Annotated in this window: 351 protein-coding genes, 12 tRNA genes and 4 pseudogenes (1 of these 367 only partly in view); 207 read left to right on the forward strand and 160 right to left on the reverse strand. The window is 67.5% G+C overall.

Annotated features, from left to right (window positions below; genetic code table 11):
- The 10 genes from AC1Q5B_RS15915 to mobF all read left to right on the forward strand — a co-directional run.
- A protein-coding gene (locus AC1Q5B_RS15915) for a hypothetical protein (protein ID WP_313229671.1) crosses the window boundary here: on the forward strand, positions 1 to 153 show its final stretch. The gene continues 492 nt to the left of window position 1, outside the view; only the last 153 of its 645 coding nucleotides appear in the window; the start codon falls outside the window, past its left edge; the stop codon is at positions 151 to 153.
- Positions 154 to 214: 61 nt separating this feature from the next.
- The gene (locus AC1Q5B_RS15920; protein WP_492632471.1) at positions 215 to 1,537 is read left to right on the forward strand and encodes a hypothetical protein; all 1,323 of its coding nucleotides are present in this window, start codon (positions 215 to 217) and stop codon (positions 1,535 to 1,537) included.
- A gap of 65 nt (positions 1,538 to 1,602) precedes the next feature.
- Positions 1,603 to 1,938 carry a hypothetical protein gene (locus AC1Q5B_RS15925; RefSeq protein ID WP_164177600.1) on the forward strand — a complete coding sequence of 112 codons (336 nt, stop codon included), beginning with the start codon at positions 1,603 to 1,605 and terminating at the stop codon, positions 1,936 to 1,938.
- Positions 1,939 to 1,953: 15 nt separating this feature from the next.
- Positions 1,954 to 4,905, forward strand: a complete 2,952-nt coding sequence (locus AC1Q5B_RS15930; protein ID WP_164177599.1) for a TraM recognition domain-containing protein — start codon at positions 1,954 to 1,956, stop codon at positions 4,903 to 4,905.
- 88 nt (positions 4,906 to 4,993) lie between these two features.
- On the forward strand, positions 4,994 to 5,512 hold the full coding sequence (locus AC1Q5B_RS15935) for a hypothetical protein (protein WP_492632472.1): 519 nt from the start codon (positions 4,994 to 4,996) through the stop codon (positions 5,510 to 5,512).
- 150 nt (positions 5,513 to 5,662) lie between these two features.
- Positions 5,663 to 5,860 (forward strand): hypothetical protein, encoded by a 198-nt coding sequence (locus AC1Q5B_RS15940; RefSeq protein WP_164177597.1) that lies wholly within the window; start codon positions 5,663 to 5,665, stop codon positions 5,858 to 5,860.
- Between the two features lie 169 nt (positions 5,861 to 6,029).
- A tRNA-Tyr gene (locus tag AC1Q5B_RS15945) sits at positions 6,030 to 6,118 on the forward strand.
- 122 nt (positions 6,119 to 6,240) lie between these two features.
- Positions 6,241 to 7,005 carry an ankyrin repeat domain-containing protein gene (locus tag AC1Q5B_RS15950; protein WP_492632473.1) on the forward strand — a complete coding sequence of 255 codons (765 nt, stop codon included), beginning with the start codon at positions 6,241 to 6,243 and terminating at the stop codon, positions 7,003 to 7,005.
- Complete coding sequence (locus AC1Q5B_RS15955) at positions 6,983 to 8,860, forward strand: helicase HerA-like domain-containing protein (protein WP_492632474.1); 1,878 nt, start codon at positions 6,983 to 6,985, stop codon at positions 8,858 to 8,860. Before AC1Q5B_RS15950 ends, AC1Q5B_RS15955 begins: the two co-directional genes overlap by 23 nt.
- A gap of 61 nt (positions 8,861 to 8,921) precedes the next feature.
- Entirely contained in the window at positions 8,922 to 11,750 is a 2,829-nt protein-coding gene (gene mobF / locus AC1Q5B_RS15960) for a MobF family relaxase (RefSeq protein ID WP_492632475.1), read from the forward strand.
- Here the strand turns inward: mobF and AC1Q5B_RS15965 are convergent.
- Positions 11,740 to 12,195: a GIY-YIG nuclease family protein gene (locus tag AC1Q5B_RS15965; protein WP_492632476.1), complete on the reverse strand. Its 456-nt coding sequence runs from the start codon at positions 12,193 to 12,195 to the stop codon at positions 11,740 to 11,742. The two genes, mobF and AC1Q5B_RS15965, sit on opposite strands and share 11 nt — an antisense overlap.
- Positions 12,196 to 12,313: 118 nt before the next feature.
- On the opposite strand from AC1Q5B_RS15965, the gene AC1Q5B_RS15970 reads away from it, so the two are divergent.
- Positions 12,314 to 12,898, forward strand: coding sequence for an ankyrin repeat domain-containing protein (locus tag AC1Q5B_RS15970; protein ID WP_492632477.1), 585 nt, complete (start codon positions 12,314 to 12,316; stop codon positions 12,896 to 12,898).
- Between the two features lie 505 nt (positions 12,899 to 13,403).
- On the opposite strand, the gene AC1Q5B_RS15975 is transcribed toward AC1Q5B_RS15970, so the two are convergent.
- Positions 13,404 to 15,368, reverse strand: a complete 1,965-nt coding sequence (locus AC1Q5B_RS15975; protein WP_492632478.1) for a hypothetical protein — start codon at positions 15,366 to 15,368, stop codon at positions 13,404 to 13,406.
- Between the two features lie 258 nt (positions 15,369 to 15,626).
- Here AC1Q5B_RS15975 and AC1Q5B_RS15980 point away from each other — a divergent pair, with 258 nt between their 5' ends.
- The 12 genes from AC1Q5B_RS15980 (at position 15,627) to AC1Q5B_RS16035 (ending at position 28,745) form a co-directional block, all read left to right on the forward strand.
- Positions 15,627 to 16,421: a M15 family metallopeptidase gene (locus AC1Q5B_RS15980; RefSeq protein WP_492632479.1), complete on the forward strand. Its 795-nt coding sequence runs from the start codon at positions 15,627 to 15,629 to the stop codon at positions 16,419 to 16,421.
- A gap of 590 nt (positions 16,422 to 17,011) precedes the next feature.
- Complete coding sequence (locus AC1Q5B_RS15985) at positions 17,012 to 19,666, forward strand: TonB-dependent receptor (protein ID WP_492632480.1); 2,655 nt, start codon at positions 17,012 to 17,014, stop codon at positions 19,664 to 19,666.
- Positions 19,667 to 19,787: 121 nt separating this feature from the next.
- Positions 19,788 to 20,279 carry a CinA family protein gene (locus tag AC1Q5B_RS15990; protein ID WP_492632481.1) on the forward strand — a complete coding sequence of 164 codons (492 nt, stop codon included), beginning with the start codon at positions 19,788 to 19,790 and terminating at the stop codon, positions 20,277 to 20,279.
- Positions 20,280 to 20,353: 74 nt separating this feature from the next.
- Positions 20,354 to 20,995, forward strand: coding sequence for a transcriptional repressor LexA (gene lexA, locus AC1Q5B_RS15995; protein WP_492632482.1), 642 nt, complete (start codon positions 20,354 to 20,356; stop codon positions 20,993 to 20,995).
- Positions 20,996 to 21,173: 178 nt separating this feature from the next.
- On the forward strand, positions 21,174 to 22,208 hold the full coding sequence (recA, locus tag AC1Q5B_RS16000; protein ID WP_492632483.1) for a recombinase RecA: 1,035 nt from the start codon (positions 21,174 to 21,176) through the stop codon (positions 22,206 to 22,208).
- Positions 22,209 to 22,225: 17 nt separating this feature from the next.
- Complete coding sequence (gene recX / locus AC1Q5B_RS16005; RefSeq protein ID WP_492632484.1) at positions 22,226 to 22,741, forward strand: recombination regulator RecX; 516 nt, start codon at positions 22,226 to 22,228, stop codon at positions 22,739 to 22,741.
- A gap of 93 nt (positions 22,742 to 22,834) precedes the next feature.
- Complete coding sequence (gene alaS, locus AC1Q5B_RS16010) at positions 22,835 to 25,486, forward strand: alanine--tRNA ligase (protein ID WP_492632811.1); 2,652 nt, start codon at positions 22,835 to 22,837, stop codon at positions 25,484 to 25,486.
- Positions 25,487 to 25,635: 149 nt separating this feature from the next.
- Entirely contained in the window at positions 25,636 to 25,845 is a 210-nt protein-coding gene (csrA, locus tag AC1Q5B_RS16015; protein WP_492632485.1) for a carbon storage regulator CsrA, read from the forward strand.
- A 77-nt stretch (positions 25,846 to 25,922) separates the two neighbouring features.
- Positions 25,923 to 26,015 (forward strand) — tRNA-Ser (locus AC1Q5B_RS16020).
- Positions 26,016 to 26,201: 186 nt separating this feature from the next.
- A tRNA-Arg gene (locus AC1Q5B_RS16025) sits at positions 26,202 to 26,278 on the forward strand.
- Between the two features lie 193 nt (positions 26,279 to 26,471).
- The gene (locus tag AC1Q5B_RS16030; RefSeq protein ID WP_492632486.1) at positions 26,472 to 27,215 is read left to right on the forward strand and encodes a 4'-phosphopantetheinyl transferase family protein; all 744 of its coding nucleotides are present in this window, start codon (positions 26,472 to 26,474) and stop codon (positions 27,213 to 27,215) included.
- Positions 27,216 to 27,350: 135 nt separating this feature from the next.
- Complete coding sequence (locus tag AC1Q5B_RS16035) at positions 27,351 to 28,745, forward strand: TIGR03013 family XrtA/PEP-CTERM system glycosyltransferase (protein ID WP_492632487.1); 1,395 nt, start codon at positions 27,351 to 27,353, stop codon at positions 28,743 to 28,745.
- 13 nt (positions 28,746 to 28,758) lie between these two features.
- Here AC1Q5B_RS16035 and AC1Q5B_RS16040 read toward each other — a convergent pair whose 3' ends face one another.
- Entirely contained in the window at positions 28,759 to 29,304 is a 546-nt protein-coding gene (locus AC1Q5B_RS16040; protein ID WP_492632488.1) for a hypothetical protein, read from the reverse strand.
- Between AC1Q5B_RS16040 and AC1Q5B_RS16045 the strand changes: the two genes are divergently transcribed.
- The 5 genes from AC1Q5B_RS16045 (at position 29,285) to AC1Q5B_RS16065 (ending at position 46,717) form a co-directional block, all read left to right on the forward strand.
- Entirely contained in the window at positions 29,285 to 36,706 is a 7,422-nt protein-coding gene (locus AC1Q5B_RS16045; RefSeq protein WP_492632489.1) for an amino acid adenylation domain-containing protein, read from the forward strand. The two genes, AC1Q5B_RS16040 and AC1Q5B_RS16045, sit on opposite strands and share 20 nt — an antisense overlap.
- Positions 36,703 to 43,248: an amino acid adenylation domain-containing protein gene (locus AC1Q5B_RS16050; protein ID WP_492632490.1), complete on the forward strand. Its 6,546-nt coding sequence runs from the start codon at positions 36,703 to 36,705 to the stop codon at positions 43,246 to 43,248. Before AC1Q5B_RS16045 ends, AC1Q5B_RS16050 begins: the two co-directional genes overlap by 4 nt.
- A gap of 145 nt (positions 43,249 to 43,393) precedes the next feature.
- Positions 43,394 to 44,182 carry an alpha/beta hydrolase family protein gene (locus AC1Q5B_RS16055; RefSeq protein ID WP_492632491.1) on the forward strand — a complete coding sequence of 263 codons (789 nt, stop codon included), beginning with the start codon at positions 43,394 to 43,396 and terminating at the stop codon, positions 44,180 to 44,182.
- The gene (locus AC1Q5B_RS16060) at positions 44,175 to 44,954 is read left to right on the forward strand and encodes an alpha/beta fold hydrolase (RefSeq protein ID WP_492632492.1); all 780 of its coding nucleotides are present in this window, start codon (positions 44,175 to 44,177) and stop codon (positions 44,952 to 44,954) included. The genes AC1Q5B_RS16055 and AC1Q5B_RS16060 overlap by 8 nt, the downstream gene beginning before the upstream one ends.
- Before the next feature lie 8 nt (positions 44,955 to 44,962).
- The gene (locus AC1Q5B_RS16065; RefSeq protein ID WP_492632493.1) at positions 44,963 to 46,717 is read left to right on the forward strand and encodes a glucosamine inositolphosphorylceramide transferase family protein; all 1,755 of its coding nucleotides are present in this window, start codon (positions 44,963 to 44,965) and stop codon (positions 46,715 to 46,717) included.
- A gap of 82 nt (positions 46,718 to 46,799) precedes the next feature.
- Here AC1Q5B_RS16065 and AC1Q5B_RS16070 read toward each other — a convergent pair whose 3' ends face one another.
- Entirely contained in the window at positions 46,800 to 48,503 is a 1,704-nt protein-coding gene (locus tag AC1Q5B_RS16070; RefSeq protein ID WP_492632494.1) for a hypothetical protein, read from the reverse strand.
- 353 nt (positions 48,504 to 48,856) lie between these two features.
- On the opposite strand from AC1Q5B_RS16070, the gene AC1Q5B_RS16075 reads away from it, so the two are divergent.
- The 3 genes from AC1Q5B_RS16075 (at position 48,857) to AC1Q5B_RS16085 (ending at position 55,219) form a co-directional block, all read left to right on the forward strand.
- The gene (locus AC1Q5B_RS16075; RefSeq protein ID WP_492632495.1) at positions 48,857 to 52,822 is read left to right on the forward strand and encodes a non-ribosomal peptide synthetase; all 3,966 of its coding nucleotides are present in this window, start codon (positions 48,857 to 48,859) and stop codon (positions 52,820 to 52,822) included.
- A 92-nt stretch (positions 52,823 to 52,914) separates the two neighbouring features.
- Positions 52,915 to 54,402: a lipopolysaccharide biosynthesis protein gene (locus AC1Q5B_RS16080; protein ID WP_492632496.1), complete on the forward strand. Its 1,488-nt coding sequence runs from the start codon at positions 52,915 to 52,917 to the stop codon at positions 54,400 to 54,402.
- A gap of 28 nt (positions 54,403 to 54,430) precedes the next feature.
- Positions 54,431 to 55,219: a YdcF family protein gene (locus tag AC1Q5B_RS16085; protein ID WP_492632497.1), complete on the forward strand. Its 789-nt coding sequence runs from the start codon at positions 54,431 to 54,433 to the stop codon at positions 55,217 to 55,219.
- A 1-nt stretch (position 55,220) separates the two neighbouring features.
- On the opposite strand, the gene AC1Q5B_RS16090 is transcribed toward AC1Q5B_RS16085, so the two are convergent.
- The 14 genes from AC1Q5B_RS16090 to AC1Q5B_RS16155 form a co-directional block, all read right to left on the reverse strand.
- Positions 55,221 to 56,576 (reverse strand): O-antigen ligase family protein, encoded by a 1,356-nt coding sequence (locus AC1Q5B_RS16090; protein ID WP_492632498.1) that lies wholly within the window; start codon positions 56,574 to 56,576, stop codon positions 55,221 to 55,223.
- A gap of 3 nt (positions 56,577 to 56,579) precedes the next feature.
- Complete coding sequence (asnB, locus tag AC1Q5B_RS16095) at positions 56,580 to 58,460, reverse strand: asparagine synthase (glutamine-hydrolyzing) (protein WP_492632499.1); 1,881 nt, start codon at positions 58,458 to 58,460, stop codon at positions 56,580 to 56,582.
- A gap of 2 nt (positions 58,461 to 58,462) precedes the next feature.
- On the reverse strand, positions 58,463 to 59,638 hold the full coding sequence (locus tag AC1Q5B_RS16100) for a glycosyltransferase family 4 protein (protein ID WP_492632500.1): 1,176 nt from the start codon (positions 59,636 to 59,638) through the stop codon (positions 58,463 to 58,465).
- The gene (locus tag AC1Q5B_RS16105) at positions 59,628 to 61,415 is read right to left on the reverse strand and encodes an asparagine synthetase B family protein (RefSeq protein WP_492632501.1); all 1,788 of its coding nucleotides are present in this window, start codon (positions 61,413 to 61,415) and stop codon (positions 59,628 to 59,630) included. Before AC1Q5B_RS16105 ends, AC1Q5B_RS16100 begins: the two co-directional genes overlap by 11 nt.
- The gene (locus AC1Q5B_RS16110) at positions 61,412 to 62,584 is read right to left on the reverse strand and encodes a glycosyltransferase (RefSeq protein ID WP_492632502.1); all 1,173 of its coding nucleotides are present in this window, start codon (positions 62,582 to 62,584) and stop codon (positions 61,412 to 61,414) included. The genes AC1Q5B_RS16105 and AC1Q5B_RS16110 overlap by 4 nt, the downstream gene beginning before the upstream one ends.
- Positions 62,574 to 63,806, reverse strand: coding sequence for a glycosyltransferase family 4 protein (locus tag AC1Q5B_RS16115; RefSeq protein WP_492632503.1), 1,233 nt, complete (start codon positions 63,804 to 63,806; stop codon positions 62,574 to 62,576). Before AC1Q5B_RS16115 ends, AC1Q5B_RS16110 begins: the two co-directional genes overlap by 11 nt.
- Positions 63,803 to 64,951, reverse strand: a complete 1,149-nt coding sequence (locus AC1Q5B_RS16120; RefSeq protein WP_492632504.1) for a glycosyltransferase family 2 protein — start codon at positions 64,949 to 64,951, stop codon at positions 63,803 to 63,805. The genes AC1Q5B_RS16115 and AC1Q5B_RS16120 overlap by 4 nt, the downstream gene beginning before the upstream one ends.
- Entirely contained in the window at positions 64,948 to 65,757 is an 810-nt protein-coding gene (locus AC1Q5B_RS16125) for a polysaccharide deacetylase family protein (RefSeq protein WP_492632505.1), read from the reverse strand. Before AC1Q5B_RS16125 ends, AC1Q5B_RS16120 begins: the two co-directional genes overlap by 4 nt.
- Positions 65,758 to 65,768: 11 nt before the next feature.
- Positions 65,769 to 67,121, reverse strand: coding sequence for an outer membrane beta-barrel protein (locus tag AC1Q5B_RS16130; protein WP_492632506.1), 1,353 nt, complete (start codon positions 67,119 to 67,121; stop codon positions 65,769 to 65,771).
- Between the two features lie 23 nt (positions 67,122 to 67,144).
- The gene (locus AC1Q5B_RS16135) at positions 67,145 to 67,891 is read right to left on the reverse strand and encodes a P-loop NTPase family protein (protein ID WP_492632507.1); all 747 of its coding nucleotides are present in this window, start codon (positions 67,889 to 67,891) and stop codon (positions 67,145 to 67,147) included.
- Positions 67,888 to 69,447: an XrtA system polysaccharide chain length determinant gene (locus AC1Q5B_RS16140; RefSeq protein WP_492632508.1), complete on the reverse strand. Its 1,560-nt coding sequence runs from the start codon at positions 69,445 to 69,447 to the stop codon at positions 67,888 to 67,890. Before AC1Q5B_RS16140 ends, AC1Q5B_RS16135 begins: the two co-directional genes overlap by 4 nt.
- Positions 69,444 to 70,067 (reverse strand): XrtA/PEP-CTERM system exopolysaccharide export protein, encoded by a 624-nt coding sequence (locus AC1Q5B_RS16145; protein ID WP_492632509.1) that lies wholly within the window; start codon positions 70,065 to 70,067, stop codon positions 69,444 to 69,446. The genes AC1Q5B_RS16140 and AC1Q5B_RS16145 overlap by 4 nt, the downstream gene beginning before the upstream one ends.
- Positions 70,068 to 70,146: 79 nt before the next feature.
- Entirely contained in the window at positions 70,147 to 71,154 is a 1,008-nt protein-coding gene (locus AC1Q5B_RS16150; protein WP_492632510.1) for an NAD-dependent epimerase, read from the reverse strand.
- A 24-nt stretch (positions 71,155 to 71,178) separates the two neighbouring features.
- The gene (locus tag AC1Q5B_RS16155; RefSeq protein WP_492632511.1) at positions 71,179 to 72,468 is read right to left on the reverse strand and encodes a nucleotide sugar dehydrogenase; all 1,290 of its coding nucleotides are present in this window, start codon (positions 72,466 to 72,468) and stop codon (positions 71,179 to 71,181) included.
- Positions 72,469 to 72,684: 216 nt separating this feature from the next.
- Between AC1Q5B_RS16155 and galE the strand changes: the two genes are divergently transcribed.
- Positions 72,685 to 73,701, forward strand: a complete 1,017-nt coding sequence (gene galE / locus AC1Q5B_RS16160; RefSeq protein ID WP_492632512.1) for a UDP-glucose 4-epimerase GalE — start codon at positions 72,685 to 72,687, stop codon at positions 73,699 to 73,701.
- A 117-nt stretch (positions 73,702 to 73,818) separates the two neighbouring features.
- The gene (locus AC1Q5B_RS16165; RefSeq protein WP_492632513.1) at positions 73,819 to 74,874 is read left to right on the forward strand and encodes a diguanylate cyclase; all 1,056 of its coding nucleotides are present in this window, start codon (positions 73,819 to 73,821) and stop codon (positions 74,872 to 74,874) included.
- A 7-nt stretch (positions 74,875 to 74,881) separates the two neighbouring features.
- On the opposite strand, the gene AC1Q5B_RS16170 is transcribed toward AC1Q5B_RS16165, so the two are convergent.
- The 6 genes from AC1Q5B_RS16170 to AC1Q5B_RS16195 all read right to left on the reverse strand — a co-directional run bounded on the left by AC1Q5B_RS16170 (position 74,882) and on the right by AC1Q5B_RS16195 (position 79,839).
- Positions 74,882 to 75,733 (reverse strand): alpha/beta hydrolase family protein, encoded by an 852-nt coding sequence (locus tag AC1Q5B_RS16170; RefSeq protein WP_492632514.1) that lies wholly within the window; start codon positions 75,731 to 75,733, stop codon positions 74,882 to 74,884.
- On the reverse strand, positions 75,730 to 76,539 hold the full coding sequence (gene thiD / locus AC1Q5B_RS16175) for a bifunctional hydroxymethylpyrimidine kinase/phosphomethylpyrimidine kinase (RefSeq protein WP_492632515.1): 810 nt from the start codon (positions 76,537 to 76,539) through the stop codon (positions 75,730 to 75,732). The genes AC1Q5B_RS16170 and thiD overlap by 4 nt, the downstream gene beginning before the upstream one ends.
- Before the next feature lie 43 nt (positions 76,540 to 76,582).
- Positions 76,583 to 77,260 carry a YoaK family protein gene (locus AC1Q5B_RS16180; RefSeq protein WP_492632516.1) on the reverse strand — a complete coding sequence of 226 codons (678 nt, stop codon included), beginning with the start codon at positions 77,258 to 77,260 and terminating at the stop codon, positions 76,583 to 76,585.
- A 17-nt stretch (positions 77,261 to 77,277) separates the two neighbouring features.
- Positions 77,278 to 78,675 (reverse strand): PhoH family protein, encoded by a 1,398-nt coding sequence (locus tag AC1Q5B_RS16185; RefSeq protein ID WP_492632517.1) that lies wholly within the window; start codon positions 78,673 to 78,675, stop codon positions 77,278 to 77,280.
- 115 nt (positions 78,676 to 78,790) lie between these two features.
- Positions 78,791 to 79,276 (reverse strand): peroxiredoxin, encoded by a 486-nt coding sequence (locus AC1Q5B_RS16190; protein WP_492632518.1) that lies wholly within the window; start codon positions 79,274 to 79,276, stop codon positions 78,791 to 78,793.
- Positions 79,277 to 79,278: 2 nt separating this feature from the next.
- Positions 79,279 to 79,839, reverse strand: coding sequence for a glycine cleavage system transcriptional repressor (locus AC1Q5B_RS16195; RefSeq protein WP_162336523.1), 561 nt, complete (start codon positions 79,837 to 79,839; stop codon positions 79,279 to 79,281).
- Positions 79,840 to 80,019: 180 nt separating this feature from the next.
- Here AC1Q5B_RS16195 and dapA point away from each other — a divergent pair, with 180 nt between their 5' ends.
- Together dapA and AC1Q5B_RS16205 are read left to right on the forward strand one after the other, a co-directional pair.
- Positions 80,020 to 80,928, forward strand: a complete 909-nt coding sequence (dapA, locus tag AC1Q5B_RS16200) for a 4-hydroxy-tetrahydrodipicolinate synthase (protein WP_492632519.1) — start codon at positions 80,020 to 80,022, stop codon at positions 80,926 to 80,928.
- Positions 80,929 to 80,943: 15 nt separating this feature from the next.
- Positions 80,944 to 81,432: a hypothetical protein gene (locus AC1Q5B_RS16205; RefSeq protein WP_492632520.1), complete on the forward strand. Its 489-nt coding sequence runs from the start codon at positions 80,944 to 80,946 to the stop codon at positions 81,430 to 81,432.
- Positions 81,433 to 81,623: 191 nt separating this feature from the next.
- On the opposite strand, the gene fdxA is transcribed toward AC1Q5B_RS16205, so the two are convergent.
- Entirely contained in the window at positions 81,624 to 81,947 is a 324-nt protein-coding gene (gene fdxA / locus AC1Q5B_RS16210; protein WP_492632521.1) for a ferredoxin FdxA, read from the reverse strand.
- Positions 81,948 to 82,241: 294 nt separating this feature from the next.
- Between fdxA and AC1Q5B_RS16215 the strand changes: the two genes are divergently transcribed.
- The 3 genes from AC1Q5B_RS16215 (at position 82,242) to AC1Q5B_RS16225 (ending at position 84,753) form a co-directional block, all read left to right on the forward strand.
- Positions 82,242 to 82,949, forward strand: coding sequence for a pirin family protein (locus tag AC1Q5B_RS16215; protein ID WP_492632522.1), 708 nt, complete (start codon positions 82,242 to 82,244; stop codon positions 82,947 to 82,949).
- 117 nt (positions 82,950 to 83,066) lie between these two features.
- Positions 83,067 to 83,648 (forward strand): GNAT family N-acetyltransferase, encoded by a 582-nt coding sequence (locus tag AC1Q5B_RS16220; protein ID WP_492632523.1) that lies wholly within the window; start codon positions 83,067 to 83,069, stop codon positions 83,646 to 83,648.
- Positions 83,641 to 84,753 (forward strand): MBL fold metallo-hydrolase, encoded by a 1,113-nt coding sequence (locus AC1Q5B_RS16225; protein ID WP_492632524.1) that lies wholly within the window; start codon positions 83,641 to 83,643, stop codon positions 84,751 to 84,753. Before AC1Q5B_RS16220 ends, AC1Q5B_RS16225 begins: the two co-directional genes overlap by 8 nt.
- 15 nt (positions 84,754 to 84,768) lie before the next feature.
- On the opposite strand, the gene AC1Q5B_RS16230 is transcribed toward AC1Q5B_RS16225, so the two are convergent.
- From AC1Q5B_RS16230 to AC1Q5B_RS16240, 3 genes are all read right to left on the reverse strand, one after another.
- Positions 84,769 to 86,151, reverse strand: a complete 1,383-nt coding sequence (locus AC1Q5B_RS16230) for an ATP-binding protein (protein ID WP_492632525.1) — start codon at positions 86,149 to 86,151, stop codon at positions 84,769 to 84,771.
- Positions 86,148 to 86,813, reverse strand: a complete 666-nt coding sequence (locus tag AC1Q5B_RS16235) for a response regulator transcription factor (protein ID WP_492632526.1) — start codon at positions 86,811 to 86,813, stop codon at positions 86,148 to 86,150. The genes AC1Q5B_RS16230 and AC1Q5B_RS16235 overlap by 4 nt, the downstream gene beginning before the upstream one ends.
- Before the next feature lie 164 nt (positions 86,814 to 86,977).
- Positions 86,978 to 87,052, reverse strand: a tRNA-Glu gene (locus AC1Q5B_RS16240).
- Positions 87,053 to 87,171: 119 nt separating this feature from the next.
- Between AC1Q5B_RS16240 and pcnB the strand changes: the two are divergent.
- The 6 genes and pseudogenes from pcnB to pgi form a co-directional block, all read left to right on the forward strand.
- Positions 87,172 to 88,479 (forward strand): annotated as a pseudogene (pcnB, locus tag AC1Q5B_RS16245) (polynucleotide adenylyltransferase PcnB); the annotation flags it as partial.
- Positions 88,480 to 88,484: 5 nt separating this feature from the next.
- Positions 88,485 to 88,967, forward strand: a complete 483-nt coding sequence (gene folK / locus AC1Q5B_RS16250) for a 2-amino-4-hydroxy-6-hydroxymethyldihydropteridine diphosphokinase (RefSeq protein WP_492632812.1) — start codon at positions 88,485 to 88,487, stop codon at positions 88,965 to 88,967.
- A 17-nt stretch (positions 88,968 to 88,984) separates the two neighbouring features.
- Positions 88,985 to 89,797 carry a 3-methyl-2-oxobutanoate hydroxymethyltransferase gene (gene panB / locus AC1Q5B_RS16255; protein ID WP_492632527.1) on the forward strand — a complete coding sequence of 271 codons (813 nt, stop codon included), beginning with the start codon at positions 88,985 to 88,987 and terminating at the stop codon, positions 89,795 to 89,797.
- 36 nt (positions 89,798 to 89,833) lie between these two features.
- On the forward strand, positions 89,834 to 90,676 hold the full coding sequence (gene panC / locus AC1Q5B_RS16260; RefSeq protein WP_492632528.1) for a pantoate--beta-alanine ligase: 843 nt from the start codon (positions 89,834 to 89,836) through the stop codon (positions 90,674 to 90,676).
- Between the two features lie 75 nt (positions 90,677 to 90,751).
- A complete protein-coding gene (gene panD / locus AC1Q5B_RS16265; RefSeq protein ID WP_192311656.1) occupies positions 90,752 to 91,132 on the forward strand; it encodes an aspartate 1-decarboxylase in 381 nt (126 codons plus the stop codon).
- 1 nt (position 91,133) lies between these two features.
- Entirely contained in the window at positions 91,134 to 92,645 is a 1,512-nt protein-coding gene (gene pgi / locus AC1Q5B_RS16270; RefSeq protein WP_492632529.1) for a glucose-6-phosphate isomerase, read from the forward strand.
- Between the two features lie 147 nt (positions 92,646 to 92,792).
- Here pgi and queG read toward each other — a convergent pair whose 3' ends face one another.
- The gene (gene queG / locus AC1Q5B_RS16275; RefSeq protein WP_492632530.1) at positions 92,793 to 93,884 is read right to left on the reverse strand and encodes a tRNA epoxyqueuosine(34) reductase QueG; all 1,092 of its coding nucleotides are present in this window, start codon (positions 93,882 to 93,884) and stop codon (positions 92,793 to 92,795) included.
- A 67-nt stretch (positions 93,885 to 93,951) separates the two neighbouring features.
- On the opposite strand from queG, the gene AC1Q5B_RS16280 reads away from it, so the two are divergent.
- From AC1Q5B_RS16280 to AC1Q5B_RS16305, 6 genes are all read left to right on the forward strand, one after another.
- Complete coding sequence (locus AC1Q5B_RS16280) at positions 93,952 to 95,424, forward strand: NAD(P)H-hydrate dehydratase (RefSeq protein ID WP_492632531.1); 1,473 nt, start codon at positions 93,952 to 93,954, stop codon at positions 95,422 to 95,424.
- Between the two features lie 49 nt (positions 95,425 to 95,473).
- Positions 95,474 to 95,956 carry a tRNA (adenosine(37)-N6)-threonylcarbamoyltransferase complex ATPase subunit type 1 TsaE gene (gene tsaE / locus AC1Q5B_RS16285; RefSeq protein ID WP_492632532.1) on the forward strand — a complete coding sequence of 161 codons (483 nt, stop codon included), beginning with the start codon at positions 95,474 to 95,476 and terminating at the stop codon, positions 95,954 to 95,956.
- A gap of 87 nt (positions 95,957 to 96,043) precedes the next feature.
- The gene (locus AC1Q5B_RS16290; RefSeq protein ID WP_492632533.1) at positions 96,044 to 97,564 is read left to right on the forward strand and encodes an N-acetylmuramoyl-L-alanine amidase; all 1,521 of its coding nucleotides are present in this window, start codon (positions 96,044 to 96,046) and stop codon (positions 97,562 to 97,564) included.
- Positions 97,565 to 97,629: 65 nt separating this feature from the next.
- Positions 97,630 to 99,447, forward strand: a complete 1,818-nt coding sequence (mutL, locus tag AC1Q5B_RS16295; protein ID WP_492632534.1) for a DNA mismatch repair endonuclease MutL — start codon at positions 97,630 to 97,632, stop codon at positions 99,445 to 99,447.
- Position 99,448: 1 nt separating this feature from the next.
- The gene (locus tag AC1Q5B_RS16300) at positions 99,449 to 100,384 is read left to right on the forward strand and encodes a DUF1684 domain-containing protein (protein ID WP_492632535.1); all 936 of its coding nucleotides are present in this window, start codon (positions 99,449 to 99,451) and stop codon (positions 100,382 to 100,384) included.
- Between the two features lie 10 nt (positions 100,385 to 100,394).
- On the forward strand, positions 100,395 to 101,330 hold the full coding sequence (locus AC1Q5B_RS16305; RefSeq protein ID WP_492632536.1) for a TraB/GumN family protein: 936 nt from the start codon (positions 100,395 to 100,397) through the stop codon (positions 101,328 to 101,330).
- Between the two features lie 38 nt (positions 101,331 to 101,368).
- Here the strand turns inward: AC1Q5B_RS16305 and rnfB are convergent, their stop codons facing one another.
- The 5 genes from rnfB to AC1Q5B_RS16330 form a co-directional block, all read right to left on the reverse strand.
- Positions 101,369 to 101,782 (reverse strand): Rnf electron transport complex subunit RnfB, encoded by a 414-nt coding sequence (gene rnfB, locus AC1Q5B_RS16310; protein ID WP_492632537.1) that lies wholly within the window; start codon positions 101,780 to 101,782, stop codon positions 101,369 to 101,371.
- 22 nt (positions 101,783 to 101,804) lie between these two features.
- The gene (gene metG, locus AC1Q5B_RS16315; RefSeq protein ID WP_492632538.1) at positions 101,805 to 103,865 is read right to left on the reverse strand and encodes a methionine--tRNA ligase; all 2,061 of its coding nucleotides are present in this window, start codon (positions 103,863 to 103,865) and stop codon (positions 101,805 to 101,807) included.
- 119 nt (positions 103,866 to 103,984) lie between these two features.
- Positions 103,985 to 104,425 carry a DUF2147 domain-containing protein gene (locus AC1Q5B_RS16320; protein ID WP_492632539.1) on the reverse strand — a complete coding sequence of 147 codons (441 nt, stop codon included), beginning with the start codon at positions 104,423 to 104,425 and terminating at the stop codon, positions 103,985 to 103,987.
- A 90-nt stretch (positions 104,426 to 104,515) separates the two neighbouring features.
- Positions 104,516 to 105,328: a hypothetical protein gene (locus AC1Q5B_RS16325; RefSeq protein WP_492632540.1), complete on the reverse strand. Its 813-nt coding sequence runs from the start codon at positions 105,326 to 105,328 to the stop codon at positions 104,516 to 104,518.
- Between the two features lie 138 nt (positions 105,329 to 105,466).
- A complete protein-coding gene (locus AC1Q5B_RS16330; protein ID WP_492632541.1) occupies positions 105,467 to 107,587 on the reverse strand; it encodes an alpha/beta hydrolase family protein in 2,121 nt (706 codons plus the stop codon).
- A gap of 163 nt (positions 107,588 to 107,750) precedes the next feature.
- Between AC1Q5B_RS16330 and AC1Q5B_RS16335 the strand changes: the two genes are divergently transcribed.
- Entirely contained in the window at positions 107,751 to 109,364 is a 1,614-nt protein-coding gene (locus AC1Q5B_RS16335) for a tetratricopeptide repeat-containing sulfotransferase family protein (RefSeq protein ID WP_492632542.1), read from the forward strand.
- 55 nt (positions 109,365 to 109,419) lie between these two features.
- Here AC1Q5B_RS16335 and AC1Q5B_RS16340 read toward each other — a convergent pair whose 3' ends face one another.
- Both AC1Q5B_RS16340 and AC1Q5B_RS16345 read right to left on the reverse strand, forming a co-directional pair.
- Positions 109,420 to 112,254 (reverse strand): TonB-dependent receptor plug domain-containing protein, encoded by a 2,835-nt coding sequence (locus AC1Q5B_RS16340; protein WP_492632543.1) that lies wholly within the window; start codon positions 112,252 to 112,254, stop codon positions 109,420 to 109,422.
- A 293-nt stretch (positions 112,255 to 112,547) separates the two neighbouring features.
- Positions 112,548 to 115,394, reverse strand: a complete 2,847-nt coding sequence (locus AC1Q5B_RS16345) for a TonB-dependent receptor plug domain-containing protein (protein WP_492632544.1) — start codon at positions 115,392 to 115,394, stop codon at positions 112,548 to 112,550.
- A gap of 390 nt (positions 115,395 to 115,784) precedes the next feature.
- Between AC1Q5B_RS16345 and apbC the strand changes: the two genes are divergently transcribed.
- The 3 genes from apbC (at position 115,785) to AC1Q5B_RS16360 (ending at position 117,876) form a co-directional block, all read left to right on the forward strand.
- Entirely contained in the window at positions 115,785 to 116,636 is an 852-nt protein-coding gene (gene apbC / locus AC1Q5B_RS16350; protein WP_492632813.1) for an iron-sulfur cluster carrier protein ApbC, read from the forward strand.
- A gap of 96 nt (positions 116,637 to 116,732) precedes the next feature.
- Entirely contained in the window at positions 116,733 to 117,305 is a 573-nt protein-coding gene (dcd, locus tag AC1Q5B_RS16355) for a dCTP deaminase (RefSeq protein ID WP_187573005.1), read from the forward strand.
- A 31-nt stretch (positions 117,306 to 117,336) separates the two neighbouring features.
- Positions 117,337 to 117,876, forward strand: a complete 540-nt coding sequence (locus tag AC1Q5B_RS16360; protein ID WP_492632545.1) for an RDD family protein — start codon at positions 117,337 to 117,339, stop codon at positions 117,874 to 117,876.
- A 9-nt stretch (positions 117,877 to 117,885) separates the two neighbouring features.
- On the opposite strand, the gene pcp is transcribed toward AC1Q5B_RS16360, so the two are convergent.
- Genes pcp through AC1Q5B_RS16400 form a run of 8 tightly spaced genes read right to left on the reverse strand, consistent with a single transcriptional unit; the run spans position 117,886 to position 123,685 of the window.
- Positions 117,886 to 118,539: a pyroglutamyl-peptidase I gene (pcp, locus tag AC1Q5B_RS16365; protein ID WP_492632546.1), complete on the reverse strand. Its 654-nt coding sequence runs from the start codon at positions 118,537 to 118,539 to the stop codon at positions 117,886 to 117,888.
- A gap of 22 nt (positions 118,540 to 118,561) precedes the next feature.
- A complete protein-coding gene (locus AC1Q5B_RS16370) occupies positions 118,562 to 119,527 on the reverse strand; it encodes a DUF979 domain-containing protein (protein WP_492632547.1) in 966 nt (321 codons plus the stop codon).
- On the reverse strand, positions 119,514 to 120,215 hold the full coding sequence (locus tag AC1Q5B_RS16375) for a DUF969 domain-containing protein (RefSeq protein WP_492632548.1): 702 nt from the start codon (positions 120,213 to 120,215) through the stop codon (positions 119,514 to 119,516). The genes AC1Q5B_RS16370 and AC1Q5B_RS16375 overlap by 14 nt, the downstream gene beginning before the upstream one ends.
- On the reverse strand, positions 120,212 to 120,964 hold the full coding sequence (locus tag AC1Q5B_RS16380) for a 5-oxoprolinase subunit PxpA (RefSeq protein ID WP_492632549.1): 753 nt from the start codon (positions 120,962 to 120,964) through the stop codon (positions 120,212 to 120,214). Before AC1Q5B_RS16380 ends, AC1Q5B_RS16375 begins: the two co-directional genes overlap by 4 nt.
- 15 nt (positions 120,965 to 120,979) lie before the next feature.
- Positions 120,980 to 121,930 (reverse strand): 5-oxoprolinase subunit C family protein, encoded by a 951-nt coding sequence (locus tag AC1Q5B_RS16385; protein WP_492632550.1) that lies wholly within the window; start codon positions 121,928 to 121,930, stop codon positions 120,980 to 120,982.
- Positions 121,927 to 122,625: a 5-oxoprolinase subunit PxpB gene (pxpB, locus tag AC1Q5B_RS16390; protein ID WP_492632551.1), complete on the reverse strand. Its 699-nt coding sequence runs from the start codon at positions 122,623 to 122,625 to the stop codon at positions 121,927 to 121,929. Before pxpB ends, AC1Q5B_RS16385 begins: the two co-directional genes overlap by 4 nt.
- Complete coding sequence (locus AC1Q5B_RS16395) at positions 122,622 to 123,029, reverse strand: HIT domain-containing protein (protein ID WP_492632552.1); 408 nt, start codon at positions 123,027 to 123,029, stop codon at positions 122,622 to 122,624. Before AC1Q5B_RS16395 ends, pxpB begins: the two co-directional genes overlap by 4 nt.
- Positions 123,026 to 123,685 (reverse strand): dienelactone hydrolase family protein, encoded by a 660-nt coding sequence (locus tag AC1Q5B_RS16400; protein WP_492632553.1) that lies wholly within the window; start codon positions 123,683 to 123,685, stop codon positions 123,026 to 123,028. The genes AC1Q5B_RS16395 and AC1Q5B_RS16400 overlap by 4 nt, the downstream gene beginning before the upstream one ends.
- 131 nt (positions 123,686 to 123,816) lie before the next feature.
- On the opposite strand from AC1Q5B_RS16400, the gene rimO reads away from it, so the two are divergent.
- Together rimO and AC1Q5B_RS16410 are read left to right on the forward strand one after the other, a co-directional pair.
- The gene (rimO, locus tag AC1Q5B_RS16405) at positions 123,817 to 125,175 is read left to right on the forward strand and encodes a 30S ribosomal protein S12 methylthiotransferase RimO (protein ID WP_492632554.1); all 1,359 of its coding nucleotides are present in this window, start codon (positions 123,817 to 123,819) and stop codon (positions 125,173 to 125,175) included.
- On the forward strand, positions 125,172 to 125,999 hold the full coding sequence (locus AC1Q5B_RS16410) for a DUF3025 domain-containing protein (protein ID WP_492632555.1): 828 nt from the start codon (positions 125,172 to 125,174) through the stop codon (positions 125,997 to 125,999). Before rimO ends, AC1Q5B_RS16410 begins: the two co-directional genes overlap by 4 nt.
- 3 nt (positions 126,000 to 126,002) lie before the next feature.
- Here AC1Q5B_RS16410 and greB read toward each other — a convergent pair whose 3' ends face one another.
- From greB to AC1Q5B_RS16425, 3 genes are read right to left on the reverse strand one after another with little or no spacing between them, the layout of a single operon-like run.
- The gene (gene greB / locus AC1Q5B_RS16415; protein ID WP_492632556.1) at positions 126,003 to 126,506 is read right to left on the reverse strand and encodes a transcription elongation factor GreB; all 504 of its coding nucleotides are present in this window, start codon (positions 126,504 to 126,506) and stop codon (positions 126,003 to 126,005) included.
- Between the two features lies 1 nt (position 126,507).
- Positions 126,508 to 126,921, reverse strand: a complete 414-nt coding sequence (locus tag AC1Q5B_RS16420) for a copper resistance protein NlpE N-terminal domain-containing protein (RefSeq protein WP_492632557.1) — start codon at positions 126,919 to 126,921, stop codon at positions 126,508 to 126,510.
- Positions 126,922 to 126,938: 17 nt separating this feature from the next.
- Positions 126,939 to 128,441: a helicase HerA-like domain-containing protein gene (locus AC1Q5B_RS16425; RefSeq protein ID WP_492632558.1), complete on the reverse strand. Its 1,503-nt coding sequence runs from the start codon at positions 128,439 to 128,441 to the stop codon at positions 126,939 to 126,941.
- A gap of 135 nt (positions 128,442 to 128,576) precedes the next feature.
- Between AC1Q5B_RS16425 and AC1Q5B_RS16430 the strand changes: the two genes are divergently transcribed.
- Positions 128,577 to 130,157: a transglycosylase SLT domain-containing protein gene (locus AC1Q5B_RS16430; RefSeq protein ID WP_492632559.1), complete on the forward strand. Its 1,581-nt coding sequence runs from the start codon at positions 128,577 to 128,579 to the stop codon at positions 130,155 to 130,157.
- Positions 130,158 to 130,390: 233 nt separating this feature from the next.
- Here the strand turns inward: AC1Q5B_RS16430 and AC1Q5B_RS16435 are convergent, their stop codons facing one another.
- The 3 genes from AC1Q5B_RS16435 to AC1Q5B_RS16445 form a co-directional block, all read right to left on the reverse strand.
- On the reverse strand, positions 130,391 to 130,930 hold the full coding sequence (locus AC1Q5B_RS16435; protein WP_492632560.1) for an REP-associated tyrosine transposase: 540 nt from the start codon (positions 130,928 to 130,930) through the stop codon (positions 130,391 to 130,393).
- A gap of 251 nt (positions 130,931 to 131,181) precedes the next feature.
- Entirely contained in the window at positions 131,182 to 132,024 is an 843-nt protein-coding gene (asd, locus tag AC1Q5B_RS16440; protein WP_492632561.1) for an archaetidylserine decarboxylase, read from the reverse strand.
- Positions 132,021 to 132,674: an SCO family protein gene (locus tag AC1Q5B_RS16445; RefSeq protein WP_492632562.1), complete on the reverse strand. Its 654-nt coding sequence runs from the start codon at positions 132,672 to 132,674 to the stop codon at positions 132,021 to 132,023. The genes asd and AC1Q5B_RS16445 overlap by 4 nt, the downstream gene beginning before the upstream one ends.
- A gap of 138 nt (positions 132,675 to 132,812) precedes the next feature.
- Between AC1Q5B_RS16445 and prmB the strand changes: the two genes are divergently transcribed.
- From prmB to AC1Q5B_RS16480, 7 genes are all read left to right on the forward strand, one after another.
- Complete coding sequence (gene prmB, locus AC1Q5B_RS16450) at positions 132,813 to 133,742, forward strand: 50S ribosomal protein L3 N(5)-glutamine methyltransferase (RefSeq protein WP_492632563.1); 930 nt, start codon at positions 132,813 to 132,815, stop codon at positions 133,740 to 133,742.
- Positions 133,743 to 133,879: 137 nt separating this feature from the next.
- A complete protein-coding gene (gene aroC / locus AC1Q5B_RS16455) occupies positions 133,880 to 134,983 on the forward strand; it encodes a chorismate synthase (protein WP_492632564.1) in 1,104 nt (367 codons plus the stop codon).
- Complete coding sequence (locus AC1Q5B_RS16460; protein WP_492632565.1) at positions 134,976 to 136,016, forward strand: 2-hydroxyacid dehydrogenase; 1,041 nt, start codon at positions 134,976 to 134,978, stop codon at positions 136,014 to 136,016. Before aroC ends, AC1Q5B_RS16460 begins: the two co-directional genes overlap by 8 nt.
- A gap of 77 nt (positions 136,017 to 136,093) precedes the next feature.
- The gene (locus tag AC1Q5B_RS16465) at positions 136,094 to 137,119 is read left to right on the forward strand and encodes an aspartate-semialdehyde dehydrogenase (protein WP_492632566.1); all 1,026 of its coding nucleotides are present in this window, start codon (positions 136,094 to 136,096) and stop codon (positions 137,117 to 137,119) included.
- An 87-nt stretch (positions 137,120 to 137,206) separates the two neighbouring features.
- Positions 137,207 to 138,892, forward strand: a complete 1,686-nt coding sequence (locus AC1Q5B_RS16470; protein WP_492632814.1) for a FimV/HubP family polar landmark protein — start codon at positions 137,207 to 137,209, stop codon at positions 138,890 to 138,892.
- Positions 138,893 to 138,910: 18 nt separating this feature from the next.
- Entirely contained in the window at positions 138,911 to 139,714 is an 804-nt protein-coding gene (truA, locus tag AC1Q5B_RS16475) for a tRNA pseudouridine(38-40) synthase TruA (RefSeq protein WP_492632567.1), read from the forward strand.
- A gap of 22 nt (positions 139,715 to 139,736) precedes the next feature.
- A complete protein-coding gene (locus AC1Q5B_RS16480) occupies positions 139,737 to 140,369 on the forward strand; it encodes a phosphoribosylanthranilate isomerase (protein ID WP_492632568.1) in 633 nt (210 codons plus the stop codon).
- Between the two features lie 2 nt (positions 140,370 to 140,371).
- Here AC1Q5B_RS16480 and AC1Q5B_RS16485 read toward each other — a convergent pair whose 3' ends face one another.
- A complete protein-coding gene (locus AC1Q5B_RS16485; protein ID WP_492632569.1) occupies positions 140,372 to 141,256 on the reverse strand; it encodes a LysR family transcriptional regulator in 885 nt (294 codons plus the stop codon).
- Positions 141,257 to 141,353: 97 nt separating this feature from the next.
- On the opposite strand from AC1Q5B_RS16485, the gene trpB reads away from it, so the two are divergent.
- The 5 genes from trpB (at position 141,354) to AC1Q5B_RS16510 (ending at position 146,698) form a co-directional block, all read left to right on the forward strand.
- Positions 141,354 to 142,565 (forward strand): tryptophan synthase subunit beta, encoded by a 1,212-nt coding sequence (trpB, locus tag AC1Q5B_RS16490; protein WP_492632570.1) that lies wholly within the window; start codon positions 141,354 to 141,356, stop codon positions 142,563 to 142,565.
- Positions 142,562 to 143,359: a tryptophan synthase subunit alpha gene (gene trpA / locus AC1Q5B_RS16495; protein ID WP_492632571.1), complete on the forward strand. Its 798-nt coding sequence runs from the start codon at positions 142,562 to 142,564 to the stop codon at positions 143,357 to 143,359. Before trpB ends, trpA begins: the two co-directional genes overlap by 4 nt.
- Positions 143,360 to 143,446: 87 nt before the next feature.
- Positions 143,447 to 144,340, forward strand: a complete 894-nt coding sequence (gene accD, locus AC1Q5B_RS16500) for an acetyl-CoA carboxylase, carboxyltransferase subunit beta (protein ID WP_492632572.1) — start codon at positions 143,447 to 143,449, stop codon at positions 144,338 to 144,340.
- Positions 144,337 to 145,686: a phosphoglucosamine mutase gene (gene glmM, locus AC1Q5B_RS16505; protein ID WP_492632573.1), complete on the forward strand. Its 1,350-nt coding sequence runs from the start codon at positions 144,337 to 144,339 to the stop codon at positions 145,684 to 145,686. Before accD ends, glmM begins: the two co-directional genes overlap by 4 nt.
- 73 nt (positions 145,687 to 145,759) lie before the next feature.
- A complete protein-coding gene (locus AC1Q5B_RS16510; protein WP_492632574.1) occupies positions 145,760 to 146,698 on the forward strand; it encodes an isopenicillin N synthase family dioxygenase in 939 nt (312 codons plus the stop codon).
- 137 nt (positions 146,699 to 146,835) lie between these two features.
- On the opposite strand, the gene AC1Q5B_RS16515 is transcribed toward AC1Q5B_RS16510, so the two are convergent.
- Complete coding sequence (locus AC1Q5B_RS16515; RefSeq protein WP_492632575.1) at positions 146,836 to 147,648, reverse strand: SDR family NAD(P)-dependent oxidoreductase; 813 nt, start codon at positions 147,646 to 147,648, stop codon at positions 146,836 to 146,838.
- A 115-nt stretch (positions 147,649 to 147,763) separates the two neighbouring features.
- Here AC1Q5B_RS16515 and tpiA point away from each other — a divergent pair, with 115 nt between their 5' ends.
- From tpiA to AC1Q5B_RS16645, 26 genes are all read left to right on the forward strand, one after another.
- On the forward strand, positions 147,764 to 148,522 hold the full coding sequence (gene tpiA, locus AC1Q5B_RS16520; RefSeq protein ID WP_492632576.1) for a triose-phosphate isomerase: 759 nt from the start codon (positions 147,764 to 147,766) through the stop codon (positions 148,520 to 148,522).
- Positions 148,523 to 148,580: 58 nt separating this feature from the next.
- The gene (secG, locus tag AC1Q5B_RS16525; RefSeq protein ID WP_492632577.1) at positions 148,581 to 149,021 is read left to right on the forward strand and encodes a preprotein translocase subunit SecG; all 441 of its coding nucleotides are present in this window, start codon (positions 148,581 to 148,583) and stop codon (positions 149,019 to 149,021) included.
- 47 nt (positions 149,022 to 149,068) lie between these two features.
- Positions 149,069 to 149,153, forward strand: a tRNA-Leu gene (locus AC1Q5B_RS16530).
- Positions 149,154 to 149,456: 303 nt separating this feature from the next.
- Positions 149,457 to 149,813 (forward strand): NADH-quinone oxidoreductase subunit A, encoded by a 357-nt coding sequence (locus AC1Q5B_RS16535; protein WP_162108536.1) that lies wholly within the window; start codon positions 149,457 to 149,459, stop codon positions 149,811 to 149,813.
- Entirely contained in the window at positions 149,804 to 150,358 is a 555-nt protein-coding gene (locus AC1Q5B_RS16540) for a NuoB/complex I 20 kDa subunit family protein (RefSeq protein ID WP_055943825.1), read from the forward strand. The genes AC1Q5B_RS16535 and AC1Q5B_RS16540 overlap by 10 nt, the downstream gene beginning before the upstream one ends.
- A 42-nt stretch (positions 150,359 to 150,400) precedes the next feature.
- Entirely contained in the window at positions 150,401 to 151,141 is a 741-nt protein-coding gene (locus AC1Q5B_RS16545) for an NADH-quinone oxidoreductase subunit C (RefSeq protein WP_492632578.1), read from the forward strand.
- Complete coding sequence (locus tag AC1Q5B_RS16550) at positions 151,138 to 152,442, forward strand: NADH-quinone oxidoreductase subunit D (RefSeq protein ID WP_492632579.1); 1,305 nt, start codon at positions 151,138 to 151,140, stop codon at positions 152,440 to 152,442. Before AC1Q5B_RS16545 ends, AC1Q5B_RS16550 begins: the two co-directional genes overlap by 4 nt.
- Positions 152,439 to 152,966: an NADH-quinone oxidoreductase subunit NuoE gene (gene nuoE / locus AC1Q5B_RS16555; RefSeq protein WP_436041868.1), complete on the forward strand. Its 528-nt coding sequence runs from the start codon at positions 152,439 to 152,441 to the stop codon at positions 152,964 to 152,966. The genes AC1Q5B_RS16550 and nuoE overlap by 4 nt, the downstream gene beginning before the upstream one ends.
- 4 nt (positions 152,967 to 152,970) lie before the next feature.
- Positions 152,971 to 154,341, forward strand: a complete 1,371-nt coding sequence (nuoF, locus tag AC1Q5B_RS16560; protein ID WP_492632580.1) for an NADH-quinone oxidoreductase subunit NuoF — start codon at positions 152,971 to 152,973, stop codon at positions 154,339 to 154,341.
- Positions 154,338 to 156,572: an NADH-quinone oxidoreductase subunit NuoG gene (gene nuoG, locus AC1Q5B_RS16565; RefSeq protein ID WP_492632581.1), complete on the forward strand. Its 2,235-nt coding sequence runs from the start codon at positions 154,338 to 154,340 to the stop codon at positions 156,570 to 156,572. Before nuoF ends, nuoG begins: the two co-directional genes overlap by 4 nt.
- Positions 156,569 to 157,660, forward strand: a complete 1,092-nt coding sequence (nuoH, locus tag AC1Q5B_RS16570; RefSeq protein WP_492632582.1) for an NADH-quinone oxidoreductase subunit NuoH — start codon at positions 156,569 to 156,571, stop codon at positions 157,658 to 157,660. Before nuoG ends, nuoH begins: the two co-directional genes overlap by 4 nt.
- A gap of 3 nt (positions 157,661 to 157,663) precedes the next feature.
- Positions 157,664 to 158,152, forward strand: coding sequence for an NADH-quinone oxidoreductase subunit NuoI (nuoI, locus tag AC1Q5B_RS16575; protein ID WP_162108528.1), 489 nt, complete (start codon positions 157,664 to 157,666; stop codon positions 158,150 to 158,152).
- Between the two features lie 10 nt (positions 158,153 to 158,162).
- On the forward strand, positions 158,163 to 158,816 hold the full coding sequence (locus AC1Q5B_RS16580) for an NADH-quinone oxidoreductase subunit J (protein WP_492632583.1): 654 nt from the start codon (positions 158,163 to 158,165) through the stop codon (positions 158,814 to 158,816).
- Positions 158,813 to 159,118 carry an NADH-quinone oxidoreductase subunit NuoK gene (gene nuoK / locus AC1Q5B_RS16585; RefSeq protein ID WP_192269016.1) on the forward strand — a complete coding sequence of 102 codons (306 nt, stop codon included), beginning with the start codon at positions 158,813 to 158,815 and terminating at the stop codon, positions 159,116 to 159,118. The genes AC1Q5B_RS16580 and nuoK overlap by 4 nt, the downstream gene beginning before the upstream one ends.
- Before the next feature lie 16 nt (positions 159,119 to 159,134).
- Positions 159,135 to 161,354, forward strand: a complete 2,220-nt coding sequence (gene nuoL / locus AC1Q5B_RS16590; protein ID WP_492632584.1) for an NADH-quinone oxidoreductase subunit L — start codon at positions 159,135 to 159,137, stop codon at positions 161,352 to 161,354.
- Between the two features lie 58 nt (positions 161,355 to 161,412).
- Complete coding sequence (locus AC1Q5B_RS16595) at positions 161,413 to 162,924, forward strand: NADH-quinone oxidoreductase subunit M (protein WP_492632585.1); 1,512 nt, start codon at positions 161,413 to 161,415, stop codon at positions 162,922 to 162,924.
- Positions 162,925 to 162,933: 9 nt separating this feature from the next.
- Positions 162,934 to 164,397 (forward strand): NADH-quinone oxidoreductase subunit NuoN, encoded by a 1,464-nt coding sequence (nuoN, locus tag AC1Q5B_RS16600; RefSeq protein WP_492632586.1) that lies wholly within the window; start codon positions 162,934 to 162,936, stop codon positions 164,395 to 164,397.
- 131 nt (positions 164,398 to 164,528) lie between these two features.
- Positions 164,529 to 164,605, forward strand: a tRNA-Met gene (locus AC1Q5B_RS16605).
- Positions 164,606 to 164,770: 165 nt separating this feature from the next.
- Positions 164,771 to 165,385 carry a ribosome maturation factor RimP gene (rimP, locus tag AC1Q5B_RS16610; RefSeq protein ID WP_492632587.1) on the forward strand — a complete coding sequence of 205 codons (615 nt, stop codon included), beginning with the start codon at positions 164,771 to 164,773 and terminating at the stop codon, positions 165,383 to 165,385.
- Positions 165,386 to 165,388: 3 nt separating this feature from the next.
- Positions 165,389 to 166,900: a transcription termination factor NusA gene (gene nusA / locus AC1Q5B_RS16615; RefSeq protein ID WP_475498405.1), complete on the forward strand. Its 1,512-nt coding sequence runs from the start codon at positions 165,389 to 165,391 to the stop codon at positions 166,898 to 166,900.
- 142 nt (positions 166,901 to 167,042) lie between these two features.
- Entirely contained in the window at positions 167,043 to 169,691 is a 2,649-nt protein-coding gene (infB, locus tag AC1Q5B_RS16620; RefSeq protein ID WP_492632588.1) for a translation initiation factor IF-2, read from the forward strand.
- A 6-nt stretch (positions 169,692 to 169,697) separates the two neighbouring features.
- Positions 169,698 to 170,069 carry a 30S ribosome-binding factor RbfA gene (gene rbfA / locus AC1Q5B_RS16625; protein WP_492632589.1) on the forward strand — a complete coding sequence of 124 codons (372 nt, stop codon included), beginning with the start codon at positions 169,698 to 169,700 and terminating at the stop codon, positions 170,067 to 170,069.
- 210 nt (positions 170,070 to 170,279) lie between these two features.
- Positions 170,280 to 171,230 carry a tRNA pseudouridine(55) synthase TruB gene (gene truB, locus AC1Q5B_RS16630; RefSeq protein WP_492632590.1) on the forward strand — a complete coding sequence of 317 codons (951 nt, stop codon included), beginning with the start codon at positions 170,280 to 170,282 and terminating at the stop codon, positions 171,228 to 171,230.
- A 154-nt stretch (positions 171,231 to 171,384) separates the two neighbouring features.
- Positions 171,385 to 171,645 (forward strand): 30S ribosomal protein S15, encoded by a 261-nt coding sequence (gene rpsO / locus AC1Q5B_RS16635; protein ID WP_142124238.1) that lies wholly within the window; start codon positions 171,385 to 171,387, stop codon positions 171,643 to 171,645.
- A gap of 184 nt (positions 171,646 to 171,829) precedes the next feature.
- Positions 171,830 to 173,938 carry a polyribonucleotide nucleotidyltransferase gene (gene pnp / locus AC1Q5B_RS16640; RefSeq protein ID WP_492632591.1) on the forward strand — a complete coding sequence of 703 codons (2,109 nt, stop codon included), beginning with the start codon at positions 171,830 to 171,832 and terminating at the stop codon, positions 173,936 to 173,938.
- Positions 173,939 to 174,093: 155 nt separating this feature from the next.
- Positions 174,094 to 175,356 (forward strand): CynX/NimT family MFS transporter, encoded by a 1,263-nt coding sequence (locus AC1Q5B_RS16645; RefSeq protein ID WP_492632592.1) that lies wholly within the window; start codon positions 174,094 to 174,096, stop codon positions 175,354 to 175,356.
- A gap of 124 nt (positions 175,357 to 175,480) precedes the next feature.
- Here the strand turns inward: AC1Q5B_RS16645 and AC1Q5B_RS16650 are convergent, their stop codons facing one another.
- Positions 175,481 to 176,353 carry an SGNH/GDSL hydrolase family protein gene (locus AC1Q5B_RS16650; protein ID WP_492632593.1) on the reverse strand — a complete coding sequence of 291 codons (873 nt, stop codon included), beginning with the start codon at positions 176,351 to 176,353 and terminating at the stop codon, positions 175,481 to 175,483.
- A 618-nt stretch (positions 176,354 to 176,971) separates the two neighbouring features.
- On the opposite strand from AC1Q5B_RS16650, the gene AC1Q5B_RS16655 reads away from it, so the two are divergent.
- Positions 176,972 to 178,114, forward strand: a complete 1,143-nt coding sequence (locus tag AC1Q5B_RS16655; RefSeq protein ID WP_492632594.1) for an NAD-dependent epimerase/dehydratase family protein — start codon at positions 176,972 to 176,974, stop codon at positions 178,112 to 178,114.
- A 9-nt stretch (positions 178,115 to 178,123) separates the two neighbouring features.
- On the opposite strand, the gene AC1Q5B_RS16660 is transcribed toward AC1Q5B_RS16655, so the two are convergent.
- From AC1Q5B_RS16660 to AC1Q5B_RS16675, 4 genes are all read right to left on the reverse strand, one after another.
- Positions 178,124 to 178,981 carry a hypothetical protein gene (locus tag AC1Q5B_RS16660; RefSeq protein WP_492632595.1) on the reverse strand — a complete coding sequence of 286 codons (858 nt, stop codon included), beginning with the start codon at positions 178,979 to 178,981 and terminating at the stop codon, positions 178,124 to 178,126.
- Positions 178,982 to 179,247: 266 nt separating this feature from the next.
- Entirely contained in the window at positions 179,248 to 180,732 is a 1,485-nt protein-coding gene (locus AC1Q5B_RS16665; protein ID WP_492632596.1) for a DUF1501 domain-containing protein, read from the reverse strand.
- A gap of 7 nt (positions 180,733 to 180,739) precedes the next feature.
- Positions 180,740 to 182,617 (reverse strand): DUF1800 domain-containing protein, encoded by a 1,878-nt coding sequence (locus AC1Q5B_RS16670; protein WP_492632597.1) that lies wholly within the window; start codon positions 182,615 to 182,617, stop codon positions 180,740 to 180,742.
- 98 nt (positions 182,618 to 182,715) lie between these two features.
- Entirely contained in the window at positions 182,716 to 184,119 is a 1,404-nt protein-coding gene (locus tag AC1Q5B_RS16675) for a GntP family permease (RefSeq protein ID WP_492632598.1), read from the reverse strand.
- Between the two features lie 170 nt (positions 184,120 to 184,289).
- Between AC1Q5B_RS16675 and AC1Q5B_RS16680 the strand changes: the two genes are divergently transcribed.
- The 3 genes from AC1Q5B_RS16680 (at position 184,290) to AC1Q5B_RS16690 (ending at position 190,711) form a co-directional block, all read left to right on the forward strand.
- Positions 184,290 to 186,509 carry a TonB-dependent receptor gene (locus AC1Q5B_RS16680; protein ID WP_492632599.1) on the forward strand — a complete coding sequence of 740 codons (2,220 nt, stop codon included), beginning with the start codon at positions 184,290 to 184,292 and terminating at the stop codon, positions 186,507 to 186,509.
- Positions 186,510 to 186,783: 274 nt separating this feature from the next.
- The gene (locus AC1Q5B_RS16685) at positions 186,784 to 190,128 is read left to right on the forward strand and encodes a hybrid sensor histidine kinase/response regulator (protein ID WP_492632600.1); all 3,345 of its coding nucleotides are present in this window, start codon (positions 186,784 to 186,786) and stop codon (positions 190,126 to 190,128) included.
- Positions 190,129 to 190,222: 94 nt separating this feature from the next.
- Positions 190,223 to 190,711, forward strand: a complete 489-nt coding sequence (locus AC1Q5B_RS16690) for an NUDIX hydrolase (RefSeq protein ID WP_492632601.1) — start codon at positions 190,223 to 190,225, stop codon at positions 190,709 to 190,711.
- A gap of 513 nt (positions 190,712 to 191,224) precedes the next feature.
- Here the strand turns inward: AC1Q5B_RS16690 and AC1Q5B_RS16695 are convergent.
- Complete coding sequence (locus AC1Q5B_RS16695; RefSeq protein ID WP_093299330.1) at positions 191,225 to 191,890, reverse strand: response regulator; 666 nt, start codon at positions 191,888 to 191,890, stop codon at positions 191,225 to 191,227.
- Positions 191,891 to 191,978: 88 nt separating this feature from the next.
- On the reverse strand, positions 191,979 to 192,746 hold the full coding sequence (locus AC1Q5B_RS16700) for a 3-hydroxybutyrate dehydrogenase (protein ID WP_492632602.1): 768 nt from the start codon (positions 192,744 to 192,746) through the stop codon (positions 191,979 to 191,981).
- Between the two features lie 133 nt (positions 192,747 to 192,879).
- Between AC1Q5B_RS16700 and AC1Q5B_RS16705 the strand changes: the two genes are divergently transcribed.
- The 7 genes from AC1Q5B_RS16705 (at position 192,880) to AC1Q5B_RS16735 (ending at position 199,130) form a co-directional block, all read left to right on the forward strand.
- On the forward strand, positions 192,880 to 194,715 hold the full coding sequence (locus tag AC1Q5B_RS16705; RefSeq protein WP_492632603.1) for a 3-hydroxybutyrate oligomer hydrolase family protein: 1,836 nt from the start codon (positions 192,880 to 192,882) through the stop codon (positions 194,713 to 194,715).
- A 199-nt stretch (positions 194,716 to 194,914) separates the two neighbouring features.
- Positions 194,915 to 195,529: a CDP-diacylglycerol--serine O-phosphatidyltransferase gene (gene pssA, locus AC1Q5B_RS16710; RefSeq protein ID WP_492632604.1), complete on the forward strand. Its 615-nt coding sequence runs from the start codon at positions 194,915 to 194,917 to the stop codon at positions 195,527 to 195,529.
- Positions 195,530 to 195,599: 70 nt separating this feature from the next.
- A complete protein-coding gene (gene phaE, locus AC1Q5B_RS16715) occupies positions 195,600 to 196,997 on the forward strand; it encodes a class III poly(R)-hydroxyalkanoic acid synthase subunit PhaE (protein WP_492632605.1) in 1,398 nt (465 codons plus the stop codon).
- Positions 196,994 to 198,064, forward strand: coding sequence for a class III poly(R)-hydroxyalkanoic acid synthase subunit PhaC (locus AC1Q5B_RS16720; protein WP_492632606.1), 1,071 nt, complete (start codon positions 196,994 to 196,996; stop codon positions 198,062 to 198,064). Before phaE ends, AC1Q5B_RS16720 begins: the two co-directional genes overlap by 4 nt.
- Entirely contained in the window at positions 198,061 to 198,438 is a 378-nt protein-coding gene (locus tag AC1Q5B_RS16725) for a YfeK family protein (RefSeq protein ID WP_492632607.1), read from the forward strand. The genes AC1Q5B_RS16720 and AC1Q5B_RS16725 overlap by 4 nt, the downstream gene beginning before the upstream one ends.
- A 42-nt stretch (positions 198,439 to 198,480) precedes the next feature.
- Positions 198,481 to 198,687, forward strand: a complete 207-nt coding sequence (locus tag AC1Q5B_RS16730) for a PspC domain-containing protein (protein ID WP_162336618.1) — start codon at positions 198,481 to 198,483, stop codon at positions 198,685 to 198,687.
- Positions 198,688 to 198,689: 2 nt separating this feature from the next.
- A complete protein-coding gene (locus AC1Q5B_RS16735; protein ID WP_492632608.1) occupies positions 198,690 to 199,130 on the forward strand; it encodes a hypothetical protein in 441 nt (146 codons plus the stop codon).
- An 11-nt stretch (positions 199,131 to 199,141) separates the two neighbouring features.
- Here the strand turns inward: AC1Q5B_RS16735 and AC1Q5B_RS16740 are convergent.
- The 4 genes and pseudogenes from AC1Q5B_RS16740 to AC1Q5B_RS16755 all read right to left on the reverse strand — a co-directional run.
- Positions 199,142 to 199,372 (reverse strand): annotated as a pseudogene (locus tag AC1Q5B_RS16740) (HupB); the annotation flags it as partial.
- 67 nt (positions 199,373 to 199,439) lie between these two features.
- The gene (locus tag AC1Q5B_RS16745; protein ID WP_492632609.1) at positions 199,440 to 200,654 is read right to left on the reverse strand and encodes an NAD(P)/FAD-dependent oxidoreductase; all 1,215 of its coding nucleotides are present in this window, start codon (positions 200,652 to 200,654) and stop codon (positions 199,440 to 199,442) included.
- Between the two features lie 69 nt (positions 200,655 to 200,723).
- Positions 200,724 to 201,416, reverse strand: coding sequence for a TetR/AcrR family transcriptional regulator (locus tag AC1Q5B_RS16750; protein ID WP_492632610.1), 693 nt, complete (start codon positions 201,414 to 201,416; stop codon positions 200,724 to 200,726).
- Entirely contained in the window at positions 201,413 to 201,871 is a 459-nt protein-coding gene (locus tag AC1Q5B_RS16755) for a GFA family protein (protein WP_492632611.1), read from the reverse strand. Before AC1Q5B_RS16755 ends, AC1Q5B_RS16750 begins: the two co-directional genes overlap by 4 nt.
- A 150-nt stretch (positions 201,872 to 202,021) precedes the next feature.
- Between AC1Q5B_RS16755 and AC1Q5B_RS16760 the strand changes: the two genes are divergently transcribed.
- The gene (locus AC1Q5B_RS16760) at positions 202,022 to 203,281 is read left to right on the forward strand and encodes an HD-GYP domain-containing protein (protein ID WP_492632612.1); all 1,260 of its coding nucleotides are present in this window, start codon (positions 202,022 to 202,024) and stop codon (positions 203,279 to 203,281) included.
- Positions 203,282 to 203,474: 193 nt separating this feature from the next.
- On the forward strand, positions 203,475 to 203,906 hold the full coding sequence (locus AC1Q5B_RS16765; protein ID WP_492632613.1) for a nuclear transport factor 2 family protein: 432 nt from the start codon (positions 203,475 to 203,477) through the stop codon (positions 203,904 to 203,906).
- Here the strand turns inward: AC1Q5B_RS16765 and AC1Q5B_RS16770 are convergent, their stop codons facing one another.
- The 8 genes from AC1Q5B_RS16770 to AC1Q5B_RS16805 all read right to left on the reverse strand — a co-directional run bounded on the left by AC1Q5B_RS16770 (position 203,907) and on the right by AC1Q5B_RS16805 (position 211,071).
- Positions 203,907 to 204,473: a hypothetical protein gene (locus AC1Q5B_RS16770; protein ID WP_492632614.1), complete on the reverse strand. Its 567-nt coding sequence runs from the start codon at positions 204,471 to 204,473 to the stop codon at positions 203,907 to 203,909.
- Between the two features lie 103 nt (positions 204,474 to 204,576).
- Positions 204,577 to 205,071, reverse strand: a complete 495-nt coding sequence (locus AC1Q5B_RS16775) for a nuclear transport factor 2 family protein (protein ID WP_492632615.1) — start codon at positions 205,069 to 205,071, stop codon at positions 204,577 to 204,579.
- Between the two features lie 17 nt (positions 205,072 to 205,088).
- A complete protein-coding gene (locus tag AC1Q5B_RS16780; RefSeq protein ID WP_492632616.1) occupies positions 205,089 to 205,313 on the reverse strand; it encodes a hypothetical protein in 225 nt (74 codons plus the stop codon).
- Between the two features lie 144 nt (positions 205,314 to 205,457).
- Positions 205,458 to 205,937 carry a group I truncated hemoglobin gene (locus AC1Q5B_RS16785; RefSeq protein WP_492632617.1) on the reverse strand — a complete coding sequence of 160 codons (480 nt, stop codon included), beginning with the start codon at positions 205,935 to 205,937 and terminating at the stop codon, positions 205,458 to 205,460.
- Position 205,938: 1 nt separating this feature from the next.
- Positions 205,939 to 206,811 carry a DUF3034 family protein gene (locus AC1Q5B_RS16790; protein ID WP_492632618.1) on the reverse strand — a complete coding sequence of 291 codons (873 nt, stop codon included), beginning with the start codon at positions 206,809 to 206,811 and terminating at the stop codon, positions 205,939 to 205,941.
- Positions 206,808 to 209,156 carry a putative bifunctional diguanylate cyclase/phosphodiesterase gene (locus AC1Q5B_RS16795; RefSeq protein WP_492632619.1) on the reverse strand — a complete coding sequence of 783 codons (2,349 nt, stop codon included), beginning with the start codon at positions 209,154 to 209,156 and terminating at the stop codon, positions 206,808 to 206,810. The genes AC1Q5B_RS16790 and AC1Q5B_RS16795 overlap by 4 nt, the downstream gene beginning before the upstream one ends.
- The gene (locus AC1Q5B_RS16800) at positions 209,153 to 209,836 is read right to left on the reverse strand and encodes a methylamine utilization protein (protein WP_492632620.1); all 684 of its coding nucleotides are present in this window, start codon (positions 209,834 to 209,836) and stop codon (positions 209,153 to 209,155) included. The genes AC1Q5B_RS16795 and AC1Q5B_RS16800 overlap by 4 nt, the downstream gene beginning before the upstream one ends.
- Positions 209,837 to 210,036: 200 nt before the next feature.
- A complete protein-coding gene (locus tag AC1Q5B_RS16805; RefSeq protein ID WP_492632621.1) occupies positions 210,037 to 211,071 on the reverse strand; it encodes an NAD(P)H-dependent flavin oxidoreductase in 1,035 nt (344 codons plus the stop codon).
- A 174-nt stretch (positions 211,072 to 211,245) separates the two neighbouring features.
- On the opposite strand from AC1Q5B_RS16805, the gene AC1Q5B_RS16810 reads away from it, so the two are divergent.
- The gene (locus AC1Q5B_RS16810; RefSeq protein ID WP_492632622.1) at positions 211,246 to 211,482 is read left to right on the forward strand and encodes a hypothetical protein; all 237 of its coding nucleotides are present in this window, start codon (positions 211,246 to 211,248) and stop codon (positions 211,480 to 211,482) included.
- Positions 211,483 to 211,544: 62 nt separating this feature from the next.
- Here AC1Q5B_RS16810 and AC1Q5B_RS16815 read toward each other — a convergent pair whose 3' ends face one another.
- The 6 genes from AC1Q5B_RS16815 to bufA2 all read right to left on the reverse strand — a co-directional run bounded on the left by AC1Q5B_RS16815 (position 211,545) and on the right by bufA2 (position 215,379).
- A complete protein-coding gene (locus AC1Q5B_RS16815; protein ID WP_492632623.1) occupies positions 211,545 to 212,240 on the reverse strand; it encodes an aspartate/glutamate racemase family protein in 696 nt (231 codons plus the stop codon).
- A gap of 105 nt (positions 212,241 to 212,345) precedes the next feature.
- Positions 212,346 to 212,747: an NAD(+)--rifampin ADP-ribosyltransferase gene (arr, locus tag AC1Q5B_RS16820; protein ID WP_492632624.1), complete on the reverse strand. Its 402-nt coding sequence runs from the start codon at positions 212,745 to 212,747 to the stop codon at positions 212,346 to 212,348.
- 198 nt (positions 212,748 to 212,945) lie between these two features.
- Positions 212,946 to 213,416 carry a DoxX family protein gene (locus AC1Q5B_RS16825; RefSeq protein WP_492632625.1) on the reverse strand — a complete coding sequence of 157 codons (471 nt, stop codon included), beginning with the start codon at positions 213,414 to 213,416 and terminating at the stop codon, positions 212,946 to 212,948.
- A 19-nt stretch (positions 213,417 to 213,435) separates the two neighbouring features.
- Complete coding sequence (locus tag AC1Q5B_RS16830) at positions 213,436 to 214,209, reverse strand: HvfC/BufC family peptide modification chaperone (RefSeq protein WP_492632626.1); 774 nt, start codon at positions 214,207 to 214,209, stop codon at positions 213,436 to 213,438.
- Positions 214,206 to 215,057 (reverse strand): MNIO family bufferin maturase, encoded by an 852-nt coding sequence (bufB, locus tag AC1Q5B_RS16835; RefSeq protein ID WP_492632627.1) that lies wholly within the window; start codon positions 215,055 to 215,057, stop codon positions 214,206 to 214,208. The genes AC1Q5B_RS16830 and bufB overlap by 4 nt, the downstream gene beginning before the upstream one ends.
- Before the next feature lie 19 nt (positions 215,058 to 215,076).
- Complete coding sequence (bufA2, locus tag AC1Q5B_RS16840; RefSeq protein WP_492632628.1) at positions 215,077 to 215,379, reverse strand: BufA2 family periplasmic bufferin-type metallophore; 303 nt, start codon at positions 215,377 to 215,379, stop codon at positions 215,077 to 215,079.
- A 206-nt stretch (positions 215,380 to 215,585) separates the two neighbouring features.
- Between bufA2 and AC1Q5B_RS16845 the strand changes: the two genes are divergently transcribed.
- Positions 215,586 to 216,497 carry an AraC family transcriptional regulator gene (locus AC1Q5B_RS16845; protein ID WP_492632629.1) on the forward strand — a complete coding sequence of 304 codons (912 nt, stop codon included), beginning with the start codon at positions 215,586 to 215,588 and terminating at the stop codon, positions 216,495 to 216,497.
- Here the strand turns inward: AC1Q5B_RS16845 and AC1Q5B_RS16850 are convergent, their stop codons facing one another.
- Complete coding sequence (locus AC1Q5B_RS16850) at positions 216,498 to 216,740, reverse strand: hypothetical protein (protein WP_492632630.1); 243 nt, start codon at positions 216,738 to 216,740, stop codon at positions 216,498 to 216,500.
- A 420-nt stretch (positions 216,741 to 217,160) separates the two neighbouring features.
- Between AC1Q5B_RS16850 and AC1Q5B_RS16855 the strand changes: the two genes are divergently transcribed.
- Positions 217,161 to 218,549, forward strand: coding sequence for an EAL domain-containing protein (locus AC1Q5B_RS16855; protein ID WP_492632631.1), 1,389 nt, complete (start codon positions 217,161 to 217,163; stop codon positions 218,547 to 218,549).
- A 262-nt stretch (positions 218,550 to 218,811) separates the two neighbouring features.
- Here AC1Q5B_RS16855 and AC1Q5B_RS16860 read toward each other — a convergent pair whose 3' ends face one another.
- Together AC1Q5B_RS16860 and AC1Q5B_RS16865 are read right to left on the reverse strand one after the other, a co-directional pair.
- The gene (locus tag AC1Q5B_RS16860; RefSeq protein WP_492632632.1) at positions 218,812 to 219,327 is read right to left on the reverse strand and encodes a hypothetical protein; all 516 of its coding nucleotides are present in this window, start codon (positions 219,325 to 219,327) and stop codon (positions 218,812 to 218,814) included.
- Positions 219,324 to 219,965 carry a TetR/AcrR family transcriptional regulator gene (locus AC1Q5B_RS16865; protein ID WP_492632633.1) on the reverse strand — a complete coding sequence of 214 codons (642 nt, stop codon included), beginning with the start codon at positions 219,963 to 219,965 and terminating at the stop codon, positions 219,324 to 219,326. Before AC1Q5B_RS16865 ends, AC1Q5B_RS16860 begins: the two co-directional genes overlap by 4 nt.
- Before the next feature lie 35 nt (positions 219,966 to 220,000).
- On the opposite strand from AC1Q5B_RS16865, the gene AC1Q5B_RS16870 reads away from it, so the two are divergent.
- Complete coding sequence (locus AC1Q5B_RS16870) at positions 220,001 to 220,129, forward strand: hypothetical protein (RefSeq protein WP_492632634.1); 129 nt, start codon at positions 220,001 to 220,003, stop codon at positions 220,127 to 220,129.
- 397 nt (positions 220,130 to 220,526) lie between these two features.
- Positions 220,527 to 221,114 carry a hypothetical protein gene (locus AC1Q5B_RS16875; protein ID WP_492632635.1) on the forward strand — a complete coding sequence of 196 codons (588 nt, stop codon included), beginning with the start codon at positions 220,527 to 220,529 and terminating at the stop codon, positions 221,112 to 221,114.
- Here the strand turns inward: AC1Q5B_RS16875 and AC1Q5B_RS16880 are convergent.
- The 15 genes from AC1Q5B_RS16880 to AC1Q5B_RS16950 all read right to left on the reverse strand — a co-directional run bounded on the left by AC1Q5B_RS16880 (position 221,039) and on the right by AC1Q5B_RS16950 (position 232,573).
- Positions 221,039 to 222,109, reverse strand: a complete 1,071-nt coding sequence (locus tag AC1Q5B_RS16880) for a tyrosine-type recombinase/integrase (protein ID WP_492632636.1) — start codon at positions 222,107 to 222,109, stop codon at positions 221,039 to 221,041. The two genes, AC1Q5B_RS16875 and AC1Q5B_RS16880, sit on opposite strands and share 76 nt — an antisense overlap.
- An 86-nt stretch (positions 222,110 to 222,195) precedes the next feature.
- Positions 222,196 to 222,281, reverse strand: a tRNA-Leu gene (locus AC1Q5B_RS16885).
- 58 nt (positions 222,282 to 222,339) lie between these two features.
- Positions 222,340 to 222,927: a cysteine dioxygenase family protein gene (locus tag AC1Q5B_RS16890; RefSeq protein WP_492632637.1), complete on the reverse strand. Its 588-nt coding sequence runs from the start codon at positions 222,925 to 222,927 to the stop codon at positions 222,340 to 222,342.
- A 246-nt stretch (positions 222,928 to 223,173) separates the two neighbouring features.
- A complete protein-coding gene (gene metX / locus AC1Q5B_RS16895; RefSeq protein ID WP_492632638.1) occupies positions 223,174 to 224,286 on the reverse strand; it encodes a homoserine O-acetyltransferase MetX in 1,113 nt (370 codons plus the stop codon).
- A 27-nt stretch (positions 224,287 to 224,313) separates the two neighbouring features.
- Positions 224,314 to 224,487, reverse strand: a complete 174-nt coding sequence (locus AC1Q5B_RS16900; protein WP_492632639.1) for a hypothetical protein — start codon at positions 224,485 to 224,487, stop codon at positions 224,314 to 224,316.
- Positions 224,488 to 224,688: 201 nt separating this feature from the next.
- Positions 224,689 to 225,699, reverse strand: a complete 1,011-nt coding sequence (locus tag AC1Q5B_RS16905; RefSeq protein WP_492632640.1) for a tetratricopeptide repeat protein — start codon at positions 225,697 to 225,699, stop codon at positions 224,689 to 224,691.
- On the reverse strand, positions 225,699 to 226,109 hold the full coding sequence (locus tag AC1Q5B_RS16910; RefSeq protein ID WP_492632641.1) for a cytochrome c-type biogenesis protein: 411 nt from the start codon (positions 226,107 to 226,109) through the stop codon (positions 225,699 to 225,701). Before AC1Q5B_RS16910 ends, AC1Q5B_RS16905 begins: the two co-directional genes overlap by 1 nt.
- A gap of 113 nt (positions 226,110 to 226,222) precedes the next feature.
- Positions 226,223 to 226,819 carry a DsbE family thiol:disulfide interchange protein gene (locus AC1Q5B_RS16915; protein ID WP_492632642.1) on the reverse strand — a complete coding sequence of 199 codons (597 nt, stop codon included), beginning with the start codon at positions 226,817 to 226,819 and terminating at the stop codon, positions 226,223 to 226,225.
- Complete coding sequence (locus AC1Q5B_RS16920) at positions 226,816 to 228,756, reverse strand: heme lyase CcmF/NrfE family subunit (RefSeq protein WP_492632643.1); 1,941 nt, start codon at positions 228,754 to 228,756, stop codon at positions 226,816 to 226,818. Before AC1Q5B_RS16920 ends, AC1Q5B_RS16915 begins: the two co-directional genes overlap by 4 nt.
- Positions 228,757 to 228,966: 210 nt before the next feature.
- A complete protein-coding gene (gene ccmE, locus AC1Q5B_RS16925; protein WP_492632644.1) occupies positions 228,967 to 229,428 on the reverse strand; it encodes a cytochrome c maturation protein CcmE in 462 nt (153 codons plus the stop codon).
- A gap of 3 nt (positions 229,429 to 229,431) precedes the next feature.
- Positions 229,432 to 229,599 (reverse strand): heme exporter protein CcmD, encoded by a 168-nt coding sequence (locus AC1Q5B_RS16930; protein WP_298123050.1) that lies wholly within the window; start codon positions 229,597 to 229,599, stop codon positions 229,432 to 229,434.
- Entirely contained in the window at positions 229,596 to 230,354 is a 759-nt protein-coding gene (locus AC1Q5B_RS16935; protein WP_492632645.1) for a heme ABC transporter permease, read from the reverse strand. Before AC1Q5B_RS16935 ends, AC1Q5B_RS16930 begins: the two co-directional genes overlap by 4 nt.
- Positions 230,355 to 230,367: 13 nt before the next feature.
- The gene (gene ccmB, locus AC1Q5B_RS16940) at positions 230,368 to 231,054 is read right to left on the reverse strand and encodes a heme exporter protein CcmB (RefSeq protein ID WP_492632646.1); all 687 of its coding nucleotides are present in this window, start codon (positions 231,052 to 231,054) and stop codon (positions 230,368 to 230,370) included.
- 244 nt (positions 231,055 to 231,298) lie between these two features.
- Complete coding sequence (ccmA, locus tag AC1Q5B_RS16945; RefSeq protein ID WP_492632647.1) at positions 231,299 to 231,949, reverse strand: heme ABC exporter ATP-binding protein CcmA; 651 nt, start codon at positions 231,947 to 231,949, stop codon at positions 231,299 to 231,301.
- Between the two features lie 117 nt (positions 231,950 to 232,066).
- Positions 232,067 to 232,573, reverse strand: coding sequence for a DUF3293 domain-containing protein (locus AC1Q5B_RS16950; protein ID WP_492632648.1), 507 nt, complete (start codon positions 232,571 to 232,573; stop codon positions 232,067 to 232,069).
- Positions 232,574 to 232,648: 75 nt separating this feature from the next.
- Here AC1Q5B_RS16950 and AC1Q5B_RS16955 point away from each other — a divergent pair, with 75 nt between their 5' ends.
- Together AC1Q5B_RS16955 and AC1Q5B_RS16960 are read left to right on the forward strand one after the other, a co-directional pair.
- Positions 232,649 to 233,800: a pyridoxal phosphate-dependent aminotransferase gene (locus tag AC1Q5B_RS16955; protein WP_492632649.1), complete on the forward strand. Its 1,152-nt coding sequence runs from the start codon at positions 232,649 to 232,651 to the stop codon at positions 233,798 to 233,800.
- Positions 233,801 to 233,956: 156 nt separating this feature from the next.
- Complete coding sequence (locus AC1Q5B_RS16960; RefSeq protein ID WP_492632650.1) at positions 233,957 to 234,754, forward strand: amidohydrolase; 798 nt, start codon at positions 233,957 to 233,959, stop codon at positions 234,752 to 234,754.
- 67 nt (positions 234,755 to 234,821) lie between these two features.
- Here the strand turns inward: AC1Q5B_RS16960 and AC1Q5B_RS16965 are convergent, their stop codons facing one another.
- From AC1Q5B_RS16965 to AC1Q5B_RS17015, 11 genes are all read right to left on the reverse strand, one after another.
- The gene (locus AC1Q5B_RS16965; protein WP_492632651.1) at positions 234,822 to 235,271 is read right to left on the reverse strand and encodes a PaaI family thioesterase; all 450 of its coding nucleotides are present in this window, start codon (positions 235,269 to 235,271) and stop codon (positions 234,822 to 234,824) included.
- The gene (locus AC1Q5B_RS16970) at positions 235,268 to 235,651 is read right to left on the reverse strand and encodes a hypothetical protein (RefSeq protein ID WP_492632652.1); all 384 of its coding nucleotides are present in this window, start codon (positions 235,649 to 235,651) and stop codon (positions 235,268 to 235,270) included. Before AC1Q5B_RS16970 ends, AC1Q5B_RS16965 begins: the two co-directional genes overlap by 4 nt.
- A 2-nt stretch (positions 235,652 to 235,653) precedes the next feature.
- Positions 235,654 to 236,862, reverse strand: coding sequence for a PQQ-dependent sugar dehydrogenase (locus AC1Q5B_RS16975; RefSeq protein ID WP_492632653.1), 1,209 nt, complete (start codon positions 236,860 to 236,862; stop codon positions 235,654 to 235,656).
- Between the two features lie 23 nt (positions 236,863 to 236,885).
- On the reverse strand, positions 236,886 to 238,760 hold the full coding sequence (locus AC1Q5B_RS16980; RefSeq protein WP_492632654.1) for an ABC transporter ATP-binding protein: 1,875 nt from the start codon (positions 238,758 to 238,760) through the stop codon (positions 236,886 to 236,888).
- 74 nt (positions 238,761 to 238,834) lie between these two features.
- Positions 238,835 to 239,935, reverse strand: a complete 1,101-nt coding sequence (locus tag AC1Q5B_RS16985; protein ID WP_492632655.1) for an efflux RND transporter periplasmic adaptor subunit — start codon at positions 239,933 to 239,935, stop codon at positions 238,835 to 238,837.
- A 20-nt stretch (positions 239,936 to 239,955) separates the two neighbouring features.
- The gene (locus AC1Q5B_RS16990; RefSeq protein WP_492632656.1) at positions 239,956 to 243,048 is read right to left on the reverse strand and encodes an efflux RND transporter permease subunit; all 3,093 of its coding nucleotides are present in this window, start codon (positions 243,046 to 243,048) and stop codon (positions 239,956 to 239,958) included.
- 326 nt (positions 243,049 to 243,374) lie between these two features.
- The gene (locus AC1Q5B_RS16995; RefSeq protein ID WP_492632657.1) at positions 243,375 to 244,211 is read right to left on the reverse strand and encodes a LytR/AlgR family response regulator transcription factor; all 837 of its coding nucleotides are present in this window, start codon (positions 244,209 to 244,211) and stop codon (positions 243,375 to 243,377) included.
- Positions 244,212 to 244,214: 3 nt separating this feature from the next.
- The gene (locus tag AC1Q5B_RS17000; protein ID WP_492632658.1) at positions 244,215 to 245,300 is read right to left on the reverse strand and encodes a sensor histidine kinase; all 1,086 of its coding nucleotides are present in this window, start codon (positions 245,298 to 245,300) and stop codon (positions 244,215 to 244,217) included.
- 99 nt (positions 245,301 to 245,399) lie between these two features.
- Positions 245,400 to 246,044 carry a trimeric intracellular cation channel family protein gene (locus AC1Q5B_RS17005; RefSeq protein ID WP_492632659.1) on the reverse strand — a complete coding sequence of 215 codons (645 nt, stop codon included), beginning with the start codon at positions 246,042 to 246,044 and terminating at the stop codon, positions 245,400 to 245,402.
- Positions 246,045 to 246,076: 32 nt separating this feature from the next.
- Positions 246,077 to 246,517, reverse strand: coding sequence for a carboxymuconolactone decarboxylase family protein (locus AC1Q5B_RS17010; protein ID WP_492632815.1), 441 nt, complete (start codon positions 246,515 to 246,517; stop codon positions 246,077 to 246,079).
- Positions 246,518 to 246,560: 43 nt separating this feature from the next.
- Positions 246,561 to 247,448 carry an RNA polymerase sigma-70 factor gene (locus tag AC1Q5B_RS17015; RefSeq protein ID WP_492632660.1) on the reverse strand — a complete coding sequence of 296 codons (888 nt, stop codon included), beginning with the start codon at positions 247,446 to 247,448 and terminating at the stop codon, positions 246,561 to 246,563.
- Between the two features lie 115 nt (positions 247,449 to 247,563).
- Here AC1Q5B_RS17015 and AC1Q5B_RS17020 point away from each other — a divergent pair, with 115 nt between their 5' ends.
- The 3 genes from AC1Q5B_RS17020 to AC1Q5B_RS17030 are packed head-to-tail and all read left to right on the forward strand — an operon-like array spanning position 247,564 to position 250,207.
- Positions 247,564 to 249,081 carry a fumarate hydratase gene (locus tag AC1Q5B_RS17020; protein WP_492632661.1) on the forward strand — a complete coding sequence of 506 codons (1,518 nt, stop codon included), beginning with the start codon at positions 247,564 to 247,566 and terminating at the stop codon, positions 249,079 to 249,081.
- A gap of 23 nt (positions 249,082 to 249,104) precedes the next feature.
- A complete protein-coding gene (locus tag AC1Q5B_RS17025) occupies positions 249,105 to 249,551 on the forward strand; it encodes a GNAT family N-acetyltransferase (RefSeq protein ID WP_492632662.1) in 447 nt (148 codons plus the stop codon).
- A gap of 17 nt (positions 249,552 to 249,568) precedes the next feature.
- Positions 249,569 to 250,207, forward strand: a complete 639-nt coding sequence (locus AC1Q5B_RS17030; protein WP_492632663.1) for a glutathione S-transferase family protein — start codon at positions 249,569 to 249,571, stop codon at positions 250,205 to 250,207.
- 174 nt (positions 250,208 to 250,381) lie between these two features.
- Here the strand turns inward: AC1Q5B_RS17030 and AC1Q5B_RS17035 are convergent, their stop codons facing one another.
- The 4 genes from AC1Q5B_RS17035 to AC1Q5B_RS17050 form a co-directional block, all read right to left on the reverse strand.
- Positions 250,382 to 251,491, reverse strand: coding sequence for a sterol desaturase family protein (locus AC1Q5B_RS17035; protein WP_492632664.1), 1,110 nt, complete (start codon positions 251,489 to 251,491; stop codon positions 250,382 to 250,384).
- 44 nt (positions 251,492 to 251,535) lie between these two features.
- Positions 251,536 to 251,955 carry an arsenate reductase (glutaredoxin) gene (gene arsC, locus AC1Q5B_RS17040; RefSeq protein WP_492632665.1) on the reverse strand — a complete coding sequence of 140 codons (420 nt, stop codon included), beginning with the start codon at positions 251,953 to 251,955 and terminating at the stop codon, positions 251,536 to 251,538.
- Positions 251,955 to 253,130 carry a phospholipase A gene (locus AC1Q5B_RS17045; protein ID WP_492632666.1) on the reverse strand — a complete coding sequence of 392 codons (1,176 nt, stop codon included), beginning with the start codon at positions 253,128 to 253,130 and terminating at the stop codon, positions 251,955 to 251,957. The genes arsC and AC1Q5B_RS17045 overlap by 1 nt, the downstream gene beginning before the upstream one ends.
- A 70-nt stretch (positions 253,131 to 253,200) precedes the next feature.
- A complete protein-coding gene (locus AC1Q5B_RS17050; protein ID WP_492632667.1) occupies positions 253,201 to 253,686 on the reverse strand; it encodes a DUF456 domain-containing protein in 486 nt (161 codons plus the stop codon).
- Between the two features lie 229 nt (positions 253,687 to 253,915).
- On the opposite strand from AC1Q5B_RS17050, the gene AC1Q5B_RS17055 reads away from it, so the two are divergent.
- Positions 253,916 to 254,125 carry a cold-shock protein gene (locus AC1Q5B_RS17055; protein WP_055944114.1) on the forward strand — a complete coding sequence of 70 codons (210 nt, stop codon included), beginning with the start codon at positions 253,916 to 253,918 and terminating at the stop codon, positions 254,123 to 254,125.
- A gap of 97 nt (positions 254,126 to 254,222) precedes the next feature.
- Here the strand turns inward: AC1Q5B_RS17055 and AC1Q5B_RS17060 are convergent, their stop codons facing one another.
- Both AC1Q5B_RS17060 and AC1Q5B_RS17065 read right to left on the reverse strand, forming a co-directional pair.
- Complete coding sequence (locus AC1Q5B_RS17060; protein ID WP_492632668.1) at positions 254,223 to 254,687, reverse strand: glycine zipper 2TM domain-containing protein; 465 nt, start codon at positions 254,685 to 254,687, stop codon at positions 254,223 to 254,225.
- 139 nt (positions 254,688 to 254,826) lie between these two features.
- Positions 254,827 to 255,267, reverse strand: coding sequence for a cytochrome c (locus AC1Q5B_RS17065; RefSeq protein WP_492632669.1), 441 nt, complete (start codon positions 255,265 to 255,267; stop codon positions 254,827 to 254,829).
- A gap of 76 nt (positions 255,268 to 255,343) precedes the next feature.
- On the opposite strand from AC1Q5B_RS17065, the gene AC1Q5B_RS17070 reads away from it, so the two are divergent.
- The gene (locus AC1Q5B_RS17070; protein WP_492632670.1) at positions 255,344 to 256,159 is read left to right on the forward strand and encodes a tRNA threonylcarbamoyladenosine dehydratase; all 816 of its coding nucleotides are present in this window, start codon (positions 255,344 to 255,346) and stop codon (positions 256,157 to 256,159) included.
- On the opposite strand, the gene AC1Q5B_RS17075 is transcribed toward AC1Q5B_RS17070, so the two are convergent.
- Together AC1Q5B_RS17075 and AC1Q5B_RS17080 are read right to left on the reverse strand one after the other, a co-directional pair.
- Positions 256,140 to 256,907: a TatD family hydrolase gene (locus AC1Q5B_RS17075; protein WP_492632671.1), complete on the reverse strand. Its 768-nt coding sequence runs from the start codon at positions 256,905 to 256,907 to the stop codon at positions 256,140 to 256,142. The genes AC1Q5B_RS17070 and AC1Q5B_RS17075 overlap by 20 nt on opposite strands.
- A 3-nt stretch (positions 256,908 to 256,910) precedes the next feature.
- The gene (locus AC1Q5B_RS17080; protein ID WP_492632672.1) at positions 256,911 to 257,129 is read right to left on the reverse strand and encodes a DUF6116 family protein; all 219 of its coding nucleotides are present in this window, start codon (positions 257,127 to 257,129) and stop codon (positions 256,911 to 256,913) included.
- Positions 257,130 to 257,299: 170 nt separating this feature from the next.
- Here AC1Q5B_RS17080 and AC1Q5B_RS17085 point away from each other — a divergent pair, with 170 nt between their 5' ends.
- The 7 genes from AC1Q5B_RS17085 (at position 257,300) to AC1Q5B_RS17115 (ending at position 264,042) form a co-directional block, all read left to right on the forward strand.
- The gene (locus tag AC1Q5B_RS17085; RefSeq protein ID WP_492632673.1) at positions 257,300 to 258,112 is read left to right on the forward strand and encodes a glycine zipper 2TM domain-containing protein; all 813 of its coding nucleotides are present in this window, start codon (positions 257,300 to 257,302) and stop codon (positions 258,110 to 258,112) included.
- Positions 258,113 to 258,259: 147 nt separating this feature from the next.
- A complete protein-coding gene (locus AC1Q5B_RS17090) occupies positions 258,260 to 259,423 on the forward strand; it encodes an acyl-CoA dehydrogenase family protein (protein ID WP_492632674.1) in 1,164 nt (387 codons plus the stop codon).
- A gap of 94 nt (positions 259,424 to 259,517) precedes the next feature.
- Entirely contained in the window at positions 259,518 to 260,069 is a 552-nt protein-coding gene (locus tag AC1Q5B_RS17095; RefSeq protein WP_492632675.1) for a GNAT family N-acetyltransferase, read from the forward strand.
- Positions 260,066 to 260,554, forward strand: a complete 489-nt coding sequence (locus AC1Q5B_RS17100; RefSeq protein ID WP_492632676.1) for a nucleotidyltransferase family protein — start codon at positions 260,066 to 260,068, stop codon at positions 260,552 to 260,554. The genes AC1Q5B_RS17095 and AC1Q5B_RS17100 overlap by 4 nt, the downstream gene beginning before the upstream one ends.
- Complete coding sequence (locus AC1Q5B_RS17105) at positions 260,544 to 261,200, forward strand: glutathione S-transferase family protein (protein ID WP_492632677.1); 657 nt, start codon at positions 260,544 to 260,546, stop codon at positions 261,198 to 261,200. Before AC1Q5B_RS17100 ends, AC1Q5B_RS17105 begins: the two co-directional genes overlap by 11 nt.
- An 8-nt stretch (positions 261,201 to 261,208) precedes the next feature.
- Complete coding sequence (locus AC1Q5B_RS17110) at positions 261,209 to 263,470, forward strand: thiamine pyrophosphate-dependent enzyme (protein ID WP_492632678.1); 2,262 nt, start codon at positions 261,209 to 261,211, stop codon at positions 263,468 to 263,470.
- A gap of 29 nt (positions 263,471 to 263,499) precedes the next feature.
- Positions 263,500 to 264,042 carry an NADPH-dependent FMN reductase gene (locus AC1Q5B_RS17115; protein WP_492632679.1) on the forward strand — a complete coding sequence of 181 codons (543 nt, stop codon included), beginning with the start codon at positions 263,500 to 263,502 and terminating at the stop codon, positions 264,040 to 264,042.
- On the opposite strand, the gene ubiM is transcribed toward AC1Q5B_RS17115, so the two are convergent.
- Positions 264,043 to 265,275, reverse strand: coding sequence for a 5-demethoxyubiquinol-8 5-hydroxylase UbiM (ubiM, locus tag AC1Q5B_RS17120; protein ID WP_492632680.1), 1,233 nt, complete (start codon positions 265,273 to 265,275; stop codon positions 264,043 to 264,045).
- Between the two features lie 87 nt (positions 265,276 to 265,362).
- Complete coding sequence (ygfZ, locus tag AC1Q5B_RS17125; protein WP_492632681.1) at positions 265,363 to 266,226, reverse strand: CAF17-like 4Fe-4S cluster assembly/insertion protein YgfZ; 864 nt, start codon at positions 266,224 to 266,226, stop codon at positions 265,363 to 265,365.
- 39 nt (positions 266,227 to 266,265) lie between these two features.
- On the opposite strand from ygfZ, the gene AC1Q5B_RS17130 reads away from it, so the two are divergent.
- The 10 genes from AC1Q5B_RS17130 to lolD are packed head-to-tail and all read left to right on the forward strand — an operon-like array spanning position 266,266 to position 272,919.
- Positions 266,266 to 266,451, forward strand: coding sequence for a DUF1674 domain-containing protein (locus tag AC1Q5B_RS17130; protein WP_492632682.1), 186 nt, complete (start codon positions 266,266 to 266,268; stop codon positions 266,449 to 266,451).
- A 59-nt stretch (positions 266,452 to 266,510) separates the two neighbouring features.
- Positions 266,511 to 266,903, forward strand: coding sequence for a succinate dehydrogenase, cytochrome b556 subunit (sdhC, locus tag AC1Q5B_RS17135; protein WP_492632683.1), 393 nt, complete (start codon positions 266,511 to 266,513; stop codon positions 266,901 to 266,903).
- Positions 266,900 to 267,283 (forward strand): succinate dehydrogenase, hydrophobic membrane anchor protein, encoded by a 384-nt coding sequence (gene sdhD / locus AC1Q5B_RS17140; RefSeq protein WP_492632684.1) that lies wholly within the window; start codon positions 266,900 to 266,902, stop codon positions 267,281 to 267,283. Before sdhC ends, sdhD begins: the two co-directional genes overlap by 4 nt.
- A gap of 5 nt (positions 267,284 to 267,288) precedes the next feature.
- Positions 267,289 to 269,079 (forward strand): succinate dehydrogenase flavoprotein subunit, encoded by a 1,791-nt coding sequence (sdhA, locus tag AC1Q5B_RS17145; RefSeq protein WP_492632685.1) that lies wholly within the window; start codon positions 267,289 to 267,291, stop codon positions 269,077 to 269,079.
- 18 nt (positions 269,080 to 269,097) lie between these two features.
- Positions 269,098 to 269,880, forward strand: a complete 783-nt coding sequence (locus tag AC1Q5B_RS17150) for a succinate dehydrogenase iron-sulfur subunit (RefSeq protein WP_277726494.1) — start codon at positions 269,098 to 269,100, stop codon at positions 269,878 to 269,880.
- Positions 269,881 to 269,884: 4 nt separating this feature from the next.
- Positions 269,885 to 270,316 carry an MAPEG family protein gene (locus tag AC1Q5B_RS17155; protein WP_492632686.1) on the forward strand — a complete coding sequence of 144 codons (432 nt, stop codon included), beginning with the start codon at positions 269,885 to 269,887 and terminating at the stop codon, positions 270,314 to 270,316.
- Positions 270,313 to 270,561: an FAD assembly factor SdhE gene (locus tag AC1Q5B_RS17160; RefSeq protein WP_492632687.1), complete on the forward strand. Its 249-nt coding sequence runs from the start codon at positions 270,313 to 270,315 to the stop codon at positions 270,559 to 270,561. The genes AC1Q5B_RS17155 and AC1Q5B_RS17160 overlap by 4 nt, the downstream gene beginning before the upstream one ends.
- Positions 270,512 to 270,967 carry a hypothetical protein gene (locus AC1Q5B_RS17165; RefSeq protein WP_492632688.1) on the forward strand — a complete coding sequence of 152 codons (456 nt, stop codon included), beginning with the start codon at positions 270,512 to 270,514 and terminating at the stop codon, positions 270,965 to 270,967. Before AC1Q5B_RS17160 ends, AC1Q5B_RS17165 begins: the two co-directional genes overlap by 50 nt.
- 4 nt (positions 270,968 to 270,971) lie before the next feature.
- Positions 270,972 to 272,219, forward strand: a complete 1,248-nt coding sequence (locus tag AC1Q5B_RS17170; protein ID WP_492632689.1) for a lipoprotein-releasing ABC transporter permease subunit — start codon at positions 270,972 to 270,974, stop codon at positions 272,217 to 272,219.
- Positions 272,212 to 272,919: a lipoprotein-releasing ABC transporter ATP-binding protein LolD gene (lolD, locus tag AC1Q5B_RS17175; protein ID WP_492632690.1), complete on the forward strand. Its 708-nt coding sequence runs from the start codon at positions 272,212 to 272,214 to the stop codon at positions 272,917 to 272,919. The genes AC1Q5B_RS17170 and lolD overlap by 8 nt, the downstream gene beginning before the upstream one ends.
- A 236-nt stretch (positions 272,920 to 273,155) precedes the next feature.
- On the opposite strand, the gene AC1Q5B_RS17180 is transcribed toward lolD, so the two are convergent.
- The gene (locus tag AC1Q5B_RS17180) at positions 273,156 to 273,407 is read right to left on the reverse strand and encodes a hypothetical protein (RefSeq protein ID WP_492632691.1); all 252 of its coding nucleotides are present in this window, start codon (positions 273,405 to 273,407) and stop codon (positions 273,156 to 273,158) included.
- 320 nt (positions 273,408 to 273,727) lie between these two features.
- On the opposite strand from AC1Q5B_RS17180, the pseudogene AC1Q5B_RS17185 reads away from it, so the two are divergent.
- The 15 genes and pseudogenes from AC1Q5B_RS17185 to AC1Q5B_RS17255 form a co-directional block, all read left to right on the forward strand.
- A pseudogene (locus tag AC1Q5B_RS17185) lies at positions 273,728 to 274,567 on the forward strand (integron integrase); the annotation flags it as partial.
- A gap of 1 nt (position 274,568) precedes the next feature.
- The gene (locus AC1Q5B_RS17190; RefSeq protein WP_492632692.1) at positions 274,569 to 276,956 is read left to right on the forward strand and encodes a DNA internalization-related competence protein ComEC/Rec2; all 2,388 of its coding nucleotides are present in this window, start codon (positions 274,569 to 274,571) and stop codon (positions 276,954 to 276,956) included.
- Positions 276,957 to 276,958: 2 nt separating this feature from the next.
- The gene (locus AC1Q5B_RS17195; RefSeq protein ID WP_492632693.1) at positions 276,959 to 277,621 is read left to right on the forward strand and encodes a MotA/TolQ/ExbB proton channel family protein; all 663 of its coding nucleotides are present in this window, start codon (positions 276,959 to 276,961) and stop codon (positions 277,619 to 277,621) included.
- A gap of 9 nt (positions 277,622 to 277,630) precedes the next feature.
- Positions 277,631 to 278,053 (forward strand): ExbD/TolR family protein, encoded by a 423-nt coding sequence (locus AC1Q5B_RS17200; RefSeq protein ID WP_492632694.1) that lies wholly within the window; start codon positions 277,631 to 277,633, stop codon positions 278,051 to 278,053.
- On the forward strand, positions 278,050 to 279,798 hold the full coding sequence (gene msbA, locus AC1Q5B_RS17205) for a lipid A export permease/ATP-binding protein MsbA (protein WP_492632695.1): 1,749 nt from the start codon (positions 278,050 to 278,052) through the stop codon (positions 279,796 to 279,798). The genes AC1Q5B_RS17200 and msbA overlap by 4 nt, the downstream gene beginning before the upstream one ends.
- Entirely contained in the window at positions 279,795 to 280,811 is a 1,017-nt protein-coding gene (lpxK, locus tag AC1Q5B_RS17210) for a tetraacyldisaccharide 4'-kinase (RefSeq protein WP_492632696.1), read from the forward strand. Before msbA ends, lpxK begins: the two co-directional genes overlap by 4 nt.
- A gap of 31 nt (positions 280,812 to 280,842) precedes the next feature.
- Positions 280,843 to 281,604, forward strand: coding sequence for a 3-deoxy-manno-octulosonate cytidylyltransferase (gene kdsB / locus AC1Q5B_RS17215; protein WP_492632697.1), 762 nt, complete (start codon positions 280,843 to 280,845; stop codon positions 281,602 to 281,604).
- A complete protein-coding gene (locus AC1Q5B_RS17220; RefSeq protein ID WP_492632698.1) occupies positions 281,601 to 282,065 on the forward strand; it encodes a low molecular weight protein-tyrosine-phosphatase in 465 nt (154 codons plus the stop codon). The genes kdsB and AC1Q5B_RS17220 overlap by 4 nt, the downstream gene beginning before the upstream one ends.
- 25 nt (positions 282,066 to 282,090) lie before the next feature.
- Entirely contained in the window at positions 282,091 to 283,512 is a 1,422-nt protein-coding gene (locus AC1Q5B_RS17225; RefSeq protein ID WP_492632816.1) for a hypothetical protein, read from the forward strand.
- Complete coding sequence (gene uvrC, locus AC1Q5B_RS17230) at positions 283,509 to 285,356, forward strand: excinuclease ABC subunit UvrC (RefSeq protein WP_492632699.1); 1,848 nt, start codon at positions 283,509 to 283,511, stop codon at positions 285,354 to 285,356. Before AC1Q5B_RS17225 ends, uvrC begins: the two co-directional genes overlap by 4 nt.
- A 7-nt stretch (positions 285,357 to 285,363) precedes the next feature.
- On the forward strand, positions 285,364 to 286,011 hold the full coding sequence (gene pgsA, locus AC1Q5B_RS17235) for a CDP-diacylglycerol--glycerol-3-phosphate 3-phosphatidyltransferase (RefSeq protein WP_492632700.1): 648 nt from the start codon (positions 285,364 to 285,366) through the stop codon (positions 286,009 to 286,011).
- Positions 286,002 to 286,077, forward strand: a tRNA-Gly gene (locus AC1Q5B_RS17240). The genes pgsA and AC1Q5B_RS17240 overlap by 10 nt, the downstream gene beginning before the upstream one ends.
- Before the next feature lie 109 nt (positions 286,078 to 286,186).
- Positions 286,187 to 286,260, forward strand: a tRNA-Cys gene (locus tag AC1Q5B_RS17245).
- A 25-nt stretch (positions 286,261 to 286,285) separates the two neighbouring features.
- Positions 286,286 to 286,361 (forward strand) — tRNA-Gly (locus AC1Q5B_RS17250).
- Positions 286,362 to 286,475: 114 nt separating this feature from the next.
- Positions 286,476 to 286,562: transfer RNA gene (locus tag AC1Q5B_RS17255), tRNA-Leu, on the forward strand.
- 516 nt (positions 286,563 to 287,078) lie between these two features.
- On the opposite strand, the gene AC1Q5B_RS17260 is transcribed toward AC1Q5B_RS17255, so the two are convergent.
- Positions 287,079 to 287,225: a hypothetical protein gene (locus tag AC1Q5B_RS17260; protein ID WP_492632701.1), complete on the reverse strand. Its 147-nt coding sequence runs from the start codon at positions 287,223 to 287,225 to the stop codon at positions 287,079 to 287,081.
- 155 nt (positions 287,226 to 287,380) lie between these two features.
- Between AC1Q5B_RS17260 and AC1Q5B_RS17265 the strand changes: the two genes are divergently transcribed.
- The 5 genes from AC1Q5B_RS17265 to pbpC all read left to right on the forward strand — a co-directional run bounded on the left by AC1Q5B_RS17265 (position 287,381) and on the right by pbpC (position 299,635).
- The gene (locus AC1Q5B_RS17265) at positions 287,381 to 289,003 is read left to right on the forward strand and encodes an FMN-binding glutamate synthase family protein (RefSeq protein ID WP_492632702.1); all 1,623 of its coding nucleotides are present in this window, start codon (positions 287,381 to 287,383) and stop codon (positions 289,001 to 289,003) included.
- Positions 289,004 to 289,063: 60 nt separating this feature from the next.
- Positions 289,064 to 289,138 (forward strand) — tRNA-Val (locus AC1Q5B_RS17270).
- 278 nt (positions 289,139 to 289,416) lie between these two features.
- The gene (gyrA, locus tag AC1Q5B_RS17275; protein ID WP_492632703.1) at positions 289,417 to 292,107 is read left to right on the forward strand and encodes a DNA gyrase subunit A; all 2,691 of its coding nucleotides are present in this window, start codon (positions 289,417 to 289,419) and stop codon (positions 292,105 to 292,107) included.
- A 138-nt stretch (positions 292,108 to 292,245) separates the two neighbouring features.
- Positions 292,246 to 297,141, forward strand: a complete 4,896-nt coding sequence (locus AC1Q5B_RS17280; RefSeq protein WP_492632817.1) for an alpha-2-macroglobulin family protein — start codon at positions 292,246 to 292,248, stop codon at positions 297,139 to 297,141.
- A gap of 142 nt (positions 297,142 to 297,283) precedes the next feature.
- Entirely contained in the window at positions 297,284 to 299,635 is a 2,352-nt protein-coding gene (pbpC, locus tag AC1Q5B_RS17285) for a penicillin-binding protein 1C (RefSeq protein ID WP_492632704.1), read from the forward strand.
- Positions 299,636 to 299,759: 124 nt separating this feature from the next.
- Here pbpC and AC1Q5B_RS17290 read toward each other — a convergent pair whose 3' ends face one another.
- Positions 299,760 to 300,239, reverse strand: coding sequence for a peroxiredoxin (locus tag AC1Q5B_RS17290; RefSeq protein WP_492632705.1), 480 nt, complete (start codon positions 300,237 to 300,239; stop codon positions 299,760 to 299,762).
- Positions 300,240 to 300,385: 146 nt separating this feature from the next.
- On the opposite strand from AC1Q5B_RS17290, the gene AC1Q5B_RS17295 reads away from it, so the two are divergent.
- Both AC1Q5B_RS17295 and AC1Q5B_RS17300 read left to right on the forward strand, forming a co-directional pair.
- The gene (locus AC1Q5B_RS17295; RefSeq protein ID WP_492632706.1) at positions 300,386 to 300,829 is read left to right on the forward strand and encodes an Hsp20/alpha crystallin family protein; all 444 of its coding nucleotides are present in this window, start codon (positions 300,386 to 300,388) and stop codon (positions 300,827 to 300,829) included.
- Positions 300,830 to 300,958: 129 nt separating this feature from the next.
- Positions 300,959 to 301,843, forward strand: coding sequence for a DnaJ C-terminal domain-containing protein (locus tag AC1Q5B_RS17300; protein WP_492632707.1), 885 nt, complete (start codon positions 300,959 to 300,961; stop codon positions 301,841 to 301,843).
- Positions 301,844 to 302,080: 237 nt separating this feature from the next.
- On the opposite strand, the gene AC1Q5B_RS17305 is transcribed toward AC1Q5B_RS17300, so the two are convergent.
- A complete protein-coding gene (locus AC1Q5B_RS17305; RefSeq protein ID WP_492632708.1) occupies positions 302,081 to 304,270 on the reverse strand; it encodes a M3 family metallopeptidase in 2,190 nt (729 codons plus the stop codon).
- A 62-nt stretch (positions 304,271 to 304,332) separates the two neighbouring features.
- Between AC1Q5B_RS17305 and AC1Q5B_RS17310 the strand changes: the two genes are divergently transcribed.
- Positions 304,333 to 306,450: an amidohydrolase family protein gene (locus tag AC1Q5B_RS17310; protein ID WP_492632709.1), complete on the forward strand. Its 2,118-nt coding sequence runs from the start codon at positions 304,333 to 304,335 to the stop codon at positions 306,448 to 306,450.
- 97 nt (positions 306,451 to 306,547) lie between these two features.
- On the opposite strand, the gene AC1Q5B_RS17315 is transcribed toward AC1Q5B_RS17310, so the two are convergent.
- Positions 306,548 to 307,156, reverse strand: a complete 609-nt coding sequence (locus AC1Q5B_RS17315; protein ID WP_492632710.1) for a hypothetical protein — start codon at positions 307,154 to 307,156, stop codon at positions 306,548 to 306,550.
- A 113-nt stretch (positions 307,157 to 307,269) separates the two neighbouring features.
- Between AC1Q5B_RS17315 and AC1Q5B_RS17320 the strand changes: the two genes are divergently transcribed.
- Positions 307,270 to 307,752 (forward strand): glutathione peroxidase, encoded by a 483-nt coding sequence (locus AC1Q5B_RS17320; protein WP_492632711.1) that lies wholly within the window; start codon positions 307,270 to 307,272, stop codon positions 307,750 to 307,752.
- A 31-nt stretch (positions 307,753 to 307,783) separates the two neighbouring features.
- Positions 307,784 to 308,158, forward strand: coding sequence for a hypothetical protein (locus AC1Q5B_RS17325; protein WP_492632712.1), 375 nt, complete (start codon positions 307,784 to 307,786; stop codon positions 308,156 to 308,158).
- Here AC1Q5B_RS17325 and AC1Q5B_RS17330 read toward each other — a convergent pair.
- Both AC1Q5B_RS17330 and AC1Q5B_RS17335 read right to left on the reverse strand, forming a co-directional pair.
- The gene (locus tag AC1Q5B_RS17330) at positions 308,143 to 308,913 is read right to left on the reverse strand and encodes an alpha/beta hydrolase family protein (RefSeq protein WP_492632713.1); all 771 of its coding nucleotides are present in this window, start codon (positions 308,911 to 308,913) and stop codon (positions 308,143 to 308,145) included. The genes AC1Q5B_RS17325 and AC1Q5B_RS17330 overlap by 16 nt on opposite strands.
- A 67-nt stretch (positions 308,914 to 308,980) precedes the next feature.
- Positions 308,981 to 309,523 carry a TlpA family protein disulfide reductase gene (locus tag AC1Q5B_RS17335; RefSeq protein WP_492632714.1) on the reverse strand — a complete coding sequence of 181 codons (543 nt, stop codon included), beginning with the start codon at positions 309,521 to 309,523 and terminating at the stop codon, positions 308,981 to 308,983.
- 114 nt (positions 309,524 to 309,637) lie between these two features.
- Here AC1Q5B_RS17335 and AC1Q5B_RS17340 point away from each other — a divergent pair, with 114 nt between their 5' ends.
- Positions 309,638 to 310,702, forward strand: a complete 1,065-nt coding sequence (locus AC1Q5B_RS17340) for an SGNH/GDSL hydrolase family protein (RefSeq protein WP_492632715.1) — start codon at positions 309,638 to 309,640, stop codon at positions 310,700 to 310,702.
- Between the two features lie 19 nt (positions 310,703 to 310,721).
- Here the strand turns inward: AC1Q5B_RS17340 and AC1Q5B_RS17345 are convergent, their stop codons facing one another.
- From AC1Q5B_RS17345 to AC1Q5B_RS17365, 5 genes and pseudogenes are all read right to left on the reverse strand, one after another.
- Entirely contained in the window at positions 310,722 to 311,501 is a 780-nt protein-coding gene (locus AC1Q5B_RS17345) for a ferredoxin--NADP reductase (protein WP_492632716.1), read from the reverse strand.
- Positions 311,502 to 311,571: 70 nt separating this feature from the next.
- A complete protein-coding gene (locus tag AC1Q5B_RS17350; protein WP_492632717.1) occupies positions 311,572 to 312,684 on the reverse strand; it encodes an NAD(P)/FAD-dependent oxidoreductase in 1,113 nt (370 codons plus the stop codon).
- Between the two features lie 139 nt (positions 312,685 to 312,823).
- Positions 312,824 to 314,485 carry a pseudouridine synthase gene (locus AC1Q5B_RS17355; protein ID WP_492632718.1) on the reverse strand — a complete coding sequence of 554 codons (1,662 nt, stop codon included), beginning with the start codon at positions 314,483 to 314,485 and terminating at the stop codon, positions 312,824 to 312,826.
- A gap of 14 nt (positions 314,486 to 314,499) precedes the next feature.
- Positions 314,500 to 315,324: pseudogene (gene scpB, locus AC1Q5B_RS17360) on the reverse strand (SMC-Scp complex subunit ScpB); the annotation flags it as partial.
- Positions 315,325 to 315,370: 46 nt separating this feature from the next.
- Complete coding sequence (locus AC1Q5B_RS17365; RefSeq protein ID WP_492632719.1) at positions 315,371 to 316,276, reverse strand: segregation and condensation protein A; 906 nt, start codon at positions 316,274 to 316,276, stop codon at positions 315,371 to 315,373.
- A gap of 373 nt (positions 316,277 to 316,649) precedes the next feature.
- Here AC1Q5B_RS17365 and AC1Q5B_RS17370 point away from each other — a divergent pair, with 373 nt between their 5' ends.
- The 12 genes from AC1Q5B_RS17370 to AC1Q5B_RS17425 all read left to right on the forward strand — a co-directional run bounded on the left by AC1Q5B_RS17370 (position 316,650) and on the right by AC1Q5B_RS17425 (position 336,903).
- Positions 316,650 to 316,949 carry a YciI family protein gene (locus tag AC1Q5B_RS17370; protein WP_492632720.1) on the forward strand — a complete coding sequence of 100 codons (300 nt, stop codon included), beginning with the start codon at positions 316,650 to 316,652 and terminating at the stop codon, positions 316,947 to 316,949.
- Positions 316,946 to 317,215: a BolA family protein gene (locus AC1Q5B_RS17375; RefSeq protein ID WP_492632721.1), complete on the forward strand. Its 270-nt coding sequence runs from the start codon at positions 316,946 to 316,948 to the stop codon at positions 317,213 to 317,215. The genes AC1Q5B_RS17370 and AC1Q5B_RS17375 overlap by 4 nt, the downstream gene beginning before the upstream one ends.
- 86 nt (positions 317,216 to 317,301) lie before the next feature.
- Positions 317,302 to 319,560 (forward strand): beta-glucosidase BglX, encoded by a 2,259-nt coding sequence (gene bglX / locus AC1Q5B_RS17380; RefSeq protein WP_492632722.1) that lies wholly within the window; start codon positions 317,302 to 317,304, stop codon positions 319,558 to 319,560.
- A gap of 184 nt (positions 319,561 to 319,744) precedes the next feature.
- The gene (locus AC1Q5B_RS17385) at positions 319,745 to 320,773 is read left to right on the forward strand and encodes a LacI family DNA-binding transcriptional regulator (protein ID WP_492632723.1); all 1,029 of its coding nucleotides are present in this window, start codon (positions 319,745 to 319,747) and stop codon (positions 320,771 to 320,773) included.
- A 99-nt stretch (positions 320,774 to 320,872) separates the two neighbouring features.
- The gene (locus AC1Q5B_RS17390; RefSeq protein WP_492632724.1) at positions 320,873 to 323,857 is read left to right on the forward strand and encodes a TonB-dependent receptor; all 2,985 of its coding nucleotides are present in this window, start codon (positions 320,873 to 320,875) and stop codon (positions 323,855 to 323,857) included.
- A gap of 132 nt (positions 323,858 to 323,989) precedes the next feature.
- Positions 323,990 to 325,507: a tryptophan halogenase family protein gene (locus AC1Q5B_RS17395; RefSeq protein ID WP_492632725.1), complete on the forward strand. Its 1,518-nt coding sequence runs from the start codon at positions 323,990 to 323,992 to the stop codon at positions 325,505 to 325,507.
- A gap of 397 nt (positions 325,508 to 325,904) precedes the next feature.
- A complete protein-coding gene (locus tag AC1Q5B_RS17400) occupies positions 325,905 to 328,925 on the forward strand; it encodes a TonB-dependent receptor (protein ID WP_492632726.1) in 3,021 nt (1,006 codons plus the stop codon).
- A 93-nt stretch (positions 328,926 to 329,018) separates the two neighbouring features.
- On the forward strand, positions 329,019 to 330,656 hold the full coding sequence (locus AC1Q5B_RS17405; protein WP_492632727.1) for a glucoamylase family protein: 1,638 nt from the start codon (positions 329,019 to 329,021) through the stop codon (positions 330,654 to 330,656).
- 81 nt (positions 330,657 to 330,737) lie between these two features.
- Positions 330,738 to 332,021, forward strand: coding sequence for a sugar ABC transporter substrate-binding protein (locus tag AC1Q5B_RS17410; RefSeq protein ID WP_492632728.1), 1,284 nt, complete (start codon positions 330,738 to 330,740; stop codon positions 332,019 to 332,021).
- Positions 332,018 to 332,902 carry a carbohydrate ABC transporter permease gene (locus tag AC1Q5B_RS17415; protein WP_492632729.1) on the forward strand — a complete coding sequence of 295 codons (885 nt, stop codon included), beginning with the start codon at positions 332,018 to 332,020 and terminating at the stop codon, positions 332,900 to 332,902. Before AC1Q5B_RS17410 ends, AC1Q5B_RS17415 begins: the two co-directional genes overlap by 4 nt.
- Complete coding sequence (locus AC1Q5B_RS17420) at positions 332,899 to 333,720, forward strand: carbohydrate ABC transporter permease (RefSeq protein WP_492632730.1); 822 nt, start codon at positions 332,899 to 332,901, stop codon at positions 333,718 to 333,720. Before AC1Q5B_RS17415 ends, AC1Q5B_RS17420 begins: the two co-directional genes overlap by 4 nt.
- 57 nt (positions 333,721 to 333,777) lie before the next feature.
- Positions 333,778 to 336,903: a discoidin domain-containing protein gene (locus tag AC1Q5B_RS17425; protein ID WP_492632818.1), complete on the forward strand. Its 3,126-nt coding sequence runs from the start codon at positions 333,778 to 333,780 to the stop codon at positions 336,901 to 336,903.
- Between the two features lie 333 nt (positions 336,904 to 337,236).
- Here AC1Q5B_RS17425 and AC1Q5B_RS17430 read toward each other — a convergent pair whose 3' ends face one another.
- The 3 genes from AC1Q5B_RS17430 to glk all read right to left on the reverse strand — a co-directional run bounded on the left by AC1Q5B_RS17430 (position 337,237) and on the right by glk (position 341,145).
- Complete coding sequence (locus tag AC1Q5B_RS17430) at positions 337,237 to 337,896, reverse strand: bifunctional 4-hydroxy-2-oxoglutarate aldolase/2-dehydro-3-deoxy-phosphogluconate aldolase (protein WP_492632731.1); 660 nt, start codon at positions 337,894 to 337,896, stop codon at positions 337,237 to 337,239.
- A gap of 97 nt (positions 337,897 to 337,993) precedes the next feature.
- Entirely contained in the window at positions 337,994 to 339,904 is a 1,911-nt protein-coding gene (edd, locus tag AC1Q5B_RS17435) for a phosphogluconate dehydratase (RefSeq protein WP_492632732.1), read from the reverse strand.
- A gap of 233 nt (positions 339,905 to 340,137) precedes the next feature.
- Positions 340,138 to 341,145, reverse strand: a complete 1,008-nt coding sequence (glk, locus tag AC1Q5B_RS17440; protein WP_492632733.1) for a glucokinase — start codon at positions 341,143 to 341,145, stop codon at positions 340,138 to 340,140.
- 431 nt (positions 341,146 to 341,576) lie between these two features.
- On the opposite strand from glk, the gene AC1Q5B_RS17445 reads away from it, so the two are divergent.
- Positions 341,577 to 342,659: an ABC transporter ATP-binding protein gene (locus AC1Q5B_RS17445; protein ID WP_492632734.1), complete on the forward strand. Its 1,083-nt coding sequence runs from the start codon at positions 341,577 to 341,579 to the stop codon at positions 342,657 to 342,659.
- 68 nt (positions 342,660 to 342,727) lie between these two features.
- Here the strand turns inward: AC1Q5B_RS17445 and AC1Q5B_RS17450 are convergent, their stop codons facing one another.
- The gene (locus AC1Q5B_RS17450) at positions 342,728 to 343,930 is read right to left on the reverse strand and encodes an amino acid aminotransferase (RefSeq protein WP_492632735.1); all 1,203 of its coding nucleotides are present in this window, start codon (positions 343,928 to 343,930) and stop codon (positions 342,728 to 342,730) included.
- 276 nt (positions 343,931 to 344,206) lie between these two features.
- On the opposite strand from AC1Q5B_RS17450, the gene smc reads away from it, so the two are divergent.
- The 19 genes from smc (at position 344,207) to AC1Q5B_RS17545 (ending at position 363,519) form a co-directional block, all read left to right on the forward strand.
- Positions 344,207 to 347,710, forward strand: a complete 3,504-nt coding sequence (gene smc, locus AC1Q5B_RS17455; protein ID WP_492632736.1) for a chromosome segregation protein SMC — start codon at positions 344,207 to 344,209, stop codon at positions 347,708 to 347,710.
- Positions 347,711 to 347,746: 36 nt separating this feature from the next.
- On the forward strand, positions 347,747 to 348,481 hold the full coding sequence (zipA, locus tag AC1Q5B_RS17460) for a cell division protein ZipA (protein WP_492632737.1): 735 nt from the start codon (positions 347,747 to 347,749) through the stop codon (positions 348,479 to 348,481).
- Between the two features lie 43 nt (positions 348,482 to 348,524).
- On the forward strand, positions 348,525 to 349,463 hold the full coding sequence (locus AC1Q5B_RS17465; protein ID WP_492632738.1) for a hypothetical protein: 939 nt from the start codon (positions 348,525 to 348,527) through the stop codon (positions 349,461 to 349,463).
- 67 nt (positions 349,464 to 349,530) lie between these two features.
- Positions 349,531 to 349,974, forward strand: a complete 444-nt coding sequence (locus AC1Q5B_RS17470; RefSeq protein ID WP_492632739.1) for a hypothetical protein — start codon at positions 349,531 to 349,533, stop codon at positions 349,972 to 349,974.
- Positions 349,975 to 350,129: 155 nt separating this feature from the next.
- On the forward strand, positions 350,130 to 350,477 hold the full coding sequence (locus AC1Q5B_RS17475; RefSeq protein WP_492632740.1) for a DUF2200 domain-containing protein: 348 nt from the start codon (positions 350,130 to 350,132) through the stop codon (positions 350,475 to 350,477).
- A 173-nt stretch (positions 350,478 to 350,650) separates the two neighbouring features.
- Positions 350,651 to 351,091, forward strand: coding sequence for a hypothetical protein (locus AC1Q5B_RS17480; RefSeq protein ID WP_492632741.1), 441 nt, complete (start codon positions 350,651 to 350,653; stop codon positions 351,089 to 351,091).
- 44 nt (positions 351,092 to 351,135) lie between these two features.
- Entirely contained in the window at positions 351,136 to 351,468 is a 333-nt protein-coding gene (locus tag AC1Q5B_RS17485; RefSeq protein ID WP_492632742.1) for a low molecular weight protein tyrosine phosphatase family protein, read from the forward strand.
- Between the two features lie 40 nt (positions 351,469 to 351,508).
- Positions 351,509 to 351,799, forward strand: coding sequence for a hypothetical protein (locus AC1Q5B_RS17490; protein WP_492632743.1), 291 nt, complete (start codon positions 351,509 to 351,511; stop codon positions 351,797 to 351,799).
- Positions 351,800 to 351,841: 42 nt separating this feature from the next.
- On the forward strand, positions 351,842 to 352,201 hold the full coding sequence (locus tag AC1Q5B_RS17495) for a GFA family protein (protein ID WP_492632744.1): 360 nt from the start codon (positions 351,842 to 351,844) through the stop codon (positions 352,199 to 352,201).
- 169 nt (positions 352,202 to 352,370) lie between these two features.
- Entirely contained in the window at positions 352,371 to 352,622 is a 252-nt protein-coding gene (locus AC1Q5B_RS17500) for an AbrB/MazE/SpoVT family DNA-binding domain-containing protein (RefSeq protein ID WP_492632745.1), read from the forward strand.
- A 14-nt stretch (positions 352,623 to 352,636) separates the two neighbouring features.
- The gene (locus tag AC1Q5B_RS17505) at positions 352,637 to 352,984 is read left to right on the forward strand and encodes a type II toxin-antitoxin system PemK/MazF family toxin (protein ID WP_492632746.1); all 348 of its coding nucleotides are present in this window, start codon (positions 352,637 to 352,639) and stop codon (positions 352,982 to 352,984) included.
- Between the two features lie 35 nt (positions 352,985 to 353,019).
- Positions 353,020 to 355,365, forward strand: a complete 2,346-nt coding sequence (ligA, locus tag AC1Q5B_RS17510) for an NAD-dependent DNA ligase LigA (RefSeq protein WP_492632747.1) — start codon at positions 353,020 to 353,022, stop codon at positions 355,363 to 355,365.
- Entirely contained in the window at positions 355,362 to 356,381 is a 1,020-nt protein-coding gene (gene epmA, locus AC1Q5B_RS17515) for an EF-P lysine aminoacylase EpmA (RefSeq protein ID WP_492632748.1), read from the forward strand. The genes ligA and epmA overlap by 4 nt, the downstream gene beginning before the upstream one ends.
- Before the next feature lie 107 nt (positions 356,382 to 356,488).
- Positions 356,489 to 357,244, forward strand: coding sequence for a DUF3011 domain-containing protein (locus tag AC1Q5B_RS17520; protein ID WP_492632749.1), 756 nt, complete (start codon positions 356,489 to 356,491; stop codon positions 357,242 to 357,244).
- A gap of 49 nt (positions 357,245 to 357,293) precedes the next feature.
- Complete coding sequence (mtnA, locus tag AC1Q5B_RS17525) at positions 357,294 to 358,352, forward strand: S-methyl-5-thioribose-1-phosphate isomerase (RefSeq protein WP_492632750.1); 1,059 nt, start codon at positions 357,294 to 357,296, stop codon at positions 358,350 to 358,352.
- Positions 358,353 to 358,527: 175 nt separating this feature from the next.
- Positions 358,528 to 359,667, forward strand: coding sequence for a GGDEF domain-containing protein (locus AC1Q5B_RS17530; RefSeq protein ID WP_492632751.1), 1,140 nt, complete (start codon positions 358,528 to 358,530; stop codon positions 359,665 to 359,667).
- A gap of 103 nt (positions 359,668 to 359,770) precedes the next feature.
- Positions 359,771 to 361,573, forward strand: coding sequence for a sensor histidine kinase (locus AC1Q5B_RS17535; RefSeq protein WP_492632752.1), 1,803 nt, complete (start codon positions 359,771 to 359,773; stop codon positions 361,571 to 361,573).
- Positions 361,570 to 362,010 (forward strand): response regulator, encoded by a 441-nt coding sequence (locus AC1Q5B_RS17540; protein ID WP_492632753.1) that lies wholly within the window; start codon positions 361,570 to 361,572, stop codon positions 362,008 to 362,010. The genes AC1Q5B_RS17535 and AC1Q5B_RS17540 overlap by 4 nt, the downstream gene beginning before the upstream one ends.
- 3 nt (positions 362,011 to 362,013) lie before the next feature.
- A complete protein-coding gene (locus AC1Q5B_RS17545; protein ID WP_492632754.1) occupies positions 362,014 to 363,519 on the forward strand; it encodes a sensor histidine kinase in 1,506 nt (501 codons plus the stop codon).
- A 36-nt stretch (positions 363,520 to 363,555) separates the two neighbouring features.
- Here AC1Q5B_RS17545 and AC1Q5B_RS17550 read toward each other — a convergent pair whose 3' ends face one another.
- From AC1Q5B_RS17550 to AC1Q5B_RS17560, 3 genes are all read right to left on the reverse strand, one after another.
- A complete protein-coding gene (locus AC1Q5B_RS17550; protein WP_492632755.1) occupies positions 363,556 to 363,870 on the reverse strand; it encodes a hypothetical protein in 315 nt (104 codons plus the stop codon).
- A 151-nt stretch (positions 363,871 to 364,021) separates the two neighbouring features.
- The gene (locus tag AC1Q5B_RS17555; RefSeq protein WP_492632756.1) at positions 364,022 to 364,432 is read right to left on the reverse strand and encodes a hypothetical protein; all 411 of its coding nucleotides are present in this window, start codon (positions 364,430 to 364,432) and stop codon (positions 364,022 to 364,024) included.
- Between the two features lie 272 nt (positions 364,433 to 364,704).
- Positions 364,705 to 365,058 (reverse strand): hypothetical protein, encoded by a 354-nt coding sequence (locus tag AC1Q5B_RS17560; RefSeq protein ID WP_492632757.1) that lies wholly within the window; start codon positions 365,056 to 365,058, stop codon positions 364,705 to 364,707.
- A 179-nt stretch (positions 365,059 to 365,237) separates the two neighbouring features.
- On the opposite strand from AC1Q5B_RS17560, the gene AC1Q5B_RS17565 reads away from it, so the two are divergent.
- From AC1Q5B_RS17565 to AC1Q5B_RS17575, 3 genes are all read left to right on the forward strand, one after another.
- Positions 365,238 to 367,658: a DEAD/DEAH box helicase gene (locus AC1Q5B_RS17565; RefSeq protein ID WP_492632758.1), complete on the forward strand. Its 2,421-nt coding sequence runs from the start codon at positions 365,238 to 365,240 to the stop codon at positions 367,656 to 367,658.
- Entirely contained in the window at positions 367,655 to 368,485 is an 831-nt protein-coding gene (locus tag AC1Q5B_RS17570) for a ribonuclease H-like domain-containing protein (RefSeq protein WP_492632759.1), read from the forward strand. The genes AC1Q5B_RS17565 and AC1Q5B_RS17570 overlap by 4 nt, the downstream gene beginning before the upstream one ends.
- A 174-nt stretch (positions 368,486 to 368,659) precedes the next feature.
- Positions 368,660 to 369,781, forward strand: a complete 1,122-nt coding sequence (locus tag AC1Q5B_RS17575) for an HDOD domain-containing protein (protein WP_492632760.1) — start codon at positions 368,660 to 368,662, stop codon at positions 369,779 to 369,781.
- Between the two features lie 79 nt (positions 369,782 to 369,860).
- Here AC1Q5B_RS17575 and AC1Q5B_RS17580 read toward each other — a convergent pair whose 3' ends face one another.
- Together AC1Q5B_RS17580 and AC1Q5B_RS17585 are read right to left on the reverse strand one after the other, a co-directional pair.
- Positions 369,861 to 370,307 (reverse strand): type II toxin-antitoxin system death-on-curing family toxin, encoded by a 447-nt coding sequence (locus AC1Q5B_RS17580; protein ID WP_492632761.1) that lies wholly within the window; start codon positions 370,305 to 370,307, stop codon positions 369,861 to 369,863.
- A 10-nt stretch (positions 370,308 to 370,317) separates the two neighbouring features.
- On the reverse strand, positions 370,318 to 370,539 hold the full coding sequence (locus AC1Q5B_RS17585; RefSeq protein ID WP_277726412.1) for an AbrB/MazE/SpoVT family DNA-binding domain-containing protein: 222 nt from the start codon (positions 370,537 to 370,539) through the stop codon (positions 370,318 to 370,320).
- A gap of 110 nt (positions 370,540 to 370,649) precedes the next feature.
- Here AC1Q5B_RS17585 and lexA (AC1Q5B_RS17590) point away from each other — a divergent pair, with 110 nt between their 5' ends.
- From lexA (AC1Q5B_RS17590) to AC1Q5B_RS17610, 5 genes are read left to right on the forward strand one after another with little or no spacing between them, the layout of a single operon-like run.
- On the forward strand, positions 370,650 to 371,255 hold the full coding sequence (gene lexA / locus AC1Q5B_RS17590; RefSeq protein ID WP_492632762.1) for a transcriptional repressor LexA: 606 nt from the start codon (positions 370,650 to 370,652) through the stop codon (positions 371,253 to 371,255).
- A 1-nt stretch (position 371,256) separates the two neighbouring features.
- Positions 371,257 to 371,883 (forward strand): translesion DNA synthesis-associated protein ImuA, encoded by a 627-nt coding sequence (gene imuA, locus AC1Q5B_RS17595; protein WP_492632763.1) that lies wholly within the window; start codon positions 371,257 to 371,259, stop codon positions 371,881 to 371,883.
- A 9-nt stretch (positions 371,884 to 371,892) separates the two neighbouring features.
- Positions 371,893 to 373,311 (forward strand): Y-family DNA polymerase, encoded by a 1,419-nt coding sequence (locus AC1Q5B_RS17600; RefSeq protein ID WP_492632764.1) that lies wholly within the window; start codon positions 371,893 to 371,895, stop codon positions 373,309 to 373,311.
- A complete protein-coding gene (locus AC1Q5B_RS17605) occupies positions 373,308 to 376,550 on the forward strand; it encodes an error-prone DNA polymerase (RefSeq protein ID WP_492632765.1) in 3,243 nt (1,080 codons plus the stop codon). Before AC1Q5B_RS17600 ends, AC1Q5B_RS17605 begins: the two co-directional genes overlap by 4 nt.
- A gap of 7 nt (positions 376,551 to 376,557) precedes the next feature.
- Positions 376,558 to 377,175: an alpha-ketoglutarate-dependent dioxygenase AlkB gene (locus tag AC1Q5B_RS17610; RefSeq protein WP_492632766.1), complete on the forward strand. Its 618-nt coding sequence runs from the start codon at positions 376,558 to 376,560 to the stop codon at positions 377,173 to 377,175.
- A 184-nt stretch (positions 377,176 to 377,359) separates the two neighbouring features.
- Here the strand turns inward: AC1Q5B_RS17610 and flgL are convergent, their stop codons facing one another.
- The 12 genes from flgL to AC1Q5B_RS17670 all read right to left on the reverse strand — a co-directional run bounded on the left by flgL (position 377,360) and on the right by AC1Q5B_RS17670 (position 389,728).
- Positions 377,360 to 378,562, reverse strand: coding sequence for a flagellar hook-associated protein FlgL (flgL, locus tag AC1Q5B_RS17615; RefSeq protein ID WP_492632767.1), 1,203 nt, complete (start codon positions 378,560 to 378,562; stop codon positions 377,360 to 377,362).
- Entirely contained in the window at positions 378,559 to 380,442 is a 1,884-nt protein-coding gene (gene flgK / locus AC1Q5B_RS17620; RefSeq protein WP_492632768.1) for a flagellar hook-associated protein FlgK, read from the reverse strand. Before flgK ends, flgL begins: the two co-directional genes overlap by 4 nt.
- A 14-nt stretch (positions 380,443 to 380,456) precedes the next feature.
- Positions 380,457 to 381,482 (reverse strand): flagellar assembly peptidoglycan hydrolase FlgJ, encoded by a 1,026-nt coding sequence (gene flgJ / locus AC1Q5B_RS17625; RefSeq protein ID WP_492632819.1) that lies wholly within the window; start codon positions 381,480 to 381,482, stop codon positions 380,457 to 380,459.
- A 37-nt stretch (positions 381,483 to 381,519) separates the two neighbouring features.
- Positions 381,520 to 382,698 (reverse strand): flagellar basal body P-ring protein FlgI, encoded by a 1,179-nt coding sequence (locus AC1Q5B_RS17630; protein ID WP_492632769.1) that lies wholly within the window; start codon positions 382,696 to 382,698, stop codon positions 381,520 to 381,522.
- Between the two features lie 8 nt (positions 382,699 to 382,706).
- Positions 382,707 to 383,393 carry a flagellar basal body L-ring protein FlgH gene (flgH, locus tag AC1Q5B_RS17635; RefSeq protein ID WP_492632770.1) on the reverse strand — a complete coding sequence of 229 codons (687 nt, stop codon included), beginning with the start codon at positions 383,391 to 383,393 and terminating at the stop codon, positions 382,707 to 382,709.
- 34 nt (positions 383,394 to 383,427) lie between these two features.
- The gene (gene flgG, locus AC1Q5B_RS17640; RefSeq protein WP_492632771.1) at positions 383,428 to 384,213 is read right to left on the reverse strand and encodes a flagellar basal-body rod protein FlgG; all 786 of its coding nucleotides are present in this window, start codon (positions 384,211 to 384,213) and stop codon (positions 383,428 to 383,430) included.
- An 837-nt stretch (positions 384,214 to 385,050) separates the two neighbouring features.
- Positions 385,051 to 385,803, reverse strand: coding sequence for a flagellar basal body rod protein FlgF (locus tag AC1Q5B_RS17645; RefSeq protein WP_492632772.1), 753 nt, complete (start codon positions 385,801 to 385,803; stop codon positions 385,051 to 385,053).
- A 28-nt stretch (positions 385,804 to 385,831) separates the two neighbouring features.
- Positions 385,832 to 387,052, reverse strand: coding sequence for a flagellar hook protein FlgE (flgE, locus tag AC1Q5B_RS17650; RefSeq protein ID WP_492632773.1), 1,221 nt, complete (start codon positions 387,050 to 387,052; stop codon positions 385,832 to 385,834).
- Positions 387,053 to 387,089: 37 nt separating this feature from the next.
- Positions 387,090 to 387,770 (reverse strand): flagellar hook capping FlgD N-terminal domain-containing protein, encoded by a 681-nt coding sequence (locus AC1Q5B_RS17655; protein ID WP_492632774.1) that lies wholly within the window; start codon positions 387,768 to 387,770, stop codon positions 387,090 to 387,092.
- A gap of 28 nt (positions 387,771 to 387,798) precedes the next feature.
- Positions 387,799 to 388,206, reverse strand: a complete 408-nt coding sequence (gene flgC / locus AC1Q5B_RS17660; protein WP_492632775.1) for a flagellar basal body rod protein FlgC — start codon at positions 388,204 to 388,206, stop codon at positions 387,799 to 387,801.
- A gap of 11 nt (positions 388,207 to 388,217) precedes the next feature.
- Positions 388,218 to 388,604 (reverse strand): flagellar basal body rod protein FlgB, encoded by a 387-nt coding sequence (flgB, locus tag AC1Q5B_RS17665; RefSeq protein WP_492632776.1) that lies wholly within the window; start codon positions 388,602 to 388,604, stop codon positions 388,218 to 388,220.
- 170 nt (positions 388,605 to 388,774) lie between these two features.
- Positions 388,775 to 389,728 carry a chemotaxis protein gene (locus AC1Q5B_RS17670; RefSeq protein WP_492632777.1) on the reverse strand — a complete coding sequence of 318 codons (954 nt, stop codon included), beginning with the start codon at positions 389,726 to 389,728 and terminating at the stop codon, positions 388,775 to 388,777.
- A 599-nt stretch (positions 389,729 to 390,327) separates the two neighbouring features.
- On the opposite strand from AC1Q5B_RS17670, the gene flgA reads away from it, so the two are divergent.
- The 4 genes from flgA (at position 390,328) to AC1Q5B_RS17690 (ending at position 393,139) form a co-directional block, all read left to right on the forward strand.
- Positions 390,328 to 390,975 (forward strand): flagellar basal body P-ring formation chaperone FlgA, encoded by a 648-nt coding sequence (gene flgA, locus AC1Q5B_RS17675; RefSeq protein ID WP_492632778.1) that lies wholly within the window; start codon positions 390,328 to 390,330, stop codon positions 390,973 to 390,975.
- Positions 390,976 to 391,143: 168 nt separating this feature from the next.
- On the forward strand, positions 391,144 to 391,452 hold the full coding sequence (flgM, locus tag AC1Q5B_RS17680; protein ID WP_492632779.1) for a flagellar biosynthesis anti-sigma factor FlgM: 309 nt from the start codon (positions 391,144 to 391,146) through the stop codon (positions 391,450 to 391,452).
- Between the two features lie 5 nt (positions 391,453 to 391,457).
- Positions 391,458 to 391,802 carry a flagellar protein FlgN gene (locus tag AC1Q5B_RS17685; protein ID WP_492632780.1) on the forward strand — a complete coding sequence of 115 codons (345 nt, stop codon included), beginning with the start codon at positions 391,458 to 391,460 and terminating at the stop codon, positions 391,800 to 391,802.
- A 185-nt stretch (positions 391,803 to 391,987) separates the two neighbouring features.
- The gene (locus AC1Q5B_RS17690; protein WP_492632820.1) at positions 391,988 to 393,139 is read left to right on the forward strand and encodes an ATP-binding protein; all 1,152 of its coding nucleotides are present in this window, start codon (positions 391,988 to 391,990) and stop codon (positions 393,137 to 393,139) included.
- 147 nt (positions 393,140 to 393,286) lie between these two features.
- On the opposite strand, the gene AC1Q5B_RS17695 is transcribed toward AC1Q5B_RS17690, so the two are convergent.
- The 11 genes from AC1Q5B_RS17695 to AC1Q5B_RS17745 form a co-directional block, all read right to left on the reverse strand.
- Positions 393,287 to 393,565, reverse strand: coding sequence for a GIY-YIG nuclease family protein (locus tag AC1Q5B_RS17695; RefSeq protein WP_492632781.1), 279 nt, complete (start codon positions 393,563 to 393,565; stop codon positions 393,287 to 393,289).
- Positions 393,558 to 395,273: an EAL domain-containing protein gene (locus AC1Q5B_RS17700; protein ID WP_492632782.1), complete on the reverse strand. Its 1,716-nt coding sequence runs from the start codon at positions 395,271 to 395,273 to the stop codon at positions 393,558 to 393,560. The genes AC1Q5B_RS17695 and AC1Q5B_RS17700 overlap by 8 nt, the downstream gene beginning before the upstream one ends.
- Positions 395,270 to 395,896 carry a histidine kinase gene (locus tag AC1Q5B_RS17705; protein WP_492632783.1) on the reverse strand — a complete coding sequence of 209 codons (627 nt, stop codon included), beginning with the start codon at positions 395,894 to 395,896 and terminating at the stop codon, positions 395,270 to 395,272. The genes AC1Q5B_RS17700 and AC1Q5B_RS17705 overlap by 4 nt, the downstream gene beginning before the upstream one ends.
- 130 nt (positions 395,897 to 396,026) lie before the next feature.
- Positions 396,027 to 397,217: a methyl-accepting chemotaxis protein gene (locus AC1Q5B_RS17710; RefSeq protein ID WP_492632784.1), complete on the reverse strand. Its 1,191-nt coding sequence runs from the start codon at positions 397,215 to 397,217 to the stop codon at positions 396,027 to 396,029.
- A gap of 284 nt (positions 397,218 to 397,501) precedes the next feature.
- Positions 397,502 to 398,569 carry a protein-glutamate methylesterase/protein-glutamine glutaminase gene (locus AC1Q5B_RS17715; protein ID WP_492632785.1) on the reverse strand — a complete coding sequence of 356 codons (1,068 nt, stop codon included), beginning with the start codon at positions 398,567 to 398,569 and terminating at the stop codon, positions 397,502 to 397,504.
- Complete coding sequence (gene cheD, locus AC1Q5B_RS17720; protein WP_492632786.1) at positions 398,569 to 399,171, reverse strand: chemoreceptor glutamine deamidase CheD; 603 nt, start codon at positions 399,169 to 399,171, stop codon at positions 398,569 to 398,571. The genes AC1Q5B_RS17715 and cheD overlap by 1 nt, the downstream gene beginning before the upstream one ends.
- Entirely contained in the window at positions 399,168 to 400,079 is a 912-nt protein-coding gene (locus AC1Q5B_RS17725) for a CheR family methyltransferase (protein WP_492632787.1), read from the reverse strand. Before AC1Q5B_RS17725 ends, cheD begins: the two co-directional genes overlap by 4 nt.
- Before the next feature lie 100 nt (positions 400,080 to 400,179).
- A complete protein-coding gene (locus tag AC1Q5B_RS17730; protein WP_492632788.1) occupies positions 400,180 to 402,405 on the reverse strand; it encodes a methyl-accepting chemotaxis protein in 2,226 nt (741 codons plus the stop codon).
- A 97-nt stretch (positions 402,406 to 402,502) separates the two neighbouring features.
- Positions 402,503 to 402,907, reverse strand: a complete 405-nt coding sequence (locus tag AC1Q5B_RS17735) for a hypothetical protein (protein ID WP_492632789.1) — start codon at positions 402,905 to 402,907, stop codon at positions 402,503 to 402,505.
- Between the two features lie 173 nt (positions 402,908 to 403,080).
- Positions 403,081 to 405,690, reverse strand: coding sequence for an EAL domain-containing protein (locus AC1Q5B_RS17740; protein WP_492632790.1), 2,610 nt, complete (start codon positions 405,688 to 405,690; stop codon positions 403,081 to 403,083).
- A gap of 163 nt (positions 405,691 to 405,853) precedes the next feature.
- Positions 405,854 to 406,064 (reverse strand): hypothetical protein (locus tag AC1Q5B_RS17745; protein WP_492632791.1); only part of this gene is annotated, 211 nt, incomplete at its 5' end.

The following is a 406,064-nucleotide window of genomic DNA, read 5'->3' on the forward strand; positions in this document are numbered from 1 at the left end:
ACGGTCGTGTTCCAGGGCACCGACAAGGTCGCCTGCCAGGTCCCCATCGTGGAGCTCGCCAAGCGCGGTGCGCTCTCGAAGGTGACGTTGGACGACCGCTGCGGCAAGGGTGAACACGTCATCACCGTCACGCCGGTGCCCGACGTCCGTTGAGCCGCCTGCCCGGGTGTCCTCGCGATGCCCGGGCTTCCTTCCCCATCCCCCAGGAGATCCCATGACCCCCGAAGAACTGATCCGCAAGCGCAAGCGCGATGAGCTGCTCAAGCGCGCCAATGCCGCGCAACCAACCACGCCCACCGATGGGGAGCAGTTGGTGTCCGAGAACACCAAGGAGGCATTGAAGGCCGCCGGTCACTGGGCAGGGGTGATCGGCAAGCGCGCTGCCGAGTTGACCCAGAAAGGCGTTGCTGCTGCTGCAGAGAAGGCGAAGGAAGCCAAGGCACAACTGGACGCGAAGCGGGCAAAGACCGCAGAGGAGCGGGCTCAGGCTACAGAAGCCAACTCGAGCACCCTGACAGTCCAGCCGGCCAAGGTCGATGTGGCGAAAAAGTTTTTGAAGACCGAGACGGCCGGTTCTCTCGTGGCGGACGGAATGGCTCGGGACCCAATTTCTGTCGATGGCGAAGGTCGGGAAGGCAAAGCTCCTTTCGCTGAAATGGCAGTCGAGGACTTGGTCGAAGCATTGTCCGACCAGGTGCCAGCAGCAATGGTCGGTGAAGGTGAAGCACCCTTGGCCAACCTGTTGCAGCAGGACGTGGCAGATAACCTGTCCGTTCAATCGGAATCGGATTCTCCATCTTTCGAGGGTGTCTCGTCCGAAGTCATCGAGGAAGTGCTGGCCCAGTTAGTGGAAGCTGGAATAGATGACGAACGCGGATTTCTCTCCCCAGAGCCACCGGGCGACACAGCGCGGGAGATGGCCCGATCAGTTCTTGAAGAGGCCGGTTACGCCAAGACGTCAGGTGCACGTGTGTCGGATTTGGCCGATGACTCCAAGTTCGCTTCTTCTTTGGAAGACCCCTTGGGCGAACCCGTGCCGCCGCCGGATGACGCCTACAGCGAGGAAGTGACGCAGCCGTGCATTGGAACCGACGACACAACCCCAAGACTCAAGGCTTGGCCCTGGCTCGTGGGCGGCGTGGTGGCGGTGGCATTGGTCGCTGGGGCGACCTATGTCCTACAGGGGAAGAACGACCAGTCGCCGCTGAGCACGCCTGCTCCCGTAGCACCAGTTGCCACACCGGCCGTTCCCGAGAAGTTGCCCGAAGTGATGGAAGCCCCCGTGGTGGCGCCCGCTCCAGCAGTGCTTCCCGAGAAGGTCAGGACAGAACCCACGGTTGAGAAGCCCCAACCTGTTGCCGCTCCAGTGGTAACGGCGCCAGCGCCGATTGCGACCCAGTCCATGCCGTCGCGGAAACGCGCGTCCGCCCCTTTGCCGAAGAAGGCCCCGGCACCAGCCGCGGCGCAGAAGAACGACTGGCAGCAAAAGGCGAGCAACGATTTGGATGCCTGGGCGGAGAAGTCCGGGATCAAGTGACCCCCTTGCCAACTCGCCGATTCGATCTAGAAAGAAGTGACCTACTCATCATTCAAGGGGGAAACATGTTCCAGTGGCTTTTCACGCAATACCGGGAACCAGGAAAGCTCCACTTCGGCTCGAAGTGGATGAGCCTTCATGGGCGAATGTTCATTGGCAGCCCGGAGTCGCTGGGCATGGGTCATCTGAGTGAGCCCGTGAGGCGCTCGTTTTATTACCTGCGCGCCGATCGCGTGCCGCCGGTGGACAACGATGCGGCTTACGAGGCCTGGACCAAGGACCGGCTCTACGCGAGCCAGGTGGAGCAGGTGGCTGAGCGCTGGGTAGCCCAAGCGGGGTTCCTGGTGATGGCGCCGTTGTGTGCGGTGCTGGCCGTCCTGGCTCATTGGCTTGGCAACTAAAGGAGGAACAACACCATGGCATTGAACATCAACATTCTGAGCGCCATCGACTGGACGACCGGCCTGGGACGCAAGTTCCACCGCAAGGACAACGAGGGCGCGACCATTCGTGAATCTATCATCGTCCAGTCGAATGCGCAGTTCGAGAACCTGGTCGGACGTTTCGATCTGAGCGATAGGGTGCGTAGCCGCGTCCTGGACGTTCCGTCGGAGGACACCCAACTCGCTGCCGAATGCGGCGCGGTTTGGAACGAGGAGCAGAACGCGTTCATGGTTCCTGAAGGCATGAGCGAGGACGACTTCCGTGTGTGGTGGCCCAAGGTCCCCGAAGACCTGCGCGACAGCCAGTCCCGGATCACCATCACCAAGGACGGGCGCCGGGCCGAGGGCTTCCTGCAGGGCAACGACATGGGGCAGGGCAATGACAGCATTGCCACTCCCCTGATGTATCTCGCATTCCCCGCCATCGGTGCGCTGACTCTGTTCCTGGTCTCGATGATCGGCTGGGCGGGCTGGGCCTTCCTGCTGACGAGCATTCCCTACTTCATCGCACTGAAGCAGGGCGAGAGCATGAAGGAAGCACTGAAAGCGCTTGTGCTCCTCCAGTGGATTCCGATGGGAATGTCCAGCATGTCGAAGATGAGCGCTCTAGGAATGGGAGGCGCAGCTGCCGGATCGGCAGGTTTCCAGGCTTACATGGCTTTCTTCACCAAGGCCCTGATGATCGGCTTTGGCCTGGTGGGTGTGATCTTGGTGGTCTGCTGGGTCGCTGCAGCATCTCATCCTCACCGTGGGGTCATCGGCGGCACCGCCGCTCGGTTCATCCAGGCCATGAAGTGGGTGGGCATCATTGTGGTCGCGCTGCTGGTTTCCAAGGTCCTCCCGTGGGGCCTGGGCGCCGCCGTGCCATTCGTCCTGGCCTGCATGTATGCCATGCAATTCACCGAGGGCAATTTCGTTCAGACCGGCGCACGCCTCTGTCTGCAGAACAACGACAACAACCTGGGCACCCAAGGCGCATTGGTCAATTCGCACGTCAAGGCGCGCGAGCAGCAGGCCCAGAACGCCTTGAAGGACACGACTCCGCTGATGGCCGTGGCCCGTGCCCTAGGTCACCTGACTGACAAGGGGTTTGGCTACTCCCCCGACCTGGGCACCGTGATGATGCTGTCTTGGAAAGACGCCACCCAAGGCTTGATCATCTTCGGCGCCATCGGTTCGGGCAAGTCCTACAGCCTGATGCGCCCGCTGGCGAGGCGATACCGTCGTGCGGCGGAGGCCATCGCTCGCAAGCAGGGCAAGAAGAGCACGGCGGGAGGTGCGCTCATCGCCGACGGCAAGGACGGCGCGATCATCACCGACCTGGAAGGCTTGTTCGACATCGTGGTGAAGCCAGGCCTGTCCGTCGGACCTTACGAGGGATTGGAGCCGGATCAGATCGTGAAGGCGTTGCGTGGTGCGTCCGGTGGCGTCGTGGACGAGAAGTCCAAATTGTGGTCCGACGGTGGCGATGCGTTCCTCTACCACACGGGGATCATCCTGAAGGCTCTGGTCGAGCACGAGAAGGTTTACCGTGCTTGGTGCATGGCCAAGATCTCCGGGTTGGAACAATCCCACCTGCTCTTGCAGCTCGAAGAGCGCAAGCTCCGCAAGCTGGGGCAGGACACCGCCGAGGTGGAAGAACGGTTGGCCGAGGTGGTCCAAGAGATGGGACTCTACTCCTGCGTGGTCGAATCCGATCGCGGTTGGGCCTACACCCCCATGCATCACGCCAAGCTGCTCTCTAGCGTCGAGCGTGTCATCCCGACGGGGACGCTTCCCAAGCCCAACCCGAAGATCATGGAAGTGGTCAAGTATCTGGGCCTGGAAGAGCCAGACATCAGCATGGACGAGGAGGGCCGTGCTGCGCATGCCGCTTATCTGGCCGCTTTCCGGAAGCGCCAGCAGAACGAACCGCAAACGATCCACCCGGATCTTAAGCGTCCCATGTCCCAGCTTCAGAGCTCCCTCGAATGGGCGTTGCTGGAAGTGCCGGCCATGAACGCCGAGCAGCGTCAGTCGTTCACGCTGAACTCCCGTGGGTTGCTGGAAAAGCTGTTGCGGGGTGAAAAGCTCCGCGACGCCAACGACATCCCCTGGCACTCGATCGAGAAGGGCGAGGTGGACGTTTCGAAGGCCCTCTACGGCGCGATGGTGGGCCTGTTCCTGCCACCCACCCAATACGGTGAAGCGGGCGAGATGATGATGCGCTTGCTGAAGCAGCGGGTCACGAACGGCATCCAGGCGCGCGGTGCGCATGGCGAGAAGTGGCGAGAAGCATTGCCTGGCCAGGTCGAGGTCATGCTGATGATGGACGAGGCGCACCTGCTGATCACCGCCGACGACACGAAGCTCTTCTCCATCTCCCGTTCGCTGGGGCTGTTGCCCGTGTTGGCGACGCAAGGGTTTGAGAGCTTGGAGGACGCGTTTGGCAGCCGCACGCGGGCAGAGTTGCTGGCCAACACCATGCAGTCGTTGGTCGCCCTGAAGTGTTCCTTCAACACCGTGGAGTATCTGATCAAGCGGTTCGGCGAAGCCATGTTGACCACCTTCAAGCAGAAGACGCGTGGCATCGACTACAAGGGCGGGCTGGACAACTACCGTCACTCGGTGTTGAACGACCCTAACCACCCCCACGCAGCTGTCTTCGACAAGATGCGCTTGGAAGGTGCAGGCCGCCTGACCGCACTCCGTGTGGACCCGGCTACCGGTCACACGTGGCGAATTGGCGGCGAAGACGTCATCGGGCAAGGGGAGTTGGCCCGTGACATCGACATGCCTACGGGTGGCAAGCGCGAAGTCCAACCCCTCTTCCGCAAGGAAGAGTATCCGGCCCTGCTGGAACCCCGCGGCCACGCCATCGTTGCCTTGAACCGTGCCGGCCACAAGCGCATCGACCTGGCCGAGTTGGTTCCCGACCTGGACTGACGGAAAACGGCAAGGGGGTTCGCCCCCTTGCCAATCCGCCGATTTGATCAACCCTCGTTGTATCCCATCCCCCACTGGAGACCCCCACATGAGCGACACCCTTACCCAACCCATGGAAACCCTGGACGACCTGCGGACCCTGCGGGCACAACGCAACGAAAAGCTATTGGGCGATCGACCACCCGTCCAGAAGGAAGAGGCCAGAGCGGCCTACGATCAGTCCGTCAGCAAGGACCAACAGGCCATCGAGGAGCGCCGCCAGCGGTTGCTGGATTGGGCCGAGAAGGCCAGCCCGGAGCAGATCGAGGCCCTGCAGAAGAAGATTCAGGAGGCCGACAAGACCAAGGCTGAAAGCCAACCCGACAACCAGCACGAACAAGTGGCCTTTCAGACGGTCCAGCAGTGCCGCCAGCAGCGTCAGGGGGAAGAGCAGCGCCCTCCCATGCTGACCCGTGAACAGCAGAAGGAGAACGGGCCGGGGCGCTTGGGCTACGCCGAGTATGCCCGCACGGCTCAGAAGGAAGCTGAGTTCATGAAGGACTATGAGAAGAACTTCGACTGGGATAAGCACGAGAAGCAGCGCCAGCGGAACGTCTTCAGCCAGTAATCCTTGGTCAAACGACTAAAGTCAAAAACTGCCCGGTTCTTCACAGAATCGGGCTTTTTTGCGACTTGACACCCAGTTCTGGTGTGATTTCCTGAAGGTGTAAAAAGAGTAGACCGACCTACTCATAAAATGCCAACCCAGGAGACCGACATGTTGATTGAAGCCCTCAAAGATTTTGCCTTCGCCCACCTGATCCCGTTGATGGTGACTGCCTTCGTGCTCATCGCAGCTTTCGCCGCAGCTTTTGCCTTCTACCCGCCTGCGGTTCCCGTCTTGTTCAAGGTGTTGGTTATGAGCATCGTGGCCTTCGTCGGCTTGGCGTTCGTGGCTCGCAGCTCGTTCAACTGATGAGCACTTACCGGCGTTGTCGCATCTGCCTCCGGCGGAGCCTCCGCCGGTTCGATGGCGACGAGTTCATGTTCTGGCTTCACCCCCTCTGGGTCATCACAGTGATGGTCTGGATGATCTTGGCACCCATCCCGGGATGACCATCGTTCCGAACGGTGAAGCTTCACAAGGGTCAGTAGTCCGGTAATGCAGCCGGGGCAGTCTGTAAAACTGATGGCATCGCGTCCCCTGTAGGTTCAAGTCCTACCTGACCCACCAACGATGAGGTTGACCTTTCGCTTGACGGACGCGGATTCGTCTTTACAACCATGGGGATGGACCCCCGTGAATCTCTCCAACACCAATTGCGCCCCCTGGGCCTCCACCGAACGGAGGTCCTGGTGGACGCCTTGCTGCATGCGTTTGGCGCCGAGCAGCAGCACGCTTCCGTCGTCCTGGCCCGCGCACATGCCTTGAGCCTGGCCCCCGTCGAGGGGCGACGAGGCGACCTCTCCTGGCAGGTGAGGAAAGGCGACAACGACTGGGCTACCCAAGTGGACCTCCGTTGGGGGCTTCACCGCTTGACCTTCGACGTTCCCGAAAACGCCTCGACCCGAGACATGGTTAGGGCCTTCGAGCGGCGGCTGGGTGACAAGAACGAACCCATGGCGTTCAGTGCCATCGCCGATCACGTGGCCCGCCTTACCCCTGCCCAGCACACGGGGTTGTTCCATGACCTGGCCATGGCTGCTGAAGAGGCCAGTGCACAACAGGCCGACGCCCAACGCCTCAGAGACAACGCTCCATGGCAAGCCTGGCTCACCGGAGCTTCGCGTGCAGGGCACGAAGCGGCCTTACTGGCCTGCATCGAGATGGGGGCCGAGGTGCGCATGGCCGATGCCAGCGGCAACACGGCGCTCCACCATGCGTCCCGCTTCGGGCATGCCCACCTGATCAAGCCCTTGGTGGATGCCGGGGCTGACGTTTCGGCTTTGAACGGGCAGGGATGGGCGCCGCTCCACCTGGCCGCCCTCCACAAACATGCCCGCGCCTGCGACCAACTGATGCGCAACGGTGCCGACGCCGAGCAGCCCGGCTGGCGTGGACGCACCCCCACGCGGATGCACCAGCGTGAGCGCAGCTATGAGCAAGCCCAAGCACTATGACGCCCTGGGCGAGGTGCCCGGCAGCGTGGCTCCTTCGCAACCGGTGCGCTACTGGCACCGCGCCTTGTTCGGCGGGGGATTCACGTTCGGGGTGGTCTACGTCAGCGCCATGGGAGTGGCCTGGCTCATCCCCAACCCGGATGGCCAGCTCATTCGCTTCACCGATGCCCTGAAGGGGGGGCTGGTGACCGGCTACCACTTCCTGACCGCCGGAATCTCGGCTCGTGCTCCGGCACGGGAGTTCATCGAATTGGTGTCCTTTCACCACCCCTTGGCCACTTGGACCCGCATTGGGGTATCGCTTGCGTTGGCGGGTTATCTCGCCGCGCGCGTGTTCCTCAAGGAAGCCAAGCCGGTGAGCAACACATGGCACCTGGCGGGTCCGCAATTGCTGGAAGGTCAGGATGCCATCGTGGAAGCGCGTCGCCGCTCGCTGACGCCGAAGGAGGTAGTAGGCGACCCGTTCGCCTTGTCGTTGCATCCCGACCTGGTGTTGTCGAAGAAGCAGTGGGCACGTCACGTGCTCCTCACGGGTTCGGTGGGCTCGGGCAAGAGCGTCATCCTCAAGCACATCCTGGAGCAGCTGACGCGGATGAAGGGCGCGAAGCTGTTCCTCTACGACATCAAAGGGGATTTCACCTCGATCTTCAAACGGCCCATCATCGTGTCACCGTTCGACTCACGGTCCTACGTGTGGGACGTGGCCGCTGACGTGCGCACCCCCACACAGGCTGCCGCCTTCGCGGCTTCTCTCATTCCTGAAGGAGAGGGCAGCTCGAAGTTCTGGACCATGGCCGCCCAGGATCTCTTCATCGGGTGCGTGCGTGAGCTGCAGAACACTCAGCCGGTCGCCTGGGGCTTCCCTGAGCTGGCCCAGCTGCTGCGGCGACCCGCGGCGGTCATGTGTGAGGGAATGCGCCACCACTACCCCCGCGGCGCTGCCTTGGTCGCCAACGCCGAGAGCCAGACCACCGCCAGCGTGTTGTCCACCCTCGGTGGCTTCACCCGCCTCATCGATGATCTGGCCTCCGCCTGGCCCAAGGTGGGCAAACGCCGCTTCTCAATGACCGAATGGATTCGAGACGACTACACCGGCCGCAAGCAGGTCATCGTTCAATCGGGGCCCGATCCTACGCTGACCAAGGCCTACATCGCCGCCATGATCAACGTGGCGGTTCCGGATCTCATCGGGCCAGCGCTACCGGACAACGAAAGTGGTCGTGGGCTCTACTTCGTGTTCGACGAGCTCACCAGCGCAGGACGGCTGAACATCGACCCGTTGCTGGCACTGGGGCGCAGCAAGGGCGTGGTGGCCGTCATGGCGGTCCAGGACCATGCCCAGATCGAACTGGTCTACGGCGAAAAGACGGCGCAGGCGTTCTCGTCCTTGGTGGGCACCCATGTGGTGTGCCAGGTGCAGATGGGGGCAACCCGCGACAAGCTGGCCAGCCAGCTCGGCAAGCACAAGATCGCCTGGCGTTCGCACGAGGACAAGGCGCAGGTCCATGAAGAGAGCAGGGCGCTGATTTCCAGCGGTGAACTGACCGACCGACTGGGATTCCGCAAGGGCAAGCGTTATGGGCCGGAAGGCTGGGGCATCGAAGCGATCGTGCAGATGGCTGGAGACGTGCTCCTGCTCGCATGGCCAGGGAAGACCTACCCGCAGGTGCGCGAAGGGCAGGAGCCCGCCGAGTGGACCACCAAGCCCGCTGGTCCTGTTGAAGGGGATGCGACGCAGTCGACAACGTTGCCGGGTGGTGCGTTTGCCTTCCCTATCACCCAGAGCGGCGTCGAAGACGTCCAGCGCGTGCTGGCCATGACCCCCGAAGAGATCGACGCGCTGTTCAAGCGGTGAGCGGCCTTGCCAACTCTCCGATTTCTGGGACCTTGGATCAGTCAAGGTTTCGGAGCTCCCCATGATCAACTGCACGCGCATCGATGCCCGCGGCCACAACAAGCGCAACGGGAACATGTTCGACTACATGTTGGCCACCGAGCGCCTGTCCATCGACGGCGCCGTTGCCTACTACGCCGGAGGTGGGCCCGATCCCCGCCAGACCCTCAATTGGGGCGGGAGCCTTGCGGCCGAACTGGGCCTGAAAGGTCAGCCGGTCACCCGCGAGGTGATGGAAAAGCTCGGCAAGGGCTTTTCACCCACCGGAAGGCCGTTGTGCCAAAACGCGGGCGAGGAACCCCGATTGGTCATCAAGACAGATCGCTGGGGGAACGTGCGCTTGGACGACGATGGCAAGCCGATGGAGAAGTGGGAAGGCGGCCATCGGGTGGGGTTCGACCTCACCATTTCCGCGCCCGGAGACGTGAGCGTCGCCTTCGCTTTGGCGAATGACGAAGAGAGGTTGGCCATCCTTCAGGCCCACCGCCAGGCTTGCGCCGTGGCCATGGGGTATATCGAGAGCAAGGTGGAGACGCGCCGGGGGAAGCAGGGGAAGAACGTCATCGACACCCAAGGTCTGGTGTGGACTGCGGCCGACCATGTCAGCAACCGAAACGTGGAGCCGGATCTGCATACCCATCACCTGGTCTACGGGGTTTCAAAAGGCGAGGACGGCAAGTGGGGGACGTTCGACGCCATCGAGCTCTACCGCCACCGGCATGCGGCAGATCACCTCTACAAGGCCGAGCTCTACACCGCGATGAAAGCCCTGGGATACAACATCCATCGCGAGCGAGAGGTGGACGTCCAGGGGCGCGAGACCGGCCAGATCCTCACCACGATTGCCGGCATCGACCGTGAGCTGGTGCTGCAGACGAAGACCCGCCGGCAGGAAATCCTGGACTACGTCAAAGAGCACCCCAACGCCAGCCACGACGAGGCCTGCAAGGCCACCCGCAAGAAGAAGGAAGAGCCGCCCTTCGATCAGGTGGTCAAGGACTGGCAGCAGACCTTCGCCAACATCGCCCAAGAGAACCCGGGGCTGGTGCCCACCACCCAGTCGCTCAAGCAGACCCGAGGCCAGCACCTGGACCCGCATACGTTTGACGAGGTCTTGAAGCGCATGCACGAAAACGAGGCAATGTTCTGCGAGCACGACTTGGTCCGAGAGCTGGGCATGGAGTTCGCCGGACAGAAGAACGCCGAAGAAGTGCTGAAAATGGTCAAGGAGTTCACGCAGCAGGACGACTTGGTCCGGGTAAACGCCGAACACCTCCACGAGGACGATCGGGGCAATCGGCTGGCACGCAGGCACCGCGAGGATCGGTTCGCCGCCACGTGGATGGTCGAATGGGAAGCCGAGATCGTTCGACGGGCCAAAGAGCGCGAAAAGGAGACCGATCTCAAAGTATTCCGCTCCACCGTCGATCGAGAGGTGGCCGCATACGAGAAGCGAAAAGGATTCACGCTCACCGACGAACAGAAGGAGGCGATCGTCCACCTGACCCATGGAACGGCCGGGGTGGGCGTCATGTCAGGGCTGGCCGGCACGGGCAAGACCACGGTGGCGGAGGTCTACAAGCAGTGCTTCGAAGCGGAAGGCAAGCAGTTGATGGGGCTGGCCGTGTCCGGTAAAGCCGCCACGAAGCTGGAGGAAGAGTCGGGCATGCCCTGCATGTCGGTGGCGAAGTTCTTCTCCCAGCTCCGTCAGGGCAAGGTGGCCTTGACCAGGAAAGACGTGGTCGTGCTCGACGAAGCGGGCATGGTGGCCACCGGCGACACCCTCAAGCTCATGACTTACTGCCAGAAGGTGGGCTGCAAGCTCATACTGCAAGGCGATGGCGATCAATTGCAGCCCATCGCGGCCGGCAACGGATTCGAGCTGGCGAAGATGGCCCTGGGCGATGCGAAGCTGACCGAGATCCGCCGGCAGAAGAACGCCGGAGACCTGATCACCGCCAACAGCTTCTACGAGCGTGACCGCCAGGGCAGGGTCAAGGACGTGCGCCGCGGCCACCGCAGCCGCCAGGGCACGCTCGACATGGGGGCAGAAATCCTGCGGAACCTCGAGGAGCGCAACTGTATCGATGACTTCGGCACCGAGAAGCAGGCGATCAAGGCGCTGGTGGACGATTACTTGAAAGACCCCACCCCGTTGAGCGAGAAGCTGGTGCTGGGCCACACGCGCGCGGAGATCAAGGCGTTGACCGCCGGCATCCGCAAGGGGATGCAGGACAAGGGCGAGCTGGACAAAGAGGAGTTCACGTTCCGCACGATCGTGAAGGGAGCGTGGGAAGATCTGACCGTGTCGCGCCGCGACCGGGTCATGTTCACCGCGACCAACAACGACCTGGGCGTCATCAACGGCACGGAAGGCACGGTGGAGAGCATCCGTAAGGACAAGACCGGTGGCTATGACTTGGTCGTGCGCATCGAGTCCACCAACCCGAAGGAGGATGGGCGCACGGTGAAGTTCAACACCAGCGACCACAACGCCCTGGCACACCGCTGGGCGATGACGGTTCACAAGGCCCAAGGGCAGGGCAAGGCGGAGATCTACCACCTGGCGACCAACCTGGGGATGCTGGACCAGCAATCGGCGTTGGTGGCGTTCACGCGCCTGACGAAGGGCAGCTACCGGATGTATACGACCGACGAGGTCAAGGAGCGCTTGGCCGAGCGCTTGGGCACGGAGCGGCACAAGGAAATGGCGCTGAGCGCAGGACTGTCGGAAAGCCAGGCCCCTCCCGTGCGCAACCTGGTCCAGGACGTGGAAAAGCTGCTGGCCGGCTTGAAGCCCAAGCCCGCGATGCCGGTGGAGAAGCAGAAAGGCCCCGTGCTCACCCGGTGACGCAGCGGGCCAGAAGCAAAACGCTGGCCCCCACCAAGATCCACGGCCACCACCGCATACGTTCCGAAGGGCGCCTGCCAGGCGTGCCCAACGTCCATCGACGATGCGCCGCCAACCAGCGCACGTGGGGCGTGGCGCGGCGATGGGGATTGATCCCGACGCCAGGAGGCTTGGCGTAGACGCGCCAGCCTTCCTTCGACGCCCTTACGCGCCAGGCTTGCTCGTAGGCCTCTGTATCCGCCCGGGTGGCCGTCACCACCTCCAGCACATGGAAGCGAAAGGGACGATGCCAGCCGCCCTGGTGTGAGCGGTGTTGCTTCTCTCGCTTCTCCGGGTCCGAGCTCTGGCCGATGTAGCAGCCCCCGTCGTTGAACAACAGGGCGTAAAGGGTGCGGGGCAGGGCGTGATACTTCTCGCTGCGTCCCAGGTTGTGGCGGTGGGCCATGGTCTCTCCGTGAGTAAAACGACCCACTCACGAATAGATCAGATTCCCGAACTGGCAACCCCTTGCGCGTTCGCCGTGCCGCTCTACCGTGGGTTATCGATCAGGGGAGGAAGAAAGCATGGACAACCGATGGATGCGCGCGGCCCGCGTGGGCGACACTGACGAATTGCGTCAGCTCCTTCAGGCGGGCATGGAATCCGGCCGCTACGTGCTGGTCGATCAGGGCATGGTCTCCCCGATGGCCGAGCAGGTGACGGCGCTTCACCTGGCCGCATTCGGAGGCCACGTGGAGGCGTGCCGGTTGCTCCTGGCCAATGGCGCGGAGGTGGATGCGTTGACCTTGCCCACGGAGCGCACGGAAAGCGGAGACACGCCGTTGATGCGCGCCGTTTGGGGGCGCTCGATGCCGGTGGCCGAATTGCTGCTGGAGGCGGGCGCGGACGTGGACGACGTCGACGGGATGACCGGCGACACACCCTTGCTGGCCGCGGCCCGATCGGGCCAGCCGACCATGTGCCAACTGCTCCTCGAGCACGGAGCGGACCTGGAAGCGTTCAATCAGGACGGCGAGGGGGCCATGGATCTGGCGGCCGACGCCGCAACACGGGCAGTGCTTCGAGCTTGGCGAGCGGCCAAGAAGGCCGAGCGCTTGGCGCTGGCGTGGGCCACGCCTCATTCCGCTCCCGCCCGGCCGAGGCTATAAGCGCTCAAAAGAAAAGCCCGGGACCAGCCCGGGCTCTTCGTGTGGGTCAGCAGGGAGTGGGGCTCACCGTTCACTGACCAGTTGTAGTAATAGGAGCGCACTTGCTCCAACAGCAATTGCCGTGTCGTAGCTGACTTTGAGGCTCGCGCCTAGAGCTCTGCAAAGGGGGTGCTTTTTCAAGCGGGTTAATACGAGTCCATTTTCTTCTCTATCCATGATGTCGTTCCTCCAGTTGTCAGTGATGCATGGGTTCATTTCCTTTGCGTGGGGGGTTGATCCATCCCCTGACGGCTTCCAGGGCAATGGCAATCATTGGCGCTACTACGACGGCGACAGTCACTGCAGGTGGGGTTGTCAGCCCGGCTCCTACACTGAATTCGTTGGGAGCCGATTATACGCTTTCCATTTCCCGGAATCAAGTTTAAGTAATTGAATTTAAAGAAATTGCGGGCACGAACAAGAGCCCCGAAGGGCCCTTGCCGAGATACGATCACCTCCTTTTCAGTTACCAACCAATTGCCCAGCCCACGCCAATTGATGTCTGGCTCCCAGTGGAGGAGACGCCAATAGAGAAAGCGGATGGCGATCCGCCGGGTGTTGTCAGGTCGCGCACGTAACCGAGCGAGAGAGCGGTCTGACCGCCACAGTGGCCAGCGCCCATCGCCAAACGATTACGCTTGTTGATAGCGCTTGCTGACATTGCAACCTGGGATTGGGCCTGACCCATAGCGCACACACCGTCCACACGCTTGTCAGTCCGTTCCAATCGACGGTCGATCTGAACCCACCGGTCATCGAGCGATTGTTGGAGGTTCCACAGCTGGCCCCCGTTGACGGCATCGGTGGAGCCTTGCGCCACTCGGCCGTCAGCCACCTGGGTGACTTGGCGGTGGCCCATGGCCACCTGGTTCGATCCCGTGGTGCGCGTGTTGGCGCCGATCGCCACGGAATTCGTGTGCGTGGCTTGAGCGCCATAACCAACGGCCGTTCCATTCACGCCTGCAGCCGAACCGGTGCCAACCGCCGTGCCGTTTCGCTGAGCAACCGTCGCAGCACCGACAGCAGTGGCATTGTCCTGTTGAGCCTGAGCGTTGTTTCCGAAGGCCGAGGACGCGCGACCGTAAGCCTGGGCGTTCGGGCCCACCGCGGTGCTGACATGACCGGTGGCCGCAGAGCCCATGCCAGCGGCCAGGCTGGTATCGCGTGCGGTGGCGCCCTGACCGAACGCGGCGGAACCACGATCTTGCGCAGTGGCCTGGTCGCCCACGGCGGTGGTTCCACCACCGATGGCGCTGGAGCGCGGTCCGATCGAGACGGCGCCCGAGCCATCCGGACCAGAGTCCGCACGCGCGTCCTCGCCAATGGCCACATCACCGAAGCCTGCTGCAGCGGCGTTCCGACCGGCCGCTACGCCGCCCAGCTTGTCTGCCTGCGCGTTGTCCGACCCGTCGTTGTTGCCGTTGGCGACGAAGTAGGGGTTGGTTCCGTCACCTTGTCCGTCCTGACCGTTGGCGCCCGCAGGTCCTTGTGGACCCACATCGCCACGCTCTCCCTTGTCTCCTTTCAGCGATACCAGCCATTCCGTTTCCGTTCCGGTGAAGCCGTTGGCAACGGCGACCTGGTAGGCGCTCGCACCGGCAGGACCGGCCGGGCCTTGTGAGCCGCTGGCGGGGTTTTGCTCCAGGGTGTGAAGTCGGCCGTCCAGGTCGTAGATCGCGGCGGTCACGTTGGTGTGGGTGTTACCACTGGACAAGGTGATGGACGGCGGCATGAACACGCCGTTGATAAAGCCGGCGCCCCCACCGATGGCGGTGGCCATGGTGCGCAGCTGGCCAACGGAGGCTGCATCGGTGTCGTTGATCCCGTTGGCGAGATTGGTCACGCGGCGGTAGATGCCATATTCCGCATTGCCAACACTGGCCTCATCCGAATTCAAGCATTCGCTGACAGAGCCCAAGGCAACGCAACCATCCGCGTCAGCTTTCGACATTGCTCCGATCGCCGTGCCGCGGGAGGCGCCTGCAGAAGCACCTGATCCGAGGGCCGTTCCGAACGTTCCGGATACAGAACTGTTGGAACCGATGGCGGTTCCGCTATTCGAGGCAGTAGCCCCTGCGCCAAACGCGGATGAATTGACGCCCATTGATTCGGCTCTCGCGCCCACTGCGGTCGCACTCGGCCCGTTTGCGTGGCTCATGTGCCCGAGCGAGGTGGCACTGCAGCCTTGGGAAGTGGCTTCGTTGCCAACCGCGGTGGCCCCCACGCAGGGGTTGCCGTCAATCGTGCCGCCATCTGCCAAGGCTCGGGCACCAATGGCCGTTGAGAGATCAGTGACCGCATGGGCGCCGTCGCCAACGGCGGTGGTTTCGAGGGCGGTCGCGGTGGCGTTGTTGCCAACCTGGACCTGCGCCGTCGCCGTGCCTGACAACAGGCACGCCAGCAGCGCGAGGTGGATGAGGGAGCGTTTCATGGTGAGTGTCCTCCGACGAGTAGGGGTGTCTACTCACGAGTAACACGCAGCGGGAAACGCGCAAGGGGGGGGTAGAAGTGCTTCCCGACCCGGCTACGGGACCGACAGGAGACCTCGCCGGGCCGGGAAGCAGCAAGCCAGGAGGAGGCCTGCCTCTTCTTTTCTATACAAGGATTTCGGATTGGCAAGGGGGTCTTGCGCGTTTCCGATTTTCCTTTTGCATGAAGAGTAGACCCTTGTGAGTAAGGAGGCCTACTCATGTATTTAAGCTTCATCAAGGCGCTGCTGGCGTCTGTCCTATTCTTCGTTGTCACCGTGCCGGCGCATGCCCACGTTCCTACCGACTCGATCTCAGACGTCCACGGCAAGAAGCCGGGGCTGTTCAAACGGTTGTTCCACCGCCACAAGGACGCTCCTCAGTGGGACGGCGTCCACCCCGACCTTCGGGCCAAGCTGGAACGGATCCAGCTGCAAATGAAGGAGGAGGGGTATGACCTGCGCCTGGCCGAAGGCTACCGGTCTGAGGAACGACAGGCCGAGCTCTTGGCCAGCCAGAAAGGGGTGACCCAGGTGGGTCCCGGGCGAAGCTGCCACAACCACGGGTTAGCTGCCGACATGGTCATCTACAAGCGCGGACGTCCGAGCTGGAATCTCAAGAACGACCACGTGCGCCAGGGCTACGAGCGTTATGGGGAACTGGCCCAGGCGTCAGGCCTGCGGTGGGGGGGGGCTTGGACCGACTTCAAGGACATGCCCCACGTCGAGCTGCGGGCGCCCTGCTTGATGGCCATTCGCTCTTACAGGGCTGGACAGGAGGTGAGGGTGGCGACCGTGGTGCCCGAGCCCTTGCCGCCCCTTTGGCCAGGCTTGGAACCGCTGGCCATCACCCCCGTGCAGGTGTGCGAGGGATTCGTGTGCCGGAGTCAGCTGGAGTGGAACCTGCCCACTTCGATGATGGGCTGGAGCGCGTGGTGGTCGTTGCCGATGCCCGTGGTCGAGGAGCCTCAGCGGTGCCCGTCAATCACGGACATAAGGACTCCATGGCTTGGATGAGTGGGTGCGTCCACTCATCCCGTCGCATCACCCACCGATTGCTGATCGTCAGTTGCGTGTGCTCCTAGCTAAAAAAGCTAGAAAAGTGGTCGCCAAGGGGTAGCCAAAACGGTGAACGCGGCTTTGGCGCCAAAAAATAAAGCTTTGAAAACAATGGCGTAGATATGAGAAATAAGCACACGCGCTTACTGCTTCATCAGGGGGGTGTGTTCCGATTTGTCTTTGCTCACGAGGCCAGCGGAAAGGGGACGGCAAAAGGGCGTTGATTGTAGCGGCTGGGCACAGCATTCCGCCGCGCGCACGGACGTCGCCACCGCGCCCTGGACCCGCTGGCTGGCGCGTGGCATTGCCGTGTCTCCATGCCGGGCGTAACCGGAGTTCCGCACGATCGTTCGGAAAATCAGTGGCTTATCCGTGCCAAAGTGCATGCCTGCGTATCGACGCAGTGCAGAATGCCGAGCTGTGAAGCCGGTGTTAATTTCGTGTTGACGCAAGGGGAGTTGCGTTCGTCATCGGCGTCATCGCCGCACGCCACACGGCAAAAAACCACACGTACCAATCGCAGTACATGACCCTTGGGAGGGGACAACATGGTCAACGCATCGCCCAGGCACAAAGCGCTTTCGCTTGCCGTCTTCACCGCGCTCTGCGCCAGCTCGCATGCGTATGCGCAGCAGGCCGCACCCGCCGGCGAGGAGGAGCCCACCACGCTGGGGACCATGACGGTCACCGCGCAGAAGCGCGAGGAAGTGCTGCAGGACGTGCCGATCACGGTGGCCGTGATTTCCGAAGAGCTGCTTCAGGACACCGGCGTCCGCGACATCAAGGACCTGCAGGTCCTGGTGCCGGGCCTGACCGTCACCAGCACGCAGAACGAGGCCATCACTACGGCGCGTATCCGCGGCATCGGCACGGTGGGCGACAACGTCGGCCTGGAGTCGTCGGTCGGCGTGGTGATCGACGGCGTGTACCGCCCGCGCAACAGCGTCGGCTTCGGCGACCTCGGCCAGCTCGAGCGCATCGAAGTGCTGAAGGGCCCGCAGGGCACGGTGTTCGGCAAGAACACGTCGGCGGGCGTGATCAACGTGGTGACCCGTCGTCCCAGCTACACGCAGAGCGCGGAGGGTGAAGTCACCGTCGGCAACTACGGCGCGATCGGCGTGTCCGGCAGCTACAACGATTCCTTGTCCGACAATTCCGCCTTCAGCATTTACGCCGCCAAGCGCAAGCGCGACGGCTGGATGGACGTGCGCACCGGCAACGGCCCGCGCCAGGAAACCGACGACTACGACCAGAACTTCCACACCTTGCGCGGCAAGCTGCTGCTGGAGCCGACCGAAAACCTGGAAATCCTGCTGTCGGGCGACTTCACCAGCCGCGACGAGAACTGCTGCACGGCAGTGCAGACGACGGTCGGCGGCACGGCCGCCATCCTCAATGCACTGGCCGGCGGCCGCGCGGTGGCCGCGCCGGGCGACGACCCGTTCGACCGGGTGGCCTACAGCAATCGCCCCACCACCCAGGACATCGTGGACAAGGGCCTGTCCGCTGAAATCAACTGGGACACGCCCTGGTTCGGTGGGGCCACGCTGACCTCGATCACTGCCTCGCGGCAATGGGAGGCGATCAACGGCCTCGACTACGACTTCAGCACGGCCGATCTGCTTTACCGCAACGCGGACAAGGACGAGTCGTTCACCGGCTTCGACACCTTCAGCCAGGAGTTGCGCCTGACCGGCTCCAGCGACCGGATCGACTGGATGGTCGGCGCGTTCTATTCGGATGAGGAGCTGACCCGCAACGAGACCTACCGCATCGGTCCGCACTACGAGCCGTACGTATCCACGCTGGTGTACCAGCTGGTCGGCCAGAGCCTGGGCGCGGCAGGCGTGCCGCTGAACAATCCGAACAACATTTCGCCGGCGGCGTTCCTGGCCCAGGTGGGCGGGCGTCCGTTCGGGACCGGCTTCGTCGGCCTGGGTTCGCTGGACCGTTACAAGCAGGACGCGAAGAGCCTGGCGCTGTTCACCAACAACACGTGGCATGCGACGGATGCGCTGGACCTGACCTTGGGCCTGCGCTACACGCGTGAGAAGAAGGAACTCACCTCGTCCTACAGCAATCCCAACGGCAGCCTCGCCTGCACCGGCACGCTGACCGACCAGAACGCGGCCAACCCCAACCGCTTCGCGCTGCTGCGCGCGGCGCTGGCATCGCGCAGTTCGGTGTTCGCCTCGCTGCCGGCGGCCAACCAGAATGCGATCCTGGCCTCGGTCGGCCCGACCATCGCCGGCTACATGTGCCTGCCATGGGCCAACGCGCTGCACAACGGCCGCAACACCTTCCAGGAAATGGAAGACAAGGAATGGTCCGGCACGGTGAAGGCGGCGTACCGCTGGAACGAGAACGTCATGACCTACGCGTCGTACGCCCGCGGTTACAAGGGCGGCGGCTTCAACCTGGACCGCGTGCAGTCGGCCGATGGGCTGTCGAGCAGCGGCCAGGGCATCCGTCCGGTCAACGACACTTCGTTCGGCGGCGAGTTCGTCGACAGCTTCGAGCTGGGTACCAAGACCACCTGGGCGGACGGCACGCTGCTGTTGAACGCCACGCTGTTCCACCAGGAATACGAGGACTTCCAGCTCAACAGTTTCCTCGGCACCAGCTTCGTGGTCCGCTCGATCCCGGAAGTGACCTCGTCGGGCCTGGATGCGGAAATCCTGTGGCAGCCGCGCGCGGTGCAGGGGCTGATGCTGCAGGGCGGCCTGATGTACGCCAAGACCGAGTTCGGCGACAACATCCCCGGTGGCGACTTCGTCGAGCGCACCCCGCTCAGCACGTCGGGCGCGCTGTACAAGCTGCCCGGTGCGACGATGCCGTTCGCGCCGGAGTGGTCGGGCTCGCTGTCGGCCACCTACGAGTGGGACTTCGGTGCCGACCATATCGGCCGCTTCAACATCGGCGGCAAGTACATGGGCGACTACAACACCGGTTCGGACCTGGACGTCGAGAAGCACCAGAGCGCCTACACGGTATTCAACGCGCGCCTCGGCTTCGGCCGCAGCGATGGTCGCTGGATGCTGGAACTGTGGGGCACCAACCTCACCGACGAGGACTACGTGCAGGTCGGCTTCGACGGTCCGTTGCAGGGCCTGTTCCCGGACCCCAACAACCCGCTCAATACCTTCAACGCGTTCCTCGGCGCGCCGCGCATGTACGGCATGACCCTGCGCGTCCGCTACTGATCACTTCCCACGATGTCGAACGGCCCGCCTTCCGGCGGGCCGTTCTCGTTCCGGCGTCCGCCGGGGCGACAGCACGGGGCAAATCGGCTACAACTCCCACGCCCCCCAGTCGGAACCGACGATGTCCGTGCCCAACGATGAAGCGCTCCGGCTCCTGGCCGAGCAGGTCGGCGAGCGCCTGAGGCGAGGCCGAGACCATCTGGTCACGGCGGAAAGCTGCACGGGTGGCTGGATCGCCAAGTGCGTCACCGACATCGCCGGTTCGTCGGACTGGTTCGACTGCGGCATGGCCGCCTACAGCTACGAAGCCAAGCAGGCCCTGCTGGGCGTGCGCCCGCAGACGCTGGAAACGCACGGCGCGGTCAGTCGCGAGACGGTGATCGAGATGGTGTCGGGCGCGCTGGTGAATTCCGGCGCCAGCGTCGCCGTCGCCGTCACCGGGATCGCCGGACCGGGGGGCGGCAGTCCCGACAAGCCGGTGGGCACGGTGTGGATCGGTTGGAAGCGGCGCGGAGGCTATGCGCGGGCGGAGGTCTTCCAGTTCGGCGGCGATCGCGAGGCGGTACGCCGGCAGACGGTCGAGCACGCGCTGAAGGGGCTCGAGAGCCTGTGAGATGAAGTCCGGGCGGGAACTGACCCGCTCAGGGCAGTTGCCAGTCGGTCGAGTTAGTAGTATTACTACTAACCATGGACCTGACCGATACCCAGCACGCCATCCTCGCCCTGATCGCCGAACGGCTCGACGCCGAGGGCATGCCGCCGTCGCAGGCCGAGATCGCCAAGGCCTTCGGCTTCAAGGGCGTTCGCGCCGCGCAATACCACCTGGAGGCCCTGGAGCAGGCGGGGGCCATCGAGCGCGTCCCCGGCCGGGCCCGCGGCATCCGGCTGCTGAAGGCGCCTCCTTCCACGCAGCCCGACCTGGCATTCCCGTCCGCCAACGACGACGGACTGCGCATCCCGGTGCTGGGTCAGGTGGCCGCCGGTGCACCGATCGGTGCGGATGCGGGCCATCACGATTACGTGTTGCTGGATCGCGCCTTTTTCGCGCCTGCGCCGGATTACCTGTTGAAGGTGAAGGGCGACTCCATGCGAGACGAAGGGATTTTCGATGGCGACCTGATCGGCGTGCACCGCACGCGCGACGCGCGCTCCGGGCAGATCGTCGTGGCCCGGGTCGACGACGCCATCACCGTCAAGCTGCTGAAGATCGGCAAGGACCGCATCCGCCTGCTGCCACGCAACCCCGACTATGCACCGATCGAGGTCCAGCCCGACCAGGACTTCGCTATCGAAGGCCTGTACTGCGGACTGGTGAGGCCGAACCGGTGACGCCTCGACAAGCCGCCGACGCCGGCGGGCGGCATTTTCCGATGCCTGGATGCGGCACGTACCGATCCCCACGGGTCGCATCGACGAATAATTTCGCTCTTCACCGTCCTGTCGCAGCCTGTGCGATGGACGCTCCCCACACTGACCGCACCTGACCACATCGACTAGGACCACGACAATGGACGAGAACAAGAAGCGCGCCCTTTCCGCCGCACTAACCCAGATCGAGCGCCAGTTCGGCAAGGGCTCGGTGATGCGCATGGGAGACCGGGTCATCGAGCCTGTCGAGATCATTCCCACCGGTTCGCTGATGCTGGACATCGCGCTGGGCATCGGAGGCCTGCCGCGTGGCCGCGTCGTGGAAATCTATGGTCCTGAATCCTCGGGCAAGACCACGCTGACCCTGCAGGCCATCGCGCAGTGCCAGAAGCAGGGCGGCACCGCCGCCTTCATCGACGCCGAGCATGCGCTCGATCCGATCTATGCCGCCAAGCTGGGCGTGAACGTGGACGACCTGCTGCTGTCGCAGCCGGATACCGGCGAGCAGGCACTGGAGATCGCCGACATGCTGGTCCGTTCGGGCTCGATCGACATCGTCGTCATCGACTCGGTGGCGGCGCTGACGCCGAAGGCCGAAATCGAAGGCGAGATGGGCGACCAGCTGCCGGGCCTGCAGGCCCGGCTGATGAGCCAGGCGCTGCGGAAGCTGACCGGCAACATCAAGCGTTCCAACACCACCGTGATCTTCATCAACCAGTTGCGCATGAAGATCGGCGTGATGATGCCCGGCCAGAGTCCGGAAACCACCACGGGTGGCAATGCGCTGAAGTTCTATGCCTCCGTGCGCCTGGACATCCGCCGTATCGGTGCGATCAAGAAGGGCGATGAGATCATCGGCAACCAGACCAAGATCAAGGTGGTCAAGAACAAGCTGGCGCCTCCGTTCAAGCAGGTCGTCACCGAGATCCTGTACGGCGAAGGTATCAGTCGCGAGGGCGAGCTGATCGACATGGGCGTGGAAGCCAAGCTGGTCGAAAAGGCGGGTGCGTGGTACAGCTACGGCAGCGAACGCATCGGCCAGGGCAAGGACAATTCCCGCACCTTCCTGCGCGAGAACCCGGCGATCGCCGCAAAGCTGGAAGCCGAACTGCGCGAGAAGTTCCAGCCGGCCGAAGCGCCGCGTGACGAAAAAGCCGAAGACGACGGCGAGTAAGACCGGGACAGTGCGCGATGTCGGATGAGGGCGGGCAGGCGGGGCCACGGGCGGGACGCCGTCGCAAGCCCGCCGAACAGACGCCTTTGCAGCGCGCGCTTGGCCTGCTGACCCGGCGCGAGCATTCCCGCCGGGAATTGTCCCGGAAGCTGGTGTCCCGAGGGGTTGAGGCGGCCGATGTGCGATCGGCCGTGGACCGGCTCGCGGAAGAGGGTTGGCAGAGCGACACGCGCTTTGCCGAGGCCCTTGTCCGCAGTCGGGCGTCGGGTGGCTATGGTCCGTTGCGCATCAAAGCCGAGCTGTCCACCCACGGGCTGGACCGCGACGCGGTGGCGGCGGCCATGGCGACCTTCGATGGCGACTGGACCGAAACGGCGTGCGACCTCGTCCGTCGCCGTTTCGGTCCAGCCCGCCGGATCGATCCGGCGCAGGCCCGCAAGATCGCGGATTTCCTGATCCGGCGCGGTTTCGACGCGGGGGCGGTCCGGGCCGCCACCCGGATGGACCCGGAGGACTGGGGCGGGGTGGCCTGATAATCTAGCGCATTGGGTTGCTTCTCCCGGCCGCATCCGCATCTAGGTGGATGGAGCGGCGCAATGGAGCGCCTTCCAGCCAATGCCTGCCAGATGACCACTTCCAAGACCCTCAGCACCCGCCAGATCCGCCAGGATTTCCTCGATTTCTTCGCCGGCAAGGGCCACACCATCGTGCCCTCGGCCTCGCTGGTGCCCGGCAACGATCCCACGCTGCTGTTCACCAATTCCGGCATGGTGCAGTTCAAGGACGTGTTCCTGGGCGCGGAGAAGCGCAGCTACGTGCGGGCGGCCGACGTGCAGCGCTGCCTGCGCGCAGGCGGCAAGCACAACGATCTGGATTCGGTCGGCTATACCGCGCGCCATCACACCTTCTTCGAAATGCTGGGTAACTGGTCCTTCGGCGATTACTTCAAGAAGGAGGCCATTGGCTGGGCCTGGGAGCTGTTGACCGAGGTCTGGAAGCTGCCGAAGGAGCGTCTGCTCGTCACCGTGTACCACACCGACGACGAGGCCTACGACCTCTGGCACGACATGATCGGTCTGCCTGCCGAACGTATCGTCCGCATCGGCGACAACAAGGGCGCGCCGTACGCCTCGGACAATTTCTGGCAGATGGCCGATACCGGTCCCTGCGGGCCGTGCACGGAGATCTTCTACGATCACGGCGACCATATCGCCGGTGGTCCGCCGGGCTCGCCCGACGAGGACGGCGACCGCTATATCGAGATCTGGAACAACGTCTTCATGCAGTTCGACCGCCAACCGGACGGCACGCTGGTGCCGCTGCCGGCGCCGTGCGTCGATACCGGCATGGGTCTGGAGCGTCTTGCGGCGGTGCTCCAGCACGTCCATACGAACTACGAAATCGATCTGTTCCAAGCGCTGATCCGCAAGGCGTCCGAGCTGACCGGCACGGCCGACCTCGAGAACAAGTCGCTGCGCGTGATCGCGGACCACATCCGCGCCTGCAGCTTCCTGATCGTCGATGGTGTGCTGCCGTCCAACGAAGGCAGGGGCTACGTGCTGCGCCGGATCATCCGTCGCGCGCTGCGCCACGGCTGGATGCTGGGCGTGCGCCAGCCGTTCTTCCACAGGATGGTCGGCACGCTGTCGGAACTGATGGGCGAAGCCTATCCGGAGTTGCCGGCGGCCCGCGAACTGGTCGAACGCGCGCTCAAGGCCGAGGAGGAACGTTTCGCGGAAACGCTGGACTCCGGCATGCGCATCTTCGATGACGTCGCCGCGCGCGTGACGGATGGCGTTATTCCGGGTGCCGACGCGTTCCGGCTGTACGATACCTACGGTTTTCCGGTCGATCTCACCGCCGACATCGCGCGTGAGCGCGGGCTCACGGTGGACATGGCCGGTTTCGAGGCCTCGATGGAGCAGCAGCGCGAGACGGCCCGCGCCGCAGGCAAGTTCACCTCCACCACCGGTCTGCCTGCCGACTTGGTCGCGCAACTCTCGCCGACCGTGTTCCTCGGCTACGACCAGCTCGATGCCGGCGGTCTGCAGGTTGTCGCGCTGCTGAAGGACGGTCGTCCCGTGCCATCCGTCCAGGCGGGTGACGAGGCGGTGGTCATCCTGGACCGCACGCCGTTCTATGCGGAGTCCGGCGGCCAGGTGGGCGATACGGGCGTGCTGGCCGAGCAGGGCGTCGAGTTCGATGTCGCCGACACGCTGAAGTTCGCGGGGCAGTTCCATGGTCATGTCGGCCGCGTGGCCAAGGGCACGCTGAAACGGGGCGATCATGTAGTCGCCTCGGTGGATGCCGCGCGTCGCGCCAGCACCATCCTCAATCACTCCGCCACCCATCTGCTGCATGCGGCACTGCGCGAGGTGCTGGGTACGCACGTCCAGCAGAAGGGCTCGCTGGTCGCGCCGGATCGCCTGCGTTTCGACTTCTCTCACTTCCAGCCGATGACGGCGGACGAACTGGCGGAGATCGAGCGGCGCGTCAATGCGCAGATCCGCGCGAACAATGCCGCCGAAGTGCACAACATGGGCATGCAGGAGGCGCTGGACTTCGGTGCCATGGCCTTGTTCGGCGAGAAGTACGGCGAAAACGTCCGTGTACTGAAGATGGGCGATTACTCCACCGAACTCTGCGGCGGGACCCATGTCGGCCGTACCGGTGACATCGGTCTGTTCAAGCTGGTCGGCGAGAGTGGCGTGTCCGCGGGCGTCCGGCGTATCGAGGCGGTGACCGGACAGGGCGCCCTGGATTACGTGGCCGACGAGGAGCGTCGGTTGTCCGAGGCGGCCGGCCTGCTGGGCGGCAATACCGGCGATGTGGTCGATAAGATCAGGGCGTTGACCGACCGGCAGAAGAAGCTGGAGCGCGAGCTCGAGGCGCTGAAGGCCAAAGCGGCGTCCAGCGCCACGTCGGACTTGGGCAGTGCGGCGGTGGACGTTGGCGGCATCCGGGTGCTCGCGTCGCGTCTGGAAGGGTTCGACGGCAAGGCCCTGCGCGATGCGATGGATCGCCTGAAGCAGCAACTGGGGGACGCGGTGATCGTGCTGGCCGGAACCTCGGAGGGCAAGGCCGCCCTGGTCGCGGGCGTGAACGGCGCTGCAACCGGCCGGGTCAAGGCGGGGGAACTCCTCTCACATATTGCCAGTCAGATCGGCGGCAAGGGCGGTGGTCGCCCGGACCTCGCCCAGGGTGGTGGTGAGGACGGGCCCGCCCTTGCGACCGCCCTGCAGGGCGTTCCCGACTGGGTCCAGCAGCGTCTCGGTTGAACCCGTATTGGACCAGGCGGTGCTTGCGGCCGTGTGCCTCCGGCCGCTAACATGCTTTAGGTTCATGAATGTACCAGGAAGCCGCAGGCTCTTTTCACGGAGCCAGCGCGCCCCCGGCACTATCCTTTGCCGGCTTACGGAGAAGAAACATGTTGATCTTGACCCGCCGTGTCGGCGAAACCCTGATGATCGGCGATTCGGTCACGGTGACCGTGCTTGGCGTCAAAGGCAACCAAGTGCGTATCGGCATCACCGCGCCCAAGGATGTGGCCGTGCATCGCGAAGAAATCTACCAGCGCATCCAGCGCGGCGAAGAGATCTCATCGCAACCGACGTCCGAGAACATCACGTCCGAGTGATTTTGTTTGCCGCCTGCCCGGCGAGCCGCTATCCTATGCGGCCGCTGCGGCGGGACTGTTGTAGCGAGCGACAAACCGGAGTGATGCCCGAGCGGCTGAAGGGGCTCCCCTGCTAAGGGAGTATAGGGTCAAAAGCCTTATCGAGGGTTCGAATCCCTCTCACTCCGCCAGTTTGTAGCGGCGTATCTCGCGTCCATCAGGATGCGATACGCGGGAGCAAAGTGTCAGCGTTGTTGCGGGGGAGTTTTTCGCAGCGAAGCGTCTCCGTAAGCGTGCTCTACGGCGCCACGGAAAGGAAAAACGTAGAAAAAAGATTGACGGGCGGAAAACGCTTCACGCATAATTCCGCTCCTCACGCGCCCGTAGCTCAGCTGGATAGAGTACCTGGCTACGAACCAGGCGGTCGGGAGTTCGAATCTCTCCGGGCGCGCCATTACGACGAAAAGAGCCAGCGGCCATCCGCTGGCTCTTTTCGTTTGCGTGTTCGCTACAGACGGGCATGCGAACGGTTTGGCCTGTTTCGGTTGCTGCGCGCGTGATGTAGGACAGTCGCGCCTGCAGGCGCTTGTGGCCCGCACATGTCCTACGTCTCTGCACGTCCGATGGCTTACGGTCGCCGACCTGCGGTGAGCACCCTGGCGTCGGTGTTCCCGCAGGGGTTCGGCAGCGGGCGCTTCGACCACAGCGTTGCGGATCATGTCCTGGTCGCGGTGTTCGCGCTCGACGATTGGCGGGCGTGGACGACTGAGGCCTTCGCCCTTATCGATGCGCGCGAACTGATGCGGGTAAGGCGTCAGCGTCGGGATGCGCATCAGGACAGCCTGGCGCTCGCCTATGCGTTGCATCGCCTTTTTCTCTCGCACGCGTTGCGGGTGCCGCTGGCACGCGTACCGCTGGCGCGCGATTCGCGCGGGCGGCCGGTGCTTGAGGGCATGGCCGCCGATACCAGCCTGAGCCATGCGGATGGTCATGTCGCGGTGGCGGTGAGTCTGCATGGTCCCGTCGGCGTGGACATCGAGCCTGCCCATCGCGCGGGCGTCATGCCGGAGATCGCCGGGCGGATCTGTCATGGCGACGAACTCGCGCGCTTCGCAGGGCTGCGCGACGCGCAGCGGGCGGCTGGACTGCTCGATCTCTGGGTACGGAAAGAAGCCTATCTGAAGGCCGCCGGCGTGGGGCTGGAGCGCGAGATGGATACGTTCGCGTTGCCCGAGGGCGAGGCGCAGGCGCTGCACCCTGGCGACGCCGTGCGGGTGGGAACGGATCTGCTGTCGCTCGGTCCCGACATCGTCTGTGCCGTGGCGAAGGCGCCCGAGGTCGCCTGCAGGGCCGGACGGTTGCGTCCGGTGCTGGCGGGTGGCGTGCCGTAGCGCCGGCGCGCGATGTCCGGATATGTCACGTTTTGCGTTCTTGGAGGGAGAGGGGCACCAGGGCCGGGTGCTTGCTCACGCGCGCAGGTCGCGTGATGGGGTGCAGCCGGGCTCGGCGTACATACGGGGGAAGTCATGAAATCCACACATGCCAGCCAGAAGTCCAGGGCGATCCGCTTCCTGTGGCTGCTGGAGGTGGTGATCATCGTGATCGCGGTGCTGGGGTCGGCGTGGCTCCGTTTCCTGAACGATCAGGAGACCCATCTGGAATTCGTCGAACATGCGCCGGCGCGCGCCCTGCTGGTGGCGATGAGCCTGACCGGCGCCATGGCGGCATTCGGGCTTTACCAAGTGCACATGCGGCACAGTCGCATGGATTTCTTCCTGCGTTTCCTCATGTCGTTCGTGCTCGGCGGCATCGCGCTGGTCGTGCTGTATTACATCGTGCCGCAGGCCTACATCGGGCGTGGCGTGCTGGCCCTCTCGCTGGCCTTGTCGGCGGCAGGCATCGTCGCCGTGCGCATGCTGTCGGTCAGCCTGTTCAGGACCGACGTACTGAAGCAACGCATCCTGGTGCTCGGTGCCGGCAACAATGCCGACCTGATCAACAGCCGCATGCGGCGCAAGGCGGACCGGCGCAGCTTCGTCGTCACCGGTTTCGTGCCCGTGGCGGGCCAGCCCGTGGTGGTAAGGGAGGACCTGCTGGTGACGCCCGAGGGGACGCTGGCGGACCTGGTTGAAGAGCTGCAGATCGACGAACTGGTGATCGCGCCGGACGAGCGGCGTGGCGGTCTGCCGATGGAGGACATGCTGCAATGCGTGCAGCACGGCGTGAACGTGATCGACCTGTCGACGTTCTTCGAGCGCGAAGCGGGCATGGTGCAGTTGAACATCGTCGATCCGTCGTGGCTGGTGTTCTCCGGCGGCTTCGACTATTCCACGCCGCGGCGGCTCAGCAAGCGCTTCTTCGATCTGATGGCCGCGGGCGCGTTGCTGCTGTTCGCCTGGCCCCTGATGCTGTTGACGGCATTGGCGGTATGGCTGGAATCCGGCGGCCCGATCCTCTACAGCCAGATCCGTGTCGGCGAACGCGGCAACCACTTCAAGCTGACCAAGTTCCGCAGCATGCGGACGGACGCGGAGAAGGGCGGCGTCGCGGTGTGGGCGAGCAAGGACGACGACCGGACGACGCGCGTGGGCCGCTTCATCCGCAAGACGCGCCTCGACGAACTGCCGCAGCTGTTCGCGGTGCTGCGCGGCGACATGAGCTTCGTGGGGCCGCGGCCGGAACGTCCGCAGTTCGTCGACATGCTCAACGACGAAGTGCGCTACTACCGGGTCCGCCATTGCGTGAAGCCGGGCCTGACCGGATGGGCGCAGCTGCGCTATCCGTACGGGGCGTCGGTGAAGGACGCGGAAGAGAAGCTGAAGTTCGATCTCTTCTACGTCAAGAACCACGGTCTGGTCTTCGACATGATGATCCTGCTGCAGACCGTCGAAGTGGTGCTGTTCGGTCGCGGCGCGCGCTGAGCACAGCAGCCGGTCAGGCGGTCGCCGCCGAGGCGGGCGGCGCCGAAAACACCAGGTACATCACGAGCAGGAGCAGCACGATCAGCACGATCCAGCTGCGCTGCGAGACATTGGCGAAGCCGGGCGGTTCGGTCGCCGACGGTGCCTGATGAGGCGGGCGTGGCCGGCGCGCCAGGCCGGTGGTGCGCGCCTGCGGCTTACGTGGAGTGCTGCCGGGCAGCCGGCCGTGGGTGCGGAAGAACTGCATCGCCTGGCTGTAACGCAGCGTGAGTTCCGGCAGCGCCATGCTCGTGCCGGCAGAAGGCAGGTCGCCATCGATGTGCCGGTCCGGATGCAGTTCGGCCACGCGCCGCCGGTAGGCGCGCTTGAAATCGTCCAGGCCGCAATCCGGATCGATGCCGAGCTCGCTGTACAACGAATGGAAATCGACTTCCATGGCGTGCGTCTGGTGGAAAAAGTTCACGTCGTGACCTGAATCTATCTTCCCATACGTTTTGGAAGAATGGAGGAGGCGCGGACGGCCTCCATGGGGCATCACGTTGAGCACTGCCAGCGACACCACCGAAGGTCATCGTCGATCGCAGGCCGCAAAGCTGGAACTGCCGTGGCGCGGCGAAGGGCAGGCGGCGGGGACGGAAGCGCGCATCGCGCTGCCCGTCGCCCTCGGCCGCCTGGCACAGACCTGTGGCGTGGAGACGCATCAGGTCGCCGTGGTCGCCTGGGCGGCGCTGGTGGCGCGCATGCGCGCCGAGCCCACCACGAACGTGATGGTGGCCTGGGAACAGGCGCCGACCGCTGCGCCGGTGGCATGGACACTGTCGCTGGAGGACGGACTGGCGGACGCTTTGGTCGGCCTGGCCGACGCCCTGCGGCCGGAGTCGTCCGCAACGAGTGGGCAGCCTGCTACACCCGCAGGCGATGCGGTGCCGGCGACGGGCTATGCGCGCGAGGCGGCCACTGCGCCGGCCTGTGAGCTGGTACTGCGCCTGAGCGGCGGCGACGCGACGCTGCACGATCGCGAGGGTGGATACACGGACGGCCAGCTCGATGCCTGGCTGGCGTACTGGACGTGCCTGCTCGAATCGCTGCTGGAATCGCCGGGCATATCCCTTGCGCGCGCTGCGATCGTGCCGCATGCGATGCGTCGCGAACTGCTCGACTACGGAAACGGCACCGGTCAAGCGTTTCCCCGCGTCTCCGGCGTCCATCGCCTGTTCGAAGCGCAGGCCGCCGCCACGCCGCAGGCCATCGCTCTGGAACAGGACGTGCGCCGATTGACCTATGCGCAACTGGATGCGCAGGCCAACCGGCTCGCGCGGCTGCTGAAGCGGCACGGCGTTGGGCCGGACGAACGCGTCGCGATCTACGTCGAGCGCGGCATCGAAGTGGTGCTGGGGCTGCTCGCCGTGCTGAAGGCCGGTGGCGCCTACGTGCCGCTGGATCCGACGTATCCCGCCGAGCGCCTGTCGTACACCGTGTCCGACAGCAGGCCGCGCGTGCTGTTGACCATGTCGGGTATGGAGCAGGACGCGCGCGACGTGCTGGGCGAACTGCCGGACAGCCTGGTCGTGGTCGACCTGCGCGATCCGTCGCCGGCCTGGGCCGCGCTGCCGGCGCATGTGCTGGACGACGGCGAAGCCCGTGTCGACGCCGGTGATCTGGCGTATGTGCTGTACACCTCGGGCTCCACCGGCAAACCCAAGGGCGTGGCGATGCCGCATGGCCCGCTGGTGAACCTGATCCAGTGGCAGATGCGCGAGCCGGGCAACGGCGTGCCGTTGCGCACGCTGCAGTTCGCCGCCCTGGGTTTCGACGTGGCCTTCCAGGAGGTGTTCGCCACGCTGTCCACCGGCGGTACGCTGCTTGCCATCGACCAGGAGACCCGCATGAGCGCGGGCAAGCTGTTCGAGTTCATCGTCGGGCAGCGCGTCGAGCGCATGTTCCTGCCGTACTTCGCCCTGCAGATGCTGGCCGAAGGCCTGGAAGGCCATCTCGCCGGACAGCCGGACGGCCACCGTCTGGACTGCGCGCTGCGCGAGGTCATCACCGCCGGCGAGCAGTTGCGCATCGAGCCGAAGATCGTGCGGTTCTTCGAGCAACTCCCTGGCTGCCGCCTCCACAACCACTACGGTCCCACCGAGACGCACGTGGTCACGGCGCTGACGCTGCCGGAAGATCCACGGTCATGGCCACGGCTGCCCACCATCGGCGCGCCCATCGCCAACGCGCGCGTCTACGTGCTTGATGCGCAGGGCCAGCCTCTGCCGCAGGGCGTGGTCGGCGAGCTGTACCTGGCCGGGCCGGTGGTCGCGCGCGGTTATCTGCAGCGTGACGACCTGACGGCCGAGCGCTTCCTGCGAGATCCCTTCGTCGATGCCGGCGACGCACGCATGTACCGCACCGGCGACCTGGGGCGCTGGCTGCCGGACGGCACGATCGACTATCTCGGGCGCCAGGACTTCCAGGTGAAGATCCGCGGCTTCCGCGTGGAGCTGGGCGAGATCGAGGCACAGGTAATGGCATTCCCCGGCGTGCGCGAAGCCGGCGTGCTGGCGCGCGAGGACGTGCCGGGCCTGAAGCGCCTGGTCGCCTACGTGGCGCCGCAGGACCCGAAGGCGCCGGTGGATGTCGAACGCCTGCGCCAGCATCTGGTCGGCGTGCTGCCGGACTACATGGTGCCGGCTGCCTACGTGCAGCTGGACGCGCTGCCGCTGTCGCCGAACGGCAAGCTCGACAGGCAGAAGCTGCCGCGTCCGGGCCGCCAACGGCCGGAATGGGCGGGCGCCTACAGCGCGCCGCGCGACGCGACCGAAACGGCCCTGTGCCGCATCTTCGCCGATGTCCTGGATCTCGAAGACCTGGGGCGGGACGACAACTTCTTCGACCTCGGCGGCACGTCGCTGCTGGCGGTCCGCATGCTGGAAGCCGCACGCCGCGAGCGACTGGGCGACGTGCCGGCGATGGCGCTGTTCCGTGCGCCCACGCCCGCGCAGCTTGCGGTCGCGATGACGGCCGGTCGCCGGGTGCCGCTGGAGTCCGCGCGCATCGCCGTGCGGCGCGATTCGCAGGCGCACGAGCCCATCGCCATCGTCGGCATGGCCGGACGCTTCCCGGGCGCGGCGACGGTGGAGGCGTTCTGGGACAACCTGTGCGCCGGGCGCGACAGCGTCAGCCGGTTCGCCGCCGACGAACTCGATGCCGGCGTTCCCGAGTCGCAGCGCGCCCATCCCGCCTACGTGCCGGCACGCGGCGTGTTCGACGATGTCGACAAGTTCGACGCCGCGTTCTTCGGCATCTCGCCGAAGGAAGCGGAGCTGATGGATCCGCAGCAACGCATCTTCCTGGAACTGTGCTGGGAATGCATCGAACGCGCCGGCCATGTGCCGGACGCGGCCGAGGTGCCGGTGGGCGTGTTCGCCGGCATGTACAACGCCAGCTACTACCAGCGCAACGTGCTGGCCCATCCGGATCTGGTCGAGAAACTCGGCGCGTTCCAGGTGATGCTGGGCAACGAGAAGGACTACATCGCCACGCGCGTGGCGCACAAATTGAATCTCACCGGCCCGGCGATCAGCGTGCACACCGCGTGCTCCACGTCGCTGGTGGCGATCAGCGAGGCCATCGACAGCCTGCGTGCCGGTCGCTGCGGCATGGCGCTGGCGGGCGGCATCGCGGTGACCTGTCCGGTGCGCAGCGGCCATGTGTACCAGGAGGGCGGCATGCTGTCGGCCGATGGCCACACGCGCAGCTTCGACGCCAAAGCCAGCGGCACGGTGTTCAGCGATGGCGCCGCCGTCGTCCTGCTGAAGCGCCTGTCCGACGCCATCGCGGACGGCAATCCGGTCTACGCGGTCGTGCGCGGTGCGGCCGTCAACAACGATGGCGGGCAGAAAGCCAGCTTCACCGCGCCGAGCAGCGAAGGGCAGGCCGCAGTGATCGCGATGGCGCACGCCGACGCCGGCGTGGACGCGCGCAGCATCGGTTACATTGAAGCGCACGGCACCGCGACGCCGCTGGGCGATCCCATCGAGATCGAAGGCCTGACGCATGCCTTCCGCCAGACCACCGACGACACGGGTTTCTGCGTGGTCGGTTCGGTGAAGAGCAACGTGGGCCATCTGCTGATGGCCGCCGGTGCGGCGGGCGTGATCAAGACGGCGTACGCGCTGCAGTATGGCTGCCTACCACCGACCGCGCATTTCCGCCGGGCCAACCCGGTGATCGATTTCGAACCCACCCCGTTCCGTGTGAGCGGCGAGCTGCAGCCATGGGCGGACGTCGACGGTCAGCCGCGCCGCGCCGGTGTCAGTTCGTTTGGCGTGGGCGGCACCAATGCGCACGTGGTGATGGAACAGGCGCCGGCAGTGGCGCCGTCCGAGCCGGCAGAAGGCGCGCAGCTACTGACGCTGTCGGCGCGCACGCCGGTGGCGCTGGTCGAGGCCGTCGCGCGCCTGGCCGATCACCTGGAAACCGCGGTCGATACCAACCTCGCCGATGTGGCGTGGACGCTGGCCGTGGGCCGCAAGGCATTCCCGCACCGTATCAGTGTCGCAGCAGACACGGCGGACGCCGCCGTCGCGCAGTTGCGCAGCGCCGACCTGTCCGCGGCCGCCGCGAAGTCCCGGCCCGTGCAGGCCGCCGATGTCGTCTTCATGTTCCCGGGCCAGGGCTGCCAGTACGCCGGCATGGGTCGCACGCTGTACGCGCGCGAGCCGGTGTTCCGTGCCGCGTTCGACGACTGCGCCCGCGTGCTCGATGCCGAACTGGGGCAGGACCTGCGCGCGCTGGTGTTCGGCGACGATGCCGATGCGCTGCTGCCGACGGCGATCATGCAGCCGGCGATCTTCAGCATCGAGTACTCGCTGGCACGCTGGTGGATGGCGCAGGGCGTGGTGCCGGTGGCGATGGTCGGCCACAGCGTCGGCGAGTTCGTCGCCGCCACGCTGGCGGGCGTGTTCGCGTTGCCGGATGCGCTGCGCCTGGTGGCACGCCGCGGTCGCCTGATGCAGGCGCAGCCCTCGGGGGCCATGCTGTCGGTACGCCTGCCGCAGGAGACGCTGATGGCGCGCCTGCCGGTGGCCCTGTCGCTGGCGGCCGAGAACGCGCCGAACGCCTGTGTCGTGGCCGGGCCGCACGATGCCATCGCTGCTTTCCAGCAGCAGTTGGAAGGCGAGGGCGTGGCCTGCCGCGCGTTGAAGACTTCGCATGCCTTCCATTCCGCGATGATGGATGCGGTGGTGCCGGCGTTCCGCGCCGAGGTCGATGCACTGGTGCGCAAGGCACCGTCGCTGCCCCTGCTGTCCACCGCCTCCGCCGGCTGGCTGCAGGACGAAGAGGCGGTGTCCGCCGACTACTGGGCGCGCCACCTGCGCGAGCCGGTGCGCTTCTCCACCGCCATCGCGCAGGTGCTGGACCGTCCCGGCCGCGTGCTGCTGGAGATCGGGCCGCGCAACACGCTGGCGGCGCTGTCGCGCCAGCAGCCGCTGGTGCAGCAGCACCGCATCGCGTCGGTCGCGTCGCTGTCCGACGACGCCGATGGCGAACAGGCCGCGTTGCTGGCTGCGTTCGGCCAGCTGTGGTCGCAGGGCGTGGTCCTGGATCCGGCGGCGCTGGATCGCCGCGGCCGGCGCCTGCGTGTACGCCTGCCGACCTATCCGTTCGAGAAAAAGCGTTATTGGGTGGAGGCGCACACCGCGGCGCCCCGCAATGTCGTTCCCCATCCCAGCATGGCCGCCCGCGCGGTCCCGGAGAGCCTGATGTCCGTCGTGCCCGAAGCCGCTTCCCCTGTCGCCACCGTCGATCGCCGTCCGCGCATCGCCGCGCAGCTGAAGGAGCTCTTCGAGGACGTCGCCGGCTTCGACCTGTCCGAGGCGGACGGGGATGCCAACTTCATCGAACTGGGCCTGGACAGCCTGATGCTGACGCAGGTCGCGCTGCAACTGCAGAAGACGTTCCCGGTCAGGATCACCTTCCGCCAGCTGATGGGCGACTACGCCAGCCTCGACCGGCTGACGCAGGCGCTGGATGCGCAGCTGCCCGTGGAAGCGGCGCCTGCGCCGGCGGTCGCCGCCGCGCCTGCGGCCGAGGTGGCGGCATCGCCGGCCGCGACGGTGCCGGTGACGCCGGTGGCGCTGCCGTCGGCTCCGGTGGTCATGGCGCCGCTGCAGCCGTTGGCCGGCGGCGACGCCCTCAGCCAGCTGATCGCCCAGCAGATGCAGCTGATGTCGCAACAACTGGCGCTGCTGGCGGGCAGTGCGCCTTCCTCGCTCGCAGCGGCACCGGTGGCCGCGGCGCCTGCCATGCCCGTGCCCGCGCCTGCCGCGGTCGTCGCCGCTCCGTCCGCTGTGCAGGCTGCGGTTCCTGCGCCCGCAACCAATGCCGCTGACGAAGAAGCCGCCCTCGCGCACACGCGCTACGACGTCAAGAAGGCCTTCGGCGCGATTGCACGCATCGACGCCAGCGGCGGCACCGAACTCAACCCCCACCAGCGCGAGCGCCTGGACGCGTTCATGCGCCGCTACGTCGCGCGCACGCCCAAGTCCAGGGCATACACCCAGGAACACCGCGGCCACATGGCCGATCCGCGCGTGGTCACCGGCTTCCGTCCGCTGACCAAGGAGATCGTGTACCAGATCGTCGTCGAGCGCTCGAAGGGCTCGCACGTGTGGGACATCGATGGCCATGAGTACGTCGATGCTCTGAACGGCTTCGGCACCAGCCTGTTCGGCTGGCAACCGGACTTCGTGGTCGACGCGGTCAAGCAGCAGATCGACCACGGTTACGAGATCGGGCCGATGCACCCGCTGGCGGGCGAAGTGTCGAAGCTGGTCTGCGAGCTGACCGGCCACGACCGCGCGGCGCTGTGCAATACCGGCTCCGAGGCCGTGCTGGGTGCGATGCGCATCGCGCGCACGGCGACCGGCCGCGAGACCATCGTGGTGTTCTCGGGCTCGTACCACGGCATCAACGACGAAGTGATCGTGCGCGGCACCAAGAAGCTGCGCGCGGTGCCGGCCGCGCCGGGCATCCTGCGCAACACCGCCGAGAAGGTGCTGGTGCTGGATTACGGCACGCCGGAGACGCTGGAGATCATCCGCGAGCGCGCGCACGAGCTGGCCGCCGTGCTGGTCGAACCGGTGCAGAGCCGTCGCCCCGACTTCCAGCCGGTCGAGTTCCTGAAGGAAGTCCGGAAAATCACCGCCGACGCCGGCGCGGTGCTGATCTTCGACGAAGTGATCACCGGCTTCCGTTCGCATCCGGGGGGCGCGCAGGCGCTGTTCGGCATCAAGGCCGACCTGTGCACCTACGGCAAGGTCGTCGGCGGCGGCTATCCGATCGGCGTGATGGCCGGCAAGCGCGAATACATGGATGCGCTGGATGGCGGCTATTGGCAATACGGCGACGACTCCACGCCGCCGGCGGGCGTGACCTATTTCGCCGGTACCTTCGTGCGCCATCCGCTGACGCTCGCGGCCGCGAAAGCCTCGCTGCTGCACATGAAGGAACACGGCGCGGCGCTGCAGCAGCGTCTCAACGAGCGGACCGCGGCGATGGCGGCGGAACTCAATGCGTTCTCCGAAGGCGTCGGCGCGCCGGTCCGCATCAAGCACTTCGCATCGTTGTGGCGCACGCATTTCGACGAGGACCATCCGTTGCAGGACCTGCTGTTCGCGATGATGCGCAGCCGCGGCATCCATATCCTCGACAACTTCCCTTGCTTCTTCACCACCGCGCACAGCGAGGCGGACTTCCAGGCGATCGGTCAGGCGTGGAAGGAAGCGGTGCTCGAACTGCAGGAAGCCGAACTGCTGCCGCGTCATGCGGCGACGTCGCGTACCGTCATGGATGCGGCGAATCCGGCCGTGCCGGGTGCGCGCCTGGGGCGCGATCCGGAAGGCCGTCCCGCCTGGTACGTGCCCAACCCGGACGCGCCGGGCCAGTACCTCCGGGTGAGTGCGTGAGCGAGACGGGGCTGCAGCGCCACGGCGAGCCGGTTGCGGTCGATTACGATCCGTTCGCAGGTGGCGCGCTCGCGCGCGTGGCACCCACCACCGAGCCGCAGCGCGAGCTCTGGCTTGCCTCGCAACTCGGTGAAGATGCCTCGCTGGCGTACAACGAATCGGTGTCGCTGCGCCTGCGGGGCGGGCTGGACGCGGCCCGCCTGCAGCGCGCGCTGCAGGAGGTCGTTGCGCGGCACGATGCGCTGCGTGCCAGTTTCGGCCCGGACGGCGAGACCTTCTGCGTGCTGGAACCCGCTCCGCTGTTGTTGCCGTTGACCGACCTGTCCGCGTTGCCGCTCGCCGAGCGCGATGCGCAGCTGGCGGCCCGTCGTCGCGCCGGCGTGGAGACGCCGTTCGCGCTCGCCCACGGCAGGCTGTTCCGTGCCGAGCTGCTGCACCTGGCGCCGCAGGACCATGTGCTGCTGATGCACGCGCACCACCTTGTCTGCGACGGCTGGTCGTGGTGGGTGATCGTGCGCGAGCTGGGAGCCGCCTATGCGCAGGCCGGCAGCCTGCCCGATGCGGACCTCTATGCCGACTATGCGCTGGCCGAGGCGCTGCATCCCGGCGGCCCGCAATACCGGGAGGACGAAGCGTACTGGCTGTCGCAATTCGCGGGCCTGTCGCCGGTGCTCGACCTGCCGACCGACCGGCCGCGACCGGCGCGCCGCACCTTCGCCTCGCTGCGCGAAGACCACGTGCTGGATGCGGACCTCGTCGCCGCGGTCCGCAGGATGGGCGCGCGCCGCGGCGCCAGCCTGTTCGCCACGCTGCTCGGCGGTTTCGCCACGCTGCTCTCGCGCATCGCCGGGCAGGAGCAGGTGGTGGTGGGCATTCCCGCCGCCGGGCAGTCGGTCGACGGCCACGACCATCTGGTCGGCCATTGCGTCAACCTGCTGCCGCTGAAATTCGACCTGTCGTCCACCGACAGTTTCACCCGTGTGCTGGACGGCGCGCAGAACACGTTGCTGGACGCCATCGAGCACCAGCGCTACACCTTCGGCACGCTGCTGAAGAAGCTGCGCATCGCGCGCGATCCCGCGCGCCTGCCGCTGGCCAGCGTGATGTTCAACATCGACCAGGCGCTGGACCAGGAGAAAAGCGGATTCCCCGGCCTGGCGCTGGACTTCACCACCAATCCCCGCCGTTTCGAGAACTTCGAGCTGTCCATCAACGCGGTGCAGGTGGACGGCACGCTGCGGCTGGAAACGCAGTACAACACCGACCTGTTCGACGCGCGTACCGTGCGCCGTTGGCTGTCGGCGTTCGAGACGCTGCTGCGCGCCGCTGCCGAGTCGCCGGACGAGCGCATCGGCCGGCTGCCGCTGGTGGATGCGACCGCACGCGCGGAGCTGGCCGCGCTGCAGCATGCGCCGGTCGCGTTCGACCGCGAGTGCCGCATGCACGAACACGTCGAGCGCCAGTGCGACCGCACGCCGGACCGCGCTGCCGTGCGCGCGGACGACGGGGCGCTGTCCTATCGGCAACTGGAGGCGCGCGCCAACCGCATCGCCCACTTGCTGCGCCGCCATGGCGTGCAGAAGGGCGCACTGGTGGGTCTGGCCGTGGATCGCGGCGCCGACATGCTGGTATCGCTGCTCGGCATCCTGAAGGCGGGCGCGGGGTACGTACCGCTGGATCCGCAGTTTCCCGCCGATCGACTGTCCTACATGGCGGGCGATGCCGGCCTTGCCGCGCTGGTGACGCAATCGCACCACGTGGACCGGTTCGACCTGCGCGGTCGCCCGGTGCTGGCGCTGGACACGCTGGCCGCCGAGCTGGCGGCGTTGCCGGACACGCGCCTGGGCCGTGATGCGGGCGCGGCGGCCCCGGAATCGGCGGCTTACGTCATCTATACGTCCGGCTCCACCGGCCGCCCGAAAGGCGTGCAGGTGCCGCACCGTGCGGTCTCGAACTTCATCACCGGCATGCAGGCCGAGCCCGGCCTGTCGATCGACGACCGTCTGGTCGCGGTGACCACGCTGTCGTTCGATATCGCCGTTCTCGAACTGATGCTGCCGCTGAGCGTGGGCGCGGAAGTCGTCGTGGCCGGCAAGGACGCCGTGATCGACGGCACCGCGCTGTCCGCGCTGCTGGCTGTCTCGGAGGCGACCGCCATGCAGGCGACACCGGCCAGCTGGCGCCTGTTGCTGGAAGCCGGCTGGACGGGGGGCCGTGCCGGCTTCAAGGCGATGTGCGGTGGCGAGCCGCTGCCGCCGGACCTGGCGCAGGCGCTGCTGTCGCGCTGCGGAGAAGTGTGGAACCTCTACGGGCCGACCGAGACCACCGTGTGGTCGACCGTCATGCGCGTGCAGGCGGCGCAGGATGCGCTGCCCGACATCCATATCGGTCATCCGATCGCGAACACGCAGGTCTGGATCCTCGACGAGAACGGCCAGCCCTGTCCGCGCGGCGTGCCGGGTGAGATCTGCATCGGGGGCGAGGGCGTGACGCTGGGGTATCTCGCGCGTCCTGAGCTCACCGCCGACCGCTTCCTGCCGGACGCGTTCGCCGATGCGTCGAAAGGCATCGGCACCGGCATCTCCGCGCCGACGCTGTACCGCACGGGCGATCGTGGCCGCTGGCGCGCCGATGGCCAGCTCGAACATCTCGGCCGCCTCGATTTCCAGGTGAAGGTGCGTGGATACCGCATCGAGCTGGGCGAGATCGAAAGCCAGCTGCTGACGCATCCGTCGCTGTCGCGCGCGGTGGCGATGGCACGCGAGGATCGTCCCGGCGACGTGCGCCTGGTCGCCTATATCGTGACGGCGTCGCCGGACGCACCGGACGATGCCGGACTGGTCGCGCACCTGAAACAGCGGTTGCCCGACTACATGGTGCCGCAGCATGTCGTACGCCTGCCGGCCATCCCGCTGCTCCCGAACGGCAAGGTCGACCGCAAGGCGCTGCCCGCGCCCGTGGCAACGCAATCTGCGGCAGCCGCGAGCGGCGCGGCGCCGGCCTCCGCGCGTCCGGCCGATGCGCTGCAGGCGCAGGTGCTGAAGGCGATGGAGGAGGTGCTGGGGCGTCCCGGCCTCGGCATGGACGACGGTTTCTTCGAAATGGGCGGGCATTCGCTGCTGGCGGCGCAGCTGTGCGCGCGCATCGGCCGTGTCCTCGACGTGACCGTGCCGTTGCGGCAGCTGTTCGATACGCCCACCGCGCGCGGACTTTCGGAGGCGCTGCGCGCGCAGACCACCCTGCCGTCGCAGGAGCGGTCGTCCGGGCTGTCCGTTCCACGGCTCGCCGATCGCGGCGTCGCGCCGATGACGCTGATGCAACAGCGGCTGTGGGTGCTGGAACAGATCGACCCGGGCGCGGTGACCTACAACACGCCGTCGGCGCACCGCCTGCATGGCCCGATCGACACGCATGCGCTGGAGCGCGCCTTCCGGGAGATGGTCCGCCGGCAGGCGTCACTGCGCACGATCCTGGTACCGCACGGCGACACGGCCGTGCAGAAGATCCTGGACGAGGTCGACGTGCCGCTGTTGCCGGCGACCGATCTTTCGCATCTTGCGGACCCGGAGCGCATGGCCACTCTGATGGCGGACCTGGAGGCGAGGACCGCGGAGCCCTTCGTGCTGGACCAGGGTCCGCTGTTCCGGGTCGCCTTGTACAAGCTGGCCGACGACGACCACGTCCTGTACTTCATGACCCATCACGCCATCTGGGACGGATGGTCCTTCGACATCTTCTATGCGGAAATGTCGGCGCTGTACGACGCCTTCGCCGCCGGCAAGCCTTCGCCGCTGCCGGACCTGGAGACGGAGTACGGCGATTTCTCCGCATGGCACCGGCAGCAGCTGGAAGGCGATGCCCTCAAACGGCAGGTGGACTACTGGACCGCGCATCTGGCCGGCGGCCTGGAGCCGCTGCACCTGCCGGAGGACAAGCCGCGTCCGGCGAAGGCCAGCGGGGTCGGCGGCACCGACTGGGTGCATGTCGACAGCGCCACCACGGAAGCCCTGCGTAACGTCGGTGCGCGCGCGGGCGCCACGCTGTTCATGACGCTGCTGGCGGCGTATTACGTGCTGCTGCATCGCTTGGGCGGCCAGGAAGACCTGGTGGTCGGCATGCCGTTCCGCAACCGTCCCAGCGATGCGCTGGAGAAGGTGATGGGCTTCTTCGTCAACGTGCTGCCGCTGCGTCGACGGCTGGATCCGTCCATGCCGTTCATGATGCTGGTGGAAGAGGTCAGGGCGGGACTGGTGGAGGCACTGGACCATCCGGATGTTCCTTTCGAACACCTTATGCAGGAGCTGAAGGTGGCGCGGGATCCCAGCCGCTCGCCGATCTTCCAGGCGCTGTTCTCGTTCCAGGACGTGCGCGCGCGCAACCTCCGCTGGGGCGACCTGCGCCACGAACATCTGCTGATGTTCCAGAAGGGCATGGCCCACGACCTGGGCATCTGGTTCCTGGAACATCCGACCGGCCTGTCGGGCGCGCTGGGGTACAACGCCGACATCCTGACCGCCGAAGGCGCACGCGCCATCGGGTATCGCTTCAGCACGCTGCTGGAGGCGATCGCGCGCAACCCCGAAGCGGCCATCGGCGCACTGCCGATCGTGGGCGCCGACGATGTCGCCAGGCTGGGGCAATGGAACTCCACGGCCGCCGCCCTGCCGGCCGAACGCACCGCGCACGCGCTGCTGCATGCGCAGTCGCTGCGCACGCCCGCGTCGATCGCCGTGTCCTGCGAGGGTGTGGACACGACGTACCGCGATCTGCAGGCGCGCAGCGCATGCATCGCCGATGCGCTGGCGCAGCGCGGCGTGCGTCCCGGCGACCGTGTCGGCATCTGCCTCGACCGTCACGCGGACCTGGTGGCCGCCATGCTGGCGGTATGGCGTGCGGGAGCGGCCTATGTCCCGCTCGATCCGGCGTATCCGCCGGACCGGTTGCGCTTCATGGTGGAGGACGCGGACTTGCGGCTGGTGGTGAGCGAAGCCGGTCTCGCCGCGCCGTTGCAGCTTGCGGCGGACCGGCTGCTGCGCCTGGACGCCGATGCCGAGGCCATCGCGTCGGCGCCACGCCTGCCTGCGCTGCATGACGCGAGCCTGGGCGATCACGACACGACCGCCTACGTCATCTACACCTCGGGTTCCACCGGCAAGCCGAAGGGCGTGTGCGTCCCGCACGGCGCGGTAGTGAACTTCCTGGCGAGCATGGCGCGCGAACCCGGACTGTCGCCGAGCGACCGGCTGGTGGCGGTGACCACCACATCGTTCGACATCGCGGTGCTCGAACTTTTCGTGCCGCTGGCCGTCGGGGCGCATGTCGTCCTCGCCAGTCGCGAAGCCGCCAGCGATGGCGACGCGCTGGCCCGTCTGCTGCGCGGGTCGCGGGCCACGGTCATGCAGGCGACGCCGTCGACGTGGCGCATGCTGAGGGACGCCGGCTGGACGCCGGACGCGCCGTTCAAGGCGCTGTGCGGTGGCGAACCGCTCCCGCCGGATCTCGCCGTGGATCTGCTCGCGACCGGCGTGGCGCTGTGGAACATGTACGGCCCGACCGAGACGACGGTGTGGTCGACCTGCACGCGCATCCTGCCCGGCGAAGCAGGGCGGGCGCCCGACATCCACATCGGCCGCCCCATCGCGAACACGACCGTGTGGGTGCTGGACGCCCGCGGCGCCCTGTGCCCGCCGGGCGTGTCGGGCGAGATCCACATCGGTGGCGCGGGCGTCACCCAGGGTTACCTGCACCGCCCGGAACTGACGGCCGACCGCTTCGTGCCGGACCATCTGGTCACGGCTGGCCGCGCGGGCGACGCACGCCTCTATCGCACCGGCGATCGCGGGCGCTGGCGTACCGACGGCGTGCTGGAACACCAGGGACGGCTCGATTTCCAAGTGAAAGTGCGTGGCCATCGCATCGAGCTGGGCGAGATCGAGCATGTGCTGTCGCGGCAGCAAGGCGTGTCGCGCGCGGTGACGATCGTGCGCGAGGACACGCCGGGCGATGTGCGCCTGGTGGCCTACGTGGTGATGGACGACGGCGCGGGGGACGAGCAACGCCTGGTGTCCGCCCTGCGCGACGCGCTGCCGCGCTACATGGTGCCGCAGCACATCGTCCGGCTGCAGGCCATTCCGCTGTTGCCGAACGGCAAGCTCGACCGCGGTCGGCTGCCTGCGCCCTCGGGCGTGGCAGCGGCGCAGGAAAAACACGGAGACGCACGCCGCTTCGACGATCCACGCCAGGCGTACCTCGCAGGCGTCTGGAGCGAACTGCTCGGCGTGACGGTCGACGCAGGCGACAACTTCTTCGAGGCGGGAGGCCATTCCATGCTGGCCGTCCAGATGGCCAACCGCGTCGCGCGGGACACCGGCGTGCGGTTGCGCATCCTCGATCTGGCCACGCAGACGCTCGCCCAGGCGGCGGAGCAGCTACCATCCTCGACGGGGTCGGAGGGCGATGGCGGGGGAAAGGCCGCTCCCGCCGGTCTGTTGCGCCGCATGGCGCGCTGGTTCCGGCGTGGGGAGGCTCCCCGTGCCGGCTAGCGCACCAGGAAGCATCCTCGACCGGGACGGTCGCGCGGCAGGGGTGGACGAACGGGAAGGGGGCAGGTTTGAACGAGGTCCGGCAGCCGGGCGCGTGCACGTACGGCATCACTTCCCGTCGCAGGACGGGGACGGAAGGGCGCCGATGAGTCACATCCCGCCGGTGCCGGGATTCTTCGGCGTCGATGACCGTCGCCTGTTCTGCATGCGCCACCTGCCGCAGGGGCAGGCGACCGCCGTCGTCCTGATGTGTCCTCCGCTGTTGCACGAGCACATGCGCAGCTATCGCTTCTTCTCGCAGGTCGCGTCGTTGATCGCAGGGCGGGGCATGGCCTGCGTGCGCTTCGACTATTTCGGCACCGGGGATTCGGAGGGGGAAGAAACGGCGTTCGATCCGGACAGCGCGATGCGCGATCTCGCCCTCGCCGCGGACGCGGCGCGCAGTGTCGCGCCGGGCGCGCCGCTTTACGTCATGGCTACCCGCGCCTCGGCCCTGTTCGCCTGGCGGGAGGCGATGGTGCTCGGTGCGTCCGCGCTATGGTTGTGGCAGCCGGTATCCGACGGGGCGGCCTATCTGGCGACGTTGCGCGCGCGGGATGCGGACGAGCGGAGTTCCCGCCAGCGTTATCCGTTCACGCGGACGCCGGCGCCGGCCGCCTCCGGCGACCTGATGGGCCATCGGCTGCCCGTGACCTTCTCCGCGCAGATGCAGGCGCTGGACCTGACCGGCGATCCCGGCGTGCCGGTCGTGTTGCTGGATACCGCGACGGGCGACGACGGGCGGATCCGCGCGGACGCCCGCTTCGTACTGCCCGACGGCCTGCAGCGATGGACCACCGAAATCGATCTTGACGGCCTCATTCCCTTGGCGGGTATCGAGGACGTCCTGGAGGCGCTGGCCCGCTGGCGACCGGAGCGACAGCCGCATGGATGATGTGATTCCGCTGGACGGCGGCAGGAACTTCGGTCTGCTCACGCGTGCGCAGGCACCCCGGCGGGAACGCACGTTCGTGCTGTTCAATGCCGGTCTCATCCACCGCTCCGGACCGTTCCGGCTGCACGTCCGGCTGGCGCGCACGCTGGCGGCGGAAGGCTACGACGTCCTGCGTTTCGATCTTCCGATGGTGGGCGACGCCCCGGCCGGCTCGCATGCCGGCAAGGCCGAGGTAGTGAAGGAGGCGCTGGATGCGGCGCAGGCGGCGACCGGCAGCGATCGTTTCGTCGTCGGGGGCATCTGCAGCGCGGCGGACCTGGGCTGGCGGACGGCCGTCCGCGATCCGCGCGTCGACGGTCTCTGGCTGCTCGATGGCCTGGCGGTGCAGAACGCCTGGTTCCGTATCGGGCAACTGGGGCTGCTGCTGTCGCGCGCACCGTCGCGATGGCTGAGCATGCTGCTGCGCTTCCTGCGGCGCCGCAACGAACAGGCACCGGGCGTACAGGACTACCGCGACTGGCCGTCGCATCGCGAGTTCGCCGCGGAACTGGGGCAGTTGCTGGATCGCGGCGTCAGGATCTTCGCCCTCTACACCGGTGGCGTCTCCTACTACCTGTTGCATCCGCGGCAGCTGGATGCGACGTTCGGGGTCCACCGCCACCATCCGCACCTGCATGTGGCTTTCAGGCCCGACATCGATCATCTGATCCTGTCGCCGTCGCACCGGGACGCGGTGCTGGCGCAGGTGCGCGACTGGGCGGTGGCGCCGTGACGGGCCGCGTGCGCACGCGCCTCTACGCGCCCCGCCGCAAGGCGCCGTTGCGCGTGGTCTTCGTCGGACCGGCGCAGGTGCCGCGCTGGCTGGCCTGCACGTTCGAACTGGCGCGCGACAGCCACGACATCGACCTGTTCGCGCTGCCGGTGGAAACGCGGGCCGAACCGTCGCGGCGCCGCCTTCCGCCGGGACTGTTCCCGTTCCTGTGGCTCGAGCGCACCCTGCTTCGCCTGTTCCTGCGCCTGCGCGGACGGCCGATGGAGGGGCCGCTGACCACGATCGCGTTGCCTGCCACGGATATCGAAGGGCAGGGCATGCCGTATACCCGCGATGCGATCCGCGATCGCCTCGCGACATTGAAACCCGACCTGGTGCTCTGCATGGGGCCGGACGAGTGGGCGACGGAATTCGCGGCCATCGCGACGCACGGTTGCTGGCTGATCGACGGCGACCTGCAGGATCCGGTGCGTGCCGGGGCGGCGCTGCTTTCGCCGATCCTGGAAGAGCGCGACGCCACGCCGATCACGCTGGAGCTGTGCACGGACGATGCCGCGCCGCCGGTGCAACTGGCCGGCAGTTGGGGCGCGACGCGCGCCGTCTCCTTCAGCCAGCATCGCGACCTGGCGTTCATGAAGATGCCGGCGCTGCTGTTGCGCGCGATCCGCAACCTGCCGGCGGCGGGCGAGCCGGTGCCGCAACGCCTGCAGGTCGGCCCTGCACCCATCCGCTGGAACATGGGCATGTGCGTCCATGCGGCCTGGATCGCCTTCCGCCTGCTGCTGAAATCCGGCGACAGGCGCCGCGCCACGCACCAGCCGTGGTACGTGCTGATGCCGGCGAGCGACGCCGCGCTGCGGCCGGAAGCGCCGCGCCTTGGGGCGTGGCGTGCGCTGGTGGCACCGGGCAGGAATTACTGGGCCGATCCCTTCCTCGTCCAGCACGACGGGCGTTGCCTGCTGTTCGTCGAGGAGTTCGTCGATGCGCGCAACCAGGGCGTGATCGCCTGCCTGCAGCTGCGCGACGATGGCACCGCCGTGAATCTCGGTACGGTGCTCGACGAACCTTTCCATCTGTCCTACCCGCAGGTCTTCCGGTGGGAAGGCGTGTGGTACATGACCGTGGAATCCTATGAGGCCGACCGCGTCAGCCTCTACCGGACGACCGATTTTCCGCGCGGCTGGACCCGCGTGTGCGACCTGCTCGAAGGATGCGCGTGCGTGGATCCGACGCTGTACCACCACGAAGGACGGTGGTACCTGTTCGGCAATGTGTCGGAGAGCGGCGGAAATCCGTCCGACGAACTCTTCCTGTTCGTCGCCGATGCGCTGGAAGGGCCTTATCGTCCCCATCCCGCCAATCCGCTGGTTGCCGACGTGCGGAGCGCGCGTCCGGCAGGCCAGCTGTTCATGCAGGACGGCAGGCTCTACCGGCCGGCACAATGTTGCGCACCGGTGTACGGCGCCGCCGTGGTGTTCAACGAGGTCCTCGAGCTCAGTCCCGAGCGCTATCGCGAGCGGCAGGTGTCGCGACTGGATCCCACCTGGACGCCCCTGCAGGACGGCTGTCATACCTTCAATGCGGCAGGAGGGCGACAGGTGCTCGATGCGCACGGCGTGCCTCCGCCGAAGGCGGCGCAGATGCCGGTCGTCGACAGTCCCGATGCGCGGGTGCCACGCACTGCGGATCGGGTGGCGAAGGTTATTCAGCAGTCCAGGCTGGGCCTGCTGTGGGGCGCGTCGCTCTGGCCCTGGTACCTGTGAGCCGTCGCTGAAAAAGAAAAACCGGAGGAACGCTGAGCGCCTCCGGTTCGGATGACGGCCCGGGGCAGGGAGCCCCGACGGCTTACTTCTGCTTGTCGAGCTCCCACTCGCGGTCGGCCCAGTACACCAGCGGCAACGACAGCAGCGCGCTGCTCAGCCGGGGACTGGACCGCTTGATCGCGGCCATGGCACGGCGCGCGCTGGTGCGCACGCTCTGGGCAGTGCGCGACGCGAGGCTGGGCGCTTCGACCACACCTGTACCGTTACCGGCCGCCGGTGCGGCCGACGACCCGCCGGTCGATACCGGCGTGCTCGCGGCCACCGCCTGGCTGCCTGCCGAGGTGGCCGAGTTGACCAGCGGCGGCATCGTGCCACCCGTCACGCGTCCGCTGGTCGGCGGCGGTGCGGTCCCGCCGGGCAGCGCGGTCTGCGGGATGTGGATGATGTACGTATCGATGTTGTTGGCGTCGTTGACGCCCCAGTTGCTGTTGAACGCGATGCGGGTGAAGTCGCGGCTCACCGAGGCATGCGGCTCCGACCAGTAACCGCCGGCCGACTCGGTGCGGCGTGTATAGCCCAGTGCATACACGCGCGGGTTTGCCTTCAGTTCCACCGCATAGATCTTGTTGGTGAACCAGGGCCAGGAACCATCACGCGAGGCGCTGGTGCCGTAGGTGCTCCACACCATCCAGCCCGGCTTGCTGAAGCCCTTGCCGGAGAAGTGCATCGCGGTGGCGGCGCCGTTGGCGTAACTGGGGAACAGCACGGTGCGCGGGCAGACCGGTGCCGTCGTGGCGCTGGCGGCGACCGCGGGGCAGGCATCGACGTCGGTGAAGAACACATCGCCGGCCGAACTCTGGTAGTCCACCGACACGTAGTAGTCCTGGCCATTCGGGCCCAGCGCCATGTCGGAGTGTTCGCTCTTGGCGTGCAGCTTCTTTTTCTGGGTGAAATCGGGCGACCACGCCCAAGTGCCGGTGTCGTCGGACGAGGTGATGTACCAGCGGCCCGACGCGGACATGCTGGAGTGATCGGGACGGTTGCTGTCCTGGCGGCTGCCGACCAGGCGGTTCTGCTGCAGATCCCACACGATGTAGCCCAGCAGGCCGAAGTTGCTGTTCTCCACCTGGAAACCCCAGTACCGGCCGTCGGCGGAGGGCGAGCCTTCGGACTTGGTCCAGATGTGGGCCGCGGACGATGCCCATGACGGCAGCTTGCCGTTGAAATCCGCCGCCACCGTGTGCGTGTTGGTACGCACGTCGAGCGAGAGCAGCGTGGTGCCGCCGTTGGTGGGCAGGTAGTACAGGATATTGGGGTTGGTGGGGTGCCACTGCGGCTCGGCATCGCCGGCCATGTGGTACGCCGAGGACACATTGGCGTTGGCCACCTTGGGCGACAGCGCGCGGATGTGCGCCAGGGTGTTGGCGTTGTAGAGGTGCCACCAGCCATCGTTCGAGTAGACGATGAAGTAGGTGTTGTCGGCGTTGAAGGCCTGCCGGCGCGAGTAATCGTTGCGGGCGAAGGTGCTCGGCGGCTCCGGCACATGGTCGGTGGCGCGGACCAGGCAGGTGTTGAAGTTCGGTTCCTTCAGCACGGCGCCCTTGGCCGGCTTGGCGAGGGTCGGCATGGTCGGGTTGACCTTGCCCTCGGTCAGGGTGAAGCCCGCGCTGTAGAAGGAGTTGCAGACGCCCAGCGACTGGGCGTGGGCGGCGGACGCCATCAGCCCCAGCGGGACCATGAACAGGCCCAGCAGGGTACGGGGGGAGAAAATCCGGGATGCAGTCATCTAGAACGGCTCCTGTCGGCCGCTGTGTATCTTGAAAACGGGGACCCCCTGTCCGATGGCCAGTCTATACGACGTTATGCGGGGCGCTGCCGATTGGTTCACGGATTGACCAATCACTTTTGGCCGGATTCAAACCGCATTCACGTTTTTGCGATGTCCCCCGATGCTTCGTACAGCGGGGCAACAGGGTCGTGAAAGCCTCTTCACGACCCGGGATGCGAAGCTCACGCAAGGTCCTGCATGCCAGCGGCGTGCCACGCCCCATGCTTGAGCGAGGCATCGGGAAGCGGGTCGTACGTCTCACATTTGCCTATACTCCATGACGTGGGTGGACGTACCACCAGGGGGCATTCTTGGGGAAGGATTCGCGAGCGGTAGCGCACGCGGGGGCGGGCGCATCGCCGGAACAGGCACGATTCCCGCTGACCGATGCGCAGGCCGAGAAGTGGCTGGGCAGTCGCTACAGCGAGGACGCCACGCTCGCGTTCGGCGAGGCCTTCGAACTGCTGCTCGACGGGCCGCTGGATGTCTCCCGCTTCGAGCGCGCCATCGCCTCCGTCGCGACCCGCCACCAGGCGTTGGCGATCGCCTTCTCGGACGATGGAACCGCACAGGTCCACTATCCGGAGGCCGCCGTCCGGCTGCAGCGGGAAGACCTGTCATCGCAGGCGGATCCGCTCGACGCCTACGCACAGGCCTGCCGTCGCTGGCGCGCCACGCCGTTCGATACCGCCAGGGCGCCGCTGGTGCGCGGGGTGCTGTACCGGCTCGGCCCGGAGCACCATCGCCTGTTCATGGCGGCCCACCATCTGGTGATGGATGGTTGGTCGATGCGGGTCGTGCTCAAAGACCTGATGGATCACTACAACGCGACCACGCCGGAAGCGGTCGCGAAGATCCCCGCGGCGGATTCGTGGCGCGATTTCGTGCTGGCCGAACGCGCGCGCCGGGACGGCCCCGAGGGAGCGCGCAGCCTGGCGTACTGGCGCGAGCGCTTCGCGACGTTGCCCGAGCCGCTGCGACTGCCGACGGATCGGCCTCGCGCCGGTCGCATCAGTTTCGACGCCGCCAGTTTCACGCTGGACATGCCGGCGTCCCGCTGGCAGCAACTGCGCGAGCAGGCGCGGCGGACGAAGACGACCCGCTTCGTCCTGCTGCTGACCGCCTACTTCGCGCTGCTGCACCGGCTGACGGGCCAGACCGATCTGGTCTGCGGCGTCCCGTTCGCGGGCGCGGCGCGCGGCGGCGGGGCCCGCGTGGTCGGCGACAGCGACAACACGTTGCCGCTGCGCGTGGAGGTGGATCCGGGCGCGTCGCTCTCCGTGCTGGCCCTGCAGGTGCAGTCCCGCCTGGACGAAGCCGCGGACCACCAAGACATCTCGCTGGGCCGCATCGTGGATGCGCTGCACGTGCCGCGCCAGGCCGGGCGCATGCTGCTGCTCGAGTCGATCCTGACGCTGGTGCCATCGCTCGAGAAACTGCGCATGGACGGTGTGCGCTGCGAGCTCAACGTGCTGCCACGCGCTGCGGCCGCATGGGAGCTGGGCTTCTACTGGCGGCCGGTTCCGACCGGACTGGTGCTCGAGGTGCAGTACCAGACCGCGCTGTACGACGAGGCCACGATCCGCGACTGGGCCGGCGTGTACCTGCGCGTGCTGGAAGCACTCGCCGACGGCGGCGACGGCCCGATCCGCGATCTGGAACTCGGCGCGTCGGAGCCGCGCGATGCCTTCGCGCTGGCCTGTGAGGAGGCGCCCCGCGACGGCGACGCGCCGTCGCTGGTGGCGTTGCTGGAGCGCGCGTTCGCCGTCCACGCACCCCGCACGGCGGCGTCATGCGGCGCACGCGATATCGACTACGCCACGCTAGAACGGCGCAGCCGCCAGGCAGCGGCCGGTCTGCGCGCAAGGGGCGTGGGCCGGGGCGATCTGGTCGGCATCGCCTTGCCCCGCTCGCTGGACATGCTGGTGGCGGTCATCGCGGTGCTGCGTGCGGGCGCCGCGTACGTCCCGCTCGACCTGGCATTTCCCCCGCAGCGCCTGTTGCACATGGCGAACCACGCCGGCCTTGCGTCCATCGTGATGACCGATGGCGTCGCGTTGCCCGATGGACTGGCCGAAGGGCGGGCACTGCTGACGCTGGCGGGGCTGGAGTCGGAGGACGGTGACATGGCGTTGCCCGGGGTGGCGGCGGACGATCTGGCCTACGTGCTGTACACGTCCGGTTCGACGGGCGAGCCGAAGGGCGTGCGCATCCTGCATCGCAACCTGGTGAATTTCCTGTGCTCGATGCGGGATGCCCCGGGTTGTACCTGCGACGACGTGCTCTGTTCGGCGACGACCCTGTCGTTCGACATCGCGGCACTGGAGCTGTACCTGCCGCTGATCTGCGGCGGGCGGGTGGTGATCGCCGACGACGCCGAGCATCGCGACCCCGAAGCGCTGTGCCGGCTGATCGAACGCCATGGCTGCACGATGTTCCAGACCACCCCGTCGCTGATGGCGCTGCTGCAGGAAGTCGGCCGCACCCAGGTGCTGGCGTCGTTGCGCCTGCTGGTCGGTGGCGAAGCCTTGCCGCTGCCGCTCGCGCGCGCGCTGCACGGGCAATGCCGCGAACTCTGGAACATGTACGGTCCCACCGAGACCACGGTGTGGTCGAGCATCCACCGTTTCGAGGGCGGCGAGCAGGCGGTACCGCTGGGACAGCCGATCGCGCGTACCCGGTTCTACCTGCTCGACGACCGCCAGCGTCCAGCCCTGCCGCATGCGCTGGGCGAGATCTGGATCGGGGGGGCGGGCGTGGCCGATGGCTACCTGCATCGCCCGGACCTGAGCGACCAGCGCTTCGTGCCCGACCCCTTCGCCGCCGACGGCTCGCGCATGTACCGCACCGGCGACCTGGGGAGGCTGCACGCGGGCCAGCTTCACTTCCATGGGCGTGCGGACGAGCAAATCAAGCTGCGCGGCTACCGCATCGAGCCCGGCGACATCGAAGCTGCCGCCGCCGACGAACCCGACGTGGCGGAATGCGTGGCGGTGGTGCGTGCGCTCGATGGCGGCGATGCGGTGCTGGTGCTGTACGCCGGCAGCGCGGCGGCGCCGGCGGTGCTGGCGCAGCGGCTGCGGGAGCGCCTGACAGGTGCGCTGCCGGCCTATATGCGGCCGCAGTACATCGAGGTGGTGCCGCGCCTGCCGAAGACGCCGAACGGCAAGATCGACCGGCGCGCGCTGCCGCCGCCGACCCTCGATGCGCCGACGGTCGTCCTGCGCCGTACGCCGCCGCGCACCGCGATGGAACACGAGCTCCGCGATCTCTGGGCGCGCCTGCTGCAGCGCCAGGACGTCGGCATCGACGACGACTTCTTCGCCCTCGGCGGGTATTCGCTGCTGGCCGTGCGGATGTTCAACGAGCTCCACCAGCGCCATGGCGTGGACCTGCCGCTGGCGACCCTGATCGCGCGGCCGACCGTCGCGGCGCTGGCGCAGGCCATCGACGCGGCCAGGAGCCGGCGGGCGGACACCACGAACGCACCCGCGCCGTCCTGGCAGCCGCTCGTCCCGCTGCGGGCCGGCGCCGACCGGGCGCCCCTGTTCCTCATGCACGCGGTCGGGGGGAACGTCATGAACTACCTGCCGCTGCTCGACGCGCTCGGATCGACGCAGCCCGTCTTCGGGCTGCAGGCAGCAGGCCTGGACGGTGTGTCCGCGCCGTCCGACAGCATCGATGCGATGGCCGCCGCGTATGCGACGGCGATCCAGTCCGTGCACCCGCAAGGTCCGGTATTGCTGGCCGGCGGATCGATGGGAGGCGTGCTGGCGCTGGAAACCGCGCGGCGGCTGCAGGCGGGCGGCCGTGATATCGCCTTGCTGGCGATGTTCGACACGTTCGGTCCCGACCGGCTCCGGCAGGGTCGCAGGCTGCACTGGCCGTTGTCGGTGGACGCGCTGCTCCACATGCCGTGGCGCGAGGTGATGCGGCGCCTGCGCGTGCGGCTGTGGGATGCCCCGATCGCGGTGCGGCGGAACCGGGCGGACCCCAATGCGCCGCTGCCGCAGCAGGTACGCCTGCAACGCGTGGAGCGCGCGAACCATCGCGCCCTCGCTGCCTACCGCCCGCGACGCTACCGGGGCGACGTCGAGCTGTTCCGGACGCCGGTGCGGGGCACGCGCGACGATGCGGCGCTCGGGTGGCGGGACTGGATCGAAGGGACCATCAACCTGCACGCACTGCCCGGCAGCCATCACGACTTCATCGACCAGCCGGCGCTGGCGCAGCGGTTCGCGGCGCGCGTCGCCGAAGTGCAGGCGGCCCTGCGATGACCTGCCGGCGCGCCGTTTCGCGTTGTTCCGACGATGTCCGCCTCGAAGTCCTTCATGCCTGACACTGCTTCCCGGGCCGGAACGCCCACGCCATGAACTCCGACGGCAAGGGCGTCTCGCGCAAGCGCGGGGTAGGCGCGCACTATCTGCGTTACTCGTCGGCCAGCGTGCTGGTGATGCTGGCCGGACTGGTGTCGTTTCCGCTGCTGACGCGGCTGCTGGACAACACCCAGTACGGCATCCTCGGCTACTACGAAACGTGGCTGATGATCGGCGTCGCCGTGGCCAAGCTCGGTGCACAGCACGCCATCCTGCGCTTCTATCCCTACCAGAACGAAGCCGCCGCGCTGCCCGGCTTCGCCACCAACATGTTCCTGCTGCCGCTGCTGGTGTCGTGCGGCATCTGGGCCGCGGGCATCACCGTGTTCGCCTGCGTGGACTGGTTCGGCGGCGCGTCGTTCTCGCCGGTGCTGTGGATGGCGGTGATGACGGTGCCGCTGCAGGTCTTCGTCAGCCTGGTGCAGATGGTGCTGCGCGCCGGCGAGCATTCCGGCGTGCTGATGGTGACGCGGGTGGCGTGGCGCTGGCTCGAGCTGGTGCTGATGGTGGGCGCGGTGGCCTGGCTGGAACGCTCGGCCGTGGCCGCCTATGGCGGCAAGATGCTCGCGGCCGGCATCGTCGTGGTCTTCTACCTGTACTGGGTACGGCGCAACCTGACCTTCTCGCGGCAGCTGGACTGGTCGCAGATGCGCAAGACGCTGAGTTACGGCATGCCGCTGGTGGTGAACGAGATCGCCACCGTGCTGTTGATCTCGATCGGCCGCCTGATGCTGAAGGGCATGACGGGGGATTTCGCCGCGGTCGGCATCTTCACCATCGGTTATTCGCTGGCCCTGCAGGTCAGCATGCTGATGAGCAGCGCGTTGTCCGAATCCTTCATCCCGGTGGCCAACCGCAGCTGGGAAACCGGCGGTGCGGATGCGGTGCGCGCGCTGAAGGCCAAGGTCCTGTTCCCCATGACCTATGCCTCGGTCGGCGTGGCGGTCGCCATCGGCTGCGTCGGCAGCGACGCGGTGCAGGCCATCAGTGGCGCCGACAAGACCGCCTCCGGTCCGGTCTTCGCCTGGCTCGGCGCACTGTATGCGCTGTATCCGCTGCTGGAGATCGGCGGCTACGGCCTGCTGCTGCACAAGCGCTCGCGCACGGTGCTGTACATGACGCTCGCGGCCACGGCGCTGAACACGGCGCTGAACCTGTGGCTGATCCCCGGCCATGGTTACATGGGGGCCACGTGGGCGGCCGTCGGCAGCTTCGCGATGCTGGGTGTCGGACTGTACGTGCTGTGTCCGCGCGAACTTCGCTATCGCCCCGACCTGCGGGCGTGGAGCGTGGCGGGTGCGGCGGGGCTGGCCTTCGTGCTGGCGGTGCAGGGCAGCGGCCTGTCGGGCCTGGCCTCGCCGTGGGCGCGGTTGTTCGCTGCCGGCGGCCTGTGGCTGCTGCTCTATGTGGCGCCGGTGCTGGTGCTGGATGCGCGCCTGCGCGATCTCGTCCGCCACTGGCGGACGCGGAGCACGGCATGAGCGGGCCGTTGCGGGAAGCGCGATCCTGATGTGGTGGCTGTCTCCCCTGTCGTGGTTGCTGCTGGCGCTCGCGGCGCTGCTCGTGTCGCTGCGATGGGGTGGGCGGCTGCGCTGCTGGCGCGTGTGCTGCGGCATCGTGATCGCGCTGTCGATCGTGGCGATGACTCCATGGGTGGCCAATCTGCTGGTGCGTTCGCTGGAAGGACGGGTAACGCCGTCCGCCGCTTGCCGTGCGCAGTCGCCGCCGGTGGCGGTAGTGCTGGGGGGCGGCGTGGATCGCAAGGCGCACGCGCCGGACAACTACAGCGTGCTGACGCTGGCCAGCCGGCGCCGCGCCGAAGCGGCGGCGCGCTGGTGGCGCGATGCGCCGGGACGGCACCTGGTGCTTTCCGGCGGCAGTGGCTGGCCGGGCAGTCCGTCGGAAGCGCGGCTGATGGCGGCCTACCTGCGCGCCATGGGCGTGCCGCACGAGGCGCTTCGGCTGGAGACGCATTCGCGCACGACGTGGGAGAACGCACGCCAGCTGGCCGCGATGAAGCCCGCGCTGCCGCGCCAGGTCGTGCTGGTCACCTCCGCGCTGCACATGCCGCGCGCCGATTTCTCGCTGCGACAGGCCGGTTTCACGCCCTGTCCCCTGCCCACGGACGAACGCTACGTGGCCTTCCAGCATGCCGGCTTCCTGGTGCCCGACAGCGGCGGTCTGGTGAAGACCCAGGCCGCGCTGCACGAATGGGTGGGTCTGCTCGCCTACCGCCTCTACGACCGCGACGCTGCACTCCCGGCCGAAGACGGCAGGTTTCCCGACACGGGCAGGTGATTCAGTCCTGATCCTTGCCGTAGCGGCGCGGCGCCATGCGGGCGGCGAGCGGGAAGCGGTCGCCGATGCCTTGCATCGCCGGCGTGCGGGGCAAGGCACTGGTGTCGGAGGCGATGGCCGCGCCCGGTGCGGGCGCCTGGCGCTTGAGGGCGAAGTAATGCTCCATCAGGCCGCACAGCGCCCAGAAGTTGGCCATCACCGCGCCTTCGAAGAATGGACTGCCGTATACGTTGCCCAGCGCGGTACAGACCGCCAGCAGGATGAAGCCCAGCGACAGCGCCTTGCCTTCGGCATCGCTGGAGGGAACGGAGCGGGTGAACCGCACGCCCATCCACAGGACGCGCCATAGCAGGAAGAACAACGCCAGCAAGCCGAGTGGCCCGCATTCGGCCAGCATCAGGAAATAGATGCTGTGCGCATCGTAGCCGGCGTAACGCGGCACGTAAGTGCCGATGTGCTGCTTGAAACGGTTGAGGCCGACGCCGGTGGGATGCTCGGTCCACATCTGCATCGCGCCGCCCCAGATCTCGAAGCGGCTGGCGGTGCTGACATCGAGCTGTTCTTCGCCCACCGAGTCCTGCTGTTCGGTCTCGGCCACGCGCTGCGTCACGCTTTCCGGCAGCAGGCCGATCGCCGGCACCATCAGGACGGCGATGGCTACCGCGAGCACCACGTTGCGACGTACCAGCAGCAGCGCGAACGCCACCAGCGCGATGAGGTACGACTGGCGCGAATACGTCGCCATGATGGCGATCACCATGATCGCGCAGCCGGCGACCGCCGCCAGTCGCCAGAACTTCTGTTTGCGGAAGAACAGCGCCATCGCGATGAACATCGGCAGGAACATGGCGTAGAACACGCCCGCGCGATTGGCGGTCGAGTAGTCGGTACCGAATGGTCCGGACGCGCGACGCGATTCGTTGTAGTTGCCGAAACCGTAGTCCAAGCCCTCGCGGATCGCTTCCACGCCGGCCACCGCAGCGACGATCATCACGAAGATGATCAGCTGGCGGGTCCCTTTCACATCCTGTCCGCAGCGCCGGTAGACGAAGTACAGCAGCGGATAGAAGATCAGATTCTTGAGGTAGGTGAAGTCCTCCATGAAGTTGCGCGGCATCGTGGCCTGCGCGATCAGGAAGGCGATGGTCAGTGCGGCGAACAGCAGCAGCAGCGCCGGCGTCAGGTAGCCGCGCGGCTCCAGCGGCTGGTAACGCCTGCCTCCCATCAGCAATGCGCCGAGCACGACGATGAAGATGATGTTGGCGAGATTCAGGCCGGGAATGCCGGTCTCCACCGACAGGTGCAGCATGTTCGGCATGAACAGCAGGGGCACCGCCAGCAGCAGCCGCATCCACATGGCTCAGGCTCCGGTCACGGCGTCGCCGTCGAGGAAGCGCTGCGCCCACAGTTCCAGGCAGAGCGACTGCCACAGCGCCTCGCTGCGATCGATGTTGCGCTCCACATGGTCGTGCAGCAGCGCCTGCGCGGCCGCCGGCTGCAGCAGTCCCCGCTCGCGGAAGGCGCGGCTGCCGAACGTATCGGCCGCCAGCGTGCGCAGCGGACCGCGGAACCAGTCCGCCAGCGGGATCGCGAAACCCTGCTTGGGCTTGGTGATCGCACGCGGCGGCAGCCACTGGTTGGCCACTTCGCGCAGCAGGTGCTTGCCGCGGCCGTCGCGCACGCGGTAATGCGCCGGCAGCGACAGCGCGAACTGCACCAGGTCGGGCTGCAGGAACGGCGAGCGTCCTTCCAGCGACGCGGCCATCGCCATGCGGTCGAGCTTCACCAGGATGTCGTCCGGCAGGTAGCTCTGCAGGTCGATGGCGACCGCGCGGTCCAGCGCGTCTTCGCCGGCACCGAGATCGCTGCCGGGCTGCTCCAGTGCGGGCAGACGGAAGTGGTCGCCGCCCCCCGCCTGCGGGCGCAGGCGCCGCGCGATGTCGGGCCGCATGACCGCCACGCCGCTCAGGTAGCGCTCGTCGAACGGCAGCCGCAGGCGTTCGCCGACCCGCGCCAGGCGTTCGCCGTAGGGATTGGGCGCCAGCGCGCCCGCCACCGACAGCGCGGATGCGACCGGCGTGCGCAACGCCCCCAGCCGCTCCAGCTTCAACAGTTTCAGATAGCGGTCGTAACCGCCGAACATCTCGTCGCCGCCGTCGCCGGTCAACACCATCTTCACGTGCTCGCGCGCGAGCTGCGAGACGAGGAAGGTGGGAACGGCGGAGGAGTCGGCGAACGGCTCGTCGAAATGCCAGACCAGGGTCTGCAGCAGGTCGACGGCGTCCGGTTCCACCACCAGTTCGTGGTGCTCGGTGCCCAGGTGTTTCGCCACGCGTCGGGCGTCGTCGAGCTCGTTGTAGGCCGCTTCCTTGAAGCCGATGGTGAAGGTCTTCACCGGCTGGCCGAGGTGGCGCGCCATCAGCGCGACGACGGTGCTGGAATCCAGGCCGCCGCTGAGGAAGGCGCCGAACGGTACGTCGGATACCAGCCGGCTGGCGACCGCGCGGTCGAGCAGTTCTTCCAGACGCTCCGCCGCTTCGGCTTCGCCCAGCGAGGTCTTCGGCGACAGCGACGGCTGCCAGTAGCGGTGCAGGCTGATCTGGCCATCGCGGTAGCGCAGGAAGTGCGCGGGCGGCAGCTTGTTCACGCCGGCGAACACGCTGTACGGCGACGGTACGTAGCCGTAGGCGAGGTAGGCCCGCAGTGCGTCGTCGTTGAGGTCGCGCGGGCAGTCCGGCGACTGCAGCAGCGACTTCAGCTCGGAACCGAACAGCACGCGGCGGTCGTCGTGTGCATAGTAGAGCGGCTTCTCGCCGAGGCGGTCGCGGGCCAGCACCAGCTCCTGCGTGCGGCGGTCCCAGATGGCCACACCGAACATGCCGTCCAGCTGCGCGAAGATGCCGACGCCGTCGCGCAGGTAGCCCTGCAGGATGACCTCGGTGTCGCTCTGGCTGGCGAAGGCGTGGCCGTCGCGCTCCAGGCCCGCGCGCAGTTCGCGGTAGTTGTAGATCTCGCCGTTGAAGACGATCGTGACCTGGTGGTCGGCCCCGTACATCGGCTGGTGGCCGCCGCCGACGTCGATGATCGACAGCCGGCGCATGCCGAGCAGGGCGCGCTCATCGTGGTGCAGTCCTTCGTCGTCAGGGCCGCGGTGATGGATGACGGTGTTCATGCGCCGGCCCAGTGCCGGGTCGGGCGCGGGCTGGCCGGGAGCGACCACGAGGCCTGCGATGCCGCACATGGTCAGGCGTTCCCGTTGTGCGCGGTGGCCGCGTGGGCCAGCTGGGGTTCGCCGCGGTAGAGCTGTACCAGCCGGTTGAGGACCTGCTCCAGGCCGGCGTGATGGCGGACGGTCGCGCGCGCGGCCTCGCCCAGGGCGGTGCGCGCGGGGCCATCCAGCGCGGCCGCCTGGTCGAGGCAGGCCGCCAGGCCGGCGCGATCGCCGGCTTCGAACAGCCAGCCGTTCTCGCCCGGGCGCACGAAGTCCTCGTTGCCGCTGATGCGGCTGGCGATCATCGGCAGCCCCGAGGCCATGGATTCCAGCAGCGTGTTGGACAGGCCTTCGATGCGCGAGGTCAGCACGCCGATGTTGCCCTCCGCCAGCGGACGCTCGATGTCGTCGCGATGGCCGGCGAAGTCCACGCGGGTTTCGAGGCCGAGCGCACGCACGCGTTCTTTCAGCGCCGCTTCCAGCCGGCCGGTGCCGACCAGCAGCAGGCTGGCCTGCGGATGACCAGGGGCGATGTCCGAAAACGCGTCGAGCAGGACGTTCAGGCCTTTCTCCGCTTCCAGGCGACCGATGAACACGAAACGGGCGGGCAGCGATGCATCACGGTGGATGTCGGCGAAGCGGCGGGTGTCGACCGCATTGGGCAGGGCGACGATCCGCTCCGGCGGGATGCCGCGCGACTCCAGCGTGCGCGCGATGCGGCGACTGATCGCCTGCCAGTGCTCGGTGCGGCGGAGCGCGCGTTGCGCCAGCGTATCGACCAGTCCGGGGCGTGGCGCCAGCGTGCCTTTTTCCAGTTCCCACCAGCCGGACACCTTGGTCAGCACGCGCTTGTCCAGCCATTGCCCCATCAATGCGCAGATCGCCGCCATGCGGTGCGCGATGTGCACGTGCCAGGCGTCGTAGCGATGCTGCCGCGCATACAGGAACGCGATCGTGCGCAGCCACAGCAGCGGACTGGCGAGCAGCGGGATGCGCGGGAACGCCAGCCGGCAGACGGCCGAACCGTCCACCCGCTCGACCCGGGCGGACGACGCGTAGGGCAGGCGGGGCACGAGGATGGTCACGCGATGGCCGCGCGCGCGCAGTCCGCGCGCCAGCGTGCGGACCTGCGCTTCCGCGCCCCCGCCCTTGTGGGCCGGATACGCGGCTTCCATCACCATCAGCACGCGCAGCGCGTCAGCGGCCATCCATGTACCTCCGCATCCACAGCTCCAGCACCAGCAACTGCCACAGTGCGTTGGAATGGTCCCAGCCGCCGGCCATGTGCAGGTCGACCAGGCGTTCGATGAAGGCGGGGTTCACCCAGCCGCGTTCGCGGGTGCGCGCATCGAGCAGGACGTCGCGGACGCGCGCCTGCAGGGCGGGGTCTTCCTTCATCCAGATGGCGATCGGCAAGCCGAAGCCCTGCTTGCGCTTGCTCAGGATCTCCGCCGGCAGGATATCGGCGACGGCCTGCTTGAACAGATAGCGCTTCTTCAGGCCGCGCACCTTGTAGTGCGCCGCCAGCCGGCCGCAATAGTCGACCAGGGCCGGATCCAGGTAGGGGAAACGCACCGACACGCCATGCTGGCGGCAGGCACGATGGACCTTGACCAGATCGTTCTGCGCGATGGCCATCAGCAGATCCAGGCGCATGATCTGGTGCAGCGGCTCGGTGCGCGGACCGGTCGCGTAGACGCCGCGCATGAAATCCAGCGACGCATCCTGCGGCACCTGCGAGCGGAACCCCGGCGTCAGCAGCTCGCCATAGAAATCCGAAGCGAAGGAATCGTCGGTGTAGAAGCGGTCGGGATTCGGCAGCGAACCGCGGCGCGTGAAGTTCTGCACGCGGTTGAGCAGGTGCACGTGGCCACCGCCGACCGTATCGCCGAGCGCGCGCGCGGCGGCCTTCAAGGGCGAAGGCAGGCGATAGAAGGCTTCCATCACCTTGTCTTTCGCGTAGCGCTGGTTGCCGCCGAAGATCTCGTCGCCGCCATCGCCACCGAGCATGGTGGAGAAGCCTTGGCTGCTGCCCAGTTCGGCGCAGGCCAGCGTCGGTACGGCCGAGGCATTGCCGAACGGCTGGTCGTAGGCGTCGATCACCGAATCCAGCAGGCCGAGCGCGCGGTGGCGATCGACCTTGGCCAGATGCGGCTGCGCACCGCAGGCTTCGCTGGCCAGGCGCGCGAAGTCCAGCTCGTCGTAGCCGGCTTCGGGAAATCCGATCGAGCAGCTGTGCACCTGCGAGCCGCCCTGGCGGGCCAGGATGCTGACGATGCTGCTGCTGTCGGTGCCGCCGCTGAGGAAGCAGCCCCAGTCGCCGTCAGAGCGCGGACGGAAATCCTGCACGGTGGCGATCATGCGGTCGCGCAGGTCGTGCGCGAGCTGCGTGTCGGTGCCCTGCAGATCGGCCGGATACTCCGGCAGGTAGTAGCGTTCGCTGCGTTCGTCCGCGTGGTCGAGCGCCAGCACGCATCCGGGCTCGAGGCGGCGGATGTCGCGATGGATCGTCAGTGGCGCGGGGATGCAGGTGAAGTTGAGGTAGTGGTAGACCGCCGTCAGGTCGACGTCGCTGCCGATGCCGGGCGCGTCCAGCAGCAGACGCAGGTCGGTGGCGATGGCGAAGTGGCCGTTACGCCGGTACCAGAACAGCGGCAACGAGCCGAAGTGATCGATGAACGCGCTGACGCCGGCCTGTCCCGGCTGCCAGCTGGCGAAGGCGAAACGGCCGCGCCAGTGGCGCTGCGGTGCGCCCGCATGTTCCGCTGCGGCGTCTTCCGGTTGGCCCGCGATCAGATCGGCGATCGCCAGCCACTGGCGGCCGTTGGCATGCCGCCCGTGGCGCACGCCCCCGCTCGCGGCCACGTGCAGGGCGCCATCGCCCGCATCCAGCGTCTGCAGGCCTGCCTTGCCGGCGAGCCACGCAGCGGCCTGCGGCCCGCTGGCCAGGATGAAGTCTTCGCACAGGGATCCGGCGGAACTCATGCGTCGTCCCGCGTGGAACCGAGGGTGGACAGCGGCAGGTCGCCGGCGTGGGTCGCGCGCGCATCCAGGCAGCGCGCGTAGACGCGCGTCGTGGACCGGACGAGCTGCTCCACCGAATAGCGCTGGCGGGCGACCTGTGCCGCCTGCTGCGAAAGGCGCAGGCGCAGCGCGTGATCGCCGCCCATCCGCTGCAGGCAGTGTGCGAGCGCGTCGGCATCGTCGCTGGGGAACAGCAGGCCGGTGACGCCGTCTTCGACCAGCTCGGGATTGCCGCCCACGTCCGAGGCGATCACCGGGCATCCGGCCGCCATCGCTTCCATGAGAACGTTCGACATGCCTTCGTACGAGGAGGGGAGAACCAGGAAATCGGCGGATTGCATCAGGGCGGCTGTGTCTTTGCGTTCGCCTAGGAAACGTACATCGGCGTCCAGACCGGCCGCTTCGCGCATCGCATCGATGTCGCCGCGCAGCGGACCGTTGCCGGCCAGCGCCACCCACGGCCGCTGCTCCGCGGGAAGGCGGGCCAGCGCGCGCATCAGGCAGGCCAGGTTCTTCTCCTTCACCAGCCGGCCGACGAACAGCGCGAAGGGACGGTGCGGCGGTGCGCCGACCGCCTGGCGCAGCAGGTCGCGCTGGCCCGGCGGCAGCGGTTCCGGCGGCACCAGTCCGTTCGGTACCACATCGATATGGGTCACCGGCACGCCGGCGCGCTTGGCCGCCGCGACCGCACCGGCGCGCGCATTCGCGATCACCGCGGCGGAGCGCGACAGGATGAAGCGCTTGATGCGCCAGAAGCGTTCGGATTCGTCCAGGTACAGGCCGCGGATCGACGCCACCAGCGGTGGACGGTGGCGCGCCAGCCAGCCGGCCACCAGCGTCCACAGTTCGGCGGTGAGCGAGAAGGCGTGCACCAGGTCGTAGCGCTCGCGCCGCAGCAGCGCGGCGTAGGCCAGCACGAAGCGCAGATCCAGCCGGCCGCGCTTGGGGACATGGTGGACCACGATGCCCTGCGCGCGCAGGTCGCGCACCAGGAACGACTCCTTGCGGAAGAACACCAGTTCGGCCTGCCATTGCCGCCGGTCCAGGCCGCCGAGCAGGTAGGTGATCTGGCGCTGGCTGCCGCCCACTTCCATTTCGTCGCTCACCACCAGCAGTTTCCTAGGTCGCATGCGCGATGCCCTCCATCAGGTCCTGCAAGCGGCGTGCCTCTTTGCGGGCGTCGAATTCGCGTTCGACCTTCTCCCGGGCCCCGCCGACGACCTGACGGCGCAGGACGCCGTCCTCGAGCAGCCGTTGCATGGCATCGGCCAGCGCGACCGGTTGTTTTTCGTCCACCAGCAGGCCGGTGGTCTCGTGTTCGACCAGTTCGGGAATGCCCGATACACGCGTGCTGACGACGGGGCAGCCCGTGGCCATGGCCTCCATCAGCGCGACCGGGATGCCATCGCGGTTGCCGTCGGGGGCCACCTCCGAGGGCAGCACGAACAGGGCGGCCTCGCCCATCCAGCGGCGCACCACGTCCTGCGGCTGGGCGCCGCAGAATTCGATCCGGTCGGCCACGCCGCGCGAGTGCGCGAGCGCGCGCAGCGACGCGTCCAGCGGGCCGGAACCCAGCAGGCGGCACTGGAAGTCGACGCCGCGCCCGGCCAGCAGCGCCAGCGCTTCCACCAGCGTGGCGAACCCCTTGATCGGGTCCAGCCGTCCGACGGTGAGGATCTGCTGCGGCGCGCGGCCGTCCGGTTGCCATGGGTTCGCACGCAGGTCGACGCCACAGTGGATGACCTGCAGTTTGTCGCGCGCCTGCGCCGTTTCGCGCTGGCTGAGCCAGTCGACGTTGAAGCGCGAGATGGTCACCGCGACGGCGGCGTCCTGGATCTTGCGGGCGATCAGCTGCCGCTCGATGAAGATGTCGTGGGCGTGGCAGGTGAAGCCGAACGGCAGGCGCAGCACGCGCGAGAGCGTCCACGCCGCCGTCGAAGGATACGTGGCCCAGTGCGCGTGCAGGACCTGCGGGTCGAAGCGGCGCAGCCAGTCGACGTGCTCCAGTCCGCGCAGCCACGCGGCCAGCGACTTCGCCAGTACGGACGGCGACCGCCAGGTGCCGGCGACGACGGTGGCGAGCGTCGATACGACCGCGCCGGGGTTGCGCAGGAAGGCCTTCGCCATTCCCCATGCGGCATGCAACGGCGAACCGGGATGCCGCACGCGGTCCATGAGGGCCTGCGCATCGGCCTGCACCAGCGTCTCGGACGGTTTCTTGAGCGAGATGATGCGTACATCCACGCCGTTCTCGATCAGCGCCGTGATCTCGCGGACGATGAACGTCTCCGACCAGCAGGGAAACAACGACACCACGTACACGGCGCGTTGCAGGGGAGGGGTCGCCGTCATCGGTGCGCGTCTTCCAGTCGGGTGGTCTGCCACAGGTGCGCCTCGGGGTCACGCAGGTAATCGGCGAGGGCGAGCATGGCGCTGGTGTTGAGGCTGAGGAACGCCACCGCCAGCCGTACCGGCAGCAGGGTGGCCAGGCGGGGCCAGCCGCGTCCGAGCACGGCCGTGGCGTACGCCGCCAGTTGCAAGGCGAACAGCAGGGGATACAGGACGCCGCCGCGCAGCGCCAGCACGGCATTCGCGAGCAGGGCCAGCGCGAGCAGCCAGGGCGCGAGCAGGCGCAGCCATTTGTGGCCCCACAGCCGCCAGGCCAGCGGATGCGCGCCGGGAATGGCCAGGGCGGGACGCAGGTGGATCAACTGGAAGTTGCCCGCCAGCGTACGCCGCTTGCGCCGCTCTTCGTCCGCAGGATTGTCCGGCGTGCGGTCGAACGCGAGCGCCGTCGGCACGAACACGACGCGATGGCCCGTCGCCGCGATGCCCAGCGGAATCCACATGTCGTCCAGCACGATGCCCGGCGGCACTTCGGGGATCAGCGTTCGACGTGCGGCGTACAGCGCGCCGGTGGCGCCGACCAGCGATCCGCTCGCGCTTTCCAGCCGCCGGATCGCCTTCTCGTAGCGCCAGTAGGCGTCCACGCCCTGGCCGTAGCCATCGCGGGCTTCCAGGACCAGTTCGCCGCTGGCCGCGCCGACGGTCGGATCGGCCATCGCGGAGGCGAGCGCGCGCGCGGCGCCGGCATCGATCCGCTGGCGCACGTCGTTGAACAGCACGATGTCGGCGTCGAGCAATGGCACGACATTGCCGAGGCACGCCGACTTTCCGCGTCGCTCGGTGAAGGCGAACACCCGGATGCGGGTGGGATCGCGTTGCGCCGCGAACCGGTCGCTGCCGTCGGTGCATCCATCGCAGGCCACGTTGATGCGCAGGCGGTCGGCGGGGTAGTCCAGCGCCAGCAGGTTGTCCAGCTTGGCGGGGAGTTCGCGCATGCCGTTGTGCACGACCAGCAGCACGTCGATCATCGGCAACACGCTGCCGGACCTGACGGGACGCGGACGCAGGCGCGCCAGCAGCAGCATCAGCAGCGGATAGCCGGCGTAGGCGAAGGCGACCAGCGCCAGCGATGCCCAGAACACGACTTTCATGCGCCTCTCCCCAGCGCGCCCAGCGCGACCGCGCGCAGCCGCTCGTAGCCGGCGTCGCCCAGCATCCGCTTCGCCAGCGCCAGCCCGCGGTAACGCAGTTGTTCGTGGCCGATGGCTACGTGGTCGCGCCGGATCCAGCGCTGGAACGTCAGGTGCTCGGTGGCCGCGGTCATCGCCATGCGGGGCAGCGGATGCGCGGCGCCCTTGCCGGCCTCCAGCACACCCGGCTCGGAGGACAGCACGTGCGTGTAGCCGCACTCCTGCGCGACGGACAGCAGGTCCTTCGGCATGCGGCCCCCGGGCGGCGCCAGCAGGGTCACCGCCGCACCGACCTGCTGCTCGATCTCCTCGCGCGCCGCCTTCAGCGTCTGACGCAGGCGTTGGCCGTCGAGCTGGGTGAGGTAGACATGATCGTAGCCGTGCGACTGGATCGACATGCCGGCATCCGCCATGTCGCGCAGTTGGTTCCATTCCAGGAATCCTGCGGTTCCGACGGTGGCGGGATTGATGAAGAAATCGGCGGTGACGCCGTGGCGGCGCAGGATGGGCAGGGCGATCGCGTGGTTGCTGGCGTGGCCGTCATCGAACGTGACCACGATGCGCGCCTGCGACCGGCCCTGCAGCAGGGCCGCCGCGCTGCAACCGCCGCCCGCGGCCGCGATCTCCTGCATCTGAAGATCGAAGTCGTGGGTCGCCAGCGTGTAGTGCGGATCCTGCCCGGCAGGCGTCATGCCCGCGTGCAGCGCGTGATACATCAACGCGACGGCGGGGCCGGGTTCAACGGCAGGAAGGCGGGGGGCAGGCATCGCGGCTGGCGTCAGCGGTAGTACGTGACCGACAGTACGACGATGTTCTCGACGTAGTCCTGGCTGCCGATCGAACTGTCGCGCTTGCGGTGGCGGTAGTCGAACTGGGTTCCCCAGTGGCGGCTGAAGCGCATGGCCAGGCCGGCGCCCAGGATGGTGTCGGTATCGTCGCGGTCGATGTTGGTGAACTTGCGCTTGTAGCGCTGCGCGACGCCGGTGAGGCTCAGGCGCGCCGTCAGGCCGTAGCGTGCGGACACCGACAGCCCGGAGTTGTCGGCATCGAAACTGTCGTCGCGCAGGTAGCGCAGTTGCTCGGCATAGGACTCGGCCAGCAGCGACAGCCGCTCGCCGGTGAATTCGTACCCCACGCTGCCGTGCTTCTGCTTGAAGGTGTCCGGAATGATCTGCAGGCCGGGATCGCCCGGCTGGCCGACCACGGGGCCGCCGGGGCCGTTCGGATCGGTCGGCGTACCGGGCGCGCCGACGCTCTGGATCAGGTCCTGCGAGGCGTCGCCGAACTGGTAGCTGGCGCGCAGGCTCAGGCGGCTGCGGGGTGCCACCTGCCAGCCCGCATAGCTGCGGAACAAGGCGCTGGTCGTGCCGTCCACGCCTTCGGGCTTCAGGCGCGAGTAGCCCGCGTTGATGTCCAGGCTGAGCTTCGACAGCTCGCTCAGGTAGGACACGTAGGCGTCGTAGCGCTTGTAGTTGTAGAGGTCGGAGATGGTGTCGTATTCGGTCTGGGCGGCCTCGACATTGAATCCCAGCGTATCGGTGGCGCTCAGCGGACGCAGCAGGCGCGCCGCCGCCGAATACCGGTCGCTGTTGAAGGTCTCGGTCTCTTCCGCCCAGCTGTTGGTGTAGCGCAGGTCGATCAGGCCGCGCGTGCGCTCGCCGAAGCGCGCCATCAGGGTCGGACCCGCCTCGAAGACGTTGATCTTCTGCTGGTTGCCGGGCGTGAACGCGGAGAGCGAGTCCACCGACTGCTCGCTCAGCGAATCGCGTGCGACGAACAGCAGGCGTTCCGGCAGCACGGTCCATTCCAGCTCGCCGGTGAACTCGCCGCGGGTGTCGTCCTTGTAGACGTCGTCCATGTAGTCCAGGTACTGCACGTTGCCGCGCAGGCGCGTGGTGAGCACCGAGCTGTCGTGGGTCAGGTCGAACCGGACCTGCGGCGAGAGGATGTCCTCGCTGATCTCGTTGTCGGCCTGCAGCACGATGTTGTCGCTGTGCATGTAGCGCATGCTGACGTCGTACTCCAGGCGTGCCGCCTGCGCGCTCATCGGCAAGGCGGCCGCCAGCGCCGCGCACAGGAGGCGCTTGCGTGCGGAACGGGTGCGGCAGCTGCTTTGGCAAGACGAGGCCATGGTTTCCTCCGTACGCGGTGGTGTCAGACGCCTTCGTTGAACACGACGCCGGCGAACTTCTTCGGATCGAAGTTCGCGGCTGCCTGCGCGATGGTGGCGGGCGTGTCGCGGCCGTAGCCGGCGACCAGCACCACCACGTCGGCAAGCTCCGACAGGATGCGGGCATCGGGGGCACCGCGCACCGGGGGCGCATCGAGGAACAGGTGGCAGTTCGGATAGCGGCTGCGCAGCGAATCCAGCAGCAGGCGCATGCGGAAGGAGGAGAAGTATTCCGAGCCGGTCTCGCGCGTGCGGCCCGCGGGCAGCAGCCGCAGGCGGGGCACGCCGGTGTCGTACAGCACGCTCTCGGTGGAGCGCTCCTGGTCTTCGAGATAGTCCACCAGCCCGCCGCCGTCCGCCGCCAGCTTCATGGTGCGGTCCTGGGTCGGCTGGCGCAGGTCGCAATCGATCAGCAGCGCGCTCTTGGTCTCGTCGAACGCGACCGCCACGGCCAGGTTGCGGGCGACGAAGCTGCCGCCGCTACCGGGACTGACCGGCGCGACCAGGGTGATGAAGTTGCCTTCGGCCACCGACAGCAACTGCGTGCGCAGTTCGCGGAAGGCGTCGACCTCGCGCCGCGCCGCATCGGTGCGGTAGATGGTGGCGCGGTCTTCCAGTTGCAGCGGGCTCAGCGCGGTCGCGGGCGTGCGCGGGGCGATGGAGCGGCTGGCCACGTGGCCATCGTGGCCCCCCTGGGCCTCATCGCCGAGCGGCCGGATCGAGTTGCTCATAGGACTTCCATCACCTTCAGCGTATAGGTCAGGCCGTACAGCAGCGGCACGGCGAGGAACAGCGATGCGGCCAGGCTGTAGCGACGCAGGGCGCTGCGCCGACGACGCCCGGTCAGGTAGGCCGGCATCGTGCCGAGGACGGGCAGTCCGGCCTCGCGTTCGATCTGCAGCGGCGAGCGCACGCGTGGATCCAGCTTGATCAAGGCGAACAGCACGCCCAGCGGCACCAGCAGTGCCAGTGCCAGGCCAGCGCCGGCGACGTGCATGACCCGCAGTCCGCTCGGGCGCAACGGCATCTGCGCCGGTTCCTGGATGCGGAAGCTCAGGCCGCGCTGTTCCGCGTCCAGGTTCATCGACACGCGCGCGTTCTCGCGGCGCTTCAGCAGATCCTGGTACAGGTCGCGGTTGACCTCGTAGTCGCGGGTCAGCTCGGCCAGCGTGCTCTCGGACGAGGCGATGCGGTTGCTGCGCGCCATTTCGCTGGCCAGCATCTGCTCGGCCGTGGCGATGCGCGCGGCGGTCGCACCGCTGCGGCGACGCGCCTCGGCCAGCTTGCTGCGCAGTTCGCCGTACAGCGGATTGAAGGCGGCCGGGCCGTCCAGGGCGGTGCCCGCGGTCCGCGGGGCGGATTCCTCGCGCTTCAGGTCTTCTTCCACGTCGCGGATCTGGTGCTGTACGCGGACCACGTCCGGATGCTGGTCGGTGTATTGCAGCAGCAGGCGGTCGCGTTCGGACTGCAGTTCGGCCAGCCGGGCGCGGAACTGGCCGGCGCGCGTCTGCACCAGCGTGATCTCGCTCTCGCCGGACAGCTGGGACTGCAGCGCGGCTTCCTGCGAGCGCAGGTCGATCAGCTCCATCCTTGCACCTTCGATGATGCGGCGCAGTTCGCCGATGCGGGCGTTGACGTCGACATCGGTGCCGGGGCGCGCATCGGGCGTGTTCTGGCGGAAATCCTCGAGGCCGGTCTCCGCGCTGGTCAGCTTCGCGTGGTACTGGTTCACCTGCGAATCGATGAACGCATACGCCTCGCTGCTCTCGCGTTCCTTGGTCGCCAGGCTCTCCTGGATGACCAGCTCGGCGAAGCGGCGGGTGATCTCGTAGGCGCGTTCGGCATCGGAATCGCTGTAGGCGATCTCGATCAGGTTGGCGCGCGGATTGCTGATGCTGGTGCGGTCGATGATCTTCTCGATCAGCTTGTCCTGCTCCAGCGGCGTGGGGTTGTCCTCCATCCAGCCGCCGGTCTTCAGGATCTCCTCCATGACGCGGCGGCTGAAGGCGACCTCGCGCAGGATGCTGGCCCGATCGACCACGCTGGTCGCGACCGCGCGGCCTTCCATCAGCGGCGCGATGATGTTGCGGTCTTCCACCAGGATGATGGTGGAGGAGGTGTACTTCTTCGGCAGCATCATGCCGAGGACCAGCCCCAGCAGCGCGATGCCCGCGAACAGGCTGGCCAGCAGCACGGCCCGGCGCTTGAACTCCTTGCTCAGCACCGGCACGGCGTCGAACACGGAGCGTCCCTCTTCGGGCGCTCCCCAGGCGGCGGACTGGCTCACAGGACGCGTTCCGGCACGGTGATCACGTCGCCCGGGGCGACGGTGAAGTTGGTGCTCAGGTCACCACGGTTGAGGATGCGGTCCAGGCGCACCGCATAGCTCTGGGTGGCGTTGGACGTCTTGCGGTACAGGTTGGAGCGGTCGGGTGCGGCGAACTCGGTCACACCGCCGGCGGCGAGCACGGCGTCGAGCACGGTCATGCCGGGGCGGTAGGGGATCGACACCGGCTGGCGGACCGCGCCGGTGACGCGGACGCGCGACAGGTACTCGTGGCTGCGCAGTTCGGTCAGGATCACGGCGACCTGCGGGTCCCGCACATAGGTGGCGAGCTTGCCCTGGATGTCCTGCGCGACCTCGGCGGGGCTGCGGCCGGCGGCGGACACGTCGCCCACCAGCGGCACGGAGATCATGCCGTCCGGGCGCACCGGCACCGTGATGCCCAGCTCCGGGTTGCGCCATACCGAGACCTGAACGATGTCGTCCACGCCGATCTGGTAATTCGCGACGGCCGTGCTGGCCTGCTGCGGCGGAGCGGTCTTGCTGCCGGCGGTGCCGGAGGCGCAGCCGGCGAGCAGCAGCGCCAGTACGACGGCCAGGAGGCCGGCGAAGGTACGGTTCATGGAGCATCCCCTGAGTTGTTGCGGACTGCCTCATATAACGCAGACAACGGCCTCGCCCGGCCACACCCCACGACGGCGATTACACGCCGTAGAAGGCCCGGTACCAGTCGACGAAACGGCGCACGCCGGTCTCGATCGACGTCGACGGGTGGTAACCGGTATCGCGGCGGAGCGCCTCGACGTCGGCGCAGGTGTCGGGCACGTCGCCGGGCTGCATGGGCAGCAGGCGCTTCTCGGCCTTGCGGCCCAGGCAGTCCTCGAGCACCTCGATGTAGCGGAGCAGCTCGACCGGCTGGTGGTTGCCGATGTTGTAGACACGCCACGGCGCACTGGACGAGCCGGGGTTCGGCAGCAGGGGGTCGTAGGTCGGGTCGGGGCCCGGGACGGTGTCGAGCGTGCGGATCACGCCTTCGACGATATCGTCCACGAAGGTGAAGTCGCGCGTGTGGCGGCCGTGGTTGAACACGTCGATGGGCTTGCCTTCCAGGATGTTCTTGGTGAACAGGAACAGCGCCATGTCCGGGCGGCCCCACGGCCCATAGACCGTGAAGAAGCGCAGCCCCGTGGTCGGCAGGCCGAACAGGTGGCTGTAGGTGTGCGTCATCAGTTCGTTGGCCTTCTTGGTGGCGGCGTACAGGCTGACCGGATGGTCGACGCTGTCCTCCACCGCGAACGGCAGCTTGCGGTTCGCGCCGTAGACCGAGCTGGACGAGGCGTACACCAGGTGTTCGACGCCACGGTGGCGGCAGGCTTCCAGGATGTTGGTGAAGCCGACGATGTTGCTGTCGATGTAGGCGTGCGGATTCTCCAGCGAGTAGCGCACGCCGGCCTGCGCGGCCAGGTTGACCACGCGCTGCGGCCTGAACTCGTCGAACGCCGCCTCCATCGCGGCGCGGTCCTCGAGCGAGCCACGGACGAAGCGGAAACCTTCCTTCGGCGACAGCCGCGCCAGGCGCGCGTCCTTCAGGGTGGGGTCGTAGTAATCGTTGAGGTTGTCGTAACCCAGCACTTCATCGCCGCGGTCGAGCAGGCGATGGCTGAGGTGGGAGCCGATGAAGCCGGCAGCGCCGGTGACCAGAACGCGCATCAGGAATCTCGTGCAGGAGGAGGATTACAGGCAATCGTCGACGGCGTGGCGGGGCAGGGTGCGCTTGACGTCGAAGATCACCGCACCGGGCTTGCCGAGGGCACGGACGCCATCGGCACCGCGCTCGGTGAATTCCCGGTGTGCGACGGCGAGGATGACCGCATCGTACTGGCCGGCCTGTGGCTCTGCCACCAGCTCCAGCCCGTACTCGTGGCGCGCCTCGTCCACGTTCACCCAGGGGTCGTGCACATCGACCTGCGCGTTGTAGCTGCGCAGCTCCGCGACGATGTCGACCACGCGCGTGTTGCGCACGTCGGGGCAGTTCTCCTTGAACGCCAGGCCCAGCACCAGCACCTTCGCGCCCGCGGTGGGCAGGTTCTGCCGCGCCATCAGCTTGGCCACGCGACGGGCCACGTGGCTGCCCATGCCGTCGTTGATGCGGCGCCCGGCGAGGATGACGTCCGGGTGGTAGCCGATCTGCTGCGCCTTGTGGGTCAGGTAGTACGGGTCCACGCCGATGCAGTGGCCACCGACCAGGCCGGGACGGAACGGCAGGAAGTTCCACTTGGTGCCGGCGGCTTCCAGCACTTCATGGGTATCGATGCCGAGGCGGTGGAAGATCAGCGCCAGTTCGTTGATCAGCGCGATGTTGACGTCGCGCTGGGTGTTCTCGATGACCTTGGCGGCCTCGGCCACGCGGATGCTGCTGGCCTTGTGCGTGCCGGCGGTGATGATGCTGCCGTACAGCGCGTCGACGAAATCGGCGACCTCGGGCGTGGAGCCGGAGGTGACCTTCATGATGGTTTCCAGGCGATGCTGCTTGTCGCCCGGATTGATGCGCTCGGGGCTGTAGCCGGCGTAGAAGTCCTGGTTGAAGCGCAGGCCCGATTCGCGCTCGATGATCGGGACGCAGGTTTCCTCGGTTGCGCCGGGGTACACGGTCGATTCGTAGATGGCGACGGCGCCCTTGCCGATGGCGCGACCGACGGTGCGGCTGGCCGACTCCAGCGGGTGCAGGTCGGGCCGCTTGTAGTCGTCGATGGGGGTGGGCACGGTGACGATGAAGACGTTGCAGCCCGCCAGCGAGGCCGGATCATCGCTGAAGTCCAGCAGCGGCGTGTCGCGCAGTTCGTCGGCGCTCACTTCGAGCGTATGGTCCTGGTGGTCGCGCAGTTCCGCGACGCGCTTGCTGTTGATGTCGAAGCCGAGCGTGGGGAACTTGCGGCCGAAGGCGACGGCCAGCGGCAGCCCGACGTATCCCAGTCCGATCACGGCGATCCTGACCTGGTCCAGGCTGGGCAATGGAGCGTTCATCAATGTGGGTTCCCCTGTATGGTGCGAGCGATGAAGAGTCTATAGGGCGGACGGGTGCGCAAGGGTGTCCTCGCCCGGCCCGGTGTCGAGTCGATCAACGTGCAAAGCCCCGTTCAGAGGACAGCCCGCAGGGATGGCCTGATCGCGACGCCATCTGCGTACCAGAGGCATGACCGGCCACCCGGACGGTGGACGACCAGCGACCGGGGAGTCGACATGCGGATCCTGTTGTGCGGCGGCGCCGGCTACATCGGCGCACATGCTTATGTGGTGCTCGTCGAGCGCGGCCATGATGTCGTGGTGGCGGACAATTTCAGCAACAGCTCGCCGGGCGTGCTGTCCCGCCTGCAGCAGATCACCGGGCACCCGGTGCCGTTCCAGCCCCTGGACCTGCGCGATCGCGAGGCGGTCGTCGGCTTCTTCGCGCGGCAGCACTTCGATGCGGTGGTGCATTTCGCGGCGCTGAAAGCGGTCGGCGAATCCTGCGAGCGGCCGCTGGACTATTTCCACAACAACATCGGCGGCACGCTCAATCTGCTGCACGGCATGCAGTCGGCGGGCGTCAAGCGCCTGGTGTTCAGTTCGTCCGCGACGGTCTATGGCGACCCGAGCAGTGTGCCGGTGCGCGAGGATGCGCACCTGCAGGTCACCAATCCCTATGGCCGTACCAAGCTGGTGATGGAGGAACTGATCGGCGACCTCTGCCGGAGTGATCCCGGCTTCCAGGCCGCCAACCTGCGCTACTTCAACCCGGTGGGCGCCCATGCCTCCGGGCTGATCGGGGAAGACCCGACCGGCATTCCGAACAACCTGATGCCGTACATCTGCCAGGTGGCGGTGGGTCGGCGCGATCACCTGAGCGTGTTCGGCGGCGATTGGCCGACCCCCGACGGCACCGGCGTGCGCGACTACATCCACGTGATGGACCTGGCGCGCGCGCACGCCGATGCGCTCGATTTCCTGATGCGCGAGGGCCGCAGCCTGACCGTCAACCTGGGCACCGGCCAGGGCGTCAGCGTCCTGCAGCTTGTGAAGGCGTTCGCCGGCGCGTCGGCACGGGAGATCCCCTACCAGATCGTCGCCCGGCGGGCCGGCGATGTGGCCGAGGTCTACGCGGACCCGTCGCTGGCCAACGAGGTGCTGGGCTGGCGCGCGGAGCTCGGCGTCGATGCCATGTGCCGCGATGCCTGGCGGTGGCAGTCGCAGAATCCGCAGGGCTACCCGGCCGCGTGACGGGACGCGCCGGTGTGATCGCATTCGCATAACGGCGGTCGCGACATCGCGTCGCAGGCTGGCGGTCGCTGTCCGATTGCCTGAGAATCGGGCGGACCTCTTGCCGCCCGGACCCGCATGCCTTCCGACGTCGTGCGCAACATGGCGGAACAGAACCGCTCCCGCTATGGCCTGCGCATGTACCGGATGCGCATGCTGGGGCTGGGCCTGGGAGCGCTGTGCGTCGGCGCGGTGCTTCATGAGCATTCCGCCTCGCCCGCGCTGTGGGTCTTGCTGGCCGCCAACGGGTTCCTGTGGCCGCACCTGGCCTACCTGCGGGTGAAGGCACAGCGCAGCGAGCCGCTGCGCGCCGAGTTCCAGAACCTCACCTTCGACGCCGCCATGGGCGGCTTCTGGATCGCGGCGATGCATTTCGACGCGTTGCCCAGCGTGTTGCTGGCGGTCATGCTGACGATGGACAAGGTGATCGTCGGTGGCGGCCGTTTCGGGTTGCGCACCCTGGCCGCCATGGCCCTGACCTGCCTGGCGGCGAGTGCGGCGTGGGGATTCGCCTTCGACCCCTATACCAGCTATCCGGTGGTGCTGGCGTGCCTGCCGTTCCTGGCGATCTATCCGATGGCGATCGGCGTCGCCACGCATTCGCTGGCGCGCAAGGCGCGCGAGCAGAAGGACCTGCTGGAGAAGATGGCGCGTTTCGACGCCGCCACCGGGCTGATGAACCGCCAGCAATGGCTGCACGCGGCGACGACCGAGCTCAACCGCTACCGGCGCGTGGGGCGCACCGCCGTGCTGGTGCTGATCGACATCGACCGCTTCAAGGACATCAACGACGGTTACGGGCATACCGTCGGCGACGAGGTGGTCGAGGAGTTCGCGCGCCTGCTGAAGGCCTGCCTGCGCGACGTGGACACCGGCGGCCGCTATGGCGGCGACGAGTTCGGCGTGGTGATGCCGGATACGCGCTGGGAGGAAGCGATCGTCGCCGCAGAACGGCTGCGGCGGCAGGTCGCCGCCTGCGCGTTCTCGGCACGCGCGCTGCGGTGCACGGTCAGCATCGGCCTGGCCGAATCCCATGCCGGCATCGGGTCGGTATCGGACTGGATCAACAGCGCCGACAGCGCGCTCTACCGGGCGAAGGCGCAGGGCCGCGACTGCATCGTGGTGGGCTGCTGAGGGGCGATCACTCGAGCAGGGCGTCGATCACGGCCTGTGGCTGCTTCATCCAGGCAAAATGGTCCGCGCGGGTACCCAGGCGGGTGTGATCCAGGACGGTGACGGTCGCGGGGGCGCCAGGCAGCTTCGCCAGCAGCGCGCGCAGCGAGCTCTCCGGCGCCAGCCAGTCGTCGTCGAACAGTACGCCGCGCACGGCCGCACGCACTTCGCGCATGCCGGCTTCCAGGTCCACCGGCCAGCCGGCCGCGCGATAGCGTCCGCTGAGTCCCACGCGTGCCCAGTCGGCGATCAGGCCGCGGGCTTCATCGCCGCCGAAGCCCAGGCGGCGGCCCGGCAAGGCACCGCAGGCGCGCGCCAGCCAGGGCGCGAACCGGTAGAAGAACGGCAGCGCGTAGCCGCGCGGCGCCGGGAACGTGCGCCAGTACGGCGTGCCGCTGCCGACCAGCCAGAGACGGGTGAAGGCTTCGGGATGCTGGCCCGCATGGCAGGCCGCCAGCTGGCCTCCCAGGCTGTGGCCGCCGATCCCGTGCGGAATGCCGGGAAGGCGCCCACGCAGGGCTTGGTGGCTGAGGGGAATATCCGTTCCCAGCAGCTCGCGATAGCGCCAGTCGGTGCGGCGGTTGGCGCGCAGCGAGCTGCTGCCGTTGCCGCGCCACTCGTGCACGAATACCGCCACGCCGCGCGCGGCAAGCGCGTCCGCGAACGGCTGGTAATGGCGTGCGGCGACACCCAGCGCGGGAATCCACAACAGGGCGGAGGACGGCGCGGCCGGAATGCGGGCGATCAGCGTGTACGCATGCCCCTCTTGCGACTGCAGGGGAATCTCTTCCTGTACGGCATCCTGATCGATGACTTTCATGCGGAGGGCGCGGCTCCGACGTGATCCAGCACGAGGATGTCGCTGCGTCCTGGCCGGTAGCCGCCGCGCAGGGCCGCATGCACGTAGTCGGATGCCGCGAGGCAGGCGTCCTTCATCGACATGCCCTGCGCGGCACGTGCGGCGATGGCCGACGCCAGCGTGCATCCGGTGCCGTGCGCTTCCAGCGGCAGGCGCGGATGCGAGGTCTCCGCGGCGCCATCGCCATCGACGTAGAGGTCGACGACATCCCCGTCGCCGGGCAGGTGGCCGCCCTTGAGGAACACCGCACGTGCGCCCAGTGCCAGCAGGTCGGCAGCGGCCACGCGCATCGCCGCCGTGTCGGCAATGGGACGGCCCAGCAGCAACTCCGCTTCCGGCAGGTTGGGCGTCACCACGTCGGCCAGCGGCAGCAGCTGCGTACGCAGGGCGTGCAGCGCGCTGTCTTCCAGCAGCTTGGCGCCACTGGTGGCGACCATCACCGGATCCACCACCACGGCGGCTGGACGATGCGCGCGCAGGGTATCGGCGACGACGCCGATCACGTCGGCGGTCGCCAGCATGCCCAGCTTCACCGCGCGGATGTCGAAGTCGTCGAAGCACGCCTGCAACTGCGCGCGCAGGAAGTCCATCGGCGGTACGTTCACCGCGGTCACGCCGCGGGTGTGCTGGGCTGTCAGCGCGGCGATGGCCGAGAGGCCGTGTATCCGGTGCGCGGCGAAGGTCTTGAGGTCGGCCTGGATGCCCGCGCCGCCGCCGGAGTCGGAGCCGGCGATGGTCAGGGCGGAAACCACGGAAGGAACAGTCATGCGGGGATTGTGCCATCCGTACGCGAGCGTGTGGCGCGCGGCGTCAGCCCGCCGGTGACCTCGCGCGCATCCACTGACGATACGCCACGTAGCCGATGCCCGTGCCACCCGTCAGCAGCGCAGGCGCCAGCAGGGCGTCGTAGCCGAGATGGCGATAGAGCCAGGCGCCCAGTACCCCGCCGCCAAGGAAGCCGCTGATGATCAGTCCGCTCAGGGTCAGGCGGCGCACCGGCAACGGCATGCCGCGCAGCAGATGACCCAGTCCGATGCCGAGGTCGGTGAACATGCCGCTCAGGTGCGTGGTGCGCACGGCGGCGCCGCTGTAGGTCGTGACCATGGCGTTCTGCAGGCCGCAGGCGACAGCGGCCAGCAACGCACCCCAGATCTGCTCCTGCTTGAACAGCGGGATCGCCGCGAGCAGCAGCGCCGCCTCGAGCGCCAGCACCACGCCGTAACGCCGGCCCAGCTTCAACGTCTGGTCCTGGATGATCAGGCCGCTCAGCATCGCGCCCACGCAGAACGCGATCAGCACCCCCCACAGATGGATCACCGCACGCAGGTCGCCGTGCGCGATCGCCGCGCCCAGCAGGCTGGTCGTGCCGGTCAGGTGGCTGACCGCCTGGTGCTCGAAACCCAGGTAACCGATGACGTTGACCATGCCGGCCACGCAGGCCAACGTCACCGCGCCTATCCACACCCAACGGGGGAGATGGAGGCCCATCGCCGCTCAGGCCGGCGTCACAGCACTTCCGACGCGTAGTCCGCCAGGCGCGAACGCTCGCCACGCCGCAGCGTGATGTGCGCGCTGTGCGCCCAGTTCTTGAAGCGGTCCACCGCGTAGGTCAGGCCGGATGTCGTCTCCGTCAGGTAGGGCGTGTCGATCTGCTCCACGTTGCCGAGGCAGACGATCTTGGTGCCCGGGCCGGCACGCGTGATCAGCGTCTTCATCTGCTTCGGAGTGAGGTTCTGCGCTTCGTCGAGGATCAGGTAGCGCGACAGGAACGTGCGGCCGCGCATGAAGTTCATCGAACGGATCTTGATGCGCGAGGCGAGCAGGTCGTTGGTCGCCGCACGCCCCCAGGCGCCGCCCTCCTGGTTGTGCGTCAACACTTCCAGGTTGTCGGTCAGCGCGCCCATCCACGGCGTCATCTTTTCCTCTTCGGTGCCGGGCAGGAAGCCGATGTCCTCGCCCACGCTGACGGTGGCGCGCGTCATGATGATCTCGCGGTAGCGCTGCTGGTCCATCGTCTGCGCCAGGCCCGCGGCCAGCGCGAGCAGCGTCTTGCCGGTGCCGGCGGTGCCGAGCAGGGTCACGAAGTCGACCTCCGGATCCATCAATGCGTTGAGCGCGAAATTCTGTTCGCGGTTGCGTGCGTTGATGCCCCAGACCGCATGCTGGCTGTGGCGGAAGTCGTCGACGATCTGCAGCGTCGCCTTGTCGCCTTCCACCTTGCTGACGCGGAACTCGGATTCGTCGTCGCCCGGCAGGTACAGGAACTGGTTCGGATACCAGCCGGCGTCCTCGGCCATGGTGACTTCGTAGAAGGTGCGGCCCTTGTCGGTCCACGAGCGCAGGTCCTTGCCGTGGCGCTGCCAGAAATCCTCCGGCACCGGGTCGGCGCCGGTGTACAGCAGGCTGAAGTCGTCCAGCGCGCGGTCGTTCTCGTAGTCCTCCGACACGATGCCCGCGATCGCCGCCTTGATGCGCAGGTTGATGTCCTTGGAAACGAACACCACCGGAATTTCCGGCTCGCTCTCCTTCAGCGCGAGGATCGCGCCGAGGATGGCGTTGTCCGGGATGACTGCGCCGAAGCTCTTGCCGGCTTCGAAATGGCTGGTCTGGAAGCGCAGCAGGCCCGCACTCTGCGAGCCGCGCAGCTGCAGGCTGTTGGGCTGGATCAGCGGAATGCCGGCGGCCAGGTTGTCCAGTCCCGAGGCCTGGACGAGTTCATTGAGGAAGCGGCTGACCTGCCGCGCGTTGCGGCTCGCTTCCGACGTGCCCTTCTTGCCGTTGTCGAGTTCCTCGATCACCTGCATCGGCAGGTAGACGTCGTGCTCTTCGAACTTGAACAGCGCGGTGGGGTCGTGCATCAGCACGTTGGTGTCCAACACATAGATACGCTTGCTACGGGTCATTCGGGCAACCTCATCGAGGAAGATGTGTGAACACGGGCGACTTTTCCGCGGACAGCAGCGAACCACCATGGCCCGCCGCGGCGCGGGATGGTGGGTGGAGTGGAAGAGGATTCCGTCACTGGGCCTGGTGGGCCTTCAGGGCGTCCAGCACGGCGTCGGCATGGCCGGCAACCTTCACGCCGCGCCATTCCTGCGCGATGCGGCCGTCGGGCGAGATCAGGAACGTGCTGCGGACGATGCCCAGCACCTTGCGGCCGTACATGTTCTTCTCGTGGATCACGTCGAAGGCCCTGCACAGCGCTTCGTCGGCATCGCTGACCAAGGGGAACCTGAAACCCTGCTTGGCGCAGAAGTTGTCGTGCGATTTCACCGAATCGCGCGAAACGCCCAGCACCGTGGCGTTCGATTTCTTGAACTTCGGCAGCAGGGCGTTGAAGTCCAGGCCTTCGGTGGTGCAGCCGGGCGTGCTGTCCTTCGGGTAGAAGTACAGCACCAGCCAGGTGCCGGCGTAGTCGGCGAGGGTGGCGGTCTCGCCGCCGGACAGCGCCAGCGGCAGTTTCAATGTCGACGTGGGCAGGGCGTTCGCGCTTTTCGCCGTCATCGTCAGAACTTCATCGGATCCATGATCGCGTCCAGGTTCAGATGGTCGCAGAACTCGAGGAAATCGTCGCGCAGCGCGGCGATGTGCATGTTCGCCGGCACGCCGATGGTGACCTGGGCCGAGAACATCTCCGCACCGGTCTGCATCGCGCGGTAGCGCGTGCTCTGCAGATTCTCGATGGTGATGCCCTGGCGGTCGAAGAAATCGGCCAGCTGGAACAGGATGCCCGGCTTGTCGGCGGCCACCACTTCGACGATGTACGGCAGCAGGTTGGACTGCACGACCTTGGGGCCGGTGCGGTAGAACACCAGCTTCAGGCCGTCGTCGCGTTCCAGCCGCGACAGCATCGCCTCCAGCTTCGCCACGGCGTCCCACGAGCCGGTCGCGAGCGCCGTCACCGACACGTCGCGACCCACGGTGGACAGCCGCGCATCCACCAGATTGCAGCCGCTGTCCGCGATCCGGCGTGTCACCGACAGGAGCGGCGATTCCGGATGCGTCGTGTAGGCGGTGATCAGGAGGTGGTTTTCGGTCGGCGAAGGCCGGGGCGTGGAATCGGTCAAGAGAGCTTCCGGCGTTGCGGTCTGGCTGAATGGCGGCCGGGATGCGGCCCGACGACGCTGGCAGCATACTTGCCCGCCCTTTGAACCCGCAAGTAACATGCGGCCGACATTGCAGGCGGGCCGGGATAACGGCGCTTACGGGCGCTTCCGGCGCGCCGGATCCCCACCGAGAGCCTCCCCTTGCATCTTTCCGGCAGCATCACCGCACTGGCCACGCCATTCCTGGCGTCGGGCGAACTCGACCTGCAAAGCTGGCGCGCGCTGCTCAAACAGCAGATCGACGGCGGCACGCAGGGCGTGGTAGTGGCGGGCTCCACCGGCGAAGCCGCGGCCCTGTCCGACGACGAGTACGACACCCTGCTGCGGATCGCCGTGGAAGAGGTGCGCGGGCGCATCCCGGTCCTGGCCGGGACCGGCCAGATGAACACCGCGAAGACCATCGCCGCCACGCGTCGCGCCGCTGCGTGCGGCGCCCGGTTCGCCCTGGTGGTGACGCCGCCGTACGTCCGGCCGACGCAGGCGGGCCTGGTCGCGCACTTCCGCGCCGTCGCCGATCAGGGCGGCCTGCCGGTGGTGCTCTACAACGTCCCGGGTCGTACCGGCTGCGACCTGCTGCCGGAGACCGTGGCGGAACTGGTCGATCATCCGGACATCGTCGGCATCAAGGAGGCGCGCGCCGAACCCGAGCGCATGTCCGCGCTGCTGGCGCTGCGCCGCGACGGTTTCGCGATCCTCAGCGGCGACGACCCGACCGCCTCGCGCGCGATGCTGGCCGGCGCGGATGGCTTGGTTTCGGTCGGCTCGAACGCGCTGCCGCGCACGTTCCGCCGTCTGTGCGACCTGTCGCGGTCCGGCGATAACGCCGCGGCCGCCGCGCTGGACGCGCAACTGCAGGAGATCTACGGCTTCCTCGGCGTGGAATCCAACCCCATTCCGGTGAAGGCGCTGCTGCAGCGCGCGGGTTTCGGCCAAGGCCTGCGCCTGCCGTTGCTCTCGCTCTCCGATGCCCATACCGATACCGCCGATCGCCTCGCCACGGTGGCGCAGGCGCTGGAAGCACAATCCAGCCGCGACAGCCTCGCGGCCTGAACCCAGGAGAACCCCATGCGTCTTTCGTCTTCCCTCGTGCGTCCGCTTGCCCTCGTGCTGCTGGTCGTGTCCGTCGCCGGCTGCTCGTGGTTCAAGAAGGGCGCCAAGGGCGACTATGCGCTCGCGCCGGAAGCGCGCCCGCTGGAAGTGCCGCCGGATCTCAACCTGCCGAGCACCAGCGGTGCCATGCAGGTGCCGGCAGCGGGACAGTCCACGCCCTCGGCCGCGCCGGCGGCGGGCGGCTTCAACCTGGCCGGTTCGCGCGACGATGCGTTCGCGCGCGTCGGTGAAGCGCTGGCCGGTGTGGAGGGCGTGACCATCGCGAGCCGCGCACAACTGCTGGGTACCTATGACGTCAGCTACGAAGGCGCCAGCTTCTTGGTGCGCGTGTCGGCGGTGGAAGCCGGCGCCTATGTGTCGGCGGTCGATCCGCGCGGCCTGCCCGCGACGTCGCCGGCGGCGGTCAAGCTGCTGGCCGCGCTGAAGGCCAAGCTGGGCGGCTGAGCGAGTCGCTCCGGCGGACCGCACGATGTGATGCCGTCGTCCCGGCGCATGCTGGGACCCGTCGTGATTCGTCCGTGCATCTCCGGACATCGATGGCGAGACCGACCATCCGGCTGTCCAACGTGGCCATGAAGACGAAAAAGGCGCCTTTCGGCGCCTTTTTCATGCCTGCATTGCAGGGAAGCGCGCGATCAGCGCTCCAGCAGCGGCAGCTTGTCCGGCTTGCCTTCCCATTCCTTGGCATCGGGCAAGGGCTCCTTGCGGGTGGTGATCACCGGCCAGGCGCGCGACAGTTCGGCGTTGAGCGCCACATAGCTTTCCTGCCCCGCGGGGACGTCGTCCTCGGGGTAGATGGCGTTGATGGGACATTCCGGCTCGCACAGCGTGCAGTCGATGCACTCGTCCGGATCGATCACCAGAAAGTTCGGGCCTTCGTGGAAGCAATCCACCGGGCAGACTTCCACGCAGTCGGTGTACTTGCACTTGATGCAGTTTTCGGTGACGACGAAAGGCATGAGGCTCGTTGTGCAGCGGAAAGAACCGCGCAAGTTTAAAGCACCGCGTGCGTCGCGTTGGGAATCTTTATCGCCGGTCGCCTGCGCCCGGGGCGACGATGGTCGGCGACGTCCATGTGCGTGCGTTCCTGAGCGCGGGACACCACCCGGATCGACCCTCGTTCCGGGCATGCTGAGGATCGGAACAGAAATGCCGTGAAATTGCAAAAATAGAACAATTAGTTGGATATTGGCTAATTTATCCTATTTATGTGCAGGTGCATGCTGCACGCCTCACCACATCCAGGAGCCCCCATGATCACCCTCCGTCCCGCCCAGGCCCGCGGCCACGCCAACCATGGCTGGCTGGATTCCTGGCACAGCTTCTCCTTCGCCAACTATTTCGACGAGAAGCATGTCCACTGGGGCCCGTTGCGCGTGATCAACGAGGATCGCGTGGCGGCGGGCCGTGGCTTCGGCGAACACGGCCATCGCGACATGGAAATCATCAGCTATGTGCTGGAAGGCGCATTGGGCCACAAGGATTCGATGGGCAACAGTTCCAGCATCGTGCCCGGTGACGTGCAGCGCATGAGCGCAGGCACCGGCGTGCAGCATTCCGAGTTCAACTACAACGCGTCCGGCGCGACGCACTTCCTGCAGATCTGGATCATTCCCGATCGTCAGGGCGTGCAGCCCTCCTACGAGGAAAAATCCTTCCCGGCCACCGAAAAGCAGGGTCGCCTGCGCCTGGTGGTCAGCCCGGACGGCGCCGATGGATCGGTGAGCATCCACCAGGATGCGCGCCTGTACGTGGGACTGTTCGACGGCAGCGAAAAGGCCGAACTGCCGCTGGCCGAAGGCCGTCTCGGTTACGTGCATGTCGCGCGCGGCGAGGCCACCGTCAACGGTCAGCCGCTGAAGGCCGGTGATGCGCTGCTGTACGACGGCGAGTCGCGGGTGGATATCGAGCGTGGCATCGGCGCCGAGGTGCTGGTGTTCGATCTGCCGAGGATGCAATGACCCGAGGGCTGCAGAGGACCCGCGCATCGCGCGCGGGTCCTGTCGCTTAAGGAGTTCTTAAAGAGCGGGCGCCAGCATGGTCGGGCCGAACATGCCGGTTCCCCCGCCGAGGTCTCCATGAATGCCCAACTGTCCCACGCCGATACGCCGGTGACGCTGCGTCCTGTGCCCGTGCCCGACCTGCCATCGCACGTCGATCCGGCATGGACACGGGGTGAAGCGCGCGAGGACATCGACATCCGTCGAGTAACCCGCGCGCATGCGGCCCCGCTGATGCAGCTCTGCGACCGGCAGAGAGCGGAGTTGCCGGACGCGTCGACCGCGCGGACGGGCGCTGGCGTGCTCGAACTGATGGAGGCGCTGTTCGAACCCCCGCTGCGCGCGTGGGCCTGGATCGCGGAGCGTCGCGGCGAGGCTGCCGGTTATGCGTTCGGCACGGTGGGATTTTCGATGATCGAGCGCGCCTACTACTTCAACCTGGAAACGCTGTTCGTGCCCGCCATGGCGCGGCCTTCCGACATCGCCGCGCGCCTGCTCGCCGAGGCGCGCCGCACGGCGTCGGACCTGGGCTGCGTGGACCTGCGCTGGCAGGTACCGGTGGGGCAGGGTGGCATGCCCATGGCGCTACCCGGGCACGCCGGCGCAGCGACGATGATCCAGTACATATTCCCCACGCTGCGGGGCGACCAGGATGACTGACGTATCCACGACGGCGCCGCGTCGCGGCAAGCGGTTGAAGCGGATCGCGGCCGCCGCCTGCGTGTCGGCCACGGCGTTCGCCTATGCCGGCCTGTCCGGCTGCGCCACGCTGCCCTATCCGCAATCGCCGCAGTTCGGCGAAGACGGCTTCCAGAACGAGCGCAAGCCACGCCCGCTGGGCTGGCGCGAAACCAGCAAGCTCTGGTGGGATTTCCTGGTCGGCGGCAAGCCGGCCGGCACGGTCCCGACCCGCTCGATTCCCATGCAGGCGTTGACCCGCCAGCACCTGGATGCGGCGGCGGACGGCACGCTGTACCGCCTCGGCCATTCGACGGTGCTGCTGAAGCTCGATGGCCGCTTCTGGCTGACCGATCCGGTGTTTTCCGAGCGCGCCTCGCCGGTGCAATGGGCGGGGCCGAAGCGGTTCCATGCGCCGCCGATCGCCATCGACGCGCTACCGACGCTGTCCGCCGTGGTGCTGTCGCACGATCACTACGATCATCTTGACCGCGACACCGTGCGTGCGCTGGCGGCGAAGACAGAGGTATTCCTGACGCCGCTCGGCGTCGGCGACCGCCTGGTCCGCTGGGGGGTGCCGCGCGACAAGGTGCGCCAACTCGACTGGTGGGACGACGTCGATCTCGATGGCGTGCGCTTCACCGCGACGCCATCGCAGCACTTCTCGGGCCGTACGCTGTTCGACCGCAATGCCACGCTGTGGGCGTCTTGGGTGATCAGGACGGACGGGCTGAAAGTGTTCTTCAGCGGCGATACGGGCTACTTCGACGGCTTCCGCACCATCGGCGAGCGCCTGGGGCCGTTCGACCTCACCCTGCTCGAATGCGGCGCCTACGACCGCCGCTGGCAGGACGTGCACATGCTGCCGGCGCAGACGCTGCAGGCGCACCGCGACCTGGGCGGCAGGTCGCTGGTGCCGATCCACAACAGCACCTTCGACCTGGCGTTCCATGGCTGGAGCGAGCCGATGGAGACGCTTTACACGTTGTCGCAGGACGCGGGCGTCGACATCGTCACGCCGGTGATCGGCCAGCCGCTGGCGATCGCGCGGCCCGCCGGCACCCAGCCCTGGTGGCGCGGCGAATAACGCCGCGCTCCCGCATCAGGCATCCGGTGCCGCGCGGAACTCGACGCGGCAGCAGAAACCCCGGCCGGCGATGCCGTCCTCGACCGTGATGTGCGCATCGTGGGCGCGTGCGATGCGGTCCACCAGCGACAGGCCGATGCCGCTGCCGCGTTCGCCATTGCCCTGGCTGCCGCGGAAGAAGCGTTCGAAGATGCGCTCGCGCTCGTCGCCGGGCACGCCGGGTCCGTTGTCGCGCACCCTCAGCCAGGCCGTCCCGCCTTCGTCGTCGGCGCCGCAGGCGATCTCGATGCGAGCGCCGTCGCCGCTGTAGCGGACCGCGTTGTCCAGCAGGTTGCGGACCAGGATGCCGAGATCGTCGAGGTCGCCGCGCACGTTGGCGGGCTCGGCGTGGAGGGCGAGTGTCTGCTGCCGGCGGCTCGCCATGGACTCGAACTCGCGCGCGACCATCGTCACCACGTCCGGCAGTGCGACCACGGGCCGGTCCTCGCGCAGCGGCGAAGCGTCCACGCGCGCGGAGTCGAGCAGTTGTTGCGCCAGGCGCGAGGTGCGCTGGATGCCATGCGCCAGCTGCGTCAACGCAGCCTGCGCATCCGCCTGGCTGCCGGCGCGCATGGCCACCTGGGTCTGCGTCAGCAGCGCGGCCAGCGGCGTGCGCAGTTCGTGCGCGGCGTCGGCCAGGAACTGGCGCTCGCCGCGCATCGCGTCCGACAGGCGTTCGAGCAGGACGTTGAACGAATCTACCAGTGGCCGGATCTCGCGTGGCAGCCCGGAGGCGGGCAGGGGAGCGAGGTCGTGAGGTTCGCGCTGCGCCATCTCGCGACGCAGGCGGTTCATCGGCCGCAGGCTCCAGTGGATGGCCAAGCCCACGATGGCGCCGAGCACCAGCAGGATGCCGACGCCACTCCACAGGCTGATCTTCACCCAGTGCGCGAGTTCGGCCTTCATCGCCGACTGCGACATGCCGGACTGGACCTGGATGCGGCCGCTGGCATCGGTGACGGCATAGACGCGCCACGGCTCGCCTGCGACCTCGCTCACCACGAAGCCGGGTCTGAAGTCCGCACGCAGCGGCTGCATCGGGGCACCATCCGACGCCACCACGGGCGTGCGGCGTCCGAGGATCCACACCTGGTAGCGAAGCGTGTCGAACTTCTTTTTCTTGTTCCCTGCCGGGCTGACCCGCGGGGGCAATTGCAGGCGTGGGCCTTCGTCCAGTGCGTCGAGGGTGCCCGGCATGGACAGCAGGATCTGTTCGCTGACCTCCTGCAGGAACAGGTCGTCGTGCCCCTGTTGCTGGCGCGTCATCTGGAAATGCTGGCCACCCAGCCAGCAGGTCCAGCCGATGACAAAAGGCGTCATCACCGCGATCAGGAGCTTGGATTTCAGCGAGTGGCTCATTCGCCCTCTCCCAGCCGGTAGCCGAAGCCATGCACGGTCGTTATCACGCCGTCTCCCAGTTTCTTGCGCAGCTGATGGATGTATACCGCGATGGTGTTGCTCTCGATCGAGCCTTCACCACCGTACACCAGCGACTCCAGCGTATCGCGCGCGATCACGCGCCCTGGCCGCTCCATCAGAGCGAGCAGGGTGCGGTATTCGTGCACGCCGAGGCGCACCGGGCGATCGCCCAGCCGCACCGAGCGGTCGGCCGGATCAAGCACGATGTCGCCATGACGCAACACCGGCGCCACGCGGCCCTGCGTGCGGCGGACCACGGCGCGCAGGCGTGCGCCGAGTTCGCCGGCTTCGAACGGTTTGACGATGTAGTCGTCGGCGCCGGCATCCAGTCCGCGGACGCGGTCGCTGAGCTGGTCGCGCGCGGTGATGATCAGCACCGGGGTGGTGTCGTAACGCTGGCGCAGCGCAGCCAGGACGTCCAGTCCGGAACCACGTGGCAGGCCCAGGTCCAGCAGTACCGCCGTGTAGCCATGGTCGACCAGGGCCAGGCGCGCGGAGGCGACGTCCTCGGCGCGGTCGATGGCCCAGCCGTCCTGCGCGAGCGCGGCGGCCAGCGCATCACCGAGCATGCGATCGTCTTCAACCAGGAGCAGGCGCGACATGGGCGGCCCTCGGGACGGTGGGAGGCGACCATGCTAGGTCGATGCGATTAAACCGGGTTTAATGCGTCCATGTCCGGGTCCGGGTCCGGAAACACAAAACCCCGCCGGGGCGGGGTTCTGGTGGATTCACCCGCTGCGGATCTCAACCCGCAGCCTCGGCCGGATGGCGCTCCCTAGGGGACTCGAACCCCTGTTTTAGCCTTGAGAGGGCCACGTCCTAACCACTAGACGAAGGGAGCGTTTTTGGTGAAACCGGCGTAGCGGATTAGTATAGGCGGCGGTCGGGCCGAGGGCAATCCACCTCGCCGGCCGCGTGACCCTCCTGCATGGAACTGCCGCTATTACGCCCGCCACCGCTCTGCGAACCATCCCGCGCGACCAGCACACCATCTCGCGCAAGGACATCAGCCCGAACGCGCTGCGCGTGCTCTACCGCCTGCGGGACGCCGGTTTCCAGGCCTATCTGGTCGGCGGCGCGGTGCGCGACCTGCTGGTCGGCGGCCACCCCAAGGATTTCGACGTCGCTACCGACGCCACCCCCGAACAGGTGCGCCAGCAGTTCCGCAACTGTCGCCTGATCGGTCGCCGTTTCCGCCTGGCGCACGTGGTGTTCGGGCGCGAAATCATCGAGGTCGCCACCTTCCGCGCCAACAGCGACGACGGCAGCGGCGACCGCGAGATGGACAACGGCCGGCTGGTCCGCGACAACGTGTACGGCACGGTCGAGGACGACGCGGTGCGCCGGGATTTCACCGCCAACGCGCTGTACTACGCCATCGACGATTTTTCGGTGCGCGACTACGTCGGCGGTTTCGAGGACACGATGGCGCGGCGCCTGAAGCTGATCGGCGACCCGGAACAGCGCTACCGCGAGGATCCGGTGCGCATGCTGCGCGCCGTGCGCCTGGCCGCCAAGCTCGGCTTCGAGATCGACGCCGACACCGCCGCGCCGATCGCGCCGCTGGCGCCGTTGCTGGCGGAAGCCGCGCCCGCGCGCCTGTTCGAAGAGATCCTGAAGCTGTTCCTGTCGGGGCATGGTGTCGCCAGCTTCGAAGGGCTGGAGCGCTTCGGCCTGCTGAAGGTGCTGTTCCCCGAAACCGCCGCCGCGCTCGCGTCCAACCGCAGCGGTGCGCTGCGGCGCATGGTGCTGGCCGGTCTGGCCGGCACCGATCAGCGCGTGGCCAACGAAGAACCGGTGTCGCCGGCGTTCCTGTTCGCGCTGCTGCTGTGGCCGGCCTATTGCCGGGCCCTGATGGGGCTGCAGGCGCAGGGGGTGCACGCGGAGGAAGCGCAGCGGCGTGCCGCCGACCGCGTCACCCTGCACCAGTTGAATACCGTGGCGCTGCCGCGCCGTTTCTCGCTGCCGATGCAGGAGATCTGGCTGCTGCAGACGCGCTTCGGCAACCGCCAGCGCAAGCGGGTGACGCGCCTGCTGACGCACCCACGCTTCCGTGCGGCCTTCGACTTCCTGGTCCTGCGGCTGGCGGCGTCGCCCGAGCATGCCGAGGACGTCGCGTTCTGGCGCGAGGCGCAGACGCAGTCCGGCGAAGAACTGGCGGCCACGCTCGGCGTTGCGCCGACGGATGCTTTCAGTGACGAGGACGCGCCGCCGTCCAAGCGCCGTCGCCGCCGTCGCCGCCGTGCTGGCGGCCCTTCGCCGGAATGACGCCCATCGTCCAGGCCTGCATCGGCCTGGGAGCCAATCTCGGCGATGCGGCCGACACGCTGCGGCGCGCACTGGATGCGCTGGACGGCCGCGACGGCATCGCCGTACGTGCGGCATCGCGCTTCTACCGCACACCCGCATGGGGCAGGGAAGACCAGCCCGATTTCATCAATGCGGTAGCGCTGGTGGAGGCCATGCTGGCGCCACGCGCATTGCTTGATTCGTTGCTGGCGGTGGAGGCGGACTTCGGACGGCACCGTGTGGACGGGGAGCGCTGGGGGCCGCGCACGCTGGACCTCGACCTGCTGCTGTACGGCGATGCGGTGATCGACGAGCCGGGCCTGCGCGTGCCGCATCCGCACCTCCACGAGCGCGCCTTCGCGCTGGTCCCGCTGCTGGAGGTGCTGCCGGAGGCCCGTATTCCCGGCTACGGCGCTGCGCGGGACGCTGTGTCCGCGCTGGAAATGTCCAACATCCATCCGTTATGAGTGGATAATGCGGGACTATGAGCACGCACGCCGACAGCAAGCCCTGGACCGTTCCCGCCCTCGCCGAAGCCAAGCGCGAGGGCCGCAAGCTGGTGATGCTGACGGCGTACGACAACAGTTTCGCCCGCGTGCTGGACGCCAACGGCGTCGACCTGGTGCTGATCGGCGATTCGCTGGGCATGGTGGTGCAGGGGCATGATTCGACGCTGCCGGTGACGGTGGACGACATCGTCTACCACACCCGCGTCGTTTCCCGGGGACTCAACCGCGCGCTGCTGGTGTCCGACCTGCCGTTCCAGTCCGATGCCACGCCCGAGCGCGCACTCGACGCCGCCATCGCGCTGCTGCAGGCCGGCGCGGAGATGGTCAAGCTGGAAGGCGCGGGCCACAAGCTCGACGTCATCCGCTTCCTGGTCGAGCGCGACATCCCGGTCTGCGCCCACCTGGGTCTGACGCCGCAATCGGTATTGAAGTTCGGTGGTTATCGCGTGCAGGGCCGCGACGAAGCCGCCGCCGCGCGCCTGCGCGAGGATGCGCGCGCCGTCGCCGCGGCCGGTGCGCAGTTGCTGGTGCTGGAATGCGTGCCGTCGTCGTTGGCCGCCACGATCACCGCGGACCTCGCCATTCCCACCATCGGCATCGGTGCCGGACCCGGCTGCGACGGACAGGTGCTGGTGCTGCATGACTTCCTCGGCCTGGACACGGGCCATCGGCGGCCGAAGTTCGTCAAGGATTTCCTGGCGGAAGGTGGCTCCGTGGCGGGCGCGGTGCGCGCATACGCCGACGCGGTGCGCAGCGGGGCATTCCCCGACGACGCCCATTCCTACTGACCGCGCCGCGCGCAACGACTCGCCACAGGGGCCACGATGATCGAGACCATCACCGAGCTTGAGGCGCTGCGCTCCCGCGTCAGGGAGTGGAGGCAGCAGGGCCTTCGGGTCGGGTTCGTGCCCACGATGGGCAACCTGCACGCCGGCCATTACTCGCTGGTGATGCTGGCGCGCCAGTACGCGGACCGCGTGGTGTCCAGCGTGTTCGTCAATCCGACCCAGTTCGGACCCAACGAGGACTTCACCCGCTATCCGCGCACGCCGGAAGCGGACATGAGCGGTCTCGAAGGCGCGGGCTGCGATGTGTTGTGGTTGCCGACGGTGGAGTCGATGTATCCGTTCGGTGTCGAACTGGCGGCCAACGTCCACGTCCCCGGCGTCAGCAGTGTGCTGGAAGGTGCGCACCGCCCTGGCCATTTCGATGGCGTGTGCACCGTGGTCAGCCGGCTGTTCAACCAGGTGCAGCCCGATGTGGCGGCGTTCGGCAAGAAGGATTACCAGCAGCTCGCGGTGATCCGCCAACTGGTCACCGACCTGGCATTCCCGATCCAGATCCTCGCGGGCAGCATCGTGCGCGAGGCGGACGGCCTGGCGATGAGTTCTCGCAACCAGTATCTGTCGGCGGACGAGCGCCCGCGTGCCGCGGAGATCCGCAAGACCCTGATCGCGATGCGCGAAAGCCTGGTAGCCGGCACTCCGCGCGCGCAGGTGGAGACCGAGGCCGGCCGACAGCTCGCCGGTATTGGTTATGAAGTGGACTACACCGTGATCCGTCGTCCCGACCTCAGCGAGCCGCAGGATGGCGAACAGGGCGCGCGCGTCGCGCTGATCGCCGCGAAGCTGGGCCGTACGCGGCTGATCGACAATCTGGAGTTCTGACCGGACCGGTCGCGCGCGGTACAAGGCCCGGCACGAGGGGATAAACTTCGCGCTCCCGCTCTTCTCCCCGCCGACATGCACCTCAGCCTGCTCAAGACCAAGATCCACCGCGCGACCGTCACCCATTCCGAGCTGAACTACGAAGGCTCGATCGCCATCGACGGCCTGCTGCTGGACGCCACCGGCATCCGCGAGTTCGAACAGGTGCACATCTGGGACGTCACCAACGGTGCCCGTTTCTCGACGTACGCGATCCGTGCCGACGAAGGCAGCGGCGTGGTCTCGCTCAACGGCGGCGCCGCGCGCCACGTGCAGGTCGGCGACCTGATCATCATCGCCGCGTTCGCCTCGATGAGCGAACAGGAAGCCGATGCGTTCCAACCCACGCTCGTCTACGTGGACGGCCAGAACCGCATCACCCACACCAACCGCAGCATCCCCAAGCAGGCGGCCTGACATGAGCCAGGGTTTCGACGCATTGCAGTCCCACGCCGCGCGCCTGCGCGCGGTTCCGTTGAGCACGCTGCTGGCGCGCGAGCCCGATCGCGTCGCCGCCCATGCCTTGCGCAGCGGTCCGCTGTACTTCAACTTCGCCCGCCAGTCGTACGACGCGCCCGCGTGGCAGGCATTGCAGGCGCAAGCTGAATCGGCCGGCCTGGCTGGCGCTTTCCGCCGTCTGTTCGATGGGGAGAAGGTCAACGTCACCGAGGATCGCGCGGCCCTGCATACCGCGCTGCGCGGGCGGAATTCGGATGCCATGGTGGCACGCGAGGCCTTCGCCACTGCGGCCGACGTTCGCCAGCGCATGGCGGCGCTGATCGCGCAGCTGGAAGGCAGTGATGTCACCGACATCGTCAGCGTCGGCATCGGCGGTTCCGACCTCGGGCCGCGGCTGGTGGCCGATGCGCTGCGCGGTCCGCTGCCGGGCCGCTTCCGCGTGCACTTCCTGTCCAACGTCGACGGGGCGGCGGCGCAGCGCACGCTGGCGCCGCTCGATCCCGCGCGCACGGCGGCGGTGCTGATCTCCAAGACCTTCGGTACGCAGGAAACGCTGCTCAATGGCGGCATCCTGCGCGACTGGCTGGGCGGCAGCGAGCGCCTTTACGCCGTCAGCGCCAATCCCGAGCGAGCCGCGGCGGCCTTCGCCATCGCGCCGGAGCGCGTGCTGCCGATGTGGGACTGGGTCGGTGGCCGGTATTCATTGTGGTCCGCAGTCGGCCTGCCGATCGCGCTGGCGATCGGCTTCGACCGTTTCGAGCAGTTGCTGGAAGGTGCGTCCGCCTTCGATGCGCACGTCATCGGCACGCCGCTCGCCGACAACATCGCGGTACGCCACGCATTGACGGCGGTATGGAACCGCAACGTGCTCGGCCATGCCGCGCACGGCGTGATGACCTACGACCAGCGTCTCGCCTTGCTGCCGGCCTATCTGCAGCAACTGGTGATGGAGAGCCTGGGCAAGTCGGTGAAGCTGGATGGCAGCCCGGTCGGTGTCGACACCGTGCCGGTGTGGTGGGGCGGCGCAGGCACCGATGTGCAGCACAGTTTCTTCCAGGCACTGCACCAGGGCACGCAGATCGTGCCGCTGGATTTCGTCGGCACCGTGCGCAACGACGATCCGTATGCCGAGAACCACCTCGCGCTGATGTCCAACCTGCTGGCGCAGAGCGAGGCGCTGGCGAATGGGCAGGCCAGCGCAGATCCGCATCGCAGCTATGCAGGCGGCCGACCGAGCACGATGATCCTGCTGGATGCGCTGACGCCGCAGTCGCTCGGTGGTCTGATCGCCATGTACGAGCACAGCGTCTACGCGCAGTCGGTGCTGTGGGAGATCAATGCATTCGACCAGTTCGGCGTGGAGCTGGGCAAGCAGCTCGCCAACGGACTGCTGCCCGCACTGAAGGGCGAATCCGAAGCGAAGGATCCGGTGACGCGTGCGTTGCTGGCCGAGCTGAGGACGCGCGGCTAAGGATGGCGCGCCCTCCTGCTTTTCTGTAGGAGCGACGTGAGTCGCGACCGCACGAAGTGAGCCATTGGACTGCCGCTGCTCCGTGCATGGAAGCCCGGTAGCTGGCGTGATTTGCGGGTCAGGGCGATTCGTTCGTGCGGTCGCGACTCACATCGCTCCCACAGCGTCTCCGTGTTGATGCAGCGCCCAGGCAACGTGCTCGCGGACCAGCGGCGACGTATCGTCGCGACGGCTCGCCAGTGCCGCCAGTACGTCCGGGGTCGACGGCGCATTGCCCAGCGCCACCGCGATGTTGCGCAGCCAGCGCTCGTGGCCGCTGCGTCGGATCGCCGATCCTTCGGTGCGGCGCAGGAACGCTGCTTCGTCCCATGCGAACAACTGCGGCAACGTGGCCACGTCCAGCTCGTTGCGCGCGCGGAAATCCGGTTCGTCCGTGCGCTTGGCGAACTTGTTCCAGGGACAGACCAGCTGGCAGTCGTCGCAGCCGAAGATGCGGTTGCCGATGGCGGGGCGCAGGTCTTCCGGAATCGCACCTTCATGCTCGATGGTCAGGTAGGAGATGCAGCGGCGTGCATCGAGCCGGTACGGTGCGGTGATCGCCTGGGTCGGGCAGACGTCGATGCAGCGCGTGCAGGTCCCGCAGTGCGCGCTGGCCGGTGCGTCGATCGGCAACGGCAGGTCGACGTAGATCTCGCCGAGGAAGAACCACGAGCCGCCATCCTTGTCGATCAGACAGGTGTGCTTGCCGATCCAGCCCAGTCCCGCATTCCGTGCCAATGCGCGCTCCAGCACCGGCGCGGAATCCACGAATACGCGATGGCCGAATGCGCCCACTTCCTGCTGCAGGCGCTCGGCCAGCTTCTGTAGCCGGTTGCGCATCAGCTTGTGGTAGTCGCGGCCCAGCGCGTAGCGCGCCACATAGGCGCGCTCGCCATCGTGCAAGGTGTCCCAGGCGTCGTCGCTGTCGTTGCGCCCGTAATCCAGTCCCACCGAGATCACCCGCAGCGTGCCGGGGATGAGTTCCTGCGGACGCGAACGCTTGTCGCCGTGCTGGGCCATCCAGTCCATCGAGCCGTACAGGCCTTCCGACAGCCAGTCGCGCAGATGGCGCTCGTCCTCGCCCAGTTCGATGCCGGCGATGCCGCAGCGCTGGAAACCGAATTCGTGCGCGAGCGTCCGCACGCGCCGGGCGAGCGCGGCGGGGTCGGGCAGGGATGGGCTGGGGCCAGCGGTCGACATGGCGCGATTATAGAAGGGCCCTCTGGATTCACTTCCCCGCAACCCGGGGCGGACCTAGAATTCCGCCATGTCCGGCACCTCGCCCCTGTATTCCACGCACGCCGCGCGGGCACTGGACGCACGCGCCACGCAGGCGCTTGGAGGCGATCCGTACGCGCTGACGCAGCGCGCCGGCCTGGCCGCCTGGCAGCACCTGTTGCTGCATTGGCCCGAGGCGCAGCGCATCGTCGTGGTGTGCGGGCCCGGCAGCAATGGCGGCGACGGCTACGTGCTGGCACGTCATGCGCATCGTGCGGGCCGTCGCGTCGACGTCGTACACCTGCCGGCGCACGTCCCCGGCAACCCGGTCGCGCAACGGGCCTGCACCGACTATGTCGCCGGTGGTGGGCAGGTCACCTTGTTCGATGGCGCACTGCCGATGGCGGACGTCGTCGTGGATGCGCTGTTCGGCATCGGTCTGTCGCGCGCGCCGGAGCGGGATGTCCAGGTGCTGGTCGATGCGATCAACAGGCAGGCGGCACCGGTATTCGCGCTCGACGTGCCGAGCGGCGTGGATGCGGACAAGGGGTGCGCGCCGGGCGCCGCGGTACTGGCGACGCGCACACTGCAGTTCATCGCACGGCATGCAGGCCTTCATACCGGTGACGCGCTGGAATACACCGGCGCGCTTTCGCTGGAGGATCTCGAGGTTCCCGCAGCGGCCTTCGAAGGTGTGCCGGCGCACGCTTTGCTGCTGGACCAGGATGCCTTGGCGCGCTGGCTGCTTCCGCGTCGCCGCAACACGCACAAGGGCGAATCCGGGCACGTGCTCTGCATCGGTGGCGATGACGGCAGCGGGGGCGCGATCGCGCTGTGCGCCGAAGCCGCATTGCGTTCCGGTGCCGGACTGGTGAGCGTCGCGACGCGACCGACACATGTCGCGCCATTGCTGGCGCGCAGGCCAGAGGCGATGGTGCGAGCGGTGGAGTCGACGGACGACCTGGCGCCGTTGCTCGAGCGTGCGCGCGTGATCGCACTCGGTCCCGGCATGGGTCAGGGCGAGTGGGGCCGCGCACTGTTCCGCTACGCAATGCGCGGCGGCAAGCCGCGTGTGATGGATGCCGATGCGCTGAACCTGCTGGCGATGTCGCCACAGATGCTGGACGACACGATCCTGACGCCGCATCCCGGCGAAGCCGCGCGTTTGCTGGATTGCACGACGGCCGATGTGCAGGGCGATCGTTTCGCTGCCGCGCAGGCGATCGCACAGCGGCATGTCTGCGTGGTGGTGCTGAAGGGCGCAGGCACCATCGTGGCGGCACCCGGCGAAACTCCCTGCGTGATCGATGCCGGCAACCCCGGCATGGCGGTCGGCGGGATGGGCGATGTGTTGACCGGCGTTATCGCCGCGTTGCGTGCCCAGGGACTTTCCGCCTTCGAGGCCGCCAGCGCCGGTGCGTTGCTGCATGCGCTGGCCGGCGACGCGGCGGCGTGGGACGGACAGCGTGGTCTGCTGCCGTCGGACCTGTTCGCGCACCTGCGACGGCTGGCCAATCCGTGAGCGTCGCGGTTTCGCATCGCGCCATTGCGTGAGCGCTTAGAATCGCGGCATGCACCTGATCCTTCCCGACAACGACGCCACCGAAGCGCTGGGCCAGGCCTTGGCGCGCACGCGTCCTGGGTTCGCGGTCGTGCATCTCCACGGCGAGCTCGGCGCCGGCAAGTCCACGCTGGCTCGCGCGCTGTTGCGGACCCTCGGCGTGGCGGGTGCGATCCGCAGTCCCACCTACACACTGGTCGAGCGCTATCCGGTTGACGGGGGAGAAGCCTGGCATCTGGATCTGTACCGCATTGGCGACGCCGGCGAGTTGGAGTTTCTGGGACTGGACGAGGGTGCAGCGGTGCTGTGGCTGGTCGAATGGCCCGAACGTGGCGCCGCCGCGCTGCCCGCTGCGGACCTGCATGTGGCACTGGCGGTCGAGGGCGCCGGCCGCTCGGCCCGGCTCGCGGGCGTATCCGCTGCCGGCGACGCGTGGCTGACCCGCCTGACAGCCGAAGGGCAGTTGCCCGCACCATCTCTCCAGTCCGGTTAGGAACATCCGCCAGGTTGCGGATTATTAAGGGAAAACGCCTTGCATTCGTGGGCGGATGGTGCTTGAATCCGCGGCATGAGCCCGGGGATGCCCACCACTGCCACGCTGCGCCTCGCCCTTGCAGGCGTGCTGGCCGTGGCGCCGTGCACGCTGCTGGCCGGCGAGGTCACCGGCGTCACTATCGCCCAGGGCAGCACTGGCACGCGTGCCGAGATCCAGCTGGCCGGCGCCGGGCAGTACAAGACCCTCACGCTGAAAGGCCCCGACCGGCTGGTCGTCGACCTTCCCGCCTCGACGGCCAAGGCCGGCCTGCGCCTGCCGGCCCCGGCCGGCATCGTGCGTGCCGTGCGCACCGGCCAGCCGGACGCGAATACGCTGCGTGTCGTCTTCGACCTCGCGTCACCGATCACGGCGCTGAAGCCACGGATGGAGCAGGAAGGCGCCACCTCGCGACTGGTGATCGAGTGGCCGGGCGACGGCGCTGCCGTACCGGCCACGTCCGTTGCCACCACTCCCGCAACGCCTCCGCCCGCCACGACCCCGACGCCCGCCACTTCGCCGCAGGCCGACGCCGCGCGTGCCACGGCGTTGCTGACCGCGCAGGTAGTGCAGGCAGGCACGGCGCCTGCGCCGTCCAGCCCGACGTCACCTTCGCCGCAGGCCATCCTCAACGGCCAGCCGACCGCGACCGCGGTGCCGGCGCAGACCACGCCCGGCGAGCGGCCCACCTACACCATTGCCACCGGCCAGCCCACGCCGATGCCGGGCGCGGCCGCCACCGCCACGACCGAGCCGGCACCTGCCGCTGAAGCTCCCCGACCTTCGGCCGCGATCGCGGCGGGCACGCGTCCGCTGGTCATCGCCATCGACCCCGGCCACGGCGGTCAGGACCCGGGCGCCATCGGCCCCAGCGGTCGTTACGAGAAGCACGCCGTGCTGGCCATCTCCAAGGAGCTGGCCCGCCAGATCAACGCCACGCCGGGCATGAAGGCGTACCTGGTCCGCGACACCGACGTCTACGTCGAGCGGCCGCAACGTGCGCGCAAGGCGCGTGCGGCGAAGGCCGACATGTTCGTTTCGATCCACGCCGATGCGGCCGAGAACCGCAGCGCCTGGGGCTCGTCCGTCTATGTGCTGTCGCTGCGCGGCGCGTCCTCGCAGCATGCGCGCTGGCTGGCCGACAAGGAAAATGCCTCCGACCTGGTCGGCGGCGTGCGGCTGACCAAGGACACGCTGTCGAACGTGCTGCTGGACCTGGCCCAGAGCGGCCACATGAAGGCGTCGCAGGATGCTGCCGGCCACGTGCTGACCTCGTTGAAGGGCCTGGGCAAGACCCACAAGCCGCAGATCGAGTTCGCCAACTTCGAAGTGCTGCGCAACTCCGACATGCCGGCCATGCTGGTGGAAACGGGCTTCATCTCGAATGCGGATGAAGAAAAGCGCCTGTTCGATCCGGCCCACCAGCGCAAGGTCGCCGGCGCGGTGCTGGAAGGCATCCAGTCCTACTTCACCCGCCAGCCGCCGCCAGGCACGCTGTTCGCCGCGCGTGCGCAGGCCGAGGCGGACGCACGTACCGTTGCCGCGGGCGGAGCCGCCGGCGCGCCCTGATCGCCCGGCCGCTCGGCTATCATCACGGCTGATTCCCCGAGACGGCGCCACCGCGCCGCCAGCACGTGCCGATCCGCCAGCTTCCCGACACCCTCATCAACCAGATCGCTGCCGGCGAAGTCGTCGAACGCCCGGCGTCCGTGGTCAAGGAACTGGTCGAGAACGCCCTGGATGCCGGCGCGCGGCGCGTCGATATCGATCTGGAAGAGGGCGGCGTCCGCCTGATCCGCATCCGCGACGACGGCGGCGGCATTGCGCCGGAAGAGCTGCCGCTGGCGGTATCGCGGCACGCCACCAGCAAGATCGCATCGCTCGATGATCTGGAGGCGGTGGCCACGCTCGGTTTCCGCGGCGAAGCGCTGCCGTCGATCGCCTCGGTCAGCCGCTTCGCGCTGACGTCCCGGCGCGCGCAGGACGAACATGGCGCCTCGCTGCAGGTGGAAGGCGGCAAGGTCGGTGAGGTCGCGCCCAAGCCGCACGCCGTCGGCACCACCGTGGAAGTACGCGAGCTGTTCTACAACGTGCCGGCGCGGCGGAAATTCCTGCGCGCCGAACGCACCGAGATGGGCCACATCGAGGAATGGCTGCGATCGCTGGCGCTGGCGCGTCCCGACATCGAGCTGCGCGTCTCGCACAACGGACGCCCCTCGCGGCGCTACAAGGCCGATGAACTGGAATCGCTCGCGCGCCTGGGCGAGACGTTGGGCGAAGAGTTCGCCCGCAGTGCGTTGCGCGTGGACCATGCGGCGGCCGGGCTGCGGTTGCATGGCTGGATCGCGCAGCCCAGCTACTCGCGTGCGAGCGTCGACCAGCAGTACGTCTACGTCAACGGACGCTCGGTGCGCGACCGCAATATCGCGCATGCGGTGAAGATGGCGTACCAGGACGTGCTGTTCCATGGCCGCCAGCCGGCCTACGTGCTGTTCCTGGAGCTCGATCCCACGCGCGTGGACGTCAATGTCCATCCCGCCAAGCACGAGGTGCGTTTCCGCGACACGCGCCTTATCCACGATTTCGTCTACCGCACGCTGCATGAAGCGCTCGCCGAGACGCGCGCCGGCACGCTGGCGCAGGACATCGCGCCAGCGTCCTTCGGTGCGCGGCCCGCAGCGTCCATGCCGTCCGCCTGGATGCCCACGCAGCAGTCGCCGCTGGGACTCAACGTGGCGGAGGCTCCCGCGGCCTACGCCGCGCTGTATGCCGCTCCGCTGTCCGATGCGACGCAGGCGGGCACGCAGGCGGGCACGATGCTGTCGACGCCGTCCGTGCAGGCGATGCCCGTCGAAGATGCGGATGGCATTCCTCCGCTGGGATTCGCCATCGCGCAGTTGCATGGCATCTACATCCTGGCGGAGAACGCCGACGGCCTGATCGTGGTCGACATGCATGCCGCGCACGAACGCATCGGCTACGAGAAGCTGAAAGGCGCGCACGACAGTATCGGCCTGCGCGCGCAACCTCTGCTCGTGCCGATGGTGCTGGCGGTGGCCGAACGGGAGGCGGACGTGGCCGAGCGCGAGGCCGCGACGCTGGCGACCCTCGGCTTCGACATCACCCGCAGCGGCCCGCAGTCGTTGAGCGTGCGCAGCATTCCCGCCCTGCTGTCGAATGCCGAACCCGAAGCGCTGTTGCGCGACGTGCTGGCCGACCTGCGCGAGCATGGCGAGAGCCGGCGGGTCGCCGCGGCGCGCGACGAACTGCTGGCGACAATGGCCTGCCACGGCGCCGTGCGCGCCAACCGGCGACTGACGCTGCCCGAAATGAATGCCCTGCTGCGCGAGATGGAAGCCACCGAGCGCTCCGGGCAGTGCAACCACGGCCGCCCGACCTGGGCGCGCTTTTCCTTGAACGAGATCGACCGCTGGTTCCTGCGAGGACGCTGACATGGGGAAGAACAGGGGATGGCTGGGGATGGCCCTGCTGTTGGGGCTGCTGGCCGGGTGCGGAGGCGACGACAAACCCGCGACCACCGGCAAGGTGGCGGATGTCCGTTTCCTCGCCGACAACAGCGCCTGGCGCGAACAACGCAGGATCGAACTGACGGCGCCCGACGGCTGGACCAGCCTCGTCGGTCTGCACTGGATCGAACTGAAATCCCACTTCATCGGCAGCGGGCCGGGCAGCGGCATCAGGCTCGCCGTCGGTCCTGCCAGGCTGGGCATGGTCACGCAGCAGGACAAGCGGGTCTTCTTCACGCCCGAGGGCGGCAACGCGCTCACCTTCAACGGCGAGCCGTTGAAAGGCCGCGTGGAACTTGAAAGCGACCGTGATGCGATGCCGTCGACGATAGGCTTCGACGAAGGCAAGGGCCAGCTGACCGTGATCGAGCGCGGTGGCCGGCACGCACTGCGGGTGAAGCATGCCGATGCCGAGTCGCGTACGCAGTTCGTCGGACTCGACTACTGGCCCGTGCAGGAAGACTGGCGCATCGAAGGCCGTTTCATCCCGCATCCCGTCGGCAAGACGCTGACCATCATCGACGTGATCGGCGTGGCGACCGAATCGCCCAATCCCGGTGTGGTCGAGTTCGAGCGCGACGGCAAGACATTCCGGCTGGAGGCGCTGGGACAGGCGGGCGGTCCGCTGTTCTTCGTGCTGGCTGACCGTACCAGCGGGCACGGCAGCTACCCGGCCGGCCGCTTCCTGGACGCCGACGCGCCGCAGGCGGGCAAGGTAGTGCTGGATTTCAACCGGGCCTACAACCCGCCCTGCGCCTTCACGCCTTACGCGACCTGTCCATTGCCGCCGGCGGAGAACCGACTGGATCTGCTGGTCGAGGCTGGCGAGAAGGCGTACGCGAAGCCCATCAAAGTGCTCTGAAGGAAGACCGATGCTGCTGCGCCGTTCGCTGAAAGTCCTCGTCGCCACCGCGCTGCTGGGCAGCGCGTCCGTCCTCGCGGTGGATGCGCCCAGCGCGACCGGGGCGCCGGTGCCGTTGCTGTGGAAGGTGTCCGACAAGGACAACGCGGTCTACCTGCTGGGTTCGTTCCATCTGCTGCGCCCGAGCGACTATCCGCTGTCCGGCGATGTCGATGCCGCCTTCGCCGATGCCGAGCGCGTGCTGTTCGAACTGTCGCCGGAGGAAATGCGTTCACCGGCCGGCTCGCAGCTGATGATGCAGGCCGCCATGCGCATCGACGGCAAGACGCTGCAGCAGGACCTCGACGCCGCCACCTGGACGCGGCTGGAGGCATGGGCGGGCAAGAACAATGTGCCGCTCGCTTCGTTCACCCGTTTCGAACCGTGGTTCGCCGGCCTGACGATCAGCATCGTCGAGATGACCAAGCAGGGGCTGGACCCGAAACTGGGCCTGGACAATCATTTCATGGACAAGGCCCTGGCGGCCGGCAAGCCCACCAGCGGGCTGGAGCGCATGCAGGAGCAGATCGGCGTGCTGGATGGCATGGACGCAACCGAGCAGCGCCAGTTCGTGGCGGAAGCCCTGGAGCAGGCCGACAAGGGCTCGGCGGAGACCCGGCGCCTGCACGACGCCTGGCGCCGTGGAGACGCCGAAGCCCTATGGAACGGCATGGCGTCCGACATGCGCGAGCAGTATCCGCGTCTGTACCGGCGCATCAATGTCGACCGCAACGACGCCTGGGTGCCGAAGATCCGGCAGATCCTCGATCAGCCCGGCGACGACGATGCGCTGGTGGTCGTCGGTGCGCTGCACCTGCTGGGCGAGGATGGCGTCGTGCAGAAGCTGCGCGACCACGGCTACAAGGTCGAGCGCATCTGTTCCGCATGCACGACCGGTGGACGCTGACGCTCAGCTGATCCGGTGTGGCACCGACGCGCGTGGCGTCACGTCCTGGCAGGCTCCATGACGATGCAGTCCACCGGGCAAGCGGGCACGCACAGCTCGCAGCCCGTGCACAGCGGATCGATTACGACGTGCATCTGCTTGGCGCCGCCGATGATCGCATCCACCGGGCAGGCCTGGATGCACTTCGTGCAGCCGATGCAGTCTGCTTCCACTACTACCGCAACCATCGCCCGCTTGTGCATGCCACGCGCGCGGTCGTAGGGCAACGGCGGCACCTGCAACACGCGGGCGAGTGCGCGCGCACCCGCGTCGCCGCCAGGCGGGCAATGGTCCACGCCGGCGTCGCCGCGCGCCATCGCCTGCGCGTACGGCAGGCAGCCGTCGAACCCGCACTGGCCGCATTGGGTCTGCGGCAACAGGCGGTCGAGGCGTTCGACGAGATCGGCGTTCATCGCCGTGGCGAGGCTGGCGGCGTCAACGCACCGGCATGCCGGGCAAGGCGCCGGCATCCGCGTCCAGCAGCGCCAGCGCGCCGCCGTCGAAGCCGGCCGACAGGATCATGCCCTCGCTCAGGCCGAAGCGCATCTTGCGCGGGGCCAGGTTGGCGATGAACACCACGTTGCGGCCGATGAGCTTGTCCGGTTCGGCGTAGCTGGCGCGGATGCCGGAGAAGATCTGGCGCTGGCCCAGGTCGCCGGCATCCAGCAGGAAGCGCAGCAGCTTGTCGGAACCGTCCACGAGGCCGCACTCCAGCACCTTGCCGACGCGCAGGTCGAGTTTGGCGAAGTCCTCGATGCCGATGACACCGCCGGTGTCCTTCGGTTCTGCAGGCGCGGCCGCCTTGGCTTCGGTCTTCTTCTCGGCGGCGGCGGGCGCCGGAGCGGCGAGGGTGTCCTTGGAAGCGTCGGTCATGGCGTCGATCAGTTTCGGGTCGATACGGGTGAAGAGAGGCGAATACGGCTGGATGGTGTGCGCCTGCAACGGCGCTGCGACGTCGGCCCAGGTTTCGACAGGGGCGCCGAGGAAAGCCTCCGCCTCCGCTGCGGTGCGCGGAAGCACCGGCTTCAGCGCGGCCGCGAGAACGCGGAACAGGTTCAGGCCCTGCGTGCAGACGGACTGCAGGGCGGCGTCCGCGCCTTCCTGCTTGGCGATCACCCAGGGTTTGGTCTCGTCGATGTACTTGTTGGCTTCGTCGGCCAACGCCATCGTCAGGCGCAGCGCGGTGGCCGGCTCGTTGCGCTCGTAAGCGTCGGCGATCGGGCCAAGCGCGTCGACAAAGCGCTGGTACATGGCGGGATCGGGCAGCGCGTCGGCGAGCTTGCCGCCGAAGCGCTTGTCGATGAAGCCGGCGCAGCGGCTGGCGAGGTTGACGAACTTGCCGACCAGATCCGCATTGACGCGCGCGACGAAGTCGCCGAGGTTGAGGTCGAGGTCGTCGACGCCACCGGACGACTTGGCCGCGTAGTAATAGCGCAGCGCTTCCGGCTCCAGACCCACGTCCAGGTAGGTGCGTGCCATGATGAAGGTGCCGCGAGACTTCGACATCTTGGCGCCATCCACGGTCAGATAGCCGTTGACGTGCAGGCGTGTCGGCGCGCGATGGCCGGTCCCGTGCAGCACCGCCGGCCAGAACAGGCCGTGGAAATTGACGATGTCCTTGCCGATGAAGTGGTGCAGTTCGACATCGGTGCCGGCGTCGAGGTGCGGCTCGAACGCGATGCCGCGTTCGTTGCACAGGTTCTGGAAGCTGCTCAGGTAGCCGATCGGCGCATCCAGCCAGACATAGAAGTACTTGCCGGGCGCACCGGGGATCTCGAAGCCGAAGTACGGCGCATCGCGCGAGATGTCCCACGCACGCAGGCCACCTTCGGCATCCAGCCACTCGCGCAGCTTCGCCTTGACGCCGGGCAGCGCGACGTCGCCGGCCAGCCATTCGCGCAGGAACGCATCGAAGCGGCCCACCTCGAAGAAGTAGTGTTCCGAATCGCGGATTTGCGGCGTGCTGCCGGACAGGATCGATTTCGGTTCCTTGAGGTCGGTCGGCGCGTACGTGGCACCGCAGACCTCGCAGTTGTCGCCGTACTGGTCGGCGGAACCACAGTTCGGGCAGATGCCCTTGATGTAGCGGTCGGGCAGGAACATGCCCTTGGCCGGGTCGTAGAACTGCGCCACCGTGCGGCGGCTGATGTGGCCACCGGCGTCGAGGCGCTGGTAGAACTGTTCCGTCAGTTCGCGGTTTGCGGCGGAGTTGGTCGAGTCGTAGTGGTCGAACGCCACGCCGAACGCAGCGAAATCGCGCTCATGGCTGGCCTGGATGCCGGCGATGAAGGCCTCGGGCGTGACACCGGCCTTCTCCGCCGCCAGCATGATCGGCGTGCCATGGGTGTCGTCTGCGCAGACGAAGTACACCGTGTCGCCCCGCATCCGGCGCGCCCGCACCCAGATGTCGCCCTGGATGTAGCCTACGAGGTGACCCAGGTGCAGCGGGCCATTGGCGTAGGGAAGGGCGTTGGTGACGAGTGCGGTGCGGCTCATGACGGACTTCGCGACGGGGGACTGCGATTATCGCATGCCCGGATGGAAGCCCTTTCCCGTGGCCCAAACGCAACAGGCCCGGCAATGCCGGGCCTGTGCTGTCATGGATCCACAAGGGCTTACTGGCGGATCCAGGTCTGCGACTTGCAGATGAACGCGATGCAGCCGGACACCTCCAGCTTCTTGCCACCCTCGATCAGTTCCATCTTCGACTTGTAGATCTTGCCCTCGTCCGGCTTGAGGATGGTGCCGCCGGCGTACTCGCCGCCGCCCTCGGCCTTCATGCCGCGGATGATCTCCATGCCGGTGATCGGCTTGTTCTTGCGGTCGTCCTTGCACTTGTCGCAGGTCGGGTTCGGCTTGCTCGGGTTGATCAGCTCGACGATGCGGCCGGTGATCGTGCCGTTGGCGGCCTGGGTGATCTCGACGAAGGACTTGGGCTTGCCGGTCTCGCTGTCGATGGTCTTCCAGCGGCCCATCACCGGATCGGCGGCTGACGCCACCATCGACAGGGCCATCAGCGGAGCGGCCAGCATCGCGGCCATCAGGGTCTTGCGCATGTTCCCCTCCCAGGGATGTAGGTCAGGCCCGCCGGCAATGGCCGGCAGGATGATGCCTGTTATACCGCATCCGCTGGCGTATGGAAGGGCTCAGCCGTCCTTTCGCGTTCCCAGTTCACTTTCGTTCCGCTCGGGCGTTTCCGGCTCGATGGCATTGACATCGGGCTCGGCTCCCGGAATGCGGGAAGCGGGTTGTTGTGCAGGAAGTTGTTCGACTTCGCCCACGCTCACGCGTCCGATGCGTGGCTTCATCCAGACGTTGTCGTGCCAGGCCTGGTACTGCTTCGGGTCCCAGTACTTCTCGTCGAAGAACTTGCTGCCGTCGATCTGTTCGAAACCGTTTGGTCCCGGTACGTAGATCTGCACGTTCCCCGTGAAGCCGGTCCGGCTGCCCGTAATCTTCCGGCGCTCGCGCCGAAGGGTGTTTGCGATGCGCGGTTGCGCCGCCTCGTCCCCGTACTTGGCATACAGCGCCGCGCCTTCTTCCAGTGCGCGCTGGCGCTCCGCCTCGCTCAGTGCGCTCCAGTAGCGCTCGCGCAGTCCGAGGAAGCCCGCATAGCCTCGTTCGGCGGCAAGATCCATCCATGCGTAGGCCAGTGCCGGGTCCTTCGGGACGCCCTGACCGTTCCACAGCATCTCCGCAACCATCCCTTGCGAAGCCTTGTCTGCGTAGAAGGACGCGCGCTGAAAGAACTTTAAGGCATCTTCGTAACGCCCTTTCTTGAACTCCTCCAGCCCATGCAGTCGGTAACGGAGGTCCGGGTGGGCCGACAGGAACCCGGCCGACAGCATCAGTCTGTCCTGAGTCGGATCGGGTGCGGCGGCGTTCTGTGCCATCACCGTCTGCGTTGTGGCGGGCAGGCACAGTGCGGCAAGCACCAACATGGTTTTCAGCGGCTTCATGAACTTCCTTTTCCCCGATGACGTGCTGACCATTCTGTGAATTCGCCGGCAAGCACGCCTGTATCGAAAGTCACGATGGGCGGCCAATAGAAACGGCCGGCCCCATGGGCCGGCCGCCAACAACGCCACCTGAACTGCTCAGTTGCTCTTGCTGGGAGCACCGACAGTGACGGTTCCGCCGAGATGGCGGGAGAAGAAGTCCAGCATGGTCGTGTAGAGCTTCACGCGGTTCTCGACATCGTAGAAGCCATGCATTTCACCGGACTGGATGATCATGCCTTCCGGCGGATTGCCGGCGGCGATCAGCGCCTTGTTCATCAGCTCGGTCTGTTCCGGCGGCGTGCGCACGTCGCGGGCGCCTGCAGCGAGGTAGACCGGGATCTTCACTTCGCCGGCGCGCCGCGCCGGAGAATTCTCAGCCCACGACTTCGTGTCGCTGCCATGCGTGCGGCGAAGATAACGCTGGCCGGACTCGCGTTCCGGGATATCGCCCTTCTTGAACATCAAGTCCACATCGTACACGCCGACATAGCCGAAGGTGCACTGGAACAGGCCGGGCGCACGGATGGGGGCCATCAGCGAGGAATAGCCACCGAAACTGCCGCCGTAGATGCAGATACGGTCCTTGTCGGCATAGCCCTGGCCGATGGCCCATTGCGTGGCATCAATGATGTCGTTCTGGATGCCCTGTCCCCACTGCAGGTGACCTGCGTCCTGAAACGCTTTGCCGTATCCACCAGAGCCACGGTAGTTCACCTGCAGAACGGCGTAACCTCGGCTGGCCAACAACTGTGCCTCCCAGTTGAAGCCCCAGTTGTCGCGTGGGCCGATCGGTCCGCCGTGCGGATTGACGATCAACGGCAGGTTCTTGCCATTTGAGCCGTGCGGCAGGGTAAGGTAGCCATGTATCAGCTTGCCATCGCGCGAGGTGAAGTTGAACGGCTTCACGGACGCCATGTTCTTCTTGTCCAGTTCAGGTTTGCGCTGCATCAGGAAGCGCGCCTTGCCGGTGTCCCGATCGTAGAGGTAGAGCTCGCCGGGATTGCTGTCGCTGTAGACGCTAACAATGATCTTCTTGCCGTCCTGTGTCTGGCTTGCAAAATCGACCATCTGCCCTTCGAATGCGCCGGCGAGAGATGCATAGAGTTCGGCGTCCGGGCTGCTCTCGTCGATCAGCTTCACGGCGGGAGCGCCGGCCTCGGTAACGACGCCGACCAGCGTGGATTCGTCGGTGGACCAGATGTAGTCGGATACCTCGGCGATCTTGTCCTGGAACAAGGGCGTGAACTCACCGGTCGCGGTACTCAGCGTGCCAACAGCCGCGGGGGATTTGCCATCGTCCTGTTCGGCATAGACGGTGCCAGTCACGGTCGTACGGATCACCGAGAGGTGCTTGCCGCCCGACTTGGAGGCGTTGACCAGTGTCCAGCCCTTGTCGTCGCGCCGGTAAAGCTCGGTACGCTCGTCGTATTCGCCTTCTTCGTCCTTGCTGGACGAGCAGACCGCGAACCGCGGTTGCTTGCCAGCATCCAGCGCGATGCTGCAGTTCTCCTTGGGCGCGCGGCCCAGGGAAATGCGGCGCCCGCTCAGCGTGTCCATGCGATACACCTCGGTGCCTACGCCTTCCGAAGAGCGCGGGCTGGTGGCCTGCATAATGACGTTCTGATCATCGTCGCGCAGCGTATCCAACAGCGAGAACCGTTCCGAACCCACGGTCTTGCCGCGCTGAGTCGCATCGCGGGTACCGTAGAAGATCAGCGGGCGCGGCTGGCTGCCATCGGCGTTCACCGCAAACCATTCGCCGGTATTGAATGGTTGTGCGTAGCCGCCCAGCTTCTTGATCGCGTTGAACATCAGGCGATTTGGGCTGACCCAGTAGAAACTGCCTACGCTCTTGCTGTCGGGCAACTGGTTGACTTTGACCAGCTTCAAGTCGCTGGTGCGCATGACAGCGAGGACATCTTGCTCGCCCTTGTCGACCGTCACCGCAAGGTACTCGCCATTGGGCGAGATCTTCACTGTGCCGTAAGCGGGATGCGAGACGAAGTCACGCACCTGCTGGAGCGTCGCCGCCTGCCCAGGCGCCGCCAGCACGCACGCAAGCGCCAGCATCGATGTCGCAAGTAAGGATTTCTTCATTACTCCCCCAATTAAAAATCGCCCCGGATGAAAACAGCTCGACGACGGCGGATTTGGGCCATCGCGCACGCCCGTTGAAGCGTGACTGGATGCCGACTTTAGCAGGAAAATTTCGGCCATTGACACTTCCTGGCGGGGCGTAGGGCCGTGGGCAGATACCGGCGTCGCGTGTGTACGGGGGCCGAGGTGCTCGGCCCTTGTCACCATCTGTGGGGCGACACCGACCGGAGCGCGCGACTGTAAGATGCAGTCCTGTAAATACGTGACCTGGGCTACCCATTTCATGTCCGGAACCCCTGACTCGACCGGCGAAGCAAAAACCTGGGCGGCCCGCCAATACCTCATCGCAGTGGAAGCGTCGAATAGGGGCGACTGGGAACGTGCGCTGCCTGTATTGAGAGCGCTGGCGGTGGCGAATCCGGAGCTGCCGCACGTTCACCATCTGCTGTCGGTCGCTGCGCTGGCAACCGGCTCGCTCGACGAGGCGCTGACGCATTCGCAGAAGGCCGTGGAGCTCAAGCCGGGTGACGTAGACCTCCTGCTGCAGGCGGCGCGCGCCATTTCCCAGGCTCGCTCTCCCCAACAGGCGCTGGGGCTGGCGCATGAGGCTGTGCCCTTGGCATGGAGCAACGCGTCGACCTGTCAGCAACTCTCCGTGATCTTCGCCAGGGCCAATGCCTACGAGCCGGCGAGCCGCCTGAGTGCCCGAGCGCTCGAACTTCTCCCGGAGGACATGCGCAACGTCTTCAACCATGCCACCACGTCGCTGTTCAACGGGGATCTTCAGGCTGCGGAGGCGGCCTACCGCCAGGTGCTGGTCCACCAGCCTGCCCACGCGCAGGCACATCTTGGTCTGGCGCAGCTGAAGAAGTGGACGCCGGAGGTCAACAACATCCGGCGCCTGACGGCAAGCCTTGAGGGGACCCGCGATGCAGCGAGCAGGATGTATCTCCATCTGGCGCTGGGAAAGGAGTATGAGGACATCGGTCACTACGCGAGCGCCTTTCGCCATTTCACAGCGGGCAAGACAACCGGAAAGGCGCTCCTGCGCTTCGGTACGCAAGTCGACCACGCGTGTTTCGATGCTCTTGCGACCGAATCCGCCAGCGCAGGCCATGCGATGGGATACCCAAGTGAGGAACCCATCTTCGTCGTCGGGATGCCTCGCACGGGTACCACGCTGGTTGATCGCATCCTGTCGAGCCATTCGTCGGTGCAGTCGATCGGCGAGGTGCTCAATTTCCCGTCCCTGATCAAGCGTGCGGGTGGTACGCGAACGCCTCGCTTGATCGACGCGGATACCGTACTGGCTGCGAGGCGGATCGATTGGAAAGCGCTTGGCACCGGCTACATCGACAGCACTAGGCCACTGACGGGTAGCTTCCCGCACTTCGTCGACAAGCACCCCCATAATTTCCTCTATCTGGGAATGATCGCCCGTGCGCTCCCCGGGGCAAGGATCATTGGGATGCGCCGGAATCCCTTGGATACCTGCCTCTCCAACTTCCGGCAACTTTTTTCGCCGGCGTCTCCTTACCACGGCTACTCGTTCGATCTAGTCGAGACGGGACGGTACTTTGTGAGGTTCAACCGGTTGATGCAGCATTTCGAGAGCCTTCTGGGCGATCGCATTCTCTGGATCGATTACGAAGATCTCATTTCAGACCAGGAGTACCAGACCCGGCGGCTCCTGGACTTCTGTGGGCTCGACTGGCAGCCGCAATGCCTTCGGTTCGAACTCAATGCCGCGCCGGTGGCGACCGCCAGTGCGGCGCAGGTTCGTGGGACGCTGCATCGCGATGCCCAAGACCGGTGGCGCTGCTATGCGGATGATCTGCAGCCTTTGATCGCGTTGCTCCATTCCGAAGATTCGGCTGCGCCAGCACGGCAAACATGAGCAAAAGGAAGCCCGGTTTCCCGGGCTCCCTGGCATATCACACCGTGGAAAAGCCTCAGCGCAGCTTGTAGGTGAACTGGAGAAAGACCTCGCGGCCGATGACGCCGGAGTAGTACGTACTCCAGAAGAAGGGATACGCCAGGTCCTCATCGAACAATGGCTTCTTGTCCAGCAGATTCTGGACCTGGAACGATACGGTTGCCTTGTCCGTGATCTCTTTCGAAACACCGGCGTTCCAGATCACGAAGCTGCCGCCGCGGCCCTTGTCCGGATCGCCGAGGGGCAGGGAGCCCAGGCGGTAGCCATTGACGTTGGCGGCCCAGTCGTCCAGTTGCCAACTTGCGCTCCAGTTGAAACGGCTACGGAAGTTCAGGGTGCGCTGGTTCACCAGGTCATCACGATCATCGATGATGCCGTCGCCGGGAAACAGCTCGATTTCCTTCTTGAGGACGTGCGTCCACGCAAGGTCGAAATCGAAATCGCCCAGACGGTCCGTATCAAGCCCGTACTTGAAGTTCACGTCGATGCCGCTGGTACGGCTGAGCGACTGGTTGACCGGGAAGGACCTGTACTCGTCCACTTGGTTGTCGCGGAAGGGCGAGTCGGTGCGGGTCACCAGTCCGGTGAAGAACTGGCAGGCCGCGGAGTTCTGATCAACGGTGTTACCGGCGCGATCGGTGCCGAGCAGGCAGGACGCTTCTTCGCGGAACAGGTAGGACGTGAAAATGTCGTCCACACCGCCGGTCAGTTCGATGTCATACCAGTCCGCGCTGATCGACATCTGGTCGGTGATGTCCCAGACCACGCCGAACGTCGTGGACTTGCCCTCTTCTTCTTCAAGGTCGGTGCTGCCGCGGCGGATGCCCTGTACCTGGTAGTTATAGTCGGCGTCGCTCGAGCAGGCCGTGCCCTGCGGATTCAAACCATCACGCCGGCAACGGTATTCGTCGACGATCGACGTGAAGAAGCCCGACTCGCCCGCGTACACATAGTGCATGTCGGGGGCACGGAAACTGGTGCCATGGCTGCCGCGGAAGAGCAGGCTCTCGACAGGACGCCATTCGAGGCCGACCTGCCAGGTGATCGCGTCGTCCACGTTGGTGACGTCGTCGTACTTGTCGTAGCGGCCGGCCACGCTCGCCTTCAGGCTGTCGAGAATCGGGATGCTGAACTCCAGGCCCAGTGCGTAGCGGTCACGCTCGCCACCGCCGCCCGTATCGGAATAGTTGTAGATGGGCTCGTTTCCGGTGTAGCCAGGCAACGTACGCGGATCGGGCGTCAGTTCATAGCTCTGACGGGCCGCCTCGATGACTGCTGCGGCGCCGAATGCACCCGCCGGCAGCTCGAAGAGGTCGCCCGACACGGTGAAGTTCGCCTGGGTGACGTCGGATTCGGCCTTTCCGATCAGGGTGGTGTTCAACGACTGGAACGTCGCGGCATCGATCGGGTTGAAGAAACGTGCCTGATTCAGCTCGTACACCGGGTAGGCATCGAAGTAGGGATCGAAACCCTGCTGTTCGCCCAGGAAGTACTCGGTGAGCCTGTTGGCGAGAAAGCGCGGACGCCGCGTTTCGATTCTGTATTCCGCACGGGACACCGTCGCATCCCAGTCGAAGCGATCCGAGAGCATGGTGCCGCGCAGGCCGAACGCGACGTCAAACGCGCGCTCGTCCGATGTCGCATTCTGCGCGCCTGCGCCGCCGACTTCGGCAGGCGTGAAGATGCGCTGCAGGTTGACGAATGCGCCGCCGCCGGGACCGGTGAAGTCGGATTCCAGGTTAGGGTCGAAGAAATCAGAGCTGGACCAGAACTGGGTGGCGCTAGCGAAATTGGCCTTTGAGCGGGAGGCGCTCAGCTGCGCCCAGCCCTGCAAGCCGTTGTCGAAGTCGAAAGTGCCGTACAGATAGCCGGACTGGTTGCTGTCGGAGTTCCGGATCGCTTGGGTTGCGGGATAACCGAAGTAGCCGCAGCGAGGCCCGGTATACACCGACGAGGCTTCGAAGTAATACGCTTGGAATTCGCTGAATCGGGCGCAGGTTGCTTCACCTCCGTCCGGGAATACGCGGTTGCTGTTAGCGATGTCGAATACGAGCAGGCCTTCGACGGCATTGACATCTTCCGGATTCACGCCAGGCTCGTCGAAATAGGAATCCATGAACTTGCGTTGGGACGCGAAGATCGCTTCGCGCTCGACTGCCTCGAACGCGTACACGACACTCCATTTGTCGCCGGTCTTGCCGCCGATCCACTGGAAGCGTCCCGAATCGCCGCCACCTTGGGTGGTCGTACCGGCACGCACGCTGAGCTGATCGCCCTCGTAGTTCGTTTTCATGATCAGGTTGACGACGCCGGCCACGGCGTCCGAACCGTAGATCGCCGATGCGCCGCCGGTCAGGACTTCGACGCGTTCCAGTGCGGCGGCCGGGATGTTGGCCAGGTTCACCGCGTTGGATTGCGAGTTGTAGGGCAGGGGATAGTCCGCGGCGCGACGACCGTTAATCAGTATCAGCTGATAGCCCGGGCCCAGACCTCGCAGGTTCAGGAAGCTGGCGTTGGGCGTGAACCCGTTCTGGTTCAGTTCGTTCTGGATGGACGCGGTGTTCTGGGTCAACGAGTTCAGCGCGTCATAGACGGTGGCGAAGCCTTCGCGCTCGATCTCGGCGGCTGTGATTACGGTGACCGGCGCAGGACCTTCCACTTCGGCGCGCTTGATGCGTGAACCGGTGACGGTCACCTTGTCCAGCGTGGCGGTGCTCTGCTGCTGCGACTCTTCCGTGGTCGACTCGGCGTCTTGCGCGAAAGTGCTTCCTGCGAATGGCACCACCAAGGCGGTGATCAATGCCGCGCTCAGGCGGCTGCGCTTGAGCGCACTCGGATTGCGAACTGACATGTAGTGAATCCCCAAAATGTCGAGAGGTAATGCGGTCCCCAATGGATATGTCCTTCGCCCTTACCGCACATAAACGTCCTGTTGTTCGAAAACTAACATGCGATTAACAGTGACAGCCGTAACACATAGCTGTGTTACCTAAATTACGGTTAAAAATGTGCCGCACGTCACATATTCTGACTGTTAAGGTTCCGCTGGTACGTTCCTAAACGGCCTTTTTGTTGCAATTGCAACAAGATTCGAAAAAAAAGCCCGGCGCTAGGCCGGGCTTTCTGACGATTGTCAGCTCACCATCAGTTGAACTTGTACTCCAGTTCAAGCGCCACTTCGCGCCCGATCGGGCTGAAGGCACGCCAGAAGTACGGGTACGTGTTGTACCCGTCGTCACGCGGATGGACCTTATCGAAGACGTTGTTGACGTAGAAATTCACACCGAGCTTTTCGGTGACCTGCTTGCCCACGCTCATGTTGTAGATGATGTACGGAGCGATGCGGCCGGTTTCCTGCCAGTTCGGCAGACTACCGTAACGCAGGGCGAACACTGCGGCCTGCCAGTCGTTCTTCTGCCAAGTCGCCGTGGCACGGACGCGGCTGCGGAAGTCGAAGTTGGTCAGGTCGTCGCGGTAGTCCAGGATCGGATCACCCTTGAACTGCGAGGTGGTCTGTTCCAGCGTGTGCGAGTAGCCCAGCTGCAGACGGAAGTCGCCAAGGCGATCAGTGTCCAGACGATAGTCGAGCGTGGCGTCGATGCCCTTGGTTCCGAGGAATGCACGGTTGATCGGGCCACGGCGAATTTCAGTGATCTGGCCATCGTTCGGGGTGCCCGGGGCGCTCAAGCGGCTGACACGCGAAAGCATGTCGTTGCAGAACGCGGAGCCAGGTGCGCCGAGCGTGAAGGGCTGGCGATTCCGGGTCAGACCCGTGACGCAGCCGGCCTCACCGTCGAGGATGTACGCCGTGGTGATGTCGGCAACGGCGTCCTCGAGCTCGATGTGGTAGTAGTCCGCGCTGACGGACAGTCCATCCAGGATGTCCCACACCACGCCAGCAGTCCAGGACTTGCCGGTTTCTTCGGTCAGGTCGGTCGTGCCTTGGCGAACACCGAAAGAGGTGTAGTTGATAGTGGTGTCGCTGGTCGGGCACTGCGCCGCAGTACGGCCGCTCTCGAGGCAGCGACGGGTATCGAAGATCGCGCTGAACGAACCACTGCGCTCGGCAAACACGTAGTGCATGTCAGGTGCACGGAAGCTCGTCGAGTAGGAGGCTCGGAACAGCAGGTTGTCCAGCGGACGGAACTCGAGACCGGCGTTCCAGGTCTTGGCGTCATCGACGGACGTGATGTCGTCGTACTTGTCGTAGCGGCCGGCGACACTCGCCTTGAGCATCGAGAAGATCGGGATCGAAAACTCCACGCCGAGTGCGTAGCGGTCGCGATCGCCGCCACCGCCGGTACCAGTCAGGTTGTACGGACGATCCGCACCAGTGTAGTCGGGCAGGATGCGCGGATCGGCCGTAAGCGTGTACTCCTGCTGCGAGGCTTCTAGCACCGCTGCGAAAGCCAGCGGGCCAGCCGGCATTTCGAATAGATCACCGGCGATGGTGAAAGACCCTTGGTTGACGAAAGACTCGGCGTCGGTCTTGACCACGGTGTTGAGCGCAGCGAACTGTTCCGGCGTCAGCGCCGAGTAGTAGCGCGATTGGTTGAGGCGATAGACGGGATACGTCACGCCACCGACGACCTGCGTACGAAGCTGCGGGCCGAGGAACCAGTCATTTACGGCGGTGGACAGGAGGCGCGGACGATCCACCTTCACGCGGTATTCGGCGCGGGACAGGGTCACGTCCCAATCGAAGCGATCGGCGATGGTGCCGCGCAGACCGAAAGCGAGGTCATAGGACTTCTCGTCATTCTTGGCCAGCAGGTTCTCCACGCCGCCGGCTTCCTGCGGGGTGAAGACGCGCTGCGCATCGACCAGCGCATTAAATCCCTCGTCAAACCACAAGGCACCGACGGTCCGGCCACCCCAGAACTGGGTGCCGGCGCCGTACTTGGCTTTGGAGGTCCAGGCCTGCAGGCTGCCCCAAGCTTGGATGTCGTTCTCGAAATCGTACGTGCCGAAGATGTAACCGGACAGATCGCTGTTGCCATTGCGGATGGTCTGGTAGGCGACGTCCTTGAACGAGCCGCAGGCCTGACCGAGATTGGTGATGACACCCGTAGCCGTGGCGGAGCGGTAGTTCCAGCGCACCCATTCGTCACCAAGCTGCTCACACGCGCCTGCCGGCGGCGCGAAATATGAGCCGGCCGTGGAACCGGTGCGGCGACGCACTCGCATGGTGCCGGTCGGCTGGATACCGACGAAGTCCGGGGGCAGCGGGTTGTCGAGCGACGAATCCATGAATTCGCGCTGGAAAGCGTACAGCGGCTCGCTGTTGTAATACTCAGCTGCGTAGGTGACGCTCCAGTTTTCGCCGGTCTTGCCTCCGATCCACTGGATGTCGCCGACGTCGCCGCCGCCGCGAGTGGTGGTGCTGCCGCGAACCTTCAAGATGTCGCCTTCGAAGTTTGTCTTCAGGATCACGTTGATCACGCCCGCGACCGCGTCCGAGCCGTAAATGGCGGAAGCACCACCAGCAAGCAGTTCGATACGATCCACCGCCGCGGCGGGGATATTACCGAAGTTGGCAAAGTTGCTCTGTCCGTTGTATGGCAGCGGATAGTCAGCTGCGCGGCGGCCGTTGATCAGCAGCAGAGTGCGGCCCGGGCCGAGGCCACGCAGATTGATAACGCTGGCATTCGGCGTGAAACCGCCCTGGAAGATTTCATTCTGGGCCGCACCGCCAGCCTGCGTGAGAGTATTCAACGCGTCATAGACGGTGTTGAAGCCTTCCCGTTCGATCTGGGCAGAGGTGATGACGGTCACCGGCGAGGGGCCTTCGATTTCGGTGCGCTTGATGCGCGAACCGGTCACGGTGACCTTGTCCAACGTGGCTGTCGATCCCGACGAAGGGGGGGGGGTCTGAGCTTCTTGGGTGCTTTCCTGCGCCAAAGCGGCCACGGAGAACGGCACGACGAGGGCGGTGAAAAGTGCCGCGCTCAGGCGGCTGCGCTTAAGCGCATTCGTATTGCGAACTGACATGTGGTGAATCCCCTAAACTGTCAATGGATGCGGCCCCCAATTGGCTGATCCGTCAGCCCCGGCCGCACGTAACGTCCTCGTGACCCGACGTTAACATGGGATTAACGTCTATGCCCATAGCACAGAAAGATGTTACAAGCGTTACCGCTTGAAATGTGATGTAAGTCACAAAAATTATCCGGAGTGGACTTGGAACTGGAATACCTGTCTCAAATAGCGTTGCCTGACATGCCCGAAAAGCTGAACAAGGGCCTGCTGTGGAGTGCCTTCCGAGGTCCCTCGGGCATTGAGGTCTCCTTACACGCCAGCTTTCCTCTGAATGGCCTCAGGCGCGGCATCGAATCGCTGGCCGCCGATGTCCTGGAGGGGCGGGGCGAGCGCTTGGCCTCGCTGTCTCTCAACTCCCGCATCGCCTCCCATACCGTCCAAGGCACCCTGTCCCCCCACCCCCGCATCCGCAACGTCATCGCGGTCGGCTCCGGCAAGGGCGGGGTGGGGAAGTCGACCACGTCGGTGAACCTGGCGCTGGCGCTGGCCGCCGAGGGCGCGCGGGTCGGGGTGCTGGATGCCGATGTGTACGGGCCCAGTGTGCCGGCCATGCTCGGCCTGTCGGGCCGGCCGGAGAGCCACGACAACAAGTCGATCGAGCCGATGCGGGCGTTCGGGGTGGAAGCCATGTCGATCGGCCTGCTGGTCGACCCGGACACGCCGATGATCTGGCGCGGGCCGATGGCCACCTCGGCGCTGATGCAGCTGTTCACCGACACCCTGTGGGGCGATCTGGACTATCTGCTGGTGGACCTGCCGCCGGGGACGGGCGACATCCAGCTGACGCTGGCGCAGAAGATCCCGGTCGCAGGGGCCGTCATCGTCACCACGCCCCAGGACATCGCTACGCTGGATGCGAAGAAGGCGCTGAAGATGTTCGAGAAAGTCGAGGTGCCGGTGCTCGGCATCGTCGAGAACATGGCGGTGCATACCTGTTCCCACTGCGGCCATGTCGAGCATCTGTTCGGCCAGGGGGGGGGCGAGCGGATGGCCGCCCAGTACGGCGTGCCGCTGCTCGGCTCGCTGCCGCTGGACATCACGATCCGCGAGCAGGGCGATGCCGGCCAGCCGGTCGTGGTGGCCGCGCCGGATTCCCCGGTGGCGCAGGCCTATCGGCAGACCGCGCGGGTCATGGCGGCCACGCTGGCGCAGCGGCCGCGGGCCAGCATGCCGATCGCCTCGTCGCTGGTGTGATCGTCTGACGCAGACGGCGGGCCAGGGCCCGCCCTACAATTCCCCGTCTGCCGCGCCCATCCCGCGCGGCCTTCGCCCCATCAGATCAGGACTTGCATGAGCATCAAGAGCGACCGTTGGATCCGCCGCATGGCCGAACAGCAGGGCATGATCGAACCGTTCGAACCCGGGCAGGTCAAGCAGGCCAATGGGCAGCGCATCGTCAGCTACGGCACCTCCAGCTACGGTTACGACGTACGCTGCTCGCGCGAGTTCAAGGTGTTCACCAACATCAACTCCACCATCGTCGACCCCAAGCACTTCGACCCGAAAAGCTTCGTCGACATCGAAGCCGACGAATGCATCATCCCGCCGAACAGCTTCGCGCTGGCGCGCACGGTGGAGTTCTTCCGCATTCCGCGCGACACGCTGGTGGTGTGCCTGGGCAAGAGCACGTACGCGCGTTGCGGCATCATCGTCAACGTCACGCCGCTGGAGCCGGAGTGGGAAGGTCACGTGACGCTGGAGTTCAGCAATACCACGCCGCTGCCCGCGCGTATCTACGCCAACGAAGGCGTGGCGCAGATGCTGTTCTTCCAGTCCGATGCCGACGACGTCTGCGAAACCAGCTACAAGGACCGCGGTGGCAAGTACCAGGGCCAGACGGGCGTGACCCTGCCGCGTACCTGAGCGTCCCTCGATCGCATTGAAAGGAATCAGGATGCAGACACCGCCGCCGATGCCGCAGGACCCTTACCGCACGCCCGATGCGAGTGTCGCTGATTTCCAGGAGCAGGGCGTACCGGATCCCGAGATCCGCTGGCTGCGGCTGGCGGCGATCCTGATCGACGCCTGCATCGGCTTCGCGGTGATCGTGCCGCTCATGTTCGTCGGTGGTTACTGGGAGGCTGCGTTCGAGGCGGGCCGTTCGGGCGGTTTCGGCATCATGCCGCTGGGTACGACGCTGCTGTGGGCCGTTATCGGCTTCGCCGTGTTCGTGCTTATCCAGGGCTATCCGCTTCATGCCAATGGCCAGACCTGGGGCAAGAAGGTGGTGTCCATCAAGATCGTGGACCTGCAAGGCAACAAGCCGTCCCTGGTAGAGCTGCTGGGCAAGCGCTACCTGCCGACGCATGCCATCGGCAACATCCCGTGCCTGGGCACGATCTACGTGCTCGTCGACTCGCTGATGATCTTCCGGCAGGACCAGCGCTGCCTGCATGACCTGATCGCGGGCACCCGCGTCGTGCGCGCGAAGTAGAGCGCGGTATCAGTGTTCCGCACCCGCAGCGGTGCGGATATCGAGAGGCGTCTTCAGGGCCACCTTCACCGCCAGGCGCAAGGCGGCTGTCACCGTCTCCACCGGCAGGCTCGCCGCACCGGCATGCCCTGACGCCTGGGCCGGCGAGTAGGGGATGTGGACGAAGCCCGCACGGACGCCCCTTCGCACGCGTAGAGCGTGCATCAACCCGTAGAACACGTGGTTGCAGACGTATGTGCCTGCGGTCTGCGATACCTCGGCAGGAAAGCCGGCGACACGCAGGGCTTCGCGCATGGCCTTGATCGGCAGTGTCGAAAAGTAGGCGGCAGGACCGCCGTCGATGACGGGCAGGTCGACCGGTTGGGAGCCTGCGTTGTCGGGAATGCGTGCGTCGTCGACGTTGATCGCCACGCGCTCCAGCGACAGCTGCGCGCGACCACCGGCCTGGCCGACGCAGATCACCAGCGATGGCTGCGTTTCCTTGAGCGCCGCACGCAGGACCGTGAGCGACGTACCGAAAGCGACCGGCAACTCGCGGGCCATCACGCGATGTTCCGCGATGCGCGCGCCATGCAGCGCGGACACCGCCTGCCAGCTGGGATTGACCTGCTCGCCGCCGAAGGGCTGGAAGCCGGTCAACAGGATGGTGCGCGTCGTCGGCATGGCAAGTCTCGTGGAAGAAGCATCAACGGAAGCACAGCCACGCCATCAGCAGCACGTTGGTGCCCATCAGCCAGAGGCCGGTCGCGGCCTGCGCGCGGATGACGCCGTACTGGTCATCGAGTTCCAGCAGCACGGCGGGGACGATGTTGAAGTTCGCCGCCATCGGCGTGAGCAGCGTGCCGCAGTAGCCGGTCAGCATGCCGATGGCGCCGAGGATGGCGGGATCGGCGCCATGCTTCTGCACGAGCAGCGGCAGGCCGATGCCGGCCATCATCACCGGGAACGCGGCGAACGCATTGCCCATGATGATGGTGAACACCACCATGCCCAGTGCGAACGCCAGCAGGCAGGCCATGCGGTTGTCGGCGGGAATCACCATCGACACCAGCGAGGCGACCGCTTCGCCCACGCCGCTGGCCGCGAATACGCCGCCCAGCGTCGCCAGCACCAGCGGCAGCAGCGCCGCCCAGCCCATCGTGTCGAGCAGGCGCCGCCCTTCATCCGCGGCCCGCAGCGGCGGTTGTCGCGTCACCCTGATCGCCGCGATGGCGGCGATGACGCACGCCAGCGCCAGGCCGACCAGCGTCATCCCGGCGGGGGCGAACAACGGCGTGCCGCCGACTGCCAGGTGCGGGCCGGCGAGGACCACCGTGATCGTCAGGGCGGGAATCAGGAGTGCCGGCACGAACAGGCGGTGGCCCAGCCGCAGCGCGGATGCCAGCCGCTCGGATTCCGGTGCCTCCTCCAGTGGTTCGCGGCGCATGCGCGTGGCCAGCAGGGCGAGCACCAGCACCGCGCCGCCGGCGAGCTGCGCCGGGAGTGGATCGCCGGCCTTGCTCGCGCGCAGCACCGCGTCGCCACCGGCGAACAGCGCCGCGATCAGGCCCCAGAACGCTGCATGCGCGTACCGCCGCTGACGCAGGTTGCGCCAGCCCGCATAGGCGAGGAAGGTCGCCAGCACCCAATAAAAATGCTCAATCGACAGCATCGGCGCGCGCCTCCTCCGCGGGTGCCGCCCGATCCAGCCGGCGCTGGAACAGCACGATGCGCACGGCGTGGATGATGAAGGCGGCGATGGCCGTCGGCAGCGCCCACAATGCGATCTGCAGCGGCTCCAACGCGATGCCGTGCTGGGCGTAGAAGCCCTGGATCAGCAGCACCGCGCCGAAGGCGAGGAACACGTCCTCGCCGAAGAAACGCCCGATATTGTCGGTCGCCGCCGCCATCGCATGCACGCGCTGCGCTTCCTCGCGGGCGAGCGGTCGCCGCGTCTTGCCGGCGGCCGACTCCGCCATCGGTGCCAGCAGCGGACGCACGGTCTGCGCGTGGCCGGCGATATCGATCAGGCCCACCATGCTCAGTCCCTGGCGAACGAGCAGATAGCCGGCCAGCAGGCGCGAGACGGTCAGCCCGCGCAGTCGTTCGATCCAGCGCAGTGCGTGTTCGCGCAGGCCGGCACGTTCCAGCAGCCCGATGGTCGGCAGCGTCAGCGCGAACATCAGCAGGGCGCGGTTGGAGACGAAGCTTTCGCCCAGCAGCGCGAGCAACTGCGGGATCGGTTTGCCCGCCATCAAACCACTGACCAGGCCGGCGCTCACCACCACGATCACCGGGTTGAAGCGCAGGACGAAGCCCGCCACCACCACGACGATGCCCAACAACGGCCAATAGCTCATGCGCGGCGCTCCATCGTGCCGAGGTGGAAGCCTGCGGTTTCGATCGACTGGCGCAACCCTTGTGCGAACGCGGCGGCGTCGGGGCGATCGCCATGCAGGCAGATGCTGTCCGCACGCAGTGGGACCGGTTCCCCCGTGCGCGCGACGACGATGCCCGCTTCCAGCATCCGTGCCACCTGCGCGGCCGCGGTGGGCAGATCCTCGATGCTGGCATCGGCCTGCGTGCGCGGCGTCAGGGTGCCGTCGGCTTCGTAGCGGCGCTCGGCGAAAGCTTCGTGCGCCACCGTCAGGCCGAGCTGTTCCCCTGCCGCGGTCAATGCGCTGCCGGACAGGCCGTAAAGCACCAGGCCGTGGTCGTGGTCATGCACTGCGCGCGCGATGGCATCGGCCAAGCCGGGATCGCGCGCCGCCTGGTTGTACAGGGCGCCGTGCGGTTTGACGTGGTGGAGTCGGCCGCCTGCGGCGCGGACGAAGCCGTCCAGCGCCGCGATCTGGTACAGCGTCAGCGCATAGGCTTCATCGGGCGTCAGGGGGCGTGCGACGCGACCGAAGTTCTCGCGGTCCGCATGCGATGGATGCGCGCCGATCGCCACGCCATGCGTGATGCACAGCGCGACGGTGCGGCGCATGGTGTCCGGCGAACCGGCGTGGAACCCGCAGGCGATGCTGGCCGAACTGATGTGGCGCACGATCGCGGCATCGTCGCCGCAGTCCTCGCCCAGGTCGCAGTTGAAATCGATGGTCCGCATGGCCGCGAGCCTACCTCAGGCGTGCAGGCGCTGCGCGATGGCGATGCGCAGCCGCGCCAGGCGATGCGTATGTTCCCGGGCCAGTGCGCGCGCCTGCGCGGGCGTGACCGGCTCGAAGTGCACCGGTTCCCCGGGACGCAGCTGTGCCGCGCGGCCGAGGTCGCAGCCGATCACATGGCCCAGGCGCGGATAGCCTCCCACGGTCTGTGCGTCGGCCAGCAGCAGGATCGGCCGCCCATCCGGCGGCAATTGCAGCGTGCCGACGGCGACCGGTTCCGAGACGCCGTCCGCCGTCGTCGACGGAAGCGCGGTCCCGGTCAGTCGCAGACCCTGCCGGTTGCTGTCGGCATGCGTACGCCAGCCGTGCGCGGACAGCGCCGGCGCCGAAGCATGGCGTGACGGCACGTAACGCAGGACATGCCGGTCCGCCGTCCAGGGATCGTCCACATCGATCCACCATGCGGGAAAGGCGGGTTCGCGCATACGCGGACGGACTGCGCCGCTGCCGACCGGCAGCCGGTCGCCTGCGCGCAGCGCCCGACCGTCGTGTCCGCCGAAGCCGCCGCGCAGGTCGGTGCTGCGGCTGCCCAGCACCAGAGGTGTGTCGATGCCTCCGGACACGGCAAGCCAGGTGCGCAGGCCATCGCGCGATGCGCCCAGTCTCAGTTCGCCCGCAGGCAGATCCAACGGTCGGCCCATCGGCAGCGGCACATCGTTCCACCACGCCGGCAGTGCGGCACCGGTCAGCGCGATGCGGCAGGCGTCCGGCAATCGCAGGCGCGGGCCCTGCAGCGCGATTTCCAGCCCGGCGTGGTCTTCGTCGTTGCCGACCAGCCGGTTCGCCATCGCCAGCGCCGCGGTATCCATCGCGCCCGCGCGCGCGACGCCCAGATGGCGCGCGCCATGGCGACCCTGGTCCTGTACGGTCGTCTGCACGCCCGGCGACAGTACCTGCCACGCGCTCATGAAGAGGCCGCCATGCGACGGAAGGTGGCTTCGTCGATCGGCACGAAGCGCACGCGGTCGCCGGGCTGCAGCAGTGACGGCTTCGCGCGCGCGGCGTCGAACAGCGTGCACGGCGTACGTCCCAGCAACCGCCATCCGCCGGGGCTTTCGCGCGGATAGAGGCCCGCCTGGGCACCGCCGATCGCGACCGACCCTGCCGGCACCCGCGTGCGTGGCGTCGCCAGGCGCGGCAGCGCCAGTACCGGATCCAGCCCGAGCAGGTAGGGAAAGCCCGGCGCGAAGCCGATCATCGCCACCGTGTAGACGGGTGCGCTGTGGCGCGCGATCAGCGACGCGGCATCGAATCCCAGCGTCCGCGCTGCATCGGCGAGGTCCTCGCCGTATTCGCCGCCGTAGCACACGGGGATCTCGTGCAGGATGCGGTCGGCGGCGAGTTGCGATGAGGGTTCCGGAAGCAGGGCTTCCACGGCGTCCCGGACGGCTGCGTGGGGATCGTGGTCCAGCCCCTGGTCGGCGTCGAAGAACACCGCGAGGCTGGCATAGGCGGGCACCAGGTCGCGCAGCCACGGCGGCGCACGGTCGCGCAGTCGCGCCGCCATACCGTGTACCTGCAGGTTGGTGCCCGCATCGATGCGCTCACCGAAGCGCACCAGCAGGGCGTCGTCGCACAAGGGTTCGAACTGCGGCGCGCTCATGCCAGCCGCTGGCGCCAGCGTTCGATGTCGGCTGTCAGTTCGTCCGGTGCATGCCGGATCGCGCTGCCGTTGCCCCACACCGGGCCCGGCCATGCCGCATCGCCCTCGTGACGCCCGACGAGATGGACGTGCAACTGGCGCACGATGTTGCCGAGCGCGCCTATGTTGAGTTTCTGGACGCCAGGCCGTGCCCGGATCAGCTGACCGGCCCGGTTGATCTCCGCCAGCAGCAGGCGCTGCTGGCCGCCGTCCAGATCCAGCCATTCGCTGACGCCAGTGACGCGCGGTACCAGCACCAGCCACGGATAGCGGGTGTCGTCCATCAGCCGCACCTGCGACAGGGGGCCATCGGCGATGAAGGCGCTGTCGGCCGCCAGTCGCGGGTCGAGCAGGAAATCGGTCATGCGAGGTTCCGGGTGAAGAAGTCGAGCGTGCGCTCGCGGGCCAGCCGCGCACTCGAAGGTTCGTAGTCCGCGCGCAGGTCGCAGTTGAAGCCGTGCCCGGCGGGATAGGTGAAGACATCCATCTGCGGCAGCAGGTCGCGATGCTGCTGGACCATCTTCGGCGGGATCGAGGCATCGTGGTCGCCGAAGTGGAACATCACCGGCGCCAGCGGCGTCTCGGTCAGGAACGGCGCATTGCGCGCGCCGTAGTAGCTGACGGACGGCAGGCCCAGCCGCATCGCCGCCAGCAGCGCCACGGTGCCGCCCCAGCAGTAACCCGCGCAGCCGACCTTGCCCGCCCCAGCGATGGCATCGGCCGCGCTGGCGGTGATGTCCACGGCGGCCTCCAGTCCCAACCGCGCGATCAGGTCGCGGCCGCGCGCGAATCCGGTGTCGTCGTAGCCCAGTTCCACCTGCGGCTCGATGGCGTCGAAGTACGCCGGCGCCAGCGCCACGTAACCGTCGATGGCGAAGCTCTCGGCCACGCTGCGGATATGCGCGTTCACGCCGAAAATCTCCTGCACGACGACCAGCGCGCCGCGCGGCGTATCGGCGGGGTCCGCGCGCCAGGCGCCGATGCGGCCCTGCGGCGTGTCGATCCGAGTCCAATGGCCCATCGGCAGCATTCCGGCGAAGGTGGCGCCCAGTGTATGCGCTGGCGGCCCCCGGCCTGCACGGATGGGCAGGGGCAGGCGGGGGCGGGAGGCTATAATCCGCGCCCCGTACACGCCGCCGCCGTACCGTCTCCATGTCCCTGCAGAACCCCAAAGTCGGCTTCGTCAGCCTCGGCTGCCCCAAGGCCCTGGTCGATTCCGAGCGCATCCTCACCCAGCTCCGCGTGGAGGGATACGACATCGTGCCGACCTACGACGCGGCGGACGTGGTGGTCGTGAACACCTGCGGCTTCATCGATTCGGCGGTGACCGAATCGCTGGACGCGATCGGCGAGGCGATGAACGCGAACGGCAAGGTCATCGTTACCGGCTGCCTGGGCAAGCGCCCCGAGCAGATCCGCGAGCAGTACCCGGACGTGCTGGCGATCAGCGGCCCGCAGGACTACCAGAGCGTGATGGAGGCGCTGCACGAGGCATTGCCGCCGAAACACGATCCCTTCGTCGACCTGGTGCCGGACTACGGCATCAAGCTGACCCCGCGCCACTACGCCTATCTGAAGATTTCCGAAGGCTGCAACCATCGCTGCAGCTTCTGCATCATCCCGTCGATGCGCGGCGACCTGGTGTCGCGTCCTGTCGATGACGTGCTGCGCGAAGCCGAGCGCCTGGTGCGCGGCGGCGTAAAGGAACTACTGGTGGTGTCGCAGGACACGTCGGCCTACGGCGTCGACGTGAAGTACGCCGAGCGCGAGTGGCGCGGCAAGGCCTACCAGACGCGGATGAAGGCGTTGTGCGAAGGCCTGGGCGAACTCGATGCCTGGGTGCGCCTGCACTACGTGTACCCGTATCCGCACGTCGACGACGTCGTGCCGCTGATGGCGCAGAGCAAGGTGCTGCCGTACTTGGACATCCCGTTCCAGCACGCCAGCCCGCGCATCCTCAAACTGATGAAGCGTCCCGGCGCCGTCGACAAGACGCTGGAGCGCGTGAAGCGCTGGCGTGCGATCTGCCCCGACATCACCCTGCGTTCGACCTTCATCGTCGGCTTTCCCGGCGAAACGGACCAGGAATTCGAGGACCTGCTGCAGTTCCTGGACGAGGCGCAGCTGGACCGCGTCGGCGCGTTCGCCTATTCGCCGGTCGAAGGCGCCGCCGCCAACCTGCTGCCCGATCCGGTGCCCGAAGAGGTCAAGCAGGAGCGCCTCGCGCGCTTCATGGAGAAGCAGGCGGAGATTTCCGCCGCCCGTCTGGAGGCCAAGATCGGCACCGTGCAGCAATGCCTCGTGGACCTGATCGAAGACGACATCGCGGTCGCGCGCTCCAAGTCGGATGCGCCGGAGATCGATGGTCTGGTCCACATCCAGAATGGCGGCGAGCTGGGTTTGCGCGTCGGCCAGTTCGTCGATGTCGAGATCACCGAGAGCGACGAGCACGACCTGTTCGGTGATGCCCTCGTCCCGGCGGCCAGGCCGCTCGACGTCAAGGTGCTGTGACCGCGGCAGCGGCCGAAGCCGTTGCCGGCCAAGGCCGGCGTCGTTTCATCGCGCCCTTGCGCGATCACGTGGATCCCGCGTGTTTCCAGCATCCGCTGTTCGAGGGTTACAGCGAGTATCTCGATCTGCTGACGGCCGCACGCTGGCCGGAGATCGACGTCCTCAACGCGCGGATGCCGGCATCGGCACCTCGCTTCGTGGCACAGGACGCGGCCCTGCTCGCCGATGGCCTGCACTACGAAGCGCGCATCGCGCAGGGGTGCATCGCCACGAGGTCGGAGAACTGGCACGACCTGTTCAACGCACTGGTCTGGATGCGTCATCCGGACCTCAAGCACGCGCTCAACCGGCAGCAGTGCCGGCATATCGACCGGATCGGTACGCGCGAGCGCAGTCCCGCGCAGCAGGCGCTGACCCAGTTCGATGAGAGCGGCGTCATCGTGCAGGCGCGCGACGGGACGCTGCTGAAGTTGTGGGATCGGCACGACTGGACGGCGCTGTTTCATGCGAATGCCGATGGCTGGCGCAATGGCGACATCGCCGTCGTCGCCGTAGTGGGGCATGCATTGATGGAGCAGATGCTGGCGCCGGGGCGCCTGCTGGTCGGCAAATGCCTGGTGGTGGTCGGCGATGCGGTCCACCCTGTCGCATGCGTGGCCGAGTCGATTTCGGCGAGCACGAGCCTTGCCGCACCCGCTGAACTGCGTCCGCTGCCGCTGGCCGGTATTCCCGGTTGGCATCCTGGGCAGGTCGCGGCGTTCTACGACCAGCAGGATTACTTCCGGCCGCTGCGGGAAGGTCGCGTGTATCCGCAGCCGTTGTGAGCATCAGCCCGCGTAGCTGACGTCCACCAGCACGAAGCGGGTGACGCCGCCGGGCAGTTCCACGGTGAACTCGTCGTCGACGCGCTTCTTCAGCAGGGCGCGCGCCAGCGGCGAATCGATGCTGATCCAGCCGCGCGTTGCATCGGTTTCGTCGGGCCCGACGATGCGGTAACGGGACATCTCGCCGCTGGCAACGTTCTCCAGTTCGACTGTCGCACCGAAGAAGACGGCGTCCGGATCGCTGGGTGCGGTGTCCACCACGCGCAGCGCCTCGAGCCGCTTGCTCAGGTAGCGTACGCGGCGATCGATCTCGCCGAGCTGTTTCTTGCGGTAGGTGTACTCGGCATTCTCCGAGCGGTCTCCTTCGGCTGCGGCGGCAGCCAGCGCCTTCACCACCTCGGGGCGGCGCACGCGCCACAGGTCGTCCAATTCGACCTTGAGCCGGTCGTGGCCTTCGCGGGTGATCAGGGCGGTGCTCTTTTCGCCCGGCGGGCGCCAGCGGGACACGTCAGTCCGCCCCGGCGGTGTCAGAGCGCCGCAGCATGCGCCCGCGTGGATCCTCGACCGGTTCGATGCAGCTTCCCGTGGTCAGCACCAGCAGGTCGTTGTCGTGGATGGCGAATTCGCGTCGTGGCTGGGCTTCGTCTGCGGGCGCGAGGTCGACGCAGGTGCCGTTCCAGGTCACGGTCCACGCGCTGCGCGTCGTCGAGAAGGCCAAGTCGTCCTGGCAGTAGGACTGCAGGACGTAACGCCCGTCGGCGCCCAGTGTGAGCAGCACATCGAGCGAGGGACAGGTGTCGGAGGGCAGCGTGCCGAAGTAACGGCCCGCCATCGCATTCCCGACGGCATCCGCCTCGACCTTTCCTGCGACAGCCGTGCCAGGGGCCATCAGTGCGGTCGCGAGCAGCAGCACGGAACGCATGAGGTGGATGCGCAAGGTCAACGCTTGCCGCCGAAGATGCTGCCCAGGATGCCGCGCACGATCTGGTTGCCCAGCTTGGTGCCGATGGTGCGCGTGGTCTGCTTGGCCATCGTTTCGATCATGCCCTGGCGGCGCTTGGTGCCGAACACCGCATCCTTGACCGACTGGCCGAAGCCGCCCGCGTCCGGATCGTCCTTCTCCGTCTTCGCCGCCGGGGCATTCGCCGACTGCACGGCCGTCTCGGCACGCTTGGCGAGCATTTCCGCCGCCGACTCACGATTCACCGGGGTGTCGTACTTGCCGCCGACCGGGCTGTTGTTGCGGACCTGCTGGCGCTCGGCCTCGTTGATCGCGCCCATGCGGCAGCGCGGCGGCGACACCAGGGTCTGCTGTACCGGCGACGGAATACCCTTGTCCTGCAGCGTCGACACCAGCGCTTCGCCCGTGCCCAGCGTCGAAATGGCCTGGGCCACGTCCAGCTTCGGGTTCGGCACGAAGGTCTGCGCCGCGGTCTTCACCGCCTTCTGGTCGCGCGGCGTGAACGCGCGCAGCGCGTGCTGCACGCGGTTGCCCAACTGGCCGAGGATGTTGTCGGGTACGTCGTCGGGGAACTGCGAGCAGAAGTACACGCCCACGCCCTTGGAGCGGATCAGCCGAACGACCTGTTCGATGCGCTGCTGCAGGGCCGGCGGCGCGTCGTCGAACAGCAGGTGCGCTTCGTCGAACACGAAGACGAGCTTCGGCTTGTCCAGGTCGCCTACCTCCGGCAACGTCTCGAACAGCTCGGACAGCAGCCACAGCAGGAAGCTGGAATACAGGCGCGGCTTCAGGATCAGCTGGTCGGCGGCCAGGATGCCGATCACGCCGCGACCATCCGTGTTCGTGCGCATCAGGTCGGTCAGTTCCAGCGCAGGTTCGCCGAAGAACATCTCGCCGCCTTCCTGTTCCAGCCGCAGCAGCGCGCGCTGGATGGCGCCCACCGACTGCGTGCTGACCAGGCCGTAGCTGGTGGAGATGTCCTTGCGTTCGGCGGCGACCAGGCCGAGCAGCGCACGCAGGTCTTCCAGGTCGAGCAGCAGCAGGCCGCGGTCGTCGGCCAGCTTGAACACGATGTCCAGCACGCCGCTCTGGGTGTCGTTCAATTCGAGGATGCGCGAGAGCAGGGTGGGACCCATCTCGCTGACCGTGGTGCGGACCGGGTGGCCCAGCTTGCCGTACAGGTCCCAGAAGATCACCGGGCTGGCGATCGGCGCGTAGTCGGCGATGCCGATGTCCTTCGCCCGCTGCAGGACGCGCTCATTGCCATCGCCGGCCGTGGCCAGGCCGGCCACGTCGCCCTTCACGTCGGCCATGAACACGGGCACGCCCATGCGCGAGAAGCCTTCGGCCAGCGTCATCAGCGTCACCGTCTTGCCGGTGCCGGTGGCGCCGGCCACCAGGCCGTGCCGGTTGCCGAACTTCGGCTGCAGCGTGACCGGAATGTCGTCCGTGATGCCCTTGCCCAGCAGGATCGGATCCATGTGCAACCTCGCGTGGTGATGGCGCGATTCTAGCGGCTGGAAACCGCCCCGGGGATAAAGAGCCGCGACGCATGACCTTGCCCCCGCCGCGCGGCCGGGGCTACCCTCCCGGCTCACACTCTGGATGCACACCTGATGTCGCTTGCGGTTCCTGCCTGTCTGCGCCTGTGGCCCGTCGCGGTCGCTCTTTCCCTCCTGCTGGTCTCGCCGATGTCGCTGGCGCAACGCGTGTCAGCGAAAGACCGCGCCGCTGCCGAAGCGCTGGAACAGCGCATGGCCGCCGCCGAAAAGCGGTATCGCGACGGCTTGGTGCTGGTGGCGAACAGCGATCCGCGTGGCGCGACCGAGAGCGACGCGGCGCTGGAGGACATGGAGGACGTCCTGGCGGCATGCGTGCAGCAGCGTGGCTGCCAGGTGCCCACCCTGCTGGCGACCTACAAGCGCCTGCTGAAGGGCAACGCCGATGCGCAGGGCGAAGACGGGGAGGGCGAGGGCGACACCATCGATGCGCTGGACGATGGCACGGACCACTCGGCGCCTGCCGCGGCCGCCATCCCCGAAACCGCGCGCACGGCTGCGCTGCTCAACGACCAGCGCCACGCGTTCGACCGCATGGTCGAGTACAACCCCGCGATCCAGGCGGGTATCCGCCGCTGGCTGACCGACATGCGCCCGGCGCTGATCGACAGCTACGAGAACTACCAGAACATGCGCGCCGAGCTGTATCCGGCGTGGGAGCGCAGCGGACTGCCGGAAGCGCTGCTGTTCGGCATCATGGCCAAGGAATCCAACGGCCGCGTGCATTCGACGTCGCGCGCGGGCGCGGCGGGGCCGATGCAGTTCATGTTCCACACCGGCGCACGCTTTGGACTGGGACGCGACGCGAGCGGCTTCGACACGCGCTACGACCCCTATGCGTCCGGCCAGGCCAGCGCCGAGTACATGAACGAGCGCATGCGCGGCCTCAACAACAATATCGAACTGGCACTGGCGGCGTACAACGGCGGCGAGGGCCGGGCGGCACGCGTCTATCGCGAGAACAGTGGCCTGGGTTTCTGGGACGACGTGGTCTACAGCCAGTTCCCCGGCGAGACGCGGGACTATGTGCCGATGGTGATCGCCGCGGCGTGGCTGTTCCTCCACCCGCGCCAGTACGGCCTGGAGTTTCCCAAAGTGCAGGCGCAACCCGCCCCGCTGAAGCTGGCACGCGATGCGTCGATCTACGAACTGACGATCTGCCTGGGCAATGGCGGGACGCGCGAGGGCTACATGCGCACGCTGCGCAACCTCAACCCGCGCTACCAGCAGGAAGCATGGATCCCGGCGGGCACCACGCTCAAGGCGAACGCGCGCATCGCGGGTCTGTACACGCGCTACTGCGTCAACGGGCCGCGCGCGGAGCTGGCGCGCACCTTGGTGAGCGCCGATCCCGCCGCCGCCATCCGGCGCGCGTCGCGGGCAGGCAATGTCGCCGTCGGTGACGTGACCCCGATCGCCGGCGTGCCGACCACCGTCGCCTCCGGCGAGCCGCAGCCTGCCGAGCCGAAAGCCAAGCAGGCGCGCGACTACCGTGTGGCGAAGGGCGACACGCTTGGCCGCATTTCGCAGCGCTTCCAGTGCGACCTGAAGAAGCTGGCGCAGGCCAACCGGCTGAAGGCACCGGCGTACGCGGTGCGTCCGGGCCAGGAGCTGAAGCTGGAAAGCTGCAGGAAGTAGCGTGCGCCATGCGCACGAATTCTTGATGTCGGCATTGGTGCAGTCGTGCGCGCAGCGCACGCTACGTTTGCGTGGCATCCAGCATGCCATGTGGCGGATGGCGTAGCGATTCCGCTCGTGCGCGTGCATGGGCCTGGCGCGCGGAAGGGGAACGAGGAGCCAGCGGCCGTAGCGTGCGCCATGCGCACGACCGCGCGATGCCGGCATGGTTGAGGTCGGGCGCGCGGCGCACGCTACGGTTCGCCGCGCGTGTCGATAGCCAAGTCCTGGGCGGCGCACCGGTCTGGCGGGTAGGTGCCGTCGCGGACATGCCGGACGAAACTGGAATAGGGCCACGCTGCGGGAGCATCCGCATCGCCATGTCGGACGGGATTGAAGTGGATGTAGTCGATATGCCGGTGCAGGTCGCCCGTGTCGCGAATGAGGTGTTCCCAGTAGCGGCGCTGCCATAGCCCGCTTTCGCGACGCGCGACCATCGAACAGGAGCGTGCCATCGTCGGCAGATCAGCCAGCTGGGATGTCCTGCGTTTGATGATCGACCAGCGTCGTGGATAGTCCGTATCGCCTTCCGGCAGTGTCCAGATCACATGAAGGTGGTCCGGCAGAATGACCCAGGCCGGCATCGAGAACGGCAGCGTTTGCCGGACCTCGCGCATTGCCGTGCCGAAGGCGGAGATCACGCGAGGGTCAGTCAGCAGGGGGCGCCGTCTTGCGGCGACGACCGTGAAGAACCACGTTGCGCCGGGCGTGAATACGCGTCGGAACCTCGCCATCCTTGGCTGCCTTTCGGATAGAACAGGCGGTCATGATGCGCGGCATGCGGCACTGGCGCCATTAACAATGCGTACGGGATAGCGGGTGGGGCGTCTGTAAACGTCAGCGTCTGGCAGAGATGCATCGTGCGGTCGTGCGCATGGCGCACGCTACTACGGCTCTGAGGCGCCTGGTCCGCGTAGCGTGCGCTGCGCGCACGACCACGGCATGCCTGGAGGCCGGTGCACGTGTGGTGCATGGCGCATGCCAGCTATTGCAGTCGGGCGAGCGCCTGTCCCAATCGTACCGGCGATTCCGCTTTCAGCTCAGGCGACAACGTCGCCACGCCCGGCGGCAACAGCACGATCACGGTCGAACCGTAATTGAAGCGCGCCATCTCCGCGAACCGTTCCAGCGTGATGCCCTTGCCGCGGTAGTCCTTGCGGGTGATGGCGGTGCCGTAAGCGGGGATTTCCTCGCCGCTCCACACCGTCTCCACACCGGAGACCAGCAGCGCGCCGACCATCACCGAGACCATCGGGCCGAAGTCGGTGTCGAAATGGCAGACCAGGCGTTCGTTGCGCGCGAACAGGCGCGGCACGTGGGCCACCGCGGCGGTGCCCACGCTGAAGAGGCGGCCGGGCACATGCACGGTCTCGCGCAACGTGCCGGTCCACGGCATGTGCACGCGGTGGTAATCGCGCGGCGACAGGTAGACGGTCGCGAACAGGCCGTTACGGAACGGTTCGGCCGCAGCGGCATCGCCCAGCAGCTCGGCGGCGGTGAACGACTGGCCCTTGGCCTGGAAGATGCGGCCGTCCTCGATGGGGCCGCACTGGCTGATGTGGCCGTCGGCCGGCATCAGCAGCGCACGCGGATCGGCGTCGGCGACGCGCGCGCCGGGCTTCAGCGCGCGGGTGAAGAAGGCATTGAAGCTGGGATAGGCCTTCGGATCGGGTTCGGCGGCTTCGCCCAGGTCGACGTTGAACTTCTCCGTCACCGTGTCGATGAGCCACTGCTTGGTGCCCGGCGACGTCGAATACGCCAGCCGGCGTGCCAGGGAGGACAGGAAACGGTGCGGCAGGACGTAGGTCAGCGAGGTCAGCAGGCTCATTTCGACGACGCCTCGGTCAACGCGCGCATGTCGGCGGCGATCGCTTTCGGCTGGAACGGCGGGCGGATCAGGCCGGCCAAGCGACCCTGCGGATCGAGCACGCCGATCGCGGAGGAGTGGTCCATGCTGTAGTCGTTGGGGTTCTGCTCGAAGCCATCGCCCGGCACCTTCATGAAGACGAAGCCCAGCGACTTGGCGAAGTTCTCCAGCGTCGGGATGTCGGCCGTCGCGGCCATCGTGTCGGGATGGAAGGCGTGCGCATACTCACCGATGCGGGTGGGCGTGTCGCGCTCCGGGTCCACCGAGACGAACAGCACGCGCGGGCGGGTGGAGTCGGGCAGGTCCTTCCACTGGTTCTGCGCCTGCGCCAGTTCGGCCAGCGTGGTCGGGCAGACGTCGGGACAGAAAGTGAAACCGAGGAACACCAGCGTCCAGTGGCCTTTCAGTTCGCCGTCGGCCAACTGGGTGCCGTCGGACTGGCGCAGCGAGAACGGCGGCAGCGGGCGCGCCTGCGGGAACAGGGTAACGGTCTGGGTCGCCGGCCACTGCGTAGCGGGCGTGACCGGACCGAAGAATTTCTGCGCGGCCAGCAGGCCCAGCCCGGCGGCCAGCGCCAGGACGAGGATGAGGCCGATCTTCTTGTTGAACATGCGCTGGAATTCCCACGAAAAGGAGGGCACGGCGAGCGGGCCGGAGCCGCATGGGCGCGGCGGGAAGGCCGCCATGATACCGGGGCAGCCCCTATAATCGGCGGCCCTCGCCGTTCCGGCGTCTTCACAAGCCTTGCCATGACCGCCGACGTCGCCGCCGAGCTGCACACCATCATCGACCTGATCCGCTACGGCGCCAGCCGCTTCAACGGGGCGGGCCTGACCTTCGGCCACAGCTACGACAACGCGCTGGACGAGGCTTCGCACCTGGTGCTGCATACGCTGCACCTGCCGCCGGACCTCGGCCCGGCCTATGGCCAGGCGCGCGTGACGGGCACGGAGAAGGCGCAGGTGCTGGCGCTGTTCGAGCGCCGCGTCAACGAGCGCATTCCGGTCGCCTACCTGACCGGTGAGGCCTGGTTCGCCGGCCTGAGCTTCAAGAGCGATGCGCGTGCGCTGGTGCCGCGCTCGCCGATCGCCGAGCTGATCGAAGCCGGCTTCGAGCCCTGGCTGGGCGGCCGCGAGGTCCACCGTGCGCTGGACCTGTGCACCGGGTCGGGCTGCATCGCCATCGCGATGGGCCACTACAACCCCGGCTGGCAGGTCGACGGCGTCGACATCAGCGACGACGCGCTGGCGCTGTCGGCCGAGAACAAGGCGCGCCTGCTGGCCGACAACGTGCAGTTCCTCAAGTCGGACCTGTTCGCCGGCCTGACCGGCCGCCACTACGACCTGATCGTCACCAACCCGCCTTACGTCACCAACGACGAGACCGACGCGCTGCCGAAGGAGTATTCCTTCGAGCCGGAACTCGGCCTGCGCGCCGGCGATGATGGTCTGGACCTGGTGCTGAAGATCCTGCGCGACGCGCCGCTGCACCTCAGCCAGGACGGCCTGCTGATCTGCGAAGTCGGCGAGTCCGAGCGCGCACTGGTGAAGCTGCTGCCGGATGTCGAGTTCGCCTGGATCGAGTTCAAGGTCGGTCAGATGGGCATCTTCGCGGTGGAATGCGCCGAACTGATCCGCCACAACGCGCGGATCACCGAACTCGCCGCCGCCCGAAAATAAGGCTGCGCGCCTCGCACGCTGTCGGCAGCGGTTGCGCCTGCAACCGTCGCGACCAGCGATGGCGCGCTGCACAATAGGGCGGCCGGTATGCGATCCTTCAACGCCCGGCACCGGTAGTTCCACCCGCGGAGCGGCGCTTGAGCAGCAACAGTTTCGGAAAACTCCTCACGGTCACCACGTTCGGCGAATCGCACGGGCCGGCCATCGGCTGCGTGGTCGACGGCTGCCCGCCCGGGCTGGAGATCGCGCCCGAGGAGTTCCGGCACGACCTGGAGCGCCGCGCCACCGGCAAGTCCCGGCACACGTCCGCGCGCCGCGAGGCCGACGAGGTCGAGATCCTCAGCGGCGTGTACGAGGGCCGCACCACCGGCACGCCGATCGCGCTGCTGATCCGCAACACCGACCAACGCAGCAAGGACTACGCCGACATCGCGCGGCAGTTCCGTCCCGGCCACGCCGACTACACCTACTGGCAGAAGTACGGCATCCGCGATCCGCGCGGCGGCGGACGCTCGTCCGCGCGCGAGACCACCATGCGCGTGGCCGCCGGTGTGATCGCCAAGAAGTGGCTGCAGCAGCGGTATGGCGTGAGCGTGCGCGGCTACCTGTCGCAGCTCGGCCCGATCACCCCGGACGGGTTCGACTGGAGCGCGGTGGAAGACAATCCGTTCTTCTGGCCGCATGCCGCGCAGGTGCCGGCGCTGGAAACCTACATGGACGCGCTGCGCAAGTCGGGCGATTCCATCGGCGCGCGCGTCAACGTCGTCGCCGACGGCGTGCCCGCCGGCTGGGGCGAACCGATCTACGGCAAGCTCGACGGCGACCTCGCCGCTGCGCTGATGAGCATCAATGCGGTCAAGGGCGTGGAGATCGGCGACGGCTTCGCGGCGGTCACGCAGAAGGGCACCGAGCACCGCGACCTGATGACGCCGGACGGTTTCCTGTCCAACCATGCCGGCGGCATCCTCGGCGGCATTTCCACCGGCCAGCAGGTCACTGCGTCCATCGTGCTGAAGCCGACCTCCAGCCTGCGCCTGCCGGGTGCGACGGTGGACGTGGACGGCAACACCGTCGACGTCATCACCACCGGCCGCCACGATCCCTGCGTCGGCATCCGTGCCACCCCCATCGCCGAGGCGATGATGGCGCTGGTGCTGATGGACCAGGCGCTGCGCCACCGCGCGCAATGCGGCGATGTCGGCGAGGTGCCGCCCCACGTTCCCGGCCGCGTCGATGGCTGAGCCGCGGCCGCGCGTGTGGGTGTCGCAGCCGCTGTTCGACGACATCGTCGGGCGGCTGGCGGCGCATTTCGACGTGCGCTCGACGGATGAAGTCACCGAACACACGCCGCAGGCGATCGCCGATGCGCTGCGCGACAGCGCGGGCGCGCTGATCACGCTGAACGAGCGCATCGGTGCGCAGCAGATTGCCGACGCTGCTTCGCTGCGCGCCATCGCCAACGTCGGCGTGGGCTACAACAACCTCGATGTCGCCGCGCTGACGCAGGCCGGCATCGTCGCCACCAACACGCCGGACGTGCTGACCGAGACGACGGCCGACTTCGGTTTCGCGCTGCTGATGGCCACGGCCCGCCGCGTGACCGAAGCCGAGCGCTGGCTGCGCGAGGGCCAATGGCAGCAATGGTCGTTCAGCACGCTGCTCGGTGCCGACCTGCATGGCAGTACCCTGGGCATCGTCGGCATGGGCCGGATCGGGCAGGGCATCGCGCGCCGCGCGCGCGGCTTCGACATGCGCGTGCTGTACCACAACCGCAGTCGGCTGCCGGAGGCGGTGGAACGGGAATGCGGCGCGGATTACGCCAGCTTCGACGACGTGCTCACGCGTGCGGACCACGTGGTGCTGGTGCTGCCGTACTCGCCGCAGGTGCATCATCTGGTCGATGCCGCCGCCCTGGCGAAGATGAAGCCGACCGCCACGCTGGTGAACATCGCGCGCGGCGGCATCGTCGATGAAGTCGCGCTCGCTGACGCGCTCGCGAACGGTCGCCTCGCCGCGGCCGGCCTGGACGTCTACGAAGGCGAGCCGGCGGTACGCCCGGAACTGCTGGCGCTGCGCAACGTGGTGCTGACCCCGCATATCGCCAGCGCCAGCCTGGCCACGCGCCGCGCGATGGTGTCGCTGGCGGTGGACAACCTGATCGCCGCACTCGGCGAAGGTCCCGACGCCGGCCACCCGCCGACGCCGGTGAACCCGGAAGCGCTGGCCGCGACCGGCACGATCAAAACCACCATCGCCAAACGACAGGGAGCCTGAGGCACGCCCGCAGGTTCCCCGAACACAGCCTTCTCCTGTCTGCTGTCTTCATCTCCTCCCATTCGCGAAACCCCTTCATGAGCAACCAGAACCGTAGTTTCAACGTCGCCGTCGTGGGCGCCACCGGCGCCGTCGGCGAAACCATGCTGTCCATCCTCGCCGAGCGCGAGTTCCCCGTCGGCAAGCTCGTCGCGCTGGCCTCCGAACGTTCCGCCGGCACCAGCGTCGAGTTCAAGGGCGAAAAGATCACCGTGCAGGATCTCGCCACGTTCGATCCGAGCGGCATCGACATCGCGCTGTTCTCCGCAGGTGGAGGCATCTCCAAGGAATTCGCGCCGAAGTTCGCCGCGGCCGGTGCCGTCGTCATCGACAACTCCTCGGCCTTCCGTTACGACGCCGACATCCCGCTGGTGGTCAGCGAGGTGAACCCGGAGCAGGTGCAGAACCGTCCGCGCGGCATCATTGCCAACCCGAACTGCTCGACGATGCAGATGCTGGTGGCGCTGGCGCCGCTGCATCGCAAGTACGGCATCGAGCGCATCAACGTGGCGACCTACCAGTCGGTCTCGGGGGCCGGCCGCTCGGCGCTGGAGGAACTCGGCCGCCAGACCGGCGCGCTGCTGAACTTCCAGGACCCGGATCCGCAGCGCTTCCCGGTGCAGATCGCCTTCAACCTGATCCCGCAGATCGACGACTTCCTCGACAACGGGTTCACCAAGGAAGAAATGAAGCTGGTGTGGGAGACGCGCAAGATCCTCGGCGACGACAGCATCCAGGTGAATCCGACGGCGGTGCGCGTGCCGGTGTTCTACGGCCACTCCGAAGCCGTCGCCATCGAGACGCGCGAGAAGGTCACGGCGGCCGAGGCGCGCGCGTTGCTGGAAGCCGCGCCGGGCGTGGAGGTCGTCGACGACCGCGCGCCGGGCGGCTATCCGACGCCGGTGACGCACGCCTCGGGCACCGATCCGGTCTACGTCGGCCGCATCCGCGAGGACATCTCGCATCCGCGCGGCCTGAACCTGTGGATCGTGTCCGACAACATCCGCAAGGGCGCCGCCCTGAACGCCGTGCAGGTGGCCGAGCTGGTGGCGAAAAACGGCTGACCCGCTATAGTCGTGGCCGGGAAAACTTGGGGAAGGGCCGTGGAACCGAAGCACAGACCTCGGGCGGCAAGATTCCACCTGGCCAGCATGATCGGGCTGGGGCTGGCGTTGCTGAGCAACGTTGCCCTGGCGCTTGGCTTGGGGGAGATCAAGGTCAAATCGCAACCCGGCCAGCCGCTGCTGGCCGAGATTCCGGTCATTTCCAGCGAGCCGGGCGAGCTGGAGCAGTTGCGCGCGCGCCTGGCGTCGCCGGTGACGTTCGAGCGCGTCGGTCTGCCGCGTCCGCAGGGCCTCGTCAACGAACTCGATTTCGCTGTCGCGCTGGACGATGCCGGCCGCCCCGTCGTGCGCGTCACCAGCCGCACGCCGGTCGATGTGCCGGCGGTGAATTTCCTCATTGAAGTGGATTGGGGCCAGGGGCGCCTGGTGCGCGAGTACTCGGCACTGGTCAGCGCACCCGGCGCGTTGGCGGCCGCCGCGCAGCCGGTGATCGATGCGCCGGCTGCCGCGCCGACCGACACCATCATCCGGCCGGTCGAGCCGGTCGTCACCGCCCCACCGGAACCGGTGCCGACACCGCAGGCCGCACCGGAGGCGCCCGCGCGTCCCGCGCCTGCGCCTGTCGTGGCAGCCGCGCCGGCGCCGTCCGTTGTCCCCGGTGGCACGCTGGCGCCGGTGCGCCGCGGCCAGTCGCTGTCGCAGATCGCCGCACCGCTGGCGCGCGAGCAGGGCTACACGCTGGACCAGGCGATGGTCGCGCTGTTGCGCGCCAATCCCGACGCCTTCATCAAGGGCAACCTCAACCTGCTGAAGCAGGGCGCGGTGCTGCGCGTGCCCGAAGCGGTGGAAGCGCAGACCATCCTGGAAGGCGAAGCCGCTGCGCTGGTGCGCAGCCAGATCGCCGAGTGGCGCAGCGCGCGCGCGCCGATCCCGCAGCCGGCGGCGGTAGTCGAGCCGGCGTCGCGTGCGCCTGCCGCAGCGGCGCCTGCGCCGGCCGTGGCGGACGCGCGCCTGGAAATCGCACCCGCGGCGACGAGCACGTCGGGTTCTGGAACGCAGTCCGGCGTCAGCGCCGGCGGTGAGGGCGAGATGTTGGCGAACGAACAGTTGCAGCAGTCGAAGGAAGATCTGGCCGCGCGCGAAGCCGAAGTGCAGGAACTGCGCTCGCAGGTCGCGGACCTGGAGAAGCTGAAGGCGCAGCAGGAGAAGCTGCTGGCCATGAAGGACAGCGACCTGGCCGCCGCGCAGCAGCGGCTGGCGCAGAGCAACGGCAGCGACGGCGGCGTGCCGGTCTGGGCGTGGGCCGGCTTCGCCCTGCTGTTCGTCGGCGCGTTGGCGTGGGGCTTCGCGCAGCGCCGGCAGCGGGTGTCGCCGGCGCCGGTGCCGCGCAATCCGGTGTTCGATGACGCCTCCTCGGGTAGCCGTGCCGCTGAACTGGCGGCGGGCATGCCGAGCGCACCGTCTGCCGCGGTGGAGCCGACGCCGAGTCCCGTGCTGGAGCCGGTGGTGATCGTGCCGGCCGCCGCACCGCCCAAGCCCGCCGCCAGGCCGGCGCCGGCCCCTGCGGCAGGCCCGACCTGGCATGCCGGTGGCGGCGCGCCCGTGGTGACGCCGCCACCGGCGCCCGCCGGACGTGATCGACTGGAACTGGCGGTCGCCTATCTCGACCTGGGCGACGTGGCGACCGCGCGCGATCTGTTGAACGAGGTCGCCGCCGGCAACGACGCCATTGCGCGGGACGAAGCGCTGCAGCTGCTGCGCGATATCGGATGACGGACGCGGAGTGATGTCGTGACGCGCTACGCGCTGGGCGTCGAGTACGACGGCGGCGGATTCCTGGGGTGGCAGCGGCTGAGCAAGTCCGGCACGCCGGACGACACCACCACCGTGCAGGCGGCGCTGGAAGCCGCGCTGTCGTCGGTCGCCGACGCGCAGGTCGACACGATCTGCGCAGGGCGCACCGATGCCGGCGTGCATGCGCAATGCCAGGTCGTGCATTTCGACAGCAACGCTGCGCGCACGCCGCGCGGTTGGCTGCTGGGCGCCACAGCGCGGCTGCCGCCGGCGGTCTGCGTGCGCTGGTGCCAGCCGGTAGCCGACGACTTCCATGCGCGCTTCTCCGCCCGCGCGCGTCGTTACCGGTACACGCTGGTCAACCGGCTGGCACGGCCAGCGCTGGAGCGGCAATACCTGAGCTGGGAACGGATGCCGCTCGATGCCGAGGCGATGCACCGCGCGGCGCAGGCGCTGCTGGGCGAGAACGACTTCAGCGCGTTCCGTACGGTGCATTGCCAGTCGCCGCATGCGATGCGCAACCTGCACCGCATCTCGGTGACGCGGCAGGGCGAGAAGGTGATCGTCGAGGTCCAGGCCAATGCGTTTCTGCACCACATGGTGCGCAACATCGTCGGCTCGCTGCTGGTGGTGGGGCGTGGCGAACAGCCGGAGGCATGGATCGCCGACCTGCTCGCGGGGCGCGACCGTACCGTGGCCGGGCCGACCGCGCCGCCGGACGGCCTGGTATTCGTCAGCCCTCTCTATCCGGCCGAATGGGCCCTGCCGTCGGAAGTGACCCTGCCTGCCGCCACCGGTTGAGCCGCCGGGTTACCCTTGCGCCATGCATACGCGCATCAAGTTCTGCGGGCTGACCCGCGCCGAGGATGTCCGCCTGGCGGTCGAACTGGGCGTGGACTACGTCGGCCTGGTGTTCGCACCGCACAGCCCGCGCCGGCTGCTGCTCGGGCAGGCGCGCATGCTGCGCGACCTGGTGCCGGAGGAGATCGCGGTGGTCGCGCTGGCGATGGACAACACGCGCAGCGACATCGAACACGTCGTCGAGTCGCTGCAGCCGGACCTGCTGCAATTCCATGGCGGCGAAGACGATGCGTTCGCGAGCTCGTTCGGTCGTCCGTACTGGAAGGCGATCGCGATGGGCGGACAGGATGAGGGCGTGTTCGCCAGCCTGTCGGCCTATCCCGGCGCCCACGGCTTCCTGTTCGACGGCCATGCGGCGGGCGAACAGGGCGGAAGCGGGCAGCGTTTCGACTGGCGACGCATGCCGACCTCCGCGGACAAGCCGTTCCTGCTCGCCGGCGGCCTGTCGCCGGAGAACGTCGGCTTGGCCCTGCGCACGGCGCGGCCCTGGGGGGTGGATGTTTCCAGTGGCATCGAGTCCGCGCCCGGCATCAAGGACGCGGAAAAGATGCGACGTTTCGTCGAGGCGGTGCGCGAGGCCGACGCCCGCGGCTGAGTTCAGGCGAGCGTGGCCCGCAGCCACGTCGCCAGCGCCGGAATTCGCGGATCCGGATTGCCGCGCCGGGCGCACAGCGCCCATTTCCCGCCGGTGTCCACGAACCCCCAGGGTGCAACGAGACGTCCGCTGTCCAGGTCGGCCTGCACCAGTTCCTGAGGCGCGATCGCCACGCCCAGTCCCGCGGCAGCCGCTTCCAGCAGGTAGGTCAGGTGATCGAAGCCGGCTCCCAGGCGAAGCTGGCCGGCGTCCACGCCCTTCGCTTCGAACCAGCGCGGCCACGCCTGTGGGCGGGAGACGGTGTGCAGGACCGCTTCGTCGGCCAGCGCGTCCGCCGTGGCCAGCTCGAGCCGCGCGAAGCGGGCATGGCGCGGGCTGACGACCGGGCCGATCCGTTCCGGCGCCAGGGCGTGCACGTCCCAGCCCGGCGGCCAGGGCGCCTCGCCGACCAGCAGGGCGGCGTCGAGCCCGGTCAGGGCGTCGTCGAAGCCACCTTCCTGCGCCGACAGATGCACCGTCAGCGCGGGCAGGTCGATCGCCAGCCGTTCCAGCCGTGGGATCACCCAGCGCGCCAGCAGGCTGCCCGGGCAGCCGAGCACGAACGCCATCGGCCGGCGGTCGCGCTGCAGCGAGGCCCATCCCGATTGCAGAGAGGAAAAGGCGTCGCCGGCCAGGTCACGCAGGCGAACGCCGTCGGCGGTCAGCGCCAGGCCGCGGCCGTCGCGGACGAACAGCGGGCGACCCAGCGCCTCTTCCAGGGTGCGTACATGCCGGCTGACCGCACCGTGGGTGACGTGCAATTCGGTAGCGGCGCGGCTGACGCTGCCCAAGCGGGCGGCGGCCTCGAAAGCGCGCAGGGCGTTGAGCGGGGGCAGGGGGTGCGACATGATGTGAGTTTAAGTCACGGATAGGTGATATTTCATCGATTCTGTGGACAGAACCTGTGCGCTAGAGTGACGGCTCATCCGTTTCCGTTGATCCGCCATGGTCGCCCCTGCCGATTACCACGCCTATCCCGACGCCGCCGGCCACTTCGGCCGCCATGGCGGCCGCTTCGTCGCCGAGACCCTGATCGGGCCGTTGCAGGAACTGTCGGCCGCCTATGACGCCGCGCGGGTCGATCCGGCCTTCATCGCCGCCTTCGACAAGGACCTGAAGCACTACGTCGGCCGGCCCAGCCCGATCTACCACGCCGAGCGGTTGAGTCGCGAGGTCGGCGGCGCGCAGATCCTGCTCAAGCGCGAGGACCTGAACCACACCGGTGCGCACAAGATCAACAACACCATCGGGCAGGCGCTACTGGCCAGCCGGATGGGCAAGAAGCGGATCATCGCCGAGACCGGCGCCGGCCAGCACGGCGTCGCCAGCGCCACCGTCGCCACGCGGCTCGGACTGGAATGCGTGGTCTACATGGGCGCGACCGACATCGAGCGCCAGAAGATCAACGTCTACCGCATGAAGCTGCTGGGCGCGACCGTGGTGCCGGTGACCAGCGGTTCGGCCACGCTGAAGGATGCGCTGAACGAAGCGATGCGCGACTGGGTGACCAACGTGCACGACACCTTCTACATCATCGGTACGGTCGCCGGTCCCGACCCGTACCCGCGCATGGTCCGCGACTTCAACGCCGTCGTCGGCCGCGAGGCGAGGGCGCAGATGCTGGCCGACTACGGCCGCCTGCCGGATGCCATCACCGCCTGCGTCGGCGGCGGCAGCAACGCGATCGGTCTGTTCCATGCGTTCCTCAACGATCCGGGCGTGCGCATCGTCGGTGCCGAGGCGGCGGGCGACGGCATCGAGACCGGCCGCCACGCTTCCTCGCTGTCGGCCGGCCGCGTCGGCGTGCTGCACGGCAACCGCACCTACGTGATCTGCGACGACGACGGGCAGATCATCGAAACCCATTCGATTTCCGCCGGCCTCGACTATCCGGGCGTCGGTCCGGAACACGCCTTCCTGAAGGACAGCGGGCGCGCGGAGTACGTCGGCGTGACCGACGAAGAAGCGCTGTCCGCGTTCCACCGGCTGACCCGCACCGAGGGCATCCTGCCGGCGCTGGAGTCCAGCCATGCCGTCGCCCAGGCGATCAAGCTGGCGCGCGAGCTGCCGAAGGACCAGCTGGTGCTGTGCAACCTGTCCGGCCGCGGCGACAAGGACGTGCATACGATCGCCGCGCGCGAGGGGATCAGCCTGTGAGCCGCTTCGAAGCGAAGTTTGCCGAACTCAAGTCCGCCGGCCGGAAGGCGCTGGTGCCGTTCATCACCGCGGGCGATCCGTCGCTGGAGTCCACGGTACCGGTGATGCATGCGCTGGTCGCCGCCGGTGCCGATGTCATCGAACTGGGCGTGCCGTTCTCCGACCCGATGGCGGACGGCCCGGTCATCCAGCGCAGCTCCGAGCGCGCGCTGGCCCGGGGCGCAGGCCTGCGCTACGTGCTGGAGGCGGTGGAGGTGTTCCGCCAGCAGGACGACGGCACGCCGATCGTCCTCATGGGCTATCTCAACCCGGTCGAGATCCATGGCGCCGAGCGCTTCGCCCGTGAAGCGGTGGCGGCTGGCGTGGACGGCGTGCTGCTCGTCGACCTGCCGCCGGAAGAGGCCGAGGAGACGCGCGCCGTCTTCAACCGGGAAGGGCTGGCCCTGATCGCGCTGGCGTCGCCGACCACCTCGCCCGAACGCCTGCGGATGCTGTGCGACACCGCGCAGGGGTATCTGTACTACGTCAGTTTCGCTGGCGTGACCGGCGCATCCGATCGTCTGGACACCGTGGCGGCCGGCGAACGGTTGAAGCAGCTTCGGGCGGGCTCCCAAGTCCCCGTGGTGGCGGGCTTCGGCATCAAGGATGCCGGCAGCGCCCGGGCGATGGCGGCCGATGCCGATGGCGTCGTCGTGGGCAGCGCGCTGGTGGCCGCGCTCACGGACGCGGGCGACGAGGCGGCCGAGCGGGCGTCGGCGTTCCTCGCCCCGCTGAGGGCGGCGCTGGACGCCTGAGCCACCGTACGGCTGTGCATGGACGACTGAGCTAAACTGCCGCGCTCAACCATAAGGCCCCTCCCGGGGCAGGCAGCAAGACCACGCATGAGCTGGCTCAGCAAACTGATGCCGTCGGGCATCCGCACCGAAGGCAACGCAGGCAAGAGCAAACGCAGCGTCCCCGAGGGGCTGTGGGAAAAATGCGACCGCTGCGGCGCGGTGCTGTACCGGCCGGAGCTGGAGGAAAACCTCGAGGTCTGCCCGAAGTGCGGCTTCCACATGCCGATCCGCGCCCGCGCGCGTCTGGCGGCGCTGTTCGATCCGGGCAGCACGCGCGAAATCGGCGCCGCGCTCGGGCCGACCGACGTGCTGAAGTTCAAGGACCAGAAGAAGTACGCCGACCGCATCAAGGCCGCGCAGAAGAGTACCGGCGAGCGGGATGCGCTGATCACGCTGCAGGGCACCCTGAAGGGCCGCGACCTGGTCGCCAGCTCCTTCGACTTCGCCTACATGGGCGGATCGATGGGCTCGGTGGTCGGCGAGCGCTTCTCGCTCGGTGCCGAGAAGGCGCTGGAGATCGGCGCCCCGTTCGTGTGCTTCTCCGCCAGCGGCGGTGCGCGCATGCAGGAGAGCCTGTTCTCGCTGATGCAGATGGCCAAGACCTCGGCGGCGCTCGGCCGCCTGCGCGAAGCCGGTCTGCCGTACATCTCGGTGATGACGCACCCCACCACCGGCGGTGTGTCGGCCAGCTTCGCGATGCTGGGCGACATCAACCTGGCCGAGCCCGAAGCGCTGATCGGCTTCGCCGGTCCGCGCGTGATCGAACAGACCGTGCGCGAGACGCTGCCGGAAGGCTTCCAGCGTTCGGAGTTCCTGCTGGCCCACGGCGCCGTCGACCAGATCTGCGACCGCCGCGAGATGCGTGACCGGCTGGCCGACCTGCTGGCGTTGATGATGCGACAGCCCAAGCCTGCAGACAGCGAACTGGTGACCGCATGAGCCGCAAGTACTTTGGCACCGACGGCATCCGTGGCCGCGTCGGCACCGGTCCGATCTCGGCGGATTTCGTGCTGCGGCTCGGCAACGCGCTGGGGCGCGTGCTGTGCGAGAACAGCAGTGGCACCCGCCCGGTCGTGGTGATCGGCAAGGACACGCGCATTTCCGGCTACATGTTCGAGGCCGCGCTGGAAGCGGGCCTGGTCGCCGCCGGTGCCGACGTGCAGCTGATGGGTCCCATGCCGACGCCGGCCGTCGCGTTCCTGACGCGCACGCTGGGTGCCGATGCCGGCATCGTGATCAGCGCGTCGCACAACCCGCATTACGACAACGGCATCAAGTTCTTTTCCGCCGAAGGCGAGAAGCTCGACGATGCCACCGAGGCGGCCATCGAGGCGGCGCTGGATGCGCCGTTCTTCACCGCCGAGTCCGACAAGCTCGGCAAGGCGATCCGCACGCGCGACGCCGTCGGCCGCTACATGGAGTTCTGCAAGGCTAGCGTACCGCGCCGCTTCGACCTGAAGGGCATGAAGCTGGTGCTGGACTGCGCGCATGGCGCGACGTACCACATCGCGCCGCTGCTGTTCCGCGAACTCGGCGCCGACGTGGTCACCATCGGCGCGGAGCCGAACGGCATCAACATCAACGATGGCGTGGGGTCCATGCATATCGACAACCTGGCCGCGAAAGTCCGCGAGTCGGGCGCGCACCTCGGCATCGCCTTCGACGGCGACGGCGACCGCGTGCTGATGGCGGACGGGCAGGGCACGCCGGTGGATGGCGACCAGCTGATCTACCTGCTGGCGCGGGACTGGCAGGCCAGCGGCCGCTTGCGCGGCCCCGTGGTGGGCACGCTGATGACCAACTACGGCCTGGAGCGCGCACTCGGCAAGCTGGAGATCCCGTTCGTCCGCACCAAGGTCGGCGACCGCTACGTGCACCAGGCGCTGGTCGAGGGCAACGCCGTGCTGGGCGGCGAAGCCTCCGGGCACCTGCTGTGTCTGGACCGCACGACGACGGGCGATGCGATCATCGCCGCCTTGCAGGTGCTGGAAGCCCTGAAGCGCCGCAAGGTGACGCTGCGGGACGCTTTGGACGGGCTGACGATGCTGCCGCAGAAGACCATCAATGTGAAGCTCGCCAACGGCGCCAAGCCGACCGAGGCGGCCAGCGTGCAGGCCGCGCTGGTGCAGGCGCAGGCGGCGGTCTCCGGCCGCGGCCGCGCGTTCCTGCGTCCGTCCGGTACCGAACCGGTGGTGCGCGTGACCGTCGAGGCCGACGACGACGCGCTGGTCAAGAACACCCTGGAAACCCTGGCCGACGCTGTCCGCGCGGCCGCTGCGGCCTGAGCCCGATCACCGAACGTCCGGCGCGGCGCCACCGCATGGCTGTCCGCGCCTTTTCCCTGTTGGAGCAGAGTGCATGAGTGCCCGTATCCCCACGCTGGACATCACCCGTTTCGAGACCGACCGCGAGGCCTTCGTGGCCGAACTGGGCGCGGCGTATCGCGAATGGGGCTTCGCCGGCATCCGCAACCACGGTATCCCGCAGGCGCAGATCGACGCCGCGTACGGCGTGTTCAAGGATTTCTTCGCGCTGCCGGAGGAGGTGAAGAAGCAGTACCACGTCCCGGGCGGTGGCGGTGCGCGCGGCTACACGCCGTTCGGGGTGGAGACGGCGAAGGATTCCAAGCATTTCGACCTGAAGGAGTTCTGGCATATCGGTCGCGAGATCCCGGACGATTCGAAGTACCGCGACGTGATGCCGCCGAACCTGTGGCCGGATGAAGTGCCCGGCTTCCGCGAACACGGCTATGGCCTGTACGAAGCGCTGGACCAGTTGGGTTCGCGCGTGCTGTCGGCGCTGGCGCTGCACATCGGCCTGCCGGAGACCTACTTCGCCGACAAGACCGATTCCGGCAACTCGATCCTGCGCCCGATCCACTATCCCCCGATCACCGCCGACGACATCCCCAACGTGCGCGCCGGTGCGCACGAGGACATCAACCTGATCACCCTGCTGGTCGGCGCCAGCGCCGCCGGCCTGGAAGTGCGCTCCAAGCAGGGAGAGTGGGTGCCGTTCACCTCGGACGCCGACACCATCGTGGTCAACATCGGCGACATGCTGCAGCGCCTGACCAACCACGTGTATCCCTCGACCACGCACCGCGTGACCAATCCGCCGGGCGAACAGGCGCGCCAGCCGCGCTATTCGGTGCCGTTCTTCCTGCATCCGAATCCGGACTTCCTGATCGACGTGCTGCCGTCCACGGTCACGCCGGACAATCCCAAGCGCTACGCCGAACCGATCACGGCGCAGGGCTACCTCGAAGAGCGCCTGCGAGAGATCAAGCTCAAGTAGGCGCTGTCCTCGTGTGTTGACGCGGGCACGATGAGGTTTGCGCCGGTATCAGGGGCCACAACATCGCGCCCATGGGACGCTCCTGCAGAAGCCAGGCTGTTGGTAGGCGCGGGCCATGCCCGCGATGCTTTCCCTCCTCAATCCAGCGGCCGCACCTTGCGCGAGTTGCGCGCCATCAGGCCCAGCGCCAGCCGGTGCGGCAGCAGCTTCACGATGGCGTGCATCAGCCGGTAGCGCCAGCCGGGCACCACCAGCACGTCGCCCCGCTCGTTCCCGTCGATACCGCCACGCGCCACGTCCGAAGCCTGCAGCCACATCGTCGGCGACACCCGCATGCGCGAGCGCGTGCCGGTGACGTCGTGGAACTCGGAGTAGGTGAAGCCCGGGCACAGGGCGGTGACATGCACGCCCCTGTCGGCGTTCTCCAGCGCCAGCGCCTCGCTGAACTTCAGCAGGAAGCCCTTGGCCGGTGCGTACAGCGTCTGTCCGTCGGCGGCCGGCATCAGGGCGGCGAAGGAGGCAACGTTGAGGATGCGGCCCTGGCCGGAAGCGCGGATCGAGGGCAGCAATCGCCAGGTCAGTTCGCACACGCTGGTCACCATCACCCGCAGGAAGGCGGCGTGGTCGGTCCAGTCGCTGCTGCGGTAACGCCCCGGCATGCCGTAGCCGGCGTTGTTGACCAGGATGCGGATCTTCACGCCGCGTCGCTCGAGTTCGGCAACCAGGGCCTCAGGCGCGGCAGGATCGGCCAGGTCCGCGGCCACGATCTCCACCGGCACCTGCGCCCGCAGTTCCGTTGCCAATGCCGCCAGGCGGTCCGCGCGCCGGGCCGTCAGCACCAGCGGGACGCCACGCCTCGCGTACTCCCGCGCGATCTGTTCGCCGATGCCGCTGGAGGCGCCGGTGACCAATGCATAGCCGGCAGGCGGGGCAGGGGAGACATCGGGCATGGAGAGCTCCTGATTCGGGAAAGGTGCGCGGGTACGCGCACGATAGCGTGGCGGGTAGGTGCGCCGGACAACATCGGCTAGACTGCGCGACCCGAACTGGACAGGAATTGGTCTTATGCGTCGCAAGCTCGTGGCCGGCAACTGGAAGCTCCATGGCACCCGCGGTTTCGCGACGGCGCTGATGGATGAACTGGTCGCGGGCCTGCCGCTGGACGGCGTGGACCTGCTGATCCTGCCGCCACTGCCCTACCTTGGCGAACTGATCGAGGACTATGCCGACCGTGGGGTGGCCTTCGGTGCCCAGGACGTCAGCAGCAACGAGAAGGGCGCCTACACCGGCGAGGTCTGTGCCGCGATGCTGGTGGATGTGGGCGCCCGCTACGGCCTGGTCGGGCATTCCGAACGCCGCCAGTACCACAACGAAAGCAGCGAACTGGTCGCCAGGAAGTTCTTGGCGGCCCGGAATGCCGGTCTCGTTCCGGTGCTGTGCGTGGGCGAAACCGAGCAGCAGCGCAGGGATGGCCAGACCGAGTTCCGCATCCAGAAGCAGTTGCAGGCGGTATTCGACCTGGTCGGCCCGCAGGCGTTCGACGGCGCCGTCATTGCCTATGAGCCGGTCTGGGCGATCGGGACGGGCCTGACGGCCACCCCGGAGCAGGCCCAGGCCGTGCATGCGTTCATCCGTGGCGAAGTCGCCGCGCGCGATGCTAGAATCGGCGGCTCGTTGCAGGTCCTGTATGGCGGCAGCGTGAAGCCCGACAACGCCGCGGAACTGTTCGCGCAGCCCGATGTCGATGGAGGGCTGGTGGGCGGCGCCTCTCTGGTCGCCCGGGATTTCCTGGCCATCGCGCAAGCGGCGGCCGGTCGGGGATGACCCCGGCACGACCGGTCCATCGGGGCCGGGCGACTCAACCGGTTGAGACTGATTCCAAATGTGGATGTTGATCCTGAATGTGGTGTACGTGCTGGTGGCGATCGCCATCATCGCGCTGGTGCTGATGCAGCGCGGTTCCGGTGCCCAGGCGGGCTCGGGCTTCGGCGGTGGCGCGTCCGGCACGGTGTTCGGTGCGCGCGGCGCGTCCAACTTCCTGTCCAAGAGCACGAAGTGGCTGGCCATCACGTTCTTCGGCATCAGCCTGTTCATGGCGTGGTATGCGACCCATAGTGCGCGTCCGACCACGCAGCAGAATCTGGGCGTGATGTCCGATCTGCCGGCGGCTCCGGCCGCACCGGCAGGCGAACTGCCCAAGCCGTCGACCGTGCCGAGCTCGCCGATCCAGCCGGCGACCGACAGCGTGCCGGCCGCACCGGCGCCGCAGCAAACGGCACCCGCGACGGAAACGCCGCCGGTGGCGCCGCCGCAGGGCGGTTGATCGCGGCTACAATGGCGGGGCGCGCGCAGCGCCGCGCAGGTTTCAAAGCCCAGGTGGCGGAATTGGTAGACGCACTACCTTGAGGTGGTAGCGGCGAAAGTCGTAGGGGTTCGAGTCCCCTCTTGGGCACCAACATGGCGGGTCGGCGGCGATGTCGCTCCCGCGTCGAAAAACCCGCCGGAAGGCGGGTTTTTTCTTTCACCGACGGCGGCGATATGCGCCGGTAATCGTTTACTAGCGAGTTCACGAACCGTTACAATCCCGCCGATTCATCGGGCGCCCGTTACGTGTTGCGGAAGGGCTCCCGCGGAAGGTGGTCCCGATGGTCGCATCGTCGGATCGCTCGCGGCGAAGCCGCTGGCGGACGATGCGAGCCCCATTCATGCCGTGCCGCGTCCCGCGCGCCGGCGGAGTAGGACAAGACGAGACAAGCGAGTGCTGGCCAATTACCTGCCCACCCTGTTGTTCCTGATCGTCGCCACCGGCATCGGCATCGCGCTGATGGTGGCCGGTCGCTTCCTCGGTCCGCGGCGTCCCGACGCCCAGAAGCTGTCCCCGTACGAATGCGGCTTCGAGGCCTTCGAAGACGCGCGCATGAAGTTCGATGTGCGCTACTACCTGATCGCCATCCAGTTCATCGTGTTCGATCTGGAAATCATCTTCATTGTTCCGTGGACGCTGGTGTTCCAGGAGCTGGGTCCGCGTGCGCTGGTCACGATGGGCCTGTTCGTGGGCATGCTGTTCCTCGGCTTCGTTTACGTTTGGAAGAAGGGAGCGCTCGAATGGGAGTGATCCAGACCGTCGACCGTCTGATGAACAACCCGATCCCGGAAGGGCGGGTGGACGACATCCTGCGCCCCGAGGGCGACAATCCGCTGCTGGAAAAGGGCTACGTCACCACCAGCGTCGACGCGCTGATGAACTGGGCGCGTACCGGGTCGATGTGGCCGATGACGTTCGGCCTGGCCTGCTGCGCGGTGGAGATGATGCACGCGGGCACCTCGCGCCTGGACCTGGACCGCTACGGCGTGGTGTTCCGCCCGTCGCCGCGCCAGTCCGACGTGATGATCGTGGCCGGCACGCTGGTCAACAAGATGGCCCCGGCGCTGCGCAAGGTCTACGACCAGATGCCCGAGCCGAAGTGGGTCATCTCGATGGGCAGCTGCGCCAATGGCGGCGGCTACTACCACTACTCGTACTCCGTCGTCCGCGGCTGCGATCGCGTCGTGCCGGTGGACGTGTACGTGCCGGGCTGCCCGCCGACGGCCGAGGCGCTGGTGTACGGCATCCTGCAGTTGCAGAAGAAGATCTGGCGCACGCAGACCATCGCGCGCTGATCCTCCTTTCCCCCGATTCCTTTCTAGAGCACGCCACGCCCCATGGCTGAGCAAGCTGCAAACTTCACCGACCAGCTGCGCGCCCGTTTCGCGGACGGCACGGTCAGCGTGGCCGAGCCGCGCGGCGAAATCACCCTGGAAGTGCCGTCGGCCTCGTGGCATGCGGTCGCCTTGGCGCTAAGGGACGAGTTCGGTTTCGAGCAGGCCGTCGACGTCAGCGGCGTCGACTATCTGGGCTACGGCAGCGTCGAGTGGGATACCGCCGACGTGTCGTCCGAAGGCTTCAGCCGTGGCGTCGAGGGCTTCGGTCCCGGCCGCTTCAACTGGGACCAGCGTCCGCGCGACGCCGCCCGTCCGAACCGCTTCGCCGTCGTGCTGCACCTGTTGTCCTACCAGCACAACCGTCGCGTGCGCGTGCGCTGCTTCGCGCCGGATGACGGCCTGCCGGTGGTGGCGTCGCTGTGCGACGTGTGGCCGGGCCTGAACTGGTTCGAGCGCGAGGCGTTCGACCTGTACGGCATCATCTTCGAAGGCCATCCGGACCTGCGCCGCATCCTGACCGACTACGGTTTCGTCGGCCATCCGTTCCGCAAGGACTTCCCGCTGATCGGCAACGTCGAAGTCCGCTACGACGAAGAGAAGAAGCGCGTGGTGTACGAACCGGTCACCTCGGTCGAGCCGCGTGTCGGCGTGCCGCGCGTGATCCGCGACGACGCCCGCTACCAGACCGCCGCCGGCGAACTCGCTGCTTCACAGACGGCCGCGCGCGAGGGCAAGGCATGAGCAATCCGCAATCCGGCGTCGCGTTCGCCAGCAATCCTGCCGAAAGCAAGCAGGAAATCCGCAACTACACGCTGAACTTCGGTCCCCAGCATCCGGCCGCGCACGGTGTGCTGCGCCTGATCCTGGAGATGGATGGCGAGACCATCGTGCGCGCCGACCCGCACGTGGGCCTGCTGCACCGGGGCACCGAGAAGCTGGCCGAATCCAAGCCGTTCAACCAGTCGATCGGCTACATGGACCGCCTCGACTACGTGTCGATGATGTGCAACGAGCACGCCTACGTGCGCGCCATCGAAACCCTGATGGGCATCGAGGCGCCGGAGCGCGCGCAGTACATCCGCACGATGTACGACGAGATCACCCGCATCCTGAACCACCTGATGTGGATCGGCTCCAACGCGCTCGACCTGGGGGCGATGGCGGTCATGCTGTACGCCTTCCGCGAGCGCGAAGAGCTGATGGACTGCTACGAAGCGGTCAGCGGCGCGCGCATGCACGCGGCCTACTACCGGCCGGGCGGCGTCTACCGCGATCTGCCGGACCGCATGCCGAAGTACAAGGAGTCGCCCTGGCGCAAGGGCAAGGCGCTCAAGCAGTTCAACCAGGCGCGCGAAGGTTCGCTGCTCGACTTCCTCGAAGACTTCACCAACGAATTCCCGAAGCGCGTCGACGAATACGAGACGCTGCTCACCGACAACCGCATTTGGAAGCAGCGCACCGTCGGCATCGGCGTGGTGTCGCCCGAACAGGCGCGCGCGCTGGGCATGACCGGCGCGATGCTGCGCGGTTCGGGCATCGCCTGGGACCTGCGCAAGAAGCAGCCGTACGCCAAGTACGACGTGGTCGATTTCGATATCCCGGTCGGCGTCAACGGCGACTGCTACGACCGTTACCTGGTCCGCGTCGCCGAGATGCGCCAGTCCAACCGCATCATCCAGCAGTGCGTGGCATGGCTGAAGGCCAATCCCGGCCCGGTCATGGTGCAGAACTTCAAGGTGGCGCCTCCCTCCCGCGAGGAGATGAAGGACGACATGGAAGCGCTGATCCACCACTTCAAGCTCTTCAGCGAAGGCTACTGCGTGCCGGCCGGCGAGACCTACGCCGCGGTCGAAGCGCCGAAAGGCGAGTTCGGCTGCTACCTGGTGTCCGACGGCGCCAACAAGCCCTTCCGCGTGAAGTTGCGCGCGCCGGGCTTCGCGCACCTGTCCTCGATGGACGAGATCGTGCGCGGCCACATGCTCCCCGACGTCGTCGCGATGATCGGTACCTATGATCTTGTCTTTGGTGAGGTGGACCGATGAGGGCCACGGGTAATTTCGAGGCGGCGCAGAACGTCGATCCACTGGTGGCGTTGAGCGACAAGACGCGCGCGCACATCGATCATTGGCTGACCAAGTTCCCGCCGGACCGCAAGCGTTCTGCAGTGCTGCAGGGCCTGCACGCCGCGCAGGAGCAGAACGAAGGCTGGCTGACCGACGAGCTGATCGCCGCGGTCGCCAAGTACCTCGACCTGCCGCCGGTGTGGGCGTACGAAGTCGCCAGCTTCTACTCGATGTTCGAGACCGAGAAGGTCGGCCGCAACAACGTCGCCTTCTGCACCAACATCAGCTGCTGGCTCAACGGCGCGCAGGACTTGGTCGCGCACGCGGAGAAGAAGCTGGGCTGCAGGCTGGGCGAATCCACCGCCGACGGCCGCGTGTACCTGAAGCGAGAAGAAGAATGCGTGGCCGCGTGCTGCGGCGCGCCGGTGGTCGTGATCAACGGCCACTACCACGAGAATCTGACGCCGGCGAAGGTCGACGAGCTGCTGGACGGGCTGGAGTAAGCGCATGGCAGGCCATTCCCACTATTCAGAAGGCTACGGCCCGGTCGGCCCCGCTCCCAAGGAGCACCAGGCCGTCTACACCACGCTGCACTTCGACAAGCCCTGGTCGTACGAGAACTACCTGAAGACCGGCGGTTACGCCGCACTGCGCCGGATCATCGAAGAGAAGATCCCGCCGGCCGACGTCGTCGAGATGGTCAAGCAGTCCGGCTTGCGCGGCCGCGGCGGCGCGGGCTTCCCGACCGGCCTGAAGTGGAGCTTCATGCCCAAGGGCGACATGCAGAAGTACATCCTCTGCAACTCGGACGAATCCGAGCCGGGCACCGCCAAGGACCGCGACATCCTGCGCTACAACCCGCATGCGGTGATCGAGGGCATGGCGATCGCCTGCTACGCCACCGGTTCTACCGTGGGCTACAACTACCTGCGCGGCGAGTTCCACCACGAGCCGTTCGAGCACCTGGAAGAAGCCACTGCCGAGGCCTACAAGCACGGCTGGCTGGGCAAGAACATCCTCGGCTCCGGCGTGGACATCGACCTGTACAACGCGCTGGGCGCGGGCGCCTACATCTGCGGTGAAGAAACCGCACTGATGGAATCGCTGGAAGGCAAGAAGGGCCAGCCGCGCTTCAAGCCGCCGTTCCCGGCCAACTTCGGCCTGTACGGCAAGCCGACCACGATCAACAACACCGAAACCTACGCGTCGGTGCCGGCGATCGTGCGCAACGGCGCCGAGTGGTTCATGAACCTGGGCAAGCCCAACAACGGCGGCTGCAAGATATTCTCGGTCTCCGGCCACGTCGCGCGTCCGGGCAACCACGAGATCCGTCTGGGCACGTCGTTCGCCGACCTGCTCGAACTGTGCGGTGGCATGCGCGAAGGCCGCAAGCTCAAGGCCGTCATCCCGGGCGGTTCCTCGATGCCGGTGCTGCCGGGCGAGGTGATGATGGGCCTGACGATGGACTACGACAGCATCCAGAAGGCCGGCTCCGGCCTGGGATCCGGTGCCGTCGTGGTGATGGACGACACCACCTGCATGGTGCGTGCGTGCCAGCGCATCGCGCGGTTCTATTACAAGGAAAGCTGCGGCCAGTGCACGCCGTGCCGCGAAGGCACCGGCTGGATGTACCGCATGCTGACCCGTGTAGCCGAGCACAAGGCGACGATCGAAGACCTGCAGACGCTGCGCGCGGCGGCCGGCCAGATCGAAGGCCACACCATCTGCGCGTTCGGCGAAGCCGCGGCGTGGCCGGTGCAGGGCATGCTGCGCCACTTCTGGCACGAATTCGAATACGCGATCGTCAACAAGCGTTTCCTCGTCGATGACGAGCGCGACGGCACGGTGGTCCGTTCCAACCTGGAGGTGGCCGCGTGAGTGCGCAGCCCGTGAATCCCAACCTGCCGCCGGACCACGTCACCGTCTTCATCGACGGGCAGGAACTGGCCGCGCCGAAGGGGTCGATGATCATCCAGGCCGCCGACAAGGCCGGCATCCCGATCCCGCGCTTCTGCTACCACGAGAAGCTGCCGATCGCGGCCAACTGCCGCATGTGCCTGGTCGAAGTCGAGAAGATGCCGAAGCCGGCGCCGGCCTGCGCCACGCCGGTGATGGACGGCATGAAGATCGCCACGCGCAGCGACAAGGCGCTGAAGTCGCAGCGCAACGTGATGGAATTCCTGCTGATCAACCATCCGCTCGACTGCCCGATCTGCGACCAGGGCGGCGAGTGCGAACTGCAGGACCTGTCGCTGGGCTATGGCCGTTCGGTCAGCCGGTTCCAGGAGCGCAAGCGCGTGGTGCCGGACGAGGACATCGGTCCGCTGGTCGCCACCGAGATGACCCGCTGCATCCAGTGCACGCGCTGCGTGCGCTTCACCGCGGACGTCGCCGGGACCTACGAGCTGGGTGGCATGTACCGCGGCGAGAACCTGCAGATCGGCACCTACGACGGCAAGCCGCTGACCACCGAGATTTCCGGCAACGTCATCGACGTGTGCCCGGTGGGCGCGCTGACCAACAAGGTGTTCCAGTTCCGCGCCCGTCCGTGGGAACTGATCGCGCGTGAATCCGTCGGCTTCCACGACGCGATGGGCTCCAACGTGTTCTACCACTCGCGCCGTGGCCAGGTGCTGCGCACCGTGCCCCGCGAGAACGAAGCGGTCAACGAGTGCTGGCTGTCCGACCGCGACCGTTACTCGCACCAGGGCCTGTACGCCGACGACCGCGCGGTGAAGCCGCTGCAGAAGGTCAATGGCGAGTGGCGCGAAGTGTCCTGGGCCGAAGGCCTGGCGGCGGCGGCCGAGATCCTGCGCGCGAACCGCGGCGACAGCCTGGGCGTGCTGGTGCATCCGGCCGTGTCGAACGAGGAGGGCGGCCTGCTGGCCAAGCTCGCCGACGGCCTCGGCACCGGCAACCTGGACCACCGCATCAACAACCGCGACTTCTCCGATGGCGCCGTGGCCGAGCCGTTCGCGCTGCCGCTGGCCGAGATCGAGCAGGCGGACGTCATCGTGCTGTACGGCACGAACGTCCGTCACGAACTGCCGCTGCTGCACCAGCGCCTGCGCAAGGCCGTCCGCAAGGGCGCCAGGGTGCACGTGGTCAACCCGGTCGATTTCGATTTCGCGTTCGGCATCGCCGGCAAGCACATCGTGGCGCCGTCGAAGCTGGGCAGCGCACTGAACGATGCGGCGTTGCGCGATGTCGCCAAGGCCGCCAACCGTGCGGTCGTGATCGTGGGCGGCATCGTCGAGAACCATCCGCAGGCCGCCACGCTACGTGCCGCCGCGGCGGACTACGCGTCCGCGACGGGCGCCTCGCTGTGCCGCATCCCGCAGGGCGCGAACGCCGTCGGCCTGGCGCGCCAGGGCGTGCTGCCGAGCGGCCGCGACGTGGCCGGCATGTTCGCCGAGCCGCGCAACGCCTATGTCATCTACGGCATCGAGCCGGGCCTGGATTTCGCCGATACGCCGGCCGCCAGCCGTGCGCTCGTCTCGGCCAAGGTCGTGGCGTTCAGCCACTTCGCCTGCAAGTCGACGCGCGACGTGGCGGACGTGATCCTGCCGATCGGCCTGCTGCCGGAAATCGATGCGACGCTGACCAACCTCGATGGCCAGGACCAGCGCACGCAGGCCGCCGGCAAGCTACCGGGCGAGGCGCGCGAAGGCTGGAAGGTGCTGCGTGCGATCGGTGGCGAGCTTCAGCTGGCCGGTTTCGAGTTCACTGACGCCGCTGGCATGCGCGACGCCATCGGCACTGCGAAGACGGTAGCCATCGCCACGTCCGCGGCGCCCGCCGTGGCCGGCGAGGGCCTCGAACTGGCCGTGACCGCTGCGATCTACCGCACCGACGGTACCGTGCGCCGTGCCGAGGCGCTGCAGGCGCATCCGCTGAACGTGGGCGACCGCATCGTGCTGAATCCTGCCGACGCGCAGGCCGCCGGCGTCGCCGAGGGCCACGTGGCCAAGGTCGGCAACGGCATCGGCACCGCCGCGTTGCCGGTGGTGGTGGACGCCCGCGTCGCCGCGGGTACCGCGTGGATCGAAAGTGGCTACGGCGCCACGGCGCCGCTGGGTGCCGGACGCGTCACGGTGGTGAGCGCATGAACGAGATGTTGATCAACGCGGTCGGCCCGCTGCGCGAGTGGTTCTTCGGGCTGGGCGACATGGGCATGATCCTGTGGATCGTGTTGAAGATCCTGGTGATCGCCATGCCGGTGATCATCTCGGTCGCCTTCTACGTGGTGTGGGAGCGCAAGCTGATCGGCTGGATGCACGTGCGCCACGGGCCGATGTACGTGGGCATGGGCATCTTCCAGGCGTTCGCCGACGTCTTCAAGCTGCTGTTCAAGGAAATCATCCAGCCCAGCAGCGCGCAGAAGACCATGTACATCCTGGCGCCGCTGATCACGCTGGCGCCGGCCTTCGCCGCGTGGGCGGTGGTGCCGTTCGACTATCAGCTGGTGCTGTCGAACGCCAATGCCGGCCTGCTGTACCTGCTGGCGATGACCTCGCTGGGCGTGTACGGCATCATCATCGCGGGCTGGGCATCGAATTCGAAGTACGCGTTCCTGGGCGCGATGCGCTCGGCCGCGCAGGTCGTCAGCTACGAGATCGCGATGGGCTTCGCCCTGGTCGGCGTGCTGATCGCCGCCGGCAGCCTCAACCTGACTGACATCGTGATGGCGCAGGCGGGCGACTCGGGCTTCTTCGAGTGGTTCTGGCTGCCGCTGTTCCCGCTCTTCATCGTGTACTGGGTGTCCGGCGTCGCCGAGACCAACCGCTCGCCGTTCGACGTGGTGGAAGGCGAATCGGAAATCGTCGCCGGCCACATGGTCGAGTATTCGGGTGCGGCGTTCGCGCTGTTCTTCCTGGCCGAATACGCCAACATGATCCTGGTCAGCTTCCTGGTGTCGCTGTTCTTCCTGGGCGGCTGGCTGAGCCCGCTGCAGGGCTGGATCACCGCCGACGTGTCGCCGTGGGTCAACTGGATCTGGACCGGCGGCTGGCCGTGGCTGCTGCTGAAGGTCCTGTTCTTCGCCAGCGCCTACATCTGGTTCCGTGCGAGCTTCCCGCGCTACCGCTACGACCAGATCATGCGGCTGGGCTGGAAGGTCTTCATTCCGCTGACCATCGTGTGGATCGCGGTGACGGCGCTGCTGGTGTTCTTCGGCGTGTTCGAGAAGGGTGTGTAAGACATGAGCAAGGTTGTGCACTACTTCAAGAGCCTGATGCTGCTGGAACTGCTGCAGGGGCTGTGGCTGACGCTGAAGTACACCTTCAAGCCGAAGTACACGCTGATGTACCCGATGGAGAAGTTCCCGCAGTCGCCGCGCTTCCGCGGCCTGCACGCGCTGCGCCGCTATCCGAACGGGGAAGAGCGCTGCATCGCCTGCAAGCTGTGCGAGGCGGTCTGCCCGGCGCTGGCGATCACCATCGACTCGGCCCCGCGCGAGGACGGCACCCGCCGCACCACGCGCTACGACATCGACCTGTTCAAGTGCATCTACTGCGGCTTCTGCGAAGAGAGCTGCCCGGTGGACTCGATCGTGGAAACGCACGTGCTGGAGTACCACTTCGACAAGCGCGGGCAGAACATCGTCACCAAGCCGCAGCTGCTGGCGATCGGCGACCGGCTGGAAGCCGAGATCGCCGAGCGCCGCGCCGCCGACGCCGCTTTCCGCTGAGGTCCGAAGAATGGATTGGGTCCTGATCAGTTTCTACGCTTTCGCCACCGTCGCGGTCGTCGCCGCCGGCGCGGTGATCAGCGTGCGCAACCCGGTGCATGCCGTGCTGTGCCTCATCCTGACGTTCTTCTCGGTGGCCTGCATCTGGCTGCTGGTGGGCGCAGAATTCCTGGGCGTGGCCCTGATCCTCGTCTATGTGGGCGCGGTGATGGTGCTGTTCCTGTTCGTGGTGATGATGCTCGACATCGACGTCACCGCCATGCGCGAGGGCTGGGTCAAGTTCCTGCCGGTCGGCCTGCTGGTGGCGGTCGTCATGCTGGCGCAGATGCTGGTGCTGATCGGCATCAAGGCGAAGATGGCGGTGCCGTTCCCGGACAATGCCGCCTCGGCCGCCGCCGACGTGTCCAATACGGCCTGGCTGGCGCGCACGCTGTTCACCGAGTTCCTGCTGCCGTTCGAGTTCGCCGCCGTCATCCTGACCGTCGCCGTGGTCGCCGCGGTGATGCTGACGCTGCGCAAGCGCACCGGCATCAAGACGCAGGATCCGGGCGAACAGTCGCGGGTCAAGGCGCGCGACCGCATCCGCATGGTGTCGATGCCGGCCGAGAAGCCGGTGCGCGAAACGCCGGTCGGCGCGCCGGCGGAAGGGGAGGGCAAGGCATGATCTCGTTGGGCCACCTGCTGGCGCTCGGCGCCGTGCTGTTCTGCATCAGCCTGGCCGGCATCTTCCTCAACCGGAAGAACGTCATCGTGCTGCTGATGTCGATCGAACTGATGCTGCTGTCGGTGAACATCAACTTCGTCGCGTTCTCGCGCGAGCTGGGCGATGCGGCCGGCCAGATCTTCGTGTTCTTCATCCTGACCGTGGCTGCGGCCGAGGCCGCCATCGGCCTGGCGATCCTGGTCACCCTGTTCCGCACCCGGCGCACGATCAACGTGGCCGAAGTCGATACGCTCAAAGGCTGATGCACCGATGACCGGTATGGAAGTCCTCCTCTCCAAGAACGTGCTGCTGGCCATCGTGCTGGCGCCGCTGCTGGGCAGCATCATCGCCGGCCTGTTCGGGCGTTTCGTCGGCCGCGCGGGCGCGCACACCGCAACGATCCTGGGCGTGGCCACCAGCTGCGCGCTGTCGTGCTGGGTGCTGTACCAACTGGTGGCGGTGGGTGCGTCGCCGTTCAACGAAAACCTGTACACCTTCTTCGAAGTGGGCAACATCAGCGGCCATGTCGGTTTCATGATCGACAAGCTGACCGCGATGATGATGGTCGTGGTGACGTTCGTGTCGCTGCTGGTGCACCTGTACACGATCGGCTACATGGCCGAGGACCCGGGTTACCAGCGCTTCTTCAGCTACATCTCGCTGTTCACCTTCAGCATGCTGATGCTGGTGATGAGCAACAACTTCCTGCAGCTGTTCTTCGGCTGGGAAGCGGTGGGCCTGGTGTCGTACCTGCTGATCGGTTTCTGGTTCAAGCGCCCCACGGCGATCTTCGCCAACATGAAGGCGTTCCTGGTCAATCGCGTCGGCGACTTCGGCTTCCTGCTCGGCATCGGCTGCGTGCTGCTGATGTTCGGCACGCTCGACTACGCCACCGTGTTCGCCAATGCCTCGTTGCTGGCCGGCAAGGCCGTTCCGGTGTGGTCCGGTGCCGTCACCCTGTTCGGCAGCACTTTCCAGGTCTTCGATGAGCCGGTGATCTGGTCGATGGCGACCCTGACCTGCATCTGCCTGTTCATCGGTGCGATGGGCAAGTCGGCACAGGTGCCGCTGCACGTATGGCTGCCGGACTCGATGGAAGGCCCGACCCCGATCTCGGCGCTGATCCATGCCGCGACCATGGTGACCGCCGGCATCTTCATGGTGGCGCGTATGTCGCCGCTGTTCGAGCTGTCGCAGACGGCGCTGGACTTCGTGCTGTTCATCGGCGCGACGACCGCGCTGTTCACCGGCCTGATCGGCATCGTGCAGAACGACATCAAGCGTGTGGTGGCGTACTCCACGCTGTCGCAGCTGGGCTACATGACCGTCGCGCTCGGCGTGTCGGCGTACTCGGCCGCGGTGTTCCACCTGATGACGCACGCGTTCTTCAAGGCGCTGCTGTTCCTGGCGGCCGGCTCGGTGATCATCGGCATGCACCACGAGCAGGACATGCGGAAGATGGGCGGCCTGCGCAAGTACATGCCCATCACCTGGATCACCAGTCTGGTCGGCACGCTGGCCCTGGTCGGCACGCCGTTCTTCTCGGGCTTCTACTCGAAGGACACCATCATCGAGGCCGCCAAGCACCACCAGCACGTGGCGCACGAGGTCGGCCAGGCCGCGACCGAGATGGGCCTGATGGCGACACAGAACATCCAGGGTCCGAGCGAGTGGATCGCCACCTACGGCTACTGGGCGGTCATGCTGGGTGTCTTCGTCACCAGTTTCTACAGCTTCCGCCTGCTTTACCTGACCTTCCACGGCAAGGAACGCTTCCGTGATGCCCATGCCGACCATGGTCACGGCCATGACGCGCACCACGATGCGGCGCATGACGATCACGGCCACCACGGCGCGCATGAGCCGCACGAGTCGCCATGGGTGGTGACGCTGCCGCTGGTGCTGCTGGCGATCCCTTCGATCCTCATCGGCTTCTTCACGATCGGTCCGATGCTGTTCGGCACGGACTGGACCGGCCATCACGAGGCTACGCCGTTCTTCCTGGGCGCGATCGATTTCCTGCGGCTGGATCCGAACAGTACGCTGTCGCCGCGCGACACGGTGATGGCCTTGAAGGAAGAGTTCTGGCACGGCCCGGTTCGCTACGCGCTCCAGGGCATGCAGATGCCACCGTTCTGGCTGGCATTGGGCGGGTTCCTGCTGGCGACCTTCCTGTACCTGTTCAAGCCCGAACTGCCCGGCAAGATCCGCCACAGCAAGGTCGGCGCCTTCCTGACCAACATCCTGGACAAGAAGTACTGGGCCGATCACCTGTGGATCAACGGGTTCGCCGGCGGTGGCGTGAAGCTGGGCAAGGCCTCGCGCGCGTTCGACAGCCACGTGATCGACGGCGCCGCGGTGAACGGCACGGCGAAGCTGGTCGACCTGGGTGCGCAGCTGCTGCGCAAGACCCAGTCCGGCTACCTGTACCACTACGCGTTCGCGATGATCGTCGGCCTGATCCTGCTGCTGGGCGTGATCATCAAGTTTTGGCAGTAACGACCTGGCGCCGCTTCGTGCGGAGCGTCCTGGCGAAGAACTCAACGGATAACACAACGTGTCGAACTGGCCCCTGCTTAGTGTCCTGATCTGGCTGCCCATCCTGGGTGGCGCGCTGGTGCTCGCCGTGGGCAATGCCCGCGCCGATGCCGCCCGCTGGCTTGGCCTGGCGGTCGCCGCGCTGACGTTCGTCGCAAGCATCGGCCTGCTGACCGGCTTCAATTACGCGGACCCGGGCCTGCAGTTCGTCGAGAGCCACGCCTGGATCCCGAGCTTCGACATCCATTACAACCTCGGCGCCGACGGCATCGCGGTGGCGCTGCTGCTGCTCAATACCCTGATCACGGTGCTGACGCTGGCCGGTGCCTGGGGTTCGGTGAACAAGCGCGTGGCCCAGTACGTGGCGGCGTTCCTGATCCTGGAAGGCCTGACCAACGGCATCTTCGCCGCCAGCGACGCCGTACTGTTCTACGTGTTCTTCGAGGCGATGCTGATCCCGATGTTCCTGATCATCGGCGTCTGGGGCGGTCCGCGCCGCATCTACGCCTCGCTGAAGTTCTTCCTGTACACGTTCCTCGGTTCGGTGCTGATGCTGGTCGGCCTGGTGTACCTGTACGTCAAGGGCGGCAGCTTCCAGCTGGCCGACCTGTACGCGATGCCGTTGAGCGCGAAGGAACAGACCTGGCTGTTCTTCGCCTTCCTGATCGCGTTCGCGGTCAAGATCCCGATGTTCCCGGTGCACACGTGGTTGCCGGACGCCCACGTCGAGGCGCCGACCGCCGGCTCCGTGATCCTGGCGGCGATCGCGCTGAAGATCGGTGGCTACGGCCTGCTGCGCTTCAGCCTGCCGATCGTGCCTGACGCCGGCCACGAGTGGGCGATGTTCGTCATCGTGCTGTCGCTGATCGCCGTGGTCTACGTGGGCCTGGTGGCGCTGGTGCAGGACGACATGAAGAAGCTGATCGCCTATTCGTCGGTCTCGCACATGGGCTTCGTCACCCTCGGCATCTTCATCGCCTTCAGCCTGGTGCGCGACTACGGCAACCTGGATGGCGCGCGCCTCGGCCTGCAGGGCGCGATGGTGCAGATGATCAGCCACGGCTTCATTTCCGGCGCGATGTTCACCTGCGTCGGCGTGCTGTACGACCGCATGCACACCCGCATGATCAAGGACTACGGCGGCGTCATCAACACGATGCCGTGGTTCGGCGCGTTCTTCATCCTGTTCGGCATGGCCAACTCCGGCCTGCCGGGCACCAGCGGTTTCGTCGGCGAGTTCATGGTCATCCTGGCCAGTTTCCAGCAGCACCCGCTGATCGCATTCTTCGCGGCGACCACGCTGGTGATCGGTGCGGCCTACACGCTGTGGCTGGTCAAGCGCGTGATCCTCGGCGACGTGGCGAATGCGCATGTCGCGGAGCTGCAGGATCTTTCCCTGCGCGAGGCCGTGGTACTCGGCGGGTTCGCGATCTGCGTGCTGGCGCTGGGCGTGTATCCCAAGCCGCTGACCGACCTGATGGAGCCGTCGATCGCGCAACTGGCGATGCAGCTCGCCAACAGCAAGCTGTAAGGAAGAACCATGACGACGCCGATGCCCATCTCCGCCGCCGACCTGCAGCCGCTGCTGCCCGAGCTGACCCTGATCGGTGGCGCGTTCGCGCTGCTGATGCTGGACCTGTTCCTCGACCATTCGCGCCGCTTCATCACCCATGCCATCGCGCTGGCCGTCATGGCCGCCGTCGTGTGGATGCTGGCGACCGGCGCGGGCGGGCAGGGCAGCGTGTTCAGCGGCATGTTCGTGCGCGACACCCTGGCCGATGTCAGCAAGGTGGTGATCGTCGCGGTCAGCGCGCTGTCGCTGGTCTACGGCTGGCCCTACCTGCGCGAGCGCAACCTGTATCCGGGCGAGGCGCCCGTGCTGGTGATGTTCGCCACCGCCGGCATGATGATGATGGTGTCCGCCGGCAGCCTGGTGATGGTCTACCTGGGGCTGGAACTGCTGGCGCTGTGCTCCTACGCGCTGGTCGCGCTGAACCGCGACGATGGCCTGTCGACGGAAGCGGCGATGAAGTACATCGTGCTCGGCTCGTTGGCGTCAGGCCTTCTGCTCTACGGCATGTCACTGGTGTACGGCGCGACCGGTTCGCTGCATCTGCCGGCGATCTTCGACGCCACCGGCGCCGCGCTGAGCGGCAGCAGCGACGCACGCATGCTGTTGCTGACCGGTGTGGTGTTCATGGTCGCGGGCGTGGCCTTCAAGCTGGGTGCGGCGCCGTTCCACATGTGGCTGCCCGACGTCTACCACGGCGCGCCGACACCGGTGACGCTGTTCATCAGCGCGGCGCCGAAGCTGGCGGCTTTCGGCATGGCGTTCCGCCTGCTGCAGGACGGCCTGGGCCCGGCGGCGGCGCAATGGCAGTGGCTGCTGGCCGGCCTGGCCGCCGCGTCGCTGGTGATCGGCAACGTCATCGCGATCGCGCAGACCAATCTCAAGCGCATGCTGGCGTATTCGACGGTGTCGCACGTCGGCTTCCTGCTGGTCGGGTTCGCCGGCGGCGGCGAGACGGGCTATTCGGCGGCGCTGTTCTACGCGATCAGCTACGCCATCATGTCGGCGGCGGCGTTCGGCGCGATCATCGTCTTGTCGCGCCAGGGCTTCGAGGCCGACAAGATCGATGATTTCAAGGGGCTGAACGCGCGCAACCCGTGGCAGGCCGGCCTCGTGCTGTGCGTGATGGCCTCGCTGGCCGGCGTGCCGCCGTTCCTCGGCTTCTGGGCCAAGCTGGTCGTGCTGGGGGCGGCCGTCAACGGCGGCTTCCTGTGGCTGGCCCTTGTCGGCGTGCTGTGTGCGGTGATCGGTGCGTTCTACTACCTGCGCGTGATCAAGGTGATGTATTTCGACGAGCCGGTGGGCGAAGTCCCGCCGCCGCGCGCCGACCGCGTGGTGCCGGTGGTGTTCGGCGTCAATGCGCTGGCCCTGCTGGCCCTGGGCATCGCCTGGAACCCGATCATGGCCTGGTGCAAGCTCGCCTTCGCAGGCTGAGCTCGCGCCCGGATCCACACGATTTCCCGCCGGCGGCGCGCCGCCGGCACCTGTGATGAACGCGATGTTTCAATTTGGTGCATGGCAAGGCTTGCAATGCACCGGCGTATTCATCATAATTTCGCTTCTGCTGCGGGGTGGAGCAGTCTGGCAGCTCGTCGGGCTCATAACCCGAAGGTCGCAGGTTCAAATCCTGCCCCCGCTACCATGTTTATCCGAGGTCGCCGACACCGGCGACCGACGAAAAGCCTGGGCACGCAACGACGCATGTTCCCGTCGTTGCACCGACATCCAGCGTATCGGACAAGGGGCCCATCGGGCCCCTTGTTTGTTTCAGCGATATGCAGAACCACGAACCATCGGCAGCGAACCCGTGAGCGACAAGGCCAACGACATCGCCAACCTGCTGGCACCCACCGTCCAGGCACTGGGCGTCGAGCTGCTCGGCATCGAATACCTGCCGGCGCCCGGCGGCGCTACCGTGCGCCTGTACATCGACGTGCAGGAAGCCGAGCGCGCTACGCGCCACGTCAACATCGAGGATTGCGAAGCGGTGAGCCGCGAAGTGTCGGCGCAGCTCGATGTCGAGGATCCGATCTCCGGAAACTACACGCTGGAAGTCTCCTCGCCCGGCGTGGATCGTCCGCTGTTCCGTCTGGAGCACTACGCGCGCTTCGTCGGCGAGTCGGCCAAGGTCGTGCTGAAGCTGCCGCAGGACCGTCGCCGTCGGCTGCAGGGCACGATCAGCCGGATCGAAGGCGACAGCATCGTGTTCACCGTCGACGATACCGAGATGACGGTGGCGTTCGACAACATCGACAAGGCGCGCCTGGTCCCCGACTGGGCGGCGCTGGGCCTGGCGCCCGAGAAACCCGGTGGCGGCCGCAAGGCCGGCGCCAAGAAGGCGGGCGACGCCAAGCGTGCGCCGGCCAAACAAGCCAAGAAAAAACCCAACCAACCGGCGGCCCGCAAGCCGCGCGCGGAGTGATCAATGAGTAAGGAACTGTTGCTGGTCGTGGATGCGGTGGCGAACGAGAAGGGCGTGCCGCGCGAAGTCATCTTCGATGCCATCGAGGCCGCCCTGGCGTCCGCCGCCAAGAAGCGTTACCTCGACCAGGACGTGCAGGTGCGCGTCACCATCGACCACAAGGACGGCAGCTACGAGACGTTCCGCCGCTGGGAAGTGGTGGCCGACGACGTGGTGATGGAATCGCCCGACCGCCAGATCCGCCTGATGGACGCCGAGGACGAAGCCGAAGGCGCCGAAGTCGGCGACTGGATCGAAGAGAAGATCGAGAACCCCGATTTCGGCCGCATCGCCGCGCAGGCCGCAAAGCAGGTCATCGTGCAGCGCGTCCGCGAAGCCGAGCGCGCGCAGGTGGTCGATGCCTGGAAGGACCGCGTGGGCGAACTGGTGACCGGTGTGGTCAAGCGCGCCGAGCGCGGCAACATCTACGTGGACCTGGGCGGCAACGCCGAGGCCTTCATCCCGAAGGACAAGGGCATCCCGCGCGACGTGTTGCGCGCCGGCGACCGCGTCCGCGGCTACCTGTTCGACGTGCGCTACGAACCGCGCGGCCCGCAGCTGTTCATCAGCCGCGCCGCACCGGAGTTCATGATCGAGCTGTTCAAGCTGGAAGTGCCGGAAGTGGGTCAGGGCCTGGTCGAGATCAAGGCCTGCGCCCGCGATCCGGGCGACCGCGCCAAGATCGCCGTGCTGGCGCACGACACCCGCACCGATCCCATCGGCGCCTGCATCGGCATGCGCGGCTCGCGCGTGCAGGCCGTGAGCAACGAACTCAACGGCGAGCGCGTCGACATCGTGCTGTGGAACGACAACCCGGCCACCTTCGTCATCAATGCGATGGCGCCGGCGGAAGTGCAGTCGATCATCGTCGATGAAGAGAAGCATTCGATGGACCTGGCCGTGGCGGAAGACCGCCTGGCGCAGGCGATCGGCAAGGGCGGCCAGAACGTGCGCCTGGCCAGCCGCCTGACCGGCTGGCAGCTCAACGTCATGACCGCCGACCAGGTGCAGGCCAAGAGCGAGGCCGAGCAGGCCGTCGCCCGGCAGCTGTTCATGGACAAGCTGGAAGTGGACGAGGAAATCGCCGCCATCCTGGTCGCCGAAGGCTTCAGCACGGTCGAGGAAATCGCCTACGTGCCGGTCGGCGAGCTGCTGGCCGTCGAGGGCTTCGACGAGGACATCGTCGAGGAACTGCGTTCGCGCGCCCGCGACGCCCTGCTGAACGAGGCCCTGGCCGAGGAGGAGGGTCTTGAAGGCGACCACCCGGCCGACGACCTGCTGGCGCTGGAAGGCATGGACGAGGAAACCGCATTCGCGCTGGCCTCGCATGGCGTCCGCACCAGCGAGGACCTGTCCGACCTGGCCGCCGACGAAGTGGTCGAGTTCGGTATCGAGGGCCTGGACGAGGGTCGCGCCGCGGCGCTGATCCTGGCCGCCCGCGCCGAGGAGATCGCACGCCTGGAGCGGGGCGCATGACCGCCGCCGGGGCCCGCCTGGACCGCGGCGCATGAGCCACCCATGAACACCGCCCTGGCACCCGCAGGGCTTAGAATTCCCCCTCTTGAACAGGGTTGCCCCACCACCAGCCGGGGGGCGCGAAACCCAACCTAGGATCCGAATGTCGCAGCAAACCACCATCCGCAAGCTCGCTGAACTGGTCAATACGCCGGTCGAAAAACTCCTGGAGCAACTGTCCGAAGCCGGCATGAGCTTCAGCGGTCCCGACCAGGTCGTGACCAGCATGGAAAAAGTGAAGCTGCTCGGCTTCCTCAAGCGCTCGCACGGCAAGAGCGATGCCGCCGCGGATGAGGCTGCGCCCAAGAAGATCACGCTGAACCGTCGCAAGGTGCAGGAGGTCACCGTCGCGGCGGGCCGCAGCAAGACCACGGTGAACGTGGAAGTGCGCCAGAAGCGCACCTACACCAAGCCGACGGACGCCGAGTCGGTGGCCACCAACTGGCAGAGCGAGGCCGATCCGGAGCGCGCCGAGATCCTGCGCAAGCTGGAGGAATCCCGCCAGCGCAACCTGGACGAGCAACAGCGCCTGGCCCAGGAAGACGCCAAGCGCGCCGAAGAGCTCGAGCGTCGCCGCCAGGAAGAAGCCGCGGCCCGCGCCGAAGCCGAAGCCGCGCGTGCGCAGGCCGATGCCGAAGCCGCCGCGCTGGCCGCCGGTGCCGTCGCCGTCGATGGCGACGAGACCGCGCGTCCGGCCAAGCCGGCCACGCAGGGCCACCACGTGCCGAAGATGGTCGTGCGCAAGGACCCGCCGCGTACCGACGACCGCAACAATGCCGCGGCCGCCAAGCACAAGACCCGTGGTTCGCACGCGATGGTGGCCGGCGTCGAGGACGACGACAACACCAGCCGCTTCGCCGGCCAGCTGCATCTGTCCGCGGCCGACCGCGCCCGTCGCGGCGCCTCGCGCGGCAAGCCCAAGCCGCCGCGCCGCCATGAGCAGAGCCGCGGTGGCGGCGGTGCCCACGGTTTCGAGCGACCGACCGCGCCGATCGTGCGCGAAGTGGCGATCGGCGAGACCATCACCGTAGCCGACCTGGCGCAGAAGCTCGCACTGAAGGGCGGCGACGTGGTGAAGGCGCTGTTCAAGATGGGCGTGATGGCCACCATCACGCAGACCATCGACCACGACACCGCCGCGCTGATCACCGAAGAGCTCGGCCACAAGGCCGTGCGTGCCGACGCCAACGACGTCGAGAACGAACTGCTCGCGCATTCGGAAGAGCAGCAGGGCGACAAGGTCGCGCGTCCTCCGGTGGTCACCATCATGGGCCACGTCGACCACGGCAAGACGTCGCTGCTGGACTACATCCGCCGCACCAAGATCGCCAGCGGCGAGGCCGGCGGCATCACCCAGCACATCGGCGCGTACCACGTGGAAACGCCGAAGGGCGTCATCAGCTTCCTCGACACCCCGGGCCACGCCGCGTTCACCGCGATGCGCGCCCGCGGCGCCAAGCTGACCGACATCGTGGTGCTGGTGGTCGCGGCCGACGACGGCGTCATGCCGCAGACCCGCGAAGCCATCCAGCACGCGAAGGCGGCGAAGGTGCCGCTGATCGTGGCGGTGAACAAGATCGACAAGTCCGACGCCGACCCGCTGCGCGTGAAGAACGAGCTGCTGGCCGAGGAAGTGGTCGCCGAAGAGTTCGGCGGCGACACCCAGATGGTGGAGATCTCCGCCAAGACGGGCCAGGGCGTGGACAACCTGCTGGACGCCATCTCCATCCAGGCCGAACTGCTGGAACTGAAGGCCGTGGAAGACGGCCGCGCCAGCGGCGTGGTCATCGAATCCTCGCTGGACAAGGGCCGCGGCCCGGTCGCGACGGTGCTGGTGCAGCAGGGCACCCTGAAGAAGGGCGACTACCTGGTCTGTGGCATCCAGTACGGTCGCGTGCGCGCGCTGTTCGACGAAACCGGCGGCCAGCCGCCGTCGGCCGGACCGTCCATCCCGGTGCAGGTCCTGGGCCTGTCGGGCGTGCCGGAGGCGGGCGACGATTTCGTCGTGGTCGCCGACGAGCGCCTGGCCAAGGACGTGGCGCAGCAGCGCGACGCCAAGCGCCGCGAGTCGCGCCTGGTGCAATCCGCCGGCAGCCGCATGGAAGACATCATGGCGCAGCTGGGCAAGGGCGAAGGCCAGCTCAGCCTCAACCTGATCATCAAGGCCGACGTGCAGGGTTCGGTGGAGGCGCTGCGCCACTCGCTGACCGCGCTGTCCAACGAGTCGATCCGCATCAACATCATCAGTTCCGGTGTGGGCGGCATCACCGAGTCCGACGCCAACTCCGCGGTCACCTCCAAGGCCACCGTCATCGGCTTCAACGTGCGTGCCGACGCCTCCGCGCGTCGCATCATCGAAGCCAACGGCGTGGACCTGCGCTACTTCTCGATCATCTACGACGTGATCGACCAGGTGAAGCAGGTCGCGTCCGGCCTTCTGGGCGTGGAGATCCGCGAAGAGATCATCGGCATCGCCGAAGTGCGCGACGTGTTCCGCAGCTCCAAGTTCGGCGCGGTCGCGGGTTGCATGGTCATCGAGGGCACGGTCAAGCGGAACAAGCCGATCCGCGTGCTGCGCGCCAGCACCGTCGTGTTCGAGGGCGAGCTGGAATCGCTGCGCCGCTTCAAGGAGAACGTCGACGAGGTGCGTAACGGCACCGAGTGCGGCATCGGCGTGAAGGCGTACAACGACGTGCAGCCGGGCGACCAGATCGAGTGCTTCGAGCGCATCGAAGTGCAGCGCACGCTCTGATCCGACATGCCGACGAAATCGTTCCACCGCACCGACCGCGTTTCCGCCCAGCTCCGCCGCGAGCTGGGCACGCTGGTGCACGAGGCCGTGCGCGAGCACGGCTTGCCGTCGGTCAGCGTGTCCGACGTCGAAGTCACCCGCGACATGGCGCATGCCAAGGTGTTCGTCACTGCGCTGATGCAGGAGCGTTCCGCCGAGGCGGTGAAGGGTCTGAAGGAACTGGCCTGGGGGCTGCGCATGGAGCTGGCGCGCCGCGTGAAGATGCGGCATGTCCCCGAATTGCACTTCCATTACGACGACTCCGTCGATCGTGGCGAGCGCATCGAAACCCTGCTGCGCGACAACCCGCCGGTACCCGAATCCGACGACGAAGCCTGATACGTCATGCCGCAGAGCGGAGCTTGCTCCGCTGTTCTCCGTCTGGGTGTCCGGATGTCTGCTTCGCAAGCGAGTCGAGCAAGCTCGACTCTACGATCGGCGCCGCTGTTCTCCCTGCCGTGATGTCCCGATTCCGGTCGCATGAAGACGTCGAGATGGCTCGACGCTACGATGCGGCGACTCCCCGCCACACCACGTGACCTGGACCGTATGGCAGGACGCACCCAATTCCGCCCGCTTGACGGCCTGCTGCTGCTGGACAAGCCGCTGGGCATGAGCTCGAACGGCGCCCTGCAGGTCGCGCGGCGGCTGTTCCGCGCGGAGAAGGGGGGGCATACCGGCAGCCTCGATCCGCTGGCGACCGGCCTGCTGCCGCTCTGCTTCGGCGAAGCCACCAAGATCGCCGGCCTGCTGCTGGGCTCGGGCAAGGCCTATGACACGGTCGCGGTGCTGGGCACCACCACCGATACCGACGATGCCGACGGCGCACCGCTGCGCGAGCGCCCGGTGCCGTCGCTGGACAAGGTGGTCCTCGAGGCCGCCTTGGCGCCCCTGACGGGCCGCATCCGTCAGCGCGCACCGATCTATTCGGCATTGAAGCAGGGCGGGGAACCGCTTTACACCAAGGCCCGGCGCGGCGAGGTCATCGAGGCGCCCGAGCGCGATGTCGAGGTGCATGGCATCGAGATCCTGGAGATCGCCCCCACCCGCCTGTCGTTGCGGGTGGCCTGCGGATCCGGCACCTATGTGCGCAGTCTGGTCCGCGATCTCGGCGAAGCGCTGGGGTGCGGGGCGCACGTGGGAGCGCTGCGGCGTCTCTGGGTCGATCCGTTCAGGCAGCCCCGCATGTACACGCTGGAGGCGTTGCAGGCGATCGCTGAACAGGGTGGGGAAACCGCTCTCGAGGCCTGCCTGCTGCCCGTCGAAGCCGGCCTGACCGGCTTCCCGCGCGTCGACGTCGACGCCGTCGGCGGGCGCCGGCTGGCGCAAGGCCAGCGGCTGCGCGGATACCCGCCCAGCGAAGGCCCGGTGGCGATCCACGGGCCGGAAGGCGGCGTGCTGGGGCTCGGGACGGTCGATGCCGAAGGCACGCTGTCGCCGCAGCGCCTGTTCGCGTGGGCGGTCGCCGGCACGACCCAGAAGGCTCAGCACGCACAATAAAACCTTGTTTCACAAGGACCCGGCGGCTACACTACGCCGCCGGTTTTGTACCGGCATTTCCGTTATTTCCCCAGCTTCATCAACGGCGAGCCAGGCGGTGCGCGCGGAGGACAGCCCGCGTTCCTGCAGGCCACGCATCCAACAGAGAGAAACCATGTCCATCGATACCCAGAAAGTGATTGCCGACAATGCGCGTGGCGCCAACGACACCGGTTCCCCGGAAGTCCAGGTGGCCCTGATCACCGCCCGCATCGAGCACCTGAGCGGCCACTTCAAGACCCACAAGAAGGATCACCACAGCCGTCGTGGTCTGCTGCAGCTGGTCAACCGCCGCCGCAGCCTGCTTGATTACCTCAAGAAGAAAGACAACGAGCGCTACAAGACCCTGATCGAAAAGCTCGGTCTGCGTCGCTGATATATCCCCGACCGCGGCGCAGAGATGCGCCGCGGTTTGCATTTCAGGGAACGGAATGCGCTGCATCCGCTGGCCGCACCGGGCCCGCCTCCCTCAGCTCCACCGGCCGGACGCATCCGGCCAGCCGCACGCGACAAGGGTCGCGTGAGGTCCAACCCGCACAAGGCATCCCAAGGAAACCCCCGTGGCAAAAATCACCAAAACCTTCCAGTACGGCAAGCACCAGGTCACCCTGGAAACCGGCGAAGTCGCCCGTCAGGCCGGCGGCGCCGTCGTCGTCAAGTTCGACGACACCGTGCTGCTGGTCACCGCCGTGGCCGCGAAGTCGGCCCGCGAAGGCCAGGACTTCTTCCCGCTGACGGTCGACTACCAGGAGAAGTTCTATGCCGGCGGTCGCATCCCCGGTGGCTTCTTCAAGCGCGAAGGCCGCGCGACCGAAAAGGAGACGCTGATCTCCCGCCTGATCGACCGTCCGCTGCGTCCGCTGTTCCCGGAAGAATTCCGCAATGAAGTGCAGGTCATCGCCACGGTGATGTCGCTGAACCCGGACATCGACGGCGACATCCCGGCGCTGATCGGCGCCTCCGCCGCCGTCGCCCTGACCGGCGCGCCGTTCAACGGCCCGATCGGCGCAGCCAAGGTCGGTTACATCAACGGCGAATACGTGCTGAACCCGACCGTCAGCGAACTGAAGGACTCCAAGCTGGAGCTCGTCGTCGCCGGTACCGCCAACGCCGTGCTGATGGTCGAATCCGAAGCCGCCGAGCTGTCGGAAGACGTGATGCTGAGCGCCGTGATGTTCGGTCACCGCGAGATGCAGAAGGCCATCGCCGTGATCAACGAGCTGGTCGCCGAAGCCGGCAAGCCGAAGTGGGACTGGCAGCCGCCGGCCAAGAACGAGGGCCTCATCGCCGCGCTGCGCCACGCCGTGGGCGACAGCCTCGCCGGTGCGTTCCAGGTGCGCGACAAGATCGAACGCCGCGACACCATCTCCAGCCTGAAGAAGGCCATCCTCAACACGCTGGCCCCGCAGGCCGAAACCCATGCGTGGAGCACGGGTGAGCTGTCGAAGGAGTTTAGCGAGCAGGAATACCAGACCATGCGCGCCTCGGTCCTGAAGACCAAGGTCCGCATCGACGGTCGTGCGCTGGACCAGGTGCGTCCGATCTCCTCCAAGGTCAGCGTGCTGCCGCGCGTGCACGGCTCCTCGCTGTTCACCCGAGGCGAGACGCAGGCGATCGTCGCCGTCACCCTCGGCACCGCGCGCGATGGCCAGGTGATCGACGCCGTCGGCGGCGAGTGGAAGGACCACTTCCTGTTCCACTACAACTTCCCTCCGTTCTCGGTGGGCGAAGCCGGCCGCATGATGGGTCCGAAGCGTCGCGAGATCGGCCACGGCCGCCTCGCCAAGCGCGGCGTGCTCGCCGTGATGCCGACGATGGAAGAATTCCCGTACACGATCCGCGTGGTCTCGGAAATCACTGAGTCGAACGGTTCGTCCTCGATGGCCTCGGTCTGCGGCAGCTCGCTGGCGCTGATGGATGCCGGCGTGCCGATCAAGGCGCCGGTGGCCGGCATCGCGATGGGCCTGGTGAAGGAAGGCGACGAGTTCGTCGTGCTGAGCGACATCCTGGGTGACGAAGACCACCTGGGCGACATGGACTTCAAGGTCGCCGGTACCGCCAACGGCGTGTCCGCGCTGCAGATGGACATCAAGATCGAAGGCATCACCGAAGAGATCATGAAGCAGGCGCTGACGCAGGCGAAGGCCGGCCGGCTGCACATCCTGGGCGAGATGGCCCACGCGATGACCGCACCGCGCCAGGAGCTGAGCGAGTTCGCGCCGCGCCTGATCACCATCAAGATCCACCCCGACAAGATCCGCGAAGTGATCGGCAAGGGCGGTTCGGTGATCCAGGCGATCACCAAGGAAACCGGCACGCAGATCGACATCCAGGACGACGGCACCATCACCATCGCCTCGGTGAACGGCGCCGCCGGCCAGGCCGCCAAGGCCCGCATCGAGCAGATCACGTCCGACGTCGAGCCGGGCCGCATCTACGAAGGCAAGGTCGCCAAGATCATGGACTTCGGTGCGTTCGTCACCATCCTGCCGGGCAAGGACGGCCTGGTGCACGTGTCGCAGATCTCCAACGACCGCGTCGAGAAGGTCAGCGACGCGCTGAAGGAAGGCGACGTGGTCAAGGTCAAGGTGCTGGAAGTCGACAAGCAGGGTCGTATCCGCCTGTCGATCAAGGCCGTTGAAGAAGGCGAGGGCGTGTCGGCCGAGTAAGCGGCCCGACATCGCGACGCGTTACGGAAAAGCGGGCTTCGGCCCGCTTTTTCTTTGCGCGTTCTGTCGGCATCGCGGCAATCCAGGAGCGCGCAGGACACACCGTCCCCAAGCCTGCGACGTCCTGTCGCACGCCATCGCCGATAATGGCGGCCATGAATTCCTTGAAGACACGATCGGCCGTTCCGGCATCGCGCTGGTCCGGCCGGGGACTGGTGCTGCTCGGCATCGTGCTGTCCGCGTTCAACCTGCGTACGGCGGTGACCTCGCTGACGCCGCTGCTCGACACGCTGGGCGATACGTTCGGCTTTGGCGCGACCATGACCGGCGTGTTCGGCATGCTGCCGACGGCGGCGTTCGCGCTGTTCGGCGTGGCCACGCCTGCATTGGCGCATCGCATCGGCCTGGAGCGGACGGCATTACTGGCCATGCTGCTGGCGATGCTCGGCCTGCTGCTGCGCAGTGCGGCCGGCGATACGACGGCGCTGATGGCGGCCTCGCTGACCGCGCTGGCCGGCATGGGCATCGGCAACATCGTGTTGCCGCCGCTGGTGAAGCGCTACTTCGCCGACCGCGTGGGTACGGTCAGCACGCTCTACATCACCGTGTTGCAGGCGGGCACCATCCTGCCGGCGCTGGTCGCGGTGCCGGCGATGGAAGCGGCCGGCTGGCGTATTTCGCTGGGGGTGTGGGCGGTGTTCGCCGCGGCGTCGGCGGTCCCGTGGTGCCTGCTGCTGTGGCAGGAACGTGCGCACCGCTCTCCATTGGCCCGCGTGCACGACGCAGCGGTCACCGTCGACGACGAAGCGCCCGAACTGGCCGCGCCGCGTCCCACCGGCCGCGCCTGGCGTTCACCGGTGGCGTGGGGCATGGCGCTGATGTTCGGCATGACCTCGCTGGTGACGTATTCGATGTTCACCTGGCTACCGAAGCTGCTGGTCGAAGCCGGTGGTACGCCCGCGCTCGGCGGCACGATGGTGGCGCTGTTCTCGGCGCTGGGGCTGGTGGCGTCGCTGACCATGCCGCAGATCGCGGTGCGCATGCACAATCCCTTCATCGTGGTGGTGGTCTGCGCGGGTTTCTATGCGGCGGCGTTCGCCGGCCTGCTGATCGCGCCGATGGCGGCACCCGCGTTGTGGGTCGCACTGCTCGGCCTGGGACCGAGCACGTTCCCGCTGTCGCTGACGATGATCAACCTGCGCACGCGCACACCGGAGGGTTCGGCCTCGCTGTCGGGTTTCATGCAGGGCATGGGCTATTCGCTGTCGTGTGCAGGGCCGCTGGCCTTCGGCCTGCTGCACGAACACACGCATGGCTGGACGCTGCCGATGGCCTTCCTCGGCGGGTGCATCGTGATCCTGGTGATCGGCGGTTACCTGGCGTGTCGGCCGCGGTATCTGGAAGACACGTGGCGCTAGCACTCAATCTGTAGGATGGATTGAGCCGCAGGCGATACCTGCCGTCTCCGGAGCAAGGTTGCACCCAACAGGGAGTCCGGCTTCGTCCTCGAATGCCGCTGCGCTCCACCCATCCTGTGAAGCCTCACCCCAGCTTGATCTCCAGCTTCGCCCGCATCTGCTGACGGAACTTGGTCGCCAGCGCCGCGAAGCCCGCGCCGGTCGGGTGCATCTCGTCGAACCACTGGTTGCTGTTCGTCAGCACACCGCGCAGGTCGACGAAGTCGAACACCTTGCCGGTGGTGCGGTCGTTGCGCAGGGGCACCAGCACGTGGTCGACGAAGCCGTCGATCAGCAGGCGGGCGAACTCGCGCTGCTGCTCGATGCGTGGCAGTACGTGCGCGACCCTGTTGCCGATCCATGGGCCGACGCCTTTCTTCAGCAGCGCGGCGGCCCCCAGGTTGCCCAGGGTCAGCTTGGCGGCGCGACCGAGCTCGCGCGGGTAGTCGTAGGTGTGCGCCAGGATCGGCGTGTGCGGGCGGATCGCCTGGAAGGCGGTGATGAAGGCGCGATAGCGCTCGCGGACGTCGGCATAGCGCCTCGTCGCCACGACGCGCTGGAAGGCGGCGTCCGGGCTCATCGGGCCGGCCCCGCGGAACGTGGTCTGCAGGAAGTCATCGACGAAATCGTTGCCGCCCGCGCTGATCAGCACCAGATCGAAGTCGAAGCCGCGATACCAGGTGGACAGGTCGCGGATGCCGCGGGCGTTGAACATGTCGGTCGCCAGATCGCCACTGTCCTCGGTGCGGAAGAACAGGCCACCGGCACCGAACAGTGGCACGCCTTTCTTCTCGTCCTCCGGTGCCGGATAGACGAGCCAGTCCAGCAGGTTCATCGACAGCGGTGTGGAGAACCACGAATCGCCTTCGCAGAACACGATGGGCGTGGAGGCGAACGCGTCGGGCTTGCGGGCGAGGGCGCGGTACAGGGTGCGGAACTCGCCGCGGCGGGTGGTCATCAATGACTGCGAAGCGGGCATCGCACTTCTCCTTTCAGGTGACCCCTTCACGGACCAACGCGCGTGACGGATGAGAGCGGCCGCGGTAGCCGTCGCGGGATCGGGGAAGGGGGCGACGCCGCCGAGCGCCTTTGACATCCCGGTCCTGCACCCTTCTTCCCACAGAAGTGTCCGGCGTTGGATGTTTTCGAGCGGCCGTTCCATCGAAAAGATCCAGCGCTGAATGTTCTCGATCGATCGTTCCATCAAAAATATCGGGGGTTGGATGTTTTTGATCGGTCGTTGCACCAGAAAGATCTAGCGCTGGATGTCTTTGATCGATCATTCCGTCAAAAAGATCGGGCGTTGGATGTTTTCGATCCCTTGTTCCATCCCGAAGGTCCAACGTGGGATGGTTTCGGCGATCTTTCGTACCCAGGGGCCGGCGTCGGATCCCGGGGCCATCATGGTCAAGCCCAGTCCCGGTGCCTTGGGGTCGCCTCGCCGCATCCGTGCACCCCGGTCGTTCATGACGGGGTCACGCCGGCCACACAGGAAGTCACACCGACTTCCGGCAGGGGTAGGGCGCCGGCACCGGTGTTATCTAGTCACCTTCCTACCGATGCTGGGGAGCACCGCATGACTACCCGTCGTGACCTGTTCAAGCTGGGTGCGCTGGCCGCCGCCGCGGCCGCGCTACCGTCGTTCGCCTCCGCCGCCAGCGAGTCCAGGCCGGTCGGCAAGGCGGCCAGGCCACTGAACATCCTGATCCTCGGCGGCACCGGCTTCACCGGTCCGTTCCAGGTCGATTACGCGCTCAAGCGCGGCCACAAGGTCACCCTGTTCAACCGCGGCAAGCGACCCTCGCCGGAATGGCCGGCCGAGGTCGAGCAGTTGCACGGCGACCGCAATACCGGCGACCTGGCCGCGCTGAAGGGGCGCAAATGGGACGTCTGCATCGACAACCCGACCAGCCTGCCGTTCTGGGTGCGCGATGCGGGCAAGGTACTGAAGGGCAACGTCGGCCACTACCTCTTCATCTCGACGATCTCGGTCTATGCCGATGGCAGCAAGCCCGGCATCAACGAGACGTCGGCGCTGGCGCAGTACAAGGGCAAGGACGCGATGGCGGAAACGCAGGAATCGCTGCGCGCCGACATCGGCAATCTGTACGGCCCGTTGAAGGCATTGAGCGAAGCCGAGGCGCACACGCAGTTCGGCAAGAACGTCACCATCGTGCGCCCCGGCTACATCGTCGGCCCGCGCGACGAAACCGATCGTTTCACCTACTGGCCGCACCGCGTGGCGCAGGGCGGCGAGATCCTGGTGCCGGGCGACGGCCACGATCCCATCCAGATCATCGACGGCCGCGACCTGGGCGAATGGATGATCCGGCTGGCCGAAGCGAAGACCCTGGGCGTGTTCAACGCCTGCGGCCCGGACTACACGCTGTTGATGGACGCCATGCTGTACGGCTGCCAGGCCGTGACCGGCGGCGGCATGACGCTGACGCACGTGACGCCGAAGTTCCTGGAGGAGCAGCAGGTCGGCCTGCCGATCTGGGTGCCGTCCAAGGATAGCGAGTACGCCGGCTATGGCTCGGTCAGCAACCAGCGCGCGATCGCCGCCGGCCTGACCTTCCGCCCGCTGGCCACCACGGTGCAGGACCTGCTGGCGTGGTTCCGCAGCCTGCCGGCGGAGCGCCAGGCCAAGCTCAATGCGGGCATCACCCGCGAGAAGGAAACCGAACTGCTGAAGGCGTGGCACGCGCGGCACGGATGACGACGTGCCTCAGCCGTCGGCGCAGTCCTCGCGGTTGATGTTGGCGGTGTTGCCGCTGCGATCCATGTAGGACAGCAGGCTGCCCTCGCGTGGCGACAGGATAGCGGTCGCGGGGTAACGGGCCGCCTGCGCGCGCGCCTGGCTCAGCGCGTCCGGCGACAGGTCCGCTTCCAGCATCCGGATCATGCTGGCCATCCGCTTCTGCATCGGTTCCGGTAGCGCGGTGCCTGCCTGCGCGCGCTGCTGCACGTAGAGGTAGAGCGCAAGCGCGCGGCCTGCATCCGGTTGCACGGACTGGGCGAGCAGGTAGCGACGGTTTCCTCGCCGGTGCGGTGAATACGAGGCGGCCAGCGTCATGGCGGTGATCAGGTCCCCGGCCGCCACCGCGCGCTGCGCGATGGCCTCGGCTTCGCCGCGGTAGATGCGCAGCGCGTCCAGATTATCCAGTGTGTCGTTCATGCGGAACGCATTGCCGACGGCGTAGTGCCGCATCGCGGCCACGTTGCCGCCATGCGCCGCGCTACGCCAGTAGCGGACACGGTCCTGGGGAGAAAAGACGGGCACGCCTTCGCAGTGGCGGCTCTGTTCCAGCAGGCGTTCGCTGCCGGTGGTGAGTGCGCGGCGGCGTGCAGCGATGTCCTCGTCGGAGGCGCCCCGGAGGCTCGTCATGACATCGGGGTCCGCCAGCATCGCCGAAGCGGAATCCAGGCGCTGGCGGATGCCGTCGCAGAACTCCAGTTCGGATGCCAGGCGGCAGGCAGCGCCGGCGTCGCCGGCGTCCGCACGTTGCTTCAGACCCTGCCACGTATCGCGCAGCGGCGTGGCCAGATCGGGAAGGGGGGCCTCGGGTCTGGGTGGCCGGGGCACGCCGACATCCGGGGAAGGCCGCGCGGATGCTGCGCCCGATGCCGGCGCTGCGCCAGCCACGGGTCCCGTGTCGGCCGTCTTCTCCGGTGGCGATAGGCTGGCCCGTCCACCCCACCAACCCAGGCCCGCGACGACGGGCAACGCCAGCAACGCGATCAATGCCCCCGTGCGCCAATGGCGACGCGTTTCCATCCGGTGATTCCCCGACGTCCGTGATGCGCGTAGCTCACCACAGATCGCCAGGGAGGTTCAACGCAAGCGGCGCCTCAGCGCTCGCGTCGCACCAGCATCCGATCCACCGGGCCGCGGCGCTGCCAGTCGGGCGCGACGCGTTCGATGGCGGTCTCTGTCGTCTGCGCGGAGGACACGCGATCCGGCACGACCAGCGACGGAATCGACGTTGCGGCGACGGCGTCGCCTTCCACCTTGGGCGCCAGGTCCGTGCCCTGCATGATGCCGAGCGGCGCATAGCCGGTGTAGCCGGGGAAGATCTGGCTGAGGTTGGCGTTGCCCATGCGGCGGATCAGGATTTCCGACATGACGCGGCGATAGTCCGTGGTCACTGGTACGTCGCCGAAGGTCGGCGACAGCGTTTCCGGATTGAGGCCGGGCCAGGTGCCGTAGAAGCGGCGTCCGTTCACCGGACCGCCCAGCACCAGCATCGGGTTGCCGTAGCCGTGGTCGGTGCCGCCGTTGGCGTTGGCGCGCACGCGTCGGCCGAATTCGGACTGCACCACCACCGTCACCCGCGCCATCTCGCCGCTGCCGTTGAGCTCGGCGTAGAACGCGGCCAGCGCCTGCGACAGCTCGGCGATCTTGTTCTGGTAGTAGTGGTAACCGCTGCCCGCCGTGCCCTGGCCTTCGTGCGTATCCCAGCCGCCCAGGTCCAGCGTGGCGTAGCGCAGGCCCAGGTTGAAGCGGATGGTCTGCGCGATAGTCCACAGCTGCTGCGCGAACGTATTGTTGGGCCAGGTCGCCGGCAGGCTGGCGTAACCCTGCTGGCCGATCAGGCGCAGCGCGCCATCGGCGCGACGGCCGCTGTTCTCCATGCCGGTCTGCCCGTTCCACAGCGACGCCACCGTCTCGCTGACGCCGCGCAGGCCCGCAGGCGAATCGCTGCGCGTGCGTTGCCAGCTCCACGCCGTCGTGTTGAGCGAGAAGTCTCCCGGGCTGTTCATCGTCATCGCATCGATCGCGCCCATCAGGCCGGCCGGCTGCGTGCCGCTGACGCCCAGCGCAGGCAGGGTGCCGGTGCCGTTCGGCCGCGTTTCCCATGCGCGTGCCATCCAGCCGGTGGGCGAGCCGTACTTTCCGGGCGTGCCCAGGTCGATGTAGAGCTGCGCGTCGAAGTGGCTGCGCGTCACCGTGGTCGCCATGCCGCAGGCGTGCACGATGGCCATCTTGCCGTCGTTCCACAGGTCGCGCAGGCCGCTGGCGGACGGATGCAGGCCGAAGCCGGTGGCGGCGCCGCCGGACAGCGTCAGTGGCAGCGCGCCGTAGGCGCCGCTGACGTCGATCTTCAGGCTGGGGCGCGCCTCCTCGTAGAAGCTGCGGTCCACGCCGCTGACGGGGACGACCAGATTCAGGCCGTCCAGGCCGCCGCGCAGGAACAGGTGCACGACGGTGTCGTAGCTGTTGACGGCGGCATCGACGGGATCGGCGAACATCAGGCTGGCGCCGGTGGTGCCGACGATGGCGGCCGCGCCGCAGCCTTTGACGAATTCGCGTCGGGTGAGTCGGAAGTCGGTCATCGGGGCCTCAGCGGCTCATGAATTCGGGAGTCATCAGGATCAGCGCGACCAGGCTGCGCAGGCGCTCATGGTTGTAGTGCCGCTTCAGGTCGCTGCCCTGCCAGGTGTTGGTGTCGGTGATGACGTAGCTGTTGGGGTCGCCGTTCTGCGCCATGAAGGCGACCAGCGCCTGCTTGCGCGCCGCCTCGGGCTGGTAGCCCAGCAGGCGCGTGCACCACCACGTGACCAGATTGTTCGCGGTCCAGTTGGCCACGGGCAGGTTGGCGCGCGTGGTATCGACGATCGGATGCAGCGGCACCTCGCCGTCCTTGGTCTCCGTCAGCCAGCCCAGCAGGCGCCAGGTCATCGCGTAGGAGTTGGATCCCGACCAGGCCAGTCCGGTGTCGGGATAACCGTTCGGCGCCGGCCAGTTGTAGGGCGTATGGCCGGTGAAGCCGTACAGCCACATGAAATCGCCGCTGCGGCCGTGGTCCAGACGGATCGTCCAGTCGCCGCCCAGCGTGCGCATCGCCGCGACCGCGGCGTCGAACGGGCGGCGGTTCTTCTGGCCGAAACTGTTGATGAAGTCGTCGGAGTTCAGGATGTGGCGCAGCACCAGCTCGATCTGGTTGGGCGCACGCCAGTTGGCACGGAAGATCGCCGCCGCGCTGTCGATCAGGGCCTGCTTCGGCGTGTCGTTGATGAAGCGGCGGATGAGTTTCTTGCAGATGAACTTGGCCACGCGCGGATGGCTGGCCAGGCGGTCCAGCACGTCGCGGCCGTCCTTCAGCGCGGGCTGCTCGGGATAGATCAGCATGCCGAGCAGGAATTTCGGGCCGGCGTCGTGCCACGACTGGCGGTAGACGAAAGTGCCGTCGTTCTCGGTGGGGAACTGCCAGTGGCCGTTCTTCGCCGACCAGCCGGTGAACGCGGCCGAGGTCTCGTACACATCGATGTCGGTGTAGCCGATCGGATAGGCCGGATCCTCGGGGCAGGGCGGTACCTGGAACGGGTCCATGAAGCCCAGGTAGTTCTCGGCGCCGAAGGTATGCAGTTCCAGCAGCTCGCGCGCGAAGTTCTCGTTCGGGCCCGAGCGCGAATTGCTGATGTTGTCCAGGTAGTAGAGCATCGCGGTGCTCTGCGCCACCGCTTCCAGCATCGTGCGGAAGTTGCCCTTGGCGTTGGCGCGGATCACGTCGCGGTCGTAATGCACGAACACCGGGCCGGTGCTGAACTCGTTGCCCAGCACGTTGAAATGGTCGTGCCAGAAGTTGACCAGCACCTCGCGCAACTGGCGGCGCGAATACACCGCACGCACGAACGCCGCGCGCTGCACTTCGTTCGCGGGACGGATGCGGACGCCGTACTCGGGATCCGGCACCACGTGGTCGGCCCACAGCTGGGTCAGGGACTTGTTGAGGGTGGTGTAGCCGGCGGCGTTGAGGCGGTTGGTGACCGCGCTGTCGTCGATCGCGTCCCAGGCCAGCTGCCAGTCCACGTAGTTCGCCAGCCGCTGGCGGTCGGTACTGCCCAGCGCATTGAACTCGGCCACGGTGGTGGCGGTGGCGCCGTAGCTCAGATTGTTGAGCGCCTGCACGGCGAACGGTGGGCGCGCCATGGTCAGCAGCACCGGGTTCGACTGGCCCATCATCACGCGCCCGCCGGCCTGCGCGGTCACCGCCTCCGGCGCGGGCGTGGTGTCCTTCGGGCTGGCGCGCTCGCCGCCCTTCCAGCCGTACAGGCGGTTCAGGCGCTGGCGGACCTGGGTGTCGAGGCTGGGCGCGGCCGCCTGCGGTCGCGCCTGGGCCTGGGCGTGGTTGTCGAGGCGGGCTCGCGTGCCGACGGCCTTGCGCCGCCATGGCCCGCGCGCGAAGAGCCGACGCCACGGGACGGTGTAGTACGCCATGCGGATTTCCCTGACTTCCCCGGAATGCGGGGAGTATTGGCCAAGAACCGTACGCCGTTTGCGACCGCGCGCACAGGCCGGTCACGCCACCTGCGGCGTCAGACCCATCCGGTGGCGTAGAACACGCCGATGATCACGAACACCGCGGTGGTCTTGATCAGCGTGATGGCGAAGATGTCCTTGTAGGACTGCCGGTGGCTGAGGCCGGTGACGGCCAGCAGCGTGATGACGGCACCATTGTGGGGCAGGGTGTCCATGCCGCCGGAGGCCATCGAGGCCACGCGATGCAGGACGTCCATCGGAATGCCCGCTGCGTTGGCGTTGGCGATGAAGCTGTCGGCCATCGCCGCCAGCGCGATGCTCATGCCGCCGGAGGCCGAACCGGTGATGCCGGCCAGGGCCGTGACCGAGATCGCCTCGTTCACGAGCGGATCCGGAATGGCCTGCAGCGCATTGGCGACGACGAGGAAGCCGGGCAGGGCGGCGATCACTGCACCGAAACCATATTCCGATGCGGTATTCATCGACGCCAGCAACGCGCCGCCGATGGCGCTCTTCGTGCCCTCGGCGAAGCTGGCGAACACGGGTTTCCACGCAAACAGGATGACCGAAGCGATGCCGACCAGCAGCGCGCCCTGCACGGCCCAGATGGCGGCGACCTTCGACACCTCCTGCACCACCGGCGCCGGATTGCCGATCACCGCGGGCACGAACGACTGGCTTTCGCCATAGAAACTAGGGATCCAGCGGGTAAACAGGAAATTGGCCACGCCGACGAGCAGCAGCGGCAGGATCGCGATCAGCGGGTGCGCGAGCCTGTCGCCCTTGAAGGGTTCCGGCTCGTTGCGCAACTCGTCGTTGCCGGCGTAGCCCTCGCCATTGCGTGCGGCCACGCGGCGGCGCCATTCCAGGTAGCTCATGCCGACGGCCAGGATGAACACGCCGCCGAGCGTGCCCAGCACCGGCGCGGCCCAACCGGTGGTGCCGAAGAACGAAGTGGGGATGATGTTCTGGATCTGCGGCGTGCCCGGCAGCGCGTCCATGGTGAAGGTGAAGGCGCCCAGCGCGATGGTGCCCGGCACCAGCCGCTTCGGAATGTCGCTCTGGCGGAACAGTTCCGCGGCGAACGGATACACCGCGAACACCACCACGAACAGCGACACGCCGCCATAGGTCAGCAGCGCGCAGACCAGCACGATCGACAGCATCGCGCGCCGCGCGCCGACCACCTTGATGGTCGCCTTCACGATCGCCTTGGAGAAGCCGGAGATCTCGATCAGCTTGCCGAACACCGCGCCCAGCAGGAATACCGGGAAGTAGAGCTTCAGGAAGCCGACCATCTTGTCCATGAACAGGCCGGTGAACATCGGCGCGACCAGCGAGGGATCGGTCAGCAGCACCGCGCCGAGCGCCGCGATCGGCGCGAACAGGATGACGCTGTAGCCGCGGTAGGCCACGAACATCAGGAAGCACAGCGCGGCCAGCACGATCAGGAACGACATCCACGACTCCTCGGCCACCGCCGGTTGCAAGTGCGGCGAGTATCGGCAGCGCCGCGCCGACCGGCCCACTGTACGAAGGTACGATGCCGTCCGCGCGGCCCGGGCCCTAGTGTTCGCTGCAATCGGCGGCATCCGTCCGCCGCCATGTCATACCCGGGAGGGGGAGACCCATGAAGCGCAAGCACCTGAGCCTGGCCATCGGCTGTGTCCTGTTGTCGTCCATGCCGGTGGCATGGGCGCAGGACGCCGCACCGGCCACCGCAACGCCAGCCACCAACGCCACCACGCTCGATTCGGTCAAGGTGACCGCGCGCAAGCGCGAGGAAACCCTGCAGGACGTGCCCGTGGCGGTCACCGCCTTCACCGCGGAGACGCTGGACAAGCTCGCCATCGAGGACATCGGCGACCTCGACGCGCAGGTGCCGAACCTGACGATCTACGCCGCGCGCGGTTCCACCAGCACCGTGACCGCCTACATCCGTGGCGTCGGCCAGGCCGACCCGCTGTGGGGCGTGGACCCCGGCGTGGGCATCTATCTGGACGACGTGTATATCGCCCGTCCGCAGGGCGCGCTGCTGGACGTGTTCGACGTGGAGCGCATCGAAGTGCTGCGCGGCCCGCAGGGCACGCTGTACGGCAAGAACACCATCGGCGGCGCGATCAAGTACATCTCGCGCGGCCTGCCGCAGGAGACCACCGGCTTCGCCTCGGTCACCGTGGGCAATTACAACCAGCTGGACGTCAAGGCGGCGCTGGGCGGCGAGATCGGCGGCAAGGACAGCGGCCTGCGCGGCCGTGTGTCGGTGGCCAGCATGAACCGCGACGGATTCGGTACCAACACCTATACCGGCCAGGACGTCAGCGACAAGGAAATCAACGCGGTGCGCATGCAGTTGGGCGCGTATTCGCAGGACGACTTCGACGTGCAGGTCGCCTTCGACTACATGGACGACCAGTCCGGCGTGCGCGGCGCGAAGATGCTGGCGCCCAACCCGCTGGCCCCGGCGTATCCGCCCACCGACGACCGCTACGACATCCGCAGCGGCATGAAGAACATCAACGACACCGAGATGAAGGGCGCCTCGATCACCGCCAACTGGCGGCCGAACGAGGACTGGGCCTTCAAGTACGTCGCCGCCAAGCGCGAGTCGGACACCGAGACCAACATCGACTTCGACACCACGCCGCGGCCGCTGGTCGACGTGCGCGCGTTCTACAGCGACAGCCAGGTCAGCCAGGAGTTCCAGGCCAACTACGATGGCGGCGGTCGCGCCCGCGGCGTGATGGGCCTGTACTGGTTCAACGGCGACGCCGGTGGCCAGGTGCTGAACTACTTCTGGAACCCGCTGCTGGCCACCAGCCTGACCAATCCGCTGTTCGGCGATACCCAGGGCGTGGTCAACACCAAGAGCATCGCGCTGTACGCGGACTGGACCTTCGACCTGACCGACCGGCTGAAGCTCGATGTGGGCGCACGCTACACCGACGAGGACAAGCACGCTGTCGCGTTGAACCGTTTCTACACCACCAACCAGTACGAGACGTCCTGGGGCACGGCGGCGAACTTCGACAAGACGGTCAACTTCAAGAACGTCTCCCCGAAGGTCTCGCTGGATTTCCAGGTCACCCCGGACATCATGATCTACGGCCTGGCCTCGCGCGGCTTCAAGTCGGGCGGCTACAACATCCGCGCCAACACGACCTCGGTGCCGCGGTCGGGCGAACCCTTCGACGACGAGCAGGTCGACAGCTTCGAGATCGGCAGCAAGATGTCGTTCCTCGACCAGCGGATGTTCCTGAACCTGTCCGCGTTCCACAACAAGTACGAGGACATCCAGCTGTCGGTGTTCACCTCGTACACGCTGCCGAACGGCTCGCAGAGCTTCTTCGGCGACTTCACCAACGCCGGCAAGGGCACGGTCAACGGCGTGGAAGTCGAATACCAGTTCCTGCCGACCGCCAACTGGCTGATCAGCGGCAACCTGGCGTGGCTGGACGCGAAGTACGACGAGTTCATCAGCAGCGGGGTCAACATCGCCGACACGCAGTACTTCACCAATGCGCCCGAGTTTTCCGGCGCGTTGAACGTGGAGTACCGCACCGACCTGGCCAACGGCGGCAACCTGTCGGCGCGCGTGGGCTATTCGTACCAGTCCGAAGTGTGGCCCACCACGGACCTGAGCCCGGCCATCAAGCAGGAAGGCTACGGCCTGGTCAACGCCGGCGTGATCTGGAAGGTCAACGACGCGTGGAGCCTGTCGCTGCAGGGCACCAACCTGGCCGACGAGGAGTACCGCACCACCGGCTACAACATCGCCGCCTACGGCGTGCTGACCGGGTTCTATGGTCCGCCGCGCCAGTACAGTCTGACCGCGCGCTACGACTTCTGAGCACGCGCACCGCCATGACGCGGAACCGGCAGCGGGGGGGGGGGGGGGGGGGGGGGGGGGGGGGGGGGGGGGGGGGAACCCCCCCCCGCTGCTGCGTTATGCTCCCGCGCATGTCTTCCCGCCCCGTAGCGTGCGCCATGCGCACGATCGAAGAATCCGCCGTGCGCCTTGCGCGGTCGGGGTGCGATGTGGCATCGATCATCGTGACGGGATCGACATGCGGGTTCCGGCATCGCGCGGTCGTGCGCGTGGCGCACGCTACGTGGGATGACGCATGCTGAGCGTCGGCATGGTGGTGCTGGCCGGGTTGCTGTGGCTGGGCGTGCTGTTCGGTTCCGCGCTCTACGCCGAGCGCCGCCCGCACGTGCTGGCGGTGCAATGGCCCTACATCTATGCGCTGTCGCTGGCGGTGTACTGCACCTCGTGGACGTTCTTCGGGACGGTGACGCAGGCGGCACGCTACGGGTGGCCGCTGCCGCCGACCTTCGTCGGCACCATCCTGCTGTACGTCTTCGGCGCGTTCCTGCTGGTGCGGCTGGTGCGCATGGCGCGCGAGTCCAACGCCACCTCGCTGGCCGACCTGATCGCCACGCGGCTGGGCAAGGACGGCTGGCTGGCCGCGACGGTGACGCTGGTCGCCGCGCTGGGCCTGATTCCCTACATCGCGTTGCAGCTCAAGGCCGTGGCGATGAGCTTCGCGCTGCTGACGCGCTCGCCCGGCAACGAGGCACTGCCGGCGTGGCAGGACAGCGCGCTGTACGTGGCGCTGGCGATGGCGGTGTTCGCGATGCTGTTCGGCACGCGGCGGGCGAGCGCGGTGGAACACAATCGCGGGCTGATCCTGGCGATGGCGTTCGAATCGCTGTTCAAGCTGGCGGCGATGCTGGCGCTGGGGCTGTTCGTCTGGTTCGGCCTGCCGGCCTTGCCGGATGTCGCACCCGCGCAGGCGCCCGCTTCGACCACCTATGGCTTCCTGCCGCTGGTCGCGCTGGGCGTGCTGGCGATGTTCACCCTGCCGCACCAGGTGCACGTGGGCGTCGTGGAGTGTCGCGACGACCGCCACGTGCGCACCGCGCGCTGGCTGTTCCCGCTCTACATGGTGCTGATGGCCGCGCCGCTGCTGCCGCTGGCGCGCGCGGGCGGCGCGATGTTCGGCGACGCGGTGCCGTCCGACCTCTACGTGCTGGCGTTGCCGCTGTCGCAGGGGCAGCAGGGCCTGGCGTTGCTCGCATTCCTGGGCGGCCTCAGCGCGGCCACCGGCATGGTGGTGGTCAGTACGCTGACGCTGAGCCTGATGATCGGCAACCACTGGCTGGCGCCCGGCCTGTTGCGGGGTGGCTGGCTGCGTGGCAGCGGCGGCGATCTGCGCGGTGCGGTGCTGACCCAGCGAAGGGTCGGCATCGTCGCGGTCATGCTGCTGGCATGGGCGTACAGCCGGTTGGTCGCGGGCAACGACGCGCTGGCCGACGTGGGTGCGGTGTCGTTCTCGGCGCTGGCGACGCTGGCGCCTGCGCTCGGCTTCGCGATCTGGCGCCCGCAGACGCCGCCGCGCGCGGTGATCGCCGGCATCGTGGCCGCGTTCGCCGTCTGGATGTGGCTGTTGCTGTTGCCGGTGGCGATGGATGCGCGCGGTGTGGCGCCGGCCTGGCTGCAGCAGGGTCCGTTCGGCATCGCCGGTCTGTCGCCCGACGGTTTCTTCGGCCTGACCGGCTGGAGTCGGCTTGGCCGTGCGGTCGGCGTCAGCCTGTTCCTGGGCACGGTGGTGACGCTGCTGGTGATGGGCTGGCGCGGCAGTGCGCCGCGGCGCGCCGACAGCCGCGGCTTCGATGCCAAGACGTTGCGGGATGCCGGCCGCCGCTTCCTTCCGCGCGAGCGCGTGGAGGAACTGCTGGTCGACGCGCCGCGCAGCGGACCGGTGCCGGCGCTGATCGAAGCACGGCTCGAACGCGAACTGGCCGCCGTGCTGGGTTCGGCATCGGCGCGCCTGCTGCTGGACGCCGCGCGCCGCGAAAGCGGCGACCTGGAGACCGTTGCCGCCATCGTCGGTGAGGTCTCGCAGGACCTGCGCTTCAACCAGCAGGTGCTGGAAGCGGCGCTGCAGAACATGAGCCAGGGCATCAGCGTGATCGACCGCGACCAGCGGCTGGTCGCGTGGAACCGGCGCTATGCGCAGATGTTCGGCTTCCCGCCCGACGTGCTGCAGGTGGGGCGGCCGATCGCCGACCTGACGCGTTGGGCGCTGCAGCGCATGCCGCAGCGCGGCGATGACGAGCGCGCGCTGGAACGGCGGCTCGCGTTCATGCGCGCGGGCACGCCGCACCTGACCGAGCGCGTGTTCCCGGACGGCAGCATCGTCGAGATCCGCGGCAACCCGATGCCGGGCGGCGGCTTTGTCGCCACGTACACCGACGTGACCGCATCGCGCCAGGCCGAGCGGCAACTGAAGCAGGCCAACGAGACGCTGGAGCAGCGCGTGGCCGAGCGCACCACGCTGCTGGAAACGGCCAAGCGCGAAGCCGAGCACGCGAACGATGCGAAGAGCCGCTTCCTCACTGCGATCGGCCACGATCTGCTGCAGCCGCTGCATGCGGCGCAACTGTTCACCGACGCGCTGTCGCAGCAACTGCCGGAAACGCATCAGCGCGAAACCGCCTTGCAGGTGCGCGGCGCATTGGATTCCACCACCGACCTGCTGACCGGTCTGCTGGACATGTCGCGGCTGGAAGCCGGCGGGCTGGTGCCCGAACCGCGCGACCTGCCGTTGATGGAGGTGCTGGAGCCGCTGGCCTCCGAATTCCGCGTGCTGGCCCGCGAGCGCGGGCTGTCGTTCGCCATCGTGCCGACGCACGCGTGGGTGCACACCGATCCGCAGCTGCTGCGCCGTATCCTGCAGAACTTCCTCGCCAATGCGGTGCGCTACACGGCACGCGGCGGCGTCCTGCTGGGCGTGCGTCGTGTTGGTTCCGGGCGCGTGCGTGTCGAGGTCTGGGATACCGGCCCCGGTATCGCGGAGGCGGACCAGCGCCGGATCTTCGAGGAATTTCGCCGTGGCGACGACGTGCCGGGACAGGGGTTGGGATTGGGCCTGTCGATCGCCGACCGCATCGCTGCGTTGCTTGCGGCGCCGTTGTCGCTGCGCAGTCGGGCGGGGCGCGGGGCCGTGTTCGCGGTCGACCTGGTGCGGGTCGCGACGCCGGCGCCGGCACCGGCGATGGTCGGCAAGCCCGGACTCGCGGGTCGGCATGTGCTGGCTGTCGACAATGATCCGGTCGCGTTGTCCGCGTTGCGGCAGGTGCTGGAAGGGTGGGGGTGTCGTGTCGCGACGGCCGGCGACAGTGGGGCGGCGGATACCGCCTTGCGTGGCCAGGCGGCGGACCTGTGGTTGTTCGATTACCACCTGGACGACGGCGACACTGGGGTCGCGCTTGCCGAACGGCTGCGCGCTTCGCATGGTCCGCGTCCCTGCCTGATCCTCACCGCCGACCAGACCGATGCGGTGCGCCGTGCGGTCCGCGATGCCGATCTGCCGTTGCTCGCCAAGCCGGTGCGGCCGCTGGCGCTGAAGTCGGTGCTGGACCGGTTGCTCTCGGCGAGGGTGTCGGGTGTGGGAGCGACGTAAGTCGCGATCCCGGGTTGTCGGCGGCCTATCGCGACTCACGTCGCTCCCACGAAAGCCAAGGCTAGAATGCGCGCGTGCATTCCGGAACCCTCGCATGCCTTACACCCCCATCGTCGCTACCCTCGGTTACGTGCTGTCGCCCGACCGCTCGCAGGTCCTGCTGATCCATCGCAATGCGCGTCCCGATGACCTGCACCTGGGCAAGTACAACGGCCTGGGCGGCAAGATCGAGCGCGACGAGGACGTCGTGGCCGGCATGCGTCGCGAGATCCACGAAGAAGCCGGCATCGACTGCGACGCGATGACGCTGCGCGGCACGATCAGCTGGCCCGGTTTCGGCAAGAACGGTGAGGACTGGCTGGGCTTCGTCTTCGTCATCACCGCGTACAGCGGCACGCCGTTCGAGACCAACCCCGAGGGCACGCTGGAATGGGTGCCGGTGGAGAGGATCATGGAGCTGCCGTTGTGGGATGGCGACCGCCATTTCCTGCCGCTGGTGTTCGACGACGACCCGCGCGGTTTCCACGGCGTCATGCCGTACCGCGACGGCCGCATGGTCTCGTGGGACTACTCGCGGATCTGAAAGGTTGCGCTGCCTGACCCTGCAGGAGCGACGTGAGTCGCGACCGGAATACAGGGCGGTTATTGCACCTTGGATGAGCGGTGAGCCATACGATGCATGTTCTTCTTTCTCCGTGTCATCCATGGGGCAAAGGAGGCCATGGCCCACGGTCGCGACTTATGTCGCTCCTACGGGGGGGGAGCGGAGGGATGTTCCACGATCCGGTTTGTCCACACGCCGTGTGGATCGGGTTTGGGAAACCATGTGGATAACCGCGTCGGCGCCTTGCGTCGCAAGCCTGTCAAGATGTGTGGCGAAAATTTGACCAGGGCATGACGGGACGGTGTCCGGGTTGTCCACACCGTGTGTGGATGGTCTGTCGACCAACATGTGGATAAGCGTCCGCGCCCGTTGTGGCGCAACGCTGTCAAGATGTGTGGCGAAATTATGACCACCCCCACTGCAAGATCGGCTGCCCGTGACTTGAAATGCGTGGCAACGCGCCTGGATGGCGAAAGATCGGGGCGTGGAACCTCAGCCTTCGATCTGCCGAGCCGGATCCGCCAGTTCCAGTTCGCGCAGTACCACGCCGGCCTGCGTGCGGTTGCGCACGCCCAGGCGGTCGAAGATCGCGGAGAGGTGCGCCTTCACCGTGCGCTCCTGCACGTCCAGGCGGTCGGCGATCTGCTTGTTCAGCAGTCCCTGCGCCACCAGGGTCAGCACGCGGAACTGCTGCGGCGACAGACTGGCCAGGCGACCGGCGAGTTCGGTGTCGTGTTCGGACGACTGCGCGCGGGCCACGGCGCCACGCAGCGACGCCGGCAACCATTGCTCGCAAGCCAGCACGCTGCGGATCGCGTCGCGCAGTTCGTCCAGCCCGGAACTCTTGGGGAGATAGCCGGCGGCCCCATGGTCGAGCGCGCGTCGCACCACGCGCGGATCGTCGTTCGCCGACACCACCACCACCGCGACCGCCGGGAACTGCGCGCGGATCGCCGCCAGGCCCGCGAGCCCGTGGTTGCCGGGCATGTGCAGGTCGAGCAGCACCAGGTCGATGTCGTCGTGCGCCTCCAGCGTGGCGATGACGCCGTCAAGCGACTCGGCCTCGCGCACCGACAACTGCGCGACGGCATCGGCCGCCGCGCCGCGCAGGGCGGCACGGAACAGCGGATGGTCGTCGGCGATCAGCAGGTTCGGCATGGGGAGGCAGGAGTGAGGGAAGAGGAGTGAAGAGGGAGTGGAGGCGCGCTTTGGCTCACTCCTCACTTCTCCGGGCTGACCACTCGCTTCACTGCACGGTCCATCCGCCATCCACCACGATCGTCTGGCCGGTGATGTTGCGCGCGGCGGGCGAGGTGAGGAAGGCGGTGATGCCGGCCAGTTCGTCCAGGCCGATGAACACCCCCTTCGGCATGGGCTTCAGCATCACCTGGCTGACCACGTCGGCCTCGGAGATGCCGCGCGTGCGGGCCTGATCGGCGATCTGCCGGTCGACCAGCGGGGTCTTCACGTAGCTGGGGCAGACCGTGTTGATGGTGATGTCGGTGTCGGCGGTCTCCAGCGCCAGCACCTTGGAGAAGCCGACCAGTCCGTGCTTGGCGGCCACGTAGGCGCTCTTGTACGGGCTGGCGACCAGCGCATGGATGCTGCCGATGTTGACGATGCGGCCAAAGCCGCGCTCGCGCATGCCGGGCAGTACGGCCCGGGTCAGCCGGGCCACGCCGACCAGCATCACCTGCACCAGGAAATCCCACTTCTCGATCGGGAAGTCCTCCAGCGGCGAGACATGCTGTAGGCCGGCGTTGTTGACCAGCACATCGATGGGGCGCGAGATCGTCGCCAGCGCGGCGTCGATGCTGTCCTGCGAGGTGACGTCGAGCGCGACGGCCTCCGCCGAGCCGCCTTCGACGCGGATCTGCGTCGCCACCGCTTCGGCGGCATTGAGGTTGAGATCGCTGACGATGACGTGACGGCCGGCTTCGGCCAGCTGCGCGGCGATGCCGGCGCCGATGCCGCTGGCCGCGCCGGTGATGAGGAGGGTGTGGGTGGGCTGCATGGGGGAGCTCCTGCGTGTCGTCGCTAGGGTAGCAGGCAGGCGCGCGCGGTTCGTGGTACCAAAGTACGATGACGGCGCTTTCCCCGGAGGGTAGTTTCGTGGCACTGACCGGAACCTTGGACGCTTTCCACGCATGAACGCGACGACGCGCATTTCCTGCGGCCTCCTGCTCGGCGCGGCGCTAGCCGCCTGCAGCAGCACGCCGCCCAAGCCCGAAGCGGTGGCCCACATGATCCAGCCCCAGCGCGTTACCGACCATCGCGGCAGCGACGACCTGCTCACCGCCGGCCTGGGCCTCGACGGCCTGCGCGCGATGGCCGCGCCCGCGTTCGCCGATCCGGCCCATCCGACGCCGGCGGAACTGCGCCGCCGTGCGATCTGGGCGAACTGGCGCGGCATCGCCGACCTGTCGTTGACCGGCGGCTATGGCCAGGCCTACGGCAGCGTGGCCAGCGTGCCGGGGCGCGAGTTCTCGGCGCTGGCGAAAGTGTCCGGCGCGTCGCAGCCGCATCGCGTGCTGGTGCAGGTGCCGGACAATTTCGATGCAGGCAAGCGCTGCATCGTCGTCACCGCCTCCTCCGGCTCGCGCGGCGTGTACGGCGCCATTGCCGTCGCTGCGCCGTGGGCGCTGCCGAAAGGTTGTGCCGTTGCGTACACCGACAAGGGCGCAGGCACCGACTATTTCGATCTGGACGAGCAGCAGGGCGCGCGCGAGGACGGCACGATCGGTGAACTCGGCGTCGACGCGCTCGCCTTCGTGCCCGATGCGCCGGTCGGCGCCAGCGGCGTGGCGGTCAAGCACGCGCACTCCAAGGACAACCCGGAGGCCGACTGGGGCCGGCATGTGAAGCAGGCGGCCGAGTTCGCGCTGGCCGCGCTGGACCAGGCGTTCCCGCAGGCGGCGCCCTTCCGCTTCGACAACACGCGCGTCATCGCCGTCGGCATCTCCAATGGCGGCGGCGCGGTGCTGCGCGCCAGTGAGGAAGAGGGCGGCTGGCTGGACGCGGTGGTCGCCGGCGAACCGAACATCTATGCCGCCGATGCACCGGGTGCGCGGTCGCTGTACGACTACACGACCGACGCCGCGTTGCTGATGCCGTGCGCGCTGCTGGACCTGCCGGCGGAGGCGCTGCCTCAGCCACCGTTGCGCGCGCAGGTCGAGCCGCTGTGGACGGCACGCTGCGCCACGCTGAAAGCCGCCGGCCTGGTGACCGGCATGGACGCGAAAGCGCAGGCCGCGTCGGCGCGTGCGCAGCTGAAGGCGAACGGCTGGACCGACGAGGCGCTGGTCGCCGGTGCGCTGAGCGTGGGCTTCGACCTGTGGCGTGCGGTCGCGGTGACGTATGCCTCTGCCTACGGGCGTTATGGGGTGGGCGAGCACCCCTGCGGCTTCGCGTTCTACGCGCAGAACGCCGACTTCTCCGCGCGCGCCGCCACCGCGGCGGAAAGGGCCGCATGGTGGTCCGAGGGCAGTGGCATCCCGCCGGGCGCGGGTGTCGGCATCATCGACACGAAGCTGGCAGCGCCGGACTTCACCTTGCCCGGACTGCAGTGCCTGCGCGCGTTGCAGACCGGCAGCAGCGAGGACGCGCGCCGCGTGCAGACGGGTATCGCGCAAACGGCGGCCCGCTTCCCGAAGACCCGCCGGCCGGTGGTGGTGATCCATGGCCTGGACGATGGGCTGGTGCCGGCCGCCTTCTCCAGCGCGCCTTACGTGGCCGCTGCGCGCGCGGCGAACCCGGACGTGCGTTACTGGCAGGTGCGCCATGCGCAGCATTTCGATGGCTTCCTTGCCCTGCCGGCGTACGGTGCGCGCTATGTGCCGCTCCTGCCGTATGTCTATGCCGCGCTCGACCAGGTCGACGCCACGCTGGATGGCCGCCGCGAACTGCCGGCGAATGCGTTGATCAGCGCGCAGCCGCGCGGAACGGGGAGCTTGGAAGCGAGCCAGTTGGCGATTCCGAGGTAGGGGTCGGCTGTTGTAGGAGCGACGTGAGTCGCGAACGCAGACCTGGCCGGTCCAAGGAGGTGGGTAATGCAGTGGGGCACGGGTTGCTCCACTGCCGTGGTCGCGACTCACGTCGCTCCTACAAGAAGCGAGACCCCCCCACGACGGTTTCACCCGGTTCGGCTTACCCTGTAGGCCACTCTGGCCACGCGCAGCCGCCATGTCCCGACACTTTTCGATGATCCGCGATTTCCAGTTGGCCGACTGGTTCACGCTGGGCAACGCATTCTGCGGCACGGGGGCGGTCTTCGCGTCGATGCGCTTCCTGCAGGAAGGCATCCTGCGCGACCTGATGATCGGCATGGCGCTGATCCCGCTGGCCTTCATCTTCGATGCGCTGGATGGCCGCGTGGCGCGCTGGCGCAACCAGGCGTCGGTACTCGGGCGCGAGCTCGATTCGCTGGCCGACGTCATCTCCTTCGGTGTCGCGCCGGCCGCGCTGGCCTACGCCTGCGGCATGCAGGGCGGTTGGGACTGGCTGGTGCTGTCGTACTTCGTGGCCTGCGGCGTCAGCCGGCTGGCGCGCTACAACGTCACCGCCGAATCGCTGGCCGACGGTGGCGACAAGGTGAAGTATTTCGAAGGCACCCCGATCCCGACCAGCCTGCTGCTGGTGGTGCTGCTCGCCATTGCGGCCTTCCTGGGCCATGTCGGTCCGGCGCTCTGGCTGGGCTCGGTGAAGCTGGGGCCGTGGCTGCTGCATCCGCTGGTGCTGCTGTACGCGGTGTCCGGCACGCTGATGATCAGCAAGACGCTGCGCATACCCAAGCCCTGACCCGTGAGGTGAAGGCGCGTCATGCACGCGTCGCCGGCCGCGGCTAGAATCGGTCGGGAAGGGAGGGCACATGGCAAATTCCGTTCCACCGTGGCCGGGCGATTTCGAATCGGTGGCCCAGCAGTACTGGAGCCTGTGGGGCGATGCCCTGCGACAGGCGGGCGCAGCGCCTGCGATGTCCATGCCTGGCGCAGCGCCGGGCTGGCAGCAGACGGTCGACTGGTGGTCGAAGCTGGTGCCCGGCGGGCAGCCACAGGTGGACGAGGCCGTCGGCCGCTTCCAGCGGCAGGCCAGCCAGTGGTTCGGGCAGATGCAGCAGGTCGCCGCGCAGTTCACCGGCCGCGACCACGACGCCACCGACATCGGCCGCGCCTGGCGCTCGGCGCTGGGCATGGCCGATCCCACGCCGGCCCACAACCCGTTCGCCGACATCTTCCGCCACATGCAGGGCGGTGCGCACGGCCTCGACGGCTGGATGCAGCAGATGCGTCCCTGGCTGGAGAACCTGCAGCGAGGCGGCGACCGCTGGATGCACCTGCCGGCCTTCGGTCTGTCGCGTGAGCACCAGGAGCGCTGGCAGCAACTGGCGCAGGCCTATCAGGATTACCGGCGCCAGGTCGGCGAATACGACCGGTTGATGCTGCAGGTGGCGCAGGACGCCTTCGTCCGCTTCGAGGGCAAGCTGGAAGAACATGCCGAGCCCGGCCGCCAGTTGCAGAACGCGCGCGCCCTGTTCGACCTGTGGATCGACGCCGCGGAGGAGGCTTACGCCGAGGTCGCGATGTCCGACGATTTCCGCCATGTTTACGGTGGTCTGGCGAACGCGCAGGCCCGCCTGCGGCTCTGCGTACAGCGCGAAGTCGAACAGGTCTGTACGCAGTTCGGCATGCCGACGCGGACGGAAGTCGATTCCGCCCACCGCAAGATCGTCGAACTGGAGCGCGCTCTGCGCAAGCTGACGCGTGCGCAGTCGGCGCCCGTGCGCCGCGCCCCCGTACAGCGGGCTGCCGCGCCGGCGGAAGCACCCGTCGTTGCGGAAGCGCCATCACCACCCGTGCCAGCACCAATCCCCGCGAAGAAGGCGTCGAAGAAGCGGGCGCCTGCCCGTCGCAAGACCGCACCGGCGCCGAAGGCCGCTCCCAAGAAACGCGCGGTGGCCAAGAAGGCCGCGTCGAAGAAGCGTGCACGGCGTGCGGTGGCGGCCGCGGCACCCGTGGCGACCAAGCAGGCGCGCGTCGCTGCCGCAGTTCCCAGCGTCTCGCGAAAGCCCGTGAAGGGCAGCAAGCGCGTCAGCAAAGCCGCATCGAAGACGCCCGCAGCGGACGCGCGGAAGAAAGCGGCGACGCCTGCCGTGAAACCGACGTCGGTCATATCGATGAAGGACTGGGTGGCGCGCAATGCCACGCGCGGCGCGATCGCCGACGCGCCGAAGGCCGACAGGAAGACGAAGCGGGGTAAGGGCAAATGAACGGGCCGCTCAACTTCAGTGCCGAGACGCTGGCGCAGGAAGCCACCACGCTGACGCAAAAGCTTTCTGCCGGACTGCACACGCTGCCGGAGGTCGAGGACGTCCATTACGGCGCCACGCAGAAGCAGGAGGTCTGGCGCGACGGCAAGGTCGTGCTGTACCGTTTCATCGGCGAGAAGGCGCCGACCGCGAAGGTCCCGCTGCTGATCGTCTATGCGCTGGTCAACCGGCCGTACATGGTGGACCTGCAGCACGACCGCTCGCTGGTGAAGGGGCTGCTGGCGCAGGGCGAGGACGTCTATGTCATCGACTGGGGATATCCGGACCGCTCGGATCGCTTCCTCGAACTGGACGACTACATCAACCGCTTCATCGACGGAGCGGTGGACCATCTGCGCGACAGCAGCGGTCGCGATGCGGTCAACGTGCTGGGCATCTGCCAGGGCGGCGCGTTCTCGCTGTGCTATGCGTCGCTGCATCCGGAGAAGGTCAAGAACCTGATCACCATGGTCACGCCGGTGGATTTCCACACGCCCGACAACATGCTCTCGCACTGGACGCGCGAGCTGGACGTGGACCTGTTCGTCGATGCGCTGGGCAACGTGCCCGCCGACATGATGAACGCCTGCTACCTGATGCTGAAGCCGTTCCGGTTGAACCTGCAGAAGTACGTGGGGCTGGTGGACATCCTTGACGACAAGCGCGCGATCGAGGATTTCCTGCGCATGGAGAAGTGGATCTTCGATTCGCCGGACCTGGCGGGCGAGGCCTTCCGCCAGTTCATCAAGCAGTTCTACCAGCGCAACGGCTTCATCAAGGGCGGCATCGAGATCGGCGGCCAGGCGGTGGACCTGGGCTTCGTCGACATGCCGGTGCTGAACATCTACGCCGAGCAGGACCACCTGGTGCCGCCGGATGCCTCGCGTGCGCTCAAGGACGTGGTCGGCACCGACGACTACACCGAGCTGAGCTTCAAGGGCGGACACATCGGCATCTACGTCTCCAGCCGTGCGCAGCGCGAAGTGCCGACGGCGATCCACCGGTGGCTGGGACAGCGTGCCCGATGAAGGCGCGCGTCGCCATTGCGGTCCTGTTGCTGACGCTGTCCACGGCGGTCCAGGCGGCGCCGTCCGCGCAGGCCAAGCGCGAGATCCAGGGCTTGATGGATGCGTTGTCCACGTCCGCGTGCGAATTCCAGCGCAACGGCACCTGGCATGGGCGCGACGAAGCCCGCAAGCACCTGCAACGCAAGTACGACTACCTGCTGAAGAAGAATCTCGTGGATACCGCCGAACAGTTCATCGAACGCGCGGCGAGCAAGAGCAGCATGAGCGGAAAGGCCTACCAGGTGCGGTGTCCCGGACAACCCGCGCAACCGGCCGCCATGTGGTTCGCGGCGAAGCTCGATGCGCTGCGCGGTTCAGGCGCGCCCGTCCGCTGACGCGCTAGACTCGGTCCAGGCCACCTTGGGGAGTCGTCGGCGATGAACAACTCGGCATCCAAACCTTTCGCGCGCTCGTTGAACGATCGCATGATCGCCGGCGTCATGGGCGGCATCGCCCACCGCTATGGCTGGAGCGCCACGCTGCTGCGGGTCATCTTCGTGGTCGTGTCGATCGCGTCGGCCGCATTCCCCGGCATCCTGGTCTATCTGATCCTCTGGCTGTTGATGCCCAACGAACAGGACTGAACATGGCGGCAGCGGGGCTGTGGATCGCGCGCGGGCTCGGTGTCGTCTGGGCGGTGCCGAATACGCTGATCGGACTGCTGGCCGGCGCCGCAGGCATGGCGTTCGGCGCACGCCCCGAATGGAGCCGGCGCGACTTCGCCGTGGTCTTCCATCGTTGGCCGTGGGGTCCGGGCGGCGCCATCACCTTCGGCAACAGCATCCTGCATACCGGCGATACGCTGGAATCCGAATGCATTACCTACGAGCATCGCGCCGGCCGCATCCAGCATCCGCGCATCCGCCTGGGCGACCACGAGCGTGCGCACGTCTACCAGTACATGGTGCTTGGACCGCTGTTCCTGCCGGTCTATCTGCTGTGCGGAGGCGTCAGCGTCCGCAATCCATTCGAGCGCGCGGCGGATCGTTACGCATTGACGGGTAAAGGGTGGTGGCCGGGCGGCTGACCGGACCCTCAGCGGCGTGAGGTCTTCTTCGCAACTTTCCTGGTGGCCTTCTTGGTCGCCTTCTTCGCCGTCGTGCGTCCGGCACCGGACTTCTTTCCGCCGCCGTCCTGCTTGTTGACCGTAGCCCAGGCGATGCGTTCGGCGTCCTCGCGCGAGCGGCCCTGCTCCAGCTCGCTCTCTTCGATGTGCTCGGCCTGGCGCTTCTGCTTGTCGGTGTACGCCGATTTGTCTCCGCGTGGCATGAGGCTGTCTCCCAACCGGGGATGCGCAGCGTCGCGCGAACGGCATGACGACGCCGTCAATGCCTGTTCAGCGCTCCATGCGCTGGAACGAGAACAACGGCCACAACGCGTGTTTGCGCCGCTCGATCAATGCACGCAGCAGACCGGCGCCGAGCATGCTGTAGGTGATGCCATTGCCGCCGTAGGCCATCGCGAAGTGCACGCGTGAACCCCATTGCGGATGCGGACCGAAGAACGGCAGGCCGTCTTCGGTTTCCGCGAAGGTGCCCGCCCATGAGAACGCCGGGGTGAGTGCGAGTTCGGGAAACAGGTCCTTCAGCCGCTTCAGCAGCGTGCGCGCCTTCTTCTCCACACGAGCGTCGCGCTTGGCGGGGATATCGACGGAATCGTCCTCTCCCCCCAGCAGCAGACGACGGTCGGAGGTGGTGCGCGCATACAAATAGGGACGTGCGGTTTCCCACAGCAGCGTATCCGCGAGAAAGCCCAGCGCCGCCTCCGGCAGCGGATCGCTGATCACCGCGTAGCTGCTGCGGTTGCGCGCAACCGACTTCTTCAGCCAGTGCTGGCTCGCGTAGCCTGCCGCGACCATCAGATGCCCGGCGCGCACGGTCAGCCCGGTGTCGGTGCGCAGGGTCACGCCGCGCGTCGTGGTGGCGATCTCTTCCACGCGGGTACGGTCGAAGACGGATGCGCCCTGCTTCTGCAGTCGCTGCAGCAGGCGATACGTCAGGCGATAAGGATCCACGCGCGCTGCCTGCTGGCTGAGCAGGGCGGCAGGCGCATCGAAGCCGTAATCGTCGCGCACGCGTTCGGACGACAGCAGTTCCACCTCCAGACCATGCTTCTGCCTGGCAACGCACTCCTCTTCCAGACGGGCGACATCGCGGCGGCGGCTGGCGTAGTACAGGCTACGGTTGCGCGCGAAGCCGACGTCGCGCCACGCGGAGGCGACCTCCTGCAGCCGGTCGATGGCCTCGGCGCAGGCCTGGTAGGCGAGCGCCGCATCGGCTTCGCCGTGGCGCTTGGCCAGATCGACCAGATGGGTGTCGATCTCGTACTGCAGCAGCGCCGTACTGGCGGCGGTGCTGCCCCAGCCGATGTCCCGTTGCTCCAGCACGGCCACGTCGAAGCCGTGCCGCGCGAGTTCATCCGCGATCAGCGCGCCGGTGATGCCGCCGCCGAGCACCGCGATGTCGCAGCGATGGTCGGCCTCCAGGCGAGGGAACGCCTGCATCAGCCCGTTGCTGATGGCCCAGAAGGGATAACCGCTTTTCAGATCCATACGCACCTGCCACAGGACGATGCCGCCATGCTCGCAGGCGGAACGCCAGTGACGGGTGAAGGCGCCGCGTCAGCGCGGGAGGGCGCCCTGCAGGAACAGGTCGACCGCCGCCAGTGCCTGCGCTTCCAGCGTATCGACGTCGGGCAGATGCGGACCGCCCGCGGCCAGGCGGACGACCTGGTCGCCGAACAGGCTCATGTAGAACTGCGCGGCCGCCGCCTGGGGCGAGGGCAGCCGCAAGCGGCCGGCGGCGACCTGCTGCTCGAAATAGTCCTCGAGCGTGCGGCGGATGGAGGCCACCACATGGTCGAAGAACCAGTCGCGCAGGGCCGGGAAGGATTGCCCCTCGCCGATGACGATGCGGTACACGACCTGCGAATCGGTTCCCGCCATCAGCTGGGCCATGCGGATCGCCACGCGCCGCAGCGCCTGTTCCGGCGACAGTTCGGTCAGGTTGAGGTCGCTCAGCACGTGGATGTGCATGTCCAGGCGGCGCTCGAGGATGGCGCAGGCCAGCCCTTCCTTGTCGCCGAAGATGCGGTACAGCGTGGCCAGCGATCCGCCGGCCCGCGCCACGATCTCGCTCAGGCGCGCATGCTGGTACCCCTTTTCGGCGAAGACTTCGGTGGCGGCATCGAGGAATTTCTCGGCGCGGATTTCGCCACGACGGCACAACTCCACCTGCGGACGCGCGCGCAGGGGCACGCTGCCATGGGCGGTATCGCTGAAAACGTTTTCCAGATAATCGGACGGAAGGCTCACGGAACGTCCCTGCACGCGGCTGGGTAGTGATGTTGCGCCAGCCTAGCAAAAAGGTTGCACGACCGTGACACCTGCACGACGGACGGGCTGCCGCGCGACGGGTAACGCGTGCGGTGGGGCGCTTGCTGCCAGCGATCGTGCGCGCCCGCCACGTAAGCGACCGGCGCGGCGTCCAGGGCTTCGGGCGTGACGTCCTCCAGGCAGCCCGGGTTCACGCCGCAGATGCGCGCGTCACCCGGCGTGTCGTTGCCGATCCCGAACGGACGCAGGCCACAGGTCCGGCAGAAGAAGTGGTGCGAGTTGCGCAGGCTGTTGCAGCGGTACGCGACTGGGCTCCCATCACCCGCCAGCAGCCGGGACCGGTCGGGCGACACGATGGCGGGCCGGAACCGGTTGCGCCGGCAGACCGAGCGGTCGCACCGGTAGGTGGGTGGGGTAGGGTCGATGTCGGCCACGAAGCGGACCGCACCGCCATGCAGCTGCCCTGGTAGGTCTTCAGCAGGTGGCCTGCTGTGCCGATATCGATCCGGGGGCCGACGGGGTCGCCCCGCCGCCCCCGGTGCCGGGGCGTGAGCATATCCGACCCCCCACTGCCGGAGCCGTGCATGCTGCAGACCGTCGATGTCGCCGACCTCCGGCCCGGCATGTACGTGCAGAAGCTGCTGGGTCCGTGGATGCAGCATCCGTTCTGGCGCACCTCCTTCCTGCTCGACGACGGGCGCATCGCCGAACTGCAGGACAGTGGGGTGGAGCAGGTGGTGGTGGACCTGTCCCGCAGCGAACACGACGCGGCGGGTGCCGTCGATACCGGTGGTGCCGGCGACCTGCCTGCCACTGACGCGATACCGGACGCCGAACCGGACACGGAGGCCGCGCCAGCGCCCGTTCCGGAGCTCGAGCGGCGCCGCGTCGTCGTCGCCGACGGTGCCGTCAGCCTGGCATCGGAACTGTCGCGTGCGCGTCGCATCTGCGACGAAGGCCGCGATGCGGTGGAGGCGATGTTCCGCGAGGTCCGTCTGGGGCGCGGCGTGGACGCCGGCCATGTCATGCCGCTGCTGGAGGAAATCACCGGATCGGTGGATCGCCATCCCACCGCGCTGGTCAGCGTGGCCCGGCTGAAGGACGCCGACAGCTACACCTACCTGCATTCGGTGGCGGTCAGCGCGCTGATGACGATGCTGGCCCGCCAGTTGCAATTGCCCGAGGAGCAGGTGCGCGATGCCGCGCTGGGCGGCCTGCTGCACGACATGGGCAAGGCCATGCTGCCGCTCGAGGTGCTGAACAAGCCGGGCAAGCTGACCGACGAGGAATTCGCCATCGTCCGCCAGCACCCGGTGCATGGCGAGCGCCTGCTGCGCGACGGCGGCATCACCCAGGAGCCGATCCTGCACATCGCCCGCCACCACCACGAGAAGGTCAACGGTGCGGGCTATCCGCAGCGCCTGTCCGGTGCCGAATTGCCGCTGCTGACCCGCATGAGCGCCATCTGCGACGTCTACGACGCCATCACCTCCAACCGGCCGTACAAGAACGGCTGGGATCCGGCCGAATCCCTGCGCCGCATGGCCAGTTGGGAGGGGCACTTCGACACGACGTTGATGAAGTCGTTCGTCCGAAGCGTCGGCATCTACCCGATCGGTGCGCTCGTGCGATTGTCCAGCGACCGGCTGGCGGTGGTGGTGGAACAGAACCCCGCCACGCTGCTGGCCCCCCGCGTGCGTGTCTTCTACTCGGCCAGGCAGCGCAAGCACGTGCTGATGACCGACCTCGACCTGGCCACCGCCGGCGACCGTGAACGCATCGTCGGCGTCGAGTCGCCGGAGAAGTGGGGGTTCCGCGACCTGGAGAAGGTCTGGCTGCCCTGAGTCCCGTCGGCCGTGGCGGCCGGCGCATGCCGTTCGTCGCATGTGCGGACCGATCCGGCGCAGCGCCGCCCGCGGACGGACTTCCGGCACGGGTCACGGAAGGTGGCCGGGGCGACGATGGCGGCCCATCGCCTCCGTGCCCGCCAGGCGGCCGCGACGAGGTGTCCCGTCCGTGCATGTGAAGGAGTCCACGATGTCGCTGCTGTCCCTGGTCATGGCCGCCTCCGCGGCCACCGCGCCCGCGCCGCTGGCCGACGCCGCCACCCTGGCCGCCATCGAGGCGACCTGCCTCGACTACGTCGACGGCCAACTGGAAGGGGATCCCGCCCGGGTGGCGCGCGCGCTCCATCCCGATCTGGCCAAGCGTGCGATCACCGGCGACACGCCGGACGAGCGCCTCGGCCTGCGTCGCATGTCGAAGGAGGAACTGGTGTCGCTGACGCGGCAGGGCGCGCTGAAGACGCCGAAAGACCAGTGGAACCGCAGCTGCCGCATCCTCGACGTCACCGCCGAGACCGCGGCCGTAAGGCTGGAGACGCCCTGGTTCGTCGACCACTTCCACATGGGGCGCTATGGCGACCGCTGGATCATCGTCAACGCGCTGTGGCACATGAAGCCACGGTAATCATCCCGTCGCACTGGCTGTCGCGGCCTTGCGGAACAGCAGGGCGGACACGCACCAAGCCACGACGTAGAGACCGGTGAACGCCAGCACGAACGCCGGCGATTCCTGCGTATCCATGCGCATCGCAATGCCGCCCGCCAGCACCTGCGCCACGGCCATCGTCGCCAGCACGTACGACATGCCACGTGCGCGCAGGCGGGCGAATCCCGCGCCGACGGCGCCGACCACCGGCACGCCGAGGAACAGCAGGTTGGCGGGATGGTCCGGCGCATCGACGATGCCCACCGCCAGGTTCGCCCACAGCAGCAGGAATGCCGCCGCGATCGCGATCGCGGCGGCCAGCAGGTAACTGGGGGCGCGCGCCATACGCGTGGTCGTCTCGAAGGCCACGCAGGCGGCCAGCAGCATCGCAGCGAACACGGCAAAGTCGCCGCCGGTCCAGGCCACCTCGTGGGTGAAGCGCATCGCCACCCAGGGCGCCAGCAGCAACAGGGCCGCGCCCCCCCAGACAACGGGCCGCAGTATGCGGATCCACGCGACGGCGTTGGGGTAGGTGTCGTGCGTCATGGCCAGGTCTCCCGTGTCGGTGGCGGCGTGCCGGCGACAGGATCGGCGACCGGCATGCGTCGGCGACGTGGCCTGTGTGAAGTGGGTGCGAAGTCCGCTGGGCTCAGGGCGTGGACGCGGTCGGCCGATGCGCGTAGCTCAGGACCCGCGTCACCTGCCACTGACCGTCGCGTTCGCGCCAGACCATCACGAAATCCGCCTCGCCCGCGCACTCCTTGCCGGCCAGGTCGCAGAAACGATGCCTGCCCTGCGCGATCGCGCCGAAGTCCTTGATCGGGTACACCGCCAACGTGCCGGGCACGCGTTCGCGCCGGTAGTGGCCGCACACGTACTGGCGCGTGCGGCCGATCATCTCGTCGCGGGTCCAGGTGACCCCGCCGTTGTCGTGGTAGAACTCCACCGCGTCGTCGAAGTACGCCGCATGACGGGCGAGTTGCGCGGGATCGGCGCAGGTGTTGAACGCGTCGAACACGGCGGTGTCCAGGCCTTCGACGATCTGCGTCAGCTGCGCCGGCGTCCGTTCCGTGGCGCCGGCGGCGTCGACCGCGCCGCACAGCAGCACCGTCCCCAGCAGGCCGGATGCCGCCCGCTTGGTCATGCGCGATCGCACCGAAGTCATGCCGACACCAGCGACGCGCGCGGACGCCCGCCCAGCCACCGCGCCGGCAGCATCAGCAGCGCATGCAGAAAGGCGAACAGGGCCGAGAAGGTGATGCCGATCAGCCGGAACGGCAGCGACAGCAGCCATACGAACGGCCAGGCCAGCAGCGCCAGCACGGCGAGCGGCCAGCACAGGACGAACAGCAGGCACCAGGCGAGCAGGGCGACGAGGGTCTTCATGGGCCGGAACTCCTTCGGGCAGCGGATGTCGGGCGTCCATCGTCGCGTCCTGCGTTGCGGCGGACCAGCGCGCTGCGACGAATCCGGTGGAATGCCGACGAAAGCCCCCTGTACCCGCGTGAAACCGCGCCGCGAAAGCGACCGTCAGGGCTGCCTGGGCAGCAACGGCGCTTCCGGCGGTGGCGGTCCGCGACGCACCACGTCGCCCTGCATCGCTGCCAGCCGGCGCAGCAGGCGGTTCTGTGTGGTGCGCGGCAGCTGGCGCTGGTCCATCGCCCACATCAGATCCTCGACCAGCGCATTGAAATCGGCTTCGCCGACTTCCACGTGCTTGTGCGCCTCGGCCATCGGCTTGCCGGCATAGGCGCAGGGCCCGCCGGACTGCACGCACAGGAACTCCACCAGGCGATCGTTGAGGTGGATGATGTCCACGTCGGCGAAGTGGTGTGCGATGCGCGGATCGTCCGAGACGCGGAGCAGCAGCGTTTCCACCAGCGCTTCGATGCCGCTGCGCTCTCCCAGTGCCCGGTACAGCGCGTCGTCGCGCGCGGGTGTGGACGCACACCCGGCGACCAGCAGCAGGCAGGCGAGCAGCAGGACCGTGGCAGCGCGCGGGATCGCCATCTCAGAAGCTCCACTGCAGGGACACGTACGCGCCCCGCTGGTCGTCCAGCGTGGCGATGCTGCCCAGGTCGGCCCATGCGCCCACCACCGCGACATGCTTGTTCGGGAACCACGCCACGAACACGTCCCGCCAAGCGCCCTCGCGGGCGAAGCCCAGGTTGTCGGGCTTCTGCCGATATTCCACGCCGATGGCCAGGCGCGGGTCCGGCAGCACCGCCGCTGCGCCTTCCCAGACCCAGCTGCGCGCCGTGCGCCGGTCGCCGCCGAAGCCCAGCAGGCCCGCCTGGTTGGCGTTGGTCGAACGCAGCGTGGCGTTGAGCAGCAGCGGGTATCCACCTGCGGCGTCGAGGAACAGTTTGCTGGCACTGACATACGCATCGGTGCCTTCGTCGTCGCGCGCGCCCACCGCCAGCGGCAACGCACCGTCGCGCAGGCGCTTGTGCTGCGCGCCCACGCTGACCTGCGGCATGCGCGTATAGACCAGGTCGCCGGCCACGCGCACCTTGGCGCCGTAGATGTCCTGCTCCAGCGCATTCCATGGCAGCGCCAGTCGCCGTTGCAGCTCGCCCAGGTCGAAGGACTGCCGCGCGAACGACACTTCCACCCGGTTGGCGAACGTATACGACACCCCGTACGCATCCAGCGCGTAGTCGCCCGTATCCACGCGCGTGTAGAACGCGGTGCCCCCGTGCTGCTCGCGCGTGCCGTAGCCCGACAGCACGGCCCAGGGCACGATGCCACCACCGGCCGCACCTTCCACCTGCGTAGCGCCACCGGTGGCCAGCAGGCGACCCTGTCCGGCGAAAGCGGGCAGGGCCGGCAGCAGCGCGGACAGCGCGCAAGCGATCGATACGGAACGAAGGGCAGGGATCATGCGTCGGTTTCCAGCGTAAGGTCGTCGGTCGCTGCGGCGTGTTCGCGCCGGCGGCACCAGTCCAGCAGGTCGGCACTGCCCAGCGGAGCGCTGAACAGATAGCCCTGCACCATGTCGCAGCGGTAGTGGCGCAGCAGGGCCAGCGCGCGGTCGTTCTCCACGCCCTCGGCGATCACCGACAGGCCCATGTTGTGGCCCAGTTCGATGGTGGAGCGCACGATCACGGCGTCGTCGCTGCCTTCCTCCAGCTGCATCACGAAGCTCTTGTCGATCTTCAGCTCGTCCACTGGCATCCGCTTGAGTTGCGCCAGCGAGGAATAACCGGTGCCGAAGTCGTCGATCGCCAGCCGCACGCCGCAGGCCTTAAGCCGGTGCAACATGCGCAGCGCGTATTCGATGTCCTGCATCAGCACGCTTTCGGTGACTTCCAGGATCAGGCGCCCGGCCGGTACGCCATGGGCGGCGAGCCGCTTTTCGATGTAATCCGGCAGGTCCGCATCCAGCAGGTCCATCGCCGACAGGTTCACGGCCAGCCCCAGATCCAGTCCGCCCTCGCGCCAGGTGGCATGGCAGGCCAGCGCGTGGTCCAGCACGAAACGCGTCAGCTCGTGGATGAACCCCGAGCGCTCGGCCAGCGGGATGAACTCGTCCGGCGCGACCGCGCCCAGGGTGGGGTGGCGCCAGCGCAGCAGCGCTTCCACATGTTCTACGTGCGCACTGGCCGCATCGAGCTTGGGCTGGAACTTCAGCTCCAGTTGTCGGCCGGCGATGGCCTGGCGCAGATCGGTCATCAGCTGCAGTTGTCGCAGGTGCGACTCGTCGCGGCCCGGCTGGTATATGGCGACGCCGCCATGGGCGGCCTTCGCGTCGTACAGCGCGATGTCGGCCCGCCGCAGCAGTGTGTCGGCATCCGCGCCATGCTGGGGATGACAGGCCAGGCCGAAGCTGCCTTCGACGCCCACGCGGGTACTGGGCAAGTCCAGCGGCTGCTTCAATGCCGTCCACAGGGTACGTGCCTGCGCATGCGCCGCCTCGCACGACAGCCCGGGCAGCATCACCATGAATTCGTCGCCCCCCAGGCGCGCGACCAGATGCGTTTCATCCGACGCGCCGCGTAGCCGTCGCGCGACCTCACGCAGCACCTGGTCGCCGAACTCGTGGCCCAGGGTGTCGTTGATCTCCTTGAAGCGGTTGATGTCCATCACCAGCACGGCTACGTCGCCACCGGCTCCGATGGCCGACTGCAGGCGGTCGTAGGCATGGCTGCGGTTGGGCAGACCGGTCAGGCCATCGTGATGGGCCTGGTGCAGGATGCGTTCCTCGCGTGCGGCGATGTCGGCCTGCATGCGTCCGAACGCGCCCGCCAGCTCGGCGATCTCGCGACTGCCGCCGGCGACCGGTGTCTGCGAATAATCCCCGGCCTGGATGCGCTGCGCTGCCTGCGCGAGCCGCCACACCGGCCGGCTGATGCCACGGCCCAGCGCCACCGCCACGCCGACCGCCAGCAACGCCGCCAGTCCGGACAGCAGCAGGATGCGCGAGCGCAGCGTGCGGTAGGGCGCGAAGGCGCGGTCGTACGAATCCAGCAGCACCAACCGCGCATCGTCGCCCTGCGTCAGCGGGTGCGAGCCGGACAGGTAATGGTCGTTGCCCACCGTGACCTGTCGCACCGCGTCGCCCTCCGGCGTCCAGGCGCGGGCGAACGTCGCACGCTGCTCCGCCCCCAGCGTGGAGGCATGCACGCGCGTGGTCGTGCCGCTGCGGGTGACGAAGGCCGCTTCCAGTCCGGTCAGCCGGTGGTACTCCTGCGCGACGGTGTCGTCGTAGCGACGACCGACCGCCAGCCAGCCCACGCGGTCCGGGGCCATCACCGGCAACATCGCCACCAGGTACAGCGCGTCCTGCACCACCACGGTCTGCAGGGCCAGGTCCTCGTCGCCGGCCTGCCGCATCAGGCCGGCCAGCACGTCGCCGGCAGGCGCGGCCATGCCGTTGGCGCTGGCCTGCCAGCGGCCGTCGCGGTCGAGCAGCCACGCCAGGTCGGCGCCGATGCGGGTGCCATGGTTGTCCAGCGCCGACCGCAGCGTCGGCACGTCGCCGCTGGTCACCGCTGCACGGAAACCGAAATCGTCCGCCAGCACCGACGCCGAGGCGAGCAACTGTTCCGAACGGCCCTGCTCGAACTGTTCCCACACGCGCTGGCCGACCTGCAGCTCCTGCTCCAGCCGCGACGACACCGCGCGCTGCGTGGCGACCGTCACCACGGCGAACGTCGCCAGCTGCGCGGCCGCCACCACGGCGATCATCACCGCGATGACGTGCGTCTGGAAGCGACGTGGCCTCAAGGCGTGCCGCCCTTGGTCCGGCGGAACTTCTCCTGCAACGCGCGCAGGCGGTCATTGCCGCGCACGTCGTTCTTCGCCGGGACCAGCGCGATCTGCAATGTCGACGAGGTGCCGGCCGCCGGCACCAGCAGCGTGCGTTCCAGCGGCGCACCCTCGCCGCGCACATGCCACACGCGTAGCGTGTAGTGGCCGGGCGGCACGTCCAGCGTCAGATGGCCATCGGCGGCGCTCTTGCCGAAGTAGGGCGTATCCAGCACCACGATGTGGCCGATCATCCAGTCGTGGATGTTGCAGCCCACCACCACGACGCCCGACTTCTCGAAGCGGATCGGCGCGGCCGCGTTGCCCGAATACAGCGGAATCTCGAACTGGCGCGGCTGCGAGAACGAATAGACGTGGTGCTGGATGTTGTCGCGGTTGGGGAAGGCCACCACCGTGCCGGCCTGCACCGGCAGCACACCCGGCACGAAGGCCGAATGCTGCTGGTCCATGCGCGCGGTGGCGGTGCGCGTCATCGACGGCGTCGCGCCGTGCAGGCTGATCACGGCATCGGCGACCGGGCCGCCGATGCTGCCCACGGCCAGACGCACCTCCGCCGCGTGCGCGCCCGACGCCATGGCCATCGCCAGCAGCACCCCCGACCACGCCCGCCCCACGCGCCGCTGCATCTGCATCGCCATCCCCTGTCCGATCCAAGCCGTTCCAGCAAAACCCGTGCCATGCCCGCGATCCTCCGAAGCAACGATCGCGGACGTGACGCGTGCCTGCTGCACGCCTGCAGTCCTACCGGACTGGCCTGAAACTGACGTTACGCGTCACGAAGGTGGATGGATGCACGGCCCGTGACAGGTGCTCCGTCGTACGGACCGCGATGCCGGGATCAGTCCAGTCCCATCAGATGGCGCGTGACCGCCGCGGCGTTCCGCCCCGCCAGCGTGCCGGGCCGTGTACCGGACCACAGGGGCGAAAAGTCGTCGCGGCCGCGCGCCTCAGCCGCGGCACGCAGGGGTGCGAGCGCCTGCGAGGCCCACGGGAAGGCGGGAGGCAGGTCGGACATGGAGCCGAGATCGCGCATCAGCCGGTTGACCAGGCCGCGCGCGGGTCGACCGCTGAACAGGTTGGTGAGCGCGGCTGCGCGCGTAGGCTGCTGCAGCGCGGCGCGATGGACGGCCGATGTGGTCGCCTCAGGGCACAGCAGGTATGCGGTGCCGGCCTGCACCGCGCTGGCGCCCGCCGCCATCAGGGCCTGCACGTCGGCGCGATCGCCGACGCCCCCGGCCGCGATGACCGGTATGGTCAGCTTCTTCGCCAGCGAAGCCACCAGGTCGCGCGTGCCGGGCTGGATCGCCAGATCGCCGGAGAGGAAGTGCCCGCGATGGCCGCCGGCCTCGATTCCCTGCGCGATCACCGCATCCACGCCGTGGCGTTGCAACCACAGGCCTTCCTCCACGGTCGTCGCGGAGGACAGCACGGTGGCGCCCCAGCCCTTGATCCGCGACATCAGCACGGCATCGGGCAGGCCGAAGTGGAAGCTCACGATGCGCGGGCGGAAGGGTTCCAGCAGATCGACTGTCGCGGCATCGAGCGGCCTGCGTGCGCCCGTCGCGGAAGGCGCGTCCATCGCAATCCCGTACTCGCGGTAGTAGGGCGCGAGGGCGCTGCGCCAACGCCGGTCTTCGGCGGCATCGGGTTCGGCCATCGTATGGCAGAAGAAGTTGAGGTTGATCGTCTGTCCCGACGGCGCAAAGGCGCGCAGGGCCGCTTCGAGTCGCGTGGCGTCCAGCATCGCGCAGGGCAGGGAGCCGAGCGCGCCCGCACCGGCGGCCGCCAGGGCCAGGGTGTGGTCCTGCACGCCGGCCATCGGTGCCTGGATCAGCGGAAGGTCGGTACCGAGCAGGGACGCGATATCGGGCATTGCGCCAGCTTACGCTTCTCGAAGGACGGCATCCCCGTCGCACCGCCGCACGCGGGCGTGATGACGGCGCGGCATGTCGCGATAACCAGAGGCATGCAGTCGAGGCGGTGTTTTTAACCCATGGGTAACGTCGCGTTTGGCACGTTGCCGTGGCCTCGACCGGAGTACGCCGCCATGCCGCACGCCGCCTTCAGATCGCGCCAGGAACTCGATGCGATGGTCGACCAGATCGACCGTCAACTGGATGTGCTGTACCGGGCATCGACGGCCGCATCGCGTGCCGAAGTCTGGAGCAGCCTCGCCGCCGCGGCGCTGAAGCTGGCCGCGCCGGAAGACCACGAGTACGTGTACGAGCGCCTGCACGCGGTGTTCAGGGCGCACCCGGAGGTCGTCGCGCCTGCGCCCTCGTGACGCACACGCCGGCATGACCGGGCGATACGCGCATCCGTGTGGCGCAGTCCTGCATCCCGGCATCACTCCGCCAGCGCGGCCTCCACGGCCGCGTCGGCATGCAGGGCCGTGGTGTCGAACAAGGGCACGCGCGCATCGTCGGCTCCGACCAGCAGGCCGATTTCGGTGCAGCCCAGGATGATCGCCTCCGCACCGCGGGCGACCAGCCGGTCCATGATGCGGCGATAGGCCTCGCGTGAACCGTCCCGGATGATGCCGCGACACAGTTCGTCGTAGATCACGTCGTGGACCACGTCGCGGTCCTCCGCGTCCGGTACGAGAACCTGCAGTCCATGCAGGTCCTGCAGGCGCTGGCGGTAGAAGTCCTGTTCCATCGTGAAGCGCGTACCGAGCAGGCCGACGCGGCGATGCCCGGCGGCGGCGATGGCCAAGGCGGTGGCGTCCGCGATGTGCAGCAGGGGAATCGACACGGCCGCTTCCATCTGCGGCGCCACCTTGTGCATGGTGTTGGTGCACAGCACCAGCAGGTCGGCACCGGCCGCCTGCACGCGACGCGCGGCGTCGGCCAGCAGCGCCCCCGCCGCGTTCCAGTCGCCGTCGCGCTGCAGGTGCTCGATCTCGTGGAAGTCGACGCTGTACAGCACGACCTTCGCCGAGTGCAGGCCCCCCCGTCGCGCCTTGATGCCCTCGTTGAGCTGGCGGTAGTAGGGCACCGTCGATTCCCAACTCATCCCGCCGATCAGGCCGATCGTCTTCATGCGTATTTTCCATCACCTGTATGTGAAGTAAGGGGATTATGCGGGCTGCCGCACGACGGAGCCTTGGCGCGTCGACGCATCTGTCGGTGTCGACGCGACCTCGCCTCAGTCCTCGATGGCCTCCACGCCCTGGCGATCCAGTTCGTCCAGGCGATCGCGCATGCGCTTCAGCTGTTCGGGCGTGTGGCCGATCCAGCCGTTCACTTCGGCGACCACGCGCAGTGGATCGCGCGTGCGGTACGAGCGGGTGGGATTGCCGGGAAAACGCTGGTCGGTAAGGTTGGGGTCGTCCTCGAAAGGACCCGTCGGTTCGACGATGTAGATGTGGCCACGGCCTTCCCCGAGCGCCAGTTCTGCGCCCCAGGTGGCCGCTTCCAGCATCGCGGTCAGATAGACGTACTTCGCGACGCGGCGTTTGCCGAAGTTGGACGCTCGGCCGGCGACGATCAGATCGCCGGGCGTCAGCGCCGCCTTGGTGCCGTGGTAGTGGATCTCGGTATCGCGCATGGTCTTCGGTGCTCATGACCTGCCGTATCGGCAGGCCGGCGATACTGATGCCCGCACCGGGCCTTGCCGCAAGCCCCCGGGCGTTATATAAATTCATGGCGGGAGGCGCAGGGCGCCTCCCTTTTTTGTGTCCGCATTCAGGCGACCCGCCGCTGCGCGCGCTGACCGACTGCACCGGTGTTGGGGCGCCGGCCTGGATCAGGTCCCGATCGGCTCTGCACGCTGGAAGCGTTGGCGACGCTGTGCGATCACGTGGTCCAGGCTTACGCGCCCCGGGCCGGCGAACAGCAGCCACGCGAAGACAGCGACGTACAGCACTTCGTCCAGTTCGACGAAGGCGTCCAGCGTCGAGATGCCCGGCAGTACGACCACGGCCAGCGCCACCAGCATGTTGAAGATCATCGGCAGCATCGCGAGGCGGGTGGCCAGGCCAAGCATGATCAGCGCGCCGCCGACCAGTTCGGTGCCTGCACAGACGGTGGCGCTCAGCGCCGGCCATGGGATGCCCCACTCGACGAAACGCTCGGTGAAGAAGGCCAGGTTGTTGAGCTTGGCCCAGCCTGTCTCCAGCCAGAAATAGCCGAACACCAGCCTTACCAGCAGTGGACCGATCCAGGCATGGTCGTCGAGGAATGCGAGCGCGCGGGCGTACAGGGGTGTTGTTTTCATGGAAGGTCTCCGGAAAGGGTCAAGGGGGCATCCGCATGCCGGTCAGCAGGCCGTCGGCCAACCAGCGCTTGAGCAGACCGGCCGCACGCAGCGCCGGTGCCTTGCCAGGCAGGCGCGCGCACCAGTCGGCGAACGGCGCGCCGCGTGCGACGGCAGCGAGGGCCATGGCCTCGTCGCGTGGCAGCCGGCGCCAATGCACATCGAAGGCATGGCGCCACAACAGCCACGTCGTGGTGGAGCGACTGCACAGCGCCGGCAGCGGAACATCGCTGGCGTGCGCGTCCAGCAGGGCGATCGCGTTGCTGCGCAGATGGACCCGGCGCAGGGCTGGATGCAGGGACCACCGCAGCGCGGGCCAGGCGTCGGCGGGCAGTGCGGCGATCGCGTCCAGGGTGTCGGGTGGTGCATCCGCCGCGTCGAACACTTCGCCTTGTCGCCATTCGAGCCGCGCGAGGTCGGCCAGTGCGGGTGCTTCTCGTGTCCGCGTCGCCAGCCAGCGCGCGAAGCCGGCACCGACATGCCGCACCGACGGATGCCGCGACGGATGCGCCTGCAGATACGCCTCCGCCAGGCCATCGAAGCGGTCCCCGCCCAACGATGCACGCAGGACGGGATAGTCATGGCCCAGGACGTCCACCAGCCGCCACCGGTAGCCATCGGCGTACAGGTGCAGCCTAGTCATGCGCTCGTCGTGATCCGCCGCGACGATGCGGGGTGCCTGTCCGGCATCGCGATGCAGCAGCCAGTTCGCCAGTCCGCGCTGGATGCCTGCGAGCGGCATCGCCGCGTTCATGCCGCACGCTCCATCGTGATGGCCAGCGTCCCGGCCGACAGGCGGCGGGCCGTCGCCAGTTCCGCCAGCAATGCGTCCAGTGGCGGAATATGGTCGTCGCGCTCGATCATCGCAGGGACCGCACCGAACCTGCGCACCGCTTCCCGATACAGCTGCCACACGCCTTCGGGCACCGGCGCATCGTGGGTGTCGATCAGCCATCCGCTTCCCCGTGCATCGGGCGCATGGCCGGCGAGGTGGATCTGGCGGATCGCGTGGCCCGGCAGGCGGTCGAGGAACGCGACCGCGTCGAAGCCATGGTTGTGCGCGTTGACGAAGACGTTGTTGACGTCCAGCAGCAGCCCGCATCCGCTTTCCGCCACCACGGCGGACAGGAACTGCGCTTCGTCCAGCGTGTCGCCGGCGAAGCGCAGGTAGCTGGACACGTTCTCCAGCACCAAGGGAATGCCGAGCGCGTCCTGTACCTGACGTACGCGTGCGGCGACATGCAGGACGGTGTCGTCGTTCTGCGGCAGCGGAAGCAGGTCATGGAACTGGACGCCGCCATGGCGGGTCCAGCACAGGTGATCGGACACGATGGCCGGCCGCACGTGCCTGACCAGTCCACGCAGCGCCCGCAGATAGTCCCGGTCCAGCGGATCGCTGCCGCCGATGTTGAGCGACACGCCATGCAGGGCCACCGGCCAGCGTTCGATCATCCGGTCGAGCATCCACCGGGGTCGCCCGCCCGCCACGAGGTAGTTCTCGCTGAGCACCTCCAGCCAGTCCACACCCTGCGCATCGGTCAGCAGTGCGTCGTAGTGTTGGGGCCGCAGGCCCAGCCCGAACCCGTGCAGCGGCATGGTCATGGCGTATCGCTCCGGGTCGTCAGCTGTTGGCTTTCTTCGCTTCGGCCGCCTTCTTCTGCGGCTTCGGTGCCTCGAACTTGCCCCCCGCCGTCTTGCAGCCGTCGGCGGTCGACTCGGTGAAGCCATGGCCCTTGCAGGCGTTCTGTCCCTTGCATGCGTTCGATGCGCTCTTGCAGGCGCCCTGGCCCTTGCAGGCATTCGCGCCGACACAGTGGCCGACCTTGGCGGAGCCCGCTTCGGCGGCCTGCGCGACCGGCGCGCCAAGGAACAGGGCAGCGGCCGCGAGGGCGACGGAAAGGCCGGTGAGCTTGGTGGTGTTCATGGTGGATCCTCGTTGGGTTGGGAAGGGCGCCAAGGCGTTGCCGCTCGACGCACCGCCATTCCAGCCGTCCCTCGGCCCGCCGACCATTCCCGTACGTTCCCGCGATATGCCCCATCGTCCCGGGGCCGGTCAGCGCGGACGCGCGCGCATGAACCTCCGGACGCACGGTCATGGTCCCCGCCCATGCAGTGGCCTACGATGGCGGCATGGACTCTCCTGCCGCCCATGCGCTCGGCCTCGCCGAGGACGACGAACGCGATGCCGTACTCGAGACGGTGCTGGGTGCGTACCGCATGCGCGTGGACATCACGGCGGATGTCCGCTACTGCGGCACGTGGTACGACAGCGAGCCCGCCACCCACCATGGCCAGTTCCACCTGGTGACGCAGGGACAGTGCTGGGTCAGCGGCGAAGCGCTCGACGCGCCGGTGCTGCTCGAGCGCGGCGACCTGATCGTATTCCCCGCCGGCGTGCGTCATGTCCTGTCGTCATCGGCCGATCCGCACCTGCCCGATGCGCCGGATGCCGGTGATACGAGCATGCTGTGCGGCGAGCTGGAGTTCATCACCGGTTCGCACAATCCGATCTTCGCCGCATTGCCGCGGTGGTTCGTGATCCGCGGGCAGGACAGCAGCGTCGGGTTCCGCCAACTCGCGCAGATGCTGGCCGAGACCAGTCGCGAGCGACGCTGGGGACGCCAACTGGTGCAGAACAAGCTCGCCGATTCGCTGTTCACCATGGCGGTGTGCGAGTACGTCCGCCAGGCCGAACAGCCGCGCGGTCTGCTCGCCGCTCTCACCGACGTGCGCCTGTCGCGCGCGCTCTCGGCCATCCATGCGCGTCCCGGCGAAGACTGGACCATCCAGTCGATGGCACAGGAAGCCGGCATGTCGCGCACGGCCTTCGCCGAACTGTTCGCCACGACGGTCGGCACGCCTCCGATCCAGTACCTGGCGCACTGGCGCGCCACCGAGGCGCGCCGCCTGTTGAAGAACCGCCGCTTTTCGGTCGCGGCCATCGCCGAGATGCTGGGCTACAGCAGCGAAGCGGCCTTCCGGCGTTTCTTCAAGCGGGTGGAAGGAGTAGGGCCGGGCAGCGCGCGAAAGCGCCAGGAGTAGTCAACGCCGAGCCGCCATGCACAGGCGGCTGGCGTGGGTCATACCGGACGATGTTGCCCGGGTCTGCCCTCCGGGCAGATCGACCGTCTTGTGCGAGTTCCGCACACTGCCGCTCACGTTGGAGGTCATGACGAGCAGCATCGCGTTCGATGCCCATGCGAATGGCCGGACAGACGATGCAGTGTGGCGTGCCGCGCCATGGATCGGCAGGGAGCGCGTGATGCCGGCGGGGATGGCGAACAAGGCCGGTGGGTATCCGCCGACATGGTCAGCGCTATCGATCGTCGTGCGAGGACGTGTCGTCGATGACGCACGGTGACGCGCGTGATATCCGCGGCGTGCTTCCGTTCGCATGAAAATCATGCTGTTCCGGGCGCGAACGATGTCCTGCGGATCGTCGTTAATTTGACGCTTGCTGCGTCAGGAAAATGACAGTACGGGTGAGGCGCGATCCTTTGCTACGCTTGCTTGCGACGCCATTGCCCGACGCTCTCGCCACGCTCCGAGTGCAATCCTCCAGTCCGCGTTCCGGACTGCGCAGATGGCAAGGCCGTGGTCGTGCAAGGGGTGCCTCGACGAATGACAAGGAGATCAGGAAGCGAGGCGCGCGCGCCCTCGCATCCACTCAGGATGAAGACACAGGGCGAGCCGCGAAGAGAAAAAGTGGCGGCCATCCTCATGCTGGCGGGCGTCGCATGCCTCAGCCTGGGGCTGGCGTGGACACTTTGCTACCTGTACTTCGGCCGCCGCGAGCTGTCCGTGGTCTTCGTCGGTCTTGCCGTGGTGGGCGTGCTCGCGATTCGCCGCAGCAAGCGAAGCGACGGCGCATCGCTGCTGCTGGTCGCGCACGGGGTGCTGGCGGTCATCTGCGCCATCGCCCTGATCGACGCGCCCATCGCCTGGGTCCCGCGCTCGGCCCATCTGTTCCTGCTGCCCCTCGCGGCGGGGGCGGCGCTCACGTTCGAGCGGCGCGAGCGCTATGGCGCGCTGTTCTTCCCGCTGGCATGCCTGGCCGCGTTCGCGGCATTCGCCGTGGGTGCACTGGACTCGCTTGCGCCCAACCTCTCGCCACCCGTAGAGGTGCGCGCGTGGGGGGCCAGAGCGAACACGACGATCTCGATGGCGCTGCTGGCGGCGATCTTCGCCATCTACCGCATCGACAGCGGAAAGCGCCTCCGGATGGAACGCGAGCTGGGGCGTGCGGTCCGGAACGGGGAAATCGAGGTGCACTACCAGCCGCAGGTGCGCGGCAGCGGCATCGTGAGCGGCGTGGAGGCGCTCGTCCGCTGGCGGCATCCGTCCGGACGATTGCTGTCACCTGACGGCTTCATCCACCTGGCGGAGGAAAGCACGCTGATCCGCGAGGTCGGGCTGGAGGTCCTTCGCCAGGCGTGCGAGGTGTTGAGGTCCTGGTCCGCCGATCCGCGGACGCAGTCGCTGCGCCTGGCGGTGAACATCAGTCCGGTGCAGTTGCTCGACGACAGCCTGGTCGCGTCGGTCGCCCAGATCATCCGTGCCGCGGGCGTCGATCCGGCACTGCTGGAATTCGAACTGACGGAGTCCGCCCTCTCCACCGAAGGTGCAGCGATGATCGCGCGGATGGAGGCGCTGGAGTCGACGGGTGTCTCCTGGGCGCTGGACGATTTCGGCACCGGCTACTCCTCGCTGGCGACGTTGCGCACGCTTCCGGTGCGCAAGCTGAAGATCGATCGGCAGTTCCTGGTCGAGGCTACCCGGCAGGAGAGCGCGCAACAGCTTCTCGGCAAGATCATCGAGATATCGCACGTCATGGGCATGGCGGCGCTGGTGGAAGGCGTGGAGACGCGTGAGCAACGCGACCTGTTGATCCACCTCGGTTGCGATCACTTCCAGGGTTACCTGTTCGCAAGGCCGATGCCACGCGCAGCGCTGCAGGCATGGCTCGACACCCAGTCGCTGCCCATCGCCGTCGGCGAGCCCGGCGCGATCACGGCCGGGCAGGCGTCTCCTCCGGAACAGGGCATCGGGGGCGCGGGACGAAACCGGGCTCCCGTACTGGAAACTGGCGAATAGCGGACTCGCCGCGTGTCACCGTCTCCGGGAACAGAACGGCTACCCGTAGGGCGGATCGAGCGATGCGGCTTTCAACGGCAATAGCCTTGTATCCATCGTCATGACGGTCGCACACCGCGATGGGTGGGTATCGCCTGTGGCTCACCCCATCCTGCGGCGCTGTATCGCCCGTGCGTGCCACTGCGCTCAGGAACGGCGGGTATTCGGGTTCGATCCGGCGTCGTGATGGCCGACCTTCAGGAGTGAATGCCTGACCGCATGCTCAGCATGGCGGCGGTGCAGCGAACATCCGGCCCGCCACTTCGGGCGTGTAGAAGTCGAGGTAACGCTGCAGGCCGTGCGGCGGCAGCACTTCCAGCATGAAATGGTTCTCCACCCACACTTCCACCAGGTCGAACACGCCGCCGCGGTCGCAATAAACGCTGCGCCAGCCTTCGGCCTGGCCGATGGCGAGGATCTCCTCCGCGCCCAGCGGACTGCTCAACGCCACGTGGAAACCACTGTGGTCCTGCAGGCGGCCTTCCTGGCGGATCTGCACTTCCCACGGCATCACTTCGGGACCCTGCGCCACGCGCGTCGGGTCGTGGTCGCCGGCACCGGGCGTATGCGCGGACGCGTGGGGCAGCACTTCGACGCCGCAGCCGGAGCCATCGCGGGCGATGGCCACCCAGGCGCCGGGGACCACGGGAAACGGCATGGCTTCGCCGTCGATCAGGCGCGCGAACACGCGGGCGACGCGTTCGGGGTTGCGGGCGGGGAGGGAGAAGTGGGCAATCATGGGGTGGGTGTCTTCAGGGGGTGGTCGAGGGGCAGGTCGCCGCGCATGCGGAGATCCTGGGACAGGGTTTCCAGGGCCCAGCCGACGGCGCGTGCCGTGTCGGCGCCGTTCAATCCCCACTGTTCACGCAGGGAAAGCCAGGAATAGGCCGAATAGAGCAGTTGCAGGACGGCGGCAGCCTGCATGCGATCGGTCGGCGCCAGCGCGGGATTCCCCTCCTGCACGGCCTGCAGGAAGGCCGTGCAGCGAGCGTCGTTCTGGCTGCTGCGCATCTCGCGGCCAGTGGGGCTGGTCAGGGTGTTGAGGATGTGCGCCGGGGTGCCGTCGAACGAGGTGAACAGCGGTAGCAGGCGCGCGGGCATGTCGGACAGGCGGGTGGGAAAGCCGCCGGCGACGCCCTGCAAGTCGTTCATGTGCTGCCAGAGCGCCTGGTTGAGGTCGGCCCGGCTGGGGAAATGGCGGTACAGGGTGACTTCGGTGATGCCGGCTTCTTCGGCGATGCGCTTGGTGGTAACGGCGGCGGCGCCGTCCGGGCTGGCCTCCAGCAGGGTGGCGGCGGCGTCGAGGATGCGGGAACGGGTGGCGTCGGCCTGCTCGCGTCGCAGGTCGGACTTGTAGGCACGGGTCGGCTTATTCATGTAAGTAAGACTTACATTAATTACATGAGTGGAAGATGAATCCTTTCCGCTCGGTCGCCCATGCCGCGCAGGGTAGCGGGGCGGTGTCGCGGGCAGGGGGCGGGATGGCCGGCGGCATGGCGTTCGATACCACGGCAGGTGGCGCGACACGCCGCGGCCCATGACGCGCCATGGGCCGGCATGTGGCGGGGGATACGTGTCGATGTATCGGTCGATACCGGTCGGCATCAACATGCATGCGTCCGCGTATCGACGGTCAGTTGCATGCCTATGGCGCGCGATGCGTGTGCGTATCGCGAGGCAGTGTCCGCGGTATGGCGCACGAGTTCCTGCGATAGGGCGGGCGATGCCAATTGGTATCGACGGTGATGCCGGTTGGTATCGCCGTCCATGACCGCGCTGGTGTCGCGCGATGGTGCGGCCTATCGAACGCGGGTCGGCGTGATGCAGTGCGTGCCGTGCGTGGTTGAAATGTTAGAGGTTTTGCTTTGTGCCGCGTCCTACAGTGGTGGTGCCTGCCGGAGGGCAGGCATCCCACAGACAAGGAACCAAGGAGGCAGCATGAGTCAGAACATCGTGGACATCATCTTCGATGAGGCGGCGTTGACGGATATCGATGGGGCGTTGACGACACTGGACGTCCGGTTCGCCGGGCTGGTGGCACTGGATCCGGTGAAGCGGCGCAGGTTGCACAAGATGGGCGACAAGTCGGAGGCGTTCTGCCGGTTGGCGGTCGATGTGTTGACGGCCAATCCGCAGATCCTGCCGGCGAACTTCGACCTGGCGGCGTTGCAGCGGGACGTGGCGGCGCTGGATGCGCTGCGGATGCGGACGGTGCAGGTGATGCGTCTCTACCAGCGGATGCTGGACACGGAGATGGCCCTGGGCAGCGACATCATGTCGAACTCGGTAGAGGGCTACGCCTTCCTGAAGGTCGCCGGCAAGAGCGCGGGGCTGGATGGGTTGCGCAAGCAACTGGCGGCGCGGTTCAAGAGCGGGCCACCTTGTCGGCAACCCATACCTGTATCCCACGCTTCGCGAGGGCCTGTTTCCACTGCGAACTGTTATCCATGTCAGTCCTCGAGCGCTAGTTTGTCGGCGATGGTGGAGAGCGTTGCACGCACATGCTCGCCCGACTGGTGCGAGTAGCGTTTAGCCATCGCTAGCGTCTTGTGTCCCAGCGCATCCGCCACCTGCGCAAGTCCTGCGCCGTTCTGCGTCAGGTAGCTTGCCGTGGTGTGGCGTAGATCGTGAAAACGGAAGTTCTTCAGACCCGCCGCGTCACGAACCTCGCGCCAGTGCTTCTCAAAATCGGCCGGCGAAGAGTCACGTTGTCCCTTAAAAACCCAGCCCTCCCCGGTAGGGTCTGCGTCATAGTGTTCCTGAAGTGCGTTCTGTGCAGCGCCAACAACAGGGATGTAGCGAGGCTCACCGTTCTTAGTGTCGGTGAACCGCAAGCGCCAGTTCGCCATGTCCACGTCATCCCACTTCAGGTAGCGGATATTGGAATAGCGCGCCCCCGTCGCCAGCGTGAGGATGACCGCTGTGCGAATGTTGAGATTAGGATGCGCCTTGCAAGCCTTGAACAGTGCCTTGCGCTCATCGTCTGAAAGGAAGCGGATGACGCCCTCGCTCTCTGCTGCTTTGCTGACGCTTAGAACCGGATTGGATTGCAGCGCATGCAGTTCTTTCCATGCCCACTTACAGACGCTGCTAATGGCAGCGAGATAGCGATTGATCGTCGCGCCGCTCAACGGATCGCCATAGCGGTTGGTTCGTTTGGCGAGCTTGCCGCGCGCTTCAGCAAAAACGCTAGGCAGCAGCTTGTCCAGAGTGACGTAGCCGTATTCCTCTTTCCACCATGCCAGCATCGTTTCTTGGCCCGCGCTATCGCGGTTGTTTGCCTTGATCGGCAGATAGAGAGTTACGTAGCCATCTATCAGGTCGCCGAGCGTCTTGCGCCTGTCGGCCGTCGTGGGCACGTAGACGCCGTGACCAAGGTCAGACTCAACCTTAGCGGCCCATGCTTTTGCGTCAGTGATGCGCTTGAAGGTGCGCGACCTGGGGCGTTCTCCGCGTAGTCGGACCTTCACCCGATAGCTGGTGGAGCCGTCCGCTGCGGTGCGCTTTTCAATAGTCGCCATTGGCTAGAGTTGGCTGGTGTGTCCCATAGTTGTCCCATGGGCCACACCAGCTTTGCAACTCAAGCAGCGTAACTACTTGATTTTATTGGTGCCGAAGGTGGGACTCGAACCCACACGATATCACTACCGGCGGATTTTGAGTCCGCTGCGTCTACCATTCCGCCACTCCGGCGCGGACGCGAAGTATAGCCGAGGCCGGCTCCCCGCCGACAGGGGCCGGGCCAGTGGCCTCAGTTGACCTGGTCGGTGCCCAGAAGGCGCTCGCCGCGACGCTGCCAGCCCTCGGCGCCGGCCTCTTCCTCCGGCGTGAAGATCCCGCAGCGGACCATCGTGCGCTGGTACACATGCAGACTGACCGCGATCGCCTTGTCGCTCGGATTGCGGATCGTGTGGTACTCGTGCGGCGGAATCAGACTGCCCGCCGAGCCCGTGCCGGCCTCGATCGTGCCCGCCGGCACGAAGCGATACCGCACATCATCGTGCTCCGCCAACTCGTACTGCGTGATCTCCAACCGCCCACGCCACACCCCTTCCACGCACCACATGCCCGAATGATCGTGGATCTTGGTGCCCTGGCCCGGGCCCCACGTCATCGCGATGACGCTGTAGCCATGCTCCGGGCTGGTATACAGCTCGCGCCGCGCGTAGTGGTCGGTGATCGGCTCCAGCACACAGGCCGGCAGGCTGACCTCTTCGTCGCAGATCAGTTCGCACAGCGACTTGCGCAGCGCATCGGTGACGGCACGGTCGTCGCCCAGGGTGACGGCGGCGTCCAGCGAAGCGACCAGCTTGTCGGCGCCAGGGAAATCGAGGGTCATGGCACGGCCCGCTTGAGAATGTGCGGCCATTTTAGCCGGCTGGGGCAGGGGCGCCACCGCTGCACATCCGTCCCGATGATGATGAACGAGCCGCAGCGAGCCATGAGGGCGAACTGTTGGCTGTTCAGCTCATCTGCTCGCTGTGGCTCGTTCCGCATCCCCACTTGGTATACGCCATCTTGGCACCCCTCATCCGCCTTCGGCACCTTCTCCCCGCCTAGCGGGGGAGAAGGGAGCAATCCACGGTCAGAGCGAGCCCAGGAAATCCGCCACCGCCGGCCCGAAGCGCTCGAAATCCACCAGGAAGGCATCGTGCCCCTGCGGCGACGCCAGCGGCAGGAACTCGGCCTGCGCCCCGCCGGCGGCCAGTCCCTCGGCGATCTGCTGCTGCTGTTGCAGCGGGAACAGGATGTCGGTGGTGGCGCCGATCGCCAGCGCCCGCTGCACGCGGATCTTCGCCAGACCCTTCATCACGTCGCCATCGGCGTACTCGGCAAGATCGAACCAGTCCATCGACCGGCTGAGGTAGAGGTAGCAGTTGGGATCGAAGCGGCGCACGAAGCGGCGCGCATGGCCTTCCAGATAACTCTCCACCTGGAATTCCAGCCCGAACGGCTCTTCGTCCGGCCGATCGGACTCCAGGCGTACGCGGCCGAAGCGGCCATCCCATTCCAGCGCCGAGCGGTAGGTGATCACGCCCAGCTTGCGCGCCATGCGCATGCCGGATTCCGGGTAGGTGTCGTCGTCGTACTGGCCGCCATTCCAGTTGGGGTCCAACCGGATCGCCTCGCGCTGCAGCGAGCGGATGGCGATGGAGAACGGCAGCGCCTGCGCGCTGCCGGAGATGTTGATGTGCGTGCGCGCCGCGCCCGGATGCAACAGCAGGTAGGCCAGCGCCGTCATGCCGCCCATCGAGTTGCCGATGACGCAGGCCAGCTGCTCGATGCCGAGCGCGCGCACCACGTCGAAGGCCGCATTGGCGCCGTCTTCCACCGACAGTTCGGGGAAGTCGAGACGGTACAGCGCGCCCGTGTCCGGATTGATCGAGGCCGGGCCCGTCGAGCCCTTGCAGCTGCCCAGCGAATTCACGCAGACCACGAACCAGCGGTCGGTGTCGATCGGCTTGCCCGGCCCGAGCATCGCCTCCCACCAGCCCTCGGCGTCGTTGCCCGGATTGCGCGCCGCGTGCGCGTCGGGCGACAGCCCGGTGACGATCAGCACGGCATTGTCGCGGCGCGCGTTCAACCTGCCCCAGGTCTCGTACGCCATCCGCGCACCATGCAGTGCGCCGCCGCGCTTCATGCGGAACGGCGAGGGCAGGGGATGGAAGCGGGTGCCGGGGGGGATGAATTCGGTCATCCGCCAAGTGTAGCGACCCGGACGGCGCTATTCGCCCCGCCAGCGCAGCCCGGCACGCACCGGCAGGTGGTCGGAACCGATGTCGGGGCCGCGTTCCGCGCCCGTCTGCACGAACCCGGACGAGACCAGCACGTGATCGATGCCGATACCGAACAGACCTCTGCCTTCGCTCGGATAGGTCGGTGCCCAGACGGCGCGCATGTGGCGCTACCCGCGATGCGGGATCGACATCCCTCGCCCTGCGAAGCGGGGAGAGGGTGCCGAAGGCGGGTGAGGGGCGAACGGAGAGGGGAGGCCTCCGCGGATACACCGGCACCGCGCTCTGCCCCTCATCCGCCCTGCGGGCACCTTCTCCCCGCGACGCAGGGAGAAGGAATATGACCCGCCAGGCGATGACGTGCCTTACGGCACCACGCGATCGATCGTCAGCGTGTAGGTGCTGCCGGCCTTGACGTCGGCGGTGACGGCGTCGGCTTCCAGGTCGCCGGATTGCGCGGCGGGGCCGCTGCCCTTGGCGATGCGGGCGACCAGCTGCACCTGCGGCAGCTGCGACAGCTTCAGCGTGGGCATCGGGCTGTCGCCATCGCCCAGCGGCACCGTTACCGGAAACGCGGACACCGGCAGGCGCTTGGCGGCGACCGGCATCGGCGGGCCACCGGGCTGGCGGGCGAACACGAACAGCGTGTCGCCCGGGGCCAGCTTGTCCTTCAGCGTTGGCGCGAGGTCCACGGTCACCGTGAGCAGCACAGGCGAGGCATCCGCGGCCGGTGCCGTCTCCGCCAGCGGCGGCAAGCCGGCCTCGGCACGGGCTTCGTTGATCTGCGTGCGCAGGGTCGCGGCGGTGTTGGGATCGACCCGGGCCAGCAGCGGCTCCCAGGTCTTCGCGGCTTCGGCATGCCTGCCTTCCTGGCGCTGCGCCAGCCCGATGAACCAGCGTGCGCGCTGATGGTCGGGATTGATCGCGACGGCCTTGTCCAGCAAGGCGATCGCCTGCGCGTCGAGCTTGCGGTCGGCGTTGTTGAACAGCCGCGCCTGCGCCGCTTCGACCAGCAGGTCGGCGTCGGTGGGCAGCAGCTGCACGGCGCGTTCGAACGCCTTCTGTGCATCGCCGTAGCGCTGCAGGGCGGCGTAGGACTTGCCGAGCAGGCGCCAGCCTTCCGGTTCGTTCGGTTGTTTCTCCAGTTCGGCTTCGAGCTGCGCGACGGCATCATCGAGCGTGGCGGGCATCGGCGTGGCCGCCTGGGGTTCCAGGGCGGCGGGCGTGCCGACCACGCGGTACAGCGCGAACGTGGCGATGCCCAGCGTGGCTACGCCGGCCAGCACCAGGCCGCGCGCATCGCGCCACAGCGGCCACAGCACCGCCAGCAGCACGGCGAGGGACAGCACGATGGCGAGGATCACGAAGGGGGTCATCACCACTCCTGGTCGGTGTCGTCGGTGGCGGGCGCCGGCTGCTTCGCGCGTCGGGCGACGATGCGGCCGACCCAGATGCCGCCGGCCAGCAGCAGGAACAGCGGCCCGAACCACAGGATGTAGGTGCCGGGCGCGACCTCGGGCTTGTACAGCACGAACTCGCCGTAGCGGTCGACGAGGAACTGCTTCACCTGCGCATCGTTCTTGCCCTGGCGCATCAGGTCCAGCACCTCGCGGCGAAGGTCGTGGGCGATCTGCGCATTGGAATCGGCCAGCGACTGGTTCTGGCACATCACGCAGCGCAGCTCGGCGGTGAGCGTGTGGAAACGGGCCTCCTCGGCCGCGTCGTGGAACTGCAGCGGGGTGGGGTCGCTGGCCTGCGCGAAAGCGGCAAGACTGCAAAGCGCCAAGCACAACGCGAGCGACCACCGTAGAGCCGAGCTTGCTCGGCTGCTCTTCGTTCCGGCGTCGCGTAGCCGAGCAAGCCCGGCTCTACGATGGAGCCTCGATGTCGGGAATGCGCTCATCGGCCGGCTTCGATCTTTTCCAGCGCCGGGATCAGCTGATGGTCGATGATCGCCTGGTCGATGGCGCCGACATGCTTCCAGCGGATGATGCCGTTGCCGTCAACGAGGAAGGTTTCCGGCGCGCCGTAGATGCCCCAGTCGATCGCGGTGCGACCCTCGAGGTCGGCGACCACCATCATGTAGGGGTTGCCGAACTGTTCCAGCCAGCGCAAGGCGTCCTCGCGTTCGTCCTTGAGGTTGTAGCCGATGAAGCGCACGCGCTTGGTCAGCGCGAACTTCGTGAGGATGGGATGCTCGACGCGGCATTCCGGGCACCAGCTGCCCCAGACGTTCATCACATAGGGCTGACCGGCGAGGTTTTCGTTGGTGACGCGCTTGGACGGGTCGTGCAGCAGTGGCAGGTCGAACTCGGGGGCCGGCTTGCCGATCAGCGGCGACGGCAGCGCATCGCGGCCGGCCCGGTCGGACTGCGACACGCCGTAGTAAAGCAGGCCCATCAGGCCGACGAAGAACAGGCCGATGATGACCAGCGCGAACGTCATCGCACCGCGCGAGCGCGGCGGCGAGGGCGGGAGTTCGGAAGCGTTGTTCATGCGGGAGGCGCCTCGGATTTCTTGGGGGTGCGGAACCGGCGGTCGGCGGCGGTGACGAAGCCGCCGAGCGCCATCAGTGCGGCGCCGAGCCAGATCCAGCGGACGAAGGGTTTGATGTGCACGCGCAGCGCCCAGGCGTCGTTGCCGAGCGGTTCGCCGATGGCGACGTAGACATCGCCGAGCACGCCGGGCCTGATGCCGGCCTCGGTCATCACCTGGCCACCGCTGGCATAGGCACGCTTTTCGGGATGCAGCAGCGTCACCGGCCTGCCGTCGCGCAGCACCTGCACGTGGCCGCGGTCGGAAAGATAGTTGGGGCCCTGGGTTTCATCGACGCCCTGGAAGTGGAAGCCCCAGCGGCCGACCTCGACGGTCTGGCCCGGCTTCACCGCCAGTTCGCGCTGCACGTTCAGGCCTTCGACCAGCAGCGCGCCGACCAGGAACACGGCCACGCCGGTGTGCGCCAGCGTCATGCCGAGCATTTCGGGCGTGAGCCGGCCATTGGCGCGCAGCCGCTGCCACAGGAAGCGCAGCGTGCCCAGTCCGACCCAGGCCGCGCCGAGGATGCCGGCGGCGACCTTCAGCTTGCCCTGCGGCGCCATGAAGTACGCGATGACGGCGAGCACCAGCGCCAGTCCGGCCCACGGCAGCAGCATCGCGAACGGCTTGGCCAGGTTGTCGCGCTGCCACTTGGTGATCGGCCCGAACGGCACCAGCGCCACCAGCGGCGCCATCAGCACGATGAAGAGCAGGCTGAAGTAGGGCGGGCCGACCGAGATCTTGCCGAGGTTCAGCGCGTCGGCGATCAGCGGATACAGCGTGCCCAGCAGCACCATCGCGCACGCTGCGGTCAGCAACAGGTTGTTCGCCAGCAGCAGCGTCTCGCGCGAGCCGGCGGTGAAGTACGACTTCTCCGATTCGCCATCGGCCAGCTGCGGCGCGCGCAGCGCGTACAGCAGCAGCGAGCTGCCGATCACGAGGCCGAGGAAGATCAGGATGAACACGCCGCGGGTGGGATCGGCGGCGAAGGCGTGCACGCTGGTGATCACGCCGGAACGGACCAGGAACGTGCCCAGCAGCGACAGCGAGAACGCGGCGATGGCCAGCAGCAGCGTCCAGCCGCGGAACGCGCCGCGCTTCTCGGTGACCGCCTGCGAGTGGATCAGTGCCGCGCCGACCAGCCACGGCATGAAGCTGGCGTTCTCGACCGGGTCCCAGAACCACCAGCCGCCCCAGCCCAGTTCGTAGTACGCCCACCAGCTGCCCAGCGCGATGCCCAGCGTCAGGAAGCCCCAGGCGATGTTGGTCCACGGCCGCGTCCAGCGCAGCCAGCGCGCATCCACGTGGCCGTCGAGCAACGCCGCGATGGCGAAGGCGAACGGCACCACGAATCCCACGTAGCCCACGTACAGCAGCGGCGGATGGATGATCATCCCCGGGTCCTGCAGCAGCGGATTGAGGTCGCGGCCTTCACCGGGCGAGGGCAGCAGGCGGACGAAGGGATTGGAGGTGAAGATCAGGAAGGCGAGGAAACCGATCGCGACCACGCCCATCACGCCGAGCACGCGCGCCATCACCACGTCCGGCAGGCGCCGCGAGAACAGGGCGACGGCGGCGGTCCACAGCGCCAGTACCAGCGCCCATAGCAGCAGCGAGCCTTCGTGCGAGCCCCACACCGCGGTGTAGCGGTAGACCATCGGCAGCAAAGAGTTGGAGTTGTCGGCCACGTACTTGACCGAGAAGTCCTGGGTCACGAACGCCACGGTCAGCGCGATGAAGGCCAGCATCACCAGCCACAGCTGGGCGTAGGCCGCGGGCCGCGCCACCGCCATCCACGCGGCCTTGTTGCGCTGCGCGCCGGCCAGCGGCAGTACCGACTGCAGGATGGCGACGAGCAGCGCGAGGATCAGCGCGATTTGACCGATTTCAGGAAGCATGCGTATTCCATCCCCTCTCCCTGCGCAGCGGGGAGAGGGTGCCGAAGGCGGGTGAGGGGCGAGCGGAGGCGGTCGCCGTCGAACAGTCGAGGACGCTCAACACGCGCGATGATTCAAAAAGGGCGGCGAGAGCAAGAGCGCCCCTCATCCGGCCTTCGGCCACCTTCTCCCCGCTGGCGGGGAGAAGGGAAGCAATGACGGGTGCGAGGATCAATACGTCGACTCCGCAGGCGCAGCCTGCACATCATGCTTCTGGTGCGCCTTGCCCATCTTGTCGGCGACTTCCTTCGGCATGTAGGCCTCGTCGTGCTTGGCCAGCACGTCGGTGGCGACGAACACGCCGTCCTGCATCGACCCGGTGGCGACCACGGCCTGTCCCTCGCGGAACAGGTCGGGCAGGATCTTGTCGTAGCGCACGGTGAGCTGCGCATCGCCGTCGGTGACACCGAAGTGCGAGACCAGCGAGCCGGGTTCGCGCTTGAACGAGTTCTTCTCGACCATGCCACCGAGACGGAAGCGGGCTTCGCCGGCTTCGCCGCGCAGCACCTCGGCCGGCGTGTACAGATAGGCGACGTTGCGCTGCAGGGCCATCGCGATCAGCGCGGTGGCAGTGCCGGCCACCAGGACGGCGAGCAGCACGAACAGCAGGCGACGGCGGCGCACGGGATTCATCGGTCAGCGTTCCAGGTCGGCAGGGGCGGCGCTGCGGCGCGCATCGCGCGCCACGCGTTGGCGGGCGGCGCGCAGCTCGCGGCGCACCTGCAGGCGCGGGGCGAGGAAATCCCAACCCAGCACCACGGCGAACACGGCGTAGGCGCCGATGACGTATTCGAGATAGCTCATGGCGTGGCCTCCTTCGCGGCGGCCAGCTTCGCCACCCAGTCCTTGCCGGCCTCGCGGCGCAGGTTGTCGGCACGGGCGCGCGCCAGCAGGGAGCCGGCGAACCAGAACTTGGTGGCGACCACCATCAGCACCAGCGGCAGGATCATGCTGTCGTCCATGCTCGATTCGCCGAATACGCGGATGGTCTGGCCCTGGTGCAGCGAGTTCCACCACACCACCGAGTAGCGGATCACCGGCAGGATCGCCACGCCGATGATGGCCAGCAGGCCGGCCGCGCGCGCGGCGCTGCGGCGGTCGTCGATGGCGCCGTACAGGCCCATCACGCCGAGGTAGAGGAACAGCAGGATCAGTTCGGTGGTCAGGCGCGGGTCCCAGTCCCACCACGTGCCCCACATCGGCTTGCCCCAGATGCTGCCGGTGGCCAGGGTGATGACGGTGAACGCGGCGCCGGTCGGCGCGCAGGCCATCGCCAGGATCTCGCACAGCTTGATGCGCCAGACCAGCGCAATGGCCGCATAGAACGCCATCAGGCCGAACACGAACATGCTCATCCACGCGCTGGGCACGTGGATGTAGAGGATGCGGAAGCTATCGCCCTGCTGGTAGTCGGCCGGCACCACGAACAGCGCCTGCCACAGGCCGAAACCGAGCAGCACGATCGCCGCCAGGTAGCACCACGGCGTCCAGCGGGCCGCGAAGCGGTCGAAGTACGGGGGCGAACCGAGTTGGTGGAACCAGCGGACGAGAGGATTCATGCAGCGGCGGTCTTCAGGTCAGGGCGATGCGGATCGCCGCGGCGGCCGCCAGCGGCGCCAGCAGCAGCGAGAGCAGCAGGCCGGCGGCCAGCCAGAGGAGGGCGCCGGAGGCATCCAGCCCTTGCGCGCTGGCGGCGACGGCACCGGCGCCGAACACCAGCACGGGCACGTACAGCGGCAACGCCAGCAGGGCCACAAGGATACCAGAGCGCCTCATGCCGACCGTCAGCGCCGCGACCACGGCGCCCAGCAGGCTCAGCAGCGGCGTGCCCAGCGCGAGCGTGGCGAGCAGCATCGGCAGGTCGCTGCGCGGCAGGTGCAGCATTTCGCCGAGCAACGGCGCGGCGAGCACCAGCGGCAACGCGGTGGTGGCCCAGTGCGTCAGTACGCGCACCAGCACCAGCCACGCCAGCGGCACCGGCGCGAGGATCCATTGCTCGAGTGAACCGTCCTCGGCATCGCCACGGAACAGCGTGTCCAGCGACAGCAGCCCGGCCAGCAGCACCGCGACCCAGATCACCGCGGGCGCGACCTTCGACAGCACCAGCGGCGCGGTGCCCAGGCCGAGCGCGAACAGCACGACCACCAGCAGCGCGAACAGTGCCGGTTGCAGCGCGTCGCCACGACGGCGCCACAGCAGCTGCACGTCGCGGGTGATCAGCGCGCGGGCGGTCTGGAACAGGGACGGCGCGGTGCTCATGCGTGGAGCCCCATGAAGCAACCCCTTCCCCCGCCTGCGGGGGAAGGTGGGGATGGGGGCGAAGCGGAGCCGTGCGACGTGATCGCTGCATGGCAATGCCGCGCGCGCATTTCCTGCGTACGCGACATTCGATGCAGGACTACGACCGCAACGCCAAGTGCGCCGGCTTGCCCCCACCCCGACCCTCCCCCGTGAACGGGGGAGGGGGCGGTGAGCGGGGGAGTCGGGAACATCGCTGCGGAGTTCACGCCGTGCCTCCCCGTTCCAGCACCAGCATCCGCGTCTGCACCGGCGGTGCGGCATAGGCGCCATGCGTGGTCACCAGCGCGGCGCCGCCATCGCGCAGGTGCGCGGAGATCATCCGGTTGACCAGGGTGATGCCGTCCAGGTCGAGATTGGCGTAGGGCTCGTCGAGCAGCCACAGCGGCGAGGGCGACAGCCACAGGCGGGCCAGCGACAGCCGCTTCTTCTGCCCGGCGGACAGCTGGCGGGCCAGGGCGTCTTCGTAACCGGCCAGGCCGACCATCGCCAGCGCGTTGCCGGGCATCTGGCGCGCGCGGCGGCCGTGCAGGCCGCAGAGGAAATTGAGGTTTTCGAGGGTGTTCAGGTCCGCCTTCAGCGCCGGCAGGTGGCCCAGGTAGGCCATCGCATGCGCGCGGCGCGACGGACCGGCGGGCTGCCCATCGATGTCGATCTGGCCGGCATCGGCGCGGAGCAGGCCAGCCAATACCCGCAGCAGGGTGGTCTTGCCGACCCCGTTGCCACCCTGCACCAGCAGCGCTTCGCCCGCATCCACCGCGAAATCCAGCGGTCCGAACACCGGCTCGTCGTTGCGCGAGAACGCCAGGCTGCGGGCAGCCAGCAACGGCGGATGGGAGGGAGCGGCGTCGGTCATCGGATCGGGCGTTCCCGGGAGGGAGGCTGGGGTGTCCTGGAGCTCAGCCGCCCATTCTAAACGGAGCGGCCGGTTCGACCGCCTGCGACATACCGTCGCGGCCCGCCAGACCGGGTGTTAGCCCACCCAGTCGGTATGCGGATCGCCGTCGGCCTGCGGCGGACGCGGCCACATCATCCGCAGGCGCACGGGCGTATCGGCGTGCCAGAACAGCGTGCCGCCCTGGCCGAACTCGCGGGCCAGGGTATCGGCCTGCTCCTGCGTGGCGTCGAGCACCAGACAGCCGTGTTCGACCATGCCGCCCCGGTTGTTGCAGCCCAGTGCCGGGTGGAAGGCCAGGCCCAGCGTGTGCAGGCGGGCGTGCAGCCGCTCCTGTGCCTCATCGTTCACGTGGCGCGGCGTGTCCCCGGGCGGTGGATTCCACGCCGTGATGAACAGATAACGGGAGGCCATCACCTGCCGTTCTACGTCCTCGGCGGTCATGCCGGTGCGGAACAGCCATTCCTGGCGGCCGACGGTGACGAAGTAATGCGCGGCGGCCCAGGCGGTGGCCAGTCGCGCGCGTTCCGCGTCGGGCACATCCCCTGTTCCGTTGCCGTTGGCGGGAACACTGTGTTCGGCCATGGCCGCATCATCGCGCGTAATGACGAGCGCGTACACTCCGCCTTCCCCCCCCCCTCATCGAGTACCTGAACCGGGATGTTCCAGCCCCAGACCAAGCTGCCCAAGGTAGGCACGACCATCTTCACCGTGATGTCCCAACTGGCCGCCGAGCACGGCGCGGTCAACCTGGGGCAGGGATTCCCCGATTTCGCGGTACCGCAGCCGCTGGTGGATGAACTGGCCGCCGCCATGCGCGCCGGGCACAACCAGTACGCGCCCATGACGGGGGTGGCACCGCTGCGCCAGGCCATCGCCGAGAAGGTCCTGCGCTGCTACGGCCGCGAGGTGAACCCGGACACCGAGATCACCGTGACCAGCGGCGCCACCGAGGCGCTGTTCAACGCGATCCACGCGGTGGTGCGCCCGGGTGAAGAGGTCATCGTGCTGGATCCGGCCTACGACAGCTACGAGCCCGCCATCGACCTGGCCGGCGCGCGTGCCGTGCATGTGCCGCTGGATCCGCGGACTTTCGCGGTGGACTGGGACCGCGTGCGCGCGGCGATCACGCCGAAGACGCGCCTGCTGATCGTCAACAGCCCGCACAACCCGTCGGGCGCGATGTTCGACGAAGCCGACATCCGCGCGCTGTCCTCGCTGCTGGAAGGCACCGGCATCTACCTGGTCTCGGACGAGGTATACGAACACATCGTCTTTGACGGGCGCCGCCACGAGTCGATCCTGCGGTACCCGGAACTGGCCGCGCGCGCCTTCGTGGTGTCCAGTTTCGGCAAGACCTACCACTGCACCGGCTGGAAGATCGGCTATGCCATCGCACCGCCGCCGTTGAGCGCGGAGTTCCGCAAGGTGCACCAGTACAACGTGTTCTGCACGTTCGCGCCGGCCCAGCACGCGTTCGCCGCGATGATCCGCGACGAACCCGGGCACTACGAGCAATTGGGTGCGTTCTACCAGGAAAAGCGCGACCGTTTCCGCGAGCAGTTGCTGGGCACGAAGTTCAAACCGCTGCCGGTGCCGGGCGGCTATTTCCAGCTGGTCGACTATTCAGCGGTCAGCGATCTGCCGGATGCCGAGTTCGTGAAGTGGCTGACCATCGAGCACGGCGTCACCGCGATTCCGCTGTCGCCGTTTTACGAGACCCCGCCGGCTGGCCAGCGCCTGGCACGGCTGTGCTTCGCCAAGAACGAGGCGACGCTGGACGCAGCCATCGAACGGTTGAAGGAGCTCTGATTGTCGTCCCCGTGAACGCTGGGACCCATTGGCTTTGCCTTTGCGCGTCCATGGAGAAGGCAAGGCAAAAGCGACATGGATCCCAGCGTTCGCTGGGATGACGTTCAACAGAATTCCATCGCCGCCGTCCCTGCGGCGGTCAGTGAGGAAAAGAACATGCAGGACCTCCGCATTTCCCTCGTCCAGGGCGAGACACGCTGGCACGACCCGGCAGGCAACCGCGATTACTACGGCGGCCTGATCGCGCCGCTGGCAGGCGAAAGCGATCTGGTGATCCTGCCGGAGACGTTCACCAGCGGCTTCAGCAACGAGGCCATCGACCAGGCCGAGGGCATGGATGGCCCCACGATCAGTTGGATTCGTGAGCAGGCGGCGACACTCGATGCCGCGGTGACCGGCAGCGTGCAACTGCGCACGGCCGACGGCGTGTTCAACCGCCTGCTGTTCGCCACACCCGATGGCGAGCTGCAGTACTACGACAAGCGCCATCTGTTCCGCTATGCCAACGAGCACAAGCGTTACGCGGCCGGCCGCGATCGGCTGACGGTGGAATGGAAGGGCTGGCGGATCAATCCGCTGGTCTGCTACGACCTGCGTTTCCCGGTGTTCGCGCGCAACCGGTACGACGTGGAGCGTGCGGGGCAACTGGATTTCGATCTGCAGCTCTTCGTCGCCAACTGGCCGGCGGCGCGGGCGTATCCGTGGAAGACGTTGCTGCGGGCGCGGGCGATCGAGAACCTGTGCTACGTGGCGGCGGTGAATCGGGCGGGCACCGATGGCAATGGGCATGAGTATTCCGGCGACAGCGCGGTGATCGACATGCTCGGGCAGCCGGTGGTGGAGTTGCCGGCGGGCGAGGGCGTGGTGACGACGACGATTTCGGCCGAGGCGCTGGCGGCGCATCGGGAACGGTTCCCGGCGATGCTGGATGGGGACCGGTTCGAACTGCGTTGAGCCGCTGAGCTGTTGAGCCCCTCTCCCGGCGGGAGAGGGGCTCCAAGCGCCGTTCTCGAAAGAGGTTTCAGCCCGTCTTCTGCGGCAGGATCTGGCACACCGCCTGGCACATCACCAGCACGCGCCCCGCATCGTCGCGGACCTCGCCCGCCAGGAACAACTGGTTGCGCGTGCGCTCCACCAACTTCGCATGACACGTGATGTGCGGCAGGTCCGGCGTCACCGGACGCAGGTACTGCGTGTTGAGCGAGGTCGTTACGCTCGGCGGTGCGATCAGGTACGAGAACGGCCCCAGCGTGTTGTCCAGCGCCGCCACGATGAAACCGCCCTGCATGTGCCCGATCGGATTCTGGTAGCGCGCCAGCACCGGGAACCGCATCGCCAGCGACTGGCCTTCCACGTATTCGACGGGTTCGCCCTGCATGTCGATCAGGCAGGGCGGCGGGATCTGCAGCGGCGCGCCGGCGGGCAGCCGGGCGCGCAGCAGTGCGTTGATGTCGGCTGTCGCGTCGCTCATCGCGTGAAACTCAATTCGAACGACGTGAAGAAGGGCGCGCGAGGCGGTGCGGACAGCGTGCTGCCGGCGACCTGCTTCTGCACGCAGATCGCCAACGGGGTGCCGCCCTCGCGCCAGGTGCGCACCACCTTGCCGCTCGCATCCAGTTCCGCCACGACCACGAACGGCGAGGTATCCGCCGTCGGCGTGGCACAACCGGCGATGGCGGCCTCCAGCGCGACGCCCTGCGCGTCGCGCATGGCGCTGGCCTGGGCCGCGGGCAGCGAGGCTTCGTCCGCATCCGCGCGTTGCTTGGCGCTCGCGTAGTCCGCAGGCGACTGCGCGTGCGCCAGCGACGCGCAGCACAGACTGCAGGCGAGCAGGAGGCGTCGCATCGGCATGGTCACGGCGCCTGCGGCGGTTCGATGCGCCAGATCTTGCCGTCGTCTTCGTCGGTGACGACGTAGACGTGGCCGTCCGCATTGACGCGGACGTCGCGCACGCGCTCGCCGATCTCGTTGAGCAGGCGCTCCTCGCCGGCGATCCTGTCGCCATCCAGGGTCAGGCGGATCAGGTTGCGTTCCGCCAGCGCGCCGAGGAACAGGCTGTTGTTCCAGGGGTTGTCGGGCATGTTGACGAGGAAGGCCATGCCCGACACGCCGGGGGACTTTTCCCACAGGTGGTAGGGCTGCTCCATGCCGTCCTTGGCCTTGCCTTCGGCTTCCGGGATCGGCTGTCCGGAGTAGTTGATGCCGTAGGTGATGACCGGCCAGCCGTAGTTCTTGCCGGCTTCGGGCAGATTGATCTCGTCGCCGCCGCGCGGACCGTGCTCGCTCTGCCATACCTTGCCGGTACGCGGATCGCGCGCCATGCCCTGCATGTTGCGATGGCCGTAGCTGTAGATCTCCGGACGCGCATCGGCGCGGCCGACGAAGGGATTGTCCTGCGGCACGCTGCCATCCAGGTTCAGGCGCACCAGCTTGCCCTGCAACTTGCCCAGTTCCTGCGCGGTGGGCCGCTGGTTGCGTTCGCCCTGGCTGATGAAGACATGGCCGGCATCGTCGAACACGATGCGCGAACCGAAGTGGTTCGGGCCTTCCAGCTTCGGCTCCTGCCGGTAGATGACCTTGACGTCCGTCAGGGCATCGCCGGACAGCGTGCCGTACGCCACGGCGGTACCCGCGGTGCCGTCGTCGCCCGGTTCGGCGTAGCTCAGGTAGATGCGCTGGCTGCTGGCGAAGTCCGGTGCCAGCACGACGTCGAGCAGGCCGCCCTGTCCCGTGGCCCATACCTTGGGTACGCCGGCGATCGGCGCGGAGACCGCGCCGTCGGCGCCGACGCGGCGCAGCTGGCCGCTGCGTTCGGTGACCAGCATGGCGCCATCGGGCAGGAAGGCCAGGCTCCACGGATGGTCGAGGCCGCTGGCCACGCGGGTGACGCGGATCTGGCCCTGCGCGCTGGCCAGCGTCTGCGACGGCTGGTTGGCCGGCGCGGCTTGCGCCGCGGCCGGCGTGGCGTCCTTGGCGGCGTCGCCGTTGGCGGAAGAGTCGCAGGCGGCCAACGGCAGGGCGAGGAGGAGGGCGGTGGCGAGTCGGTGGTGGGCGTGGCGCAACGTCGTATCTCCTGTGGGGGAAGTCAGCGGTAACCGGCGGCCTGCAGTTCGAACAGTTCGGCGTAGCGGCCGCCGGCGGCCATGAGGTGTTCGTGCGTACCGCTGGCTTCCAGGCGACCCTGGTCGAGGACCAGGATGCGGTCGGCCATGCGGACGCTGGAAAAGCGGTGCGAGATCAGCACTGCGGTCCGATTGTCCGACAATTCCTTGAAGCGTTGGAAGACCTCGAACTCGGAACGGGCATCCAGCGCGGCCGTCGGTTCATCCAGGATCATCACCTGCGCGTCGCGCATGTAGGCGCGGGCGATCGCGATCTTCTGCCACTGCCCGCCGGACAGGTCCACGCTGTTCTTGAAACGCCGCCCCACCAGCTGGTCGTAGCCACGCGGCAGGCCTTCGATCACCTCGTCGGCCATCGCGCGCGCAGCGGCGTCGCGGATGCGCGCTTCGTCCTGCATGGCGTCGATGCGGCCCACGCCGATGTTCTCGCCGGCGGTGAGGTGGTAACGCACGAAGTCTTGGAAGATCACCCCGATGTTCGCGCGAAGGTCGTCGATGTCGTACTCGCGCAGGTCGCGCCCGTCGAGCAGGATGCGGCCCTCGTCCGGGTCGTACAGGCGTGCGAGCAGCTTCACCAGCGTGGTCTTGCCCGCGCCGTTCTCGCCGACCAATGCGAGCACCTCGCCGGCCTGCAGCGTGAAATCGAGGTGCCGCACCGCCCAGCGCTCGGCATCGGGATAGCGGAAGCCGACGTTCTCGAACGTGAAGCCCCGTGTGATCGGGCGCGGGATCGGCACGGCCTCCGCCGGCGACGTGATCTCCGGCTCGATCTCGAAGAACGAGAACAGGTCGTCCAGGTACAGCGCCTGGCCGGCCACTTGCGAAAAGCCGATGAGCAGGCCTTCGAGCAACTGGCGCAGGCGCAGGAAGCTGCCGGCGAGGAAGGTCAGGTCGCCGATGCTGAAATCGCCGCGCACCGTGCGCCAGGCGATATAGCCATAGGCGACGTAGTAGCCGAGCGTGCCGAGCGCGGCCAGCACGGTGCCCCACAGCGCGCGCCGACGCGCGAGCGCGCGGTTGGCGAGGAAGAATTTCTCCGCCAGCCCGCGATAGCGTTCGATCAGGAAGCGGTGGAGGTTGAAGATCTTCACCTCCTTCGCCGTTTCCACACTGGCGCCCATCTGCCGCAGGTATTCCAGCTGGCGCCGCTCGGGCGTCCACTGGAAGTTGAGCGAATAGCCCAGCGCGTTGAAATGCGCCTCGCCGACGAAGGCCGGAATCAGCGCGACCGCGAGCAGCGCGATCAGCCAAGGCGCGTAGACCAGCAGGCCCGCTGCGAACGCGACCACGGTGATCGCATCCTGCACCTGGCCGAACAGCTGGCTCATCAGGTTCATGCGTCCCATCGTCTGGCGGCGCGCGCGATCGAGCTTGTCCTGCAGGTCGGGGTCTTCGAAATCCTCCAGGTCGAGCGTGGCGGCGTGCTCCATCAGCCGCACGCTGGTCGCGTTGGTGAACAGCTCCGACAGCAGCGCATCGGCGTAGCTCACCATCCGCCCGAGCAGGTCGGAACCGATGGCGAGCGCGAATTCCAGCGCCAGCAGCGTGGCCAGCGTGTCGAGCTGCCCGCTGCGCCAGGCCTCGCCCAGCGAACCGAAATCCAGGCCCAACCCGACCAGCCGGATGGCTTCGTCGATGATCAGCTTGGCGATGTACAGCGTCACGACGGGGACGAACGCCCGCAGCAGGCGCAGGCCCAGGCTCGCCAGTGTCAGCGTGCGACTGGTCTGCCAGATCTGGCGCAGGAACGGACCGAGGTTGCGCATCGCATCGAAGCGCTCGCGCAGGTTGGGCGTGGGGTTGCGTGCGGGCGCGGCGTGCGGAGAGGGCGACGACATGGGGCGATTGTGCCCGTTCGCGACGGGGCCGTCAGTGAAGGCGCAAGGCGAGCCGCTCCGCCATCGTCATCGCGTCAGCGCATCGCCATGGTGGCAGCCAGCGGCTGGATGTCGAGCGACTGGCCGGCTTCGACGCGCTCGCCGCCACGCACGATCAGGCGGTCGCCGGCATGGACGCTGCCGGTGACTTCCACCAGCCCGTCCACTTCCGCGCCGGTCTTCACCGGCACGCGCTCCGCCTTGCCGGCGGCATCCACGCGCATGACGAAGTCGCCTTCGCGGCGCAGGATCACCGCGTCGCGCGGCACGGCGACCACCGTGCGCGTCTCCGCGCTGGGCAGGCCTACGTCCACGGCGGTGCCGACGGGAATGTCCAGGCCCTGCACGGCGATGCGCAACTCCAGCTGGCGCGAGGCCTCGTCGCCTACCGGCACCAGCGCGCTGACGGGATAGGTGCGTTCCTCGCCGGCGCTGCGCACGCGCACCTCGGTGCCGGAGGCCAGGTGCCGGGCGAGGTCGATGGGCGCGCGGACGCGGACTTCCTGCGCGCCGGTGTCCACCAGCCGGGCGACGGAGCCGCCGGTGACCAGATACTCGCCCAACTGGGTGAGGCGCTCGGCGACGATGCCGTCGAACGGCGCGCGGATCACCATCCGCGTGCGCTGGTGGCGGGTCTGGGCGAGCTGCGCCAACACCCGTGCCCGATCCTGGTCCAGTACGTCGCGGTCTGCGCGCAGCTGCTCGTATTGCGCACGGGCGATGTTCTGCTGCGCGGCGAGTTGCGCGTAGCGCTGTTCCTGCCGGTTGGCCAGCGCCAGCTGTGCCTGGATGCGCGCCAGGTCGGCCTGGCCTTCCTGTTCGCGCAGGCGCAATGCGGTGTCGTCGAGCACGGCCAGCGCCTGTCCGCGGCGCACGCGCTGTCCGACGTCCGCCACCTCGATGACCCGACCCTCCTGTTCGCTCGCCACGCGTGCATCGCGCCGGCTGATGACGCTGCCGGGCGACCAATGGCGTGGTGCGAATGCGGCACTGACGGCGGGTGCCACGCTGACGATGGCGGCAGGCGCACCGGGCTTTGCGGCAGGCGCGCTGGCGTCGGCGTCCCGTTTCAGCAAGGGGAGGGCAAGGATGCCGGCCAGCGCGAGGGCGAGCAGCAGTTTGGGCAAGGGACGCATGGGGTTCTCCGGAGCAGGGGTCAGGAAACGGCGTGGGGAAGCGACGTGTCGACGGTGTCGCGCGCTGGACGCGGTGCGCGTTCGCCGGCCAAGCGCAGCAGTGCCGGCACCAGCACGACGGTGAACAGCAGGCTCAGCGCCACGCCGCCGACGGAGACCGCGGCGAGGCCCCGGTAGATCACCGCGCCGGGGCCGGGATTGATCGCCATCGGCAGCGCGCCGAGCACGCCGGTCAATGCGGCGATCAGGATCGGCCGCAGCCGCTGGTCCAGCGCCTGCTTCAGCGCGTCGTCCAGCGACGCGCCGGCCGCCTGCGCGTCGCGTGCCTGCGCGACCAGCAGGATCGCGTTGTTGATCACCATGCCCAGCAGCATGATGAAACCGATCATCGACAGCAGATCCAGCGTCTGGCCTGCCGCGAGGTCGAGCACGCGCAGCCCGGCCACGCCGCCCAGCACCGCCATCGGCAGCGTGGCCATGACGAAGGCGCTGTCGCGCAGCGACTTGAACATCGCCGCCATCAGCATGAACAGCACGACCAGTGCGAGCGCGAAGTTCATGCCCATGCTGCGCACGACCTCGCCCAACCGGTCGGCGCTGCCCGAGATGCGGATCGCCGCATCCGGCGGCAGCGCATCGCGCAGCGACGGCACGATCTCGTCATTGACGATGTCGAGTGCTTCCTCCAGCGACATCGCCGCCGGTGGATCGACGGTCAGTGTCACCGTGCGGCGGCGGTCGATGCGGCGCAACTGGTTCGGCGCCAGGACCGTGTCGACGCGGGCCAGGTCGGCCAGGCTCAGTACGCCGCCCTGCGGCGTCGCCAGTGGCGCCGCAGCGAGGCGTTCGACATCGTCGCCGCGATTGCTGCGCAGGATGATGGCCAGGCGGCGGTCGCCGTCGAAGTACTCGCCCAGCCACTGGCCGTCGCCCAGCGCGCGAACGACCGTGCCCAGTTCCGGACGGCGCCAGCCCACTTCGGCCAGGCGGCGGTCGTCGGGATTGATGCGCAGCTCCGGCGTGCCGGCATCGGCACTCGGCCACGCCTGCACGTTGGCGCCGGCGAAGCGGTCGGACAGCAGCTTGCGTCCGGCTTCGGCCGCCCGCGTCAGCGCATCCCCGTCGCCATGCTGCAGGTGGATCGCGATGGCACGCGCGGAACCGCCGAAGCCACCGAACAGTTCGCCTTCGCTGGCGAAGGCGCGCGTGTCGGGAAAGCCGACGACGATCTCGTCGCGGACGATGCGTTCCAGTTCGCCGATATCGTCCGGATCCACCACGCGGGCGCCCAGTGAGCCGCCACCGGGCCACAGGTTGAGATACCAGTTGCTGAGCCGCGGGCCTTTCTCGCCGTCCATGTAAGGCCGCATGCGCTCCAGCACGACCGGGGCGATTTCGCGGTTGACGCGTTCCGGGCTCATGCCGGGCGGGAAGTTGAAGGATGCATCCACCGCCGCCCGCTTCACCGGCGGCAGGTAGTCGATCTGCGGCATCAGCAGGGCGGCCAGCAGCATCGGCGCCAGCACGAGTGCGCCGACCCAGGTCCACTGGCGCTTCCTGCCTTCGGTGACCCGCAGGGCCCAGTCGCTGATGCGTGACCACACGCGGTGCTGCGCGGCGTCGCCCGGACGCGTACGCAACCACGTGCCGGCCGCGGCCGGGAGCACGGTGACCGCGATCAGCAGCGAGATGCCGACGGCGATGGAGATGGTCAATGCGAGATCGGCGAACAGCTGGCCCTCCACGTCGTCCATGAAGATCACCGGCAGGAAGACCGCGACCGTGGTCAGCGTGGAGGCGACCAGTGCGCCGCCGACCTGGCGGGTGCCCTCCAGCGCGGCGCGCGTGGACGGCATCCCTTCCTCGCGCAGGCGCACGATGTTCTCGGCCACCACCACGGCGGCGTCCATCACCATGCCTACGGCGAAGGCGAGGCCGGCCAGCGAGATGACATTGAGGCTGCGTCCGGTCAGCTGCAGCACGATGAAGGTCGCCAGCAGCGAGATGGGGATGGCGCAGGCGATCAGCGTGGTGGCGCGCACGTCGCGCAGGAACCACCACAGGCAGCCGACGGCCAGCAGCACGCCGGCGGTCAGGCTGCCGGACAACAGGCCCAGGGCGCGATTGATGAACACCGAGGCATCGAAGCTCTGCGCGATGTCCAGGCCGAGCGGTTTCAGCTCCTCTTCGCGGACCTCGGCGACCACGCGCTTCACTTCGTCCAGCGTATCCAGCACGTTGGCGCCACTCTCGCGCAGGATGCGCAGGCCGATCGCCGGGTTGCCGTTCTGGTAGGCGAAGAACCGTTGCTCCGGACGCTTCACCTCGACGGCGGCCACGTCGCCCAGCCGTACAGGACGCCCGTCGCGCCAGGCCAGGATCAGGTCGCCCATGGCCTCCGGCGAGTAACGGCCGGCGAAACGCAGCACGTACTCGCGGCGGCCGGCTTCGACCACGCCGCCGGAGACGTCGGTGGCGCGCGCGGCGACGGCGGCCACGTCGGGGATCTGGATGCCGAGCGCGGCGGCGCGCTCGAGATCAAGGGTGATGGTGAGTTCGTCCTCGGCGCCGCCATTGATTTCCACGCCGGCCACGCCGTCGACCGAGGTCAGTCGCGGCACCAGGCGGTCCTCGATCAGCTGCCGGTAGTCGAGGATGTCGCCCGGCGTGCCGGGCAGCTTCTGCACGAAGAAGAACGTCAGCGAGTTGTTGGCGTTGTCCGCGCCGGCCCGCACGACAGGCGGGGTCGCGTCGCGTGGCAGCGGCTGCAGGCGGTTCATGCGCGACAGCACCTCCACCAGCATTGCGTCCATGTCGCTGCCGACGGCGAAGGTCAGGTTGATGAAGCTGTTGCCGGCGTTGACGTTGGACGCCATCTCTTCCAGCCCCGGCAGGCCCTGCATCACCGCTTCGATGGGTTCGACGATCTCCGATTCCATTTCCTGCGGCGACGCGGCGCGCCAGGCGGTCTGGATCGACATCTGCGGCCGCTCGATATCCGGGAACAGCTGCAGCGGCAGCTTGCCGAGGCTCATCAGGCCGAACGCGCAGACCATCGCCACGACGACCGCGACGGCGGCCGGATTGCGCAGGGAGGCGTCGGTGAGCTTCATCGTGCGGGTCCGCGTGGTGGTCGGCGGTGCGCACGATGCGCGCATGTCTTCGGGCGTTTATGGCCCGGAAGTCATGCGATGCGCGCGATTGCGGCGAAAGGAGGAAGCCGTACGTTGAACGGAGGATCGAGAATTCGCGTTACGCAAGTTGGGCGCTTTTGGTAGGAGCGACGCAAGTCGCGACCGCACGCGGTGGGCACACCGGGTGGTGGAGAGACCGGCGTCTGAACGCATGCAGGCGCGAGCTTCCTCGCACCTACAGGGATTCGATGGAGCTCGGTACGTGCCGTCGCGACTTACGTCGCTCCTACAGCAGGCAGACGCCCCTACAGCAGCATCGCCAGCTTGTCGCGATGGCTGCGCGACAGCTTCAGTTCCTGCCCGCAGTCCAGCCGCAGGAAGCTCTCGCCATTGGTGTGCGGACGCAGCTCGACCACGCGGCGGGCGTTGACGATGGTGGAGCGGTGGATGCGGGGAAAGCGCTGCGGATCGAGCTGCTTCTCCAGTTCCCGCATCGTGGCGCGCAGGATCAGGGTAGTGCCATTCGGCGCATCGCCATCGGTATGGATGCACATGTAGTCGCCCGCCGCGTCGATCCAGCGGATGCTGTGCAGGTCCACGCGCACGGTACGGCCGCCATCGCGCACGGCCAGCTTCTCTTCGCGGCGCAGCAGGTCCAGCGCGTCGGGCTTGAGGGCCTCATCCAGATCCAGCGGCGGCCGGCCGCTGAGTTCGCCCAGCAGGCCGAGCAGGTGGGCGCAGTGGCCGCTGGCCTCGCGCTGCGCGCGCGCCTGGCGCACGCGGACCAGCGCCTGGGCCAGCCTCGACTCCTCCACCGGCTTCAGCAGGTAATCGGTGGCGGACGCCTCGAAGGCGCGGATGGCGTAGTGGTCGTAGGCGGTCACGAAGACCACCAGCGGCATTTCGCTGGCGGGGACCGCGCGCAGGGTCTGGAAACCGTCCATCCCCGGCATCTGCACGTCGAGGAACATCAGGTCCGGACGGTGTTCGCGCAGGCCCGCGATGGCCGACGCGCCGTCGCCGTAGTGGCCGACGATCGCCACGTCCGGGTGGGCGGCGAGCCGGATTTCCAGGCCGCGGCGGGCCAGCGGCTCGTCGTCGACGATGATGGCGCGCAGCGGCGCACTGGCACTGGCGTCCATGCGTCAGTCTCCCAGCGTCTGCGAGGTTTCGAAGGGCAGGCGCAGCGTCACTTCGATACCGCGTTCGAGGTTGCGCACAAAAAAACCGCTCGCCTCGCCGTACAGCACGTGCAGCCGTTCGCGCGTGTTGCGCAGGCCCACACCCTTGCCGGGCGGCAGCTGGTCGCCTTCGAGGGCGCTGCAGCCGGGGCCGTCGTCGGTCACCCGCAGCACCAGCTGGTCGCCGTCGCGTTCCGCTTCGATCCGGAGCAGGCCGCCGGCGACCTGCTTGGCGACCGCGTACTTGATGGCGTTCTCCACCAGCGGCTGCAGAAGCAGGCTGGGCAGCAACGCGCGCCAGCAGTCCTCGCCGATGCCGGTCTCGATGCGCAGGCGTTCGGCGAAGCGGATCTTCTCGATGTCCAGGTACAGCGTCAGCGCGTCCAGTTCCTGCCGCAGCGTGACGCGCTGCATCGGGTCGTTGTCCAGCGAGTGGCGCAGGAACGACGACAGGCTCTGCACCATGCGGTTGGCGGTGGCGTTGTCGCGGTCCAGGATCAGGGTGGAGATGGCGTTGAGCGTGTTGAACAAGAAATGCGGGTTGAGCTGGTAGCGCAGCATCTTCAGCTGCGCCTGGTGGGCCATGCTGCGCGCGGCCAGGGCGCGCTCGGTTTCGTTCTGCAGCTGCTGGTAGTACTTGATGCCCATGTAGGCGCCCACCCAGGCCAGCAGCACGTAGATGTAGCCCAGCGAGTAGGCGATGAATTCCAGTTGCGTGGCCGGCTTGCAGGTCTCGCAGAAATCGACCAGCACTTCCCGGGTGACGAAGTCGATCAGCGCCGAACTGGCCAGCACCAGCGGGATCATCAGTGCGAGCAGGCGGCGCGGCGGCAGGCTCCAGTAGCGCTTCAGCGCAAAGCGCAGGCCCAGCGTGACCAGCGCGCCCATGGTCGCGGCGGTGGCCGGCACGACCCAGTATCCGGACGGTTTGCCGTGGGCGACGGCGTACAGGCAGCCCTGGGCGAAATAAGCGCTCCAGCCGGTCAGGTGCAGCAGCCAGAAGACGTGCTGGCGCGGCAGGGCCAGCGGATGGGAGGTGGCGATGGCCATGATGTCGATCGGGACGCAGGTGGCGCCATGCTACCGCCCCCGCCGTCGCCGGCCCTCACGGCTTGTCGGCGACCCCGCACGCTTGGGCGCATCCGTGGGTCATTTCAGTGGTCCAGGCGGTTCGCCGTCACCGCCGGACTGCAGGGCGACCGGCAATTGCCAGCCATAGGTCACCGCCATCATGCGCAGGCCGAAACACAGGCCCGCCCCCACCAGGGCACAGGGCAGCGCGGGGAGCGCAAGCCAATGGCCCAATGCCACCACCAGCGCGCCCGCCAGGGCCGCGACCGCATACAGCTCGGCGCGCAACACCAGCGGCACCTGTGCCAGCAGCACGTCGCGCGCGATGCCGCCGCCGATGCCGGTCAGCATGCCCATCGCGGCGGCCATCGGCGGCGAGATGCCGTATTCCAGCGCCTTGCGCGTGCCGGCCACGGCGAACAGCGCCAGGCCCATCGCGTCGAACAGTCGCACGGGGTTGCGGAGCTTTTCGATCAGCGGCGCGCGGAAGAACGTCACCACGCCGGCCGCCAGCGACGTCACCGGGTAGCGCCAATCGCTGAGCGCTGCGGGCGGGGTGGCGCCGATCAGCAGGTCGCGGGTGATGCCGCCCGCCGTCGCCGCAGCGAACGACAGCACCAGTACGCCGAAGAGGTCGAGCCGGCGCCGCACACCCAGCATGGCGCCACTGAGCGCGAATACGAACGTGCCGACCAGGTCGAGGATGAGGACCAGGGTTTCCATGGTCCCCATTGTGCGCTCTGGCGCGCCTGCGGTCAGGGCAGGATCGGCTGCATGCCCACGCCGAGCCGGTTCCACGCATTGATCGTGGCGATGGCCATGGTCAGTTCGGCGATCCCCTGCTCATCGAAATGCGCTTTCAAGGCTTCATACGTCGTGTCGGCCGGCGCGCCGGAAGCGAGCGTGGTCAACTGCTCGGCCCAGGCCAGCGCCGCACCCTCGCGCGCATCGAAAAAGCGGCTGTCGCGCCAGCCGGCCAGCGTGTCGAGCTTGCGAGGCTCCACGCCCGCCTTGCGCAGGGCGCTGCCATGCATGTCCATGCAGTACGCGCAGCCGTTGATCTGCGAGACGCGCAGGAACACCAGTTCGAGGAATTCCTTCCCGAGCGAACCGTTGTGCACCGCGGTGCTGGTGGCATACAGGCCGCGGAAGGCTTCGGGGACGTACTTCGGATAGTCGACGCGATGGAACTTCATGCTCATGGCAGTGCCTCTATGGTGGCCACGATGGCCACCTTCACTACCAGGACGCGCCATCGTCCTGCGGCGTGACACCCACGCCCAGCTTGTCGGGATTGGCGACGGTAAGCAGCTCGCTGATGCGTTCGCCATCGCTGATCGCGACCATCACCGCCGTCAACCGGCCATCGCGGTAACGAAGGATGGCCGGTTCGCCGTTGACGGCTCCCATGCGCCAGGCGATCGCCGGATCCTGCCGGCGGTAAGCCGCCCAGAACAGGCGTGCGATGCGTACCGCGCCCAGCAGCGGGCGAATGACCGCCGCCGCCTTGCCGCCGCCATCGGACACCAGCCTCGCGTCTTCGCGCAGCAGGGCGGCGATCGCCGGCCGGTCGCCACGCCGGGCGGCGTGCATGAAGCGCTCCAGCAATTGGCGATGGTGTTCCGGCGCCACGTCGAAGCGCGGACGCCCCGCCTGCACGCGCTCGCGGGCGCGATGCACCATCTGCCGGCAGTTGGCTTCGCTCTGGCCGAGCAGCGGCGCGATCTGCGCATAGTCGTAGTCGAAGGCTTCCTTCAGCAGGAAGGCCGCGCGTTCCTCGGGTCCCAGGCGCTCAAGCACGGCCAGGAAGGCCAGCGACACCTGTTCGGCGACCTCGGCCGAGTGTTCGGGCGTCGGGGACTCGTCGATCTCGGCGGGTTCGGGTAGCCAGGGGCCGACATAACGCTCGCGCTGCACGCGCGCCGCGCGCAAGCGGTCGATGCCGAGGCGGGTGGCGGCGGTCACCAGCCAGGCTTCGGCATCGCGGATGCCAGTCCGGTCGATCTGCTGCCAGCGCAGCCAGGTGTCCTGGACTACGTCCTCGGCATCGCTGCGGCTGCCGAGCAGGCGATAGGACAGCCCGAACAGGCGGGCGCGGTGGGCTTCGAAGGTGGTTTCGGGGTTCATGCGACCAAAGACGGGGCAGGGCGGCGTGGCGTGACAACCGGTCGAGCGTTCACTTTGGCCTAAAATGGGCGCTTCCGCCCGCTACCCCACCGGCAGCCCCCGGCCTTTACGTCCCATGACCTCGATCAAGCAAGAAGACCTCATCCAGTCCATCGCCGACGGGCTGCAGTACATCAGCTACTACCATCCGGTCGACTACATCAAGAACCTCGCCGCTGCCTACGAGCGCGAGGCATCGCCGGCGGCCAAGGACGCCATCGCCCAGATCCTGATCAACTCGCGCATGTGCGCCGAGGGCCATCGCCCGATCTGCCAGGACACCGGCATCGTCACCGTTTTCCTAGAGATCGGCATGGACGTGCGCTGGGACGACGCCACCATGGGCGTGGAAGACATGGTCCATGAGGGCGTGCGCCGCGCTTACAACCACCCGGACAACAAGCTGCGCGCCAGCGTGCTGGCCGATCCGGCCGGCAAGCGCACCAACACGAAGGACAACACGCCGGGCGTGGTCAACGTCAAGGTCGTCCCGGGCAACACCGTCGACGTGATCGTCGCGGCCAAGGGCGGCGGTTCGGAAGCGAAGTCGAAGTTCGCCATGCTCAATCCCTCCGACTCCATCGTCGACTGGGTATTGAAGACCGTGCCGACCATGGGCGCCGGCTGGTGCCCGCCGGGCATGCTCGGCATCGGCATCGGCGGCACCGCCGAGAAGGCGATGCTGCTGGCGAAGGAATCGCTGATGGAGCCGATCGACATCACCGACCTGCAGGCCCGTGGCGCCAGCAACCGTGCAGAGGAACTGCGGCTTGAACTGTACGAGAAGGTCAATGCGCTCGGCATCGGCGCGCAGGGCCTGGGCGGCCTGACCACGGTGCTCGACATCAAGGTCAAGGACTATCCGACCCACGCCGCCAACCTGCCGGTGGCGATGATCCCAAACTGCGCGGCCACCCGCCACGCGCACTTCACCCTCGACGGCAGCGGTCCGGTGATGCTGGATCCGCCGTCGCTGGAAGACTGGCCCGAACTGACCTACGACGCCTCCAAGGGCCGCCGTGTCGATCTCGATACGCTGACCCAGGCCGATGTCGCCAGCTGGAAGCCGGGCGAAGTGCTGCTGCTCAACGGCAAGCTGCTGACCGGCCGCGACGCCGCGCACAAGCGCATGGTCGACATGCTCAACAAGGGTGAGTCGCTGCCGGTCGACCTGAAGGGCCGCTTCATCTACTACGTGGGCCCGGTCGATCCGGTCCGCGACGAAGTCGTCGGCCCCGCCGGCCCGACCACGGCCACGCGCATGGACAAGTTCACCGAGCAGGTACTCGCGCAGACCGGCCTGCTGGGCATGGTCGGCAAGGCGGAGCGCGGCCCCGCGGCGATCGAGGCGATCAGGAAGCACCAGTCGGCCTACCTGATGGCGGTCGGGGGCGCGGCGTACCTGGTGTCGAAGGCGATCAAGGCGGCCAAGGTCGTCGGCTTCGCCGACCTGGGCATGGAGGCGATCTACGAGTTCACCGTGCAGGACATGCCGGTGACCGTCGCCGTCGATTCGCAGGGCACGTCGGTGCACCAGACGGGGCCAAAGGAATGGCAGGCGCGGATCGGGAAGATTCCGGTGGTAGTGGCCTGACGCTGCCCGTGTCCCACGCTGGCTTGCGCATCAGACCGGCCACCACGCAAGACCATCCGGCCCTGCTGGCCTTGTGGCTGGCGTCCGTGCGTGCGACACATGGCTTCCTGACGGAACGCGACGTAGAGGCGTTGCTGCCGGTCGTGCGTGATGCGGCACTGAAGCACCTCGAGATCTGGGTGATGGCGGGCGAGGGCGACCTCGCCGGTTTCATCGGATTGTCCGATGCGCATGTTGAAGCACTGTTTGTTGCGCCTGCGTACTTCCGTCGCGGTTGTGGGGGCGGCTTGCTCGAGCATGCGCGGGCGATCAAGGGAGCATTGACCGTGGATGTGAACGAACAGAATCCCGCGGCGCTGGCGTTCTACCTGGCCAAGGGATTCGAGGTGGAAGGACGCTCGCCGCTGGATGGCAGTGGCAATCCGTTTCCGCTGTTGCACCTGCGCGAGTCCCTGCCAGTCAAGTCCTGACCTATCCGGAGTTTGCGATGTCGACCACCACGCTTTACTACTCCCGCAGCACCGCCAGCCTGGTCGTCCACTGGCTGCTGATCGAGCTGGGCATCCCGCACGAACTGCACGAGCTGGATTTCGACAAGCGCGACCAGAAATCCGACGACTACCTGAAGCTCAATCCTGCCGGCGTGGTGCCCACGCTGGTGATGGACGGACAGGTGATCACCGAGACCGCGGCGATCCTGATGCACCTGGCCGACACCCACCCGCGCGCGGCGTTGGCGCCCGCCGTGGCGAGCACGCAGCGTGCGCAGTACTACCGTTGGATGCTGTTTTGCGCCAATACGCTGATGCCCGCCTATCGCGCCTGGTTCTACTCGGACGAGATCGCCGGCGAGGCCAACCTCCAGGCCACGCAGGATCACGCGCGGGCGAAGCTGGAAAAGGCGTGGGGGCAGGTCGCCGACCATCTGGAGACTCACGGCCCTTACCTGCTGGGCGCACAGCGCAGTGCGGCGGACTTCCTGCTGACCATGCTGATGCGCTGGTCGCGCAACATGCCCAGGCCGACCGACACCTGGCCGGTGCTGCAGGCTTACGCTCAGCGCATGAAGGCGTTGCCGAGTTTCAAGGAAGTCTATGCCAGGGAAGGATTGACGGACTGGACGTAATCGGTCACTGCTCTCTGTAGGAGCGACGTGAGTCGCGACCGCGGACACTGGGTGGCATCGATTCTGGTTCGCGAATGGCAATGCCGATGCGCAACGACTGAAATGGCGCCAGCGGCTGCCATGGCGCGCGGTCGCGACTCACGTCGCTCCTACAACAGGCAACGCCGCGCGCATTCAGTCCACGTATTCGTCGAACTTCTTGCCACCCTGGAACGGCATCAGGTGCTGGCGCAGAATCCCGCGCGGCACCGTCTCCAGCTTCATCACGCCGTATTCCTCGGGCCAGTCTTCCTGCTTCGGCGGCAGCTTGAACGTACCCATCAGCATGTCCACCAGCGGCAGGTGGATGGCGTAGTTCACGTCCAGGTAGTCCTTGTGCCGCGCGTGGTGCCAGTGGTGGTAGCGCGGCAGCACCAGCAGGTACTCCAGCCAGCCGAAGCGGAGACCGAGGTTGGCGTGCGCCAGCACGGCCTGCAGGCCGACCAGGATCACGTAAGCGTTCACCGCCGGTGTCGAGAAGCCGAGAATCAGCAGCGGCAGCAGCACCGCGCTGCGGGTCAGCACGATCTCGACGATATGGATGCGCGAGCCAGCCAGCCAGTCCATCTCGCGGCTGGAATGATGCACGGCATGGAAGCGCCAGAGCCACGGGATGTTGTGGTAGGCGCGATGCAGCAAGGCCTGCGCGAGATCCGCGACGAACACCGCGATCAGGAACTGCGCCCACACCGGCAGCGACTGGATCGCATCCTTCAGCGCCGGAAACGCGGCCAGTCCGGCGATGGTCGACGTCGACGCGGTCACCAGGATCAGGATGAACTGCACCAGCATGTGGCTCATGAAGAAGTAAGTGACGTCGGTGCGCCAGCCCGGGCGCAGCGGCGAGATCCGGCGCTTGCCCAGGTAGTGCTCCAGCGGTACGAACACCAGTGCCGAGAAGAACAGCGAGATGACGAACCAGTCCAGGCCCAGCGAATACGGCGTCTTGCCGATTGCATCGAACTGCACGTTGGTGCCGCCCAGCAGCACCGCCAGCGTGGCGCTGCCGACGCCGATCAGGGCGATGCGCTTGTTGCGGTCGCGCAGGATCGCCCAGGTGCCCATCGCGAACGCCGCCGCCAGGCCCACCAGCAGCAGGTGGCGGGCGAACTGTTCGTTGTAGGCGGCACGGAACTCCCTGCTGGTCAGCAGTTCCGGGAAGTGGAAGCAGGCCACCGCCATCAGGCTGAGCAGGCCGAGCAGGGCGGCGGAGTAGGCGAAGAACGAGCGGCGTTGGCGTGACATGAAGCGTCCTGGCAGGCGGTGCGATTCCTGCGCAGGATCTTACGTCAGGCAAGGCGGTTTCCGGCCGCATCGACGACCCGTTCGCCGTCTTCCTTGCTGAAGGCGCCGCGCTGCGGCTGCGGCAGGATGTCCAGCACGCGTTCGGAAGGCCGGCACAGCGTCGTGCCCCGCGCGGTGACCACGATCGGCCGGTTGATCAGCACCGGGTGCGCCAGCATGGCGTCGATCAGGGCCTCGTCGTCGGCGTCGGCGAGGCCGAGCTCGCGGTAGGCGGCCTCTTTCGCGCGGACGACGTCCCGGACCGGAACGGCCATCGCACGGATCAGCGCCAGCAGCGTGGCGCGGTCGGGGGGCGTCTTGAGGTACTCGATCACGTGGGGTTCGATGCCCGCGTTGCGGATCAGGCCCAGCGTATTGCGCGAGGTGCCGCAGGCGGGATTGTGGTAGATCGTGACGTCGTCCATCAGTACCAATCCAGCAGCGAGATGCCCAGGCCCACGTAGGTCGCCTTGTGGTTGTAGTCGATCAGGCTTTCGCCATAACCATGGAAGACCTGCACGTGGCCGCGGAAGGCGCGGTTGATCGGGAAGCCGTAGTCCACCTGCACCGCACCGTGCGATTCATCGCCGCCGCGCAACGAATGCCGGCCCAGCACGGTGAAGACGTGGCCGTTGCGCGCATAGGTCAGCATCGCGTCGCCGCGGCCGATGTAGTTCTCGATATCGGGGTTGTCGTCGTCGTTGCCGTCCGGCACGCGATACCACGGTCGCAGCACCAGTGCCCAGTTCTCCCGGTCCAGGCCGAAGGTGGCGATGACGCGGTTCCAGCTGCGCGACAGCGGATCGCTGCGCCCGTTCGACTGGTGGTTGAGCGCGATGCCGGTCATGCGGCCTTTCCATCCGCCGATGCTGTAATTGTTGCGGAACACCAGCATCACTTCCGGTTCGTAGTTGGTCTCGCGGAACGGGCGCGACTCCTCGCCGTTGTAGACCTGCCAGCGCGAGCTCTGGGTGTACGCACCCCAGATGTCGCCGTTGTCGCCGAACACGTTTTCCGCGAACTTCGTCTTGAAGCTCAGCTGGAACTTCGCCTCGATGTCCTGCAGGTCCTGCGGTTCGGTGACCGTGTTGTCCGGGTTCGGGGACGAGGGCGTCTCGTTGACCTGGCTGGTCCAGAACGCCGGCAGCAGGTACATGGGCTTGTAGGCGCGCAACTGGAACACGCCGAGCTTGGAGTCCTTGGCCAGTTCCCAGCGGCTGTCGAGCAGCGAGCCACGCCCGGCGTTGGCGATCAGGTCGGCTTCCTGTGCCTCATCGACCCGGAACCACGCCCCCATGCGGCGCCGGGCGCGCTCGCTCAACGGCAGGTCGGCGGCCTTGGCGGCATCGGCGTCGGCGCGCGCCTTGGCACGGGCCTCGGCTTCCGCCTGCTTCGCGGCGAGTGCCTGAGCGTCGGCCTGGCGGGTATCAGCGGCGGTACGGCCCAGCGCGTCGTCATAGCAGGCGAGGCGGGCGGCATCGTTTTCCAGCAGCAGGCAGGCTTCAGCCGGCGTCGTGGCCGGCGGACTCTCCTGCGCCTGGCCGGCGAACGGGGCCGTCATGCCGAGGACCAGAGGCAGCAGGCGGGTGCGAGGCATCATGCGGAGACTCGAACGGGGACAGGGCGCCATTCTGCCAGCCGACCGGTGACGAAGGGCGCCCAAGCGACCTTCAGAAGATCCAGGCGAACACGAACAGGCCCAGCATCGCGAAGGTCAGGCCCAGCTTCAGCACCACGCCCAGCACGATGCCCAGCCAGGTGCCGAGGCCGACCTTGGCAGCCTGTCCCAGCTCGCGTCCATGCCACAGCTCGCCCACCAGCGCGCCGACGAAGGGGCCGGCGAACAGGCCGATGGGCATGAAGAACAGACCGGCGAAGGTGCCGATCACCGTGCCCCACAACGCCTTGCGGCTTGCGCCGACCCGCTGCGCCCCGATCGCGGTGGAGAAGATGTCGGCGGCGAACGACAGGGCGGTCAGCAGCCCCAGGACCACCAGCGTCACCCAGCCGATCTGCTGGAAGTCGCCCGCCCACGCCGCCAGCAGCATGCCGGCGAACACCAGCGGCAGGCCGGGCAGGGCGGGCAGGATCACGCCGGCGATGCCGACCAGGATCAGCACCACCGCTAGGGCGTAATAGAGCGTCTGGATGTCCAATCAAATCTCCTAGGGAATCAATGGGTTGCTGGGGGCTTGACTTTTCCGTTCAAGCGTTTGCATTTTGCCAAATGCCGGGTTACCGTGCGCTCGCTGCCGTTGCCAAGGTCACCGTGAATCGTGGCCTGATGGGGTAGATCCATGATCCGCTGCATCCTTGTACCTCGCTTCCTCCTTGCAACCAGCCGCCCAGCAGGCGTAACCACCACCCGTTTCAAGGAGCAAGTAGATGTCTGATCGTGAAACCGGAACCGTCAAATGGTTCAACGATGCCAAGGGCTTCGGCTTCATCAGCCGCGAGAATGGTGAAGACGTGTTCGTGCATTTCCGCGCCATCCAGACCCAGGGCTTCAAGAGCCTGAAGGAAGGCCAGAAGGTCAGCTTCACCGTCGTGCAGGGCCAGAAGGGCCTGCAGGCCGACGCCGTGCAGCCGGTCTGACGCGAAGGAAAGCCGAACCGCGCTACGGCGCGTGCTCCGCAAGAAAAAGCCCGGCAGCCGCCGGGCTTTTTCTTTGTCTGCGGGAATCAGGGGCGGATCAACGGATCACCACGCGCCCGTTCTGGATGCGGACGTAAGTGTTTTCGCGAACACCCGCGAGATCGTGCTGGTTGATCGTCACGCGACGGCCGTCGTCCATCCGGACAGTGACGTTGTAGGTGTCGCCGGTGGTGCGGTTCTGGATCGCATTGCCGGCGGCGGCGCCGGCGACGGCGCCCGCCACGGTCGACACGTTCTTGTTGCCTTCACTGCCACCGGTGCGGTCGGAGATCTGGCGACCCGCGACGGCACCGACGATGCCGCCCAGCACCGCGCCCGTGGCCGACGGGGCGCTGCGGCCCGACGGCACCACGTCGATGCGCTCCACGATGCCGCAGTCCGCGCAATACCGGTTGGCGGGTGCGGTGCCGTAACCGCCGCTGTTGTAGCCGGGCGATGTGCTGGCGCACCCTGCGAGTGCAACGGTGGCGGTCAGGCCGATGGCGAGCAGACGCATGTTCATGAGTGTCTCCTGGGATAGTGGGCCATCGCGCAATGCGGTCCCTTCGCGTCGCATGCTCCACATCGCGGCGTGAACATGACGACAATCGGGCCGCTTGCGCGGCCCGGATGTCAGCAGCGATTCAGCCGTTTGACGCGACTCAGCCGCGGAAATCCTGGTGACAGGCCTTGCAGTCGCCACCGATCTTTTCGACCAGGGCGCCGGCCGCAGCGCAGTCGGTCGGCGGCGCACTCAAGGCGGCGTCGAGATCGGCGCGGAACTGGCTGGTGTGGGTCTTGAAGCGCGCGTCGTCCGCGATGCCCGGGAAGGCCATGTCCAGGTCGTTCGCCATCGCGCGCAACGTACGCACATGGGGGATGGTGTCGGTGGCGGCGCAGCGGTTCTGCTTGACCTTGTCGGCCAGCAGCCCGGAATGCTTGGCCATCACGTGCATCACACTGTCGGGAAAGCGATCCTGCCGTGCCTGGATCGCCCGCAACGCCATGACCGTGCAGATGGCACCTACCACCAGGCCGATGAGGAACAGGAACAGGTAACGCGAAGCGGCGGACGGCTTCTTGGTCTCGGGCTGGCTGGCCATGCGGCGGGCTCCTTGTGGATGACGCCGCGATGGTACGACGCCCGTCACGGTTTGCGCCACGGCTTACACTGGTGGCATGAAGAAAGAACTCAGGGACCGGTTCGCCGGTATCGACCGGCTGTATGGCGTGGGCACAGTGGAGCGCCACGCCGCCGCGCGTGTGGCCGTGGTGGGAATGGGGGGGGTGGGCTCGTGGGTGGTGGAGGCGCTTGCGCGGTCCGGCATCGGACACCTGACGCTGATCGATGCCGACGACATCTGCGTCTCCAACACCAATCGCCAGTTGCCCGCATTGGAAGGTCACTATGGACGCAACAAGGCCGAGGCGATGGCCGAGCGCTGCCGTGCGATCAATCCGCTGATCGGCATCGACGCAGTGCCGCAATTCCTCACGTCGACCAACATGGCCGACCTGCTGGATCGCGGATTCGATCTGGTGCTCGATGCGTGCGACAGTTTCCGGGTCAAGGTGGAGATGATCGCCTGGTGCCGTCGGCGCAAGCTGCCGATCGTGGTGTCGGGATCCGCCGGCGGCCGCACCGACCCTACGCAGATCCGGCTGCGCGATCTGTCGCGCACCGAACACGACGCGTTGCTGGCGCTGGTACGCAAGAAACTCCGCGCCGAGTTCAACTTCCCGAAGAACAAGGACCGCTACTTCGGCGTGCAGGCGGTCTATTCGCTCGAGAACGTCAAGTATCCACAAGCCGATGGCAGCGTCTGCGGCCTGCGTCCGCAACTGGGCGCGGATGTCGCGCTGAAGCTCGACTGCGGCGTCGGCCTGGGTGCGGCCACCCACATCACCGGCGCCTTCGCGTTCGCAATGGTGGGCAAGGCGCTGGAACTGCTGGCCAAGCCGGCGAGAGCAAGCGTCAGTCGGACGCCAGATTGAACAGCCTCTCGGCGTTGCGCGTCGTTGCCGCGGCGATCTCGGCGGGTGACTGGTCGCGAAGTCCTGCGATCACCTCGCATACCGCCGACAGTCGCGAGGGCTCGTTGCGCTGTCCGCGGATGCCGGCATCCGGCTGGTCCGGCGCGTCGGTCTCCAGCAGCAGGAACTCGAGCGGCATGGTGCGGGCGAGCGTGCGCAGGCGGTTCGCGCGTTCGTAGGTGACCGGCCCGCCCAAGCCGATCAGGAAGCCCGACTGCCACAGCTGGCGCGCCTGCTCCGGGCTGCCGGAGAAACTGTGCACGACGCCGCGAAGAGGGCCCACGCGCTTGATCGAAGCGATGACCGCGTCCACTGCTCGCCGCGCATGCACGATCACCGGCAGGTCGAACGCGCGCGCCAACGTCAACTGCCCGTCGAAATAGCGCCGTTGTTCGTCCGCATCCAGGCCGTCGACGAAGAAATCCAGCCCGCATTCGCCAACGGCCACCGGCCGCTCGCGTTCGATCCAGTCGCGCAGTTCGTCCAGGTGGTGCGGGCGATGCTCGCCCAAGTACATCGGATGCAGGCCGTAGGCGGGAAACAGCCCTGTATCGAGCGCACAGACATCGCGCAATTTCGCCCATGTCGAAGCCGATACGGCCGGTACGACCTGGCGCGTCACGCCCGCCGCGCGCGCCCTCGCCAGTGCCGCATCACGATCCGCGTCGAATTCGGGCGCGTCGAAATGACTGTGGCTGTCGACCAGCATGAATCAGCGCCGGGAGGGCTCGATCGAGGGCGGTGGATCCTTGCGTCGCTTCCAGTTGGCGAGCAGCAGCGTGCCCAGGCCGAACAGGATTTCGTCCACGAACGGGAATGGATCGGGCAGGAACAGCGTGATCAGGAAGAGCGAGGCGGTGATCTTGAACAAGGTCGGATAGCGCAATTTTCTCGCCCACTCGAGCAGCGGCAGCAGCAACGGGTTCGGCATGGCGGAAGTCTCATCTGCGTGTGGAACGATGTCACGCTAGCATGATCGGTGCGTCATTGAAGCGTTCATTTTTCGTTCGCTTTCGCGTGCGTTCTCGGGTGCTTTGTTCAGGTTGGCAATGGTGCAATGATGCCCAGCATGAACCGGGGCAAGCCCCCATGGAGGCAGCGATGAAGAGCAATACCACTACGATTCTGGTCGCCGTCGGCGCGCTGCTGGTCGGTGGCGTGGCCACTGCGGCCTTCCTCAAGGGAGGCGACAAGAGCCCGACGGAGGGTGGCCTGGTCACAGCGGCCGATGGCACCCTGATCGCCGATGACGTGGCGGCGACCGGCAACGAGATTCCGACGGGTACGCTGCAGTACGCCACGGTGGTGAAGGCCGATCCGATCACCAGTTCGGAAAAGTTGTACGCCACGGTGATCGGTACCGAGGCGGTGCGCGAAACCACCCACACCAGCACGCCGCGCGAGGTCTGCCAGGACGTGGTCGTGCAGGAGCGTCTGCCCGAGCGCGACGGCAACGTTGGCGGCACCGTGGCCGGTGCGGTGATCGGTGGCCTGCTCGGCAATCAGGTGGGCGGCGGCAACGGCAAGAAGGCGGCGACGGTCGCCGGCGCCGTGGCGGGCGGCGCCATCGGTAACCAGGTCGACAAGCGCCACGTGGGTGGTCGCGTGGTCAATCGCACCGAGCGCCAGTGCCATACCGAGAATGCGACGTCCGAGTCTTCTCGGGTTACCGGCTACAACGTGACCTATCGCAATCCCGACGGTTCCACAGGGACGATGCGCATGGACAGCAAGCCGGGTAACCGTATCGCGATGGGTACGACGGACAAGGTCATCGGTTATGACGTGACCTACCGTTTCGACGGACAGGACAAGACCATCCGTCTGGACCAGAAGCCGGGCGACCGCCTGCCGGTGATCGACGGCCAGGTGGTGACGCAGACCGCCAGCGTCGACGCGCCCGGCAAGGGCTGACGCGTCGGCCCCGCGAGGGCCTGCGTTTCAACGTGGCACCCCGCAAAGGCCGGCGTTTCGCCGGCCTTTGCTTTGCGGACTGGCGCTTACCGCTGCCGAGGGGTGCCGCATACAATGCGGTGAACGACTCCCGCCGGTTGAAGCGCAATGGCCCTGAATCCGTACGACCTGTTCGATGTCCGTTCCCTCCTGAGCGAAGAGGAGCGCGCCGTGCAGGACGCGGTGGCCCGCTTCACCGACGAGCGCGTGCGCCCCCTCATCGGCGACGCCTTCGACCAGGGCCGGTTCCCCAAGGAACTCGTGCCGGAAATCGCGGAACTGGGCCTGCTGGGCTCCTCGCTGCCGGAAAAGTACGGCTGTGCCGGCCTCAACGCGGTCAGCTACGGCCTGATCTGCCAGGAACTGGAGCGTGGCGACAGTGGCATCCGCAGCTTTGTCAGCGTGCAGTCCTCACTGTGCATGTATCCCATCTACGCCTATGGCAGCGAAGAGCAGCGCCAGCGCTGGTTGCCCGACATGGCGGCGGGCAAGGTCATCGGTTGCTTCGGCCTGACCGAGCCGCATGGCGGCTCCGATCCGGCCAACATGAAAACCCATGCACGCCGCGATGGCGACGACTGGGTGATCAATGGCTCCAAGATGTGGATCACCAACGGCAACCTGGCCGACATCGCCATCGTCTGGGCGCAGACCGACGACGGCATCCAGGGCTTCCTGATCGAAAAGGGCACGCCGGGCTTCACCGCCCAGGAGATCAAGCACAAGATGAGCCTGCGCGCCTCGGTGACCAGTGCGCTGTTCTTCGACAACGTGCGCCTGCCCGACAGCAGCCGTCTACCGAACGTCAAGGGCCTCAAGGGTCCGCTGGGTTGCCTGACGCAGGCCCGCTACGGCATCACCTGGGGGCCGATCGGCGCCGCCATCGCCTGCCTGGACGAGGTGCTGGCCTATACGAAGGAACGCATCCTGTTCGACCGCCCGGTAGCGGCGACGCAGAGCGCGCAGATCAAGATGGCCGAGATGGCCCGCCGCATCACGCTGGCGCAGTTGCTGTCGCTGCAGCTGGGTCGCCTGAAGGATGCCGGGACCATGGCGCCGTCGCAGGTCTCGCTGGCGAAGTGGAACAACTGCCGCATGGCGATCGACATCGCGCGCGAATGCCGCGACCTGCTGGGTGGCGCGGGCATCACTACAGAACATGCCGCCATCCGCCATGCCCTGAACCTGGAATCGGTCATCACCTACGAGGGCACGGAAACCGTGCACCAGCTGGTGATCGGCCGCGAACTGACGGGCATCAACGCCTTTTGACGTCGGGCCTCCCGAACGGGAGTGAGGTGCGGGGAACGTCGAGCGTCGCCGCTCGTGATGCGTCCGGTCTTTCTGGGGGGATGGTGCGGTATCGATGGACCTTTCCAGTCTCCAGCTTGAAACTCCGCGTCTGCTGCTGCGCCTGCCGCGGCGGGACGACTACGAAGCCTGGGCGGCATTCGCCGCCGACGAGGAGGCCACGCGCTATATCGGCGGCACGCTGGCACGTTCGCCGGCATGGCGCAGTCTGGCGGCGACGCTCGGTAGCTGGCATCTGCAGGGCTTCGGCATGTTCTCGGTGATCGAGAAGGCGAGCGGTCGCTGGGTGGGGCGCGTAGGTCCGTGGCAGCCTGAGGGTTGGCCGGGAACGGAAGTGGGCTGGAGCATCGCCCGCGAAGCTTGGGGTCGGGGCTATGCGCCCGAAGCGGCGTTGGTCAGCATCGGCTGGGCGTTCGATCATCTGGGCTGGAGCGAGGTCATCCATACCATCGATCCGCAGAACGCCAATTCCAAGGCCGTGGCCGCCAAGTTGGGTTCCGGCTACCTGCGCATGGATCGGCTTCCCGAACCGCATCACGAGAAGCCGGTCGAGGTCTGGGGCCAGACGCGGACGCAGTGGCGAGCACGCGGGGTCACGAACCCGTGACACCGACCTCCGCGCTGCACGCAGGCCTGCACGACGCCATGCCTGAGCTGGCGCGGACGCTGCGCGATCCCTGGTGGATCATCGGCAGTGCCGCGATGGCGCTTGCCGGCGTGCCCGACGTAGCGCCGCAGGATATCGATGTGCTGTGCAGCCGGGCGGACGCCATCAGGCTACAGGCGGCGTGGGCGCCGCATGTCGATCCCGCCTACCGGCCACAGGACGGCTCGCGCTTCCGTTCCACGTTCGCGCGCTTCGCCCACCTGCCGATGCCGCTGGAAGTCATGGGCGCGCTGGACGTGATGACGGCAGGCGATTGGCAGCCGCTGCGGGTGCTGCACGACCTGCGTGTCGACGTCGGCGGGTATCCCCTCCGCGTGCCGACACTTGCCGAGCAGCAACGCATCTTCATCCTGTTCGGCCGGGCGAAGGATCTCGCCAAGGCCGGCCGTATCGCCAATTTCCTGGAGCACAGCCATGTCGCCTGAGCCCGTCAGCGTCTACGGCATGTCCACGTCGGGCAACTGCCACAAGGTGCGCCTGCTACTCGAACAGCTGGGGCGTCCTTACGATTGGGTCGAGATCGACAGTGCGAACGGCGCGACGCGCACGCCCGAGTACCTAGCGAAGAATCCCAACGGCAAGGTGCCGATGCTGGAGCGTCCCGATGGCGGCATCCTGGTCGAATCGAACGCCATCCTGTGCTGGCTCGCCGACGGCACCTCGTTTCTGCCCGCCGATGCGTGGCAGCGTGCGCAGGCGTTGAGCTGGCTGTTCTTCGAACAGTACAGCCACGAGCCCTACATCGCGGTCGCACGCTTCATCCGTGGCTGGACGCCGCTGGATTCGCCACGCCGCGCCGACCTGCCGCGCCTGGTGGAGCGGGGAAGCCAGGCATTGGCCGTCATGGAAAAGCATCTGCAGGGCGCCCGCTGGTTCAACGGTCCCGAGTACGGCGTGGCCGACATCGCACTGTTCGCCTACACGCACTGCGCGGACGACGGCGGTTTCGACCTGTCCGCGTATCCCCGCATTACCGACTGGCTGGCGCGCGTGCGCGCCACGCCGGCGTTCGTTCCCATGCCGGGTGTCAGCGACGAGGTCGCGTTGCGCCTGGCGTCTTCCCGATCCTGAGCGAGCATATGACTGCAAACCCGATTCCGGCCCGCATGAAGGGCCTCAACCGCGCCGAGATCTGCGACCAGAACTTCATCGAGTTCGTGAAGGAGTGGAGCGGACACGTCGGTGCGAAGCCAGTGCCCGGCGACGCCGTCCTGCCGGGTAGTGCGCTGGATGCGACGGGCTTCATCGAATTGCTGGAATCCCAGCTGATCTCGCGCCATCTCGATCTGATGGCGCGCGTGCTGCGCGTGCAGAACAAGGTCTTCTACACCATCGGCAGTTCCGGCCACGAAGGCAACGCGATGGTCGCGCGGCTGACGCGACATACCGATCCGGCGTTCCTGCACTACCGCAGCGGCGGCTTCATGGCCGAGCGCTTCCGCAAGCTGCCGGGCATGGATCCGGTGATGGATTCGGCGCTGAGCTTCGCCGCGAGCGCGGAGGATCCCGCGTCCGGCGGACGCCACAAGGTGTGGGGCAGCAAGCCGTTGTGGGTGCTGCCGCAGACCTCGACCATCGCTTCCCACCTGCCGAAGGCGCTGGGCACGGCGGTGGCGATCGAACAGGCGCGCCGCATCGGCCATGCGCTGCCGATCCCCGACGACAGCATTGCGATCTGTTCGTTCGGCGACGCTTCGAGCAACCATGCCACGGCGCAGACCGCCTTCAATGCGGCGGCCTGGACCGCGTACCAGAAGCTCCCCGCGCCGGTCCTGTTCGTGTGCGAGGACAACGGCATCGGCATTTCGGTGAAGACGCCCGACGGCTGGATCGGCCGGAATTTCCGCGACCGCAAGGACCTGGACTATTTCCACGCCGATGGCCTGGATCTGGCGACGGGTTATGGCCAGGTGCAGGCGGCGGTCGAGCATTGCCGCCGCACGCGCCGCCCGACCTTCCTGCATCTGCGCACCACGCGGATCATGGGGCACGCCGGCACCGACTTCGAAATCGAATGGCGTCCGCTGGAGGAACTCTGCGCGGTGGAGGCAACCGATCCATTGCTGCGTTCGGCGGCGATCGCGCTGGAGTCCGGCCTGCTGTCGAAGGACGCGCTGCTGGCGTTGTACGAGACCACGCGTAAGCGCTGCTTCGCCGCCGCCGAGGACGCCGATGCCCGTCCGCGCATCACCACGCTGGAGCACGTGATGGCACCGCTGGCGCCGTACACGCCGGCCGCCGTGGCGGAGGAGGCGATGCGCGTGGCGCCGCACGAAAAGCGCGTCGCCGCCTTCGGCAGCGAGGACAAGCTGCCGGAGAAGCTGCCGCCGCGCCATCTGGCCATCCAGATCAATAACGCGTTGCACGACCTGTTCTGCAAGTATCCCGAGACGCTGCTGTTCGGCGAGGACGTGGCGCAGAAGGGCGGCGTGTACACGGTGACCAAGGGCCTGCAGAAGGCCTTCAAGGGCAGCCGCGTGTTCAACACGCTGCTCGACGAAACGATGATCCTCGGCATGGCGCAGGGCTACGCCAACCTGGGCATGCTGCCGATCCCGGAGATCCAGTACCTGGCCTACTTCCACAACGCCTGCGACCAGATCCGCGGCGAGGCCGCCAGCCTGCAGTTCTTCAGCAACAACCAGTACCGCAATCCGATGGTGGTGCGCATGGCGGGACTGGGGTACCAGCGCGGATTCGGCGGCCACTTCCACAACGACAACTCGATCACGGCCCTTCGCGACATCCCGGGCCTCGTCGTGGGCTGCCCGTCGCGCGGCGACGATGCCGCCAGGATGCTGCGTACGCTGGCGGCGCTGGCGAAAGTCGATGGCCGGGTGACGGTGTTCCTGGAGCCGATCGCGCTGTACATGACCAAGGACCTGCACGAAGCCGGCGACGGGCAGTGGCTGTTCCCGTATCCGCCGCAGGACGAAGCGATGCCGCTGGGGGAAGGCCGCGTCTATGACACGGACGCGGACGACCTGGTCATCTTCACCTACGGCAACGGCGTGCCGATGAGCCTGCGCGCCGCGCGCAGCATCGAGAAGAGGCACGGCTGGAAGGTGCGCGTGGTCGACCTGCGCTGGCTGGTACCGCTCAACGCCGACTTCATCGCCGCGCAGGCGAAGACGGCAAGGCGAATCCTGATCGTCGACGAAGGCCGTCATGCCGCCGGCGTGGGCGAAGGCGTCATCACCGCCATCGCGGAAGCGGGCTACCTTGCCCGGCCGTTCCAGCGCGTGGTGGGTGCGGACACCTACACACCGCTGGCGGGCGCGGCGTTCCTGGTGCTGCCGGGCGACGAGGATATCGTCGCGGCCGCGGACCGGCTGGCATGATGGGCATCCCCACGTACTGAGGAACGGACATGTCCACGCACCGCATCGGCCTCATCATCGGCAGCCTGCGTGCCGGCTCCTTCAACCGCCAGCTGGCCGGCGCCCTTCAGGCCCTGGCGGGAGACCGCTTCGCGTTCGAGGAGATCGGCATCCGCGATCTTCCGCTGTACGACCAGGATGACGATGCGGACTTCCCGGCGGCTGGCCTGCGCTTCAAGCGGCAGGTGGAAGCCTGCGACGCGTTGCTGTTCGTCACGCCGGAATACAACCGCTCCATCCCGGGGGTGTTGAAGAACGCCATCGATATCGGCTCGCGGCCGGGCGGCAGCAATTCGTTCGGTGGAAAGAGGGCAGGCGTGATCGGCACGTCGCCCGGTGCGCACGGCACGGTGTCGGCCCAACAGCATTTGCGCAATGTGCTGGCAGCGGTGGACGTCGCGGTGCTGCCGCAGCCCGAGATCGCCATCCAGTACCGCGAGGGCCAGATCGACGCCGACGGCGCCATCGCGGACGAGCGTCTGCGCAAGCGGCTGCAGCTGTTCCTCGATCGTTTCGAGGCCTGGCTGGCCTGATCAGCCGGGAAGCAGCAGCGCCAGGCCATCGCGCAGGCGCTGCAACGGACGCCGGTCCATGGGCCGTTCGTCCGCCAGTGCGCGCGCCAGCACACGCCGGAACGGCGTCAGCCGCCGACCGGCACGCAGCACGGTTTCGCGCACGACGCGTGCGGGTGCATGGTCGTTGGTGTACAGCTCGACGATCGCCCGGGTGGCCAGGTACAGCGGGCGTGATCCCCGGCGATGCCGGTGTTCGTAACGGGCCAGACCTTCGGCGCACCCCAGGTCACCGCCGCACTTCAAGGCTTCGCGCGCCGTGTCGGCCAGCCGTTCCACACTGCCGAGTCCGAGATTGAAACCGTGCGCCGTCACCGGATGCATGCCGACGGCTGCGTCGCCCACCAGGGCGAAGCGGCGACCGACGAAGCGTCGTGCGTAGACGCCGACCAGCGGATACACATGGCGGCTGCTTTCCAGTCGCATGTGGCCGAGGCGATGGCCATAGCGCTGTTCCATTTCGCGTGCGAAAGCGTCGGCATCGAGCGCCGCGAGCCGCCTGGCCGCGCTGTCGGGCAGGGTCACGACGGCCGAGGCCAGATGCTCCTGCAGCGGCAGCAGTGCGAGGGTCTGGCCGTGGCCGAACCATTCCCACGCCACGCCCTGGTGCGGCTGTTCGTGGTGCATCCGGCAGACCAGCATGCTCTTGCCGAAGTCGTGCTGGTCCGCGCCGATGCCCATCGCGCGGCGCGTTTCGGAGAAGCGGCTGTCGGCCGCGACCAGCAGGGGCGCTTCCAGCCGCAGGCCATCCCCCAGCGTCACGCAGGCATGATCGTCGGCGGTGCGGACGGTGTGGATGCGTGCGCCGTCGAACAGGTCCAGTCCCGGCAGGTCGCGAACCGCCTTCCATGCGGCCTCGCGGATGCGGTGATTCGGTACCAGCCTACCCAGCTCGGGCTTGCCGGCCAGGTCGGCATCGATGCGCATGTCGTGCAGGCAGTCGCCCTCCATCACGCGCGCTGCACGTAGCGGCGAACAGGCGTCGTCCGGCAGGTGCTGCCAGATGCCGAGGTCGCGCAGCTGCCGCATCGAGGCGTGGGTCAGCGCGATTTCGCGGCCATCGAAGGCGGGCTCGGCGATCGCTGCGCGCGGCTGCCGCTCCACCAGCGCCACTTTCAGGTCGAGATCGCACAGGGCTTTGGCCAGGCACAGGCCGGCCGGTCCGGCACCGATGATGATGACGTCGTGGTGCATGCGCATGTCCTCGTGCCGGGGTAACCGCAGTTTAGGCACGTGCGTTCTGGCGTCATTGACATGGATCAATCGACGCGCGGAAAGGGCTCAGCGGCGCAGGCCGTCCAGCAGGGGTTGCCGAAGGAGCGGATGGCCGTCGGCCACCAGGCCGGTACCGGCGTGGTCCAGCGGCATGACGGCGAGCAGCGTGCAGCCTTCGCCGTCGCGCGCCACGCACGCGACCTCGCCGACATCGCGTTCGTCCTCCCGCACCGGGACGCCGTCGCCGACCACGCCATCGGCCAGGAAGCATTGCAGGGAGCGTTTGGCCTTGCCGAGGAAATGGGTGCGCGCGACGATTTCCTGCCCCGGGTAGCAGCCCTTCTTGACGCTGTAGGCGGACAGCCGGTCGAGTGCGAGCTGTTGCGGCGTCCATTGCTCGCGCTGGGAAGCAGGCAGGCGGGGCAAGCCATGGCGCAGGTCGGCGACCTGCCAGGCGGCCCGCGACGCCGGATCCTCGGCGGCGGCAGGGCCGATGCGCCAGGTGCGCGGCCCGCCATCGGCACCGAGATCGAATTCGAGCGCGTCGTCCATCGAATCCATTACGGCGCCCGATGCGCGCGCGGGTGCGGCGAACGTGGCATTGACGGCGATGCCGGTCGGGACGTCGATCTTCAACTTTCGTCTAAACACGAATCGCCGCAGCGCCTCGGCAAAGGGATCGGCGGGGTAGTCGGGCAGCACAAGCCACAGCGTGTCGTCCGTCCTCCTGGCCAGCGCGAACACCGCGATGACGCGCCCCTTGGGCGTCAGCCACGCATTCCACTGCCAATGTCCGGGCGCGAGCGAAACGACATCGTTGGCGAACTGTGCGTGCGCAAATGCCACGGCATCCGGGCCTTCCAGCACCACCAGCGCGTGGTCGGGCAGGGCGAAAACGGAGGGACTGGTACGGGAAAGGTTGTCAGCCAAGGGGGCGGGGATTAAAATTTTGTGCGTTGCGAGACCGCCATGATAGGTCAAACTCCCCCGATTCCCGACCCTGATCCCGGAACACAGCCGTCCGAAACCTCACCGCCGACACCGGGCGAAGGGGCGACAGGCGCGGTCGTGCAGAAGGAGATCGGTGGCCGCGACGGGCCCGAGCCCACCCGTTACGGGGATTGGGAAAAGAACGGACGCTGCATCGATTTCTGAGCAGTGCACGTAAAGCCAACGCGGTCCTGACCGCCCAGCCGAGACAACGAGCGCAACGAATGGCGACTCCACAACGTCCGCTTTCCCCCCATCTCCAGGTCTACCGGTGGCAGATCCAGATGGTGACGTCCATCCTGCATCGCGCCACGGGCGTCATCCTCGCCGGCGGTGCCTTGGTGATCACCGCAGGCCTGGTGGCGCTGATGATCGGCCCCGATGCCTGGAACTGCGTCACCGGCCTCGCCGGTGCCTGGTACGGCCAGCTGTTCCTGTTTGGCTGGACCTGGGCCTTCGCTTACCACCTGTGCAACGGTATCCGCCACATCGTGCAGGACTTCGCCATCGGCTACCGCATCGCCACGTTCGTGCGCAGCAGCTGGCTGTCGGTGATCGGCAGCCTGATCATCACCGCCCTGGTGTGGGCCTATGTACTGCTGGGAGGTGGCGCGTGAGCGACTTCCGTACCCCCATCAAGAACGCGCGCGGCCTGGGTTCGGCGAAGACCGGCACCGAGCACTTCGTGCACCAGCGCCTGACCGCCACCGCGCTGGTCGTGCTGACGATCTGGTTCCTGGTGTTCGTGCTGAGCCTGGCCGGCGCCGACTACGTCACCGCCACCGCCGCCATCGCCAAGCCGTGGAACGCCATGCTGCTGGTCGGCTTCCTGGTCGCCATGTTCTGGCATGCGCAACTGGGCCTGCAGGTCATCCTGGAAGACTACATCCACAACTCGCTGCTCGCCCTCGCCGTGCAGACCACTGTCAAGTTCATCGCCGTGCTGGGCGCCATCGTGAGCGTCTTCGCCGTGGCCCGCATCGCGTTGGGGAATTGAGCCGCATGTCCGCTTACAAGATCACCGAACACAAGTACGACATGGTCGTGGTGGGCGCCGGCGGTGCCGGCCTTCGCGCGACCTTCGGTCTGGCCGCCAAGGGCCTGCAGACCGTCTGCCTGACCAAGGTCTTCCCGACCCGCTCGCACACCGTGGCGGCGCAGGGCGGTATCTCCGCCGCGCTCGGCAACATGGGCGAGGACGACTGGCGCTACCACTTCTACGACACCATCAAGGGCTCGGACTGGCTGGGCGACCAGGACGCCATCGAGTACATGTGCCGCGAGGCCATCCCGGCCATCATCGAGCTGGAGCACTACGGCGTGCCGTTCTCGCGCACCGAGGAGGGCAAGATCTACCAGCGTCCGTTCGGCGGCATGACGACCAGGTACGGCGAGGGCCCGCCGGCGCAACGTACCTGCGCCGCGGCCGACCGCACCGGCCACGCGATGCTGCATACGCTGTACCAGCAGTCGCTGGCGCACGACGCACGCTTCATGGTCGAGTACTTCGCGCTGGACCTGATCTTCGACGAAGAAGGCGCCTGCCGCGGCGTGCTGGCGCTGGACATGGCCACGGGCACGCTGCACCTGTTCCGCGCCCATGGCGTGGTGCTGGCGACCGGCGGCTACGGCCGCGCGTACTTCTCGGCGACCTCGGCCCATACCTGCACCGGCGACGGTGGCGGCATGGTGATGCGCGCCGGCCTGCCGATGCAGGACATGGAGTTCGTGCAGTTCCACCCCACCGGCATCTACGGTGCGGGCTGCCTGATCACCGAGGGCGTCCGCGGCGAAGGCGGCATCCTGCGCAACAGCAACGGCGAGCGCTTCATGGAGCGCTACGCACCGCACTACAAGGACCTGGCTTCGCGCGACGTGGTCAGCCGCTCGATGACCATCGAGATCCGCGAAGGCCGTGGCGTCGGCGAGCACAAGGACCACATCCTGCTCGACCTGACCCACCTGGGCCCGGAAGTCATCAACGAGAAGCTGCCCGGCATCGCCGAAAGCGCCCACATCTTCGCGGGTGTCGACGTGACCAAGCAGCCGATCCCGGTCATCCCGACCGTGCACTACAACATGGGTGGCATCCCGACCAACTACCACGGCGAAGTCGTGCGCAAGGTCGGCGACAACCCGGACGCCGTGGTGCCCGGCCTGTACGCGATCGGCGAAGCCGCCTGCGTGTCGGTGCACGGCGCCAATCGCCTGGGCTCGAATTCGCTGCTCGACCTGGTGGTGTTCGGTCGCGCGGTGGCCAACCGCTGCGCCGAGACCATCAAGAGCGGTGCCGCGCACAAGCCGCTGGCGGGCGACGCCTGCGACAAGGCGCTGTCGCACCTGGACAAGCTGCGCAACGCCAACGGCGACACGCCCACCTCGGTGATCCGCGACAACATGCAGCGCACGATGCAGGCGGACGCGGCGGTGTTCCGCACCAGCAAGACGCTAAAGGAAGGCTGCGACAAGATGGCCGACATCTTCTCCAGCTTCCAGGACGTCAAGGTCAGCGACCGTTCGCTGATCTGGAACTCGGACCTGATCGAGACCTACGAGCTGCACAACCTGCTGCTCAGCGCGGTGGCCACGATCAACTCGGCCGAGCAGCGCCACGAAAGCCGCGGTGCGCATGCGCACGAGGACTTCCCGGAGCGCGACGACGTCAACTGGCAGAAGCACACGCTGGTCAACGTCGCCGATGACGGAAAGTGCAGCTTCGATTTCCGCCCCGTGCACATGTACACGCTCAGCAAGGACGTGGATGTGGTGCCGCCCAAGCCGCGCGTTTACTGAGCCCGGGAGACCTGACACATGGCCGAATTTTCGCTCCCGAAGAACTCGCGCGTCACCAAGGGCAAGCACTTCCCCGCGAAGGGCGCCAAGCACGTGCGCACCTTCAAGGTGTACCGCTGGAACCCGGACGACGGCGCCAATCCGCGCACCGACACGTACGAGATCGATCTCGACAAGTGCGGTCCGATGGTCCTGGACGCGCTGATCAAGATCAAGAACGAGATCGATCCCACGCTGACGTTCCGTCGCTCCTGCCGCGAGGGCATCTGCGGTTCGTGCGCGATGAACATCGATGGCACCAACACGCTGGCCTGCACCAAGGCCATCGGCGACTGCACCAAGGCGGAAGTGCCGATCTATCCGTTGCCGCACATGGACGTGGTGAAGGACCTGGTGCCGGACCTGACCCACTTCTACGCGCAGTACGCGTCGATCAAGCCGTGGATCCGCACGCAGACCCCGGCGCCGCCCGACCGCGAGCGCCTGCAGTCACCGGAAGACCGCAAGAAGCTGGATGGCCTGTACGAGTGCATCCTGTGCGCCTGCTGCTCGACCAGCTGCCCGAGCTACTGGTGGAACGGCGAGCGCTACCTGGGTCCGGCGATCCTGCTGCAGGCCTACCGCTGGATCATCGACTCGCGCGACGAGGACACCGGTGCGCGCCTGGACGATCTGGAAGATCCGTTCAAGCTGTATCGCTGCCACACCATCATGAACTGCGCGCGGACCTGCCCGAAGGGGTTGAATCCCGCGCTCGCGATCGCCGAGATCAAGAAGCTGATGATGGCGCGTCGCGCCTGACCGCATGAGCGCCGCACCCGCCACGGCGATCCTCTGGCCTGCGGTAGCCATGGCCGGCCTGACCTTCCTCGTGTGGGTCAGGCTGTACCAGCTGCGACTCGGCGAAATGGCGCGCAAGCGCATCGATGCGCAGGACCTGGCGAATGCGGCCGACTCGGTGCGCTTGCTGGTCGATACGCGGGCGTCGGACAACTTCCGCAATCTGTTCGAACTGCCGGTGCTGTTCTACGCCGGGGTGCTGCTGGCCGCGCAGCTCGGCGTGTCCGATACCGTCTCGCTCGCCCTGGCCTGGGCCTTCGTTGGTCTGCGCGCCCTGCACAGCGGGGTCCACTGCACCTGGAATCACGTCATGACGCGCTTCGTGGCCTACGCACTGGCGACGCTGGTGCTGATCGCGTTCTGGGTGCGTCTTGCGCTGGTTCTGGCGGCCGCATGACCGACGATCCCGAACTCAAGCGCATCCGCTGGCGTTGCCGCCGCGGCATGCGCGAACTGGACCAGTTGTTCGGCCGGTATCTTGACCGCAGTTGGGCGACCGAATCCGAATCGCAGCGCGTGGTTTTCCTACGCCTGCTCGATTGCGAGGACGATAAGCTCTGGCGCTGGTTCATGGGCTACGAGCAGTGTCCTGATGCGGAACTCGCCGCGCTGGTCGAACGGATCCGTCAATTGCCGGCTTGAGTGGCGGCCGTCGCGCCTGCTGCAGGGGGCGCTGATCCTGCTGGGGATGCTGGCCGCTATCTCGGTACTGGGCAGCGAGATGCCGGGCCGGTTCGCCTGGCTGGTCGCCATGGCGTCAGTCGGCTTCGGCATGTGGAGGGCGCGAAGCGAAGCGCGCAGGCGTCCCCAGGTCTTCTGGTTCCCCGGCAATGGGCACCCCCCGACGGTCGACGGCAGGCCGATGGTGGACGCGCGCCTGCACTGGCGGGGATCGTTGGCTTTCCTGCGCTGGCGCGACTGCGCGGGTGGACGCTGGCGCCATGTGGTGTGGTGGCCGGATACGCTGCCGGCCGCACGGCGGCGTGAACTCCGGCTTGCTGCGGGCGACGGGGATGCTGGGCGGCATCGGAGGGATCGGGCACCATAGGCCCATGTTCAAACCCATCCCTGTCGCCATCGGCCTGCGCTATCTCCGCGCCAAGCGCCGCAACGGTTTCATTTCCTTCATCTCGCTTGCCTCGGTCATCGGCATCGCGCTGGGCGTGATGATCCTGATCACGACGCTGTCGGTGATGAGCGGCTTCCAGCGCGAGATCCGCGACCGACTGTTGCAGGCCACCGCCCACGCCACCGTGATGGGCGCGGGCGAGGCGATGCACGACTGGCCGCATGCGACGAAGATCGCCATGGACGATCCGCGCGTGTCCGGCGCCGCTCCCTTCATCCACGTGCAGGCCATGCTGACCGGCAACGCCGATCCGCAGGGCGCACTGGTGACCGGCGTGCTGCCCGCCGAAGAATCGAAGGTGTCCGATATCGGCGACAAGATGAAGGCCGGCACGTTCGATTCGCTGCGGCCGGGCGAGTTCCACATCCTGCTCGGGCAGGAACTGGCGGCGTGGTTGCGGGTGGGTGTCGGCGACAGCGTTGTGGTCACCGCCGGCGACTTCCAGGGCACGCCGATGGGCGCGATGCCGAAGATCAAGCGCTTCACGGTCAGCGGCATCTTCTCCGTCGGCCACAACGATGTCGATCGAAATCTGGCGCTCGTGCACATGGGCGACCTGCAGCGCGTGCTTCGGATGGGCGAGGGCGTGACCGGGGTGCGGCTCAAGCTGCACGACATGTACCAGTCGTGGGATGTCGCGCGCGACCTCGCGCTGCGGCTGCAGGGGCCGTACCGGATCAGCGACTGGACCAGCGAGAACGCCAACCTCTATCACTCGCTGAAGATGGAGAAGACGGTGATGGGCATCCTGCTGTCCTTCATCATCCTGATGGGCGCATTCTCGCTGGTGAACTCGCAGGTGATGCTGGTCACCGACAAGCAGGCCGACATCGCCATCCTGCGTACGCTCGGCCTGACGCCGCGCGGCGTGATGCAGGTTTTCATGGTACAGGGCCTGCTGATCGGTGTGATGGGCACGGTGATGGGCGTGGTGGGCGGCATCCTGCTGACCATCAACCTGCAGTACATCCTCGCGGCTATCGAAGCCGTGTTCAAGGTGACGCTGTTGCCGCCTGACGTGTACTACATCACCGGGCTTCCCTACGAACTGAGCGGCAGCGAAGTCGTACTGATCGCGGCCGTGGCGCTGACGATGAGCTTCCTGGCCACGCTGTACCCCGCGTGGCGCGCCGCCCGCACCCAGCCTGCGGAGGCGCTGCGTTATGAATGAGGTCATCCGTTCCGCTGTGGTCCACGCCGAGGCGCTGGGCAAGACCTATGCCGAAGGCCAGCTGCGTACGCCGGTCTTCGATGGGCTGGAGCTCAACGTGCAGCCGGGCGAGACCGTCGCCATCGTCGGTGCATCCGGTGCCGGCAAGAGCACGCTGCTGCATCTGCTGGGCGGCCTGGATACGCCGACGTCGGGTGAGGTGTATGTCGCCGGGCAGAAGATGTCGTCGTTGTCCGATGCCGCCCGTGGCCAGTTGCGCAACACGTCGCTCGGTTTCATCTACCAGTTCCACCACCTGCTGCCGGAGTTCACTGCGCTCGAGAACGTCATGATGCCGGTGATGCTGGGCGGTGCCGGCGCGGATGCGGCATCGGCCAAGGCGAAGGCGTTGCTGGAATCGGTCGGCCTCGGTCACCGGTTGGCACACAAGCCGGGCGAGCTGTCCGGTGGCGAGCGTCAGCGCGCGGCGGTCGCGCGCGCGCTGGTCAACCAGCCAGCCTGCGTGCTGGGCGACGAGCCCACCGGCAATCTGGACGAGAAGACCGCCGCGACGGTGTTCGACCTGATGCTGGAGCTCAATCGCGCGCAGAAGACCAGTCTGGTACTGGTGACCCACGACCGTCGCCTCGCGCGCCGGCTGGATCGCGTGCTCGAGTTGCACGAAGGCAAGCTGCGCGAACTGGCGCACGACGCGGTCTGATGCCTCGCGGCGCGATCCCGCGCCGCCCTATGCCATCAGGCAGAGCGTGGGAGCTGCGCGCGTGCCCCCATCACTGTCGCCAGCCGCGCCCTCGGCAGGTAGGCGAACATCAGGTCGTCAATGCACGTCGCCGTGATGAGCCGAGGGCCGAGGTCGCCAGGGCAATCTGACCACTCATCGTAAGACAGTTGCTGGACTAAGCCGACCCGCGAAGCGGGTTCGGCTTGAATGAATTGTTAGATTGCACGCTCATAGCCAGTCCGCTTGTGCTTGGCATATGCCACCAAACTCCAGCCGGCCAGAAGCCCGGGCAAGGCAAACAGCACCAAGCCGACAATGGGCAAAACCATGCCGAATCCGTGAGTATCTTGGTCGGCGCCGAAGAAAGGTCGGACCAAGCTAACGCACAGGCTGCCCAGCAAGACGAGCGCGAGCATCCCGGCAACTAGAAGAATGACCCATCCAATTGCTTCTATCAGCTGCTTCATAGCGTCTCGAGCAATCTAACACCAGAATTAAGTCGACCCGCGAAGCGGGTTCGGCTTGAATGAATTGTTAGGCGGCAGCATGAGAGGTACTGGGGACTGCTGCCCACCAGCCCAACTCATCCTGCCCCCACTGAATGCGTAAGGAGTGGGCGATAGTGCGCAACAGTTCTATCTCAGTGGCATTCTCAGCAGCGCTCAGAAGGGCCATTGAGATGATCTCGCCACTGGGCAGTTTGCTCGAGACTGGAAGTTAGGTCACCGGGCAGCCAGGGCCTCCGGGCTCGCCACGTCTGTGGTACGGACCATGATCTGCTTCTGACAGGGATCCACGTGCATTGGGGGCCGTCCAGGTCGAAGCGTTCCTGACCGGACTGGCGGTCGAGGGCAGGGTGGCGGCAAGTACGCAGAATCAGGCGCTTGCCGCGATCCTCTTCCTCTATCGCGATGTGCTCGGCATGAAGCTGGCATGGATGGACGATGTGGTGCGTGCGAAACGGCCGGTGCGGTTGCCGACCGTGCTGTCGCAGCAGGAGGTTCGGGCATTGCTGGCCCACATGGAAGGGCGCATGGCGGTGCTGGCAAAGTTGCTGTACGGCACCGGCATGCGTTTGATGGAGGGCGTGCGGCTGCGGGTGAAGGATGTGGATTTCGCCCGCAACGAGATCACCGTGCGTGAGGGCAAGGGCGGCAAGGACAGGCGGACGATGCTGCCGGGCTCGCTGGTGCCCATGCTGAAAGCGGAGATCGAGCGGGTGCAGCTGCTGCACCAGCAGGACCTGGCGCGCGGCGCTGGCGACGTGTGGTTGCCCAACGCGTTGTCGCGCAAGTATCCCTCGGCGGCGCGCGAGTCGGGATGGCAGTACGTGTTTCCTGCCCGCACCATCAGTCTGGATCCGCGCGACAATCGATGGCGTCGCCATCATCTGGACGAAGCGATGCTGTCGCGGGCGCTGAAACGCGCACTGGTCGCGGCCGGCATCGCCAAACCCGTTACCGCGCATACGCTGCGGCATTCGTTCGCCACCCATCTCATCGAAAGCGGCTACGACATCCGTACCGTGCAGGAACTGCTTGGGCACAAGGACGTCGCCACCACGCAGATCTACACGCATGTCCTCAACCGTGGGGCGGGCGCCGTGCTCAGTCCGCTGGATCGCTGACATGGATGCGATCCCGCGCGACGTTCCGCCGTACCTGGGCCTGACCTGCGTGTCGGCGCTGTTGCTCGGCATGGTCGGCGCGCTCTGGCTGCCCGTGCTGCCCCCGCAGATCCTGCTGTGGCTCCTGCTGGCGCTTGGATTGGCCCGGTGGCGATGGTCCTCCCGCTGGCGCTGGGTTGGCGCCTTGCTCGCCGGCCTGTCGTGGGCGGGGCTGCACGCCACGTGGAGTCTGGGCGCGCAGTTGCCGGTGGCGTGGGAAGGACGCGAAGTGGCGGTCGCGGGTAGCGTGATCGGCCTGCCCGAGCCGCAGGCGCGCCGCACGCGGTTCCTGTTCCGTGTCGACGACGACGGGCGACAACCGGCAGCGCTGCAAGGCCGCCTGTTGCGGCTGGCGTGGTACGACGATTTCGGTGCCACCGGGCCGGGGGCGAGAACGCAGCTGGGGGCCGGTGAGCGCTGGCGCTTGCGGGTACGCGTACGCGCTCCACGTGGGCTCGCCAATCCCGGGGGCGTGGATACGGAGCGCTACGCGGCGGCGCAGCGCATCAGTGCCATGGGTTATGTGCGGGACGCATCTGCGGCCGAACGGCTGTCGCCGGCAGCGGGTATCGATGGCTGGCGCAGCCATATGTCCACGCGCATCGCGGATCAGGTCCCCGACCCGCATGCGCGCTTCGTGCAGGCGCTGGCGCTGGGCGATACGCGGGGCCTCGACGATCGCGACTGGGAGGTGCTCCGTGCGACAGGGCTGACGCACCTGATCGCGATCTCCGGATTCCACGTCGGCATGGTCGCAGGCGCGTGCGCGCTGGCGGCGACCGGTGTGTGGTGGCTGTTGCCGCTGCTCGCGCGCAGCGTGCCGCGCCCGCAGGCGGCGGGCGCAGCCGCATTGATCGGCGCGCTGGCTTATGCGGCGGTGGCGGGATTCGCCTTGCCGACCGTGCGTACCGTGTTGATGATCGCGGTCGTGGTCCTGGCGCGCCTGGCGCGTCGCCACGTCCGGCTGGTGGACACGCTGGCCCTCGCCCTGCTGGCGGTGCTGGTGTTCGATCCCCTGTCGTTGCTCGCGGCCGGATTCTGGCTGAGCTTCGGTGGTGTGGCATGGCTGGCGTGGTGCCTGCCGACGTCGATGCACTGGGCGAAGGCGTTCCTGCCGGCGCAGGCGGTCGCCACGGTAGGGCTGTTGCCGTTCACCGCCGTGCTGTTCGGTCAGGCCTCGCTGGCGGGACCGCTGGCGAATCTGGTCGCCATTCCGTGGTGGAGCCTGGTGATCGTGCCGCTGTCGCTGCTCGGTACGGGCCTGGAAGCACTCCACGACGGGGCCGGCGCATGGGCCTGGCGTGCGGCGGCCGCCTGTTTCTCACCGAGCTGGTGGATGTTCGAGCGGGTGGCGCAGCACCGCTACTCCTTGTGGTGGTTGCCCGAGAGTCCGGTGTGGGCGGTGTGGCTGGCGCTCGCGGGCGGTTTCTGGCTGTTGCTGCCGCGCGGTGTGCCGGGCAAGTCGCTGGCATTGCTGCTGTGGCTGCCGCTGCTGTGGCCCAATCGTGAGCGCCCGCGCGACGGCGAGGTGGAGCTGGTGGTGATCGACGTGGGCCAAGGGCTTTCCGCGCTGGTGCGCACGGCGAACCATGCGCTGCTGTTCGATGCGGGGCCGGCGGTGGAAGAGGGATTCGATGCCGGTGAGCGCGCGGTGGTGCCGGCGCTGCGTGCGCTCGGCGTGCCCGGGTTGCATGCGCTGGTGGTCAGCCACGGTGACAACGACCACGCCGGGGGCGTCGATGCGGTGCGTGGCAGCCTGCCGGTACGCGTGGTGCTGGCGCCGCCGGGAAGCCCGGTCGATGCGCAGGCGGCCTGCATCGCGGGTGCGTCATGGACGTGGGACGGCGTGCGCTTCCGCTTCCTGCATCCCGGCCTGCACTTTCCCTATCTCGGGAATGAGGCGAGTTGCGTCCTGAAGGTGGAGACGCCGCACGGTGGCCTGCTGCTGCCGGGGGACATCGGCGCAATCGTCGAACGCGGGCTGGTCCATCGGGACGCGCATGCGCTGCGTTCGCGGGTGGTCGTGTTGCCGCACCATGGCAGCGCCGGTTCGTCCGATCCGTCCTTCATTGCGGCCACCTCGCCGCGGCTGGTACTGAATGCCAGTGGCGCGGGCAACCGCTTTGGCCACCCGCGCGCCGACGTGGTGGCGCGTTGGCGCAGGCGGGGTGCCGAAGTGCTGGACACCCAGTCCGGCGGCGCCCTGCGCGTGTGGCTGGGCGCGGGCGGCCTGCAGGTGCGTGAACGGCGTCACGACCGGGCGCGCTGGTGGGACGCGGTGCGGCGCCAGCAGGCCGGTGGGCTATCCTATCGGCTGGAAGAAGGACGGCCGGATGCGCCGGAGGACTGAACGTGCTGGAACTGGTGAAGGCCGGCGGTTGGCCGATGATCCCGCTGCTGCTGCTCGGCGTGCTGGCCTTGGCCATCGTGGTGGAACGTTTCTGGTCGCTGCGCCGCAAGGAGATCCTGCCGCCCGGACTGGGCGAGGAAGTCCGGGCCTGGGCGGGGCGTGGCCAGCTGGAGCCGGCCCACATCGAATCCCTGCGCCGCAACTCCCCGTTGGGTGAGCTGCTGGCAGCGGCGCTCGACGTCCGCAACAGGCCGCGCGACCAGATCCGCGAGCGCATCGAGGACACCGGCCGCCACGTGGTCCACCGCATGGAGAAGTTCCTCAACGCGCTGGGCAGCATCGCCTCGGCCGGTCCGCTGCTGGGCCTGCTGGGTACCGTGGTGGGCATGATCCAGATGTTCCTCGGCATCCAGGACAGCGGCGTGGGCGACGTCAACGCGCTGGCCGGCGGCATCGGCAAGGCGCTGGTATGCGCGGCCGCCGGCATGATCGTCGCGATTCCGGCGCTGCTGTTCCACCGCTACTTCCGCGGCAAGGTCACCGGCTACGTGATGGAGATGGAGAAGGAAGCCACCGCCCTGGTCGATGCGCTGGACGCCCGCCATCCGCGCGTGCCGGCACGCCCCGGTGCGCCCGCACCGGCGGCGGCGTCGACCAGCGCCTGAGGCCGGCGCATGCGCATCCGCGACGACCGTTCGCAGGAAGAACCCGAGATCAACCTGGTGCCGTTGATCGACGTGATCCTGGTACTGATCATCTTCTTCGTCATCACCACCACGTTCGATGCCCGTTCCATGCTGCAGTTGCAGCTGCCGAGCGCGGCCGGCGAACCGGTCGCGGCGCAGGTGAAGGCGCTCAGCGTGCTGGTCAACGCCGACGGACGCTATTTCGTCGACGAGCATGAAGTACTGCGCCCGGATATCGACGCGCTGAAGCAGACGCTGCAGCAGGTCGCCGGCGCGGATCGCAGCCGGCCCGTGCTGCTGCGTGCCGACGCCCGCACGCCGCACCAGGCGGTGGTCACCGCGCTGGACGCGCTGGGCCAGCTCGGGTTCCGCAAGGTCAACATCGCGACGGCGCCGGAGGCGCAGAAGTGAGCGGAACCGATTCGCCCTGGCAGGTCTACAAGCGTCTGCTGCGCTTCGCCAAGCCCTACCGGGGCCTGCTGGCGCTGGCGGCGCTGGGCGCGTTGCTGGAAGCGGCGGCAGGCAGCGGCTTCCTCGTGTTGATGAGCCCGATCACCAACAACCTGGTGACGCCGCAGGACATCAACCAGTGGATGCCGCTGGCGATCATCGGCCTGTTCGTCGTCCGTGGCATCGCCGGCTACATCACCGACATGAGCATGGGCAAGGCCGCCCGCAGCATCTCGCGCGATCTGCGGGTGAGGGTGCTGGGCAAGTACCTGCGGATGCCGGGTCAACGCTTCGACAGCGAGCCGGTGCCGTCGATGCTGGTGAAGCTGGGATCGGACAGCGACCAGGTGGCGCAGGCCGCGATCGACGCCATGAAGGTCGTGGTCCAGCAGTCGCTGCAAGTCATCGGTGCGCTGGGCGTGATGCTCTGGTACAGCTGGCAGGTGACGCTGACCATCCTGGTGCTGGCGCCGCCGCTCGCCTGGATCATGGACAAGGTGGCCAAGCGTTATCGCCGCATCAGCCACCGCATCCAGGAGAGCGCCGGCCACCTGCTGCAGGCGGCCGACCAGACGCTGTCCAACCAGCAGGAAGTCAAGGTCTACGGCGCGCAGCCGGTGGAGATGGCCCGCTATGCCTCGCTGGCCGACAGGAATCTCAGCCTGTCCATGAAGGTGGAATCCACCCGCGCCATCTCGTCGGCTACCGTGCAGCTGATGGGGGCCACGGGCCTCGCGGCGCTGTTGTTCATCGCAGGTCGCGAAGCGATGGCGGGGCGGCTGACGGCGGGCGATTTCGTGTCGTTGATGACGTCCATGATGGCCATCATCCCGGCGCTCAAGCAGCTGACCAATGTGCAGAACATGACCCAGCGCGGCATCGCATCGGCGCAGCGCCTGTTCTCGGTGCTGGATGCGGAAGACGAGCAGGACACGGGAACACGGACGCTCGATCGCGCGAAGGGTCTGCTGGAATTCCGCGATGTCACTACTCGCTATCCCGGGCAGAGCCGGCCCGCGTTGGAGGGCATCAGCTTCACCGCGCGCCCCGGCACGGTGACCGCCATCGTCGGCCGTTCCGGTAGCGGCAAGTCGACGCTGATCAAGCTGATCCCGCGCTTCTACGAGGCCGAATCCGGCCAGATCCTGCTCGACGGGCACCTCCTGCAGGACTACCGCCTGGCCGACCTGCGCCGGCAGATCGCGCTGGTGGGCCAGCAGGTGATGCTGTTCGACGGCACGGTGGCCGCCAACGTCGCGTACGGCGAACTGCAGGGCGCCGAGGCTGCCGCGATGGAAGAGGCCGTGCGCGGCGCCAATGCGATGGAGTTCGTCAGCGAGCTGCCGGATGGGCTTGAAGCGCCTATCGGCAACAAGGGCGGGCGCCTGTCGGGCGGTCAGCGCCAGCGCCTGGCGATCGCGCGCGCGATGCTGAAGGACGCGCCGATCCTGATCCTGGACGAAGCGACCGCCGCGCTCGACAACGAGTCCGAGCGGTTGGTGCAGAACGCGTTGCAGAAGCTGATGCCCGACCGCACCACGCTGGTCATCGCGCACCGCCTGTCCACCATCGAACATGCCGACCAGGTACTGGTGCTCGACCAGGGGCGCCTGGTCGAGCAGGGTACGCATGCCGAACTGCTCGCACGCGGCGGGCTGTACGCCCACCTGTACCAGATGCAGTTCCGCGAGGGCGAGGCGGGGTGAGCAAGCGCGCGATGCCGCAACCGCCCGGATACTGGTTCGGCGGAGGCCCCGTGCCGGGGTGGGCGCGGGCACTGGCGAAGGTTTACGGCGCGCTGGTCGCGCTGCGGGGCCGCTTGTATCGCGGTGGCCTCTTGCGCCGGCATCGCATCGGCGCGCCGGTCATCGTGGTGGGCAACATCACCGCGGGAGGCACCGGCAAGACGCCATTGACCATCGCGCTGGTCGAACGGCTGCGCGCGGCCGGCTTCAGGCCGGGCGTGGCCAGCCGCGGTTATGGACGCCGGGCCGAGGAGCAGGCGCGCTGGGTGGACGCGGCGACGCCGCCTGCCGACGGCGGCGACGAGCCGGTCCTGATCGCACGCCAGACCGGCACCCGCGTGCGCGTCGACCGCGACCGCGTCGCGGCGGCGAAAGCGCTGGTCGCGGCCGGCTGCGATATCGTGATCTGCGACGACGGATTGCAGCACTACCGGCTGCAGCGCGATGTGGAAATCGAAGTGATCGACGGCGCGCGCCGCTACGGCAACGGCCGCCTGATGCCGGCCGGTCCGCTGCGCGAACCGGCCGCACGCGCGGCCGCATGCGACTTCCGCGTGGTTAATCTGCCGGATGCCGAAAGCGCCGCCGGCTTCGGCGAATGGCCGATGCGCCTGCAGGCCGACGACGCCCTGCCATTGCGGGGCGGCCGGCCGAAGCCGTTGACTGCCTTCGCGGGCCAGCGCGTGCATGCGGTGGCCGGCATCGGCAACCCGGGACGCTTCTTCGCCATGCTGCGTCACCTTGGACTGGGTGTGGTGCCGCATGCGTTCGCCGATCACCACGAGTATCGCGAGGAGGATTTCGCGTTCGGCAGCGAGCTGCCCGTACTGATGACCGAGAAGGACGCGGTGAAATGCGCCGGCTTCGCCAATGCGTGGTTCTACAGCGTGCCGGTCGTCGCGAAGCTGCCTGAAGCGTTCTGGATCGCCCTGCTGGAAAAGCTGGGACCGTCCACCAACACAGCGCCGAAGTAGCGTTTTCCCCAAGACCAGGATCCGGATTCCGATGACCGATTTCATCGTCGCCATTCCCGCGCGTTACGCCGCGTCCCGCCTGCCGGGCAAGCCGTTGCGGTTGCTGGGCGGCACGCCGCTGGTGGTGCATGTCGCCCGGCGCGCCCTGGCCGCCGGCGCCCACGAAGTCTGGGTGGCCACCGACGACGTCCGCATCCGCGATGCCTTGCAGGGCACCGAGGTGCGGGTGGCGATGACCTCCGAACGCCATGCGTCCGGCAGCGACCGCCTTGCCGAGTGCGCCGACATCGCCGGCTGGGCCGACGATGCGCTCGTGGTCAATCTGCAGGGCGACGAGCCCTTCGCGCCGCCGGCCGGTATCCGCGCCGTCGCCGACACGCTGGCGGCCAGCGGCGCGGAGATGGCGACGCTCGCCGTGCCCGTCGACGATGCGGCCACCCTGTTCGATCCCAACGCAGTCAAGCTCGTGCGCGCGGCCAATGGCGATGCGCTGTACTTCAGCCGAGCGCCGATCCCGTGGCACCGGGATGCGTTCGCACAGTCGCGCGACGCGCTGCCGGCGGGACAGTGGCTGCGGCATATCGGCATCTACGCTTACCGTGCCGGGTTCCTGCGCCGTTTCTCCGCCATACCGCCGGGCCGGCTGGAGCAGGTCGAGTCGCTGGAGCAGTTGCGGGTGCTGGAAGCCGGCCACCGCATCGCCGTGGCGCTGACGCCGGCACCGTTCCCGCCGGGCGTCGACACGCCGGAGGATCTGGCGCGCGCCGAGGCGATCCTGCAGGCGAGCGCGTGAACCTGCTGGTCGTCTGCCTGGGCAACATCTGCCGTTCGCCGATGGCCGAGGGCGCGCTGCGCGCACGCTTGGCGTCGTCGCCGCTGGCCGGGCGCGTGCAGGTCGATTCCGCCGGGACGGGCGGCTGGCACGCCGGCGAGCCGCCGGACCGCCGCGCCATCGCCTGTGCGCGCGGACACGGCGTGGACATCGGAGGGCAGCGCGCGCGGCAGCTGACGGTCGGCGATTTCGAGCGCTTCGACTGGATCCTGTGCGCCGATCGCGCCAATCTCCGCGACGCCCTTCGCCTGGCTCCCGCGGCCCGTCGCGAGCGCGTGGCCCTGCTGCTTGAATGGGCAGGCATCCCGGAGTGCAGCGACGTACCGGACCCGTACACGGGCGGTCCGGAGGATTTCCAGCAGGTCTGGCGACTGGTCGATTCGGCGGCACAGGCGGTCGTGGCCCGGCTCGCCGCTGATTGAGACTGGGGCATAATCAGGGAGGATGATCGACATGACACTGGCCCCCGAACTGCCGCGTAGCCTGCAATGGCTGAACGCGCCCGCCACCACGCTGCATGAGCAGCGGGGGCGCATCGTCGCGCTGGCCTTCGTCAACAGCGCTTCGGCCTGGTGCGCGCAGCGGCTCAACGATCTGGCGGTGTTGCAGGCCCGTTACCTGGGGCGCCTGCAGGCGCTGGCGATCCATGTGCCGCGTTTCGACAGCGAGCGCGAGCCGCAGGCCGCGCTGAAGCGGTTGCGCCGCCATGGCCTGTCGCTGCCGCTGGCGCACGACGGCGACTGGGTGGCGTGGCAGCGTTTCGGCGTGGAGTCGTGGCCGACCGTGCTGCTGATCGACGGCGAGGGCCGGGTCCAACACCGTGCCCTCGGCGCCGAAGGCCTGGCGGACTTGGAGCGACAGATCGCGCGCCTGTGCGATGGCCTGCATGAACCGCCGGACGACGACCTGCGCGCTTTCCGCGAGATCCATGCGGAACCGCGCATGCCGCTGTGCTTCCCGACGGGCGTGGTGGCCACGCCGGACCGCCTGTTTGTCGCCGACACCGGCCACCATCGCGTGCTGGAGTGCAACCACCATGGCCGGGTGATCCGGCAGTTCGGCATGGGCACCCCGGACTTCGCCGACGGTGAACTGAACCATGCCGCGTTCCGTCGTCCGCAGGGCCTGGCGCTGGTGCGCGAATCGCTCTACGTGGTGGACACCGGCAATCATGCCCTGCGGCGCATCAACCTGCCGACCAGCACCGTGGATACGCTGTGCGGCAATGGGCGCGCCGGCGAAACCACCGAGGGCGTGGTCACGGCGCCACGCGACGTGGCGCTCAACCAGCCGCAGGCGCTGGTGGTCAACAACAACCAGATCTTCCTGGCGATGGCGGGCGACAACCGGGTCTGGAGTTACGACCTGGGCACGCGCGAGATCCGCGCACGCGCGGGATCGGGCCAGCTCGATGTCCGCGACGGCAGCGGTCCGATGGCGGCGTTCGCGCAGCCCGCCGGCCTCACCGCGGCGCTGCAGACCCTGTACGTCTGCGATGCCGTGGGCTCCGCCGTGCGCTCGCTGCAGTTGCGGGGCGACGTAGTGCAGACGCTGGTCGGGCAGGGCGCCTGGAGCTTCGGCAGCGAGGACGGTCCGCGCGACCGCGCCCTGTTGCAGCATCCGCAGGCCGTGGCGTTGAGCCCGGATTCTCCGGTCATGTGGATCGCCGACAGCGGCAACGGCACGTTGCGCACGCTGCGCCTGGGCGGCGGCGAATTGACCACTGTCGCCTTGCCGCGGCGCCTGCAGGGCCCGGCGGGTCTGTCGGTGGCCGCAGGTGCGGTATGGATCGCCGAGACCGATGCCCATGCGGTGCTGCGTTACGATATCGCCACCGGCGAGCTGAGCCACGTTCCGATCGACGAATGAGCGGTAGTCCCCAGGCGGAATTCGACGGCAAGGCGTTCGCGGCCGGGCTGAGCACCGCGCCGGGCGTGTACCGCATGTACGCGGCCGACGACGCCCTGTTGTACGTCGGCAAGGCCGGCGCACTGCGCAAGCGCGTGGGCAGTTACTTCACCAGTTCGCCGAAGTCGCCCCGCATCCTGTCGATGCTCTCGCAGGTCGCGCGGATGGACGTGACCGTCACCCGCACCGAAGCCGAAGCGCTGCTGCTGGAAAACCAGCTGATCAAGTCGCTGACGCCGCGCTACAACGTGCTGCTGCGCGACGACAAGAGCTATCCGTACGTGCTGCTGACGCGCGAGGAATGGCCGCGCATCGGCTTCCATCGCGGCGCGCGCGCGGTGCCCGGGCGTTACTTCGGTCCCTATCCGAGCGCCGGGGCGGTCCGCGAGACGCTGAACCTGATGCAGAAGCTGTTCCGCATCCGCAACTGCGAAGACAGCGTGTTCCGCAATCGCTCGCGGCCGTGCCTGCAGTACCAGATCGGTCGCTGCAGCGCGCCGTGCGTGGGGCTGGTGGCGGAGGCCGACTATGCGGAAGCGGCGCGCCGCGCGACGCTGTTCCTCGATGGACGCAGCGACGAGCTGACGCGCGAGCTGGGCAGCGCGATGGAGCAGGCCAGCGCGAACCTGGAATTCGAGCAGGCGGCGCGGCTGCGCGATCTGGTGGCGTCGATCCGCACCCTGCAGGCGCGCCAGTACGTGGACGGACATGCCGCCGACCTGGACGTGCTGGCCTGCGCGATGCAGGGCAGCCAGGCCTGCGTGCTGCTGCTCGCCTTCCGCGACGGCCGCAACCTGGGGACGCGCACCTTCTTCCCCAAGACAAACGGCGAGGATTCGGCGGAAGAAGTACTCGGCGCCTTCGTATCGCAGTACTACGCCGAACAGCCGGCGCCGCAGGAAATCGTCCTGGACCGCGAGATTCCCGACGCGGAGCTGATCGAGCATGCGCTGGCGGCTGCCGCCGGACGCAAGGTGCAGCTGAAATGGAACGTGCGCAGCGAACGCGCGGGTTACCTCGACCTGGCGCGCCGCAATGCGGAGATCGCGCTGGGGACCGAGCTCGGCAGCCGCAATGCGCAGACCGCGCGCAGCGAAGCGTTGAGGGATCTGCTGGGTCTGGCCGACGTCGCCAGGCGCATCGAGTGCTTCGACATCAGCCACACGATGGGCGAGGCGACCGTGGCGTCCTGCGTCGTGTTCGATGCCAACGGCGCCGTCCGTTCGCAATACCGCCGCTACAACATCACCGGGATCACGCCGGGCGACGACTTCGCCGCCATGCACCAGGCCATCGAGCGGCGCTTCCGTCGGGCGGTGGAGGAGGGCGGCGTGCTGCCCGACGTGCTGCTGATCGATGGCGGCGCGGGACAACTGGCGCAGGCGCAGGGTGCGTTGGCGGACCTGGGCGTGGATGGCGTCACGCTGGTCGGCGTGGCGAAAGGCGTGGAGCGCCGCGCCGGGCACGAGACGCTGGTGCTGCCCGATGGCCGTGAGCTGCGGCCGGGCGCGGCGTCGCCGGCGCTGCAGCTGATCCAGCAGGTACGCGATGAAGCGCACCGGTTCGCCATCACCGGCCATCGCGGCAGGCGGCAGAAGGCGCGCATGACCAGCAAGCTGGAGGATATCCCGGGCATCGGTCCGCGCCGGCGCGCGAGCCTGCTCAAGCATTTCGGTGGGCTGGCCGGCCTGAAGGCGGCGGGCGCCGACGAGATCGCCCGCGTCGACGGCGTCAACGCCGCACTGGCCGAGCGAATCTACGCTAACCTGCACGGGCTGCCATCCCCCGAGGCAGGAAACGAGTAAGCCTGCGATGAAGTTGACCGTCCCCACCTGGCTCACGCTGCTGCGGATCGTGCTGATCCCGGTGCTCGTGCTGGTGTTCTATCTGCCGTACTCGTGGACCAATTTCGCGGCGGCCTTCATCTTCGTGCTGGCGGCGGTCACGGACTGGCTGGATGGCTGGATCGCGCGCCGCTACCACCTGTATTCCGCATTTGGTGCCTTCCTCGACCCGGTGGCCGACAAGCTGATGGTGGCGGTGTCGCTGTTCCTGATCGTGCAGGACAACCCGACCATGTGGATGGCGATCTGGGCTGCGGTCATCGTGGGGCGGGAGATTGCGGTGTCCGCGTTGCGCGAATGGATGGCGGAGCTGGGGCAGCGCGCTACGGTGAAGGTCGCCGCGCTGGGCAAGATCAAGACCATCGTGCAGATGGTGGCGCTGTCCTGCCTGCTGTACGCCTCCACCCCGGGCCAACAGGTGCTGGCCGACATCTGGATGGGGCGCGTGGTATTCGTGCTGGGCGACTGGCTGCTGGCCATCGCGGCGCTGCTGACGCTGTGGTCCGGCATCCAGTACCTGCTCGCGGCGTGGCCGATCCTGCGCGAGGGCGAGAAGAAGAGTGTTGACATGCCCAAACAAGACGCTACAATTTCGTCTCTCTCGACGCGGGAATAGCTCAGTTGGTAGAGCACGACCTTGCCAAGGTCGGGGTCGAGGGTTCGAGTCCCTTTTCCCGCTCCAGTTTTTCGTCCTGAGAGGGGCGGTCCACCAAACCCCGTTCGCGGGGTTTTGTGTTGTAGGGCGCCTTGAAAACGCGTCCTGATTGCGCCAGTCTGGCGCGGTCGCCATCGGCCTGGTGGCAGAGTGGTTATGCAGCGGACTGCAAATCCGCGTACGCCGGTTCAATTCCGACCCAGGCCTCCAGATCCGAAGGGCACATGTCCTTCATGCGGGAATAGCTCAGTTGGTAGAGCACGACCTTGCCAAGGTCGGGGTCGAGGGTTCGAGTCCCTTTTCCCGCTCCATACATGCTCCTCGTGGGCACGCACGAAGCCCCGTTCGCGGGGCTTTCGTCGTTTATGGGATCGCACGCGTCCGCGGCTTTCCAACGCGACGGGAGTGAGGCAGGCTATCCCCGGGCCCGGATGGCGAAACTGGTAGACGCATCGGACTTAAAATCCGCCGGCCGCAAGGCCATGCCGGTTCGATTCCGGCTCCGGGCACCAAAATGCAGTCCAGCCAAGTCCGGTGATGTCGGGAGGGGCTAATAAGACCAGGGTCTACGGCGCACCCAACTGGAGTTACCACGATTTAGTGGACACCTGAGCGGCGAGGCCGATGTGCCGCTTCGAACTCAATGGGGCTAACGCCACCAAGGTGGCTGTGTCGACAGATCGGATTGTAGAAGCCTTCGATGTACTCGGATACGTCCAAGGCCGCCGTTTGGCGGTCCGCGTAGATGCGCTTCTGGACCTGTGCGGGTGTTACTGACGGCGGCCTCGGCTTCCCAGGGGCTTACGACGCCATCCCCCAACACGCCCGCATTGACCCGCCCCTACCTTGGCGTCTGGGACTGTGGATGCGACATATAAGGTGTGGGAAGCCGTACCCTTGGCGGGACGGATCGCAGAAAGTGTGTCAGAACGTGAGTCAGAATCTCTACGGAAACACAATTGTTCCTTTGGGAACAATAGGTTGGGAGATACTTGCGGTTGAGGCTCCGCCACCGCCGCATTTCCGCCTCAGCGCTGCCGTTTCTTCTCTTCGTCGCGCACCTTGCGGCGCACGAACAGCGCCACGAATACGCTGATTCCCACCATGACGATGCTGCCGCCGATGGCCAGCCAGCCGACGGGTTCCATCAGGATCTCGCGCAGGATCGGATGCATGTCGTGTTCTCCCGGGTTGTGGTGGCGCCAACGTCGCATCGTCCGTAGCGCGGAGCATTGATCCCGATCAACCTTCCTGGCGCGACGCGCCGGCACCGCGACCTGCGGTCGCAGGCCATGGCTTAGAATCGGCGCTGGCCCACGGGAGACTGCCGATGCAGCGTTACCTCGCCTATGCCAGCAGCATCGTGCTGGCGCTCGCTTCGTTGTGGCTGGCCCTGACGTGGTCGGCGGCATGGTGGGGCGTAGCGGTCTTCGGTGCGCTGGCGCTGCTCGGTACCTGGGATGTGCTGCAATCGCGCAGCACGCTGCGCCGCAATTATCCGGTGCTGGCGCATTTCCGTTATGGCCTGGAATCGGTCGGCCCCGAGATCCGCCAGTACTTCATCGAAGGCGACACGGCGGAAGTGCCGTTCTCGCGCCAGCAGCGCGCACTGGTCTACCAGCGTGCGAAGGGCGTCAGCGACGTGGTGCCGTTCGGCAGCCAGCAGGACGTCTACGGTGTGGACTACGAATGGATCAACCATTCGATGGCGCCCGCGAGCGTGGATTCGCACGATTTCCGCGTGGTGATCGGTGCAGAGACGGCCCAGCCGTATTCGGCGAGCGTGTTCAACATCTCGGCCATGAGCTTCGGTTCGCTGTCGGCCAATGCGGTGCGCGCGTTGAACGAAGGCGCGCGGCGAGGCAACTTCTACCACGACACCGGCGAGGGCTCGATCTCCCCGTATCACCGCGAGAAGGGCGGCGACCTGGTGTGGGAAATCGGCTCGGGTTACTTCGGCTGCCGCGATGGGCAGGGCCGCTTCGACGAGGCGCGCTTCGTCGAGAACGCGCATTCGCCGCAGGTGAAGATGATCGAGGTGAAGCTGTCGCAGGGCGCCAAGCCCGGCCACGGTGGCGTGCTGCCGGCCGCCAAGGTCAGCGCGGAGATTTCCGCCACGCGCGGCGTGCCGATGGGGCACGACTGCGTGTCGCCGGCGAAACATTCGGCGTTCTCCACGCCGGTCGAACTGCTGCAGTTCGTCGCCCGCCTGCGCGAGCTGTCGGGCGGCAAGCCGACCGGCTTCAAGCTGGCGATCGGTCACCCCTGGGAGTGGTTCGGCATCGCCAAGGCCATGCACGGGACCGGCCTGCTGCCGGATTTCATCGTGGTGGACGGCGCCGAGGGCGGCACCGGTGCCGCGCCGGCCGAGTTCATCGACCACGTCGGGGTGCCGATGCACGAGGCGCTGCTGCTGGTCCACAACACGCTGGTCGGCCTGAACCTGCGCGACCGCATCCGGATCGGTGCGGCGGGCAGGATCATCAGCGGGTTCGATATCGCCCGCACCATGGCGATGGGGGCGGACTGGTGCAACGCGGGGCGGGGTTTCATGTTCGCGCTGGGCTGCATCCAGGCGCAGAGTTGCCACAACGACCGCTGCCCGACGGGTGTCGCCACCCAGGACCCCGCGCGCTGGAAGCACCTGGACGTGCCCGACAAGTCGGTGCGCGTGCAGCAGTTCCACGACAACACGCTCAAGGCGCTGCGCGACATGCTGTGCGCCGCCGGGCTGGAGCATCCGCAGCAACTGGGCCCGGAGCACATCCTGCGGCGCGTTTCGCCGATCGAGGTGCGTTCGCTGGCCGCGCTGTACAAGTTCCTGGAGCCTGGCGAACTGCTGGACCGGGTGCCTGCGCACGCGGTGTTCCGCGACTTCTGGCCTGACGCGCGCAGCGACTGTTTCGCGCCGCCGCGCCGGGTCAGCGCGCTGTGCGACACCAAGGACCGCTGACCTGCGGATGCGTTGACCGCCCCCCCGGTCCGCGGCTATCATTCGCGCCCCGATGATTTCGGGCGGTTAGCTCAGCGGTAGAGCACTGCTTTCACACGGCAGGGGTCACAAGTTCGAAACTTGTACCGCCCACCAGTTCCAGCGAAAAGCCCGGCCCCGGCCGGGCTTTTTCGTATCCGGCGCCCGGCCGCCCGGGGAGTGCCGCGCATCTTCCCGGACCGTTCCTCGCCACATGCGGCGGGCAAGCGCATAAGTGCTTGTTTCTCAGGCCGAAACGGTCGGTCTGTGGTACACTCGGCACGCTGCAGAACCCGTCGGAATCCCCGCCTGTCACTGCCTCGCCGGCCCACGCCGGCTAGGTCCGTTTTGGCCTCGATTCCGACCCGAGACAACCTGAGAAACACGGAACCCGAATGGCCGATACCGCCAAGGAAATCATCCCCGTCAACCTCGAAGACGAGATGCGCCGCAGCTATCTCGATTACGCGATGAGCGTGATCGTGGGGCGCGCGCTCCCGGATGTCCGCGATGGCCTGAAGCCCGTCCACCGGCGCGTCCTGTTCGCGATGAACGAACTGGGCAACCACGCCAACAAGCCGCACGTGAAGTCCGCCCGTATCGTCGGCGACGTGATCGGTAAGTACCACCCGCACGGCGACCAGTCGGTGTACGACACGCTGGTGCGCATGGCACAGCCGTTCTCGTTGCGCTACATGCTGGTCGATGGCCAGGGCAACTTCGGTTCGGTCGATGGCGACTCCGCCGCGGCCATGCGTTACACCGAGGCGCGCATGGCCCGGCTCACCCATGAGCTGCTGGCCGACATCGACAAGGAAACCGTCGATTTCCAGCCCAACTACGACGAGAAGGAACAGGAGCCGACGGTCCTGCCGACGCGTTTCCCGAACCTGCTGGTCAATGGTTCGGCCGGCATCGCGGTGGGCATGGCCACCAACATCCCGCCGCACAACCTGTCGGAAGTGGTCAACGGCCTGATCGCGCTGATCGACAATCCGGAACTGGATGTCGACGGGCTGATGCAGTACATCCCCGGACCGGATTTCCCCACCGGCGGCATCATCAACGGCACCGCCGGCATCATCGCCGGCTATCGCACCGGCCGCGGCCGCGTGCGCATGCGCGCCAAGGCCGACATCGAGGTCAACGACGACAACGGCCGCGAGTCGATCATCGTCACCGAGATCCCGTACCAGGTGAACAAGGCGCGGCTGATCGAGAAGATCGCCGAGCTGGTGAAGGAAAAGAAGCTCGAAGGCATCAGCGAGCTGCGCGACGAGTCCGACAAGGACGGCATGCGCATCTACATCGAGGTCAAGCGCGGCGAGTCGGCCGAGGTCGTCCTCAACAACCTGTACCTGCAGACGCCGATGGAATCGGTGTTCGGCATCAACATGGTCGCGCTGGTCGATGGCCGCCCGCAGCTGCTCAACCTGAAGCAGATGCTGGAAGCCTTCGTGCGCCATCGCCGCGAAGTGGTGACCCGCCGGACCATCTTCGAACTGCGCAAGGCGCGCAACCGCGCCCACATCCTGGAAGGCCTGACGGTCGCGCTCGCCAACATCGACGAGATGATCGAGCTGATCAAGACGTCGGCCAACCCGCAGGAAGCGCGCGAGCGCATGCTGGCGAAGACGTGGGAGCCGGGCCTGGTCGGCTCGCTGCTCGCCGCCGCCGGCGCCGAAGCGTCACGGCCGGAAGACCTGCCCGCCACGATCGGCTTCGTCGACGGCCGCTATCAGCTCAGCGAGGCCCAGGCCACGCAGATCCTGGAGATGCGCCTGCACCGCCTGACCGGCCTGGAGCAGGAAAAGCTGACCGAGGAATACCGCCAGTTGCTGGAGGCCATCGCCGGCCTGATCCGCATCCTCGAGAATCCGGATGTGCTGCTGCAGGTGATCCGCGACGAGTTGCTGAACGTCAAGGCCGAGTTCGGCGACGAGCGCCGCAGCGAGATCCGCCACAGCGAAGAAGACCTGGACATCCTCGACCTGATCGCGCCGGAAGACATGGTGGTCACGCTGTCGCACGCCGGTTATGCCAAGCGCCAGCCGGCCAGCGCCTACCGCGCGCAGAAGCGCGGTGGCCGTGGCCGCAGCGCGGCGGCGACCAAGGAAGAGGATTTCATCGACCAGCTGTGGCTGGTCAACACGCATGACACGCTGCTCACGTTCACCAGCAGCGGCAAGGTGTTCTGGCTGCCCGTGTATCAGCTGCCGGAAGCCGGCTCCAACGCGCGCGGCCGTCCGATCATCAACTGGATCCCGCTGGAACCCGGGGAGAAGGTCCAGGCCGTGGTGCCGGTGCGCGACTACGAGGACGGCAAGTTCGTCTTCTTCGCGACGAAGAACGGCACGGTCAAGAAGACGCCGCTCACCGAGTTCGCCTTCAAGCTGGCGCGCGGCAAGATCGCGATCAACCTGGACGAGGGCGATGCGCTGGTCGGCGTGGCGCTGACCGATGGCGAGCGCGACGTCATGCTGTTCGCTTCCAACGGCCGTGCTGTGCGCTTCTCCGAAAGCCTGGTGCGCGCCATGGGCCGTACCGCCACCGGCGTGCGCGGCATGCGCCTGGCCGAAGGCGCCGAGGCGGACGTCGAAGGCGAGCAGGACGACGGCGAAACCGCCGATGGCGAGGCCACGGCGGTCATCGCCGATGCCGGCTCCGAAGTGGTCAGCCTGGTCGTCGTCGATGGCGACGGCGACATCCTGACCGCCAGCGAGCGTGGCTACGGCAAGCGCACGCCGGTAGCCGATTACCCCCGCAAGGGTCGCGGCACCCGTGGCGTGATCGCGCTGAAGACCACCGAGCGCAATGGCCGTCTGGTCGGTGCCATCCAGTTGTCCGACCACCACGAGGTCCTGCTGATCTCCGATGGCGGCACGCTGGTGCGTACCCGCGCGGCGGAGATCTCGCAGGTCGGCCGCAACACCCAGGGCGTCACCCTGATGCGCCTGTCCGATGGCGAAGCCCTGCAGGCGGTGGAGCGCCTGGATGCGTCGCTGGATGAGGACGAGGTGGTCGACGGCGCCGTGACAGCGTCGCCGGCCGCGCCGGAAGCGATCAAAACGCCGCCGGAAGCCTGACCGCCGGTCTGCATCAACGTGGCGGTGTCGTGACCCCGCCACTTTCTTTCCTGCGTTCTATACTGCCGGTACGACCACGGCAGGGAACGGCACATGGGATCGGCACGTCGCAACACCCGGAACGCGCGCAGTCGCTGGATGCGCGCGTTTTTTATTGGCCTGATCGCAGCGACGGCACTCGCCGGCTGCAAGCGCAACGAGTCCGGGCAACTGCCCGAAGCCAGCGGCGATCCCATCAAGGCGCAGGCCGCCAAGGTGGAAGGCTTCGCCCTGGTCGGCGCCTATCCCGACCAGCACGACGGCGACCTGGCCATCGCGCTGGAGTTCAGCCGTCCGCTGGTGAGTTCGCAGGACTTCGACACGCTGCTGGTGGTGAAGGACGCTAACGGTGCCGCGGTGAAGGGCAGCTGGGTGCTGGACGACAAGGGCCTGGTGCTGCGCTTCCCGTCGGTGGAAGCCGCGAAGGATTACGAGGTTACGCTGAAGGCCGGACTGTCCGCCGCCGACGGCACGCGCCTGGGCAAGGACGACACGCACAAGGTGCATACCGGCGAACTCGATCCGGCGGTCGGCTTCGCGTCGCAGGGCAGCGTGCTGCCGGCCCGCGAAAGCCGCGGCCTGCCGGTGGTGTCGATCAACGTGCCGGAAGTGGACGTCGAATTCCTCCGCGTCACCGAAAAGCAGCTGCCCAAGTTCTTCGCCGAGTACCAGCGTGGCGGCCGCCGCGGCAGCTGGGACCTGGACAGCGAGTACGGCGACAGCACGCCGCTGGGCAAGCTGGCCGACCCCGTCTACCTCAACCGCTTCGTGCTGGGCGGCAAGCCCAACGAACGCGTACTGACCTACCTGCCCATCCAGGACATCCGTGAACTGCAGGATCCCGGCCTGTACTTCGCGGTGATGAAGCGCACCGGCAAGTTCGCCGGCGAGTTCGAGACCGCCTTCTTCACCGTCAGCGACATCGGCCTGCACACGCGCACCTACAAGGACAAGCTGTTCGTCCACACCGCCTCGTTGCGGGACGGTTCGGCGACCGGCAGCGTCGAGCTGAAGGTACTGGATGCCCGCGGCGAAGCCATCCTGGCCGGCAAGACCGATGGCAACGGCAATGCGTTGCTGAACTACACGCTCGACGCGGGCCACGTGCTGGTCGCCACGCGCGGCAAGGACATCTCGATGCTGCCGTTCAACCAGCCGGCGCTCGACCTGTCCGAGTTCGCGGTGGCGGGCCGTGAACAGGCATGGTTCGACGTGTTCGCCTGGTCGGGACGCGACCTGTACCGTCCCGGCGAGACGGTGCGCATTTCCGCACTGCTGCGCGACAACGACGGCAAGCCGGTACCGGCGCCGAAGCAGGGCGGCGGCCAGCCGGTGTTCCTGCGCCTGAAGCAGCCCGACGGCAAGGTGTTCCGCGAGACGCGCCTGCAACCGGGCGCGCAGGGCTATTTCAGCTTCGAACAGGCGATTCCGGTGGAGGCGCCGACGGGGCGCTGGCAGGTGGAGTTCCGCACCGATCCGGCCAGCAAGGACGCGGTGCAGGGCATGACGCTGCGGATCGAGGAGTTCCTGCCCGAGCGCATGAAGCTGGACCTGGACGCGGCGCCGGTGCTGAAACCCGGCCAGCCGCTCAAGCTCAAGGCCACGGCGGCGTATCTGTACGGCGCGCCGGCCAGCGGCAACCGCTTCACCGCCAAGCTGGCGGTGGCGGTCGAACAGCATCCGCTGGAGCAGTTGCCCGGTTACTTCTTCGGCGATCCGACGATGGAGTTGCCGAAGGAGGCCAAGGACGTCATCGACACCACGCTGGCCGACAACGGCGTGCTGGAAGAGGACATCGCGCTGCCGGCGGAAGCCAAGCCGCGCAGCACGATCGCCGCGATCGTGTCGGCCAGCGTCTACGAGACCGGCGGCCGCACCGTGAACCGCACGCTCAAGCGCGTGCTGTGGCCGGCCGATGCGCTGGTCGGCATCCGTCCCTTGTTCGACGACAAGGAGGGTGCGGATGCCAATGCGAACGCCGGCTTCGAAGTCGTGCGCGTGGATGCGGCCGGCAAGCCGCAGCCCGGCAAGCGGCTGAAGGCCACGCTGGTACGCGAGCTGCGCGACTATCACTGGAACCATTCCGACGACGGCGGCTGGGATTACGACTTCACCCGTCGCTTCGAGAACAAGGAGACGCGCGCGCTCGACGTCGGCGCGGGCGCGTCGAAGATCGACTTCCCCGTGGAGTGGGGCGAGTACCGGCTGGACGTGTTCGACCCGGCCACCGGCCTGACCACCCGCTATCCGTTCCGTGCTGGCTGGAGCTGGGACGACCAGAACCGAGGCCTCGACGCGCGCCCCGACAAGGTCAAGCTGGCGTTGGACAAGACCGGTTACAAGGCGGGCGACACGCTGAAGGTCACCGTCACGCCGCCGCATGCCGGCAAGGGCCTTCTGATGGTCGAGAGCGACCGCATGCTGTACGTGCAGGCGATCGACGCCAAGCCGGGCAGCACGTTCTCAATCCCCGTGACCAAGGACTGGGAGCGGCACGACGTCTACGTCACCGCGCTGGTGTTCCGCGGCGGCTCGGCGCCGAGCAAGATCACGCCCGCGCGCGCCGTCGGCGTTGCGCACGTGCCGATGGACCGTCGCGACCGTCGCGTCGCCGTCGGCCTGTCGGTACCGAAGCAGATGCGCCCCGAGCAGAACCTGCCGGTCACGGTCAGCGTGCCCGAACTCGCGGGACACACGGCGCACGTCACCGTCTCCGCGGTGGACGTGGGCATCCTCAACATCACCCGCTTCCCCGTGCCGGATGCGAACGCGCAGTTCTTCGCCCAGCGCCGGCTGGGCGTGGACGCCTACGACATCTACGGCCGCGTGATCGAGAGCTTCGAGGGCGGCAGCGCGAAGATGCGCTTCGGCGGCGACATGGCGCTGGCCGCGTTGCCGCAGGCCAAGCGACCGACCTCGCGTGTGCAGACGGTGGACCTGTTCTCCGGACCGGTGAAGCTGGACGGCAAGGGCAACGCGCGCGTCGCGCTGAAGGTGCCGGATTTCAACGGCACGCTGCGCGTATCGGCGCTGGTCTATTCAGATACCCGCTATGGCAACCGCGACCGCGAAACCGTCGTCCGCGCGCCGATCGTGGCCGAAGCCAGCCTGCCGCGCGTGCTGGCGCCGGGCGACAAGAGCACGGTGACGCTGGACGTGCAGAACTTCACCGGCAAGGCCGGCGCGTTCAAGGTGCTGGTGAACGGCGAAGGCCCGCTCAGCATCGGCGAAGGCGGCAGGAATGCCGAGCTGTCCGTCGATGCCAAGCGCACGCTGACGTTCCCGATCACCGCGGGCGAGGGCTACACCACCGCCCAGGTGCGCGTGCGCGTGGAGGGCAACGGCTTCAAGGTCGACCGCCGCTACGACGTCCCGGTACGGGCGGGCTGGCCGGCGGTGCTGCGCTCGCGCACGCAGGTGCTGGACAGCCTGGCGCCGGTCGAGATGGGCGCGGGCTTCGCCGATGGCCTGATGCCGGGCTCGGTCACCGCGCGCATGACGGTCAGCGCGCTGCCGCCGATACCGTTCGCCAGTGCGTTGAAGGGCGCGCTGGAGTATCCGTACGGCTGCGCCGAGCAGACCACCAGCAAGGGCTACGCCGCGCTGGAGCTGGATGACGCGACGGCCAAGCTGCTCGGCATCGATGGGTTGGAGGTGAAGAAACGCCGCGAACGCATGGAAGGCGCGTTCGGACGACTGGCGTCGATGCAGGTGGCGAACGGCCACTTCTCGATGTGGGGCGACGACGACTACGTCAACCCGGGCCTGACGCCGTACATCGCCGAGTTCCTGCTGGACGCGCGCGAAGGCGGCTTCGCCGTGCCGGACACCGTGCTCCAGAAGGCGCTGACCCGCCTCAATGAGGATCTGCTGGCCGGCGGCGCGCAGTTCTACGGCTACGACCGCCGCGACCACCTCAAGTTCGCGAACCAGGCCTACGCCGGCTACGTGCTCGCACGCGTCAACCGCGCGCCGCTGGGCACGCTGCGTGCGCTGTACGACAACGAGCGCGGCAAGACGCTCACCGGTCTGCCGCTGGTGCATCTGGGCATCGCGCTGTCGCTGCAGGGCGACAGGACGCGCGGCGCGAAGGCGATCGCCGAGGGTTTCGCCAAGACCGGCGACCGTCCGGAGTACCTCGGCGACTACGGGACGAAACTGCGCGACGATGCGCTGATGATCGCGCTGGTGCACGAACGCAAGCTGGCCAAGGCGGAGTACGACCGCCGTGCGATCTCGCTGGGGCGTGAGCTGGATGCCCGCCGCAACAGCGGCTGGATGTGGCTGAGCACGCAGGAGCAGGTGGCGCTGGCACGGCTGGGCAAAGCGTTGATGGTCGACCAGCAGAAGTTGGTCTCCGGCCAGTGGAGCATCGGCGGCGAGGCGGAAGCGATCGCGCCGGTGCGCCTGTTCGGCCGCAGCGTCGATCACGCGGCACTGGCGCGTGGCCTGCGCTTCACGCCCGAAGGTTCGCCGCCGCTGTACGCATCGCTGGACGTGGCCGGCATCCCGCGCAGTGCGCCGGCACCCGACGATCGCCAGATCGGCATCGAGCGCCGCTACTACACGACCGATGGCCAGGAGTGGAAGGGCGGCGCGCTGAAGGAAGGCGAGGCGCTGATCGTGCGCGTCGGCATCACCGCCAACGTCGCGATCCCGGATGCGCTGTTCACCGACCTGCTGCCCGCCGGCCTGGAGATCGAGAACTTCAATCTCGGCGATGCCAAGCAATGGGCCGAGGTCGTGGTCGACGGTATCTCGATCAGCGACCGCGGTGGTGCGGCGGACGTCAAGCACGAAGAGTTCCGCGACGACCGCTACGTGGCCGCGCTGAAGCTCGACCGTCGCAGCACCGCCAAGGTGTTCTACCTGGTGCGGGCGGTGACGCCGGGCACGTACACCGTGCCGCCGTCGCTGGTGGAGGACATGTACCGCCCGGACATCCGCGGCGTCGGCAAGGCGTCGCCGGCGACGATCACGGTGGTGCAGCCGTGAGGCGTTCCTTCTCCACGCACGCGGGGAGAAGGGGCCGGATCCATGGTCGCCGAGGGAGCGACGCGCGTCGCGACAGAGGGACGGTAGCGTCTCATCGCGACTCACGTCGCCCCCACGACCATACGCAGCGCGACAAGCCTCGATGCGAAAGCGACGTTTCCCCACGCTGTTGAGCTGTCTGCGCTGGGGTACCGTCGCCGTGCTCGTCGCGCTGCTGGTCCTCGATGTCGCCTTTCCACCACCGCTACCGAAGATCCGCGATACCAGCACGCTTGTGGTTGCGCGCGACGGCACGCCGCTGCGCGCGTTCGCCGATCGCGACGGCGTCTGGCGCTATCCCGCCTCTCCGGAGACGGTGTCGCCGCTCTATCTGCAGGCCCTGCTGAACTACGAGGACCGCTGGTTCTGGAAGCACCCCGGCGTCAATCCGTGGGCGCTGGCGCGTGCGGCCGGGCAGTTCGCACGCCACGGGCGGGTGGTGTCCGGCGGCTCCACGCTGACCATGCAGGTCGCGCGCATGCTCGACCGCCACTCGCGCACGCCGTGGGGCAAGGCCAAGCAGATGCTGCGCGCGGTGCAACTGGAAGTGCACCTGTCAAAGCGCGAGATCCTGACCCTCTATCTGGAACGTGCGCCGTTCGGCGGCATCATCGAAGGCGTGGACGCGGCGAGCTGGGCGTATCTGGGCAAGCCGGCAGCGCGGCTCTCGCATGCCGAAGCTGCGCTGTTGGCGGTGCTGCCGCAATCGCCGAGCCGATTGCGCCCGGACCGCCAGCCCGATGCGGCACGCGTCGCGCGCGACAAGGTACTGCAGCGCATGGCCGATCTCGGTGTCTGGACCAGGGACGAGGTCGACGATGCGCGCATCGAGCCGGTCGTCGCGCGCAGCCTGCAGGCCCCATTGAGCGCCGCACTGCTGGCCGAACGCCTGCGCCGGCAACAGCCACGCGCCTCGCGCATCACCTCCACCCTCGACGCCGGCCTGCAGCGCACGCTGGAGGAGCGCGTGCAAGGCTATTTCTCCACGCTGCCGGCACGCACGTCCGCCGCGTTGCTGGTGGTCGACAACGCCACGATGGAAGCCCGCGCCTATGTCGGCTCGGTCGCATTCGGCGATCGCGAACGGCTGGGGCATGTGGACATGGTGCAGGCGTGGCGCTCGCCGGGCTCCACCTTGAAGCCATTCCTGTACGGGCTGGCGCTGGACGACGGCCTGATCCATTCCGAAAGCCTGCTGGTCGATGCGCCGCAGTCGTTCGGCGGCTACCGGCCCGGCAACTTCGATGCCGCGTTCAATGGTCCGGTCAGCGCGTCCGATGCGCTGCGGCTGTCGCTCAACGTGCCGGCGGTGGACCTGCTGGACCGCGTCGGTCCGGCGCGCTTCTCCGCGCGGCTGGCGAACAACGGCTTGGTGTTGCGCTATCCGCGCGGCGCGCAGCCCAACCTGTCGCTGATCCTCGGCGGTACGGGCGCGCGGCTGGAAGACCTGGTGGGTGCCTACGCCGGCTTGAATCGCGGCGGACTGTCGGGGCGGGTGCGTTACACCTCGCACGATCCGGCCTCGGACAGGCGCCTGCTGTCGCCCGGCGCCGCGTGGATCATCCGCGAGGTGCTGGAAGCGCACCCACGGCCGGGCTACGGCAGCGGCGTGCTCGATACCGGCAACCGTCCCCGCGTGGCCTGGAAGACCGGGACCAGCTACGGCTTCCGCGACGCGTGGGCGCTGGGCAGCACGCGCCGCTACACCGTCGGCGTGTGGGTGGGGCGGCCGGACGGCACGCCGCTGCCCGGCCAGTACGGCGCGGTCACCGCGCTGCCGTTGATGTTCGAAGTCATCGACAGCCTGCCTCGCGCGCAGGGCGATGCGGGGCCTGTACCGCCGCCGGATGGCGTGGTCGAACACACAATCTGCTGGCCGTTGGGTACGTCGGCGGAAGCAGCGTCACCGACGCTGTGCCAACGCAAGCGCGATGCATGGACCCTCGGTGGCAACATACCGCCGACGTTCGCCGAGCGCGACGCGCGCCTGTGGAGTGCGGGCCTTGAACGTTTCGACGTGGATGCGCGCAGCGGCCTGCGTCTCTCCGGCGAGTGCGCGAGACCGCACGACGTGCGCAGCGCGGAGATCGCACGCTGGCCGGCGCTGGCATCGCCCTGGTTGCCGCAGCGCGAACGGGCGGCATCGCGCCTGCCGCCGCTGTCCCCGGATTGCCTGCCCGACGGCCGCGATGCCGTCGAAGAACTGCGCATCGACGGGCTCAACGATCTCGCCACGCTGGCCCGCGCGCCGGGCAGCGAGCACGGCGTGCGCCTGCAGCTCCGTGCGCTCGGCACCGGTACGCGCGTGCAGTGGCTGCTGGACGGGCGCTGGATCGCGGAGACGCGGGGTGCGCAGGCGTTCCAGCAGGATTTCACCGAAACGGGCGAGCACCAGCTCACCGCACTGGCCGACACCGGCGCGTGGGCGCGGGTGCGTTTTACCGTATTGCGATAGGCCGACACGGTCGGCGTACGTTTGCAGGAGCGGGTCATGCCCGCGAAGCCTGTCAGTGGAACAGTCGAAAGGCATCGCGCCCGAAGGCGCTCCTGCAGGAAAGCGAGACGCGGGGCGCGTTGACTCAGCCGATCTGCTCCAGCACGTGTTCCGCACCGGAAACCTTGTACTCGCCCGGCGCTTCGACGAACACGTTCTTCACCACGCCATCTTCCGCGTACAGCGCGAAGCGCTTGGCGCGCACGCCCATGCCGTAGGCGCTGGCGTCCATCTCCAGGCCGAGCGCCTTGGCCAGGTCGGCGTTGCCGTCGGCCAGCATCTGCAGGCCGTCGGGCACGTGCTGGGTCTTGCCCCAGGCCTGCATGACGAACGGATCGTTGACGGACACGCAGAAGACCTCGATGCCGCGGCTGCGGAAATCCTCGAAATGCTGCACGTAGCTGGGCAGGTGCTTTTCCGAGCAGGTCGGCGTGAAGGCGCCCGGCACGGCGAACAGGACCGCCTTGCGGCCGTCGAAGAGGGCGGCGGTGTCGACCGTCTCCACGCCGTCGCGGATGCGCTTGAGGGTGACTTCGGGGATGCGCTCGCCGATCTGGATGCTCATGGTGTTGCCTTGTCTGGATGGAAACTGAATCCAGTGTAGCGCGCCCGTGTGGTGACGCCGTCACGGCCTTGAAACGGTTGGCCGCGCGCCTATTTTTCCGGCCATCGGCGCCGCCGTGGTGGCGCCCCTTCCGAGGAGACACCAAGATGAGCATCGTGCAGTACAACCCCTGGGGCAACACCCGCGGCCTGCAGGACGAGATCAAGCAGGTCTTCGACCGCTTCCTGGGCGAAGCCGACGCGGACCAGTCCAACGTCGTGACCAGCCAGTGGGCCCCCCGCGTCGACATCCGCGAGGACGGCGACCGGTTCGTGATCCTGGCGGACATTCCCGGCGTGGACCCGCAGGACATCGAGATCCACATGGACAAGGGCATCCTGACCCTGCGCGGCGAGCGCGTATCCGAGAAGAAGGAAGACGGCGGCCGCTATTCGCGCATGGAGCGCGTGCACGGCACGTTCTACCGTCGTTTTTCGCTGCCGGACAGCGCCAATCCCGATGGCATCACCGCCACCGGCAAGCATGGCGTGCTGCAGATCGACATCCCGAAGAAGCCGGAAACCACCCCGCGCCGCATCCAGGTGCAGTGACCCCGCCGGGCCTGCCGGAACACGGCAGGGCCACGGGCGTAGCGATAGAATCGGCCCGTGGCGCCCGCGTCGCGGGCCGTTCTTTTTCCGATGCCGTGCGTCGGCGCGGTATCCGTCTGCGGAGATTCCATGCAGTTCAAGGACTATTACGCGGTGCTGGGCGTGGAACCCGGCGCCGGCGATGCGGAGATCAAGACCGCCTACCGCCGGTTGGCGCGCAAGTACCATCCCGACGTCAGCAAGGAAGCGGGTGCGGAAGACCAGTTCAAGGCCGTCAACGAGGCGTACGAAGCGCTGCGCGATCCGCAGAAGCGCGCGGCCTACGACCAGTTGCGCGCGCGCGGCTACCGGCCGGGCGAAGAGTTCCGGCCGCCGCCCGACTTCGGGCGCGGCGGCCCCGGTGCGCAGGACTTCGACTACGAGGAGATCTTCGGTGGCGCGGGCGGCGGCAGCGGCGGATTCAGCGACTTCTTCGAGGGCCTGTTCGGCCGGCGGGCACGCCCGGAGCACGGTGCGCCCCGTGGACCGCAACCGTCGCGCGATTCGCGCGCCAAGCTCGCCGTGCCGCTGCAGGCGGTCTACGACGGTGGGAGCGTGCGGGTGAACGTCAACGGCAAGCAGCTGGACGTGAAGGTCCCGAAAGGCGTCAAGCCCGGCCAGGTCATCCGGCTCGCCGGGCAGGGCACCCAGGGCGGAAACCTGCTGCTGGAAGTGGAATACGCACCGCACCCGCAGTTCGAGGTGGATGGCCGCAACATCATCCACGTGCTGGCGCTGACGCCGTGGCAGGCCGCGCTCGGTGCCACGCTCAGCGTGCCGACGCTGGGCGGCGAGGTGGAATTGAAAATCCCCGCCGATTCCGATTCCGGCCGCAAGCTGCGGTTGCGTGGTCGTGGACTGCCCGGGACGCCGGCGGGCGACCAGATCGTGGAACTCGAGGTCACCGCGCCGCGCGCGGAGACGGACGAACAGCGCGACGCCTACGCGGCGCTCGGCAAAGCGTTCGGCGCCTGACGCGGGTACCGCAATCGGCGATGCTGGACGGCGCGTCGTACGGGGGTGGCTAAAAATCCGCCATCCGTCTTGACAGCGTGGCGGCGCAAGGGCGCGCGATGGTTATCCACAGTTTCGTGCAGCCTCCATCCACATCTCCTGTGGAAAACCCGCCGTCTCCGGGCGCATTGCCGCTCCGGAAACGACCGCGCCACCCGAAGGTGGCGCGGCGTACGACAGGGCTCGTCGTGAAGGTGCTTACTTCACCGGCGTGGCGGCCGGTGCTGCGCCTTCGGGTGCGGTCAGCCCACGCTTCTCCAGCAGCGGTTCGATCTTCGGATCGTGGCCGGCGAAGTCGCGGAACAGCTTCATCGCATCCTGGCTGCCGCCCTGCGACAGCAGCGTCTTGCGGAAGTGGTCGCCGTTCTCGCGCTTCAGGCCGCCGTTCTGCTTGAACCACTCCACGCTGTTGGCGTCCAGCACTTCCGACCAGATGTAGGCGTAGTAACCGGCCGAGTAGCCGCCCATGATGTGGCTGAAGTAGGGCGTCTTGTAGCGCGGCGGCACCGGCGCGTAGTTGATGCCGTCGGCCGCCAGCGCGGCGGCCTCGAACTTCATCACGCCGTCGGCGGCGGGTACCTGGTCGGCGGTGATCTGGTGCCAGCGCTGGTCCAGCATGGCCGCGCCCAGGTACTCGGTCGTCTTGAAGCCTTCGTTGAACTTGGAGGCGGCGATCACCTTGTCCAGCAGTGCCTGCGGCAGCGGTTCGCCGGTCTTGTAGTGCTTGGCGTAGTTGGCCAGGATCGACGGCCAGTCGGCCCACATCTCGTTGACCTGCGACGGGTACTCCACGAAGTCGCGCGGCACGCTGGTGCCGCTGAAGTACGGGTACTTCACGTCGGAGAACATGCCGTGCAGCGCATGGCCGAATTCGTGGAACGTGGTGGTCACTTCGTCCCACGTCATCAGCGTGGGCTCGCCTGCCGGCGGCTTGGGCACATTCAGGTGGTTGGCGACGACCGGCTTGTCGCCGCTCAGGCCCGACTGCGACACGTACGAATTCATCCACGCGCCACCGCGCTTGGAGTCGCGCGCATATGGGTCGAAGATGAAGATCGCCAGCTGCGATCCGTCGGCGTTGAAGACGTCGTAGGTCCAGGTATCGGCGTGGTACTTCGGCAGGTCGGTGCGCTCCTTGAACGTCAGGCCGTACAGCTGGGTGGCGGCGAAGAACACGCCATTCTCCAGCACGTTCTTCATCTCGAAGTACGGCTTGAGCTGCGACTCGTCGAAGTTGTACTTCGCCGCGCGCACCTTCTCGGTGTAGAACGCCCAGTCCCACGGTTCCAGCTTGAAGGTCGGCTGGCCCTTGGCCTTTTGTTCCTGGTCGATCATCGCCTGCAGGTCGGCGGCCTCGCGCTTGGCGTTGGCCACGGCGGCCGGCGCCAGCTTGCCGAGCATCGCGTTGACCGCTTCCGGCGTGCGTGCGGTCTGGTCTTCCAGGCCGTAGGCGGCGTGGTTCGGGTAACCCAGCAGCTTCGCGCGGTCCGCGCGCAGTTTCATGATGCGCGACACCAGCGCGGTGGTATCGAACTCGCCGCCGCGGCTGCCGCGCGCGACCGAGGCTTCGTGCAGGCGCTGGCGCAGCGCGCGGTTGGTCAGCTGCGATTCCGGCGGCTGGCCGGTGGTGTTCAGCAGGGTCAGCACGTACTTGCCTTCCAGGCCGCGCTTCTTGGCGGCTTCGGCGGCGGTGGCGATCTGGCCCGGCGTGAAGCCGTCGAGTTGCTTGACGTCGTCGACGACCACGGCCGAGGCGTTGACTTCCTTCAGCACGAAATCGCTGAACTGCGTGCCCAGCGAGGCGAGTTCGGCGTTCATCGCCTTCAGCGTGGCCTTGTCGGCATCGTTGAGGTTGGCGCCGGAGCGCACGAAGCTGGTGTGGTAGCGCTCGATCAGGCGCACGCCCTGCGCATCCAGTCCCAGGTTGTTGCGCTGGTCGTACAACGCCTTGATGCGCGCGAACAGCTTCGGATTCAGGCTGATGGCATCACCGTGCGCGGCGAACTTCGCCGAGTAGTCCGCGCGCAGCTTGTTGCGGGCGTCGTTGGTGTCGGTGCCGACCAGGTTGAAGAACACGGTGGTGGCCCGGTCCAGCACCTGGCCGGACTTCTCCAGCGCGATGATGGTGTTGTCGAACGTCGGCTTGGCCTTGTTGTTGGCGATCGCGTCGATCTCCTTCAGCTGCTCGGCCATGCCGGCATCGAAGGCGGGCGCGAAATCGCTGTCCTTGATCTTGTCGAACTGCGGGTAGTGCAGCGGCAGCGGGCTTTCGGCGAAGAAGGGATTGGCGGCCTGGGGCGTCTGGGTGGCCGGCGTGGCGGCCTGGCTGTAGGCGGGCATGGCGAGTCCGAGGGTCGCGGCAAGCGCGAGGGCGAGGCGGGTGGTCATGAAGCGCTACGTCCTTACAAAGATGGATTCCCAAGGGTACCGCAGCGGGAAAGGCCGGACCCATGACGAAAGGCATGGGCGGCGGGATGGCCGGCGGCCTCACGCTGCGGCGGATCGGCGCGCCTGCGCCCCTGCCGGAGAACCCCGTGAAGCCTGTCCTTGCCTTCTGCTGCGCGATGTTGCTTGCCCCGTCCGCGCTGGCGGCCGAGACGCTGAAGTACGTCGCGTTGGTCGACGGGGGCAAGAAGGCAGGCGAACAGACGGTCACCGTCGACGAGGACGGCACCACCCGGGTCGACTTCATCTTCAAAGACAACGGGCGCGGGCCGGAACTGAAGGAGGAATTCCGGCTTCGCGCCGACGGCACCTACGATCGTTACCAGGTGAAGGGCGCCTCGACGTTCGGTGCGCCCGTGGATGAGACCTTCACGCGCCACGGCGATACCGGCACCTGGAAGAGCACTTCCGACCATGGCACGCACGCCTTTACCGGCACCGCCCTCTACACCCCGCTGGGCGGCACACCGGCCGCGATGTCGGTGGCGCTGGCGGCACTGGCCAAGCGGCCCGACGGGAAGCTGCCGCTGGTGCCGAGCGGCACGCTGACGCAGCGCAAGGTCGCGTCGATGGACATCACCGGCGGCAAGAAGAGGCAGACGGTCGACCTGCTGGCGCTGACCGGCATCGGCTTCACGCCCAGCTTCGTCTGGGTCACCCGCGAGGCCGAGCCGCGCCTGTTCGCCTACATCTATCCCGGCTTCCTGCAGCTGATCGAGGACGGCTGGCAGGGCAGCGCGAACGCCCTGGAAGCGCGCCAGAAGACCGCCGAGCGCGAAGCGCTGGTAGCGTTGCAGCAGCGCCTGGCGCATCCGCTGCCGGGCACCACGCTGGTCCGCAACGCGCGTGTGTTCGACAGCGAGAAGGCCACGCTCGGCGCGGCATCCGACGTCGTCGTGCGCGATGGCAGGATCGTGTCCGTATCGCCGGCGGGCAGGGCGGACGTCACGGCCGACACTGTGGTGGACGCGGGCAACCGCGTGCTGCTGCCGGGCCTGTACGACATGCATGTGCATGCCGGCAACTGGGAAGGCGGGTTGCACCTGGCCGCGGGCGTGACCAGCGCGCGCGACATGGGCAACGACAACGCCACGCTGCAGCAGCTGATGGCGGAAGAGCGGGAAGGCACGCTGATGCACCCGCGGGTGATCCCGGCCGGCTACATCGAAGGCCAGAGCCCGCATTCCTCGCAGGGCGGCTTCGTCGTGAAGGACCTGGCCGGCGCGAAGCAGGCGATCGACTGGTACGTCGAGCACGGGTATCCGCAGATCAAGATCTACAACTCGTTCCCGAAGGAGATCCTGCGCGACACCACCGCCTACGCCCACCAGCGCGGCATCCGCGTCAGCGGCCACGTGCCGGCGTTCCTGCGCGCGCAGGACGTGGTGGAGCAGGGCTACGACGAGATCCAGCACATCAACCAGGTGATGCTGAACTTCTTCGTTACGCCGGAGACCGACACGCGCACGCTCGCGCGTTTCTACCTGGTCGCCGACAGGACCGACGGACTCGACTTCGACAGCCAGCCGGTGCAGGACTTCATCGCCGAACTGGCCAGGAAGCAGATCGTCATCGATCCGACGCTGGCGACGTTCGAGTTCATCCACCAGCGCGAAGGGCAGCTGTCGCCGATCGTCGCCGACGTCGCGGATCACCTGCCGCCGGACGTGCAGCGCAGTCGCCGCGCGGCGGAAATGGACATCGCCGACGATGCGACCGGTGCACGCTACAAGCGCAGCTTCGACAAGCTGGTCGAGTTCACCGGTCGCATGTACCGCGCCGGCGTGCCACTGGTGGCGGGCACGGACGAGCTGCCAGGCTTCACCCTGCAGCGGGAACTGGAGTTGTACGTGCAGGCCGGGCTGACGCCGTCGCAGGCGCTGCAGGTCGCGACCTGGAACGGCGCCAAGTACAGCCGTACGCTGGATGATGCGGGTTCCATCGCACCCGGCAAGCGTGCCGACCTGGTGCTGGTGGACGGTGATCCGACGGCCGACATCGCCGACATCCGCAAGCTGGCGCTGGTCATCAAGGACGGCCGCGCGTACTACCCGGCGGAGATCCACGAAGCGCTGGGCATCACGCCGTTCGTGCCGGCCATCAAGGTGCAGCCGGTGCGGTGAGATGGCTGTTGTAGGAGCGACGTCAGTCGCGACCGCAGACTTAGGAGTGCGTCAGCCATGCGGTCGCGACTGACGTCGCTCCCACAGAAGGGCAGGCTTACGTCAGGATCGCGTAGCGCCGCCAGATCCACGACAGTTCGTACAGCAGCGCCGCCACGGCGAAGATGCCGTGGAAGCGCGGGTTGCGCGTGGCGATGGCGGCCAGGCTCGCGAGCACGAACGCTGCATTGCGGAACCCGTATTCCGGGCCCAGCTGTTGCAGGTAGGCCTGCCCCTTGATCAGCGTATCGCCGATGTCGACCACGAACATCAGCGCCAGCAGGCCGAAGAACCAGCGCCGCCGCGCGTAGAAGTACTCGCGGTAGCCGGTGCCTTCCGGCAGCGATTCGGGGAACACCAGCGCGCACAGCAGGTACAGCAGCAGCGCATACAGGGTGATGTAGAGATACAGCGAGAAGTTCCAGTGCGACTGATGGGAAAGGCTGAACTGCCACCACCAGAAGTGCAGCAGGTAGAAGAACATGAAGCCGGCCCAGAGCAGGTGCACGCCATGGACCGGGTGCGCGTGCGGCCGTTCGATGATGCGCGCCACGTGGCGCAGCAGGTGGGTCAGCCCCAGACCCACGATCATTCCCATCAGGATGCGGATGTGGATGTAGAGGTTGGCGTGGCTGGCGGGATCGGCGGCTTGCATGGCGGCGTCCATGGTCCGGTGCGGGCCCACGTTAGCGGATCGACGCCCGCCTGCCCACCTTGCCGGCGCCGGCCTTGCCCCGCCGGTGCGACGGGTGTCTGATAGCGCCTTTCGGGGAGAACCTGATGACCACCGCCTACGATTTCTCCGCCCAGGACCTCGACGGTCGCGAGCGCTCGCTGTCCGAGTACCAGGGCAAGGCCCTGCTGATCGTCAATGTCGCCTCCAAGTGCGGCTTCACCCCGCAGTACACCGGCCTGGAAGCGCTCTGGCGCGAGTTCGGTCCGCAGGGTCTGGTCGTGCTGGGGTTCCCCTGCGACCAGTTCGGCCACCAGGAGCCGGGCGACGAGGCCGAGATCCGTACCTTCTGCTCGTTGAACTACGACGTGACCTTCCCGATGTTCGCCAAGATCGACGTCAACGGCCGCGATGCGCACCCGCTGTGGACATGGCTGAAGCAGGAGAAGAGCGGGTTGCTCGGCATCGGCGCGATCAAATGGAATTTCAGCAAGTTCCTGGTCGGCCGCGACGGCCAGGTCATCAAGCGCTACGCACCGACCGATACGCCGGCGTCGATCGCGGGCGACATCCGCGCTGCGCTGGGGTGATCGCAACGGCATGCGTGGCGCGGATACCCGTGTGTTCCACATCGAGTTCGGCACCACCGACTACGGCCTGCGCGCCTGGGTGACCGGCACCAACGGCACGCTGGAGACCACGCTGGCGTACTGGCGCGCCCTCGCTGACGAGGTACGCCGGCTTTCGCCCGCGGCGTTGCTGGTGGTCGACGACATGGAAGGCCTGCCACCGCCGCCCGAGCAGTTGCTGGAGTTCGTGCAGGCCATGCGGGGCCAGGGCATGGAGGCCGTGCGCATCGCCTATGTGGAGAAGCACGCCGACCAGTTGCCCGACGTCGAGTTCGCCGGCTTGCTGGCCAACGAGCACGGCTTCGATGCGCGCGTCTTCGCGGATGAAGCCTCGGCCGTCCGGTGGCTGCGCTACGGCGAGCGCTGAGCCTCCAGACGTGCCGGGCCCGCCGCAGTGAGCAGGCGCCGGGCCAGCGGCGACCACACCTTCCAGGCGTGTCCGCCCTCCGCCACGACCGTGTGGTCCTGCGGCAGCAGTCCGGCCAGCGGCGGCATCGCCTCCGCCAGTCGGTCGTCGGCACCGTAGCCCAGCCAGACCGAGCGCGTGCGTGCGGGGGCGTCGCGCCAGCCCTGCAGATGGCGCCACAGTTCGCGCTGGTAGTTGTCCGCATCCACGGCGGCGGGCACCGGACCCGCGTCCCACTGTCCCAGTCCGCGCGTGCGGATGTCTTCCACCAGCCCGCGGTCGCCCAGATAAGGCGCCAGCAGTACGAGTCCATCGGCCTCGCCGGGATACGCACGGTCGTACATCAGCGTGCCCATGCCGCCCATGGAGGCACCCAACAGCCACACCTCGCGATAACCGCGTGCGCGTGCCGGCACGATCACTTCGTCGTGCAGCCGCTGCGGCGCGCGACCCTGCATGTAATAGCCGAATCCGAGTCCGGTGAGGACGACATCGGCGTCGGGCCACGCGGCCTGGATGGCCGGCGCGATGCCGCTCTCGCGCAGTACCTGCACATCGTCGCCGCGACCGGGCAGTACCACCACCAGTCGCGCGGGCGCTCCAGTCGACGGGACGAGTGCCTGCGGCACCGGCGCTTGGGGATCGGCGGCGGGCAGGCATGCCGTGAGGACGACCGCCACCAGTGCCAGTGCCGCGATGGTCCGCATGCGTGCCATGTTCCGTTCCCCGGCTTCGATGCGCCGAGACTAGCACCGGCCAGGCGATGCGCGCGTGGCGGCCTGCCTACGGGCTGCGCGGCGGCGCGCGGCCCTCCAGCGCCTCTTCGGGCAGCAGGGCGATGAGTTCCCGGGCGAAGGATTCGAGTACCGCCTCGGAATACCCACGATGGGTCCGCACGATCAGACCGTCCTGCCCGATGATGAACATGTTCGGCAGCGCGGTGACGCCGTAACGGTCGGTGACCACGCCACGGACGTCGTGGACGAAGGTGAGGTCCAGGTCCTTGTTCGCGCGCAATACGCCGAGGTAATCGTCGCGCGATTCCTTCATGTTGATCGCGATGACTTCCAGGTAGTCGCGTCCGACCAGTTTCTGCACATGGCCGAGCATCGGCAGTTCGCGCCGGCAAGGCCCGCACCACGACGCCCAGAACGTCACCACCACCACCTTGCCCTTGAGCGCATCGAGGTCGACCGCGTTGCCCTTGCGATCCTTCAGGGTGATGGGCGGCGGCACGTCGCCGATGCCGGGCTGGCTGACGGTGTCGCCGGCATGCGCGCAGGGAGCCAGGACCAGCAGCGCGGCCAGCAGAAGATTCCGGATCACGGCATGTCCTCCCCAGGACGTCGTGCCGGGAGCGTAGCACCGGCGCATCGCCCGTGTCCCCGCCGTGCAGGGCTTCGCGTTCTCTCCGGAAGGCGGGCAGGAGGTTTCGAAGACATGGCGGTGGGACAGCGGACATGGTGGGCGGCGTTGCTGGTCGCCGCTCTCGGGGGCGGCGGCGCGGTGCAGGCGGCGCCGTTGAAGCTGGCCGTCGTCGGCGACTCCGACAGCCATGCCTACCACGACGGCACGCAGTTCAGCGGGCGCGACGGACTGCGCGGTGGCGCCTTCCACGCGACGACCTGGCAATGGACGGAGTGGTTGCAGCGTCTCCGCAGCGCCCAGGTGGACCAGGGAAGCTGGGGGCATTACGGCAGCCGGCGGCTCGTCGCCTTGCTGGAGGAAAGCCTGGGACGGCCGGCACGCGTGCCCGAGAAGGAGGACTTCGCCTACAACTTCGCGGTGTCCGGTGCGGTCTGCAACGACCTGATGAACGTGCAGAAGCAGATGCCGCGGCTGGTGCGCCTGATGGACGAATCGGCGGCGTCATGGCGGGGCGGCGTGGTGATACTGCGTATCGGCGTCAACAGCTTCGGCCAGCGCGACAGCCTCGAGCGTCTGGCGGCCAACCGGGCCCCTGACGTGATCGCGCAGATCGATCGCTGCATCGCCGACGTGGGCGATGCCGTGGCCTACCTGCACCGGCACCATCCGGATACGCGGGTAGTGCTGGTCGGGATCTTCGACAACGCGCACGTCGGGCAGAACATCCATCGCTGGCAGTCGCCGCGCGAGCAGGCGAACATCACGCTTGCGCTGGACCGTTACGACGCGGCGTTGAAGGCGATGGCCGCGCGCGATCCGCGTATCGCATTCTTCGACGACCGCGCCTGGTTCGCCGCCCTGTGGGGCGGCCGCACGCCCGAGGGGCGGCCGGGGTACCGGCCGGTCAACGTCGATGGACGGCTCGTCGTCACCAATACGCAGGGCGACGCCCCGTGCCACGCGATCCTGGCCGACGGGCATGCGGGCACGGTCTGGAACGCGCTGTGGGCGAAGGCCATGGTCCATGTGCTGAACCAGCGCTTCGCGGCGGGTATCCGGCCGATCACGGCGGCGGAGATCGCGTCGTCGGCAATCGGCGGCGCACGGCCCGGTGCGCAAGGCTGCAGTCCATCCTGATGCCGCCGGCGCGGCGCGATCACTTCTCGACGAAGGCGCGCTCGAACACGTACTGGCCCGCGGTGCCGATGCGCGGGGCGGCGGTGAAGCCGCGTCCATCGAGCAGCGCACGGAAGTCGGCCAGCATCTGCGGACTGCCGCAGATCATCGCGCGATCGTGTTCCGCGTCCAGGGGATCGATGCCCAGGCTGTCCATCATCGCGCCGCTGGCCATCAGGTCGGTCAGGCGACCCTGGTGGATGAAGTCCTCGCGGGTCACGGCCGGGTAGTACAGCAGCTTCTCGCGGATCGTCTCGCCGAGGAACTCGTGCTGCGGCAGTTCCTTCTCGAAGTAGTCGCGGTAGGCCAGGTCGTCGGCATGGCGCACGCCGTGGGTCAGGATGACCTTGTCGAAGCGCTCGTAGGTGTCCGGATCCTTGATCACCGACAGCCACGGCGCCAGCCCGGTGCCGGTGCCCAGCAGGTACAGGTTGCGGCCCGGGTGCAGGTCGCTGATCAGCAGCGTGCCGGTGGGCTTGCGGCCGATCAGCACGGTGTCGCCCGGCTTGATGTGCTGCAGGCGCGAGGTCAGCGGTCCGTTCTGCACCTTGATGCTGAAGAATTCGAGCTGCTCTTCCCAGTTCGCGCTGGCGATCGAATAGGCGCGCAGCAGCGGCTTGCCCTCGACTTCCAGCCCGATCATCACGAACTGGCCGTTCTCGAAGCGGAAACCGTCGTCGCGGGTGGTGGTGAAGCTGAAGTAGGCGTCCGTCCAGTGACGGACGTCGAGCACCGTCTCGGTGCCGAACGCAGAGGACATGGGGGAAGTCTGGGCTATCGAATCAACGCGCCATTGTAGCCGACGGGCACCGGCCGGCCTTTGATCGTGCTCAATCCGCGCGGTCCGGATCGGGCGCCCGACCGCCTCGCCGGTGGAAGCACAGCTGTTCGACCGCGCGGCGCGCGGGACGCGTCCCCAGCAGTAGATCGACCGGCAGATCGAACTGGCCATGGTCGAAGACCCATCGCAGCAGGCGCTTGAAGGCGAAGCCGGGGACAGGCGAGGCCTCGTGGGCGTTCTGCGTCGCCGCACGCGAGAGACGGTGGACCAGTCTCCGTCCCACCTCCGCGCCATGGCGCAGGCCGGCATGGATGCCGCCCGCCGTCAGCGGCGACACCATGCCGGCGGCATCGCCGATCAGCACCACGTCGTCGCGCTGCATCGGGCGGACCGCGCCGCCGCAGGGAATCAGGCCGGCGCGGATGCTGTCCGGCGGACGTGCGACCGGCAATCCTGTCATCGGCGCGACATGGCGCAGGAAACCGGCCATGTCGGGCGCGGGACCCATGCCGCGGGAATGCCGCCGCGCGAGACCGGCCTGCACGCCGGTCGGTGTCTGCGCCACCCAGCCCAGGTAGCCGTGTGCGAAGCGCTTGCTGATGAAGCAGTGCAGGGCATCGGGTTCGCGCAGCGTCATGCCGTCGAACTCGTACTCCACGCCGTAGAGGAACCGTGTCACCTGCCCGAGGCCGAGACGTTGCGCGACCCGCGATCGCGCACCGTCGGCGCCGACCAGGATGCGCGCGTGGCCCACGCCTTCCACATGCCATCCCGTCCGCGTGCGTGTCGCGCTCCTGAAGGACTGTCCGCGACGCAGTTCGACACCGCGGGTCTCCACATGCTCGCCGAGCCAGCGCATCAGCGCCGGCGTGTCGGTGGTGTAGAAACGATAGCCGTCCGCGCCCAGCCGCACGCTGCGCAGGTTCGGCGCATACAGGCGCACGTGCGGAACGGCACGCAGGAGTGCGCGGGGCACGCCTGCCAGCAGCGGAGCGCCGCAGGCTTCCTGGACCAGGATGCCCGTGGTATGCACGCGTTCGCCGAGATCCTGCTTGCGATCGATCACGCAGACGCGCAGGCCATGCGCGGCCAGTTCGCGTGCACAGGCCAGACCGGCAAAGCCGGCGCCTACGATGATCGCGTCATGACGGGGGTCCTGCATCGTCGGGCCTGCGCTCCATCCGGGGATGGCGCGCAGCCTGCCGGCGGTGCGGGGAGCCGCGATGAAGTCGCCATGAAGTCGACGACGCGCGACTGCAGAAAACGAAGAAGGCGCCGAGAGGCGCCTTCTTCCTGTCGCATCAGCCGTGGCCACCGCCACGCGGGCCGCGTTGGCCGCCGCCCCCCGGGCGTCCGCCGGGGCCACGACCGCCTGCCGGGCGACCGCCGGGACGCGGACCGCCCGCATGCTGGGGACGATTGCCGCCACCGCCCGGACGCCCCTGCGGACGCGGACCACGCGGCTGCTGGCCATAGGGATTGAAGCCGGGATTGGCATGGTCGGACGGGAAGCTGGGCGCGCTGGCGGGATGCCCGTACGGACGTGCCGCGCGCTGCGGCTTGCCGGCGCCCTGGCCGCCACGTGGCCCTCGCTCGGCACCGAAGCTGCCGGGTCCCCGCTCGTTGCCGAACCGGTCGCCACCGAACCCCCCCTGGCCACCGCCGGGACCGCGCTTGCCTGCGCCGCCCGGCTTGCCACCGGCACCGGGACGACCGCCGCCCGGCTTGCCGCCGTAGGGCTTCTTCGGGCCGCCAGGGCCGGCGTTGCGATGGCCGGCCGGGCCGGTGTCCACGCCATCGGGCACGTACCAGCTGCGGAAGGCCGCCGGATTGCCATCGGGCAACGGCTTCGGGCCCTTCGGCGTGCGCTGCTTGAACGGGCGCTGCGACTGCTTCGCGGCCTGTTCGCCGCTGACGGTCAGGCCGCCGTGCGGCTTCTTGCCACGGCCACCGCGGCCGCGGTCTTCGCGGACATGGTCGAAGCGGCGCAGCTCGCGGCCTTCGTCGGCGCTGTTGTGGCCGTTGACGTAGGCGCTGCCGCTGCGGCCGCCGCCCACGTGCACGGTCGACTTGGCGGCCTTGCGCTGGCCGATCACCGGCTGCAGCGTGAGGGCGGCGGGCGTGCCCACCTCCAGGCCCAGGTCCTTGCGCAGCGCCTCGACCTGCGCGTCGGGCAGTTCCTGCGTCTGGCCGCGCAGCAGCGGCTGCGGCAGGCTGACCTTGCCGTAGCGCACGCGCTTCAGGCGGCTGACCTGGCAGCCCTGCGATTCCCACAGGCGGCGGACTTCGCGGTTGCGGCCTTCCTTGACCACCACGCGGAACCAATCGTGCGAATCGGTGCCGCCGATGCGTTCGATCTCGTCGAACTTGGCCGGGCCGTCGTCCAGCGCCACGCCGCGGCGCAGGCGGTCGACGATGTTGTCCGGCACGCTTTCCTGGCCTTCCGGCGCGCGCACGCGCACGACGTACTCGCGCTCGACTTCGTACGACGGATGCATCATCGCGTTGGCGAGTTCGCCGTCCGTGGTCAGCACCAGCAGGCCGGTGGTGTTGATGTCCAGGCGGCCGATCGCGATCCAGCGCGCGCCCTTCAGGGCCGGCAGCGCTTCGAAGATCGTCGGGCGGCCTTCGGGGTCTTCGCGGGTGGTGACTTCGCCTTCCGGCTTGTTGTAGATCAGCACGCGCGAGGGCTCGGTCAGCGCACTGGCGACGAACGTCTTGCCGTCCAGTTCGACGCGGTCGCCGCCCTTGACCGACATGCCGGTCTGCGCGACTTCACCGTTGACCTTGACCAGGCCGTCGGCGATACGCTGTTCCAGCGCGCGGCGCGAGCCCAGGCCGGCCTGCGCCAGTACCTTGTGCAGGCGTTCTTCCAGGCGCTGGGTGTCCGGCGCTTCGGCGCCTTCGCCGCGCTTCAGCGACAGCTTGCCCAGGGAGGTTTTCTTCGGGGGGGTGGTGCTCATTGTTTCTGCTCCGACGGTGCCCGGTCTTCCTCGTCGGAAGCAGCGGCGTCGTCATCTTCGGGTTGAGGTTCATCGTGATCGCCGGCGTCGTCGCCGGTGTCGTCCGATGGGGTGTCGTCGCCGGCATCGTCCGATGCCGCGGTGTCGTGGTGGGTGCCGTCCGTGTCGCCGTCGCCATCCGCGACGGGCGTGCTGTCGTCCTGCATGCTTTCGTCAGGGCCGTTGTCGTTGCGTTCGCCGTCGACGGCATCGCCGCTGGCGATGCTGACGGGCAGCGGCGCGCCATCGAGCGGCAGCTGCGGCTCCAGTTCGCCGATGTCCTTCAGCTCGGACAGCGGCGGCAGTTCGTCCAGGCGCTTCAGGCCGAAATAGTCGAGGAAGCCCTTCGTGGTGCCGAACAGCGCGGGCTTGCCCGGTACGTCGCGGTGGCCGACCACGCGGATCCATTCGCGTTCTTCCAGGGCCTGGATGATGTTGCTGCTGACCGCCACGCCGCGGACCTGCTCGATCTCGCCGCGGGTGATCGGCTGGCGGTAGGCGATCAGGGCCAGCGTTTCCAGCGTGGCGCGGGTGTACTTGGTCTTGCGTTCCGTCCACAGGCGCGCGACCCAGGCGTGCACGTCGGCCTTGACCTGGTAGCGGTAGCCCGAGGCCACTTCGACCAGTTCCACGCCACGGTCGGCGCAGGCGTCGGCCAGATCCTGCAGCGCCTGTTCGACACTGCCTTCCGGCGCCGGCTCGTCCTCGGGGAACAGGCCATGCAGCTGCGCCAGCGTCAGCGGCTGGGTGGCGGCCAGGAGGGCGGCCTCCACGATGCGGTTGATGAGCGATTGATCCATGCGGTCCTGTCGTTCGGAAGTGCGGCGGGCGTACGACCCGGCCGCGTCAGGGGCTGTCGTTGGCGGCGTCGCTGTCGTCGAACTCGCTGGAGAACTGCAGCGGTTCGTTGGTGTTGTTCAGCGCCAGCGACTTGATGTAGATCGGGGCGAGGGGAGCTTCCTGCACGATGTCGAGCAGTTGCTCCTTGGCCAGTTCCAGCATGGCCAGGAAGGTCACCAGCACGCCCAGCTTGCCTTCCTCGGGGGTGAACATGCTCTCGAAGCGGTGGAACCTGCCGTCCTCCAGCCGCGTCAGCACGTCGCCCATGCGCTGGCGCACGCTCAGTGCCTCGCGCTTGATGGCGTGGCCGGTGAACAGCTCGGCGCGCTTCAGCACGTCGTGCAGCGCCAGCAGCATTTCCTTCAGCTCCACCGGCGGCGGCAGCTTCACCGAAGCGCGGTCCGGCACGTCGGCGTGCACCGGCGTGGTGTCGCGATCCTGGCGGGGCAGGGCGTCCAGGTCCTCGGCCGCCTGCTTGAAGCGTTCGTACTCCTGCAGCCGGCGCACCAGCTCCGCGCGTGGATCGCCTTCCTCGCCTTCCTCGCTGACCGGCCGCGGCAGCAGCATGCGCGACTTGATCTCGGCCAGGATGGCGGCCATCAGCAGGTACTCGGCGGCCAGTTCGAACCGCAGCTCCTGCATCACGTTGATGTAGTCCACATACTGCCGGGTGATCTCGGCGACGGGGATGTCCAGGATGTCCAGGTTCTGCCGGCGGATCAGGTACAGCAGCAGGTCCAGCGGGCCTTCGAAGGCGTCGAGGATGACTTCCAGCGCATCCGGCGGGATGTACAGGTCCTGCGGAATCTGCAGCACCGGCTGGCCATGCACCACCGCCAGCGGCATTTCCTGCTGCTGCGGATGCGTGGACGGAGTTTGTGGGTTCGCGTCAGACGCGAGTTCTGGGCTCATCAAGAAACAGCCATCGTGCGGGTCACCCTGCGGGCCTGCACGTGGCAGGACGGCGCGGCACCGGCAATGCACCAACCATCATCATGCGTCGCAGGGCGAACGCTTCCCTTACAGCAACCAGCAAAGCACACCGCAGGACTGCGGCGGCGGACAGCGAGAGGTCGTCGGGCGCGGGCGGGTGGGGGCAGCGAATCGAACGTCCCGGTGGTCCCTTGACGGGTCGGGGAGGCCGGCGTGGCCGGTGGTTCCCCTGGACGGGCCGCTGCTTCCGGCCGTGCAATGGTGGACAGGGTAAGCCTTGGTCCGGACCGTGTCCAGCGCCCGCACGCGTCCGCGCCCGTACAATTCAGACTTCGCCTTTGGAGTGAACACCATGTGGTATGCCATTGAAGGCCATGATGGTCCCGACGTCCTGCCCCGCCGTCTGGCGGCGCGTGCCGATCATCTGGCACGCCTGACCGCGCTGCGCGATGAAGGCCGCCTGCTGCTGGCCGGTCCTTGCCCGGCGATCGATGCCGAGGATCCGGGACCGGCGGGATTCAGCGGCAGCATCGTGATCGCCGAGTTCGATTCCCTGGAGGACGCCAGGGCGTGGGCCGATGCCGATCCTTACGTTGCGGCCGGGGTCTACGTCCGCGTCGACGTGCGTCCGTTCCGCAAGGTCCTGCCATGAGCCGGGTCGAGCGCATCCGCGAAGCGCTCATGATTGCGCTCCAGCCCGCGTCGCTGGAGGTGCTGGACGACAGCCACAAGCACGCCGGGCACGAGGGCGCCCGTGACGGCCGCGGGCATTTCACGGTCCGGATCACCAGCGAGGCGTTCGTCGGCAGGGCGCCGCTGGCGCGGCACCGGGCCGTCTACGCCGCGCTGGGCGACATGATGCAGACCGACATCCACGCCCTCGCCATCGAGGCGCGGACGCCCGACGAAGCCGTCTGACACGTCGGACTTCTTCGGCAGCGCGGCATGCGTCAACGACTGAAAACGTTTACATTCCCCTCCTTTCGTCTCGCCGGGAGGGCGGCATGTCCAGGAAATCCATCGCACCGCAGCCATTGCTCGCCGGGCTGATCGCCACGCTGCTGGCCGCGCCGACCGCTGCCAAGCCCCCGGTTTATGCGACGCCGGAGGAAACCGCCTTCGTCGATGCGCTGATGGCGAAGATGACGGTCGAGGAGAAGCTGGGCCAGCTGAACCAGCCGGCCGGCCTCGGCGCCAACACCGGCCCGGCGGCGATGGCGGGCAGCGAGGAGCAGATCCGCCGCGGCGAGATCGGTTCCTACCTCGGCACCCAGGGCGCGGTGCTGACCTGCCGCCTGCAGAAGATCGCGGTGGAGCAGTCACGGCTGAAGATCCCGCTGCTGTTCGGCTTCGACGTCATCCACGGCCACCGCACGGTGTTCCCGGTGCCGCTGGGCGAGTCGGCGAGCTTCGATCCGGTGGAAGTCCAGAACGGCGCCCGCGTCGCGGCGGTCGAAGCGGCGGCGCATGGCATCCATTGGACGTACGCGCCCATGGTGGACATTGCCCGCGACCCGCGCTGGGGCCGCATCGTCGAAGGCGCGGGCGAAGATCCGTATCTCGGCTCGGTACTCGCCGCGGCGCGCGTGCGCGGTTTCCAGGGCGACGACCTGCGGGCGCCGGACACCATCCTGGCGACCGCCAAGCACTTCGTCGCCTACGGTGCGGCCGAGGGCGGCCGCGACTACAACGTGGCGGACATTTCCGAGCGCACGCTGCACGAGGTCTACCTGCCGCCGTTCAAGGCCGCCGTGGACGCCGGTGCGCAGTCGATCATGGCCGCCTTCAACGAGGTGGCCGGCGTGCCCATGCATGCGCACCGGCCGCTGATCGAGGATGTGCTTCGCAAGCAGTGGGGCTGGGACGGTCTGCTGGTCAGCGACTACACCGGCGTGATGGAGTTGATGCCGCACGGCGTGGCGGCCAACCGCCAAGAGGCGGGCATTCTGGGTCTGCGCGCCGGCGTGGACGTGGACATGGTCAGCCAGATCTACGTCAAGGACCTGCCGGCGGCGGTAAGGGCGGGGAAGATCCCGATGGCCGAGCTGGATGCGTCGGTACGCCGCGTGCTCAATGCGAAGTATCGCCTGGGCCTGTTCGAGGATCCGTACCGCTACTGCACGGACGACGGCGAGCGCGAGCGCGCGCTGACGCTCACGCCGGAGCACCGCGCCGCCGCGCGCCGCATGGCGCAGAAATCGCTGGTGCTGCTGGAGAACGATCGCAACGTGCTGCCGCTGTCGAAGTCGTTGCGTACGCTGGCAGTGATCGGTCCGCTCGCCGACCATCAGCGCGCCATGCTCGGAAACTGGGCGGTGGCCGGTCGCGAGGAAGATGCCGTGACGCCCGTCGAGGGCTTGAAGGCCGCACTCGGCGATGGCACCCGGTTTCTTGTCGCCAAGGGTGCCGACATCGACAGCCCGGACACGTCCGGCTTCGCCGAGGCCGTCGCGGCCGCGAAGCAGGCCGACGCGGTGGTGATGTTCCTCGGCGAGCACCCCGACATGAGCGCGGAGGCGCACAACCGCACCTCGCTCGACCTGCCCGGTGTGCAGGAACAACTGGCGCTGCAGGTCGCGGCCACCGGCAAGCCGGTCGTCGTCGTACTGCTGAATGGGCGTCCTTTGTCGATCGGCGCGTTGAAGGGCAAGGTGCCGGCGATCCTGGAGGCGTGGTTTCCCGGCGTGGAAGGCGGCCATGCGATCACCGACGTCCTGTTCGGCGACGTCAACCCGTCGGCCAAGCTGCCGGTGACGTTCCCCCACACGGTCGGGCAGATTCCGCTGTACTACGCCTACAAGAACACGGGCCGTCCGCCCAGCGACGCGGACAAGTACACCAGCAAGTACCTCGACGCGCCGTCCACGCCGCTGTATGCGTTCGGCCACGGTCTGAGCTACACCACCTTCCGTTACGACGCGCCGGTAGTGGCGAAGAAGACGTTGGCCCCGAACGCGCTGCAGCAGCGGGTCAGCGTGCGGATCACCAATACCGGCAAGCGTGCGGGCGAGGAGGTCGTGCAGCTCTATGTCCGCGACGATGTCGCCAGCATCACCCGCCCGGTGAAGCAGCTGCGCGGCTTCCGGCGTGTGGCGTTGGCGCCCGGCGAATCGAAGACCGTCACCTTCGACCTCGGCTTCGAAGACCTGGCCATGTACGACGCGCGCATGCAGCAGGTGGTTGAGCCGGGCACCTTCACCGTGTTTGTCGGTGGCAGCTCGGACCGGACACGCGAGGCCACCTTCGACGTGGCGGCGAAGTAAATGCGGCCGTCGTAGCAGCCACGGATTTGCTGCGATGCAAAATACTTGCGGATACCTCTCGCTATACGCAAGTACATGAATTGATGATGTTTTTGGTGTCGAATAACGCGGGCTTTACACGTTTCCGTGAAAACGGTTACAGTCCGCGCCACTCAAGGCTGTCATCACCGCGGAGGGGCGGGGAATGGCGCGAACCTCGGTCACCATCAAGGATGTCGCACGCGAGGCACGGGTTTCCGTCGCCACCGTGTCGCGTGCCTTGAACGGTCACGAGAACGTCGCCGAATCCGTCCGCCAGCAAGTCCTAGCCACCGCCGACCGCCTGCGCTATCAGCCGCACGCGGCCGCCCGCAGTCTCAGCAGCCGCCGCACCCAGACCATCGGCGTGGTGCTGCCCGACCTGTACGGCGAATTCTTCTCCGAACTGATCCGCGGCATCGACCTGGTCGCCCGTGCGCGCCGACAGCATCTGCTGGTGTCCAGCTACCACGGCCATCCGGAAGAGCAGGGCGAAGCGCTGCGCGCGATGCGTGGCCGTGTCGACGGCTTGCTGGTGCTGTCGCCGTACACCGATCGCCCCGGTTTCCTGGTCGACAACCTGCCGTCGTCGCTGCCGGTCGTGCTGATCAACACCGATGTGCAGGACGCGTCGTACCCGGCGTTGACCATCGACAACTACAGCGCCGCCGTGGCGATGGTCGAGCACCTCGCACAGTCGGGCCATCGCCGCATCGCCTTCATTGGCGGACCGGAAGGCAATTTCGACGCGCGCGAACGCCTGCGCGGCTATCGCGACGCCATGGCGCGCTTCGTGCCCGGTGCAGCGCCGCAGGAATTTTCCGGCGACTTCAGCGAATCCACGGGCTACGAGGCAGGCAAGCGCATCGCGCAGTCGGCGGAGAAGCCGCAGGCCGTGTTCGCAGCCAACGACATGATGGCGCTCGGCTGCCTGTATGCCTTCAACGAAGCCGGCGTGCGCGTCCCGCACGACGTGGCGCTGGCCGGCTTCGACGACATCCCGCTCGCGCGTTTCGTTCACCCGACCTTGACCACGATGCGGGTCAGTATTGCCGAGCTGGGTGGCCAGGCGATGAGCCGTTTGCTGGAAGCGATCGAATCCGATGGCGCGCGCGTGGCGCCATCTTCGATGCTGGTGCCGGAACTTGTGGTCAGGGCATCGAGCGTGGGAGAGGGACGACAGACGAAGCGTTGAGCAAGCCCGGGTGCGGTTTTTTTTGCCTGCCCCTGTAACCGATTACAAGCGGCGTACACGCCGAAACACGATGTTCAATCTTTGGAGGGAGAGAGCCAAATGAAGCACCGCAACCGGAACACGATCCAACCCAAACGCAAACTGCTGACCTGCGCACTGGCCAGCGTGCTGGTGATCGCCAGCGGCCACGCGATCGCGCAGTCGTCCAACGCCACGCTGCGCGGCAAGGCCACGGCGGGCGCGCCGGTTACTGCGACCAACACCGCAACGGGCACCAAGCGTCAGGTAACCGCCTCCGCCGACGGCAACTACGCGCTGGTCGGCCTGCCGCCTGGTACCTATCTGGTGTCGTCGGGCGGCAACGAGCGCACCGTGACGCTGCAGGTCGCCACCTCGGTCAACCTCGACCTGTCCGCGGCCCCTACCGTCCCGACCGGTGACGCCACCACGCTCGACACCGTGCGTGTCAGCGCGCCGCCGCTGCAGGAGGTCAAGACCTCCGAAGTCGGCACCAACGTTTCACTGAAGCAGATCAACACAGTTCCGCAACTGACCCGCAACTTCCTGGAATTTGCGGATACGGTGCCGGGCATGCAGTTCACCACCAGCGCAGAAGGCAATACGTCGATCCGTGGTGGTGCCCAGCAGGCAAGTGCGGTCAACGTCTACATCGATGGCGTCGGCCAGAAGAGCTACCTGTTCGGCGGCGTGTCCGGCCAGGAACAGAGCGCGGGCAACCCGTTCCCGCAGCTCGCCATCGGCGAGTACAAGGTCATTACTTCGAACTACAAGGCCGAGTTCGACCAGGTCGGTTCCGCCGCGATCGTGGCCTCGACCAAGTCGGGCACCAACGAATTCCACGGCGAGGTTTTCGGGCGCATCACCAATTCGGATTTCCGTTCGCTGACCGCGGGGGAAACGCAGCCTGGCCGCAGCAAGCAGAAAACGCATCAGGACGAATACGGCTTCGCGCTGGGCGGACCGATCATCCAGGACAAGATGCACTTCTTCTTCAGCTATGAAGGCAAGGGCTTCGAGATCTCGGCCAATCCGGTCGTGCCCGGCGTGCGCACCGATTACGGCGCGTTGTTGCCAGCCGATGTGCAGGCGAAGCTGGGCCCGGTCACTCGTCCGTTCAAGGAGGACCTCTACTTCGGCAAGTTGAGCTGGGATGTCGGCGACAATGATCGCCTGGAGCTCTCCGCCAAGATCCGGCGTGAAGACAGCCGCAGCAATGTCGGCGACCTGACCACGGCGGATGCCGCCAAGAACAACGACAACACCGAGGACCGTTTCGATCTGAGCTGGGAGCACTACGGCCAGAGCTACGTCAACGAGTTCCGTTTCACCTACGAAGATGTGCTGTTCAATCCGACCGCTTACGCCATCGGCAGTCAAAGTGTCTACACGGAAGGCCAGAACCAGGATCGCGTCATCCTGTTCGACGATGCGACCAGCGGTCTGGCGATCCAGCGCAAAGGGCAGAAGGGTCCAGCGGTCCAGAACGACATCACGTTCAACTCGCTGGAGTGGCACGGCGACCACGTCATCAAGGCGGGTATCAAGTACAAGGAGATCGAGCTGACGCAAAGCGAGAACTCGACCGCCAACCCGGCGTTCTATTACTCGGTGAACGCCGGACAGTTCACCGGCATGCCGCTGGGCACGTCGGCGATTCCGTACCAGGTCCGCTTCAATCTGCCGTTTGCAGGCGCCACGCCTTCGGTCACGACCACCAGCAAGCAGGTGGGCCTGTACATCCAGGACGACTGGAACGTTACCGACCGTCTGCAGCTGAACATCGGCCTGCGTTGGGACTACGAAGAAACGCCGTCCTACGTCGATCACGTGACGCCGGCCGAGGTAGTCGCGGCGCTGACCGGTCCCGGCACCAATCCTGCGATCAGTGCCACCTACGCCGAACAACTGGCCAAGGGTGGCGTCGACATCAACGACTACATCAGCAATGGCAACAATCGCAAGGCGGACAAGGATAACTTCGCGCCGCGCCTGGGCTTCTCCTACGATCTGAGCGGTGACGAGCGTCATGTGCTGTTCGGCGGCATCGGCCGCAGCTACGACCGCAATCTGTACGACTACATGGGTCTGGAGCAGGTTAAGTCCGCCTTGTCGGGCTACACCATCCGTTTCTCGGATACGACCGGATGCACGCCGGCACCCGGCAGCTGCGCTGCCTGGAATCCGGCCTATCTGACGGGGGGCGCGGAGGGGATGGCCGGGCTGGTGGCGTCGAACGTCCGCAACGGCGAAATCGACCTGCTGAACAACGATCTGGTAACGCCGTATTCGGACCAGTTCTCGATCGGTATGCGCAACAGCGTGGGCGAGTGGAACACGTCGGCGACGTTGGCCTACATCCACAGCAAGGAAGGCTTGGTCTTCACGTTGGGCAACCGTTATCCCAATGGTGATTTCTGGCAAGGCGGTTCGCAGCCGTGGGGTCACACGCCGCCGGGATTCGGTGCGCTGATCCTGGGCAACAACGGTATCGAGACGAAGACGGCGCAACTGTTGTTGTCGGCCGACAAGCCGTACACCAAGGAGAGCGGCTGGGGTGTCAGCGCCGCCTACACGTACTCGCACGCGCGCGGCAACCGCGGCGGTGATGAACACTACGCGTTCGACGCCGCTACGATCGAGCAGTATCCCTTCATTGATCTGAAGGCCGTGCCGGAGCATCGCCTGGTACTGACCGGTATCTACGACCTGCCGTGGCATATCACCGCGTCCGCTAAGGTGACTCTGGCGACGCCGCCGCCAGCAAACGACATCGCCCCGGGTAGCTACTTCGGCGGCATCCCGCGTCCGGTCGCTGTCGATGCACCAGGTACGTTCGGACACAAACAGGTTGACCTCTCGCTGTCCAAGGATATGTTCGTCACCGAAAACGTCACTGTCCAGGTGCGCGCAGACCTGATCAATGCGTTCAACTACGACAACCTGAGCGGCTATCAGATCAACTGGGGCGGCGCGACCTACGATCCACAGGTCAGCTACAACCCCTATGGCTCGCAGTACGCGCCGCCGCGCACGCTGTTCATGAGTGCCCGCGTGATTTGGTGACGAACCGCTCGCCATGCAGCCATCACAAGACCCGCTTCGGCGGGTCTTGTCTTAAAGGGTGTTTTAGAATCTGAATGACTGGATGCCTGGCTCGCTCCCGACCGGTCGTCCTCATGCGAAGGGCAGAATTCGATGAGTGAACAGGCAATCAGGACCGTCGTCATCGTGGGTGGCGGTACCGCGGGCTGGATGACGGCTGCGGCGCTGTCAAAGGTGCTCGGCAGCACGTGCACGATCCGTCTGGTCGAATCAGAGGCCATCGGCACCGTCGGCGTAGGCGAGGGCACGATCCCGCACATCAGGCTGTTCAACAGCCTGTTGCAGATCGACGAGACCGACTTCGTCCGCAAAACCCAAGGCACGTTCAAGCTGGGCGTCCAGTTCAACAACTGGGGGAAGGTCGGCGACACCTACGTGCACGGTTTCGGCAACAGCATCGGCCAGAACCTCGGCCTGCTGCCGTTCCACCAGTTCTGGATCAAGGCCGCGCATGCCGGCAAGGCCGACGATATCGGCAGCTATGTACTGAGTTCAATGGCCGCCCCGCGCGGCAAGTTCATGGTCTCGGCCAACGACGTGCCGCAGACCTCGCCGTTGGCCAATATCGCCTACGCCTACCATTTCGATGCCGGCCTGTACGCGCGCTACCTGCGCGCCTACGCCGAACAGCGTGGCGTCCAGCGTACCGAGGCCATCGTTGCGCGCGTGACGCAAGATCCGGAATCCGGTCACGTCGACGCGATCGTACTGGACAGCGGTGAGCCGATCCACGGCGACCTGTTCATCGATTGCTCCGGCTTCCGCGGCCTGCTGATCGAAGAAACCCTGAAGACGGGCTACGTGTCCTTCAACCATTGGTTGCCCTGCGATCGCGCACTTGCCGTGCCGTGCGAGAACGTCGGTCCGCCGACGCCGTACACGCGGGCGACGGCACGCGAGGCCGGCTGGCAGTGGCGGATTCCGCTGCAACACCGCACCGGCAACGGCTACGTCTACTCCAGCGCACACATCAGCGATGACGAAGCCGCGGCCACGCTGCTGAAGCACCTGGATGGCCGTGCCCTGGACGATCCTCGCCCGTTGCGCTTCGTCACCGGTCGCCGCAAGCAGTTCTGGAACAGGAATGTGGTGGCGATCGGCTTGTCCAGCGGCTTCGTCGAGCCGCTGGAGGCGACCAGCATCTATTCGATCCAGTCGGGGATCATGCGGCTGCTCAGCCTGTTCCCGCGCGATGGCTTCAGCCAGACGCTGATCGACCGTTACAACGCGCAGATGGTGTTCGATTTCGAACGCATCCGTGATTTCCTGATCCTGCACTACCACGCCACCCAGCGCGACGACACCGCGTTCTGGCGGCAGTGCCGCGACATGTCGATCCCGCAGGAACTGGAGGAGGTCATTGCGCTGTTCCGCGACAGCGGCCGCTTCCATCGCAATGGGGAGGAGATGTTCGCCGAGATGAGCTGGGTGCAGGTGATGTTGGGGCAGGGCATCGTGCCCGGAAGCTATCACCCACTGGTGGATCAGCTGTCCGATGAAGAACTGGACGGATTCATTTCCGGCGTGGCCAGGATCGTTGCGAACTGCGTGGACGCCATGCCTGCGCATGAGGCGTTCATAGACCGCTACTGCCGTGCCCCTGCGGTATGACATCCGCAGCGCTGCACTGCAGCAAAAAAATCCACCATTTCTTCCTTTGTTTCAGTGACTTGAATCACTTGCCATACGCAGTGCGAATGCTTTGCCACCCGCACTGAAAACGGTTACATTTCGGCAATGTGAAGAGTCGGCCGTGGAGGGCGGACGTGACACACACCTGGCTTGATCGTTTGACGTCCCGTCCCGTCGCGGTACGGGTGCGGAAGAGGCACGGTTTGTCTGCCGACAGGCGGAAGAGGACGGCGCAGTGAGGACAGCGCCGGACACGGACCGCACCGCGATCCGGTAACACACATAGGCGAGACCGCATCTTTCGAGGTGCGGAGCAATCCGTTGCACGCGGATTCGTTACTGCGGGCGCGGTACATCATCCTTGGAGGGGAGACCAATGAAGCAATACGTACGGACCACGTTCCGTCCCAACCGCAAACTGCTGTCGTGCGCCTTGGCGAGTTGCCTGGCGATGGCGGCACCGCAGGTCTTGGCGCAGTCCACCTCCGCCACATTGCGCGGTGCCGCTGCTGCGGACGCGACGGTTACCGTGACCAACGTCGATACCGGTCTCACCCGCTCGGCCAAGGCCTCGAATGGCAGCTACAACATCGGTGGCCTGCCACCGGGCACGTACCGCATCCAAGTGAATGCCGGTGGCCAGACCAGCACACGTGCGGTGACGCTGGCCGTCGGCCAGACGGCGACCCTGAACCTCCAGGATGCACCGCCGATCTCCGCGCCGACAGGCGACGCGACCACTCTGGATACCGTGCGCGTCACCGCGCCGATGCTGGTGGAGACCAAGACGTCGGAAGTGGCGACCTACGTGTCGAACAAGCAGATCGAACTGCTGCCGCAGAACTCGCGTAACTTCCTGGCGTTTGCGGACATCGTGCCGGGCATGGCATTGCAGACCCCGGTCAACGGTCAGGAGACGCAGATCCGAAGCGGTGCGCAGGGTGCCAATGCCATCAACGTCTATATCGATGGCGTGGGTCAGAAGAACTATGTAACGCCAGGTGGTGTCACCAGCCAAGACGATAGCGAAGGCAACCCGTTCCCACAGTCGGCGATCGGTGAATACAAAGTCATCACGTCCAACTACAAGGCCGAGTACGACCAGATCAGCAGCGCCGCGATCACCGCGGTCACCAAGTCCGGCACCAACGAATTCTCGGGCAGTTTCTTCGTCGACCGCACGTCCGATGCTTGGACCAAATCCACGCCGCAGGAACTGCGCGATGGCGAGAATGAAGAGAAGGTGGAGCAGTACGGCGTTACCTTTGGCGGCCCGATCCTGCGTGACAGGCTGCACTTCTTTGTCTCGTACGAAGCGAAGGACATCGTGCGTCCGGCGCCGGTCCTGCCGCCAACCGTCGTGCTCAATAACAACGTAGTCCTGCCGCCTGAGATCACCCAGTACTACGGTCCGGCCAGCCGTCCGTTCAATCAGGACGTCTATTTCGGAAAATTGAGCCTGCAGGCCAGCGATGCTCATCTGTTCGAACTCATTGCGCGCGTTCGCAAGGAGACCGGCATCCTCGGCATTGGCGGTGTCAACGTTCCGAGCGCGGGTACGGCGCTCAACAACGATGAAACGCGAGCCGACCTGCGCTGGCAGTACTCCTCCGAGCGCTGGCTCGCCGACAGCCATCTGACGTTCGAGGAAGCCTCCTACAATCCCAGTCCTGTCACGCCGATCAATTCAGCTCGGTACACCATCGTCAATCCCGAGAATCCGAACCAGCGCGATCTGCAGGTCCTGAACCTCGGTGGCGGTCCGAACTTCCAGGACAAGGGCCAGAAGGGCGTCGGCATCCAGAGCGACGTGACGTTCTACGGCTGGGAAAACCACACCATCAAGATGGGCGTGAAGTACAAGCAAGTGGACTTGAAGGCGTTCCAGCAGTTTCCGCCCTATCCGCGCTACTGGTATGACGTGAACGAGAGTCTCACCCAGCCGTGGCGGATCGAGTACACCGCCCCGCGTAGCGGCCGCGATCCTTTCGTCAGCTCAGAGAACAAGCAATTCGGCATCTATATCCAGGACGATTGGCAGGTCAACGATCACTTGACGCTGAACCTGGGCGTTCGCTGGGACTACGAAGAGAACCCGGCCTATACCGACAATCGTCTCGCGCCAGGTATCGAATCGGCACTGCGCAGCTGGACCAACATCCAGAACACCGACTACAACATCGACGATTACATTCCAGGCGCGGGAAAGCGCGATAACTTCAAGGGCGCCATCCAGCCGCGGTTGGGATTCTCCTATGACCTCGCAGGTGACCAGCGTCACGTGATCTTCGGCGGCGCGGGGCGTGCGTACGATCGCACGCTGTTCGACTACCTTGCGCGCGAGTATTACGCGGGTGCCTTTACGACTTACACCATCAACTTCCAGACCCCCCTTCATCCGTGCTCGGGCACCAATTGCATTGCGTTCAATCCCGCGCTGATGACGCCGGAGGGGCTGGAAGCGTACCGGGCGGCCAACCCGGTGGCCGGTGGCGAAATCCAACTCGTCAACAACGATTTCAAGACACCGTACTCCGACCAGTTCAGTCTGGGCATGCGCAACACGGTGACGCTAGGGAGCACGGACTGGAACACGGCCGTGACCCTGCAGCACATCCGTGCACGCGACGGGTTCTACGCGCGACTGGGAAGCCGCCGTGCCGATGGAAGCTTCCATCAGTACGAGACGCAGGGGCAGACCTTCGGTGGTTCGCCGTTCATCGCGGTTCCTGGTTACGGCAACCTGATCCTCATGGACAACGGCTTCGCGTTCAACCAGAACTCATTGCTCCTGTCCGCCGACAAGCCCTATACGGAGGCATCGCCTTGGGGCGTCAATATCGCCTACACGTATATGGATGCCGAAGAGAACCGGCCGAATGCTTCGACGGGTGAAACCTATCTCTTCGACTATCCGTACGTGACGGATGAATACTTCGTATCCACCGGCGTCGCCAAGCACCGGCTGGTGCTGTCCGGCATCTATTCGCCTGGCTGGGACCTGACCTTCAGCGGCAAGCTGATTCTCGAAAGTCCCAAGCCGTTGTCGTCCGTGAATCGCCTGAATTCACCGGCCAACGGAACCTGTCAGCCCATAACCGGTGCCGCGGACTGTGGAGACCTGCGTGCCTTCTACGATCCGGTTACGCCGGACGGAACGATCGGATACAAGCGTTTCGATCTGGCCGTTCAGAAGCGCTGGAATCCGAGCGAGAACCTTTCAGTGTGGGTGCGTGGCGACATGATCAATGTCTTCAATTGGGAAAACTGGAGCCAGTTCAATACCAACTGGGGACCGGCGGGTGGTCCGCAGAATCCGACGGTGGGCACCCGCAGTGGCATCGAGGTGTACGAACCCATGAGGACCTTCAAGTTGTCCATGGGCTTCGACTGGTAATTCGCACCCGCCCTCGGGCGGCGCCTTGGGGCGTCGCTCGACCGGCGGGTTTGTTTGACGCTCTTTTGTAATCGGTTACAACAGGAAAACGCTTTGAACAAGATCACCCCAGCCCCGCATGCGTCCTGGTTCATCGGCGTCGCGCTGACTCTGTTGATCGCCGGTTGCCAGAAGGCGCCGGAAGAGAAGGCGGCCCCCGTCGCCGCCAAACCCGCTGCCCCCGCCGTGATTGCCAAACCCGAACCGCCGGCGAAGCCGGAATTGCCGCCCCTGTTCCGCGACATCGAGCGCCGCACGTTCCAGTTCTTCTGGGATACCACCAACGAAACCAACGGCATGACGCCGGACCGTTACCCGTCGCGTCCGTTCGCCAGCATCGCCTCGATCGGCTACGCGCTGACCGCGTATCCGATCGGCATCGAGAACGGCTGGGTCAGCCGTACGCAGGCGGTGGACCGCACGCTGACCACGCTGAAATTCCTGCGCGACGTGCCGCAGGGTCCGCAGATGGAAGGGAAGGCGGGCCACAAGGGGTTCTACTACCACTTCCTGGACATGAACACCGGTGAGCGCTTCAACACCTGGGTGGAACTGTCCAGCGTGGATACGTCGCTGCTGCTGATGGGCGTGCTGTTCGCCCAGTCCTACTACGACCGCGACGACGCACGCGAGAAAGAGATCCGCGCGATCGCCGACACCCTCTACAAGCGCGTGGACTGGACGTTCCTGCAGAACAACAAGCCGCTGATCTCGATGGGCTGGTTCCCCGAGAGCGGCATCATTCCGCATGACTGGAAGGGCTACAACGAAGCCATGATGGTCTACGTGCTGGCCATGGCGTCGCCGACGCATCCGGTGGGGCCCGAAGCGTGGGAAGTGTGGACGCGCAGTTACAGCGAACTATGGGGCGTTTTCCAGGGCCAGGAATACCTGACGTTCGCACCGCATTTCGGCCACCAGTACAGCCACGTCTGGATAGATTTCCGCGGCATCCAGGACGCGTACATGCGCGAGCGCGGCATGGATTACTTCGAGAACAGCCGGCGCGCCACCTACGCGCAACGCGCCTACGCCACCGAGAATCCGATGAAGTGGAAGGACTACGGCGAGAATGTCTGGGGCCTGACGGCGTCCGACGGCCCGCAGCAGACGACGCAGGAGTACCGCGGCGAACAGCGTCCGTTCCGCCACTATTCGGCGCGCGGCGCAGGCTTCCGCGAGAACTTCGACGACGGCACCATCGCGCCGACGGCGGCGATCGCCTCGCTGCCGTTCGCGCCGGAGATCGTCATTCCGGCCACCGAGGAGATCCATCGCCGCTACGGCGATTACCTCTATTCCAGCTACGGCTTCCTGGATTCGTTCAATCCGAGCTTCGACTACGACATTCCGCTGAAGACCGGCCGCATCGTGCCGGGCAAGGGTTGGGTGGCCAGCGACTACATCGGCATCGATCAGGGGCCGATCCTGGCGATGATCGCGAACTACCGGAACGACTTCGTCTGGAGCGTGATGAAGAAGAATCCGTATATCCGCGATGGCCTGAAGAAGGCCGGTTTCCAGGGGGGCTGGCTGGACGCGAAGACGGAGCAGGGCGCGGCGAGCGCCGCGACGGCGCCGACCGCGCCACCGGATCTGGATGCGGCCGCGGCGCGCGCACTGGGCACCGCGGAGTCGCGTGCCAACCAGGCCTCGCAGCCCGAGGCGGCGCGACCGCAGCAGCCCGAGTAAGCTGTCCGCATGGATCGGCGTGCGCCAGCGGGAGTCTCTCCAGCACGCATCAGGGTCTTCTCCGGTGGAAGGAGGGCCCTGGTGCGCTGCTGTTTGCTTGCGTTGCTGATCGTCGCCGCGCTCGCCGCCGCCGGTTGCGCACGCACGCAGGACGAGCGCAGGGTGGTGCGGTTCTGGGTGATGGGTTACGAGGGCGAGATCGTCGCGAAGCTGCTGCCCGAGTTCGAGCGTCGGCACCCGGACATTCGCGTGGACCTGCAGATCGTGCCGTGGCTGTCCGCCCACGAGAAGCTGCTGACCGCCTTCGCTGGCGAATCGCTGCCGGATGTCAGCCCGATCGGCAACACCTGGATTCCGGAATTCGCCGCCCTCGGTGCGCTGGAACCGCTGGACGACGAGATCTCGGCGACCGCCGGCTTCGACCAGGCAGACTTCTTCCCCGGCGTCTGGGACACCGGCGTGATCGGGGGCCGCGCCTACGCGGTGCCGTGGTACGTCGAAACGCGCCTGCCGTTCTACCGTCGCGACATGCTGGCCAAGGCGGGCGTGACGACCTTGCCGGCCAGCTGGAATGAATGGCGCGTCGCGATGCGCGAGGTCAAGCGGGTCGCCGGGTCGGGCAATTACGCGATCCTGCTGCCGCTCAACGAATTCGAGCCGCTGTTGAGTTTGGCGATCCAGCAGCCGGAACCGCTGCTGCGAGACGACGGCCGCTACGGCAACTTCCGCAGCCCGGGGTTCAAGCAGTCGCTCGGCTTCTACAAGGAGATGTTCGACCGGCAGTGGGCGCCGGTCGTGACCAACAACCAGATTTCCAACGTGTGGGACGAGTTCGGCAAAGGCTTCTATTCGTTCTATATCTCCGGTCCCTGGAACATCGCCAAGTTCAAGGAGCGCCTGCCGGCCGCGCAGCAGAAGGACTGGATGACGATGCCGCTGCCGGGCCCGAACGGCCCCGGCGCGTCGCTGGCCAACGGCACCAGCTTCGTCGTGTTCAAGGATTCGCCGAACAAGGACGCCGCCTGGCAGCTGATCGCCTGGCTATCGTCGCCGGCCGTGCAGGCGGAGTTCCATGCGCTGACCGGCGACCTGCCGCCGCGCCGCTCGCCGTGGCAGACGCCGGCGCTGGCGAATGATCCATACGCCAAGGCGTTCCGCGAGCAACTGGAGCGCGCAGTGTCCACACCGAAGGTGCCGGAGTGGGAGCGCATCGCCACCGAGATGCGGCTCGTCGGCGAGCAGGTCGCGAACGGCCGGCTGACGGTCGACCAGGCCGCCGAGGAGCTGGACCGTCGCGCCGACCGCATCCTCGAGAAGCGGCGCTGGATGCTGGACCACGCAGCGAACACGGGAGCGGCACCGTGAAGTCTTCGCACTCGCTCGCCGGCTGGCTGTTCGCCGCCCCCGCACTGACGGTCATCGTGATCTTCTTCGGCCTGCCAGTGCTGGCCGCGCTCGCGCTGAGCCTGACCGACTTCGACATCTACGCGCTGGCCGACATCGGCAACCTGCGCTTTGTCGGCTTCGACAACTACATCGGCCTGCTGCAGAGCCCGATGTTCTGGAAGTCGCTGGGCAATACGGTGTACTTCGTCCTGGTTGGCGTGCCGTTGTCGGTCGCGCTGTCGCTGGGCGCGGCGTTGCTGCTGCACTCCAGGCTGGGCCGCTTCAAGGGCTTCTTCCGCACCGCGTTCTTCGCGCCGGTGGTGACCACGGTGGTCGCGGTGGCGGTTATCTGGCGCTACCTGTTCCACACCAAGTACGGCCTGGTGAACTGGGGGCTGTCGTGGGTCGGCATCGATCCCATCGACTGGCTGGGCGATCCTGCCTGGGCCATGCCGACGATCATCCTGTTCGCCGTGTGGAAGAACTTCGGCTACAACATGATCATCTTCCTCGCCGGCCTGCAGAGCATCCCCGAAGACCTCTACGAGGCCGCGCGCATCGACGGCGCCTCGCGGTGGGCGCAATTCCGCCACGTCACCCTGCCGCAGCTCGGGCCGGTGCTGCTGCTGGTCGGCATCCTGACCATGGCCGGCTACTTCCAGCTGTTCGCCGAACCTTACGTGATGACGCAGGGCGGTCCGCTGGAGAGCACCAAGAGCGTGCTGTACCTGATGTACGAGGAAGGCTTCAAGTGGTGGAACCTGGGTAACGCCTCCGCTGTGGCGTTCCTGCTGTTCCTGCTGATGACGGTGGTGACCAGCGGCCTGCTGTGGTTCGCGCGCAGGCGGGGCGTGGAATGAACCAGCGCCTTGCCACTCTTGTCGTCAATGCGCTGCTGGTCGCGCTGGCGGTCGTCAGCATCGGCCCGCTGCTGTGGATGCTGTCCGTATCCTTCATGCAGACCGGCGAGGCGGGCCACTTCCCGCCGCCGTTGCTGCCGTCGGCGCCGACGCTGGACAACTACCGCGAACTGTTCGTGCGCGCCGGCATGGGGCGCTACCTGGTCAACAGCTTCATCGTCTCGACCAGCGTGATGCTGCTGTCGCTACTGTTCAACACGATGGCCGGCTACGCGTTCGCCAAGCTGCGCTTCAAGGGGCGCGACCGCACGTTCCGCGCGTTGCTCGCCGCGCTGGTGATCCCCGCGCAGGTCGCGATGATGCCGCTGTTCCTGCTGCTCAAGCAGATGGGCCTGGTGAACACCTACGCCGGTGCCATCGTGCCGGGCATGGCGGCGATCTTCGGGATCTTCCTGGTGCGCCAGTACGCGCGCTCGATCCCGGACGAGCTGCTGGAGGCCGCGCGCATCGACGGCGCCAGCGAGGCGCGCATCTTCTTCCAGATCGTGCTGCCGGGGCTGAAACCGATCCTGGTGACGCTGGCGATCTTCAGCTTCCTCGGCGCATGGAACGACTTCATGTGGCCGCTGATCGTGTTGAGCGACGACGCCTTGCAGACCCTGCCGGTGGCGCTGGCCGGCCTGTCGCGCGAACACGTGATGGACTACGAGCTGATGATGGCCGGTTCGGTCGTCACCATCCTGCCGGTGCTGCTGCTGTTCCTTGTGCTGCAGCGCTACTACATCCAGGGCCTGTTGCTGGGCAGCGTGAAGGGCTGATTCCCGCTGCGGTCCGTTGCCGGAGACGAAAACATGCTGTCCACCCATACCCGCCGGATGGCCGGGGTGCTGCTGCTTCCGCTGGCCGGTGCCGTTTCGGCCGAGCCAGTGCGCGTGCTCGATGCATTCGACGACGCGTCCACGTGGCGCGTGGTGACCTCCAATCAGGTCAGCGGTGCGCTGCGGTCGGTCGATGGCGTGGAAGGCAAGGCGATGTGCCTGGACTACGACTTCAATGGCGTTTCGGGTCACGCCGGCATCCAGCGCGACCTCCTGATCGACTATCCACAGAACTACCAGTTCGGCTTCCAGCTGCGCGGCGAGTCGCCGCGCAACGACCTGCAGTTCAAGGTGGTGGATGCCAGTGGCGACAACGTCTGGTGGGTGAACCGGCCGAAGTACGAGTATCCGGCGACGTGGACGCCGGTGCGCTACAAGCAGCGCCATATCGACAAGGCATGGGGTCCGGATCCCGACCGCGTGCTGCGCAGGAGCGTCAAACTCGAGTTCACCGTCTACAACAACGTGGGCGGAAAGGGATCGGTCTGCTTCGACCAGCTCACATTCCAACCGTTGCCGGTGGACGACGGTGCCCCGTTGACCGGCAAGGCCAGTGCGTCGGTCGCCTTTCCTGCCGGCGCCGCGGCCCTTGCGGTGGACGGCAAGCCGGAGACGGCGTGGTCGGCCGACCTGCACGGCGACAAGGATCCGCAGCTGACGCTGGACCTGGGCAAGGTGCGCGAGTTCGGCGGCGTCGTGCTGCGCTGGAAACCGGGCCAGCATGCGTCGGATTACCTGGTGCAGTTGTCCGATGACGGTCTGCGCTGGCGCGATGCGCGCACCGTGGTCGACGGCAACGGCGGCAACGACTATCTCGCGCTGCCGGAGTCGGAAGCGCGCTACGTGCGGCTGACCCTCGGCGACGGTCCGGGGCGTTCGTTCGCGCTGGCCGAACTGGAAGTGAAGCCACTCGCGTTCGCCGCGCATCCGAACGACCTGATCAAGGCGATGGCCGCCGAAGCACCGAAGGGCTGGTTTCCGCGCGGTTTCAGCGGCGAGCAGCCGTACTGGACCATCGTAGGCCTCGACGGCGGGAGGGAGCAGGGCCTGATCGGCGAAGACGGCGCCATCGAAATCGCCAAGGGCGGCGTCAGCGTCGAGCCCTTCGTGCAGGTCGATGGTCGCTGGATCGGCTGGTCGGACGTGCAGGCGACGCAGTCGCTGCAGGACGGCTACCTGCCGATCCCGACCGTCGCGTGGCGACACGCGGACTTCGCGCTGGCGACCACCGCGTTCGCCGCCGGCAAGCCCGGTGACTCGCGCGTCGTCGCGCGCCATCGCTTGACGAATACCGGCAGCACGGCGCGCGAGTACGTGCTGGCGCTGGCCGTGCAGCCCTGGCAGGTCAATCCACCCAGCCAGTTCCTCAACACGACGGGCGGTTTCAGTCCGATCAACGATCTCGCCGTGCGCGATGGCGTGGTCAGCGTGAACGGGCGTGCCAGCCTCCGCTTCGCCCAGCCCGATGCGGCACTGGCGTCGCGCTTCGATGAGGGACTGGTGCGCGAGCGGCTGGCGTCGATGGACGGGATGTCCGTTGGTCCGGACGCGCAGGTCGCCGGTGAGTCGACGGGACTCGCATCGGCCGCCGTGCTGTACCGGATCACGCTGGCGCCGGGCGAAAGCCGCGACATCGACTGGGTCGCCCCGCTCGAAGGCAGGCTGCCCGCGCGGATCGATGCGGCGCGCGACCAGCAGGCGACGGCCGCGATCTGGCGCGGCAAGCTCGGCGAGATGAAGCTGCAGGTGCCTGCCGAAGGCCAGCCGGTCGCCGACACGCTGCGCACCGCGCTGGCGCACATGCTGATCTCGCGCATCGGCCCGCGCCTGCAGCCGGGCACGCGTTCGTACTCGCGCAGCTGGATCCGCGACGGCGCGATGATCTCCGAGGGCCTGCTGCGCCTTGGCCGTCCCGAAGTGGTGAAGGAGTACGTCGAGTGGTACGCGCCGTACCAGTTCAGGAACGGCAAGGTGCCGTGCTGCGTCGACGACCGCGGCAGCGATCCGGTGCCGGAGAACGACAGCCACGGCGAGCTGATCTTCAACGTGGCCGAGTACTACCGCTACACCGGCGACAAGGCCTTCCTGCGCAGGATGTGGCCGCACGTGCAGGGCGCGTTCGCCTACATGGAAGAGTTGCGCCTGAGCGAGCGTACCGAGGCCAACCGCGCCGTCAACGCGGCGTTCTACGGCATGATGCCGGCGTCGATCAGCCACGAAGGCTATTCGGCCAAGCCGATGCATTCGTACTGGGACAACTTCTGGGCGCTGCGCGGCTACAAGGATGCGGTGGAGGTCGCCGATGCGCTGGGCGAGACTGCGGCGTCGAAGCGCATGGCCGCGTCGCGCGACCAGTTCCGCGAAGATCTTTACGCTTCCCTGCATGCGGCGACGCAACTGCATGGCATCACCTACCTGCCGGGCGCGGCGGAGATCGGCGACTTCGATCCGACCTCCACGACCATCGCCCTGGCGCCGGGTGGCGAGCAGGGCAAGCTGCCGGCGGACCTGTTGAACGGGACGTTCGAACGCTACTGGACGGAGTTCGTGCAGCGCCGCGACGGCCAGCGCGAGTGGAAGGACTACACGCCGTACGAGTGGCGCAACGTCGCCGCGTTCGTGCGGCTGGGCTGGCGCGAGCGCGCTTGGGACGTGCTGGATTTCTTCTTCAAGGACCGTGCGCCGCAGGCCTGGAACCAGTGGGCGGAAGTGGTCTCTCGCACGCCGCGCAAACCGTTCTTCGTCGGCGACCTGCCGCACGCGTGGGTGGCCTCGGACTTCGTGCGCTCGGCGCTGGACATGTTCGCGTACACGCGCGAAGTGGACGACAGCCTGGTGCTGGCGGCCGGCGTGCCGGCGAGTTGGCTGGACGGCGAGGGCATCGCCATCGACGGCTTGCGCACGCCCAACGGCGTGCTCGGCTATACGCTGCGCAAGCAGGGCGATGAGGTGGTGCTGGAAGCGAAGGCCGGCCTGAAGCTGCCCGCCGGTGGCTTGGTGCTGCCGTGGCCGTACGAAGGCACGCCCGGCGAGACGCGCGTCAACGGCAAGCCGGCGCATTGGAAGGACGGCGAGCTGCGCATCGCCACGCTGCCGGCACGCGTCACGATCAAGGCACGCTGATCGTCCCGTCGTAGAGCGGAGCTTGCTCCGCTGCTTCGACGTCATTAACCGGGCAAGTTCGGCCTGCGCAGGCCGAGCAAGCCCAGCTCCGTGTCACGTCGCGGGACGGAGGCATGGTGGGGCGGTAGGTTGGCGACAGGCGGGTCTGACGATCACCATCCGCAGCCGCGAACCGATGCAGGAGCGACGTGAGTCGCGACCGTGCCGATGAAATGCCGTGGACACAGCCGCGCGAGGTCCACTCGAACACCGGCGACCTGCCCTTCTGTCTACGGATGCTGCAGGGACTCTGGCGTCGTGCGGTCGCGACTTACGTCGCTCCTACAGGGAAGCTCAGCCGCCGCGCACCCGCTGCACGATGCCGGCCGCCTTGGCCGAACTTTCGGTGACCTTGTTCCACTCGCCGTTTTCCAGCCAGTGCTTCGGCACCATCCACGAGCCGCCGATGCAGACGACGTTCGGCTGCGACAGGTAGTCGGCCGCGGTGTCTTCGGTGATGCCGCCGGTGGGGCAGATCTTCAGTTCCGACATTGGACCGGCCAGGCCCTTGAGCATCGCCAGGCCGCCGACGGCGGTGGCGGGGAACAGCTTGCAGACGCGGAAGCCGCGCGCCATCAGCGCGAGGAGTTCGGTCGGCGTGGCGGCACCGGGGACCACGGGGATATCGGCGGCCGCGAGTGCATCGGCGAGCGCCGGCGGCGTGCCCGGTGTGACCAGGAAGTCGGCGCCCGCATCGATGGACTGCGTGATCTGCTCCGTCGTCAGCACCGTACCGGCGCCGATCACGATGTCGGGCAGTTCCTTCTTCAGCATCGCCAGCGCTTCCATCGCCACCGGCGTGCGCAGCGTCAGTTCGATCGCCGGCAGGCCACCTGTCAGCAGAGCCTCGGACACCTTGCGTGCTTCGTCCAGCGTGTGGACGGTGACGACCGGCAGGATGCCGGCGGCGCGGAGGAGGGATTCGGCTTTCTGCTGGCGGGCTTCGATGGTCATGGGAACGTATGCACTGGGTCGATTGTGGGAGCGACGTGAGTCGCGATGACGCAAGTGGGAAAGCTTCGCGACTTATGTCGCTCCCACCAGGTGCCGGTCAAGCATCCTTCGCCTCGTGCGGCGCTTCCGCGGCATGCGCGGCATCGCCGAGTTCGTACTCGGCGTCGTATTCCCAGGTGCCGTCGTGGTAGGGCAGGCCGCAGGAAATCGACATCGCACCGCGATCGGCGGGCGTCACCACATCGCGGCTCACCGCGAACAGGTTGCGGCCCAGGTCCAGCGCGGCCGGCGAGGTGTTGGGCGCGATCTCGCGCGCCGCCCATTCGTCCGCCCCGACCAGCGCTTCGAGCGTGCCGGCTTCCGCATCGAGGCGGATGATGTCGCCCTCGCGCAGCTTCGCCAGCGGGCCGCCCCGGGCGGCTTCCGGGGTCAAGTGGATGGCAGCGGGAATCTTGCCGGACGCACCGGACAGGCGGCCATCGGTCACCAGCGCGACGCGGCGCCCCTGGTTCTGCAGCAGGCCGAGCAGCGGGGCGAGGGAATGCAGTTCCGGCATGCCGTTCGCACGCGGACCCTGGTAACGCACCACGGCGATGAAGTCGTGCGGTAGCGCGCCGGCGGCGTGCAGTTTGTTGAGCGCGCGCGGATCGTCGACGACCACCGCCGGCGCTTCGATGAAGCGGTACTCCGGTTTCACTGCCGACGTCTTGATCAGCGAACGGCCCAGGTTGCCGCGCAGCAGGCGCAGGCCGCCCTGGGCTTCGAAGGCGCGCGATACCGGACGTGCGACCTCTTCGTCCGCGCTCGCGGCGATACCGGGCGCGTAGGCGAGCTTGCCGTCCTGCAGGCGCGGCTCGTCGCAGAACGCGCGCAGGCCGCCGGGCACGATGGTGGTGATGTCGTGCATCAGGCCGGCATCGAGCAGCTCGCGGAACACGAACTGGGTGCCGCCGGCGGCGGCGAAGCGGTTCACGTCGGCCTCGCCGTTCGGATATACCCGTGCCAGCAGCGGCACGGTCTGCGACAGCAGGTCCATGTCGTCCCAGGTCAGCACGATGCCGGCCGAGCGGGCGACCGCGATCCAGTGGATGGTGTGGTTGGTGGAACCGCCGGTCGCCATCAACGCCGCCATCGCGTTGACGATGGCGCGTTCGTCGATCAGGCGGCCGATCGGACGGTAGTCGTCGCCGAGCGCAGTGATGCGCAGCGCGCGTTCGGCCGCGGCGCGCGTCAGCACATCGCGCAGCGGCTGATCGGGATTGACGAACGAGGTGCCCGGCAGTTGCAGGCCCATCGCTTCCAGCAGCACCTGGTTGGAATTGGCGGTGCCGTAGAAGGTGCAGGTGCCGGCGGCGTGGTAACTCGCGGCTTCGGCTTCGAGCAGTTCCTCGCGGGTGGCTTCGCCGGCGGCGTAGCGTTCGCGCACCGCGGCCTTTTCCTTGTTCGGGATGCCCGGCGACATCGGACCGGCCGGCACGAACACCGCCGGCAGATGGCCGAACGCCAGCGCGCCGATCAGCAGGCCAGGCACGATCTTGTCGCATACGCCCAGGTAGAGCGCGGCGTCGAACATGTCGTGGCTCAGCGAGATGGCCGTCGCCTGCGCGATGACGTCGCGCGAGAACAGCGACAGTTCCATGCCGGGGCGGCCCTGGGTCACGCCGTCGCACATCGCCGGCACGCCGCCGGCGACCTGCGCGGTGGCGCCGAGGTCGCGCGCGACCTGGCGGATGATCTCGGGGTAATGCTCGAACGGCTGGTGCGCCGACAGCATGTCGTTGTACGCGTTGATGATGCCGAGGTTCGGGGTGACGTCGGCGCGCAGCCGGCCCTTGTCGGTGGGGCCGCAGGCGGCGAACGCGTGAGCCAGGTTGCCGCAGCTCAGGCGCGCGCGTTGCGGACCATCGCGGTTCGCGGCGTCGATGCCGTCGAGGTAGGCGCGGCGCACCGGGGCGCTGCGCTGGCGGATGCGTTCGGTGACTTCCTGGATGCGGGGGTGCAGGCTCATGGGCGTGGGGCTAGGCTGCAGACGTCGTCATTCTGCATGGCGTGGCGAAAGGAGGCCGTGACGCGCGACCTTCCCGCGGCTCCAGCACGTGGAGGGGAAGGGCAGTGAACGACGGCGAGGGCATGATGCTTTCTACCGCCTTTGCTGCGGGCGCGAAAGCGACCAAAGTCAGACCAGTCCGCATGTCGCGGCGCCGCGTGTGTTGCGTTGCAGCGCGCATCTGCGCAAAACCGTCAGGCGTGCGCTGGCGTTTTCGGTCCGAACAGTTCGACCGCATACGCCGCCGCACCCAGCAGGCCGGGACGCGGATGCATGTTCGCCAACGTCGGCACACGTCCCATCGCGGGCGAGAAGCGGCCCTTGTGTTCGAAGCGCTGGCGGAAACCGGAATGCTGCAGCGAGGTGAGCAGTTTCGGTACCAGGCCGCCGGTGAGGAATACGCCGTCCCACGCGCCGGTCGTGAGCACGAGGTCGCCGGCGATCGCGCCGAACACCGCACAGAACACGTCCAGCGTGCGCACGCAGCGCGGATCGCCGGCGGCGGCGCGCGCGGTGACGTCCTTCGGTTCCAGCGGACCGCCCGGATCCTCGCCTGCGATCTCGCTGAGCGCGCGATACAGGTTGACCAGGCCGGGACCGCAGATCAGGCGCTCGTTCGACACACGGCCGAACTGCGCCGAAAGGATTTCCAGGATGCGGATTTCCTCCGGCGTGCCGGGCGGAAAACTGACGTGGCCGCCTTCGGTTTCCAGCGGATACGCGCGACCGTCGCGGATCACCAGCGCGGCTACGCCCAGACCCGTGCCGGGACCGATCACGGCGTACGTGCGCGGCACCGACAAGGGCGCGGGCCTCCACTGCGCGCCGCCGATGGCGACCACGTCGCGCGGTGTCAGCAGCGAGACCGCCATCGCCTGCGCGGCGAAATCGTTGACCAGCTTCAGGCCCTGGAAACCCAGCGCCTGCCGCGTGCGGTTCACCGAGATGACCCAGGGATGGTTGGTGATGCGGGCTTCGTCGCCATCGACGCGGCCGGCGACGGCGAACACGCCGTTCTGCGCGGTCGCGCCGGTTTCATCGAGATAGTGCTGCGCGGCATCGGCGAGCGACGGGAAGTCGGCGACCACGAACTCGCGCACGCTGTCGTCCAGCAGCGGCACGGAGGCGGACGTATCGGCCAGCGCGAAACGCGCGTTGGTGCCGCCGATGTCGGCAAGGAGGACGCGATCGGTGTTGCTCATGCGGCAAACATCCTGTTCGATGCGGGGTGACTTCCAAAACGGGTCCGCTGCATTCGCCTGGTCGATCCTGTGCTGCCGTGAAAGGGCCACGTCGCGTGGGCGGCGCATGATAGCGCGCACCCGCGCCGGCGGCGCGCAAGCCCGCGTGTGCGTGCGCCATCCGTATACGTACGCGGCATGCGGGAATACGTGGCCACGCGACGGCGGTGACGGACGGATGGGGAACGAAAGGACGGCATGGGAGATGCGGGCGCTTCGGGTGGCATCGGCACGCAGTCCGCTTGCGTCGTGAAAACGGTTACATGGCAGAATAGCGCAACTTCCCCGACCTCGGAACGGGAGGCCGTACGTATCGCCGACCAGGACGTGCGTGCACCCGGGAGGGCCGGGCCGCAGCGAACACACACGGGCGTCGCCCGACCGGAGCAATGATGGCCAGCGTCAAACTCGACCGCGTGCGCAAGGTGTACGACAACGGCCAAGTGGCCGTGCACGGGGCCAGTTTCGACATCGCCGATGGCGAACTCATGGTGCTGGTCGGTCCGTCCGGCTGCGGCAAGTCCACGCTGCTGCGGATGATCGCCGGACTGGAAGAGATCACCGACGGGAACCTGCTGATCGGCGAACGGCGCGTCAACGACGTGGCCCCGAAAGACCGCGACATCGCGATGGTGTTCCAGAGCTATGCGCTGTACCCGCACATGACCGTGGCCGAGAACCTTGCGTTCGGCCTGAAGCTGCGCGGCGTGGCACGCACCGAGATCGACCGCCGCGTCAACGCGGCCGCGGAGACGCTGGGCATGACCCACATGCTGGGCAAGCTGCCGCGCGAGATGTCCGGTGGACAGCGCCAGCGCGTGGCGCTGGGCCGTGCGCTGGTGCGCGAACCGTCGGTGTTCCTGCTCGACGAACCGCTGTCCAACCTCGACGCCAAGCTGCGCCACTCCGTACGCACCGAGATCGGCCGCCTGCATCGCCAGCTCGGGGCCACCATGATCTACGTGACCCACGACCAGGTCGAAGCGATGACGCTGGGCCAGCGCATCGTGGTGCTGAAGGATGGCGAGATCCAGCAGATCGACACGCCGATGGCGCTGTACGAGAAGCCGGCCAACCTGTTCGTCGCCGGCTTCCTCGGCAGCCCGGCGATGAACGTGTTGCACGGCACGCTGAGGCAGGACGAGGGCCTGCAGCTGACGCTCGACGGGGGCGGTCAGGTCCCCTTGGGTCACGCGGCCGTCGCGGACGCGTGGATCGGGCGCCGCATCGCCTTGGGCATCCGTCCGGAACATCTGCAGCCGGCGGGCATCGGCAAGCCTGCGTTCGAAGCGCATGTCGACCTGATCGAACCGGTCGGCAACGAAGTCTTCGTCAACCTGCGCTTCGCCGGGCAGCCGCTGGTGGCCCGCATGCCGCCGCAGGTGCTGCCGGAACCGGGACAGGGGTTGCGCGTCACCGTCGAGAATGCGGTGTTGCACTGTTTCGATCCGGACAGCGGGCTGCGCCTGGGCTGACATTCTCTGGTCCGGCAAAGAAAAAGGGAGGCGATGCCTCCCTTTTTCGCACCCCATGGCGATGCAGGTCAGCCGCGGCTGACCGTGCGCACCGCCTCCGCCACGTAGGCCAGGTTCTGCTGGTTCAGCGCCGCCACGCAAATGCGGCCGGTGCCGACCGCATAGATGCCGAACTCGTCGCGCAGCCGGTCCACCTGCGCCTTGCTCAGACCGGAGTACGAGAACATGCCGGCCTGCCGCTGGATGAAGGCGAACTCCGGCGCACCCAGGGCCGCCAGCTTGTCGACCAGGCCGGCGCGCAGGGCATGGATGCGCTCGCGCATGCCGCCCAGTTCGCTTTCCCACAGCGCGCGCAGCTCGCTGCTCGCCAGCACGCCGGCGACCAGTGCGGCGCCGTGTGTCGACGGACTGGAGTAGATGGTGCGGATGATGCGCTTGACCTGCGACTGCACCGCCTTGGTGGCGTTGGCGTCCGGACCTACCACCGACAGCGCGCCGACGCGCTCGCCGTACAGCGAGAAGGACTTGGAGTACGAGTTGGCGACGATGAAGCTGTCGATGCCGGCCTCGGCGACGATGCGTACCGCCGCACCATCCTCGGCGATGCCCTTGTCGAAGCCCTGGTAGGCCATGTCGATGAAGGGGAACAGGCCGCGTTCCTTCAGCAGCGCCGCGACCTGCGTCCATTGCTCGACGGTCAGGTCGGCGCCGGTGGGGTTGTGGCAGCAGGCGTGCAGCAGGACGACGGTGCCCGGCGTCAGCTGGCCCAGGTCGGCGAGCATGCCGGTGAAATCCAGGCCGTGCGTGGCGGCGTCGAAGTAGGTGTAGTCGACGATGTCGAAGCCGGCCGCGCCGAACACGGCGCGGTGGTTCTCCCAGCTCGGGTTGCTGATGGCGATGGTGGCGTGCGGCAGCAGCTTCTTCAGCAGGTCCGCGCCGACGCGCAGCGCCCCGCTGCCGCCGACGGTCTGGGTCGTGGCCACGCGGCCCGCGGCGACCAGGTCGGAGCACTTGCCGAACACGAGCTCGCGGGTGGCGGCGTCGTACGCGGCCAGGCCATCGATCGGCAGGTAGCCGCGCGGTTTGGCGGCGGCTGCGAGCGCCTGTTCCACCTGGCGGACGCACTCGAGCAAGGGGATGCGACCCTGCTCGTCGTAATAGATGCCGACGCCCAGGTTGACCTTCTGGGTACGGGGATCGGCGTTATACGCCTCGGTCAACCCCAGGATGGGGTCGCCGGGCACCAGGTCGACGGATGCAAAAAGAGACACGGAGTGGGGACCGTTGATGTGTGAGGGAGGGGGGGTAAAGCCGCCCGCGATGCTAACAGGCGCGGGCCTTCTCCGTACGCCGCCGGCCCATCGGCGTACGGCGCCCGCAGGTCCGGGCATCGTGTGTCATGGGCGGCTATACTCATCCGTTGGCGTGCCTGACGGCAGGCCTGATTGCCACGGAATCAATCACTTGGCAGTCAAAGCTGATCCCACTTCACACTTGCGGCAGCGCGTCGGACCGGTCCGGTCGCGGTGCCCGGAAGACACCGTCGCATGCGCCTTTCCACCATCAAGCTGTCCGGCTTCAAGTCGTTCGTCGATCCCACCGTGCTGCACCTGCCGACCAACATGACCGGCGTGGTCGGCCCGAACGGCTGCGGCAAGTCGAACATCATCGACGCCGTGCGCTGGGTGATGGGCGAAAGTTCGGCCAGCCGCCTGCGCGGCGACTCGCTGACCGACGTGATCTTCTCCGGCTCGGCCGCCCGCAAGCCGGTGTCGCAGGCCTCGGTGGAACTGATCTTCGACAACAGCGACCACACCATCAGCGGCGAGTTCGCCGCCTTCAACGAAATCTCGGTCCGGCGCCTGGTCAGCCGCGACGGCCAGAGCAACTACTACCTCAACGGCACCAAGTGCCGCCGCCGCGACATCACCGACCTGTTCCTCGGCACCGGCCTGGGCCCGCGCAGCTACTCGATCATCGAGCAGGGCATGATCAGCCAGATCATCGAGGCCCGCCCGGAAGACCTGCGCGTGTACCTGGAGGAAGCCGCGGGCATCTCCAAGTACAAGGAGCGCCGCAAGGAAACCGAAACCCGCATCCGCCACACCCGCGAGAACCTGGACCGCCTCAACGACCTGCGCGAGGAGATCGGCAAGCAGCTCGAGCACCTCAAGCGCCAGGCCAAGCAGGCCGAGCAGTACAAGGCGCTGCAGGAAGAGCGCCGGGTCAAGGATGCCGAGTGGAAGGCGCTGGAGTACCGCGGCCTGGACGGCAAGCTGCAGGGGCTGCGCGAGGCGTTGTCGCAGGAAGAGACGAAGCTGCAGCAGCTGATCGCCGAGCAGCGCGAAGCCGAGCGCCTGCTGGAAACCGACCGAGTGCGCCGCGAGGAAGCCGCTGACGGACTCAACAAGGCGCAGGGCGAGGTCTACCAGGTCGGCAGCACGCTGGCCCGCATCGAACAGCAGATCCAGCACCAGCGCGAGCTCGCCGACCGCCTGAAGAAGGCGCGCGACGAAGCGCACAACGCGTTACAGGAACTCGGCCAGCACATCAGCGGCGACGAGACCCGCCTTGCCGTATTGCGCGAATCGGTCGCCGATGCCGAACCGCAGCTCGAGCAGCTGCGCGAAGAGGACGTGTTCCGCCAGGACGCGCTGCGCGAGGCCGAGGCCGCGCTGGCCGACTGGCAGCAGCGCTGGGAAACCCACAGTCGCGACTCCGCCGAGGCCTCGCGCGCCGGCGATGTCGAGCGCACCCGCGTCGACTACCTCGACCGGCAGTCGCTGGAAGCCGAGCGCCGTCGCGAAGCGCTGGCCAATGAACGCACCGGGCTGGACCTGGACGCGCTGGCATCGGCGTTCGAGCAGTTGCAGCTGCAGCACGACACCCAGAAGGAATCGCTGGAGACGCTGACCGAGCAGGTGGAGGCGCGCAAGCAGGGCGCCGCCGACGTGCAGGAACAGCAGCGCGCAACCCAGACCGAGCTGTCCGACGTGCGCAAGCGCGCGCAGGAAGCGCGCGGCCGCCTGTCCTCGCTGGAAACCCTGCAGCACGCCGCGCTGGGCCAGGAGCAGGGCGCCGCGATGAGCTGGCTGAAGGCGCGCGGCCTGGACAATGCCGCCCGCGTCGGCGAAAAGCTGACCGTCGAGCCGGGCTGGGAGAACGCCGTCGAAGGGGCGCTCGGCCAGCTGATCGAAGGCGTGCTGGTCGATGCCCCGGAAGCCCTGGTCGACGCGCTGGGCGAACTCGGCGACGGCCGCATCGCGCTGGTGTCGGACGACCGTGGCGATGTCGCGCACGCGCCGACCTCGCTGGCCGCCAAGGTGCAGGGCCCGGCCGCGATCCGTCGCCTGCTGGCCCGCCTGCACGTGGCCGAGGATCTGGCCGAAGCCCGCCGCCTGCAGGCGCAGCTGGGCGAGGGCGATTCCGTCATCACCCGTACCGGCGAGCGTCTGGGCGCCGGCTGGGTACGCGTGCTGCGCTCCGGTGCGGCCAAGCAGGGCGCACTGCTGCGCGAGCGCGAGATCCAGTCGCTGCGCGGCGAGATCGAGACGCTGCAGGCGCGCGAAGCCGAACTCGAGGAGCGCCTGGCCGGTCTGCGCGACGCATTGCTCGCCGCCGAACAGCAGCGCGAAGACGCGCAGCGCACGCTGTACATGGCGCACCGCGGCGTCTCCGAGCTCGCCGGCCAGTTACAGAGCCAGCAGGGCAAGGTGGACGCCACGCGCACCCGTCTCGAACGCATCGATGGCGAAATCGCCCAGCTGGTCGAAACCCTGGACACCAGCCGCGAGCAGGCCCGCGAAGCCCGCGCCAAGCTGGAAGACGCGGTCACCCGCATGGGCGACCTGGAATCCGCCCGGCAGGCGCTGGAAGGCGAGCGCCGCCAGCTGGTCGAGGCCCGCGACCAGGCGCGCGAAGCCGCCCGCACCTCGCGCGACACCGCCCACGCCCTCGCGCTGACGCTGGAGTCGCAGCGCACCCAGATCGTCTCGCTGAGCCAGGCGCTGGATCGCATGGGGGGCCAGCGCGGCCATCTGGATTCACGGCTGGAAGAACTCACCCTGCAGCTGAGCGAAGGCGATTCGCCGGTGCAGGAGCTGGAAGCCCAGCGCCAGGCCGCGCTGGAACACCGCATCACCGCCGACCGCCAGTTGGCCGAAGCGCGCTCGCTGCTGGAAGGCATCGACAACGAACTGCGCCAGTACGAACAGACCCGCCAGCAGCGCGATGAGCAGGCGCTGGCCCAGCGCGAGCGCATCTCGCAGCGCAAGCTCGACCAGCAGGCGCTGGCGCTGAAGGCCGAGCAGCTGTCGGAAGCCGTCGTCGCCGGCGGCTTCGTGCTCGAAGACGTCATCAACACGCTGCCCGAGGTCGCCGACCTGCGCGAGTGGGAGCAGACCGTCACCCAGATCGACGGCCGCATGCGTCGGCTGGAGCCGGTCAACCTGGCCGCCATCCACGAGTACGGCGAAGCCAGCCAGCGCTCCGAATACCTGGACGCGCAGCATGTCGACCTGACCACCGCGCTGGAAACGCTGGAAGAAGCGATCCGCAAGATCGACCGCGAGACCCGTGGCCGCTTCAAGGACACCTTCGACCGCGTCAACGCTGGCGTGCAGCAGCTGTATCCGCGCCTGTTCGGTGGCGGCCATGCCTACCTGGAACTGACCGGCGAAGACCTGCTCGACACCGGCGTGGCCATCATGGCGCGCCCGCCGGGCAAGCGCGTGTCCAACATCTCGCTGCTGTCCGGCGGCGAGAAGGCGATGACGGCGGTGGCGCTGGTGTTCGCCATCTTCCAGCTCAATCCCGCGCCGTTCTGCCTGCTGGACGAAGTCGACGCGCCGCTCGACGAAGCCAACGTCGGCCGCTTCACCAACATGGTGAAGGAGATGAGCGAGAAGGTGCAGTTCCTGTTCGTGTCGCACAACAAGGCCACGATGGAAGCCGCACACCAGCTCAGTGGCGTTACCATGCGGGAACCCGGTGTCAGCCGGCTGGTGTCGGTGGACCTGGAAGAGGCCGCCCGCCTCGCCGGTGCCGCCTGACGCCCACCCACATTCCACCCTGCCGGAGAATCCCCTGTGTCCGACATGGCCATGCTGCGAATCGGAATCCTCGTCGCCGGCGTCCTGCTGCTGGCGGCGATCTTCCTGTTCGGCCGTCCCAAGAAGCCCAGTCAGGGCCGCCGCATCGAGACCACCGAGCGCGACACCGCGCGCGTGGAGCCCAGCCTGTCGGGCGACGACACCAGCGAGCAGCTGCAGGACTACAACGACGAACGCGTCAGCCAGCCCGAACTGGGCCTGGCCGGCGGCACGCCGGTCGCGGGCGTGGAGAGCGACCTGGGCAAGCGGCCCAACCAGGATTTCGACAAGATCGTCTCGCTGTACGTCGCGGCCAAGGCCGGGCAGGTGCTGCGCGGCGAGGATATCGTGGTGGCGGCCGAGAAGACCGGCCTGACCTTCGGCCACATGAACGTCTTCCACCGGCTGGTGGAAGGGCATCCGGAACGCGGCCCGGTCTTCAGCATGGCCAACATCATGCAGCCGGGCAGTTTCGACATGGCCAACATCCGTACGCTGGAAACCCCGGCCATCGCGTTCTTCCTCACGCTGCCGGCGCCGATGACCGCGCTTGAAGCGTGGGAGAAGCTGGTCCCCAACGTCGAGCGCATGGCCGAGCTGCTGGGCGGCGTGGTCCTCGACGACAGCCGCAACACCCTCGGCCGCCAGCGCATCCAGCACATCCGCGAGGAGCTGCGTGCGTACGACCGGCAGCATGAGGCGCCACCGTTGACGAAGGCGCCGCGGTGGTGAGGCATGTCGGATCGGTGTGCATCAGAGGTCAGAGGGCCAAGGAATGCCAGCATCATTCAATCCAGCGGATGCGGCGGACTCGCAGTGGTTTAGCTCAGGCCACCATGACGCTTTGTACATTGAGGCCTACGAGCTGGCTCTAGCGCCAGAGGCGGTCTCCCGAAAAATATTTCGCTTCGAGAACATCATTGTTCTCATAAAGTCAGCGAGTCTTGACTACTTGGAAATGGCGGGAGTCAAGATCAAATTTGGCGAGAATCGACAAGTAGAAATGTCAGCGGAGCATCGTGTATCTACTTCGGAGTTCTCGCCGAAGCTGATAACGATTCAGCCTCACCGGCGCAGCGATACGAATCGTGAATCCGAGCTCGCAGAGCGTTCTTTAGAATACATCTCGCTTTTGGTGTCGACGAACTACAGAAACATTGCATGCCGTCGATTGTTTGTTCAGATTGCAGGCAGGCAAGATGGGTCGATCGCAGTCGGGGGAGCGCATGTACGACTCCCTTTTGATCTCCCTGCGCCGGATCTGTCTGCAGAGGTTCTGAGTCGCTTTCCACGATGTCGCGAGAAAATCGATGGAAGTGATCCCGCTAGGAAACAAAAAATCTGCCTCTCCCTTCATTGGCATATTAAGGGTGTTCAGGCGGAGGGGTTGGATAGCTTCTTAAGTCTCTGGATTGCTCTTGAGACGCTGACAATGACGTCAACGAACGTCTCAGAAATGAATGCGGCGCTAGGTGCTGCCTACGGCATAGCTCCGGCCTTGGCTTCTCTCGAGTTTGGCGCAGGAAGGCTCTTTGGTCTTCGATCCAAAATTGTTCATAACGGTATTCGTAAGAGAATCTCAACAGACTTGACGGACTACATGGAATGTCTCTACGCAGATCTATTGATCCATGAGTTGTTAGGTGAATCCTTGGGTCGAGCAAGGGGGTTGCTGCGATCAAAGGGGATCGATGTTCAACAACTTACTGCTTGAGTTCAGGATGGCTGGAGCCGAGGGCGATACCCATCGATTCCGTCATTGAAAAGTGCGGAGAGATTCGATGATGCGACGTGTAGGGGGCGTCGCCTTGGCTGCGCTGGTCATAGGCTGCAATCCCGAGCGCGTCACCGTCAGCGACGAACAGCAGGAGGTGTTGGCCCTGTTCGGTTGCCCGGATGCCTCCGGAGCCTATGAATCGACCACGATCGAGCAGGTGATTGCCGAACCCGCCAGGTTCCAGGCGAAACCCATCAAGGTCTCCGGCTTCTACCACGTGTCCTTCGAGAACTCCGCGATCTATCCGGCGCCGTCGGCCGTGATGGACTTTCGTCGTGGCATCTGGCTCCTGGGTCGGAGCGGCGATGACCTGATTGGTCGACGTGTGACGGTGCGTGGCGTTTACGATCCCGGTTCGAACGATGGCAGGGGTCGTTGGCCCATGGGTGGTCATGGCGGCCAATGGCCAGGCGCGATCTGCGTGCACGCGATGGAATCAGCCGACTAGCACGTAGGATGGGTGGAGCGTAGCGATACCCATCATGGATGCCTCACCGGCAAGGGCGATGGGTAGGCCGGCTTCGCCGTTAAGAACCGCCTGCGGCTCCACCCATCCTACGATTGCTCTCCATCGCGTCATCGCGTGCCTCTGGGGGAACAACGATGTCTGGCCACCGCATCTTCACCACCTCCTTCGCCAGCGTGTATCCGCTGTACGTGCAGAAGGCCGAGCGCAAGGGCCGCACACAGGCGGAGGTCGATCAGGTCATCCTCTGGCTGACCGGCTATGACCCGGCTGGGCTCGAACGCCAGATCCGCGACAACGTCGATTTCGAGACCTTCTTCGCCCAGGCGCCGGCGCTCAACCCCAACGCGTCGTTGATCAAGGGCGTGGTCTGTGGCGTACGGGTGGAAGATGTCGATGACCCGTTGATGCAGAAGATCCGCTACCTCGACAAGCTGGTCGACGAACTGGCAAAGGGGAAGGCGATGGAGAAGATCCTGCGGTAGTCGTCAGGAAGGGTGGGTCCGGAGGCGGTTTTCAACGGCAAAGCCGGTCTATCCACCGGTTGAGCTGCAACGAGTCGTGTCGCACCTCGGGTTTGCTTCGCTCACCAGCCTGTCGCATCCGCGCGTGGACATCCCGGCTTGCAAAGCCCGCCGCTATCACGGACTGTCACCGCATGGCACGCATGCCCAACATCCTCACCGTGCCTCGATGGTTGCCCAGGCTGGGCGCGACGTTGGCGTTCTTCGTATTCCTTGCCGCCAACATGCTGCTGTTCATGGGCCGGAAAGTGGACGGCCTTCGCCCGGCGTGGTTGCTCGCGCTGGCTCCTGATGTGTACAGCCATGTGTCCAACCTGGTGATCGCCAGCCTGTTGCACGGCGGCATCGGTTATCTCTGGCTGCTGTTGGGCGTGCGCCTGCGCCACGTGATGTGGCTGGGTCTGGCGATCGCGGGGGTGAACCTGATCTACGAAGGATTCGTGCCGATCCTCAATACACGCGACGGGATCGATGCGGTCTACGGACTGCTGGGCGTGGCCACCTCCAGTTGCTTCCTGATCGGCATCCAGCGCCACGGCCTGATGCCGAATCCCGCCTACGTCCCCAAGGCATAGGGCGGGCCTTGGCCCGCCGCCGCGCGATCCCGCACACTTGCGCCATGCCCCGCAACGTCCTCTTCATCTGCACCCAGAACCGCCTGCGCAGCCCGACGGCCGAGCAGGTGTTCGCCGACTGGCCGGGCATCGAGACGGCGTCCGCGGGGTTGGGCAACGATGCCGAAGTCCCGGTGTCGCCCGAACTGCTGGCGTGGGCGGATATCGTCTTCGTGATGGAGAAGGCGCACCGCCATCGGCTATCCGCGAAGTTCGATCAGCATCTCAAGGGCGCGCGGGTGATCTGCCTGGATATCCCGGACGACTACGAGTACATGGACCCGGACCTGGTCTGCCTGCTCGAGCGGAAGGTATCGCGCTTCCTGCCCGCGGCCTGATCTGCGGTTACGCTGGCGCTCCCTTGCACCAGATTTCGCCATGACCTTGACCTCGGGAACGGAAGCCGCTGCGCTCCATCGCGCCGTCAGTGAAGTGCTGCACTATCTGTGGGATCCCATCGGCGTGGCGGGAACACCCGAGGCGCGCGACGAGTACGACGGCTACGTGGATGGCGTCTGTGGCCTGCTGTGGCGCGGAGCGGATGCGGACACGCTGGTCGCCCATCTTGTCGGTATCGCAGAGGCATCGATGGGATTGCCGGGGACGCAGGAGCGGGCCGCGCACGCGGCAGAGATTCTGCTGATCTGGCGCGAGCTCGTCACGCGATAGCATGTCGGCGTCCCGTTCGAACCACCCTCCGATGGATGACGCATGAGCCGCCCCTTGCAGACCTACACCGGCAGCTGCCACTGTGGCGCGATCCGCTTCGAGATCGACACCGACTTCCCCGAACTGACGCAGTGCGATTGCTCGATCTGCCGCAAGAAGAACGCGCTGATGGTGAAGGTGCACGAAAGCGCCTTCCGCCTGCTGGCCGGCGGTGACGCGCTGGCCGAGTACCGGTTCCACACGCACACCGCGCATCACCACTTCTGCAAGGTCTGCGGCATCTACCCGTTCCATCGCAAGCGCGTCACCCCGGATTACTACGGCATCAACGTGTATTGCCTCGACGGGTTCGATCCCGCCGGCATCGCGGTGCGGATGACGGTGGGGGCGGGCATGCCGTGATCGCACACCCGCGGTGACCATCAAGGTGATTCGGCTGGAGTCGCATCAGGTGTTGTCCGCTCAGTAATCCCAATGTGCTCGACCGGTCACCGGAAGACCCTGCTGCTTGCTTGCAATCGAGGGAAGAGTGACGTAGTTTTACCTGAGTAAAACTTCATCGGGCGCCGACATGTCCTGTACCGCCATCCTCCGCCAATCCGGTGGCTCCATCATCCTGTCCATTCCGAAAGCCATCGCCAGCACCTTGGCCGTCGAGGCAGGGTCGGTCGTGGAATTGATGGTGGAAGGTCGCACCCTGACGGTGTCGCCGGCGCGGCGTTCGCTGGCGGATCGGCTGGCTGCCAGTCCCGCTACGCCCGCGGCATGGAACAGGGACGAGGCGTGGCTCGACGACACGCCGGCCGGGCGCGAACTGCTCTAGGAGGAGCGGACATCATGGGCAAGGGAATCCCGCAGCGCGGCGACATTCTGGAACTGAGCCTGGACCCGACGCACGGACTTGAGATCCGTGGTGCACCTCCGGTCCTGGTGTTGTCCGCCAGCGCCTTCAACCAGGCTTCCGGCCTGCTGCTCGTGGCCCCGATCACGCAGGGCGGTCAGGCGGCCCGTGTGAATGGCTTCAGCGTGACGTTGATGGGTACGGGGCTGCGTACCCAAGGGGTCGTCCTGTGCGACCAGACGCGAACCGTGGATGCGCGTGCGCGTACCTTCAAGCGGATCGAGAGGGCGCCGGACGGCCTGGTGCAGGAAGCTTTGGACGCGCTGCGCGCCATCTTGGAGTGACCCTCGCACCGGGTGCCGGCCGGTAGAATCGCGCCATGGAACCCGCCGCCCGCATCGCCGACCTCCGCCGCCAGCTGGAGGACGCCAACTACCGCTACCACGTACTGGACGAACCCAGCATCCCGGATGCCGAGTACGACCGCCTGCTGCGCGAACTGGATGAACTGGAAGCCGTGCATCCCGAGCTGGTCACCGTCGATTCCCCTACCCAGCGCGTCGGCAATGCGCCGGCCGGGAAGTTCGCCGAGGTCCGTCACGCCATCCCCATGCTGTCGCTGGGCAATGCCTTCAGCGACGAGGAAGTGCACGACTTCGTCCGCCGTATCGCCGACAGGCTGAAGCGTCCAGCGCTCCGGTTCTCCGCCGAACCGAAGCTCGACGGCCTGGCGATCAGCCTGCGCTACGAGGACGGGGCGTTCGTGCAGGGCGCCACCCGCGGCGACGGCGCCACCGGCGAGGACGTCACCGCCAACCTGCGGACCGTCAAGGCCATTCCGTTGCGGCTGCGCGGCAACGATTGGCCGGCGGTGCTGGAAGTGCGCGGCGAGGTCTACATGCCGCGTGCCGACTTCGAGAAGTACAACCAACACGCCCGCCTGCACGGCGGCAAGGTGCTGGCCAACCCGCGCAACGGCGCGGCCGGTTCGCTACGCCAGTTGGACCCGCGCGTCACCGCGCAACGGCCGCTGGCCTTTTTCGCCTACGGCACCGGGCTGGTGGAGGGCGGCGAGCTGCCGGATTCGCACTCGGCCACGCTGAAGCAGTTGCGCGCCTGGGGCTTCCCCGTCAGCAGCCTCAGCGACGTGGTGGAAGGCGCCGACGGCCTGCTGGACTACTACCGCCGCATCGGCGAGGCGCGCGACGGGCTGCCGTTCGACATCGACGGCGTGGTCTACAAGCTGGACGACGGGGAAGGGCAGCGCGAGATGGGCTTCGTCTCACGCGCGCCGCGCTGGGCGATCGCGCACAAGTTCCCGGCGCAGGAACAGGCCACCACCGTCGAGGCCATCGAGATCCAGATCGGCCGTACCGGCGCCGCCACCCCGGTCGCGCGGCTGGCGCCGGTGCATGTGGCCGGCGTCATCGTCACCAACGCCACCCTGCACAACGCCGACCAGATCGCGCGGCTGGATGTGCGCGTGGGCGACAGCGTCATCGTGCGCCGTGCGGGCGACGTCATCCCGGAAGTGGCCGGCGTGATCCTGGAGCGTCGTCCCGACGGCACCGTGCCGTGGCAGATGCCGACGCACTGCCCGGTGTGCGGTGCGGAGATCGTGCGCGAGGAAGGCGAGGCGGTGTGGCGCTGCTCGGGCGAACTGAGCTGCCCGGCGCAGCGCAAGGAATCGTTGCGGCATTTCGCCTCGCGCCGTGCGATGGATATCGAGGGCCTCGGCGACCGCTACATCGAGGACCTGTCCGATCTGGGCTACCTGGCCTCCATCGCCGACCTGTACAAGTTGACGCGGGACGACCTGCTGGACATGAAGCGCCGCGTGGACGAGCGCGACGGCACCACACCGGAGACCGTCAAGGCCGGCAAGGTGGCGACCAAGTGGGCCGACAACCTGATCGAGGCCATCGACCGGAGTCGCACCACCACGCTGGAGCGCTTCCTGTTCGCGCTCGGCATCCAGCACGTCGGCGAGAGCACGGCGAGAGCGCTTGCGGTGTGGTTCGGCGACCTGCAACTGATCCGCCGCCTGCCGTGGCCGCTGTTCAAGCGCGTGCCGGACATTGGCGGCGAGGTGGCGCGCTCGCTCGGCCACTTCTTCGACCAGCCCGGCAACCAGCAGGCCATCGACGACCTGCTGGCGCGCGGCGTAGTGATCGGCGATACGCATGCGCCCTCGGGCAAACTGCGCGCCGGGCTGGACCTGGCTACGGTACTGGTCGACCTGGAGATCCCCAAGGTCACCCGTATCCGTGCCGAGCAACTGGCGTCGGCGTTCCCGTCGGTCGAGGCGCTGTTGGACGCACCCGTGCACAACTTCGTCACCGCCGGCCTGCCCAGCGAGGTGGCCAATGCCTTCGCCGCCTGGCGGGAAGATGAGGCCAACGCCAAGCTGCTGTCGCGCAGCGGCGACGCGCTGACCGAGTTGCTGGCGATCACGCCGGAAGACGTCGCCGTGTCCGCCGGTCCTCTCGACGGCAAGACCGTCGTGCTCACCGGCGGCCTGGCCGCGATGAGCCGCGACGAAGCCGGCGAGAAACTCGAAGCGCTCGGCGCCAAGGTGGCCGGCAGCGTGTCGAAGAAGACGCATCTGGTGGTCGCCGGCGAAGCTGCCGGCTCCAAGCTCGCCAAGGCGCAGGAGCTGGGCATCGAGGTCTGGGATGAAGCGCAGCTGCTCGCGTTTCTGGCGCAGCATGGGAATGGGGCATGAGTCGCTGGCGACCTGGGCCGACGTGGGCGGACGGTGTCGCCGAGTTCGCCTGGGCGCCCTCCGGTTCGCGCGATGCGCTGCGCCTGCGCGCCTGGGTGAATCGTCTGGTCCGCGAGTTCTTCTTCGCGCGGGACGTGTTGGAAGTCGAGACGCCGATCATGTCGCGCGCGGGCAATACCGACGCCAACATCGCCTCGTTCTCGCTGGACTTCTCGGGGCGCACGGACGGTGCACCGCGGACACGCTGGTTGCGAACCTCGCCGGAGTTCCCGTTGAAGCGTCTGCTCGCGGCGGGTGTCGGCGATTGCTTCGAACTGGGTCGCGTGTTCCGCGATGGCGAGGCGGGGGGGCGGCACAATCCGGAGTTCACGATGCTCGAGTGGTACCGGGTCGGCTGGACGCTGGAGCCGCTGATCGAGGAGACGGTGGCGCTGGTGCAGGCGGCGCTGGCGATGATCGGGCGGCGGGCGACGGCGTCGCGGATCAGCTTCCGCGAGCTCTATCGGCGGCGCCTCGGCTTCGATCCGATGACGGCCGATCTAGACGTGGTGCGCAACGCCGCGGCCGGCATCGCCGTCGACGGCGAGGGTCTGAACCGCGACGACTGGCTCGACCTGCTGATGACGCATGCGCTGCAGCCCACATTCGGACGCGACGAAATCCTGGTCGTCCACGACTATCCGGCTACTCAGTCGGCGCTGGCGCGTGTCGTGGAACGCGATGGCGTGCCGGTGGCCGAGCGCTTCGAGCTGTACCTCGGGCCGCTGGAACTGGCCAACGGCTACCACGAACTGACCGATGCCGCAGAACAGCGCGCGCGCTTCGAGCGCGACGTCGCGGTGCGGCAGGCACGCGGTGAAGCGGTACCGCCGCTGGACGAAGGTCTGCTGGCCGCACTGGGACACGGCATGCCGGCGTGCGCTGGCGTGGCGCTGGGCGTGGACCGGCTGCTGATGGCGATGCTGGATACGCCGCGCATCGCCGAGGTACTGGCGTTCGATTTCGCGCGCGCCTGAAAGCCAGCCAAACACGAACGGCGTACGTGCCGCCTGCAAACGGTTTCGTGATCCCGTGTTCATTTTCGCTCCGTAGATTGCGAGCCAACACCCACGAGGACGCTGCCATGGAACGCCAACTGATCGCTTCGCTGATGCTGGGAACCGCCGCATTGCTCGGCACCGCTGCGGCCAAGGCTGCGCCGCAATACGACGACCGCTACTCCGGCGGCGGCCAGACCATCCGCTGCGAATCGCCGAGCAACCGCTACCGCGAGTGCCCGATGGATACGCGCGGCGGCGTACAGCTGACCCGGCAGCTGTCGAGCACCCGTTGCGAAGAGGGACGCACGTGGGGGCAGGGGCGCAACGGAATATGGGTGGATCGCGGTTGTCGTGCGGAGTTCACCAGCGGTCGCGGTGGCGGTTGGGGCAATGGCGGCGGCTGGGCCGGCAATGGCCAGCGCATCCGCTGTGAATCCGATAACGGCCGTACACGCACCTGTTCCATTCCCGCACGCGCCGACGTGCGCCTGGTCCGCCAGCTTTCCAGCTCGCGTTGCGTGGAAGGCCGGACCTGGGGCCAGGATCGCCGTGGCCTGTGGGTGACCCAGGGCTGCCGGGGGGAGTTCGAGGTCTATGGTCGCGGCAATGGCAACGGGTGGGGCAACGGCGGCGGGTGGGGCAACAACGGCAACAGCGGGCGCACGTTCCGTTGCGAGTCCGACAACGGCCGGACGCGTACCTGTGGCGTAGATGGCCGCCGGGTGGAACTGGTCCGCCAGCTGTCGAGCAGCGCCTGCATCGAGGGCCGCACCTGGGGTCGTGACAACCGGGGCGTGTGGGTGACGTCGGGCTGCCGGGGCGAGTTCCGCAGCTGGTGAGTTCCGTGGGGGGAACGGCCCGCTCACGGCGGGCCGTTACAATGCGGGCATGAACGACGCCATCGACTACGCCCGCTACGACCGTATCCGTCCGATCCGCTGGACCGGCACTGCACTCGAACTGCTGGACCAGCGCAAGCTCCCCTTCGTGGTGGAGTACCTGAGCTGCACGACCGGCGACGACGTGGCAGCGGCCATCCACGACCTCGCCGTGCGCGGCGCGCCGGCCATCGGCATCGCGGCCGCCTGGGGCGTGGTGCTGGCCTCGCGCGAGGTGCTGGCGGCCACGCCGGCCGAGGCATTGGAGAAGCTCGAACCCGCCCTGCAGCGCCTCAACGACGCGCGGCCGACAGCGGTGAACCTGGCCTGGGCATTGGCGAGGATGCGCGCCGCGCTGCGCACCGCCGGCAGCGACTGGCGCGGCGTGCTGGAACTGGAAGCGCTGGCGATCGCCGAGGAAGACCTGGCCGCCAACCGCCACATGGGCGAACTGGGTGCGGCGCTGATCGGCGAGGGCAGCGACGTGCTGACCCATTGCAATACGGGTTCGCTGGCGACGGCCGGCTTCGGCACGGCGCTGGGCGTGATCCGCGCCGGGGTGGCGCAGGGCCGCATCGGCAAGGTGTACGCGGGCGAAACCCGGCCGTGGCAGCAGGGCGCCCGCCTGACCGCATGGGAGCTGCAGCAGGACGGCATTCCCGCCACCCTGATCGCCGACTCCGCCGCCTCGCACCTGATGAAGACCGGGGCCGTGCAATGGGTGGTCGTGGGCGCGGACCGCATCTGCGCCAACGGCGATACCGCCAACAAGATCGGCACGTACCAGCTGGCCATTGCCGCGCGCCACCACGGCGCGAAGTTCATGGTGGTGGCGCCGTCGTCGACGGTGGACATGGCCACGCCGAACGGCGACGCGATCCACATCGAGGAGCGCGACCCGGCCGAGTTGCTCGGCATCGGCAACACGCGCATCGTCGCCGAGGGCGTGGCGGCGTGGAACCCGGTGTTCGACGTCACCCCGGCCTCGTTGATCGATGCCATCGTCACCGAGAAGGGCGTGATCGAGCAGCCGGATGAAGCGCGCATGCGGGCCGCGTTCGGCGGATGACCCGGCGCGCCGTCCGGCGGATCGATAGCGACGCTGCGCGTCGATCATGCGCGCGCGGCGGCATGCGGGTGCCATGGCGCGGCTGAGGCGCCGCCGTCATACCCCACGAAGCACTGCTTCCGGACGGGTGGCACGCGCGTTGCATTGCGGCAGACATCCCGTCCAGGAATCGCGCATGCGCGCACGCCTCGTCCACGCACCGATCGCCGTTCCGGGCCTGTTGCACAGCCTGCGGGTCCTGCTGTCACGCCGCTCGACCCGTTCACTGACGGCCGAGGAGCGCGAGGACCTGGTCCAGGCGCAGCAGCGGGCGACGCGTCCCATCGTCAGCGGTGTCCTGCTGTGCGGCGCGGTGCTGCTGGCGATCACCGCACTGTTCGAACTCGCACGGGTGACGCCGTCGATCGGGTACCCGGTCTGGGCGCAATTGCTGGCGGCCATGGGCGTGGCTGCCTGCGCGGCCGGGGTCGCGCGCCTGCGGCACTGGCAACATCGGCTGATACTGATTCTGGCCGGCACGCTGCTGACCGGCATCTTCATGAGCATGCCGCTGCCCGGTGCGACGGGACAGCTGGCGCTGCGTACCGGCCTGTTCCAGTTGCTGCCGCTGGCGCTGATGGCGCTGATGGTCCGCCCGATGTCGCTGCTGGCGCTGGCGCTGCTGATCGTGGTGATGGCGCAGCTGCGCATCGTGCTGTACGGCGCGCCGGGGACCGGTACCGCGCTGTACTGGCTGTACACGCTGACGACGATCGGCTTCGGCCTGGTGCTGGCGGGCTACCGCACGGATTTCGCCGTGTCGGCGTGGCAGATGCGCCGCCGGCTGGTGCGGCAGGCGCACACCGACGAGCTGACCGGGCTGCTGAACCGCAATGGCTGGAATGACCGTGCCATCGCTGCGCATGCGCAGGCGACGGCAGCCGGCCGGCCGGTGGCGGTGGTGGTGTTGGATATCGACTACTTCAAGCGCATCAACGACGACCATGGCCACGACGGCGGCGATGCCGTGCTGCAGCGGCTGGGCGACATCATGCGTGCGCGCGTCGGCGCGAACGGATGCGCGGCGCGCATCGGCGGGGAGGAATTCGCGGTGTTGCTGGACGGGGACGATGCGGTGGCCGCGCAGGCGTTCGCCGAACGCGTGCGCCGGGAGTTCGGCAAGGCGCATGGCGGCGTCGTCGCCACGCTCTCCGCCGGTATCGCGGAGTACCTGCCCGGCGAGTCGCTGCGCGATCAGATGCGGCGTGCCGATCTGGCCCTTTACGAAGCCAAGCGCAGCGGCCGTGATCGTGTCCACGTCGCCGGTGTTTCCTGAACGGCTATTTTGATTCCAAATGTGACGACCCTGCGATAGCATCCCCGGGAAGTTCGCGCGGGCAAGTCGGTGCCCTTACGCGTCCCGCCGACGCCAGGGGAACATGAACCAAGAACGCACCCGCACGCTGTGGGAAAAATCGCGCCTGCCCCTGCTGGGCCTGGTGGTCGTACTGATCGTGGTGGTCCCGGTCATCCTGCTGCAGGGACTGTCGCGCGCGAACCAGGAAGCCGCCGACGTCGTCATCCACACCCACGAGGTGGAAGCCACCGTGCTGGGGTTGGCGCTGGATGTCCGCGAGATGGAAAGCTCGGCCATGCTGATCGCGCTGGGGGCCGACCACCCGCTGGCGCGCGAGCGGCTGGTGACCGGCCGCAAGTCCTTGCCGGCGCGTTTCGAGGAACTTGCCCGCTTGACGGTGGACAATCCGGAGCAGCTGGTCCGCATCGGGCGCCTGCGGGAGCTGGTGAATGCCCGCATCGAGGTGGTCGACCAGCTGCTGGAAGCGCCGGAAGCCTACAAAGGGGCCGTGGTGGCGCCGCTGGCCACGCGCTTTCCGATCCGTGGCCTGCTGAACGAGATCCTGGACGACGAGCGCTCGCTGCTCAAGGAGCGCAGTCAGGATGCCACCGAGCAGCGCCGCCGGATGGAGCTGATCCGGATGGTCGCGCTGGGTGCGCAGCTGCTGCTGCTCTCGCTGGTGCTGATGGCGCTCGGCCGGCAGGTGGCTCGCCGGCTGGCGGCCGAAAAGCAGACCGCGCAGGCCAGCCAGCGTGCGCTGGTGGTGCTGGACACGGTGCGCGAACCGATCGTGCTGCTGGACGGCGAGCAGCATATCCAGATGCACAACAGCGCCTTCGCCGAGCTGTACGGCATCCGCAAGGCCGAGAAGGCCGCCAGCCTGGACGATCTGGGCGCGGCCTGGCAGGACAAGGTGATGCGTCAGCGCCTGGACGACGTGCTGGCGCGCGGGCGCGAGCTGTGGGACTACGAACTGCAGCAGGAGACCGCCGACGGCCTGCAGCGCACCGTGCTGATCAACGCGCGCCGCATGCCGCTGCCGGACAGCGATGACCATGCCGTCCTGATGACGGTCAGCGACATCTCCCTGCAGAAGACCGCGCAGCAGGAGATCGCCGCGCTGAACCGCCAGTTGGAAGGCAAGGTCGACCAGGTGTCGGAAGTGAACCGCGAGCTGGAAGCCTTCAGCTATTCGGTCTCGCACGACCTGCGTGCGCCGTTGCGCCACGTGGCCGGCTTCTCCGACAAGCTGGGTCGCCACCTGGGCGAGGGTATCGACGACAAGAGTCGCCATTACCTGACCGTGATCGGCGACTCCGCGCGCCGCATGTCGCAACTGATCGACGACCTGCTGGTCTATTCGCGCCTGGGCCGCAGTGCGCTGCGCCTGCAGGCGGTGGACATGCAGTCGCAGGTGGCCGAAGCGCGCGCGATGCTCGATGCCAACGAAGCCAATGAAGGACGCCCGGATCGGGTCGAATGGCACATCTCGCCGATGCCGATCGTGCTGGCCGACGAGAACATGATGCGCCAGGTGTGGGGCAACCTGCTGGGCAACGCCCTGAAGTACAGCAGCCAGCGCGAGCGCGCGATCATCCGGGTCGAGCACCGTCAGCAGGACGACGGCAGCCACCTGTTCACCGTGAGCGACAACGGCGCCGGGTTCGACATGGCGTACGCGGACAAGCTGTTCGGCGTGTTCCAGCGCCTGCACAAGGCCAGCGAGTTTGCCGGTACCGGCATCGGCCTGGCCAGCGTGCGACGCGTGCTGGGTCGCCATGGCGGCCGCATCTGGGCCGAAGCGGCGCCCGACCAGGGCGCCACCTTCTTCTTCACCCTTCCCGCGGCGCTCGATGCACCGCCCTCCCGAGAGAAAGACGCATGAGCGACATCCGCACCATCCTGTTGGCCGAAGACAGCCTGGCCGACGCCGAAATGGCGATCGATGCGCTGCGCGAGGCCAACCTGGCCAATCCCATCGTGCATGTGGAGGACGGCGTCGAGGCGCTCGACTACCTGCTGCGCCGCGGGGCGCACGCCAACCGCGAGGAAGGCATGCCGTCGGTCCTGCTGCTGGACATCAAGATGCCGCGCATGGACGGGCTGGAAGTCCTGAAGCACATCCGCAACGACGAGAAGCTGCGCCACCTGCCGGTGGTGATCCTGTCGTCCTCGCGCGAGGAAAGCGATCTGGCGCGCAGCTGGGACCTGGGCGTGAACGCCTACGTGGTCAAGCCGGTCGACATCGACCAGTTCTTCCAGGCGGTGAAGACGCTTGGCACGTTCTGGGCCGTCATCAACGAAACACCTGTCAGGGACTGAGTCGTGCCGCATTCCGGAACTCCGCTGGGTCGCGTCCGCATCCTGCTGGTCGAGGACTCCGAACTCGATGCCGAGCTGCTGATCGAACAGCTGCTCGATGCGGGCCTTGAGGCGGAGTTCCTGCGCGTCGACGGGGCGGACGAGATGCGCGCCGCGCTGGCCGGCGACCCGTTCGACCTGGTGTTGTCGGACATGGAACTGCCGGGTTTCTCCGGCTACCAGGCGCTGGAGATCCTGCGTCGCCACGACGCACGCCTGCCGTTCGTGTTCTTCTCCGGCACCATCGGTGAAGAGGCTGCGGTCAAGGCGCTGCAGGAAGGCGCCAGCGACTACGTGCTGAAGCATTCGCCGGCACGTCTGCCGGCGGCGGTGGCACGCGCGATCCGCGAGGCACGCACCGAGCGCGAGCGCGAGCACGCCGAACGCGAACTGATGCGGTCGCAGCGGCTGGACTGCCTGGCGATGCTGGCCGCGGGCCTCAGCCACGACCTGCGCAACATCCTGCAACCGCTGCTGATCGTACCCGACCTGTTGTCCACCTACAGCGACGACCCGAAGATCCTGCGCCTGGGCGCGGTGATCTCGGAAAGCGGCAAGCGCGGCCATGAGATGGCCGATTCGATGCTGTCGTTCGTGCGCGGTTCGCGCAAGGCCAGCGAGACGATCAGCGTGGCCGCCTTGTTCAGCGCGGTGCAGCTGCTGCTGCAGGGCAGCCTGTCGCGGCAGGTGCGCCTGACGGTCGAACAACCGCCCGAAGACCTGCTGATCGAGGGCAACTACACCGAATTCCAGCAGTGCCTGATCAACCTGTGCCTCAACGGCATCCAGGCGATGGCCGAGCGCGGGGGGCAGCTGACGCTGTCGGCCCACACGACGGTGGCGGCCGATGGCCAGCCGTACGTGGTGGTGCGCGTGACCGACGAAGGCAGCGGCATGGACGAAGCCACGCGCCAGCAGCTGTTCACCCCGTTCTTCACTACCAAGAGCAGCGGCACCGGGCTGGGCCTGATGTCGTGCAAGCGGATCGTCGAGTCGGTGAAAGGGCGCATCGAGGTAAGCAGCACGCTGGGGAAGGGCACCTCGTTCGAGCTGCACCTGCCCGCGCCCGCCACCGAGGAATGGACCGGCATCGAAGACGCCGCGTTCGCCGACGGCGCGGGGCGCCGGATCCTGCTGGTCGATGGCGACGCCACGCGCCTGTCGTTGCTGGGCAACGCGCTGGCCGCGCAGGGCTACGATCCCGTCATGGCGCCCGACGGTGCGAACGCGCTGCAGCAGATCGCACGCGACGGCATGCCAGCGCTGGCGATCATCGACGACGACATCCTGCTGCTGTCGACGGCGGACGTGCTGGCGGTGCTGCAGGAGGCGGGCTTCGAAGGTCCGGTGGTCCGCCTGCAGGAGCCGGGCAGGCCGCCCGATGGTCGCGAGTCCGCGACGGTGACCAAGCCGGTACAGGTCCAGGCGCTGTTCGGTGCGATCGAACACGCGCTGGGATTGCGCGCCTGACGACCCCGCCGGGATCGCAGGCGCGCCGGAACGCGATCAGACGTGGCCGGCGGGCTTCAGCCGCTGCCACACCGCGCGCATGATGGGCTGTGCGCGGTACCAGCCGATCGGCGTATCCGGACAGTGCCGCTGCAGCCGGTCGCGCAGCGATGGCGCGATCTCGTCGAACTCCTGCCGATGGTGCAGCAGGTAAGCGTCGTAGCCGATCTTCAGGCACTGCTCTAGGTCGCCCACCGTGGCGCCGACGACCTGGAACGTGTCCTCGTTGAGCCGTGTCTTCCAGTACGCCAGTTCGGCGTCGATATCGACGATCTGCGCGGTCTGTGCGGTGCGCTGTTGCAGGCTGGCCATGGCGAATCCCCCGGGTCGGTGTGGTGATGACGCGATGGATTTTTTGTTCGCCGCGGTGATGCTTAAGTGAAATAAAGGCGGTTTTAACCGTCGTTTAACCGCGCAGCGCGTTTTCGATTCACCTTTGCCATCACCGGGTGAAGGCGATCGCTCAGCGGCGCTGCATCGCCTGCTGCAGCAGCGCACGTTCGTCCATTACCGACGGTGGAGCGAACAAGGGCGGCTCCTCTTCCAGCGGCGCATTGAGACGCTCCCAGACGCGCGCGATGACGGCCGACGCCAGCGGCCAGTCCAGACGGATGCCGCGCAGGACGGCAGCGTCGTAGCGCGCGGGCAGGGTGGGCAGGAGCTCCTGCAGCGAGCGGCGCCCCGACAGCAGATAGATGTCGTACGCGAACTTGAGGGTGGGCACGTAGTGGCGGAACGGCGTGCCGGGGCGATGGAAATCCTGGCGGGCGTAGGTGTCCTCCCAGAAGCGAAGTTCCGAGTGGATGTCGACGACGGCGCAGGGCATGGCGTCGTCACGCCACGCATGGGCGAGGGGATCGGGCTGGCATGACATGGGTCCACTCCCTGGCGCAAGGCCGGGCCAAGGTGGGAACCCTCTGGATGAAGCGCGACCTGTCCCGCATGACGGCCGCCTATGGCCTCCATCGCGACAGTCCGGGACGGTGCGAGGCCCCGTGTGGCAACGTGGTGCCTCATCTTTCCCAAGGAAACGCGCGTTCCCTCACCTTGCCGATGCTTGTCGTTATCGTGGCCCCTGCCATCAGGTAGACGGGCCGGATCGGCACGAACGGCCAACCGTTCGTCGACCTGGACGCCACGGTGCTCTCAATGCACGCGCGGCGTGACCGCGCCGTGCGCGTCCAGCCAGCGCCACGCTTCGCGCAGCAACGTACGCGCCACCGGCCATTCCGGGCCGCCATCGCCCCGAAGGCGTTCCCAGTGCCCTTCCAGTTCGAGTTCGGTGTCCAGATCCAGATGGCCGTCGTGCTGCGCATGCGATGCCGCGGCGAAGGCGTAGGCGCGGCAGGCGTCTTCCCATGCGACATCGGGATGCAGCCGGCGGCGGCGCCCATAGTCGTAGGCCGTGAATGCCGCGAAAGCGTCGTGGGTCAGGGCCGCATTGCGGTACGGCGTCTGTCGGAGGGTATCGAACTGGGCACGGTAGCGCTGTCGGTCCATGGAGGCATCTCCGGAATCACACGCATCCCGTGGTAGCGCGAGCCGCGTTACCCATGGGTGAGGAATTCCTTCGTTGGACGGTCACGAAGCTGAGGGGGCACCCGCGATCAGCCCGCGGTCAGTCTCAGCTCCTGAGACGCTGGCCGCGTCTGATGGCGGCCTGCCGCCGAGAGACCGCCATGCCTGCCCAGACCGCCCTTGCCCGTCGCCATGCCGATGAGGCTTCGCTGCTCCCGGCGGTCTCCGCCGATGGCGGCGCGTTGGCCGAGCGTCTCGCCGGCAAGTATCGCGACCGTGTCACCGGGCAGTTCGTCATTCCCGCGCGCGAAGGCCGCTACGGGCCGTTGCCGGACGATCTGCCCAAGGCATTGGCCGATGCGCTGCGCCAGCGCGGCATCGAGCGGCTGTATTCGCACCAGGCCGAGGCGTGGCGGCAGGCGCAGGCCGGCGACCATCTCGCCATCGTCACCCCGACCGCATCCGGCAAGTCGCTGTGCTACACGCTGCCGGTGGTGGCCTCGGCGCTGTCCAAGCGTGGCAAGGCGCTGTACCTGTTCCCGACCAAGGCGCTGGCCCAGGACCAGGTGGCGGAACTGCTCGACCTGAGCAAGGCGGGCGACCTGGGCCTGAAGGCGTTCACCTTCGACGGCGACACCCCCGGCGATGCGCGACAGGCGATCCGCCTGCACGGCGACATCGTGGTCAGCAATCCCGACATGCTGCACCAGGCCATCCTGCCGCACCACACCAAGTGGGCGCAGTTCTTCGAGAACCTGCGCTACGTGGTGATCGACGAAGTGCATACGTATCGCGGGGTGTTCGGCAGCCACGTGGCCAACGTGCTGCGCCGGCTGCGGCGTGTGTGCGCGTTCTACGGCGCCGCGCCGCAGTTCATCGTCTGCTCGGCCACCATCGGCAATCCGCAGGCGCATGCCGAAGCGCTGCTGGAACTGCCGGTGCACGCGATCACCGAATCCGGCGCGCCGAGCGGCGAGAAGCATGTGCTGCTGTGGAATCCGCCGGTGGTCAATCCAGATCTCGGCCTGCGCGCGTCGGCGCGTTCGCAGAGCAACCGCATCGCGCGGCTGGCGATCAAGGCCGGGCTGAAGACACTGGTGTTCGCGCAGTCGCGCACGATGGTCGAAGTGCTGACCAAGTACCTGAAGGACGTGTTCGACCACGATCCGCGGCTGCCCGCGCGCATCCGTGCCTATCGCGGGGGCTACCTGCCGACCGAACGCCGCGAGGCCGAGCGGGCGATGCGCGATGGTCGCGTGGACGGCATCATTTCCACATCGGCACTGGAACTGGGCGTGGACATCGGCAGCCTCGATGCGGTGGTACTCAACGGCTATCCGGGCTCGATCGCGGCGACGTGGCAGCGCTTCGGCCGGGCGGGGCGGCGGCAACAGGCCTCGCTCGGGATCCTGGTCGCCAGTTCGCAGCCGCTGGACCAGTACGTGGTGCGGCATCCGGAGTTCTTCGCCGACAGCCCGCCGGAGCACGCCCGCATCGCGCCGGACCAGCCGATGATCCTGCTCGACCACGTGCGCTGCGCGGCGTTCGAGCTGCCGTTCCTCGCCGGTGAACCGTTCGGACCGGTCGATCCGACGCCGTTCCTGCAACTGCTCGACGAGGACAGCGTGGTCCATCGCGAAGGGGACCGCTACGAGTGGATCGCCGACAGCTATCCGGCCAACGCGGTCAGCCTGCGCTCGGTGGCGGACGGCAACTTCGTCGTCGTGGATCGGACCGGCGGGCGGCAGGTGATCATCGCGGAGGTGGATTTCAGCGCTGCGCCGCTGACGCTGTACGAGGGCGCGATCCACATGATCCAGTCCACGCCGTACCAGGTGGAGCGGCTGGACTGGGAGGGCCGCAAGGCCTACGTCACCCGCACGCACGTCGACTACTACACCGACGCGATCGACTACACCAAGCTGAAGGTGCTGGAACGCTTCGACGGCAGCATCGCGGGGCAGGGCACCTGCCACCATGGCGAAGTGCATGTGGTGCGGCGCGTGGCCGGCTACAAGAAGATCCGCTACTACACGCACGAGAACATCGGCTACGGCCCGGTGAACCTGCCCGACCAGGAAATGCACACCACGAGCCTGTGGTGGCAGTTGCCGCCGGCGTTGCTGGAGTCGGAATTCGAATCGCGGCAGGACGCGCTGGATGGCTTCCTCGGCGCCGCGTACGCGCTGCACATCGCCGCTACGGTGGCCGTGATGGCGGAAGGTCGCGACCTGCAGAAGGCCGTTGGCGATGGCGACGGTGCGTGGTTCGCGTTGCCGGACACGCAGGGGCGCGGCCAGCTGCGCGGCACGGAAAGCCAGGTGCTGTCGCCGGTATCGGGCGAGCGCTTCATCCCCACCGCGTACCTCTACGACAACTATCCCGGCGGCATCGGCCTGAGCGAACCGCTGTGGCGGCGCCAGCGCGAACTCGTGCAGCGGGCGGCGCGGCTGGTCGAGGCCTGCGACTGCAAGGCCGGCTGTCCCGCCTGCGTCGGCCCGGTGCTGGCGAACGACGAGGATGCCGACACCACGCCTCGCGCGCTGGCGGCGCGCGTGCTGCAGCTGCTGGACGCCGCATGAGCGTCAGCCTGGAGAAACTGCAGCGGCTACGGCGCCAGGCGGGGCACGACAACCCTCCGTCCTCGTCCGCCCCGTTGCCGCCGGTGCCCGATCCCTTGCCCGCATTGCGTCGCATGCTCGGCATCCGTGAGCGTGCACGGCCCGGGATGGCCGTGCGCGCCTGCGACCGTGCGCTGCCGGGCGAGGAGATCGCACCGGGACTGCTGCACCTCGAACAGGTGCTGCCATTCGACACCGTGGCGCCGCACATCGACGGTACGTTCGCGCGCACCGGTGCGTTGCCCACGCAGGGCATGCTGTTCTTCGACACCGAGACCACCGGCCTGTCCGGCGGCACCGGCACGCGCGCCTTCATGGTGGGCGCGTCGGATTTCGTGCCGGACGGGCTGCGTATCCGCCAGTTGCTGATCACCCACCTGTCGGCCGAGCCGGCGATGCTGCGCGCGTTCGCCGGCTGGCTGTCGGAAGACACGCGGCTGGTCAGCTACAACGGCCGCTGCTACGACGCGCCGCTGCTGGCCACGCGCTACCGGCTCGCGCGGCAGGGCACGCCGCTGGCCGGCATCGAGCATCTCGACCTGCTGTTCCCCACGCGCCGTCGCTATCGCGGCGTGTGGGAGAACTGCCGGCTGGCCACCATCGAGCGCAACGCGCTCGGCATCGTGCGCGAGGACGACCTGCCGGGTTCGGAAGCGCCCGGTGCGTGGCTGCAGTACCTGCGCGGCGGCGATGCCCGCCTGCTGCGACGCGTGCTGCAGCACAACTTCCAGGACGTGGCGACGCTGGCGCACCTGCTGCTGCACCTGTCGACGCCACCGGACGCGTGAGCCGTACGTGCTGTCGGTAATCCACCGACAGCGGAGTGTGAAGCGCTGCGCATTCCCCGCATGACGGCTCAAGAATGCGACTGGTCGGCCGACACCCTTGCTAGATTCCACACGAGCCGTGCCTTTCCCCGCGGAAGGCATGCATCGAACTTGCATCACAGAAGGGGACGTGCCTTGCGCATTCTTTACGTTGGCGATACCGCTTGCCTGCCTGACGACCTGGCCGATTACATCGGTGACATGGGGGACGAGTGGACCGTCGAAACGGTAGCCGACGGGAAGTCGGCGATGTTCGCGGTCGCCAACGGACCCGTCGACGTGGTGATGGTGGGACCGGCGCTGCCGGACCTGCCGCCGGCCACGCTGCTGGGGCAGATCCGCACGCTGCGATCGGAGACCATCCGCATCGCGCTGCTCGAAGGCAGTGCCGACAGCCTGGCGGCCCCGATCAAGCTGATCGGCGTGGCGCATCGCTTCCTGCCGTTGCCGCTGTCGTCGGAAACGGTGCTGGAGTCGATCCACAGCCTGGAGGAACTGCGCGACCTGCTGGACAGCCCGCGCCTGCGCCGCGCCATCGGCCGCGTCGAACACCTCCCGTCGCCGCCGCACCTCTATTTCGCGCTGACCCGGGCGCTGGAAGAGGACGAAGGCACCGCCAACGACATCGCCCGGCTGGTGGCCGGCGATCCGGCCATCGCGGCCAAGGTGCTGCAGCTGTGCAACTCGGCGTATTTCTCCAGCGGGCGTTCGGTCACCGACCTGCGCGCCGCGGTCACGCGGCTGGGCCTGGGCACGCTGCGCGACCTGGTGCTGGCGAGCGAGGTGTTCTCGATGAAGACCACGTCCGGCGTCGACCGTACCGCCCTGCAGCACCGCGCGCTGCTGGCCTCGCGCCTGGCGGCGAAGATCCTGCCGCGCACCAGTTCCGAACTCGGCGCCACCGCCGCGCTGCTGGCCGACATCGGCCTGCTGCTGCCGGGCGTGCGCGACGAGCGCGACACCCCGGTCGCCGAGGACGACGACCGCCCCGGCCACACCGAGGCGGGCGCCTACCTGCTCGGCCTGTGGGGCCTGCCGATGCCGATCGTCGAAGCGGTGGCGTTCCATCGCCAGCCGCAGCGTTCCAGCCTGCGCAGCTTCTGGGTGCCGGGGGCCGTGCATGTGGCCGGCGCGCTGGCCAGCAACGAACCGGTGGACGAGGGCTACCTGAAGTCGCTCGGCGTGCTGGACCAGTTGCCCAACTGGCGGCAGATGGCCGAAACCATGGTCGAGCGCGCCGAGGAACAGGCCGCCTGACGCACTTCGCCCCTGGCAGGAAAAGCAACCGCCGGGATGGGGTGCGGGTTCGCCTGGACCAAGGGAAGGTGCGTCGCCGTCAGGGACGGTAGGCCGGTGAGGGCTCCTGCACCTTGCCCGGTGGCTTGGCGATGATCCGCGGGCGTAGCCAGGCGGCGAATGCTTCTTCGTCGAGACTGCCTTCGGACAGGCCGAGATATTGCGGATAGAGCTCGTGGTCTTCTGCCGACAACGTGGCGCCGTTTAGCACAATGAACACGTCGCAGGCCACGGCCGCCATACGCTTGTTGCCGTCCACGAAGGGATGGTTGCAGGCAAGCCCGAAGGCCGTGGCGGCCGCCAGGTCGGCCAGGTCGGCCAGGTCGGCCAGGTCCGGCGCGGGTTGCCCGTAGACGTGCAACTGCCTGGGGCGCGCGAGCGCCGATTCCAGCAATCCCTCGTCGCGGATGCCGGAGGCACCGCCATGCTCGGCCAACTGGCGGTCGTGGATGGCCAGGGCCAAGGCCCGGCTGATCCAGACGATCATGGGTGCCCCGTCACTGGGCCAGCTTGTTGAGCAGGGTGCGGCGGCGGCGCATGACCTGCTCGGCCACCTCCATCTGCTCGGCCAGAGTGGGGTCGTACACCGTCAGGCGGATGCCGTCGGGCGTCTCGAGTGCGTGGAGCTCATCGCCTTTGTCCAGACGGAGGCGGGACAGGAGTTCCTTGGGCAGGATGACGCCGGCAGAGTTGCCGACCGTGGTGATCTTGAGCTTCATCGCGACCCCTTGAGGTTATAACTGGAGTTATATTGAGCCCCGTGAGGCTTGGAGGCAAGCCTTACGTCTTTCTCGCCATGTGAGACCTAAAGGTGTACAAATGTACACCCATGAACCCCGTCGACCTGCCTCCCCAACGTGCCGCCGTCCTGGCCTTTCTGCGCCGGGAGCTGGCGGCCGGGCGCGCGCCCAGCCTGGCGGACATCGCCGCGGCTTTCGGCTTCGCCTCGCGCAACGCCGCACAGAAGCACGTGCAGGCGCTGGTCGCCGACGGCCTGCTGGAACAGGCGGCCGGCCAGAAGCGCGGCCTGCGCCTGCCAGGCGGCATGGCCGACCTGCTGCCGTTGCCGGTGCTGGGACGGGTGGCCGCCGGCCAGCCGATCGGCGCCGACATCGGCCTGGACGAGCAGCTGTGGCTGGACCGCCGGCTGTTCTCGCCGCAGCCGGATTACCTGCTGAAGGTGCAGGGCGATTCCATGATCGACGACGGCATCGTCGACGGCGATCTGGTCGGCGTGCACCGCACTTCGGATGCGCGCGACGGACAGACCGTGGTCGCCCGCATCGAGGGCGAATTGACGATCAAACGCCTGCAGCGCGAGCGCCGGCGCATCCGCCTGCTGCCGCGCAATCCGGCGCACGCGCCCATCGACGTGCAGCCGGGACAGGACTTCGCCATCGAAGGCGTCTACTGCGGCCTGGTGCGGCGCGGTTGAGATGGGTGCCGTCGTCGCCCTCGACTCGCTGCTGGCCGCGCGCACGCTGTGGCATGCCGGACGCAGTGCGGCGATCGCCGCCGACGGCGAATCCACCGGCCACGCCGCGCTCGATGCCTTGCTGCCGCAGGGCGGCTGGCCGCGGCGCGCACTGACCGAGTTACTGCTGCCCGCCGATGGCGTGGGCGAACTGGCGCTGCTGCTGCCTACACTGGCACGGATGACCCAGGCCGGCAGCACGGTGGCGGTGATCGCGCCGCCGTACATCCCCTATGCGCCCGCGTGGCAGGCTGCCGGCGTGGACCTGGCGATGCTGGAGATCGTCGACGCCACGCCGCGCGATGCGCTGTGGGCGTTCGAGCAATGCCTGCGGAGTGGCGCCTGCGCGGCGGTACTCGGCTGGCCGGTGCAGGCGGACGGGCCGGCGCTGCGCCGCCTGCAGGTGGCGGCCGACAGCGGCGAATGCCTGGGCTTCGCGCTGCGCGACCGCCGCCATGCCGCCAATCCGTCGGCCGCCGCGTTGCGGCTGGAAGCGGTGCGCGATCCGCAGGGCGGTACTGCCTGGCAGGTACGCAAATGCCGCGGCGGGCCGGCGCCCGCGCAATCGTTCGCGCTGGTCGCGCATTGAGGCCCACCGATGCTCTGGGCCTGTGTACTGCTGCCGCAACTGGCGCTGGACGCCGTCCTCCGGCGCCGGCCTGATCCCGAGGCGCCGCTGGCGCTGGTCGGGGGGGCCGCGCAGCTGCGTACCCTGCATGCGGTGAATGCGTCCGCCGCGCAGGCGGGCCTGCGGGCCGGCATGCGCCTGACCGCCGCGCACGCACTGCTGCCGGACTTCGCGATGGTGGACGACGACCCGCAGGCCGAGTCGCGCACGCAGCGCTTCCTCGCTTCGTGGGCGTACCGGCACAGTTCGCTGGTCAGTGCACAGTGGCCCGGCTGCCTGGTGCTGGAAGTGCGTGCCAGTTTCCGCCTGCTCGGACCGTGGCCGCGCATCGAGGCGCGGTTGCGCGAGGAGCTGGGTCAGCTCGGTTTCCAGCACCGCATCGCGCTGGCGCCGACGCCGCGCGCCGCGCATGTGTTCGCCGGGCTACGCGATGGCCTGGAGGTGATGCAGGCAGAAGCGATGGCCGACCTGCTGGATCGCGTGCCGGTGCGGCGCGCGCGGCTGCCGGACGACACCGGCGAGCGCCTGCACCGCATGGGCATCCGCGACCTGCGCACACTGCGCGGACTGCCGCGCGACAGCCTGCGCCGCCGCTTCGGTCTGCCGGTGCTGGAGCACCTGGACCGGCTGTACGGACAGGCCGACGATCCGCTGGCGTACTACGCGCCGCCGGACCATTTCGATGCGCGTGTCGAACTCGGCTACGAGGTCGAGAGCCACATGGCGCTGCTGTTCCCGCTGCGCCGACTGATCGGCGACCTGTGCACCTACCTGTCCATCCGCGACGGCGGCGTGCAGCGGTTCCTGCTGCGACTGGAGCACGAGGAAGGCCATACCGATGTCGAAGTCGGCCTGCTCGCCGCCGAGCGCGAACCGGCGATGCTGTTCGAGCTGACCCGCAACCGGCTGGAGCGCGTGCAGATCGAGCAGCCAGTGGTGGGCGTGCGCCTGCTGGCGCGCGAGCTGCCGCCGTTCGTGCCGGCCGCGCGCGATCTGTTCGATACACGCCCGCAACAACAGCTGCCGTGGCCGCAGCTGCGCGAACGGCTGCGTGCGCGCCTGGGTGATGACGCGGTGCATCGCGTGGCGCCTGCGGGCGATCCGCGTCCGGAGCGTGCCTGGCGACGCGTGCAGGGCGACGGTACGCGCATTCCCGTTGCGCCGATCCGACCGCCGCGGCCGGCCTGGCTGTTGCCGCAGCCGGTGCCGCTGCGCGATCCGCATCCCCGCATCGTTTCCGGGCCCGAGCGGCTGGAAAGCGGCTGGTGGGATGGCGAGGATGCGCGCCGCGACTACTACGTGCTGGAAACCTCGCAGGGCCAGCGTGCCTGGGCATTCGCGCCGCCAGGCGAACAGGGCGGCTGGATGCTGCACGGGTGGTTCGCGTGAGTCGCGAGGAGGAACGCGGCGATCATCCGGGTGCGCACGTGCCGCGCGCATGGGAGACCGCGCAACGGTTGCGTCTGCAGGTGGCCGCCAACGACGATGCGTTGGTCGACGGCGGCCTGCCGGCATATGCCGAACTGCACTGCCTGTCCGATTTCTCCTTCCTGCGCGGCGCGTCCAGTGCGGAGGGTCTGTTCGCCCGCGCCTTGCATTGCGGGTACGAAGCGCTGGCGATCACCGACGAGTGCTCGCTGGCCGGGATCGTGCGTGGGCTGGAAGCCTCGCGTGCGACGAAACTGAAGCTGATCGTCGGTAGCGAGTTCACCCTCATCTGCGGGCTGAAGTGCGTAGTGCTGGTGGAGACCCTGCACGGATACACGCGCCTGTGCGAACTGATCACCATCGCGCGCCGTGCCGCCTCCAAAGGCATGTATCGGCTGGCACGACAGGAGGTGGAGCGGGTGTTGGGGGGCGATGGTCCCGATGCCAGCGGCCTATTCGCCCTGTGGCTGCCGTCGCGCGTGCCGGACGAGACGCAGGGGCGCTGGCTGCAGCAGGTCTTCGGCCCGCGGGCGCATCTCGCGGTGGAGCTGCATCGCGAACAGGACGATGCCGCACGCCTGCAGCAATTGCTGGCAGTGGCGGAACGGCTGTCGATGACGGCCGTCGCCAGTGGCGACGTACACATGGACGTACGCCGGCATCGGACGTTGCAGGACACGATGACAGCGATCCGCCATGGCATGCCGCTGTCGGAGTGCGGCGAGCACCTGTTCCGCAATGGTGAGCATCACCTGCGTACACGACGGGCACTGACGAATATCTATCCGGAGACGTTACTGGAGAACGCGGTCGCGCTGGCACGTCGCTGCACGTTCTCGATGCAAGAGGTGAAGTACAAGTATCCCGCCGAGCTGGTGCCGGAGGGTCATACACCTACCAGTTGGCTGCGCGATCTGACCGAGCGGGGGATGCGCGAGCGCTGGAAGGACGACGTGCCGCCCGCCATCGCTGCACAGATCGACGAGGAGCTCGCCCTCATCGAAAAACTCAAGTACGAGGCGTTCTTTCTGACGGTCGAAGACATCGTCAGCTTCGCCAAGTCGCGCGACATCCTGTGCCAGGGGCGCGGCTCTTCGGCCAATTCGGCCGTGTGCTTCGCGCTGGGCATCACCGTGGTGGATCCTGCCGAAAGCCGGCTGCTGATGGCGCGCTTCCTGTCCGAGGAGCGTGGTGAGCCGCCAGATATCGATGTGGACTTCGAACATGAACGCCGCGAGGAGGTGCTGCAATACGTCTACAACAAGTACGGTAGACGTCGTGCCGCGCTGGCCGCGACCGTGATCCGCTACCGCGGCAAGAGTGCGGTGCGCGATGTCGCCAAGGCTTTCGGCCTGCCTCCGGACCAGATCGCGCTGCTGGCCGAGTGCTATGGTTGGGGCAACGGCGAAACGCCGATGGAACAGCGCCTGCGTGAAGCCGGCTTCGATCCGGAGAATCCGCTGATCCACCGTGTACTGGGTGTGACGACCCAGTTGCGGGGTCATCCACGCCATCTTTCGCAGCATGTCGGTGGTTTCGTCATCAATGACGGACCACTGTCCGAGGTGGTGCCGGTGGAAAACGCCGCGATGGACGACCGCACCATCATCCAGTGGGATAAGGATGATCTGGAGACCATGAAGCTGCTGAAGGTCGACTGCCTGGCGCTGGGCATGCTGACCTGCATCAAGAAGGCCGTCGATCTAGTGACGCGGCATCGCGGCTATACGATCGATCTGGCGCGCTTGCCCCCAGGAGACAAGCGGACCTACGCGATGATCCAGGCGGCCGACACCGTCGGCGTCTTCCAGATCGAGTCGCGCGCGCAGATGAGTATGCTGCCGCGACTGAAACCGAAGAGCTTTTACGACTTGGTGATCGAGGTGGCGATCGTGCGTCCTGGCCCCATCCAGGGCGGCATGGTGCATCCGTATCTGCGGCGAAGGCAGAAGAAAGAAGCGGTGACTTATCCGTCAGAGGGTATCGAGGCCATTCTCGGTAACACGCTGGGTATTCCCTTGTTCCAGGAGCAAGTGATGGAACTGGTGATCCATGCCGGCTACACACCATCGGAAGCCGATGGCCTACGTCGTTCGATGGCGGCGTGGGGAAGAGGCGGCGACATGGAGCCGCATCGCGCAAAGATCCGCAGCCTGATGGAGGGAAAGTACTCCTCCGAGTTCATCGACCAGATCTTCGAACAGATCAAGGGCTTCGGTTCGTACGGCTTTCCGCAGAGCCACGCAGCCTCGTTCGCCAAGCTGGTCTATATCAGCTGCTGGCTCAAGCGGCACGAGCCGGCCGCATTCGTCTGCGCGTTGCTCAACGCACAGCCGATGGGGTTCTATTCGGCCAGCCAGATCGTGCAGGACGCGCGACGGGGCCATTGGGCGGGGCGGCGGCGTATCGAGATTCGTCCTGTGGATGTGACCTGCAGCGACTGGGACAACACGTTGGAGGGAGGCCGGATGCGGAGCGATGCTGTCCGGGGAGGACAGGCCGCATTGCGTCTCGGCTTCCGCCAGGTCACCGGGCTGTCGGCGGCGGTGGGCGAGGCGATCATGGCGGCGCGCGCGCAGCGGCCTTTCACTGATGTTCGAGACCTGTGTCTGCGTGCGAATCTCGACGAGAAAGCCCGCAGCGCCCTCGCCGAAGCCGGTGCGCTGCAATCGCTCATCGGCCATCGCCATGCAGCGCGTTGGGCGGTGGCAGGCATCGAACGCCAGCGTCCGCTGCTGCCTGGGAGTCCGGACGAGGAAGACATCGTGCTGCCGACGCCGAATCCGGTCGAAGACGTGTTGTCGGATTACCGCGTTACCGGACTGACGTTGGGTACGCATCCATTGGCGCTGCTGCGCGATTGCCTGCGTCGTGAGCGCGTGGTCGATTCCCGCCAGTTGAAGGATCTTCCGCACGGGCGCGGCGTACACGTGGCCGGCATCGTCACCCAGAGGCAGCGGCCCGGGACGGCCAGTGGCGTCATCTTTGTCACGCTGGAAGACGAACACGGCGTGATCAACGTGGTGGTCTGGGCACGCATCGCCGAGCGTCGGCGCAAGGCGCTGCTCGGAGCGCGGCTGTTGGGCGTGCGCGGACGCTGGGAGCATGTCGACGGCGTGCGGCATCTGATCGCTCACGACCTGCATGATTTCAGTCACTTGCTGGGCGATCTGCAAACCAGCTCCCGCGACTTCCACTGAGGCCACGATGCACGCGCTCTCCACGCTGACCGACGACCTGTTCGCGCCCGCAATGGTGCAGCTGGTGGACGATGCCGAAGGCGGCATCCGCTACTGGCCGGACGTTGTCGATCCGGTCACGGCACGGCGCTGGTTCGACATCCTCCGCACGCAGGCGGCGTGGACCCGCCTGCAGCGCCCGATGTACGACCGTATCGTCGACGTGCCCCGGCTGCTGACGAACTACGCCGTGGATGCGCTGCCGGACGACCTGCCACTGGCGCGCCTGCTGGCCTGCGTGCAGGCGAAGGCGCCCGCACCATATTCGCGCATCGGCATGAACCTGTACCGCGACGGCAACGACAGCGTCGCCATGCACGGCGACAAGCTGCATACGGTCGCGCAGGGCCATCCGATCACGCTGGTGTCGCTGGGTGCGCCACGACGCATGCTGATCCGTGCCCGCGAAGGTGGACGCGATACGGTGGCGGTGGACCTCGCGCCCGGCAGCGTGCTGTCGATGAGCCATGCCTCGCAGCGCACGCACGAGCACGGCATCCCGAAGACCCGTCGCGCGCAGGGGCCGCGGATCAGCGTGGTGTTCCGGGTGAGGCCGGTGCCAGCCCCTTCAGATCGTCCCCTGTAGGAGCGACGTAAGTCGCGACCGCATGAATGCGTCGTCATAACGCGTCGTTCGTGCGCGTGTCAGAGGGGTCCCGGACTGCGAACATCTCCGGTCGCGACTTGTGTCGCTCCTGCAGACACAAAAAAACGCCGCGAGGGCGTCGCGGCGTGAGGGCAGGGACTGCGTGAAAAGGGGAGGGGGCGGATCAGCCCATCAGCTTGAACAGCGACAGCTGCTGCATCTGCATGAAGACCGTCTGCGCGGCCTGCAACGCGGTGTTTTCCATCTGGTAGCGACCGATCGCCTCGGCCCAGTCCAAGTCGCGCAGCCCGGACAGGGTGTCCTTCAGGGTGATGTTGTTGGCCTCGCGCAGCGAGGCGGCGGTTTCGATGGCGGACAGCTGCGCGCCGCCACTGGCGCGTGCGTCGATCATCCTGCCCTGTGCGGTGCCGATGTCGCGCATGGCGCCCTGCAGGCTGTTCTGCATCGCGGCGCGCTGCGCGTCGGTGGTCGGGCTGGTGTCGAGCGTATCGATCAGGCCCTGCACGGTGGCGAAGATGTCGCGGCTGCCCGCCGGGCCCAGCGTGAAGCTGTCGCCGTTGGCGGGCTCGCCGTCGATCCTCATCTGCACGCCGGCGAAGGCGATGCTCTCGCCCTTGGCGTAGGTGCCGGACGCGACCGGATTGCCGCCCGCATCCATCACCTGGTAGGCATTGTTGGCGCCGAACGACAGCGTGTACGAACCACCGTTCCACACGGTGGAATCGGTGACGCTGAAGCCCATCAGCAGCCCCGTGCCGGTGTTGCCGATGGCGGGCTGGCCATCGAGGCGGCCATCGCCGGTGCGCAGGCGCAGGAAGACCTCGCTGCCGGGCAGGGTGTCGGACACGAACATGTCCGGCGCCACTTCCACCTGCCGCTGGGTCTGGTCGCCGCTGTAGATCACGTTGCCGCCGCTGAGGGCGAACGGCGCGGTGCCGTCGCTGGTGCCGCCGAACAGATAGCGTCCGGCGCCATCGGTGCTGTTGGCCAGGTCCAGCAGGCCGGCGTGGATCGCCTTCAGCTCGGTGCTGATCGCATGCCGGCTGTCGTCGCCCATCGCGGCGTTGTTGGCCTGGATGACGAGTTCGTTGATGCGCGCCATCGCCTCGCCCACGCGGTTCAGCGCGTTCTCCTGCAGGCCCAGGCGGTTCTGCACGGCGTTGGCGTTCTGACCGAAGCGTTCCAGCTCGGCGACCGCACGGTCCAGGCCGACCGCGGTGCCGGCGGCCACGGGGTCGTCCTTCGCCGTCACCAGCCGCTGTCCGCTGGCGAGCTGCTGCTGCGTGTGCGCCAGCTTCGCCTGCTTGGCCAGCATCGTGCTGATCGACTGCTGGTACATCATGTTGGTGGAGATGCGGTAGTTCATCGGCGGGTCGCAGCCAGGAGCGATTGGAACAGGGTGTCGGCGGTGGCGATGATCTGCGACGCCGCCTGGTAGGCCTGCTGAAGGCGCATCAGGTCGGCCGCTTCTTCGTCCAGGTTCACGCCGGAGATCGCGTCGCGCGCGGCCTGCGCCTGATCGTGGATGACCTGTTGCGCCTGCGCGGAGTAGTCGGCCTGGCGTGCCGCCGAACCGACCTGCGTGGTCAGGCCGCCGATGGCGCCGTTGAGGGTGAGCGTGCCGCCGTTGAGTACGCGCGCGTCGTCCAGGTTCGACAGCAGCTTCGCGTTGCCGTTGTCGCTGGAGTTCGCCCCGGTCGGACCGATGCGGAAGCTGTCGCCGGCGGCGGGTGCGCCGTCCAGCACCACGCTCCAGCCGTTGTACGCGACGGTCTGGCCGGGCGTGTACGGGAACGGTCCGGTGCCGTTGATCGTGTACTGGGTGGCGTCGAGGAAGTCGATGTCCACCGGCGCCAGCAGATTGGCGTTGGCGGCATCGGTCACCTTCAGGCCGCTGACCTTGCCGCTGCCGGTATTGGCCAGGTCGGTGTTCGCCTTGACCGGCGTCGCCGCCGCGATGCGGCCGGGGTCGGTGATCGCCACGCCGAGGTTGCCGGCGGCGCCCGCAGTGGGCTGCAGCAGGAAGCGGTCGTTGGTGCCGGGCGTGGTGCCCGGCGCAAGCCGCAGCTCGATGCCGTTGACCACCAGCGGATCGGTGGCCGTACCGGTGCCCGTCATCGGGATGCTGGCGCCCGTATCGGGATTCGTCGCCACCCAGGCGGCGCCGTCGAAGCGCAGCAGCACGTTCTGCGCGTTCAAGGCGCCGACGCTGCCGACCGAGGTCTGCAGCACGGCGTTGCCGCTGTTGCCGGCGTTGGACGAGATGCGGGGCGCGGGCAGGCTGAAGAAGTCCGCGCCCATCTGGCCGTACTGGTCCATGCCGGCGCGGTGGCCGGCGTTGAAGGTCTGTGCCAGCGACGTGGCCACACGGCCGAGTTCGGCGGCGGCGGGATCCAGCACGGTGGTGCGGAATTCGATCAGGCCGCCGATCTGGCCGCCCAGCGCGCGCTTGTCCAGCGTGGTGCGCTGGCCATTGGTTTCCAGCGCCACCTGCAGGCGTTCGGGACGATACGGGTCGGGCACGGTCACCAGCGTGCTGGCGGTGGCGCCCACCACCAGCGGCTGTCCACCGGCGCTGAACACATTGACCAGCCCGCCGTCCTGCACCACGGCGTTGCCGCCGGTGTAGGCGACCAGTTCGCTGATCAGCTGGTCGCGACGGTCCAGCAGGTCGCCCGACGGGCTGGTGTTGCCGCCGATGCGGCCGTTGAGCTGGGCGATTTCCTTGGCCAGCCGGTTCACTTCGCCGGTGGCGGCGGTCAGCCCCGCGTTGACCTCGATATCCAGTCCATCCAGGTGCTTGTCGATCTGGTGGAACCGGGTGACCAGCGCATTGGCCTGCGCCAGCACGCTTTCGCGGTCGGCCGAGCCGGCCGCGTTGGAGGACAGCGCGTTGACCGAATCGAAGAAGCTCGACCACGGCGCGCTGATGCCGGTGGCCTTCTCGGAAAACAGCTGGTCCAGGCGCGTGGACAGCGTGGACAGCTGTTGCAGGCGCGAGAGCTCGCCGCCGCTGTCGAGCAGGCGCGAGGTCGCCAGCGAATCGGCCATCCGGCGGACATCGACGATCTGCACGCCGTTGCCCTGGTAGCCGTAGCCGAAGTAGGTGCCATCGCGTGCTTCGAATTCCACGCGCTGGCGCGAGTAGCCGGGCGTGTTGATGTTGGCGACGTTGTGGCCGACGGTGGACAGGGCGCGCTGGAAGGCGATCAGGGCGCTGCTGCCGGTGGCGAGAAGGTTCGACATGCGGGTTCCCCAGGTCAGCGCCGCAGCGCGTTGCCGATGGCGTTGCCGACGACGCTGCCGACCTTGCCGCCGACGGTGTCGCCGATGGCCGACAGCACCTTGCCGAGCGTCGGGCCGTTGGCGATGGAGGCGATCTTGCTGGCGTAGGTCGGGTCGGTGGCGTAGCCGGCACGCTGCAGGCCGCGCGCGAAGCCGGCGATGTCCTTGCCGGCCGACAGCGCCTGCTGGTAGCGCGGATTGTTCTTCAGCAGCCGCACGTAGTCGGCGAAGCTTTCGGCGGGCGACGCGTACGCGCGGAAGTCCGCAGTCTCGGTGCGCTTCACGCCGTTGCTGTATTCGTGGGTGGCGGTGCGGGCGCGTTCGCCCTTCCAGCCGGTCGCCTTGATGCCGAACAGGTTATGCGCGCTGCCGCCGTCGCCGGTCTTGATCTGGCGCTTGCCCCAGCCGGTTTCCAGCGCGGCCTGCGCGACCAGCGCGCGCGGATCGACGCCGAGTTCCTTCGCTGCCTGCTTGGCGTGGTCCCAGATCTCGGCGACGAAGCGTTCCGGCGTGTTGCGCGCGTAGCGGGACGGATCGGCCGAGGCGACCCGTTCGACTTCATCGCAGGCCGCCTCGGGTCGTACGGTGATCGTATCCAGCGTGATCGTGCCGGGCAGGGCGCCGGTGTCGCGTGCGCCGCTGCCGATCCCGCGGCCGGCGATGGCGTCCAGCATCGAATCCGCTTCGCCGCCCGGCAGCAGCCGCTTGTAGGCCGACAGCGCGGTGCTGGCGGGGACGGCCGGCGTATTCGTATCGGTGGCGCCCAGCTGGCGCGCGATCATCGGCGCCAGGCCCAGCCCGCGGCCCTGCGACATCGCGGTGGCCAGCTGCTGGTCGTACATGTCGCGGAAGACCTGGTTCTCGCCCGGGAACAGCGAATCGCCGAAGCCGGCTTCGCGCATGCACTTGATCATCATCTGCGCGAACTGGCCTTCCAGCTTCTTCGCGACGTCGTGGATGCGCGCGTTGTCCGGCGTGCCGCCGGCATCGGCCAGCGGCATGGAAGGATTCAGCGTTCCGATGGGCAGGCTGGCCATGTCAGATCACCTCGAGCTCCGCGCGCAAGGCGCCGGCCTGCTTCAGGGCCTCCAGGATCGCGATCAGGTCGCCGGGGGCGGCGCCGACTTCGTTGACGGCGCGGACGATCTCGTCCAGCGAGGTGCCGCCCTCGAACTTGAACATGCGGTTGCCTTCCTGGCTGACCGAGATGCTGGACTGCGGCGTCACCACGGTCTGGCCGCCGCGGGAGAATTCGTTCGGCTGGCTGACGTTGGCGGCTTCGGTGATCGTCACCGTCAGCGAACCATGCGTCACCGCCGCCGGCATCACCTGCACCTGCGCGCCGATCACGACGGTGCCGGTGCGCGCGTTGACGATGACCTTGGCGGGCGCGCTGCCGGGGGTCAGCTCCAGGTTCTCGACCTGGGCGAGGAAATTGACGCGGCGCGAGACGTCGGCGGGCGCACGCACGGCGACCGTCACCGCGTCGACGGCGTAGGCGCTGCCGCTGCCGAAGTTCTGGTCCAGCGCGGCGACCATGCGCGAGACGGTGGTGAAGTCCGCGCGGTGCAGGTTGAGGGTGACGGTGCCTTCGCCGCTGTCCAGCGCATTGGGGATGGCGCGTTCGACGGTGGCGCCGTTGGGAATGCGGCCCACGCTGGGCACGTTGACCGACACGCGCGAACCGTCCTTGCCCTGCGCGCCGAAGCCGCCGACCACCAGGTTGCCCTGGGCGATGGCATAGACCTCGCCGTCGGCGCCGCGCAGCGGCGCCATCAGCAGGCTGCCGCCGCGCAGCGAGGTGGCGTTGCCGATCGACGATACGGTGATGTCGATCGGCTGGCCGGGCTTGGCGAAGGCGGGCAGGTCGGCGTGGATCGCCACGGCGGCCACGTTCTTCAGCTGCGGATTGACGTTGGCCGGCACGTTGACGCCCAGTTCGCCCAGCATGTTCTTCAGGCTCTGCACGGTGAAGGGCGCCTGGCTGGTGCGGTCGCCGCTGCCGTCCAGGCCCACGACCAGGCCGTAGCCCACCAGCGGATTGCTGCGCACGCCACCGACCTGCGCGAGGTCCTTGATGCGCTCGGCGCGCGCGGCGGGCGCCAGGCAGATCAGCACCAGGCCGATCCACGCCAGCAGGCCAAGCAGCGTGTAGGTGTCGATGCGACGCGGCTTCTTCGTCGTGGGCGCAGCGTGGTTGGAGTCGTGGGTGTCCATCGCGGAGCTCAGTTCGGGAAGATCGGGGAATTGAAGAAGCGGCCGAGCCAGCCCATCGAGTTGGACTGCGCGATGGCACCTCGACCGCCGTAGGCAATGCGCGCGTCGGCGACCTTGCCCGACGAGATGGTGTTGTCCGGGTTGATGTCGGCCGGACGCACGATGCCCTGGATCTGCACCAGTTCGTCGCCCTGGTTCAGGCGCATGTTCTTCTGGCCCTGCACGACCAGGTTGCCGTTCGGCAAGCGCTGGATCACGGTGACCGTCACGCTGCCCTGCAGGCGGTTGCTCTGCGCGCTGTTGCCGGTGCCGTTGAAGCCGCGATCGCCGTTGACCGACGCGCTGAGGATGTCGCGTCCGTTGAGCGTGACCGGCGCACCGGCGATGTTCGGCGCGGCCAGTGCGATCTCGGTCTTCTTGTCCACCGAGGTGGTGGCCGAGGTCTGCGCAGCGGTGTTCTCCACCAGGTTGATCGTCAGCAGGTCGCCCACGTCGCGTGCGCGGCGGTCCGCGTAGAGGTTCAGGCCGGGGCCGGCGCGATAGATGGAACCTGCCGTGGCCGGCGCCGATGCGGCGACCACCGGCTGGATCGGCTGCATCGGCGCGTACGGGCGCACGTCGCCGTAGTAGCGCGCGCAGCCCGGCAGCAGCATCAGCGCGCAGGCGAGGGTGGTGGCGGACGTGGAGCGCTTCATGGCGTGTCTCTTCGCGTGTCGGGTAGGAACGACGTCAGACGTTGTTGTTGAGGTAGCCGAGCATGGAGTCGGTGGTGGAGATGGCCTTGGCGTTCATTTCGTAGGCGCGCTGGGTCTCGATCATGCTGACCAGTTCTTCCACCACGTTGACGTTGGAGCCTTCCAGCGAGCCCTGCACCACGCTGCCCAGGCCATTGAGGCCCGGCGTGCCGTTCTGCGCGGGGCCGGAGGCGGTGGTCTCGACGTAGAGGTTCTCGCCCTTGGCCTGCAGGCCCGAAGGGTTCACGAAGTCGGTGAGCGTCAGCGAGCCGATTTCCAGCGCCTGCGCCTGGCCGGCCATCGTCACGCTGACGGTGCCGTCGTTGCCGATGGTCAGCGACTGCGCGCCTTCCGGCACCTGGATGCCGGGCTGCACCGGGTAGCCGCTGTTGGTGACCAGTTCGCCCTGCGCGTTGATCTGGAACGAGCCGTCGCGCGTATAGGCCGGTGACCCATCGGGCAGCAGCACTTCGAAGAAGCCGCGGCCGTTGACCATGACGTCCAGCGAACGGCCGGTCTGCTGCGGGTTGCCTTGCTGGAAGTCCTTGGAGGTCGACACGACGCGCACGCCGGTGCCGAGTTGCAGGCCGGAGGGCAGCTGCGTCTGCGAGGAGGTGGAGCCGCCGGGCTGGCGGACCTGCTGGTACAGCAGGTCTTCGAAGCTGGCGCGGTCGCGCTTGAAGCCGGTGGTGTTGGTGTTCGCCAGGTTGTTGGAGACCACGGACATGCGCATCTGCTGTGCGTCCAGTCCGGTCTTGGCGACCCAGAGGGCTTGGTTCATGGCGGGGTTCCTCGCGGTGGAAGGGGTGGAATCGCGCGATGCGGTTCCTCGCCTCCTCTCAGGCAAGTCCTGTGCCGGAACGGGTGTCGTGGTTCTGGCGCTGGGATCCGGGCCGATCTGGGACCGGAGTCATGGCCTGAGGGCCGGGGGCGGCATTTTTCTGGCGGCGGGGCCGGAGGGGCTTTCTTGCGCGGAAGGAGGGCGCCGCTCGCCGCGGGGGCCTTCTTTCTTTGCTTGTGCAAAGAAAGAAGCAAAGAAAACACACCCCAGGCGGCCCGCCCTCCGCGCTGCGCGCTCCGGGTTCGCGAGCGGGCCAGGAATTTTCGTAAGGCACATCCCTGTGCCATACGAAAACGCCGCCCATCCAGGGCGGCGCCCTTCGGGTTTTACCCGGCCCACTCGCCGTGCCTCATGGGGACCCGAAAGGCAGTAAAGCTAAAGCCCGTGTCGTAGATATCTGGGGTGGCTCTATGGGCCCCCTGAGGTCCGGCAGTCGCGGCGGGTAAAACCCCGCAGGGGCGCCGCACAAGGATGTGCGGCGTTTTCGGCCGGGGCAGGATGCCCCGTCCGAAAATTCCCGCCGGGACTGCGCACCCGTCGCGCAGCGGCGGGCGGACCGCCGGGGTGTGCTTTCTTTGCCTACTTTCTTTGCACAAGCAAAGAAAGTAGGGCCTCCGCGGCGAGCGGCACCATGCATCCAGAAAAAGAAAGGCTGCCCCGCAAGGCCATGAAACCAATGGCATCGCGGACGCGGTTCCAAGGGTAGGGCGCGAAGGATACTGACTCCGTTGCCCCTCACCCCAGCCCCTCTCCCGGTGGGAGAGGGGCTCAAAAGCGTCAGCCGCCGAGGCGCAGCAACTGGTTCGACGACTGCGCCATCTCGTCGCCGCTGCGGATCACCTTCACCTGCATCTCGAACTGACGCTGCAACTGGATCATCTGCACCAGCGCACCGGCCGCATCCACGTTGCTGCCTTCCAGCACGCCCATCGTCAGGCTGTTGCCCGTGGCGGCGGGCAGGGCGGGCGCCTGCGGATCCGACGGGCGCATCAGACCGTCACCGCCGCGTGCAAGCTGCGACTGCGCCGCTTCCACGATGCGCATGCGGCCGATCACCGCCATCGTCTGCGGGCCTTCGCCCTGCGGGATGATCGACACCGTGCCGTCGGCGCCGATGTCGATCGACTGCGCCGGCGGCACCGCGATCGGGTTGCCGTTGTCGTCCAGCACCGCACGGCCGCCGGCGGTGACCAGCTGGCCGTTCGGCGTGATGCTCAGCTCGCCGTTGCGCGTGTACGCCGTACCCCCGTCTGCGGCCTGTACGGCCATCCATCGGTTCGGCTGCAGGGAGATGTCCAGCGAACGGCCGGTGACCATCTGAGAACCGGTCCGGCCGTCGAAGCCGGGATCGATCAGCACCGCGTCCACACGCGAGGGAAAGCCCTGGCCCTGGATCTTGAACGCCTCGGTGCCGGCCAATGCGGCCTTGAAGCCCTTGGTGTCCACGTTGGCCAGGTTGTGCGACACGGTGCCCTGCGCCTGCAGCGAAGCGCGAGCGCCGGTCATCGCGACATAAAGGGCCTTGTCCATGCGTCAGTCTCCGTCGGCCTCTGCCGGATCAGCGGATGTTGATCACCGCCTGGGTGATCTGGTCCTGCGTGGACAGGGCCTGCGAGTTGGCCTGGAAGTTGCGCTGCGCCACGATCATGTTGACCAGCTGTTCGGTGAGGTCGACGGTCGAGGCTTCCAGCGCGCCGGAGGCCACCTGGCCGAAGTCCGACGTACCCGGCGCACCGATGCGCGGCTCGCCCGAGGCATAGCTGTGCGTCCAGGTGTTGTTGCCCTGCGACACCAGGCCCTGCGGATTGCTGAAGTTCGCCAGCGCGACCTGGCCCAGCGGGCGGTCCACGCCGTTGGAATAGCGTGCGTACACGACGCCGGTTTCGGACACGCTGAACTCGTTGAGCTTGCCGGTGGCGTAGCCGTCCTGGTTCTGGATGCGCTTGGCGAACTGCTCGCCGTACTGGGTGGTCCCGCTGATGTTCATCGTCATGTTCAGCACGCCGGCGCCGGTGCTGGGCGTGAACGGCGCCAGCGTGATCTGGCCGTTGGCCGGTGCGGTCAGGGTGCCGTTGTTGTCGAACTGCACGGTGGTCGGCGCGCCCATCGACGTGCCATCCACGTACGAGTGCATCTGCCACTCGTTCGGATTCGGCGTCTTCACGTAGTAGACGGTCTGCTGGTGGGCCACGCCCAGCGAGTCGTACACGGTGACTGAGGTGGTCTCGTTGTAACTGGCGCTATCAGTGGGCGAGAACGGCGAGATCGTCGGCTGCGCAGCGTTGCCGGGCAGGGTCACGCCCAGTTCCACGTTGGTGGTCGGCGAGGGTGGGCTGTCGGTGGTCAGCAGGCGCAGGTCGGTCATGTTGCCGGTGTCGAAGCCGACGCCGTCGGCGCGCGGCGGGAACACCTGCAGGCGGTAGCCTTCCGGCGTGGTGACATAGCCGTTCGGGTCGCGCTGGAAATTGCCGGCGCGTGTGTAGACGTTGGTGCCGTTGTTGCTGACCGTGAAGAAGCCCTCGCGGTCCACCGCCATGTCCAGATAGCGTCCGGTCTGGTTGATGTCGCCCTGCGAGAACTGCTGGGCCACGTTGGTCAGGCGCACGCCGGCACCGATGCCGTTGCGCAGCAGGCCGTAGCCCGTGGACGAGAACACCTCGGCGAACTCCGCGCGCGATTCCTTGAAACCGGTGGTGTTGACGTTGGCGATGTTGTGCGAGGTCACGTTGAGGTCGGCGTTGGCCGCTCTCATGCCGGACAGGGAACTGTTGAATGCCATGGAAGACTCCTTGCGGGATGCGGTGGGAGCGTGGGTGTCAGGACGCCGACTTGCCGATGCGCAGCACGTAGTCGAGCGGGGCGGTGCCCAGGCCGGGCAGGTTGAGGTACAGGCCGTCGGAGCCGATGGTCACGCTGTCCACGTGGGCATCGACGTAGGTGTTGAGCGCGGTGCCGGTGCCGTCGGCGGCGGTGTGGGTGGCCTTGATCGAATACTTGCCGGCCTCGGCGCGTTCGCCGTTGGCCTTCAGGCCGTCCCACGCGAACGCGGTCTCGCCCTTGCCGGTGGCGTCCACTTCGACGGTGTCGACGACGATGCCGCTGGCGTCCTTGATCTCGAAGGTCACCTTGCCGGCACCCGGCGACATCACCAGCCCGGTGGCGTTGCCGGAGGCGGGCAGGGCGATCGATTCGGACGGCACCACCACCGAATGCCCGACCAGCGAGGCGCCTTTCAGCACCTGGTCGCCGGTCAGCGCGGCGGTGAAGCCGTTGACGGTGCTGTTGAGGTCGCTGATGCCCTGCACGGTGGAGAACTGCGCCAGCTGGGCGACGAATTCGCTATTGGACAGCGGCTTCAGCGGATCCTGGTTGCTCAGCTGCTCGGTCATCAGCCGCATGAAATCGGCCTGGCCCAGCGTGTCGGCCTTTTTCTTCGGGGTCGCACCGGTGCCGCTGGCATTGAGGGCGGCGAACGGATCGCCATTGACGGTGGTCATGCGCGTGCTCGGTCAGGGGAGGGACGCATCAGCGCCCCATGGTCAGGGTGGCCAGGGCGAGTTCCTTGGCCGTGTTCAGCACTTCCACGCCGGCCTGGTAACCGCGCGAGGCGGAGATCAGGTTGACCATCTGCGCGACCGGATCGACGTCCGGTGCATAGACGTAGCCGTCGGCGTCGGCCATCGGGTGGCCGGGTTCGTAACGCTTGATCGGGGGCGCTTCGCTCTGCGTGATCTCCTTCACCTGCACCGAGGTCAGCGAACCGTCCGCGTTGAGCCTGCGCGCCTGGAAGATCGGCTCGATCGGCTTGTAAACCGCTTCCGGCGAGGAGGCGATGGAGTCGGCATTGGAGAGGTTGCTGGCGATGGTGTTCAGGCGCACGGACTGCGCCTGCAGCGCGGAACCGGCGACGTCGAAGATGGGCAGGTTGCTCATGGCATGCCTCCTTACTGGCCGGTGATCGCGGTGAGCATGGTGCGCACCTTGGATTCGATGAAGCTCAGCGAGGCGCGGTACTCCAGCGCGGCGCGGCCGTAGGCGGCGCGCTCGGTATCGGCATCGACGGTGTTGCCGTCCAGGCTGGGCTGCACGCCATCGCGTTCGAAGACGCGCGGCGAGGCATTGAGCAGGGTGAGGTGCCGCTCGTGGGTGCTCTGCAGCGGCGCGGCCTTGGCGGCGGCCTGTTCAAGTGCGGCCTGGAAGTCCAGGTCCTTTGCCTTGAAGTTGGGCGTGTCGGCGTTGGACAGGTTGCTGGCGATCAGCTGCATCCGTTGCTCACGCAGCGGCAGCGCCGCGGCATGGACGCCCAGATAGTTGGAGATGGGATTGGACATGGCACCGCTCCGGCAGACCGTTGCCGGGGCAGTTGCAAGGCGTGTGCCAGAACGCGCGCTCGGCGCGAGCTTCTGGAAAGGAAGCCGTAGCGTCGAGCTTGCTCGACTGCTCGACGGCCAGGCGTGGGATCCGGTCCGACAGTCAGCGGAGCAAGCTCCGCTCTACGCCGTCAGGCGGCCATTCTTGCCGCCACCACCTGATTCAGCCGGAACAGCACGTGTTCGGCCAGCTCGTGCGGGCTGTACTTGGCCACGAAGGCGTTGGCGCCGACCCGTTCGACCATGGCGTTGTTGAACACGCCCGACAGCGACGTGTGCAGCAATACGTACAGGCCGGCCAGGCCCGGGTGGCGCCGGATTTCCGTCGTGAGCGTGTAGCCGTCCATGGCCGGCATCTCGATGTCGGAGATGACCATGGCGTAGCGCTCGGCCGGGTTCTCGCCGGCGGCGTGCACCTGCAAGAGATGGTCCAGCGCCTGGCGGCCATCGGAGAGCAGGGTGGCGGTGACGCCCAACTGCTCCAGTACGCTGCGGATCTGCGAGCGCGCCACGCGCGAGTCGTCCACCACCAGCACCTGCATCGGCGGGGCATCGGCGGGCAGCGCCATCTCGGGCGCCAGGGTGGCATCCATGCGCGACTGGCAGATGTCGGCCAGCACGCTTTCCACGTCGATCACTTGGATCAGTTCGCCCTGGAACCGCGTCACGGCGGTCAGGAAGCTGTTTTCCGCGCCCAGTTCGGGTGGCGGGTGGATGTCTTCGACCGCGATGTTGACGATGCGCTCCACGCCGCTGACCAGGAAGCCCTGGACCGAACGGTTGAACTCGGTGACGACCAGGTAGTTGGGGGCGTTCTCGGGATTCGGGTCGCGCTCGGGATGGCGGATGCTCAGGCCCAGGTCCAGCACGGGCACCGACCTTCCGCGCACGTCCGCCACGCCGACGAACTCGGTGGGCAGGCCGGGCAGCTGGAACAGCGACGGACGGCGCAGGACTTCCTGCACCTTGAAGACGTTGACGCCAAAAAGCTGACGCCCGCCCAGACGGAACAGGAGCAGGGCGAGGCGGTTGTGGCCGGCCAGGCGGGTGCGCTGGTCGATGCGGTTGAGCAGGTCCTGGGTCATGCACAGCATATCGGCCGGGGGGGAGGGGTCTTGAGCAGGTCGCGGGCCTTCCAGCCCTTCGAGGCTTTTAGCCCCTCTCCCTGCGGGAGAGGGGTTAGGGTGAGGGGCAACGGAAGTCGGGTGCCTGTACGAACCGTTTGGGCTTGTCCAAGCCGTCGCGTTGGATTCCTGGGGCCTGCCGGGATCGTTCCTCGATGGTGCCGGCATGGCGCCGTTCGCCGCGGAGGCCCTACTTTTCTTTGCTTGTGCAAAGAAAAGTCGGCAAAAGAAACACCCCCCGACGGTCCGCCCGCCGGGACTGCCGGACCTCAGGGGCCCCAAGTGCCGCACCTGAGGGATCGAGGCGTGCTGTTGCTATTGCTCCCGGCCCGCTCTCGAACCCGGAGCGCGCAGCGCGGAGGGCGTGCCGCCTGGGGTGTGTTTTTCTTTGCATAAACAAAGAAGTGCTTTTCAACAGCCGTATGGCTGGTCAAGAAGGCCCCCGCGGCGAGCGGCACCAAACCCCAGCGTCAAGAACCTCACACCGAAGGTCCCACGAAGAAGCGACTTCTGGCACACCGCTTGCAGCTTCCACGCCGATGAACCACCGGAGTCCGACCATGCTGCTGCGCCTGACCACCGCCCTGATCGGCGGCCTGACCGCGTGCAGTGTCCTGGCCGCGGACTTCCAGCCGGTCGACAGCATCAAGGCGGCCGCCCTCGGCGCGTTGCCCGCCGGCAGCGAAGCCGAGGCCACGCTCGATCCCGCCTTGCGCCTGCCGCGCTGCAGTGCCGCCCTGGTCGCGCGCGTGCAGGGCAGCAACAGCGTGGAAGTCGGCTGTCCCGATGGCTGGCGCCTGTTCGTGCCGGTGCGCGTCCGCCGCAGCCAGACCGTACTCGTGCTGGCACGCGGTATCGCGCCGGGCGAGACCATCACCGCGGACGCCTTCGTCGCCGAGCGTCGCGACGCCTCGCGCATCGTCGGTGCCGCCGTGGCCGATCCCGCGCAGGCCGTGGGCCGCGTCGCACGGCGCATGCTGCCCGCCGGCGCCGTGCTGGCCTCGACCGACCTGGTCGCGCAGCGGCTGGTGCGGCGCGGCGACAACGTGGCACTGGTGTCCCGGCGGGGCGGCGTCGAGGTCCGCGTGGCGGGCAAGGCGCTGGCCGACGCCGGCGAGAACGAACGGGTGACCGTCGAAAACCTGTCCTCGCGCAGGGTGGTGCAGGGCATCGTGGGCGCAGGCGGCGACGTCTGGGTGAGCCGATGAAAAAAAATCCGCATTCGCCCTCAAGATGTTCCGGAGGGTGCCGATACCGACGCTGGGTGGAAGGACATCGGGCAAAACCCGGCCCCTCCTCGGAATTGTGCGATCCGTCACTAAAGTCGAGCGGGTGGCGGCCGATAACTCCCATGAACCCTGTGACAGGCGACTGACATGAACCAGAAAATCGAAGGCACTCCCCCTGCCGCCATCCGCACCACCGGTCCCGTGAGCGGCCGCGTGGCGTCCGCAGGCGCTGATCGTTCCAGCCCCGTGGAAGCCAGTGCGGCGGGCGACAGCCTGCGTCTGACCGGTGAAGCCACCAGCCTGCAGGCGATGCAGCGCGAGCTGTCCAGCGCTCCGGCGATCAACGAAGCCCGCGTGCAGGCCGTGCGTGAAGCGCTGCAGTCCGGTGCCTACAAGATCAACGCCGAGGCGATCGCCGACGGCATGCTGGGCCTGGAAGAGCAGCTGGGCCGCTGAGCGCAATGAACCACGCCTCCCTCCAGCGACTGTCCGCGGCCCTGGAAGAGGAGCGTCGCGCCATCGTCGAGCACGACGTGGAGGCGCTCATGCGCTGCACGCAGGACAAGCTGGATGCCCTGCGCGCGCTGGAAACCGCCGCGGCCGGCTTCGGCTTCCCCGACGACCTGCGCGAGAAGCTGGCCGACCTGGCCGAGAAGAACCATGCGAACGGCATCCTGCTGGCCCGTCGCCGCCGCGAAGTGAACTGGGCGCTGCGCCATCTCGGCCGCACCGAAAGCCACGGCGCGTACGACGCGCAGGGCCAGACGTCGACGACCGCCGCCCCGCGTCCCATCGCGGTCGCCTGAGCCCGGTGCCGGATCCGCAAACTGCGACCCCGCACCTTGCCGCTCCCGCGGCCGCGCCGGATACTGGCGCCCCTTCGCCACCCGATCCATCCGTGGCCACAGACCCGCTGACGAACCCGCCTTCCGGCGCCTGCGCCGTGGACGACATCCCGAGCTTCGCCGATCTCAAGGCGCTCGCCGAACTGATGGACGACGGCTATCTGCTGCTTCGTGGCGATGGCCGTCCGCTGCACGCCAATGCGGCGGCGCGCGCGCTGGTCAACGACGAGGACCACGCCTTGGCGGCGCTGTCCGCCCTGTTGCCGGTGGATGCGATCCGCACCGCGCGCGAGACCGGCCGCTGGAACACCGACCTGACCCTGGCCGACGGCGTCGTGCTGCAGGTGCGCGCGTATTTCCACGACAGTGCTGGCGGCGGCCACTGCATGGTGGTCTTCCACGACGTCAGCGAAGCGCATGCGCGCCAGCAGGAACTGCAGCGCCGCCATGCCCAGCTGCGCCAGACGCTGGTGCGGCTTGCCGGTGCGCAGGAGCAACTGGTGCAGTCCGAGAAGATGGCTTCCATCGGCCAGCTCGCCGCCGGCGTCGCGCACGAGATCAACAACCCCATCGGCTACGTGCACTCCAACCTCGGTTCGCTGCAGGAGTACCTGCACAGCCTGTTCTCGTTGATCGAAGTGTACGAGCGCGCGCTGCGCCTGCCGGACCCGAAGGCGATGCTGCCCGAGATCGAGGACCTGCGCGCGCGCTCCGACATTGACTTCATCACCGGCGACCTGCCGCAGCTGATGTCCGAATCGCGGGAGGGCATCGAGCGCGTCACCGCCATCGTGCGCAACCTGAAGGATTTCTCGTACTCGGGCCGCGACGACAGCTGGAAGTCCGCCGACCTGCATGCCGGCCTCGATTCCACCATCAACATCATCTGGAACGAGCTGAAGTACAAGGTCACGCTGGAGAAGCACTACGGCAAGCTGCCGCTGGTGCAGTGCCGTCCCTCGGAGTTGAACCAGGTGTTCATGAACATCCTGCTCAACGCCAGCCACGCCATCGACGAGCGCGGCACCATCACCGTCAGCACCGGCGTGGAGGGCGAGGAGGTCTGGGTCGAAGTCCAGGACAGCGGCCACGGCATCCCCGACGAGATCCTGCAGCGCATCTTCGACCCGTTCTTCACCACCAAGCCGGTCGGCAGCGGCACCGGCCTGGGCCTGTCGATCTCCTACGGCATCGTCAAGAAGCACAACGGCCGCATCGAAGCGCGCAACGAGCCCGGCGCCGGCGCCTGCTTCCGCATCGTGCTGCCGATACGGCAGCCGGCCGCCGACGCGGCGTGAGCCGTCACCGCGCATCCCCGTAGGAGCGACGTAAGTCGCGACCGGAAGAACGCGGTGTCCATGAGCGTGGGGCATGGCGATCAACCGCCGATCCACGAGCTGGCCGCGTGGGTTGCTTGATTTCCGCGGTCGCGACTTACGTCGCTCCTACAACGGAGGCGCGTCGAAGAACGCCAGCTTCTTCGCCCTGGGCAAGCGCTTCAGCCGCGCCTCCGCGCGCGAGGCCGCGCCGCGGTCGGGGTAGCCGCGCTGGGCGAGCAGGCGCACTGGCGGATTCGCGCGCGTGTACTTCGCGCCGGTGCCGGCCACATGCGCGGCATAGCGCACCTCAAGGCGGTTGGTGATGCCGGCGTACCAGGCGCCGTTGCGGCATTCGAGCAGATAGAGGCACCAGCCGCCCGGTGTCGGGGTGGCGGTGTCAGGCATGCGCGCGGTGGTGCGGCTGGTTCTCGTACGTGGCGAAGGCCTGGCGGATGTGTTCGCGCAGGTCGTCGTCGTTCCACGGCTTGGTCAGGAAGCGGTAGATTTCGCCGCGGTTGATCGCTTCGGTCACCGTCGCCAGGTCGGTGTAGCCGGACAGCACCAGCCGCACCGTGTCCGGGTACAGCAGGCGCACGCGGCCGAGGAACTCGGTACCGCTCATGTCCGACATGCGCTGGTCCGACAGGATGACCTGCACGTCGTTGGTCGCCAGCAGTTCGAAGGCGTCGGTGACGTTGCTGGCGGCGAGGATGCGGTAGCCGTCGCGGCGGAACAGGCGCACCAGCGAGCGCAGGATGTTCTCCTCGTCGTCCAGCAGCAGCAGCGTGCGGTCGGGCTTGGTCGCGGCGAACGCGTCCGCGCGCAGGTAACGCCGGCGCAGCACCGCGCCGGCGTCTTCGGCCGACATCGGCTCGCCGAACAGGTGGCCCTGGAACATGTCGCACTGGTTGCGGCGCAGGAAGCCGAGCTGCGTGTCGGTTTCCACGCCGTGCGCGATGACCTTCATGCCCAACTGGTGGCCCATCGCGATGATGGCGCAGGTGATGGCGACTTCGCGCGGGCCCGAGGGCACGCCCTTCACGAAGTTGCGGTCGATCTTGATCTTGTCCACCGAGAAGCGCACCAGCGAATCCAGGTTGGAATCGCCCATGCCGAAATCGTCCAGCGTCAGCCGCACGCCTTCGCGATGCAGTTGGGCCAGCGTGCGATGGACCAGGTTCATGTCCTTGGCCAGCGCGTTCTGGCGCACTTCCAGCACCACCATCTGCGGCGGGATGCCGGCTTCCTGCATCGCCTCCAGCACTTCCGACACGAAGCTGGGACGCAGCAGCTGCAGGGTGGACACGTTGACCGCGATCTCGAAGTCGTCGAACCCCCAGTCGCGCCACACGCGTGCCTGCTTGAAGGCGTTGCGCAGCACCCAGTCGCCGATCTGCACGATCACGCCGAGCTTCTCGGCCACGTGCATGAAGCGCTCCGGCACCAGCAGGCCGAGCGCAGGCGAGTACCAGCGGAGCAGCGTCTCCATGCCGATGACGCGGCCGTCGTGCGCGTTGATCTGCGGCTGGTAGAACAGGCGCAGTTCGTTGTGGTGGATGGCGTTGACGATCTGCCGCGCGATGATGCTGTCGCTGCGTGCGGTGATCGCCGCGCCGCGCCGGTACAGGCGCACCAGGTTCATGCCTTCGTGCTTGGCCTGTTCCATCGCGCTTTCCGCGCATTGCAGCAGGCCGGACGGCGTGTCCGCATGTTCCGGACACAGGGCGACGCCGAGCGTGCCGGTCAGGAACAGCGTGTACGGCAGCACCGTCATCGGCAGCTCGATCTGCTCGCGCAGCAGGTCGCCGAAGCGCTCGGGCGGCAGGGTGCCTGGCAGGCGCGGCACGGCCACGATGAATTCGTCGCTGCCGTGGCGCCAGGCGCGCGCTTCCGGTCCCAGCGCCCGCTGCAGGCGGTCGCTGAGGATGGCCAGCGCCTCGTCGCCGACTTCCACGCCCATGTTCTCGTTGATCGAGCGGAAGTGGTCGATGTCCAGATACAGCAGCATCAGCGGCGTGCCGTCGTTCGTGGCGGCATCGACCATGCGCTGCAGATCGGCTTCGCCGGCGCCAAGGCGCGGCAGGCGGGGCAGGTGGGCGTGTTCGGAATTCACGCGGGATCGGCGGCTGAGGACAGGGGCCCATAGGGTAGGCGAAGTCGCCACGGTGCGCCTGCGACAGCCGTCAGGTCGCCGCCCGCCGCGCTCGCCAGCGCCTGCAGCAGCGGCAGCTCGGCGACGGCGACGGTATCCCCCTGCAGTTCGAGCGTGAACACGCCGGATGCCTCGGTATCGCCCGCCAGCGTCAGGGCCAGGGGATCCCCCGCGTTGGCTGCGGCGCGCATCGCCGTCTGCGCGATGCGGAACGCCACCAGGGCGGTATCCGGCACCGGCGCCTGCGGCAACGGCGACAGCGTCGCGCCTTCGCCGGGGAAGAGGCGTTCGTGCTCGGCGCGCAGGGCGGCATCCAGGCCGATCGAATCCAGTTGCGGCGGGTGCAGCGTGGCATGCAGGTCGCGCACGATGGCGACGGCCTCGTCGCTGGCGCGGATGATCTCCTGCAGGTCTTCCGCGCGGACGTCGGCATCGTCTTCCGACTGCACGAGGTGTGCACCCATCCGGATCGCCGACAGCGCCTGGCCGACCTGGTTGTGCAAGGCGCGGCCGACGCGATGGCGGTCGGCTTCCTGCAGGCGGAACAGTTGCAGCAGCAGGTCGGAGGAAGGGGGCGTCGGCATGGGCGATGCGGGAGCGGGAACGGCCGCAGTATGCCAGCCATGTGGCGGACCGATGGCGCGGTAAAGCCCGGAACGAAACGGGGCGGCCATCGCTGGCCGCCCCGTCGTGCGCTTCTGCGGGAAGGGAGGGTCAGAACAGCTCGACCGTGCCCGCGCCCATGTTCTGCTGCGCCACCGGCTTGTGCGGCGGACGTTCCCACTCGGTGCGCTGGTCGCGCAGGCGGTTGCCGATCAGGCGCAGGGCGCTGAGCAGTTCGTTGTCGGTGGCGCCACCCGTGCGGTGCAGCAGTTCCTGCAGGGCCAGCGCTTCCTTGTTGATCGCGGTCAGGCGGTCGAGGTGGGTCTGCGCGCTGCCCAGCGACTGCGTGGCGATGTCTTCGAACTGCAGCGAGCGGACAGCGTCGGCGACGCTGGCGTCGATGGCGTGGCCGCACATCGACACTTCGCGCATGCCGTCGCCCAGCGAGGCGTTGATCGCGGCAACCTGGTTCAGCATGCCGGCCGCTTCAGAACGCGCTTCCCGCGAACGGTCGAGATCGCGCGAGGCCATGTTCGAGACGGTGTCGCGCACCTTGGCGATCGATTCCTTCGAGCTGTGGGCCAGCTTGCGGATCTGTTCGTTGAAGGCGGTGGAGCGCTCGGACAGGTTGCGCACCTCGTCGGCCACCACCGCGAAGCCGCGACCGGCCTCGCCGGCACGCGCCGCTTCGATGGCGGCGTTCAGCGCGAGCAGATTGGTCTGGTCGGCGATCGACTTGACGTCCTCCAGCAGCGAGAAGATGCCGTCCAGGTGCTGCGCCATGTCGTCGATATGGTGCACGGTGGTGCCGCTCTGGCCGGCCACCTGTTCCAGCGCCTCGACCAGCTGCTCCATGCGCTGACTGGCGTTCTGGGCGAAGCGCGCCACGTCCACGCCGGCACGGTCGCCCTCGCCGTTACGGTCGATGATGCGGGAGATGGCCGCGCTCTGTTCGCGCGACTTGCGGTTCATCGCATCGAAGCTGCCGCCGAGGTTACTGACGGCCTCGCGGATCAGCTCGCGGGCGCGGTCTATCTCGCTGCGGGAGCCTTCGATCTCGTTGTTGACGAAGCGGCGCAGTTCGGTCAGCAGGGCATCCTGTTCGCGCACGACGCTGGCGTGCTCGGGGGAGATCTGGTGCGAGTTGACGACGGTCAGCCAGGCGAAGATCAGCCAGGCCAGCGTCAGCGACGTCAGCAGGGCCCATTGCAGGGCGTTGGGCCAGTCGAAGCCGACCGACACCGGGAACAGCAGGGTGAGGATGAGGGGTGCCGCCAGACGAACCAGGATGCGCGAATACATGGGTGCTCTCTGCTGAAGCTCACTGATGGGTATCGGCCGTGCGGATCGGCTCTTTAGGCGGGAAATCCGCGGGTTTCGCGGTTGGAGACGATCTGTGACCGCCGTTGCGCCCCTGTAGGAGCGACGTGAGTCGCGACCGCGCGTGGGAGAGGCCATGAGCGCTGAGGGTGTGGAGTCCGTGCCGTCATCGCAGCGGGTTCGTATCGCAGGTCAGGATGGGATCGGCTGTGCGGTCGCGACTCACGTCGCTCCTGCAGGGGCTCCACAAGAGAGTCGCCAGCAGCTCACGCGATCGATGCCGCCAGGTCGAGCAGGCGCTGCGCGATGCGTTCCAGCGGCAGGGCTTCCTTGGCGGCGCCCATCCGCATGGCTGCGCCGGGCATGCCCCAGACGACGCTGCTCGCTTCGTCCTGCACCAGGGTGGGGGCGCCGGCCTGGCTCATTTCCAACAGGCCGCGCGCACCGTCGTCGCCCATGCCGGTGAGGATGGCGCCGACCGCGTTGCCGCCCGCGCTCTGCGCGACCGAGCGGAACAGCACGTCGACCGCCGGCTTGTGGCGGTTCACCGCCGGACCGTCGTCGATGCGCGCCCGCCACCGCGCGCCGTCGCGGATGATCCGCATGTGCTGGCCACCGGGCGGGAGGTAGGCATGGCCGGGCAGGATGGCTTCGCCATCGCTGGCTTCGCGCACGGCCATCGCCGAATGGCGGTCCAGCCGCTCGGCGAAGGCGCGGCTGAAGCCGGCGGGGATGTGCTGGGTCAGCACGATCGCGGGCGCGTCGGCTGGCATCTGTTCCAGCACCACGCGCAATGCTTCTGTGCCGCCGGCGGACGCGCCGATGGCGATCAGGCGGTCGGTGGTACGGAAGCGCAGCGCCGGCGGTGCCGGCAGTGCGGTATCCAGGTTCACGCGCGGCGCGCCGGTGCGCGCCAACGGCCGCACGCGCGCTTTCGCGGCGGTCTTGACCTTGGCGATGATCTCGTCGGAATACGACTGCAATCCGCTGGCGACATCGAGCTTGGGCTTGGAGACGAAGTCCACGGCACCCAGCGCCAGCGCCTGCAGCGTGGTGTCGGCGCCGCGTTCGGTCAGCGAGGAGATCATCACCACCGGCATCGGGCGCAGCCGCATGACGTTCTCGAGGAACGCCAGGCCGTCCATGCGCGGCATTTCCACGTCCAGCGTCATCACGTCCGGGTTCAGGCGCTTGATCTTGTCGCGCGCCAGCAGCGGATCGGCGGCGGCGCCGACGACCTCGATGCCGGGGTCGCGGGACAGGATTTCGGTCAGGATCTGGCGTACGACCGCCGAGTCGTCGACGATCAGCACGCGGCAAGGGGTCGTACTCATCAGAACAGCTCCACGCCCCCGGTGACGGGAGCCTTGGACAGGCGGGCGCGGGCCGCGGACTCGGCCGCCAGCACCTCGGCATCGTGGGCGTGCGGCAGGCGCTGCACGACGGCGCGACCACTGTCGGGGAAGTACCAGACCTTGCGCGGATGGATCCCGCGCAGGTCTTCGGCGACCACCGGGATGCGCTCGGCGTCCAGATAGCGACGGACGAACTCGGCATTGCGCGTGCCCACCGGATTGCTGGTGAAGCCCTTCAGCACGTTGGCGCCGCCGAACACCTTGGCCTGCAGCCGGCTGCGCGCCGCACCACGCTTGAGCAGGTCGTTGATCAGCAGTTCCATCGCATAACTTCCGTAGCGCGCGGGCGCGCCGTCGCCGACATTGCCGTCGGGCAGCAGGAAGTGGTTCATGCCGCCCAGCTTGAGCAGCGGGTCGCGGATGCAGGCGGCCACGCAAGACCCCAGCACGGTGACCAGGGCGGTGTGGTCGTCCACGACCAGGTACTGCGTCGGCAGCAGCTTGGCGGCGTCGGTCTTGAAGCGGATGTCGTGGTAGCGCATCACGCTGCCATCGGCGAAGGCGGCCGCGGCGGCACTCATGCGGCGGTCCCGGCGCGCCGGTACAGGGTGCGGCCGCAGGGCTGGATGATGTCGGCCGCGTGCAGGTAGTTCTCCGAGTGCCCGGTATAGAGCATGCCGTCGTCGGCCAGGTGCGGCACCAGGCGGGTGAGGATGCCGCGCTGGGTCGGCTTGTCGAAATAGATCATCACGTTGCGGCAGAACATCGCCACGAAAGGTCCGGCCACGTCGTAGCGCGGCGCCAGCAGGTTGAGCGGGCGGAATTCGATCAGCTGCCGCAGCGCCGGATGCACGCGGCACTTGCCTTCGTTGGGGCCGCTGCCGCGCTGGAAATAGCGCCGCTTCAGCGCGTCGTCCAGGCCGGCGATGCGCTCGATCGGATAGACGCCGCGCTCGCCGGTGGCCAGCACCTGGGTATCGACGTCGGTGGCCAGGATGCGCACCGGCGGCGTCAGCGTGCCGTAGGCCTCGCAGGCGGAGATCGCGATCGAGTAGGGTTCCTCGCCGGTCGACGCGGCGCAGGACCAGATCTTCAGTGGGCCGTCGTGGCGGCGCTTGGCCAGCTCCTCCTGCAGGCGTTCGAAGTGGTGCGGCTCGCGGAAGAACGAGGTCAGGTTGGTGGTCAGCGCGTTGGTGAACGCCTGCCACTCGTCGCCGCCGTCGCGCTCCAGCCGGTCCAGGTAGTCCTTGAAACTGCGCAGGCCGAGCGCGCGCAGGCGTCGCGAGAGCCGGCCATAGACCATGTCGCGCTTGCCGTCGGCGAGCGCGATGCCGGCGCGCTGGCGGATCAGGTCGACGACGCGGCGGAAATCGCGGTCGTCGAACTCGAAGTCGCGCGCGCCCGGCGCGGGGACGTCATCGTGGGCAGGCAGGGCGGGAGTCCGTCGTGTCGTGGTGGCCGGCGCGATGGAGCGGGGACTGACGGACATGGGCGTCTCGAAAGAGCGGGTACTGAGGGAGTGCCGGGTCGATGCCCCGCCGCGAGGACGGGGCATCGGTCATCGGCCGGCCTGATGCAAACCGCGTGCCTCAGAACTCCTGCCAGTCGTCGCCCTCGGCCAGGGCCGGTTCGAGCACCGTCCTGGCGGCGGCGCGTGCGACTGGTTTGGCCGGCGAAGGAGCGGGCGCCGCTTTGACCGGCTTGGCGGCCACGGGGGCGGCATGGGCGTGCAGCTTGAACACCGCCACCGATTCGCTGAGCGCCTGTGCCTGCTCTTCCATCGAGCGGGCCGCGGCGGAGGCTTCTTCCACCAGCGCGGCGTTCTGCTGGGTCGTCTCGTCCATCTGGGTGATGGTCTGGTTGACCTGCTCGATGCCGGCCGACTGTTCCTGCGAGGCGGCGGAGATCTCGGCCATGATGTCGGTCACCCGCTGCACGCTGGCCACGATCTCGGCCATGGTCGTGCCTGCCTGGTTCACCAGCTTGGAGCCGTCGGCCACCTTGTCGACCGAGGTCTCGATCAGGCCCTTGATCTCCTTGGCCGCATTCGCGCTGCGCTGGGCCAGCGTACGCACTTCCGAAGCGACCACCGCGAAACCGCGACCCTGCTCGCCGGCGCGCGCGGCTTCCACCGCCGCGTTCAACGCCAGGATGTTGGTCTGGAAGGCGATGCCGTCGATGACCGAGATGATGTCGGCGATCTTCTTCGACGAATGCTCGATGTCGCGCATCGTCGTGACCACCTTGCCGACCACTTCGCCGCCCTGCGACGCCACGCTGGCGGCACCGATCGACAACTGGTTGGCCTGGCGGGCCGATTCGGCGTTCTGGCGCACGGTGGAGGTCAGTTCCTCCATCGAGGCCGCCGTTTCTTCCAGATTCGCCGCCTGCTGCTCGGTGCGGCGGGACAGGTCCGAGTTGCCGCTGGCGATCTCGCCGGCGGAGGTGTTGATCGAGGTCGACGCGTCCTGGATGCGGCCGACGATGTCGGTCAGCTGGGCCACGGTGGCGTTGGCGTCGTCGCGCATGGTCGCGAACACGCCATGGAAGTCGCCCTCCATCCGTGCGGTCAGGTCGCCGCGGGCGATCGCCTGCAGCAGTTCGGAGACTTCGGCCAGATTCTCGTCGGTCGTCTCCATCAGCTGGTTCAGGCCGTCGATCATGTCGCGGAAGTCGTACTGGTACTTGTCCACGTCGCCGCGCTGGCTGAAATCGCCGGACGAGGCCGCCATGGCCAGGCGCTTGATCTCGCCGTTGATCGCCGACAGGTTGGTCTTGGTGGCGTGCATGGTTTCGGTCAGGTTGGCCTTTTCGCCGGGCAGCTCCGGCATGTCCAGGCTCAGGTCGCCGACCGAGTAGCGCTGCATGATCTTCAGCGCATCGCCGATCGCCTGCAGATGCGACGCGACCAGGGCGTTGGTGTCACGCACCATGCGGCCGTACTCGCCGGGGAACGCGCTGTCGTCCATGCGGAAGCTGATCTGGCCTTCGTCGTGGCGTGCCGCCATGTCGCTCTGGGCGGAGATCACCGACTGTACCTGCGTCTGCATGCGCTGCATGGCGGTGAGCAGCTGGCCGACCTCGTCGGAGCGGCTGGTGTCGATCTTGCCGTCCAGCTTGCCGGCGGAGACGTCGTTGGCCACGCGGACGGCTTCGCCGACGGCGTTGGCGATCGCACGGGCGAAGAACCAGGCCAGGGCCAGGCCGCCGACGATGCCGGCGAGCAGCATCACGATCATCAGCGTGCTGGAAGTGGTGTAGGTGGTGTGGGCGCCTTCGCTCGCGGCCTTGGCCTGACCGTCGACGACGGTGATCAGTGTGCCCAGCGCGGCGCTGGCCTTGCGATGCTGGTCGCGGGTGGCGCCGATGAAGGTGTCCACGGCATCGTCAGGCAGCCCGAGGTCCAGCATTTCCTGCACTTCGTCGTACGACTGCCGGGCAGCCTTCCATTCCTTGACGAAGGTGTCGTAGGCCTTCTTTTCTTCCGCGCTGGCGATCAGCGTGGCGTAATCCTTGGTGGACTGCTCGATCTTCTTTTCGGTCGCGGCGGCCAGGGTCCTGGCTTCGGCCTTGACCGCATCGCTGGCGCGCACGTGCTGGCGGTACGAGTTGGTCCGGTATTCGCCCAGCAGGCTCTGCAGGTCGCCGGCCGCCTTCACGCTGGGCAGCACGTCGTCGGTCAGTTCGGTGGTGACGCTGTTCAACGAATTCAGGCCGACGAACGCGGCGACGCCCTGGACCAGCATCAGGGCCAGCACGACGCCGAAGGCGAGCATCATCTTCGTCGTCAGTTTGAGGTTCTTGATCCGCTGCATGGGATTCTTTTCCTTTACCGGGCGCGCGCCGCGCCGCTCTCAGGTGCAACCGGGACGGGCAGGGCACGATGCCCCGCCCGCGAAGCGATCAACAGGATCAGCGGATCGTGGCCAGCTTCAGGTTCGACGGCGAGTTGACGACGATTTCGGCGCGCGACTGGTCGCGCTCGATGTTGCCGATCACGCAGACATCCTTGCCTTCCAGTTCTTCCGGGGCCGGCTTGAACTTGGCGCGGGCATCGCCCGGGATGCGCGCGGTGAACGTGTGGCGCGGGAAGTTGCCGCCCATGTACAGGAAGGTCGGGGTGCCTTCGGTGTTCTCGGCGAAGCGGGCCTTGCCCACCTTGCCGCAGACGGTGCCGGCCTTGCCGGTGAAGCGCGCCGCCATGTCGGCCGGGATGGCGTTGTCGATCTGCGACTGGCTGTTGGCCGGTGCGGCGGGCATGAGCAGGGCGGCGCCGGCGACGGCGAGGGACAGGGTCAGGACGGATGCGATCTTCATGCCAGTAACTCCGGATGGGCAGGGAAAAGAGGGAAGGACTCACCGCCTGAGATCGGCCCTGCGGCATCAAACTTGAGACGATGAGCGGATCCGTGAACCCGGATATGCGTGATTGCGATGCGGGTCACAGTTCGCCTGTCCTGCTCGCGCCTGGCGGCGGCTGCCGGCATGGATCACGCGGGGCTGGTTTCCGCCTGCGTTTCGCGGACGGCGGTGTAGCCCTGCGTCTGCAGCCAGTGCTCCAGCGGGGCGGACGGCAGCGGCTGCGAGAACAGATAGCCCTGCAGCACGGGGAAACGCTGCTCGGTCAGGAAACGCCGCTGCGATTCGGTTTCCACGCCCTCGGCCACGACCTTCATGCCCAGGCTCTCGCCGATGCGCAGCACGGAGGACGTCAGTGTGCGCGCGATGGCGCTGGTGTCGATGTCGCGGACGAAGCTCTGGTCGAGCTTCAGCTCGCTGATCGGCAGGCGATGCAGGTGGCTGAGGCTGGAATAGCCGGTGCCGAAGTCGTCCAGCGACAGGCGCACGCCCAGCACGTAGATGGCTTCGATGTTCTCCAGCACGTCCGGATCCGGATCGAGCATGACGCTCTCGGTGATCTCGAGCGTCAGGTCGCCCGGGACCAGGCCGTGTTCGTCCAGCAGGTCGGAGATCAGCAGCGACAGCTGAGGATCGCGGAAGTTGATCGCGGAAATGTTGACCGACACGCGCGGGATGTCGACGCCGCGGCGGCGCCAGTCGGCCATCTGCGCGCAGGTCTTGCGCAGCACCCACAGGCTGAGGTCGGCGATCAGGCCGCATTCCTCGGCGACCGGTACGAACCGCGACGGCGGGATCACGCCGAGGTCGGCATGGTGCCAGCGCAGCAGCGCCTCGACGCCGTACAGTTCCAGGCCGTCGGCGCCACCGACCTGCGGCTGGTAGTGCAGGTCGAGCTGGTCCAGCCGCAGCGCGTCGCGTAGCGCGGTTTCCAGCGACACGCGTTCCTGCGCCAGGCGGTTCATGTCCACGCTGAAGAAGCGGAAGCCGCCGCCGCCATCGGTCTTGGCCCGGTACATGGCCATGTCGGCATGGCGCACCAGCAGGTCGATGTCGCGGCCGTCATCCGGGAACATCGCCACGCCGATGCTGGCGCTGGGGTGCAGGGTCATCAGGCCCGCCGCCGTGGGCGCGGCGATCGCGCCCAGGAGGCGTTCGGCCATGCTGCCGGCCTGTTCGGCGCTGCACATCGGGAGCACCGCGACGAATTCGTCGCCGGCCTGGCGGCCGACGATATTGATGCCGCCCAGTTCTTCACTGAGGCGGGCGGCGACGTCGCGCAGCAGGCCATCGCCGGCGGCGTGGCCCTGCGCATCGTTGACGCGCTTGAAGCGATCGAGGTCGATGAACAGCACGGCGGCCGTGCTGTTCGCCTGGGCGGCGTTGGCCAGCGCCTGTTCGGCCTTCGCGCTGAACATGATGCGGTTCGGCAGGCCGGTCAGCGTGTCGTAGAACGCCAACTGGTGCACGCGCTCGTTGGTCTGCTCGCGTTCGAGCGCCAGCGAGCACAGGTGCAGGCAGGTATCGGCCAGGCGTTCGTGCAACTCGTCCGGGCCGCGATTCTCGCGGTAATAGAACGACAGCGTGCCCAGCACGCGGCCGCTGCTCGATTTGATCGGATGCGTCCAGCAGGCGCGCAAGCCCAGCGGCGTGGTCAGGTGGCGGGTGTTGGCGCACAGCGGGTCGCTGGCGATGTCCTTCACCAGCACCGCGCGCCCGCGCCAGGCCGCCACGCCGCTGACGCCGGCGCGCGGGCCGATCGGCAGGCCGTTGATCTTGCGCGCCCAGGCTTCCGGCAGGCTGGGCGAGGCGAGGGCATGCATCAGCCCTTCGTTGTCGACGGTGATGATGGAGACGGTCAGTTCCGGCGCGATGTGCTCCACCTCGCGGCAGATCAGCGTCATCACGTCGGCGACGCTCCACTCGTGCACCAGCGCGTCCAGGACCTTGTTGTGCAGCACCTGGTGCATCTTGGTCCGGGTGATGTCGCTGAGCACGCTGACCAGGCCCAGCAGCGTGCCGTCCTCGTCGTGGACGGGATTGATCGCCGCGGACAGCCACAGCGGCCGCCCGGCCTTGGTATACAGCAGCACTTCGGTCTGCAGGCCTTCGCCGGCGGCCATCGCGCGGTTGATCCGCTCGTCCAGTGCGCTGTCGGTATGCGGGCCGGACAGCAGGTCCGACGGTTTGATGCCGCGCAGTTCCTCCAGCCGGTAGCCGAGCATGCGGGTGAAGCCGCTGTTGACGTAGACGACCTCGCGATCGACCGAGCTGATGAAGATCGCGTTGTCGCTGCTGTCCACCACGATGGATAGTTGTCGCAGCCGCGCCAGTTGCCGTTGCTGGTCGCTGGTGTCGCGGACGAAGGCGGTATGGAACACGTGCTCGCCGACCACGACCTTCGACATCGACACCGAACACGCGCTCTCGCTGCCGTCCTGGCGCAGCAGCATGGCGTCGCGATGGCTGCCGACCAGGGCGGCCAGGGTCGCGTCGGCGTTCCCGCCGGCCTGCGTGTCGGCCAGCAGGCGGGTGAACGGCAGGCCGTGCACGTCCTCGCGGCGACAGCCCCACAGGACTTCCGCCGCCGGGTTGAACAGCACCACGCGGTGGCGGCCGTCGATGACGAACGCGGCATCGACGGACTGCTCCAGCACGTGCCACAGACTGTCCTGCGCCGGTTCGACCGGCGTCCCGGCGTCGCGCAACGGCGTCAGTGCGTTCAACGTGCGACGCAGCATGCAGCCCCCTCGTGGTACCTGGGCGTCGGGAGGCTGGCGTCGTCGTGGGCGGGAGGTGCGACGGTCATCGGGACGGGGGTGGAGGGCCTTCTGGTGACGTATCGGCCGTGATCGGGATTACTTGAACGCGGTCACGGGGCGTGCGAAGCGGGGCGGGCCCGGCTCAGAACTCCTGCCAGTCGCCGTCGGCCAGGGCCGGTTCCGGCGTACGCGCGGCGGGCTTGCGCGCCACGGCCCTGGCGGCGGGCTTGGGCGTGGCCACGGCCGCCGGGGCAATGGCCTTGCGCACCGGAGCGACGACGACGCCCTGCAGCTTGAATACCGACACCGACTCGGTCAGGCCCTGGGCCTGCTCTTCCATCGCGCGCGCCGCG

This window comes from Pseudoxanthomonas sp. GW835-FHT14C01 (genome assembly GCF_058793715.1).

What these genes read in the sequence shown, in the direction of transcription:
- AC1Q5B_RS15920 (WP_492632471.1), top strand. Translation starts at nt 215, where the DNA reads ATGACCCCCGAAGAACTGATCCGCAAGCGCAAGCGCGATGAGCTGCTC.
- AC1Q5B_RS15925 (WP_164177600.1), top strand. Translation starts at nt 1,603, where the DNA reads ATGTTCCAGTGGCTTTTCACGCAATACCGGGAACCAGGAAAGCTCCAC.
- AC1Q5B_RS15930 (WP_164177599.1), top strand. Translation starts at nt 1,954, where the DNA reads ATGGCATTGAACATCAACATTCTGAGCGCCATCGACTGGACGACCGGC.
- AC1Q5B_RS15935 (WP_492632472.1), top strand. Translation starts at nt 4,994, where the DNA reads ATGAGCGACACCCTTACCCAACCCATGGAAACCCTGGACGACCTGCGG.
- AC1Q5B_RS15940 (WP_164177597.1), top strand. Translation starts at nt 5,663, where the DNA reads ATGTTGATTGAAGCCCTCAAAGATTTTGCCTTCGCCCACCTGATCCCG.
- AC1Q5B_RS15955 (WP_492632474.1), top strand. Translation starts at nt 6,983, where the DNA reads ATGAGCAAGCCCAAGCACTATGACGCCCTGGGCGAGGTGCCCGGCAGC.
- mobF (WP_492632475.1), top strand. Translation starts at nt 8,922, where the DNA reads ATGATCAACTGCACGCGCATCGATGCCCGCGGCCACAACAAGCGCAAC.
- AC1Q5B_RS15965 (WP_492632476.1), bottom strand. Translation starts at nt 12,195, where the DNA reads ATGGCCCACCGCCACAACCTGGGACGCAGCGAGAAGTATCACGCCCTG.
- AC1Q5B_RS15970 (WP_492632477.1), top strand. Translation starts at nt 12,314, where the DNA reads ATGGACAACCGATGGATGCGCGCGGCCCGCGTGGGCGACACTGACGAA.
- AC1Q5B_RS15975 (WP_492632478.1), bottom strand. Translation starts at nt 15,368, where the DNA reads ATGAAACGCTCCCTCATCCACCTCGCGCTGCTGGCGTGCCTGTTGTCA.
- AC1Q5B_RS15980 (WP_492632479.1), top strand. Translation starts at nt 15,627, where the DNA reads ATGTATTTAAGCTTCATCAAGGCGCTGCTGGCGTCTGTCCTATTCTTC.
- AC1Q5B_RS15985 (WP_492632480.1), top strand. Translation starts at nt 17,012, where the DNA reads ATGGTCAACGCATCGCCCAGGCACAAAGCGCTTTCGCTTGCCGTCTTC.
- AC1Q5B_RS15990 (WP_492632481.1), top strand. Translation starts at nt 19,788, where the DNA reads ATGTCCGTGCCCAACGATGAAGCGCTCCGGCTCCTGGCCGAGCAGGTC.
- lexA (WP_492632482.1), top strand. Translation starts at nt 20,354, where the DNA reads ATGGACCTGACCGATACCCAGCACGCCATCCTCGCCCTGATCGCCGAA.
- recA (WP_492632483.1), top strand. Translation starts at nt 21,174, where the DNA reads ATGGACGAGAACAAGAAGCGCGCCCTTTCCGCCGCACTAACCCAGATC.
- recX (WP_492632484.1), top strand. Translation starts at nt 22,226, where the DNA reads ATGTCGGATGAGGGCGGGCAGGCGGGGCCACGGGCGGGACGCCGTCGC.
- alaS (WP_492632811.1), top strand. Translation starts at nt 22,835, where the DNA reads ATGACCACTTCCAAGACCCTCAGCACCCGCCAGATCCGCCAGGATTTC.
- csrA (WP_492632485.1), top strand. Translation starts at nt 25,636, where the DNA reads ATGTTGATCTTGACCCGCCGTGTCGGCGAAACCCTGATGATCGGCGAT.
- AC1Q5B_RS16035 (WP_492632487.1), top strand. Translation starts at nt 27,351, where the DNA reads ATGAAATCCACACATGCCAGCCAGAAGTCCAGGGCGATCCGCTTCCTG.
- AC1Q5B_RS16055 (WP_492632491.1), top strand. Translation starts at nt 43,394, where the DNA reads ATGAGTCACATCCCGCCGGTGCCGGGATTCTTCGGCGTCGATGACCGT.
- AC1Q5B_RS16060 (WP_492632492.1), top strand. Translation starts at nt 44,175, where the DNA reads ATGGATGATGTGATTCCGCTGGACGGCGGCAGGAACTTCGGTCTGCTC.
- AC1Q5B_RS16070 (WP_492632494.1), bottom strand. Translation starts at nt 48,503, where the DNA reads ATGACTGCATCCCGGATTTTCTCCCCCCGTACCCTGCTGGGCCTGTTC.
- AC1Q5B_RS16080 (WP_492632496.1), top strand. Translation starts at nt 52,915, where the DNA reads ATGAACTCCGACGGCAAGGGCGTCTCGCGCAAGCGCGGGGTAGGCGCG.
- AC1Q5B_RS16085 (WP_492632497.1), top strand. Translation starts at nt 54,431, where the DNA reads ATGTGGTGGCTGTCTCCCCTGTCGTGGTTGCTGCTGGCGCTCGCGGCG.
- AC1Q5B_RS16090 (WP_492632498.1), bottom strand. Translation starts at nt 56,576, where the DNA reads ATGTGGATGCGGCTGCTGCTGGCGGTGCCCCTGCTGTTCATGCCGAAC.
- asnB (WP_492632499.1), bottom strand. Translation starts at nt 58,460, where the DNA reads ATGTGCGGCATCGCAGGCCTCGTGGTCGCTCCCGGCCAGCCCGCGCCC.
- AC1Q5B_RS16100 (WP_492632500.1), bottom strand. Translation starts at nt 59,638, where the DNA reads ATGGCCGCTGACGCGCTGCGCGTGCTGATGGTGATGGAAGCCGCGTAT.
- AC1Q5B_RS16105 (WP_492632501.1), bottom strand. Translation starts at nt 61,415, where the DNA reads ATGAGTTCCGCCGGATCCCTGTGCGAAGACTTCATCCTGGCCAGCGGG.
- AC1Q5B_RS16110 (WP_492632502.1), bottom strand. Translation starts at nt 62,584, where the DNA reads ATGCGACCTAGGAAACTGCTGGTGGTGAGCGACGAAATGGAAGTGGGC.
- AC1Q5B_RS16115 (WP_492632503.1), bottom strand. Translation starts at nt 63,806, where the DNA reads ATGACGGCGACCCCTCCCCTGCAACGCGCCGTGTACGTGGTGTCGTTG.
- AC1Q5B_RS16120 (WP_492632504.1), bottom strand. Translation starts at nt 64,951, where the DNA reads ATGAAAGTCGTGTTCTGGGCATCGCTGGCGCTGGTCGCCTTCGCCTAC.
- AC1Q5B_RS16125 (WP_492632505.1), bottom strand. Translation starts at nt 65,757, where the DNA reads ATGCCTGCCCCCCGCCTTCCTGCCGTTGAACCCGGCCCCGCCGTCGCG.
- AC1Q5B_RS16130 (WP_492632506.1), bottom strand. Translation starts at nt 67,121, where the DNA reads ATGGCCTCGTCTTGCCAAAGCAGCTGCCGCACCCGTTCCGCACGCAAG.
- AC1Q5B_RS16135 (WP_492632507.1), bottom strand. Translation starts at nt 67,891, where the DNA reads ATGAGCAACTCGATCCGGCCGCTCGGCGATGAGGCCCAGGGGGGCCAC.
- AC1Q5B_RS16145 (WP_492632509.1), bottom strand. Translation starts at nt 70,067, where the DNA reads ATGAACCGTACCTTCGCCGGCCTCCTGGCCGTCGTACTGGCGCTGCTG.
- AC1Q5B_RS16150 (WP_492632510.1), bottom strand. Translation starts at nt 71,154, where the DNA reads ATGCGCGTTCTGGTCACCGGCGCTGCCGGCTTCATCGGCTCCCACCTC.
- AC1Q5B_RS16155 (WP_492632511.1), bottom strand. Translation starts at nt 72,468, where the DNA reads ATGAACGCTCCATTGCCCAGCCTGGACCAGGTCAGGATCGCCGTGATC.
- galE (WP_492632512.1), top strand. Translation starts at nt 72,685, where the DNA reads ATGCGGATCCTGTTGTGCGGCGGCGCCGGCTACATCGGCGCACATGCT.
- AC1Q5B_RS16165 (WP_492632513.1), top strand. Translation starts at nt 73,819, where the DNA reads ATGCCTTCCGACGTCGTGCGCAACATGGCGGAACAGAACCGCTCCCGC.
- AC1Q5B_RS16170 (WP_492632514.1), bottom strand. Translation starts at nt 75,733, where the DNA reads ATGAAAGTCATCGATCAGGATGCCGTACAGGAAGAGATTCCCCTGCAG.
- thiD (WP_492632515.1), bottom strand. Translation starts at nt 76,539, where the DNA reads ATGACTGTTCCTTCCGTGGTTTCCGCCCTGACCATCGCCGGCTCCGAC.
- AC1Q5B_RS16180 (WP_492632516.1), bottom strand. Translation starts at nt 77,260, where the DNA reads ATGGGCCTCCATCTCCCCCGTTGGGTGTGGATAGGCGCGGTGACGTTG.
- AC1Q5B_RS16185 (WP_492632517.1), bottom strand. Translation starts at nt 78,675, where the DNA reads ATGACCCGTAGCAAGCGTATCTATGTGTTGGACACCAACGTGCTGATG.
- AC1Q5B_RS16190 (WP_492632518.1), bottom strand. Translation starts at nt 79,276, where the DNA reads ATGACGGCGAAAAGCGCGAACGCCCTGCCCACGTCGACATTGAAACTG.
- AC1Q5B_RS16205 (WP_492632520.1), top strand. Translation starts at nt 80,944, where the DNA reads ATGCGTCTTTCGTCTTCCCTCGTGCGTCCGCTTGCCCTCGTGCTGCTG.
- fdxA (WP_492632521.1), bottom strand. Translation starts at nt 81,947, where the DNA reads ATGCCTTTCGTCGTCACCGAAAACTGCATCAAGTGCAAGTACACCGAC.
- AC1Q5B_RS16215 (WP_492632522.1), top strand. Translation starts at nt 82,242, where the DNA reads ATGATCACCCTCCGTCCCGCCCAGGCCCGCGGCCACGCCAACCATGGC.
- AC1Q5B_RS16220 (WP_492632523.1), top strand. Translation starts at nt 83,067, where the DNA reads ATGAATGCCCAACTGTCCCACGCCGATACGCCGGTGACGCTGCGTCCT.
- AC1Q5B_RS16225 (WP_492632524.1), top strand. Translation starts at nt 83,641, where the DNA reads ATGACTGACGTATCCACGACGGCGCCGCGTCGCGGCAAGCGGTTGAAG.
- AC1Q5B_RS16230 (WP_492632525.1), bottom strand. Translation starts at nt 86,151, where the DNA reads ATGAGCCACTCGCTGAAATCCAAGCTCCTGATCGCGGTGATGACGCCT.
- AC1Q5B_RS16235 (WP_492632526.1), bottom strand. Translation starts at nt 86,813, where the DNA reads ATGTCGCGCCTGCTCCTGGTTGAAGACGATCGCATGCTCGGTGATGCG.
- panB (WP_492632527.1), top strand. Translation starts at nt 88,985, where the DNA reads ATGAGCACGCACGCCGACAGCAAGCCCTGGACCGTTCCCGCCCTCGCC.
- panC (WP_492632528.1), top strand. Translation starts at nt 89,834, where the DNA reads ATGATCGAGACCATCACCGAGCTTGAGGCGCTGCGCTCCCGCGTCAGG.
- panD (WP_192311656.1), top strand. Translation starts at nt 90,752, where the DNA reads ATGCACCTCAGCCTGCTCAAGACCAAGATCCACCGCGCGACCGTCACC.
- pgi (WP_492632529.1), top strand. Translation starts at nt 91,134, where the DNA reads ATGAGCCAGGGTTTCGACGCATTGCAGTCCCACGCCGCGCGCCTGCGC.
- queG (WP_492632530.1), bottom strand. Translation starts at nt 93,884, where the DNA reads ATGTCGACCGCTGGCCCCAGCCCATCCCTGCCCGACCCCGCCGCGCTC.
- AC1Q5B_RS16280 (WP_492632531.1), top strand. Translation starts at nt 93,952, where the DNA reads ATGTCCGGCACCTCGCCCCTGTATTCCACGCACGCCGCGCGGGCACTG.
- tsaE (WP_492632532.1), top strand. Translation starts at nt 95,474, where the DNA reads ATGCACCTGATCCTTCCCGACAACGACGCCACCGAAGCGCTGGGCCAG.
- AC1Q5B_RS16290 (WP_492632533.1), top strand. Translation starts at nt 96,044, where the DNA reads ATGCCCACCACTGCCACGCTGCGCCTCGCCCTTGCAGGCGTGCTGGCC.
- AC1Q5B_RS16300 (WP_492632535.1), top strand. Translation starts at nt 99,449, where the DNA reads ATGGGGAAGAACAGGGGATGGCTGGGGATGGCCCTGCTGTTGGGGCTG.
- AC1Q5B_RS16305 (WP_492632536.1), top strand. Translation starts at nt 100,395, where the DNA reads ATGCTGCTGCGCCGTTCGCTGAAAGTCCTCGTCGCCACCGCGCTGCTG.
- rnfB (WP_492632537.1), bottom strand. Translation starts at nt 101,782, where the DNA reads ATGAACGCCGATCTCGTCGAACGCCTCGACCGCCTGTTGCCGCAGACC.
- metG (WP_492632538.1), bottom strand. Translation starts at nt 103,865, where the DNA reads ATGAGCCGCACCGCACTCGTCACCAACGCCCTTCCCTACGCCAATGGC.
- AC1Q5B_RS16320 (WP_492632539.1), bottom strand. Translation starts at nt 104,425, where the DNA reads ATGCGCAAGACCCTGATGGCCGCGATGCTGGCCGCTCCGCTGATGGCC.
- AC1Q5B_RS16325 (WP_492632540.1), bottom strand. Translation starts at nt 105,328, where the DNA reads ATGAAGCCGCTGAAAACCATGTTGGTGCTTGCCGCACTGTGCCTGCCC.
- AC1Q5B_RS16330 (WP_492632541.1), bottom strand. Translation starts at nt 107,587, where the DNA reads ATGGCCGAAATTTTCCTGCTAAAGTCGGCATCCAGTCACGCTTCAACG.
- AC1Q5B_RS16335 (WP_492632542.1), top strand. Translation starts at nt 107,751, where the DNA reads ATGTCCGGAACCCCTGACTCGACCGGCGAAGCAAAAACCTGGGCGGCC.
- AC1Q5B_RS16340 (WP_492632543.1), bottom strand. Translation starts at nt 112,254, where the DNA reads ATGTCAGTTCGCAATCCGAGTGCGCTCAAGCGCAGCCGCCTGAGCGCG.
- AC1Q5B_RS16345 (WP_492632544.1), bottom strand. Translation starts at nt 115,394, where the DNA reads ATGTCAGTTCGCAATACGAATGCGCTTAAGCGCAGCCGCCTGAGCGCG.
- dcd (WP_187573005.1), top strand. Translation starts at nt 116,733, where the DNA reads ATGAGCATCAAGAGCGACCGTTGGATCCGCCGCATGGCCGAACAGCAG.
- AC1Q5B_RS16360 (WP_492632545.1), top strand. Translation starts at nt 117,337, where the DNA reads ATGCAGACACCGCCGCCGATGCCGCAGGACCCTTACCGCACGCCCGAT.
- pcp (WP_492632546.1), bottom strand. Translation starts at nt 118,539, where the DNA reads ATGCCGACGACGCGCACCATCCTGTTGACCGGCTTCCAGCCCTTCGGC.
- AC1Q5B_RS16370 (WP_492632547.1), bottom strand. Translation starts at nt 119,527, where the DNA reads ATGCTGTCGATTGAGCATTTTTATTGGGTGCTGGCGACCTTCCTCGCC.
- AC1Q5B_RS16375 (WP_492632548.1), bottom strand. Translation starts at nt 120,215, where the DNA reads ATGAGCTATTGGCCGTTGTTGGGCATCGTCGTGGTGGTGGCGGGCTTC.
- AC1Q5B_RS16380 (WP_492632549.1), bottom strand. Translation starts at nt 120,964, where the DNA reads ATGCGGACCATCGATTTCAACTGCGACCTGGGCGAGGACTGCGGCGAC.
- AC1Q5B_RS16385 (WP_492632550.1), bottom strand. Translation starts at nt 121,930, where the DNA reads ATGAGCGCGTGGCAGGTACTGTCGCCGGGCGTGCAGACGACCGTACAG.
- pxpB (WP_492632551.1), bottom strand. Translation starts at nt 122,625, where the DNA reads ATGAGCGCGCCGCAGTTCGAACCCTTGTGCGACGACGCCCTGCTGGTG.
- AC1Q5B_RS16395 (WP_492632552.1), bottom strand. Translation starts at nt 123,029, where the DNA reads ATGACCGATTTCCTGCTCGACCCGCGACTGGCGGCCGACAGCGCCTTC.
- AC1Q5B_RS16400 (WP_492632553.1), bottom strand. Translation starts at nt 123,685, where the DNA reads ATGGGCCATTGGACTCGGATCGACACGCCGCAGGGCCGCATCGGCGCC.
- rimO (WP_492632554.1), top strand. Translation starts at nt 123,817, where the DNA reads ATGTCCCTGCAGAACCCCAAAGTCGGCTTCGTCAGCCTCGGCTGCCCC.
- AC1Q5B_RS16420 (WP_492632557.1), bottom strand. Translation starts at nt 126,921, where the DNA reads ATGCGTTCCGTGCTGCTGCTCGCGACCGCACTGATGGCCCCTGGCACG.
- AC1Q5B_RS16425 (WP_492632558.1), bottom strand. Translation starts at nt 128,441, where the DNA reads ATGGATCCGATCCTGCTGGGCAAGGGCATCACGGACGACATTCCGGTC.
- AC1Q5B_RS16430 (WP_492632559.1), top strand. Translation starts at nt 128,577, where the DNA reads ATGTCGCTTGCGGTTCCTGCCTGTCTGCGCCTGTGGCCCGTCGCGGTC.
- AC1Q5B_RS16435 (WP_492632560.1), bottom strand. Translation starts at nt 130,930, where the DNA reads ATGGCGAGGTTCCGACGCGTATTCACGCCCGGCGCAACGTGGTTCTTC.
- asd (WP_492632561.1), bottom strand. Translation starts at nt 132,024, where the DNA reads ATGAGCCTGCTGACCTCGCTGACCTACGTCCTGCCGCACCGTTTCCTG.
- AC1Q5B_RS16445 (WP_492632562.1), bottom strand. Translation starts at nt 132,674, where the DNA reads ATGTTCAACAAGAAGATCGGCCTCATCCTCGTCCTGGCGCTGGCCGCC.
- prmB (WP_492632563.1), top strand. Translation starts at nt 132,813, where the DNA reads ATGACCGCCGACGTCGCCGCCGAGCTGCACACCATCATCGACCTGATC.
- AC1Q5B_RS16460 (WP_492632565.1), top strand. Translation starts at nt 134,976, where the DNA reads ATGGCTGAGCCGCGGCCGCGCGTGTGGGTGTCGCAGCCGCTGTTCGAC.
- AC1Q5B_RS16465 (WP_492632566.1), top strand. Translation starts at nt 136,094, where the DNA reads ATGAGCAACCAGAACCGTAGTTTCAACGTCGCCGTCGTGGGCGCCACC.
- AC1Q5B_RS16470 (WP_492632814.1), top strand. Translation starts at nt 137,207, where the DNA reads ATGATCGGGCTGGGGCTGGCGTTGCTGAGCAACGTTGCCCTGGCGCTT.
- AC1Q5B_RS16480 (WP_492632568.1), top strand. Translation starts at nt 139,737, where the DNA reads ATGCATACGCGCATCAAGTTCTGCGGGCTGACCCGCGCCGAGGATGTC.
- AC1Q5B_RS16485 (WP_492632569.1), bottom strand. Translation starts at nt 141,256, where the DNA reads ATGTCGCACCCCCTGCCCCCGCTCAACGCCCTGCGCGCTTTCGAGGCC.
- trpB (WP_492632570.1), top strand. Translation starts at nt 141,354, where the DNA reads ATGGTCGCCCCTGCCGATTACCACGCCTATCCCGACGCCGCCGGCCAC.
- accD (WP_492632572.1), top strand. Translation starts at nt 143,447, where the DNA reads ATGAGCTGGCTCAGCAAACTGATGCCGTCGGGCATCCGCACCGAAGGC.
- glmM (WP_492632573.1), top strand. Translation starts at nt 144,337, where the DNA reads ATGAGCCGCAAGTACTTTGGCACCGACGGCATCCGTGGCCGCGTCGGC.
- AC1Q5B_RS16510 (WP_492632574.1), top strand. Translation starts at nt 145,760, where the DNA reads ATGAGTGCCCGTATCCCCACGCTGGACATCACCCGTTTCGAGACCGAC.
- AC1Q5B_RS16515 (WP_492632575.1), bottom strand. Translation starts at nt 147,648, where the DNA reads ATGCCCGATGTCTCCCCTGCCCCGCCTGCCGGCTATGCATTGGTCACC.
- tpiA (WP_492632576.1), top strand. Translation starts at nt 147,764, where the DNA reads ATGCGTCGCAAGCTCGTGGCCGGCAACTGGAAGCTCCATGGCACCCGC.
- secG (WP_492632577.1), top strand. Translation starts at nt 148,581, where the DNA reads ATGTGGATGTTGATCCTGAATGTGGTGTACGTGCTGGTGGCGATCGCC.
- AC1Q5B_RS16540 (WP_055943825.1), top strand. Translation starts at nt 149,804, where the DNA reads ATGGGAGTGATCCAGACCGTCGACCGTCTGATGAACAACCCGATCCCG.
- AC1Q5B_RS16545 (WP_492632578.1), top strand. Translation starts at nt 150,401, where the DNA reads ATGGCTGAGCAAGCTGCAAACTTCACCGACCAGCTGCGCGCCCGTTTC.
- AC1Q5B_RS16550 (WP_492632579.1), top strand. Translation starts at nt 151,138, where the DNA reads ATGAGCAATCCGCAATCCGGCGTCGCGTTCGCCAGCAATCCTGCCGAA.
- nuoE (WP_436041868.1), top strand. Translation starts at nt 152,439, where the DNA reads ATGAGGGCCACGGGTAATTTCGAGGCGGCGCAGAACGTCGATCCACTG.
- nuoF (WP_492632580.1), top strand. Translation starts at nt 152,971, where the DNA reads ATGGCAGGCCATTCCCACTATTCAGAAGGCTACGGCCCGGTCGGCCCC.
- nuoH (WP_492632582.1), top strand. Translation starts at nt 156,569, where the DNA reads ATGAACGAGATGTTGATCAACGCGGTCGGCCCGCTGCGCGAGTGGTTC.
- nuoI (WP_162108528.1), top strand. Translation starts at nt 157,664, where the DNA reads ATGAGCAAGGTTGTGCACTACTTCAAGAGCCTGATGCTGCTGGAACTG.
- AC1Q5B_RS16580 (WP_492632583.1), top strand. Translation starts at nt 158,163, where the DNA reads ATGGATTGGGTCCTGATCAGTTTCTACGCTTTCGCCACCGTCGCGGTC.
- nuoK (WP_192269016.1), top strand. Translation starts at nt 158,813, where the DNA reads ATGATCTCGTTGGGCCACCTGCTGGCGCTCGGCGCCGTGCTGTTCTGC.
- nuoL (WP_492632584.1), top strand. Translation starts at nt 159,135, where the DNA reads ATGGAAGTCCTCCTCTCCAAGAACGTGCTGCTGGCCATCGTGCTGGCG.
- nuoN (WP_492632586.1), top strand. Translation starts at nt 162,934, where the DNA reads ATGACGACGCCGATGCCCATCTCCGCCGCCGACCTGCAGCCGCTGCTG.
- nusA (WP_475498405.1), top strand. Translation starts at nt 165,389, where the DNA reads ATGAGTAAGGAACTGTTGCTGGTCGTGGATGCGGTGGCGAACGAGAAG.
- infB (WP_492632588.1), top strand. Translation starts at nt 167,043, where the DNA reads ATGTCGCAGCAAACCACCATCCGCAAGCTCGCTGAACTGGTCAATACG.
- rbfA (WP_492632589.1), top strand. Translation starts at nt 169,698, where the DNA reads ATGCCGACGAAATCGTTCCACCGCACCGACCGCGTTTCCGCCCAGCTC.
- truB (WP_492632590.1), top strand. Translation starts at nt 170,280, where the DNA reads ATGGCAGGACGCACCCAATTCCGCCCGCTTGACGGCCTGCTGCTGCTG.
- rpsO (WP_142124238.1), top strand. Translation starts at nt 171,385, where the DNA reads ATGTCCATCGATACCCAGAAAGTGATTGCCGACAATGCGCGTGGCGCC.
- AC1Q5B_RS16645 (WP_492632592.1), top strand. Translation starts at nt 174,094, where the DNA reads ATGAATTCCTTGAAGACACGATCGGCCGTTCCGGCATCGCGCTGGTCC.
- AC1Q5B_RS16650 (WP_492632593.1), bottom strand. Translation starts at nt 176,353, where the DNA reads ATGACCACCCGCCGCGGCGAGTTCCGCACCCTGTACCGCGCCCTCGCC.
- AC1Q5B_RS16655 (WP_492632594.1), top strand. Translation starts at nt 176,972, where the DNA reads ATGACTACCCGTCGTGACCTGTTCAAGCTGGGTGCGCTGGCCGCCGCC.
- AC1Q5B_RS16665 (WP_492632596.1), bottom strand. Translation starts at nt 180,732, where the DNA reads ATGACCGACTTCCGACTCACCCGACGCGAATTCGTCAAAGGCTGCGGC.
- AC1Q5B_RS16670 (WP_492632597.1), bottom strand. Translation starts at nt 182,617, where the DNA reads ATGGCGTACTACACCGTCCCGTGGCGTCGGCTCTTCGCGCGCGGGCCA.
- AC1Q5B_RS16675 (WP_492632598.1), bottom strand. Translation starts at nt 184,119, where the DNA reads ATGTCGTTCCTGATCGTGCTGGCCGCGCTGTGCTTCCTGATGTTCGTG.
- AC1Q5B_RS16680 (WP_492632599.1), top strand. Translation starts at nt 184,290, where the DNA reads ATGAAGCGCAAGCACCTGAGCCTGGCCATCGGCTGTGTCCTGTTGTCG.
- AC1Q5B_RS16685 (WP_492632600.1), top strand. Translation starts at nt 186,784, where the DNA reads ATGCTGAGCGTCGGCATGGTGGTGCTGGCCGGGTTGCTGTGGCTGGGC.
- AC1Q5B_RS16690 (WP_492632601.1), top strand. Translation starts at nt 190,223, where the DNA reads ATGCCTTACACCCCCATCGTCGCTACCCTCGGTTACGTGCTGTCGCCC.
- AC1Q5B_RS16695 (WP_093299330.1), bottom strand. Translation starts at nt 191,890, where the DNA reads ATGCCGAACCTGCTGATCGCCGACGACCATCCGCTGTTCCGTGCCGCC.
- AC1Q5B_RS16700 (WP_492632602.1), bottom strand. Translation starts at nt 192,746, where the DNA reads ATGCAGCCCACCCACACCCTCCTCATCACCGGCGCGGCCAGCGGCATC.
- AC1Q5B_RS16705 (WP_492632603.1), top strand. Translation starts at nt 192,880, where the DNA reads ATGAACGCGACGACGCGCATTTCCTGCGGCCTCCTGCTCGGCGCGGCG.
- pssA (WP_492632604.1), top strand. Translation starts at nt 194,915, where the DNA reads ATGTCCCGACACTTTTCGATGATCCGCGATTTCCAGTTGGCCGACTGG.
- phaE (WP_492632605.1), top strand. Translation starts at nt 195,600, where the DNA reads ATGGCAAATTCCGTTCCACCGTGGCCGGGCGATTTCGAATCGGTGGCC.
- AC1Q5B_RS16720 (WP_492632606.1), top strand. Translation starts at nt 196,994, where the DNA reads ATGAACGGGCCGCTCAACTTCAGTGCCGAGACGCTGGCGCAGGAAGCC.
- AC1Q5B_RS16725 (WP_492632607.1), top strand. Translation starts at nt 198,061, where the DNA reads ATGAAGGCGCGCGTCGCCATTGCGGTCCTGTTGCTGACGCTGTCCACG.
- AC1Q5B_RS16730 (WP_162336618.1), top strand. Translation starts at nt 198,481, where the DNA reads ATGAACAACTCGGCATCCAAACCTTTCGCGCGCTCGTTGAACGATCGC.
- AC1Q5B_RS16735 (WP_492632608.1), top strand. Translation starts at nt 198,690, where the DNA reads ATGGCGGCAGCGGGGCTGTGGATCGCGCGCGGGCTCGGTGTCGTCTGG.
- AC1Q5B_RS16745 (WP_492632609.1), bottom strand. Translation starts at nt 200,654, where the DNA reads ATGGATCTGAAAAGCGGTTATCCCTTCTGGGCCATCAGCAACGGGCTG.
- AC1Q5B_RS16760 (WP_492632612.1), top strand. Translation starts at nt 202,022, where the DNA reads ATGCTGCAGACCGTCGATGTCGCCGACCTCCGGCCCGGCATGTACGTG.
- AC1Q5B_RS16765 (WP_492632613.1), top strand. Translation starts at nt 203,475, where the DNA reads ATGTCGCTGCTGTCCCTGGTCATGGCCGCCTCCGCGGCCACCGCGCCC.
- AC1Q5B_RS16770 (WP_492632614.1), bottom strand. Translation starts at nt 204,473, where the DNA reads ATGACGCACGACACCTACCCCAACGCCGTCGCGTGGATCCGCATACTG.
- AC1Q5B_RS16775 (WP_492632615.1), bottom strand. Translation starts at nt 205,071, where the DNA reads ATGACCAAGCGGGCGGCATCCGGCCTGCTGGGGACGGTGCTGCTGTGC.
- AC1Q5B_RS16780 (WP_492632616.1), bottom strand. Translation starts at nt 205,313, where the DNA reads ATGAAGACCCTCGTCGCCCTGCTCGCCTGGTGCCTGCTGTTCGTCCTG.
- AC1Q5B_RS16785 (WP_492632617.1), bottom strand. Translation starts at nt 205,937, where the DNA reads ATGGCGATCCCGCGCGCTGCCACGGTCCTGCTGCTCGCCTGCCTGCTG.
- AC1Q5B_RS16790 (WP_492632618.1), bottom strand. Translation starts at nt 206,811, where the DNA reads ATGATCCCTGCCCTTCGTTCCGTATCGATCGCTTGCGCGCTGTCCGCG.
- AC1Q5B_RS16800 (WP_492632620.1), bottom strand. Translation starts at nt 209,836, where the DNA reads ATGGCGATGCAGATGCAGCGGCGCGTGGGGCGGGCGTGGTCGGGGGTG.
- AC1Q5B_RS16805 (WP_492632621.1), bottom strand. Translation starts at nt 211,071, where the DNA reads ATGCCCGATATCGCGTCCCTGCTCGGTACCGACCTTCCGCTGATCCAG.
- AC1Q5B_RS16810 (WP_492632622.1), top strand. Translation starts at nt 211,246, where the DNA reads ATGCCGCACGCCGCCTTCAGATCGCGCCAGGAACTCGATGCGATGGTC.
- AC1Q5B_RS16815 (WP_492632623.1), bottom strand. Translation starts at nt 212,240, where the DNA reads ATGAAGACGATCGGCCTGATCGGCGGGATGAGTTGGGAATCGACGGTG.
- arr (WP_492632624.1), bottom strand. Translation starts at nt 212,747, where the DNA reads ATGCGCGATACCGAGATCCACTACCACGGCACCAAGGCGGCGCTGACG.
- AC1Q5B_RS16825 (WP_492632625.1), bottom strand. Translation starts at nt 213,416, where the DNA reads ATGAAAACAACACCCCTGTACGCCCGCGCGCTCGCATTCCTCGACGAC.
- AC1Q5B_RS16830 (WP_492632626.1), bottom strand. Translation starts at nt 214,209, where the DNA reads ATGAACGCGGCGATGCCGCTCGCAGGCATCCAGCGCGGACTGGCGAAC.
- bufB (WP_492632627.1), bottom strand. Translation starts at nt 215,057, where the DNA reads ATGACCATGCCGCTGCACGGGTTCGGGCTGGGCCTGCGGCCCCAACAC.
- bufA2 (WP_492632628.1), bottom strand. Translation starts at nt 215,379, where the DNA reads ATGAACACCACCAAGCTCACCGGCCTTTCCGTCGCCCTCGCGGCCGCT.
- AC1Q5B_RS16845 (WP_492632629.1), top strand. Translation starts at nt 215,586, where the DNA reads ATGGACTCTCCTGCCGCCCATGCGCTCGGCCTCGCCGAGGACGACGAA.
- AC1Q5B_RS16860 (WP_492632632.1), bottom strand. Translation starts at nt 219,327, where the DNA reads ATGATTGCCCACTTCTCCCTCCCCGCCCGCAACCCCGAACGCGTCGCC.
- AC1Q5B_RS16865 (WP_492632633.1), bottom strand. Translation starts at nt 219,965, where the DNA reads ATGAATAAGCCGACCCGTGCCTACAAGTCCGACCTGCGACGCGAGCAG.
- AC1Q5B_RS16870 (WP_492632634.1), top strand. Translation starts at nt 220,001, where the DNA reads ATGAATCCTTTCCGCTCGGTCGCCCATGCCGCGCAGGGTAGCGGGGCG.
- AC1Q5B_RS16875 (WP_492632635.1), top strand. Translation starts at nt 220,527, where the DNA reads ATGAGTCAGAACATCGTGGACATCATCTTCGATGAGGCGGCGTTGACG.
- AC1Q5B_RS16880 (WP_492632636.1), bottom strand. Translation starts at nt 222,109, where the DNA reads ATGGCGACTATTGAAAAGCGCACCGCAGCGGACGGCTCCACCAGCTAT.
- AC1Q5B_RS16890 (WP_492632637.1), bottom strand. Translation starts at nt 222,927, where the DNA reads ATGACCCTCGATTTCCCTGGCGCCGACAAGCTGGTCGCTTCGCTGGAC.
- metX (WP_492632638.1), bottom strand. Translation starts at nt 224,286, where the DNA reads ATGACCGAATTCATCCCCCCCGGCACCCGCTTCCATCCCCTGCCCTCG.
- AC1Q5B_RS16900 (WP_492632639.1), bottom strand. Translation starts at nt 224,487, where the DNA reads ATGCGCGCCGTCTGGGCACCGACCTATCCGAGCGAAGGCAGAGGTCTG.
- AC1Q5B_RS16905 (WP_492632640.1), bottom strand. Translation starts at nt 225,699, where the DNA reads ATGACCCCCTTCGTGATCCTCGCCATCGTGCTGTCCCTCGCCGTGCTG.
- AC1Q5B_RS16915 (WP_492632642.1), bottom strand. Translation starts at nt 226,819, where the DNA reads ATGAACAACGCTTCCGAACTCCCGCCCTCGCCGCCGCGCTCGCGCGGT.
- AC1Q5B_RS16920 (WP_492632643.1), bottom strand. Translation starts at nt 228,756, where the DNA reads ATGCTTCCTGAAATCGGTCAAATCGCGCTGATCCTCGCGCTGCTCGTC.
- ccmE (WP_492632644.1), bottom strand. Translation starts at nt 229,428, where the DNA reads ATGAATCCCGTGCGCCGCCGTCGCCTGCTGTTCGTGCTGCTCGCCGTC.
- AC1Q5B_RS16930 (WP_298123050.1), bottom strand. Translation starts at nt 229,599, where the DNA reads ATGAGCTATCTCGAATACGTCATCGGCGCCTACGCCGTGTTCGCCGTG.
- AC1Q5B_RS16935 (WP_492632645.1), bottom strand. Translation starts at nt 230,354, where the DNA reads ATGAATCCTCTCGTCCGCTGGTTCCACCAACTCGGTTCGCCCCCGTAC.
- ccmB (WP_492632646.1), bottom strand. Translation starts at nt 231,054, where the DNA reads ATGAGCACCGCGCCGTCCCTGTTCCAGACCGCCCGCGCGCTGATCACC.
- ccmA (WP_492632647.1), bottom strand. Translation starts at nt 231,949, where the DNA reads ATGACCGACGCCGCTCCCTCCCATCCGCCGTTGCTGGCTGCCCGCAGC.
- AC1Q5B_RS16950 (WP_492632648.1), bottom strand. Translation starts at nt 232,573, where the DNA reads ATGGCCGAACACAGTGTTCCCGCCAACGGCAACGGAACAGGGGATGTG.
- AC1Q5B_RS16955 (WP_492632649.1), top strand. Translation starts at nt 232,649, where the DNA reads ATGTTCCAGCCCCAGACCAAGCTGCCCAAGGTAGGCACGACCATCTTC.
- AC1Q5B_RS16960 (WP_492632650.1), top strand. Translation starts at nt 233,957, where the DNA reads ATGCAGGACCTCCGCATTTCCCTCGTCCAGGGCGAGACACGCTGGCAC.
- AC1Q5B_RS16965 (WP_492632651.1), bottom strand. Translation starts at nt 235,271, where the DNA reads ATGAGCGACGCGACAGCCGACATCAACGCACTGCTGCGCGCCCGGCTG.
- AC1Q5B_RS16970 (WP_492632652.1), bottom strand. Translation starts at nt 235,651, where the DNA reads ATGCCGATGCGACGCCTCCTGCTCGCCTGCAGTCTGTGCTGCGCGTCG.
- AC1Q5B_RS16980 (WP_492632654.1), bottom strand. Translation starts at nt 238,760, where the DNA reads ATGTCGTCGCCCTCTCCGCACGCCGCGCCCGCACGCAACCCCACGCCC.
- AC1Q5B_RS16985 (WP_492632655.1), bottom strand. Translation starts at nt 239,935, where the DNA reads ATGCGTCCCTTGCCCAAACTGCTGCTCGCCCTCGCGCTGGCCGGCATC.
- AC1Q5B_RS16990 (WP_492632656.1), bottom strand. Translation starts at nt 243,048, where the DNA reads ATGAAGCTCACCGACGCCTCCCTGCGCAATCCGGCCGCCGTCGCGGTC.
- AC1Q5B_RS16995 (WP_492632657.1), bottom strand. Translation starts at nt 244,211, where the DNA reads ATGGACGCCAGTGCCAGTGCGCCGCTGCGCGCCATCATCGTCGACGAC.
- AC1Q5B_RS17000 (WP_492632658.1), bottom strand. Translation starts at nt 245,300, where the DNA reads ATGGCCATCGCCACCTCCCATCCGCTGGCCCTGCCGCGCCAGCACGTC.
- AC1Q5B_RS17005 (WP_492632659.1), bottom strand. Translation starts at nt 246,044, where the DNA reads ATGGAAACCCTGGTCCTCATCCTCGACCTGGTCGGCACGTTCGTATTC.
- AC1Q5B_RS17010 (WP_492632815.1), bottom strand. Translation starts at nt 246,517, where the DNA reads ATGAAGTTCCATCGCGTCGACTATCCGAAGTACGTCCCCGAAGCCTTC.
- AC1Q5B_RS17015 (WP_492632660.1), bottom strand. Translation starts at nt 247,448, where the DNA reads ATGAACCCCGAAACCACCTTCGAAGCCCACCGCGCCCGCCTGTTCGGG.
- AC1Q5B_RS17020 (WP_492632661.1), top strand. Translation starts at nt 247,564, where the DNA reads ATGACCTCGATCAAGCAAGAAGACCTCATCCAGTCCATCGCCGACGGG.
- AC1Q5B_RS17030 (WP_492632663.1), top strand. Translation starts at nt 249,569, where the DNA reads ATGTCGACCACCACGCTTTACTACTCCCGCAGCACCGCCAGCCTGGTC.
- AC1Q5B_RS17035 (WP_492632664.1), bottom strand. Translation starts at nt 251,491, where the DNA reads ATGTCACGCCAACGCCGCTCGTTCTTCGCCTACTCCGCCGCCCTGCTC.
- arsC (WP_492632665.1), bottom strand. Translation starts at nt 251,955, where the DNA reads ATGGACGACGTCACGATCTACCACAATCCCGCCTGCGGCACCTCGCGC.
- AC1Q5B_RS17045 (WP_492632666.1), bottom strand. Translation starts at nt 253,130, where the DNA reads ATGATGCCTCGCACCCGCCTGCTGCCTCTGGTCCTCGGCATGACGGCC.
- AC1Q5B_RS17055 (WP_055944114.1), top strand. Translation starts at nt 253,916, where the DNA reads ATGTCTGATCGTGAAACCGGAACCGTCAAATGGTTCAACGATGCCAAG.
- AC1Q5B_RS17060 (WP_492632668.1), bottom strand. Translation starts at nt 254,687, where the DNA reads ATGAACATGCGTCTGCTCGCCATCGGCCTGACCGCCACCGTTGCACTC.
- AC1Q5B_RS17065 (WP_492632669.1), bottom strand. Translation starts at nt 255,267, where the DNA reads ATGGCCAGCCAGCCCGAGACCAAGAAGCCGTCCGCCGCTTCGCGTTAC.
- AC1Q5B_RS17070 (WP_492632670.1), top strand. Translation starts at nt 255,344, where the DNA reads ATGAAGAAAGAACTCAGGGACCGGTTCGCCGGTATCGACCGGCTGTAT.
- AC1Q5B_RS17075 (WP_492632671.1), bottom strand. Translation starts at nt 256,907, where the DNA reads ATGCTGGTCGACAGCCACAGTCATTTCGACGCGCCCGAATTCGACGCG.
- AC1Q5B_RS17080 (WP_492632672.1), bottom strand. Translation starts at nt 257,129, where the DNA reads ATGCCGAACCCGTTGCTGCTGCCGCTGCTCGAGTGGGCGAGAAAATTG.
- AC1Q5B_RS17085 (WP_492632673.1), top strand. Translation starts at nt 257,300, where the DNA reads ATGAAGAGCAATACCACTACGATTCTGGTCGCCGTCGGCGCGCTGCTG.
- AC1Q5B_RS17090 (WP_492632674.1), top strand. Translation starts at nt 258,260, where the DNA reads ATGGCCCTGAATCCGTACGACCTGTTCGATGTCCGTTCCCTCCTGAGC.
- AC1Q5B_RS17095 (WP_492632675.1), top strand. Translation starts at nt 259,518, where the DNA reads ATGGACCTTTCCAGTCTCCAGCTTGAAACTCCGCGTCTGCTGCTGCGC.
- AC1Q5B_RS17105 (WP_492632677.1), top strand. Translation starts at nt 260,544, where the DNA reads ATGTCGCCTGAGCCCGTCAGCGTCTACGGCATGTCCACGTCGGGCAAC.
- AC1Q5B_RS17110 (WP_492632678.1), top strand. Translation starts at nt 261,209, where the DNA reads ATGACTGCAAACCCGATTCCGGCCCGCATGAAGGGCCTCAACCGCGCC.
- AC1Q5B_RS17115 (WP_492632679.1), top strand. Translation starts at nt 263,500, where the DNA reads ATGTCCACGCACCGCATCGGCCTCATCATCGGCAGCCTGCGTGCCGGC.
- ubiM (WP_492632680.1), bottom strand. Translation starts at nt 265,275, where the DNA reads ATGCACCACGACGTCATCATCATCGGTGCCGGACCGGCCGGCCTGTGC.
- AC1Q5B_RS17130 (WP_492632682.1), top strand. Translation starts at nt 266,266, where the DNA reads ATGATAGGTCAAACTCCCCCGATTCCCGACCCTGATCCCGGAACACAG.
- sdhC (WP_492632683.1), top strand. Translation starts at nt 266,511, where the DNA reads ATGGCGACTCCACAACGTCCGCTTTCCCCCCATCTCCAGGTCTACCGG.
- sdhA (WP_492632685.1), top strand. Translation starts at nt 267,289, where the DNA reads ATGTCCGCTTACAAGATCACCGAACACAAGTACGACATGGTCGTGGTG.
- AC1Q5B_RS17150 (WP_277726494.1), top strand. Translation starts at nt 269,098, where the DNA reads ATGGCCGAATTTTCGCTCCCGAAGAACTCGCGCGTCACCAAGGGCAAG.
- AC1Q5B_RS17155 (WP_492632686.1), top strand. Translation starts at nt 269,885, where the DNA reads ATGAGCGCCGCACCCGCCACGGCGATCCTCTGGCCTGCGGTAGCCATG.
- AC1Q5B_RS17160 (WP_492632687.1), top strand. Translation starts at nt 270,313, where the DNA reads ATGACCGACGATCCCGAACTCAAGCGCATCCGCTGGCGTTGCCGCCGC.
- AC1Q5B_RS17165 (WP_492632688.1), top strand. Translation starts at nt 270,512, where the DNA reads ATGCGGAACTCGCCGCGCTGGTCGAACGGATCCGTCAATTGCCGGCTT.
- AC1Q5B_RS17170 (WP_492632689.1), top strand. Translation starts at nt 270,972, where the DNA reads ATGTTCAAACCCATCCCTGTCGCCATCGGCCTGCGCTATCTCCGCGCC.
- lolD (WP_492632690.1), top strand. Translation starts at nt 272,212, where the DNA reads ATGAATGAGGTCATCCGTTCCGCTGTGGTCCACGCCGAGGCGCTGGGC.
- AC1Q5B_RS17180 (WP_492632691.1), bottom strand. Translation starts at nt 273,407, where the DNA reads ATGAAGCAGCTGATAGAAGCAATTGGATGGGTCATTCTTCTAGTTGCC.
- AC1Q5B_RS17190 (WP_492632692.1), top strand. Translation starts at nt 274,569, where the DNA reads ATGGATGCGATCCCGCGCGACGTTCCGCCGTACCTGGGCCTGACCTGC.
- AC1Q5B_RS17200 (WP_492632694.1), top strand. Translation starts at nt 277,631, where the DNA reads ATGCGCATCCGCGACGACCGTTCGCAGGAAGAACCCGAGATCAACCTG.
- kdsB (WP_492632697.1), top strand. Translation starts at nt 280,843, where the DNA reads ATGACCGATTTCATCGTCGCCATTCCCGCGCGTTACGCCGCGTCCCGC.
- uvrC (WP_492632699.1), top strand. Translation starts at nt 283,509, where the DNA reads ATGAGCGGTAGTCCCCAGGCGGAATTCGACGGCAAGGCGTTCGCGGCC.
- pgsA (WP_492632700.1), top strand. Translation starts at nt 285,364, where the DNA reads ATGAAGTTGACCGTCCCCACCTGGCTCACGCTGCTGCGGATCGTGCTG.
- AC1Q5B_RS17260 (WP_492632701.1), bottom strand. Translation starts at nt 287,225, where the DNA reads ATGCATCCGATCCTGCGCGAGATCCTGATGGAACCCGTCGGCTGGCTG.
- AC1Q5B_RS17265 (WP_492632702.1), top strand. Translation starts at nt 287,381, where the DNA reads ATGCAGCGTTACCTCGCCTATGCCAGCAGCATCGTGCTGGCGCTCGCT.
- gyrA (WP_492632703.1), top strand. Translation starts at nt 289,417, where the DNA reads ATGGCCGATACCGCCAAGGAAATCATCCCCGTCAACCTCGAAGACGAG.
- AC1Q5B_RS17280 (WP_492632817.1), top strand. Translation starts at nt 292,246, where the DNA reads ATGCGCGCGTTTTTTATTGGCCTGATCGCAGCGACGGCACTCGCCGGC.
- pbpC (WP_492632704.1), top strand. Translation starts at nt 297,284, where the DNA reads ATGCGAAAGCGACGTTTCCCCACGCTGTTGAGCTGTCTGCGCTGGGGT.
- AC1Q5B_RS17290 (WP_492632705.1), bottom strand. Translation starts at nt 300,239, where the DNA reads ATGAGCATCCAGATCGGCGAGCGCATCCCCGAAGTCACCCTCAAGCGC.
- AC1Q5B_RS17295 (WP_492632706.1), top strand. Translation starts at nt 300,386, where the DNA reads ATGAGCATCGTGCAGTACAACCCCTGGGGCAACACCCGCGGCCTGCAG.
- AC1Q5B_RS17300 (WP_492632707.1), top strand. Translation starts at nt 300,959, where the DNA reads ATGCAGTTCAAGGACTATTACGCGGTGCTGGGCGTGGAACCCGGCGCC.
- AC1Q5B_RS17305 (WP_492632708.1), bottom strand. Translation starts at nt 304,270, where the DNA reads ATGACCACCCGCCTCGCCCTCGCGCTTGCCGCGACCCTCGGACTCGCC.
- AC1Q5B_RS17310 (WP_492632709.1), top strand. Translation starts at nt 304,333, where the DNA reads ATGACGAAAGGCATGGGCGGCGGGATGGCCGGCGGCCTCACGCTGCGG.
- AC1Q5B_RS17315 (WP_492632710.1), bottom strand. Translation starts at nt 307,156, where the DNA reads ATGGACGCCGCCATGCAAGCCGCCGATCCCGCCAGCCACGCCAACCTC.
- AC1Q5B_RS17320 (WP_492632711.1), top strand. Translation starts at nt 307,270, where the DNA reads ATGACCACCGCCTACGATTTCTCCGCCCAGGACCTCGACGGTCGCGAG.
- AC1Q5B_RS17330 (WP_492632713.1), bottom strand. Translation starts at nt 308,913, where the DNA reads ATGGCACGCATGCGGACCATCGCGGCACTGGCACTGGTGGCGGTCGTC.
- AC1Q5B_RS17340 (WP_492632715.1), top strand. Translation starts at nt 309,638, where the DNA reads ATGGCGGTGGGACAGCGGACATGGTGGGCGGCGTTGCTGGTCGCCGCT.
- AC1Q5B_RS17345 (WP_492632716.1), bottom strand. Translation starts at nt 311,501, where the DNA reads ATGTCCTCTGCGTTCGGCACCGAGACGGTGCTCGACGTCCGTCACTGG.
- AC1Q5B_RS17350 (WP_492632717.1), bottom strand. Translation starts at nt 312,684, where the DNA reads ATGCAGGACCCCCGTCATGACGCGATCATCGTAGGCGCCGGCTTTGCC.
- AC1Q5B_RS17355 (WP_492632718.1), bottom strand. Translation starts at nt 314,485, where the DNA reads ATGAGCACCACCCCCCCGAAGAAAACCTCCCTGGGCAAGCTGTCGCTG.
- AC1Q5B_RS17365 (WP_492632719.1), bottom strand. Translation starts at nt 316,276, where the DNA reads ATGAGCCCAGAACTCGCGTCTGACGCGAACCCACAAACTCCGTCCACG.
- AC1Q5B_RS17370 (WP_492632720.1), top strand. Translation starts at nt 316,650, where the DNA reads ATGTGGTATGCCATTGAAGGCCATGATGGTCCCGACGTCCTGCCCCGC.
- AC1Q5B_RS17375 (WP_492632721.1), top strand. Translation starts at nt 316,946, where the DNA reads ATGAGCCGGGTCGAGCGCATCCGCGAAGCGCTCATGATTGCGCTCCAG.
- bglX (WP_492632722.1), top strand. Translation starts at nt 317,302, where the DNA reads ATGTCCAGGAAATCCATCGCACCGCAGCCATTGCTCGCCGGGCTGATC.
- AC1Q5B_RS17385 (WP_492632723.1), top strand. Translation starts at nt 319,745, where the DNA reads ATGGCGCGAACCTCGGTCACCATCAAGGATGTCGCACGCGAGGCACGG.
- AC1Q5B_RS17390 (WP_492632724.1), top strand. Translation starts at nt 320,873, where the DNA reads ATGAAGCACCGCAACCGGAACACGATCCAACCCAAACGCAAACTGCTG.
- AC1Q5B_RS17395 (WP_492632725.1), top strand. Translation starts at nt 323,990, where the DNA reads ATGAGTGAACAGGCAATCAGGACCGTCGTCATCGTGGGTGGCGGTACC.
- AC1Q5B_RS17400 (WP_492632726.1), top strand. Translation starts at nt 325,905, where the DNA reads ATGAAGCAATACGTACGGACCACGTTCCGTCCCAACCGCAAACTGCTG.
- AC1Q5B_RS17420 (WP_492632730.1), top strand. Translation starts at nt 332,899, where the DNA reads ATGAACCAGCGCCTTGCCACTCTTGTCGTCAATGCGCTGCTGGTCGCG.
- AC1Q5B_RS17425 (WP_492632818.1), top strand. Translation starts at nt 333,778, where the DNA reads ATGGCCGGGGTGCTGCTGCTTCCGCTGGCCGGTGCCGTTTCGGCCGAG.
- AC1Q5B_RS17430 (WP_492632731.1), bottom strand. Translation starts at nt 337,896, where the DNA reads ATGACCATCGAAGCCCGCCAGCAGAAAGCCGAATCCCTCCTCCGCGCC.
- edd (WP_492632732.1), bottom strand. Translation starts at nt 339,904, where the DNA reads ATGAGCCTGCACCCCCGCATCCAGGAAGTCACCGAACGCATCCGCCAG.
- glk (WP_492632733.1), bottom strand. Translation starts at nt 341,145, where the DNA reads ATGAGCAACACCGATCGCGTCCTCCTTGCCGACATCGGCGGCACCAAC.
- AC1Q5B_RS17445 (WP_492632734.1), top strand. Translation starts at nt 341,577, where the DNA reads ATGGCCAGCGTCAAACTCGACCGCGTGCGCAAGGTGTACGACAACGGC.
- smc (WP_492632736.1), top strand. Translation starts at nt 344,207, where the DNA reads ATGCGCCTTTCCACCATCAAGCTGTCCGGCTTCAAGTCGTTCGTCGAT.
- AC1Q5B_RS17465 (WP_492632738.1), top strand. Translation starts at nt 348,525, where the DNA reads ATGCCAGCATCATTCAATCCAGCGGATGCGGCGGACTCGCAGTGGTTT.
- AC1Q5B_RS17470 (WP_492632739.1), top strand. Translation starts at nt 349,531, where the DNA reads ATGATGCGACGTGTAGGGGGCGTCGCCTTGGCTGCGCTGGTCATAGGC.
- AC1Q5B_RS17475 (WP_492632740.1), top strand. Translation starts at nt 350,130, where the DNA reads ATGTCTGGCCACCGCATCTTCACCACCTCCTTCGCCAGCGTGTATCCG.
- AC1Q5B_RS17480 (WP_492632741.1), top strand. Translation starts at nt 350,651, where the DNA reads ATGGCACGCATGCCCAACATCCTCACCGTGCCTCGATGGTTGCCCAGG.
- AC1Q5B_RS17485 (WP_492632742.1), top strand. Translation starts at nt 351,136, where the DNA reads ATGCCCCGCAACGTCCTCTTCATCTGCACCCAGAACCGCCTGCGCAGC.
- AC1Q5B_RS17490 (WP_492632743.1), top strand. Translation starts at nt 351,509, where the DNA reads ATGACCTTGACCTCGGGAACGGAAGCCGCTGCGCTCCATCGCGCCGTC.
- AC1Q5B_RS17495 (WP_492632744.1), top strand. Translation starts at nt 351,842, where the DNA reads ATGAGCCGCCCCTTGCAGACCTACACCGGCAGCTGCCACTGTGGCGCG.
- AC1Q5B_RS17500 (WP_492632745.1), top strand. Translation starts at nt 352,371, where the DNA reads ATGTCCTGTACCGCCATCCTCCGCCAATCCGGTGGCTCCATCATCCTG.
- AC1Q5B_RS17505 (WP_492632746.1), top strand. Translation starts at nt 352,637, where the DNA reads ATGGGCAAGGGAATCCCGCAGCGCGGCGACATTCTGGAACTGAGCCTG.
- ligA (WP_492632747.1), top strand. Translation starts at nt 353,020, where the DNA reads ATGGAACCCGCCGCCCGCATCGCCGACCTCCGCCGCCAGCTGGAGGAC.
- epmA (WP_492632748.1), top strand. Translation starts at nt 355,362, where the DNA reads ATGAGTCGCTGGCGACCTGGGCCGACGTGGGCGGACGGTGTCGCCGAG.
- AC1Q5B_RS17520 (WP_492632749.1), top strand. Translation starts at nt 356,489, where the DNA reads ATGGAACGCCAACTGATCGCTTCGCTGATGCTGGGAACCGCCGCATTG.
- mtnA (WP_492632750.1), top strand. Translation starts at nt 357,294, where the DNA reads ATGAACGACGCCATCGACTACGCCCGCTACGACCGTATCCGTCCGATC.
- AC1Q5B_RS17530 (WP_492632751.1), top strand. Translation starts at nt 358,528, where the DNA reads ATGCGCGCACGCCTCGTCCACGCACCGATCGCCGTTCCGGGCCTGTTG.
- AC1Q5B_RS17535 (WP_492632752.1), top strand. Translation starts at nt 359,771, where the DNA reads ATGAACCAAGAACGCACCCGCACGCTGTGGGAAAAATCGCGCCTGCCC.
- AC1Q5B_RS17540 (WP_492632753.1), top strand. Translation starts at nt 361,570, where the DNA reads ATGAGCGACATCCGCACCATCCTGTTGGCCGAAGACAGCCTGGCCGAC.
- AC1Q5B_RS17550 (WP_492632755.1), bottom strand. Translation starts at nt 363,870, where the DNA reads ATGGCCAGCCTGCAACAGCGCACCGCACAGACCGCGCAGATCGTCGAT.
- AC1Q5B_RS17555 (WP_492632756.1), bottom strand. Translation starts at nt 364,432, where the DNA reads ATGTCATGCCAGCCCGATCCCCTCGCCCATGCGTGGCGTGACGACGCC.
- AC1Q5B_RS17560 (WP_492632757.1), bottom strand. Translation starts at nt 365,058, where the DNA reads ATGGACCGACAGCGCTACCGTGCCCAGTTCGATACCCTCCGACAGACG.
- AC1Q5B_RS17565 (WP_492632758.1), top strand. Translation starts at nt 365,238, where the DNA reads ATGCCTGCCCAGACCGCCCTTGCCCGTCGCCATGCCGATGAGGCTTCG.
- AC1Q5B_RS17570 (WP_492632759.1), top strand. Translation starts at nt 367,655, where the DNA reads ATGAGCGTCAGCCTGGAGAAACTGCAGCGGCTACGGCGCCAGGCGGGG.
- AC1Q5B_RS17580 (WP_492632761.1), bottom strand. Translation starts at nt 370,307, where the DNA reads ATGATCGTCTGGATCAGCCGGGCCTTGGCCCTGGCCATCCACGACCGC.
- AC1Q5B_RS17585 (WP_277726412.1), bottom strand. Translation starts at nt 370,539, where the DNA reads ATGAAGCTCAAGATCACCACGGTCGGCAACTCTGCCGGCGTCATCCTG.
- lexA (WP_492632762.1), top strand. Translation starts at nt 370,650, where the DNA reads ATGAACCCCGTCGACCTGCCTCCCCAACGTGCCGCCGTCCTGGCCTTT.
- imuA (WP_492632763.1), top strand. Translation starts at nt 371,257, where the DNA reads ATGGGTGCCGTCGTCGCCCTCGACTCGCTGCTGGCCGCGCGCACGCTG.
- AC1Q5B_RS17600 (WP_492632764.1), top strand. Translation starts at nt 371,893, where the DNA reads ATGCTCTGGGCCTGTGTACTGCTGCCGCAACTGGCGCTGGACGCCGTC.
- AC1Q5B_RS17610 (WP_492632766.1), top strand. Translation starts at nt 376,558, where the DNA reads ATGCACGCGCTCTCCACGCTGACCGACGACCTGTTCGCGCCCGCAATG.
- flgL (WP_492632767.1), bottom strand. Translation starts at nt 378,562, where the DNA reads ATGAACTACCGCATCTCCACCAACATGATGTACCAGCAGTCGATCAGC.
- flgK (WP_492632768.1), bottom strand. Translation starts at nt 380,442, where the DNA reads ATGTCGAACCTTCTCGCCACCGGCAGCAGCGCCCTGATCGCCTTCCAG.
- flgJ (WP_492632819.1), bottom strand. Translation starts at nt 381,482, where the DNA reads ATGCCGCTGGCCGATGCCGGCGGCACGCCGGACAACGCGCGCATCCAC.
- AC1Q5B_RS17630 (WP_492632769.1), bottom strand. Translation starts at nt 382,698, where the DNA reads ATGGACACCCACGACTCCAACCACGCTGCGCCCACGACGAAGAAGCCG.
- flgH (WP_492632770.1), bottom strand. Translation starts at nt 383,393, where the DNA reads ATGAAGCGCTCCACGTCCGCCACCACCCTCGCCTGCGCGCTGATGCTG.
- flgG (WP_492632771.1), bottom strand. Translation starts at nt 384,213, where the DNA reads ATGAACCAAGCCCTCTGGGTCGCCAAGACCGGACTGGACGCACAGCAG.
- AC1Q5B_RS17645 (WP_492632772.1), bottom strand. Translation starts at nt 385,803, where the DNA reads ATGGACAAGGCCCTTTATGTCGCGATGACCGGCGCTCGCGCTTCGCTG.
- flgE (WP_492632773.1), bottom strand. Translation starts at nt 387,052, where the DNA reads ATGGCATTCAACAGTTCCCTGTCCGGCATGAGAGCGGCCAACGCCGAC.
- AC1Q5B_RS17655 (WP_492632774.1), bottom strand. Translation starts at nt 387,770, where the DNA reads ATGACCACCGTCAATGGCGATCCGTTCGCCGCCCTCAATGCCAGCGGC.
- flgC (WP_492632775.1), bottom strand. Translation starts at nt 388,206, where the DNA reads ATGAGCAACCTGCCCATCTTCGACGTCGCCGGTTCCGCGCTGCAGGCG.
- flgB (WP_492632776.1), bottom strand. Translation starts at nt 388,604, where the DNA reads ATGTCCAATCCCATCTCCAACTATCTGGGCGTCCATGCCGCGGCGCTG.
- AC1Q5B_RS17670 (WP_492632777.1), bottom strand. Translation starts at nt 389,728, where the DNA reads ATGACCCAGGACCTGCTCAACCGCATCGACCAGCGCACCCGCCTGGCC.
- flgA (WP_492632778.1), top strand. Translation starts at nt 390,328, where the DNA reads ATGCTGCTGCGCCTGACCACCGCCCTGATCGGCGGCCTGACCGCGTGC.
- flgM (WP_492632779.1), top strand. Translation starts at nt 391,144, where the DNA reads ATGAACCAGAAAATCGAAGGCACTCCCCCTGCCGCCATCCGCACCACC.
- AC1Q5B_RS17685 (WP_492632780.1), top strand. Translation starts at nt 391,458, where the DNA reads ATGAACCACGCCTCCCTCCAGCGACTGTCCGCGGCCCTGGAAGAGGAG.
- AC1Q5B_RS17690 (WP_492632820.1), top strand. Translation starts at nt 391,988, where the DNA reads ATGGACGACGGCTATCTGCTGCTTCGTGGCGATGGCCGTCCGCTGCAC.
- AC1Q5B_RS17695 (WP_492632781.1), bottom strand. Translation starts at nt 393,565, where the DNA reads ATGCCTGACACCGCCACCCCGACACCGGGCGGCTGGTGCCTCTATCTG.
- AC1Q5B_RS17705 (WP_492632783.1), bottom strand. Translation starts at nt 395,896, where the DNA reads ATGCCGACGCCCCCTTCCTCCGACCTGCTGCTGCAACTGTTCCGCCTG.
- AC1Q5B_RS17710 (WP_492632784.1), bottom strand. Translation starts at nt 397,217, where the DNA reads ATGTATTCGCGCATCCTGGTTCGTCTGGCGGCACCCCTCATCCTCACC.
- AC1Q5B_RS17715 (WP_492632785.1), bottom strand. Translation starts at nt 398,569, where the DNA reads ATGAGTACGACCCCTTGCCGCGTGCTGATCGTCGACGACTCGGCGGTC.
- cheD (WP_492632786.1), bottom strand. Translation starts at nt 399,171, where the DNA reads ATGAGTGCCGCCGCGGCCGCCTTCGCCGATGGCAGCGTGATGCGCTAC.
- AC1Q5B_RS17725 (WP_492632787.1), bottom strand. Translation starts at nt 400,079, where the DNA reads ATGTCCGTCAGTCCCCGCTCCATCGCGCCGGCCACCACGACACGACGG.
- AC1Q5B_RS17730 (WP_492632788.1), bottom strand. Translation starts at nt 402,405, where the DNA reads ATGCAGCGGATCAAGAACCTCAAACTGACGACGAAGATGATGCTCGCC.
- AC1Q5B_RS17735 (WP_492632789.1), bottom strand. Translation starts at nt 402,907, where the DNA reads ATGAAGATCGCATCCGTCCTGACCCTGTCCCTCGCCGTCGCCGGCGCC.
- AC1Q5B_RS17740 (WP_492632790.1), bottom strand. Translation starts at nt 405,690, where the DNA reads ATGCTGCGTCGCACGTTGAACGCACTGACGCCGTTGCGCGACGCCGGG.